Source organism: Phytoactinopolyspora alkaliphila, assembly GCF_010550695.1.
GTDB classification, from domain to species: Bacteria; Actinomycetota; Actinomycetes; order Jiangellales; family Jiangellaceae; genus Phytoactinopolyspora; species Phytoactinopolyspora alkaliphila.
The window spans coordinates 1-360706 of record NZ_JAAGOB010000006.1 but is presented as its reverse complement, the minus strand read 5'-3'; the positions used below and the strand labels follow the sequence as shown (position 1 = coordinate 360706).

The 360706-nt window shown below is 68.1% G+C and carries 312 protein-coding genes, 6 tRNA genes, 1 other RNA gene and 4 pseudogenes; 151 read left to right on the top strand and 172 right to left on the bottom strand.

The features are described from left to right. Nucleotides 1-1806, bottom strand: a 1806-nt coding sequence (locus G1H11_RS13715) for a DUF6531 domain-containing protein (protein ID WP_163819121.1), incomplete at its 3' end; no start/stop codon positions are given. Nucleotides 1807-2137: 331 nt separating this feature from the next. On the opposite strand from G1H11_RS13715, the pseudogene G1H11_RS27075 reads away from it, so the two are divergent. Together G1H11_RS27075 and G1H11_RS13705 are read left to right on the top strand one after the other, a co-directional pair. Then, nucleotides 2138-2400 (top strand): annotated as a pseudogene (locus G1H11_RS27075) (serine hydroxymethyltransferase); the annotation flags it as partial. Between the two features lie 266 nt (nucleotides 2401-2666). After that, nucleotides 2667-3182, top strand: coding sequence for a hypothetical protein (locus G1H11_RS13705; RefSeq protein ID WP_163819119.1), 516 nt, complete (start codon nucleotides 2667-2669; stop codon nucleotides 3180-3182). A gap of 289 nt (nucleotides 3183-3471) precedes the next feature. Here the strand turns inward: G1H11_RS13705 and G1H11_RS13700 are convergent, their stop codons facing one another. Together G1H11_RS13700 and G1H11_RS13695 are read right to left on the bottom strand one after the other, a co-directional pair. Further along, nucleotides 3472-4977: a GTPase gene (locus G1H11_RS13700; RefSeq protein ID WP_163819118.1), complete on the bottom strand. Its 1506-nt coding sequence runs from the start codon at nucleotides 4975-4977 to the stop codon at nucleotides 3472-3474. Further along, complete coding sequence (locus G1H11_RS13695; RefSeq protein ID WP_163819117.1) at nucleotides 4974-5930, bottom strand: GTPase; 957 nt, start codon at nucleotides 5928-5930, stop codon at nucleotides 4974-4976. Before G1H11_RS13695 ends, G1H11_RS13700 begins: the two co-directional genes overlap by 4 nt. A gap of 56 nt (nucleotides 5931-5986) precedes the next feature. Between G1H11_RS13695 and G1H11_RS13690 the strand changes: the two genes are divergently transcribed. Together G1H11_RS13690 and G1H11_RS13685 are read left to right on the top strand one after the other, a co-directional pair. Beyond that, on the top strand, nucleotides 5987-6541 hold the full coding sequence (locus G1H11_RS13690; RefSeq protein ID WP_163819116.1) for a YbhB/YbcL family Raf kinase inhibitor-like protein: 555 nt from the start codon (nucleotides 5987-5989) through the stop codon (nucleotides 6539-6541). Further along, nucleotides 6541-7092 carry a YbaK/EbsC family protein gene (locus G1H11_RS13685; RefSeq protein ID WP_163819115.1) on the top strand — a complete coding sequence of 184 codons (552 nt, stop codon included), beginning with the start codon at nucleotides 6541-6543 and terminating at the stop codon, nucleotides 7090-7092. The genes G1H11_RS13690 and G1H11_RS13685 overlap by 1 nt, the downstream gene beginning before the upstream one ends. A gap of 3 nt (nucleotides 7093-7095) precedes the next feature. Here the strand turns inward: G1H11_RS13685 and G1H11_RS13680 are convergent. Together G1H11_RS13680 and G1H11_RS13675 are read right to left on the bottom strand one after the other, a co-directional pair. Next, nucleotides 7096-7168 (bottom strand) — tRNA-Arg (locus G1H11_RS13680). A gap of 57 nt (nucleotides 7169-7225) precedes the next feature. Continuing rightward, entirely contained in the window at nucleotides 7226-8383 is a 1158-nt protein-coding gene (locus tag G1H11_RS13675; RefSeq protein ID WP_163819114.1) for a DUF4185 domain-containing protein, read from the bottom strand. A gap of 190 nt (nucleotides 8384-8573) precedes the next feature. On the opposite strand from G1H11_RS13675, the gene G1H11_RS13670 reads away from it, so the two are divergent. From G1H11_RS13670 to G1H11_RS13660, 3 genes are all read left to right on the top strand, one after another. Continuing rightward, entirely contained in the window at nucleotides 8574-8795 is a 222-nt protein-coding gene (locus tag G1H11_RS13670) for a hypothetical protein (protein ID WP_163819113.1), read from the top strand. Nucleotides 8796-8822: 27 nt separating this feature from the next. Continuing rightward, nucleotides 8823-9434: an oligoribonuclease gene (orn, locus tag G1H11_RS13665; protein ID WP_343074859.1), complete on the top strand. Its 612-nt coding sequence runs from the start codon at nucleotides 8823-8825 to the stop codon at nucleotides 9432-9434. Between the two features lie 58 nt (nucleotides 9435-9492). Further along, nucleotides 9493-9568: transfer RNA gene (locus tag G1H11_RS13660), tRNA-His, on the top strand. Between the two features lie 41 nt (nucleotides 9569-9609). On the opposite strand, the gene G1H11_RS13655 is transcribed toward G1H11_RS13660, so the two are convergent. The 5 genes from G1H11_RS13655 to G1H11_RS13635 form a co-directional block, all read right to left on the bottom strand. Beyond that, a complete protein-coding gene (locus G1H11_RS13655) occupies nucleotides 9610-10230 on the bottom strand; it encodes a response regulator (protein ID WP_163819112.1) in 621 nt (206 codons plus the stop codon). Continuing rightward, nucleotides 10227-11570 carry a sensor histidine kinase gene (locus G1H11_RS13650; RefSeq protein WP_163819111.1) on the bottom strand — a complete coding sequence of 448 codons (1344 nt, stop codon included), beginning with the start codon at nucleotides 11568-11570 and terminating at the stop codon, nucleotides 10227-10229. The genes G1H11_RS13655 and G1H11_RS13650 overlap by 4 nt, the downstream gene beginning before the upstream one ends. A gap of 6 nt (nucleotides 11571-11576) precedes the next feature. Further along, nucleotides 11577-12329, bottom strand: a complete 753-nt coding sequence (locus G1H11_RS13645; protein WP_216843742.1) for an ABC transporter permease — start codon at nucleotides 12327-12329, stop codon at nucleotides 11577-11579. 15 nt (nucleotides 12330-12344) lie between these two features. Further along, nucleotides 12345-13277, bottom strand: coding sequence for an ABC transporter ATP-binding protein (locus G1H11_RS13640; RefSeq protein WP_163819110.1), 933 nt, complete (start codon nucleotides 13275-13277; stop codon nucleotides 12345-12347). 218 nt (nucleotides 13278-13495) lie between these two features. Continuing rightward, a complete protein-coding gene (locus G1H11_RS13635) occupies nucleotides 13496-14044 on the bottom strand; it encodes a YceI family protein (RefSeq protein WP_216843741.1) in 549 nt (182 codons plus the stop codon). A gap of 115 nt (nucleotides 14045-14159) precedes the next feature. On the opposite strand from G1H11_RS13635, the gene G1H11_RS13630 reads away from it, so the two are divergent. Further along, nucleotides 14160-14621 (top strand): MarR family winged helix-turn-helix transcriptional regulator, encoded by a 462-nt coding sequence (locus tag G1H11_RS13630; RefSeq protein ID WP_216843740.1) that lies wholly within the window; start codon nucleotides 14160-14162, stop codon nucleotides 14619-14621. A gap of 29 nt (nucleotides 14622-14650) precedes the next feature. Here the strand turns inward: G1H11_RS13630 and G1H11_RS13625 are convergent, their stop codons facing one another. Then, entirely contained in the window at nucleotides 14651-15025 is a 375-nt protein-coding gene (locus G1H11_RS13625; RefSeq protein WP_163819108.1) for a DUF3467 domain-containing protein, read from the bottom strand. 108 nt (nucleotides 15026-15133) lie between these two features. Here G1H11_RS13625 and G1H11_RS13620 point away from each other — a divergent pair. Continuing rightward, nucleotides 15134-15206 (top strand) — tRNA-Lys (locus tag G1H11_RS13620). Nucleotides 15207-15224: 18 nt separating this feature from the next. Here G1H11_RS13620 and G1H11_RS13615 read toward each other — a convergent pair. Genes G1H11_RS13615 through G1H11_RS13600 form a run of 4 tightly spaced genes read right to left on the bottom strand, consistent with a single transcriptional unit; the run spans nucleotide 15225 to nucleotide 18296 of the window. Continuing rightward, complete coding sequence (locus tag G1H11_RS13615; RefSeq protein ID WP_163819107.1) at nucleotides 15225-15581, bottom strand: hypothetical protein; 357 nt, start codon at nucleotides 15579-15581, stop codon at nucleotides 15225-15227. 29 nt (nucleotides 15582-15610) lie between these two features. Beyond that, complete coding sequence (locus G1H11_RS13610) at nucleotides 15611-17164, bottom strand: PH domain-containing protein (protein ID WP_163819106.1); 1554 nt, start codon at nucleotides 17162-17164, stop codon at nucleotides 15611-15613. Next, nucleotides 17161-17673, bottom strand: coding sequence for a PH domain-containing protein (locus G1H11_RS13605; RefSeq protein WP_163819105.1), 513 nt, complete (start codon nucleotides 17671-17673; stop codon nucleotides 17161-17163). The genes G1H11_RS13610 and G1H11_RS13605 overlap by 4 nt, the downstream gene beginning before the upstream one ends. After that, on the bottom strand, nucleotides 17670-18296 hold the full coding sequence (locus tag G1H11_RS13600; RefSeq protein ID WP_163819104.1) for a TetR family transcriptional regulator: 627 nt from the start codon (nucleotides 18294-18296) through the stop codon (nucleotides 17670-17672). The genes G1H11_RS13605 and G1H11_RS13600 overlap by 4 nt, the downstream gene beginning before the upstream one ends. 357 nt (nucleotides 18297-18653) lie before the next feature. On the opposite strand from G1H11_RS13600, the gene G1H11_RS13595 reads away from it, so the two are divergent. Beyond that, nucleotides 18654-19238 (top strand): hypothetical protein, encoded by a 585-nt coding sequence (locus G1H11_RS13595; RefSeq protein ID WP_163819103.1) that lies wholly within the window; start codon nucleotides 18654-18656, stop codon nucleotides 19236-19238. Between the two features lie 3 nt (nucleotides 19239-19241). Here the strand turns inward: G1H11_RS13595 and G1H11_RS13590 are convergent, their stop codons facing one another. Beyond that, nucleotides 19242-19583 carry a co-chaperone GroES gene (locus G1H11_RS13590; protein ID WP_163819102.1) on the bottom strand — a complete coding sequence of 114 codons (342 nt, stop codon included), beginning with the start codon at nucleotides 19581-19583 and terminating at the stop codon, nucleotides 19242-19244. A gap of 42 nt (nucleotides 19584-19625) precedes the next feature. Next, nucleotides 19626-19871 (bottom strand): DUF3618 domain-containing protein, encoded by a 246-nt coding sequence (locus G1H11_RS13585; protein ID WP_163819101.1) that lies wholly within the window; start codon nucleotides 19869-19871, stop codon nucleotides 19626-19628. Nucleotides 19872-19963: 92 nt separating this feature from the next. On the opposite strand from G1H11_RS13585, the gene bcp reads away from it, so the two are divergent. From bcp to G1H11_RS13540, 9 genes are all read left to right on the top strand, one after another. Beyond that, complete coding sequence (gene bcp, locus G1H11_RS13580) at nucleotides 19964-20440, top strand: thioredoxin-dependent thiol peroxidase (protein WP_343074858.1); 477 nt, start codon at nucleotides 19964-19966, stop codon at nucleotides 20438-20440. Nucleotides 20441-20454: 14 nt separating this feature from the next. Beyond that, nucleotides 20455-22140 carry a DUF8094 domain-containing protein gene (locus G1H11_RS13575; RefSeq protein WP_163819100.1) on the top strand — a complete coding sequence of 562 codons (1686 nt, stop codon included), beginning with the start codon at nucleotides 20455-20457 and terminating at the stop codon, nucleotides 22138-22140. A gap of 54 nt (nucleotides 22141-22194) precedes the next feature. Next, a tRNA-Leu gene (locus G1H11_RS13570) sits at nucleotides 22195-22275 on the top strand. A gap of 132 nt (nucleotides 22276-22407) precedes the next feature. Then, nucleotides 22408-23160 (top strand): beta-phosphoglucomutase family hydrolase, encoded by a 753-nt coding sequence (locus G1H11_RS13565; protein WP_163819099.1) that lies wholly within the window; start codon nucleotides 22408-22410, stop codon nucleotides 23158-23160. Next, entirely contained in the window at nucleotides 23157-25562 is a 2406-nt protein-coding gene (locus tag G1H11_RS13560; protein ID WP_163819098.1) for a glycoside hydrolase family 65 protein, read from the top strand. Before G1H11_RS13565 ends, G1H11_RS13560 begins: the two co-directional genes overlap by 4 nt. A gap of 66 nt (nucleotides 25563-25628) precedes the next feature. After that, nucleotides 25629-29576 carry an ATP-dependent RNA helicase HrpA gene (hrpA, locus tag G1H11_RS13555; protein ID WP_163819097.1) on the top strand — a complete coding sequence of 1316 codons (3948 nt, stop codon included), beginning with the start codon at nucleotides 25629-25631 and terminating at the stop codon, nucleotides 29574-29576. A 49-nt stretch (nucleotides 29577-29625) separates the two neighbouring features. Next, nucleotides 29626-30231 carry a TetR/AcrR family transcriptional regulator gene (locus G1H11_RS13550; protein WP_163819096.1) on the top strand — a complete coding sequence of 202 codons (606 nt, stop codon included), beginning with the start codon at nucleotides 29626-29628 and terminating at the stop codon, nucleotides 30229-30231. Beyond that, the gene (locus G1H11_RS13545) at nucleotides 30228-30983 is read left to right on the top strand and encodes a maleylpyruvate isomerase family mycothiol-dependent enzyme (protein WP_163819095.1); all 756 of its coding nucleotides are present in this window, start codon (nucleotides 30228-30230) and stop codon (nucleotides 30981-30983) included. Before G1H11_RS13550 ends, G1H11_RS13545 begins: the two co-directional genes overlap by 4 nt. Nucleotides 30984-31014: 31 nt before the next feature. Then, nucleotides 31015-31824 carry an MBL fold metallo-hydrolase gene (locus G1H11_RS13540; protein ID WP_163819094.1) on the top strand — a complete coding sequence of 270 codons (810 nt, stop codon included), beginning with the start codon at nucleotides 31015-31017 and terminating at the stop codon, nucleotides 31822-31824. Here the strand turns inward: G1H11_RS13540 and G1H11_RS13535 are convergent. From G1H11_RS13535 to G1H11_RS13525, 3 genes are all read right to left on the bottom strand, one after another. Beyond that, on the bottom strand, nucleotides 31789-32436 hold the full coding sequence (locus G1H11_RS13535; protein WP_163819093.1) for a TetR family transcriptional regulator: 648 nt from the start codon (nucleotides 32434-32436) through the stop codon (nucleotides 31789-31791). The genes G1H11_RS13540 and G1H11_RS13535 overlap by 36 nt on opposite strands. 11 nt (nucleotides 32437-32447) lie before the next feature. Continuing rightward, nucleotides 32448-33989 (bottom strand): MFS transporter, encoded by a 1542-nt coding sequence (locus tag G1H11_RS13530; RefSeq protein WP_163819092.1) that lies wholly within the window; start codon nucleotides 33987-33989, stop codon nucleotides 32448-32450. 146 nt (nucleotides 33990-34135) lie between these two features. Then, nucleotides 34136-37009: an Rne/Rng family ribonuclease gene (locus tag G1H11_RS13525; RefSeq protein WP_163819091.1), complete on the bottom strand. Its 2874-nt coding sequence runs from the start codon at nucleotides 37007-37009 to the stop codon at nucleotides 34136-34138. Between the two features lie 507 nt (nucleotides 37010-37516). Between G1H11_RS13525 and G1H11_RS13520 the strand changes: the two genes are divergently transcribed. Continuing rightward, complete coding sequence (locus G1H11_RS13520) at nucleotides 37517-38455, top strand: phosphotransferase enzyme family protein (protein ID WP_246211340.1); 939 nt, start codon at nucleotides 37517-37519, stop codon at nucleotides 38453-38455. On the opposite strand, the gene G1H11_RS13515 is transcribed toward G1H11_RS13520, so the two are convergent. After that, nucleotides 38452-40374 (bottom strand): TIGR03960 family B12-binding radical SAM protein, encoded by a 1923-nt coding sequence (locus tag G1H11_RS13515; RefSeq protein ID WP_163819089.1) that lies wholly within the window; start codon nucleotides 40372-40374, stop codon nucleotides 38452-38454. The genes G1H11_RS13520 and G1H11_RS13515 overlap by 4 nt on opposite strands. A 141-nt stretch (nucleotides 40375-40515) precedes the next feature. Between G1H11_RS13515 and G1H11_RS13510 the strand changes: the two genes are divergently transcribed. The 4 genes from G1H11_RS13510 to G1H11_RS13495 all read left to right on the top strand — a co-directional run bounded on the left by G1H11_RS13510 (nucleotide 40516) and on the right by G1H11_RS13495 (nucleotide 44502). Further along, entirely contained in the window at nucleotides 40516-40968 is a 453-nt protein-coding gene (locus G1H11_RS13510; RefSeq protein ID WP_163819088.1) for a hypothetical protein, read from the top strand. Continuing rightward, a complete protein-coding gene (locus tag G1H11_RS13505; protein ID WP_163819087.1) occupies nucleotides 40968-42071 on the top strand; it encodes a hypothetical protein in 1104 nt (367 codons plus the stop codon). Before G1H11_RS13510 ends, G1H11_RS13505 begins: the two co-directional genes overlap by 1 nt. Before the next feature lie 96 nt (nucleotides 42072-42167). Further along, complete coding sequence (ndk, locus tag G1H11_RS13500; RefSeq protein WP_163819086.1) at nucleotides 42168-42581, top strand: nucleoside-diphosphate kinase; 414 nt, start codon at nucleotides 42168-42170, stop codon at nucleotides 42579-42581. Between the two features lie 13 nt (nucleotides 42582-42594). Beyond that, nucleotides 42595-44502, top strand: a complete 1908-nt coding sequence (locus tag G1H11_RS13495; protein ID WP_163819085.1) for a hypothetical protein — start codon at nucleotides 42595-42597, stop codon at nucleotides 44500-44502. A gap of 21 nt (nucleotides 44503-44523) precedes the next feature. On the opposite strand, the gene G1H11_RS13490 is transcribed toward G1H11_RS13495, so the two are convergent. Beyond that, entirely contained in the window at nucleotides 44524-45798 is a 1275-nt protein-coding gene (locus G1H11_RS13490; RefSeq protein WP_163819084.1) for an SMP-30/gluconolactonase/LRE family protein, read from the bottom strand. 102 nt (nucleotides 45799-45900) lie between these two features. Here G1H11_RS13490 and G1H11_RS13485 point away from each other — a divergent pair, with 102 nt between their 5' ends. Beyond that, the gene (locus G1H11_RS13485) at nucleotides 45901-46215 is read left to right on the top strand and encodes a hypothetical protein (RefSeq protein WP_163819083.1); all 315 of its coding nucleotides are present in this window, start codon (nucleotides 45901-45903) and stop codon (nucleotides 46213-46215) included. Here the strand turns inward: G1H11_RS13485 and G1H11_RS13480 are convergent. The 25 genes from G1H11_RS13480 to G1H11_RS13360 all read right to left on the bottom strand — a co-directional run bounded on the left by G1H11_RS13480 (nucleotide 46206) and on the right by G1H11_RS13360 (nucleotide 81663). After that, on the bottom strand, nucleotides 46206-50870 hold the full coding sequence (locus tag G1H11_RS13480) for an FtsK/SpoIIIE domain-containing protein (protein ID WP_163819082.1): 4665 nt from the start codon (nucleotides 50868-50870) through the stop codon (nucleotides 46206-46208). The genes G1H11_RS13485 and G1H11_RS13480 overlap by 10 nt on opposite strands. Nucleotides 50871-51023: 153 nt before the next feature. Next, the gene (locus G1H11_RS13475; protein WP_163819081.1) at nucleotides 51024-51299 is read right to left on the bottom strand and encodes a WXG100 family type VII secretion target; all 276 of its coding nucleotides are present in this window, start codon (nucleotides 51297-51299) and stop codon (nucleotides 51024-51026) included. Between the two features lie 124 nt (nucleotides 51300-51423). Then, the gene (locus tag G1H11_RS27070; RefSeq protein ID WP_163819080.1) at nucleotides 51424-54441 is read right to left on the bottom strand and encodes a BTAD domain-containing putative transcriptional regulator; all 3018 of its coding nucleotides are present in this window, start codon (nucleotides 54439-54441) and stop codon (nucleotides 51424-51426) included. 2 nt (nucleotides 54442-54443) lie between these two features. Then, complete coding sequence (locus tag G1H11_RS13465) at nucleotides 54444-54884, bottom strand: pilus assembly protein TadG-related protein (protein ID WP_163819079.1); 441 nt, start codon at nucleotides 54882-54884, stop codon at nucleotides 54444-54446. Then, nucleotides 54881-55258 (bottom strand): TadE/TadG family type IV pilus assembly protein, encoded by a 378-nt coding sequence (locus G1H11_RS13460; RefSeq protein ID WP_163819078.1) that lies wholly within the window; start codon nucleotides 55256-55258, stop codon nucleotides 54881-54883. Before G1H11_RS13460 ends, G1H11_RS13465 begins: the two co-directional genes overlap by 4 nt. A gap of 47 nt (nucleotides 55259-55305) precedes the next feature. Beyond that, on the bottom strand, nucleotides 55306-55704 hold the full coding sequence (locus tag G1H11_RS13455; RefSeq protein WP_163819077.1) for a TadE/TadG family type IV pilus assembly protein: 399 nt from the start codon (nucleotides 55702-55704) through the stop codon (nucleotides 55306-55308). An 8-nt stretch (nucleotides 55705-55712) separates the two neighbouring features. After that, nucleotides 55713-55949, bottom strand: a complete 237-nt coding sequence (locus G1H11_RS13450) for a hypothetical protein (protein WP_216843739.1) — start codon at nucleotides 55947-55949, stop codon at nucleotides 55713-55715. A gap of 94 nt (nucleotides 55950-56043) precedes the next feature. Then, on the bottom strand, nucleotides 56044-56967 hold the full coding sequence (locus tag G1H11_RS13445; protein ID WP_163819076.1) for a type II secretion system F family protein: 924 nt from the start codon (nucleotides 56965-56967) through the stop codon (nucleotides 56044-56046). Further along, entirely contained in the window at nucleotides 56964-57839 is an 876-nt protein-coding gene (locus tag G1H11_RS13440; protein WP_163819075.1) for a type II secretion system F family protein, read from the bottom strand. The genes G1H11_RS13445 and G1H11_RS13440 overlap by 4 nt, the downstream gene beginning before the upstream one ends. Further along, the gene (locus tag G1H11_RS13435) at nucleotides 57827-59134 is read right to left on the bottom strand and encodes an ATPase, T2SS/T4P/T4SS family (RefSeq protein WP_163819152.1); all 1308 of its coding nucleotides are present in this window, start codon (nucleotides 59132-59134) and stop codon (nucleotides 57827-57829) included. Before G1H11_RS13435 ends, G1H11_RS13440 begins: the two co-directional genes overlap by 13 nt. 32 nt (nucleotides 59135-59166) lie before the next feature. After that, on the bottom strand, nucleotides 59167-59946 hold the full coding sequence (locus G1H11_RS13430; protein ID WP_163819074.1) for a hypothetical protein: 780 nt from the start codon (nucleotides 59944-59946) through the stop codon (nucleotides 59167-59169). Nucleotides 59947-59952: 6 nt separating this feature from the next. Further along, entirely contained in the window at nucleotides 59953-60792 is an 840-nt protein-coding gene (locus G1H11_RS13425) for an SAF domain-containing protein (RefSeq protein WP_163819073.1), read from the bottom strand. Nucleotides 60793-60922: 130 nt separating this feature from the next. Then, on the bottom strand, nucleotides 60923-61276 hold the full coding sequence (locus tag G1H11_RS13420; protein WP_163819072.1) for a DUF4233 domain-containing protein: 354 nt from the start codon (nucleotides 61274-61276) through the stop codon (nucleotides 60923-60925). Between the two features lie 22 nt (nucleotides 61277-61298). Beyond that, the gene (locus G1H11_RS13415) at nucleotides 61299-62630 is read right to left on the bottom strand and encodes a Mur ligase family protein (protein WP_163819071.1); all 1332 of its coding nucleotides are present in this window, start codon (nucleotides 62628-62630) and stop codon (nucleotides 61299-61301) included. Further along, nucleotides 62627-65269: a valine--tRNA ligase gene (locus G1H11_RS13410; protein ID WP_163819070.1), complete on the bottom strand. Its 2643-nt coding sequence runs from the start codon at nucleotides 65267-65269 to the stop codon at nucleotides 62627-62629. The genes G1H11_RS13415 and G1H11_RS13410 overlap by 4 nt, the downstream gene beginning before the upstream one ends. A gap of 166 nt (nucleotides 65270-65435) precedes the next feature. Next, nucleotides 65436-67496, bottom strand: coding sequence for a heavy metal translocating P-type ATPase (locus G1H11_RS13405; protein ID WP_163819069.1), 2061 nt, complete (start codon nucleotides 67494-67496; stop codon nucleotides 65436-65438). Nucleotides 67497-67575: 79 nt separating this feature from the next. Beyond that, the gene (locus G1H11_RS13400) at nucleotides 67576-71016 is read right to left on the bottom strand and encodes a lamin tail domain-containing protein (protein ID WP_163819068.1); all 3441 of its coding nucleotides are present in this window, start codon (nucleotides 71014-71016) and stop codon (nucleotides 67576-67578) included. Between the two features lie 127 nt (nucleotides 71017-71143). Continuing rightward, on the bottom strand, nucleotides 71144-72196 hold the full coding sequence (locus G1H11_RS13395) for an ABC transporter ATP-binding protein (protein ID WP_163819067.1): 1053 nt from the start codon (nucleotides 72194-72196) through the stop codon (nucleotides 71144-71146). Continuing rightward, a complete protein-coding gene (locus G1H11_RS13390; protein WP_163819066.1) occupies nucleotides 72193-73218 on the bottom strand; it encodes an ABC transporter ATP-binding protein in 1026 nt (341 codons plus the stop codon). Before G1H11_RS13390 ends, G1H11_RS13395 begins: the two co-directional genes overlap by 4 nt. 11 nt (nucleotides 73219-73229) lie before the next feature. Beyond that, nucleotides 73230-74345, bottom strand: coding sequence for an ABC transporter permease (locus G1H11_RS13385; protein WP_163819065.1), 1116 nt, complete (start codon nucleotides 74343-74345; stop codon nucleotides 73230-73232). A gap of 11 nt (nucleotides 74346-74356) precedes the next feature. Further along, complete coding sequence (locus G1H11_RS13380) at nucleotides 74357-75349, bottom strand: ABC transporter permease subunit (RefSeq protein ID WP_163819064.1); 993 nt, start codon at nucleotides 75347-75349, stop codon at nucleotides 74357-74359. A gap of 27 nt (nucleotides 75350-75376) precedes the next feature. Further along, complete coding sequence (locus tag G1H11_RS13375; protein WP_163819063.1) at nucleotides 75377-77347, bottom strand: ABC transporter substrate-binding protein; 1971 nt, start codon at nucleotides 77345-77347, stop codon at nucleotides 75377-75379. 37 nt (nucleotides 77348-77384) lie between these two features. Beyond that, on the bottom strand, nucleotides 77385-79001 hold the full coding sequence (locus tag G1H11_RS13370; protein ID WP_163819062.1) for an FAD-dependent oxidoreductase: 1617 nt from the start codon (nucleotides 78999-79001) through the stop codon (nucleotides 77385-77387). Further along, nucleotides 78998-80044, bottom strand: coding sequence for a LacI family DNA-binding transcriptional regulator (locus G1H11_RS13365; RefSeq protein WP_163819061.1), 1047 nt, complete (start codon nucleotides 80042-80044; stop codon nucleotides 78998-79000). Before G1H11_RS13365 ends, G1H11_RS13370 begins: the two co-directional genes overlap by 4 nt. A 182-nt stretch (nucleotides 80045-80226) precedes the next feature. Then, complete coding sequence (locus tag G1H11_RS13360) at nucleotides 80227-81663, bottom strand: GuaB1 family IMP dehydrogenase-related protein (protein WP_163819060.1); 1437 nt, start codon at nucleotides 81661-81663, stop codon at nucleotides 80227-80229. 185 nt (nucleotides 81664-81848) lie between these two features. Here G1H11_RS13360 and G1H11_RS13355 point away from each other — a divergent pair, with 185 nt between their 5' ends. After that, nucleotides 81849-82088, top strand: coding sequence for a type IV toxin-antitoxin system AbiEi family antitoxin domain-containing protein (locus tag G1H11_RS13355; protein WP_163819059.1), 240 nt, complete (start codon nucleotides 81849-81851; stop codon nucleotides 82086-82088). A 64-nt stretch (nucleotides 82089-82152) separates the two neighbouring features. Beyond that, nucleotides 82153-82569 (top strand): DUF559 domain-containing protein, encoded by a 417-nt coding sequence (locus G1H11_RS13350; RefSeq protein ID WP_163819058.1) that lies wholly within the window; start codon nucleotides 82153-82155, stop codon nucleotides 82567-82569. A gap of 77 nt (nucleotides 82570-82646) precedes the next feature. Here the strand turns inward: G1H11_RS13350 and G1H11_RS13345 are convergent, their stop codons facing one another. Genes G1H11_RS13345 through G1H11_RS13320 form a run of 6 tightly spaced genes read right to left on the bottom strand, consistent with a single transcriptional unit; the run spans nucleotide 82647 to nucleotide 89580 of the window. Then, nucleotides 82647-84032 (bottom strand): HTTM domain-containing protein, encoded by a 1386-nt coding sequence (locus tag G1H11_RS13345; RefSeq protein ID WP_163819057.1) that lies wholly within the window; start codon nucleotides 84030-84032, stop codon nucleotides 82647-82649. A 15-nt stretch (nucleotides 84033-84047) separates the two neighbouring features. Further along, nucleotides 84048-85088: an ABC transporter ATP-binding protein gene (locus G1H11_RS13340; RefSeq protein ID WP_163819056.1), complete on the bottom strand. Its 1041-nt coding sequence runs from the start codon at nucleotides 85086-85088 to the stop codon at nucleotides 84048-84050. Next, the gene (locus tag G1H11_RS13335; protein WP_163819055.1) at nucleotides 85088-86098 is read right to left on the bottom strand and encodes an ABC transporter ATP-binding protein; all 1011 of its coding nucleotides are present in this window, start codon (nucleotides 86096-86098) and stop codon (nucleotides 85088-85090) included. The genes G1H11_RS13340 and G1H11_RS13335 overlap by 1 nt, the downstream gene beginning before the upstream one ends. Further along, nucleotides 86095-86988, bottom strand: coding sequence for an ABC transporter permease subunit (locus G1H11_RS13330; protein WP_163819054.1), 894 nt, complete (start codon nucleotides 86986-86988; stop codon nucleotides 86095-86097). The genes G1H11_RS13335 and G1H11_RS13330 overlap by 4 nt, the downstream gene beginning before the upstream one ends. After that, a complete protein-coding gene (locus G1H11_RS13325; RefSeq protein ID WP_163819053.1) occupies nucleotides 86981-88006 on the bottom strand; it encodes an ABC transporter permease in 1026 nt (341 codons plus the stop codon). Before G1H11_RS13325 ends, G1H11_RS13330 begins: the two co-directional genes overlap by 8 nt. Continuing rightward, nucleotides 87991-89580: an ABC transporter substrate-binding protein gene (locus G1H11_RS13320; protein ID WP_163819052.1), complete on the bottom strand. Its 1590-nt coding sequence runs from the start codon at nucleotides 89578-89580 to the stop codon at nucleotides 87991-87993. The genes G1H11_RS13325 and G1H11_RS13320 overlap by 16 nt, the downstream gene beginning before the upstream one ends. Nucleotides 89581-89713: 133 nt before the next feature. Here G1H11_RS13320 and G1H11_RS13315 point away from each other — a divergent pair, with 133 nt between their 5' ends. The 6 genes from G1H11_RS13315 to solA are packed head-to-tail and all read left to right on the top strand — an operon-like array spanning nucleotide 89714 to nucleotide 95294. Then, nucleotides 89714-90415, top strand: coding sequence for a GntR family transcriptional regulator (locus G1H11_RS13315; RefSeq protein WP_163819051.1), 702 nt, complete (start codon nucleotides 89714-89716; stop codon nucleotides 90413-90415). Further along, on the top strand, nucleotides 90408-91382 hold the full coding sequence (locus tag G1H11_RS13310) for an ornithine cyclodeaminase family protein (protein WP_163819050.1): 975 nt from the start codon (nucleotides 90408-90410) through the stop codon (nucleotides 91380-91382). The genes G1H11_RS13315 and G1H11_RS13310 overlap by 8 nt, the downstream gene beginning before the upstream one ends. Beyond that, entirely contained in the window at nucleotides 91379-92407 is a 1029-nt protein-coding gene (locus G1H11_RS13305) for a membrane dipeptidase (protein ID WP_163819049.1), read from the top strand. The genes G1H11_RS13310 and G1H11_RS13305 overlap by 4 nt, the downstream gene beginning before the upstream one ends. Further along, entirely contained in the window at nucleotides 92407-93333 is a 927-nt protein-coding gene (locus tag G1H11_RS13300; RefSeq protein ID WP_163819048.1) for a serine hydrolase, read from the top strand. Before G1H11_RS13305 ends, G1H11_RS13300 begins: the two co-directional genes overlap by 1 nt. Continuing rightward, nucleotides 93330-94094, top strand: coding sequence for a creatininase family protein (locus tag G1H11_RS13295; RefSeq protein ID WP_216843736.1), 765 nt, complete (start codon nucleotides 93330-93332; stop codon nucleotides 94092-94094). The genes G1H11_RS13300 and G1H11_RS13295 overlap by 4 nt, the downstream gene beginning before the upstream one ends. Before the next feature lie 24 nt (nucleotides 94095-94118). Further along, nucleotides 94119-95294, top strand: coding sequence for an N-methyl-L-tryptophan oxidase (gene solA / locus G1H11_RS13290; RefSeq protein ID WP_163819047.1), 1176 nt, complete (start codon nucleotides 94119-94121; stop codon nucleotides 95292-95294). On the opposite strand, the gene G1H11_RS13285 is transcribed toward solA, so the two are convergent. The 18 genes from G1H11_RS13285 to G1H11_RS13200 form a co-directional block, all read right to left on the bottom strand. After that, complete coding sequence (locus tag G1H11_RS13285; RefSeq protein WP_163819046.1) at nucleotides 95254-96885, bottom strand: PucR family transcriptional regulator; 1632 nt, start codon at nucleotides 96883-96885, stop codon at nucleotides 95254-95256. The genes solA and G1H11_RS13285 overlap by 41 nt on opposite strands. A gap of 10 nt (nucleotides 96886-96895) precedes the next feature. Beyond that, nucleotides 96896-98002, bottom strand: a complete 1107-nt coding sequence (gene menC, locus G1H11_RS13280; RefSeq protein ID WP_163819045.1) for an o-succinylbenzoate synthase — start codon at nucleotides 98000-98002, stop codon at nucleotides 96896-96898. After that, the gene (locus G1H11_RS13275; RefSeq protein ID WP_216843735.1) at nucleotides 97999-98928 is read right to left on the bottom strand and encodes a hypothetical protein; all 930 of its coding nucleotides are present in this window, start codon (nucleotides 98926-98928) and stop codon (nucleotides 97999-98001) included. Before G1H11_RS13275 ends, menC begins: the two co-directional genes overlap by 4 nt. A gap of 30 nt (nucleotides 98929-98958) precedes the next feature. Next, a complete protein-coding gene (locus tag G1H11_RS13270) occupies nucleotides 98959-100353 on the bottom strand; it encodes a serine hydrolase domain-containing protein (RefSeq protein ID WP_163819044.1) in 1395 nt (464 codons plus the stop codon). Between the two features lie 13 nt (nucleotides 100354-100366). Further along, nucleotides 100367-101452 carry a M20 family metallopeptidase gene (locus tag G1H11_RS13265; RefSeq protein WP_163819149.1) on the bottom strand — a complete coding sequence of 362 codons (1086 nt, stop codon included), beginning with the start codon at nucleotides 101450-101452 and terminating at the stop codon, nucleotides 100367-100369. A gap of 53 nt (nucleotides 101453-101505) precedes the next feature. Further along, complete coding sequence (locus tag G1H11_RS13260; protein ID WP_163819043.1) at nucleotides 101506-104850, bottom strand: serine hydrolase; 3345 nt, start codon at nucleotides 104848-104850, stop codon at nucleotides 101506-101508. Continuing rightward, complete coding sequence (locus G1H11_RS13255) at nucleotides 104847-105824, bottom strand: ABC transporter ATP-binding protein (RefSeq protein ID WP_163819042.1); 978 nt, start codon at nucleotides 105822-105824, stop codon at nucleotides 104847-104849. The genes G1H11_RS13260 and G1H11_RS13255 overlap by 4 nt, the downstream gene beginning before the upstream one ends. Then, a complete protein-coding gene (locus tag G1H11_RS13250) occupies nucleotides 105821-107734 on the bottom strand; it encodes a dipeptide/oligopeptide/nickel ABC transporter permease/ATP-binding protein (protein WP_163819041.1) in 1914 nt (637 codons plus the stop codon). The genes G1H11_RS13255 and G1H11_RS13250 overlap by 4 nt, the downstream gene beginning before the upstream one ends. A gap of 1 nt (nucleotide 107735) precedes the next feature. Continuing rightward, a complete protein-coding gene (locus G1H11_RS13245; RefSeq protein ID WP_163819040.1) occupies nucleotides 107736-108752 on the bottom strand; it encodes an ABC transporter permease in 1017 nt (338 codons plus the stop codon). Then, on the bottom strand, nucleotides 108749-110362 hold the full coding sequence (locus tag G1H11_RS13240) for an ABC transporter substrate-binding protein (RefSeq protein ID WP_163819039.1): 1614 nt from the start codon (nucleotides 110360-110362) through the stop codon (nucleotides 108749-108751). The genes G1H11_RS13245 and G1H11_RS13240 overlap by 4 nt, the downstream gene beginning before the upstream one ends. Before the next feature lie 99 nt (nucleotides 110363-110461). Next, a complete protein-coding gene (locus G1H11_RS13235; protein WP_163819038.1) occupies nucleotides 110462-111370 on the bottom strand; it encodes a serine hydrolase in 909 nt (302 codons plus the stop codon). Nucleotides 111371-111404: 34 nt separating this feature from the next. Beyond that, complete coding sequence (locus G1H11_RS13230; RefSeq protein ID WP_163819037.1) at nucleotides 111405-112622, bottom strand: metal-dependent hydrolase family protein; 1218 nt, start codon at nucleotides 112620-112622, stop codon at nucleotides 111405-111407. 4 nt (nucleotides 112623-112626) lie between these two features. Further along, nucleotides 112627-114186 (bottom strand): N-acyl-D-amino-acid deacylase family protein, encoded by a 1560-nt coding sequence (locus tag G1H11_RS13225; RefSeq protein ID WP_163819036.1) that lies wholly within the window; start codon nucleotides 114184-114186, stop codon nucleotides 112627-112629. A gap of 164 nt (nucleotides 114187-114350) precedes the next feature. Beyond that, complete coding sequence (gene clpX / locus G1H11_RS13220) at nucleotides 114351-115655, bottom strand: ATP-dependent Clp protease ATP-binding subunit ClpX (RefSeq protein WP_163819035.1); 1305 nt, start codon at nucleotides 115653-115655, stop codon at nucleotides 114351-114353. A 190-nt stretch (nucleotides 115656-115845) separates the two neighbouring features. Continuing rightward, entirely contained in the window at nucleotides 115846-116496 is a 651-nt protein-coding gene (locus G1H11_RS13215; RefSeq protein WP_281352387.1) for an ATP-dependent Clp protease proteolytic subunit, read from the bottom strand. After that, nucleotides 116493-117173, bottom strand: coding sequence for an ATP-dependent Clp protease proteolytic subunit (locus G1H11_RS13210; protein WP_163819033.1), 681 nt, complete (start codon nucleotides 117171-117173; stop codon nucleotides 116493-116495). Before G1H11_RS13210 ends, G1H11_RS13215 begins: the two co-directional genes overlap by 4 nt. A 334-nt stretch (nucleotides 117174-117507) precedes the next feature. Further along, nucleotides 117508-118968 carry a trigger factor gene (gene tig / locus G1H11_RS13205; protein WP_163819032.1) on the bottom strand — a complete coding sequence of 487 codons (1461 nt, stop codon included), beginning with the start codon at nucleotides 118966-118968 and terminating at the stop codon, nucleotides 117508-117510. An 86-nt stretch (nucleotides 118969-119054) separates the two neighbouring features. Next, a tRNA-Pro gene (locus tag G1H11_RS13200) sits at nucleotides 119055-119130 on the bottom strand. 63 nt (nucleotides 119131-119193) lie between these two features. Here G1H11_RS13200 and G1H11_RS13195 point away from each other — a divergent pair. Further along, a tRNA-Gly gene (locus tag G1H11_RS13195) sits at nucleotides 119194-119267 on the top strand. Between the two features lie 460 nt (nucleotides 119268-119727). On the opposite strand, the gene G1H11_RS13190 is transcribed toward G1H11_RS13195, so the two are convergent. Beyond that, nucleotides 119728-120663: a phosphotransferase gene (locus G1H11_RS13190; RefSeq protein WP_163819031.1), complete on the bottom strand. Its 936-nt coding sequence runs from the start codon at nucleotides 120661-120663 to the stop codon at nucleotides 119728-119730. 172 nt (nucleotides 120664-120835) lie between these two features. On the opposite strand from G1H11_RS13190, the gene G1H11_RS13185 reads away from it, so the two are divergent. Further along, the gene (locus G1H11_RS13185) at nucleotides 120836-121048 is read left to right on the top strand and encodes a hypothetical protein (protein ID WP_163819030.1); all 213 of its coding nucleotides are present in this window, start codon (nucleotides 120836-120838) and stop codon (nucleotides 121046-121048) included. Nucleotides 121049-121326: 278 nt separating this feature from the next. Here G1H11_RS13185 and G1H11_RS13180 read toward each other — a convergent pair whose 3' ends face one another. Then, complete coding sequence (locus G1H11_RS13180) at nucleotides 121327-121722, bottom strand: VOC family protein (RefSeq protein WP_163819029.1); 396 nt, start codon at nucleotides 121720-121722, stop codon at nucleotides 121327-121329. A gap of 171 nt (nucleotides 121723-121893) precedes the next feature. On the opposite strand from G1H11_RS13180, the pseudogene G1H11_RS13175 reads away from it, so the two are divergent. Then, a pseudogene (locus G1H11_RS13175) lies at nucleotides 121894-122154 on the top strand (BrnT family toxin). Then, nucleotides 122144-122380: a type II toxin-antitoxin system BrnA family antitoxin gene (gene brnA, locus G1H11_RS13170; RefSeq protein ID WP_163819028.1), complete on the top strand. Its 237-nt coding sequence runs from the start codon at nucleotides 122144-122146 to the stop codon at nucleotides 122378-122380. The pseudogene G1H11_RS13175 and the gene brnA overlap by 11 nt, the downstream one beginning before the upstream one ends. Before the next feature lie 325 nt (nucleotides 122381-122705). Here the strand turns inward: brnA and G1H11_RS13165 are convergent, their stop codons facing one another. From G1H11_RS13165 to G1H11_RS13155, 3 genes are all read right to left on the bottom strand, one after another. Continuing rightward, on the bottom strand, nucleotides 122706-123566 hold the full coding sequence (locus tag G1H11_RS13165) for an ATP-grasp domain-containing protein (protein ID WP_163819027.1): 861 nt from the start codon (nucleotides 123564-123566) through the stop codon (nucleotides 122706-122708). A gap of 382 nt (nucleotides 123567-123948) precedes the next feature. Then, nucleotides 123949-124893: a CPBP family glutamic-type intramembrane protease gene (locus G1H11_RS26515; protein ID WP_163819026.1), complete on the bottom strand. Its 945-nt coding sequence runs from the start codon at nucleotides 124891-124893 to the stop codon at nucleotides 123949-123951. A 157-nt stretch (nucleotides 124894-125050) separates the two neighbouring features. Beyond that, complete coding sequence (locus G1H11_RS13155) at nucleotides 125051-126085, bottom strand: alpha/beta fold hydrolase (RefSeq protein ID WP_281352375.1); 1035 nt, start codon at nucleotides 126083-126085, stop codon at nucleotides 125051-125053. On the opposite strand from G1H11_RS13155, the gene G1H11_RS13150 reads away from it, so the two are divergent. Then, entirely contained in the window at nucleotides 126027-126593 is a 567-nt protein-coding gene (locus G1H11_RS13150; protein WP_163819024.1) for a TetR family transcriptional regulator, read from the top strand. The genes G1H11_RS13155 and G1H11_RS13150 overlap by 59 nt on opposite strands. Nucleotides 126594-127053: 460 nt before the next feature. Further along, complete coding sequence (locus G1H11_RS13145) at nucleotides 127054-127884, top strand: class I SAM-dependent methyltransferase (RefSeq protein ID WP_163819023.1); 831 nt, start codon at nucleotides 127054-127056, stop codon at nucleotides 127882-127884. Between the two features lie 285 nt (nucleotides 127885-128169). Here G1H11_RS13145 and G1H11_RS27570 read toward each other — a convergent pair. The 4 genes and pseudogenes from G1H11_RS27570 to G1H11_RS13125 all read right to left on the bottom strand — a co-directional run. After that, a pseudogene (locus tag G1H11_RS27570) lies at nucleotides 128170-128463 on the bottom strand (hypothetical protein); the annotation flags it as partial. Then, nucleotides 128426-129241: a protein phosphatase 2C domain-containing protein gene (locus G1H11_RS13135; RefSeq protein WP_163819022.1), complete on the bottom strand. Its 816-nt coding sequence runs from the start codon at nucleotides 129239-129241 to the stop codon at nucleotides 128426-128428. The gene G1H11_RS13135 and the pseudogene G1H11_RS27570, both read right to left, overlap by 38 nt. A gap of 145 nt (nucleotides 129242-129386) precedes the next feature. After that, entirely contained in the window at nucleotides 129387-129962 is a 576-nt protein-coding gene (locus G1H11_RS27060) for a phosphotransferase (protein WP_343074857.1), read from the bottom strand. Nucleotides 129963-129970: 8 nt separating this feature from the next. Next, nucleotides 129971-130809, bottom strand: a pseudogene (locus G1H11_RS13125) (alpha/beta hydrolase). A gap of 218 nt (nucleotides 130810-131027) precedes the next feature. Between G1H11_RS13125 and G1H11_RS13120 the strand changes: the two are divergent. Together G1H11_RS13120 and G1H11_RS13115 are read left to right on the top strand one after the other, a co-directional pair. After that, nucleotides 131028-131663, top strand: a complete 636-nt coding sequence (locus tag G1H11_RS13120; protein WP_163819021.1) for a methyltransferase domain-containing protein — start codon at nucleotides 131028-131030, stop codon at nucleotides 131661-131663. 128 nt (nucleotides 131664-131791) lie between these two features. Next, complete coding sequence (locus tag G1H11_RS13115) at nucleotides 131792-132910, top strand: FAD-dependent oxidoreductase (protein ID WP_163819020.1); 1119 nt, start codon at nucleotides 131792-131794, stop codon at nucleotides 132908-132910. A 53-nt stretch (nucleotides 132911-132963) separates the two neighbouring features. On the opposite strand, the gene G1H11_RS13110 is transcribed toward G1H11_RS13115, so the two are convergent. Both G1H11_RS13110 and G1H11_RS13105 read right to left on the bottom strand, forming a co-directional pair. Continuing rightward, nucleotides 132964-133434: a hypothetical protein gene (locus tag G1H11_RS13110; protein ID WP_163819019.1), complete on the bottom strand. Its 471-nt coding sequence runs from the start codon at nucleotides 133432-133434 to the stop codon at nucleotides 132964-132966. 31 nt (nucleotides 133435-133465) lie between these two features. Next, a complete protein-coding gene (locus G1H11_RS13105; protein WP_163819018.1) occupies nucleotides 133466-133873 on the bottom strand; it encodes a RidA family protein in 408 nt (135 codons plus the stop codon). Between the two features lie 68 nt (nucleotides 133874-133941). On the opposite strand from G1H11_RS13105, the gene G1H11_RS13100 reads away from it, so the two are divergent. Beyond that, nucleotides 133942-134568, top strand: a complete 627-nt coding sequence (locus G1H11_RS13100) for a WHG domain-containing protein (protein WP_163819017.1) — start codon at nucleotides 133942-133944, stop codon at nucleotides 134566-134568. Between the two features lie 28 nt (nucleotides 134569-134596). Here G1H11_RS13100 and G1H11_RS13095 read toward each other — a convergent pair whose 3' ends face one another. Further along, entirely contained in the window at nucleotides 134597-136873 is a 2277-nt protein-coding gene (locus tag G1H11_RS13095; RefSeq protein ID WP_163819016.1) for an ATP-binding cassette domain-containing protein, read from the bottom strand. Nucleotides 136874-136935: 62 nt separating this feature from the next. Here G1H11_RS13095 and G1H11_RS13090 point away from each other — a divergent pair, with 62 nt between their 5' ends. Next, nucleotides 136936-137895 (top strand): helix-turn-helix transcriptional regulator, encoded by a 960-nt coding sequence (locus G1H11_RS13090; RefSeq protein ID WP_163819015.1) that lies wholly within the window; start codon nucleotides 136936-136938, stop codon nucleotides 137893-137895. 124 nt (nucleotides 137896-138019) lie between these two features. Here G1H11_RS13090 and G1H11_RS13085 read toward each other — a convergent pair whose 3' ends face one another. Next, nucleotides 138020-138619 (bottom strand): TetR/AcrR family transcriptional regulator, encoded by a 600-nt coding sequence (locus G1H11_RS13085; RefSeq protein WP_163819014.1) that lies wholly within the window; start codon nucleotides 138617-138619, stop codon nucleotides 138020-138022. Between the two features lie 93 nt (nucleotides 138620-138712). Here G1H11_RS13085 and G1H11_RS13080 point away from each other — a divergent pair, with 93 nt between their 5' ends. Further along, complete coding sequence (locus tag G1H11_RS13080; RefSeq protein ID WP_163819013.1) at nucleotides 138713-140125, top strand: MFS transporter; 1413 nt, start codon at nucleotides 138713-138715, stop codon at nucleotides 140123-140125. A 103-nt stretch (nucleotides 140126-140228) separates the two neighbouring features. On the opposite strand, the gene G1H11_RS13075 is transcribed toward G1H11_RS13080, so the two are convergent. The 4 genes from G1H11_RS13075 to G1H11_RS13060 all read right to left on the bottom strand — a co-directional run bounded on the left by G1H11_RS13075 (nucleotide 140229) and on the right by G1H11_RS13060 (nucleotide 145927). Next, on the bottom strand, nucleotides 140229-140624 hold the full coding sequence (locus G1H11_RS13075; RefSeq protein ID WP_163819012.1) for a DUF2237 family protein: 396 nt from the start codon (nucleotides 140622-140624) through the stop codon (nucleotides 140229-140231). 51 nt (nucleotides 140625-140675) lie between these two features. Then, the gene (locus G1H11_RS13070) at nucleotides 140676-141446 is read right to left on the bottom strand and encodes a glycoside hydrolase family 16 protein (RefSeq protein WP_163819011.1); all 771 of its coding nucleotides are present in this window, start codon (nucleotides 141444-141446) and stop codon (nucleotides 140676-140678) included. A 13-nt stretch (nucleotides 141447-141459) separates the two neighbouring features. After that, entirely contained in the window at nucleotides 141460-142827 is a 1368-nt protein-coding gene (locus tag G1H11_RS13065; protein ID WP_163819010.1) for an FAD-binding oxidoreductase, read from the bottom strand. Nucleotides 142828-143014: 187 nt separating this feature from the next. Next, nucleotides 143015-145927 (bottom strand): glycoside hydrolase family 3 protein, encoded by a 2913-nt coding sequence (locus tag G1H11_RS13060; protein WP_425501226.1) that lies wholly within the window; start codon nucleotides 145925-145927, stop codon nucleotides 143015-143017. 439 nt (nucleotides 145928-146366) lie between these two features. Between G1H11_RS13060 and G1H11_RS13055 the strand changes: the two genes are divergently transcribed. Further along, nucleotides 146367-147407, top strand: coding sequence for a LacI family DNA-binding transcriptional regulator (locus G1H11_RS13055; protein ID WP_163819009.1), 1041 nt, complete (start codon nucleotides 146367-146369; stop codon nucleotides 147405-147407). A gap of 237 nt (nucleotides 147408-147644) precedes the next feature. Beyond that, entirely contained in the window at nucleotides 147645-148709 is a 1065-nt protein-coding gene (locus G1H11_RS13050; RefSeq protein WP_163819008.1) for a lysylphosphatidylglycerol synthase domain-containing protein, read from the top strand. A gap of 654 nt (nucleotides 148710-149363) precedes the next feature. On the opposite strand, the gene G1H11_RS13045 is transcribed toward G1H11_RS13050, so the two are convergent. Further along, nucleotides 149364-150113 carry an IclR family transcriptional regulator domain-containing protein gene (locus tag G1H11_RS13045; RefSeq protein ID WP_163819007.1) on the bottom strand — a complete coding sequence of 250 codons (750 nt, stop codon included), beginning with the start codon at nucleotides 150111-150113 and terminating at the stop codon, nucleotides 149364-149366. Between the two features lie 123 nt (nucleotides 150114-150236). Here G1H11_RS13045 and G1H11_RS13040 point away from each other — a divergent pair, with 123 nt between their 5' ends. From G1H11_RS13040 to G1H11_RS13015, 6 genes are all read left to right on the top strand, one after another. After that, nucleotides 150237-151013, top strand: a complete 777-nt coding sequence (locus G1H11_RS13040) for an MIP/aquaporin family protein (RefSeq protein WP_163819006.1) — start codon at nucleotides 150237-150239, stop codon at nucleotides 151011-151013. A 28-nt stretch (nucleotides 151014-151041) separates the two neighbouring features. Further along, nucleotides 151042-152043, top strand: a complete 1002-nt coding sequence (gene dhaK / locus G1H11_RS13035) for a dihydroxyacetone kinase subunit DhaK (protein WP_163819005.1) — start codon at nucleotides 151042-151044, stop codon at nucleotides 152041-152043. A 2-nt stretch (nucleotides 152044-152045) separates the two neighbouring features. Next, nucleotides 152046-152681 carry a dihydroxyacetone kinase subunit DhaL gene (gene dhaL / locus G1H11_RS13030; RefSeq protein WP_163819004.1) on the top strand — a complete coding sequence of 212 codons (636 nt, stop codon included), beginning with the start codon at nucleotides 152046-152048 and terminating at the stop codon, nucleotides 152679-152681. A 3-nt stretch (nucleotides 152682-152684) separates the two neighbouring features. After that, entirely contained in the window at nucleotides 152685-155198 is a 2514-nt protein-coding gene (gene ptsP / locus G1H11_RS13025) for a phosphoenolpyruvate--protein phosphotransferase (protein ID WP_163819003.1), read from the top strand. Between the two features lie 99 nt (nucleotides 155199-155297). Then, nucleotides 155298-156005, top strand: a complete 708-nt coding sequence (locus tag G1H11_RS25795) for a ThuA domain-containing protein (protein WP_163819002.1) — start codon at nucleotides 155298-155300, stop codon at nucleotides 156003-156005. After that, nucleotides 155984-157072, top strand: coding sequence for a Gfo/Idh/MocA family protein (locus tag G1H11_RS13015; RefSeq protein ID WP_343074856.1), 1089 nt, complete (start codon nucleotides 155984-155986; stop codon nucleotides 157070-157072). The genes G1H11_RS25795 and G1H11_RS13015 overlap by 22 nt, the downstream gene beginning before the upstream one ends. A 16-nt stretch (nucleotides 157073-157088) precedes the next feature. Here G1H11_RS13015 and G1H11_RS13010 read toward each other — a convergent pair whose 3' ends face one another. From G1H11_RS13010 to G1H11_RS12990, 5 genes are all read right to left on the bottom strand, one after another. After that, the gene (locus tag G1H11_RS13010) at nucleotides 157089-157451 is read right to left on the bottom strand and encodes a hypothetical protein (RefSeq protein ID WP_163819000.1); all 363 of its coding nucleotides are present in this window, start codon (nucleotides 157449-157451) and stop codon (nucleotides 157089-157091) included. Between the two features lie 146 nt (nucleotides 157452-157597). After that, the gene (locus G1H11_RS13005; RefSeq protein WP_163818999.1) at nucleotides 157598-158422 is read right to left on the bottom strand and encodes a carbohydrate ABC transporter permease; all 825 of its coding nucleotides are present in this window, start codon (nucleotides 158420-158422) and stop codon (nucleotides 157598-157600) included. Beyond that, a complete protein-coding gene (locus G1H11_RS13000) occupies nucleotides 158419-159381 on the bottom strand; it encodes a carbohydrate ABC transporter permease (protein WP_163818998.1) in 963 nt (320 codons plus the stop codon). The genes G1H11_RS13005 and G1H11_RS13000 overlap by 4 nt, the downstream gene beginning before the upstream one ends. After that, nucleotides 159374-160735, bottom strand: a complete 1362-nt coding sequence (locus G1H11_RS12995; RefSeq protein ID WP_216843726.1) for an ABC transporter substrate-binding protein — start codon at nucleotides 160733-160735, stop codon at nucleotides 159374-159376. The genes G1H11_RS13000 and G1H11_RS12995 overlap by 8 nt, the downstream gene beginning before the upstream one ends. Before the next feature lie 17 nt (nucleotides 160736-160752). Then, entirely contained in the window at nucleotides 160753-162063 is a 1311-nt protein-coding gene (locus G1H11_RS12990) for an ROK family transcriptional regulator (RefSeq protein WP_163818997.1), read from the bottom strand. Nucleotides 162064-162159: 96 nt separating this feature from the next. Between G1H11_RS12990 and G1H11_RS12985 the strand changes: the two genes are divergently transcribed. Genes G1H11_RS12985 through G1H11_RS12975 form a run of 3 tightly spaced genes read left to right on the top strand, consistent with a single transcriptional unit; the run spans nucleotide 162160 to nucleotide 166210 of the window. Continuing rightward, entirely contained in the window at nucleotides 162160-164367 is a 2208-nt protein-coding gene (locus tag G1H11_RS12985) for an alpha-N-acetylglucosaminidase (protein ID WP_163818996.1), read from the top strand. Then, entirely contained in the window at nucleotides 164367-165269 is a 903-nt protein-coding gene (locus G1H11_RS12980) for an N-acetylmuramic acid 6-phosphate etherase (protein WP_163818995.1), read from the top strand. Before G1H11_RS12985 ends, G1H11_RS12980 begins: the two co-directional genes overlap by 1 nt. Next, a complete protein-coding gene (locus tag G1H11_RS12975) occupies nucleotides 165266-166210 on the top strand; it encodes an N-acetylglucosamine kinase (protein ID WP_216843725.1) in 945 nt (314 codons plus the stop codon). Before G1H11_RS12980 ends, G1H11_RS12975 begins: the two co-directional genes overlap by 4 nt. 31 nt (nucleotides 166211-166241) lie before the next feature. Here G1H11_RS12975 and G1H11_RS12970 read toward each other — a convergent pair whose 3' ends face one another. Then, nucleotides 166242-168470, bottom strand: coding sequence for a transketolase-like TK C-terminal-containing protein (locus tag G1H11_RS12970; protein ID WP_163819145.1), 2229 nt, complete (start codon nucleotides 168468-168470; stop codon nucleotides 166242-166244). Nucleotides 168471-168726: 256 nt separating this feature from the next. Between G1H11_RS12970 and G1H11_RS12965 the strand changes: the two genes are divergently transcribed. The 3 genes from G1H11_RS12965 to G1H11_RS12955 all read left to right on the top strand — a co-directional run bounded on the left by G1H11_RS12965 (nucleotide 168727) and on the right by G1H11_RS12955 (nucleotide 170200). Further along, the gene (locus G1H11_RS12965; protein WP_163818993.1) at nucleotides 168727-169206 is read left to right on the top strand and encodes an Lrp/AsnC ligand binding domain-containing protein; all 480 of its coding nucleotides are present in this window, start codon (nucleotides 168727-168729) and stop codon (nucleotides 169204-169206) included. After that, on the top strand, nucleotides 169203-169655 hold the full coding sequence (locus G1H11_RS12960; protein ID WP_216843723.1) for a hypothetical protein: 453 nt from the start codon (nucleotides 169203-169205) through the stop codon (nucleotides 169653-169655). Before G1H11_RS12965 ends, G1H11_RS12960 begins: the two co-directional genes overlap by 4 nt. Nucleotides 169656-169756: 101 nt before the next feature. Continuing rightward, entirely contained in the window at nucleotides 169757-170200 is a 444-nt protein-coding gene (locus G1H11_RS12955; protein WP_163818992.1) for an HIT family protein, read from the top strand. Between the two features lie 279 nt (nucleotides 170201-170479). On the opposite strand, the gene G1H11_RS12950 is transcribed toward G1H11_RS12955, so the two are convergent. The 4 genes from G1H11_RS12950 to G1H11_RS12935 all read right to left on the bottom strand — a co-directional run bounded on the left by G1H11_RS12950 (nucleotide 170480) and on the right by G1H11_RS12935 (nucleotide 173863). After that, nucleotides 170480-171463 carry a zinc-binding dehydrogenase gene (locus G1H11_RS12950; protein WP_163818991.1) on the bottom strand — a complete coding sequence of 328 codons (984 nt, stop codon included), beginning with the start codon at nucleotides 171461-171463 and terminating at the stop codon, nucleotides 170480-170482. A gap of 320 nt (nucleotides 171464-171783) precedes the next feature. Then, nucleotides 171784-172554: a maleylpyruvate isomerase family mycothiol-dependent enzyme gene (locus G1H11_RS12945; RefSeq protein WP_163818990.1), complete on the bottom strand. Its 771-nt coding sequence runs from the start codon at nucleotides 172552-172554 to the stop codon at nucleotides 171784-171786. After that, a complete protein-coding gene (locus G1H11_RS12940) occupies nucleotides 172527-173147 on the bottom strand; it encodes a pyridoxine/pyridoxamine 5'-phosphate oxidase (protein WP_216843722.1) in 621 nt (206 codons plus the stop codon). Before G1H11_RS12940 ends, G1H11_RS12945 begins: the two co-directional genes overlap by 28 nt. Before the next feature lie 113 nt (nucleotides 173148-173260). Beyond that, complete coding sequence (locus G1H11_RS12935; protein WP_163818988.1) at nucleotides 173261-173863, bottom strand: TetR/AcrR family transcriptional regulator; 603 nt, start codon at nucleotides 173861-173863, stop codon at nucleotides 173261-173263. 155 nt (nucleotides 173864-174018) lie between these two features. On the opposite strand from G1H11_RS12935, the gene G1H11_RS12930 reads away from it, so the two are divergent. Beyond that, nucleotides 174019-174999 carry a hypothetical protein gene (locus G1H11_RS12930; RefSeq protein WP_163818987.1) on the top strand — a complete coding sequence of 327 codons (981 nt, stop codon included), beginning with the start codon at nucleotides 174019-174021 and terminating at the stop codon, nucleotides 174997-174999. Nucleotides 175000-175212: 213 nt separating this feature from the next. Beyond that, entirely contained in the window at nucleotides 175213-175434 is a 222-nt protein-coding gene (locus tag G1H11_RS12925) for a hypothetical protein (protein WP_163818986.1), read from the top strand. Nucleotides 175435-175514: 80 nt separating this feature from the next. Here G1H11_RS12925 and G1H11_RS12920 read toward each other — a convergent pair whose 3' ends face one another. Then, nucleotides 175515-175988, bottom strand: a complete 474-nt coding sequence (locus tag G1H11_RS12920) for an NUDIX domain-containing protein (protein ID WP_163818985.1) — start codon at nucleotides 175986-175988, stop codon at nucleotides 175515-175517. A gap of 116 nt (nucleotides 175989-176104) precedes the next feature. Here G1H11_RS12920 and G1H11_RS12915 point away from each other — a divergent pair, with 116 nt between their 5' ends. The 6 genes from G1H11_RS12915 (at nucleotide 176105) to G1H11_RS12890 (ending at nucleotide 179351) form a co-directional block, all read left to right on the top strand. Then, nucleotides 176105-176320, top strand: coding sequence for a YqeB family protein (locus G1H11_RS12915; protein ID WP_163818984.1), 216 nt, complete (start codon nucleotides 176105-176107; stop codon nucleotides 176318-176320). Between the two features lie 83 nt (nucleotides 176321-176403). Continuing rightward, entirely contained in the window at nucleotides 176404-176853 is a 450-nt protein-coding gene (locus G1H11_RS12910) for an SRPBCC domain-containing protein (RefSeq protein ID WP_163818983.1), read from the top strand. A gap of 47 nt (nucleotides 176854-176900) precedes the next feature. Further along, a complete protein-coding gene (locus G1H11_RS12905; RefSeq protein ID WP_216843721.1) occupies nucleotides 176901-177227 on the top strand; it encodes an ArsR/SmtB family transcription factor in 327 nt (108 codons plus the stop codon). A gap of 43 nt (nucleotides 177228-177270) precedes the next feature. Beyond that, nucleotides 177271-177660 (top strand): VOC family protein, encoded by a 390-nt coding sequence (locus G1H11_RS12900; protein WP_163818982.1) that lies wholly within the window; start codon nucleotides 177271-177273, stop codon nucleotides 177658-177660. Between the two features lie 34 nt (nucleotides 177661-177694). Further along, nucleotides 177695-178525, top strand: coding sequence for an alpha/beta fold hydrolase (locus tag G1H11_RS12895; protein ID WP_163819142.1), 831 nt, complete (start codon nucleotides 177695-177697; stop codon nucleotides 178523-178525). A 76-nt stretch (nucleotides 178526-178601) separates the two neighbouring features. Beyond that, nucleotides 178602-179351 (top strand): SDR family NAD(P)-dependent oxidoreductase, encoded by a 750-nt coding sequence (locus G1H11_RS12890; protein ID WP_163818981.1) that lies wholly within the window; start codon nucleotides 178602-178604, stop codon nucleotides 179349-179351. Between the two features lie 136 nt (nucleotides 179352-179487). Here the strand turns inward: G1H11_RS12890 and G1H11_RS27055 are convergent, their stop codons facing one another. Together G1H11_RS27055 and G1H11_RS25780 are read right to left on the bottom strand one after the other, a co-directional pair. After that, complete coding sequence (locus tag G1H11_RS27055) at nucleotides 179488-180591, bottom strand: SpoIIE family protein phosphatase (protein ID WP_163818980.1); 1104 nt, start codon at nucleotides 180589-180591, stop codon at nucleotides 179488-179490. Nucleotides 180592-180673: 82 nt separating this feature from the next. Continuing rightward, entirely contained in the window at nucleotides 180674-181528 is an 855-nt protein-coding gene (locus G1H11_RS25780; RefSeq protein WP_163818979.1) for a DNA-formamidopyrimidine glycosylase family protein, read from the bottom strand. A 13-nt stretch (nucleotides 181529-181541) separates the two neighbouring features. On the opposite strand from G1H11_RS25780, the gene G1H11_RS12875 reads away from it, so the two are divergent. After that, nucleotides 181542-181919 (top strand): hypothetical protein, encoded by a 378-nt coding sequence (locus G1H11_RS12875; protein ID WP_163818978.1) that lies wholly within the window; start codon nucleotides 181542-181544, stop codon nucleotides 181917-181919. On the opposite strand, the gene G1H11_RS12870 is transcribed toward G1H11_RS12875, so the two are convergent. Continuing rightward, nucleotides 181858-182343: a ribose-5-phosphate isomerase gene (locus G1H11_RS12870; protein WP_163818977.1), complete on the bottom strand. Its 486-nt coding sequence runs from the start codon at nucleotides 182341-182343 to the stop codon at nucleotides 181858-181860. The genes G1H11_RS12875 and G1H11_RS12870 overlap by 62 nt on opposite strands. Before the next feature lie 26 nt (nucleotides 182344-182369). After that, nucleotides 182370-183008, bottom strand: coding sequence for a mycothiol-dependent nitroreductase Rv2466c family protein (locus tag G1H11_RS12865; protein WP_246211372.1), 639 nt, complete (start codon nucleotides 183006-183008; stop codon nucleotides 182370-182372). A gap of 300 nt (nucleotides 183009-183308) precedes the next feature. Between G1H11_RS12865 and pepN the strand changes: the two genes are divergently transcribed. Beyond that, complete coding sequence (gene pepN, locus G1H11_RS12860; protein WP_163818975.1) at nucleotides 183309-185867, top strand: aminopeptidase N; 2559 nt, start codon at nucleotides 183309-183311, stop codon at nucleotides 185865-185867. A gap of 2 nt (nucleotides 185868-185869) precedes the next feature. Here the strand turns inward: pepN and G1H11_RS25775 are convergent, their stop codons facing one another. The 6 genes from G1H11_RS25775 to murI all read right to left on the bottom strand — a co-directional run bounded on the left by G1H11_RS25775 (nucleotide 185870) and on the right by murI (nucleotide 191550). Beyond that, entirely contained in the window at nucleotides 185870-187453 is a 1584-nt protein-coding gene (locus tag G1H11_RS25775; RefSeq protein WP_216843719.1) for a molybdopterin-dependent oxidoreductase, read from the bottom strand. 148 nt (nucleotides 187454-187601) lie between these two features. Continuing rightward, complete coding sequence (locus G1H11_RS12850) at nucleotides 187602-188327, bottom strand: non-canonical purine NTP pyrophosphatase (RefSeq protein ID WP_163818974.1); 726 nt, start codon at nucleotides 188325-188327, stop codon at nucleotides 187602-187604. Continuing rightward, nucleotides 188324-189046 carry a ribonuclease PH gene (gene rph, locus G1H11_RS12845; protein ID WP_163818973.1) on the bottom strand — a complete coding sequence of 241 codons (723 nt, stop codon included), beginning with the start codon at nucleotides 189044-189046 and terminating at the stop codon, nucleotides 188324-188326. The genes G1H11_RS12850 and rph overlap by 4 nt, the downstream gene beginning before the upstream one ends. Nucleotides 189047-189120: 74 nt before the next feature. Further along, a complete protein-coding gene (locus G1H11_RS12840; RefSeq protein WP_163818972.1) occupies nucleotides 189121-189888 on the bottom strand; it encodes a PIG-L family deacetylase in 768 nt (255 codons plus the stop codon). Between the two features lie 40 nt (nucleotides 189889-189928). Next, entirely contained in the window at nucleotides 189929-190690 is a 762-nt protein-coding gene (locus G1H11_RS12835) for an MBL fold metallo-hydrolase (RefSeq protein ID WP_163818971.1), read from the bottom strand. Then, nucleotides 190687-191550 (bottom strand): glutamate racemase, encoded by an 864-nt coding sequence (gene murI / locus G1H11_RS12830; protein ID WP_163818970.1) that lies wholly within the window; start codon nucleotides 191548-191550, stop codon nucleotides 190687-190689. The genes G1H11_RS12835 and murI overlap by 4 nt, the downstream gene beginning before the upstream one ends. A gap of 231 nt (nucleotides 191551-191781) precedes the next feature. Here murI and G1H11_RS12825 point away from each other — a divergent pair, with 231 nt between their 5' ends. After that, a complete protein-coding gene (locus G1H11_RS12825; protein ID WP_216843718.1) occupies nucleotides 191782-192783 on the top strand; it encodes a hypothetical protein in 1002 nt (333 codons plus the stop codon). Between the two features lie 51 nt (nucleotides 192784-192834). Here G1H11_RS12825 and G1H11_RS12820 read toward each other — a convergent pair whose 3' ends face one another. The 7 genes from G1H11_RS12820 to argS form a co-directional block, all read right to left on the bottom strand. Further along, a complete protein-coding gene (locus G1H11_RS12820; RefSeq protein WP_163818969.1) occupies nucleotides 192835-193782 on the bottom strand; it encodes a PLP-dependent cysteine synthase family protein in 948 nt (315 codons plus the stop codon). Nucleotides 193783-193793: 11 nt separating this feature from the next. After that, nucleotides 193794-194069, bottom strand: a complete 276-nt coding sequence (locus tag G1H11_RS12815) for a MoaD/ThiS family protein (RefSeq protein WP_163818968.1) — start codon at nucleotides 194067-194069, stop codon at nucleotides 193794-193796. Nucleotides 194070-194184: 115 nt separating this feature from the next. Next, the gene (locus G1H11_RS12810; RefSeq protein ID WP_163819139.1) at nucleotides 194185-194601 is read right to left on the bottom strand and encodes a Mov34/MPN/PAD-1 family protein; all 417 of its coding nucleotides are present in this window, start codon (nucleotides 194599-194601) and stop codon (nucleotides 194185-194187) included. A 53-nt stretch (nucleotides 194602-194654) separates the two neighbouring features. Beyond that, entirely contained in the window at nucleotides 194655-195551 is an 897-nt protein-coding gene (gene sigJ, locus G1H11_RS12805; RefSeq protein ID WP_163818967.1) for an RNA polymerase sigma factor SigJ, read from the bottom strand. Next, nucleotides 195548-195991 (bottom strand): carboxymuconolactone decarboxylase family protein, encoded by a 444-nt coding sequence (locus G1H11_RS12800; RefSeq protein WP_216843717.1) that lies wholly within the window; start codon nucleotides 195989-195991, stop codon nucleotides 195548-195550. The genes sigJ and G1H11_RS12800 overlap by 4 nt, the downstream gene beginning before the upstream one ends. Before the next feature lie 127 nt (nucleotides 195992-196118). Further along, nucleotides 196119-196280, bottom strand: a complete 162-nt coding sequence (locus tag G1H11_RS12795) for a hypothetical protein (RefSeq protein ID WP_163818966.1) — start codon at nucleotides 196278-196280, stop codon at nucleotides 196119-196121. A gap of 91 nt (nucleotides 196281-196371) precedes the next feature. Next, nucleotides 196372-198141 carry an arginine--tRNA ligase gene (gene argS / locus G1H11_RS12790; protein WP_163818965.1) on the bottom strand — a complete coding sequence of 590 codons (1770 nt, stop codon included), beginning with the start codon at nucleotides 198139-198141 and terminating at the stop codon, nucleotides 196372-196374. 143 nt (nucleotides 198142-198284) lie between these two features. On the opposite strand from argS, the gene G1H11_RS12785 reads away from it, so the two are divergent. Then, a complete protein-coding gene (locus G1H11_RS12785; RefSeq protein ID WP_163818964.1) occupies nucleotides 198285-198641 on the top strand; it encodes a hypothetical protein in 357 nt (118 codons plus the stop codon). Nucleotides 198642-198658: 17 nt separating this feature from the next. Here the strand turns inward: G1H11_RS12785 and G1H11_RS12780 are convergent, their stop codons facing one another. From G1H11_RS12780 to clpS, 4 genes are all read right to left on the bottom strand, one after another. Then, nucleotides 198659-199735 carry an aldose epimerase family protein gene (locus G1H11_RS12780; RefSeq protein ID WP_163818963.1) on the bottom strand — a complete coding sequence of 359 codons (1077 nt, stop codon included), beginning with the start codon at nucleotides 199733-199735 and terminating at the stop codon, nucleotides 198659-198661. 131 nt (nucleotides 199736-199866) lie between these two features. Beyond that, nucleotides 199867-200646 (bottom strand): hypothetical protein, encoded by a 780-nt coding sequence (locus G1H11_RS12775; RefSeq protein WP_163818962.1) that lies wholly within the window; start codon nucleotides 200644-200646, stop codon nucleotides 199867-199869. A gap of 236 nt (nucleotides 200647-200882) precedes the next feature. Continuing rightward, nucleotides 200883-201512 (bottom strand): DUF2017 domain-containing protein, encoded by a 630-nt coding sequence (locus G1H11_RS12770; protein ID WP_216843716.1) that lies wholly within the window; start codon nucleotides 201510-201512, stop codon nucleotides 200883-200885. Continuing rightward, complete coding sequence (gene clpS / locus G1H11_RS12765) at nucleotides 201476-201772, bottom strand: ATP-dependent Clp protease adapter ClpS (protein WP_246211338.1); 297 nt, start codon at nucleotides 201770-201772, stop codon at nucleotides 201476-201478. Before clpS ends, G1H11_RS12770 begins: the two co-directional genes overlap by 37 nt. 186 nt (nucleotides 201773-201958) lie before the next feature. Between clpS and G1H11_RS12760 the strand changes: the two genes are divergently transcribed. Continuing rightward, nucleotides 201959-203254, top strand: a complete 1296-nt coding sequence (locus G1H11_RS12760) for a nicotinate phosphoribosyltransferase (RefSeq protein WP_343074854.1) — start codon at nucleotides 201959-201961, stop codon at nucleotides 203252-203254. Next, the gene (locus tag G1H11_RS12755) at nucleotides 203254-203865 is read left to right on the top strand and encodes an isochorismatase family protein (RefSeq protein ID WP_163818960.1); all 612 of its coding nucleotides are present in this window, start codon (nucleotides 203254-203256) and stop codon (nucleotides 203863-203865) included. Before G1H11_RS12760 ends, G1H11_RS12755 begins: the two co-directional genes overlap by 1 nt. Before the next feature lie 34 nt (nucleotides 203866-203899). On the opposite strand, the gene G1H11_RS12750 is transcribed toward G1H11_RS12755, so the two are convergent. From G1H11_RS12750 to G1H11_RS27045, 3 genes are read right to left on the bottom strand one after another with little or no spacing between them, the layout of a single operon-like run. Further along, on the bottom strand, nucleotides 203900-204712 hold the full coding sequence (locus tag G1H11_RS12750; protein ID WP_163818959.1) for a Cof-type HAD-IIB family hydrolase: 813 nt from the start codon (nucleotides 204710-204712) through the stop codon (nucleotides 203900-203902). Nucleotides 204713-204727: 15 nt separating this feature from the next. Further along, nucleotides 204728-205393: a response regulator gene (locus G1H11_RS27050; RefSeq protein ID WP_163818958.1), complete on the bottom strand. Its 666-nt coding sequence runs from the start codon at nucleotides 205391-205393 to the stop codon at nucleotides 204728-204730. Further along, entirely contained in the window at nucleotides 205390-206613 is a 1224-nt protein-coding gene (locus tag G1H11_RS27045; RefSeq protein ID WP_163818957.1) for a histidine kinase, read from the bottom strand. The genes G1H11_RS27050 and G1H11_RS27045 overlap by 4 nt, the downstream gene beginning before the upstream one ends. A gap of 135 nt (nucleotides 206614-206748) precedes the next feature. On the opposite strand from G1H11_RS27045, the gene G1H11_RS12735 reads away from it, so the two are divergent. The 5 genes from G1H11_RS12735 to fahA all read left to right on the top strand — a co-directional run bounded on the left by G1H11_RS12735 (nucleotide 206749) and on the right by fahA (nucleotide 212495). Then, nucleotides 206749-207675 carry an ABC transporter ATP-binding protein gene (locus G1H11_RS12735; protein ID WP_163818956.1) on the top strand — a complete coding sequence of 309 codons (927 nt, stop codon included), beginning with the start codon at nucleotides 206749-206751 and terminating at the stop codon, nucleotides 207673-207675. Then, nucleotides 207672-208562, top strand: coding sequence for a hypothetical protein (locus tag G1H11_RS12730; protein WP_216843714.1), 891 nt, complete (start codon nucleotides 207672-207674; stop codon nucleotides 208560-208562). The genes G1H11_RS12735 and G1H11_RS12730 overlap by 4 nt, the downstream gene beginning before the upstream one ends. 144 nt (nucleotides 208563-208706) lie before the next feature. Continuing rightward, nucleotides 208707-209885, top strand: a complete 1179-nt coding sequence (locus G1H11_RS12725) for a hypothetical protein (protein ID WP_163818955.1) — start codon at nucleotides 208707-208709, stop codon at nucleotides 209883-209885. Between the two features lie 999 nt (nucleotides 209886-210884). Next, the gene (locus tag G1H11_RS12720; protein WP_163818954.1) at nucleotides 210885-211166 is read left to right on the top strand and encodes a hypothetical protein; all 282 of its coding nucleotides are present in this window, start codon (nucleotides 210885-210887) and stop codon (nucleotides 211164-211166) included. Between the two features lie 96 nt (nucleotides 211167-211262). Continuing rightward, nucleotides 211263-212495: a fumarylacetoacetase gene (fahA, locus tag G1H11_RS12715; RefSeq protein ID WP_216843713.1), complete on the top strand. Its 1233-nt coding sequence runs from the start codon at nucleotides 211263-211265 to the stop codon at nucleotides 212493-212495. A 117-nt stretch (nucleotides 212496-212612) separates the two neighbouring features. Here fahA and G1H11_RS12710 read toward each other — a convergent pair whose 3' ends face one another. The 3 genes from G1H11_RS12710 to hppD all read right to left on the bottom strand — a co-directional run bounded on the left by G1H11_RS12710 (nucleotide 212613) and on the right by hppD (nucleotide 215384). Next, the gene (locus G1H11_RS12710; RefSeq protein ID WP_163818953.1) at nucleotides 212613-213545 is read right to left on the bottom strand and encodes a cation diffusion facilitator family transporter; all 933 of its coding nucleotides are present in this window, start codon (nucleotides 213543-213545) and stop codon (nucleotides 212613-212615) included. After that, on the bottom strand, nucleotides 213545-214030 hold the full coding sequence (locus tag G1H11_RS12705; RefSeq protein WP_216843712.1) for an ArsR/SmtB family transcription factor: 486 nt from the start codon (nucleotides 214028-214030) through the stop codon (nucleotides 213545-213547). Before G1H11_RS12705 ends, G1H11_RS12710 begins: the two co-directional genes overlap by 1 nt. A 142-nt stretch (nucleotides 214031-214172) precedes the next feature. Next, entirely contained in the window at nucleotides 214173-215384 is a 1212-nt protein-coding gene (gene hppD / locus G1H11_RS12700) for a 4-hydroxyphenylpyruvate dioxygenase (protein WP_163818952.1), read from the bottom strand. Nucleotides 215385-215596: 212 nt separating this feature from the next. Between hppD and G1H11_RS12695 the strand changes: the two genes are divergently transcribed. Together G1H11_RS12695 and G1H11_RS12690 are read left to right on the top strand one after the other, a co-directional pair. Next, the gene (locus G1H11_RS12695; RefSeq protein WP_163818951.1) at nucleotides 215597-216058 is read left to right on the top strand and encodes an Lrp/AsnC family transcriptional regulator; all 462 of its coding nucleotides are present in this window, start codon (nucleotides 215597-215599) and stop codon (nucleotides 216056-216058) included. 72 nt (nucleotides 216059-216130) lie between these two features. Beyond that, nucleotides 216131-216646: a hypothetical protein gene (locus G1H11_RS12690; protein ID WP_163818950.1), complete on the top strand. Its 516-nt coding sequence runs from the start codon at nucleotides 216131-216133 to the stop codon at nucleotides 216644-216646. A gap of 13 nt (nucleotides 216647-216659) precedes the next feature. On the opposite strand, the gene G1H11_RS12685 is transcribed toward G1H11_RS12690, so the two are convergent. After that, nucleotides 216660-216827: a hypothetical protein gene (locus tag G1H11_RS12685; RefSeq protein WP_163818949.1), complete on the bottom strand. Its 168-nt coding sequence runs from the start codon at nucleotides 216825-216827 to the stop codon at nucleotides 216660-216662. A gap of 392 nt (nucleotides 216828-217219) precedes the next feature. Here G1H11_RS12685 and G1H11_RS12680 point away from each other — a divergent pair, with 392 nt between their 5' ends. The 8 genes from G1H11_RS12680 to dhaM all read left to right on the top strand — a co-directional run bounded on the left by G1H11_RS12680 (nucleotide 217220) and on the right by dhaM (nucleotide 225417). Beyond that, on the top strand, nucleotides 217220-217759 hold the full coding sequence (locus G1H11_RS12680) for a (2Fe-2S)-binding protein (RefSeq protein WP_163818948.1): 540 nt from the start codon (nucleotides 217220-217222) through the stop codon (nucleotides 217757-217759). Then, the gene (locus G1H11_RS12675; RefSeq protein ID WP_163818947.1) at nucleotides 217756-220161 is read left to right on the top strand and encodes a xanthine dehydrogenase family protein molybdopterin-binding subunit; all 2406 of its coding nucleotides are present in this window, start codon (nucleotides 217756-217758) and stop codon (nucleotides 220159-220161) included. The genes G1H11_RS12680 and G1H11_RS12675 overlap by 4 nt, the downstream gene beginning before the upstream one ends. After that, complete coding sequence (locus tag G1H11_RS12670; RefSeq protein ID WP_163818946.1) at nucleotides 220158-221012, top strand: FAD binding domain-containing protein; 855 nt, start codon at nucleotides 220158-220160, stop codon at nucleotides 221010-221012. Before G1H11_RS12675 ends, G1H11_RS12670 begins: the two co-directional genes overlap by 4 nt. A gap of 119 nt (nucleotides 221013-221131) precedes the next feature. Beyond that, nucleotides 221132-221977 (top strand): SRPBCC family protein, encoded by an 846-nt coding sequence (locus G1H11_RS12665; RefSeq protein ID WP_163818945.1) that lies wholly within the window; start codon nucleotides 221132-221134, stop codon nucleotides 221975-221977. Nucleotides 221978-222218: 241 nt separating this feature from the next. Beyond that, nucleotides 222219-223181, top strand: coding sequence for a quinone oxidoreductase family protein (locus G1H11_RS12660; protein WP_163818944.1), 963 nt, complete (start codon nucleotides 222219-222221; stop codon nucleotides 223179-223181). 192 nt (nucleotides 223182-223373) lie between these two features. Then, nucleotides 223374-224363: a dihydroxyacetone kinase subunit DhaK gene (dhaK, locus tag G1H11_RS12655; RefSeq protein ID WP_163818943.1), complete on the top strand. Its 990-nt coding sequence runs from the start codon at nucleotides 223374-223376 to the stop codon at nucleotides 224361-224363. 2 nt (nucleotides 224364-224365) lie between these two features. Then, entirely contained in the window at nucleotides 224366-224992 is a 627-nt protein-coding gene (dhaL, locus tag G1H11_RS12650; protein WP_163818942.1) for a dihydroxyacetone kinase subunit DhaL, read from the top strand. After that, entirely contained in the window at nucleotides 224989-225417 is a 429-nt protein-coding gene (dhaM, locus tag G1H11_RS12645; RefSeq protein ID WP_163818941.1) for a dihydroxyacetone kinase phosphoryl donor subunit DhaM, read from the top strand. The genes dhaL (G1H11_RS12650) and dhaM overlap by 4 nt, the downstream gene beginning before the upstream one ends. A 66-nt stretch (nucleotides 225418-225483) precedes the next feature. Here dhaM and G1H11_RS12640 read toward each other — a convergent pair whose 3' ends face one another. Then, on the bottom strand, nucleotides 225484-225759 hold the full coding sequence (locus G1H11_RS12640) for a DUF3039 domain-containing protein (RefSeq protein ID WP_163818940.1): 276 nt from the start codon (nucleotides 225757-225759) through the stop codon (nucleotides 225484-225486). A gap of 111 nt (nucleotides 225760-225870) precedes the next feature. Between G1H11_RS12640 and G1H11_RS12635 the strand changes: the two genes are divergently transcribed. Next, nucleotides 225871-227316 (top strand): MFS transporter, encoded by a 1446-nt coding sequence (locus G1H11_RS12635; RefSeq protein WP_163818939.1) that lies wholly within the window; start codon nucleotides 225871-225873, stop codon nucleotides 227314-227316. A gap of 126 nt (nucleotides 227317-227442) precedes the next feature. Beyond that, on the top strand, nucleotides 227443-229221 hold the full coding sequence (locus G1H11_RS12630) for a DEAD/DEAH box helicase family protein (RefSeq protein WP_163818938.1): 1779 nt from the start codon (nucleotides 227443-227445) through the stop codon (nucleotides 229219-229221). Nucleotides 229222-229250: 29 nt separating this feature from the next. On the opposite strand, the gene G1H11_RS12625 is transcribed toward G1H11_RS12630, so the two are convergent. Beyond that, nucleotides 229251-230228 carry a LacI family DNA-binding transcriptional regulator gene (locus G1H11_RS12625; protein ID WP_216843710.1) on the bottom strand — a complete coding sequence of 326 codons (978 nt, stop codon included), beginning with the start codon at nucleotides 230226-230228 and terminating at the stop codon, nucleotides 229251-229253. A gap of 202 nt (nucleotides 230229-230430) precedes the next feature. On the opposite strand from G1H11_RS12625, the gene arfA reads away from it, so the two are divergent. From arfA to G1H11_RS12590, 7 genes are all read left to right on the top strand, one after another. Next, nucleotides 230431-231957 carry an arabinosylfuranosidase ArfA gene (gene arfA, locus G1H11_RS27040; RefSeq protein WP_216843709.1) on the top strand — a complete coding sequence of 509 codons (1527 nt, stop codon included), beginning with the start codon at nucleotides 230431-230433 and terminating at the stop codon, nucleotides 231955-231957. Nucleotides 231958-231988: 31 nt separating this feature from the next. Continuing rightward, nucleotides 231989-233347 carry an ABC transporter substrate-binding protein gene (locus G1H11_RS12615; protein WP_216843708.1) on the top strand — a complete coding sequence of 453 codons (1359 nt, stop codon included), beginning with the start codon at nucleotides 231989-231991 and terminating at the stop codon, nucleotides 233345-233347. 5 nt (nucleotides 233348-233352) lie between these two features. After that, nucleotides 233353-234333 carry a carbohydrate ABC transporter permease gene (locus G1H11_RS12610; RefSeq protein ID WP_163818937.1) on the top strand — a complete coding sequence of 327 codons (981 nt, stop codon included), beginning with the start codon at nucleotides 233353-233355 and terminating at the stop codon, nucleotides 234331-234333. Beyond that, complete coding sequence (locus tag G1H11_RS12605; RefSeq protein ID WP_163818936.1) at nucleotides 234330-235220, top strand: carbohydrate ABC transporter permease; 891 nt, start codon at nucleotides 234330-234332, stop codon at nucleotides 235218-235220. The genes G1H11_RS12610 and G1H11_RS12605 overlap by 4 nt, the downstream gene beginning before the upstream one ends. Before the next feature lie 5 nt (nucleotides 235221-235225). Further along, complete coding sequence (locus tag G1H11_RS12600; protein ID WP_163818935.1) at nucleotides 235226-237562, top strand: glycoside hydrolase family 43 protein; 2337 nt, start codon at nucleotides 235226-235228, stop codon at nucleotides 237560-237562. After that, nucleotides 237559-238611: a glycoside hydrolase family 43 protein gene (locus G1H11_RS12595; RefSeq protein WP_216843707.1), complete on the top strand. Its 1053-nt coding sequence runs from the start codon at nucleotides 237559-237561 to the stop codon at nucleotides 238609-238611. Before G1H11_RS12600 ends, G1H11_RS12595 begins: the two co-directional genes overlap by 4 nt. Nucleotides 238612-238898: 287 nt before the next feature. After that, entirely contained in the window at nucleotides 238899-239825 is a 927-nt protein-coding gene (locus G1H11_RS12590) for a hypothetical protein (RefSeq protein WP_163818934.1), read from the top strand. 221 nt (nucleotides 239826-240046) lie between these two features. Here the strand turns inward: G1H11_RS12590 and G1H11_RS12585 are convergent, their stop codons facing one another. Next, nucleotides 240047-240604, bottom strand: coding sequence for a YqgE/AlgH family protein (locus G1H11_RS12585; RefSeq protein ID WP_163818933.1), 558 nt, complete (start codon nucleotides 240602-240604; stop codon nucleotides 240047-240049). A 28-nt stretch (nucleotides 240605-240632) separates the two neighbouring features. Then, nucleotides 240633-242066 carry an NAD-dependent malic enzyme gene (locus G1H11_RS12580; protein WP_163818932.1) on the bottom strand — a complete coding sequence of 478 codons (1434 nt, stop codon included), beginning with the start codon at nucleotides 242064-242066 and terminating at the stop codon, nucleotides 240633-240635. Nucleotides 242067-242310: 244 nt separating this feature from the next. Here G1H11_RS12580 and G1H11_RS12575 point away from each other — a divergent pair, with 244 nt between their 5' ends. The 3 genes from G1H11_RS12575 to G1H11_RS12565 all read left to right on the top strand — a co-directional run bounded on the left by G1H11_RS12575 (nucleotide 242311) and on the right by G1H11_RS12565 (nucleotide 248901). After that, nucleotides 242311-244428, top strand: a complete 2118-nt coding sequence (locus tag G1H11_RS12575; protein WP_163818931.1) for a PhoX family protein — start codon at nucleotides 242311-242313, stop codon at nucleotides 244426-244428. Between the two features lie 163 nt (nucleotides 244429-244591). Next, nucleotides 244592-245539, top strand: coding sequence for a PfkB family carbohydrate kinase (locus G1H11_RS12570; RefSeq protein WP_163818930.1), 948 nt, complete (start codon nucleotides 244592-244594; stop codon nucleotides 245537-245539). A 377-nt stretch (nucleotides 245540-245916) separates the two neighbouring features. After that, nucleotides 245917-248901, top strand: a complete 2985-nt coding sequence (locus tag G1H11_RS12565) for a helix-turn-helix transcriptional regulator (RefSeq protein WP_163818929.1) — start codon at nucleotides 245917-245919, stop codon at nucleotides 248899-248901. 43 nt (nucleotides 248902-248944) lie between these two features. On the opposite strand, the gene G1H11_RS12560 is transcribed toward G1H11_RS12565, so the two are convergent. Next, nucleotides 248945-249472 (bottom strand): P-loop nucleotide/nucleoside kinase family protein, encoded by a 528-nt coding sequence (locus tag G1H11_RS12560; RefSeq protein WP_163818928.1) that lies wholly within the window; start codon nucleotides 249470-249472, stop codon nucleotides 248945-248947. A gap of 240 nt (nucleotides 249473-249712) precedes the next feature. On the opposite strand from G1H11_RS12560, the gene srmL reads away from it, so the two are divergent. Then, a complete protein-coding gene (gene srmL, locus G1H11_RS12555; protein WP_163818927.1) occupies nucleotides 249713-250888 on the top strand; it encodes a PheS-related mystery ligase SrmL in 1176 nt (391 codons plus the stop codon). Here the strand turns inward: srmL and G1H11_RS12550 are convergent. From G1H11_RS12550 to G1H11_RS12530, 5 genes are all read right to left on the bottom strand, one after another. After that, complete coding sequence (locus tag G1H11_RS12550; RefSeq protein ID WP_163818926.1) at nucleotides 250863-251726, bottom strand: SAM hydrolase/SAM-dependent halogenase family protein; 864 nt, start codon at nucleotides 251724-251726, stop codon at nucleotides 250863-250865. The genes srmL and G1H11_RS12550 overlap by 26 nt on opposite strands. Next, nucleotides 251723-252751, bottom strand: a complete 1029-nt coding sequence (locus tag G1H11_RS12545; protein WP_163818925.1) for a hemolysin family protein — start codon at nucleotides 252749-252751, stop codon at nucleotides 251723-251725. The genes G1H11_RS12550 and G1H11_RS12545 overlap by 4 nt, the downstream gene beginning before the upstream one ends. Beyond that, entirely contained in the window at nucleotides 252748-254079 is a 1332-nt protein-coding gene (locus G1H11_RS12540) for a hemolysin family protein (RefSeq protein ID WP_163818924.1), read from the bottom strand. Before G1H11_RS12540 ends, G1H11_RS12545 begins: the two co-directional genes overlap by 4 nt. Before the next feature lie 173 nt (nucleotides 254080-254252). After that, entirely contained in the window at nucleotides 254253-256784 is a 2532-nt protein-coding gene (gene valS / locus G1H11_RS12535; protein WP_216843705.1) for a valine--tRNA ligase, read from the bottom strand. 186 nt (nucleotides 256785-256970) lie between these two features. Then, nucleotides 256971-258668 carry a DUF885 domain-containing protein gene (locus tag G1H11_RS12530; RefSeq protein WP_163818923.1) on the bottom strand — a complete coding sequence of 566 codons (1698 nt, stop codon included), beginning with the start codon at nucleotides 258666-258668 and terminating at the stop codon, nucleotides 256971-256973. A 107-nt stretch (nucleotides 258669-258775) separates the two neighbouring features. Here G1H11_RS12530 and G1H11_RS12525 point away from each other — a divergent pair, with 107 nt between their 5' ends. Beyond that, complete coding sequence (locus tag G1H11_RS12525; RefSeq protein WP_163818922.1) at nucleotides 258776-260023, top strand: phosphotransferase family protein; 1248 nt, start codon at nucleotides 258776-258778, stop codon at nucleotides 260021-260023. A 115-nt stretch (nucleotides 260024-260138) separates the two neighbouring features. Then, the gene (locus G1H11_RS25245; protein WP_216843704.1) at nucleotides 260139-260522 is read left to right on the top strand and encodes a hypothetical protein; all 384 of its coding nucleotides are present in this window, start codon (nucleotides 260139-260141) and stop codon (nucleotides 260520-260522) included. 78 nt (nucleotides 260523-260600) lie between these two features. Here the strand turns inward: G1H11_RS25245 and G1H11_RS12515 are convergent, their stop codons facing one another. From G1H11_RS12515 to G1H11_RS25240, 3 genes are all read right to left on the bottom strand, one after another. Then, on the bottom strand, nucleotides 260601-261299 hold the full coding sequence (locus G1H11_RS12515; protein WP_163818920.1) for a response regulator transcription factor: 699 nt from the start codon (nucleotides 261297-261299) through the stop codon (nucleotides 260601-260603). 2 nt (nucleotides 261300-261301) lie between these two features. Continuing rightward, nucleotides 261302-262708 (bottom strand): sensor histidine kinase, encoded by a 1407-nt coding sequence (locus G1H11_RS12510; RefSeq protein WP_216843703.1) that lies wholly within the window; start codon nucleotides 262706-262708, stop codon nucleotides 261302-261304. Nucleotides 262709-262794: 86 nt separating this feature from the next. Continuing rightward, nucleotides 262795-263223 (bottom strand): hypothetical protein, encoded by a 429-nt coding sequence (locus G1H11_RS25240; protein WP_163818845.1) that lies wholly within the window; start codon nucleotides 263221-263223, stop codon nucleotides 262795-262797. Nucleotides 263224-263446: 223 nt separating this feature from the next. Between G1H11_RS25240 and G1H11_RS12500 the strand changes: the two genes are divergently transcribed. Next, nucleotides 263447-264871, top strand: a complete 1425-nt coding sequence (locus tag G1H11_RS12500) for a DUF222 domain-containing protein (protein ID WP_163818919.1) — start codon at nucleotides 263447-263449, stop codon at nucleotides 264869-264871. 57 nt (nucleotides 264872-264928) lie between these two features. On the opposite strand, the gene G1H11_RS12495 is transcribed toward G1H11_RS12500, so the two are convergent. Both G1H11_RS12495 and G1H11_RS12490 read right to left on the bottom strand, forming a co-directional pair. Beyond that, the gene (locus G1H11_RS12495) at nucleotides 264929-265450 is read right to left on the bottom strand and encodes a GNAT family N-acetyltransferase (RefSeq protein ID WP_163818918.1); all 522 of its coding nucleotides are present in this window, start codon (nucleotides 265448-265450) and stop codon (nucleotides 264929-264931) included. 81 nt (nucleotides 265451-265531) lie between these two features. Continuing rightward, nucleotides 265532-266308, bottom strand: coding sequence for a CPBP family intramembrane glutamic endopeptidase (locus G1H11_RS12490; RefSeq protein ID WP_216843702.1), 777 nt, complete (start codon nucleotides 266306-266308; stop codon nucleotides 265532-265534). 71 nt (nucleotides 266309-266379) lie between these two features. Between G1H11_RS12490 and G1H11_RS12485 the strand changes: the two genes are divergently transcribed. From G1H11_RS12485 to G1H11_RS12470, 4 genes are all read left to right on the top strand, one after another. Next, nucleotides 266380-266811, top strand: a complete 432-nt coding sequence (locus G1H11_RS12485; protein WP_163818917.1) for an NUDIX hydrolase — start codon at nucleotides 266380-266382, stop codon at nucleotides 266809-266811. 84 nt (nucleotides 266812-266895) lie between these two features. After that, on the top strand, nucleotides 266896-267177 hold the full coding sequence (locus G1H11_RS12480) for a metal-sensitive transcriptional regulator (RefSeq protein WP_163818916.1): 282 nt from the start codon (nucleotides 266896-266898) through the stop codon (nucleotides 267175-267177). Nucleotides 267178-267204: 27 nt separating this feature from the next. Next, nucleotides 267205-267420: a heavy-metal-associated domain-containing protein gene (locus G1H11_RS12475; protein ID WP_163818915.1), complete on the top strand. Its 216-nt coding sequence runs from the start codon at nucleotides 267205-267207 to the stop codon at nucleotides 267418-267420. A 2-nt stretch (nucleotides 267421-267422) separates the two neighbouring features. Then, on the top strand, nucleotides 267423-267623 hold the full coding sequence (locus G1H11_RS12470; RefSeq protein ID WP_163818914.1) for a hypothetical protein: 201 nt from the start codon (nucleotides 267423-267425) through the stop codon (nucleotides 267621-267623). A 24-nt stretch (nucleotides 267624-267647) separates the two neighbouring features. On the opposite strand, the gene G1H11_RS12465 is transcribed toward G1H11_RS12470, so the two are convergent. Further along, complete coding sequence (locus tag G1H11_RS12465; RefSeq protein ID WP_163818913.1) at nucleotides 267648-268874, bottom strand: GNAT family N-acetyltransferase; 1227 nt, start codon at nucleotides 268872-268874, stop codon at nucleotides 267648-267650. A 121-nt stretch (nucleotides 268875-268995) separates the two neighbouring features. Between G1H11_RS12465 and G1H11_RS12460 the strand changes: the two genes are divergently transcribed. After that, nucleotides 268996-269517, top strand: a complete 522-nt coding sequence (locus G1H11_RS12460; RefSeq protein ID WP_163818912.1) for a methylated-DNA--[protein]-cysteine S-methyltransferase — start codon at nucleotides 268996-268998, stop codon at nucleotides 269515-269517. Nucleotides 269518-269536: 19 nt separating this feature from the next. Here G1H11_RS12460 and G1H11_RS12455 read toward each other — a convergent pair whose 3' ends face one another. The 4 genes from G1H11_RS12455 to G1H11_RS12440 are packed head-to-tail and all read right to left on the bottom strand — an operon-like array spanning nucleotide 269537 to nucleotide 273331. Further along, nucleotides 269537-270136 carry a CbiQ family ECF transporter T component gene (locus G1H11_RS12455; protein ID WP_163818911.1) on the bottom strand — a complete coding sequence of 200 codons (600 nt, stop codon included), beginning with the start codon at nucleotides 270134-270136 and terminating at the stop codon, nucleotides 269537-269539. A gap of 1 nt (nucleotide 270137) precedes the next feature. Then, nucleotides 270138-271304 (bottom strand): thiolase family protein, encoded by a 1167-nt coding sequence (locus tag G1H11_RS12450; protein WP_163818910.1) that lies wholly within the window; start codon nucleotides 271302-271304, stop codon nucleotides 270138-270140. Continuing rightward, nucleotides 271297-272715 (bottom strand): class I adenylate-forming enzyme family protein, encoded by a 1419-nt coding sequence (locus G1H11_RS12445; RefSeq protein WP_163818909.1) that lies wholly within the window; start codon nucleotides 272713-272715, stop codon nucleotides 271297-271299. The genes G1H11_RS12450 and G1H11_RS12445 overlap by 8 nt, the downstream gene beginning before the upstream one ends. Nucleotides 272716-272725: 10 nt before the next feature. Further along, nucleotides 272726-273331 (bottom strand): biotin transporter BioY, encoded by a 606-nt coding sequence (locus G1H11_RS12440; RefSeq protein ID WP_163818908.1) that lies wholly within the window; start codon nucleotides 273329-273331, stop codon nucleotides 272726-272728. 535 nt (nucleotides 273332-273866) lie between these two features. Between G1H11_RS12440 and G1H11_RS12435 the strand changes: the two genes are divergently transcribed. Both G1H11_RS12435 and G1H11_RS12430 read left to right on the top strand, forming a co-directional pair. Continuing rightward, the gene (locus tag G1H11_RS12435; RefSeq protein ID WP_163819125.1) at nucleotides 273867-274844 is read left to right on the top strand and encodes a hydroxyacid dehydrogenase; all 978 of its coding nucleotides are present in this window, start codon (nucleotides 273867-273869) and stop codon (nucleotides 274842-274844) included. After that, nucleotides 274841-275872: a LacI family DNA-binding transcriptional regulator gene (locus G1H11_RS12430; RefSeq protein ID WP_216843700.1), complete on the top strand. Its 1032-nt coding sequence runs from the start codon at nucleotides 274841-274843 to the stop codon at nucleotides 275870-275872. Before G1H11_RS12435 ends, G1H11_RS12430 begins: the two co-directional genes overlap by 4 nt. Nucleotides 275873-275876: 4 nt before the next feature. Here the strand turns inward: G1H11_RS12430 and G1H11_RS12425 are convergent, their stop codons facing one another. Then, nucleotides 275877-279764 (bottom strand): S8 family serine peptidase, encoded by a 3888-nt coding sequence (locus G1H11_RS12425; protein ID WP_163818907.1) that lies wholly within the window; start codon nucleotides 279762-279764, stop codon nucleotides 275877-275879. A gap of 132 nt (nucleotides 279765-279896) precedes the next feature. Here G1H11_RS12425 and G1H11_RS12420 point away from each other — a divergent pair, with 132 nt between their 5' ends. From G1H11_RS12420 to G1H11_RS12385, 8 genes are all read left to right on the top strand, one after another. After that, the gene (locus tag G1H11_RS12420; RefSeq protein ID WP_163818906.1) at nucleotides 279897-280856 is read left to right on the top strand and encodes a helix-turn-helix transcriptional regulator; all 960 of its coding nucleotides are present in this window, start codon (nucleotides 279897-279899) and stop codon (nucleotides 280854-280856) included. Nucleotides 280857-281000: 144 nt separating this feature from the next. Then, the gene (locus G1H11_RS12415) at nucleotides 281001-284381 is read left to right on the top strand and encodes a pyruvate carboxylase (protein WP_163818905.1); all 3381 of its coding nucleotides are present in this window, start codon (nucleotides 281001-281003) and stop codon (nucleotides 284379-284381) included. 433 nt (nucleotides 284382-284814) lie between these two features. Beyond that, nucleotides 284815-286032, top strand: a complete 1218-nt coding sequence (gene fdhA / locus G1H11_RS12410) for a formaldehyde dehydrogenase, glutathione-independent (RefSeq protein ID WP_163818904.1) — start codon at nucleotides 284815-284817, stop codon at nucleotides 286030-286032. Nucleotides 286033-286129: 97 nt separating this feature from the next. Further along, a complete protein-coding gene (locus tag G1H11_RS12405; protein WP_163818903.1) occupies nucleotides 286130-287224 on the top strand; it encodes an iron-siderophore ABC transporter substrate-binding protein in 1095 nt (364 codons plus the stop codon). Further along, complete coding sequence (locus G1H11_RS12400) at nucleotides 287178-288224, top strand: FecCD family ABC transporter permease (RefSeq protein WP_163818902.1); 1047 nt, start codon at nucleotides 287178-287180, stop codon at nucleotides 288222-288224. The genes G1H11_RS12405 and G1H11_RS12400 overlap by 47 nt, the downstream gene beginning before the upstream one ends. 104 nt (nucleotides 288225-288328) lie before the next feature. After that, nucleotides 288329-289315: a FecCD family ABC transporter permease gene (locus G1H11_RS12395; RefSeq protein ID WP_216843699.1), complete on the top strand. Its 987-nt coding sequence runs from the start codon at nucleotides 288329-288331 to the stop codon at nucleotides 289313-289315. Then, nucleotides 289312-290115, top strand: coding sequence for an ABC transporter ATP-binding protein (locus tag G1H11_RS12390; protein ID WP_216843698.1), 804 nt, complete (start codon nucleotides 289312-289314; stop codon nucleotides 290113-290115). The genes G1H11_RS12395 and G1H11_RS12390 overlap by 4 nt, the downstream gene beginning before the upstream one ends. Nucleotides 290116-290122: 7 nt before the next feature. Continuing rightward, nucleotides 290123-290881, top strand: coding sequence for an SGNH/GDSL hydrolase family protein (locus G1H11_RS12385; protein ID WP_163818899.1), 759 nt, complete (start codon nucleotides 290123-290125; stop codon nucleotides 290879-290881). Nucleotides 290882-290893: 12 nt separating this feature from the next. Here G1H11_RS12385 and G1H11_RS12380 read toward each other — a convergent pair whose 3' ends face one another. Beyond that, entirely contained in the window at nucleotides 290894-291424 is a 531-nt protein-coding gene (locus G1H11_RS12380) for a hypothetical protein (RefSeq protein ID WP_163818898.1), read from the bottom strand. 150 nt (nucleotides 291425-291574) lie between these two features. Between G1H11_RS12380 and G1H11_RS12375 the strand changes: the two genes are divergently transcribed. The 4 genes from G1H11_RS12375 (at nucleotide 291575) to gap (ending at nucleotide 295211) form a co-directional block, all read left to right on the top strand. After that, complete coding sequence (locus G1H11_RS12375) at nucleotides 291575-292321, top strand: hypothetical protein (protein WP_163818897.1); 747 nt, start codon at nucleotides 291575-291577, stop codon at nucleotides 292319-292321. Further along, the gene (locus G1H11_RS12370; RefSeq protein WP_163818896.1) at nucleotides 292318-293427 is read left to right on the top strand and encodes an ImmA/IrrE family metallo-endopeptidase; all 1110 of its coding nucleotides are present in this window, start codon (nucleotides 292318-292320) and stop codon (nucleotides 293425-293427) included. Before G1H11_RS12375 ends, G1H11_RS12370 begins: the two co-directional genes overlap by 4 nt. Nucleotides 293428-293595: 168 nt before the next feature. Then, nucleotides 293596-294189, top strand: a complete 594-nt coding sequence (locus G1H11_RS12365; protein WP_163818895.1) for a TetR/AcrR family transcriptional regulator — start codon at nucleotides 293596-293598, stop codon at nucleotides 294187-294189. Nucleotides 294190-294194: 5 nt separating this feature from the next. Continuing rightward, entirely contained in the window at nucleotides 294195-295211 is a 1017-nt protein-coding gene (gap, locus tag G1H11_RS12360) for a type I glyceraldehyde-3-phosphate dehydrogenase (protein WP_163818894.1), read from the top strand. A 78-nt stretch (nucleotides 295212-295289) separates the two neighbouring features. Here the strand turns inward: gap and ssrA are convergent. Next, nucleotides 295290-295660: a transfer-messenger RNA gene (ssrA, locus tag G1H11_RS12355) on the bottom strand. Nucleotides 295661-295845: 185 nt separating this feature from the next. Between ssrA and G1H11_RS12350 the strand changes: the two genes are divergently transcribed. Continuing rightward, nucleotides 295846-297786 (top strand): acyl-CoA dehydrogenase family protein, encoded by a 1941-nt coding sequence (locus tag G1H11_RS12350; protein ID WP_163818893.1) that lies wholly within the window; start codon nucleotides 295846-295848, stop codon nucleotides 297784-297786. Nucleotides 297787-297808: 22 nt separating this feature from the next. Here G1H11_RS12350 and G1H11_RS12345 read toward each other — a convergent pair whose 3' ends face one another. The 10 genes from G1H11_RS12345 to G1H11_RS12300 all read right to left on the bottom strand — a co-directional run bounded on the left by G1H11_RS12345 (nucleotide 297809) and on the right by G1H11_RS12300 (nucleotide 307445). After that, nucleotides 297809-298372 (bottom strand): DJ-1/PfpI family protein, encoded by a 564-nt coding sequence (locus G1H11_RS12345; RefSeq protein ID WP_163818892.1) that lies wholly within the window; start codon nucleotides 298370-298372, stop codon nucleotides 297809-297811. Nucleotides 298373-298472: 100 nt separating this feature from the next. Then, the gene (locus G1H11_RS12340) at nucleotides 298473-299261 is read right to left on the bottom strand and encodes an IclR family transcriptional regulator domain-containing protein (protein WP_163818891.1); all 789 of its coding nucleotides are present in this window, start codon (nucleotides 299259-299261) and stop codon (nucleotides 298473-298475) included. A gap of 9 nt (nucleotides 299262-299270) precedes the next feature. Then, nucleotides 299271-299741 carry an SsrA-binding protein SmpB gene (smpB, locus tag G1H11_RS12335; protein WP_163818890.1) on the bottom strand — a complete coding sequence of 157 codons (471 nt, stop codon included), beginning with the start codon at nucleotides 299739-299741 and terminating at the stop codon, nucleotides 299271-299273. Between the two features lie 79 nt (nucleotides 299742-299820). Beyond that, the gene (locus G1H11_RS27035) at nucleotides 299821-301326 is read right to left on the bottom strand and encodes a peptidoglycan DD-metalloendopeptidase family protein (RefSeq protein ID WP_163818889.1); all 1506 of its coding nucleotides are present in this window, start codon (nucleotides 301324-301326) and stop codon (nucleotides 299821-299823) included. 224 nt (nucleotides 301327-301550) lie between these two features. Beyond that, nucleotides 301551-302453 (bottom strand): permease-like cell division protein FtsX, encoded by a 903-nt coding sequence (ftsX, locus tag G1H11_RS12325; RefSeq protein WP_163818888.1) that lies wholly within the window; start codon nucleotides 302451-302453, stop codon nucleotides 301551-301553. A 34-nt stretch (nucleotides 302454-302487) separates the two neighbouring features. Further along, the gene (gene ftsE, locus G1H11_RS12320) at nucleotides 302488-303177 is read right to left on the bottom strand and encodes a cell division ATP-binding protein FtsE (protein ID WP_163818887.1); all 690 of its coding nucleotides are present in this window, start codon (nucleotides 303175-303177) and stop codon (nucleotides 302488-302490) included. 240 nt (nucleotides 303178-303417) lie between these two features. Continuing rightward, complete coding sequence (locus tag G1H11_RS12315) at nucleotides 303418-304494, bottom strand: LPXTG cell wall anchor domain-containing protein (RefSeq protein ID WP_163818886.1); 1077 nt, start codon at nucleotides 304492-304494, stop codon at nucleotides 303418-303420. Between the two features lie 195 nt (nucleotides 304495-304689). Further along, nucleotides 304690-305808: a peptide chain release factor 2 gene (gene prfB, locus G1H11_RS12310; protein ID WP_425501221.1), complete on the bottom strand. Its 1119-nt coding sequence runs from the start codon at nucleotides 305806-305808 to the stop codon at nucleotides 304690-304692. A gap of 82 nt (nucleotides 305809-305890) precedes the next feature. Continuing rightward, entirely contained in the window at nucleotides 305891-306607 is a 717-nt protein-coding gene (locus G1H11_RS12305; protein ID WP_163818884.1) for a sulfite exporter TauE/SafE family protein, read from the bottom strand. A gap of 19 nt (nucleotides 306608-306626) precedes the next feature. Further along, nucleotides 306627-307445: an aldolase gene (locus G1H11_RS12300; RefSeq protein ID WP_163819123.1), complete on the bottom strand. Its 819-nt coding sequence runs from the start codon at nucleotides 307443-307445 to the stop codon at nucleotides 306627-306629. A 156-nt stretch (nucleotides 307446-307601) separates the two neighbouring features. Between G1H11_RS12300 and G1H11_RS12295 the strand changes: the two genes are divergently transcribed. From G1H11_RS12295 to G1H11_RS12205, 19 genes are all read left to right on the top strand, one after another. Beyond that, the gene (locus G1H11_RS12295; protein ID WP_163818883.1) at nucleotides 307602-308408 is read left to right on the top strand and encodes a DeoR family transcriptional regulator; all 807 of its coding nucleotides are present in this window, start codon (nucleotides 307602-307604) and stop codon (nucleotides 308406-308408) included. A 69-nt stretch (nucleotides 308409-308477) separates the two neighbouring features. Further along, complete coding sequence (locus G1H11_RS12290) at nucleotides 308478-309677, top strand: mandelate racemase/muconate lactonizing enzyme family protein (RefSeq protein ID WP_163818882.1); 1200 nt, start codon at nucleotides 308478-308480, stop codon at nucleotides 309675-309677. Beyond that, nucleotides 309674-311149: an aldehyde dehydrogenase family protein gene (locus tag G1H11_RS12285; protein WP_163818881.1), complete on the top strand. Its 1476-nt coding sequence runs from the start codon at nucleotides 309674-309676 to the stop codon at nucleotides 311147-311149. Before G1H11_RS12290 ends, G1H11_RS12285 begins: the two co-directional genes overlap by 4 nt. Then, the gene (locus G1H11_RS12280; RefSeq protein WP_163818880.1) at nucleotides 311149-312309 is read left to right on the top strand and encodes a 6-phosphofructokinase; all 1161 of its coding nucleotides are present in this window, start codon (nucleotides 311149-311151) and stop codon (nucleotides 312307-312309) included. Before G1H11_RS12285 ends, G1H11_RS12280 begins: the two co-directional genes overlap by 1 nt. After that, nucleotides 312306-313610, top strand: coding sequence for an ABC transporter substrate-binding protein (locus G1H11_RS12275; protein ID WP_163818879.1), 1305 nt, complete (start codon nucleotides 312306-312308; stop codon nucleotides 313608-313610). The genes G1H11_RS12280 and G1H11_RS12275 overlap by 4 nt, the downstream gene beginning before the upstream one ends. A gap of 15 nt (nucleotides 313611-313625) precedes the next feature. Continuing rightward, nucleotides 313626-314570, top strand: coding sequence for a carbohydrate ABC transporter permease (locus G1H11_RS12270; RefSeq protein ID WP_163818878.1), 945 nt, complete (start codon nucleotides 313626-313628; stop codon nucleotides 314568-314570). Next, nucleotides 314560-315399, top strand: coding sequence for a carbohydrate ABC transporter permease (locus G1H11_RS12265; RefSeq protein WP_163818877.1), 840 nt, complete (start codon nucleotides 314560-314562; stop codon nucleotides 315397-315399). Before G1H11_RS12270 ends, G1H11_RS12265 begins: the two co-directional genes overlap by 11 nt. Further along, a complete protein-coding gene (locus G1H11_RS12260) occupies nucleotides 315396-316394 on the top strand; it encodes an alcohol dehydrogenase catalytic domain-containing protein (RefSeq protein WP_163818876.1) in 999 nt (332 codons plus the stop codon). Before G1H11_RS12265 ends, G1H11_RS12260 begins: the two co-directional genes overlap by 4 nt. Further along, nucleotides 316391-317323, top strand: a complete 933-nt coding sequence (locus G1H11_RS12255; RefSeq protein ID WP_163818875.1) for a 2-deoxy-5-keto-D-gluconate 6-phosphate aldolase domain-containing protein — start codon at nucleotides 316391-316393, stop codon at nucleotides 317321-317323. Before G1H11_RS12260 ends, G1H11_RS12255 begins: the two co-directional genes overlap by 4 nt. 26 nt (nucleotides 317324-317349) lie before the next feature. Next, nucleotides 317350-318003: an FCD domain-containing protein gene (locus G1H11_RS12250; protein ID WP_163818874.1), complete on the top strand. Its 654-nt coding sequence runs from the start codon at nucleotides 317350-317352 to the stop codon at nucleotides 318001-318003. Then, on the top strand, nucleotides 317996-319084 hold the full coding sequence (locus G1H11_RS12245; protein WP_163818873.1) for an alcohol dehydrogenase catalytic domain-containing protein: 1089 nt from the start codon (nucleotides 317996-317998) through the stop codon (nucleotides 319082-319084). Before G1H11_RS12250 ends, G1H11_RS12245 begins: the two co-directional genes overlap by 8 nt. A gap of 58 nt (nucleotides 319085-319142) precedes the next feature. Next, on the top strand, nucleotides 319143-320339 hold the full coding sequence (locus G1H11_RS12240) for a peptidoglycan recognition protein family protein (RefSeq protein ID WP_163818872.1): 1197 nt from the start codon (nucleotides 319143-319145) through the stop codon (nucleotides 320337-320339). A gap of 109 nt (nucleotides 320340-320448) precedes the next feature. Continuing rightward, a complete protein-coding gene (locus G1H11_RS12235; RefSeq protein ID WP_163818871.1) occupies nucleotides 320449-321687 on the top strand; it encodes a TadA family conjugal transfer-associated ATPase in 1239 nt (412 codons plus the stop codon). Beyond that, entirely contained in the window at nucleotides 321687-322547 is an 861-nt protein-coding gene (locus G1H11_RS12230) for a type II secretion system F family protein (protein ID WP_163818870.1), read from the top strand. Before G1H11_RS12235 ends, G1H11_RS12230 begins: the two co-directional genes overlap by 1 nt. Continuing rightward, nucleotides 322544-323491: a type II secretion system F family protein gene (locus tag G1H11_RS12225; RefSeq protein ID WP_163818869.1), complete on the top strand. Its 948-nt coding sequence runs from the start codon at nucleotides 322544-322546 to the stop codon at nucleotides 323489-323491. Before G1H11_RS12230 ends, G1H11_RS12225 begins: the two co-directional genes overlap by 4 nt. Before the next feature lie 26 nt (nucleotides 323492-323517). Next, nucleotides 323518-323697, top strand: coding sequence for a hypothetical protein (locus G1H11_RS12220; RefSeq protein WP_163818868.1), 180 nt, complete (start codon nucleotides 323518-323520; stop codon nucleotides 323695-323697). Further along, on the top strand, nucleotides 323694-324113 hold the full coding sequence (locus G1H11_RS12215; protein ID WP_163818867.1) for a TadE/TadG family type IV pilus assembly protein: 420 nt from the start codon (nucleotides 323694-323696) through the stop codon (nucleotides 324111-324113). Before G1H11_RS12220 ends, G1H11_RS12215 begins: the two co-directional genes overlap by 4 nt. Next, nucleotides 324110-324532, top strand: coding sequence for a pilus assembly protein (locus G1H11_RS12210; protein WP_163818866.1), 423 nt, complete (start codon nucleotides 324110-324112; stop codon nucleotides 324530-324532). The genes G1H11_RS12215 and G1H11_RS12210 overlap by 4 nt, the downstream gene beginning before the upstream one ends. Continuing rightward, nucleotides 324529-324993, top strand: a complete 465-nt coding sequence (locus G1H11_RS12205) for a pilus assembly protein TadG-related protein (RefSeq protein ID WP_163818865.1) — start codon at nucleotides 324529-324531, stop codon at nucleotides 324991-324993. The genes G1H11_RS12210 and G1H11_RS12205 overlap by 4 nt, the downstream gene beginning before the upstream one ends. A gap of 109 nt (nucleotides 324994-325102) precedes the next feature. On the opposite strand, the gene G1H11_RS12200 is transcribed toward G1H11_RS12205, so the two are convergent. Then, nucleotides 325103-328159 carry a DUF222 domain-containing protein gene (locus G1H11_RS12200; protein WP_163818864.1) on the bottom strand — a complete coding sequence of 1019 codons (3057 nt, stop codon included), beginning with the start codon at nucleotides 328157-328159 and terminating at the stop codon, nucleotides 325103-325105. A gap of 769 nt (nucleotides 328160-328928) precedes the next feature. Here G1H11_RS12200 and G1H11_RS12195 point away from each other — a divergent pair. Beyond that, the gene (locus tag G1H11_RS12195) at nucleotides 328929-329414 is read left to right on the top strand and encodes a GNAT family N-acetyltransferase (RefSeq protein ID WP_163818863.1); all 486 of its coding nucleotides are present in this window, start codon (nucleotides 328929-328931) and stop codon (nucleotides 329412-329414) included. Nucleotides 329415-329652: 238 nt separating this feature from the next. After that, complete coding sequence (locus tag G1H11_RS12190; RefSeq protein WP_163818862.1) at nucleotides 329653-330198, top strand: NUDIX hydrolase family protein; 546 nt, start codon at nucleotides 329653-329655, stop codon at nucleotides 330196-330198. Between the two features lie 266 nt (nucleotides 330199-330464). On the opposite strand, the gene wecB is transcribed toward G1H11_RS12190, so the two are convergent. Further along, nucleotides 330465-331646 carry a non-hydrolyzing UDP-N-acetylglucosamine 2-epimerase gene (gene wecB, locus G1H11_RS12185; RefSeq protein ID WP_163818861.1) on the bottom strand — a complete coding sequence of 394 codons (1182 nt, stop codon included), beginning with the start codon at nucleotides 331644-331646 and terminating at the stop codon, nucleotides 330465-330467. 234 nt (nucleotides 331647-331880) lie between these two features. On the opposite strand from wecB, the gene G1H11_RS12180 reads away from it, so the two are divergent. Next, entirely contained in the window at nucleotides 331881-332486 is a 606-nt protein-coding gene (locus G1H11_RS12180; RefSeq protein ID WP_163818860.1) for a sigma-70 family RNA polymerase sigma factor, read from the top strand. A gap of 5 nt (nucleotides 332487-332491) precedes the next feature. Here G1H11_RS12180 and G1H11_RS12175 read toward each other — a convergent pair whose 3' ends face one another. After that, nucleotides 332492-335254: a helix-turn-helix transcriptional regulator gene (locus G1H11_RS12175; protein ID WP_163818859.1), complete on the bottom strand. Its 2763-nt coding sequence runs from the start codon at nucleotides 335252-335254 to the stop codon at nucleotides 332492-332494. Between the two features lie 214 nt (nucleotides 335255-335468). Between G1H11_RS12175 and G1H11_RS12170 the strand changes: the two genes are divergently transcribed. After that, the gene (locus G1H11_RS12170; protein ID WP_163818858.1) at nucleotides 335469-338024 is read left to right on the top strand and encodes a LuxR C-terminal-related transcriptional regulator; all 2556 of its coding nucleotides are present in this window, start codon (nucleotides 335469-335471) and stop codon (nucleotides 338022-338024) included. Nucleotides 338025-338071: 47 nt separating this feature from the next. Here G1H11_RS12170 and G1H11_RS12165 read toward each other — a convergent pair whose 3' ends face one another. The 3 genes from G1H11_RS12165 to G1H11_RS12155 all read right to left on the bottom strand — a co-directional run bounded on the left by G1H11_RS12165 (nucleotide 338072) and on the right by G1H11_RS12155 (nucleotide 339979). Then, entirely contained in the window at nucleotides 338072-338524 is a 453-nt protein-coding gene (locus G1H11_RS12165; protein WP_163818857.1) for an Hsp20 family protein, read from the bottom strand. A 163-nt stretch (nucleotides 338525-338687) separates the two neighbouring features. Then, the gene (locus G1H11_RS12160; protein ID WP_163818856.1) at nucleotides 338688-339356 is read right to left on the bottom strand and encodes a UDP-N-acetylglucosamine 2-epimerase; all 669 of its coding nucleotides are present in this window, start codon (nucleotides 339354-339356) and stop codon (nucleotides 338688-338690) included. A gap of 41 nt (nucleotides 339357-339397) precedes the next feature. Continuing rightward, a complete protein-coding gene (locus G1H11_RS12155) occupies nucleotides 339398-339979 on the bottom strand; it encodes a DUF7927 domain-containing protein (protein ID WP_163818855.1) in 582 nt (193 codons plus the stop codon). Nucleotides 339980-340839: 860 nt separating this feature from the next. On the opposite strand from G1H11_RS12155, the gene G1H11_RS12150 reads away from it, so the two are divergent. Both G1H11_RS12150 and G1H11_RS12145 read left to right on the top strand, forming a co-directional pair. Further along, nucleotides 340840-341922 (top strand): glycosyltransferase family 2 protein, encoded by a 1083-nt coding sequence (locus G1H11_RS12150; protein WP_163818854.1) that lies wholly within the window; start codon nucleotides 340840-340842, stop codon nucleotides 341920-341922. A gap of 49 nt (nucleotides 341923-341971) precedes the next feature. Beyond that, a complete protein-coding gene (locus G1H11_RS12145) occupies nucleotides 341972-342160 on the top strand; it encodes a hypothetical protein (RefSeq protein ID WP_163818853.1) in 189 nt (62 codons plus the stop codon). Nucleotides 342161-342485: 325 nt separating this feature from the next. On the opposite strand, the gene G1H11_RS12140 is transcribed toward G1H11_RS12145, so the two are convergent. Together G1H11_RS12140 and G1H11_RS12135 are read right to left on the bottom strand one after the other, a co-directional pair. Beyond that, complete coding sequence (locus G1H11_RS12140) at nucleotides 342486-343628, bottom strand: Dyp-type peroxidase (protein WP_163818852.1); 1143 nt, start codon at nucleotides 343626-343628, stop codon at nucleotides 342486-342488. 90 nt (nucleotides 343629-343718) lie between these two features. Continuing rightward, a complete protein-coding gene (locus G1H11_RS12135) occupies nucleotides 343719-349097 on the bottom strand; it encodes an SdrD B-like domain-containing protein (protein ID WP_163818851.1) in 5379 nt (1792 codons plus the stop codon). 259 nt (nucleotides 349098-349356) lie between these two features. Between G1H11_RS12135 and G1H11_RS12130 the strand changes: the two genes are divergently transcribed. From G1H11_RS12130 to G1H11_RS12120, 3 genes are all read left to right on the top strand, one after another. Continuing rightward, entirely contained in the window at nucleotides 349357-350718 is a 1362-nt protein-coding gene (locus G1H11_RS12130; RefSeq protein WP_163818850.1) for a right-handed parallel beta-helix repeat-containing protein, read from the top strand. Nucleotides 350719-350768: 50 nt separating this feature from the next. Next, entirely contained in the window at nucleotides 350769-351545 is a 777-nt protein-coding gene (locus G1H11_RS12125) for a hypothetical protein (RefSeq protein WP_163818849.1), read from the top strand. Nucleotides 351546-351687: 142 nt separating this feature from the next. After that, a complete protein-coding gene (locus tag G1H11_RS12120) occupies nucleotides 351688-352215 on the top strand; it encodes a sigma-70 family RNA polymerase sigma factor (RefSeq protein WP_163818848.1) in 528 nt (175 codons plus the stop codon). Between the two features lie 371 nt (nucleotides 352216-352586). Here G1H11_RS12120 and G1H11_RS12115 read toward each other — a convergent pair whose 3' ends face one another. From G1H11_RS12115 to G1H11_RS12105, 3 genes are all read right to left on the bottom strand, one after another. Then, nucleotides 352587-353033 carry an Hsp20/alpha crystallin family protein gene (locus tag G1H11_RS12115; protein WP_163819122.1) on the bottom strand — a complete coding sequence of 149 codons (447 nt, stop codon included), beginning with the start codon at nucleotides 353031-353033 and terminating at the stop codon, nucleotides 352587-352589. 561 nt (nucleotides 353034-353594) lie between these two features. Then, a complete protein-coding gene (locus G1H11_RS12110) occupies nucleotides 353595-359900 on the bottom strand; it encodes a DUF7927 domain-containing protein (protein WP_163818847.1) in 6306 nt (2101 codons plus the stop codon). A 462-nt stretch (nucleotides 359901-360362) separates the two neighbouring features. Further along, nucleotides 360363-360706 (bottom strand): LPXTG cell wall anchor domain-containing protein (locus tag G1H11_RS12105; protein ID WP_163818846.1); only part of this gene is annotated, 344 nt, incomplete at its 5' end.

Genomic DNA, 360706 nt, shown 5'->3' with positions numbered 1-360706 from the left:
CAAGTTCCCGTCAGCGTCGTAGCTGTAGGTGGTGGTGTTGCCTTCACCGTCGGTGGAGGTGCAGACCTGGCCAGCGTAGGCGCCGCACACCGTGCCAGTGTCGTCCTCTCTGGTGTAGGAGACCTCCTCGGCCCCGGTGCCGCCCGAAGTGACGTCCTCCTGCACAAGGATGTTGCCCGCGTCGTCGTAGGAGAACCCGAGTTTGTTCCCTGCGTCATCGATCACGCATGTGGCCAGATGAGCGTGCGTGCCATCGGCGTTGGGACAATCGGTGTCCAGTCCGTACGTGGCGCGCAGCGCCGCGCCGGTGGGCATGGTCATCGCCGTGGCATTGTTCAATTCGTCGTAATCGAACTCGATGGTGTTGCCCGGCGTGGAACCGGATCCCATCGCATCAGTTACAGACGCCACGTCGCTGTTCGGGGTCCATTCCTGCGAACGAGTTCGCCCTAAAGCGTCGGTGACCTCGATGACGCGGTCATCTGAGTCGAAGACGAACACCGAATCGTGACCGTTCGGATCGGTCACGGTCGTCTCGTCACCGTCGTAGGCGAACGAGGTCACCGCGGCGTCGCCGCTCTGAGCGTGCTGCGTCAGGTACCGCCTGATCTCGGCGACACGGTCCGAGCCGTCGTAGGAAATCTGGGTGCTGTATCCATTCGGGCTGGTCACCCATTCCAGCAGGCCGTCGCTGTTGTAGCCGTACTCAGTGATCACCGCTGGCTGCCCGGGCAACGTCGGCGCGGTCACCGTGTTCAGTCGACCAGCCGAGTCATAGCCGTAGACCGTTTCCCGGCCGCCCGCATCGGTGACATGCGTGGCCTTCTGGCTGGTGTCGTGGTGAATCACGGTGGAACGCTGTGCAGCATCCCGCAGTATCCACCCCACCGGCACACACGGACACGGAAACCCGCTCAAGAGCATCACCGAAGTGTTGCCTACGTCGTTGCGGTCGCGGTTGCTGGTCAGCGTCCCGCTCGATGTGAACCGCAACTGCTCGCCCGTGCGCTGGTATTCGATCCGATATCCACCACCACTGAGTTCGGTCAGGTCGGCATTGAGTCCAGGCGGTGCGACCCACTCGCCGTTCGAATCCTGCGTGAACGTCTGCGCGAACCCTGTCGGACCGTAGAAGGCCGCTTCATCATTGTCGACGTCGAGACGGATATCCGGCCAGGCCGATAGCGTCCATCGGTCCCGCAACGGCGACGTCGTCGAATCATTCGCCAGGCTGTTGTAGTAACGATCGATTCGGTAAGCGATACCCGGAGCGTCGATCTGCACGTCATTGGCTTCGAGCAGAAGATTCCCGTTGCCAATGTTCACCCGCAACACAGAACTATCCCATAGCTCGAAGTCCTGAAACGAAAAGAACGGCATCGCACCCGTAGACGACGTTCCGATAGACAAAAATCCCGCACCAAATCCCGAGGCGTCGAGGTCGCCACCCTCACTCCATTGCCCTTCACGGAGTAGCTGCTCGAACTCCTCGACCTCGACAGCGCCCTCGACGTCTCGCACCGCTTCATCCGGCGCTTCCCACACCGGCACGTCATTCAGTTCCAGGGTTTCAACGACCGAACCCACGCCAGCCGAATTCGCTGAAATCCCTAACAGGAAAACGCACAAGACCGCACCCAACGCCGAGAATCCCACTCGCTTACCGAATCCGCACACATTTCTGCCTGCCCACGTACCACCCACAACGAACTCCCACCCTCGATAACTTTTGGCCCAGTTAACAAGAAACTCGAACGTCTGTGAACCGGAAAGAATATTACGAATAGGTAACGAAGCGTCCGTCATGCAATGTGATCATGAGCACCAAACACTCGCTCGACCTTTCGTCAACATCCAACCAACAATATGTACTTGTCGCATGACTCACATCTCTTACTATGAGATCTCGTTACTACTCCATCGCGGTCGCGGTCGAGGAGGAGCCCGGACCACGGACGCCAAGCCGTCCTACCAGGTGGCCGGGGGCAACGAGCCATCATCGCTGACCCGGGATGGGTCAAGTCGGACCCGTTCGGCAAGGGTTGGCTCTACCAGCTCAAGGTGACTAAGCCCGCAGAGCTGCTGGACGCCGCGACCTGCCAAGCGTTCCTCGCGGAGGCATAAGCGATGAACACCCCTGGACCGGTCGCTCGCCAACTATGACCCCCGAGGTCTACGCCACAGTTCGCGCCGAGCTGCCCCGGCAGCAGACAAGCCTGGAGATGAGCGCGTCGGACAACCTCGCACCGCGCGCGATCATAGAAACGCAGGGTTCGGTACTGACCAACAAATACGCCGAAGGGTACCCAGGCCGCACTAACTACGGCGGGTGCGAGCACGTTGATGGGATCGAGCAGTTCGCGCTTGGCCGGGCCAAGGAGCTCTTCGGCGCCGAGGACATCACACGTGCAGGCATCTCAGCGCTCTACGGCGGCACGGCCGTACACCTGACCTTCGTCGACCGGCGAGAATCTGGCCTCTCCGGCCAGCAGGCCGAAGACCGGCTGCACAACATCGGCATCACCGTCACCGGAGGGCCACCGCGTTGCCGGCTTCGCGGTGGCTCCAGGTGACCGCGTGACCCGTCAGGTTCAGAGATGCCGAAACGCCAACAGGCGCGCGCTAGCGTGGATAACCTCCCACCCCCGAGTCCCGCAGGTGGTCTGATGACAAGCGAACCCCTGCATACCGTCACAGGTGAGATCTACACCCGTTACTCGTCGTTTCAGCTAATGGGGCGCTACCCGAACCCACCCACGGACATCAGGGCCCCGATGCCGCTGCTCATGGCCGTTCCGGGCTGGGTATCATTCATCAGCGCCATGTCGGGCCAGGACGTGACGGCGACGTTCGAGCTCTACGACCACACCCCACCGGACACCGGCCGAAAATGGGACAGCACCGAATACGCGGAAGTCACCATCCCCGTACCGCGCTCGCCGGTCATGAGCGTTGAAGCGGACACGGTGCCTGCGGCCCATTTCGGCACCTTCGAGGTCCGGCCGATCCTGCACGTCCAAGCATGGGTCCACGGCCGAACAGAAGTCACCAAGATGCGCGTGGCTCGACCCCGCGGTGTCGAGCACTGGCTCATCCGTCTCTCCCCCGGCGCCCACAACCAGATCCCACCCGGCGAAGAATGGTTCATACCCGCCCAGGAATACCAGCGGCCAGCCTCGTGAGCCCAACGACCACAAGTCGGCCATAGGTGCGAGTCCACGGTCCAGTCTGCGGACCCGCATAGGACGTCACCTCCTGGCCAAACGCTGCGGCGGCACTCGAACCGCCCTTCGACACTGGCCGCTTGGGCGTCACGCCTCCCGGTAGACCCGCTCGACCCCGGTGTGCGGCAAGTGTCTTCGCGCGAGGGGAGGTTCTGGAAGGTGCTACGAAGGGACCAGCACGGCTCTCCAGCGAGATTGTGGAGGCGGAACCGGTTCCTGAAGAGCCTGTGGACAATGGGAGCCGCGGCTAACGCGCGGCGTGCTCGAGCCCGCGCCGGAACACGTCGTACACGCGAAGCTCGGCCTCGAGCGGCGCGAGCACCTCGTCGCCGGCCACATCGGCCACGACGCCGCGCAGCACCTCGCGGACTTCAGCGGCATGCCGTCGCCGGGCGCGACGAGCCATCGGCACCCGGATCGCGGCCGCCACCAAGCCGACTGCGGCTCCCACCACGAACAGCACCATGGGAACCGGACTGCCCAAGACCTCCGGCTGCACCAGTCCGAGCCGCTCCAGCCAGCCGGGTTCGAACCGTTCCTCGAGCTCGAGGGCCACCGCCCACAGTCCACCGACAATGCCGGTGAGCAGTGCCAGCCATTCCACGACCCCGCCCGCCCGCCACCATCTCCCCCCGCGGCCACCGTCGAGATCAACCTCGCGCACCTTCTTCTCCAGCACGTCGGGTGACCGGCCCGCGGCCTCGTCGGCCACGGCGCGCACCGAACCGCCCCACCCTCCCGTGAGGGTGCCAGCCGCCGCCGAACCGACGTTGCGCACGGCCGCGGCGCACGCCGCCCGGTCGACCTGCGCGGGTTCCGGCAGGCTTCGTCGCCTACCGCGGCACAGATGGGCCGCACCGGCGGCTTCGGCACGTGCGTCGATGTGGGCCGCCTCGCACAAGGCCTCGGTCAAGCTGGCACGCTCGGCCGGGCCGAGCCCACCTGGCCTTCCCGGACCCGCCGCCGCGGCCATCTTCCGAGCCGCCCTCCGGGCGTCGGCCTCGATCCGGTCGACGCCAGCGCGATGCCGCGCCACCGTCTGCCGGAGCACATCGACGATCTCGGCCAGTCCCTCCCCCGTCGTGGCCGAAGCGGTCAGGATCGGTGCCTGGTGCAGGCCGTCGTCGTCGAGAAGGCGACGCAGGTCTCCGACGCACGCCGCGACGTCGTCGGGAGCTAGCTGGTCGATCTGGTTCAGCACCACCATGGTCACGTCGCTGTGCGTGGCCAGTGGGCGAAGGTAGCGCTCGTGCACCACCGCGTCGGCATATTTCTGCGGGTCCAACACCCAGACGAACAGATCGACCAGCGCCACCATGCGGTCGACCGTGTGCCGGTGGGACACCTCGGTGGAGTCGTGATCCGGCAGGTCCAGGAGGATAAGCCCGGCGAGCTCATCTTCGGTGCGCGGTTCGAGGGCGCTCTCCCGGGTCACCCGGTTCCCCGGCGTCACCTCGAGCCAGTCGAGGAGGGGCTCCGCGCCCTCGCCGCCCCACACGCACGCCAGCGGCAACGTGGTGGTGGGCCGGCGGACACCCACCCGGGCGATGTCCAACTCGCTGATCCGGTTGAACAACGACGACTTGCCACTACCGGTGGAACCAGCAAGGGCCACCACGGTATGCGCCATCGACAGTTCGAGCCTGCTTCCGGCCCGGTCCAGCACCTCGCGCGCCTCGGCCGTGGAAGGATCGAAGAACCGCCCCGCACCGGCGTCGAGCGCGCTGGCGAGCGCCGCCAGCCGAGTCGTCATCCCACCTCCTCCCGGGCCCGCCGCGCGTCGGCCACGGCAGCGGTCAACGCGGCCCGTGTGGCGTCGTCGAGCACATCCTCACCAGCCTCGGCGGCCAGCGCGTCGACCCGGCGGAGCACGTCGGAGACAGCCCCCTGAACCGTGCGATTGCTCAGTTTGTCCCTCGTCTGCTGGTCGGCCGCCAGGCCTCGCACCCATCGTCGCACCGGTTCCACGTCCTGCGCAGGCAACATCCCCGAACTGTCCAGTACTGTCTCCCGGACAGCGAACAATGGGGCGTCCCCGAGCCCACGCTCGGCCAGCAGGCTCGCCAGGTGGGAGCGCAGCTCGTTGAGCGATCCTTCCGGCACCCGGTTGAGCACAACCGCCACGGACGAGCGCCGCTGGGCGGCACCACGCAGGAGCTCCCACGGAACCGCGTCCGCGTATCTGGCCGCCGTCGTGACGAACAGCCAGAGATCGGCGGCCAGGAGGGAGTCGACGGCCGCGAGCCGGATCTCGTCGACGACCGAGCCGAGCGGCGGCGTATCCAGGAGCGCCACGCCCGCCGGCACCCGTTCGACGGCCAGCCGCTCGATGAGGACGTGCTCTCCGCCGAGCCATCCGTGCCCGGAGCCGGTGCCGAACCAGCCGGTGTCGTCCGGATGGTGAACGAGCTGCGGCATGCGGGTGGTGGGCCGCAGCACGCCGGGCGCCGTGACGATCTCACCCACCACCGCGTTGATCAGCGTGGATTTGCCGACGCCGGTGGACCCGGCGGTCGCGACCAGGAGGGGCGCGTCCATCTGGCCCAGGCGGGGCACCACGTAGCGGTCGAGCAGCGCCAGGGCGTCGTCGACGTCGCGCCGAGCGGCGGAGGCGCTCGCCGATTCGAACGGGAAGTCGAGATCGCGCAGCCTTTGCCGCACGACGCACAAGGCGTCATGCAAGGGTTGACCGGATGGTTGCGCCACACCGCCATGTTGGCATTACCTTCACTCAAGACGACGACAACACACTGGAGGAGCTCATGTCGCTTGAACGGCCCACCGCCCCGGATCCCTACCAGATGCTGCCCGCGGTCGCGGGTTTCACGGTCGGCAGCGACGACATCCGCGACGGTGAACAGCTGGCCGAGGACTTCCTCTTCGACGACTGGGGCATGCCGGGCCGGAACATGTCGCCACACCTGCGCTGGTCCGGCGCGCCCGAGGGCACCCAGAGCTACGCGATCACCTGCTTCGACCCGGACGCTCCCACACCCTCCGGGTTCTGGCACTGGACCGTGGCCGACATTCCCGCGGACATCACCGAGATACCCCGAGGCGCCGGCGCCGCGGACGGACTCGGGCTGCCCGACGGCTCCTTCTCCGTGCGCAATGACACCGGGAACGTCGGCTACAGTGGCGCGGCTCCGCCACAGGGCGACGTGCCGCACCGGTACTTCTTCGTAGTGCACGCGGTCGACGTCGCGTCCCTGGCCGACGAGGGCGTCACCGAGGAGGCGACGCCCGCGGTAGTCTCCTTCAATCTCGTGTTCCACACCCTCGGTCGCGGCATGATCGTGCCGGTGTACTCGCACTGATGCCGTCCCCCGTGATCGGCCGTCTCGCGGCCATGCCCGCCCGGGAGCGTCCCGACCTCCTCGCCGAGGCGGTCGGCGACGCACTGGCCGAGCATCCCGGCGTCGACGTGTTCGTGGCTGAGATCGATCCGGGCCTGGCCGACACCGCGGAGTTCTGCCAGGCCTACGACGTGGCGCTCGACGAGTCCGCGAACTGCGTCGTCGTGGCAGGCAAACGCGGCGGCGAGCAGCGCATCGCCGCCTGCATGGTGCTGGCCACAACCCGGGCGGACGTCAACAACGTCGTCAAACGCCGGCTCGACGTACGGAAGGCGTCGTTCCTCTCGATGGACGACGCCGTGGCGCGGACCGGAATGGAGTACGGCGGGATCACACCGCTCGGCCTGCCGCAAGACTGGCCGATCCTGGTGGACCCCGCCGTGGCCGCGCTACCCTACGCCGTCATCGGCAGCGGACTGCGCCGGTCGAAGCTGGTGATCCCTGGCGCCCAACTGGCGGCCTGGCCGGGTGCGGAGGTGGTCGACGGACTCGGCCGTCCGGTCACCGGCTGAACGCGCCTCCAGCAGGATTCGAACCTGCGACCTACTGCTTAGAAGGCAGCTGCTCTATCCACTGAGCTATGGAGGCCAGCACTACGCGGATCCTACCGAAGGCGGCAGGATCCGCGCAGGGCTGCATGGGGTTTCAGGACTCCGCGCCGGTCGCCTCCAGGGTGACCTCGACGAACCGCGGCCGGTAGATCGTGACGTCGTCGTACAGCTCGTTCGAGTCGAGGCTGTTCACGTTGTAGGTGAGCAGGAGCCGGTTGCCACGACGCTGCTCGGGGTGCTCGTGGGCGTTGTAGGTGATGATGTTCCCGCCCGTCTCGGGGGTCTGATGCAGTGTGGCCGCGGGCACGAACGGGCCCCACGGCGTGCAGCTCACGTAGCCCACGATGTTGCTGCTGAACAGCTCGTTGGTGTCCTGCGTGACGAGCAGGTAACCGTCCTTGAACCGGGTGACGCTGTATTCGTTCGCCACACCGGGCATGATCGCCGCTGAGGCCGTCTCCTCCGGCGACCAGTCCTCGCCGGTCCAGTACTCCCACGGCGCGGTGAGATCATTGCCGGTGACCCGGGCCAGGTGCATGTACTTCGACGCGCCCTGGTCGTCCACGCCGTAGATGTAGGTGTGCGGGCCGGAGCGCTCGATCCAGGATGCCCACTGCACGCCTGACTCCGACGGCATCGGCAGGATCTCGCGCACGTCATAGGTCCGCGGATCGAATCGGACAAGCTTGTTCGCGTGCCAGCCGAAGTCCCACATGCCCGGGCCGAATTTCTCGAACTCCAGGAACATCACGTCTAGTGAGCGGGCGGTGGCCGTGCCGGCCCCGAGCCAGTTCCACGTGTCGGGTTGGGCAGGCGGCACGAGCGACTCCGGCTCGTCAGGGGTACCTCCGGTGATAGTGCGCAGGGAGTCTCCGCGCTGCTCGATGAACGAGTTGTTGAGGAACGGCGTCTCCAGTGGGCGGGTGAGATCGTCGTTCACAGGCCCGAGAAACGTGTCGGAGAACAGCCACAGCGTCCGCCCGCCGGTGAGCCGGACAGAGTAGGTGCTGTCACCGCCGGTCCATCCTTCGCCGGAGTTTCCGTACGCGTCGAAGAGCGCGGTACGGCCGGCCTCGACCTTCGACGACGCCTGCCACTGTGTGCTGGTGACGGCACATTGCGCGGCATCGGCCGGACGGGGAGCGCTGGGATCGGCCGACGCGGCGAGGCTGGACAGCGACACACTGCTGAGCACCGCCACGGGGCCTAACAGACAGCTCATGGTGCGGCGTAGACGAGATGGACGACGCATGGGACCTCCACGACGATGCGTACCCGACAGTTGCCTAGTGATTAGATCACTCGATCTCTCTGCTGTCGAGAGGCCCGGTCTGTACCGAACCATGATCCACTGATATGAATCCTCCATGGTGTCCAGACGCCGCCCGGCCGGCCGAGGCCGCCGAGTGGCTCCGCCGCCCCCTCGACCAGCCATTCCATCCATGACGGAGATCGCTGTGTACGGGCTGCTGGCGGCGGCCGTCGCCGCCGGTCTGCTGATCGCCGGCGGGCAACCCGCGTGGTACGCAGCGGCCGTCGTCGTCGCGACATTGTTCTTGCTGGGTGTGCTCGCTCTCGCCGCCGGCCGCGCCGCAGGGCGCGACTCCACGCGGCCGGACGAGCCTTCCGGCACTGGGGCGCGGCGACGCAGACGCAAGCACTAGCCGCCCGACCCGCGTAAGGTGGGCGCCGTGAACAACGACCGACTGGTGTGGATCGACTGCGAGATGACCGGCCTGGACCTCACCCGCGATGCACTCATCGAGGTGGCGGTGCTGGTCACCGACGGTGAGCTCAACGTGCTTGGCGACGGCATCGACATCGTCATTCGCCCACCGGACGAGTCCATCGAGCAGATGAACGACGTCGTTCGCAAGATGCACACCGACAGCGGATTGCTCGATGAGCTGCATACGGGCGTGTCCATGGAGGAGGCCGGAAACCGCGCGCTCGAGTACATCAAGGAGCACGTGCCCGACCCCGCCAAGGCCCCACTGGCTGGCAACACGGTTCACATGGACCGGCTCTTCCTCGCCCGCGACCTGCCCGACCTCGAGCATTGGCTGCACTATCGCAACGTAGACGTCTCCTCGATCAAGGAACTGGTCCGCCGCTGGTATCCGCGGGTCTACTTCGCCAGCCCGGACAAGACCGGCAACCACCGCGCGCTGGGCGACATCCAGGACTCGATCCGCGAGTTGCAGTATTACCGGCAGACCGTGTTCGTACCCCTGCCCGGCCCCGACACGGAGAGCGCGCGGAGCGCGGCGGCCGCTGTGAACGACGGCACAATAACCGTGTGACGAGCACAGGCCGGTAGACCTTATACTGGTTCAGCGCGTCCGCACCTGCGGGCGCATGGTGGCTGTAGCTCAGTTGGTAGAGCGCCGCGTTGTGGTCGCGGATGTCGCGGGTTCAAATCCCGTCAGTCACCCCAGGTATGGCGAGGTGTAGCGCGTCAAAGGGCGGGCGCGGGTGTTACGTGAGCAGGCGACGGCGATAGCCTTCTGCCACCGCCGAGGCTCGATCACGAACACCGAGCTTGTCGTAGATGTGTTGCAGATGGGTTTTGATGCTCGCTTCGCCGATGAACAACGCGGTAGCGGCCTCTCGGTTTGAACTGCCATTCGCGACCAGCTGCAGCACCTCCTTCTCTCGATCGGTCAGTGTGCCGGCGCCGGGCCTGCGAACGTGGCCCATAAGGTGCTGCGTCACCGACGGCGCGAGCACCGACTCTCCACGCGCGGCTGCACGGACGGCTCGCATCAGTTCGTCGGGCAGAGCATCCTTCAGGAGGTAGCCGATCGCACCCGCCTCGATCGCCGGCAGTACGTCGTTCTCACTGTCGAAGGTGGTCAAGATCAGTACCCGGGAATCCGGAACTCGCTCGCGCAGGGCAGCAGTCGCGGCGACGCCGTCCATCCCGGGCATCCGAAGGTCCATGAGCACGACATCCGCTGCCAGCCCCTTCGCACGTTCGACGCCCTCGGCGCCGTCGCCGGCCTCACCGACCACAATGATGTCCTCGGCGTCGGCAAAGGTGTCGCGAAGACCGCCCCTCACGATCGGATGGTCGTCGACAATCACGAGTCGAATCATCGGCCGGTCCCCTCTTTTGCTCTCGTGCCCCCAGGGGCGATGGCCGGAACGCGCGCACTGACGGATGTCCCTTCACCCGGTGCGCTCTGCACCTCTAGGTGACCGCCGATCCCTCTGATGCGCTGGCGCATACTCGTCAGGCCGAAGCCGGTGGCGAGCCCTTTCGCGAACCCGCGCCCATCATCCCGCACGTCCAGCAGCACCTCGGTGCCGGTATACGACAGCGTGACACCGACGCGCGAGGCCTCCGCGTGCTTCGCCACGTTGGTCAGCGACTCCTGCGCGACCCGGAAGAGCGACACCTCGATCGCCGGGCTCAGGGGCTCTCGGGCACCGGTGACCTCCACCTGGACTCTCAGGCCCTGATCCTCCGACCAGCGCTCGGTCAACGTGCGCAGCGCGTCTGGGAGATGCGCACGCCCGAGTTCCTGGGGCGCGAGTGCCTGCACGGACCGCCTGGCCTCGGTCAGACTGCTGCGCGCGAGCCGAAGTGCACGCGTAACGTGCTCTTCCGTCTCGCCCTGCACGCTCGCAGAACGCTCCGCCGCCTGGAGCTGCGTGATGATGCCAGCGAGACCCTGGGCCAGGGTGTCGTGGATCTCGCTGGCCAATCGCTGCCGCTCATCCTGCACCCCGGATTCACGGGCCTGGGCGACCAGTTGTGCATGGAGCCCGGCGTTCTCGTGCAGTGCCGCCTCCAGTCGCTCGACGAGTTCCTCCCGCTTGCGTTCTTCTGGTTCGCTTCGCGCCGTGAGCAGGATTCCTGCCCCGATCGCCCCAGTCTGCACGGTGACGATCAGGATGAACTCTGCGAGCATCTCTGGGGTCGGGTGAGGCCACACCCGCATCGCCGATCCGTTGAGGGCCACGGAGGTGGCCAGGACTCCGAGCACCCCCAACGGCCACGGCTTGAGCAGGTACGCGTGAAAGAAGCCCGCGATGGTGAAGACGAGGAAGATATCGGAATACGTCATGAGGGTGACGCACAGCGCCAGCAGCCCGACGAAGTAGATGCCCGCCGACACGGGCCGAAGCGTCCTCCTCTTGATGGGCAGTGTGTGCCCGAACAGTACCCACAGCACCGAGACCGCGACGAGCCCGAGGACGGATGCGCCCTCGGGCCAGAAGCTTTCACCAGAGGCCGGAAGCACCGAAAAATAGATCACCGTCGAGATCGTCAGCAGCAGCCACGGTGTAAACAACTGCAGAAGGTCCCATGCCCGCAGCTGCTCCACTTTCCAGGCCAGCCGCGAGCGATTCGCGGCCTCCGCCTCTTCCGTGATGGCGGCTTCGCGCATCCCGGAGCTCGGGCGCTCACCGGCCCCGGCATGCCACATCATCGACACCTACTCCCAGCGGAAGAGCTTCGCGGCGATTCCGCTCGCGATCGCCGCGATAACCGTCATTATGGCAATCTGCAGCCAGAAGGGCTGCCCACCGGCGGTGCCGGTGATCTCACCAGCTTCGGCGGACCACGCCGCGGTGAGAGCCTGCAGCCCGGGCGGTATGAATTCGCCGACCTCGCGCAGCGTGTCAGGCATGAGGACACGGGGCAGGAAGGCCCCGCCGAAGAACATCAGCGCAACGAACAGGACGGTGCCGGTCTGATTCGCGGCACTGCTCGTGCGGACCACGGCCGCGGAGATCATGCCGAGCCCGAGCAGTGCCGCATAGCCGACGAGGAAGGCGACGACGAACTTCAGGTGCCGCTCGGGCGGCGCGATTTCCAGCACCGCCCACGCGAGCGAAATCATGAGTGCCGCGGAGACGACCACAGAGGCGAACGCGACCATCATCTGCGCGAGCAGGACCTTCCGCGGATCCGCAGGAGTGGTCGACAACCTGCGCAGAATGCCGCGCTCACGGTACGTCGCGACCACCGCCGGGACGTGCTGCACGGCGATCATCACCATCCCGAACACCAGCGCGGTCGGCGCCCAGATGTCGATGGGCCGGAGGCCGCCCGTTTCCGGCGACGGCTCTCTCAGTGCCGGGATGGCACCCAGCCCGAGCAGAAGTCCCGTAGGGAACAGCACACCGAAGATGACTGTGGCAGAGTCTCGAAGGAAGAGTTTCGTCTCGACCTTGATCATGTTCATCCGAGTGAGCACAACTCAGCCTTCCTCTTGTCGCGGCCCTGGGGATTCCGGAGCGCGTCCGGTAAAGGCCACGAACGCGTCGTCGAGGTTGCGCTGGTCGACGCGGAGATCCTCCGCCACGACCTGCGCCCTGGCGAGAGCCCCCGCGACGCTGCTCAGAAGCTGGCCCCTGCCGGTGACGAGCCAGCGGCCCTCGGTGATCTCGACATTGCTCACGTCGGGAAGCTCGGTCAGGACACGCCTGTCCAGCGGCTGACTCACGCGGAAGCGGACCTGCTGCACGGGACTCACCTGCGCAATCAGCCCCTCAGGCGTATCCACCGCGGCAACCCGACCACCATCGATGACCGCGATCCGGTCGCTGAGGCGCTCCGCTTCATCCATAAAGTGCGTGACAAGGAGGATCGTGACGCCCGTGTCACGAACCCGCTCGATGAGGCTCCAGGTGTCGCGCCTGGCCTGCGGGTCCAGTCCCGTCGTGAGCTCGTCGAGAATCGCGACCTTCGGATTGCCGACCAGAGCGAGCGCGATCGAAAGCCGCTGCTTCTGCCCGCCTGAGAGAGCCTTGTATCGCGTCTTGTGCTTCTCGGCGAGACCTAAAAGCTCCATGAGCTCGCGCCAATCGGCGGGGTCCCGGTAGAAGGAGCTGTAGAGCTCGAGCGCTTCGGCGACCTTGATCGCGTCTGGGAAGCTGCTCTCCTGCAGTTGCACGCCGAGTCGCTCACGCACCTCCGCCCGGTCCTTGACCGGGTCGAGTCCCAGCACAGAGATCGAGCCCGAGTCAGGGGTTCGCAGCCCTGCGATGCTTTCGACGGTGGTCGTCTTGCCGGCGCCGTTGGGCCCGATGATGCCGAAGATCTCCCCCTCCTCAACGGAGAACGAGATGTTGTCGACTGCAACGTGGTGCCCGTAGCGCTTATGCAGATTTCGTACTTCCAATGCGGCCATGCTGCTAAGCCTGCTGGCGCACCGCACCCCGCAACATCGACCGTAGCGTCTAGGCTCCGGTTGATTCGCGCCTCCACCGTTCGGTGGATCTACAGCGGCTTGCGGAGCGTCCGAGGACGTCACGAACGGTGCTCGCACGTAGCGCTCGCCGTGCCGCCCTTGCCCACACCGGCTGCTGTGAGGGCATAGACGGCACGGCCTACCGCGGCGGCGCTATGTCAGGACTTGCGGACGGCCGACACCTCGAACTCCAGGGCGATCTTGTCGCCCACCAGTACGCCACCGGCCTCGAGCGGCGCGTTCCAGGTGACGTTGTAGTCCTTGCGGTCGATCCGCAGGGAACCCTCGAACCCGATCCGGAAATTGCCGAAGGGGTCGGTCGCGGCGCCACCGAACTCGAACGGGATGGTGACCGACTTCGTCACGTCCTTCACCGTGAGGTCCCCGGTAACGTCGAAGGTGTCCTCACCGGTCTGCCGGATGCCGGTGGAGGCGAAGGTGATCTCGGGGTACTTCTCGATGTCGAGGAAATCGTTGGCGCGCAGGTGACCGTCGCGCTGCTCGTTTCGGGTGTCGATGCTGGCGGTCTTGACCTTCACCTCGGCGCGCGAGTTGCCGGGCTCCTTGCCGTCGACGACGATGGTTCCCTCGACATCGTTGAACGCGCCCCGGACCTTCGTCACCATGGCGTGCCGCGCCACGAAGCCGAGCCGCGAGTGGTCAGCGTCGAGGGTGTACTCACCGGTCAGCTCGCTGTAGTCAGTCACAGTTCTTCTCCTTTCATGATGGGCACTCGAGTCCCGTACCCATCCAGGTTTAGTTGACACGTCATACAATACACGCTTTAGGTGACGTGTCAACTAAACCTGGTAGGATGGTGCCGTGACTGAGACGAGGTGGCTGACCGACCGTGAGCAACGCGCGTGGCGCGGCTACGTTCAAATGCAGAGCAAGCTGAACGCACTCCTCAATCACCAGCTGCAGGTCGACTCTCAGATGTCACTCTCGGACTTCGTGGTACTCGTCGTCCTGACCGACACCGCCGAGGAGAAACTTCGCGTCAGCGAGCTCGCAGCCGCCCTGGAGTGGGAGAAGAGCCGGGTGTCCCACCAGGTCACCCGGATGGAACGACGCGGCCTGGTTCAGCGGGTGGAGTGCCCCACAGACGGGCGCAGCGCATTCGTCAACCTGACACCGTGCGGCCGCGCAGCCATCGAAGCCGCGGCACCCCAGCACGTGGAGACGGTCCGCAGAGTGTTCATCGACCAGCTCACCGCCGACGAGCTACAGGCCCTCGAGTCGATCACCACCAAGGTGCTGGAACGCCTCGACGCCGAGTGCTGACCGACGTCACGCGTTCACAATTCCCGCGGCTAGGAGTCGGCCGGACCGTCTCCCTGCCCTGGCCCCTGGCTCGGACCCTGACCCTGTGCGGGACCCTCCTCGGGAGGGCGTTGCTTCTTGCTGTAGGTCCGCTCCCACATCGTCAGCTGCTTCTCCAGGCCCTTCATGATCTCGAAGACCTGGCTCGGTGGGATCCGCACTCTCGAGACCACACGGGTGGGCACCTTGGTGACCCTGCTGCCGTCCTCGTTGACCACCGCCCGCGGCGGCCGTTTGACCACGGCGAAGTCGAGGACGAACGCATCGGGAGTGTGCCAGATGGACGCGAAGTCGGCATATGTGCCTGGTTCGACGTCCGCGGGAATGTCGAGATCGTACTCACGCCGGCTCGGCTGATTGGCCATACAGGTTACGATCTCACAACACCGGGCCACCCCGGCCATCGGGCCCGGAACCCGAACAGGCTGCCGATTTCTCGTACGAACCCTCCGGTGCTAGGATTTTGCGTCGTTGCGCCGTTAGCTCAATTGGCAGAGCAGCTGACTCTTAATCAGCGGGTTCGGGGTTCGAGTCCCTGACGGCGCACTCCCGTCTTACCCGAGGTCAGGGCCCTGTCCGCGGCTCGCCGTCCAGCGGAGGCTCGTCCTCTTCCACCCGCAACGCAGCGTGTTCGGCCGGTCCGCCGCGATCATCCGGCACGCCATCCGACTCCTCCGCGGCGATCGCGGCCTCGAGGTCGGTCAGCTCTTCGTCCTCCGGATCCTTCAGTGCCTCCGTCATCGCGGCCGTCGGCACATCGGTGGGAACCACCGGCACCTCCGGATCGGGAATCTCCCCCTTGCCCGGCGTGGAATCGTCACCGACCTCAGGCACGCCCTCCGCGTCGAGGTCGGCGCCGGGATCACGGTTCGCCTCGCCCACCTGGTCACTCATGATGTCATCGAACCTGGATTCGCTCATGGCCTCGAGAGTTCCCACCGGCGGCCTGGTCAAACGCGGCTCGGCATGTCCCGCTCCCTCGCCCCGGACGTCTGCGGCACGAGAAATGGCTCGAGCAGGCCTGGCGCCGCCTCCGACGCCAAGGCGACGGCGGCATCGGCCGGCACGTCTGGAGCGTGGTAGGCACCCCATCCCGCGGCCGACATCGCCGCTACGGTCTTCAGCCCGAGCCTGCGCTGGAGCAGCGACTGACGCACCGCGACAGTGCTCACGGCAGACCTTTTCAGCGCCGTGGTCTGCCGGCTCATCAATCCTGACCGGACGACGAGATACTCGCCGGAGACGGCGTGTCCGAGTGCCCGATAGGCCACGACCGCCGCCGCGACCGCGATCGGCCACAGCGCAACGCCGGCCCACATCATCGCGAATGGCACGACGTCGTTCGCCGCTAACCAGCCCAGCAGCACCACCACCGCAACGGCGGTAAGCGTCGCCCACCACATCCGCCGGCGCAGCGCCGCCCGCGGATGACGCGCAAGCGGCACCTCCAGCGGGCTCTCGTGGACACCGAGGACGGCGGCCGCGACGGGACGCGCCACGCCGATGGGGCCGCGGGGAAGGATCGTGGTCGGTTGCGACATCGACCACAGGTCGAGCCCGGTGGTCACGACATTGGTGTCGGCCATGCCCATCCAGCGCCACAGCAACGGCTCGGAGATCTGGATACCACGCAGCCTGGTGTCGTCGCGGTTGACCTCGCGGGTCTTGAACAGTCCCTGCCGCGTCCGCAGCAAGGTGCCGTTCTCGCCAGGCACTCGCGCCAGCTCGAAGTTCCAGTTCTCGGTGAAGAAATTGACGCCGAGCCCGACCGCGCCTACCGCGCCCACGACGAGAGCGCCGACTACGATGCTCCGGCCCCACCCCAGCGCCTCCCAGTCGACCAGCCCCTCGATAAATCCCCCGACGTCGAACCCGACCGCCGTACCCAGCCAATAGGCCCCCCACAGAAGGCCAAGGGCCATCAGATACGCCCAGATGTTGAACATGTTGTACACGACCCAGCCGGGACGCAGCCGGGCTAGGACCTGCTTCTCCTCCGGCTCCAGTGCCGCTGGGCCGGCGTCCACAGCGGGCGCGGGGGCGGACGGCGCCTCGCCCCAGAGCAGCTCTCGCCGCAATGCGGCAGCGTCGTCCGTGTGCACGGCGTCGAGGTCGAACGCCGACTCACCGGCGGAGGACTGCTGGCCGGCGCCGATCTTGACGACGCGCAGCCCGGACAGGCGGTGCCGCAGCTTCGCTTCGGTGTCCACGCTGCGGATCCGGTCCCGGCGGACGGAGCGGTAGCGCCGCACGAAGACACCGGTCCGGCGCTCCACGTAGTCCTCCGTCACCCGGTATCTGGTGAACACCCACCGCAGCGCGTCGGCGGTCGCGCCGAGTACACCGAAGGCGGCGATCGCGAGGACCGGCCACATGTTCCCCAGCGTCGGCTCCATGCCGACCACCCACACCGCGAAACCGGTGGGCATGAGGGACACTACCGACTGCACTGCGTCCACCCAGATCATTCGGCTGTGCAGCCTTCGCCACGGCGTCGCGTTCATGTCGCGTCACCGGGAGTCATTTGAGCGATGGTGGTGAGCCGTTCGGCGGCTTCGGCGGCGACGTCCCGGTCCAGGCCGACGATATCGATGGCACCTTTGGAAGACGCGGTGGTCACCCGGAGCGTGGACAAGCCCAGCATCTGCTCGATCGGTCCCCGCACCGCATCCACTGTCTGGACCCGCGAGATCGGCGCTACTCGCCATTCACGCACCAGCCATCCGGACGAGCCGTACACAGCCTCGTCCGTGGCCTCCCAGCGGTGTACCGCGTACCGCCACCACGGCTCGACGACGGTGGAGATCACGGCGAGCACCCCAGCGACGATCAATGCGACCGCCAGCCAGGGCCGGGCCGCTTCCCAGAGGACGTATCCGGCCGTCATGACGGCAAGGACGGGCACCCACAAGGCGAGTGACTGCAGCGTCCACCACAGGATCGCCCGCCGTTCGATCCGGTGGTGCGGTGGGCGCAAGTCGATCGCCCGTGGTGAGGTTCTCGAGGTGGTCATGGGTGCTCCGCTCTGATGGCATGGTCAACGAACTCGACGAGGGCTTCGCTCTGCGCGTCGAGGTCGGTCTGTTCATTCATCGCCCAGCGTCCGAGGAGACCCTCGACGCTCTGGGTGATGATCGTCGCGACCATCCGGCTGTCGAACGGCCGAAACTCTCCCGTCGCCTGGCCCTGGTCGAGAATTTCCGCGAGACCGTCGATCTCCTCCTCTTCGGCGCCGGCGAACGGGCGGCTGCCGTCCGGTCGCCGGTGACTACCGACGATCTCGGCCATGGCCAGGAAACCCGTCCGATGCGCGCCGAAGTACGCCACCTCAGCACGGATCCAAGTCCTGATTCGCCCGGCAGCCGTGGTCGCCGTGGCCAGCTGAGCCTCCATGTGCGCCCAGGCGTCCTCGAAGAACTGACGGACAAGCTGTTCAAGCAGCTCGTCCTTGCCCGCGAAGTGATACGAGATGACGCTCTTGCTGATCTCCGCGCGGGCGGCGATCCGAGCCAAAGTGGCATGCGCGTAGCCGAACTCCGCCACCGTCTGCGTGGCGGCCTCGATGATCTGGGACCGCCGCGCCGCTTCGATGAACGACGGCCGTTTCCGGCCAGGTGGACTATTTTCAGGCCGCACGGCCTAAATGTAGCACGCTTGGCCTGACACGACGATGCAAATATCGGCCGATCACCCTATATTCCTTCCCCGCATCGGATCAGTACGCTTGCGCGAGCACGGGGGACATGTGTGCCGTCCCGCGGCCGGCCGCAACCCGGCGTACGCCAGCAGGAAAGGACAAGTCCCATCAACCCGCCAGAGCACCGCCCGACGAACGACCACCGGGCCCGGAGTGACTCCCGGCACGGATCTCGGGCCACTGCCGGCGTTTTTGGCTCCGTTATGGGATGGTTCGCCAGCAAAGGTCGCAATCATCCATCGGCCGTAGCGTGTGCGGTCGGCGCCGCCATCGGCATCACGCTCGGCAGCCTAGTGGTGCCGAGCCACGAGGACAGGGTGGCCAGCGGCACCCACTTCGTCACCACGCAGGGCACCGAGACAACCACCCTGCGCACCGCGCCTGCCGACGATGACGACGAGGAGATCGGCGAGGTCCCCGCACCGGAGGGCACGTCACCCACGGCTTCGCCGGACGGCCCGGGAGACCGCACCGCCGCGCCGCCCACCACGGGCGGCGGTCACACCGGCTCCAACGGATCCTCCACCGAGCGTGACCGGCAACCTGAAGGGGAGGCCGACGAGCCGCCCGCCGACTCCAGCGACAACCCCCGGGATTCGACGCCGGACCAGAGCACCCCGGACGAGCGGGGCCCCACCCGAACGCGGTCTCCGGAAGAGCCGACGACCTCGGAGACGCCGAACGCGTCGACGCCGCCACCCAGCGATCCCGAAGAGCCGGACGAGCCGCACGACCCGGATGACCTGGATGAGCCGGAGGACTCCTCGCCGACGCCTAGTCCGACCCCGACTCCCACACCCACGCCGACGCCTACCCCGACGCAGACGCCCGACGACGGGGTCTGCGTGGACCTGGCGATCCTGAAGCTCTGCCTCGGATAGGGGCTACAGGTACAGGCCGGTCTGGCCGTCCGGCAGCCGCTCCGACGCGACCGCGTGCAGGTCCCGTTCCCGCAAGAGGATGTAGGTTTCGCTGCGCACCTCGACCTCGGCCTTGTCCTCCGGGTCGAACAACACGCGGTCACCCACCGTGACGGTGCGGACATTGGCGCCCAGCGCGACCACCCGTGCCCAGGAGAGCCGGCGGCCCATCGCGGCTGTCGCAGGGATCACGATGCCGGACGATGACTTCCGCTCGCCCGCCTCGGTGTCCAGAGACACCAGCACGCGATCGTGCAGCATGCGAATGGGGAGCTTGTCAGTGTCAACGGCGCGTTCTTCGGTCACGCTGCCACACGATACGCGGTGCGGCCGGAGACGCGCACGTCGCTAGCGGCGGCGGCGCACCCGCCACACGAGGAACCCCGCGACGAGCACCGCGCCGGCGAGCGCGCCCAGCAGTTCCGGGCGCATGCCTGCCTGCCGGGCAAGATTGGCCGGCTTGGCGCGGTTCGCCAGCTCGTCCAGGTTGCGGGACAGCCGTTCGCTCCGCTGCGCCATGGTGCGCTCGATCTCCTCGATCGACCGCTTGGGGCGCCGTTCGGACTCCTCCTGCGGTACGGCCGGAGCACTCACGTGCACCTCCACCTCTCTTCGGCTGATCGCACCACCGTATCCGGGTGCGGGCGTCTTCGCTGGGATTTGGCCCGCCCAGCTACGGTAGGACCGTGACCGACAGCAGACTCTCGCCCGGCACCCCGGCGCCCACCTTCACATTGCCAGACGCTGACGCCAACCCGGTCAGCCTCGAGTCCCACCGCGGCCGGCGGGTCATCGTGTACTTCTATCCGGCCGCGATGACACCCGGCTGCACCACTCAGGCCTGCGACTTCCGCGACAACCTGTCCTCACTGGAGGCCGCCGGCATCACCGTGCTCGGCATCTCTCCTGACGCCCCGCCCAAGCTCGCGGAGTTCCGCGACCGCGACGGTGTGACCTTTCCCCTGCTCTCCGACGAGAATCGCGACGTGCTCCAGGCGTACGGCGCCTACGGCGAGAAGAAGCTCTACGGCAAGACCACCATCGGGGTGATCCGGTCCACCTTCGTGATCGATCCTGAGGGAGTCATCGAGAAGGCCATGTACAACGTCAAGGCGACCGGGCACGTCGCGAAGCTCCGTCGCGACCTCGGCCTGGACGGCTAGGGGTCAAGCCGCGCATGCGCATCTTCCTCGGCGTCCTTCTGCTCGTCCTCGGGCTTCCCGTGCTGCTCGTGGGCGCCGCCGGCGCCGTCTATGTGGGCACGGACGACACCGTCGGCGTGGTGGACGAGCAGGTCACCACCGAGTATGCGGTGATCGCCACCAGCCCGTCCCTGCTCGAGCTCAGCGGCCCCACCCTGCACGTGGCGGCCGACGGCGGTGGCACAGACGTGTTCGTCGGCGCCGCCCACCCCGTCCACGTCGCGTCGTACCTCGAGGGCGTGAGTGTGCAGCAGGTCGACGACGCCGGCTGGCGCAGCGAGTTCAGCGCTGGGGAGCGTGCGGGCGAAGCCGCCGAACCTGCCGCACCTCCGGCGGGGCTGGACTGGTGGCGGGAGCAGAGCGTGGGCGCCGGAGAGCAGCGGATCAGCTTTGAACTCACCGACGAGCCGGTCCAGGTCGTGATCGCGGGAACGGAGTTCGAGGCGCCGCTCAGTGTCCGGGTGGTGGCGGAAGCCGAGTTCGACGGCCTGTTCCTGACGCTGGTGGTCGTGGCGGGCATCGGTGCCATTCTCGTGATCGCCGGATTCCTGCTGATCCGCTCCGGCCGCCGCCGGAAGAGAACGGCGTCCCGGAACGGCGAACCAGCACCGGAGAGCCCGGACGACGCCGAGGTCACCGAACCGACACCCCTGCGACCTGCCGGTGGCCCCCCGAGTCCGCCGCCCGCGCCAGGACCCTCTGGCACGCTCCCCCGGTTAGCGGCCGCGGTGGGTCTCGGCTCGTTGATCCTCACCGGGTGCGCCCAGCTGCCGGACGACGCCGATCACGCCGCGCACAGCTCGGTACCGGCGGTGACGCCCGCAGCGGCCGAGGCGTTCTTCGCCCACTACACCGAGACCAACAACGCCGCCAACGCCGGCCAGGACACCGAGCTGATCAGCACGGTCGAGACCGGGCCGCTGCTGACGTCGTCGCTGATGAGCTACGAGATCCAGGAAGCGCAGGACCGGGACCCGATCGAGGCGTTCACGGTGGCGCCGGAGCTGGTCGCCGCACCGGAGCTCGATTCCTATCCGATGTGGTTCATGGCTCGTGCTGAGCCCGAGGACGCCGAGTCCGGACCCGCCTACTACCTCCTCACCCGGGAGGACGCCGCAGCGCCGTGGCTGGCTGAGCTGTCGGTCTACACGAGTGCGGACGCCGCCCTCATCGATCCCCTCGTGACCGGCGGTGTGGCGGTCAGGCCGGACGAGCAGCTCGTCGCCGTCGGAGGCGACGTGCTCACCACGCTCGTCGAGTACGCCGAGACCGGCGAGGAGCCGGACACCGTCGATGTTTCCCAGGCCGGTGGGCTGAACTCACTGCATGAGAGCGGGCTGGAGATCGTCGAGGGCCCCGAAGACCCGGTCAACGTCGAGCGGGATTGCTCCCTTGCCGGCACCGAACCGCGCTGGCTCGCGACCACGTCGGGCGCAGTAGCCCTCGCCGCGGTCACCTGCACCCAGCAAGTCACCCTGGAGGACGGGTACAGCCTGACCCTCGACGACGCCGGGTACGGGACGATCCCCGGAGACACACACCTGACCGCCATGGACATCACGCACGGCGTCACCGTGGTGGTGAGCGTGGAAGAGGACGGCTCGGCCGTCGTCGTCGGAGAACCGATGCTCCCCTACGAGATGAGTCACACCGAGCAGTGACGTGCCTATGGGTCCCGGCGGTTCGGCGGGTGGCCTACCATGGACGCTGGACTCGCGGGAGTGGTGGAACGGTAGACACGTCGCGCTTAGGACGCGGTGCCTTCGGGCGTGCGGGTTCGACTCCCGCCTCCCGCACTTCGACACGCCGACCCCCCCGGATGAACGTCCGGGGCGCAAGTCTGCATAGAGTCTGTTCCTCGGGAACGCGGGTGCGCCTCCAGCGCGCGCCCGGTACCCGCCACATACTTCGGCAAGGCGGTCAAGGACATGTTGGGCTTACCTGATCACATACGCGCGTGCCTGTTCGACCTGGACGGGGTGCTGACCCCTACCGCCATCGTGCACAAGGCGGCGTGGGAGGAGACGTTCAACGAGTTCCTCCGCCGGCACGCCGAGCAGACCGGCCAGCCCTACGTGCCGTTCGACCCCGTCGAGGACTACAACGTCTACGTCGACGGCAAGCCGCGGCAGGACGGCGTGCGCTCGTTCCTGGCCTCGCGCGGCATCACCCTGCCGGAGGGCGGGCACGACGACCCGGTAGACACCCAGACCGTCCACGGCGTCGGCAACCGGAAGAACACGGTGTTGGTGAAACAGCTGCGCGAGCACGGCGTCGACCCGTATGAAGGATCGATGAGGTACCTGCACGCCGCCGCGGAAGCCGGGCTCCGGCGGGCGGTGGTCTCGAGCAGCGCCAACTGCCAGGAGGTCGTGGCCGCGGCCGGGATGACCGACCTGCTCGAGGTTCGCGTCGACGGCGTCACCGCCCGCGAGGAGCAGCTGCGGGGCAAGCCGCATCCGGACACCTTCCTGCTCGCCGCCGAGCGACTCGGTGTCTCCCCGGGCGAGGCCGCAGTCTTCGAGGACGCGATCTCCGGCGTCGCGGCGGGACGCGCGGGTGAATTCGGCTACGTTGTCGGCGTCGACCGAGTGGGGCAGGCTGAAGCCTTGAGCGCCAACGGCGCCGACGTCGTCGTCGACGATCTTGACAAGCTTCTGGATGGAGCACACCAAGCATGATTCGGGAAAAGGGCTACCCCTGTGAGCCATGGCGGATCCGCGAGGCTGGACTGGACCTGGACGTCCTCGCTCAGTCGGAGTCGGTGTTCGCGCTATCAAACGGCCACATCGGCCTGCGCGGCAACCTTGACGAAGGTGAGCCGCACGGGCTGCCCGGCACGTACCTGAACTCGTTCTTCGAGTTGCGGCCGCTGCCCTACGCCGAGGCGGGTTACGGGTACCCCGAAGAGGGCCAGACCATGGTCAACGTCACCAACGGCAAGCTCATCCGCCTGCTGGTGGACGACGAGCCGTTCGACGTCCGGTACGGCGAGGTGCGCTCACACGAGCGCATCCTGGACTTCCGGACCGGCACGCTGGAGCGCACCATCGAGTGGGTCTCCCCTGCCGGCCGCGCTGTGCGCGTGCGCTCCACGCGCCTGGTCTCGTTCACCCAGCGTGCCGTGGCGGCTATTCGCTACGAGGTGGAGCCGCTGGACGGCGAGCAGACCCGGCTGGTCATCCAGTCCGGGCTGGTGGCCAACGAGGAGCTTCCGATCACCAAGAACGACCCGCGGGTCGCCGCCGTGCTGCGCGAGCCGCTCCGGTCGGAGCAGCACCTGGCCAACGGCAGCGGCGCGTTACTGATCCACCGCACAAAGCAGAGCGGTCTGCGGATGGCGGCCTCCATGGCGCACATCATCGACGACTCCCAGGAGACCACGGTCACCACCGAGGCGTTCCCGGACTGGGCCCGCACCACGATGGCATGCGTGCGCAAGCCGGGTGAGCGGCTCACGGTGGTGAAGTTCCTCGCCTACGGCTTCTCGAGCCAGCGATCCATTCCTGCCCTTCGCGACCAGGTAGGCGCGGCGCTCGCCGCCGCCCGGCTGAGTGGGTGGGACGGGCTCGTCAAGGACCAGCAGGAGTACCTGGACGAGTACTGGGACGGCGCCGACGTCCGGGTGGACGGCGACCCCGAGGTCCAGCAGGCCGTTCGGTTCGGGTTGTTCAACGTGCTGCAAGCGGGCGCGCGCAACGAGATGCGTCCCATCGGCGCCAAAGGCCTCACCGGGCCCGGGTACGACGGCCACGTGTTCTGGGACACCGAACTGTTCGCGTTGCCCGTACTCACCTACACCAAGCCCCAGGCGGCCGTCCAGGTCCTGCGCTGGCGGCACGCCACGCTCGATCTCGCCCGTGAGCGAGCCGCGACGCTGGGCCTCAAGGGCGCCGCGTTCCCGTGGCGGACCATCCGAGGTCAGGAGACGTCCGGCTATTGGCCGGCCGGCACCGCCGCGTTCCACATCGGCGCCGGCATCGCCGATGCCACCATGCGCTACGTCCAGGCCACCGGCGACGACGACTTCGAACGCGAGATCGGCGTCGAACTGCTCGTGGAGACCGCCCGGCTGTGGCGCTCGCTCGGCCATCACGACCGGCACGGCGACTTCCATATCGACGGTGTGACCGGACCGGACGAGTACTCGGCCGTGGCCAACGACAACGTCTACACGAACCTGATGGCGCAACGGAATCTGCTCGGCGCCGCGGACGCGGTGGCCCGCTACCCGGAAGTCGCGCACTCATTGGGCGTCGACGAGGAAGAGGCCGCCTCGTGGCGGCACGCTGCCGCGTCGATGACCATCCCGTACGACGAGGAGCTCGGCGTCCACCAGCAGTCCGAAGGGTTCACCCGATACCAGGAATGGGACTTCGACGACACCCCGCCGGAGGAGTACCCGCTGCTGCTGACCCACCCGTATTTCGATCTCTACCGCAGGCAGGTCTGCAAGCAGGCCGACCTCGTCCTGGCCATGCACTGGCGCGGCGACGCGTTCACCGCGGAGCAGAAAGCCCGCAACTTCCACTATTACGAAGCTCGCACCGTGCGAGACTCCTCGCTGTCGTCCGGGACACAGGCGGTGCTCGCCGCCGAGACCGGCCACCTGGAGCTCGCCCACGACTATCTCGGCGAGACGGCACTGACGGACCTGCACGATAGCCACTCGAACACCGAGGACGGGCTGCATCTCGCCTCGCTGGCCGGCGCGTGGCTGGCGATCGTGGCCGGATTCGGCGGGATGCGCGACCACGACGGGGAGCTCTCCTTCGCGCCGCGGCTGCCGAGCCGGATCAGCAGGATGGATTTCTCGCTGCTCTGGCGCGGCTTGCGGCTTCGGGTCAGCGTCCGCCCGGACGAGGTGACGTACTACTTGCGTGAGGGCGACCACGAGGACGGGTCTCAGCTCGAGCTGCTGCACCACGGGGAGCGGGTGACGGTGAAGATCGGCAAACCGGTCACCCGGCCCGTCCCGAAGATGTCGCCTCCTGACGTGGAGCCCACACAGCCGGCCGGGCGCGCCCCGATCCGCCGGGGCGCCCAGGGCCCGGGATCGCCCAGGAGCACTTTCGCCCGCTGACGAAGGAACCGGCCGGGCGATAACAAGATGAATGCCGGCGCTCGGCACCGTAGGCTGTAACGCGGTATGTCTACGTCCACGTCCGCCGCTGATCTGCGCTCCCGGCTCCCCGAACTGTCCCTCTGGGATGAGCACCGGCTCCGCCGGCGGCTGGACGGCATCCGCAAGATCCGGGGCGGGAACGGCCGGGAGAAGGCCCTCACCGAGATCGCTTCCGAGATCGCTTCCGCCGAGAACCGGATCGCCCGCAGGCGGGCCCGCGTTCCGGCGATCACGTATCCGGAACAGCTGCCGGTCAGCCAGCGCAAAGACGACATCGCGGCTGCGATCCGGGACCACCAGGTCGTCGTCGTTGCCGGTGAGACCGGCTCGGGGAAGACCACGCAGCTGCCGAAGATCTGCCTGGAGCTCGGCCGTGGCATCCGTGGGGCTATCGGCCACACCCAGCCGCGCCGGCTGGCCGCGCGCACGGTCGCCGAACGCGTCGCTGAAGAGACGAAGACCGAACTGGGTGACGCCGTCGGCTACCAGGTCCGATTCACCCGCAAGACCGGCGACGAGACGCTGGTCAAGCTGATGACCGACGGCATCCTGCTGTCCGAGATGACACAGGACCGGATGTTGCGCCGCTACGACACGCTGATCATCGACGAGGCGCACGAGCGCAGTCTCAACATCGACTTCATCCTCGGTTACCTCAAGCAGCTTCTTCCCCGGCGCCCCGATCTCAAGGTGATCATCACCTCGGCCACCATCGACCCGGAGAGGTTCGCGGCTCACTTCTCCGGCGCTCCGATCGTCGAGGTCTCCGGCCGGACCTACCCAGTGGAGATCCGGTACCGGCCCCTGGTCCCGGACGACGCCGGCGCCGACGCGTCCGACGAGCCGCGGGACCAGGTCCAGGCCATCGTGGAGGCCGTCGACGAGCTGGCGCTGGAGCCGCCCGGGGACGTGCTGGTCTTCCTCAGCGGGGAACGGGAGATCCGGGACACCGCCGACGCGTTGGCCAAGCGGTACGAGAACACCCGCGATCGCCCCGCCCGCACGGAGGTGCTGCCCCTGTACGCGCGGCTCTCCTCGGCCGAGCAGCACAGGGTCTTCGACCGGCGCGGCGTTCGCCGGAACGACCGGCGAATCGTGCTGGCCACCAACGTGGCGGAGACCTCGCTCACGGTCCCCGGCATCCGCTACGTCGTCGACGCCGGGACCGCCCGCATCTCCCGCTACAGCCATCGCACCAAGGTGCAGCGACTGCCGATCGAAGCCATCTCGCAGGCCTCCGCCCGGCAGCGGGCGGGCCGGTGCGGCCGGGTGGCGGACGGCATCTGCATCCGCCTGTACTCCGAGGAGGACTACGAGTCTCGTCCTGCGTTCACCGACCCGGAGATCCTGCGCACCAACCTCGCCTCGGTCATCCTGCAGATGACGGCTTTGGGGTTGGGCGACGTCGCGGCGTTCCCGTTCATCGACCCGCCGGATAGACGCAGTGTGGCCGCCGGCGTGGACCTGTTGCACGAGCTCGGCGCGCTCGATCCCGGCGCCACGGACCCGAAGAAGCGGCTGACCGAGATCGGGCGGAAGCTCGCCGAGCTGCCCGTCGATCCGCGGATCGGGCGGATGATCCTGGAAGCGGATCGGCAGGGCAGCGCCCGCGAGGTCATCGTCATCGCGGCGGCGCTGTCCATCCAGGATCCCCGCGAGCGCCCGTCCGAACAGCGGCAGGCCGCGGACGAGAAGCACGCCCGCTTCCGTGATCCCACGTCGGACTTCGCCGCGCTGCTGAATCTCTGGCGCTACCTGGGCGACGAGAAGCGTGCCCGCTCGTCGAACCAGTTCCGCAAGATGTGCCGGACGGAGTTCCTCAACTACCTCCGTGTCCGCGAGTGGCAGGACCTGGAAGCACAGCTGCGCAGCCTGGTCAAGCCCCTCGGGGTGACCCTGAACGACACGCCGGGCAGTGCCGACGGCATCCACACGTCGCTTCTCGCCGGGCTGCTCTCCCACATCGGCGTCAAGGAGGGCCAGGCCAACGAGTACCTGGGCGCCCGCGGCACCAAGTTCGGCGTCTTTCCGGGCTCCGGGCTGTTCAAGAAGCCGCCGCGCTGGGTCATGGCGGCCGAACTGGTGGAGACCTCGCGACTGTGGGCCCGGATCAACGCCCGGATCGAGCCCGAATGGGCGGAGTCGCTCGCCGGACACCTGGTGAAGCGCAGCTACAGCGAGCCACACTGGGAGAAGAAGGCTGGCGCCGTTCGCGCCTATGAGAAGGTCACCCTGTACGGGGTGCCGATCGTCGCGTCGCGCAAGGTCCTCTACTCGAAGGTCGATCCCGTGCTGTGCCGGGAGCTGTTCATCCGGCACGCGCTCGTCGAGGGCGACTGGGAGACCCGCCACCACTTCTTCCACCACAACAGAGAACTGCTGGAGGACGTCGAGGATCTGGAGAACAGGGCGCGCCGCCGCGACATCATGGTGGACGACGAGACCCTCTTCGAGTTCTATGACCAGCGCATCCCGGCCGACGTCGTGTCGGCCCGGCACTTCGACGCCTGGTGGAAGAAGGCCCGGCACGACGATCCCGACCTGTTGACCTACTCGGCCGAGCTGCTGATCAACGACACCGCCGACGACGTCCGCCCCGGCGACTATCCCGACACGTGGCGCCAGGGTGAGCACGAGCTTCCGCTGACCTACCAGTTCGAGCCCGGTGCCCGGGCGGATGGCGTCACGGTCGAGGTGCCGCTCCCCGTTCTCAACCAGGTCGACTCCGGTGGATTCGAGTGGCAGGTGCCGGGCCTGCGCGAGGAGCTCGTCGTCGCGCTGATCAAATCCCTGCCGAAGCAACTCCGGCGATCGTTCGTCCCCGCTCCGGACACGGCGCGCGCCCTGCTGCCGCGGTTGCCGTCGTCGGGCTCCGACGCGTCGCTCACAGAGGCACTGGCACGGGAGCTGACCCGGCTGCGGGCGGTGCCCGTCTCGCCCGCGGACTTCGACGCCGATCGCGTGCCCGATCACCTCAAGGTCACCTTCCGGGTGATCGACGAGAAAGGCACGCCGGTGGCCGAGGGCAAGGACCTCGCCGTCCTCAAACAGGGCCTGCAGGCCGACATGCGCAAGACCGTCTCCGCCGCCGCGTCCAGTATCGAGAGGTCAGGACTGCGGGAGTGGAGCGTGGGCGAGCTTCCCCGTACCTTTGAGCGCAGACAGGGTGGTCATCTGGTGACCGGCTATCCTGCGCTGGTCGACGAGGGCGACAGCGCCGCCGTGCGGGTGCTGCACAGCGCGGCGGAACAGAGCGCGGCGCATCCCGCCGGAGTACGGCGGCTGTTGCTGCTCAGCGTTCCCTCGCCGGTGGCCTTCGTCCAGCGCCACCTCAACAACCAGACCAAGCTGGTGCTCAGCCAGAATCCGGACGGAACGGTGGCGGACCTGATCGGCGACTGCACGGCCTGCGCCGCCGACGCGCTGATCGCCGATGCCGGTGGCCCCGTGTGGGACCAGGCGAGCTTCGCTGCGCTGCGGGAGAAGGTGCGCGGTTCGCTCATCGAGGCGGTCTTCACCGTGGTCGCCGATGTCGAACGCATCCTGGTGGTCGCACATCGGATCAAAGCCTCCCTCACCGGCGTTCCCCGCACGGCGAATCCGGAATCCGTGGCCGACGCCCGGCACCACCTCGACGGGCTGGTCCATCCCGGCTTCGTCACCGCCACCGGCCGCAGACGGCTGACGCATCTCACCAGGTATCTGCGGGCACTCGAGCGCCGGGTGGAGAAGCTCGGTACGGCCCCGCAACGCGACCTGCTGCTCAAGGACCGGGTCGCGGACGTCGAGGACGCCTACCACGACCTCCTCGATGCCATCCCGCCGGACCAGCGCCCCACCGGTGAGCACGAGGCCGTCCGGTGGATGATCGAGGAGCTGCGGGTCAGCTTGTTCGCTCAAGAACTCGGCACCGCTCATCCCGTCTCCGAGAAGCGGATCCTGCGCGCCATCGCCGAGCTCCGCGCTCCCTGAGCACTCCAAACCCTTGCCTTAAACCGAACGGCGTGCGATTATCCTAATCATGTTAGGAGAACCAACGCGGAGTCGGGTTGCCGAACGACGTTCGAGCACGATCGCGGAGATCGTGGACGCGGCATGGGAAGTTGCGCGCACGCACGGCATCGGCGGGCTCACCCTGCGCGACGTCGCACGGAAGGTCGGCATGCGCCCCCCGTCGCTGTACTCGTACTTCGACTCCAAGGACGCCCTGTACGACGCGATGTTCGCCCAGGGCTGCCGTGAATTCCTTGAGGCACACGCGTCGGTCCGGCTGACCGGCGAGACGGTGGCTGATCTCAAGACAGTGATGCGGTTCTTCGTCGGGTTCTGCACCGAGAACACTGTGCGCTACCAGCTCCTGTTCCAGCGGGTGGTCCCCGGATTCGAACCCTCCAAAGAGTCATTCGCACTCTCCGAGGAGGGGTTGCGGAAAGTCGTGACCCTGCTGCAGAGCAGCGGCGTGACCGACGCAAGGGCGCTCGACCTGCTGACCGCTATCGGGACCGGGCTCGCCGACCAGCAGATCTCCAATGACCCCGGCGGCAGTCGCTGGATCGGGCTGACGGACGACGCCATCGAGATGTTCTACGCCTACGTCCAGCAGCACATGAAGGGGGAACCAGAATGACCAGCACGATGGCCACGCCGGTCCAGCACATACCCAAGATCAGCCACCGGGAAGCTCGTGACCTGGCCACCACCGAACACCACCGGGCCCTCGACCTTCTCCGGTCGCTCGACGACGAGGAGTGGTCGAAACCCACGGACTGCCCCGCATGGGACGTACGCGCGATGGCCGGACACATGCTCGGCATGATGGAGTTCACCTGCTCAGTGCGGGAATTCGTGCACGTCATCAGGGCCGGCGGCAAGGCCGCGGGAGACGGCCCCACCATCGACGGCATGACCGAGGTCCAGGTGGCCGACCGCGCCGGCCTAGGAGTCGACGAGTTGCTCGAACGGATCGCCGCAGCCGGCCCGCGGGCTGCCCGTAGACGCTACCGGGTCCCCCGCCCACTGCGCGCGCTGCCGATGAAGCAAGAGATGCCGAAGGGCGTCGAGACCTGGCGCCTCGGTTACCTCTTCGACATCATCCTGACTCGCGACCCATGGATGCATCGCATAGATCTCAGCCGTGCCACTGGACGCGAATTGCTTCTCACACCCGAGCACGACGGCCGTGTGGTGAGCGACGTCGTCGCAGAATGGGCCCGTCGCCACGGCCAGTCGTTCACGCTCACCCTGACCGGCCCGGCAGGTGGCACGTTCACCCATGGCAACGGCGGCGAGGACATCACCATCGACGCGGTCCAGTTCTGCCGAACCGTCTCCGGCCGGGGCTCCGGCCCGGGTCTGCTCGGTGAGCCCGTCCCCTTCTGACCTCATCTGCCTTCACACATCAGGAGGACCCGTGGATATCCACCGGATCACACGCGACATCACCGTCCTGAACGACACGGCGCCTATCCCCGGCGTCGGTTTCCTGCCGGTCAACGCCTTCGTCCTGCACGCGTCCCAGCCGGTGGTCATCGATACCGGGCTCAGCCTCCCGGACCGGGGCTTCCTCGACACACTGGGCTCGGTCGTGGACCCGGCGGACGTCCGCTGGATCTGGCTGACGCATCCGGATCGCGACCACACCGGCGGCCTGTTCGATCTGCTCGAGGCCGCGCCGCAGGCAAAGGTCATCACCACGTTTCTCGGCATGGGGATCATGTCGACCGAGCGTCCCCTGCCGATGGACCGGGTATATCTGCTCAATCCCGGCGAACGCCTCGACGTCGGAGACCGCACGCTGACCGCGTTCCGGCCTCCACTCTTCGACAGTCCGGCCACCGTCGGCTTCTACGATGACAAGACTCGCGCCTGCTTCACCTCGGACTGCTTCGGTGCGCCACTGCCCAGCCCGGAGCTGGCGGCCAGCGACGACGTCCGGGGAGTTCCCGCCCGGGATCTCAACGACGCGCAACTGCTGTGGGCCGCCGTGGACAGTCCGTGGGTGCACTCGGTGGACCGGGATGCCTTCCACGCCACCCTTCAGCCGCTTCGCGCCGCGGATCCGGACGTCATTCTCAGCTCACACCTGCCCCCGGCCATCGGGCAGAGCACCGCGTTCCTCGACATGCTTGCCGCGGCCCCCGGGGCCAACCCGTTCGTCGGACCTGATCAACGGGCGCTGGAACAGCTACTGGCCACGTTCGAGCCGGGAGCCGCGGTGTGATCCGGACGTGATCGGCAGGCTGACGTCGGCTTCGCCGGTTCCCAGGGTGCGTGCAAGCACGGCACGCACCCTGGACACGTCCGGACGTTCACCTGCCAGCAGGATGGCCGCGCACATGCCGTCGGCCGCGGCCACCATGGCGTCGACCGCCAGCGGGTCCGACGTGTGCAGGCGGGCGATCTCGGCGACCGTGTCCCGCCAGCGGCGTGCCACGGGCCGCAACGCCGGCCGGCGCGCCGCCAGCGTGGAGAGTTCTCGTTCGGCCAGCGCACGACGGCGGCCGTTGCCGGCCGCGGCGACGATGAGCTCGGCCAAGCCGCCCACCTCGTCGCCGCCACTCTCGACGATCTCGTCGAGCTGCCGTACGTACTCGTCCGACACCTCGGTCAACGCCGCCACGAGCAGGTCGTCCAGAGTCGCGAAATAGTACGTGGTCAAGCTGGCCGGCACGCCCGCCTCCCGAGCCACAGTGCGGTGTGTCACGCCGGCCGCGCCATCGCGCTCCACCACGCGCAGCGTGGCGTCGATGATCTCGGCCCGGCGACGTTCCCCCCGAGCCAGCCTCCCGTCGGTGGCTGTTGCCGGCCTCCGGCCCGATGCGCCCTGATCCACGGTGCTTCACTCTAGCTGGCAGGTTCGCTCTCGCGGACGGCGTCCGCGCCCACCGCATTCACGTGCCGCAACGCCCGAGCGGACACCACGGCGAGTATCACCATCGCCAGGGCACCCATGGCTGCCACGACGTTCAGCCCCGAGGTGAACGCACCCTTGGCCGCGTCCATCGCGTCGCTCTCCAGCAGGTGTGCCACGGACGTAGCCCCGGAGAGGCTGTCCTCCACCGATCGCGCGGCGTCACCGGACAGCCCCTCCGGAACGAGGCCGGCGATGCGATGGCGGTAGACGGCCGTGGCCACGCTGCCCAGCAGAGCCACCCCCGCTGCCAACCCGAGCTCCTGCACGGTCTCGGATATCGCGGCCGCCGAGCCTGCCTTCTCCGGCGGCGCCGCGCCGACGACGAGGTCCGTGCCCAGGGCGGCGATCGCCCCGAGTCCGAGATAGACCAACGAGAAGCCGGCTACGACGCTCGCAACTCCGGCGTCGGCGTCGAGCCGGGCCAGCAGCATGAACCCGAGCGCCGACAGCGCCAACGTGCCGCCGATGACCCCGCCCGGCCGGATTCGCCGGGCAAGCAGCGGTGCCGTGATCGCCGCTACCACCATCATCAGCGCCGGCGGCCCCATAGCGGCGCCGGCCGCCAAGGGTGAGAGGCCCTTCACCAACTGCAGATGGTTGGTGACAAGGAACATCGCGCCACCGACACCGACCAGCCCCACCAGCATCACGCCGAGCGCGGCGCTGAAGGTGCGGCTGGCGAACAAGGCGACGTCCATCAGCGGGCTGGCCAATCCGCGCTGGCGGCGAACGAAGACAACGGCCATGATCACACCCACCGCGACGGTCACGGCCGGGGTTGGGCCGAATCCGTCCTTGGCCAGTTCCTTCACGCCGTAGACCACCGGCAGCATCGCCGCGAGCGACAGCGCGACGCTTCGCAGGTCGAGCCGCCCGGGCCGCGGGTCGCGGTACTCGGGCAACAAGGCCGGAGCGGCCAGCAGCACCAGCCCCACGACAGGGACGGCAAGCAAGAACACCGAACCCCACCAGAAGTGCTCCAGGAGAGCGCCACCCACCAAAGGGCCGGCCGCCATCCCGAGGCCGAACATCGTCACCCAGACGCCAATAGCCAACGCGCGCTGGCGCGGGTCGGCGAACATGTTACTGATCAGGGCCAGCGTGGAGGGCATCAACGTGGCTCCGGCGATGCCCAGCGCCGCACGCGTCCCGATCAGCATCTCCGGATTCGTGGAGTAGGCGGCCAGGACCGACGCCACCGCGAAGGCGACCGCGCCGATCATCAGGAGCCGCCGGCGACCGATGCGGTCCCCCAGCGTTCCCATGGTGATCAGGAATCCCGCGATCATGAACCCGTAGGCGTCCATGATCCACAACGTCTGGACGCTGCTCGGCTGCAGGTCGGCGGCGAGATGCGGCATGGCCAGATAGAGCACGGTCATGTCCAGGCCGAGCAGGACCGTGGGAAGAGCCAGGACCGCGAGGCCGGTCCACTCTCGCCAGCCGGCCCGGGATGCGATCGCGACGTTCATCGAGTTCCTCTTCCTTCACGGGTCCATCATGTTATTGGACGATCGTTCTATTTGTACTATCGTTCAATAACCACGTCAAACCCGGTGCACAACGACGAGGCGGCCCTGACCGCAATGGTCAGGGCCGCCTCACGGGTGTGAAGGAATCAGGCTGTGGCGTCCGCGTGCTCGTCAGGGCTGCCGGCGGGGCGTTGTGCCCGGCGCCGGCCCCGGCGTGCCGGCTTCGGCGCGTCATCGTCCCCGGTAGGCGACTCCGGAACGTCCGCTGGCTCCGCCGGAGTTGCCACTGGCTCCGCCGGGGTTGCCACTGGCTCCGCCGGGGAGCCGTTCGTCTCCACGGCAACACCGCGCGTGTCCGCCTCGGCGCTCACGGGGGATGCCGACACTCCGTTGGCGTCAGGTGTACCTGCCGACACCGGGATCAGGTCAGCCGGCGAAGCCTCACCCGGGCTGGCCAGCGCCTCGAGCTTCGGGACTGCCGCGGGCTCGGGCTTCTCGGTCTGCTGCTGCTCGCCACGCCTGCGGCGGCCGCGCCGCTCCGAGCGTCCAGAGCTGTCGTCGCCGTTGGACTTGCTGCCTTCGACACCCACGTGGTTGTGCACCTGGACGCCTCGGCCCTTGCAATGGGCACAAGGCTCGCTGAACGCTTCCAGCAGCCCGGTGCCGATCCGCTTGCGGGTCATCTGGACCAAGCCGAGCGAGGTCACCTCCGCGACCTGGTGCTTGGTCCGGTCCCGGCCCAGGCACTCCACCAGACGGCGCAGTACGAGGTCCCGGTTGGACTCCAGCACCATGTCGATGAAGTCGATGACGATGATGCCGCCGATGTCCCGCAGCCGCAACTGCCGGACGATCTCCTCCGCGGCCTCGAGGTTGTTCTTGGTGACCGTCTCTTCGAGGTTTCCACCGGAGCCGGTGAACTTCCCGGTGTTGACGTCGATCACCGTCATCGCCTCGGTGCGGTCGATCACCAGTGAGCCACCACTCGGCAGCCACACCTTGCGGTCCAGCGCCTTGGCGATCTGCTCGTCCACCCGCAACGCGGCGAACACGTCGTTGTTTCCGGTCCACTTCTGAACCCGGTCACGCAAGCTCGAGGCGACGCCGCTCACATACTCGTCGATGGTCGACCAGGCGCGCTCGCCCGACACCACGAGCTTGGTGAAGTCCTCGTTGAACAGGTCACGGACGACCTTGATCGCCAGATCGGGCTCGCCGTGCAGCAAGGCCGGCGCATTTCCGGAGGTCTTCTTCTGGATCGCCTCCCATTCGGCCTGCAGCCGCTCGACGTCATTGGTCAGCTCCTCCTCGGACGCACCCTCGGCGGCAGTACGCACGATCACACCGGCGTCCTCGGGCACGACCTTCTTCAAGATCTTCTTCAACCGGTTGCGCTCGTTCTCCGGCAGCTTCCGGCTGATCCCGCTCATCGAGCCACGCGGGACGTAGACGACGTACCGGCCGGGAAGGCTCACCTGGCCGGTCAGCCTGGCACCCTTGTGCCCGATCGGATCCTTGGTGACCTGCACAAGGATCGACTGGCCGGACTTGAGCACGTCTTCGATACGCTTCGGCCCGTCAGTGTGGCCGAGACCGGCCCAGTCGATCTCGCCGGCGTAGACGACGGCGTTGCGGCCGCGTCCGATGTCCACGAAGGCAGCTTCCATCGCGGGCAGGACATTCTGCACCCGGCCGAGGTACACGTTGCCGATCATCGACTGCTGCGAGGCCTGGCTGACGTAATGCTCCACCAGGATGTCGTCCTCAAGCACGGCGATTTGAGTGAGGTCGCCGTCCTGCCGGACCGCCATCACCCGGTCGACCGCTTCGCGGCGAGCCAGGAACTCGGATTCGGTCAGGATGGGCGGCCGGCGACGGCCGGCCTCGCGGCCCTCACGCCGCCGCTGCTTCTTCGCCTCGAGGCGGGTGGAACCCTTGACCAGGCTGACCTCGTCGTCGGAGTCCTTCGTCTCCCGCACCTTGACCACGGTGTGCGGCGGGTCGTCGGAACGGTTGTCCTCGTCGCCCTCGCTCTTGCGCCGGCGGCGCCGGCGGCGCCGGCGGCTGCCGTCCTGACCCTCGCCGTCGCCTTCACCGTCGTCACCGGCTTCCGCCGTGGCATCTGCGTCGTCGGCCGCATCCTCACCGGAGCCGGTGTCCCTGGCCGCCGCGGACTTCTGCGCGTCGCCGGGCGGGTCGTCGCTTTCCTGGTCGGTATCGTCGGACGGACCGTCGCCCTTCTTGCGGCGGCCGCGTCCGCCCCGGCGTCGCCGGCGCCTGCGGTTGCCGCTCTCGTCATCGTCGTCGCCGGATGCAGGCTCCGCCGCCTCGCTGGCGTCGTCCTCCTCGGCCAGCTCCTCGCCCGCCACCACGGCGGCCCGGGCAGCGGCCGCTTGGGCGGGCGTGGGCGGTTCGAACAGCGGGGTGGCATCGAAGGCCGGGGGCTGGAACAGAACCGTCGAGGCCGCCGCGGACCCCTCGCGCTCATTCGGTTCGTCAGCGGCCTGAGCTGCCGCGACGACCTGTGCCGTGGTGGCTGCCTGGTCACTGCTGGCGGTGCTGGTACCGCGGGCCGCACGCTTGCGCGACCGGCTGGCACGCGGTGCGGGCTGCTCGGCCTCGGTTGCGGGCGGCTCAGTCTCCGCCGTATCCGCCGCGATCGTCTCCGCCGCGATCGTCTCCGCGGCCACCGCCTCGACGGCTTCGGCCTTCCTGGCCGCTGCTTTCTTCGCAGCCGCCTTCTTGGCCGGTGCCTTCTTGGCGGCGGCCTTCTTCGCCGGCGCCTTCTTCGCAGCCGCCTTCTTCTTCTGGGACGGCGTCTCCGGTGTGCCGGGGTCGGTCGCGTCCGGACTGCTCAGGTCCGCGGCGGCCGTGCTCGGGGCCGGTTCCGTGGCGGCGCCTTCCTCAGGCGGGCCTGCGACCCGGCTTGCCGTGCGCTTGCGCGGAGTGCGGCGTCGGGCAGGCTCTGTCTGCTCGACCGAATTCTCATTCTCGGCCAAGCCAGTGTTCTCGTCTTGCATGTTCTGTGTACTCCCGTCAGCCCGGTGACGTGCGGCGCAGCCACCGCGTTCGCGGAGCGCAGCCGCCTGGCACCAGGACGCTGTTCGACCGCCGGCGCGGGCCCTACCGTGCACCGGCGAAGAAGCCTGTCGTCAACGACGCCCACCGGCGTATGCGTCAGTGGGCGAACCGGAATGCCGCCGCGTCGGCAGAGCCGTTCTTCGCACTCCACCTCGCGGCTGAACATCGGCATCGCTGCCACCGTGCCGAGCGCCACCGTGCCTGGCGCGCGCCGGCCTCTCGGTCGGCAGCATGCTCCATGCGCGGTACGTCGGCGAGGGAGTCGCCGGATCAGACGGTAGTTCCCGCCCGACCACTGTCGAGTATCGCACATGAACGCCCAAACCCCACGACGCCGCAGCGTAGGGCCGCACCACCGCCCCAGTCCCTCGAGTATCCGATTGCCCGGCGAAGGCGGCGCGCTCTACTCTGCCCCTTGACCCCACCGACCGCACGATTGTGACGTCATGACCACGCCTGAACCGGCAGCACCCCACCACGAAGTCTTCGCGCATTTCGGCGCCACCGATATTCCTGAGCAGTCTGTCTACCCTTATTCACCTGTGTTTCCCTGCCGCGTGGGGACGGATCGTGTGGTGATCAAGCGCACCCGCGGAAAGCCGGAGCACGCAGCGGCGATCGCGCATTTGACCGCCGAGGCAGCAGACTCCGGCGTTCCCGTGGTGCGAGCCGTCGAAACACGCGCGGAGAATCCCGCCGCCATTGGCGAGCACATCTGGGTCGCCTATCCGTTCATCGAAGGCGACGTCTACAGCGGGAGCGATGAGCACATCGCTGGCGCCGGCGAGCTCCTTGGGCGGCTGCACGCCACAGCGACGCGCACACGCGCGCCCGCCTTCTCCTGGCCCGACCCGGACGAGGAGTCGGTTGCCGAAGACCAGGACGGCCTGGCCGCCACGGTGGGCCCGTGGTCGGCAGCGACGGCGCAGGCGTTGTCCGAGCTGGTGGCGAGATTCCCCGCGGCCATCCTTCCCCGGGTTCGTGACGCCGGCCTGCCCGAGTGCACCATCGTCACCGACTACAAGGCGAACAACCTGATCTACACAGCCGAGGGCCCCGTCCTGGTCGACCCCGACAACGCCGACCACGGTCCCCGCCTGTTCGATCTCGCGTTCGCCGCACTGCAGTTCCACTCCGAGCATCCGGGCGCGCCGAGCCGCACGTTCGACGTGCGCGAATGGACGATCTTCACCACCTCCTACCAGCGCCACGTCCAGCTCACACCACTCGAGCGAGAACTCTGGCCGACGGTCGTGGAGTACGTGCTCAGCGAGGAGAGCGTGTGGACGCTCGTCGAATCCGACGATTGGGACGACGAGCGCGAGCGCGCCTTCCTGCTCGACCTCGCCCAGGCCGACGCCGCACGCTTCCCGCTCCCCGACTAGACGACAGACAGGGGCAAGAGCCGCTGGCCGGTGGGACCGGTCTGGATCTCGGTTCCCATCTGCGGGCACACCCCGCAGTCGAAGCACGGCGTCCAGCGGCAGTCGTCGACCTCGATCTCGTCCAGAGCGTCCTGCCAGTCCTCCCAGAGCCACTCCCGGTCGAGCCCGGAGTCGAGGTGGTCCCACGGCAGCACCTCGTCACGCTCCCGCTCGCGTGTGGTGTACCAGGCAAGATCCACCGGCTCCCCGGCGAGAGCGCGCCGCGCGCATTCCGTCCACTGCTCGTAGGAGAAGTGTTCGCTCCATCCGTCGAATCGGCCGCCCTCCTCCCAGACGGCCCTGACGACCCGGCCGACCCTCCGGTCACCGCGGGAGAGCAGCCCTTCCACCATGCTCGGCTTGCCCTCGTGGTAGCGCAGCCCGATCGCCTTGTTGTAGGCACGGTCGGAGCGGATCGCATCCCGGAGCTTGCGCAGCCGGGCGTCGACGACCTCGTGGTCGCATTGGGCGGCCCATTGGAACGGCGTGTGCGGCTTGGGGACGAAACCGCCGATGGAGACGGTGCACCGGATGTCACGGCGGCCGGACACCTCCCGGCCCTTGGCGATCACCCGCTTGGCGAGATCGGCGATGGCGAGGACGTCGTCGTCGGTCTCGGTGGGCAGCCCGCACATGAAGTACAGCTTCACCTGCCGCCATCCGTTGCCGTAAGCCGTGGCGACCGTCTGGATGAGGTCGTCCTCGCTCACCATCTTGTTGATGACCTTGCGCATCCGCTCGGTCCCGCCCTCCGGGGCGAAGGTCAGCCCGGAGCGGCGGCCGTTGCGGGACAGCTCGTTGGCCAGCGTCACGTTGAACGCGTCGACCCGGGTGGACGGCAACGACAACGAGGTGTTGGTGCCTTCGTAGCGGTCGGCGAGGTCCTTGGCGACCTCACCGATCTCGGAGTGGTCGGCGCTGGAGAGCGATAGGAGGCCGACCTCTTCGAATCCGGAGTTCTCCACCCCGGTCTTCACCATGTCGCCGATGGTGGTGATGGACCGCTCGCGGACCGGGCGGGTGATCATGCCAGCCTGGCAGAATCGGCAGCCGCGGGTGCAGCCGCGAAAGATCTCGACGCTGTACCGCTCGTGCACCGTCTCGGCCAGAGGAACCAGCGGCTTCTTCGGATACGGCCACTGGTCGAGGTCCATGACGGTGTGCTTGTGCACGCGCGGTGGCACGCCCGGCCGGTTGGGCGTGACCCGGTCGATGGTCCCGTCCGGGCGGTACTCGACGTCGTAGAACTTCGGGACGTAGACGCCGCCGCTGCTCGCCAGGCGAAGCAGCAGCTCGTCCCGCCCGCCAGGACACCCCTCGGCCTTCCACTCGCGGACCACCTCGGTGATGGCCAGGACCACTTCCTCGCCGTCCCCCAGCACGGCGGCGTCGACGAAGTCCGCGATGGGCTCCGGGTTGAACGCAGCGTGACCGCCGGCGACGACGACCGGGTGTGTCTCGTTCCTATCCACCGCGTCGAGCGGAATCCCGGCCAGGTCCAGGGCGGTGAGCATGTTGGTGTACCCGAGCTCGGTGGCGAACGAGACGCCCAGCAGGTCGAATGCGGCCACCGGCCGGTGCGAGTCGACGGTGAACTGCCCGATCCGGTGCTCCCGCATCAGCGCTTCGAGATCAGGCCACACCGAATAGGTCCGCTCGGCAAGGACGCCTTCGCGTTCGTTGAGCACCTCGTAGAGGATCTGGACGCCTTGGTTGGGGACACCGACCTCATAGGCGTCGGGGTACATCAGCGCCCACCGGACCTGGGCCTCGTCCCAAGGCTTGACCACAGCGTTCAGCTCGCCTCCGACGTACTGGATCGGCTTGCCGACCCGGGACAGCAGCGGCTCCAGGCGCGGGAACAACGACTCGACCGACATGATGATGGGGGCTCCAGACGATCTGGGGAAACAGCGCTCGAGTCTACCGCGGGCAGGCAGGCCACCAACTTGCCCGAGACGAACGAAAATGTACGCTACGTGGTATCCGTACGGTCAGGAACCGCGAGAGAGGACAGTATGGTGTCCCAGCCGGATGTCCCGGACTCAGCCGGCGGAGGGTACGACGGCCTTCGGGTCCAGCCGGGCGTCGTGGAGTGGTCTCCACCAGAACTCGACCTGCATGTGCCGGAGCTCGAACCGCCGATCGTCCTCGATCCGCCCACTCCGCCCGAGCCGCCGCAGGACAGCCAGGTCAGCCGGGAAGAGCTCGAGCTGGCCCTGGAGCGCGCCAAACTCGTCGCGGAAGACTGTGCCACCATCCTCCAGCCGGCGGTCCAGGCCATGCTCGACGGCGCATGGGTGAGCCGGCGAGCGGACGAGTTCTCCCTCGCGCTGGAGGAGCATGCCCGGATGGCCACCTCCGCCGGAGCGCACCCAGTCCGGGTGATCGAGCACGCCCTCGATCAGCGCCTGGAGACCGGTGATCCACTTCAGCCGGGCGTCTTCATGCCGCAACCGGAGGTCGGTTCCTGATGGCTGGGAAGATCCAAGGCGACATCGATGGCGAGTCCGCGGGCAAAGTGCTGGGCGGGCTCGAGAAAACCCCCATCGACGACGTCGCCGACGTCGCCGACTCGTCGTCATACGCCTCGACGTCGGACTACTACGGTGGCGGCGGAGACGGAGGCGGCAGTGACTACACCGGCTACGGGAACTCGGGCCGCGGCGGCGGCGCCCTCGACCCCGAGGATTCCGACGACTCGGGGGATTCGGAGGATTCCGACTCGGCGGATTCCGAAGGCTCCGAGGACTTGACCGACTCCGAGGACTCCACCGATGAGCCGTCGGACAACGAGCCGTCGGAAAACGACCCGTCGGACAACCAGATGTGGACGCAGCCGGACGAGCATCGCACGGGTGACGACACGGGTGACGACACCGGCGGCGGGACGGACGGCGACGGGGGCACGGGTGACCGTCGCGTCTCCATGGACATTCAGGCGATGACCACGCTGATCGCGGCGATGGAACGGGCGCGGGACCAGATCCCGGAGTATCAGGCCGAGTTCCGCAAGATCCTGCTCGACGTCGATCTGCTGGAGACCGCCTACCCCGACGCTGACCGGCTGCCGCAGGTGGTGGCATGGATCGAGGACGAGCTTCCCGGCCTGCGGCGCAGGCTGGCACTGGCCCAGGCCCTGGAGGACGACACTTTGCGCACTCAGCCGGACCGCGGCTTGCCACATGCGCGCCCTCCGGTGACGTACTTCGAGCACCACGTCCCCGACCATCCGCCGCATGTCTCCACCGAGCACGGCCGGGAGCTGGTGAGCCTGTTGACCACGCAGCCGGACCAGGTGGAGCGACTGGTCGCCAAGCTCACCGGCAACCAGCATGACCCCTATTTCACGCACCAGTTCACCGGCGAGGCGGATCCGGCCGATGTGACCGCGGTCATCGAGGCCGCGCGTGCCCGGGACGACATCGATCCGGCCCGCGTGGATGAGCTGGAAAGCCTGGTTCGTGCCGCCGTCCGTACCGCCGCCCGCGGTACCGGAGAGCTCGCGCCGGGCGGGGACTTCGACGACCGGTGGCGGCAGTTCGCGCCTGCGAGCGGGGCGCCGGCCACGGCGTGACCCGGTGCACCAGCACACCGAACGCACCGCGCACGGACCGGCTAGGCTTTGGCTCCTGCTATCACTTACGTGACCTTCTGAACATCTGGAGCATCTATGTCCGAGCGCACGCTTGTTCTCATCAAGCCCGACGCCGTGTCCCGCGGCCTGGTCGGCGAGATCCTGGCCCGTTACGAACGCAAGGGTCTGTCCATCGTCGCCATGGACCAGCGCACCATCGACGCCTCCCTGTCCGACGCCCACTACGCCGAACACGTCGGCAAGCCCTTCTACCCCGGTCTGCGGGATTTCGTCACCTCCGGCCCGCTCGTCGCACTCGTGCTCGAAGGTGACCAAGCCATCGACGTGGTCCGCCAGATGAACGGCGCCACCGACAGCCGTGCGGCCGCTCCCGGAACCATCCGCGGCGACCTGTCGCTGTCCAAGAGCGAGAACCTGGTGCACGCCTCGGACTCCGCGGATTCCGCGAAGCGCGAGCTGGCGCTGTGGTTCCCGTCTCTGGCCGGTTAGCGAGGGCATCGACATGGGCGACCCGGACGCGAACCGCGAATACACCTCCATGGACGTCGACGCCCTGGGCGACGCCGTCGACGACCTCGACGCCACTCTGACCGGCCTCACGGATCGGATCTCCCACCTGGAATCCGACTTCACCTACTTCGGTGTGGACAAGGCCAACCTGAACAAGCTGCTCGAGGCGAAGTCCGACCTCGAGACGATCATGCCCGACATGCGACGCCGGCATAGTCTGGCCGTACAGAGGCTCGCGGAGCTGCAGAGCGGCGGCTGGTCCGGGGACGGCGTCATCAGCTTCGAAGGCACCGACATTCTCAACGACCTCTTCGACTCCGTCGAGGACGCGCAGGAAGCCGGACGGGAGCTGGCCGATCAGGTCAACGACGCGAACGGTGAGATCCCGCAGGAAGTCTGGGACGAGCTCGCCCAGTACGGCCACGATCCGGACTTCGCCGAGGCGTTCGTCAACGGCCTGGATCCCGCCGCGCGGGGATTCCTGCTCATGGAGCCCTACAAGGGCGAGTCCTCCGGGGACGGGCCGGACGAAGCCGCCACACGGGCGTTGACCACCGTATTCTCCACTGCCAGCTTCCGGATCGACTACGACGTCGAGTTCATCTCGGAGATGAACACCGCCCTTCGGGACATGGGCCTGCACCCGGAGGGCATTGTCCTGGTCGACAGCATGGCCCACCTGATGAACCAGGGCGGGCACTGGAATCACGAGTCGGTCGTGGCCTTCGCCGAGGCGGCACTGCACGGCGAGTACGAGGACATCGGCAAGGTGGGCGACTGGCCGGGAGTCATCAACGCGCTGGCGAAGAATCCGCGGGCGGCCGCCGAGTACATGCATAAGCACCCTGACGAGGTGTGGGAACAGGCTCAGGTGATCGGGCCCGTCACCAGTACCCAGGAGTGGAACGAGGCGTGGGCCGCGTTCGTCAAGGCCGGTACCATCGACGCCCACTCGATCTATGAACGTCTGCGCCTCTACGACGACGGCCAGGCCAACCTCGCCGAACAGAACGCCGCCACGTGGATCGTGAACGTCGGATCGCTCGAGGAGCCGTTCCCGTTCACCGACGAGATGCGCGCCGTCTTCGTCGATATCACCGAGCAGTACTGGGACGAGTTCATGTACGCGTTCTCCGCGCCGGCCGGGGTCCCGCAGCTGCCGGACGGCACGCCTATTCCCATCAACGGGATCGACCCCGGCATTTGGGACGAGTTCATCACCGAGGGGATGCGTTCGGAAGAGGGCGCCGCACGCACCTTCGAGCTGTTCCACAACCAGGTGCAGGACATCCGGAACGGCCGCGGTGGCGACCACGCGGCCAGCGGGTGGGATGGTCACGTCGCCGGGCAGCTCTCGAAAATGTTCCTCGCCAACTGGAACCAGGTCCTGGACGAGCGTGGGGCCAGTGCCGAGGATGCCAAGGAGTTCCGGGACGGCATCATCGATTGGCTCATCGGCGCCGGCTTCGACCCCAAGGGCGCGGCGGAAGACATCGCCGGCAAGCCCAAGGAGATGGCCCAGCAGATCCTCGGCGACCTGGTCAAGGGTTGGATGGACGACCTCACCGAGGAGCAAGCCCAGGAGCTCGAGACCAGCGTCTTCGGCTACCACCGGCGCTGGCGGGATTATGCCAACCAGCGCCTGGAACAGAACGAGTTGCCTTACAACAACCCGGACATCGAGCCGTACGACGACGGCACGGTGACGTGGGACGGCGACCCGGCCTTCTACGAAAGGCACTACGGCGGGACGTTCACCGACAGCAATGGGCGGCTGCTGCCGTTCGAGGAGATCGTGAGCGACCCCGACGCGCTCGCTGCGTACAATGCCTGGCTTCAGGATCCCGCCGTGCAGCAAGCCACCAACGGGTTCTTCCGGGACGAGAACGGGCCGGACTAACGAGAACCCGTCCGAGGGGGCTCAGCCCTCGGATTCCCTGACGGTGGCGGCGAAGGTCACCAGGATCGACTCGCCCGATTCTGGGTCCTGCGCCGCCACCACCACGGTCCCGTTGCCCAGGAGCGTGGTGGCGTTTCCGAACAGGCTGGCCGTGACCACCTGGCCGTCGGGCGCCACATACACGCCCGCGAGGTCCTCGTCCTCGCCGCCGGCCGCGGCGTCGGCGATGGCCTGCGCGCGGTCGCTGCCGTCCACGACGTCCCAGCGATGACGTTCCGCGGTCTCGTCCTCGCTGGGCAAGCCGCCGAACGTGGTCGCCAGCACCCCACCGTCGCTGGAGACGGACGGGCTCCCCAGGTGCCGCAGGTTGGACCCGTACTCGACGGCGAGCGGGCTGAGCGGATCGGTCAGCGGGCCGTCGGCGGAGATTCTGGGCACGGTGGGCGTGCCGTCCGGTGCGCCTAGGACCGGACGGAGCGTGCCGTCCTCCTCCACCGCCAGGACGCTGCGGGTCATCTGCACGACGACTTCGTCCTCTCCCGCGCCCACGAGCACAGGTCCGAGAATCGGGACGTCGGTGGCCGCGGCGCCGTCGTCGGGAAACGCCGAACCATGGACCACGCCGTCGGTGATCTGATCGGCGTCCTCGGGTGGCTTGCCCGCGACGGTCCGCAGCGCCCCGTCCTCAACCACCCGGACCAGGTTGGCGACCTCATACCCGGCCCCGGCGATCTCCTCGACGAAGAGGACTCGCCCAGTGCCGTCGACGGCGATGTCGCTGATCCGGCCAAGCGCGGCGTCGGCCGCATCGGTGCCGTCGGGTGACGCCGGCATCCGGTCGGTGCCGTCGGGCGCGTCCACCCCGAAGGCAGGTTCCACGTCTCCGGTCCCGTCCCACCGATACACGGTGGACCAACCCAACGGCTCGTTCGGCGTGCCCCGGAGCAACATGTACACCGTGCCGTCCGGCGCGGGGGCGAGGTCGACGATCTCCGTGGCGCCGTCAGGCAGTGCCGGCGACCAGGCCGACACGCCGCCGGACTCATCCACGCGCACGATGGAGGTCGCGTCCAGCACGGCGTAGACCGTCCCGTCAGTTCCCGCCGCGAGAGACGTCAGCGGCCCGGAGAACAGGGCGTCCTCCCCGGCCACGGGGCTCTCACTAGGCTCCTCCTGGCCGCCGCCGGCCAGCAGACTCACCGGGAACCGCCCGGAATCGTCCCCGTCCTCGGAGGTGCAGGCTGGCAGGGCAGCTACCGCGAGCACGAGGGCGCCCGCGGTGAGTCGACGCAACATGACCCGGAGTCTAGTGCGCGGTGCCGGACAGCTCGGCCACCGGATTTCCGGCCTGTCGCACGACGTGGTCTAGGATCGAGGCGGTCCAGCCGAGGAGTGCAGATGTGCGACGAAGAAGAACGTATGGTCCCCAACCCGTATCTGGCGGCCATGGACAGCCTGATCAGGCGTACCGAGAACGCGGTGGAGGACACGCCGAACATGGACGCGCCTACCGACTCCATCGGCGAGGGGCCTGCCTGGACGGGACGCAAGGCGCGTGAGATCCATGACGACTACCTCTCGCCCAACGCCGATCCGGTCCGCACGGCACTGAACGATCTGGTCAGTGACGTCGAGACGCGCAAGGGCGAGTTCGACGCCGAAGTCCCCGAGGGCGTCGCCAACGCGATCCGCGCCGATCTGAATTACCGCTGAGCGCCGGCCTCCGGGACCTGAACCAGCTGCCACTGCCCGCCCGCGACGTAGATGCCTCGGCCGGGCGGCATACCCCCGGTGAGCGAGCGCGGGATCTTCAGCCCGAAGTGATCGCCGTCGCTGGTACCGCCCGGCGAGAGCAGCAGGCCTGACCGGGACTTCTTCAGGGCCGCCACCGGGCCCCGGTAGGAGCTGCCGAGGTCGTCCGTCGTGCCGGCGGCCACGATGACGCTGCCCGAGTCCCGGATCTTGCCGAGGTGCTTGGTGATGGCGTCAACGACGTGACCGTCCACGCCGAGCAGTTCGACGTCGTCGATGATCACCGCGCTCGGCGGCCGGTCCCTGGCCGGTGCGAACTCCTCGAAGACCGCCAGTACCTCGTCCTTCTTGGCCTCCAGGTCGAGCACCACCTCGACTCCCTGGTGCTCGCTGAGCGTCCGCAGCGGGCTGCGCCGCGGCATCACCAGCATGACCCGCCACCCGCGATCCAGGATCGACGTGGTCATGGTCAGGAGCGTGGAGCTGCGCCCGGACCGGCGCGGCCCCAGGATCAGCATCCCCGGCCCGTGGTCGAGGGCGTCGAGCGTGCGCAGAGTCAGTGTGTCGCCACCGACCGCGATCGGGATCTCGGTGCCGGCCAGCGGCTTCTCCAGCAGTTTCGTGGCGTCGGCGAGGGAGATCTTGGAGGGAAGCGGATCGACCCGGAACGGGCGCATCCGGCGCGGCAGGTCGGCGAAGCGGGCCGCGGCCTGCCGGCCGATCTCCTGGAGCGCGGCCACCTGGGCGGTGCCGGCGTCGTCGTCGGTCAGCAGGGCGATCTGGGTTTCGCGTAGTCCGTCCGCGCGGAATGCCCGGCCCGGAGGCATGTGCTCGGGCACCTCCTTGCCGGGCATGCCGATCGAGGTGAAGTCGGCGATGTCGGTCATGCGCAGCATCAGCTTGTCGTCCATCAGGGTGCTCAACCGCCCGACCAGGCTCGTCCGGTCGCCGGTCATGATGACCTTCACCCCGACGCCGGTGCCCTCCTGCATGATCTGCATCCACAGGTCGACGAGCCGGCCGTTGTCGTAGCTCTCGTACGCCTGCTTGAAGCCCTCCCACCGGTCGAACAGGATGACGATGTACGGCAGCCGCTTCTCCGGCGCCACGTTGGCGCGCAGCTCGCTCAGATCGGCGAAGCCCTGCTCGGCGAGCAGCTGCTGGCGGCGGCCGATCTCGGCCCGTAGGCGGGCGCTGAGCCGGGACAGCCGGTCCGGCTGGTCGCGCGTGACCACGGCACCCGTGTGCGGCATGCCGACGATCGGCAGCAGGGCGTTGTTTCCGCAGTCGACGCCGTAGAGATGAACGTCCTGTGGCGAGATCTCGCGTCCGATGACGCCGGCGAACGCCCTCAGCACAGTGGAGCGGCCGCTGCGCGGAGCGCCGATGACTGACAGGTGACCGCCGCCGGACACGTCGTAGTAGGCCACGGCGCGGCGCTGTTCGCTGGGGATGTCGACCATCCCGAACGGCAGCCGCAGACGGTTCGCGGTGCCGACCGAGGCGCCCTGCTCGTCGAAGAGCTGGTCCAGCGTCATGATCTCGTCGAGCGGCGGCAGCCACGGCGGGGGCGGTGCCTTGATCCCGGTGCGGTCCGAGGCCTCGTTGATCGCCTTGACGAGGCTCTCCAGGTCGGTGGGGATGCTGACGTCTTCCTCGGCCTGGGCCTGGCCCGCGCGCTCTGGAGCACGACCGATACTGCCCCAGGACAGCTCCCGCAGGCCGATCGCGACCTCGGCGTCGGGCGCGACCGGCCGGCCACCCACCCGCGACGACTGGAACTGCACCAGCGACGAGTGCCCGAGTCGGGCATAGGCACGCCCGGGCAGCGACTTCGGGATCTCGGCCGACTCCGCCGACTCGATCACGTCCTGGCTGTCGCTGCGGTCGGTGACCCGCAACGCGATCCGCAGGTTGGTGTTCGACTTGATCTCCGAGCTCACCACACCGGCCGGGCGCTGGGTGGCGAGGATGAGGTGCACGCCGAGCGACCGGCCACGGCGGGCGATGTCGACCAGGCCCTTGACGAAGTCCGGCAGCTCAGCCACGAGTGCGGCGAACTCGTCGATGACGATCATCAGCCGGGGCATCGGCGGGTCGTCCGGCTCCCGCCCGGCCAGGTAGTCCTCGATGTCCTTGGCTCCGGCGTCGGCGAGCTGATGCTCGCGCCGGTGCAGCTCGGCCGCGAGACTGGCCAGCGCCCTGGTGGTGAGGTGCCCGTCGAGGTCGGTGACCATGCCGACGGTGTGCGGCAGGTTGTTGCAGTCCTTGAACGCGGCGCCACCCTTGTAGTCGACCAGGACGAAGGTGAACTCGTCCGGCCGGTTGGCGACCGACAGCGACGCGATGACGGTCTGCAGCAGCTCCGACTTTCCCGAACCCGTGGTGCCGGCCACCAGGCCGTGCGGGCCGTCGGCGCGCACGTCGATCGCAAAGGGACCGTCGGCGCCCTCGCCGATCACCGCCTTCGTGGTCCGGCCCACCTGGGACCACCAGCGCTCGATCGCCTCCGGCGTGGCCGGGTCCATCCCGAGTACGTCCAGCAGGCGGCTCGACGCCGGCAGGGTCGAGGAGAGGTCCTCGGTGCTGACGTCCTTGATCGGCGCCAGGGCGCGGCCCAGGCGCTCGCACCATCCCGGCGGCACGATATCCGCGCGGACGCCCTCGATCGTGGTGCTCTGCGTGACCCGGACCTTCGTGGTGTTGCCCGGGCCGACGAAGACCACCGCACGGCACTCCTCCGGCAGCTGCTGCTCCTCGGTGTCGATGCACAGGAACAGAATCCCCAGCGACGGGCCCTCTCGCAGCAGGGTTACCAGGCCGGGTATCAGCCGGATACGACGGGCGCCGTCCAGCACCACGAGCAGCGGGCTGAAGCCGACGTCGCGGCTGGCCAGCATGCCGCCGCCTTTGTCGTCCCGCACCGCCTTGCGGGCTTCCATCAGGGCCATCAGCTCGGCCACCCGGCGGTTGGTGGTCTCCTCGTCGACGCCGACTCCGGCGATGACGTCGGCGTCGTCCGCACGCCGCGCATGCGGCAGCCATCTCACCCAGTTCCATGCCTCGTCGCCGTCCGGATCGGAGAGGACCACGATGGCGAGGTCGGCGGGACTGTGCAGGGCGCCGGCCTGAGCGACCATCCACTCCGCCACGAGCGTGCGGATGCCGTCGGCGCCGGCCACCCCGGTGACGCCGGACGCCGCCAGGTCGACGCCGACCGGAACGTCGGGTGCCGTCCATCGCAGGTCTCGCTCGTGGTCGTCGCGAGCCGGATCGGTCAGCTTCACCTCGCTGGGAATGTCGGCGGTCCCGACGCGCACCCGAAGCCAGTCCGGATCGGTGCGGCGGCGCTCCCAGAGCCGCGCCCGTGGGCCGGTGGCGAACAGCAACGTGGCTGCCGGGTCCGGCATGTCCCGCCGCCGTGCGCCGCGCTCGCGGACGAGCGCCTCATACGCCTGACGGCTGATCCGCTGGAGCCGCTCGACGTAGTTCTCCATGTTGGTGGTGTAGTTGCCACGCTGCTGCTTCTTGTTGCTGCGATAGCGCGCCACCAGCATGATCGGCGCTAGCAGCATGATCATCAAGCTGTAGGGGGAGCGGATCAGGAGGAACATGGTGCCGCCCATGATCATCGGCCCCATCGCCATCACCCACGGCACCGGCGACTTCTGCGGCTTCTGCGGTTCGCTGGGCAGCCGGAAGTCGGTCTGGCGGGGCGGCGGCAACAGCCTCGGCGGCCGGTTGTAGTCCAGCGTGACGCCGCTGGGGCTCGGCGACAGGGACGCGTCCGGCGGTGCGGGGACAGCGAGCTCGAACATCACCTCGCCGACCACGAGGGCGGTGCCGGGTTGCCACACGGTGGGGCTGTCCAGCTGCACCCGATCGATGTGGGCGTACGGCCGGTCGTCGTCCGCCGAGATGGTCAGATGCGGGTTCTTGAGCCGGTCGAGCTCCTTGATCAGCTTCTTGTACCGCCGCTTGCGCCGTTGCTTGCGCTTCTTCTTGGGCTCGTCGTCGTCCTTCGGGATGATGATGGGGCCTTCGAGCCGGTACTCGCGATCCGGCGGCGGCATCACCTCGCCGGTGACCGCGGGGTCCGGGGTGACCGTCACCGTTCCGTCGAGGCGCACGTCCAGCCGGAAGGCCGTGGCGGGCAGGCCGGGGTCGTGGACGCGGATCGCCGCCGCCGGCCCGGTCCCGACGTCGTAGCTTCCCGGAGCCAGGCTGTCCACCCGTCCGGCACCGAACCCGGAGACGGTGCGCAGCTCGACGACGCCGGTGCGCTCGGCGAACACGTCGGCCAGCGGCACGCCGAGGCCCACCAGGACCCCGTTGTGCAGCGGCGAAGCACTGACCAGCGCCTTCGGATCGAGTGCGGTGCCACCGAGGTAGAGCTCCGGCGTCGCGGCCGTCTCCATCCCGCCGCCCAGGCCGTCGTCGACCACGCCCAGATGACGTCCGGCCGTGCGCACGATCTGCGGCTCCGGCGCGGCAGGCTTGAGCTGCGCGGCAAGCTGGCGGGCGACGTCGCCGACCGTGGCGTTGTCGTCGCACTCCACTGCCAGGTCGACGACATCGCCATCGGTCGCCGCCACGGCACTCAACAGCAGCCGCACGTCCCTACACTCCCGCTTTCCGGTAGGTCACTTCTTCACCGACCAGCATGGTACCGGCACAAATCAGTGTCCACGTGACGCCTGCATACGGCGGTGGCCCGCATTCTTCAGAAGAATGCGGGCCACCGTGGTGAAACCTTGAAGAGCTGAACCTCAGGGGAGACGGTCCGGCTCGCCGAACGCTTCGGCCATGTTGTTGTGGTTGACGAGCACGTCCTGGGCCGCGCCCTCGAGCGCGTCCCGCAGCGTGATCAGGTTCTGCTTGTACTCTTCCCACGCCTCCCGGAACTGCGTCGCGTAGGTGCCTTCCCAGACCGTGTTGTCCAGCGCACCGTCGACGTCGTTCTTGATGGTCTCGGCGTCCTCGCCCTTCGCATTGAATGTGCGATAGAGCTCCGCCAGGGTGGATAGTTCTGCGCCTACTGCCATGATGTAACTCCTTATATCGATAATCAGCCACGACCCATGTGGCGGGACGCGACATGGCAGAGCCTACCGGGCATGTGCGAATCGGCAACAGGACAGTCCGCGGTGGCCGCGATGGCGCACCGATTCAGGCCAGGTCGCGGCGGTGCACTCCGGAACGGTCCGCACCGGAGCCGGGAATCAGCTCGTCCAGCAGGGCCCCGGTCTCCGGTTCGAGGTCGGGCACGCCGAGGCCGGTGAGCACGCCGGACATCTCCTCGGCGACCGTCATCGCACCCGCCGCGCCGTCGGCGGCGTGCTGGGCTTGCAGGAGATCCCGCCAGAGCAACTGCTCTCCCGGGCGCACCCGCAGGCCGGCCCGCGCCGCCGCCGCGGCGGTTCCCGGATCGCCGCCGTCGCCGCTGAGCACCGAGAGACGGTGCGCGGCGTCGATCAAGACGTCAGAGGCGAGCCGCTCGAGCCGTGCCCGGGCGATCCAGGAGTAGCGGCCCTGTGGCCTGTCGGCCAGCACCGGCCCCCGCGCCACCCGCAACGCCTTGCGCAGCAGGTCGGCCTCCTCCCTCGGGTCCCGGGCGGCGCGCGAGCGCAGCAGCAGGCCGCACACCACGTCCCAGTCCAGGATGACGTCCGGGCTGAGCTTCAGCCGGCCGTCGGCCGTCATCAGCAGGTACGGCGAGCCGTCGGGATCGACGCCGAGCCAGTCACGGACCCGCGCGAAGGTCGACTCGCGAACCGCGGCCGTGACTCCGCGAGGCCAGATCGCGGCGGACAGCACCGTGGGGTGCACGCCCTCCGGGTGCAAGGAGAGATAGACGACGATCTCGGTGGCCAGCGCGCGTCTCTCGTCGTCGATATCGTGAGCGCACTGCACCTCCACCGGGCCGAGCACGAACACCCGGACCGGCGCGGTGGCCAGGTGCGCCACGTCGAGGGTGGCCGGCGGCTCCGGAATCTCCGGGCGCGCCTCGGGCAGCCACGCCTCATGGAGGATCGGGCCGTCCGGGTCGTCACCGCCGCCGTAGCGCTCCGGGTCCACCAGGCCGGCGATCGCCTCGATGCTGCGCCACGAGAGCTGGTTCGCCTGGAAACGTAGGCCGAGCGCAGGAACGTCGATGGTGCCTGACGAGTCGACCGACAATCTCCAGCGTGCGCCGGGAACCTCGCCCGCGCAGACCACGCCCACCGGAGAACGGCTCGCCGCACTGGTGAGCTCGGTCAGTGCGGCCGCGGTCTCCTCGCCCGGGCCGGTGCCGAGGACCACGTACTCCGGCATCCACGCCCCGCCACCACCCGGCGCGAGCCGGCCGGTCAGCACATCCGGGCCGAGACCGTCCACACGTCGCGACATCAGCTCGGGCATGACGGAACTGACGTCGCCCACCAGCCGCAGCCGTCCCGGCTCGAAGACCGTCAGCTCGTCCGGCAGGCCCGCGGCGGTGACCCGCAGATGATCCGACCATTGGTTGGTCGCCAGCTCCACGGCGATGGCGGTCGCGACCTCGAAGGCCGCACCCGGGTCGCCCACGATGCTGACCGGCCCACCGGCCGCCTCGAGATCGATCAGAATGTCCCAGTCGCCGTCCCGGCCGAGCGAGACGAGTCCCGGGTAGGGAGCGAGCACGCCGTCGGCGATCGGCTGGCCCACCCCGGCCACGTTCTCCCGCTCGAGCGTCCAGCGGCGGCCGTCCTCGGTGACCTCCCACGGTTCGGGGGCGTCGAGGCGAGCGGGCGCGATCATCAGGTCGACGGACTCGTTGTCCACGTAGGCGGCGTAGACGGCCGGCAGCGGAGTGCCCGCGTCCCGGCATTGCGCCGCCAGGCTGCGCAGGGCGTAGTCGAGCCAGCGGGCCCGGTCCGGGTCGGCGCCGACGCGCAGCGCCACCTCGGCCTCGAGCGCGTCGTCGCCCGGCTCCGGCGTGCGCCGGCGGCGGCGCACCATCTCGATGGCGCCCAGCACCCCGGCCGCCAGCAGGCCGCCGAAGACCAGGTCGCGGTAGGTGTTCTGCGCCTCGGCGGCCCCTTCGGTGCCGGAGCCGGTGGCATCCCGGCCGTCCCCGGTGAGTGCCTTGCCGCCGGTGTCCTCGGCGGCTTCGCCTTCGGTGCTCGCGTTTTCGCCGGTAGCGTCGCCTTCGGCGGCCGGCTCGTCGCCGGATTCTCCGGCTCCGGTGCCGGCCGGTTCCTCCTCGGCCTCTGCCTCGGGCTCCTCGTACGTGACGACGTCGGCATCCGTGGCATCGTCGGGCAGCGCGATGAGCCAGTTCGGGTAGATCAGCCGGGCCAGGGACAGCTCGTGCCCGTCCGGCTGTTCGCGTCCCTTGTTGAGCTCGTAGATCTCCTGGTAACGACGGCCGTCACCGAGGGTCCGCTCGGCGATGTCCCAGAGATTGTCGTGGTACCGGCCCTCGGGCGGCTGCACCACGTACACCTTCATCCCCAGCAGCTCTTTGCCGTCCTCGGGGTCGAGGACCATGTCGCCGAGACGGTACACGGCCTGATCGGAAGGCCCCGACCGCGACGACGACCCGGACTCGGATCTGTCGTCCCGTTCGTGGACGGTGCCCGCGACGGTGGTGTCCTCGGTGACCGCGGCCGCGCTGATGACAGACTTCCCCGCCGCGCCGGACATGTCCGCCGGGGTGGCCGGCACCGCCGCCGACGCCTGCCCCGCGGCCGTCGCCGCCAGCAGGATCGAGCCGACGAGGACCCTGGCCAGCCGCTGCGACGCGCCGGACATGGGGACGCGGGACGGCAGGCCGATGCCGCGGACAGCACTGCGCATCTCCACCAGCACACAGATCGTGAACTGCAGCCAGGCCAGCCAGACGATCCAGACCAGGACACCCACCAGTTGCTCGGCTCCGATGGTGCCGGTGAGGTCATCGCGACTCGGCAGCGACGTGGGAATCGGCGGCGGACCGGCCAGCGCCAGCAGGGCGACCGGTACCCCGACGACCAGCAGCGCCAGCGCCAGGCCCGCCACGATCGCCTGGACCAGGTTGCGTTCCGGCTCGGCTTCGGCTGAGCGCTGGAAACGCTGCGGCCCGATCTCGCGGGTGACGCCCGCAGGTTCCGCGGTGGCCCCGGACTGACCGGGCCGGACGGACGAGGGAGGCGGCGGTGGCGGTGGGTTCTCGACCGGGCTCACGGTCATCCTCCAATTCCAACTTCAGGCTGCGCGATGGCGCTGCCTGAGACGTCGAAGCTGCTCACGAACACCAGCTGCAGCAGGCCAGTGGGCACCGTGCGGCCAAGATCCACCTCGACCGAGTCTCCGGTGACCCCGACACGGACGGTGGTGTAGGTACGGTCGAGCTGGGCCAGGTACTGCCGCACGGCATACTCCGCCTCGCCTTGAACGATCACCACGGTGCCGTCCGCGCGGAATCTGTCGATATCGATCTGGTTCGCGCCCGCCCGGGCTGCCTGCTCGGCGTCGTCGAAGGCCTGCTGCCGGGCGTTGATGGCCCGGCCGCCGTCGTAGATGAGACCGGCGACCGCGAACAGCATGACGATCAGCACGATCACCATGGCGCTGATGGAGCCGCGCTCCGGGGCCTCGCGGTGCCGGCGCAGCGTGGATGCCGTCACGATGTCCGCCGCCACTGGTCGAGCGGGGCGACGCTCTGCCCGGTCATGGTGGCGCTCCCCGGGAACCCGGCGAAGGCCAGCTCGGCGAAGCTCACCTGGCAGCTCACCCGCACCGTGACCGAGCCGCCGGCGGTGAAGTTGCTGCCGCCCAGGTCCACACCCTGGCATGTCAGCCCGCCCGGCAACGCCCGGTTGGCCGCCTGCTGTGCCGCTGCCTGCGCGGAGCCGATGTCTCGTTCATACGACGCGGCACGCGCCGCCTCCCGGGCCGCGGACTGCACGTCGCCCTGCCGGTCGGCGTACCGCCCGAAGCCGATGACGAGAAGCATGACGGCGACCAGGATCGGCACGAGGAGCACGACCTCGATGGCCATGGATCCACGTTCACGTCTCGCCGTCGTCTCGGTTCTCACCACACGCCTTACAGATCCGGCCGGAACTCTTCGATGGGGCCTTCCACATGCTGGCACACCTCGGGGGTGATGTTCTTGATGATCTCCTTGGCCCGGCCGCAGACCTCGACGCGGATGTAGCCGTCCCCGATTCCCATGGCATCGACGCGGGTGACGACCAGCTGGTTTCCCCCTACCCGGCTGGCATACGTCGTGGCGCTACTCCTCGCCAGTGCCAGCGCATCCGCCGTACCGCCGCCCTGCCGTGCTACCCGCGCGCCCTCGCGCGCGGCGGCGTGCGCCACCTGGTTCCCGTGATAGTGCAGCGCGAACTGGATGATCAGGAAGATCACGAAGAACATGATGGGCGTGTACAGCACCATCTCGATAGAGCTGGCACCACGCTCGGAACGACGACGGACCGGCATGGAACGGATCAGGGGTTCCCGCCGCCGGGCGTGTCCGGGATCTGGATCTCGTTGGCCTTGCCCTCGACCATGTTATAGATGATCAGGCCGACCGCTGCCGCCAGCGCGACCAGGACCGCCGTGATGATGACGAACTCCATCGCCGACGCGCCTCGTTGCGACGTGGCCTGAGCGCGATCGAGCCGGGACCGGAGCAGGAGCAGCAACATGCCCTGCGGCGTGGACGGTGAGAAGTAGGCGTTCATCAACTCGTTCTCCTGCTCGTTCTGGACGGTGTTACGTGGCCTGCGATCTTCACCCGGAGATATTCTCCCTGTGACCAGCCGTTGAAACAAATGCTCACGATCCCTCCAGCACGCCCATCAAGGCCGGATACAGGAGGAACACGAGGAAACCGAGGCAGAGCAGCAGCTGAGCCACCAGCATGGACTGTGACCGCTCACCGGCCTTGCCCTCCACTTCGGCCAGCTCGCGCCGGCGCAGTGAACCCGCCCTGGCCGCCAGCGACTCCCGGACCTTCGCTCCGTCCTCGGCGACCAGCGCGAGCGCGGCCGCCAGGTCCCGCAACTCCTCGATTCGCAGCTCGTCGCCGAGCTCGCCCAGAGCCGCCCACGGGGTGACGCCGTGCAGGCGGGCGGTCAGCAGAGTCTCCCGAATCCGGGTCATCGCCCAGCCGTCGCTGAGGCTGGCCGCCGTCGAGAGCGCCTCCGGCACGCCCCTGCCGCCCGAGAGGTTCATCGCCACGAGGTCCAGGAACGAGCCCACGACGTGGCGGAAGTCCCGCCGCCGCTCCGAAGCGGTGGCCCGGACACTCAAGGTCGGCATGATCGCGCCCACGAGCGCGAAGACGATGCCCAGCACGAACGACATCGACAGGCCGAAGCCGACCCCTCCGAGGATCAGCAGCACATCCAGCACCACCGGTGCGAGGAAGCCTCCGAGCGCCGCCAGCACGCTCATCGCCAGGTGACCTTCCAGCGAACGGCCCATCAGCGACAGGTCACTGCGCAGCGCGCCAAGGTCGATGCCGATGTTCTCGAAGGAGGAGCGCAGGCGGCCACCCACCTTGCGCAGCGACTCCGACTCCCGGACCTGGCGGGGATCGAACGACGCGGCGGTGATCCGCGCCTGCCGGGCCCTGCCCCGGTCCAGGTCGAGGCGGGCCAGCGCGGCCGCGGGGTTGGACCGCGGCTGGAAGAGCACCAGGCCCAGCACGAGCAGGCCGAGGCCGACCAGTGCGCCGGCCAGGATAATCAGGGTCATGACCTGCCTCCCGTGCTGCCCGGCGAAGCCGTCACGAGGAACCGGTCGGGGACCTCGATGTTGGACAGCCGGCGCATCCACATGAATCCGAGTGCGAACAGGCCGATCACCACGGCCAGGACCACCTGCCCCATGGCCGTGCCGTACGGCTCGACGTACTCGCGGTTGACCACCGACAGGCCGATCATGAACGCCAGGCTGAACCCGACGACGATCTGGATCGACCTGCGGGTGCTCGCGCGCCCGGCGAACACGCGCTGACGCATGTCGAGCTCGGCCCGCGCCGAGTCGGCGAGCGAACTGAGCACCTGACGCAGACCGGGTCCACGCAACCGGGAGTTGAGAATCAGGGACGCCACCACGAGATCCGCGCTCGGGTCATCGAGGTCGTCGGCGAATCGCTGCAACGCCTCGGGCATCGGCATCCGGATGCGCAGCCGGTCGGCCAGCATGCGCAGCTGCGGCTGCACAGAGGGCGCGGCGGCGTACACCGTCGCGGGGATCGCCTGCTCCAGGCCCACGGCACCGGCGATGGTGTCGCGGAGTGACTCGGTCCACGCCGCGAGCCCCTCGAGCCGAGCGATGGCCTCGCGTTCGGCACGCGCGCCACCGAAGAGCATCGGCCACGCCGCCACCAGCGCGCCTCCACCGACGGCCGCGACCGGCCACTGGGTGATGGCGAGGACCACCACGCCGGCGCCGATGCCGATGAGGGTCTGCCGGCCGAGGCGCTCGAGAAGCGGGCGGCCGCGGTTCGGCGCCGGCGGGCGGAGCTCGACGCCGCGCAGCGCGACGTACAGCAACAGCACGCCGCCGCCGACCGCCGCTCCCATGAGGACGGTCAGCAGGAACGTGGGCGTCATGCGGTCCATGCGGCCGCCGCTCCAGGCTGGTATCCCACGGCGACCAGCTCGTCGAGACAGCTGATCGGCGCGGCCGGCACGGCGACACCCTCGGGCCCGGCGGCGAAGACCTCGCTGGACAGCACCCGTCCGTCCACGCCGTTGATCTCGCGGATGCTGGAGACGAACCGGCGAAGCCGGCCACCGCTGGCGTAGTCGTTGCGCTTCTCGACGAAGACCACGAAATCGATGGCCCCGGCGATCAGCATCATCGTGGCGTCGACCGGGAGCCGCTCCACCGACTGGATGGCGTAGGTGGAGATCCGGTTGAAGACCTCGATGGAGCTGTTGGCGTGGATGGTGGACAACGATCCGTCGTTGCCCTGGCTCATCGCGTTGAGCATGGTGACGATCTCGTCGCCCAGCACCTCGCCGACGATCACCCGGCTGGGGTTCATCCGCAGGCTCCGGCGGACCAGCTCGGCCATAGTGATGGCGCCCATACCCTCGGAGTTCGGCAACCGCTCCTCGAAAGCCACCACGTTGGGGTGCAGGTCGGCGAACTCGCCGAGCCCGAGCTCCAAGGCACGTTCCACCGTGATCAGCCGCTCGTACGGAGGGATCTCGTTCGCCAGCGCCCGCAGCAGCGTCGTCTTGCCGGCGTTGGTGGCGCCCGCGATCATGATGTTCTTGCGCGCCGCCACGGCGGCGGACAGGAACGCCGCCAGTTCTTCCGTGATCGAGCCGTACTTCAGCAGCTCGTCGAGATGAACCCGGGACAGCCGCGAGCGGCGGATGGAAATGGCCGGCCGCGCGCACACGTCCATCACCGCGGACAGCCGGCTGCCGTCGGGCAGCCGCAGGTCCAGCTGGGGATTCGCCGAGTCGAACGGGCGGCTGGCCAGTCCCGAGTACGCGCCCAGGATCTGGACGAGCTCCACCAGCTCGTCGTCGCTCTCGGCGACCGGCGCGCCGATCTCCTCCCGCCCGTCGGCGTACTGGATGAAGACGTGGTCGCAGCCGTTGATGTCGATGTTCTCGACGTCGGGATTGTCGAGGAGCGGCTGAAGCCGGCCGACGCCGAACAGCGCGGCATGAATGCCGGAGGAGATCTCCTCCTCTTCCTCCGCGCTGGGTGGCGTACGCCCGGCGGCGATCTCAGAACGCGCGTAGGAGTCGAGCACCCGGCCGATCACCGCGCGCGCGAACTGGCGCTCGTCCTCGGCCGACATCGGGGCGACACCATTGGCCGCGTCGTCGCGGCGCTGGCGCGCGAGAATGTCCGCGACCTCTTCACGCAGCCGCCGGACCAGGTTCTGGTCCATCCCGACATGCTCCATCTGGCTCACCATCGTGCTCACCTCCCCGCTGCCGCGGCTGAACGGCCGCTGGCCATCGAACGCACCGACGTCGCGACCTGCCGGGCGGACCGCACCAGGAGAGACCGGTCCAGCCGTTTGCTCGCCTGACCGGTCAAAGCCCGGACCGCCTTCGGATCCTCGGCGATCCGGCCGAGCACCGAGACCTGCAGCCCCGCGTACTGAAGGAGCCGGTCCAGGTCGCGAGCCGCCGACGAGTCGGACGGCGAGGTCACGACGACGACGCCCACCGGGATGCTGCCCCGCTGGCCGATCTGCAGAGGGTCGGACAGCCAATGCAGCCGCTCGCGCAAGTGGGCATAGGACTCGACAGACGGGCGGACGACGAACACCACCGCGTCGGCCGCCGCCATCACCGGCATGACCGGGGTGCCCGGCGTGACCCGGCCGCAGTCGGCGAGCACGTCCACCCCCGCGCCGCGCAGGCTGTGCGCCAGCGCCGGCCACACCGGGCCGATGCCGGTGACCTGCTCCGGCCGGGCCACGCCCGCGACGATGTCGAGGCCGCCGTCGATCCGCTGAACGTGATACTCCAGCTCGCTCTGCGCCACCCCACGGCGGGCAGCCGCGGCCAGCGAGAGCAAGCCGCGCTCCGGATCCAGCGGCTCGCCCTGGGGATCACGGTGCCGCAGCGCGAGATCGCCACCGGCCGGATCGAGGTCGGCCACCATCACATCGGCCGGCCAGACGTCGCCCAGGACGTTGACGGTCGTGGTGACGCCGGGCGACCCCTTCGCGGAAGCGAAAGCGATCAGCACCTCGACTCAGTCCTCCCCGTCGCCCGGCTGTTCGCCTGCGGGTCCGTCGTCGGCCGGCTCGTCGTCGGCCGGCTCGTCGTCGGCCGGCTCGTCGTCGGTATCGCCCGAATCGGGGGCGGAGCCCGGACCAACCGCGGTGCCGCGCTCGATCAGCACCACGGAAAGGGCGTTGTTCGACGCCCACGCGGCCACCTCGGCGCGGTCGGCGACGGGGACGATGAAGGTGGCGTTGATCCCACCGCCCGCCACCGGATCGGAGCCGCCACCCGCACCGGAGACCGAGCTCACCCTGACCCGGTCGGCGATGATCTCACCGGTGCCGTCCTGCCGCACCGCCACCAGGTCCACGACGTCACCCGGGTGCAGGCCGCTGGCAGGGAACCGGCCGTTCGCCAGCGCCGCGCCCACCGCCGCGTTGCCGTCGGTCAGCATGCCGCTGCCACCGATCATCGACGTGTCGAGCAGCTGGCCCGGTTCGACCTGCACCGTACTGAACTGACCCACCACCCGGTCCAGCTGCGACGCGGGGATGAGCAGCGTGCCCTCGGAGGCCACCGGGGTTGTTCCGAGATCGGATTCCCTGATCTGCTGGCCTGCCTGGATCCGGTTCTGTACCACCAGCACCGGCACCCGCTCGTCGGCCCGAAGGGCGAGAAGCGCGGCCATCGCGGCACCGCCGACGATCAGCAGGACGGCGAGCGCCGCCAGGGCAGGACGCCGCTGCCGCGGCGGAGTGGGAAGCCGGTCGGTCTGTCCGACGCTCTTATTGCTGCGGATGCCGCGCTGTTCGCGTGTGCGCTGGCGATCAGCGGAAACATCGCCGCTCTGCGTTGTCGATGTGGCCATGACCCCTTGGTTCTCTTACCGTCTGCCCGCGTATGAGATCGACGTTCAAGCTGCCCCCGCACGTCCTGGAGCAGAATAGCCGGACCGAGGCGAAGTTGCACAAACAAGCCGGCGGACCAGACAGCCTTGACTACGCGGCGGCGCCGCCTCGTCGTGCCCTCTCCCGTTCCGCCTTCTCCCGCTCCACCCGAGGTCCGATCTTCAACAGGACAACCCACAGCAGTGCGAAGATCCCGCCGAGGACGAACATGGTGGGGATGACGAACCCGGTGGCGATGGCGCCCACCTGGGCGGCCGAGCCGATCACGTAACCCACGGCGCCGCGCCGCACCGTCGCGGCACCCACCAGGCACAGAAGCGCGACGATCCCCGCCGAGACCCAGCCCGCCGTCGTCGATACGTCCGCGACGTTGACCGCCACCGGCACAGCGAGAAGCACCACGATCATCTCGACGCCGAGAATCGTGGCGGCAATCCGGTTCATCCCAAGACCCCTGTCACACTGGTCATTTCTCTACCCCGAAAACGTTACGGGCGTCGCCCGCGGTCACCACCGAGCCGGTGATCACCGCGCCGTACGCGCCGGTTGACGACTGCCGCTCCCCGATGGCGAGCGCCAGGTCGATCGCCTCCGGCAAGGGCGTGGCCTGGTGGACGCGGTCCTCACCGAAGATGTCCACCGCGACCGGCGCGACGTCCTCCGGCGCGAGCACCCGAGGCGAGGAGTTCACCGTCAGCACCACAGCCTCGACCACCGGTTCAAGTGCGGCCAGGATCCCTTCGACGTCCTTCTCCGCCAGCATCGCCACCACGGCCACCATGGGAGTGGCCGCGAACTCCTCGGACAGGGCCGCCGCCAGCGCCGCGGCGCCGGCCGGATTGTGCGCCGCGTCAGCCAGTACCACGGGGCCGCGGCGCAGCACCTCGAGCCTGCCCGGAGAGGTCACCCGCGCGAAGGCGGCCCGCACCGCCTCCGGGTCGAGCGCCTCCCTGCCTCCGCCGACGAGCGCCTCCACCGACGCCAGCGCGAGCGCGGCGTTGTCCGCCTGGTGGATCCCGTGCAGGGGAAGCAGGACGTCGTCGTACGGCCCGGCCAGCCCTTGCAGATTGACCACCTGGCCGCCCACGGCCATCTCCCGGTGACGCACCCCGAACTCGACGCCTGCCCGCGCGACCGTCGCCCCGGCCTCGGCGACCCGGCCCAGCAGGACCTCGGCCGCACCCGGGGGCTGGACGCCGAGGACGGCGAAGGAGCCGGGCTTGATGATGCCGGCCTTCTCCGCGGCGATGCCCTCGATCGACTCGCCCAGGTACTCGGCATGGTCGATGGAGACCGACGTGATCACGCCCACCTTCCCGTCGGCGACGTTGGTCGCATCCCATGAACCGCCCATGCCGACCTCCACCACGGCGACCTCCACCGGGGCGTCGGCGAATGCCGCGTAGGCCATCGCCACCAGCACCTCGAAGAAGGACAGGCGGATCTCATGCTTGTCGTCGACGATCGCCAGGAAGGGCTCCACCTCGGCATACAGCTCGGCGAACCGCTCCGGGGTCACCGGCTCGCCATCCATGACGATCCGCTCGGTCACCGATTGGAGGTGCGGGCTGGTGAACCGGCCGGTGCGCAGGTTGAGCTCACGCAGCAACTCGTCGATCATCCGGGCCGTGGACGTCTTGCCGTTGGTTCCGGCCACATGCACGGTGGAAAACACCTGCTGCGGCTGCCCGAGAACGTCCACCAGGTCACGGATCCGGTCCAGGGACGGCTCCAGCTTCGACTCCGGCCAGCGGGTCCGCAGCTCCTCCTGGACCGCGTCGAATGCGAGGGCGCTCACCGGGCGTCCAAACGGGCGAGCTGAGACTCCAGCCGGGCGATCTCCGCTTCGGCACTCACGCGGCGGGCACGGACCTTCTCGACCTCCGCGTCCGGCGCCTTGGCCAGGAACTGCTCGTTGTCGAGCTTGCGGACGGACTGTTCGAGCGCCTTGCGTTCGGCCGCGAGGTCCTTGCCGAGCCGACGACGCTCGGCCTCGACGTCCACCGCACCGGACAGGTCGAGTTCCACCGTCACTCCGGACACGGTGAGAGACGCGGTCGCGGTGAACTCCTCGGCCGGAACGTTCAGCCGGGTGAGCGAACGGATCTCGGCCTCGTAACCGGCGATGCCGTCCAGTCCGCTCAACCGGGCGGCGACGCGCTGCCCCGGTTTGAGCCCCTGATCGCTGCGGAACCGGCGTACCTCGGTGACCAGCCTCTGCAGTCCGGCGAAGCCGGCCTCCGCCTGCGGGTCGGCCCAGCCATGGTCGGCCTCCGGCCACGAGGCAACCACCACCGACTCGTCGCCGGTCAGCGTGGTCCACAGCACCTCCGTGACGAACGGCGTCACCGGGTGCAGCAATCGCAGTAGCGTGTCGAGCACGTGGCCGAGCACCAGCCGGGTCCGCTCGGCGTCGGCGCCACCCTCGTTCAACGGCGTCTTGGCCAGCTCGACGTACCAGTCACAGAACTCGTCCCACGCGAAATGGAACAGCGAGTCACAGGCCTTGGCGAACTGGAAGTCCTCGTAGAACGCGTCGACCTCGGCAATGGTGGCGTGCAGGCGGGACAGGATCCAGCGGTCCGGCACGGACAGCTCGTCCGCCGGCGGAAGATCGCCCACCTTCGCGCCGCTCATCAGCGCGAACCGGGTGGCGTTCCACAGCTTGTTGCAGAAGTTCCGCGACGCCTGAACCCAGTCCTCACCGATCGGGACGTCGACGCCCGGGTTGGCCCCGCGGGCGAGGGTGAACCGCAGGGCGTCCGAGCCGTAGGCGTCCATCCAGTCCAGCGGGTCCACGGCGTTGCCGAAGGACTTCGACATCTTCTTGCCATTTTGATCACGGACCATGCCGTGCAAGGCGATCTCGGAGAACGGAACGGCCTGCTCCGGTCCCTTGTCCGCGTTGGCGTACAGGCCGAACATCATCATCCGGGCCACCCAGAAGAACAGGATGTCGTAGCCGGTGACCAGGACCTGATTCGGGTAGAACTTGGCCAGTGCCGGCGTCTCGTCGGGCCAGCCGAGCGTGGAGAACGGCCACAACGCCGACGAGAACCAGGTGTCGAGGACGTCGTCGTCCTGGACCCACCCCTCGCCGGACGGTGGCTCGTCGTCGGGCCCGACACAGACCACCTCGCCGCCGGGTCCGTACCAGACCGGGATGCGGTGACCCCACCACAGCTGACGCGAGATGCACCAGTCGTGCATGTCGTCCACCCAGCCGAACCACCGAGATTCCATGCTCTTCGGGTGGATGGTGACCCGCTGGTCACGCACGGCGTCGCCGGCCGCCTTCGCCAGCGGTTCCACCCGCACCCACCACTGCAGCGACAGCCGCGGCTCCACCACCGTGCCGCAGCGGGAGCAGTGCCCCACCGCGTGCAGGTACGGGCGCTTCTCGGCGACGATCCTGCCCTGCTCGCGTAACGCCGCCACGATGGCCGGGCGCGCCTCGAACCGGTCCAGGCCCTCGAACGGCCCCGGCGCGGTGATATTGCCGCGCTCGTCCATGATGGTCAGGTTGGGCAGGTCATGCCGGCGGCCGATCTCGAAGTCGTTCGGGTCGTGCGCCGGGGTCACCTTGACCATGCCGGTGCCGAACTCCGGATCGACGTGCGTGTCAGCCACGACCGGGATCTTGCGGCCGGTGAGCGGCAGCTCCACCTCGGTGCCGATCAGGTGCTGGTACCGCGCGTCGTCGGGATGAACGGCGACGGCGGTGTCACCGAGCATCGTCTCCGCCCGGGTGGTGGCCACCACGACGTCGTCGCCGTAGCGGATCGAGATGAGTTCGCCCTCGTCCTCGCTGTGCTCGACCTCGATGTCGGACAGTGCCGTGTGGCAGCGCACACACCAGTTGATGATCCGTTCGGCACGGTAGATCAGCTCGTCGTCGTAGAGCCGCTTGAAGATGGTCTGCACGGCCCGGGACAGGCCGTCGTCCATGGTGAAGCGTTCCCGGCTCCACGCCACGCCGTCACCCAGCCGGCGCATCTGGCCGAGGATCTTGCCGCCGGATTCTTCCTTCCACTCCCAGACCTTCTCGACGAAGGCCTCGCGGCCCAGATCGTGCCGGGACACGCCCTCCTTCGCCAGCTCACGCTCGACGACGTTCTGGGTGGCGATGCCGGCGTGGTCCATCCCAGGCATCCACAGCGCCTCGTAACCCTGCATGCGGCGACGGCGAACGAGGGCGTCGATCAGGGTGTGCTCGAACGCGTGGCCCAGGTGCAGGCTGCCGGTCACGTTGGGCGGCGGGATCACGATGCAGTACGGAGGCTTGTCGCTCGTGTCGTCGGCCTCGAAGTACCCGCGGTCGATCCAGCGCGCGTATACCGGCGCCTCGACCGCCGCGGGGTCGAAGACGGTGGGCAGAGCATGCTCAGGGGAGCCAGAAGCCTCGTCCGAGGAGGCGGCGCGCGTGGATTCGGTCACGCCGGAAGAGTCTACGGACTCCCTCCCCCTCTCCGCACTCCCGATCCCACCCCCGGGCGCTCCCCGACCTAAATGATCATGTAAACCATGCCTTCTCGTGCTTCACCATGCCTGCAGCCCTGGTATCGCACGGAAAAACCTGGTTTACATGATCATTTGGAGGCGGTCAGGTTGTGAGAGGCTCGGGGCGGAGATCCACCCGGCGCAGAAGCTGGGCGTTGGCCGCCACCACGATGGTGGACAGGCTCATCAGCACCGCACCCACCGCCATCGGCAACATGAACCCGGCCCACGACAGCACCCCGGCCGCCAGGGGAATGGCCGCGAGGTTGTAGCCGGCCGCCCACCACAGGTTCTGCAGCATCTTGCGGTAGCTGGCCGCGGACAGCCGCTTCACCGCGACGACGCCGCGCGGGTCGTCGGAGGCGAGCACAATACCCGCGGACTCCATCGCGACGTCCGTACCAGCGCCGATCGCGATGCCGACATCCGCGCGGGCCAGGGCCGGCGCGTCGTTCACGCCGTCGCCCACCATCGCCACCGTGTAGCCGCGCTTCTGCAGATCGGTGACCGCCGAATCCTTGTCCTCCGGCAGCACCTCGGCGAAGACCTCGTCGATGCCGATGTCCGCGGCCACGGCGTCGGCCACCTGCTGAGCGTCACCGGTGATCATGGCCACCTTGACCCCGAGCCGGTGCAGTTCCTCGACCGCGGCGCGCGACTCTTCCCGCACCTGGTCTTCCAGGGCGAGCGCTCCAGCGACGACGCCGTCCAGGATGACGTGCAACACGGCAGCACCGCGGCCTTGCCACTCGTCGATCTGACCGGCGAGCTCGTCAGGCGCGGCCAGGTCCAGCTGCCGCAGCAACGCCGGCCCGCCGACGGCCACCGCCGCGCCGTCCACCTGCGCCTCGACACCCCGGCCGGTCATCGACCGGAAGCCAGTGGCACTGGGCACATTCAGCTCCTTCTCCCGGGCAGCGGCCACGATCGCCCGGGCCAGCGGGTGCTCACTGTCGGCCTCTACCGCGGCGGCGACGGTCAGGACGGCATCGTCGTCGCCGGTGACGGCTGCGACTCCGGTCACGGCGTGCTCGCCTTTGGTGAGGGTGCCCGTCTTGTCGAAGAGCACCGCGTCGACGTTCCTGGTCCGCTCCAGCGCCAAGCGGTCCTTGACCAGGATGCCATTGCGTGCGGACTTCGAAGTGGAGATCGAGGTCACCAGCGGGATCGCCAGACCGAGCGCGTGGGGGCAGGCGATGATCAGCACCGTGACAGATTGGGTGACGGCGACGTCGGACTGACCCAGCAGCGCCCACACCACGACGGTGATCGCCGCGGCCACCACGGCGACGTAGAACAGCAACGCGGCGGCTCGGTCGGCAAGCACCTGGCTGCGGGACTTCGACTCCTGCGCCTCGGCCACCAGCCGCTGGATTCCAGCGAGCGCGGTGTCCTCACCGAGCGCGTCAACCCGGACCCGGATCGATCCATCGGCCGCGACGCTCGCCGCGACCACCCGGTCGCCTTCCTCCTTGGCCACCGGGTTCGACTCACCGGTGATCATCGACTCGTCGAGCTCCGCCGCGCCCTGCACGATCTCCCCGTCGGCCGGAACGCGTGCGCCCGGGCGCACCAGAACGACGTCGCCCACTGCAAGGTCGGCGATTCTCACCGTCTCCACGTCGCCGGTCTCGGTGATCCGCTCCGCCTCGTCCGGCAGCAGCTCCGCGAGCGCAGCCAGGGCGCCCTGCGCCTGCCCGATGGCCCGCATCTCCAGCCAGTGACCCAGCAGCATGATGACGATCAGGAGGGACAGCTCCCACCACACCTCGACGTCGAAAAGATCGAGGCTGGCCGTCCAGCTGGCTACGAAGGCGACCGTGATCGCCATCCCGATCAACAGCATCATCCCGGGCTGGCGCTGCCGGATCTCCGCCACCGCACCGGCCAGGAACGGTTGGCCACCGTAGACGAAGATCACCGTGCCCAGGATCGGTGCCACCCACGCGATCCCGGTGAACTCCAGGGTGTAGCCGAACCACTCCATGATGATGTCGCTGGTGAGCACCACCGGGATCGAAAGGAGCAAAGACAGCCAGAACCGGTCGCGGAACATCGCCGTGCTGTGTCCGGCGTGCTTGTCGTGTCCGGTGTGCTTGTCGTGTCCGGCGTGCTTGTCGTGTCCGGCGTGCTTGTCGTGTGTGTGCGTGCCGTGTTCCGCCATCGTGGGCACCTCCGAGCGAAGACCATATACCCCGTACGGGTATCTAGTAACGCTCGGAGCCGCCGACTATTCCCGCAAGCTAGGGCCGTCCTGTCGCGAACGCCCACAACGGCGACGTCAACTCCGCCCCGTCGGCGTCGCGGGCGCGAACGTACCAGACGTACTCGGCATCGGCCGACAGATCCTTCCACGTCACTGAGGCCGTCTCACCCTCGGCGACCTGTAGCGTCCCGAGTTCCTCGACCGGTTCGATCAGGCCGAACGCCTCGGCCTCCACCCGCTTGTCGTAGACGTCGTTCAGGTCCACCTCAACCGTGAACTCGTCATCGGCGTCGGTGTAACGCGGCTCGGACCAGTTGTCGTACTGCCACGCATTGTGCTGTACGAGCTTCGGCGAGTATGTGTTGACAGCCACCTGCTTGGCGTCGACATCGAACTGTAACAGCCGCAAGAAGCCGACGTTATGCCGGTCATCCTTCTCAAATTGCTGGTAGTTCGCGAGCATCTCGATCACCACGCGCCCCGCCACACCGCCGACGTCACGCTTGATGTTCAGGGCCACTCCGGCCGTGTGGCCCGACAAGACGAGAAAGACGTTCTCGTTCGGCAGCACGATCTCTTCGAAGAACTCCTGACCCTGCGACGTCCAGCGGTCGTCCTCGCGATTAGTCAGTTCCCCGGTGGGATGAATGTACTCGTGAGTGGCGAAGATGACGTTGTGATCGGGATGATCGCCGATCACCTGGTTCGCCCAACCGAAGACCGCCTCGCGTTCGAACACTGACTGATACTCGACGTAGACCACTAGGAACTTCGCGCCACCGATCTCCAGAACGTCGTAGTGGTTCATATTGTCATCCGGCCGCCACGAACCTCCATACCAGGGTTTGCCTTCGAATCTGCTGGGTGGAAAATACTCGTTGTAGAGATCGTTCGCGCGGCCGTACTTGTTGTCATGGTTGCCCGGCGCCACACCGTAGCCGTGATTCGCGTCGTCAAGAATTCCCATCACGTCGGAGGCGAACTGGTATTCGTCCCGAGCACGAGGCTCCAGATGAGTCCCCCACATCCAGCTCTGAACGATGTCACCTACGTGCACGGTGTAGGGAATCTTACGGGCGTCCTGGTTGGTGACCAGCCACGTATTCATTGCCGTGAAAGTGCTGCGGAAGCCTTCCGACAGATGCTGAGTGTCCGCGACGTAGCCGAGCGCGAAGTCGTACTCGTCAGGGTCCTTGAACTCTTGGTTGGGCTCGACACCCTCGTCGGAGAACGACGGCCGGGTGCGGGGGCCGTCCTGCACGAGGACGTCGACCGACCGGCCCCGGATGGCGGATCGTCCCACTGTGCCGGTCAGGGTGATCTCACCGCCGTCCGTGGCTGCCGCCGCGTCGACAAGCCGCCAAGCGTCGTCGACGTGGTCCCAGACGTACAGCTGCAGCTCGTTGCGGCCCGTCGACCGCCCACTCCACGCGATGTCAAACTCCTCCACGCCGTTCTCCGCGACGATGACGCGGTGGCGCTGGTACGGGAAGCCCTCGCCCGCCTCGGTGACGAGTGACTCGCCGGTCAACCGCTTCTCCCCGGCGGGCCGCCGCTCAGCCGGAGGGGCCATGTCGCTGACTCCGCCGGCCACCAAGGTGGCGCTGTCGACGAGCGGGATACGGCGGCCGCCGTAGAACGACACATTTACGTCCTCGCCTGTCGTGTGCCCGGCAGTGACTCCCAGTTCGACCTCACCGCCGATTCCGTCGCTGGCATCCGCGGGTGCCTCCAGGGAAACTCCATCAGGTCGCGGCCGGGGTGCCAGCTCGACCGGTTCGAGATCATCGGCCGTCAGGTACTGCGCCGCGCGCAGATCGGTGGCCAGTTCGCCCGGCGTCCGCGGGGCTTCGACGAAGTCCTTCACGTCCACACCGCTCGCCTGATGCCGCTGATAGCTGTCACCGATCTCGGTCTCCAGGTGCTCAGCGGCCAAGTTCACCTCGTTGGTGCACGGGCTGTACCGGCCGGACCTGGCGACGAAGCTCTGGCTGACGTGCCCAGTGGGGAAAACTCCCGCTCGGTCGACCAACTCACCGTCGGCGTCGTAGACGATCAAGCCGAAGCCGAGGCGGTCCAGGTGCGCGGTGTAGGTGACATCGCGGTGGTCCAGGTCCGCGGACGACCCCTCGTGGGCCGCCAGGAAAGTCTGTCCCGGCTTAAGACTCACGTCCTCGAGCGGCGCGAACATCGGCTCCTGCGCCCGGCGACCACTTAGCTCGCACTGGTGGACGGTCCAGCCGTCGAGGGAGACGGGCTCGTCGCCGAAGTTGGCGAGTTCGAAGAAGTTGTCGTCACCGCCGTCCGGCCCGCTGTGCGTGAGCTCGCTGATCTGGACCGGGCCGAAAGAGGCTGGATCCGGTTCGTCCACTTCCTGCCCGATCGCGATCTCGCCCGGGGTACGGCTGGCCTTGACGAAGTCGGCGGCGTTGTCGCCGGAGTTCCCTGCCCGTTGGTACGACTCTCCGAATCCGAAGTCCAGGCGATTGGGCAGCGCTGTGCCCTGAGTGCAGGTGCTGTCGATGGCCGCTTCGTATTGCCCGTCCGTCTCGTGCACGCCAACGGCATCGACGATGGCCCCGGTGGCGTCTTCGACGATGGCGCCGAAGCCGCGGTCCGGCAGAGCATCGTCGACGCGGACGTGCGGCACGTCATCCGGGAATTCGGCAGACGAGTGCGCCACGACGAACACCTCTCCCGGCGCGATAACGGTCCCCTCGGGCAGCGTCGCTTGCAGCGTGTCGTCGAGACGGTAACCGAAATGAGTGCACCGGTACACGGCCCAGCCCGCGACGTCTACGGGCTCGTCCCCGAAGTTGGCCAGCTCGATGAAGTCGTCGTCGCTGCCCGCCGGGCCGCCGTTGGTCAGTTCGCTGACCAGTACGTCGCTGGCCTGCACTGGCGGGCTGGGAACCGTCGCGTTGGCCGTGTTCGGCGTGCGGGCGGCCTTGATGAAGTCATGGCCGACGTCACCGGTGGTCGCCACCCGCTGGTAGCTCTCTCCCCGGAGGTAGTCGAGGTCACTGGCGACCTGCCGGCCGCAGATGCTGTCCCGAGCCGCCGGAGAGACGGAGAGCCGGTCGAGGAGCTCCAGGTCACCGTTCTCGAGCCAGATCCCGGACGCCTCGTCCGCCAGATTGCCGGTGAAGATCGCGTCGGCCAGGTCCGTCAGCGTGGAGTCCCGGTGCGCGATCATGAATGTCTCTCCGGGGTCCAGGGTCTGCGCGGCCAGATCCGGCACGAGCGGATCGTCGACCCGGCCGCCGCTGGCGTTGCAGTGGACGATCCGGACACCTTCCAGGTCGGCGGGCGCGTCACCGAAGTTCGCGATCTCGACGAACATGTCCCGGGCGCCGCCGGGCCCGCCGTTGGCGAACTCGCTAATGCGCAGGTCCGCCCCGGTGGAGGCGAATCCGGTGTCGCCCGGGATGCCTACAGACGCGCCAACGGTCAGAACCAGGGTCGAGAACAGGGCCACGGCGCCGAGGGAGCGACGTCGCCTCGGCGCGCGCCGAGACAAGGATGAAGACAGGAAGGATTGGGAGTGGTGGGCATGATGGTGCCGGGAACGGGCATTCATGGTTCTCCTCTCGAGAGGACCGGTGTCACCGCGAGCGCGGTGCGTCGAAGGGCGACTGCAGCGTGAGCCGATCGGTCAGATGGCAGGCGGCGAGATGTTCCGGGCCGACGGCGCCGAGAGCCGGCTCACTGCCGGGAACATCGCACGTGCCGGGCTCCGCATAACGGCATCGGCTATGGAACCGGCAGCCGGGTGGTGGGTCCGCCGGGTCCGGCAGGTCGTCCGCGATCCGGATCCGGCGGTCACCATCCCGCAGGCGCGGATCCGGTACGGGCACCGCGGAGAGAAGCGCCTCGGTGTAGGGATGACGGGGGCGGGCATACAGCTCGGCTGTTTGGGCCAGCTCCGCGATCCGGCCCAGATACATGACCGCCACCCGGTCGCAGATGCTCTCCACCACCGATAGGTCGTGGGAGATGAACAAATAGGTCAGGTCGAACTCGTCCTGCAGGTCCCACAGCAAATTGAGGATCTGGGCGCGTACCGAGACGTCCAGCGCGGACACCGGCTCGTCGGCGATCACCAGCCGCGGGTGCACAATCAGCGCGCGGGCGATATTCACCCGCTGCCGCTCCCCACCGGAGAAGGCGTGCGGGTAGCGGCGCATGTACTTCGGCGAGAGACCTACTCGCGTCAGCATCTCGGCTACCCGGTCCTCGAGCTCACCGCCCGCGGCGATTCCATGTGCCCGGAGCGGATCTCCGACAATCTGCAGCAGGGTCATCCGCGGATTGAGCGAGGAGAACGGATCCTGGAACACCACCCGGATATCGCGCTGGAAGGGCCGCAACTGACGTCTCCCGAGCGTCGCCAGATCCGTCGCGGCTCCATCCCGGCCGCGGTAGACGATCTGGCCGGACGTCGGCTCCAGGATGCGGGCGACGCTGCGGCCGAGGGTCGTCTTGCCACATCCGGACTCACCCACCAGGCCGAGGGTCTCGCCCTGCTGGATGGTGAAACTGACGCCGTCCACGGCGTGGACATGACCGACGGTACGCCCGAACAACCCTTTCTTCACCGGGAAGCGCATCGCCAGGTCCTGCACATCTAAGATCGGGTCGCCGGTGATCCTGCTCATCGGACACTCCTTTCCATGGCGTGGAGGACACAGCGGGCACTTCGCGCTGGCCCGAACACCACCTCCGGCGGTTCCTCCACGTCACACAATCCCGGGACGGCGTCACCACAGCGGGGATGAAACGGGCAGCCGGACGGGCGATCGGACGGGTGCGGGACATTGCCGCGGATGGTGGTGAGCCGCTGCCTCGTGCCGGCACCCATCCGTGGGATCGATCCCAGGAGCGCCTTCGTGTACGGATGCTTGGCGTCGTGGAAGATCTCGTCGACACCGCCTCTCTCCACCACGGTGCCGAGGTACATGACCACGACTTCGTCCGCGATCTCGGCCACCACGCCCAGATCGTGCGTGATGAAAAGCATCGACATGCCGGTCTCCGCTTGAATGTCGCGCAGCAGATCGATGATGCGTGCCTGGGTGGTGACGTCCAGAGCCGTGGTCGGCTCGTCGGCGATCAACAGGGCAGGATCGCAGGCCAACGCGATAGCGATCATAATCCGTTGGCACATCCCACCGGACAGCTGGAACGAATACGCTCCGAACCGCTGCTCCGGGCGGGGAATACCCACCCGGCGCAGCAGGTCGAGAGCCATCGACCGGGCTTCGTCCTTCGTCACCTCCTTGTGTAGCCGGATGGCCTCCATCAGCTGATCGCCGACCGTGTACATCGGGGACAACGACGCCATCGGCTCCTGGAAGACCATCGCGATCTCCCGTCCGCGGATCGAGCGAAGCTCGGGCCCGGTGGGACTCAACGCCGCGAGGTCAAGCGGTTCACGGTCCGTACGGTGCCAGCGGATCTCCCCGGCGACGATCTTGCCGGGGTGATCGATCAGGCCCAGCACCGAGCGAGCCGTGACGCTCTTGCCACAGCCCGATTCACCGACGACGCACACCGTCGTGGCGCGGGGTACGGTTAAGCTGGCGCCGTCCACAGCCTTCACCGTGCCCTCGCGGGTGGAGAAGTGCGTCCGGAGACCGGAGATCTCCAGCAGCGGGTCGCGCTCGTTCGGTGGCGGCATCGGATCAGCCCTCATTTCTTGTACGGATCGGCGGCGTCTCGCAACCCGTCGCCGGCGAAGTTCAAGGACAGGACGGCGACGATGACGGCCAGGCCGGGCAGCATCAGCCACGGCGCCGTGGCCAGCACCCGGACGTTCTGGGCCTCCTGCAGCAGGACCCCCCAGCTGACCACCGGCGCCTGCAATCCGAGGCCGAGGAAGCTCAATGCCGTTTCGGCCAGGATCATCGCCGGAATGGACAAGGTGACAGAAGCGATCAGGTGGCTGGTGAACGACGGCAGCATGTGCCCGAAGATCACTCTGGGCCGGGTGCACCCGTCGAGATGCGCGGAGGTGACAAAGTCCTCTCCGCGCAGTGAGAGGAATCGTCCGCGCACCACCCGGGCCAGGTCGGTCCAGCCGATCATCGCCAGGATCACCGTGATCGCGAAATAGCGCTGGACCGGCCCCCACGTCTGCGGCAGCGCGGCCGCCAGCCCGAGCCAGAGCGGAATGCTGGGGATGGACATGAAGAATTCGACGAGTCGCTGGATGACGAGGTCAGCCCGCCCACCGATGTAGCCGGAAATGCCGCCGAGCACCACGCCGAGGAAGAACGAGAAGGTGACGCCGACCAGTCCGATGGTCATCGAGACACGCGTGCCGTGGATGATCCGGGAAAGCAGGTCGCGCCCGTTCCGGTCAGCGCCGAGCAGGTAGAACGGATCCCCAGCCGTCTTCGGCCCGATCAGGTGGCGATCCCACGGAATCAGGCCGAAGAGGTCGTACTCCTCACCCTTGACGAAGAGTCCGATCTCGATCGTCCGCGATTCGTCGACGGTGTACGACGGCTCCAGCGAGTCCGGGTCCCGGTGCTGCTCATAGCCGTAGACATGGAGACCCAGATCCCAGCCGTCGCTGGTGTCGACCAGGTGAAGCCGCTGCGGCGGCGCATACGTGTACTCAGGATCGAAGGTGCCCGTACTCACCGGCGCGAGAAACTCGGCGAACAACGCCACCAGGTAGATCAGGAGCGTCACGAGCGCGCCGGCCATGGCCAGGCGGTGCTGCCGGAACTTCCACCACACCAGGCGCCACTGGGGGGCCGACTGCTTCCCCGTCCGTTCCGATCGCGTTGCGTTCGTCATCTGCGGGCCTCCTATCGGTAGCCCAGCCGGACCCGCGGATCGAGCCAGGCGAGCAGAACGTCGGACAACAGGGTTCCGATCACGGTCAGGACGCTGACAATCAGGATGATCGAGCCGGCCAGGTACATGTCCTGGCTGCGCAACGCGTTCAGCAGCAACGGCCCGGTGGTGGGCAGCGACAGGATGGATGCCACGATCACCTCACCCGAGATCAGCGCCGGCAGCACCCAGCCCACGGTGGAGATGAACGGGTTCATGGCCACCCGCACGGGATACTTCACCACCAGCCGCCGCTCGCCCATGCCTCGGGCCCTGGCAGCCACCACATAGGGCTTCTTCAGCTCGTCGAGCAGGTTCGCCCGCAACACCCGGATCAGGCCTGCCGTTCCCGCCGTGCCCAGGATCAGGACCGGCACCCACAGGTGACCCGCGAGGTCCAGCAGCTTACCGAGGTTCCACGGCGCGTCCCGGTACTCAGGTGAGAACAGCCCTGTCACGCTCATGCCGAATGCGCTGTGCATGAAGTACATCAGCCCAAGAGCGATCATGAAGTTGGGTATCGCCAGGCCCAGAAATCCCACCGTCGTGGCCACGTAGTCGGCCACGGAATACTGTCGCACGGCGGAGTACAGGCCGATCGGAAACGCGATCAGCCAGGTAACAAGCAATGTAGTCACGGACAGGACGATGGTCAGGGGCAACGCCTCGGCAATGAGATCGGTTACGGGCCGGTTCCACTGGAACGACTGCCCGAAGTCGGCCCGGAACATGATTCCGGATATCCACTTCCAGTACTGCCCGTGGAAGGGCTCGTCCAGCCCGTACCTCGCTTCCAGCGCCTGGAGCTCGTCGCGGCTTACCTGCTCCCCCTCGGCTTGAAGCTTCGCCACCAAGGTCGACAGATAGTCGCCCGGCGGCGCTTGGATGATGGCGAACGCGACCACCGATATCGCGAACAGGGTGGGGATCATGTAAAGGACGCGGCGGCCAATAAAGGTCAGCACGGCAGTGAACCTCCGTCGCAGCGGCCGCTAGGTCGATTCCGGGTCGATGAAGTACTGCTCTGGGTTCGTGGCCCCCGGGTACGGGAAGTTCGTGGCGAAGAACGTCTCACCGACCATGTTCCGGAACCGGTTGTGCACCACCCCGTAGCCGGGCAGCGCACTGCTGATACCGATCAGATAGAACTCGTCCCGAGCGATGGCCACCACTTCGCGCATCAACTCCACCCGTTCTCCGAGATCGGTCCGGGTCTTGAGCTCGTCGTACAGCTCCATCTGCCGCCGGGTGGGCTCCGGCGGCGTCTCGCCGCTCTCTCCCCCCGACGCGTACCACGCCGTCCACTGGGTGGCCCATCCCGCTGCGGTGAAGGTCGGCACGTAGTAGTAGGGGACCATCATGACGTCGACTCCGCCGTCGCCGTCCCAGACCATACCGTCGTTCTGATTATTGTCGCGCCGCTCGGCGAACAGGGTCTGGTCCACGGGGTTGATCCGCATGTCGACGCCGACCTCGCGCCAGTAGTTCACGACGAGCTCGAGACTGTCGATGAGCTCAGGCTTGCCTGCGCCGGTGCTTGCGTCGATCTGAAAGCGGATCGGATTTCCGTCTGGGCCCAAGCGGATCCCACTACTGTCACGATCGGTGTAACCGGCTTCGTCGAGGTGTTCGTTCGCCAGGTCGACGTCATACTCGGTGTACTGGGTGGCCATCTGCTCGTCGTAAAAGTCGCTGCCTTCACTTGGCGCGACCTGTCGTGGGACGCCCTGCCCGGCGTGCACTGTGGCGATGATCTCCTCGCGGTTGATCGCGTGTGACAGGCCGATCCGGAAGTCCTTGTTGTTGAAGATCTCCCGCTTGACCTCGTCGGCACAGGTCAGGTTAAGGATGATGGTCATGGTGTTGATCTTGTCCGACACCAGGCCGAAGAACCGGAAACCGGCCTCCTCTTGTTCCCTCGAGAGGACGGGCCGATTCTCCGTCGTGTTGACATGCCGATCCATCAAATCGATATCACCCTGCATCACCTGTAGGAGCAGGGATGCTTCGTCGTTGACGATGTCGAAGGCGACGCTATCCACGTAGGGCAGCTGCCGCCCGTCGGGATCGGTCTTCCAGTAGTACGGGTTGCGTTCGAACACCAGCCGCTGGCCGTCACCGAGCCCTGAGGTCGGTACCCACGCATGCAGCCGCGGAATGTCGGGCTGCTGCCAATAAGTGCCGCTGACATTCGTGGAGGAGGTGAGAAAGTCGATCCAGCCCGGAAAGCCGGCATCCTTGGCAGCGCCGTCCGCGTCGGCATTGAAGTCCTCGTGGAATCGCTCGAAGTAATGCTTCGGGATCCGGGTCAGGACGTTGCTCGGCTGCGAGGCGATGTCCTCGAGGAACAGCGCCTGAGGCCCAGCGAAGGTGAAGGCCACCGTTTGATCGTCGAGTCGTTCGAGTTCAGCTGGCACACCGCCGGACGTGAACGTGCGTGCCACATTGGGGGTCACTCGCTCGTCGAGGACGATGTTGTTGTAGGCGAACACGATGTCGTCGGCCGTGAACGGCTCGCCGTCCGACCACTTCATGCCGGCGCGGAGGTGCAACACATACCGGGTGGCGTCGTCGCTGACCTCGAAGCTCTCGGCAACATTGGGAACAAGCTCGTCCCAGTCGAGATTCCAGCGAACGAGGTTCTCGTAGGCCAGCGTGTAGTGGAGGCGGGTGGTCGACGAACCGATCAGCGCATTACGCCACTGACCTCCATAGACACCGGCTCGCTCCACTGGATGGATCACCATCGGGGCTGCCGGCAACCGCTGCTCGAGCGGTGGCAACTCGCCCTTCTCCACACGTTCGGACAGCTGAGGCGACTCCCGCGCGTCCTCGTCCAGCGAGCTGTCGCCCGCGTCGGTGCCAGGATCGGTGGAGAAGAATCCGCAGCCCGGTATTCCAGCGGCCACGGCCACTAGCCCACCGGCCGCCAGAAAACGGCGTCGATCAATAACGGAATCCATGTCAGACCACTCCTCGAAAGGTCGATGGTTCGGGTCGTCAGTAACCGCGAATGCTGGGCCAAGCCAGCTCTATGCCCGCGCTGGTCAAGCACTTTTGGTACTGCGCCAAGTGCCGCTCGTCGGCGCGCACCTGATGAGGCGTCACACGGTGTTCGAGGCAGTACGCCGCTAGCGTTCCTGCGGACTCGCCGATGTTCCACTCCGGCGGGTGGAGGCGGTAGCAGCCGTTGGTGATGTGGGTGGTACCGATGTTCTTCGCTGCAGGAAGCAGGTTCTTCATCCGCACCGGCAACAAAGCGCCCAGCGGGATCTGGAACGGTGCGCTGGCGACATCGATGTAATTGTCGCCGCCTGTGGACGGATGCAAGTCCAGCCGGTACATCCCGATACCGACCGAGTCGTGGTAGGTTTTGGCGCCTTTCTCGCCGCGTATTGCCAGCGAGACGTCCTGCTCGACGATTGTGTACTCGGCCTTGATCCGCCGCGACTCCCGGATGTACGGCGCCTTGGCCAAACCGTCGCGCGTTCCCACCACGTCCGGGCGCAAGCGCAGACCCGGCAGCCCGGTACCTCCGTCGGCACGTGGCATCTCGGTCTGCATCCAGTAGAGGAAGCTCAGACTCATCTGCCGCGCACCTTCCAGATGCCGCGCCGCCTCGTCGGCGTCGACCTCGAACACCGGACCTTCGACGTAGTCGATCATCGGCCAGTTGACCACCGAGATATCGCTGGTGAAGAAGCCCCCGGTGAAGTGCGGGTACGCCAGGACCCGCCGGAATGTCCAGAGATCATCGCGGTCGGCGACGCTACGCCGGCCGACCGGCAAACCGGCCAGGTCGTCGTCCGGGTTGGGGGTGACGATCCGGTGCCGTGTCTCCAGCGTGATCGGATGCGGAGCCGCCATGCCCAGCATGGGTCCCGGCCAGTACGGAGGCTGGTAGTCCCGCCAGAACGCGTATTCCTCCGGCTTGTCGATGGTGTGATCCTCACCGTCCACGTGGTCCACGGCGAAACACCAAGTGATGGCTTGCATATTCATCGGCTGACGTTCAGCCGGCGCGCTCGGCTCGCCGGTGTCGGCCTGCGACTCGAACCCGGTGACGTACTCGGTGTCAGTGAGCGGCAGCAGGTCCCCGGTCTCCGTGGCGTCGAGGACGTACGGTGCGGTCACCGTCAGCTCGTCACCCGTCTCGGTGTCAAGGAGACTCACACTGGTCACGCGGTCCGCATCCACGGTCACCGAGACCGGCAGATGATGGAACCGAACGTCGATCCGGCCCGCACTACGGTGCGGTGCTATCATCGCCTCCAGAACCGCCAGCGCCACCCGCGGTTCGGAGCTGATCGGGCTGACCCGCGCCGAACCGGGATTGAGGGCGCGCTGGTCGCGCGCCGCGGACGTCAAGGGATACCAGCGGCGGTAGTAGTCGCGGATGCCGTCGCGAAGTTCTCGATAGGACGCGGTACAGCCGAATTGTTCGATCCAGCGGTGCTCGTCGGGCGGCACCGCCTGCGCGGTAAGCTGCCCTCCCAGCCAATCCGTCGGTTCGCTCAGCAGTACCCGCGTACCCCGCCTTGCCGCCGCGATGGCGGCGGCCACGCCACCCAATCCGCCGCCGACGACGACGAGGTCCACCTGAAGCTCCCGATTCATCTGGCGGCCTCCGCGATCGTCGAGTGGTCTGGTTGAGTGCACGGCAGGAGAACCTGATCATCACGGGCGATGTCCGGCTCGGTCAGCATCTCCACGAGCAACCGGACCGCCGCACGGCCCATATCGTTGCGAGGTATGCCGAGCGCGCTCCATGACCGGCCGACTTCCGGGCCCCCCACGGTGCCTACGAGAACGGCAACCGAGACGTCGGAGGGGACGGCGAGCCCCCGGGCCCGGGCGAGTTCGGCGATCCGGTCCGCCTGCGCCTCCGCGCCGGCCAAGAACGCCGTCACACCGCCCGCCAATGTGACGTCGAACCACTCCGGCGTCAGGTCTTGGACCTTCATGAACACCGGCATCGGCGGGATCCCCATCGAGGCGCAGCCGGCGAGGTAACCGTCCTCCCGATCGATCTGGGCCTCCATCCGGTGTGACGTGCCAAGGTAAGCCACTCTCCGGTGCCCGAGTCCGGCCAGCGAGGCCACCAGAGCCTCCGTGCCGGATCGGTAGTCCGCACCGACCCAGGCGATTTCAGCCCCAGGCACGTCCCGACGGCCCACATGCACGAACGGATAGCCCTCGGCAGCCAGGCGAGCCAGATCCGACGGCTTGTGCGTGACACCGAGCAGCACACTTCCATCGGCGACGTTGAGCCGGTTGATGCCGTCTCGGTACAGCTGGCGCTTTCCGTCCGGATCTTCGGTCGAGGTGAAGAGGACAAGGTCATGGCCCTCGGCGACGGCTTGCTCCTCGACCCCGATCAGAAATTCGTGGTAGAAGTCCCGCGAACTGATCGGGAAGACTGATTCAAAGGTGTGCACGCCTATCAGTCGATTTCGCTTGCTCTTCAGACTGCGGGCCGCCGGGTTGGCGACATAGCCCAGTTCGCGTACCGCCTCTCTCACTCGTCGCTCGGTGTCGGCCGGTATGCGGTGTCCTTCCGCCCGACCGTTCACCACTGCCGAGACGGTGGCCTGGGAGACCCCCGCGAGCCGTGCAACATCCGATTGTGTCGGTGCCTGACGACGATGCTTGATCGGCAACGCACGCTCCTTGCTGTTTCGTATCAGCAACGTATTAGCTGGACTTATACGTCGTTTGCTGATTGGTTTCAGCGAAACTAACGGAGGCGCGACCGATCGTCAAGGGTTGGGTTGCAAGGCGTGCACCGCTGACACAAGAACCTTCACCCCCGACACCCCAAGATCGTCATGGGGAGGCTCCACTACCAACTGGTGGGGACCGGCATGCCTTCCGTGTAGCCCGCGGCTGTTTGCGCGCCTACTACCGCCCGCTCGTGGAAGGCCTCGAGGTTCTCCGCACCCGCATAAGTGCAGGCACTGCGAACTCCTGCCACAATGCCGTCGAGCAGGTCCTCGACGCTCGGCCGCTCCGCATCGAGATACATCCGAGCCCGCGAGATCCCCTCACCGAACAGACCCTTGCGGGCCCGCTGGAACGGAGTCTCCTCGGCGGTGCGCGCCTGCACGGCCCGGGCCGAGGCCATGCCGAAGCTCTCCTTGTAGAGCCGGCCGTAGCTGTCCCGTTGTGCGTCACCAGGCGACTCGTAGGTCCCGGCGAACCACGAGCCGATCATTACGTTCGACGCACCGGCGGCCAGGGCCAGCGCCACGTCCCGCGGATGCCGCACGCCGCCGTCGGCCCACACGTGCGTGCCCAGCTCCCGGGCCCGGGCCGCGCACTCGAGCACAGTGGAGAACTGCGGGCGGCCCACGCCGGTCATCATCCTCGTGGTGCACATCGCGCCCGGCCCGACACCCACCTTCACGATGTCGGCCCCGGCCTCGACCAGATCGGCGACACCTTCGGCCGTGGTCACGTTGCCCGCGACGACCGGCACCCGAGGTTCGAGCCTGCGCACCGCTCGCAGGGCGTCCAGCATGCGCTCCTGGTGCCCGTGCGCGGTGTCGATGACCAGGATGTCGACGCCGGCTTCCAGGAGGGCCTTGGCCTTTGTGGCGACGTCACCGCTGATGCCGATCGCGGCGCCCACCCGCAACCGACCGGAGGCGTCGACCGTCGGTATGTACAGGCTGGCGCGGAGTGCGCGCTGGCGGGTGAAGACGCCGACGATCCGGCTATCGCTGTCCACCACCGGGGCCAGCCGGTGCCCGCCACCGTGCAGGCGATTGAACGCCTCCTCCGCGCCGATGCCGTTCGGGAGCACCAGCAGGTCCGTCGACATGACGCTGCGCACCTGGGTGAACCGGTCCACGCCCTCACAGTCGGCCTCGGCCACCACGCCCACCGCACGACCGTCGTCGACGACGACGACCGCGCCGTGCGCCCGTTTCGGCAGCAGATTCAGCGCCTCTCCTACCGTTCCGGTCGGCTCCATTCGCAGTGGCGTGTCATAGACGACGTGGCGTTGCTTGACCCACTCGATGACGTCGACCACCACCTCGACGGGGATGTCCTGCGGGATGATGGCGAGGCCGCCGCAACGGCCGATGGTCTCCGCCATCCGCCGCCCGGACACCGCCGTCATATTGGACGCCACGATCGGCACAGTGGTGCCGCTGCCGTCGGAGGTGCGCAGATCGACGTCGAGACGCGACACGACGTCGGAGCGACGCGGCACCATGTAGACGTCGCTGTAGGTCAGGTCGTGCTCGGGCACACGATCATGCAGAAAACGCATCGATAACCCCCGGGGTCTCTGGCAGCACACCCAGCCTACGTTTCACTGTCGCGCGTCCGTTGCGATCATTGCCGAGTTACTCCCCTGATAGGGGTAGTTTCTCGGCAGCGATCCCCCGATTCGGCCGTCGGCGCACGCGTTTGGCCACTGGCACGGGCTGCGCCCGTCCGGCATGCTGCGGGTCCATGATCGACCTAGCCCGGGTTACCTCCATCTCCCGTCTCCAAGACGGTCTCATCACTCGCCAGCAAGCGCTGGCCAGCGGCATGTCCCCCAAGGCACTTCAACACCGGCTCCGCCAGGGCGGCCCATGGCGACGTGTCCTGCGTGGCGTCTACGCGACCTTCGACGGGCCGTTGGCCGACATCCACCTCCTGCGCTGGCCGCCGTGGATGTCCACTGTGCCGCAAAGGCGCCTCGCATGACGTCCGCGCGCTGCGCAATGTACGGGCACTCATGTGCGAGTCGGTGCAGCGCAACCTATGCACCGTGGCCGATCTCGTCGCGGAGCTGGCGGCCGCCGCTCGCAACCACACCGCGCTCGCCCGGCGCGTTCTCTCCGACCTGGAGGCGGGTTGCCGATCGGCGCCGGAGTGCGAGCTACGCGATCTCATCGCCACCAGCCGGACGGTTCCGCCGGCGCGTTGGAATCAACTACTGCCCGGCGCTCGGGGTATCTATCCCGACGCCTGCTGGCCGGAAGCCCGCCTCGTCGTCGAGGTGGACTCGCGAGCGTTCCACGGCTTCGGTGACGCACCAGAGCGCACGGAGCGCCGTCGGGCCAGATACGCATCGATGGGCTGGACCGTTCTACCGGTGGCGCTGCGCCGGATACGCACCGAACCCGAGCAGGTTCTCGCCGAGATCGAGGCTGCCTACAGGGCAGTGCTATCCCGGAGGGACTGAATCATTGCCGAGTTACTCCCCCTATAGGGGTAGTTTCTCGGCGATGATCGGGCCATGTCCGTCGCTGCGCACGGCGGTCAGTCGCCGCGCAACGGCACCTCGAGCGGCAGTATCCAGTCCGCGTTTCCCCACCCGACCAACGGCACCGACGAGAGATCCACCTCCGGGTCCACCAGCGGCGCCGGCTCCCGTCCATTGAGCGAGATCCACGTCTCCACCCGGACCTCCGCGCCGTTGTGCTCGTCGGAGAGATGATGGGCGAACCGGGCGAGCCGCTCCGGGTGGCCGTACATGCGGAACTCCTGCTCCCAGCTCAGATAGTCCGACGCGGGGACTTCCCACGTCCGGTCATCGGAGGTGAGATAGAAGGCGCCCGTGCCCTGCTTGTCCCGCAGCTTCATGTGCCATGCGAACCGGTGTCCCTCCTCGGTCCAGTTCGGGGAACCGGGAATCAGGTAGTGCCGCAGCGGCAGTACAACCTGCACAATTGTCCACACGGCGAGGAACACGGTCAGCGGCTGAGAGATCCGCGCCGGCCACGCGCCGGTCTGGTCGGCCCGTGTCACCGACGACGACGCCACAGGCGACGAGCCGGGCGAGCGCATCTGATTCCGGGCGAACGACCACGCCCGCTCCGGCCAGTCGGGCGCAAAGTAGATCGTGGTGGCGGCGATCATCAGCCACGGGAAGACGTACAGGCCGAAGAGGTAGGCATTGAGCAGGTGGAAGCACGTCGCCACCACGAACGCCGCCACCCTGGTCCGCCGGTGCAGGAGGAACCAGACGACGGTCAGGTCGAGCACCAGTGCCCCGTACGTCATGAACCACACGACCGGCTCGTGCTCGAACAGCGGGCCGATGAGACGCAGGTCGGTGCGCGCGTGCAGCCACATGCGCAGCGGCTCGCCCTGCAGCCAGTCGGCGTTGAGCTTGGCCACGCCACCGTAGAAGTAGACGATGCCGAACTGGAACCTGATCAGCCACACCACCCACACGGGCACGGTCGGCGAAGCGAGTACAGAGCGTCGCCGAGCGTCCAGGGCCCAGCGCCGGTTCAGCGGCATGAAGATCATGAAGAACGAGACCAGCGAGATCAGATACTCGTGATTCTGGAAGAACGTGGAGTCGATCAGGAAGACGTACGTGTGCAGAACGAAGAACCCGGCGATGGCCCAGCGGTACCAGAGGCCAAGAGCGACGAGCACGGCGAGGACGCCCTGGACCACGTAGACGACCTGCATGGCGGCGCCTGGCAGCGGCTGGGCGAAGGTGAACCACGCGTAGGAGAAGTGGAACGACGTCGCGACGTAATACTCGTCCACCAGGTACGGCAGATACAGCAGGACATTGACCAGCATCGCCACACCGAAGGCGATCCGGAAGAAGGCCGCGCTGGCCGAGTTCACGGGGCGTGCCGCTGCCTCGCGCCATCCCACCGATAGGCGTACCCCTGTCACCGCCACGGGGATAGATCCTAGTCAGGGCCGTTGCTCAAACGTCCCCGAGGGATCACCCCGCAGCGAGTCCCCGCTCATCCGACCATGATGCGTGGCCTTGCGCGTGTCGTCGAGAAGGTGGCAGACCGCGTAGCCGTCTCCCGCCGGTATCGCAGCGGGCTCGACGTCGTCGCACACCGGTCCGATACGCCGGTGGCAACGGGTGTGGAACGGGCAGCCGCCCGGTGGCTCCTCCGGCTTCGGTGGCTCGCCGGCCAGCACGATCCGCTCGCGGCGCTCCGCGAAGCGAACCGCCGGCGCTGCCGACTCCAACGCCTGAGTATAGGGATGCTGCGGCGCGGCGAACACCGCCTCGGTCTCGCCCTCTTCGACGATCCGCCCGAGGTACATGACGGCGACCCGCTCGCTGAAGAAGCGTACGACGCCCAGATCGTGGCTGATGAAAAGGAACGCCGTGCCGAGCTCTTCCTGGAAGCCTTTGAGCAGGTTCAGGATCTGGGCCTGGACGGAGATGTCCAAGGCGGAGACCGGCTCGTCAGCGACAATGAGCCGCGGACGTACCGCGATCGCGCGGGCGATGCCTACCCGCTGACATTGCCCGCCGGAAAGCTGGTGTGGATAGTGGTCGGCGAACCTCCGGGGCAGTCCCACCATGTCCAGTATTTCAGCGATCCGGTCCGCCGACGACGAAAGCCCGTGCGTCACCAGAGGCTCGGCGATGATCCGCCGGACCGGGAGTCGCGGATTCAGCGATGCCCGCGGGTCCTGGAAGATCATCTGAACATCCCGGCCCAAGACGCGGCGCCGCCGTGCGGACAGCCCCCCCGCGTCGGCGCCCATCAGCCGGATCGATCCGCTCGTGGGCTTGATGAGCCCGGCGACAATTCTGGCCAGTGTGGACTTCCCACTCCCGCTCTCGCCAACCAGCCCCACCGATGCGCCGGCGGGCACCTGAACGTGAACTCCGTCGAGTGCCCGGACGTAGCCGCGCCCGCCACGGATTCGGAACGTCCGCGTCAGGTGAGTGACGTCCAGGACCGGGGTCGATTCTGCCGGATTCATCAGGCGTCACCTGCCGGGCGGACGCCGGCCATGCCGCTCGGCGCGGGCAGCTCTTCAGCCCGCAAACACGCGGCACGCCCACGGCCAGGAACATCGCGGATCGGCGGGTCGGACTGCTCACAGGCGGATACCGCGAACCGGCACCGAGGCTCGAATCGGCAGCCGACGGGCATCGCGTCGATGCTGGGGACGCTTCCCGGAACCGTGGCCAGCCGACGGGATCCCGCGCCCATGGTGACCAGGCACTCCACCAGCGCACGAGTGTACGGGTGCGTTGGGCGGGACAGGACCTGCTCGACCGGGCCGGACTCGACCACCCTTCCCGCGTACATCACATAGACCCGTTCACAGAACTCGGCAACGAGGCCAAGATCGTGCGAGATGAACAACATCGCCATGTCCTGCTCCCGGACGAGGTCCCTGAGCAGCTCCATGATTTGAGCCTGAACCGTGGTGTCGAGCGCGGTGGTCGGCTCGTCGGCGATCAGAAGGCGTGGCTGACATCCCACCGCCATCGCGATGAGCACGCGCTGACGCATACCACCTGACAGTTCGAAGGGGTACGCACGCGCCACCCGGGCGGGCGCGGGTATGCCAACCCGGGCGAGCAGGTCCACGACGCGGCGGGCGCGGGCACGACGGTCAAGGTCAGTGTTGGCCCGCAGAACATCGGCCATCTGGCGGCCCACGGGCATCAATGGATTGAGGCAGGTGAGCGGATCTTGGAAGATCATCGCTATTTCCCTGCCCCGCAAGTTTCGCAAGGCCGCCGTGTCGGACAGGTCGAACGATCTGCCGCCGAAGGTCAGCCGCCCGCTCGCTGTCAGACCGGGAGCAAGCAGCCCGAGGGTCGAATATGCCGTGACAGTTTTCCCGCAGCCGCTCTCGCCGACTACCGCTACCGCTTCACCCGGCATGATCTCGATGTCCACCCCCGCCACTGCCTGTGCGCCTGGGGGATTCGGCACGGTCACCGAGATATCGTCCAGACTGAGCAACGCGGGCGTCATGAGTTCCTCCTCGGGTCGGTGGCCTCCCGGATCCCGTCGCCGGCCGTCAGCAGGGCGATCAGCAGGATCACGATGGTCAGCCCCGGAGCCACGGCGAGCATGGGCGATTGCAGGGTGTAGCCGGATCCTTCGGCGAGGAGATTGCCCAGCGATGCCGTCGGAAGCTGGACTCCCAGCCCGACGAAGCTCAGGCCCGCCTCGCCGACCACCGCGAAGGCGAAGACGAGCGTCAGTTGTACCAGCGTGGCGCCCACCACGTTGGGCACCACATGCCGGATGGCTATGCGCCATGGCGGCACACCGGTCACCCGGGCGCTCTCCACGTACTCTTCCTGACGGATCTGCAAGACCACGCTACGTACGATGCGCGCGAGGTAGGCCGAGTAGCCGGCGATCAGTGCGATGATGGTGCTGCGGATCCCCGCGCCGAGTGCGGCGATCAGTCCCAGTGCCAGCACCAGGGCGGGCAGCGCCAGACCGACATCGATCATTCTCGACACGACGACGTCCACCGCGCCACGGGCATAACCAGCGACCAAACCGAAGGGAATGCCGACGGCGGCAACGCCCAGTGTCGTCATCACGCCGATGAACAACGACGAACGCAACGCGAAGAGCAGCCGGCTGAACTGGTCGCGCCCAAAGTTGTCCGTACCCAGAAGATGCCCGGAGCCGGGCGGCTGCAACGTGTTGCGCAGGTCTTGGGTGTAAGGGTCGAACGGCGCGATCAGCGGCGCGGCGACGGCCGCCAGCACAAGCACGGCGAGGATCGTCCAGACGACTATCTGTGTCGGTGTGCCCACCAGGCGCCGAAGCCGGGAGCCTCGTCCCACTCTCCGCGGAGCGGGCGGTCCTCCAGCGGCTATCACCGCGGCATCGACGTCACGCACGAGACCTCCTGATTCGGGGGTCCACCACCGCATAGAGCAGGTCGGTCAGCAGATTGACCACCACGAACACCACCACGATGACGAAGATGCAGGCTTGAACAACCGGATAGTCCCGCGAGAGCACGCCTTGGACGACGAGCCGGCCCATGCCCGGCAACGCGAACGCGTTCTCGACCAGAAGCGCTCCCCCCATCAACGTGCCGACCTGAATCGCCATGATGGTCATGGTCGGCAAGAATGCGTTTCGCATGGCGTAACGGCTGAAGATGCGCCATTCGGAGACGCCGAACGCCCGGGAGGTGCGGATGTAATCCGATCCGAGCGTGTCGATCATGCCCGCCCGGTTGGTCTCGAACACGAGAGTGGCCAGGCCCGTTCCCAGTGCCAGCGCCGGCAGGAACATATGGGCGAGATGATCGGCCAGCTCCCGCCCGGCGGGAACGTATCCGAACGTCGGGAGCACGCCTTGGAAGGCGATGATCAATAGCAACGCGAGCCAGAAGCTCGGAACCGCGATACCGGTCGTGCCGACCAGCCGGGCAATCTTGTCAGCGGCCGCGCCCTGCCACCGTGCCGCCAGCAGGCTCGCGGGCAGGCCGATCACCACCGCGACGAGAAAGGCATAGAACGACAGCTGTGCCGTGACAACCAGGCGGTCTCCCAGCAGGTCGGACACCCGGTCGTTGAGGACCAGCGAGTTGCCGAAGTCGCCGCGCAACGCGGCAGTCACCCAATCCCAGTACTGGACCAGCAGTGGCTGGTCCAGACCGAGCTCCCGTCTCGTGCGCTCCACCTGCTCGGCGGTGACCGATCCACCAGGACCCGCGAGAATCCGTGCCGGGTCCCCTGGGATCAGGCGCATCACGATGAAGACCACAAACGTGGCTCCCATCGCCACCACGAAGGCCTGCGCCAGGCTCGATCCCAGCGCGCGGACCCACCCGGGCGGCCGCCACACCGGGCGACGCGAGCCAGCTCGCGCGGTGCCAGCGTCGTCGCGGCTCAACTGCTCAGCCAACACCCCTCCACCGGGTGAGTCCCGCCGGGATAGAAACGATAACCCTGCACCCTGGGGCTGGTGGCCGCGATTTCCGACGGCCAGACCGTGAAGGCAGCGTAGGCATTGTCCGCCACATACCTGGCGATGTCGTGGTACATCTCAGCCCGGATTCCCTCGTCACTCTCCGATCGGGCGTCGTCGAGCATCGTGTCCAGGTCTGGGTCGTCGATTCCGGAGACGTTCAGGTCACCGGTGCTGTGGACAAGCGGATAGAGCGCCTCATCCGGATCAACGGTGCGCGTGGTCTGCCCGCTGTTCGTCATCCAGAACTCCTTGGCGGTGTAGATCAGATCCGCCCAGGAACCGAAGTCCTGCTTCTCCAGGCCCACCTGGACGCCGATCTCACCGAGTTGCGCTTCGATCGCGTCGGCCTCTTTCGACCAGGGATCCTGGGTGAACGCATCGAATCGAATCCGTTCCGCGAAGTCGAAACCGGCGCTATCGAGAAACTGCCGAGCCTGGTCTGGGTCGTAGACCTGTGCGGCGATGTCCGAGAGGTCCTGATGCGCAGTTCCGATGGCCGGCGAGAACGGGCCGGATGCGGGGGTGGCGTATCCCCCGTAGACGCCGGCGGCGATGCCTTCCCGGTCGATCGCGGCAGAGAAGCCCCGGCGGACGTCGACATTGTCGAACGGTGCCCTTGCCTGATTGAAGGTGAGATAGTTGAAGGTGTTGCCGGTGTACTCATGCAGCACCGCGTCGGCGCGTCGCTGCACCTGGGACACCTGGTCGGGCACCACGCCGATGACGTCGAACTCGTCATTGAGAAAAGCCTGGATCTGAGTGCTGGTGCTCGGCACGATCTTGAACGTGATGGCATCGAGGTAGTTGGTCTCGGCCCAGTACTCGTCGAAGCGTTCCAGACGGATCTCGTCGCCGCTGCGGTACTCCACGAACTGGTAGGGTCCGGTGCCCACCGATGCCCGGAACGGGTCGGTGTCTGCCCACTGCTCGACCGCCGTCGGCGACATCATCATCACCCGCCCGCGCCGGAGTGACGCCACGAAGGTAGCCGTGGGTTTGGCCAGAATGAACTCGATCTGGTGTGGGCCCAGGACATTCACTTCTTCCAGGAACGGCGGCAGGTTCACCGCGGTTGAATCCGGAGCCATGCGCCGGTCGAAGTTGGCTTTGACCGCATCCGCATCGAACGGCGTGCCGTCCTGGAAGGTCACGTCTTTGCGTAGATCGAAGACGTACCGGGTCGGCGAGGCCTGTTCCCACGACTCGGCGAGTTGCGGCACGATCTTTCCGCCGTCCTCGACCTCGATCAGTCCGTTGTACGCGAGTGTCGACAATGCTGCGGTGCCGACCGAGCCCGCCGCCTGGGTACCCATGTCGAAGGCCGGGGCTATTGGTTCTTGAGTAAGCGGAATACGCAGCTCACCACCCCGTTGCGGATCTGCCTCCGCTCGCGGTGACGCGCCGGCGGAACCAGTTGGGCCGGCCTGACGGCCACATGCTGTGAGCCCGAAGACAGCGGCTGCGCCACCAATGAGGACGTTGCGCCTGGACAGTGCGACCTCGGCCATGATCCCTCCTCCTGAGAAGCTTGATTTCGATGGGTTATGTGTAATACCTTACACCTAACATGTCAACGTGCTCGCCGGGATTTGACACGATCCTGAGGAGCCGAAAACCAGATCACCGAGTGGGTATGGACACATGGCATCTCTCACTACCGGCGGGACACGCGGTCCACAGTTCGATGTCCTTCCACGCACGAAGCTGCGCGACGAGGCGACGCAGCAGATCAAGGCACAGATCGTCGCCGGCAAACTGGAGCCCGGTGTGCTCTATTCCGTCAGCACCATCGCTGAGCAGCTGCAGGTGTCCGCCACCCCCATCAGGGAAGCCGTTCTGGACCTCGCCAAGGACGGCCTGGTCGAGATGGTTCGCAACCGCGGATTCAGAGTGCGGGTGTTGACCGACAAGGATCTCGACGATCTGGTGGAGCTCAGGCTCGTCCTCGAGGTCCCGGCCATGGGAAAGCTCGCGACGATCCGGCCACGCCCGGATCTGTCGCAGCTTCGGCCGATGGCTAAGGCCATCATCAAGCACGCCGCCGACGGCGACATGGTCGCGTTCGTCGCCCGCGACCGTGACTTCCACCTCGGGCTTACCGCGCTACTCGGCAACCAGCGATACGTGGACATGGTCGCCATGCTGCGCGACCAGACCCGGCTGGTCGGGCTTTCCCAGCTGCGCGGTGCCGCGAAGCTCATCGACTCAGCTCGCGAACATGAGGAGCTCCTCGACCTGATCGAGGCCGGCGACGTCGCCGGCACTGAGGACCTGATGACGCGGCACCTCCGGCATGCACGAGGCCTGTGGGCCGGCCGACCCGAGCCCACGCACCATGTCTGAGCACCGTCCCCCGCACTTCGGACCGGGCGAGGTCACGCACCGGGTGCCGATGAGAGATGCGGTTCGATCCGTGCGGCGAGTTCTCGGCGCGGCTCAGCGCGGAAGCTTCGAGCAACCGCCGAGGCTCGTTCTCGACAATGGTCGTCTGCTGGTCATGGTCGCCACCCACCGCCAGTCCAAGGACTCGATGGTCAAGACCGTGAGCGTCCGGATCGGCGAGGGCCAGCCCACGGCCGCTTCCATTGAAGGCACTTTGCTCTGGATCAGCGGAGACCGGCGCCGTGGGACCTTCACCGCCGACGGGGCGTCCGTGACGGCATTGCGCACCGGCGCTGTCACCGGTGCGGCCACCGACATCCTTGCGGAGCCGGCCGCCAGCCGGCTGGCGGTGCTCGGTGCTGGCCGCCAGGCCGCGGCCCAGGTGGCAGCGGTCTGCACGGTCCGGCCGATCCAGCACGTGGCCATATGGAACCGGACCATAGAACGCGCCCGGACGTTCGCAGAGAGCCTGGCGGTCACCAGGCCGGATCTTGACATCACGATTCACAGCGACGCAGATGAAGCTGTCAGAACGGCGGACGTGGTCTGCTGCGCGACAGCATCCACCGAGCCGTTGTTCAGCACCGAGTCGGTGCGGACCGGCACGCACGTGAATGCCGTCGGCTCATATCGCGCCGGGATGGCCGAGCTGCCCACCGACCTGATCATGTCCGCCTCCGCCGTTGTCGTCGATGACCTGCACGGATGCATGGATGAGTCCGGCGAGATCATCAGCGCGCTCGACGCCGGGCTCGACGCTTCCGCCCTGATCCCGCTCGGCCGGCTCGACGATAACGCACGTCCCTCCGGCCGCTCCGGGCACAGCGTCTTCAAGTCTGTCGGCTGCGCGGTTCTGGATTGGGCCATCGCCTCCTTGATCGCTCGCGACCTGACTGCCACCCCTGACGATTCGGAGGTACCCGCGTGACGTCCGTAGCCTTCACCGGCCAAAGCGACGATCTGCACCGTTCAGCGGTGATTGTCGATGGCACCTGTCCGGGCTATCACTGGATGGAGAAGCTGGCGACATGGCGCACCGGCGGCACGACATGCTGCGTGGTCACGTTCGTCGCGTTCGAAAGCTGCCGGGAAGCGGTCTCTCTGCTCGGCCGGGCCCATCGTTTCATCCGCGAGAGGCCAGACGAATTGGTTCAGGTCACATCCGTGGAGCAGATCAGGCAAGCGAAACGGGACGGACGGCTGGCTGTGGTCTCCCAGTTTCAGGGCACGCATGCGCTGGAGTATGACGTGGACCTGGTCGAGGTGTTCTGGCGCCTGGGGGTACGGGTCATGCAGCTGACATACAATCAGCGCAGCCCAGTGGGTGACGGTTGCGAGGAGCCGGGAAACGCCGGACTGAGCAGCTTCGGACGAGCGGTAGTCGCCGAGATGAACCGCCTCGGCATCGTGGTCGATGTGTCTCACACCGGCGAACGGACCAGCATGGAGGCGGTCGCTGCCTCCGCCGCCCCGGTCGTCGCGTCACATTCGAATCCGGCCGCTGTCCACCCCTCGCCACGCAACATCTCCGATCAGCTGATCCGCGAGATCGCGGCCAGCGGGGGCCTGGTGGGCATCAACGGGTTCTCAGCGTTCCTCGGCACCGATCCCAAGGCCGACCTGGACACTTTCATCGATCACGTGGTCTACGTCGCCGAGCTGGCCGGTATCGAGCACGTGGCGCTCGGCCTGGATTACACCGTGCGTGACGCGCCACGCGAACTGTATGACCAGTACGTCCGGGACGGGATCTGGTCACCAGCCACCTATCCTCCACCGCCGTGGCACTTCCCGGACGGCCTCGACGACGCATCGGAGTTCCCGCAGCTGACCGCTCGCCTCCTTGAGCGCGGATTCAGCGCATCCGATGTCCTGCAGGTGCTCGGCGAGAACTGGCTGCGCGTCTTTGCCGAGGTCTGGGGCGACGAAGACACCCATCGAAAGGATCAGTGATGAGCGCACCGACCCAATCCGGCCTGAGCACACAGATCCGAGAGGTAGCCGAGCGGGCTGGCTGCTCGCTCGCGCTGCACGTGCGCAGCCTCGATGGCGACGACGCCGAGGTCGACATCGGCGCCGACACCCCGTCACTTGCGGCCTCCACCTACAAGGTGGCGGTCCTCCTCGAGCTCGCTTGTCAGGCAGCAGAAGGCCGGCTCGATCTCACCGGCCGGCTGCGCGTGACACCCGCACAGCACAGCGCCGGCATCTCCGGGATCTCGACCATGCTGGACGAGATCGAGATATCCATCCGGGACCTGGCGCTGCTGATGATCCAGGTCAGCGACAACACCGCCACCGACGTCCTCCAGCGGCTCGTCGGAACCGAGAACATCGCTCACCGGCTCCGGAATCTGGGCATCAAGCACACCGAGATCCGAACCGACTGCGCAGGGCTGATCGGGCGTGCGGTCGACGACCTCGGGGGCGACCCACACCTCCTGTCCCCCGAGGAGCTGGCTTCTGTCGTCCCCCGCAGCATCGAGTCTGGCTTCCGCACCGGGAACACCACCACCCCGCGCGACATGACCCGGCTTCTGCAGGCCATCTGGCTGAACCAGGCCGGACCGGCGGAGGCGTGTGCGGAGGTGCGCAGGATCATGTCATTGCAATTTGCACCGCACCGGATATCGACGTCTTATCGCGACGGGCCCGCCATCGCGGGGAAGACCGGCACCTTCTACGGCGGGATCCGAAACGAGGTAGGTGTGCTCGAATTCGGGCCCGAAGACCGCTACGCCGTCGCCGTGTACCTCCGTCAGCGCCACTACGACCTTCGCGACGGCACCGCCGACGCAGCGATCGGAACGGTCACCCGGATGGCGGTCGACCACTTGCGCACCCGGCAGCCCGCGCACGCCGCCCAGGACGAGCGGTGACCGGCGCCAGCGCCGACCTGGCGCGCATGTCCTGGCCCGAGGTCGAGACCGCACTCAAACAGGGACGTCGCACCGTGGTGTTCGCCTGCGGATCGATTGAGCAGCACGGCCCGCATCTGCCCTTGGTCACCGACACGCTTTTCGGCGATGTTCTGTCAGCGCGGGTCGCCGAGCGGATGCGGGGTGTACTGACCGGCCCGACGTTGCCGCTCGGCGTTTCGCCACACCACATGTCCTTCCCCGGCACCATCACGCTGTCCGCACCGACATTCACGAAGGTGGTGGCCGAATACATCGAGAGCCTCGCCTCCCATGGCTTCGAGAACGTGCTCGTGATCCCCAGCCACGGCGGCAACTTCGGCCCGCTTGGTGACCTGCTTCACCAGACCGGCGGACGGATCGGTACCGCACGGTTCATCCCCTACACGGGCCTGCAGGCGTTCATCAAAGCGATGACCGAGGTCGGTAACCGGGACGGAGTCAGTTCCGCGGTCAGCGGTTCCCACGCGGGCGAGGCAGAGACGTCGATCATGCTGGCGATGCGGCCCGACTTGGTTGACCTCGCAGCAGCAGTACCCGGCTACCTGGGCCATTTCGACGACGAGACAGCGGACCGGCTCTTCGAGGGTGGAACGGCTGCGCTCTCCGAAATGGGGGTGCTCGGCGACCCCAGACCAGCCGACGCAGAGCGTGGAGTGCGGTACCTGCGCAGTCTGACGGATCTGCTTGTCACACATTTCGAGACCGAGATCCAGCGCTGAGAAATCCGGACACCGGGAGTTGACGTGCGAAGCAGCTATCGCCATATCGTGATCGGAGCCGGCGCGCTCGGCACGGCCACCGCTTATCACCTGGCACGCCGGGGCGTTTCCGATGTCGTCGTTCTTGAGCAGTACCCCCTGGGTCACACGTTCGGTGCCTCGGAAGACCACTCCCGCATCATTCGGCATGCCTATCACTCGCCGGTCTACACCGCGCTGACACCGGCCGCGTACAAGGCGTGGGAGCACATCGAGGACGAGACCGGTGTGGACCTGGTGCATCGGACCGGTGGGCTTGACCTGGCCATCGCCGGCACACCCGGCGAAGCCGAGCTCGCCACCTATCGGCAGGCTCTGGACGCCAGAAGCATCCGGTACGAGATGGTCGACGTGGCCGAGATCCGGGCGAGATGGCCGCAGTGGCGCATCGGGGAGGACACCGTCGGCATGTACCAGGCCGACGGCGGTATCCTCGACATCGGCCGCGCCACCGCCGCCCAGATCGCGCTTGCACGAGCACACGGCGTCACGTTTCTTCCGGAGACGCCGGTGCTCGGGATCGCCTCACATACAGATCACGTCACGATCCAGACCAGTCAGGGCCCGTTTCGCGCTGACGGCGCGACTCTGTGCGTCGCATCCTGGACGCCCGGCTTCTGCTCCAATCTGGGCTTAGATTGGCGGCTCACGCTGAGCCAAGAGCAGGTGAGCTATTTTGCCACCCCGAATCTGAGAGATTTCGCTCCGGAGCGCTTCCCTATCTGGATCTGGCACGGCGACTCGTTCTTCTACGGCTTCCCCGTCTACGGCGAGGTGGGGGTGAAAGCCGCCAGGGATATGCGTGGACACCCCGTCACCCAGGAGACCCGCTCGTTCGTTCCGGACCCACAGGAGGCGGCGATCGTGGCCGAGTTCCTCGACCACCGGCTGCCGGGGGTTGTCGGGCCGGAGCTGACCAGCAAGACCTGCATCTATGACATGCCTCCGGATCGCGACTTCATTCTTGACTTCGTACCCGGGCATCCACGGCTCACGGTGGGCGTAGGAGCCGGACACGCAGCGAAGTTCGCGGCACTCATCGGCGAGATCCTGGCCGACCTGGCCACGATCGGGACTACGCAGCATCCAATTGATGCATTTCGGGCTGACCGCCCGGCACTCACCGATCCGGCCTTCGAGCCGACGTTCCGGCTGGGGTGAGCCGCAGCTCCAGCATCGCCGCGAAGCGTGCCTCTGGGTCGTCGAGGTCGAGGCCGGAGATTTCGCTGAGCCGCCGCAGCCGGTACCGGAAGGTGTTGGGGTGCACGTGCAGCTCGGCCGCGGCCTTCACGACGTCGCCGAACGCATCCAGCCAGGCCCGCAACGTCTCCACCATCTCGCCGCGATGCCGCGCGTCGTACGCGGCCAGCCGGGCGACCGGCCCGGTGGGCTCCTGGCGTTCCGCGGCCATCAGATCCCCCAGTTCCAGCAGCAGCGACGCGGTCCACACGTCCTCGGCGCGCGCCACCTGGGACTGGGTGCGGCCCTGCCGGAGCACGCGCAGCGCGCGCTCCGCGTCCGCACGTGAGCGTGGCAGCTCCGACGCGTCGGCGGCCGGCTGGCCGATGCCGACGACGACGCCGTGGTGGTCGCCGATGCGATCCAGGAACTCCCGGGCGACGGCGACGGCCCGGTCGTCGGCCGCGGTGCCACGATCGGCCAGCGGGATGACCCCGTACACGACGCCGCCCACGAGTGCGACGGCGGAGCGTGGATGCACCGCGGACATGTGCAGCGCGAAGGCGCCGTTCACTCGCTGCAGCTCCGCCTCCACGTGGGACGCGTCGCCGCCGTCGCGCACGGCCAGCGCGAGAACGCGGCTGGGGCCGCCGGCCACTCCGAGCCGTGCGGCCGCTTCCGCCGCCATCGGGCCGCCTTCCAGGAGGGTGGCGACGAGCTCGGCGCGCAGCCGGCGCTCGACGTCGGCCCCGGCGCGCTGACGCAGCATGTGCAGCGCGACGAGCTTCGCCGAGTCGATGAACGCCTGCTCCCGCTCGGGTGACAGGGGGCCGGTGACGGCTGCCCACATCGACCCGAGGATCTCGTCGCCCGCCCGCACGCGCACCGCCACCCGTGGCAGGTCGACGCCGGACATCCCGGTGACGAACACCGGGCGGTCCGACGCGTAGAGCTCGCGGAAGATGCCCCGCCGCTCGAGCTCTCGCATGTAGCGCTCGGGCACCTGCCGCCCGAGGACGGTCTCCTTGCGGGGCCCGTCCGCCTGGTCCTGATTGGCCGAGAAGGCCTGCACCCGTGAGCTGAGATCCTCGATCGTGACCGGGGCGTCGAGCAGCTCGGAAACCGCGCTGGCCAGCGCGAACAGGTCTCCAGCGGCGGCACCGGCCAGGGTCTCGCTGTCCGCTCCGCCGAGGTCGTCCACCCCGAGCAAGGACCGCAGCAGCGCCGCGACCTGCGCCCACGACGCGCCGCGCGTCAACCCGAACAGGACCACGCCGGTGTCCGCGACCGCGCGCCGCACTTCGGCCGACGTGTCGACCGGAACACGCACGACGAGTCCCGCGGCGCCCGCGGCGCCGATCTCACGCAGGAGACCGGCGACCTCGTCGGCGCCGGCCACGCCGACACCGAGCACCAGGGTCTTCTCCGGGAGCACCGGAGGATCCAGCGGGTCGTGGAACACCACGCCGCCCACCTCCGTCGCCGGGTCGACCCGGCCGGCCAGGAGCTCGAAGAGCGTGGAGCCTAGGTCGTCCATCACCCGGCTGAGGGTGGCTCGTGGGCGCTGCACCATCTGCAGCATCTTACGAGCTCAACCACTCCGACGCGGCGGTGCGAGCCCGGAGGACGTCCGGAAGCGGCTCCACCCCGATGCCGGCACCGTCGGGTACGCGCACGTGACCGCTCTCCAGGACGAACGGTTCGGTGATGTCCTCCGCGTAATACCGGTCCGACGCCGAGGTGTCGCCCGGCAGGCTGAACCCCGGCAGCGCGGCGAGCGCCACGTTGGCCGCCCGGCCCAGCCCGGTCTCCAGCATCCCTCCGCACCACACGGGGATGCCGTTCGCCTGGCAGACGTCGTGGATGCGGCGCGCCTCCAGATACCCGCCCACCCGTCCCGGCTTGATGTTGACCACCCGGGTGGCTCGCATCGCGATGGCGTCCGCCGCATCCTTCGCCGACTCGATAGACTCGTCCAGGCAGATCGGCGTGCGCACCAGAGTCGCCAGCTCGGCGTGTTGCCGGAGGTCGTCCTCTCCCAGCGGCTGCTCGATCAGGAGCAGGTCAAAGTCGTCAAGGCGGGCTAGCGTGGGGGCGTCGGCCAGCGTGTAGGCAGCGTTCGCGTCGACCTGGAGCAGCACGTCGTCCCCGAACCGCTCCCTCACCGCACGCACCGGCGCCACATCCCAGCCCGGCTCGATCTTCAGCTTGATCCGCAGATAGCCCTGCTGTAGGTAGCCGTCCACGGCATCGAGAAGCTGCGGGATCGTGTCCATGATGCCGACGGACACGCCGGCCGGCACCCGGTCGCGCACCGCGCCCAGGAACGCGCCGAACGACTCGCCCCGCTCGCGCAGCCACGCGTCCAGCACAGCGGTCTCCAGCGCGGCTTTGGCCATCCGGTGTCCCTTGATCGGCTCGAGGACCCGGCCGACCTGGCGCGGGTCCAGATCGGCGACCGCCAGCAGGCGCGGGATCAGGGATCGGCGCATGACGTCGGCCGCCCCCTCGACATACTCCGGGGAGTACAACGGTTCGCTCATGGCGACGCACTCGCCCCAGCCCTCGGCGTCGGCGGACGCCGCCCGCACCAGCAGCACGTCGCGCTCGGTCGCCACCCCGAACGACGTGCGGAACGGCGCCACCAGGGGCATCGATACCCGCCGCAGCTCGAAACCGGTGATCTTCATTCAGCTGTCCTCTCCACCACGTAGAACCCGGACCGGCTGAATCCGGCGACCCGGCCCCCGTCGCGCAGCATCGTGCCCAGCACGTCGCGCACCGCGAGCCGCCACTGCCGGGCCGCACCGTGGTCGCTCTGGCGCAGCGTCTCGATCTCGGCCGGTACCTGCACCAGGACGACGTCGGCATCCTTCCAGTGAGAGACCGGGGGACACTCGGGCCACCCGGCCGCGGACTCGGTCAGGGCGGGGACCGCGCCGGAGGCCCGCAGCTCCTCGACGTCCATGCGCGGGCCGCCCACGTCCGCCGGCCGCCCCGGCGCGGCGCCGAGCGTCCATGCCACCAGCAGCCGGTCACTGCCCTGACCGGCGTTGATGGAGTCGTTGATGTCGCCGTAGAAGTCGACCAGGTACTCGCGCGGTCGCGCACCCAGCTTGCACAGGTTGAAGTAGGCGTTGCGGCTGAGCAGCGGATCGAACGTCCAGGTGATCTCGGTCAGGTCGCGTTCGAGCGCCCATGCGCGCTGGTGCAGCTTCAGTGCGAAGCCCACGTGTCGCCGGCGCGCGTCCGCGGCGACGCCCGCGATGTGGGAGTGCAGCCCAGTCCCGGACGGCGCCGCGAAGAAGCCCACGCACGCCCCGATCAGGCGGCCGTCGCCGTCGAAGGCGCCGGCCAGATAGTTGCCGGCGTGCGTCATGGCCCGCAACTGCTCGATGTTCACCAGCGGGCTGCCGGTGTCGGGCCGCCAGATGTCGTCGAAGAGCACCACCACACGTTGCAGGTCCGCGAGCTCGTGCAGCGTCCGCACCACCACACCGGACCGCCGGGCTGCCTCAGCGGCGACGCCGAACGCATTCATGGCCATCACATTCACCGTCATGTCATCGCGGTGCAGAGCCGTGGCCTGCCCGTCATGGTCGCGTGTGCCCGTCATCACGCCGGCATCTCGTCGCGGTGCACGATGTCACCGATCCACCCTGGGCACGGCCCGGCCCTGGTGCAGGAACCGAGCGCGTCCCGCGCCGTCGTCGCCGACGAACGCGGCCGGCATGTGGATGCCGTGCACCCGCTCGCGGGAGACGAAGGTGTCCTCCCGGAGCCGGACGATCTCGAAGCGTTGCTCGTGCTGCCCCGCCTCGGCCAGTACCCCTTGTGGCTTCATGGTCTGCCACAGCCGCCCGTCGCTGTCCGCCTCCACCTCGTACAGGATCACGTCAGCGGCGTAGCGACCCACGTATCGGCTCGGATCGGTCACGGGCTCGGGGCGCTCCGGCGGCTCCGACGCCGCGGGAACACTGACTCCGGCGAGTTCCCGCAACACATCTCCGGCGACGCTCTCGAACAGCGGCATCGGGTCACCGCCGTTGGTGAGCACAGCGACCGCCACATCCGCCCCCGGAACCACCCGCAGGAAGGCGGCCTGGCCGATGGTCCCGCCGTCATGCCCGATCACCGGCCCGCCCGGCCAGTCGAAGATCTCCCAGCCGATCCCCCAGGCGTCACCCATGATCCCCAGATGTGGCAGCTCCACCTGCCGTTCACGCATGGCCTGGACACTCGCGCCGGACAGCACCGCGGTCCCGTCCGCTGCCGTGCCGCCGGCCAGGTGCATCCATGCGAAGCGAACCAGGTCCGCCGCGCTCATGCTCAGCATCGAACCGGCCGGTGCGTTCGACGCCGCCAGCGACCAGACGGGCGCCGGCACGGGATCCGCGTCCGGCTCCGGGCTCACGTGCCCGACGGCGGCGCGGTGCAGGATCGCTTCGTAGGCGTCGGTGGCGAGGTGCTCCAGGCCCAGTGGTGCCGCCAGGTGCTCTCGCAACGCCGTCCCGTAGGGCTTGCCGCGCAGCACCTCGACGATCCGGCCGAGCACCACGTAGCCGGCGTTGTTGTAGGAGAATCGCTCCCCCGGAGGGAACAGTTGCGGTACCTCGGTGATGGTCCCGAGGTACTTCTCGACGGCGTCGTCGCCGCGGCCGGTGTCGGTGAAGATGTCTCCCTCGAAACCGCTCGTGTGACAGGTGAGCTGGCGCACGGTGATCCGCGCACTGGCATCTTCGTCGGCGACCCGGAACCCGGGCAGGTAGGTGCGCACGGGCGCGTCCAGCTCCAGCTGTCCCTCGTCGGCCAGCTGCATGACCAGCGTGGCGGTCCACAGCTTGGTGATGGAACCGATCTGGAATAGCGTGTCCGCGGTGACGTCCACGCCGGTGTTGGTGCTGATCACACCGGTGGCGGCCTCGGCGATCCCACCTTCGGCCAGCACCGCCACCGTGGCGCCCGGCACCTTGTGCTCCGCGGCCAGGTCGGCCACCCTCCGGGGCAGCCAGCCACGGACGTCGTTGAACGTGCTGCTCATCTGTGTCTCCTTCTCATGGGCCCTCAACCAGGAGCCGAGCGATCAGCCCTGCCACCAGCGCGGCACGGACGGGCATCTGATCGACGACGACGTGCTCCCCGGGCGCATGGGCGTTGCCACCCACGGCGCCCAACCCGTCGAGCGTGGGAGTCCCGGCGCCCGCCGTCAGGTTTCCGTCCGAGCCGCCGCCCACCCGGGCGCTTCCGAGCGGACCGGCGCCGGTGCCGGCGGCGATCTCCTCGGCCAGCCGGTACAGGTCCGCCGACGCCGCGGGCTCCATCGGCGGATGCGCCGGGCCTTCCACCACCTCGAGCCGGGCGCCGTCGAGCTGGGGGCGCAGCCCGTGGATGGCCGCGTGCACCCGGTTCTGCTCGTCCACGGTGGGCACGCGCACGTCGATTCGCACGGACGCCTCGGCCGGCACGGTGTTCGCCGCGGTGCCTCCGCTGATCACCGACGGGGTGACCGTGGCGGCGTCCTGCCGGCCGTCGTCGAGCGCTACGAGCGCGAGCACCTGGTGGGCCAGCTCCACCGTGGCGTTCACACCGTTCCACGGCTCGAGTCCGGCATGCGCGGCCCTCCCGTGCACACGCAGCTCGTATTGCGAGATGCCTTTGCGCGCCGTCTTCAGCGCGCCGCCGTCCGCGCTGCCCTCCAGGACCAGCGCGGCCGCGACCCGCCGTGCTTCCTCCTGGATCAGCTGCCGCGACGTCGGTGCGCCGAGCTCCTCGTCCGCGCTGACCAGGATGGTCACGCCGTCGGGCGACGGCAGCGAAGCCACCGCATGGAACAGCTGCACCAGTCCGGCCTTCATGTCGAAGCAGCCGGGCCCGTAGGCCAGGCCGTCCTCCACCCGCCACGGGTGCTTGCTGAGCGAGCCGACCGGCCACACCGTGTCGTGGTGTCCCAACAGCAGCACCCGGTCACCCGTGCCGAATCGCCACCGCAGGTGCGGGCGTCCGGACAGCTCGATCCGGTCCGGCTCCCGGCCGGTGAGCCGGATGCCGAGTTCCGCCACGACGTCGGCGCTGCGGGCCAGGGCGGCCAGGTCCGACGACGGCGACTCGCACGTGACCAGACGGCCGAGATCGTCGATCATGCCGACGGCGCCGCCGTTGTCGGCCGCCGGCCCGGCCCGTCCGGCCGCCGCCCTCACGTGACCCTCGGCGTGGCACGCACACCCAGGTGCACATACGGCGAGCCGTCGCCCAGGGTGTAGAACGTGACCGGTGTCCAGGTCTCCGCGCCGGGTTCCCGGATCACGTACAGTCCCTCCCGGACCGGCACCAGGTCATAGTCCTTGACCTCCTCGTCAAGACCCATCGCCGCCCGGTCGACGTGGACCCGCAGGCGTGGGCCGGACTCGGCCGCGCTGACCTCCATCCGGATGGAGGTCCGGCGATAGGTGCCCACATGCGGAGTGATGTCCGCGGTGACCGGTTCGGCCGGGGGCTGCAGTGGCGAGGCCATCTCCACCCCGGTCAGGTCACGGAACACCTCGCGGATCAGGGTCTCGTAGAGGTCGCGGGTGTGCCCGCCGTTGGTCAGCAGGGTCACCGCCACGTCCTGCTCGGGAAGTATCCGCAGGAACGCCGACTGCCCGATCGTGTTGCCGTCGTGCCCGATCAGCCGGGTCCCGTTCCAGTCGAGGCGGAACCAGCCGAGGCCCCAGGAGTCGGCCAGCGTGTACGGGTCCGGCAGCCGGACCTGCTCGTCGCGCATCGCGGCGGCCGACTCCGCGGTCAGCACCCGGGTGCCGTCGGCGGCGACCCCGTCGTTCAGGTGCATCCGGGCGAACGCCAGCACGTCGCTCACCGACGACGAGATCAGACCGGCCGGGCCGAGTGAGCGCGGCAGCACCCACACCGGAGCCCGGCGCGGTTCCTCGTCGCCCTCGTGCACGTGGCCGACCGCGGTGCGGTGCAGCAGCGCGTCCTCCGGCAGCGTCACGGTGCGCGATAGGCCGAGGGGGGTGTACAACAGATCCCTCATCGCGTTGTCCCAGCTCTGCCCGGTGAGCTTCTCGATCACCCGGCCGGCGATGACGAACCCGGCGTTGCAGTAGGACCAGGTGGCACCGAGCGGATGGTTCAGCGGCAACCCGGCGAGCGCGTCGACGTAGCGCTCGAGGCACTCGTCGCCGCGCCCGGTGTCGAGGAAGAAGTCGCCGTCGATGCCGCTGGTGTGCGTCAGCAGGTGACGCATGGTCACCCGCGCGGTGGCCTCCGGATCGGCGAGGACGAGCTCCGGCAGGTACGTCACCACCGGCTCGTCGAGATCCAGCTTCCCCGCGTCGACCAGCGCCATGACCACCGACGCCGTCCACACCTTCGACACCGAGCCGATCTGGAACACCGTGTCCGTCGTGACTTCCACGCCGGTGTCGACATTGGTGAGGCCGTAGGCGAGCTCGACGGTCTGGTCCCCGTGCGCGATACCCAGCGCGGCGCCGGGAACCTTGTATTTCTCGGCGAGCTCGGCCAGCCGTCGCTGCCAGTACTCCTGGTCCAGTCCGGACGTGGGCATCTTCGTCTCCTTCGCGGTGTGGCGGGTCACCCAGTCGAGCACCCGCCGGGAGTAGTCGGCCCGGTGTGACGGCCGGCCGTTGAGGATGAACAGGTGCGACGCCTCGGGATAGAGGACGAGCTCGGAGGGGACGCCGCGGGCGCGCAGGGCACCGAACCACTGCTCGGCCTGGCCCACCGGGCAGCGGTCGTCGTTGAGCCCGTGCAGGATCAGGGTGGGCGTGGTCACTTTGGCGACGTTCGCGTACGGGGATTGTGCCGCGCACTTCTCGGCGTCCTCGTAGGGCAAAGCCGTCTCCAGCTTGATCAGCAGGTGCCCCATGTCGGACGTGCCGGCCATGCTGGCGAGGTCCGAGACGACGCCTCCCGCCACCGCCGCGGCGAACCGGTCCGTTCGCCCGGTCAGCCAGCAGGTCATGTATCCGCCGTAGCTGTAGCCGGACAGTGCCAGCCGCTTCGCGTCTGCCAGGCCTTCGGCGACGAGCTGATCGAGCGGTTCGAGGAAGTCCCGCTCGTCGGCCAGTCCCCAGGCGCCCACGGCGGCCGTGAAGAACCGCTCGCCGTAACCGTCACTGCCCCGGGGGTTGAGCAGGAGGACCGCCCAGCCGCGCGCGGCCAGCATCTGGTGGTAGGCGTGCCCGGCGTCGGGTACCGGGCTCCACGCGTTGTGCGGGCCGCCGTGGACGTCGACCAGCAGCGGTGACGGGGTGGTGGCAGCTGGATCGCGGATGAGCCAGCCGTGCACCTCGGTGCCGTCGGAGACCGTGAACACCCGCTCCTCCGGCGCGATCAGGTCCAGGCCGGCCGGGGCATAGCCGGTCAGGACCGTCTCGTCGCCGGTGTCGAGGTCAACGAGCATCACCTCGCCGTACGTCTCAGGGGTGGCGACGACGACGGCCGCCCGCGCGGCCCGGGCAGCCACGGACAGACCAGAGACGACGCGGCTGGAACCCCCGACCAGCGCCTCGGGCTCGCCGCCGGTGAGGCCGAGAGTGTAGCCGTGCGTGCAGCCCCGATCCCGCGCGCAGTAGACCACGGTGCGCCGGTCTGATGCGATCTGCGGCAATCCACCGGGATAGCCGGGGCCGCCCGGCATGACGTTGCGGTCCTGGCTCACCGTGAGGTCCACCACGTCCCCGCCTTCGAAGGGGGTCCGCAGCAGCCGGTTGTTCCCGACGCTCACGTCCTGTCGGCCCACCACCAGCAGGGCGTCCCCGTCCGGTGTCCAGGACACCGGACCGGCGAGGCCCGGCTGCCCGACCATCCGCCACGGTGGTTCGCTCCCGGAATCCGGGTCGGCGCGCATCACGTACGCGGCGCTCTCACCGCTGAGATCTGAGTCCGGGGCCATGGCCGCGCTGAAGGCCAGCCACCTGCCGTCCGGCGACCAGGCAGGATCGCTCGCGTGCCAGTCGCCTCGGGTCAGCTGCTTTGACTTCCCGGTCTCCACATCTGTCACGAACACGTGCTGCCGGTGCCCCCGCAGCATGCCGGCGCCGTCGGCCTTGAAGCCCACCCGGTCGATCACGATCGGTGCGGTGGTGCGGCGCGCCCGGCCGTCGTCGTCCTCGTCCGCGAGGGCCCACGTGTCGACGGGTCCGGCGAAGGCGATCCGGCTGCCGTCCGGGCTCCAGACGGGTGTGCCCGCGCCGCCCGGTTCGGAGGTCAGCTGACGTGCCTCCCCGCCGTCGGCCGGCAGGAGCCAGACCTGCGCCGGGCCGTCGTCGGCGCGCAGGAAGGCGATGCTCCGTCCGTCCGGGGACCACGACGGGGACATGTCCCTCGGTCCCCTGGTCAGCTGCCGCGCGGCGCCACCGGAGGCCGGTACCGTCCACAGCGCGCAGCGGTTCGCGTCGGCTTCACGGTCCACAGTGGTCAGCACGTACACCACGTGTTCGCCGTCCGGAGAGATCGCCGGCTGCGCGGGGACCTTCAGCTCGAGCAGGTGGTCGAGGGTCAGCCTCTGGGTCATGGCGCGGTCGCCTCCACGGATCGATGGTCGCCGGCAAAGTGGCACTGCGCGTGGTGCGGCCGCTCGGCGGAACCGGCCCGCGGGTCGCTTTCGGTGCAGACGTCCCGGTCCGCCATGACCAGCGGCCCAATGGGGCACCTGCGGTGGAAGGCGCACCCAGACGGCGGGTCTTGCAGCGACGGCGGCTCGTCGTCCAGCAGCGGGTTGTCGGCGGGCACCGGGTCGTCGAGCGACGATCCGAGCCGTGGGGCCGCGTCGAGCAGCGTCCGCGTGTAGGGGTGATGCGGCCTGGCCAGCACGTCGGCGGCCGGCCCGGCCTCGACGATCCGGCCGAGGTACATGACGGCGATGACGTCGCTGACGTAGCGGACTACCGCCAGGTTGTGGGAGATGAACAACATGCTCAGCCCCAGTTGCCGCTGCAGGTCGCGGACCAAGTTGAGCATCGAGCCCTGCACGGAGACGTCGAGTGCGGAGGTGATCTCGTCGGCCAGGACCACATCCGGCTCGGCGGCCAGCGCCCGGGCCAGCGCCACCCGCTGTCGCTGACCGCCGGAGAGACCCGACGGCAACTGGTCGGCCCGGCCCGCATCGAGGTCCACCAGCTCCAGCAACCTGCTCACCTCGGCCCGGCGGGCCGCGCGGCGACGGCGCCCCGGCAGCGCCTCGGCGATCGACTCCCCGATGGACATCCGCGGGTCCAGCGACGAATACGGGTCCTGGAAGACCATCTGCAGCCGCCGGCGGTCCCGTTGCGTGCGCAGGGCACTGCCGCCCAGCGAGATCTCGCCGCCGGCGGTCGGCACCAGCCCGACGGCCGCCTTGGCCAGCGTGGACTTGCCGGATCCGGACTCACCGACCAGCCCGACGACAGTCCCCGCCGGAACGGTCAGGCTGACCTCGTCAACGGCGGTGACCGCCGCATGCCCGGAGCCGAACCGTACGCTCACGTCGCGGAACTCCAGCCCTGTCATGAGCGCTCCCCTACGCCTGCCTGGGCGACCGGCGGGATGGCCTCCGTGCGCGGATGCCAGCAGGCTGCTCGCTGGCGGGGTCCGGCGTCCTCGAGCTCCGGTGTCGTGCCGCAGAGCTCGTCGGCGAACCCGCATCGCGGCGCGAACGCGCAGCCCGGAGGCCGGTCGGCCGGCTCAGGTGGCCGCCCAGGGATGGTGACCAGCGGCTTCTCCCGGTCCGTCGTCATGTCCGGTACCGAGCCGAGCAACGCCCGCGTGTAGGGATGCGCGGCCTCGGCGAGCCGGTCCACGGGCAGCTCCTCCACCACCCGCCCCGCGTACATGACGATGATGCGTTCGCACATCTGCGAGACGACGGCGATGTCGTGAGAGATCAGCAGCACCGCGGCGCCGGTGTCTCGCTGCACGTCACGAAGGAGCCGGAGCACCTGGCGTTGCACCGTGACGTCCAGGGCGGTGGTCGGCTCATCCGCGATGATCAGCGCCGGCTCACTCATCAGGCCCATGCCGATCATCGCGCGCTGCCGCATACCGCCGGAGTACTCGTGCGGGTACTGCCGGGCACGTCGTTGCGGCGACGGGATGTGCACCTTGCGCAGCCGGTCCACCGCCCGGCTCAGCGCATCCCGGCGAGACCTGCCCTCATGTGTGCGGGTGACCTCGGCCAGCTGCGCCCCGACCCGCATCGAGGGGTTGAACGACGTCATCGGGTCCTGGAAGACCATCGCCACCGACGTGCCCAGCAGCTTGCGCACCTCTGCATCGCCCCGGTCGAGCAGCGACGTTCCGTTCACGTCGAGACGCGTGGCGCTGACGGCGGCGTCGTCGGGCGCGAGCCGGGCCACCGCCAGCGCGGTCAGGCTCTTGCCGGAGCCGGACTCGCCGACGATCCCCACCGTCTCGCCCGGCCACACGGTCAGGCTCACCCCGTCCACGGGGTACGTCCATCCGTCCCGGCCCGCGAAACCCACCCGCAGATCCCGGACGTCGAGCACCGCGTCGGTTGCCGGGGTGTCGCGCACTGCTGCGGCGGACGACGACGCCACCTGCGCCTCGGGCCTCACCTCCGGCATCCGGCGGCGGGCCGTCCGGATCCCCACCACCTGCGCGATCGCCTCGCCAAGCAGGGTGAATGCCAGGCCGGCCAGCACCACCGCCACGCCGGGTGCGAGGGAGGCGGCGGGGTTGATGTAGATCCGGTCCAGTCCCTCCCCGAGCAGGCGCCCCCAGTCGTAGGCAGGCGGCTGGACCCCGATGCCCAGGAAGGAGAGGCCGGCGAAGGCCAGCAGAGCGGTTCCGGCCATCACGGTCGCGTTGACCACCAACGGTTCCCCCGCGTTCGGCAGCAGGTGCCGGAGGACCAGCCGGGTCCGGCCGACACCGGCCACCCGAGCGGCGGCGACATAGTCACGCCCGGCCACCGCCGCGACGTTCGTCTGCACCAGCCGGGCGAACGACGGGGCTCCCGCGAACCCGATCGCCAGAACCGCGCCCTGGGCCCCGACACCGAAGATCACGGCGAAGAACAGCGCGAGGAGCAGCGCGGGGAACGCCACAGCCAGATTGACCGCCGCCGTGACGAACCTGCTTCCACGACGGCCGAGCACAGCCGGCAGGACGCCGAGCACCAAGCCGACCAGCACCGCGATGGACGTCGCCAGCAGCGCCAGGCCGAGGGAGTATCTGGTGGCCACCAGGACCCGCAGAGCGATGTCGCGGCCCAGGGCGTCCGTCCCGAGCAGGTGCTCCGCGCTTCTGCCCTGGGACAGGGCCGCGGGATTGGTCTCGTTGGCGGCGTCGCCCCAGATCATCGGCGCGACCACGGCCAGAACGGCGAGAACGGCCAGCAACGACGCCGATGCCGCTCCCACCGGGCTCTTCAGGGCGCTTCGCCAGTGTTCCAGGCGCATGTCATCCCTCCCTGATGGTCGAGCGCGGGTCGACCACCGCGAGCATCACGTCGACGACGAGGTTCACCAGCAGCACGGCCGAGCCGTATACGAGGACGATGCCCTGCACCAGCGGGTAGTCCTTGGCCAGAATCGACTGGACGATGGTCATGCCCATGCCGGGCCACGCGAAGACGTTCTCCACCAGGACGGTCCCCACGATCATCCCGCTGAGCAGCAGGCCGCCGATGGTCAGCGTGGAGGTCAGCGCGTTCGGGAAAGCATGGCGCAGGTACACCCGCCGCGGCGGCAGCCGCTTGGCCCGGGCCGTGCGGACGAAGTCCTGGCCGAGGACGCTCAGCGCCTCCACCCGGACGATGCGGGCCATCAGCAACGCCGGCCCCATGGACAACGCGAGTACCGGCAGGATGTACGACGACGCCCCGCCCCGGCCCGCCACCGGCAGCCAGCCCAATGTCACGCCGAACACGAAGACGAGGCCGACGCCGAGCATGAACTCCGGGATGGCGGAGACCACCGCGCTGGTGGAGGTGAACCCCAGCTCCGCGCCCCGGCGGCGGCCGCCGCGAGTCAGCACCGCCATGAACAGGCCGAGGGGGATGGAGACGCTCATCACCACCACGAACGCGCTCACGGCCAGGCCCGCCGTCGCCGGGAGCCGGGCCCCGATCGTGTCGGCCACCGGAACCCCGGATGTCATCGAGACACCGAGATCCCCGCTGAACATGCCACGCAGGTAGTTCACATACTGCACGGCTATCGGGTCGTTGAGACCGAGACTCTCTCGCCGGGCCTCCACCAGGTCCGCCGGTGCGTTGAGGCCCAGGGCGGCGCGGACCGGATCCCCGGGGATCAGGTGGATCATCAGGAACGCCAGGGTCACCAGGACGGCGAGCGAGACCAGAAGCCGGACCAGCCGGCGGCCGAGGAAGCTCAGCCAGGGGTTGCGGACCCACCGGTCCGGAGGAACGCTCCGGACCGGCGGGGCCGTGCCTGCTGGGGCGGACGTCGTCGTCATTCGGCCGACATGCGGATCGTCGGCGCGACGAGGCCGTCGCCGCCTCGCTCCGCCGTCACGCCGTCCAGGAACGTGGGAATGGTCTCGTCGGCGAAGATCAGCACGTCGTGTGCGGCGAACAGGGCTTCCTCCGCCTCTTGCCACTTCGTGCAGCTCTCCTGGCCCGGAATGTCCATCGCCTCGCCTACGGCCGCCACGTAGTCGTCGTTCTCCAGGTGGGCCAGGTTCACTCCCTCCGGCGGGACGGCGCCGGAGAGGAACGGCACCAGCTGGCTGGGGAGCCGGACGTTCACCGGTAGGAGCGCGGCGTCCCAGTCCCCGGTGCCGAAGATCACCTCGTTGTACTCCGTCGGCGGCAGTCCCCTGCTGCTGGTGGCCACGCCGACCTCGTTCCAGCGCTGGGCCATGAGCTCGGCGGCCGCCGCGGTGGCGTCGCCGCGGGTGCTGTTGTAGATCAGCGAGACGGCCAGTTCCTCACCGTCCTTCGCCCTGGTGCCGCCCGAGCCTTCGGTCCAGCCGGCGGCGTCGAGCGCGGCGCGGGCCGCGTCGGGGTCCGGCTCCGGCAGGTGTCCGCTGACGGCGTCGTACTGACACGCCGTCGGAGCGATCGCCGCGAGCATCGTCGACATCTCGCCGTGGCCGCCGGTGACCACCGACATCAGTTCGTTGAAGTCCAGCGCCTGCGCCAGCGCCGCCCGGACCTCGGGGTCTTCGCCGACGTGCCCACCCGCCTGGTTGAAGAACAGTTCGCCGACCACAGCCCGGGCCTCGAGCTGGTGGTATTCGCCCTCGAGCCGCTGCCTGTCGGGCCCTACTGCGGAGACCGCGTCCAGCTCACCCGAGAGGAAGAGGTTCACCGCGGTCGACTCGTTGGCGATGACGCGCAGCGTGATCGTCTTCGCTGTTCCGGCCTCGGAGGCAGCTATGCCGTCGGGGCCCCAGGCGTACTCATCGCGCCGCTCGAACGTGTAGTGGTCGTCGGCGGCCGCCTCAGTCAGCTCGTACATCCCCGTCCCGATCCCGGCCTGCGCCAGAGCGTCCGGGTCGTCCAGTCCGGCGCGGCAGGCGATGAACAGGTCACCGGTGCTGTGGAGCAGGAAAGGGTCGGGCCGGGGAACGGTGATGGTGACCGTGCGGGCGTCGTCGTCGGCGGACAGGTCCATCTCGGGCGGGATCAAGACGCCGCGAACGGGTGACTCGTTGGCCGGGTCGAGGATGAACTCGAAGTTGGCGGCAACGTCGCTCGCCGTCAGCTCCGAACCGTCGGAGCAGGTGATGCCGTCGCGAATCGTGTAGGTGATCGTGTCCGGGGTGACATCCCACGACTCGGCCAGCCAGGGCAGTTGGTCGCCGTCGGCGGAGAAGTGCACCAGCCGGTCGTACATGTACGCCGCCACCTCGCGGGTTGCCGACAACGCCGTGAGGTGCGGATGCAGGTTGCCTGGGTCGGCGGTGACGGAGGTGGTGAACGTGGCGTCGACGGCCGGTTCCGCCTCGGTGCCGTTGCCGTTCCCGGAGCCGTTTCCTCCACCACCATCGCCACTGGACCCGCAGGCGGCGAGGAGCACTGTCAGGGCCGCGGCGACCGCGACCTTCGGACCAACGCGCATGACCACTCCTTCGAGAACGGTGTTCACGCAAGGTTGGCCCGGAATGCCTCGCGAATCTTTGTCCAGTTGGACGAGAGGCGCGGCTGAGACTGGTGGTTCTCAACTACTCCGCAGGTGATCGACGGCGATCCTGGCCGCCTGACCGATCACTGCGTCCGCCGCCGGATTGCGGAACGCGCGATCGGAGACCCGCAGGTAGACCGCCACGGCGTAGCGACCCCCGTCCGGATACTCGACGACGCCCACCTCGTTGCGCACGTGGGAGAGCGTGCCCGTCTTGCCGCTCACCCGGATGCCGTGGTCCGGGAATCCGGAGGTGAGCCGGTGCGGCCACACCTGCAGACCCATGATCCGCCGGGTTTCCGCACAGGCGCCGGCCGGCAGATTCTCGTCCCGCCAGATCATGCCCAGCAGGCTGGTGGTCTCGCGTGCGGTGGTGCGGTTGGTCATGGCCGGCGTCAATGCCCGGCACGCCAGCAGCCGCGCGTCGTCGATGCCGTCGAACAGGTCCGGGAGACCCGCGAAGCTGGCGGTGCCCAGCAGATCCTCGGCCATGGTGCGGAACAGTTCGGCGCAGGTGTGTGGAGCGGCGGTCCGGGGCAATCCGAGGGCGCGCAGACGGCGATGGATATCGTCCACACCCGCCAAGCCCATCAAGACGTCAGTGGCGTGATTGTCGCTCACGCTCATCATCAGGTACGCGGCGTCTCGCACCGACATGTCGATCTCGTCGTACATCACCGACAGCCCCGTGGGACCTGGTGTGCGCGCCTCGGGCGCGAACCGGACCCGGTCCGTGAGAGACCGCCGTCCCTCCGCCGCCTGGCAGCACAGCTCCAGCAGGACATAGATCTTGAAGACGCTGGCGGTCACCACCAGCTCATCGGCCGCGTACCCGACGTCGGCAGCGCCGTCGATCTCCGCAGCATGCAGATACCCGCTCACCCCGGCACCGGAGAACGCCGCGTCCAGCTGTGCCACGACATCGTGTTCGGTTTCGATCGTCATACCCGCTCCTGTTCCTCTGGTGCAGCACACCAGGTCAGCGCACGGGACGCCCATCCTGATAGACGGCCCGGATGTTCGTCTTGAGCGACCCGAAATCGAAGGGATCTCCGCTGACCAGGACCAGGTCGGCTCGTTTGCCGGCCGCCACGGTACCGACCTCGTCCGCGATACCGAGCAGGCTGGCCGCCGACGAGGTGGAGGCCGCCAGCACGGCTTCCGGCTTCATCCCCGCCTCGTGCATCAGCGCCAGCTCGGTGAGATTGTCTCCGTGCCGGCCCACGCCACTGTCGGTGCCCATCGCCACCGGAACGCCCGCCGCCACGGCCCGGCCGAACGACTCCATGTGCGCCTCGGCCACCTCGCGCGCCTTGTCGACCACGACGTCCGGCAACGCTGCACCCGCGGCCGCCGCGGCGATCACGGCTCGTGGCGCTGCCAGCGTGGGCACCAGATAGGTCCCGGCGTCGAGCATCATCTCGATGCCCTCGTCGTCGAGAAAGATGCCGTGCTCGACCGAGCGGACTCCCGCCCTCACCGCGTTCTTGATGCCGTCAGCGCCCTGAGCGTGCGCCATCACCGCGATACCGGCCGTCGTCGCCTCGGCTACGCACGTCGCGAGCTCATCCGGGCCGAAGTGCGCGTGCCGTGGGTCGTCCCGGGGCGAGATCACCCCGCCCGACGTGCAGATCTTGATCACGTCAGCGCCGGCCCGGACCAGTTCACGGACCTTCCGGCGCATCTCGTCCGGGCCGTCCACGATCGGCGATGGACGACCTGGGTGCGGGACGAACAGCGAGGCGTCGACGCCGCTCGGCTGCCAGCCGTCGGTGTGCCCGCCGGTCTGGCCCAGGATGGAGATCGCGGTGCGCATCCTGGGGCCTTCGATCAGGCCGTTGGCCACGGCTTGCTTGACGCCCAGGTCGGCGCCACCCGCGTCTCGGACCGTCGTGATGCCGCAGTCGAGGGTCCGGGCGAGACTGCGGATGGCGGTGTAGAACGCGTAGGAGAACGGTTGCTGCAGGTGCGCCATCAGGTCGATGCCGTCGAACATGACGTGGACGTGGCAGTCGATCAGCCCGGGGAGGATCGTCAGGCCGCGCGCGTCGACCAGCTCGTCGCCGTCAAGACCGCTGCCGACCTCGACGATGCGACCTCCGTCGATCGCCACGTCTGCCGGTCCGGGCGGCGCGCCGGTACCGTCGAACACGTCGCCGCCGCTGATCACGACCCTCGTGCCGGTCGTCACTGTCATGGGTTCAGCTCCTCAGCACGCGGCCGGCCCGCGCTCCGGTGAAGGTCGCGTTCTCGACGACCACCTGTCCTCCGAGAACGACCGTCTCGATTCCGTCGACCGGCACGTCCGGGCGCACGTAGGTGCCCGCATGCCCGATCCGCTCCGGGTCGAAGACGGTGATGTCGGCATGCGCGCCAGGCAGCAGCACGCCCCGCCCGTCGAGCCCGAACTGCCCCGCGATCAGCGACGTCGCCTTGCGGATCGCCGCCTCCCAGGTGAGCACCTTCTCCTCCCGGACGTAGTGCCCCAGCAACCGCGGGAAGCACCCGTACGTGCGCGGATGTTGCATCCCGAGCGGTGGCCCGTTGTCCGACCCGACACCGACCAGCGGGCTGGCCATGATCCGGCGGACATCCGCCTCGGCCATCATCTCCAGGACGATCGCCGCGCCGGGATCGGCCAGGAGAAGATCACAGAGCGTGTCGAACGGATCACCTCCGCCGGCGACATCCGCGATGGTCCTGCCCACCATGGTGGTGTCCCGGTGGCCCGTGATGATGACCTTGGACGGCTCGGTGCTGGCCCACATGCCATCCCCGGGCCGGCCCCGCGCGGCCTGCGCGCTCAGCGCCACCCGCTGCGCCAGGTCGGCGAGCCGGGAGGTCATCGCCTCGGCGCCGCCGGCAGCGGCGACGTTCGGCAGCAGGGCCAGCATGACGGTGCCGCCGGCCAGGTACGGGTACTGGTCCCCGAGGACATCGACCCCGTCCAGACGCGCCGCCTCGATCCGCTCGAGCAGCGCGGCGCCGTTGCCGTGCGCCGCCCGGCCCGCGGCCTTGCAGTGCGATATCTGCAGCCGGATACCTCCCGCCCGCGCGATCGCCACGGCCTCGTCGATCGCCTCCACGACGAACTGGCCCTCGTCACGCATATGCGTGGCGTAGACGCGGCCGTAGACACCGGCGACCCGGGCCAGCTCCTCCAGCTCGTCTCGCGCGGCGAAGCAGCCGGGCGGGTAGATCAGCCCGGTGGAGAACCCGACGGCCCCTGCCTCGAAAGATTCCGCGGCCAGGCGGCGCATCTCCGCGAGCGCGCCCGGCTTCAGGTGGTCGCCCGCGCCGTTGGCCGTGAGCCGCAGGGTGTGGTGGCCGACCAGAAAGGCCATGTGGTTGGTGGGCCGGTGCCGCTCGACCGTGTCCAGGAACCCGGCGAAGCTCGCGGGCTTGACCTCGACGCCGCAGGCCAGCTCGTCGTACATGGAACGGACCAGATCAGCGGACGCGCCGGTCAGCGGCGCGAAACTGAAGCCGCAGTTCCCGGCGATCTCCGTGGTGACGCCCTGGAGCAGCTTGAACGGCTGCGCGTGATCCATCAGAGGGACCAGGTCGCTGTGCGAGTGGGCGTCCACGAAACCCGGGGCGACGAACAGCCCGTCGCAGTCGATCACCCGGGCTCCGCCCGGCACTGGAACCTGACCGATCTCGCGTATTCTGCCGTCTTCGACGAGCACGTCAGCGGTGCTGGCGGCGGAGCCGAGCCCGTCGAACACCGTGCCTGCGCGCAAGACCAGCGTGTCCGTCATCCGTGGCGCCTTCCTCGTGTTGGCCGATGCGACCAACCTACGGGGTGGCGCCGACAACGCCATGGTGCGTCACCACGAACCGGCCTCATCCGCTTGGTGCCGAAGACCCATCGTGGGCGCGGAGGTGTCTGGTGTCTTACACCCCGGGCACGCGGCCGAACGGGCTAGGCGCTCTTCTCGCGCCGTTCCCGGCGGCCACGCTGCGGCGCGTCCCGCGGCACCAGCGTGGGCAGGACGTTCTGGACGACGACGTCACGATCGATGACGACGCGGCCCACGTCGTCGCGGCTGGGCACCTCGTACATGACGTCGAGCAGCACCTCTTCGATCACCGCACGCGTACCGCGCGCGCCGGTGCCGCGGAGCAAGGCAAGGTCAGCTACTGCCTCGACGGCCTCGGGGGTGAACTCCAGCTCGACGTTGTCCGCGATCTCGAACGTGCGCTTGTACTGTTTGATCAGCGCGTTGCGTGGCTCGGTGAGGATGCGGATCAGCGCCTCGCGGTCCAGCGGGCTCACCGTGGTGAGGACCGGCAGCCGGCCGACGAACTCCGGAATCAGCCCGTACTTGAGCAGGTCTTCCGGCATCACCTGGGCAAAAACGTCCGCGGACTCGCGCTCCGCTTTGGTGCCGATCTCGGCGGCGAAACCGAGACCGCGCTTGCCGACGCGCTGCTGGATGATGTCGTCCAGGCCGGCGAAGGCGCCGCCGACGATGAACAGCACGTTGGTGGTGTCGATCTGGATGAACTCTTGGTGCGGGTGTTTGCGCCCGCCCTGCGGCGGCACGCTGGCGGCCGTGCCTTCCAGGATCTTCAGCAGCGCCTGCTGCACGCCCTCACCGGAGACGTCCCGGGTGATGGAGGGGTTCTCGCTCTTGCGGGCGATCTTGTCGATCTCGTCGATGTAGATGATGCCCGTCTCGGCCTTCTTGACGTCGTAGTCCGCAGCCTGGATGAGCTTCAGCAGGATGTTCTCGACGTCTTCGCCGACATAGCCGGCCTCGGTGAGCGCGGTGGCGTCGGCGATGGCGAAGGGCACATTGAGCATCTTGGCCAGCGTCTGCGCCAAGTAGGTCTTGCCGCAGCCGGTGGGGCCGATCAGCAGGATGTTGGACTTGGCCAGCTCGACGCTCTCGTCCTTGCCCGAGCCGCGGTCGGCGCCCGACTGGCGCGCCTGCACCCGCTTGTAATGGTTGTACACCGCGACGGAAAGGGCCTTCTTGGCCGCTTCCTGGCCGATCACATACTGCTCGAGAAACTCGTAGATCTCGCGCGGCTTGGGCAGCTCGGCCAGGCCAGTGGCTTCCGGGTTCTCGCTGAGCTCTTCCTCGATGATCTCATTGCACAGATCGATGCACTCATCACAGATATAGACGCCGGGTCCGGCGATGAGCTTCTTGACCTGCTTCTGGCTCTTCCCGCAGAACGAGCACTTGAGCAGATGGTCAGCGTCACCGATGCGTGCCACGCGGAACGTCCTTCCGTTGCGATGATGCGGCCTTGCTGTGTTCGCGGACCATGTCGCGCCGCGTCCTTCGAAGGTACATCGTTTCCCGCCCGCGTGGCACCCAACCCGGCACCGGGCGCGTCGCGACCTCGGCCGCCACGGCACGGAATCGGGGCTCGTCATGAGGACCGCCCCGATTCCGCGTCCGGCGCTATCCGACCAGGCTGGCCTTACGAGACGAGGTGAAGTTGTCCACGAGGCCGTACTCGATGGCCTCCTGGGTGGTGAGGATCTTGTCCCGCTCCACGTCGCGACGGACCTCTTCGACCGTCTTGTTGGAGTGCTTGGAGATCATCTCCTCCATCAGCACCCGCATCCGCTGGATTTCGTTGGCCTGGATCTCGATGTCGCTGGCCTGGCCGAAGATCGCCTCGCCCACGGCTGGCTGGTGGATCAGGACCCGGGCGTTGGGCACGGCCAGTCGCTTGCCCGGAGCACCCGCGGCGAGCAGGATGGCCGCCGCCGAAGCGGCCTGCCCCATGCACACCGTCGCGACGTCGGGCTTGATGAACTGCATCGTGTCGTAGATGGTGGTCATCGCCGTGAACGAGCCACCCGGCGAGTTGATGTAAATCTGGATGTCGCGGTCAGGGTCCATGGACTCCAGGCAGATGAGCTGGGCCATGACAGCGTTGGCGACGTCGTCGGACACGGGGGTGCCGAGGAAGATGATGCGCTCCTCGAACAGCTTCGCGTATGGGTCGATGCGGCGGAAGCCGTAGGAGGTTCGCTCCTCCCACTGCGGGATGTAGTAGTTCATCGCGTGTTCTCTCTCGTCTCGATAGGCGCAGAAGCTGCTCAGGAATCGTTGTTCGGGATCTCGGAGACGCTGGTGATCACCTGGTCCACGAATCCGTACTCCCGGGCCTCGTCAGCGGTGAAGTAGCGGTCCCGGTCCGAGTCGCGCTCGATCTCCTCGACAGTCCGGCCCGTGTGGCTAGCGATCAGCTCGGCCATCTCCCGCTTGGTCTGCAGCAGCGACTGGGCGTGGATCAGGATGTCGCTGGCCGTGCCGCCCACGCCGCCGGACGGCTGGTGCATGAGGATCTTCGCGTGCTGGAGGGCGTACCGCTTGCCGGGCGCACCCGCGCTGAGCAGGAACTGCCCCATCGAGGCGGCAAAGCCCATGGCGTACGTGGCGACGTCGGGCTTGACGAATTGCATGGTGTCGTAGATCGCCATACCCGCCCAGACCGAACCACCGGGCGAGTTGATGTACAGGTGGATGTCGCGGGTCTCGTCCTCCGCGGCCAGGAGGAGCATCTGCGCACAGATGGCGTTCGCGTTCTGATCCCGCACCTCGGACCCGAGGAAGATGATGCGTTCACGTAGTAGTCGGCTGTAGACGTTGTCATCCAGGCCCATACCGCCCGGCGCGGGCGAGTGGGCCTGCGGGATAGAGACGGAACCAGGCGTCTCAAGACGTGGGTTCACCGTACGCTCCTCAGACTCTCTCGAATGGTGCTTCTCGTTCGTCATTTCTCATCTGGCGCCGATCCCCGCCCGGCCGGAAGTGGCTGGGCCCGGGTCACACATCAATGCCGATGCACTGACACTAACCAACCGGACCCTCGGGACCATCCACCGAATACCCCTGTTCGCTGTGGGCGTGCGCCCCCTTGGTCACCTGATCGTTGTTTTGTCGTCTGATCGCTCACTCCGACGGAGGCCAGACGGCAGAACGGTGCTCGTGGCGCGGAGCTGGCCATCTGATCACATCTCAGCTAGTGGACACAAAAAGATCAGGTGACCAAACCAGCGGTTCTGGCCGCGGTTGGTCACCTGATCTTTATTGCACGTTCGCAGCGGCACGCTATGCCTTGGCGTCGTCCGCCTGCTCTGTCTCGTCGTCTTCGGGCGCGTCCGCCTCGGTCACGTCCGCCTCGGACTGGTCGGCTGCGGGCTCGTTGCTCTCCGCATCACCAGTGTCGGCGTCGTCGAGCTCAGCGAACTCGACCGATCCGACCCCGGCGGTGGCGGCGTCGCCCGCCTCATCCTCGTCCGCGAGGGCGCCGTCCTCTAGCAGCCGCTCCAGCTCGACCGGCCGGCCCGACGCGTCAACGACCTTGGCCTTCTCGACGACGTTGGCCAGCGCCTTGCCGCGCCGGACGTCGGCGACGGCCGTGGACAACTCGCCGCTCTCGACGAGGCGCTGCGCCAGCTGATTGGGGTCGACACCCCGCTGCATCGCCTGCTGAACGACGTAGGAGGTCAGCTCCTCCTGGGAGACCTCGATCTCCTCGGTCTTCACCAGTTCGTCGAGGACGAACTGCTGGACCAGGCTGGTGCGGAACTGCTCCTCGAACTCGGAGCGGTGGTCGTCGTCGCCGTGGCCATCACTGAAGTGCTGCTCCACCTGGGCCGCGACGATCTCGTCCGGCACGGGAACCTCGCCGGCCTTCTCGATCAGCGCCTCGAGCACCTTGTTGCGGGCTTCGGTCGCCTGGGTGATGCGGGCCTCACGGGTGGCCTGCTCGCGCAGGTCGTCCTTGAGCTCGTCGAGCGTGTCGAACTCACTGGCGAGCTGGGCGAACTCGTCGTCCAGCTCCGGAAGCTGCTGCTCCTTCACTGCCGTGACGGTGACCTCGCAGTCGACTTCCTCACCCTCGTGGGTGCCGACCAGCTTGGTCTGGAACGTGGCCGACTCCCCGGCGGACAAGCCGGTAGCGGCCTCGTCGAGGCCTTCCACCATGCCGCCCTTGCCGATTTGGTACGACACGCCCGTGGCCTGGCCGCCCTCGATCGGCTCGCCGTCCTTCGTGGCGTTGAGGTCGATCTGGACGAAGTCTCCGTCCGCGGCCGGGCGGTCCACGCCGACGAGCGTGCCGAACCGCGCTCGCAGCGCGTCCATACGCTCGGAGACGTCGTCGTCGGTCACCTCAAGATCGTCGACCTGGACCTCGATGCCCTCCCACTCGGGAAGCTCGATCTTCGGCCGGATCGCCACCTCGGCGGTGAACTTGAGCTCCTCGCCGTCGTTCAGCTCCGACACATCCAGCTCTGGCTGGCCCAGCGGCTGAAGGTCGTTCTCTCGCACCGCCTCGCCGTAGAGCTTCGGGATGGCGTCGTTGATGGCCTCTTCCAGGACGACGGGCCGGCCGACGAACTGGTCGATAGCCAGCGGCGGCACCTTCCCCTTACGGAAGCCTGGGATGGCGACCTGGCTGCTGATGCGCTTGTAAGCGGACTTGATGTTCGGCTCGAGCTCGGTGAACGGAACTTCCACCGCGAGCCGGACCCGCGTCGGGTTGAGGGTCTCGACGACGCTCTTCACGCTGACGTGTCTCCTGTAATGGGTGGTCTTTGTCACGGCTACGGCGGCGGGCTCCGTAACCGGAACCCACCACCATATCCGCTGGCTGGTCGGGGCGACAGGACTCGAACCTGCGATCTCCTGCTCCCAAAGCAGGCGCGCTAGCCACTACGCTACGCCCCGGGCGCCCGGACAAGTCTACGGCAGAACACGCTATAGTCTTTACCGCGGGGCAACGAGCCCCACGCGGGTGTAGCTCAATGGTAGAGCCCCAGCCTTCCAAGCTGGTTGTGCGAGTTCGATTCTCGTCACCCGCTCCACAGCGAAACAGCAGGTCACAAGATATCTGGGCCTAGCCTGGCGCTCGGTCCGCTTCGTGCCGTTTGGGCGTTCGTGCGATTAGCTTGTCGTATCGTGTAGGCCGTGCTCCGGCCGTGCTCCGGCCGTGCCGCCTAATCTGCAGCCGTAGATCGTTATCTTCACTGGGGCGGCGGATAGTTCGGCGCCGACCCCGGCCTGTCGCCCTTCCCCTCGCAGGGATGAAGAGCCGGCGATGGCAGGGTTTGGCAGGCGGACCGAGTGGAACGTGCCCGTCCGTCTGCTTAGGGCCGGTTGTTTGAGAACACAAAGGAGATCCGGCGCAGCCTCGTCCTCGCCTCTACAGAGGACCCTCAGCTCTTGGCCCCTAGGGCTCCAACACCAGCCGATGCAGCACGTTCGGATACTTCTTGGTATTGAGCTGAGTCGGCCCCGTGCGGGACCTCGGTAGCGCTGTGAGTCTCAGAGCCAGCGTTCGGCTTCCGGGCTCCAACCGAGCCCGAGCATGCCCCAGGCGATCAGGGGCGGGAGCCAAGCTTGCTCGGCACCAGTGAGGGGGCGGCGATCGGTGTAGCTGTCGATCAGGAGTCGCTGCGCCTCGGGCGAAATCGGCTGCCAGTTGTGATACCAAGTGCCGAGCAGACAGACGGCGTTGGCCAGGTCTACCACCGCCTGGTCGAGGCAGGCCTCCTCGAAGTCGAGCACGCCGCTGATTTCCGTGCCCTGCCAGAGCAGGTTGGCGCCGCGGAAGTCGGTGTGCACCGGCTGCCGCTCAGGCAGCTCGGGCAGCTCGGCGATCCGCCGGTCGAGGCGGTCAAGCAGCTTCCTCGGTACGGTCTCGGCCCGCCCCTCCGGCAGCGCCCACAGTTTGCCCCGCCCACGGGCCAGGGGTCCGACGTTCTCGAGCTGGGACGCGTCCGGCCAGGCCGCGAGCTCTTCGTGCAGTTCGGCCAGAGTGCGACCGGCGGCCCGGACCTGATCATGGTCCGTCGCGTCCAGCAGGCCCCCGGGCAATATCGGCTGAATCCCAACGGACTTGTCGTCTCGCAGCAGTTGTCGATCACCGCTGACGGACACCAGCGGCCCGGCCACGGGCTGGCCGCGATCGCCGAGCCAGCCGACCAGGGCAGCGCGGGATGTGAGCCAGTCGTGCGCCACAGCGAGCCGGCAAACCTTGATCATCAACCGTTCGCCGGAAGTGGTCACCCAGACCATCAAGTTCTGCGCGCTGATCACCACCCGGTCGACCGCGCGGACCTCGATCCCATACTCGCCGGCGAGCAGGTCGGCTGCCCAGCCCACCGCCGCGGTCGCACCGTCGAAGCCGAACCGGCGGCGCAGCTCCACGTCCGGATCCGAGCTCTCCCAGAGCATCTCCGGGGTCGGAACGATGAGCATCGGACGCCTCCTAGCTTTGAACGGCACGACTCTGAGCAGCGTCTTAGTGACTCATGTGACTCACGTCTTCAGTCTGCCTCACCGAACCCACCTGAAACGAACAAACGCGCGCTGTACGGCTTTGACTGGTGAAGCTGCCGATCGAACTCCCGGCCGACGTAGGTTGGTTTGTGTGAGCGCTGAACGCGAAGAGTTGGCCCGACTCGTCTGGGAGATTCCCGACGAGCAGGTTCCACATGCACTTGCGGAGATGCGCAAGCACATCCGCCCCGCACACGGCCGCCCTTGGCCACCGGCCTGGTTCGGCAGCGCACCCGGCGATGGTAACGCGATCGGTGCGCGCAGCGAGGAGTACCTCACGGACGGCTTCGGCGAGCAGCAGTGATCATGGGCTCATAGGCAAACCGCCAAGCTACGGATTGCTCTCAGAACGAGTAAACCCGGCCCACGAGGGGGCCGGGCGGTATGTGCTCTTAGCATGACGCATTTCGCCCAACGGTGACAACTTGCTTCACCGTCCGGGCGGCCGATGAAGCCCCCCGGCTGTCCGAGGTAGCTGAGAAGTCGTCAGGTCATCCGCCGTGAGCTGGTTCCACCAGTGCCGGCCAACTCCCCGACTTGGACTGTGGTGTTCGGTATCGCCCGAGTCGTCGGGCAGCGTGGTCAGGCGACGCAGAACTCGTTGCCCTCGGGGTCGAGCATCACGACGTGCCCGAGCACGGTTCCACGCTCGCCCCGGTAGTGCTCCTCCCGGACCACGCTGGCACCCCGAGCGACGAGCTCTTCGGCTTTCGCACGGATGAGGTCGGCGCGGGCGAGCCAGTCCCAGGGCGGTTCGCCGGCGACGCGGATGTCGATGTGCAGCCGGTTCTTGGCCGTCTTCGGCTCGGTCACTCGTAGGAAGCTGATCGCCGGGCTTCTGCCATCCGGATCGATGATCGAAGCGCCGTCCGGGTCGTCGTAGCCGGGTTCAGGCACGTACCCCAGTGCAAAGGCCCAGAACGTCGCGAGAGTCTGCGGGTCGGCGGCATCGCCCCCGAGCGTCCAGTGCGTCGACATGGAGCCCACCCTAGGCGCCATTTCGGACGGAATCCTGCCGGTTCGACTTCCTCTTCGATTCGCGCCAGCCGTTGGTGACCGTCGCACTCATCACGAAGAGCAATGCTCCACGATGTCCTATCCCAGCTTAGAGACCCTCCAGTATAGTTTCTATACCGGGAAGGGTCTAGTATGGATTTTGAGTACGATCCCGACAAGAGTGCAGCGAACCAGAAGAAACACGGCATCGCCTTCACCGATGCACAGCGGCTCTGGCTGGACCCGCTACGCGTCGAGGTTCCCGCACGAACACAAGACGAGCCGCGCTGGCTAGTGATCGGCCAGATCGACAACAAGCACTGGCCTGCCGTGATCACCTACAGATAGCAAAGAATCCGGCTCATCTCGGTCCGGCGCTCTCGTGAGGAAGAGGTGGCCATCCATGAAAGCTGAAGAGTTCGACGCCAGGTTCGACCGCGGCGAGGACATCACCGAGACCCTGGACGTGTCCAAGGCACACCGCCCCGGAGAAGAACAACGCCGCGTCAACGTCGACTTCCCCACCTGGATGATCGCCTCCCTAGACCGAGAAGCACGACGACTGGGCATCACCCGCCAGTCCATCATCAAGGTCTGGATCGCAGAACGCCTCGAACAACAGAGGGGCACGGCCGCGTAGCGACACACGTACCAGGAATCCCTCTGCATCGTGCGATGTGCGTGCGATAACACCCGGCCAAACGCGGGCCCGAACGGACAATCAGGGTCACCGTCCGCGCTGATCAAACGGCGCAACACGCACGTCCAGGCCGTTCTTCCAAGCTGGTGTGCGAGTTCGATTCTCGTCACCCGCTCCAAGCGAAACAGCAGGTCAAGAAACAGGTCTGCCCCTGATCTTGGCTTTGACCTTATTTGGGGCGTTTGCGAGCTTCGTGCGGTCAGCTCGTCGCTCTCTGGCCCGGGCTGCTCGCCTTGGGCTCATCGCGACTCACTGCTGCGGGCGATCACGATCGGAGAACGACGTCGGCGAGTCTTGCAGCGGCACCTGGCGCGGTCTTGAGATACAGGCAGGGTTCGACCGCTTCAAGCTCGAGTAGGGTCGGCTCGGAATTTGGCCCAGGCACAAGGTCTACCCGCGCGAAGGTCGGGACGCCGAACTGGTCAGAGACTTGGCCAATGATCCGCTCCGCGAGGGCGATTTGCGCTGGGTCAGCTTGGCCCGCGGTTACAAGGCCTGGATCGAACATCGCTTCAGCGGCGACAATTGAAGCAGCCTGCGTAAGGGGAGCAATCTCATTCGGGCGGAGCACTGGTTTCTTGTGCAGCACGTGGGACAGGTCGCCGCCAAGAAATACGAGTGCGGTCTCACCCTTAATGCCGATGCCCTGCAAGTACGGCTGGATCATCGCGGTGCGGCCCGATTCTGTGATGCGCCTCACCAAAGCGCGCGCTTGGTCGTGATGGGAGCGACTGAATCGGCCAGTATCGACAGCACCCGCTGAGATCGTTGGCTTGACGACGATCTCGCCCTCAAGTTGGGGAATGGGTTCAGTCGGACCGACAAACGTTGTTGGGACGGTAGGCGCATCGATATCGCCTAGGTAGGTCTTATCGGAATTCCACTCGACCAGAGAAGGAGTGTTGAGCAACCTCCCAGCCCCGACGGAATGCGCCCACTCCACAAATTCGGTTCGGGTTGACGTGTAGTCCCACGTACTACGAATCACGACGCGGTCAAAGTCCTGCCAGTTGACCTGGGGGTCGGTCCACGTGACGTACTCGCCGCCGAGTAGCGCGACCGCTTCGTGGTCGTCCTCGAAACCCTCGGGCAAGGCGGCACAAGTCGCGATAGCGATGCGCGTCACAGTCCGCCCCCTGACTGCTTTGTGAAGGTCGGTCGAAACCGGCGAGGTTCGCGACGCGCGCGTGCCTCGAGTTCCGGCAATCCGTGATTGAGCCACTCCGTTCCCATTGGCGCTTCATCGTCGGCTACACGGTCACGTAGCGGAACGGTCACGTGGAGCGCAGTACGCAGTGCGCTGCGCTCATACTCGACTAGGTCCATACCCGACCAGTATGGTCGGGCACCTCCCACCTGCCCAGCCGGGCCTTCCGACGACCACGAGGAAGTCGTCACCCGCTAGTCCATCGTCAAAATCTGGATCGCCGAACGCCTCGGACAACGCGGGCGGTCATACTGAACTGGGCTTTCGCACGCCGTGGGGCCACGCGACCGGGAGTCATCGCTCATCCCATGAGAATCATGCCGATGTCGAGGCCGACCTCTGGAGCGCAGTGGAGGAGGAACGCGGGCCAGATGCTGCCGGTGCGGGCCCAGATCCATCCGAGCAGCAGACCCATGACGGTGGCGAAGATCCCGCCTGCCACGTTGACGCTCCAGTTACCCGACAGGTCTATCAGGATCGTGTGTCCGAGCCCGAAGATGACGCTGGTGATGACGATGCCCCACCCGACCGGCGCGCCAAGCACGGTTCGGGAGGCACTGAACACTCGAGCGAATACCGCAAGCATCGCTCCACGCCAGATGAACTCTTCAGTCAAGTTTGGGATGGTGGCGTTGTAGGCAAACCGTTCGGCGCTCACAGCTTCGGCCGAGCCCGCGTCGGCACCGACGGATAGCACGGTGAGCCCCACGAAGAGCACGAATACCCCGGCAACAAGGATGACGGCGGGACGGGCCGAACCGGGCTCGATTCTCCAGCGCAGTCCGGCCTCCGTTCGTGCCCAGCGGTGCAGGATCCCGAACAGGATGGCCAGCCAGAGCAGGTCGAGAACCTTGCCCTGCCAGTGGTGTTCCAGTGACTCGAAGACCGGTAGCGGGCGGATGCGCCCTGAGACGGAGGTCAGCAGGATGAGGTATCCCACAACGGCGACCGCGATCCACGTCTGGGACGCCGGGGCGCGGGCGGGACCGCCGCCTGAGCCGTCACGGACAGCAGTGAAGGCCAAGATCGAGAGCACTACCGTGATCAGCCCGGCGACAAGGACCGAGCCCCAGAGCACCGCGGAGGTCACCGTGTCGAGCACGTCGGCCCAACCGCCGGGCTCCAGCACTACATGCATGATGAGCACGGCGACGAGCGGAATCAGGACCGGCAGCACCCAGCGGGCGGTGTTAGCAGGGTGGAGGACCAGATCTGTTTTCGACGACACCCGCTCGCTTGCACTCACAACGGCGCACCCTACCGGAGTTGTGATCCGGCAAAGACAACGCCTCGTGGCGTCGACTTACCTCGCGAGATGAGCATCGTCTGGGGGCGCAAGAAACGCGCCCCATTTGCCGCGTGCCGTCCGCAGACATACGGAAGGGGCGTCGTCCCCTATCGACTCAGCGAGCCAGGAAATCGAGGAGGATCTGGTTGAATGCTTCAGGCTGATCTTGGTGTGCTTGATGACCGGCCCCAGGAAGCACCTCGTAACGGGCACGGGGATCACGCCGGGCCCAACGCGGGCCGGTCAAGGCGGTGAGCTTTCCTGCGCCGCTGGCGTCATGTTCGCCACGGAGGATCAGGACCGGACATTCGACCCGATAGCCAGGGAGGCGTCGGCCCGCCTCGCGGGAGACCCTGACCAACCATCGGAAGTCACGCTTCGTTAGGTTCTCAGTGGCCCCGCGCACGTACTCCTGGACGTGCGGCTTGACTGCCGTACCTGCTGGCAGTTGCCGACGGATCGCCGCCTCCGGCATCAGCCCTGTGATGCCGCCAGATACACGCCACACGGTCGCCAGCGTCGCGGCAATACGCCGGCTCTCTGGCGTGACGCACGGGGCACCGATCGTCACAAGACTCCGAACGCGTTCAGGGGCGAGGCGCACCACATGCTGAGCGACCATGCCACCGAGAGACTGCCCCACCAGATGCACTGGACCGTTGTGGCCGAGGGAGTCAAGCAGCGCCAACTGGTCGCGCGCCATGTCCGTTACCGAGGTGTCGTACTTGGCATCCGCAAGAGATGCACCGTGGCCGCGCAGGTCCGAGGTGAGCATCTGGAAACCGGCATTGACCACTGGCTCGACCTGCTCGTCGAACATCCGATGATCCATCCATCCGCCATGGATGAAGATCACCAACTGCCCGCTTTCAGGGCCATGACGCCAAGCGTGCAGAGTCGCCCCACTGGTAGGCACGACCAACCGGTCACCCACACCGCCCGCCTCCTGCTCCCATTTCGCCAGCTCCGGGTAGCGTCCCTGTCTCAGAATTACCTTACCGGCTGAATGGTAACCTACCAGACAGTTAGTTAGTTCACGACGCCGTAGGCTCGAGCTCCGGCGATGGCACCAATGTGAAGGGGCGCAGGACGTGGCGGATGACGAGCTCCGTCGGCGCGACGGGCGCAGCACCGAGACGCGCGAACGCATCAACGACGTAGCCTTGGACCTGTTTATCCGGCACGGCTTCTCCGGCACCACGCTGCAACACATCGCCGATGAGCTTGGCCTCACCAAGGCCGCGATCTACCATCATCACCGCTCGAAGAACGCGCTAGTACGCAGCCTGGTCCAGCCAGCCATTGATGCGGTGGACGCCTTCTTCGCCCGCGCCGAGGCCGAGAACCTGTCGCCGCAGGCGTTGCTGGAGGGGTTCTTCGACCTCAATTTCGCCCATCGTCGTATCTTCGTCGCACTGACCGCCGACCCTGGAGGGCTAGCCAGCGCGGACGCACAAGGCTGGGTCACGCGCCTGGCGGTATCGGCCCAACAGCGTCTGGTGGGGTCCGATCCCTCGCCCGACCAGCGCATACGCGCCGTGATCGCGGTCAACGGGTTGAGCCGCTGCGCGACTCTGCTGACCGACATCGACCACGACGAACTGCGACGCCGTACGGTTGCCGCCGCGCTGGAACTGGTAGCGGGCGCCGACGCCTGACGACTCGGTCAGCTTCGGCGTCCGGGCGACGCTTCCGTCCGCACAGGGTCACCAGGGGACGGCGCCCGCGTCGTCGAAGGACGGAGGGTCGGTGTTGTTCACTCGATCTATGCTCGGCGAGGCACACGCGCCCGTCCAAGACCGTCAGTACGTCGTGATACTCGCCAGGTATTAGTCAGTAGCCGTTGTCTGTGGCCGACCTGGCCCACCCGATCCGGTTCTGGTCGAACTCATACAGCGGGAGGTTGCGCAGCCCTGTGTCTATGGGCATCGGATGCGTCCTCGTCCTGGATCACCGAACACCTCGAACAACCAAGGAACCCGGCGCGTAGCGAAATGTGTACCGGGAGTCGGCCTGCGCCGTGCTGGTAGACCAACGCCGCGCGCATCGTGCTCCCCACGATGCCGGACGGCCAAATCGAGTCGAGTTGCTGGTATTTGTGGCTTTACTCTGCTGGGCATGCCTGGGATCAATGCGTCCGCGCACGACGAGGGCCTGGTGCGGGTGTACGGCCCGGTGACATGGCAGGTCTATGACGAGCTTGACAGCTCTTTGAATCCTCGCAGTCCTGACTGGTTGCACGAGCTGGCCGCAGACCTGACCCCGGCCAATGGCAACGTACTCGATGCCGGGTGCCGTGATGCTGCCCACCTCGTTCAGCTGATGCGCGCCCATCCCAGTGTTCGCGGCCTCGGCATAGATCCGGTCCCGCTACACATCAAGAAGGCACAGTCGCTGGTCGTAGAGAACGGGCTGCAGGACAGAGTCGAGGTGATGCTCAGTGATATCGAGTCGGCGGCTGCGACAGGCAAGCAGTTCGACTTCGTCTGGTGTCGAGACGTACTGGAGCAGGTCGCCGACCTGCAGACAGCCACACGAGCGTTGGCCTCGCTCACCCGCCCCACGGGCTCACTGCTGGTCTTCACTACGGTAGCCACCGATCTCCTGTCGCCAAGCGAGTCGACGCTGCTCAGTCGACACTTGGCGAACGTGCCGGCGAATCTGTCGCGGTCGACCGTCGAGGACGCGTTCACCGCCGCTGGTCTGGAAGTGATTCAGCGCGACGAGATAGGGACCGAGTGGCGGGAGTGGGCTGAGGAGCGCCACGCACCGGCATCCACGGCGCTCTTGCGGTTGGCGCGATTGCGTCGCGACCGGGCGCGTCTCGATGCATTGCACGGATCTGACATTGTTGATCATGTCGAGGCGAATCTGCATTGGGAGGTCTACCAGTTCGTCGGCAAGCTGGCGCCCGTCGTCTACGTTCTCCGCCCGACAGCAGCAGGTTGACATCGCGCCACACGAACCACCGCCGCCAATGGCGGTAGTACAAGCTGTGCGTGTGCCCGGAGTACCGGGCCAGGTGGAAGACCACCGCCAGCTAAGCCGCGCCACAAACGCTGGCTGGCCTGCCAGAATGACATTCTCGACATGGCATGCTCACCGGTGACCGGGGTTGCCGCCACCGGCGTCCTCGTTGATTGTGGCCGAGCCCGTTCCGTCTGCTCGTTTAAGGACGAGGGCGACGAGCGCTCGGCTGCAGCCGAGCGCATTTGCAAGTGCGCCATAGGACCAGCGCGCGAACCCCGTGATCGGGGACGGCACGGCAGAGTCGAAGCCGACCACGTCGAGCATCCCGGGGTCCGAGGGGTCCGCGATGTTGAACTCGGTGGCGGTCATGCCGACCACGATCAGCTTCGCGTCGATCCCGAACTTCCGGCGGAACTGGGCGAGGGTCTGGTGTGGGTGTTTCCCGCCCATCTTGTGGACATGGACCGTGACAACCGCAAGTATCAATCCTGCATCCGCTGTGACCGACGGTGCGAAGGTTCTAGAGCCCGCCGAACTGACAATAGGCCGCGGTGGCATCGTCGTGGACCTTGCCTGGATACTCTCCGGCGGTATCGCGCTCGACGTCGCGGACCCGCCGGATCAGCTCCCCGGGCCCCTCGCCATCGAGCAAGTCGAGGAGATCACGCCAATCCAGCAGGCCGAACCGGTCGACCAGGCGGCTGGCGCCATCGCTGAGAAGCGCGGCGACCTTTACGTCGGCCAGGGGCACGGTGCCGGTGAGAGCATGGGCCGCGGCGTCGGGTTGGGAGCTGGCGACCCAGAATCCGCCTTCGACGTTTCGGTGACGCCGCCACGCGGCGATGTACTCCCTCAGGCCCTCTTGATATGCGGCGCTGTCCTGGGGATTCTTCCGCATCGATGCTGGCTTCTCCCGCTCGAAGGCGTCGACGCGGTGGTCACAGATGACCTCGATGCGGTCTATGAGGTCGATTACCAACGGCGAGTCAGCAAGGACGAGGTAGTCCAGCCGATCGCCGTTCTCCCGGATCGCTGTCACGGTTGACGACGGAGACCCAGGATGGCCGAGATCGCATTCGGCCCCATGAAGATCCCTGACGTGGATGATCGCCTGAGCCAAGCAGTCGCGGAGTGGGCGTCCGAGGTCAGCCAGCCGTGCGACCAAGGCATGACCGAGCGCGCGGCTATACCAGGCAACTCCGTGGACGCATCCAGTATCCGCGCCCTCGGGCGTCCCCGCACCGTCGATGACGACAGCCCCACCAGTGGTGGCAGCGACGAAATCTTCGTTAAGCACACCATCGTGCCGTGCGGCCGAGGAGAAGCATGTGTACATGACGAATTGATCATACGGACTCAACACAAGCCAGTTGTCACCGTCGATTGGATCTGCTGGTCCTTGGGTGAGGCAGATCTACGCCGATGAGTCTCCCGGTCGACCGCATCAAGAGACACTTCAGAGTGTCTCGGGGCTTCCGAGACTAAAGTCCCCTGGCAGCGAGGGTAGGTGCGCGGGCGACGATCTGCTGGGCGGTCTCTTCCGGCGTGAGGTCCGTGGTGTCGAACCACCAGCCAGCGTCCCCGAACCCGTCGTGCATGGACGACATCAAGGCCTCGTACCCGTCGAAGACGAACTGCTCGGCTGGATCGCGGGTCGTGTTGCGCAGGCGAGCCTCGTCGATACTCGGTGCGAGTACGACGACGAGGACCCGCCGAGGGCTGAGGGCGGTCAGGTAGAAGTCAAGCTGTTCACGGTCCGGGATGATCCAGTCGATCACCGGAGTGAAGCCCGAGTCGGCGAAGTTCGTCGCTAGCGCACAGACGTTCTCATTGCACAGCCGCACCTGACGAGCCGCCTCGTCCGCGGGCTTTCCTAGCGCCCACACTCGTCCACTGACGATCAACCCGTTCAGCCCGTCCCCGTTGAGCAGGGCCGAACGCGCGAGGGCCCGGGCCACCAGGACAGACACCGTCGACTTGCCCGCGCCGGGTGCTCCCGTGATGATCAGGCAACTCTTGCCATGGTCCAGGGCGTCGTCGGCCGTGCCGGTAACCACTGCGGCGCCTACCGCCACAACCAGCGCAGGGCGTCGGGCAGCAGAACACCACCGTGGTTGAGGCTATGGCCACCGTCGCCCAGGACCAGGCGGAAATCATAGCCCGCTTCCGCGAGAGCGGCCGCAACACGCAGGTTGCTCGCGAGCCAATTCCGCTCACCTCGTTCCAGCGCAGGTCCCGGTGGCCCGCCTGCAGGAAGATGCGCAATGGCTTGCGAGCAGCGCTGGGGATCAGGTCCGGGTACGGGTTGCCCTCCGGCATCTGCACGAAGCTGGACAGGCAGCCGATGACCCGGCGGAACCTGTCCGGCCGTAACCAAGCCGCGGTGAAGGCACAGTTGCCGCCGCTGCTACCACCACAGATTCCCCACTGTTCGGGGTCATCGGTGACCGCGTAGCGCTCCGTGACCTGCGGGATAATCTCACTCAGCAGGAATGTCACGTAGCGATCATCGAACGCGTCGTACTCAACGTTGCGGTTCTTCCGGCCGTCGGCGGCAATGTCGAAGACTCCAGGATCGACGAAGACGCCGATCGTCGTGGGGATGTCACCGCGGTGGATGAGATTGTCCAGGACGATCCCGCCGCGCACCTCACCCTCAGGGTCGAGGTACCACTGGCCGTCCTGAAACACCATGAGACTGGCCGGCTCCGACGGGTCGTACTTCGCAGGTACATGAATCCAGAACTTCCGTGCGGTGCCCGGATAGATCGCGCTGTCGCTCCAGTCGACCTCGACAGTCTCGCCGGCACGCACGCCCGGCTGCGCGATCGAGTCGGGACCATGGACGTAGCGAACGTCCGACTGGTCCACGGGGATCGCGCGGTAGGACACCTGCGTCGTCACGCCGACAATCTACGGATCACCAGGCAACCGGGCAATCGAATTGACAGCCGCACTAGAGCATCCTCAGCGGATGAGCACGGTCACGCAACCACACGTGTGGGAAGCGGCAACGTCAATACCGCCAGGCGGTTCCGCCGCCGACCACGCGACCAACCTTCAACCGGGGGCAATGAAGTCCCTCTCGGCACAGGGTCGCCACACCGTGGCACGATGCCGTCGTGGCTAGTCATCGATCCCCGACAGAGGACGACCTCGTCGCGTATTACGACGACGAGGCCACAGCCCGCGCTACTCGAGACCTGCCAGAGGAGCGGTTTGCGCGCCGGGCCGAGTTCTTGCAGCGCCTCGCCGAGGACGGACGCACATCTGTTCTGGAAGTCGGCAGCGGACCTGGCCGCGACGGACACGCCTTCGTGACGGCGGGCTTGTCCTATCGAGGCGTCGATCTCTCCCCTGGGCAAGTAGCCGAGGCCCGCGCCCTCGGACTCGATGTACACGTGGCATCCGCCCTCGATCTTCCCTTCGCCGACGACTCGTTCGACGCAGCCTGGACGATGAGCACGCTGATGCACCTGACGCCTCCGGACCTTCCGTCAGCGCTCGACGAGATCACCCGCGTCCTGCGGCCAGGAGGTCTCGTCGCCATCGGAGTCTGGGGCGCCGACACCGACCAGGAGAACGCCTGGAACGACGGCAGTGGCTTCGGACCGGCCCGTTACTTCAACCTGCTCAGCGATTCCACACTCAAGAACACACTCCAGGAGTACGGCACGCTCGAAGACTGGAGAACCTGGTCGGAAAACGACGAGCATCACTACCAATGGGCACTGCTCCGAACCCCACGCTCACCATGAAACGACGGGGATTCTGATCCGGGAGGAAGGCGGCGAAGCCGACAGGCGCGAAGACCCTACCTATTGACAATCGATCGAAATCACGCGAAAGTCGATGGGTGCCGGTATCGAAGACGACATCCAAGCCCATGACCGTCGACGTGCTGGTTGTTGGAGCGGGCCTCGCCGGCCTACACACCGCCACGTTGCTCGCGCAAGTCGGCCACGACGTGCTTCTCGTCGAACGACGCCCCAGTCTGTCAGGCGCCATCCGCACCACCGGGATCTTCGTTCGGCGCACGCTCGACGACTTTCCGCTGCCGCCCGAGTGTCTCGGGCCGCCGATCCGGCGAGTGGTGCTCTACCCGCCGGGCCTGCACCGCCCGGTGACCCTCGTCAGTGCGCGCGACGAGTACCGGGTCGGCGACATGGCACCGCTATACGTGACTGCGGCCCGCGCCGCCGCCGATGCTGGCGTGCGGATAGCGCTGGGCACACGCTACGCCGGGCGGCACGCCGACACGTTCCTACTGGCCGGACGGGACGGTCATGACGGCCAAGTCCGGGTGCGCGCCCGGTTCGTCGTCGGCGCCGACGGCGCTCGCTCGCGGGTCGCTCGCGACCTCGCTCTGGACCGCAACCACCACCTGCTGGTCGGAGCCGAAGAGGTCTTCGAGATACCCAGCAGCAAGCAGCCACCGGCATTCCACTGTGTGCTCGACCCCTCGCTCGCTCCCGGCTACCTGGCATGGGTGGTCAACGACGGACGGCACGCCCACGTCGGCGTGGCCGGTTACGCCGACCGCTTTCCCGACGGTCTTCGCAATGCCCTGGAGCAGTTCGGTGCAACAGCCCCAGGACTGCCCGGTATCGACCGCCCCGAAGACGTCGAACGACGAGGCGGCCCGATCCCCGTCGGTGGACTACTGCGCCGGATCAGCAGCGTCGACGGGCTACTCGTGGGTGATGCGGCAGGGGCGGTTTCCCCGCTCACCGCCGGCGGCCTTGATCCGTGCCTGCGCCTGTCGGAGCTCGCCGCCAGCGCCCTCGACGACGCCCTGCGGTCGGGCCGGCCGGACGCCCTGTCTCACTACGACGGAGCCGCCCTACGTGCCCGCTTCCGCGGAAGGTTGATGCTGCGCCGCGGGTTGGCCCAGGTGCGCACACCCGCCACGGCCGCAACGGCGTTCACGCTACTGCGCACGCCGTTCGGAAGAGCCGCCGCCCGCCGCATCCTCTTCGGCGACGGTTCCTTTCCCGACCCCTGACCCATCGCCGGACCTGGACTACCCAGGGGCGAAACACGGGCACACACCCGTTCTTATCGCCGCCACTCCGACGGGACCCGGTACGTGCTCTGTCCCTCGTATCCGGCCGAATCGAAGGTGACCTCTCCGTCAGCTGAGACCAGCAACGTCATCACCTCATGCTGTGGTGAGCGACGGCCGTCGAGACCCGGGCCTCCCGTGGGCGTGACGAAGCTGCCGCGGAACACACAGACCGTCATGAGCTCGCCCGCCGGCATCGCGCGAATTGGCGTCTCCACCCAAGTCACGTCAGGTGCGTGGCGGCTCTCCTGCCAGGCAGCGACGTCACCCGCCGTGCTCCGCTCTCCCACGACGACGCTCTGCGCACCGTACTGTTCAGCGACCGGGAGTATCCGGGCACACGTCGCAGCAGCGTCCGGATCACTGGCAATCTGAACGGGTGCACCAAAGGCCAGAACGACGTTGGCCACGGCGCCTCCCACAAGCCCGATGGTGGCTCGCCGAATCACCGGCCCTGCCCGCATGACAGCAGTCTATGCCGCCGGGGCCGCCCGATCAGTCGATCACGGCGGTGGCTTCGACTTCGATGAGAAGGTCGGGTTCCCCCAGGGCGGCGACTCCCAGCAGCGTGATCGGCTTGACCGGGTCTACCCCCATGGTCGCTGCCGCCCTCGCTACGCCCTCCCCCAGCTGCGGCAACTTCTCCGGGCTCCAGTCGACGACGTAGATCGTCAGCTTCGCCACGTCGTCGAACGAGCCGCCGATCTCGGTCAGGGCCGTGCCGATGTTGAGGTAGGCCTGCTCGACCTGGGCGGCGAGGTCTCCCTCACCGACCGGCCGCCCGTCGGGGTCCCGGGCCACCTGCCCGGCAAGGAACACCAGCTTGGACCCGGTGGCGATCGAGAGCTGGCGGTATACCTCGGGTTTTGGAAGTCCCTCGGGATTGATCAGCGTGACGGCCATGACCGCTCCTTGTCGTCGGTGAGTGAGACCAGGATGCATAACATAGCAATGTTATGTATTGTTTGACAATGGCGAGAATGAAAGACCCCCGAGCCCGTTCGCTGCTCATCGAGCAGGCCGCGCGGATGCTGCGAGACCGGCGGCCGGTCACCATCCGCTCACTGGTCGCCGGGACCGGCATGTCCACCATGGCTGTCTACACCTACTTCGGTGGCATGGACGGCCTGTGGCGAGCGGTGCGCCAGGAGGGTTTCACTCGCCTGGCGAGCAGGCTCGACGGGGTTTCGCTGTCGGCCGATCCGGTTCGGGACCTCGCCGCCTTGGGCGCCGCCTACCTGGCGAACGCCGTCGCTCACCCTGACCTGTACCGGGTCATGTTCGACGCCGGGTTCGAACTCGACGACCCATCTGCCGCCGACGAGTCCCTGTACAGCCTCGTGCGCGCCGTCGACCGGGCCAAGACCGCCGGCCGGTTCCATGGCGGCGTCGATCCGCTGGAGCTGGCCACGCAAAGCTGGGTCATCGGCCACGGGTTGGCCTCACTCGCCGTGACCGGACCCCTGCCGCGCGACGCCCTCACACACGCCGTGCCCATGCTGATCGCGCTGTTCACCAGCGCCGGCGACGACCCAGCTGAATGCCGCCGGTCCGTCGAGCGAGGCTGGCAAGCCCCATCGGCCCAGCTCCCGGATTGAGCACGGCACAGTGCATCGCGCAAGCACCTCAGCGTACATAGGCATCCGCTGCCGATTCGGCGCGGCTCAGAGCGTCACGCGTCGGCGTCGCCCGGCCCGTCGTCTGACCCGCGTAGTCGGCGACGTGACCCTCGAAGAGGACGGTTCCGCCGTGCCGCCCGGGCCCGGGGCCGAGGTCGATCAGCCAGTCCGCCTGGCCGATGACATCGAGGTTGTGCTCGATGACGACCACCGTGTGGCCGGAATCGACCAGGCTGTCGAGTACGTGCAGGAGCGTGTCGATGTCGCTCATGTGCAGGCCGGTGGTCGGCTCGTCGAGCACGTACAACGTGGGCTGATCCGCCTGCCGGAGCTCCTTGGCGATCTTGACCCGCTGGCACTCTCCTCCTGACAGGGTGTTCAGGGACTGTCCCAGCCGCAGGTAGCCCAGGCCGACCACGGAGAGCTGGCGTAGCGCGCGGGCGATGCCCTCGTCAGGTAGCCGGTCGATGGCCTCGTCGATAGTGAGGTCGTCGACGTCGGCGATCGACAACCCGTTCACGGTGTGGGCTAGCACCTCCGGGGTGAACCGGCGGCCACCGCAGGTCTCGCAGACGACCTCCTGGCCGTCCATGAAGGCGAGGTCGGTGTAGATGACGCCAAGCCCCTTGCAGTCGGGGCAGGCGCCGGCGGAGTTGGCGCTGAACAGACTCGCGGCGACCTCGTTGTGCCTGGCGAAGAGCTTGCGGATGGCCGGGGCGATGCCGGTGTAGGTGATCGGCGTGGAGCGGCGGTTGGTGCTGACCGGCTTCTGGTCGATCACGGTGGCGTCGTGCTGAGACACCAGCTCGCCGGCGAGGCTGGACTTGCCGGAGCCGGCGACGCCAGTGAGGACGGTCATCACCCCCGTGGGGAACCGCACCGTCACGTCCTGCAGGTTGTTGCGGCTGGCACCGGCGACGACGAGATGTCCCATGGCCGGACGTGGGGCCCGCTTGACCGGAACACGCCGGGTGAGGGCTCGGCCGGTGGGCGTGTCGGCGTCCCGGAGCTGGACGAAGGTGCCTTGGAACACGAGCCGTCCGCCGCCGGCGCCGGCAGCGGGTCCGATCTCGATGATCTGGTCCGCATGAGCCATGACGGCGGGATCGTGCTCGACGACGAGGACATTGTTGCCACTGTCGCGCAGCCGCTCCAGAAGCGTGATCATGGACTCCACGTCGGTGGGATGCAGCCCAACGGTCGGCTCGTCCACCACGTAGGTCATCTCGGTGAGGCTGGACCCGAGGTGCTTGACGGTCTTGATCCGCTGCGACTCTCCTCCGGAGAGGGTCGTCGTCGCCCGGGAGAGGGTGAGGTAGCCGAGCCCGATGGTGACCATCGCCTCCAGCCGTGCTGCCAGCGCCGCGACGACGGGCGCCACGCCCGGAGACGTGATCGCGCGGACAGCACCGGCGAGCTCGCTGATCTCCAGGCGGGACATGTCGCCGATGGTGTGGCTGAGCACGGTCGCCTCCCGTGCGGCCTGGTTGAGCCGGTCGCCGGCGCACTCCGGGCAGATCTCGGATCGGGTGAACCGGCGGATGGTGTCTTGCTTGCGCTCCGAGAGATTGTCGGACGTGTGCAGGTAAATCCGCTCGAACCGCTCGACCACTCCCTCGTAGTCCCGGGGAGGCTTGCGGCCCAGATTCGCCGCGGCCTGACCACCGTAGAGCAGCGCCTCCCGCTCGGCCGGGCTCCACTGCCGCAGCGGGGTGTCGGCGTCGAACGTGCCGATGTCGGCGTACTGCGAGTACCAGTACCCGCCGTTGCCGAACCCGGGCAGCCGGATCGCGCCCTCGGCGAGGGACTTGTCCAGGTCCAGGAAACGCTCGACCGCGCTGACCACCACCTCACCGAGTCCTGAGCAGGTGGGACACATACCGGCGGGATCGTTGAAGGAGAAGCGATTCGACTCGCCCACGTGCGGCCGGCTGAGCCGGGAGAACAGCAGCCGCAGGTACGTCCAGGTGTCCGTGACGGTGCCGACGGTGGAACGGGCATTGCCGCCTAGCCGGCGCTGGTCGATGACGATCACCGGCGTCAGGCCGCCGATGTGCTCGACGTCCGGCCGGCTCCACTTCGGCAGCCGGTTCCGGACGAACGGCGGGAACGTCTCGTTGAGCTGAAACCCCGCTTCGGCAGCGATCGTGTCGAACACCAGCGACGACTTACCCGAACCGGAAACACCCACGAAGACGACCAGCCGGTGACGCGGAACATCGACGTCGAGGTCGGCCAGATTGTTCGTGCGGGCCCGGCGGAGCCTGATGGTGTGCTCTGTCATGCTCCGAACACTACGAACAGATGTGGCCAGATCCTGACCGCATCTTGTGGGATTATCGAATCATGGCGGACGTCACCGAACGTATGCTTGGCCTGCTGTCCACCTTGCAAACGGGCCGGCCGTTCAGCGGGGACGAACTGACCCGGCGCCTGAACGTCAGCCCGCGCACCCTGCGCCGCGACGTCGATCGGCTGCGCGGATACGGGTACCCGGTCGAGACCCAGCCAGGACCCGGCGGCTACTACCGGCTTGCGGCCGGACGCACGATGCCGCCGCTCGTGCTGGACGACGACGAGGCGGTGGCGACCCTGCTAGCCCTCGCCTCTCTCGCCGCCACCGGAACGTCCACGGAAGGCGGGATCGACGACGCCGCCACGCGCGCCTACGGCAAGCTGGACCAGTTCCTGCCCGCCCGTCTCCGCCCTCGTGTGACCTCCATCCGCGCCAGCCTGGAGACGAGTCCGCAGCATGCTCCCGGCGTCACCGCCCATCAGCTCAGCGTCGTCGCCGAGACCATCAGCGAGCACGAGATGATCGCCTTCACCTACACGAATGCCCGCGGCGAGCGGACGGATCGGCGCGTCGAGCCTTATCGGCAGGTTCACCATCTCCTGCGCTGGTACCTGCTGGCGTGGGATGGCGAACGCGAAGACTGGCGCGTCTTTCGCATGGACCGCGTCACAGACGTCGTACGAACCGGTGAGCCATTCGAGCCACGACCCCTTCCCGCCGGATCGGCGCTGGACTACCTGCGGCAGGGACTCAACAAGGGCAAAGAACCGGTCCGCATCCGTGTCGACGCGCCGGCCGCCACCGTCATCGACGTCCTGAAGTTCCAGGATGCCGAGATCCACCCGATCGATGATCAGCACACCACCATCACCCTCGCACTGGACTCGTGGCAGTGGCTGATCCTCAATCTCGCCTTCCTCGAGGCGGATTTCCACATCAGCGAAGGCGCGGACTTCGCAGCCGCCTGCCGCACCTTCGGTGAACGGCTCATGGGCGCGACAAGGACGTGAGCACATGCGTTGACTTGACTGCTCACGGTTGACTTCTCTGCTGTAGATCGGGTTTCCGGCGTTGATCCGGACTTCTCGCGCGATCCTCAGCAGCGAAGTCAATCCTGAGCAGTGAAGCGCTGAGCTAAGAGCGCGGCTCAGCCGGCGGGACGGCCAGCAATGCCTGCACGGACGCCGTCACGACGCGGGGCACGTCGTCGGTGTCCAGACGGCCGGTGCTCTCCTCCTCCGATGCGGTGTGCAGAAGGTTATGTATGGCGCTGACCAGCCAGGTGATCGGCAGGTCCGTGCGGAACACTCCGTCCTCCTGACCCCTGCGGATCAGCTGCTCAACCCGTTCGGCGGGTGCGGCGTGCAGCTCGCGGAGTCGCCCCGCGGGCAGAACGCCTTGCGCCGCTCGGAGCAAGGCCGATGATTCGGCGACGAGGGACCAGCTGGATTCGAGCAGCCGCCTCAGCGCGTCGCGCGCGTCTCCGCTGAGGTCGACGGCCGAAAGCTTCTGCTCCCCGACGCGCAAGGCATCCGTGACGGCGGCCTCGACGAGCTCGGCGCGATTGGGGAAGTGGCCGTAGAGCGTCATCCGTCCCACACCCGCGGCCTTGGCGATGTCGTCGATGGTCGCGTCCGCATCCCGGCTGAGACAGGTCCGGGCGGCCGCGATGACGCGCGCGATGCTGCGTTCGGCGTCGGCGCGGCGACGTGGACGTGAAGCAGTAGAGGCCATACCACCCACTCTAACTCGTACGGGAATACACGAGTTAGGCTCCCCGTTCACAATTCGTACTCACCCATACGAGTTACGGCTGGGAGGCCACTCATGAGTCAGAACGAAGCAGTTGAGACCGGGGCCCCGCACCCCTTGCGATGGCACATCCTGGGGTTCCTCGGCGTCGCTCAGTTGATGCTGATCCTGGACATCACCGTCGTGGCCATCGCACTGCCCCACATGGGAACCGACCTGGACCTCACACGCGAGGCCATGACGTGGACCGTCAGCGTCTACGCGCTGACCTTCGGCGGCCTGATGCTGCTGGGCGGGCGGCTGGCAGACCTCATCGGAGCCAAGCGGGTGGTGCTCACCGGCCTTCTGATCTTCACGGCGGCGTCGTTGGTGGCCGGAATGGCCGATTCCTCCGGCATGCTCATCGGCGGGCGCATCGCCCAGGGTGTCGGCGCGGCGTTGCTGTCGCCGTCGGCACTGTCTCTGGTCGTCACACTGTTCGCGGGCGACGAGCGGAACAAGGCCCTCGGGGTGTGGTCCGCGCTCGGAGGTGGAGGCGCGGCCCTCGGCGTGCTCCTGGGCGGTGTCCTCACCGCCGGACCCGGCTGGCCGTGGGTGTTCTTCATCAATGCGCCGATCGGCGTGGTGATCGCCGTAGCGCTGGCTCGGATGCTGCCTCGACAGGTCTCGGCCGCGCCACGAGCCCGGCTGGACGTGCTCGGCGCCCTGCTGGTCACCACGGCGTCCGGCACCGTGATTTACGCGTTCATCAACGCGGGCGACCATGGCTGGCTGACCGCTACGACCGGGTGGCTCGTCGTGCTCGCGGCCGTGGGATACCTGGCATTCTTCGTCTGGCAGAAGCGGGCCCGCTCACCACTCATGGACGTCCGGTTGCTGACCCGGCGGCCGGTGGCGACCGGCACGTTTCTGATCTTCCTGGCGACGGCGCTGATGATCGCGGTCTTCTTCCTGGGCACCTTCTACTTCCAGCACGCTCGCGGATACGGAGCGATGCAGACTGGCTTGCTGTTCCTCCCGATCGCGCTCGCGACGATGGCCGGTGCCAACCTCACCGGCCGGGCCATCGCACGGCTCGGCGCGCGCCTGCTCGCGGTGATGGGGCTGATCGTCGCGGCCGTTGGGATGGCCGTGCCCGCCCTGGCGTTGCACCCAGTGTCCGTTGTCGTCGGCGTGTCCATCGCAGCCGCCGGTACCGGCGCGATCTTCGTCGTCGCCTCGGCGACCGCACTCGGCCAGGTGGCACCGCACGAGGCCGGCATCGCATCGGGAATCGTCAGCACGTTCCACGAGTTCGGTGCCGCCAGCGGAGCCGCCATCATCTCCAGCGTGGCAGCGGCCAGCCTGGTGGGCAGCACGCTTTCGGGCTTCACCGACGGTTTCGTCGCCGCTGCGGTCGCCGCGGCCATCGCGGCCCTCGTCGCAGCGAAGCTGACGCCGCCGAGGCCCGCACCGGCTGCGGTGGGCGGGGAAACCGCCTCCGCCTAAGTCACTTCGATACCGCCAGATGGTGATGGATCGGTTCGCCGCCCCACACGAGCCATCTGGCGGTATCGACGTCGCGGTGATGGTACGGAGGCGCCAGCCGGGTTCACGCGTCGAGCCCGCCTGGGTCCGCGGGGACGTCCACCGCGTGTTCGCGGAGCATCTCGATGGGGATGACCTCCAGCGCGCGGGCGTTCGTCGCGGCGAGAACGACGGGCGCCGCCGCGCCCATCCGGTAGGACTCCAGCCACCGATCGGCGCAGACGCACCAACGATCCCCCGGTGTGAGGCCGGGGAAGCCGAACTCCGGACGAGGGGTCGTCAAGTCGTTGCCAACCTGCTGTTGCTGGGCGAGGAACTCCCTCGACACCATCGCGCACACGGTGTGCTGGCCGATGTCTTCCGGGCCGGTGTTGCAGCACCCGTCCCGGTAGAACCCGGTCAGCGGATCGGTGCCGCACGGCTCCAGCGGATCCCCGAACACGTTGCGATCTCCTCTCACGCCCACCAGCTTCGCATGCCGGTCGGGTACACCGGCGCGCGATCCCTCCCGTCAGGACAGCGGCTTTCCGCGGACGTGGGAGACGACAAGTTCGGGAGCAGACGTATGCACGCCGCCGGTCGCCTTCGCTGGGAAGTCGAACAGGCCGATCATGAGCTGCATCGGATAGTCAGGCGCCTGATCACACCGGCGCACCACTTCGTCGTCGACCAAGAACGCAAGCGAGCCCGGCCGCCAATCGACGCCATACGTGTGGAACTCGGTGACGTCGAGTCCGAGCGGGTCCGCGGAGAACTCCTCGGACAAGGCCGGATCGCGGAACCGATGCAAGCCGATGCCGACATCGGCGGACGAGTCGCGGACCGCGTCACCAAATACCTCGGCGACGCAGATCTCGGCCGAGCGCTCGGGCAGGTCCTCGATACCCGACATCCAGAAGGCGAACATCGACCGCTGCGAGATGACGCCCCGCATGCGAACCTCGACCTGCCCGAAATGCGGCGTGTAGCCCCACATCGTCGGCTGCTCCTCCCGGACCTCAAGCCCTTCCCGGAACGGCTGCTGACCGATCGTGCTGCCCAGCGGTCCGGAGAAACACCCGCTCTGGATGCACGAAACGCGCAGTGGCTCGTCGTGCAAGTCGGCACACCACAGCGGCTGACTGTCAGGGATGCTCAAGTGCAGCTCACCGTCGTGCACGGAATAGGTGGCCGCCGACTGTGCGCGCGAACTCCAGTGCGGAAGGTAGTACGGAACCCAGACATCAGGATCAAGCGTCTCGCCGGTGAAACGCTCGTCGAGATCTAGGCGTGATCTGGTCATGCTCGCCAGAACCTCAGCCGGGGCGCCCGGTGGGCGGAATGTTGTGGTTGAGATGGAAGACGTTCTGCGGATCCCAGGTGTCTTTGAGCGCCGTCAACCGCGCGAGCTTCTCCGGCGGATACGCACGCCGGACCCCGGCTTGGCCCTCATCGGTCAGCACGTTGACATAGGCGCCGCTGGCGAACCGGTCGAGCGATCCGGCGTATCTCCGGGCCGCACCTATCCGCAGCTCGTCTTCCGTGGGATCCGACCAGCGCGTCGCGCTCACGAACTCGAACAGGGTGTCCCGATGGCTGAAGGCCGTGTCCTCGTCCGGCACGTCGGCGATCGCGCCGCCATAGGCTTGCAGGCTCGCTGCCGGCAGATACGGTCCATGACCGTCCGGCGTGCCCCGGAGCAGGAACGCCTCGATGGCTTCGTCCGGCAGCGACCGGACGTAGTGACCCTTCCAGTATCTGCGGAATGTATGCCCTTCGACGCTGTCGTCCATCCGCTGCAGTTCGACGTACGACGTCTCGTGTACCCGCTCCATGACCGGCTTACCGAGTGCACGCAGAGGAGGTAGGAGCCGGCGTCCTTCCTCGACGTCGCCGATCCAGACGTATCCGACGGAGGCCATCGGACGACCCTCCATGTCACCGACCCACGCGGTGAACGTCGCCGCACGCGGCGCGACCGCGTTGAGGTCGCGCCACCCGCGCAGCACAGCGGGCGCCTCGTCGAGCGCGAACCAGAGATCGACGACGAGTGCCTCGCCCACCATCGGATGCAGCTGGAACTCGAACTCGGTCACCACACCGAAGTTCCCGCCGCCTCCGCGCAGTCCCCAATACAACTCGGCATTCTCCGCGGCGCTCGCCCGGACCATGTTGCCCTCGGCGGTGACCACCTCGAACGACGCCACATTGTCGCAGGACAGCCCGAACTGCCTGGCCAGCCAGCCCATCCCACCACCGAGGGTGAGCCCGCCGACACCGGTGTGGGACACGTTCCCGGCGGTTGTCGCCAAGCCGTGCGGTTGCGTGGCCTGGTCTAAAGCGCCCAGCAGCGCACCACCTTCCACCCACGCCCGGCGACGTCGCGGATCCACCCGGACCCCGCCCATGGGCGTGAGGTCGATCATCAGGCCGTCCTCCGGCACGGCCGCGCCTAGCACGCCGTGGCCGCCGCACCGGACGCCGATCTCCAGATCGCCGTCCCGGGCGTACCGGATGGCCGTCGCCACGTCGTCCGGCGTGGCGCATCTGACAATCATCCTCGGCCGCCGGTCGACCATCGCGTTCCAGACCGCGCGCGCATCGTCGTACTCGTCGTCGTCCCAGGTGAGGACACGCCCCTCGATCTTGCCCTCGAGCAACCTCGCGCTCACACCGCTCGTCATCGCCGAAACCCCTCCCGCCACTGCTGACAGATATGACGATGGCACGAAATCAGGGCCACCGTAAGGTCCAACCGCCCAGCGAGGCGCCGCCTGAGCGTCGCACAGTGGCCTGATTGGGTGTCGACAGCGAACAACGGCACAGAAACGGGCTGGAGAGTGTGCCCGTTTCCGTGCCGTGTCCCGCCGGTCAGGAGATCGTGAAGCTGGCCAGCCGCACGTCTCCGTCGAATACGAGATAGACGTCGCGCGTGAAAGCCGCCCCGGGCAGCGACACTGAGCCGCTGACAGTCGTGTACTCGTAGACGCCGCCCGTGCTCTCGACGCTCGCCGTGCCGGCAAGTGGCCCGGTCGGCGAGTCGAGGCGAACCTCGATCGAGCCCTCACCGGAGCCGGCGCTGGCGACCCGCGCCGTGAACGTGGTGGTCCGTTGCCGGAGCCTGGCGTCGGCGAACTTCACCCAGGCGCCGTCGTCACCTTCCACCGAGGTCCCGCGTTCCTTGCTCTCGTCCACGAGCCGGACTCCGGAGTAGTCGTCGAAGTTCACCGCGCGTGTGCTCTTCGACAGATCTCGCGGTGGGATGACCTCGCCGTTCACCCGCAGCGTCGCCTGCTGCCGGATGTCCGCCGACGACGCCCCGACCAGCACGTCGTAAACCGAGCGCTCCACGACCCACCGGTCGCGAGTCACATCCCAGCGCGCCAGTTCGGACGCGCGGAGATCGAACGTGACGGTCGTGGTCTCGCCGGGCTCGAGGGATACGCGCTGGAACTCACGCAGCGTCTTCTCGGCCACGGTGTCCCGGGATTCGCGCTGGGAGGTGTACAGCTGCACGACCTCGTCGCCCGCGTGCTCGCCGGTGTTGGTCACGTCGACGCTGACCTTGATCCTCCCGTCGCCTCCTACTGCCTTGCCGTTGGTCTTCAGCTTCGAGTACTCGAAGCCGCTGTAGGAGAGGCCGTGCCCGAACGGATATAGCGGGTTCCCGTCGTAGTACATGTAGGTCATGCCGGCGCTGATGATGTCGTAGTCGAAGATGCTCGGCAGGTCGTCGGTCCCCGAGTACCACGTCTGCGTCAGCCGTCCGGCGGGGTTGACGTCGCCGAAGAGCGCCCCGGCGATCGCGTTGCCGGTCTCCGAACCCGCGTGGGTGGTCCACAGCAGTGTGTCCGGCTGCGGCTGCATGGTGGTGGGGTAGCTGGTCTCCAGCACTACCACGGTGTTGGGGTTGGCCGCCGTCACCGCTTCGACCAGCTTTTGCTGGCTGGTTCCCAGCACCAGGGTTTCGCGGTCGTGGATCTCGCGTCCGTACACGAACGGCTGGCTGCCGACGACGACGACCGCCGCGTCGGCACCGGCAGAAGCGGCCACGGCGCTGTCGATGCCGCTGTTGACCACGTCAGCCTCGAACCGTGCGGCATCGGCCTTCGAGCCGGTGCCTACCGTGCCGTCGGCCGCCACCGTGATGTAGTGCTCGGGGATCCACCACCAGCCCTCGTTGGTCTCATAGCCCACATACTGGATGACGTAGGTGCCGTCCTCCTGCTCCTCGAGCCGGAATTGCTGCTGGACGTACCAGCCGCCGGGCTCCTCGGAGGAGGTGTTGTACGCGCCGCCGTCGCCGGTCAGGTACCGGCCGTTCTCGGCGTTGCGCAGGGTGGCGTAGTCGGCCATCCACTCGTTGAAGTCCCACTGCGACGCCTCCGTGGCGTCGTCCGTAGCGACGACTCGGTCGCCGGTTCCGGTGCCCGTCGCCGTCAGGTAGTGGCCTGTCTCGACGTCCCGGAATGTCAGCCGGTCGATGCCTTCGACGCCGACGACGTCCGCGTCGCCGCCGAGCCGCTGCTCGATGCCGTCGAGAGGTGTCACCTCATACGGCATCGTCCCGCCGTACCAGTCGCTGAACAGCGTGTCGTGCAGCGGTCCGATCACAGCGACACTGCCGGTGGCGTCAGGGTCTAGCGGAAGCGTCCCGGCCGCGTTGTCGAGCAGCACCAGCGCCTCCTCGGCGGTCCGCCGGTTCAGCTCGCGATGCGCCGGCGTGTCGAGAGCCTCTTCCCCGATGTGCCCGTACGGCCCGCCGTCTGGGTCGAAGTGGCCGAGCCGGAACCGGACCGAGAGAACGTTGCGCACGGACTCGTCCACGTCGGCAATGCTCAGATATCCCTTGTCGAGCGCGGATTTCAGGAACGCCGTGGTGGGGCCTGCGTCGCTGCCGTCAACGGTGAATCCGTCCAGGCCGGCCTTGAGCACGGCCGCGTACGCCTCGTCGTGATCGTCGAAGTACTCCTGAAGCTCCACCAGGGCGCGCGGGCCCCAGGCATCGCTCACGTTGTACAGGTCCTTGTCGGTCCACGAGCGCACGACCTCGTCGATGTCCGGGTCGACGTGGGTGGGGCGGCCGTTGACCATGTTGTACGAGGCCATCACACCGGTGGCGGCGTCGGCCTCGATCGCGTGCTTGAACGCGGCCTGCGCGTACTCGTGCTTGACGCGCGGCGGCAGGTTCGAGGAGGTCAGGCTCCGGTCTGCCTCATTGTTGTAGCCGTAGAAGTGCTTCAGCACCGGCGCGACCTTCAGATGATCGGGATCGTCACCCGAGAGGCCCTTGCCGTAAGCCGTGGAGATCGCCCCCGTCAGCAGCGGGTCCTCCGAGTACCCTTCCTCGTTGCGTCCCCACCGGGGATCGCGCAGCAGGTCCACGACGGGCGCCCAGACCTGCAGGCCCCAGAGCACCGGATCGATCGAGTTGTAGGCCCGCAGCTCGTCGCCGACCGCCGAGCCGACCTCGGTGATCAGGTCCGGATTCCACGTGCTGGCCAGTCCTACCGCCTGCGGGAACACCGTCGCCCGGGTGGCGAGCACCTGATCCCAGTTGTCGTTGAGGTCGTTGGACCAGGCCACGCCGTGCAGCGCTTCGGTTCCGGCTTTGAAATAGGGGATGCCAAGCCGTGGGATCGGCTCCTGGGACTGGTGCAGGAGCGAGAGCTTCTCGTCCAGCGTCAGGCGGGACAGCAGATCGTCGACCCGCTCGTCGAGTGGCAGGTCAGGATCCTTGAACGGCAGCTCCGCGTCCTGGGCTCCGGCCATCGGAGCTTGCATCAGGCCCACCGCGAGCAACGGGACGGCGAGCACGCCCAGAATCGTGGTGGCTCTGCGGCGTTTCCCAGGGTTCGTACGGGGCGTCCGTCGAAGGGACATACGACTCATCGGCTTCGATCCTCTCGGTCGAGGTCGCCGCCATGAGCGTCGGCGGCGACGAGTGAACAGGGCGGAGATTCGAGACTTTGTCGAAGCGCTTCGAATCTGGCACAGGAAGCCTGCGAGGTCAAGGTTACGTTTCAGTAACGACATCCTTGCCGGTGCGGATGCGCGCACCGAGATGGCGGCGTCGTCGCAGGTCAACAGGGTCAGCAAGGACAGCGCTCAGCGAGTCGGCGCTCCCGCACGGGCTCATGGCTGTACTCTGCATCGTGTTACGCGAGTGCAATCCGCCCTGGTTCGCCGAGCCGTTCGGCTAACCGCTTCGACAATCTCCGGGATGGTCACCGTGCCGCCGAGAATGATCGACGTCGCCAAGCGTGCCGATGTCGCGCTCAGCACCGTCTCGTACGCGCTGAATGGAACCCGCCCGGTTTCTGCCAGTACCCGGCGGCGCATCATGCGCGCCATGGAGGAGCTCGGCTACCGGCCGAATGCCCTAGCTCGCGGCCTGGCAAGCAAGCGGACCCGTATCCTCGCCCTACTGTTCCCCACACCCGAGCGAGGCTTGGGCGTCACCGAGATGGAGTTCGTCACCGGGGCTGCCGATGCCGCCCGCGAGCACGGCTACCACCTCATGCTCGCGCCCAGCGAGCTGCGCGACATCCATGAGCTCGAGCACCTCACCGGCCAGGGCCTCATCGACGGCGCCCTGGTGATGGAGGTCCGCCTGGACGACGAGCGGGTCGATCTGCTCGGCCAGGCCGGCCTCCCGTTCAGCATGATCGGACGGACAAGTGACCCCGGCACCATCAGCTACGCCGACATCGACTTTGAGCAGACCACGCGGGACGCCATCGCGCACCTGATGGAGCTGGGGCACCGTTGTGTCGGCTTCCTCAACCACTCACCGTCGGCGCTGTCCGTCGGCTACGGCCCGACGGTCCGCGCGGCCGAGGGTTTCCGCCGGGCTGCCTCCGACGCTGGAATCGCCCACATCGAGCGGCCCTGCGGGGACAACGCGGCCGCCGGCAAGGCGGCCTTTCACGAGCTGCGGGCCTCTAGCCCCGAGCTCACCGCGCTCGTCGTGATGAACGAGCGCGCGGTGATCGGCGTGATGAACGCCCTGGACGAGATCAGCTGGCGGGTTCCCGACGACTTCTCCATCGTCTCGATCGTCTCCTCGACCAGGGTCACCGAGATGATGCGGCCACAGCTGACCACGCTCGAACCGCCGAGCACCGAACTGGGCCGGCTGGGCGTCCAGATACTTCTCGACCAGCTCGAGAGGCCGCACGACGAGCCGCTACCGCCCACCCAGAAGCTCCTGCCCTGCCGGCTTGTCGTCGGCGCCAGCTCCGGCCCGCCTCCGGCGCGTTGATACTCCTGTACTGATCGGCAGGCATGGGCACGAGATCTGCGGCGCTGTTCACAATCGGGGTTTCATTTCGGGCCTGATTTCGTCCTATCCTGACGCATCGGCATCTCTACTGAGTCACATGGCGACGCCCGTGGTGCAGAGCAGTTCCGCGCCCCACCACGGGCGGACCAGAGCACTGCCTGGCGCGCACGCGTAAGCCGGCGTCACGCCTGCCGCATCGGCGTCGCGCTGCTCTTCGTGGGCCTCGTCGCCGTGGGAGGGATCGCCGTGCTGCCGTCGGCGCTGCCCAGCCTGGTCGACGGAATGAGCCAGAACCCGTGGGCTCCGGTGTTCGTGGGCGCGAGCTGGCTCCTCGCAACGGTCTCGGCGATCGTCGGCAAGCGTTTCATCGCCGCAGGTCACCTTGGCTGGCTGGGCGCTACCACCGCACACATCGGCGGCACGGTCACCAATCGCGTGGTGCCCGGGGGCGTGGGTGCGGCCGGCGTCTTCCTGGCCGCCCTGCGCAAGGGAGGCGCCTCCACCACCGCCGCTGCGGCCGTCGTCGCGCTGTGGGCTGCCGCGGGTGCGGTGGCCCACGTCGGCGGGCTCATCTTCGGCGCAGCGTGGCTTCAGGGAGGCGCGCCGCTGGTCGGTGTCGTCATCCTGGCTAGTGGAGCGCTTGCGCTCACCGGACCCTCGATCGCCCGCCAGATCGGCCGGGCCGCCAAGGGCGTCACGCACCGGTGGCGCGTACCACCGTGGCGGCGCCCACATGCGAAACAATCGGACTCGAGCCCGAACGGCGTGGTGCCGGGGGACCCCACTCGGAGACGCACGAGGCAGACGATCGCCGAACGTGTGCGGCATGCTCTCTCCGCCGCCGGGGACGTCGTCGCCGCAGCTCGCGCGCGGCCGGTGATGGCCGCGGGCGCCCTGGCCGCGCAGGTGGTCGCCATGCTCTGCCTCGCCGTGGGGTTCGCCACCGCAGTGAACAGCTTCGGCGTGCCGGTCAGCGTCGCCGCCGGAATGGCTTCCTATGCGGCCGGAACGGCGCTCTCCGCGACCGTGCCGACGCCCGCCGGCATCGGCTCCACCGAGGCGACCCTTGTCGGCGCGCTCGTCGTGGCCGGTGCCACGGTCAGCGAAGCACTGCCGACCGTGCTGCTCTTCCGCGCCGTCATCCTGCTGGCGCCGGTGATCGTCGCCGCCCTGATCGCAGGCGTGTGGCTGGCCACCAGGCGACGCATGGACCGAACCGCGCCGAACACGCCACTGATGCTGCAACCGGCAACCCCCACAGAGCCGACTCCCCTGCACTGACCCGGAGCCCGACCCAGCCATCCGGCTCGTTTTCCCACGACGATCATCACAACCGGCCGCCGATCGGCCAAACCTCCCACGACGATCATCACGCACGGTGTGGAACCAGCCGTGCGAGTTCCGGCCGGCCCAATCGGCAGATCCGTTCACGACTCGCCTCACGACCGCAGGATCACCAGGACTCCCGGCGCTTTCTCACACGGCACACCACACGATGGAACGGTCACCCAGGACCTTCGCCCTTTCCACCCGGCACACCCCCAGAACGCAGAGCCAGCACCATCCGACGGGCCAGGCAGCCGCGCCCATGCCGCCCGTCTACCTCAACACCTCGGCTGACACCGCACGACGGCCTACTCGCGGTAAGCCCGCCCACCAGACGGTTCCGCACGTGCACTTTCACGTGGCCGCCACCCTTGACGACGGCGGTACGAGGTGGGGCCCCGGTGCCGGCGCTGACAGTGGCGGAGACCGACTCCATCGCCGCTCGACTACGCATGGCTGCTCACGAAGCGCCGTAGGGGACGTCACTGACCGGCTGTGCTGGGCTGGTTCCATGAAAGCTTGGTGTCGCCCTGACAACACCACGCTTCCTCGGAACCAGATCGGCACAACACCACGCTTCCTCGGAGCCAGACCCGCGCACGCGAGATATCACCCGGGCCAGCGCGTGGCACCGAGCTCCCTGGAGATCGTCCTCGCCGTGGTCCGGACGGCTTCGGTCACGGCGTCGCTGACCGGCCATTCCGTGGTGGGAACGACGACGGCCACCGCGCCGACGGCCAGGCCGGTCGAATCGAACACGGCACCGGCCACGCACGACTCACCGAGGACGGCCTCGTCGCACTCGAAGGCAAGACCGGTCTTGCGCACGTCGGCCAACTGTCTGCGGAACTCGTCAGGGTCGGCGACGGTTGCTCCGGTCATGCTTCGCAGCGGTGGGCCAGCCAGTAAGACGTCGGTCTCGTCGGGCAGGAACGCCAGCATCGCCTTGCCGAGTGCGCTCGCATTGGCGGGGATGACGATGCCCACCTCGGGCATCTGCCGGCTTCCGTCGGGTCGCGGCTCATGGTGGATGATGACGACGTCCTCGGCCATCAGTACACCTACGCGCACAGCAAAGCCGGTCCGGCGCCCCAGCTCTTCGGCCCAGGCCATCGACCGGGAGCGCAGCTCCAGTGTATCCAGGTACACGTTGCCGAGACGCAGTACCGCCGGCCCGAGTTGGTAGCGGCTGGAGCTGCGGTCCTGGACCACCATCCCGTGCGCCACGAGAGTGCGCACGATGCCGTGGACCGTGGGCGGAGGTAGCTCCAGCCGCTCGGCGAGTTCGGACAGGCTCATCCGCCGTGCGCCCTGCAACGCGGTGAGAACACGGATGGCGCGGTCGACCGACTGGATCACCTGAAGCCTCGCAGATTCATCGTCGCTTACCTCTTGCCACAAGTGAAACATAGCCGTAATGTTCGAGCATCATTCGACAATGCCGAATGTAATTCGGCCAGTACGGGCCAATGGAGGTCCTGGATGGAAGGTCTACGAACGCCGCAGAAGTTGGCGGCAGAGGTACTCGGCACGGCGTTCCTGGTGTTCGTGGGCGTCGGGGCCGTACCGGCCACGCTCATCGTCAACGGGGACAGCCCATTCACCATGGCTGACCTGGGGATCATCTCGTTCGCGTTCGGCACGGTGGTGGTCGCCACGGTGTACGCGTTCGGGCACGTCTCCGGCAACCACATCAACCCCGCCGTCACCATCAGCCTGGCCGTCACCGGCCAGTTCCCGTGGCGGAAGGTTCCCGAGTACATCGCCGCGCAGCTGGTGGGCGCGGTGCTCGGCTCGCTCGCGATCATCGGCGTCCTCGGCAGCCGAGCCAGTGACCTCGGCTTGGGCATCGCCGCCTACGGCGACGGCGTGGAGGCCGGCCAGGCGTTCACAGCCGAGTTCGTCGGCACGTTCATCCTGGTGCTCACCGTCTTGATGGTGATCCACCGCAACGCCGCTCCGGGTTTCGCGGGTGTGGCCATCGGCCTGGTGGTCTTCGCTGCCATCATTCCCGTGGCGCCGGCCACCGGCGCCTCCATCAATCCGGCCCGCACGCTGGGCCCGATGATCATCCAGCAACTGTGGGGCGGCGACGTGCAGTGGGGACAGGCGCCCGTCTACCTTGCGGCGGAGATCGCCGCCGGCATCGCCGCGGCGGCCGTCTACATGGCCCTCACCCGGATACGTGACATTCCCGAGATCGCCATGCCGGTCCAGGCCACAAAGCCGGCCCCCGAATCCGAGTCCGCGCCGGCCTGACCGGCCCCGCCGAGCCAGTGGAGTGACCATGAAGAAGCTGATCAACGAGCCCGCCGACGTCGTCAGCGAGGCCCTCCTCGGGATCGAGGCCGCTCATCCCGAGCTGAAGATCGACCACGCCAGCAAGGTGATCTATCGGGGCGACGCCCCGGTGAGCGGCAAGGTGGCGCTGATCTCCGGCGGCGGATCCGGGCACGAACCCCTGCACGGCGGCTTCGTCGGCCCGGGCATGCTCGACGCCGCCTGCGCGGGTGAGATGTTCACCTCCCCCGTGCCTGAGCAAATGCTCACCGCGACGAAGGCCGTGGACGGCGGTGCGGGTGTCGTGCATATCGTGAAGAACTACACCGGTGACGTCATGAACTTCGAGATGGCGGCCGAGCTCGCGGCCGCCGAGGCGGGCATCGACGTGGTCTCGGTGGTGACCGACGACGACGTCGCGGTTCAGGACAGCCTGTACACCGCCGGGCGCCGCGGCGTCGGCGTCACCGTGATCCTGGAGAAGATCGTCGGGGCGGCGGCCGAGCAGGGACGCCCGCTCGCCGAGGTCGCCGACATCGCGAAGCTGGTCAACGCCAATGGCCGGAGCATGGGCATGGCCCTGACGTCGTGCACCGTCCCCGCCGCGGGCAAGCCGACGTTCGAGCTCGCCGAGGACGAGATGGAGATCGGCATCGGCATCCACGGCGAGCCAGGGCGACGGCGGGTGCCTCTCGCGCCGGCCAAGGAGATCGCCGAGATGCTGGTCGAGCCGATCCTAAGCGACCTGCCGTTCACCAGCGGCGACCCGGTGATCGCCTTCGTCAATGGCATGGGCGGCACGCCGCTCATCGAGCTCTACCTGATGTACAACGAGGTCGCCCGCATCCTCGGCGGGCACGGCGTCGGGATCGCGCGCTCGCTGGTCGGTCCCTACATCACCTCGCTGGAGATGGCGGGGTGCTCCGTCACTCTCGTCAAGGCGACCGATGACCTGCTGGCGCTGTGGGACGCGCCGGTCAACACACCTGCACTGCGATGGGGAGTCTGAACATGTCCGAAACCGCCACCCTGTCCGGGCTGAACGCCTGGGTCCGTGAGTTCGCCGCCCTGGTCGACGAGCACAAGGAGGAGCTGACCAGGCTCGACTCCGCCATCGGCGACGGAGACCACGGGATCAACATGGAACGCGGGATGGCGGCAGTGCTCGCGGCGCTGGACGGTGCCGAGACCCCGTCCAGTGCCGCGTTACTCAAGAATGTTGGGATGACGCTGGTCAGCGCCGTCGGAGGCGCAAGCGGGCCGCTGTATGGCACGTTCTTCCTCCGGCTTGCCTCGGCCTGTGGCGAGGTCACAGAGGTCGACGCCGACACCTTCGCCAAGGCGGTACGCGCAGGGCTCGACGGCATCGTCGCCCGCGGCAAGGCCGAATCCGGAGACAAGACGATGTACGACGCTCTCGCCCCCGCCGCCGACGCCCTCGACGAGGCGCTGGCCGGCGGGTCCAGCCTCCGGGCCGCGCTGGAGGCCGCCGCGGACGCCGCTGAGGCAGGGCGCGACGCCACATCTCCGATGCCCGCCCGCAAGGGCCGTGCCTCCTATCTTGGGGAACGCAGTGTCGGGCACCAGGATCCCGGCGCCACGAGCGCCGCACTGCTGTTCCGGGCTGCCGCGTCGGTGCTGGGCTGAGTCATGGTCGGAATCGTCGTCGTCTCCCACAGCCATGCCCTGGCCCGGGCAGCCACCGAGATCGCACGCGAGATGCTGCACGGCCGGGACGTGCGCATCGCCCTCGCGGCGGGTCTTGACGAGCACACGTTCGGCACCGACGCCGTCCAGGTTCAGGAAGCGATCGAGAAGGTCGACGGGGAGGATGGCGTCCTCGTCCTGATGGACCTGGGAAGCGCCCTGCTCTCTGCGGAGCTCGCCTTGGACCTCGTCGACCCCGGCGTGGCGGCGCGGGTGCGCCTGTGCGCGGCCCCGCTGGTCGAGGGTCTCGTCGCTGCCACCGTGGCGGCCGCCGGTGGCGCCACTCTGGCGGAGGTCGAGTCGGAGGCAGTGGCCGCGCTGGCCGGGAAGCAGGCGCACCTTCATCCCGGTCCGGCCGCCGGCGCCAGTTCGGCCGTCGACGAGGATCACGGCGACGCGGACGCGCGGGCCACGTTCACCGTCGCCAACCGGCACGGCCTGCATGCCCGGCCCGCGGCCAGGCTTGCCGGCGAGGTGCGAACGCTGGATGCACGAGTACAGCTGCGCAATCTCACCACCGAGTCTCCCGCCGTGCCCGGCGCCAGCCTCAGCCGGGTCGCCACGCTCGGAGCCCTGCGCGGGCACGAGATCGAGGTGACCGCGACCGGAAGCCAGGCCAAGGAGGCTGTCGACCACGTGCTGGCCCTGGCCGCCCGGCAGTTCGACGAGGCGGACGACGACCCCGGCGACGACGGCTCCAGCGCCGCTCACCCGGGGCTGTCGAGCGGTGTGGCCGGCGGCGCCACGGCGATCGGCTCAGGCGATGGGCCGTACCCCGCGTCTCCCGGCATCGCGGCCGGTCCGGCCTGGACACCCGGAACGTCGGTCATCAAGCTCACCGCGGAGGATCTGGCGCCGGCCGCGGATCCCACCGCCGAGTGGCGGCGGATCCGCAGCGCGCTGGCCACGGTTCGCCGGGAGACAGTGCAGACGCGCGCCCGGACCGCGCGGGAACTCGGCGAGTTCGAGGCCGCCGTCTTCGACGCACACCTGATGCTGATGGACGACAGCGAGCTTCTCGACGACGTCCGCCGCCGGGTGAACGACGGAGCCTCCGCCCCGCACGCCTGGTCGACGACGGTGAAGGCCGTCGCGGAGGACCTCTCCGCACTCACCGACGAGTATCTGCGCGCCCGCGCGGAGGACGTTCGAGCCGTCCACGATCAGGTGCTACTCGCCTTGCTCGGCCGCTCCTCCGCGTTCGAACCACGTCCCGGAGTCCTCGTGGCGGCGGATCTCACCCCGGCACAGGCCGCGCTCCTCGACCGCGACGTCGTCTCCGGCATCGTCCTGGCCTACGGCAGTCCGACGTCGCACAGCGCCATCCTGGCGCGCTCGCGTGGCATCCCGGCCGTCGTCGGCGCCGGCGCTCAGGTGCTGGCCACACCGGAGGACACCATCGTGGCGCTCGACGGTGAGACGGGTCAGCTCGTCGTCGATCCCGATGCCGAGACTCTCATCGAGTTCAAGAGCCGTGCAGCAGACCGGGAGCTGCGCCTCGACGAGGCGATGGCCGCGGCCGCGCAACCCGCGCTCACGCGAGACGGCACCGAGATCCACGTCGCGGGCAACGTGGGATGCGTGGCAGACGCAGTCGCCGCTACCGACCACGGCGCGGACCTCGCCGGGCTGATCCGCACCGAGTTCCTGTTCCTGGGGCGTGACTCGGCGCCGTCGGTCGACGAGCAGGAGGAGGCCTACCGGGCGGTGGTCACCGCGCTGTCCGGGCGGCGTGCGATCATCCGCACCCTCGACGTCGGCGGCGACAAGCCGCTGCCCTACGTTGACCAGCCGATCGAGGCCAATCCGTTCCTCGGCGTGCGTGGGCTCCGGCTCGCACTGGCCCGCCCGGAACTGTTGCGGGACCAGTTGCGCGCGATCTGCCGGGTCGCCGCCGACCATCCGGTCAGCATCATGTTTCCGATGGTGAGCGCCGTCGACGAGCTCCTGGCCGCACGCCGGATCCTGGACGAGGTCCTCGCTGAAGCCGGCGGCGGAACGGAAGGTACCCGCCCCGATGACCTCGAGGTGGGCATCATGATCGAGGTCCCGTCCGCGGCGCTCAAGGCTGCGATCTTCGTTCCGCACGTCGACTTCTTCAGCATCGGGACGAACGATCTCACCCAGTACACGCTCGCCGCCGAACGCGGCAACGACGCTCTGTCGACGCTGGCCGACCCGCTCGACCCCGGTGTCCTCCGCCTCATCGATTCGGTGTGCCGGGCTGCCGCAAGCACGGACACCCGGGTTGCCGTCTGCGGCGAGGTGGCCTCGGACCCCGTCGCCGCGCCACTGCTGCTCGGCCTCGGCGTGGATGAGCTCAGCGTCGGCCCGTACGCCGTGCCCGTGGTCAAGCAAGCTGTGCGTCAACTCGACCTACGGCACTGCCAAGACCTCGCTGCCCGAGCCCTGGACTCGGTCTCAGCAGCTGACGTGCGCTCGATGATCACCGGCTGAGATGGAGCCTGGTGGCTTCCGCCAGTGCCGGACCACTAACGTGAGACGACGGCGGGCCAGCCGGGCCGATCGAGCCGAGGCAGAGAGGATTGCCTGTACATGAAAGTTCAGCGCAGCGCGCTCGTGGTGCGCGGCGGCTGGGAGGGCCACTCCCCCGTCGAAGCGACAGACCTGTTCATCCCGTTTCTCAAGGACCACGGCTTCGCCGTGCGGGTGGAGGGCAGCCCGGGCGTGTACGCCGACTCGTCGTACATGACAGATGTCGATCTCATCGTGCAGTGCAACACCATGGCCACCATCGAGGACGCTGAGTTCACCGGTCTCGAGGCCGCGATCCGGCAGGGCGCCGGGTTCGCCGGCTGGCACGGGGGCATCGCCGACTCCTACCGGAACACGTCGGACTATCTCCACCTGGTAGGTGGGCAGTTCGCCAGTCATCCCGGCAAGCACCCCGATGAGCGGGTGGGCGACGGGCCGGAGAACAACTACGTCCCGTACACCGTCAACATCACCGAGCTGGGACGCGACCACGAGATCACGCGAGGCATCGACGACTTCGATCTCGTCACCGAGCAGTACTGGGTGCTGTCCGACAACCTCAACGACGTCTTGGCTACCACTACGCAGAAGGCACGCCCGTGGGATCCGTGGCACCGCGAGGTCACGTCGCCGGCGGTATGGACCCGGCTCTGGGGGGAGGGCAGGGTGTTCGTCGCCACGCCGGGGCACAGCGTCGACGTCCTGGAGGACACCAATGTCCGCACCATCATCGAGAGAGGTCTCCTGTGGGCAAGCCGCTCGACGTAGGCATCGTCGGCCTCGGCAACATCTCGGCGCAGTACATGACGACCCTTGCGGACCTGCCCCAACTCCGCCTGGTCGCTGTCGCCGACCTGGCACACCACCGGGCCGAGGAGGTCGCGGCCGCCCGGGGCGGAGTACAGGCTCTCGATGTCGACCAGCTCATCGCGCACCCCGCCGTCGACGTCGTGCTCAACCTGACCGTTCCGGCGGCGCACGCGGAGATCGCGTTGCAGGCGATCGCCGCAGGCAAGGACGTCTACGGCGAGAAGCCGCTCGCGGCCACCACCGCCGAGGGCACAAAGGTGGTCGAGGCCGCGCTGGCAGCCGGCGTCAGAGTGGGGTGCGCACCGGACACCGTCCTGGGCACCGGTACGCAGACAGCACGACGTGCGATCGACGACGGTGTGATCGGCCGGCCCGTGGCCGCGACCGCCACCATGACCACACCGGGACACGAGGCCTGGCACCCGAATCCCGACTTCTACTACCAACCAGGAGGCGGCCCGCTTCTGGACATGGGTCCCTACTACGTCACCGCGCTGGTCACGCTCCTCGGCCCGGTGGCTGACGTCGTCGGCGCCGCCAGCCACACGCGGGCCAGCCGGGTGATCGGCCGCGGACCTCGTGCGGGAGAGTCGATCCCGGTAGCGGTCGACTCCCACGTGACCGGAATCCTGAGACACGCATCGGGTGCCCTGTCCACTCTGGTCATGAGCTTCGACGGAGCCAAGACCCGGGCCGCACCGATCGAGGTGCACGGCGAAGAGGCCAGCCTCACGGTTCCCGACCCGAATCAGTTCGACGGAGACGTGCTCATCCACCGGCCGGCACACGATTGGGAACTCCTCCCGCCGAGCGCCGGTTACCTGGACGGCGGGCGAGGCATCGGTCTCGCCGACCTCGCATTGACGCCGACTGGCCGCGAGCCCCGAGCCAATGCCACCCTGGCGTTGCACGTGCTCGATGTCATGGAGTCGATCCTGCGCTCAGCGGAACAGGGAGCATGGGCCGCAGTCGGCACGACGGCGGAGCGGCCCGCCCCGGTCCCGCTCAGCGCTCTCACCGGCTGAGGGGCGCCAGCGCCGCTCAGGCCTGATCGGCCATCCGATCCCGTCGGCCGAACTTCCCGCCACTCCACCTGGACTCGGCCGTGCTGGCACCGGTGTCCGGGTCTACCAGCGGCTCGACGGGTTCGCGCTCCGCGACCTTCTGGCGGAGGTACTCGATCTCCTTGCGGCGGGCCTGCGAGCGCCGGATGCCGATCATCAGCACGGCGAAGCCGGCCAACGCAATCAATCCGGTCAGTACGCCGGCGAGGAACACGCCGATGACTGTCGTGTCCACGCTGGCGTCGAACACCTGAAGCGCAACCGGGTCACCGCCTTCCAGCACCACCGCCACGACCAAGGCGATCGCCACGATGAACAGAAATATCGCCAGGGCAATCATGATCAAGTCCTCCATTCACCTCTTGGCCGCTTGCGCGGCGGGCGAGGACGTTGTCGAGCGCCTACACCACTACGCGGGTGTTACTCGAACACAGTTCCCACGAATGAAGTCGATCAAACCCCGGCACTGGAGCGCCCTGGCGCCGGTCAGCCCTTGATCGCGCCCTGAGTGATCCCGTTGACGAAGCTGCGCTGGAAGAGCAGATACACGAGCACGATCGGCGCGATGACGATCAGGCTCGCGGCGGCGAGCAGCGGAATGTCCGTGGAGTACTGGCCGACGAAGAGGCCCAGGCCGGCCGGTGCCGTCCGGCGATCCGGGTCCTGCATCATGACCAGTACCAGGAGGAACTGGTTCCACGACCACATGAAATACAGAACCGACAAGGTGGTGATCGCCGGCCAGGAGATCGGCACCAGGACCTTCACGAGTACCGCAAGATCACGAGCGCCGTCGATACGCGCAGCTTCGACCAGCTCCTCCGGGACGCTGGAGAAGTGCGATTGCATCCAATACACCCCGAAGGGCATGAACAGCGCGGCCTCGGCGAGGATGATCCCGAGGTAGGAGTTGGTCAATCCCACTTCGCGCAGGTTGAAGTACAAAGCGACGACGACGAGCTCTACCGGGATGGTCAGACCGAGGACGAACCCCACCGATAGCGCCCGATTGCCCCAGACCTTCAGGATGGCCAAGCCGTACGCGGCCAAGGTGGCGAGCACGACGGCGAGCGGGACCACACAGAATGCGATGATCACGCTGGACCGCATCAGGTTCGAGAAGTTGCCCTGCTCCCACGCCAGCGAGAAGTTCCGCCAGGACCACTCACTCGGGATGCTCAGGCCGCTGATCTGAGCACCCGGCAGGTGAAGAGCGGCCAGCATGATGCTGACGAACGGCAGCAATACGGTCACCGCCAGCGCGACCAGGAGCGTGTAGCGCACGGCGGTTCCTCCCGTGCGGGTTCTCATTTCCCCTCCCGGGCAAAGAATCGAATGGCGCTGACAATGGCGATCACGATGACGGTGAGCACGACGGCAAGAGCGCTCGCGCTGCCAATGTTGCCCTCGTTGAACGCCAGCCGGTACACGAGCAGCGCCGGGACGTTGGTCTGGCCAGCAGGCCCGCCGTTGGTGGTGACGAAGACGAGGTCGAAACTGGCCAATGCGGCGATAGTGGTGATCACCCCGGCAATGGTGATCTCTTTGCGAACGCCGGGAAGGGTGACGTGGCGGAACTGCTGGACCGCTCCCGCCCCGTCCAGCGTGGCGGCCTCGTACAGCGCGGTGTCGATCTTCTGGGCACCGCTGAGGAACAACATCATGCACAGCCCGCTCATGCACCACGTGCCGATGAGCCCGAGCGCGATGAGCGCGAGGTGATAGTCACCCAGCCATGCGCGGGTGATGCCGTCCAGTCCCACCAGCTCGAGAAGCTGATTGAGCACACCCCGGTCGCTGTAGAGCCAGCGCCATGTGATGCCGACCGCGACCAGCGGAAGCACCTGAGGAAGAAAGAACACGACGCGGAAGAACGTCATGCCCGTACGCACTCTGCCGATCAGCAGCGCCGTCATGAGCAAGCCGATCAGCACCGGGATGAACGAGAAGAAGACGATCAAGACCAGGCTGTTGAGGATCGCCTCGTACAGCGCCGGATCCCGAAAGATCCGGGTGTAGTTGTCCATGCCTGCCGAAGTCGCAGGGAGCACGCCGTCCCAAGTCAGGAAAGACAGCCGCAGTGTGCTCAGTGCGGGCCAGATGGCGAACACCGCGTACACGGCGACGGCCGGCAAGACGTAGAGCCAGCCGCGGGCTCGCCGCGCACGGCCACCCAGACCCGGGCGGCGCGTCCTGGAGGAGGCCGACCCTCCGTCGCGGGCGGAACCCGCCCGCGACGAAGAGGTCGACGTGGCCGGAACTTCAGCCATGATGCTCGTCCCACGACTCCTGCAGGGAGCCGAGGAACGCGTCGGTGGTGGTGCTGCCGCTGATGATCCCCTGAATACCTGGCGTCAGCTTGTCTATCATCCCCGGCGAAGCAAAGTCGGGGAACGGCACGATGCCGTTGTTCTCCACCACGCCGCCGAAGCTCGTGGCGATGTCCGCGCGCAGACCGTCGGCGCTCAAGTCCGCTTCCGTTTCAACCGGCATGAACCCGGTCTCGAACTGGATCCGGGCGGCCTCGGGCGAACTGAGATAGTCCAGGAATGCGGCAGCCACGTCCGGGTGCTCGGTCTTGGCGGAGATGGCATAGGCGACGCTGGCTCCGGAGGCGACGTTCACCGTGTCTCCCGTGGGACCCGGCATGAGGAAGAATCCGACGTCTTCCCCGAGTTCGGCCTCCAGCGCGGACGCTGCCCAGTTGCCCGTCACGAGGAAGGCCGACGAACCGTTGGCGAAGTCCGCTTGGGCGTCGCTGTCGGCGGTGGCGTTTGCTCCCGAGGGGATGAAACCCTCCTCGACCCATCTCGCCAACGTCTCAGTCGCCTCGGCCGCGGCCTCGTTCTCAATGCTCGCTCCGGGGGAGCCGTAGACCCAGTCACGATAGTCGTGCACGTCACCGAGGACGTTGAGAAGCGCGTTCCACACGTGGAAGCCGCCCACCTGCAAACCTCCGACGCTCAGCGCGTCGAATCCGGCGTCCTGTACCTGGGCGAAGGCCTCTTCGAGGTCCGCTAGCGTGGCCGGGACCTCACTGACTCCCGCCTCATCGAGGATCGAGGCGTTGTAGAAGACACCGAGAACGGACAGGGCTCCCGGTGCGGCGTACAAGTCCCCGGTCCCGAACTGTTCCGCGGCGTCGTCGGAGCTGAGCACTTCGAGGCTTGCCTGCGGGAATGAGCCTTCCCATCCGTAGGCATCCTTCCACGGCTCGAGACTCAGAATCAGCCCGGCGGGGACAAGGGTGTTCATGGCACCGGGGTTGTACTGCGCGATGTCCGGTGGGCTGTCGGACGACATCGCCAGCTTGATCGTCTTCACGTAGTCGCTGAACGGTGTCTGCTGCGTTTCGATCGTGACCTGAGGATGCACCTCAGTGAATCCGTCGACAAGCGCCTGCGTCGGCGGATCGTCGGTGTAGGCGAGAGTCAAGGTGACCGGCTCGTCGCCGATGGTGGTCGACGCTTCCCGCTCGGCCGAATCACCAACCTCGTCGCCGGTCGAACCGCCGGTGGTCTCGCCCGGCCCGGACGTGTCCGCGCAGGCCGCGAGGCTCATCGCACCAAGCGTGGCGATCGCGACGAACGCGCTCACCCGCCGGTTGAATCGTGTCTTCCCCATGACGTTTACCCTGCCTTTCAGTTTGATCGTTTCCCGTGGTCGTGATGGGCGCTCTCAGCGGGTTTCCCGTCGAGCCGGCCGAACCCGGCTCGCTCGATCTCGGCGAGAGCGTGATAAAGCGCACCGAACAGCACCGCGTCGTCGCCAAGCGCGGATATCTCCAGAGCTGGTTGGTTGAGTGGATGGCTTTCAAGGTCCCGGCGGATCACGTCGAGAAGCGGCTCACCGCATCTCGCAAGCGGGCCGCCGATCACGATCAAGCTCGGGTCGAGGATGGCCCGAATGGCCGCGACCCCCTTGGCGAAGCGGCCCGCAGCGACCTCGATCGCCGCCACGGCGGCCGGTGTGCCGTCGGTGAACGCGTCGATCACCGTATCCACGTGGTGATCGCCACCGGCGCCCAGCCGGAACCGGAGATCGTCGTCGCCGAGTCTCCGCGCAGCTGCGGACGCCAGCGCGACGATCTCGCCTGCGCCGACCCATTCCTCGAATCTGCCCAAGCCGGGCGGTCTGGGCAGGTCGGTGTCCGGCGCGGGGTCGGGCGCCGTCTCACCCGGGCCGACGAGGAGGTCAAGGAAGCCGATGTCACCGGCGTCGTTGGAGGCCCCCCGGTACAGCTCGCCCTTGAGCACGATTCCCGCACCGACGCGGTCACCCCAGTGGATCACCACCAGAGACTCCTGAGGATGCTCCACGCCGCGCCAAAGCTCGCCTTGAGTGGCGAGCTTGACGTCGTTGTCGAGGTACACCGGGCATCCCACCGCGTCACCGATGATGCGCACCAGGATGTCCCCGGAGATGCCCGGCATGCTCGGGATCAACTTGATGACACCAGCGGCCGGATCGACGATGCCCGGGGCGCCGGCCGAGGCGTACCAGACGTCCTCGCGTGGCACTCCTGCCGTTTCGAGCACCCGGGCCACAGCTGCCACTAGTGCGGCGAGCGCCTCCTCGCCCGCCACCTCGGGTGGGAACTCCACGTGCTCTGACGTGACGACGTCGCCCGCCAGGTCGCACAGGGCCACCCGCAAGTGTTGAGGATCGATGGACACGCCCAGCACGTAGCCGGCTTCCGCTCGGAACCGCACGAGTTGCGCCGGGCGGCCCATCCGGGTGGTACGGCGCTCCGGCGCCGTGAACTCGACGATTCCCTCCGCTGCCAGGGCGTGCAAGGATCGCGTCACGGCCTGGCGAGACAAGCCGACCGCCTCAGCCAGCGCGGCGACGCTCATGCTGCGCTCCGACCGCAGCCGTCGCAGGATCGCTGAGGCATTGATCTCACGCATGAACTCGGTGCCGGCCGCGACGACGGTCCCCGGTGCGGTCATGCGGGCCTCCCTTGCGAACGAATGGGTGAGCGGTACGCTAACATACTTTAATACGTGCCGTACGAAACTAAGTGAGATCGAGTTGGAGACACCGCATTGAACTGCGATGACCAGCAGCCGCCGTCGTGGGCTGGCGCCCTCCGCGGCCTAGCGGCGCGAGTGCTCGGGTCATCCGGGGACTCCGTTCAGTTCGAGTCCTCCCCTGGACCAGGACGGCATTACACGTACCGGGCTTCTGACGGGTTGCTCACCATCGCGGCGTCGGACGGCGTGAGCGCCGCCGTCGCGCTCCACCACTTTCTACGCCGGCACTGTGGACGCGCGGTCCACTGGGACACGGCGCTGCCGCTCCCCGCAGTTCGGCTGCCCGACGTCCCCGAGACGTCGGGACGGGCCCGCGTCCGGGACGGCTACTACCTGAACTTCTGCACCTTCAGCTACACCATGCCCTACTGGGACTGGGCACAGTGGGAGCGCGAGATCGACTGGATGGCCTTGCACGGCATTACCATGCCGCTGGCCGCGACCGGTCACGAAGCCGCCCTGTTCACGGCATACAGCCGTCTTGGCATGTCCGGTCCCGAGGTCCGGGAGTTTCTGGGCGGTCCCGGCTACCTCCCGTTCCACTACATGGGCTGCCTCGACTCCTTCGCCGGTCCGCTTTCGCAGTCCTGGATCGACAGCCACCAGGAGCTGGGCTCGCGAATCATCCAGCGGCAGCGCGCCCTCGGCATGACGCCGGTGCTGCCGGCCTTCACCGGCCACGTCCCGGCCCAGCTGGCGCCCGAAAGGGTGAGCACACGCAACTGGCAGGGGTTCCGGTCCCACGTTCTGCACCCGAACGACCCACTGTTCGAACAGGTGGGCGCGCAGATCACCCGTGCGCAGATCGAACTGTTCGGCACCGACCACCTGTACGCCGTGGACCCGTTCATCGAAATGCCCCCCGTGGAGGCCGAGCCCGGCTTTCCTGCCGCCATGGCTGCCGCAACCTTGAATTCCCTGGTAGCGGCCGATCCGGAGGCGATCTGGCTCATGCAAGCCTGGCCGTTCTCCTACCAGCCGGAGTTCTGGACCAGCCAGCGTGTGCGGGCATTCCTGGACGCCATCCCGGACGATCGGGTGATCCTCGCCGACCTCTGGGCGGAACATGACCCGCAATGGAGACGGCTGGACGGATTCGCGGGCAAGACCTGGCTGTGGTGCGCTCTGCTCAACTTCGGCGGCCGTACCGAACCCATCGGCGACCTGCACGGTGTCACCTCGGAAATCGCGTCGGCACTGAACAGCCCGAACCCGCCGGCGGGCATCGGGCTGTCGATGGAAGCCACCTACAACAACCCTGTCTACTTCGAGTTCGTCGCCGACCAGCTATGGAGCCCGGCCGCCGATGTCGAAGCCTGGCTGCCCGCGTTCGTGGCCGAGCGCTACGGAACAGACTCGGAGCGCCTGCTAGCCGCGTGGAGTGGACTGATCGATACTGTCTATGACGCCCGCGGGGTACGGATATTTCCTGAGTCGTTCACCGGCGTGCTTACCGCGAGGCCGTCGTACGCCGGCATCGCCACCGGACTCGACGACTGGTTGGACACCGTCCGCGCAGAGGTCGGCGGACTGCTCTGGTACCGCCCGGAGACCCTCGTCGCCGCCTGGGACCGGATGATCGACGCCGCCGAGGACAGTCCCGGGCTGGCTGCCGGTCCACTCGGGCATGACCTCGTCGACATCGGCGTCGCTGTGCTGTCTCGAGTGGCGGACCATCTCTACCTGGCTGTCCTCGAGGAGCTGCGGCGAGACTGCTCCACCCCCGAACGCCGGGTTGAGGACTTCTTGCGCGTGTTCAGCGACCTCGAGCGGTTGCTGGCCACGAGGGCAGAGTTCACGGTTCAGCACTGGGAAGCCGCCGCTGCCCGGTGGGCGAGCGACGACCGCGAACTGGCGGTGCTGACCGGCAACGCCCGCCGCATCGTCACCGTCTGGAGTCGGCCGGACACCCCCGAGCTCGATGACTATGCCGGACGTGTCTGGAGCGGCCTCGTCGGCGGCTACTACCGCAAACGCTGGGCGGCGTGGGCACACGGACTCGACGCTGCCGTCGCTGCTGGTCCCGAGTCCTCCGTTCCCGCCGTAGAACTGGATGCCCAGCTCCGCGGGCTCGCCGAGGAGTTCCTACGCAATGGTCCGACGGGCACTCCGACCGATGTCCAGAGCACGGCCGCCGAATCGCGTCTGCTGTACACCACCTACTCCGAGTTCGCCAGCGCGCTCCCCAGCGCGGCGCAGAGCCAGCCACGAGGAGCATGATGACCATCACCGACTACCCCACCGAGCGCCGCAACCCGCGCACGGCCAGCATCGACACCGTCAGCACGGCGGAGATGCTGCAGCTCATGAACGACGAGGACGCGCATGCCGTCCGCGCCGCCGGTGCGGCAGCCCAGCAGCTGGCGAAAGCGGTCGACGCGGCACACCAGCGTTTGAGCCGTGGCGGCGCGGTGCACTACTTCGGTGCCGGTGCGTCGGGCAGACTCGCACTGCTGGACGCCTCAGAGGTGACACCAACGTTCGGCGCACCGCCCGAGCTGTTCACCGCGCACTTCCCCGGCGGCGCGCGCGCCGTCGCCGACAGCTCGATCGATCACGAGGACGCGGCGGACCTGGGTACGGCAGACGCCGCGGATCTGGACACGTCGAGCGTGGCCGTCGGCGTCACCGCATCCGGCGGCACGGCCTACGTCGGCGGAGCTTTGAAAGCGGCGAACTCGGCTGGCGCGCTGACCATCCTGCTCACCTGCAATCCGGCGGCTTCGCTACGGGCTGCCGCGGACATCAGCGTCGTCGCCGACACCGGCGCCGAGGCGCTTACCGGTTCCACCCGTCTCAAGGCCGGAACAGCCACCAAGATCCTCTTGAACTCCTTCTCCACCGCACTCATGATCAAGTCCGGGCGAACGTACGGAAATCTCATGGTGGGGCTCGTCGCGACCAACGCGAAGCTGCGCGAACGAGCCGTGGCGGTACTTCGTGAGGCCACCGGTGAAGACGCGACGGCATGTCGGCAAGCCCTGTCCGACAATGGCGGCGAGGTGCCCCCGGCGCTGGTGTGTCTCCTCACCGGATGCACGCCGGAGCGTGCCCGGGCCGCGCTGGCCATGCATCCAGGAATTCGCCGGGCGATCACCGCTGTGCGGGAGGAAGGCCAGTGACCATCGCCGGCATCGACATCGGAGGCGGCGGCATCAGGGTCCGGATCGAGTCGGGCGAAAACAGCACACGTCACGACGACACGTCCCCGGTGCCACGGGCCAACGGGCAGGTCGACGTGTCTCGCCTGGCCCCACGGATCGTGGCCGCCGTGAACGCGGCCACGGCATCCGCGGCCGAGGTCTTCGATGCGGTCGCCATCGGCATGACCGGGATCCCCGGCCTGGATGACGCACCCGCGCAGCTGTCCAAGGCACTTCGCACCGAGATCCGCACGGCGGCGGTCGTCGTGGCCGGTGATGCCCTGACCACGCACATTGGATCGCTCGGGTATCGGGCCGGAGCGGTGGTGGCCGCCGGCACCGGAGCCATCGCGCTGGGAACGGACTTCGACCGGATCTGGAGACAAGCCGACGGATGGGGCTACGCTCTGGGAGACGACGGTGGTGGCGCTTGGATAGGCAGCCGCGGTTTGAGAGCCGCCTTACGTGCCCATGACGGCCGCCCAGGAGGCTCAGCCGATCTGCTCGGACGCCTCTGCGAGACGTTCGGCCATCCCGCGGAACTCGTGGCCCGCACCTACGAGGCTCCCTCACCCGCCCACCTGCTGGCCCGGTTCGCACCGATCGTCGCCGACGCCGCCCGCGCGGGAGACGGCGCTGCTGCCGCGATCTGGCGCGACGCAGGCCGGCATCTGGCCGAAGCGGCCACGGCGGCGGCCTTCGGACCCGAACCATGGGTCTCCTGGGGCGGTCGGCTCTTCGATGCGGGCTCGCTGCTGCTCGATCCGTTCACGGCGACTGTCGGCGAGCTGGCACCGAAAGCCCGGATCGTTGCCCCGCGAGGAAGCTCCGCGGATGGCGCCCTCACGCTCGCCCGCCGGGCCGCACGGCGCGAACTGGCCCACCGGCCTCCGCACCTCCATCTGATGACGGACGAGTAATCCGCGCGGCGAGACACCAGCCCCGCTGTCTTTACCCGCGGACATCCAAGGCGGCAGCGACGATCGAGTCCGCGTCAAGACCGTGGTGACGGTACACGTCCACCAGGTCGCCGGACTGCCCGAAACCGCTCACCCCGAGGTGGACCGCTGGCACCCGGTTGATACCCGACAGGAAGGCCAGCGCGTGCGGGTGGCCGTCCACCACCGTCACCATGGGTGTCGCACGATTCGGGGGAAGGAGCTGGCCGAGGATCCAGTTCGGCGCCGAAAGAGCACGGGTGCGGGACTGTACAGCGCGGAAAAGCAGATCAGGGCTGGTGATGCAGACAACGTCAGCCGGCACGCCGAGTCCGCCCAGACGGTCCGCGGCTTCGATCGCCTCGGGGACGACGGCGCCCATGACGGCGATCGTCACCGCCGGCCGGTCGGAACGGACCAGGGGGTAGCCGCCCGCCACCGCGTGTCTCCGCCGCCGTTCCCGAGCGGCCGGATCCGCCGGAACCGCCGCCAGGGACTGGTCCACTGGCCGGGTCGACAGCCGGAGATAGACCGACTCGCCCCCGGGCCGTCCGAGCTGAGCCAACGCGGCGAGCAGACACCATTCGACGTCGACGGCGAACGCTGGTTCATACGTGAGACAGCCGGGTTGCTCGATGCCGAGCGAGGGGGTGACCACCGACTGGTGCGCGCCACCCTCGGCGGCGAGAGTGACCCCGGACGGCGTGCCTACGAGGATCGACTGCCCGCCGGCGTAGATCCCGAACGACCATGGTTCGAGCGCGCGCCCCACGAAGCAGTCGTAGAGCACCCCGATCGGGTACAGCGGCTCGCCCCACCGGCTCCAGGTGGAGCCCAGCTCCCCGAGCAGACCTACCAGGTTCGTCTCAGCGATGCCGAGCTCGATGTGCTGGCCGGTGGTCCTCTCCCGCCAATGCAGGATTGTCTCGGCGTCGTCGGCGAACCAATCCCGGCGATCCGCCGAGGACCACACCCCCACCTTGTTGAGCCATCCGCCGAGATTCGTGGACGAGCTGACGTCGGGGCTCACCGTCACCACCCGGCCGGCGACCTCAGGAGCCTGCCGGGACAGGTCCAGCAGCGCTCTGCCCAGAGCCGCCTGCGTGGTAGCGGTGCCGCTTGGCGTTCGGCCCAGCTCCGCGGGCACCTCCGGCGGCGACGAGGCCGCGATCGCCGCCCGGCGCAAGCGGGCCGACGTCGCCCGGCATGCCCCAGCCTCGGCGCTGTCCGGCGCGAAGCCCGCCCAGGGACGGTGCGGGTCGGCTCCGGTCCTGCCGGCCAGCTCGTGCAGCTGCTCCTCAGTCACGAGGCTGGAATGGTTCTGCGGGTGGCCCTCCGTGGCCAGGCCGTAACCCTTGATGGTGTAGGCGAACACGATGGTGGGGCGTTCGTCGTCGATGGCTGCGAAGGCGGCGCCCAGGGACCGCAGATCGTGTCCGCCAAGGTTGCGGATCGCCCGTCCGAGTGTCTCGTCGTCGACGTCGGCGAGCAGTCTGCGGATCGGATCGGCCAGGCGGGCTGCCGGAAGCCGGTCCCGAAGATCGACGGCGTCGCATCGCAGCAGCCGCTGGAACTCCGGGTTCGGCATCTCGTCGAGGCGCTCCCGCAGCGCGTCACCCCCGGGGCGGGTGAACAGCTCCTCGAGGAGCCGGCCGTACTTGACGTCGAGCACCTGCCAGCCGGCCGCCGCGAACATGCCTCGCAGCCGGTGTGCCGCGATGTGTGGCACCACCCGGTCCAGCGACTGCCGGTTCAGGTCGACCACCCAGGTCACCTCGCCCAGGTCCACGACCGTCGGGTCGAGCACTGCCTCCCAGCACGCGCCCTCGTCGAGTTCGGCGTCGCCCAGCAGTGCGTACTGCCGGCCAGCGCCGGCCCGGCCGCCACGGCTGTCGATGTAGCGCCTGGCCAGCGCACCCCAGATGGTCGCCGTCGCTCCGATCCCCACCGACCCGGTCGAGTAGTCGACCGGGTCCGGATCCTTGATCCGGCTCGGGTAGCTCTGCAATCCTCCGAAGTCGCGCAACCTGGTGAGGTAGCTCTCGTCCAGCCGGCCGAGGAGGTAGTTGATGGCATGCAACACGGGTGAGGCATGCGGTTTCACCGACACCCGGTCCTCCGGCCGCAGGTGCTCGAACCAGAGCGAGGTCATGATGGAGACCATCGAAGCGCTCGACGCCTGGTGCCCTCCGACCTTCATCCCCGACGAATTGGGGCGCACCCGGTTGGCGTGATCGATCATCGCGGTCGCCAGCCAGAGGATCCGCTGTTCGACGGCCTCCAACACCTCGATCCGGTGCTCGCGGCCACCCGCCGTTTCCCGCGTCGCCAGCTCCACATTGCTCACGGGTAGCACTCCTCGTCTGCAGCGGCTTCATAATGGATGTAAGAATTGATTAATGAGAACAGCAGATGCTGGAAGGCTGCGCAATATGCTCCGTTAAGATTGAGCATTCTGACGCCCTTGGTCAGAGTCTGCGTCATCGGAGGTGAGCAGAGTGCCCAACCCGGAGATCGTCGACGAGGTCGATGCGAAGCTGCTGCTCGCACTCAACGACGACCCACGTGCCACCGTTGTCGCGCTCGCGCAACGGACCGGGCTGGCCCGCAACACGGTGCATGCCAGATTGGCCAAACTGGAGAACTCCGGCGGCCTTGAGGCGTTCGATCACCGCATCGACCCAGCCGCACTCGGCTATCCCCTCACCGCGTTCGTCACCGTGCACGTCACCCAGCGCATGCTCGCCGAGCTCTCCGAGGCGTTCTCCAACGTCCCGGAGATCATCGAGGTGATAGGGATCAGCGGCCCGGCTGACCTTCTCGTGCGGGTGGCCGCCGTCGACGCCGACGACCTGTACCGCATCGCCGGCCAGATCCTTGCCACACCCGGCGTTGAACGCACCTCGACGGCGCTTGCCATGCGAACGCTCGTCGACTACAGGCTCACGCCCCTCCTTCGCCGGAGGCTGCGAACGTGACAAACGTGGATGTGCAGCCACGGCACCGGGTCCGGCAGGTCGTCAACTGGGTGAACCTCTCCACCGCACTCGGGCTGCTCACCGGTCTCCTCGGCCGTGCCCGTTTCGAGCGAGGCGCCGACGGCCTGATCATCGGCCGCGGTTACCGCCTCCCCATCCCACCGGCGCCCGCGTTCACGCTCGGCAACGTGATCCTGCTCAGGCTCGACGACGAGCAACTCGCCCGCCGTCCCCGGCTCCTGACACACGAAGCTCGGCACGCGACCCAGTACGCATGGTGCCTCGGACCGGTGATGATCGTGCTCTACCTGTTCGCAGCGGCATGGTCGTGGGCGGTCACGGGTGACCCCGCGTCGCACAATCCGTTCGAGCGCCACGCCGGATTGACCGACGGCGGCTACCGGAAACGTCCCCTGCGAGGTCCGCTTCAGCGTCGCCGGGTGGTCTGATGATCTCCCGACGGCGCCCTGATGCCGCCCGGACGGCGCCCGACGCCTTCCGGAGGCGCCCAGCTGCGGGGCCACATGTTCGCGGGTATGCTCAGCCGGCCATGACGACCGAGTGCTACACCTGTGACCGCGAGGCCGAGTTCGATCAGCTGCCGCCGCGCGAGCGGATCACGTACGACAATCTGTGGCGCGTCGTCCACGCGACCGGAACCGCCTTGCTCGGATGGCTCGTTCTGGTACCGAGGCGACATGTCATGGAGCTGGCCGACCTGAGTAACGCGGAGGCCACGAGCTTGGGCACATGGCAGGTCCGGCTAGCTCGTGCCATCGCTGACGAACTTCACACTCCGAAGACGTACCTCGCCGAGTTCGGCGAGGCGCACGGCTTTCACTTGCACTTTCACATCATTCCGCGCCCCCGTGACCTCACCGACGACGTGCGCGGACCTCACATTTTTGGTCTTCTGGGCCGAGCGGACGACGAGCAGGTCATCGCCGCACGGGACGATCTGGCCATGAGGCTCGCGGCTCACTTCGTGACGTGAGAGCACGCGTGCCGAATCCGAGGGCACATGGGCGACCCTGGCCAGTTCTGTTCGGTCGTGCGGGGCGTCGTGCGGAGAATCGCCGACGATCGAGAATTCCGGCAGCCGTGCGTCGAGCCGTGCAAGAGATTGCCGACGACGGCGGCCGGAATTCCCACGGCTGCTCTCACGACCCTTGTGATGATCGCCGCGTGGGGAACAGCAAGGCAAACCTGCAGGTCACGCTGACCGTGAAGATCGTCGTGTTGAAAAATGCCGGGGCGGGGCGGCACGGCCGGACTACGGCTCGAGCACCACTTTGCCGACGGTGCCGCGCCCTTCCAGAGCGGCGTGTGCCTCGGCGGCGTTCTTGAGCGCAAAGGTCTGTACGGATGGGACCAGCCGCCCGGCCGCCGCCTCGGCCAGCGCCTGGCTCTCCAAGTCGCGCAGGGACCGTCGCTTCAGCATGGCGGGCCCCAGAGCCCAGGTGGCAGTGAGCCCGCGCTCCACCAGATCCTCGGTGGTGACCTGCGTGGCCTGTCCGAACGACGACGCCCAGCCGTACATGATCAGCCGGCCACCGGCACCCAGCAGGTCGAAAGCGCCGCGACCGAGCTCGCCGCCCACCCCCTCCAGCACGGCGGTGACGTCCCGGCCGCCGAGGGCCTCGCGTGCCGCCGCCGGCCATTCCGGGTCGCTGTAGTCGACGGCGACCGTCGCTCCGAGCACTCGCACGCGATCCACCTTCGCCAGGCCGCCGGCGGCTCCGATGACGGTGGCGCCCGCGTGCCGCGCCGCCTGGATCAGCAGGCTGCCGATACCACCTGCCGCCGCCATGACCAGGACAACGTCGTCGTCGCGCAGCTGGGCGGCGTCCAGGATGCCCATCGTCGTCCGGCCGGTGCCGATCATCGCGACCGACACGGGAAAGCTCACCGACTCGGGCAGCTGGTGGACGGATTCCACGTCGCGAACGGCCAGCTCCGCATACCCGCCGCTGGCCAGGCCCAGGTGGGTGACCACCCGAGTGCCCAGCCAGCTCTCGTCGACGCCCTCACCGACCTCGTCCACAACACCGGCGACCTCCCGGCCGGGAGTCATGGGCAGGTCCGGCCTCTGGAATGCACCCCCGGCAGTCCCCGACCTGAGCGCCGTGTCGACGAGGTGAACGCCGGCCGCCTCGACGTCGATGCGGACCTGGCCTCGGCCGGGCCGAGGATCGGCGATCTCTTCGTAGCGGAGGACCTCAGCGGGGCCGAACTCGTATTGCCGGATGGCGTACACGTGTGTCTCCATGTGGTGTCGGGCGACGTAGCTCCATCAGCATGCAACCTCAACTGAAGTAGAGGTCAACCCAGCGTGGCGATCCCGTGCGACCACCCGGCTGGACCGGCGAAGGCACTACTCCTTGCGGCCGGTCAGTGCGATACCCACGCCGAGGCCGACCATCGTCAGTCCGGCCGTCAGCCCGATGACGAACCCTTCCCACCAGGTCCACCGGTCTCACATCGACGCCGGACTCGAACGACGCACGTAAGCTGCTTCCGATGCAGGACGGCGCGCACGCCGAGATACACGAGGCTCGAACACCTCGACTCTCCTGATCACCTCTGCGGGGACGGCCAGGGGTACAGCCCGGGCAACTCGCGCACCCGGGCACCGGAGCGCGCCGTCGGCAGCCGCTGAGGATCGCGCCCAGCCAGCCACAGCGCGATGTCCCGCATGCCGCCCTCGACCACCAGCACCTCACCCGACGCGGTACCGTGCACGCGCCACGGCTCCGACATTCCGCCCACGTCCGGGTCGGTGAACCGCAACTCGACGGCCGTGCCGGACGGCAACCGTGGCGCCAGAAAGACGAACAGGTGCCGGCAGAACGGCTCGTTCCAGGTGTCGGCGCCGATGCCGGCGTCGAGATCGACCAGATGGATGCGGACCTCACGCCACCAGGTCAGGAGTACATCGGCGACGCTGCCGTCTCTATACAGCACCCGCTGCTCCCAGAGCGGTGACCCGTCAGGCGGCCACGTCCCCTCGAGCCGGTCGAGCATGCTGTGAACCTGGTGTCGGTGGTCCTCCATCGGTAGCGCCGCGCCGGCTTCGATCGCGGCATTACGCCCGGGCCGGCCACCATCGTAGAAGTCGATGAGCTCGCCGCGCGCGGCGTACTCGACCTGCCGGGCCGCGCCGTGGCCGACGTTGGTGATGTGTGCCAGGACGTGTGCCCGGCTCCATCCCGGCAGGTTCGACGACGCTCGCAGCGTCGGCTCATCGAGCCCGCCGACAACGCGCCGCAGGGCCGAGCCGGCTGCCCGGCAGTCCTCCATCACGCTGGTCAATTTCCTGGTCACGGCCACAGCCGCTCGGTCCGCCATCCACTGGTTCCTCGCTCGTAGCGCAGGCGGATGTGCGCCCGCTCGTGTGATGCCTGCCAGAACTCCACCGTGTCCGGCCGGACCATGTACACGGTCCACGTCGGGGCGACGATGCCGGGGTCGGCGGCAATGCGCTCACGTGCGGCGGCATAGGCCTCCCGGTACTCGTCCATAGAGTGCATCGGCAAACTCTGCCGGCCGACCAGACCACTGGCGCGGGACGCCTCGGGCCGGGCGAGGAAGTCCCGCGCCCCTGCCGCCTCGCCCAGGGAGGCAGCCTGCCCGCTGATTCGGATCTGGCGTCCGAGCTGCTGCCAGAAGAAAGTGAGAGCCACGTGCGCGTGCTCGGCGATCTGGTGGCCTTTCGGGCTGTCGGATCTGGAGGCGAACTGCCACCCCTGGTCGGTGACATCCTTCAGGATCAACACCCGAGCGGCGGCCCGGCCGTCGTCGACCGTCGACAAGGTCATGACGTGAGGAGCCGGCACGCCTCCTTCGACGGCCTCGTCGAGCCAATCGAGAAACAGTTCCTGCGGCTCGGCCTGGACTTCGTCCGGCTCGAAGGTGGGCAGCGTCGCCGGGAAGACGGGCAAGGCCCGCAACCTCTCAGAAACAGCCAACGTCTGGTTCGGCACAGTACAAGGTCCTTTCCTCGTCGAATTCGTGTGCTGGCAGCCGCGTGGGGGCCGTCGCGGCGCCATTCAGCTCACGGCAGGCCGGCGTCGCCATTGAGCACGTCGACGAACCCCGACACCGCCGAATCCAGCGCGGCTGGCTCATCCAGAGCCCTGCTCAGCACATAGCCACCCTGTATCAGCGCGACCGCGGCATAGGCACGCCGCCGCGAGCCCCCCTCATCCATTCCGGGCAGCTCCGCGAACACGTCCTGGACCAGCGCGATCAACCTCCGGAAGTACTGGCGGACCGGCTCGTTCAGCGCGTCGTCGTCGATGACGTACTGCTCATACGTCAGACGCCCGACCCGGCATCCGGCCAGCGCGTCGCGAGGGCGGGTCAAATACTGGATCAGCCGCTCTCTCGCCGGGCTACCGCTGGTCAGTTCCCCTTCGGCCGTGGCCAAAGCGTCGGCGACGGTCACAGCGATAGCCGCCTGCGCGAGTTCATGCTTGGCCGGGAAGTGATGATAGAGGCTGCCTTGCCCCACGCCGCTGACCTGCATCACCTGGCGCGGCGTAGTACTCGAGACGCCCTGTTCCCAGTACAGCTGCTGAGCTGCGGCGATCAGCCGATCACGACTCGAGGCAGCCGCGCTCCCCGCCGGCTCATCAACTCGTCGGTCGTTCGCCATGCGTCGAACCATACCTACTTCTAGGTATGGTCGCAAGGCTGCGAACTCCCGCGCACCATGACTCATGGAGTTTCTGGACATTGCTGGTGACGTGACACAGACTGTGACATCCTCGGTCTCTAGCCTGATCAACCGCTTGCCCGAGGAGACTCGACATGGCCTTTTCGCGGATTGCCGGACGCATGGCAATGGGCATCGCCGGTGGAGTGCTGAGTGCCGCACTCGCGCTTCATCCGGCCGGAGCCACCGGCGTCCAGGACAGCCAATCGCGAGCAGACGAGGAGAAGATGGCCAACGCGTGGGTGCCGGCGCAGCAGCAGCTGCGGTTCGGCGCGGAACCGCTCGGATACGTCCAGGACGCTGCCTCCCGTGCAGCCACGCAGGCCGCCTGCTCGATCTCACCGGAACAGGCAACCGCTCTGGGCATAGCGATGACCTGGCCGGAAGTAGCTCCATCAGGGGCGCCGCCGTCTCCCATGACCCTGTCCCGCTACGACACCCAGCCGGCTCTCGGCGATCCGCAGGACCGGGCACCCGGGCTGTGGTTCCACCCAGGCATCGGCATGTGGCAGCTGGACTCGGCCGGATTGGGAACGGACTTCACCGCGGCGGAGGCCATGGATTCCCAGTACGCCGCTGAACGCATGGCGCCGTTCATCGTCGACAAGTACTGCGCGCGGCGTAACTCCGGAGGCACCCCGGCCGCGGCACGCGCTCACGCCTGGACCGACTGGGTCGCGTGCCGCCAGGGCGCCTGCGAAGACACCTATCAGCGCGCGCTGAACGGCGTCGTCGCCGTCGATGGCGTGGACCGCTACGGCGGAACCCAGATGCGTCGCTGCTGGTATCAGGGCGGCGCGCATGACTGCGCGTTCGTCGATCCTGCCAACGCCCAGGGCTCAGCCTGGTGGGCGGCTCCCGGCGGCGGACGCTCACCGGTGGCCGCGCCCTTCTACGTCATCCGCCTCGACAGCGGTGGCAGTTCTACCGAGCTGCGGTACTGGCTCTCGATCGACTCCGGCGCCTCCACCGACGTGCGGGCCATGCGCCCCTTCGGGGTCAACGCGCGAAACGGCCTGTCGTGGTCGACAGGTCCGGGCTTGTGTGACCTCACTGCCCAGCGAGGCGACTGCTGAACTCGCCGGGCGAGACACAGGCCCACACCAAAATCCGTGTACAACGGCAGATGCGCATGTTAGCTTCATGGGCATGTGATCCCTCCTGACCGCGTCGATGTCGCGCGGCGTCGGCGCCATCCGCCGTCCCCATCCGTCCATAGAGCTCGGCTCACTCGCCGTCGCTGTGGGGTTGTGGCCCGTGCTCTCACTCAGCACATCAGGAGGTTCCCCATGAATCAGAATCGTGATCATCACACTGCCGCCGCATCGGATGCCGATGCCGCGTCGGAGTCCGCCGTTCCGGACGTCCCGATGAATCGGGCCGAGCGCCGCGCCAAGGGCAAGGGCAAGACCACGCCAGGCCAGAACGCCGGGCCGCAGAAGAACGACCGGCTTCGCGACAGTCAGGTCATGGCCCAGCCCAAGCTCAAAGGCAAGCGCGGCAACCGCTGACGCTGGGCCGGCACGAGCCTCGTGCTTCCACGTGGCGCCGGCGACGGTGCCACGTGGAGGCGACCGGCAGCGTGACGGTGCTACTCGGAGAATCCACGCGTCAGGATGCGTGGGACGTCGCCCTTGCGCACGTGCTCCAGCACCGAGAGCTCGTGCGGGACGACAGGCTCGGGTAACGCCCCGAGGGCGAACCACCGCAGATCCGCCGCCTTGTGCGGTTCGACGATGCGGGGCTCGCCGAACCAGTCCCAGCACTCGAAGAAGAAGTCCGCGCGTTCGTCGATCGCGTCGCCCGTTCCACCGGACCGGTGCATGACGCACAGCGGCGCCAGTTCGCCAGGTTGAACGGTGACGCCCAGTTCCTCGGTCACCTCCCGGCAGGCCGCCGCGATCACAGACTCAGCCGCCTCCACGTGCCCCGCCGCGGCGAGCGCCCAGTGACCGTCCATATAACCGGTGCCGTCGCGCAACTGAAGCAGGACCTCGGACACGCCGTCCCGCTCCCGCCGGAAGAGTATGTACGCCGCGGGCACGATCCGGTACTGGTCTGTCACGAGGACGACACTACCCACGCCGCACCGCGGCTCCTCCTCAGGCACGACACAGCCGGCCGGCTCCTCCGCTAGCCGGATGCCGGGTCCGGTCACCGCTCCCGACGCAGAGGCGCGCGATGATCGTGGGCGCCATCGCCGGAGTCGCCCTCGCCCTGATCTCCATGGCCGAGATGCTGAATGTGACGGTCTCTCCCGACGCCGTGACGCTGACCAGGAACGGCGAACCACACACGATCAAGCGCTGGGGTGAGCGCGGCCTTCAAGGGAGAAGCGCCAGTACTGGCAGCCGACGTCGCTCCGCTGAGCGAGTACCGACCAGACTTGCAACCTGAGGGTTGCAGGGCAACGCCGTGTGTGGCATGCTCGACTCATGCAACCAACGGGTTGCAGATAATTCGTCCGAGATCGGAGTCGCATGCGGGACAGCATTCAGCGCGAGGTCGTGGTCAAGGCACCGCAAGAGCGGGTATGGCACGTCCTCACCGAGCCGGCACAGGTCGCGCGATGGTTCGGCCAGCGTGCCGAGTTCGAGCTCCGGGAGGGCGCGCCGGCCCGGTTCCGCTGGGACGATTACGGCTGGTTCTCGGCCCGTATCGAACGAGTGGAGCCACCGACGTCGTTCTGCTTCCGGTGGGCCGAAGACCCCGATCGGCCGCTGGAGGACAGCCCGTCCACGCTCGTGGAATTCACCCTGACAGCCAATCACGACGGCACCACCACGGTACGGGTGGTCGAGTCCGGCTTCGCCCGATTTCCCACTGAACGCCAGCGGGCGGCGTACGAGGAACACGTGGACGGCTGGCAGCTTGAGCTCGACGAGCTCGTGGCGCTGATCGACGCCCTCCCCGAAGCCGCGACGCCATGATGGCGCGCACCCCTGCGCCTTCCGCGCCTTCCGCGACGGAGCACGCGGTGTTCCTCGCGCTGGCCGACGACACGCGCCGCGAACTCCTCGAACGCCTTGTCCGGCACGGCGCCATCAGCGCTAGCGCACTGGCCCGCGACTTGCCCATCACCCGCCAGGCCGTGGGCAAGCATCTCGACACCTTGCAGCGAGCCCGGCTGGTCCGGGCGCACAAGACCGGCCGAGAGGTGCGCTACGAACCCCAGCTTGCTCCGCTGCGGCACGCGTCGACCTGGATGGACGGCCTGGCTCGCCAATGGGACGACCGCCTGGGACGTCTGGCGTCACTGGCCGAGACCGGCACCGTCACACCCGGCGACGAGCCGTCCACCTGACATTCACCACGAAGCCATCAACCCTCCATCAACCAGGAGAGACATGACCGAGCCGTCCTTCGCCGGAAGCGTCAACATCGCGATGAAGATCCCACGGGCCGACTACGAGGCCACCGTCGCCTTCTACCGCGACGTTCTCGGCCTACCAGTCACCACCGAAGACGCATCGAGCACACCGACCGTCTCGGCCACGCATTCCGTCAGATTCGGGCCTACGACATTGTGGCTGGATCGCGTCGACACCTACAGCCAACCTGACCTCTGGCTGGAGATCCACACCGACGACCTCGACGGCGCCACTCACCGGCTCGCCGACAACGGTATCGGCACCTGTGACGAGATCGAGCCGATCGTGGGGACGTCGTTCCGCAGCCACTGGATCAAGAATCCGGCCGGGATCGTGCATCACCTCGCGGAGCGGCGGGCCGCGTAGTCACACTGGGTGCATGGCTGGGACCGGCACGTCGATGGTGCGTAGCACGCTGCTCCTCCTCGGTATCGTCGCCGGGATCGCCGCGCTCCTGCTGGCCCTGCTCTGGCTCACCCAGCGGCGGCTCATCTACCTCCCGGACACCTCGGCGGTGCCGCCGGCCGCCGAGGTGATCGCCGGCGCGGAGGATGCCACGCTCACAACGGCTGACGGTCTCGACCTGGGTGCGTGGTACGTCCCGGCCGCGAACGACGAGCGGGAGATCACGGTTCTCGTAGCGAACGGCAACGGGGGCAACCGCGCCGGGCGTGCTCCGCTGGCCCGGGCGCTGTCCGACCGCGGCTTCGCCGTCCTGCTCTTCGACTATCGGGGGTACGGCGGCAACCCCGGCCACCCGGACGAGGAAGGGCTCGGGCTCGACGCCAAGGCCGCCTACGAGTACCTCACGACGGAACGCGGCGTGCGTGCCGAGAGGCTGGTGTACTTCGGCGAGAGCCTGGGCTGCGGCGTGATCGCCGGACTCGCCGCGGAGCATCGACCCGCCGGCATGCTGCTGCGCTCCCCGTTCCCGAAGCTCTCCGCCGTCGCCCAGCGCCACTATCCGTTCGTGCCCGCCGGGCTCCTTCTCCGCGACCGCTTCCCGGTGGCGCAGCGGCTCGGTGACATCGATGTTCCCATCACGGTGGTCTACGGGACCGAGGACGGCATTGTCCCGCCGGAGATGAGCCTTGAGGTCGCCGACGCTGCCAGAGGTCCAATCACTGTGCATGCCATTGAAGGTGCTGGGCACAACGACGCCACGATGTTCGACGGCGCAGAACTGATCGATGCGGTCATCGAGCTGTCCGAACGCATGCACGACCGCTGAACGCCGCAGCGGTCGAGGTGACCGGTACCATAGCCGAGAAAGAAATAGACATCCGATGAATCAAGGAGCACCACCCATGAGCGACCTGACCGGTATGTCGGCGATCGTGACAGGTGGAGCGTCCGGCATCGGGCTTGCCACCGCCCGCCGGCTCGCGCAGGCCGGAGCACGAGTCGGCGTCCTGGATCTCGCCCCGGAGTCCGTCCCGGAGCCGATTCTCGGCATTCGTGCCGACATCGGGGACCGGCCGTCGGTGCAGGCAGCGGTCCAGCAAGCCGCCGAGGCTCTCGATGGCATCGACGTGCTCGTCAACAACGCCGGCATCGGCGCCATCGGCTCCGTGGAGGACAACGACGACGACGAGTGGGCGCGGGTCCTGGACATCAACGTCACGGGGATGGCACGGGTGTCAGCGGCGGCGTTGCCGTTCCTGCGCGGCTCGGCTCATCCGGCCATCGTCAACGTCTGCTCGATCGCGGCCACAGCCGGCTTGCAGCAGCGCGCGCTGTACTCCGCGTCCAAGGGCGCGGTGCTGGCCCTGACCCGCGCCATGGCCGCCGACCACATCGGAGAAGGCATCCGGGTCAACTGCGTCACCCCGGGCACCGTCGACACACCCTGGGTCGGCAGGCTACTCGACCAGGCCGCGGACCCGGAGGCCGAACGCCGGGCGCTCAACGCCCGCCAGCCGACGGGCCGGCTCGTCAGTGCGGCCGAGGTGGCCGAGGCGATCGCCTACCTCGCCTCACCGGCGGCCGGCTCCACCACCGGCTCCACCATCGCCGTCGACGGCGGCATGCAGGAGCTGCGCCTCCGCCGCGCTTAGCCGAGAAGACCGGGTGGGCAGGAGGATGTTCCGCGGGCACTTTAAGAGCCCGCTGTGGCATGCTTCTTCGCCACAGCGCGCGACGCCCGCGGAGCATTCTCCGGCCCGCCTGGTCCCTGACCGGACCCACCGCGGCTCACGTGCGCCAGAGAAGCAGGAGCGCCCGGTCGTCGTCGTCGGACGATGCCACGGCGTCGATCAACCTGCCGGCGCCGTCCCGGAACCCCCGTGTCACCAGGCGCTCCGCCTCTCCTTGCAGCTTGTCGATACCGTCGGTGAGCTCGCGGCGGGGAGCCTCCACGAGGCCGTCGGTATAGAGCATCAGCGCATCGCCGGGGCGCAGCAGCCCGGTGCTCGGTTGGTAGACGTCCTTCTCGAAGACTCCCAGCAGCCCGCCCGTGGCGTCCAGGGTGACCCATCGGCCCGATCCCGACTGATAGTGGATGGCCGGCGGATGACCTGCGGAGCGAACCTCGAACCGCCCGGACCCGAGATCCACCACCGCGTGGACGGCCGTGGCGAATCCCTCCGGCCAGCCCTGGCGCAGCAGATAGGCGTTGGCGGCAGGCAGGAACTCCGCGGGAGGAAGCGACCCCAGCAAGCCGCCGAACGCCCCGGAGAGCAGCAGCGCCCGGGTGCCGGCGCTGTGCCCTTTACCGGACACATCGACGAGCGCGACCTCCAGGATGAGACCCTCCGACGAGCGGGCGGCCACCAGGAAATCGCCGGAGAACTCGGACCGTCCAGCGGATCGGTGGACCATCTCGACCTCCCACCCCCGCGGCAGGGACGGCACCTTGCCATGGGCGGTCAGCCGATCGCGCAGGTCCACCAGCATCGATTCCCCTGTGGTGCCGGTGACGCCGAGCCGCGACCGTGACCGGGCCAGGCCAAGGGCTACGGCCGCTGTGGTCAGGACGACGAGCGACGCCCACAGCGAGGCTCCGCTCACGCCGTCGGCCACCACTGCGGCCACGAGGAACGCGACCGTCACGGTGGCCAGCCAGCGCAGCGAGTCCCAGGACAGGAAGATCCCACCTACCAGCAACGGCAGCACGAGTACGCTCGGCGAGAACGTGCCCGCCCAGGTGATCGCCGCCGCACCGAGCGCCGCGGACACCGCGAGCAGTCCGACCAGGAGAACTGTCTCGTGCGCGAGCCAATGGTTCACCCGTCGGCTGGCACGGCGGAGCGCGGACACGACGGTGAGACGCATCCGTCCGGCGGGAGTGGACTTCACACTTAGCGACCCTAGCGGCATTTATGCTGGTACAGCATCCCTTTCCGCATCACGAACGGCTACCGGCGCCGCACGGAGACCGTCACGCCTGGCACGTAGGACACCAGAACAGATTCCGGGCGGCCGCTTCCCGGGTCCGCACCTCGGTTCCGCACACGTGGCACGGCAGCCCGGCCCGGCGGTAGACGTACACCTCGCCGCCATGCGCGTCCTCGCGGGGGGCACGGCCCATGGCAGCGGGCTCGTGCTCCGGCCGCACCGTGTCGATCCGCCCGACCTCCACGCCTCGGCGCATGAGCAACACCAGATCCGCCCAGATGGCCCGGAGCACCGCGGGCTCGACCTCTCGGCCCGGCGTGGCGGGATCGAGGCCGGCCCGGAAGAGCACCTCGGCGCGATAGACATTTCCCACGCCGGCGATGACGGACTGGTCCATCAGCAGGACGGCGATGGACGTCCTGCTGGCTGAGATGCGCCGCAGCGCCGTTTCCGGGTCGTCGGCGCGCACGGGGTCCGGACCCAGCCGCCCGTGCAGTACGGCCTTCTCACCGGGATCGATGATCTCGCAGCGGGTCGGGCCGCGCAGGTCGGCATAGGCGTCGTCGTTCTCGATCCGCATCCGCACGGCGCCCCACGGGGCGGGCGCTGCCCCGGGTCCGATCCAGAACTTCCCATACAGCCCGAGGTGGATATGTACCCAGGAGCAGGTTGCCGTGCCGCCAGGCTCGGTGGCCGGCGCCCGCGAGCGCCCAGCTGCCGAGTCGAATCCAAGGAACAGATGCTTGCCATGGGCATCGGTGGAGCTCAGCACGGCGCCGTCGACCTGGTGAGCGCCGTCGGCGAACCTGCCCTGCGGGCTGCTCACTTTCACCACCCGGCCGCCGAAGGCGTCGCGAAGCTCACGGGCGAGTCGGTGGATCGTGTGACCCTCGGGCACGTACGGTCCTCATATGGCTAGTCGGGACAAGCGGGACGAACAACGACTCGATCAGGTGGACCGCCGCTCGCAGGTGAGCGTGTCGCGGGCGCTGCGTGCGCGCGACGCGTCCCGTCCCGACCCGGCCGCGATCGCCGAGGCTCTCGACAAGCTCAAGTTCAGCGGTATGCAGCGGTTCCGGCCGACAGAGACTCCCGGACGCACCGGGCCGGATGTGCGGAACTCCAGTGCACAGGACACGCCCGGCGCATCGAGCCCGGCCGGACCTGACGGCCCGGCCGCAGAGAACGCTGCCCACCCGATTCCGCGGCCGCCCACGCAGGAGGCCCCTACTCCGGCGCCGCCGACGCAGGAAGCGGAGGCAGCTCACCCGACTCCTCGTACCGAGTGAGCATGTCGATTCGGGCGGTGTGCCGCTTCTCCTCCGAGTACGGCGTGGCCAGGAACACCTCCACGAAGCTCACCACCTGATCGAGCGGGTGCAGCCGGGCGCCGATGGAGATCACCCGCGCGTCGTTGTGCTCGCGCGCCAGACGTGCGGTCTCTTCCGACCAGGCCAGCGCCGCACGCACACCACGGACCTTGTTCGCGGCGATCTGCTCGCCGTTTCCGGAACCGCCCAGGACCACGCCGAGGCTCTCCGGGTCCGCCGCGACGCCCTCGGCGGCGCGAAGGCAGTACACCGGGTAGTGGTCGGCGGCGTCGTAGACGAACGGACCGTGATCGACGACCTCGTGACCGGACGCCCGGAGGGCCTCGGCGAGATGGTTCTTGGCCTCGAAGCCGGCATGGTCGGTGGCGATATGGACGCGCATGCGGCCAAGTCTGCCATTGCCCGCGCTCAGTCGAAGATGGGATCCCGGGTCCGGGTCCGCTTGAGCTCGAAGAAGCCGTCGTAGGAGACCAGCGTCCGCACGGCGTCCCACAGCCGGCCGGCCTCCTCGCCCTTCGGCGCCGGGCTGATCACGGGGCCGAAGATGGCCTGGCCGCCCACGGCGACGACGGGGGTGCCGACGTCCATGCCCACCTGGTCGATGCCGGCGTGATGGCTCGCCTTGAGGGCGTCGTCGTACTCCTCGGAGGTGGCGTAACCGGCGAGCGAGGCAGGCAGCCCGACCTCCTGCAGGGCGGCGCCGATGACGCCGGGAATGTCATCCTTCTGCCCGCGCACATGGATGCGCTCGCCCATCGCGTCGTAGAGCGGCCGGACGTACTCGTCGCCGTGCTGCTCGCGAGCGGCGGTGATGACGCGCACCGGGCCCCACGTCTTCGCCAGCAGGGCCGCATAGTCCTCCGACACCTCCCGTCCGGCGTTCAGATACCCCAGGCACATCACGTGCCAGCTGACCTCGATCGGGCGGACCTTCTCCACCTCGAGGATCCATCGCGACGTCAGCCACGCCCACGGGCACCTCGGGTCGAACCAGAAGTCGACGGCCTCCTTCGTCAGGACGGCGGTATCTCCGGTGCTTTCGGTCAAGGTCACAACGCGCTCCATAGATCGTCGTACATCGGGCGGGGAGGACAGCGCGCGGCCGTCTCCCTCTTTCCGGGGCAACCCCAACCCGGTCGGCCGCATTCCCGGCGGTGCCCTCGCCGGACGTGTGTGCGTGTGGAGACGCCGCTACGGTCACGGAGAGTTATAAGGGTGATTTGTCATTTTTTAGCCACTATTCACCCGGTTTGGAGATGCCGGCGTGTGGGACGAACCACAACCGATCTACGCGCCGTGCCGCGCATGCGCTACCGGTGAGCTGTGCTATCTGCCAGGATCATCCGTATGCCTGGGAGGAATCTCACCCGTGACGAAGCCCGTGCCCGCGCGGAGAACATTTACAGCGCGAGCATCGAGTACACCGTCGAGCTCGATCTCACCGTGGGCGACGACGTCTACCGGTCGACCACCACCGTCCGGTTCAAGGCGGAGAAGGGCGCCGACGCCTGGCTCGACCTGATTGCGCCCGCCGTCCATGAGGTGGCGCACAACGGGACGGCGCTCACCCCCGATGCCGTCTACGCCGACTCCCGGATCAGCCTGCCACCGCTGGCCAAGGCCAACGAGGTGAGAGTGGTCGCCGATGCCGCGTACATGCGCACCGGAGAGGGCCTGCACCGGTTCGTGGACCCGGTCGACGGCGAGGTGTACCTGTACTCGCAGTTCGAGGTCGCCGACGCCCGCCGGGTCTTCGCCTGCTTCGACCAGCCCGACCTCAAGGGCACCTTCACCTTCGTCGTGGATGCTCCGGCGCACTGGGTGATCGTCTCCAATTCCCCGGCCACCGAGGTGACAGACCTGCGCGACGGCGTACGCCGGTGGACGTTCGCGACCACGCCGGTGATGTCGACGTACGTGACGGCGATAGTCGCCGGCCCCTACCACGAGGTGCGGGACCAGTACTCCGGACGAAACGGCACCGTCTCCCTCGGCCTCTTCTGCCGCAGGTCCCTGGCCGATCATCTCGACGCGGCCGAGCTTTTCGACGTGACCAAGCGCGGCTTCGCCTTCTTCGAGGACGCCTTCGGGCTTCCGTATCCCTTCGCCAAATACGACCAGCTCTTCGTGCCGGAGTTCAACGCCGGAGCCATGGAGAACGCCGGCGCGGTCACCTTCCGCGACGACTACGTCTTCCGCAGCCGCGTCACCGACGCCTCCTACGAGCGACGTGCCGAGACGATCCTGCACGAGATGGCGCACATGTGGTTCGGGGACCTCGTCACCATGAAGTGGTGGGACGACCTGTGGCTGAACGAGTCGTTCGCCACCTGGGCCAGTGTCCTCGCCCAGAGCGAGGCCACCCGCTGGAGCGAGGCGTGGACTTCGTTCGCGGTCAGCGAGAAGCTGTGGGCGTTGCGGCAGGATCAGCTCCCGTCCACCCACCCGATCTCCGCGGACATCCGCGACCTCGAAGACGTCGAGGTGAACTTCGACGGCATCACCTACGCGAAGGGTGCCAGCGTCCTCAAGCAGCTGGTCGCATGGGTCGGACGTGAACAGTTCCTCGACGGCGTACGGGCGTACTTCACCATGCACGCCTGGAAGAACACCTCGCTCGCCGACCTCTTCGCTCACCTCGAGGACAAGAGCGGCCGGGATCTGTCCGAGTGGGGCCGGCAATGGCTGCAGACAGCCGGGGTGAACACGCTGCGCCCGGTGGTCACGGTCGAGGAGAACGGCACCTACGCGTCGGTGGCCATCGAGCAGACCGCCGCCGCGGAGCACCCCACGCTGCGTTCACATCGGGTGGCGCTCGGACTCTACGACGCCGCCGAGGACGGCACCCTGACGCGTCGCACCCGGCTCGAGCTCGACGTCTCCGGCGAGCGCACCGACGTCGCCGACCTCGCCGGCGAGCCACAGCCGGATCTACTGCTCGTCAACGACGACGACCTGACGTTCGCCAAGATCAGGCTCGACGAGCGGTCCCGGCGGACCGTGCTGCGCTCGATCGCCACGCTGCCGCCGCTGCCGAGGGCGTTGTGCTGGACCGCCGCCATCGACATGCTGCGCGACGCCGAACTGCCGGCACACGAGTTCGTCGAGCTTGTCCTCGGCGGCGTGGCGCGCGAGGACGTGATCTCGGTCGTCCAGCACGTGCTCGGCACCGCCCGCACCGCGATCGTGCTCTTCGCGGATCCCGGGGAACGGATCCGGCTCTCCGCGCGGTGGGTCACCGGGCTGCGGAACATCGCCGCCCACGCCGAACCCGGCAGCGACAGCCAGCTTGCCTTCGCCCGGGCGTGGGCAACCTCCGTCGCCAGCCGGGAACACGCCTCCGAGCTACGCGCCCTGCTCGACGGCACGGACGACGTGTTCCCCGGGCTGAGCGTCGACACCGACCTGCGCTGGCACTTCCTGCAGCGCCTGGTCATCATCGGGGAAGCCGGGGAGAACGACATCGCCGCGGAACTCGAGCAGGACAACACTGCTACCGGTCAGCGCCACGCGACGTACGCACACGCGGCCATCCCCAGCGAGGACGCCAAGCTCAACGCCTGGCTCGCCGCCGTCGAGTCCGACGAGCTGCCCAACGCCCTGCTCACGGCCACCGTCCAGGGCTTCCACCAGCCCGAGCAGCGCACCTTGATCCAGCCCTATATCGGGCAGTACCTCGACTCGATCCCCAGGATCTGGGCGGAACGCACCAATGACTCCGCACAGACCATCATCCAAGGCCTGTTCCCCCGGGTCCTCGCCGACGCCCCGACCGCCGCGCGAGTCCGCGAGTGGCTGGAGACGGCCGAGATCCCCGACGCGGCCCGCCGGCTCGTCGTCGAAGGACTCGCGGACCTGGAGCGCGCCCTTCGCGCCCAAGCCTGCGACCGCGAAGCCACCCGCTGAGCTCAACGGGCGGTGACGGTGATGCTGTGCAGGCCGGTGGCGCCGTCGGGCGCGGGGGGTGCGACGTCTTCGGTCTGGATCTCGCCGTCGCCGGTGGTGGCACGCACGTCCAGGGTGTGCTCCCCGGGCGCGGCGTTCCACTCGAAAACCCACTGGCGCCAGGTGTCGTCGGTGGGGACCTCGCCGAGATCCGCGGATGCCCACGCTCCGCCGTCGACCCGGACCTCCACCGCCTCGATCCCCCGGTGCTGCGCCCAGGCGGTCCCGGCGACAGCGACGGCGCCGGCTGAAACGTCGCCCCCCGACGTGGGAACCTCGATGCGGGACGCGACCTTCACCGGGCCGCGTTCGGACCACCCGCGGGTGCTCCAGTAGGCCTGGAACCGGTCGAACCGGCTGACCTCGATGTCCACCACCCACTTGGTGGCACTCACGTACCCGTAGAGGCCGGGCACCACCATGCGGACCGGGAACCCGTGCTCGACGGGCAGAGGCTCGCTGTTCATGCCGACCGCAAGCAAGGAGTCACGCCCGTCGGTGAGTGCTTCCAGCGGAGTGCCGCAGGTCCATCCGTCGTCCGAGGTGGAGAGCACCGCATCGGCGTCGGGCGACGGGCCGGCGAGGGCCAGCACGTCGGCGATCGGCACTCCGGTCCACAGGGCGTTGCCGATCAGGCTTCCGCCCACCAGATTGGACACGCACGCCAGCGTCACCCACCGGTCGACGAGTCCCATGCCGATGAGCTCGTCGAAGGTCAGCTCGATCTCGGTGTCCACCATGCCGTGCACCCGCAGCCGCCAGTCGTCCGGGTGCACGAGAGGGGCGCTGAAGGCGGTGTCGATCCGGTAGAACACGTCGTTGGGGGTGCGCCATGGCTCCGCGCCCGCCACACCGAGGTCGGCCCCGTCCGGGACGTCGGCCGGTGCGAATTCGACGTCCACCGTCAGCTCGTCGCGCGATGCCTCGACTCCAGCGCGGCGGCCGCCGATCCAGCGTCCGAAAGCACCCGCGCCCACCGCTAGCAGGACGGCGCCCGCCGCGCCGGAGAGGAACACTCGCCGGGCGGTCCCGTCCCGCTCGGACGAGAGGGGCCGGGCGGCGTAGCCCACACCACCGGCGCCACCTTCGGTGGACATAGTCTCCGCCTCCCGCAGGTCGGCCACGCGGCCTGCGAGCCACGCCAGGGCCGGGACGGCCACTGCCCCGCCGACCAGAATCGGGATCAGGTCCGCCCCGGCCAGGTTGGGACGCGACCAGACGACGAACGCGGCGACGCCGACCAGCACGGCCGCCGCGACCAGTCCTGTCCTGCGGTCACGTACCGTGAGCAGGCCTACGGCCGCGCCGGCAGCGGCCAGAACCACGGCGATGCCGATACCGAGCACCAGCTTGTCGTTGGTGCCGAACCAGGAGATCGCCCACTCGGCCATCCAGGTAGGTACGACGTCGATGAACCCGTCACCGGCTGCCGACACCGGCGAGGCACCCGGACGGCCCATGAGGCCGGCCACCAGCTCCGCGGCCCCCAGGCCCAGCGCAAGGGCCAGCAGTCCGGACAGGGCAGCGCGCACACGGTCAGCGTTCACTCCACCATCATGCGCCTCGTGCGACGTGCGGCGCCGGTCCGGCACCCCTCCGTCAAAGACTCGTCAGAATGATCATGTAAACCATGTTTTCTCGTGCTTCACCATGCCTGCAGCCCTGGTGAAGCACGAGAAAACATGGTTTACATGATCATTTGGAAAGGGCCGCAAGGTGGGGGGCGATGGCGCGAAACGCCCGGCCGCGGTGACTGATCCTGTCCTTCTCGGCCGGTGTCATCTCCGCGGTGGTGCGATCGTGCCCGTCCGGGACGAAGACGGGGTCGTAGCCGAACCCGCCTCCACCACTCGGCTCGCGGATCAGCCGTCCGGTGACCCGGCCCTCCTCGACAATCTCCACCTGCGCGCCGGCCACCAGTGTCGGCTCGACCACTCCGGGCGCCAGACCCAGGAGTCCGCTCACCCGCCCGGGCGGAGCGCCCGCGACGAACTCGTCGGGCCGTGCGGGTTCCGTGTCGCCGGGGACGACGAGCGCCGCCACGCAGACGAACGACGCACCCCGCTGCTCATCGGGGACGTCCTTGATCTGGGCAAGGAGCAGGTCCAGGTTGGCCGCGTCGTCGCCGTGCCTGCCGCACCAGCGCCCCGAGAACACACCGGGCATGCCGTTGAGGGCGTCCACGCTGATGCCGGAATCGTCGGCGAGCGCAGGCAGTCCCGTCGCCGCCGCCACCGCGTGCGCCTTGAGCAGCGCGTTGTCGGTGAAGGTCAGCCCGGTCTCGACGACGTCCTCGACATCCGGGAACTCGGTGACGCCGACCAGGTCCACCCCACATCCCGCCTCATTGAGGATGCGCCGGATCTCGCCGACCTTGTGCTGGTTCCGGGTGGCCAGCACCACCCGAGGCGCGGCCGTCACGACGCCAGCGCCTCATCCTGCAGTACGGTGAGACGGGTGCAGCCGAGTTCGGCCAGCAAGAGCAGCTCGTCCAGCTCGTCGCGCGCGAACGGCGCCCCTTCCGCGGTGCCCTGGACCTCGATGAACTTGCCGCTGCCGGTCATCACGACGTTCATGTCCGTCTCGGCCCGCACGTCTTCCTCGTACTTCAGGTCCAGCAACGGCACACCGTCGACGACACCCACCGAGATGGCGGCCACGGAATCGGTCAGTACGGTGTCGCCCTTGAGCAGGCCCCGCTGACGCAGCCACCCGACGGCATCCTGCAGCGCCACGTAGGCACCGGTGATGGCGGCGGTCCGGGTGCCTCCATCGGCCTGGAGGACGTCGCAGTCCACCACCATCGTGTTCTCGCCGAGCGCCGACATGTCGACGATGCCGCGCAGGGATCTCCCGATCAGCCGGGAGATCTCGTGTGTGCGCCCGCCGAGCCGGCCCTTGACCGCCTCCCGGTCCGAGCGCGTGTTGGTGGAGCGCGGCAACATGGCGTACTCGGCGGTCACCCAACCTTGACCGGAGCCCTTGCGCCAGCGCGGAACCCCCTCGGTGACCGAGACGGCACACAGCACGCGGGTGTTGCCGAACTCGATCAGCACCGAGCCTTCGGCGTGGTCAAGCCAGCCGCGGGTCATCCGCACCGGACGAAGCTCATCGGCGCTACGGCCGTCGATTCGAGTCATGGTCCGACACTATCCGCCGCCCGTCGGTGCGTCCCGTCAGGCCTCGACTGGCGCGTCTCCGATCATGCACGGCCTCAGCCCTGATCCAGGTCGTCCATGCGGATGGCATACACCTCGAACGGGGAGGCGAACCGGCAGCCGAGCCGGGTGCCGGCCTGCCGGCCGAATCCCTCGAGCAGTTCCGCGGGTTCCGGGAAGTCCTCGCCGAGACCGGCCAGGTACGCGGCGTGCGCGCGCAGCGACTCCACTCCGAGGTCGAACGTCTCCGTCGTGTCGACGGCGTGACGGGCCTCCGGCGAGCTTCCGGCCCATACCGCCCGCACGCCGTCCCACGGCTCGAGTCCCTCGTCCAGCAGATCCCGGAAGACCCAGCGGTTCGCCGCGTCCCGTACCGCGTCCAGGACCGCCCGGCCGGTGGCGATGTGATCCGCCTGGTTCAGGAAGACGCCGCCGAACGTGTCGCGGAAGTTCCCGGTGATGACGATCTCCGGCCGGTGCTGGCGAACCGCCCGCGCGAAAGCGCGCCGAAGCGGCAGACCGTATTCCATGACGCCGTCCGGGAAACCGAGGAACTCGACCTCGTCGACCCCGACGATCCGCGCCGACTCCCGCTGTTCCTCTTCCCGGAGCGGCCCGGCCTCTTCCGGCGGCATCCCGTCGATCCCGGCTTCGCCGCTGGTGGCCAGCGTGTAGACGATCTTCTTACCCTGGCCTGTCCATCTGGCGATGGCCGCGGACGCGCCGAACTCGACATCGTCCGGATGCGCGACGATGGCCAGTGCCCGCTCCCAGTCCTCCGGGAGCGGCTCGTACGGTTGGGCGATCTGGGGAGGTTCCGTCACTGCGACCTCAGCTTTCGTCGGTGCCCGGTTAACGCGCCGGTCACGATCCGACATTCCACGTCCGGCCCACGCCGGCCGCGTCGACCGGGCCATCGTACGCCTCACGCGCGGCCTCGACGGCACGTTCGGGGTCGCCCCAGGGCGGCACATGCGTGACGACCAACCGGGAAACACCGGCGGCTGCCGCGTGCTCACCGGCCTCGCGTCCGGTCAGGTGAAGGTCCGCCGGGTTCTCTGCGTCGTCGTCGAAAGCGGCCTCGCACAGGAGCAGGTCGGCGCCGCGGGCGAGGTCGGCCAAGGCCGGCGTCGGTCCCGTGTCACCCGAATACACGAGCACGGATCCCGCATGCTCCAGCCGGATCGCGTAGGCGGGGACGGGATGCGCCATTCGTGCGGTGGTCACCCGGAACGGACCGATCTCGAACTCCGCGCCCGGGTATGCCCGGATGTCGAACTCCTGGCCCATGCCCGGTTCAGGGTGCTCGCCGTAGGCAGCGGCCAAGCGCTCGGCGGTGTTCTCCGGCCCCCAGACCGGCACTCGTCGCGCCGGCCGGTGCGGGCCGTATCGAAGTGCGACGTAATACCCGCACAAGTCGATGAAGTGGTCCGGATGCAAGTGACTGAGCAGGACCGCATCGATGCTCGCGAGGCCCCGGTAGCCGACATGGCGCTGAAGCTCGCCCAGTGCCCCGTTGCCCAGATCCACAACCAGGCGCGCCCCGTCAGCCTCCACGAGATACGACGATGCGGGCGACGACGGCCCCGGCAGCGAGCCCGAGCAGCCCAGAACGGTCAGCTTCATCGTTCCACCGCCTCGCGGCCGATCACGGGTATCTCCGCGGTCTGTTCGACGGCGGCGATCTCCGGGCCCAGGAACCGGCGGCCGAGCTCGCTGAACTGGATCGGGTCGCCCGTGGACCGGAACTGGTGTCGCGGCGGAGGCAGGGTGTCGGCACGCATTACGCCACGGGTGGCCAAGATGCGGTAGACGTCGTTGGCTGTCTCGTCGGCGCTGTTGACCAGGGTCACCGATTCACCCATCACGTAGGAGATCACCCCGGCGAGCAGCGGGTAATGCGTGCAGCCCAGCACCAGCGTGTCGACTCCGGCCGCTCGGACCGGCTCCAGATACTCGCTCGCCACACGCTCGAGGTCCGGGCCGTGGGTCAGGCCGGCCTCCACAAACTCCACGAACCGGGGACATGCCCGCGACGTGATCCGCAGCTCGGGCGCGGCGGCGAACGAATCCTCGTAGGCCTGCGAACTGACGGTCGCGCTGGTGCCGATCACGCCGACCCGGCCGTTGCGCGTGGCGGCCACCGCCCGGCGGACCGCCGGCTGAATCACCTCCACCACCGGCACGTCATACCGCTCGCGGGCGTCCCGGAGAACCGCGCTGCTGGCCGAATTGCAGGCGATGACCAGCATTTTCACGCCCTCGGCGACGAGCGTGTCCATGACGTCGAGCGCGAACGCCCGGACCTCGGCTATCGGCCGCGGTCCGTACGGACCACGGGCGGTGTCGCCGACGTACAGCACCGGTTCGTGCGGCAGCTGGTCCAGAACGGCGCGCGCCACCGTCAAGCCGCCTACTCCGCTGTCGAAGATGCCGATGGGCGCGTCGTCGGCGGCCGCAGCGCCCCTGGGGTGAGCGTCGTTCATCGCTCCCTGAGATTACGCGGTTCGCGCGGCCCTGAACGGCGAACGTGGCGAACACCACGCCACCCTTCTCATGATCATCGATGATCCGACGGGGCGGACCACGTCGGATCATCGATGATCATGAGAAGGGTCGAGGCTCCATTGTCCACAGCCCCTCATTCACATGCGCGGGCGTCCACAATCTCGCCGCGCCGGAGTATTCAACCGGTGCGCTCCGGGAGAGTCGGCGCCATGGTCACGACCGGCGTCCCCGAATCCGTCCAGTGCTTCGTCCCGCCGACCGTCCTGGCTCGCGACGAGCTCATCGCCCTCGTCCAGCTTCAGGAGGGCGTGGTCAGCCGCCGTCAGGCACTCGACCGAGGCATGACCCGGGACCAGATCACGTGGTGTCTGGCGTCACGGCGATGGCAACGCCTCCATCTCGGCGTCTTCGCCACTTTCACCGGACCGGTCAGCTACCGGGCGCGAGTCTGGGCGGCGGTCCTACGAGTGGGCCCCGGCGCGGCGGCCAGTCATCAGACAGCGGCTTATCTCGACGGCATGTGCGACGAACCGAGTCCGGTCATCCATATCACCGCACCCGCGCACCGGCACATCCAGACCCGAATCGACGGCGTTCAGGTCCACTATGCCCAGCGGCTGAACCGCACTCGGCATCCCACCCGGCTACCTCCGCGGACACGCATTGAGGACACAGTCCTCGACCTCGTCGACGCCGCCGCCCATCCGCGTGCGGTGGAAACCTGGGTCACCGCCGCCAATCAACGACGACGAACCACGCCGGAACGGATCGCCGAAGCCCTCGGACTGCGCAAGAAGATCCGGTGGCGCCCGCTCTTGGAGAGCATGCTCGGTGATGTCGCCGAGGGAGCCGAATCGCCGCTCGAGCTGCGGCACCTGCGGAGAGTGGAACGCGCTCACGGGCTCCCCTCGGGAGTCCGGCAACGACGCGTGGCCGGGCAACGGGTCATATGGATCGATGTCGACTACGACGAGTTCATGCTCCGCGTCGAGCTGGACGGCCGACTCGGCCACGACGGGGAGGGACGCTTCCGGGACCGGCATCGTGACAACGCGGGCACCGTCCATGGTCGAGCCACGCTTCGTTATGGGCATGCGGACGTCTTCGGGGACCCCTGCGGCGTCGCCGCTGAACAGGCGAAGGTGCTAGCGGCCCGGGGCTGGACCGAAAGGGCGCGGACTTGCGGCACCAACTGCACCGCCTTCTCATGATCATCGATGATCCGGCGGGGCGGGCCACGCCGGATCATCGATGATCATGGGCTACGCCCAGAGCTGATCCTCGATGCTGTCCTCGGCCTCGTCGATGGTGCCCTCGTACGCGCCGGTGGACAGGTACTTCCAGCCGCCATCAGCGACGATGAACGCGATATCGGCTGACTCACCAGCGGCGACGACCTTTCGTGCGATCCCCAGGGCAGCGTGTGCGACCGCGCCGGTGGAGATCCCCGCGAAGATTCCCTCGAGCTCGAGCAGCTCCCGCGTCCGCTTCACGGCGTCCCGCGGCCCGACCGAGAACCGCGAGGTGAGCACGGACTCGTCGTACAGCTCCGGGACGAAGCCTTCGTCGAGGTTCCGCAGGCCGTAGACCAGTTCGCCGTAGCGCGGCTCGGCCGCCACGATCTGAACACCCGGGACTTTCTCCCGCAAGTATCGGCCCACTCCCATGAGCGTGCCGGTGGTGCCTAAGCCCGCGACGAAATGCGTGATCTCGGGCAGGTCTTCGAGCAGCTCGGGACCGGTGGTCTCGTAGTGGGCGGCGGCGTTGCCGGGGTTTCCGTACTGGTAGAGCATCACCCAGTCCGGATTCTCCGCGGCCAGGCCCTTCGCCACCCGCACGGCTTCGTTGGATCCACCCGCGGCCGGCGAGGCGATGATCTCGGCGCCCCACATCCGCAGGAGCTGCCGGCGCTCCTCGGAGGTGTTCTCCGGCATGACGCAGATCAGCCGGTACCCCTTCAGTTTGGCCGCCATCGCGAGGGAGATCCCCGTATTGCCCGACGTGGGCTCCAGGATGGTGGCGCCAGGCGTGAGCGTCCCCGCGGCTTCGGCCGCCTCCACCATGCGCAACGCGGGGCGGTCCTTCACCGATCCTGTCGGGTTGCGGTCTTCGAGCTTTGCCCACAGCCGGACGGTAGGCGACGGCGACAGCGTCGGCAGGCCGACCAGCGGCGTCCGCCCGAGCGAGTCCAGCAGCGAGTCGTAGCGCATCGGCGTCAGGCTCAGGCGCCGCCGGCGACGGCCGGGAGTACGGTGACCGAGTCACCGTCGGACACCGACGTCTTCACTCCGTCGAGGAAGCGGACATCTTCGTCGTTCAGGTAGACATTCACGAAACGGCGCAGCTCGCCGTTCTCCATCAAGCGGTCGCGGAGTCCGGGATGACGGGACTCAAGATCGTCCACCAGCGCAGACAGCGTATCGCCGCTGCCCTCGACAGTCTTGGCGCCATCGGTGTACTGGCGCAGGATGGTGGGGATACGGACCTCGACGGCCATGGACTCTAGCTCCCAGTGGTCTCGGTGTGGATCTCACGTCAACTGATGCCTAGGGCAACGCACACTGCAGGCCAATCATTCCTCATCCGGCCCGGGCGATGCACCCATGGGCGGATCAGTCCGTGATCCGGACCTCTTCCTCGGTGACGACGCCGTCGACGATCCGGAAGGAACGGAAGTCGGCCTCATCCTCCATCCAGGCAGCCACCAGCACGTAGTGGGCGTTCGGCTCAGCCGCGATGGAGATGTCCGTGCGCGACGGATACGCCTCGGTGGCCGTGTGGGAGTGGTAGATGACGACGGGCTCCTCGTCCCGATCCTCCATCTCCCGGTAGAGCCGGAGCAGATCCATCGAGTCGAACTCGTAGAACGTGGGCGAGCGCGCAGCGTTGAGCATGGGGATGAAGCGCTCCGGACGGTCGGAGCCGACAGGACCGGCGACGACGCCGCATGCCTCGTCGGGGTGGTCCCGGCGGGCGTGGTCGATGATGGCGTCGACGATGTCGCGGCGGATGCTTAGCACGCCGGACAGCATAGTTGGAGCGTCCTGCAGACCGTGCGCCCCGGGCCGCAGTCTGCAGGACGCTAGGACGACGGGGCCACCGCTCCCCGGATCGGCGTCAGCTTGTCCGGATTGGACACCAGGAACACCGCGCTGATCCGGTCCTCGGTGACGGCCACGGTCACGACCTGCAGCCCGTCCTGGTACGCGACGACCGCACCAGGCGTGCCGTTCAGTTCGACGCCCGTAATCACCGGATTCCGGTTCCGGCCGAGGATTCCGGCGAAGAAGCGGACGACGCGCTCGGCGCCGACTATCTCGTTGCGGGCGGCCTTGACCTTGCCTCCGCCGTCGGACCAGGTGACCACATCGTCGTGCAGGACGTCTCGCAATGTGGCCAGATCGCCGTCCCGTGCCGCCCGCAGGAATCTCTCCACCAGTTGTGCATGCTCCTGCCGGCTGGGCGTGAACCTCCGCCGGTCTTCGGCGAGCCGGCGCGATGCCCGGCGATGCAACTGCCGGCAGTGCTCCTCGCTGCGTTCGACGATGTCCGCGATCTCGGCGTACGGCAACTCGAAGGCGGTACGGAGCACGAAGACGGCACGCTCCAGCGGATCCAGCCGCTCCATCAGGTACAGCGTGGCCGTGGCGATCGTGTCACGTTGTTCGACGCTGTCCAGCGGGTCGAGCTGCACGGCACCGGGGAGAACCGCCGACGAGCCTGTAGGCAGCGGCTCCGGGAGCCACGTGCCAACATAGCTCTCGCGCCGTTGGCGGTCACGCATCCGGTCGATGGCGAGCCTCGTGACGATCCGGGTCAGATACCGGCGCGGTTCACGCACCTGATCGACCGGTACTCCTCGCCACCGCAGGTATGCGTCCTGCAGGACGTCGTCGGCGTCGGTCTTGCTGCCCAGCAGCCGATAGGCGACACCGAACAGCATCGACCGGTGTGCCTGCAGCTCGGCGAGTCCGTTCACACCAGAGCCGGAGGCTGCTTCCGAGTCGGTACGGCGATGCGGTTCCACACATTGATTGTGCAGATGGCGAGCAGCAGGTCGGCAAGCTGCTTCTCATTCCAGATCGCCGCGGCCTTGTCCCACACGTCGTCGGGCACGCCGTCCTGGCCAAGTTCGGTCACGGCATCGGTAAGCGCGAGTGCGGCCCGCTCGTCGTCGGTGAAGAACGGCGACTCCCGCCACGTGGCGACGGCGAACAGCCGGCGGCCGTTCTCGCCGTCCGCGAGCGCGTCCGTTGTGTGCATGTCCACGCAGAAGGCGCATCCGTTCGTCACCGAGGCACGAAGCTTGATCAGGGTGAGCAGAGTGGGGTCGACATTGGCCCGGACATACTTGTCGAGCCCCAGCACCGCGCGGAAGCCCTCGGGCGTGGCGGCCGACAGGTCCATGCGCTGTGTCATCGATGTCTCCTCGGTCGTGGTGTCGCTGACATGAGAACGACGTGATGACGACGTCGCCGCGTGACAGCTCGCGGTGTGATCCGCCGCACACGTTCGCACGACCATGTGGAAGCCCGTGGTCACGACCTCATTCCAGTCCAAGCGTCTCCGCGGAGATCGAGCCACCATCGGCCAGGACGTCGATGCATCCAAACAGCGCCCTAGCGATCGCTCTGGTGTCCTCGAAGATAGAGAGCTCGGCCAGCCGATCGGCGCCGAACCAAGCGAACGGGTGCTCAGCCGGACCCACGGGCAAGGCCTCCTGGCCTGAAGGTGCGGCTCGCGGCCTCAGAGCCGGACTACGCGCACCCTCAGGCCAGGAAGCGCCGGACCAGGCACCGTCACATACGGTCCGGCGCGGCGATACCGAGCAGTCCGAGCCCATGCTGCATGGTCCGCGCGGCCAACCGGCACAGCGCGAGCCGATTAGTGCGGATCGGCTCGTCGGCACTGAGCACATGGCACGTCTCGTAGAAGCTGGTGAAGTCGCGGGCCAGGTCGTAGAGGTAGCCACACAGCCGGTGCGGCTCCAGCAAGGCACCCACATCCGTCACCACCGTGCCGTACGTGTCCAGGCGCAGCGCGAGCGCGCGTTCCTCCGGGCGCAGCGAGATCGCGCCGTCGACATCAGCCGCTGGCGACGACGAACCCGCCTTGCGCAGAATGGCGGCCATCCTCGTGTGTGCGTACTGGAGGTAGACGCCGGTGTTCCCGGCAAAGGACACCATCCGGTCCACGTCGAAGACGTAGTCCTTGCCGCGAGACGTGGACAGGTCCGCGTATTTGACCGCGCCGATGCCCGCCTGCTCGGCGATCTGGTCCAGTTCCGCCGGATCCAGGTCCGGGTCCTTCCCGGCGACGACATCCCGCGCGCGCTCCACCGCGGCGTCGAGCAGGTCCACCAGCCGTACCGTGTCGCCCTCCCGGGACCGGAAGGGGCGGCCGTCGAGGCCGAGCACCATCCCGTAGGCGACGTGGATGGCCTCCACATCGCCGGCAAGCCAGCCTGCCCGCCGGGCGGCGTCGAAGATCATCCGGAAGTGCAAGGCCTGCCGCGCATCCGTCACGTAGATCAGCCGCTCACCGCCCAGCTCCTTGATCCGGTAGCGAATGGTGGCGAGGTCGGTCGAGTCATAGCCGTAACCGCCGTCGCGCTTGCGGACCATCAGCGGCACCGGGTCGCCCTCCGGCCCGAGGACGTCGGCGGAGAAGACCACCAGCGCGCCGTCACTCTCCACGGCGATCCCGGCTGCTTCCAGCTCGGCGATCGTCTCCGCCAGCTTGGGCTGATAATACGACTCGCCGACGGAGTCCTCGGGCGCGAGCAGCACGCCCAATCGGTCGTAGATCGCACGGAACGCCTTCTCCGACTCGGCAACGATCTCCCGCCACCGCGCGATGGTCGCCGGATCTCCGGACTGCAGCGCCACCACCCGAGCCCGCGATCGGTCCGCGAATGCCGGGTCTGCGTCGAACAGCCGCTTCGCCTCCTTGTACAAGACGGCCAGCGCCGACACCGACGACGTGCCGGTCAGCTCGTCCTGGTGCCACGCCGCATCCGGATGCTCGTCGAGGTACTGGATGAGCATCCCGAACTGGGTTCCCCAGTCACCGAGATGGTTCTGCCGGACGACATCGGCGCCGAGGAAACCGAGAACCCGGGCCAGACAATCGCCGATGATCGTGGTGCGCAGGTGACCGACGTGCATCTCCTTGGCGATGTTCGGCGCCGAGTAGTCGATCACCGTGCGCCGGCCGCTCTCAGGTGTCCCGACGCCGTGCCGTGAATCCGCGAGCCGCGCGGACACCTGTTGCCAGACCGCGCGATCGGCGACCGCGATGTTCAGGAAGCCGGGACCGGAGACGTCCACCGATTCGATCGAGCCGGAGCGGACATCGCCGAGGGCATCCGCGAACGCGGCAGCGAGCTCTCGCGGGTTGCTTCCCACCCGTTTGGCCAGAGCCAATGCGGCGTTCGCCTGGAAGTCGGCGTGCTCGGATGGCCGCACCACAGGGTCCGCCTCCGCGAGATCAGGACGCACGCGCCGGATCGCCTCGGACACAGCGGTCGACACTTGACTGATGAGCGGAACGATCGCGGCTGTGCTCAAGGTCCCTCCGAGACTTCTGGTCGGATCTCATTGTCGCCGTGCCTGCGCCGTCGACCAAAACATGTGCGAGCCGAGCATCCGTCGGCCTGGCACAATCAAAACCCGGCTGCGCACCAGGGCCGAAATCTGAGGGGACGGTACCCGTGACACAACGCCCGAAGTACAACCGGCTCGTGAACGAGGTCCACGCCAATGGTGGGTTCGCGGGCGACGGCGACGCTGGGAACAGCGCCCCATTCGGCCGAGACGGATCGTTGCGTAATACGGTGACCGAGAATCCGTACCTCGCGGCCCTCGTCGTGTCCGGAGCGGTCGCGCTGCTGGCCGGGATCATGCTGTGGGGCCTCGGCATCGACGCCTACGTCTACATCGGCTCCGAGCGGAGATTCGAGGTGGCTCTCGCCGGTGCCTGGCTCGTCCGGCTGGGCATCCTGCTGCTCGTGGGCTGGCTGACCGCCTCAGCCGTCTGCTGGCAACTGCGGCGGCCGCCCTCGACGTAGAACAACGCCGCAGCCGCTCACTCCACGGAGAACGCCATCACCGTGGTGGACCGGTACTCTTCGCCTGGCCGCAGGACCGTGGACGGAAACTGGGGGTTGTTCGGCGAGTCGGGGAAGTGCTGCGTTTCGAGCGCCAGCCCGTCACTTTGCCGGTAAACCCTGCCGCTCGTGCCCACCAGGCTCCCGTCGAGGAAATTGCCCGAATAGAACTGGATGCCCGGTTCGGTCGTGTACACGCTCAGCACCCGGCCGCTCGCCGGCTCACGTAGCGTCGCCGCCAGTTCAAGCCCGTCACCGGAGCGGTCGAGCACGTAATTGTGGTCATAGCCCTGGGCGAGAACGAGCTGGGGATGGGACTCCCGGATCCTGGCCCCGATCACGGCCGGCTCGGTGAAGTCCAGCGGCGTTCCCGCGACCGGGGCGATCTCGCCCGTGGCGACGACGTCGGCGTTGACCGGGGTGTAGCGGCTGGCATTGAGCTGAAGGGTGTGCCCGAGGATATCGCCGCTGCCTTCCCCGGCCAGATTGACGTACGCATGGTTGGTGAGGTTCACAATGGTCGGCGCGTCGGTGCCGGCCCGGTAGTCGATCCGGACCTCGCCCGCCGGTGTCAGCGTGTACCGCACCGTCGACTCCAGCGTGCCCGGGTATCCCTGATCCCCGTCCGGGCTGGTGTAGCTGAGCTGCAGAGCCGGGCCGGTGTCGCTCTCGACCACGAACGCGTCCCACACCTGGTGGCTGAACCCGGCCGCGCCGCCGTGCAGGTGGCTGGGCGGCTTGTTCTGGGCGAGCTGGTACCAAACACCGTCCAGCGTGAACCGGCCGTTCGAGATGCGGTTGGCGTAGCGCCCGGTGATGGTGCCGAAGTACTGGTTCCGCTCGAGATAGCCGGTGAGGTCGGCGAAGCCGAGCGTGACGTTGGCCAGCCGCCCGGCTCGATCCGGCACCTCGATCGACTGCAGGATCCCGCCGTAGGTCAGGATCACCACGCGCATTCCCGAGGGGTTGACCAGGGTGTAGGCATCGATCTCACGGCCGTCAGGCATGGTTCCGAAGAGCGCCTTCGTCACGGCGGGCGTCTTCTGTTCGAGCATCGGTCCTCCTCGTCGGCGGCCGATCGGCCAGCCTGACGAAGCCTATCCGGGAGCGCCCAGCTCACCGCCTTCGGGCATGGGCGCCTCTCGTCGTGCCGTGCCCACGACGGTGTGGGCAAGACGTAGCCGAGTCACGTTGAGCTTTCCGCATCGCGGGGACTGATCTCGACCTCGACGTCGACGACGACCTCTTGGGTCACCGTGGACCCGTGCTGGTCGACCTCCATCGTCATCGTCGAGGTTCCTTCGGTGGTGGCGGAGACCGCGACCGGCAGGCTCAGACTGCCGCCACTGCGCCCATTCAGGCTTCCCGTGCCCGCCTTCAGCTCGATGGGCACTCCCCCCTCCGTGAACTCAGCGGGAATGGCGTTCTGCGTCACCTCGACATCGAGTTCGTAGGAGTCACCGTCGAACTCGGCAAGGGTGTAACTTGCGACGTTGCAGAACGTGATGCCGCCGGATTCGATCGAGCTGACCACCTCCCACTCCGCGTCAACCCCCACGGGTTCCGTGGGAAGCGGAACGGCCAGGTCGGCCAACTGCTGCTCGAGTTGGTCCATCGCTCCGGACATGGCCGGATCCAGCCCGGCAAGGTCCACGGCACCGTCGATGTAGGCGCCGCTGCGGGTAGTGGTGATGGTCCCGGACACCCCGACCAGGGTGTCAAGCATCTCCTGCACCTCCTGCATTCCCGACATCACCGGACCACCGCTGCCCGCCTCGGCCTTGTCGTAGACGAAGGACATGGCGACCGCGTCATCCGTCACCTCGTCGACAGTGATCTCCATACCCATCAGCATGGGCGGTAGAGCAGCCACGGGCACACTGTCCCCGTCGATCCGGATGGTGAATCCCATGGTCATCGACATGTCCAAGCTCGCCTTCGCACCGGGCTCAGGCGCGAGCTCCATCAGTCGACGCGGCTCTGCACCCGGATCACCGAGCGTCACAGACGGCGGCCCCGAACAGTCGTCAGGGCTAGCCGTCGTAGAAGTGCCGCACCCGGCCGAGGCGAGGACGACGACGGTCACGACTGCAGGACCGGTCAAGCGGTGCACGGATAGCTCTCTCTGCTGGTGAACAGGGCTGATCCACTATGCCTGATCCAGCTAGATTCCACTACTTCGCGAGGGTCGACGCAAGCGGGTCACCCGAGGCCGGCGGACAGGGTCCGCACAAGGGTCTCCTGAAGCCAGCCGAGCCAGTCGTAGACGTCGTGGATGTGCCGGCGCGGGTCGTCCTCCGGAAGGGCGGCCCACACGTCTTCGTCACCCTCGCTCACACCCAGCCGGGTGCCCAACGCCAGCCGCAGGTCGGTGAGGGTGCGCAACCACGCGTCGGCCTCGGCGGCGTCGAGCTCCACTCTGATCTTGTCCCGGGATTTGCGTTCCCCAGGATCGACGCCTTCGGCGGTGGCCAGCGACGCCAGCACCGTGGCCGCGGTTCCGGCCTTGGCCTCGCGCAGTCCACGCTCGGTGAACTTCCGGAAATCGGCGGCGGCCTCGCCGTCCTCCTGGTAACCGTCGGGAAACAGGCGCAGCAGCACCGGGTCGGTTGGCCGCACCGGCTCGTCGTCGGCAAGGCCCAGCGCCACGGCCCAGCCCTCGTCTTCTTGTTTGGCTTCTGACTCGTCGCGCACCAGTTCGAGAAGCTGGCCGACGAGGGAGCGCAGGAGCTCAACCTCGGCAGTATGGAACGACGCGGTGACGCCACCTCCGCGCGTCCGCCGGAACGCTGTACTCAGACCAGGTCCCCCGCCTTCTGCAATGTGGCCCACAACCCGTAGGAGTGCATGGCCTCCACGTCGCGTTCCATCTCCTCCCGGGTGCCCTCCGACACGATGGCTTTGCCCTTCTCGTGTACGTCGAGCATGAGCTTCTCCGCCTTCGGCTTCGGGTAGGCGAAGTAGGCCTGGAACACGTAGGTGACGTAGGACATCAAGTTCACCGGATCATTCCATACGACAGTCACCCATGGCGTGTCAGGCACCGTGGCCTCTTCGGCCTCCGGACGCTCCATCTCAACGGGCGCAGTCATCACAGTCCCCAATAGTCTCACTCTTCGCGCCGCCTGGGCTACAGCCTCGTTGACAGTATGACCGCACGACGATCCACCCCGCCGACGAGGCCCTGATCGGCGGCGACACGACAGGCGGTGGTGTGCCGCCCGCGGATCCTCGCCAAGTGCATGCTCATCAGGCCCTCTCTGATCTAGTCTGGCACTGTGTCGGGTACATGTGCCTTGTTTACCGACCACTACGAGTTGACGATGCTGCAGGCCGCGCTGGCCCGCGGCACCGGTCACCGCAGAGCGGTCTTCGAGGTTTTCGCCAGGCGGCTCCCCCACGGCCGCCGGTACGGAGTGGTGGCCGGAACCGGCAGGCTGCTCGACGCGATCGAGAACTTCCGGTTCGACGACGACGTCCTCGCCCACCTGGATCGCACCAGGACTGCCGACCCGGAGACCCTGGAATGGCTCTCCGGATACCGCTTCTCCGGCGACATCTGGGGCTACGGCGAAGGAGAGCCCTACTTCCCCCACTCACCCCTACTCGTCGTCGAGGGGACCTTCGCCGAAGCTGTCCTCCTCGAGACGATCGTTCTGTCCATCCTGAACTTCGACTCGGCCGTGGCCGCCGCGGCGTCCCGGATGACCTCCGCCGCGCATCGCCGCCCCTGCATCGAGATGGGATCCCGCCGCACCCACGAGCACGCCGCCGTGGCCGCCGCCCGCGCGGCCTACGTGGCGGGCTTCGACTCGACAAGCAACCTTCGGGCCGGGTACACGTACGGCATCCCGACGCGCGGGACCAGCGCCCACGCCTTCACGCTGCTCCATGACTCAGAGCGCGACGCCTTCACCGCGCAGGTCGAGTCGCTGGGGAAGGGCACCACGCTCCTCGTGGACACCTACGACGTCGCCGAAGCTGTCGCGCTCGGGGTCGAGGTCGCGGGTACCAGCCTCGGTGCGGTCCGCCTGGACTCCGGAGACCTGCTGGCGCAGGCGTACGAGGTCCGGGAGCAGCTCGATGCGCTCGGCGCCACCGAGACCAAGATCGTCGTCACCAGCGACCTCGACGAGTTCGCCATCGCCGCCCTGGCCGCGGCCCCCGTCGACTCCTACGGCGTCGGCACCTCCCTGGTGACTGGCTCGGGCGCGCCCACCGCCGGGCTCGTCTACAAGCTCGTCGCCCGCGAGTCGGCGGACGGCACGCTGGAACCGGTCGAGAAGAAGAGCAAGGACAAGCCCGGCGTCGGCGGCCGCAAGCACGCCGCTCGCCGGCACGATCGGACTGGAACAGCGCAGGCCGAGGTCATCCGGGTCAACGGGGCACCAGAGCACCGGGAATCCGAGCGAGCGCTGCTGGTGCCCCTCGTCCGCGATGGTGAGGTGGTGGGCCGTGAACCGCTCGACGCAGCCCGAGAGCGGCACGAGAGCGCTCGCGCCGAGCTGCCCAGCACAGCGGTGCAGATGTCCCGAGGCGAGCCAGCCATCCCTACGCTCTACGAGGAGCACTGATGAAGCGAGCACTGATCGTCGTCGACGTGCAGAACGATTTCTGCGAAGGAGGCGCCCTCGCTGTCAATGGCGGCGCCGAAACCGCCTACGCCATCTCCGAGGTGCTCAAGGAGTGGCAGGAGGCCGACCCGCGGGACCGCGCCTACGACTTCGTCGTCGCCACCCGCGACCACCACATCGACCCCGGCGAACACTTCTCCGACGACCCTGACTACGTGACCAGCTGGCCGCCGCACTGTATCGCGGACACCGACGGAGCGGCCTTCCATCCGAATCTCGACCCGCAGCCGTTCGACGCCATCTTCAACAAGGGCGAATACGACCACGGGTACTCGGGTTTCGACGGCAGCAGCCAGGAAGGAACCAAGCTGGCCGCATGGCTGCGGGAGCGCGAGGTCGGCGCCGTGGACCTGGTCGGTATCGCCACGGACCATTGCGTGCGGGCTACCGCGCTCGACGCTGCCCGCGTGGGCATCGCCACCCGGGTACTCCTCGATCTCACCGCCGGGGTGGCCCCGGAGACCACTGAGCGCGCGCTGGCCCAGCTCAGCGATGCCGGCGTCGAGCTGCACGGCGCACCCGTCGTTCGCTCGGCCCGCGAAACAACCTAGCGGCAAGCCCGGAGGGCGCCGATGTCCGGCGCAGTCAGCGGAACAGGTCCTCCAAGACACGGGCGACGCCGTCCTCGTGGTTCGCGGCGCAGACCCGGTCCGCTGCGGCGATGACGTCCGGGTGGGCGTTGGCCATGGCGTACGACATGCCGGCCCACTCCAGCATCAGCAGGTCGTTGGGCATATCCCCGAACGCCACCACGCCTTCCGGGCCGATGCCGCGCTCGGCGCAGAACGCGGCCAGGGTCGAGGCCTTCGACACACCGCGCGCGCTGATCTCCAGCAATGCCTGCCCGTCGGAGAAGGTGGCGGTCGCCAGATCCCCGATGACCTCGGTGCCCCGGCGCACGAACTCCAGCTGAGGGATCTCCTCGTGGCGGGCCAGCAGCTTCGCCACCGGTTCGGTCAGCAGCACCTCCAGGGCGCCTTCGATCGAGCCTTCCGGCAATGGCCAGCGGTTCGTGAACGCGGGCTCCTTGCCGTAGATCATCTGCCGTTCCATCGCGAAGGCCACGCCGGGGAAAGCCGTCCGCAGCGCCGTCGCCACCTCCATCGCGACATCGTGAGCGAGCCCATGCTGTTCGACGACGCGGCGGCCGTGCACGTCGTACACCAGGGCTCCGTTGGCGCACACCGCGACGCCGTGCTCGCCGACGGCGTCGGAGAGGGGATCCAGCCAGCGCGGCGGCCGGCCGGTGGTGAAGACGACGATGGCGCCGGCCTTTTCGGCCATGCGCAACGCGGCACGAGTGCGTGGCGAGACCTTGCCGTCCGGGCCGAGCAGTGTTCCGTCCAGATCGGTGGCGACGACACGAGGGCGGAGGGCGGAGGTCGGCACGTCCCTCATTGTCTCAAAGGGGTCTCAGCCGTCGCCAGGCGCGGTAAGCCCGGATTGCACGGCGAAGACGACCAGCTGCGCGCGGTCGCGGGCGTGCAGCTTCAGCATCGCGCGGCTCACGTGAGTCCGCACCGTGGCCGGGCTGACGACGAGTTCCGCGGCGATCTCGTCGTTCGACCGTCCGGTGGCAACCCAGGCGGCGATCTCGCGTTCGCGATCGGTGAGGAGGTGGAGCTGCGGGTGCGGAGTCCGTGCCGACACGCCGCGACTGCTGAACTGCTCGATGACCCGCCTGGTCACCGACGGGGAGAGCAATGAGCCGCCGTCGGCGACGACACGCACCGCGTGCAGCAGTTCCTCCGCCGCGGCGTCCTTGAGGACGAAGCCGCTCGCGCCGCCGCGCAGAGCCTCGAAGACGTACTCGTCGAGCTCGAACGTGGTCAGCATGATCACGCGTACCGCGGCGAGCGCCGGATCGGACGTGATCTCCCGCAGGGCGCTGAGGCCGTCGAGCCCGGGCATCCGGATGTCCATCAGCACCACGTCGGGGACGGTCGACCGGATCAGGTCGACTCCCGCCCGGCCGTCGGCCGCCTCACCGATGAGGTCGGTGTCGTCCTCGGTCTCGAAGAGGGTTCGCAGGCCCATGCGCACCAGCGCCTGGTCGTCCACCACCGCCACCCGGATCACGGGGCTGATCCTGGCATGCCGGCCGCCGGGAGACCATGTCCGGCCGGTACGGGCAGCCTGGCGTGGACCGCGAACCCGCCGTCCGGCCGAGGGCCGGCGACGAGTTCGCCGCCGAGCGCCACCGCGCGTGCTGTCATTCCCGCGATGCCGGTGCCCCGGTGCCCGTCCGGACTCAGCGGCCCGCTTCCCGCGCCGTCGTCGGCGACGTCGAGGAGGACAACGTCGTCGTCCTGGCGGACACGAACGCCGGCCCGGGTCGCGCGGGCATGCCGCAGCACGTTGGTGAGTGACTCTTGGAGGATGCGGTATGCCGCGAGATCGACGTCGGGAGGCAGGTGACGCACCTGGATGTCGGCGTCCACGGTCACGCCGCCTGCCCTGATGCGATCAAGGAGCACACCGGCGTCGTCCATTCCCAGACCCGCACGGCGGGGAGCGGGATCACCCTCAGGCGTGCGCAGGACGTTCAGCTCCGCACGCAGGCTCTCCAGCGATTCCCGGCTGGCATCGCGGATGGCTTCGAGCGTCTGGCGAGCCTTGGCGGGATTGCGGTCCAGCACGTGCAGGGCGACGCCCGCCTGCATGGCGATGACGGCGAGGCCGTGGCCGACGGAGTCGTGCAGCTCCTGAGCCATTCGCAGGCGTTCCTCCGAGGCGGCCCGCCGCGCGAGTGCGGAGCGCACACCCTCCTCGGACTCCCGGCGGATCCGGACGGCCGCCCACGCGGCGGTGGGCACGGCGACCGCGGCCAGTGACGCGGCAAGCCAGCCCAGATACGGCATGTTGTGGCGCGCGGCCGTCTCGGTGCCGAAGCGGACAGCTCCGGCCAGGTGAACCGCGAGGAACAGACCGCCGTTCCAGGTCAATGCCCGCCGCAACGGCCACGCGTCGGCCACCCCGGCCGCGGCCACGGGGACGGCGATGAGCATCGGGCCGTACGCGTAGCCGACGAGCAGATACGTGACGACGGCACCACCACAGCAGACGAGGGTCAACCCGGGGCGGCGGCGCTGTGCCAGCACGGACGCCGCGGCGAAGACCACCAGTCCGTAGGCGAGCGGTTCCGGTGGCCGGCTCCAGTCCGTTTGCTCGCTGCTGGCCCCGCGGGTGCCGAACAGGCCGGGAACGAGTACCAGCAAGGCCGGCCACAGTGCGTTCCACAGGCGTCTGAGATCAGGCTGGCGCACTCGGTCACCCCCACGTTCCCGTTCGCCAGTCACGCGTCGAAGCCTAGAGCGTGCCTCCCGCTCCGCGCATCGGTTCCATGGGGTATGCCGTGTACGACGATTCGCGTAGGAGCGATGCCGACGACGGACCGACGCGCGATGACGGCCGCGGCCGCCAGCCTGTGGGACATGACCACAACAATCGTCACCACCGACAGACTGACCAAGCGGTACGGCGATCACGTCGCCGTCGATGACGTCAGCCTCACTGTTCGCCCCGGTGAGGTCTACGGCTTCCTCGGGCCGAACGGCGCCGGCAAGACCACCACCCTGCGCATGCTCCTGGGTCTGATCCGCCCGTCCGGCGGGACGGCCACCGTTCTGGGCCACCCGCCCGGCGCGCCCGCCGCCGTCGCCGAGGTCGGCGCGCTCATCGAGGGACCCGGTTTCTACCCGTACCTCTCCGGACGGGACAACCTGCGGGTGATGGCGCGCTACCGGAGGCTCGGGGACGAGACCGTGGACACCGCTTTGACCCGCGTCGACCTTCACGACCGCGGGGACGATGCGTTCAGCACCTACTCCCTCGGCATGAAACAACGTCTCGGTGTCGCCTGTGCCCTACTGGGCGATCCGGAGCTTCTGATCCTCGACGAGCCGACGAATGGCCTGGATCCGGCCGGCATGGCCGACATGCGGGCACTGATCGTCGCACTCGCCGGTCAGGGTCAGTCCGTGATGCTCTCCAGTCACATGCTCAGCGAGGTGGAGGAGATCTGCGACCGGGTGGGAGTCATCTCCGGTGGCCGCCTGATCGCCGAGAGCACGGTGTCGGACATCCGCGGCGCCAGCACGCTCTACGTACGCGCCGAACCCGCCGACGTCGCCCTGGCAGTGGCCATGCAGGTGGGTGGCGACGACGCGGCGCGGGTCCTCGACGACAACGGCGTGCGGATCGAGCTCGACGCCGGCTCCGCGCCACAGGTGGTCCGTGCCCTCGTCCAGGCCGGCGCGGACGTCTACGAGGTTCGCACGTCCGAGCGCTCCCTCGAGGAGGTCTTCTTCGAGATCACCGCCGAATCCATTGCCGGAACGACCCAGGGAGTGTCCCGATGACCACGATGACCGATACGTCGCAGAGCGGGCTGTCGCCGCTGACCGGCAGTGCTCGAGCCGAACTGCTCAGGCTGCGCAAGTGGCCGGCCGTGTGGATCATGGTGGCCGTCTGGCTACTCCTCGATCTGCTGTTCGCCTACGTGTTCAACTACGTCGCGTACCGGACCGGTTCCGGGCCGTTCGGCGGGGATGGCGTGCCTCCGGACGCGCTTCTCGCGGACATGGCTGCCGACGCCGTGCCCCGGATCTTCACCGCCGGGATGCCGATGTTCGGTGGAGCGATCATGCTGATCCTCGGCGCCCTGGCCACCGGCAGCGGGTACGGCTGGGGTACCTGGAAGACCACCGCGCTGCAAGGACCGGGCCGGATCTCGACGTTCGGGGGAACGCTCGGCGCTCTGGCTGCCGTCGTCGCCAGTGTGGTCGTCGCCACGTTCGTGCTGAATCTCGCCGCGGCGATGGTGATCGCCGGCGTGGAGGGACAGCCGATCACCTGGCCCAATGCCGGAGAGGCTGCCCAGGCGCTCGGCGCAGGCGCGCTGATCTTCGGCATGTGGACGGCGGCCGGGGCATTCGTGGGCGTACTCACTCGCAGTCCCGCGCTCGCGGTCGGGCTCGGGCTCGTCTGGTCCATGGCGGTCGAGAACCTGCTCCGCGGCGTCTCCGGCATCCTGCCAGGACTTGAGTACGTGACCGACGTGTTGCCCGGCACGGCCGCGGGGTCCCTCGCGGGCGCGCTCGGGGCCGGCGACCAGGCCGACGGAGACGGCGCGCCGGGTGTGCTGACCATCCTCGACGCCGGCCCTGCCGCCGTGCTGCTCGCCGGCTATCTGGTGGTGTTCGTCCTCGTGGCGACCACCGTGTCGGCCCGCCGTGACCTCACGTGAGCTCAACGCGAGAGTCCCGCCGAAATACGGGAAGAACTCTCGCGACATACACAGAACACGGGAAAAGTTCGAGGTCTAGACCTTTACAGGGTCAGGTTCCTGCGGCACTCTCACGGGTACCGCACCGGCGAACGGAGATCATCCATGACACTCGCCCGCCCCCTCTCCCGTCTGCATCTGGCCATCATCGCCGCGGGGGTCGCGCTCCTGGTCGCGGCGCTGCTCGCTGCACCGGCCCAGCACGCGCACGCCAATCCGAACCCCTCCGACATCCGGCTCCAGCACACGCCGACCGATCCAGCACTCCTGCAAGGGCTGCGTGACCAGCTGGGTACAGTGACCTTCTCGCAGGTACTCGACTCCGCCAACCGCACGGCCCGTGCCTGTTCACCGGCCGTCACCTACCGCGTCGCGTCGTTCTGCTGGGACAGCGGCGACAGCTCAGTCAGCTATTGGATGCCACAGGGGATCACCACAACGGGCGATGCCACCGCCAACGGCCAGTGGGAAGGCCGGCGGGCCCTCCTGAGCGCCTGGTACGACAAAGACAGCGGCCGCAACATGGGCGTGCGGATCAGCATCGTCGACATGGCCAACCGATCGACGCCCAGCTACCGGCACATCCTGCTGGTGGAGCCCCGCTGGACCAACGGACAGCCGTCGTTCGGGGCCGTGAACGCCCACGCCGGCGGCATCGTCTGGTACGGAGACAAGCTCTACGTGAACAACACGTTCAGCGGAATACGTGTGTTCGACATGAACGACCTCATGCGCGTCTCCACCGGCGACAATACCCGCATCGGCCGGCAGCCGGACGGTAGCTACCACGCCCACAACTACCTGTACGTGCTGCCTCAGGAGGCCCGCTACACGCCCAGCACCACCGGAGGTGTGGAGCGGTTCCGGTACTCGCAGACATCCCTCGACCGCACCACGAGCCCGCACAGCCTGCTCGTCAGCGAGTACGGCAACCCCGGCACGGACACGAGGATGGCGCGGTTCAACCTGAACCAGAGCACCAACCTGATCGCGGCCGACGCCGACGGCTACGCCCGTGCGGACTGGGCATACACGGTGGGAATCCGCGGTATGCAGGGAGCGACGTCGGTCAACGGCAAGTTCCACATCCACCGCAGCAACGGCTCGTCCACCCGCGGCGACGTCTTCATCTGGCGACCAGGGAGCTTCGCCACCCAGCACACCGGAGCGGTGCCGATCGGCCCGGAGGACGTGACGTACTGGCCGCAGTACGGCGAGATCTGGTCGCAGACCGAGTACCCGAATCTGCGCTACGTCTACGCTTCCCGAGAGTCCTCCTGGTGACGGCGGCCCGCTCCGCCAGGTAACTCGCGTCCCACGTGGGCCGGCCCTCCCTCCAGCGCTTCGGGAGAGGGCCGGCCCGCGCCGGCAGCGACAGTCAAGCCGCCCTGTAGCGCGCATGTAGGGAAATCCGTCATGTTCAGTCCTTAGGGCGCTCCCGCGAGGCCCTGCCCCGGTGGCGCCGTTCGCTCGAACTGCTCTGCGACATGCAGGCCATCAGCCGTGAGGAAGCTGGTGAACTCCTGCGCCAAGCGGTGCCAGTCATGCCGGCCGCACTGCGGCGGGGACGCCAGATGCGCTGAGGCGCCTTGGGTCCATAGGCGTTGACCCGTGTTTATGGCTCCGGGACCGTTGACTCCGGGTCCGCTGACTCCGGGTCCGCTGACTCCGGGTCCGCTGACTCCGGGTCCGCTGACTCCGGGTCCGCTGACTCCGGGTCCGTGGACGTGCACCCGTGCCCGCCCGGATCAGTGCCCGTTTGGGTCTGCGCTCGTTTGGGTCTGCGCCATGGGACTGTCGTGGGGTTTGCCGTGTGAGAACGGGCCGGTCATTGACGGGGCCTGGGGATGGTGGGACGAGCCGTGTGAAGCCCAGCGGAGGAGACCGGCTCCCAGCAGCACGGCACGTCCCACACTCACCGTGAAGATCGCCGTGCGCGAAATAGCCGACGCATCGTCCCTGGTGAAGAGGTTGTGAAGGTCGTTGTGCGGAAAGTAGCCGGTGGGTATGCCGCTGTGAAGATCACCGTGTGAGGGACGGCCGGTGAGCTGGGCGGGCTGGTCGTCGATATAGCGACGTTCCAGCGGGGACGTAGCGAGATCAGGGAGGATCGCCGTCGCCTGGCAACGGGGCCAACGGCCACACCCGCGAGTCCTGTTCGGCCAGCCGACAGGGGGAGCTCGGACGAATGCCGTCCGGGCCTTCCGGCTGACCGGCGTGCACAGCACCGGGCTCCGGCATCGACTCACACACTCAACGGCACACCACAGGAGCGTGTCCACCATGAACCGCCTGACCACCACCATGTCTGTCCTCGGCGCCGCCGCGCTGACGTTGTCCCTCGCCGCGTGCGGCGGAAGCGACGACTATTGCGACCTGCTCGAGGAGTCCGGCTCGTCGTTGATGAGCTCGGCCGGCATGTCCGACCCGAGCGCCGCCGCCGACGTCGCGGGGACCATCCGGGACATCGCCGACGCTGCGCCCAGCGACATCGCCGACGACTGGGACACCATGGCCGACGCCATGGAGACGCTGGCCGACCTCAACATGTCCGAGTGCGGCTGACGGACCCACGGTCACGGGCCCATTCTCGGCGGCCGCTCGGAACCACCGACCCACCGTTCCGCGCGGCCGCACCCAGGGTTGGATAGCGTCAGCGTCATGAACGCAGCGACGCGCACCTGGATGCAGATTCCGGACGACGCCCGGTTCGGCGCCTACACGCTTCCCTACGGCGTGTTTTCGACCGGTGGCGAGGACCCCCGAGTCGGAGTCGCGGTCGGCGATCACATCATCGATATCGCACCGCTGGCGGCAGCGGAGAGCCTTGAGGGTGGCCATGTCTTCAACCAGCCGAGCCTGAATCCGTTCATGGCCCTGGGACGCCCGGCATGGGACGCGGTCCGGGCGTGGCTACGTGAGCTGGTCACCAGCGAGGCGCACCGCCCGCTCGTCGAAACGCACCTCGTGCCCGCCGGCGCGGCCACTCTTCACATGCCGTTCGAGGTAGCCGACTACGTCGACTTCTACTCCAGCCAGGCGCATGCCGAGAACGTCGGAAGGATCTTCCGCCCGGAGGCCCCGTCCCTCCCCGCCGCGTGGCGGCATCTGCCCATCGGATACCACGGGCGCTCCGCGACGGTCGTGCCGTCCGGCACCGAGATCGTCCGCCCGTCGGGCCTGCGCCGCGTCGGAGACGCCGTGGCGCACGGACCGTCGTTGCGCCTCGACATCGAGGCTGAGGTGGGCTTCGTCGTCGGCACGCCGTCCGAGTTCGGCCGGCCGGTCAATGTGAGTGACTTCGCGGAGCACGTCTTCGGGCTCGTCCTCGTGAACGACTGGTCGGCGCGCGACATCCAGGCCTTCGAGTACGTTCCGCTCGGTCCTTTTCTCGGCAAGTCCTTCGCCACGTCGGTCTCGCCGTGGGTCGTGCCGCTGGCCGCCGTGGAGGCCGCCCGCGTTCGCCCTCCCGCGCGTGATCCCGAGCCGGCTCCGCACCTGGCCGACGCCGACGACTGGGCCCTGGACCTGTGGCTCGAAGTCGAATGGAACGGCACCGTCGTCGCCCGGCCGCCATTCCGTTACATGTACTGGACCCCTGCTCAGCAGCTGGCGCATCTCACCGCTAACGGAGCCCACGTCCGCACCGGTGACCTGTACGCGTCGGGAACGGTCAGCGGGCCGGGCAAGGATCAGCGCGGCTCGTTCCTGGAACTCAGCTGGAACGGCACCGAACCCGTGACCCTCGGCGATGGGTCCGTCCGAAGCTTCCTCGAGGATGGAGACACGGTGGTCATACGCGCTTCGGCGCCGGGGCCGGACGGAGGCGTCGTCGGGCTTGGCGCAGTCTCCGGAACGATCACCGGCGCAGTCACGGGTACAGCCACCGTGTAGTCCGCGGGTAGCGTCACCGGCCAAGCTGACGGCGTGCGGCCCGGTGATCGTCCATGCCCTGATCGTCACCGGGACTCGCATCCGGACCCGGGGTCGTGAGCCCGGCTACGAGCCACGTCAGTCGTGTCGGGCATGCTCGTGGTCGACGTGGCCCCGGGGTTCGATCTGGAACGTGCTGTGCTCGATGTCGAAATGGCCTGCCAGGCATCCGTGCAATCCGTCGAGGATCGACTCGCTGCCGCACTCGTCGAGCCTGAGATCGTCCACCACGACGTGCGCCGAAATCACCGGCACACCACTGGTGATCGTCCAGGCATGCAGGTCATGGACGTCCACGATGCCCGGGACCTCCAGCATGTGGGTGCGGACGTCGTCCAGATCCACGCCTCTCGGCGTCGCCTCCATGAGGACGTTCAGCACGTCGCGCAGCAGCATCCACGCACGCGGCAGGATCAGCACGCCGATGAGGATGGAGGCTATGGCGTCGGCGCGCAGGTAGCCGCTCACCATGATCACGACGGCAGCGGAGACCACCGCGATCGAGCCGAGCATGTCACCGAACACCTCGAGGTAGGCACCCCGGACGTTGAGACTCTCCTTCTGACCGCGGCGGAGAACGAGCAGCGCGACGCAGTTTCCGACTAAGCCCGCGGCGGCGGCCGCCAACATGACCCCGCTCTCGACCTCGCCCGGCTCGACCAGCCTCCGCATGCCTCCGATCGTCACCAGCACGGCCACCACACCCACGATCAAGGCATTTGTGAGCGCCGCCAGGATCTCCACACGCTGGAGCCCGAAGGTCCGCTTGGAGCTGGCCGGGCGGGCCGCGATGATCGTGGCCAGGAGCGCCACGGCAACGCCGGTGCCGTCGGTGAGGCTGTGGGCGGCATCGGCAAGTAACGCCATCGACCCCGACCACCACGCGCCGATCACCTGGACCACCGTGATGGAGGCGATGATTCCCAGCACCACCGCCATCCGCTTGCGGTATGCGTACGCGGCAGTGCCCGTGGCCGGCGCGCCGTGCCCGTGGCCGTGTCCGAATCCCATCACGGCCTGCCCTGACCGGACAGAACGCAGCCTCGGACGGTGACGCCGCATGCCGCCGCGGGCTCAGGACGATGACGCTCGGGGCACAGGGCGCCCGCTGATCCATCGGCGTCCAGAATTCTCTCCGCCGCCGCCAGGAGCTCCCACAGCTCTGGCTTGGCGAGCGCGTAGAAGGTGGACCGGCCGTGCGGATGCGCGTCGACCAAGCCCGCGGAACGCAAACAGGCCAGATGCCCGGAGACGGTGGACTGAGCCAGGTTCAGCTCACGGGTGAGCTCGACGACGCGTCGCTCGCCGTCGGAGAGCAGCCGGATGATCCGCAACCGCACTGGATCGGACAGGCTGTGAAACAACCTGACAGCCGCACCGTCCGCCACGGAACCGTCCGCTGTCGCGCCGTCCGCCGTAGCCACGTCGGCTGCGGAGCCAACCCCGCTCCGACGGCCATCGTCCTGGGCCGGAGCTCTGTGCCGATTCATCGCCATCCACCGATGATAGCGGAATTTTCCGATCCATGGTGCGATTCCAAATGATCATGTAAACCATGCCTTCCCCAGCGATACGAGGCCTGCAGGCATGGTGGAGCACGAGAAAACATGGTTTACATGATCATTTAGGCCGGCGCGGTCAGAGGTTGCCGCGGCGCTCCTGTTCCCGCTCGATGGACTCGAACAGGGCCTTGAAGTTGCCCTTGCCGAAGCCGAGGGAACCGTGCCGCTCGATCAGCTCGAAGAAGACGGTAGGCCGGTCGCCGATCGGCTTGGTGAAGATCTGCAGGAGGTACCCGTCCTCGTCCCGGTCGACCAGCACGCCACGCTTCTTCAGCTCCTCGATCGGCGCTCGCACCTGACCGATCCGGGACCGCAGCTCTGGATCGTCGTAGTAGGCGTCGGGGGTGTCGAGGAAGTCGACACCCTCCGCTCGCATGGCGTCGACCGTACGCAGGATGTCGTTGGTGGCCAGGGCGATGTGCTGGCATCCGGGCGATCCGTAGAACTCGAGGTACTCGTCGATCTGCGACTTCTTCTTCGCTATGGCCGGCTCGTTCAGCGGGAACTTCACCCGGTGGTTACCGTTGGCCACCACCTTGGACATCAGGGCGGAGTACTCGGTGGCGATGTCGTCGCCGACGAACTCGGCCATGTTCACGAATCCCATGACCTTGCGGTACCAGTCGACCCAGTAGTCCATCTTCCCGAGTTCGACGTTGCCGACACAGTGGTCGACGGCCTGGAAGAGGCGCTTGGGCGAACCCTCACGTTTGCGGTAGCTGGACGCCCGCTCGGCGTATCCCGGCAGGTACGGGCCGGAGTACCGGGAGCGGTCGACGAGCGTGTGCCGGGTGACCCCGTAGGTGGCGATGGCGGCCATACGGACGGTCCCATACTCGTCGGAGACCTCGTACGGCTCGTCCAGGATGGTGGCGCCCTGTGCTCGCGCGTGCGAGACACAGGCGTCGACGTCGGGCACCTCCAGGGCGAGATCCACGACCCCGTCGCCGTGTTCGCGGTGGTGGTCCACGAGCGGGCTGTCCGGGGACACGCCACCCTTGAGCACGAATCGCGCGGACCCACTGCGCAACACGAACGATTTGTGATCCCGGTTGCCCGTCTCCGGGCCCGAGTAGGCGACCAGCTCCATGCCCATGGCCGACTGATAGAAATGGGCGGCCTGGGTGGCGTTGCCGACCACGAACACCACCGCGTCCATCGCCGTGACCGGGAAGGGATCCTTCGACTCGTCGTACTCGACCAGTCCGACGAGCTGCTTGAGCTGATCGACGTCGAGGTCTGCCGCTCGCTCTTCGGGAGTCAGGGTGTGGGTGGAATCGGTGGTCATGACCGGCCTCCAGAATGGTCCGTCGCGGATGGGGTCGCGCGCCGAGGGGTTGTCCTTCCTGGACTCTCGCCGTCTCCTGGGCGGCTGCGCAAGTGGCAGCCATGGCCATGAACATCGTGTACATTCTGAGTAGCTGATACGACATGCACGTATGCAGGTTGCCTACCCTCCGGTGTCCGCACGGCCGGATGGACGAAACCCGGGAAGACCTCATGACAGACCTCCTCGACACCCGCATCATCGAGCTGTTCATGCACGAGCCGCGCGTCGGCGTGCTCGAGGCCTCTCGCAGGCTGGGGGTGGCGCGCGCCACCGTCCAGTCTCGCCTCGACAAGCTCATGACGGCGGGCGTGATCTCCTCACTGGCCCCGAGCATCGACCCGGCCGCGCTCGGCTACCGCGTCACCGCCTTCGCGTTTCTCGACATCCGGCAGGGAGCGAGAGAGTCCGTGGCCGCCCACCTGGACCGGATCCCCGAGGTTCTCGAGGTCCACACCATCACCGGCCAGGGGGATCTGCTGTGCCGGATCGTGGCCAGGGACAACGACGACCTCCAGCGGGTCATCGACGACCTCGTCGGGGACGACGACATCGTCCGGACCTCGACGGTCATCGCGCTGTCCACGGTCGTCGGACCGCGTATCCTGCCCCTCGTCCGGTCAGCGGCCGGCTGAATCGCCTCCCGCGACGCCCGCAGTACGGACGACGATTGGCACAACGCGGTGGATCAGGCTTAAATGTGCAGAGTGTCCAGTCGAGCTTCGGGCGGAACGCTAGCCGCCTTCCTGATATTCGCCGCCATCATCGGCTTCGCCGGTGGCGCGTATCTAGGTACGCAATCAGGCGATGCCGAACCGAACTCCGCGCCCACGCTGTCCGGCGATGCGGACGCTGACGGCGACGCCGCCGCTGACGGGAACACGGACGAACCCGAAGGCGACGAGGAAGAACCGAACGAAGACGACGAGCCCGCCGGTGACGGCTCGTTGACGTTCTCCCTGAGCCAGTCGTCGGCAGCCGCCGGCTCGCGCATCGACTACTCCGGCCGCCTCGGCTCCGGAGAAGAAGGCGTGACCCTGCAGATCCAGCGCAGCATCGATGGCGGCGAGTGGGAGGACTTCCCGGTCAGCCGGGACACCGGAGCCAACGGCGAGTTCAGCGGCTATCTGGAGACCGGCAGGAGCGGATCCAACAGCTTCCGCGTGGTACGCGCCGACGACAGCTCCGTCGTCTCAGAGCCGGCCACCGTCGAGATCCAATAACGGGCGCGCCTCTTCAGAACAGCACGCGCAGACGGTCGGCGGGGCCGAGGAAGCGGTGATCGGACACGCAGTGGAGGTCGACGTGCTCGACCGGACCGGAGGTACCGGACAGCTCTCCCCGGCTTTTCACCGTGGCCGGAAGACCACATTCCGGGCAGTCGGACAGCATGCGATCGGACATGATGGCGGCACTCCTCGCTGACGAGAGCGGACGTCGCGCCACCCTTGCCGCGAGAACCGGGAACGCCACCGCAGACCAGCGACGCACCAGTGCGACATCGTGGCCCAATCCAGGGCATGATCGCCACCCGTCGCCGCAGTGACGCCCCTCACTCTCGCCGCCCGTGATGAGAAATGCTCACGGACCGGACAAGTTCCCCAGAACCTCTTGCGGCGGCCGCCCCGCGTCGTCTTTGCTGGTGCGTAACAAGCGCGCACCGGGATCTGGACGCCGCCACACTGGTCGAGATCGCGAGCACAAGGAGGTGGAGCGCGCGCTACGGCGCCAACCGTTGCGCAAAACCCTCGGGCCGGCGAGTCACTGGCCGGCCCCGTGCGCACGCGGGAGGGCCCATGACTCATATCTCCATGACGGTCGACGGCGTCAGGTACGACGACGACGTCGAACCGCGCACTCTGCTCGTTCACCATCTTCGAGACCGGCTCGGCAAGGTCGGCACCGTGGTGGGCTGCGACACCAGCAACTGCGGTTCCTGCACGGTGCTGATGGCCGGAAACAGCGTCAAGAGCTGTACCGTGCTGGCCGTCCAGGCCGATGGCTCGGACGTCACCACCGTCGAGGGACTGGCCGGGCGAGACGGCTCGCTTCACCCGGTGCAGCGCTCCTTCCACGAGACTCATGCGCTCCAGTGCGGGTATTGCACCCCAGGCATGATCATGGCGGCCGTGGATCTGCTGGCCGAGAATCCCGATCCCAGCGACGACGAGATCCGCGAAGGGCTCGAGGGCAACCTGTGCCGCTGCACCGGATACCAGAACATCGTCAAGGCGGTCCGGGAAGCTGGCGCCGCCATGCGGACGTCCGGCCAGCAGGTACCGCCGGCCAAGCCGGCCGAACGGCCGGAGACCGCCGCGCAGGAGGTGACGACATGACCGTCACCGAAGACCGGTCCGGCGCCGAGGTCGGCCGGGACCGCCGGCGCAAGGAGGACTCCCGGCTCATTACCGGCCGGACGATGTGGACCGAGAACATCAGCCTGCCGGGCATGCTCCACCTGGCCATCCTGCGCAGCCCGATGGCCCACGCGCGCATCACCCACATCGACGTCGGTCCCGCACGCGAGCTACCCGGCGTGGTCGAGGCGATCGCCGGGCGCGACATCGCCGACATCCAGGGCTCCCTCCCCTGCGCCTGGCCGGTGACCGAGGAGATGATCCTCCCCGACTACCCGCCGCTCGCCGTCGACGAGGTACGCCACGCCGGAGAGCCGGTGGCCGTCGTCGCAGCCCGGGATCGGGTCAGCGCGATCGACGCCCTCGAGGCCATCGAGGTCGACTACGAGCCGCTGCCCGCGGTCCTCGACATGGAAGCGGCGCTGGCCGACGGCGCCGATCTGGTCCACAGCGGCCACGGCACCAACAAGTGTTTCTCCTGGATCCTCGACTCCGCCGAGGCCGGCACCGGCGACGACGTCGGGCGCGCTGAGGCGGATGCCGAGGTCGTGATCAAACGCCGCTATCTCCAGCAGCGGCTGATCCCCGCGTTCATGGAGCCGCGCAGCGTCGTCGTCGATCCCACGGGTGAACAGATCACCATGTGGTCGGCCACCCAGATCCCGCACATCCTCCGGCTCATGCTGGCGATGGCCACCGGCGTGGCCGAGCACAAGATCCGGGTGATCGCCCCGGACGTCGGCGGCGGATTCGGCGGTAAGCTGCAGGTCACTCCCGAGGAGTTCATCGCCTTCGCCGCCGCTCGCCGCTTCGGCCGTCCCGTCAAGTACGTCGAGTCGCGTTCGGAGTCGATGCTCTCGGCACATCACGGCCGCGACCAGATCCAGGACATCACCCTGTGCGCGAAACGCGACGGCACCGTTACCGGGCTGTCGGTCAAGCTCCTGGCCAACATGGGTGCCTACCTGGGCATCGTCACTCCAGGTGTGCCTCTGCTGGGCGCGTTCATGTACAACGCGATCTACAAGTTCCCTGCCTACCGGTTCGATTGCACCGGCGTGTTCACCAACACCACCAAGACCGACGCCTACCGCGGCGCGGGCCGGCCGGAGGCGACGTTCGCCATCGAGCGGACCATGGACGAGCTCGCCGCCGAGCTGGGCATGGACCCACTGGAGGTGCGCCGCCGCAACTGGATCGGGCACGACGAGTTCCCCTTCACCACGGTGGCCGGGCTCACCTACGACTCCGGCAACTACGAGGCCGCCACCGACAAGGCGATGGAGCTGTTCGGCTACGACGCACTCCGGCGCGAGCAGGACGAACGCCGGCAGTCGAACGATCCGGTGCAGCTCGGCATCGGCGTGTCCACTTACACGGAGATGTGCGGCCTCGCACCGTCCCGGGTTCTCGGCCAGCTCCGCTACGGCGCCGGCGGCTGGGAGACCGCATCGGTGCGCATGCTTCCCACCGGAAAGGTCGAAGTGGTCACCGGCACCTCGCCGCACGGGCAGGGCCACGAGACGGCGTGGAGCCAGATCGTGGCGGACGAGCTGGGCGTACCCTTCGACGACGTCGAAGTGCTCCACGGCGACACCCGCACGTCGCACAAGGGCCTCGACACCTACGGCTCCCGGTCGCTCGCGGTCGGGGGCATCGCACTGGTCAACGCCTGCCAGAAGGTGGTCGACAAGGCCAAGCCGATCGCTGCCCATCTCCTGGAGTGCGACCCGGCCGACCTGGAGTTCGTCAACGGCCAGTACCAGGTCAAGGGCTCCCCGGGAGCGGCGAAGACGCTCGGGGACTGCGCGCTCGCGGTGTTCACCTCACACGATCTCCCGGACGGCGTCGAGCCGAATCTCGACGCCGACGCCACGTTCGACCCCGGGAACTTCTCCTACCCGCACGGCACGCACCTGTGCGCCACCGAGGTGGACACCGAGACAGGGCGGGTGTCCATCCGCTCGTACGTCGCGGTGGACGACGTCGGTCGCGTGGTCAACCCGATGATCGTGGAAGGGCAGGTGCACGGGGGTATAGCGCAGGGCATCGGCCAGGCCCTGTTCGAGGAGGCCGTGTACGACGCCGACGGCAATCTGCTCACCGGCACGTTCGTCGACTACCTGCTACCCGGCAGCCCGGACCTCCCGGACTTTGTGACCGCCCGGACCGAGACGCCGGCCACGGACCACCCGCTCGGGGCCAAGGGTGTCGGCGAGGCCGGAACCATCGCCTCGACACCCGCGGTCGTCAACGCGGTGGTCGACGCGCTGCGGCCGCTGGGCGTCTCCGACGTCCGCATGCCGTGCACCCCGGAACGGGTGTGGCAGGCGATCCGCGATGCCCGCAACGGTGCCCACGAAGGGGGTGAGCGGTCATGATCCCGGCCGCTTTCGAGTACAGCCGGCCCACTGGAATCGACGACGCCGTCCGTGCCCTGAGCGAGGGCGGTGAGGACGCCAAGGCCATGGCCGGCGGGCAGAGCCTGATCCCGATGCTGCGGCTCAGGCTGGCGGTGCCGAGCGTCGTCGTCGATCTTGCCGGAATCACCGACCTGGGTGGCATCCGCGACGACGGTGACGCCTTGGTGATCGGGGCGATGACGACGCACGACGAGGTCCTGAACGACGAGCTGATCAAGACGCACGTCCCGTTGATCGCGCAGGCCACCGCTACTGTGGCGGACCGGCAGGTGCGGCACCGGGGCACGTTCGGCGGATCTCTCGCGCATGCCGATCCGGCTGGGGATCTCCCCAGCGTGGCGGCCGCGCTGGACGCCTCGTTCGAGATCGCCGGTCCTGCCGGCCGGCGGACCGTGCCGGCGTCGGAGTTCTTCGTCGACTACCTGACATCGGCGGTGCAGCCCGACGAGATCCTCGTCTCCATCCGGGTGCCGAAGCTCGGCGGATGGGGCAGCCACTACGAGAAGTTCAGCCGGGTGGCGCAAGCCTGGGCGATGGTCGGGGTCGCGGCAGCGGTTCGCCGCGACAACGGCACGATCGCCGACGCGCGCGTCGCGCTGACCAACATGGGGGCCACACCGGTGCGAGCGAGGGCGGTGGAAGAGGCTCTGATCGGCGGGCCCGCGTCCGCCGATGCGGTGGCGGCCGCGGCGGAACGGGCGGCGGAGGGCGCGGAGCCGAGCAGTGACGTCTCGGCGTCGGCCGACTACCGCTCGCACCTCGCCACGGTCCTCACCCGCCGCGCGGTCTCCGCCGCCGGGAGACTGTGAACTCCGCAAGCTGGGTTGCCGCATGCCCCAGCTCGTGATCGATGGCCGTGAGCGGGTATGTACCGCCGAAGCAGCGGTATCCCGCTCACGGTCACCACGCGTCGAGAGAAAGAGGCACCATGCAGCTGGTTCACCAGTTCACCGTCCCGGCACCGATCGACGACGCATGGAAGACACTGCTCGACCTGCCGCGGGTAGCACCATGTATGCCCGGCGCCACCCTGGACGAGTTCGACGGTGAGAAGTTCACCGGATCGGTCAAGGTGAAGCTGGGACCGATGACGCTGCTGTACCGCGGCCAAGGCCGGCTCGCCGAGACCGACGAGTCGGCACACCGGCTCGTGATGGAGGCCTCGGGCAAAGACACCCGGGGATCCGGCACGGCCGCCGCCACCGTCACGGCGAGCCTGACCGCGGACGGCGACCGCACACAGGTCAACGTCACCACCGATCTGAAGATCACTGGCCGGCCGGCGCAGTTCGGCCGCGGTTTGATCTCGGACGTGAGCGGCAAGCTGCTCGACCAGTTCGCCGACTGCCTGGCAAAGACTCTGGGCACTACCCCGGCTGAAGCGGCCGCCACCGTGTCAGGAGCCGCCGTGTCAGGAGCCGCCGTCTCCGGGGCCGCCGTCTCCGGGGCCGCCGTCTCCGGGGCCGCCGTCTCCGCGGCCACCGGCACCCCAGGTGAGACGGCGGCCGAGCCTGGCCTGGTCGGTATCGGCGGCTCGGACGGCGAAGACCTGACTGACGTGCGGGCCGCCGCGCCGGGCGAGCCGGAGCTCGGGGACCGGGGTTCGGTCGAGGATGCCGAAGCCGACCGGGCTCAGGTGGAGGTCGAGCCGATCAACCTGCTCGAGATCACGGGCGCGCAGGAAGCGCTCCGTCGCTACGGGCCGTACGCCGGCGCCGCAGCCGCGGTGCTCGCCGCCGTGTTCTGGGTTGGCCTCCGCCGGCGACGGCGCTGAACCGGGCGGACCTCACTGCTGAAAGTTGACTTCTCTGCCGTGAATCGCGCTGAATCCCCCGATCATGCCCGCAAACGCGATTCAGACCATAGAAGTCAACCCTCAGCAGTGAAGTCGCGTCTGGGTACCGTCCACGACGACGTCGCCGGCTGACTGCCCTCGTGGCCTCTACCTTCGATCAGGCAGGATGGAAGGGACGAGGCTCTTGCGGGAAACGTGACCGTGATCGAGAGGATGACTGATGCGCGCAGTGCTGGTACGGGAGAACGGTGGACCGGACGTTCTCGAGGTGACGGACGTGGACCCGCCCCAGCCGGAGGCCGGCGAGCTCCTGGTCGACGTGGGGGCGGCCGGGGTGAACTACATCGACACCTACCAGCGCGAGGGCAGATATCCCGTCCCCACCCCGTTCACGCTCGGCATGGAGGGTGCGGGCACGGTCCGGGCCGTGGGTGCGGACGTGACCGGAGTGCGGGCCGGTGACCGCGTGGCCTGGAAGGCCGCGCAAGGCTCCTACGCCGAGCAGGCGATCGTTCCCGCCGACGAGGCCGTGCCCGTACCGGAGAGCGTCTCCACCGACGACGCGGCCGCACTGCTCCTTCAAGGGCTGACCGCACACTATCTGGCGACGTCGACCTACCCTGTCCAGCCCGGCGACTGGGTCGTCGTGCATGCGGCCGCCGGTGGGGTCGGGCTGCTGCTCACCCAGATCGTCAAGATCCGCGGGGGTCACGTCCTGGCGACCACATCGACGGAAGACAAAGCCGAGCTCGCGAAGGCGGCCGGCGCGGACGAGACCACCTCCTACGAGCAGTTCGCCGACCGGGCGCGGGAGCTGACCGACGGTGAAGGGGTGCCGTGCGTGTACGACGGGGTTGGCCGGGCGACCTTCGACGCCGGACTGGACGCGTTGCGGGTACGCGGCACCATGGCACTGTTCGGTGCGGCCAGCGGCCCGGTGCCACCACTGGACCCGCAGCAGCTCAACGCGAAAGGCTCGCTGTACCTCACCCGGCCCACTCTCGCGCACTACTGCCGGAATCGGGAGGAGCTGCTGGCCCGCACCGATGAGCTGCTCGAGTGGGTGGGCTCCGGCCGGTTGGACGTGCGGGTAGGCGGCCGGTATCCGCTCGCCGAGGCCCGGCGCGCCCACGAGGACCTCGAGGGCCGCAAAACCACCGGCAAGCTCCTGCTGATCCCCTAACTACCCGCCCTCCTCAACGCATGCCAGGGGTTAAGGTCGCTACGGAGGGCGATTTATCCGAATTTTACGACCCTGACCCATGCCAGGGGCTGAGATCGGAGGGGCTGAAATCGGGCCGGCCGGGCGTAGGGTGGCCGTAGGTAGTTGCCGGATCGTGAGGACCGGCCCGGACCAGCTGAGTTGGAGTCTTCGATGAAGAAGTTGATCAACTCCCCCGATACCGTCATCACCGACGCGCTGCGCGGCATCGCCTCGGCGCACCCGGAGCTGACGGTAGACATCGAGAACCGCGTCATCGCCCGCGCCGAGAAGGTTCCCGACAAGGTCGGCCTCGTCTCCGGCGGCGGTTCCGGGCATGAGCCCCTGCACGGCGGCTACGTGGGGCACGGCATGCTCGACGCTGCCGCACCCGGTGAGGTGTACACCTCACCGGTCCCGGACCAGATCCTCCTGGCCACGCAGGCTGCGGACTCCGGCGCGGGTGTGCTGCACATCGTGAAGAACTACACCGGCGACGTGCTCAACTTCCGGATGGCGGCGGAACTCGCCGAGGACGACGACATCCGCGTGGTCTCCGTGGTCACCAACGACGACGTCGCGGTCGAGGACTCCACGTTCACCGCGGGCCGTCGGGGCACCGGCGGGACCATCGTCGTGGAGAAGGTTGCCGGCGCGGCCGCCACGGAAGGCGCCGACCTGGACACGGTCGCGCGGATCGCCACGGAGGCGAACGAGCGCTCCCGCTCCTTCGGCATCGCACTCAAGGCCGGCACCGTCCCCGCCGCAGGGAAGCCTGGATTCGAGCTGGCCGAGGACGAGATCGAGTTCGGCGTGGGCATCCACGGCGAGCCCGGCCGCGAACGCGGCAAGCTCGCGCCGTTGCACGAGCTCGTCGGTTACGCCCTCGACGCCATCCACGCCGATCTGCCGGTCGATGGCGACGTTCTGGTGATCGTCAACGGACACGGCGGAACTCCGCTGATCGAGCTGTACGGTGCCTTCGCCGAAGCCGTCGCCTGGATCGAGGGCCACGGCGCGCGAGTGGCACGCAATCTCGTCGGCAATTACATCACCAGCCTCGACCAGGAGGGCTTCTCCATCACCGTCACGTTGCTCACCGACGAGCTCACCAGGCTCTGGGATGCGCCCGTGTCGACACCGGCGCTGCGGTGGGGGATGTGACGATGATCTTCGACACCCAGCGTGCGATCGCCTGGATCAACCGGATCGCCGAGCTCGTCCGGGCCGACGTCGAGCGGCTTACCACGCTCGACACCGCGATCGGCGACGGCGATCACGGCGCCAACCTGGACCGTGGCATGACCGCGGCCGTGGACGCGCTGGCGGAGAAGGAGCCGGAAACACCGGGCAAGGTTCTGATCACCGCCGGACGTGGACTGGTGAGCAAGACCGGTGGGGCATCGGGACCCCTCTACGGCTCAGGCTTCCGCGCGGCTGGGAAGGCCATGCGGGACGAAGGCGACGTCGTCGCCCTCTCCGACGCACTGGAAGCCATGCTCAGGGCCATCGAGGAGCTCGGCGGCGCACATCACGAGGACAAGACCATGGTGGACGCGTTCGCTCCGGCCGTCGCCGCATTCCAGCAAGCAGCCGGCGCCACGGCGGACATGCACACCGCCGCGGTCGCCGCGGCGGAGGCCGCCGAGGCCGGGCTCGCCGCCACCGTCCCGCTGCAGGCCCGCAAGGGCCGGGCAAGCTACCTGGGACCGCGCAGCGTCGGCCACGAAGACCCGGGTGCGGCTTCCACCGTGCTGATCTTCCGGGCACTGGCGGACGTGACCGCCGAATGAGTAGCTCGGCCAATGGCGGACCCACGCCACCGAGCGTGGGTATCGTCCTCATCTCGCACAGCGCGGCGCTCGCCCGCGCCGCCGCCGAGATGGCCGCCGCCCTCGCCGGTCCAGAGGTGACCATCAGACCCGCCGGCGGGACCGACGACGGCTCGATGGGCACCAGCATCGATCTGATCGGTACGGCGGTGCGGGAAGCCGACAGCGGTGGCGGCGTCCTGGTCCTCATGGACATGGGCAGCTCCGTGCTGACCGCGAAGACGCTGCTGGAAGATCTCGACGATGACGACGCGCCGGCGGTCAGACTCGCCGACGCGCCGTTCCTGGAGGGCGCGGTAGCGGCGGCGGTCCTGGCATCAACGGGGGCCGACCTGCAGACCGTAGCCGAGAGCGCCGAGCAGGCGTGGAGCATGCGCAAGCTCTAAAACGCGCTCCCGGGACTCCAGTCCCGGGAGCGTGAACACGCCGCATCAAGTCGGGCTGCTGGGGGCCTACGACTCGTCGTCGCCGCCGCCCTTGCCCGGCTTCATCTTCTCCCACTTTTTCTTGCACTCAGGGCAGACCGGGTATTTCTGCGGATCCCGACTGGGCACCCAGACCTTGCCGCATAGGGCGATCACGGGAGTGCCGTTGATCATCGCATCGGTCAGTTTGCTCTTGGAGACGTAGTGCGAGAACCGTTCGTGGTCACCGTCGCCGTCACCAGGCTTCGTTCGGGCGTCGGGCCGCTGGATGGTCTCGGCGCCCGGGCTCAGTTGGGTACTCACCCCACCCAGTGTACGGACCGTCCGCGGCGTCGTCGTGGTTCGATTCGCGTCCCCGGCCGGAGCAGCCGAAACCGACTGGACCCGGTACATGAGTGTCCCTAGGATTCATTCATGACCTCATCCTCCGCGGCCGGCACCACCCCCCGCATTCTCGGCCCGGAGCACCGCAAACTCACGCTCGGCATCGTGGCCACGGTCGTCTTCATCGCCTTCGAGGCGATGGCCGTGGCGACTGCCATGCCGAAGGCCGTCCCCGACCTCGACGGCGTGGCCCTGTACGCACTGGCTTTCTCCGGATTCTTCACCACAAGCCTCCTCGGCATGGTGATCGCCGGCGAGACGTGCGACCGCAGAGGACCCCGCCTTCCCATCATCGCTGGCGCACTGGCGTTCACCATCGGACTGCTCCTGGCCGGCGCTGCTCAGTCGATGTGGCCGTTCATCGCTGGGCGCGCGGCGCAGGGCCTGGGCGGCGGCCTGGTCGTGGTGGCTCTCTACGTCGTGGTCGGACGCTCCTATCCCGAGTCGATGCGTCCACGGATCTTCGCGGCGATGTCGGCCGCCTGGGTTGTGCCCTCGATCGTCGGGCCATTGGTCGCGGGGCTGCTCGCCGATCACGCCTCCTGGCGCTGGGTCTTTCTGGGCTTGGCGCCATTCGTCCTGTTGCCTGTCCTGGCGATCATGCCGTCCGTCCGTGCCGTGGACGGCCCACCGCCGTCCGGCCCGGTGATCCGCCGCCGGCGGATGCCGCTGGCGCTGGCCACGGCCACCGGCATGGGCATCCTGCAATATGCCGGAACGCGCCCGGATCTGGTCGCGCTCGCTCTGGTGGTCGTCGGGCTCGCCCTGGTCGTGCCCAGCGTGCCACGGCTGCTGCCACCCGGCACGCTCCGGGTCCGGCGTGGACTACCCACGGTGGTTCTCATGCGCGGCATCCTGGCCGGGTCGTTCTTCGGAGCGGAGGCGTTCCTGCCGCTCCTGCTCGTCGCCGAGCGCGGCCTGTCGTCGACTCTGGCCGGGCTGTCCCTCACTGGCGCCGCGCTGGGCTGGGCGGCAGGCTCCTGGTACCAGGGGCGGCCGCGGACCGTGGTGCCGCGTTACCTGCTGGTGCGCTTCGGCAGTGCGGGCGTCTCGATGGCGATCGCCCTGCTGGGACTGGTGCTGCTGCCGGCCATCCCGGCCCTGATCGCGGCGCTGATCTGGATGTTCGGCGCGTTCGGCATGGGAATGGCCATGTCCAGCATCTCCGTGTTGCTGTTCCAGGTCTCTCCCGTCGAGGAGCACGGCACGAACTCGGCCGCCATGCAGTTGAGCGACGCCTTGTTCTCCATCGCCTTCGTCGGCCTGGCCGGCACCATCTTCGGCTCCAGCCACGGAGCGGAAGCGACCACCGGTACGTCAGTGCCCATGTGGGTCTATGCGGTGATCCTGGCCGTCATGTCCGCGCTGGCCGGATTCGGCGCCTGGGCAGCGGGCCGCCTGAACGTACCCGCGCCGGAGCCCGTCGTGCCGGAAGCCGCGGACGACGCCGGACCGGCCCGGCACGTCGGTCCTTGACCTGTCCGAGGGTGCGGTTAAGGTCAAGAGTGAGCCCGGTTCGTGGAGCGGCCGAGGACGCGTGTTGTCACCGTTGCCGCAGCGGGTCGGGCTTTGCTGTGCCCCAGGACAACAACCAGGAGATGTGTGAGTACCTCCGCTGCTGAGCACCTGCCCCCGGCCTATCCGGCCCGCGCCCCGTGGGGAACCGCGGGCCGGCTGCGCGCCTGGCAGCAGGCCGCCCTCAGTGACTACATGCAGCGCGAACCACGCGATTATCTGGCGGTCGCCACACCCGGCGCGGGAAAGACCACCTTCGCGCTCCGGGTCGCGGCTGAACTGCTCGCCAAGCGAGCGGTCCACCAGCTCACCATCGTGGCGCCCACCGAACACCTGAAGCGCCAGTGGGCCGACGCCGCCGACAAGGTCGGCATCACCATCGACCCGGCGTTCTCCGGGCGCAAGGGCCGCACCAGCCGGGATTACACCGGCGTGGCCGTCACCTACGCCGGCGTCGCCGCGCATCCGATGCTGCACCGCGCCCGCTGTGAGAACCGCCGCACGCTGGTGATTCTGGACGAGGTCCACCACGCGGGTGACTCGCTCTCCTGGGGAGAGGCCGTACGTGAGGCGTTCGACCCGGCCGCTCGCCGGCTCGCGCTCACCGGTACACCGTTCCGGTCCGACATCAATCCCATCCCGTTCGTCACCTACGTGCCAGACGCCGACGGGCTTCAGCGCAGTGCGGCGGACTACACCTATGGCTACGCGAACGCCCTGCAGGACGGCGTCGTACGCCCCGTGCTGTTCATGGCGTACTCGGGTGAGATGCGCTGGCGCACTCGTGCCGGCGACGAGGTCGCGGCCCGCCTGGGCGAACCGCTCACCAAAGACCTGACCGCGCAGGCGTGGCGCACCGCGCTGGACCCCGAGGGCGAGTGGATCCCGTCCGTGCTGCGCGCGGCCGACACTCGCTTGACCGAAGTACGCCGGCACGTTCCCGACGCGGGCGGCCTGGTGATCGCCACCGACCAGGAGAACGCCCGGGCCTACGCCGCGCTGCTGGGACGGATCTGTGGCGAGCGCCCCACCGTGGTGCTCTCCGACGAGCCCAAGGCGTCGAAGAAGATCGCCCAGTTCTCCGACAACGACCACCGCTGGATGGTGGCGGTGCGGATGGTCTCCGAAGGAGTCGACATCCCACGCCTGGCGGTCGGCGTGTACGCCACCGCCACCCAGACGCCGCTGTTCTTCGCCCAGGCAGTCGGCCGTTTCGTGCGGGCGCGCAAACGCGGCGAGACGGCGTCCATCTTCCTTCCCACGGTTCCCTCCCTGCTCTCCTACGCCGGCGAGATGGAGGCGTCGAGGGAGCACGTCCTCGGCAAGACGTCCGCGCCCGACGACGATCCCGCGGCGGCGGAAGAAGCCCTGATGAAAGCGGCGCAGCGGCAGGAGACGGGAGCGGACGAGCTAGTGCCGTTCGAGGCCCTCGGGTCCGACGCCGCCTTCGACCGGGTGCTGTACGACGGCGGCGAGTTCGGCACGCAGGCCCAGTCGGGCTCCGCGGAGGAGGCCGACTACCTCGGCATCCCGGGGCTCCTCGAGCCGGATCAGGTCACCGCACTCCTCCGGCGCCGGCAAGCCGAACAGCAGTCCGGGCGTCAGCAATCCGGAGGACAGTCGGAGGCCGCCACGGCCGACTCCGGTTCCGCCCGCACGGTGCCCGAGCATGAGCGGATCTCCATGCTGCGGCGCGAACTCAACGGCCTGGTGGGAGCGTGGCACCACCGCACCGGCAAGCCGCACGGAGCAATCCACACCGAACTGCGCAAAGCGTGCGGCGGTCCACCCGCCGCCCTCGCCACGGCCGAGGAGATCCAGGCGCGAATCGACACGATCCGGGAGTGGGCGATCGCCCGGCACTGACGCCCGGCGTCACCGGCTGGCGGGCACCGTCACCCCGCGGTGCTCTCCCGCACCTCGACGGTGAACGGCACCTCGACATCCTCGGCGGCGGCGTCGGGCTCCGACACACGCCGGGCCACCAGCCGCACCGCCTCCTCCGCCAGAAACGGGACATCGGGCGAGACCGTGGTCAGGGTCGGCGCCGAATATCTGCCGTCCTCGATGTCGTCGAACCCGGCCACCGCGATGTCTTGCGGCACGCGCAGACCCCGCTCTCGCAGCGTCCGCAAGGCGCCGAGGGCCATCAGGTCGTTGAAGCAGAAGACGGCGTCCACGCCGGCCGGCGCGTCGAGAAGCGCCGCCATCGCCCTGGCCCCAGTGGTGCGGTCGTAGTTCACGTCGCCGACCATGAGCGCCGGGTCGACGCGATGGCCGGCGGCCTCGAGCGCCTGCCGGTATCCCTGACCTCGCAATGCGCCCGTGCCGGACTCATGTTCGGCACCGATGGCGGCGATCCGCTTCTTGCCCGTCTCGATCAGATGCTGGGTCACCTGCCGCGCGGCCCGGACATTGTCCACCGCGATGTGGTCGTAGCCGGCGGGATAGCCGCGCTCGCCGAGGAGGACCATGGGCGTCGGCTCCGTCCGGGCCGCCACGTCGGCGGCCGGCGTGGCCATCGGGCTGAAGATGATGCCGTCGATCAGGGTCGACGAGAGGCCCTCCAGGACGACGCGCTCGCCCTCGTGTTCGCCTGAGGTCTCCTCGATGAGGACCACCAAGCCCCGGCGCTTCGCAGCGGCACCGATCTCCGAGGCCAGCGAGGCGAAGTACGGCGAGGTCAGCTCCGGGACGGCGAGCGCGAGGAAGCCGGAGCGTCCGTGCCGCAGGCTGCGCGCCGTCATATTGGGGCGATAACGCAGCTCGGCGATGGCCTCCAGGACCTTCTCGCGGGTCTTCTCCGTGACGTTCGGGTGGTTGTTGATCACATTGGAGACGGTCTTGAACGACACGCCGGCTCGATCGGCCACGTCTTTGAGTCGGGCCCCCAATGTCGCCTCCATGTGCCGCGGTGGATGATCCGAGTCTAGGCCGTACGCGCCCGCCGGTTCCGCCTGACGCCCGGGCGGCGGCCGCCGCGATTCCTTCTCGATCACCCCTTTACAACGGAGGATATCCGGTGAAGGATGTCTGCACGGTTATCCGTTGTAAATCTCTGCGAAAGAGGTGTCCGTGTACGAAGTCGACGTCGCGGTGGATCCCGCATTCGTCATCGGGGATGTAGATCGCCGCCTGTTCGGGACATTCGTCGAGCACATGGGCCGATGCGTCTACGGCGGCATCTTCGAGCCCGGCCATCCCACCGCCGACGAGTACGGCTTCCGCCGCGACGTGGCCGACCTGGTCGCTGAGCTCGGCGTCACCGTTGTCCGCTACCCCGGCGGCAATTTCGTCTCCAACTACCGCTGGGAGGACGGCGTCGGCCCAGTGGAAGACCGTCCGCGCCGCCTGGACCTCGCCTGGCGCGCCATCGAGCCGAACACCGTGGGCGTCGACGAGTTCACCCGCTGGGCACGAGGCGTGGGCATCGAGCCCATCATGGCGGTCAATCTCGGCACCCGCGGCGTCCGCGCGGCGGTGGACCTGCTGGAGTACTGCAACTACCCGGCGGAGAGCACCGCGATGGCCGACTGGCGGGTCGCCAACGGGCACAAGGAACCGCACGGCGTACGCACCTGGTGCCTGGGCAATGAGCTTGACGGGCCGTGGCAGATCGGGCACAAGACGGCAGACGAGTACGGCCGGCTCGCGGCGGAGACCGCACGCGCCATGCGCCGTGCCGACCCGGACATCGAGCTGGTGGCGTGCGGTAGCTCCAACAGCGGCATGCCCACGTTCGGCGCCTGGGAACGCACCGTCCTGGAGCACACCTACGACCTGGTCGACCACATCTCACTGCACGCGTACTACGAGCCGGTGGAAGGCGACGTCGACAGCTTCCTCGCCTCGTCGGAGGACATGCGGCGGATGATCGCCACCATCGCCGCGACCGCCGACCATGTCGCGGCCGTCACCCGGAGCCGCAAGCGCCTGACGATCTCCTTCGACGAGTGGAACGTCTGGTACCAGAACCGCTTCCCCGGGGAGTCCGGCCTCCAGATCCGTGACGGTGGCCCCCTGATCGAAGACGTCTACGACGTCACCGACGCCGTCGTCGTGGGAGACCTGCTGATGGCGCTGCTCGACAGCAGCGACCGCGTGGCCATCGCCTGCCAGGCCCAGCTGGTGAACGTCATCGGGCCGATCCTGACGGCTACGGGAGGGCCAGCCTGGAGGCAGGCCATCTTCCATCCGTTCGCGCTGACCGCACGGCATGCCCGGGGCACCGCGCTGCGCACCGCCGTGCGGACACCCGAGCTGTCCACCAGCAGGCACGGTGACGTCCCGGCCACACGGGTCAGCGCCGTGCACAATCCGGCCGACGGCGAGCTGGTGCTGCTCGCCACGAACCGGGACCGCACCAGACCGGCGCAGCTCACCGCGTCGCTGCGGGCGTTCGAATCATCCGGGCACAGCGTCGAACTCGTCGAACATCTGGCGCTCGCCGACGACGACCCGGCCGCCACCAACAGTGCCGACCAGCCTGACCGGGTGCGGCCCCGCCGCGTCACCTCCAGCCAGGTGGGCGACGGCAGCCTCACCACCGTTTTGCCGCCCGCCTCCTGGCACCTCATTCGCCTGCGCACCGCCCGACAGTGATCCACTTCCCATCGTCTGTGAAGGAGCCGCTGTGAGCACGACACCTCGTCACTCGTCCACCCCCTTGACCCGCCGACGCTTCCTCTCCGCCACCGGTGCACTCGGCGCCGGAACCCTCCTGGCCGCCTGCGGTGGCGGTTCCGCATCCCCGGGCTCCGGCTCGGCATCCGGACCGGCCGCGGAACCCGCTGCCGACACCTACGACGGCCCGAATGTCGAGCTGGAGTTCTGGAACGGGTTCACCGGCGGCGACGGCCCCTACATGCAGGCCCTGGTCGACGCGTTCAACTCCGAACACGAGAACGTCAACGTCCGGATGACAGTGATGGAGTGGGCGGACTACTACTCCAAGCTGCCTGCGGCAGTCACCTCCGGCCGGGGGCCGGACGTGGGGATCATGCACATCGACTCGCTGTCCACCAACGCCGCGCGCAACGTCATCATGCCGCTGGACGATGTGGCCGCTGCGCTGGACCTGAACGCGTCGGATTTCGCCGAGGCCGTGTGGAACGCCGGTGAGTACGCGGGACAGCGCTACGGCATTCCGCTCGACGTGCATCCCCTCGGATACTTCTACAACAAGCAGGTACTGGCCGACGCCGGACTCGACCCGGAAGACCCGCCGATGGACCGCGACTCCTACGAGGCGGCACTGGAGGCGCTGAAGAGCGCCGGGGTCGCCGGCCACTGGATGTCGCCGCACACGTTCACTGGCAGCATGACGCTCCAGTCGCTGATCTGGCAGTTCGGCGGGTCGCTCTTCAACGACGACGGCACTGAGGTGACTTGGGACCAGGATCCCGCGATCGAGGCGCTGACCTGGATGGTTGACGCGATCAACAATGACTACAGCCCGTCCGACGTGGGCCAGGACGCGGACGCGATCGCCCTGCAGAACGGCCAGACAGCGTTCAATTGGAACGGCATCTGGCACATCAACACCCTCAAGGAGGTCTCCGGGCTGGAGTGGGGCGTCGCACCCTTGCCGAACATCGGCGGCACCCAGGCCGCGTGGGCCGGATCGCACAACTTCGTGATGACCTCGCAGCGCAGGCCGGACGAGAACAAGCTCGACGCCGCCCGGGTGTTCATCAACTGGGTCAGCCAGCAGTCGCTCGACTGGGCCGAGGGCGGGCAGGTGCCGGCGCGCAGCTCGGTTCGGGAGTCGGCCGAGTTCCAGGAGCTCACCGAACAGGCCGCGCTGGCCCAGCAGGTCGACTACCTGCGCTTCCCGCCCGCGGTGCCCGGCATCGGCGACGCCTTCGCCGACTTCGACCAAGCGCTCAACGAGGCGGTTCTGCTCACCAAGGAACCCGCTAAGGCGCTCAGCGACGCCGCGGCCAGGGCGACGAAGAAGCTGGAAGAGAACCGCGACCGGTACAGCGAGTAGCCGCCATGGCGACGACAGCCACGTCGCCGGGCCGGACCGGGCGGCGGGACAGTACCGGGGCCACGTCCCGGATCCGCCGCCACGCGCCGTGGACGCCGTACGCGTTCATGGCGCCGTTCCTGGCGATCTTCATCACCTTCGTGGCGGCTCCCGCCGTGTTCGGCCTGTGGATGAGCCTGCACGACTGGGACTACATGCTCGAGGTCAAGCCGTTCGTGGGGTTCGCGAACTATCTCAACCTGTTCGACTCCACGTCGGCGGCGTTCGAGATGTTCTGGAACGGCATTCGAGCCACGGGCATCTTCACCGTCGCGAGTGTGCCGCTGCTGGTGGGCATACCGCTCGGTCTGGCCGTGCTCCTCAACCGCCGATTCCCCGGCCGGACGTTCTTCCGTGCCGTGTTCTTCATGCCGTACGTGCTCGGGGTGGCCGTCGTCGGATTGCTGTTCCGGTTCGTGCTCGACCCGAACATCGGCATCCTCAACGCCGCCATCGATGCCGTCGGCCTGGACAGCCTCCTCAACGCGCTCGGTGTCGGCACGCCGATCCCGTGGATCACAGCGCAGCCGTGGGCGTGGATCAGCCTGGTGGCCATGACGGTCTGGTGGACGCTGGGCTTCAACACCATCATCTACCTGGCCGGCCTGCAGGACATCCCGGCGGAGCTCTACGACGCCGCCAAGGTGGACGGCGCGTCGTCCTGGCAGCAGTTCCGGCACGTGACGCTTCCGGGATTGCGTTCGGTGCTGGTGTTCGTCGTGGTCATCACCGTCTTGGCGTCGGCCAACATGTTCGGTCAGTCAGTATTGGTCACCGGAGGCGGCCCGGGTGACTCCACCCGGACCGCGCTGATGGTGATCCTGGGCGAGGGCCTGGAGTCGTTCCGGATGGGATCCGCCGCCGCGATGTCCTACCTGCTCGCCGTGTTCCTCGGCATCGTCTCGATCATCAATGTCCTTGCTGTGCGGGAGAGGAGGAAGTCATGACGACGACGCTCGCCGAACGCGCATCGGGCAGTGCCGCCCCGGACCGCCAGACAGGGGCACGCTCGCTCTTCAGCAGCGCAGTCTTCTGGCTGTTCCTCGCGGTCCTGACCGTGATCTTCATCGGCCCGATCCTGTGGATGTTCCTCACGTCGCTGAAGACCAACCCCGAGGCGACCACGATTCCGCCGACGATCCTGCCGGAGCAGGCCACCTTCGACGCCTACGACTCCTTGCTCCGCCTCGACGGCTCCTACCCGGTGCTGCGCTGGTTCTTCAACAGCCTGCTGGCGGCGACACTGCACATGCTCCTGGTGCTCGCGGTCGCCTCGTGCGCGGCGTACGCGCTGGCCCGGCTGAGATTCCGGTTCCGGGGATTCTTCTTCGTGGTCATCGTGTCCACCCTGTTCGTTCCCGGCTTCGTCTTCCTGATGCCCAACTACCTGATCATCGACCGGCTCGGCTGGCTGGACACGGTGTGGGCGCTCGTGGTCCCGGGAGCGGCGGGTGCATTCGGCGTGTTCTTCCTGCGCCAGTTCTTCGCCATGCTCCCCGGCGAGCTGGAGGAGGCAGCCCTGATCGACGGCGCCAACCAGTGGCAGATCTTCACCCGCGTGGTGCTGCCCAACTCCAAACCCGCTCTCGCCACACTGGCGGTGCTGTCCTTCCTCACGAACTGGAACGACTTCATCTGGCCGATCTACGTCCTGTTCAGCCCGGAGCGGCTGACGCTCCCGGCCGGCCTGCGGCTCCTGCAGGGCGCCTACACCACCGACTATCCGGTGATCATGGCCGGAGCCTTCGTCGCGAGTGTGCCGGTGCTGATCCTGTTCGTCTTCACCCAGCGCTACGTCATCGAAGGTGTCTCTCGCAGCGGCCTGAAGGGATGATCCACATGCCCCGCACCACAACCCCCGCCCGGATCGCGCTCGGCGCACTGATCACCGGTGCGCTGGTCGTCTCCAGCGTCGCGGCGTCCGCGGTCGACGCCGGGGTCGGCGCCAACGCGCCCGCTCCCGGCTCCGGCGTGACCACGCAGAACCCGATCTCGGGGTCGTTCTCCGACACCTATGCCGACCCGGCCGTGATCCGCGGCAAGGACGGCTACTGGTACATGTACGCGACCAGCGACCCCCTGCACAGTGAGCCGAGCGAGTTCGGGCTCATGCACGTGGCCCGCACACTGGACTTCGCCGACTGGGAGTACCTCGGGACGATTCTCGACGACGCCGACCGCCCCGGGTGGACCACGTCGTCGTCGTTCTACTGGGCTCCCGACATCCGATACGTGGACGGCCAGTACATGCTCTACTACACGGCCACGGACACAGTCGCCGAACCCGGTGAATGGAACTTCGCCATCGGCGTCGCCACCGCACCCACCCCGGCCGGTCCGTGGACGGATTCCGGCGGCCCAGTGGTGGCGCCGCGTCCGGACGGTGGCGGAGGGTATTTCAACACCATCGACCCGGCCCTGTTCGCCGACGATGACGGGACCCGCTACCTGTACTTCGGCGGCTACCACGGCGGCCTGTGGGTGACCGAGCTCGACGACAGCGGCACCCGCGCCGTCGGGGCGCCGGTGCAGGTGGCGCGTCCGGACCGGTACGAGGGCGCGTTCGTGGTCAAGCGGGACGGCTACTACTACCTGACCGCGTCGTCGGCGAACTGCTGCGCGGGGCCAGTCACGGGGTACAGCGTCTACGCGGGTCGCTCGGAGAGCCCGCTCGGACCGTTCGTGGACCACGAGGGCGTGTCCATGCTGGACTCCAGGGTGGGCGGCACGCAAGTGCTCGCGCAGAACGGCAACCGATGGATCGGCGTCGGCCATCACGCGATCATCACCGACGTGTCCGGGCAGGACCACATCGTCTACCACGCCATCGATCGGGACGACGCCTGGCTGAACCAACCGGGAGGCGTCAACCGCCGCCCCGCGCTGATCGACCGGCTCGACTGGATCGACGGATGGCCGGTCACCCGGGCCGGCGCCGGGCCCAGCGACACGCCGCAGCCCGCACCCGTCACCGCGAGCGCACTGGGCATCGACAGTGCCGATCCGGCGAGCGGCGACGCCGTCGTCGCCCGAAAGGGACGATGGATCACCGGCACCGACACCACCGGCGATGCCGGAGCCATCGGACGTCTCGTCCCGGATGACGACGAGGCCACCGTCACCACTCGGCGCGCGGCACCCCGGTCGGCGCGAGTGGAGATGGATCTGCGCTTCGCCGGGGACGACGCGTCGTTCTCGGTCGGCCTGGCCGAGGCCGGGCGCACGGGCATCACCGTCACCGTCGACCCGTCGTCGCGCGAGCTCAGCGTCGAGGTGCGCACGGGCCGTGGAACCAGCAGCCACTCCGCATCGTTGCCGTCCCGGTTCGACCCGTCCGTGTGGTCGTCGCTGGCGATCGAGATGCGGGAGGACCGGCTCACGGCGGAAGTCAGTGAGAGCCGGCTCGGCGATCTCGACGCGAAGGTCGCCGTGGACCTCCCCGCCGGTGCACAGAAGCCCCGGCCGGTGCGGCTCACCGCGACGTCAGGAGAGGCGCAGGTCACCAACCTCACGGTGGTGCCGGCGCACGAGCCGGTGACCGAAGCGGTGCCGGAGCCCGTCGCCGGGGAGGTTCTCGTCGGCGAGGAGTTCAGCGGTGAGGTAGGCCCCGGCTGGACCTGGGTGCGGCCCGACGAGTCGATCACCGTGGACGACGACACCCTGCGCTGGCCACTGGACTCCGTCGACGTCGTCGGCGCGGCGAACACCGGACCGCTGCTCCTGCGGACTCCTCCGGAGGGCGACTGGATCGTGGAGACCAAGCTCCACCTCGACCTCGGCACCGACACCATCCGCAACTATCAGCAGGCCGGCCTGATCGTGCACGCCGACGACGATCTCTTCGCCCGCCTGGGCAGCGTGGCGATCTGGAGCTCGCGACAAGTGGAGTTCGGCAAGGAGCTGGCCGACGGCGACCGCCTGGAGTGGGGCGCTCATCTGGGCGGACCGGTAGCGGAGACGATGTGGCTGCGGATCGCGCACACCGTGGATCCGGACAGCGGCGACCTGCTGTACCGGTCAGCCAGCTCGCGCGACGGCGAGACCTGGCGATGGGGCGCCACCTGGACCCTGCCCGCGGGCTCGGACCCGCGTGTCGGCCTCTACGCCGGTGGCGGTGCCGTGCCGGCCACCACGGCTGTGTTCGAGTACATCCGCTTCCATGAGCAGGCCGGATGAGCCTGATCCGAACGGTGTCGCTGGCGGCGACGGGGATGCTCGTCGTCGCCTGCGGCAGCGGCCCCGAGCCGCCTGACCCCGACAGCGGGGCAGAGCACAATCACCCCACCGATCCCGCAGAGAACCCGACGGAGAGCACCACTATGGGATTCAGCAATCCGGTGTACGACCGCGACTTCCCCGACCCGGCGGTGATCCGGGCCGAAGACTCCTGGTTCGCCTACGCCACCAACTCCTCACTCGGGAACATCCCGGTGCTGCGCTCCGCCGATCTGGTGGAGTGGGAGCGCGCCGGCGACGCGATGCCGGCCCTGGCGCCGTGGGTGGTGGGCGGCAGGACCTGGGCCCCGGAGGTCGCGGTGCACGGTCCGGACAGGTTCGTGGTCTATTACACGGCCCTGGACAAGGAGACCCAGCGGCAGTGCGTGGGCCGGGCCGTGTCGTCGTCGCCCGCCGGTCCGTTCGTCGACGAGTCGGACCGGCCGCTCATCTGCCAGGAGGACGAGGGCGGCTCGATCGACGCCAGCCCGTTCGAGGACGCCGACGGCACGCGGTATCTGCTCTGGAAGAACGACGGCAACGCCATCGGTGTGGACACCTGGATCTACGCGCAGCCGCTCAGCGACGACGGACTCGAGCTCACCGGCGAGCCGGTCCAGCTGATCAAACAGGATCAGCCGTGGGAAGGGCACCTGGTGGAGGCGCCGTTCCTGTGGCTGCGCGACGGACGGTACTACCTGTTCTACTCCGCCAACGACTACGGCTCCGCCGCGTATGCCGTCGGCTACGCCGAGTGCGAGGGCCCACTCGGCCCGTGCACGAAGCCGCAGTCCGAGCCGATCCTGGCGACGACCGACGATGCCGCCGGGCCGGGCCATTGCGTCCTGATCGAGCACGGCGGACGGACCTGGATGGTCCACCATGCCTGGCCCCCGGACGCGATCGGCTCCGCCTTGCCCGGGCGGACCATGTGGCTCACCGAACTCACCTGGGACGGCGACCGCCCCGTACTCGACGGCCCCCGCACCCACGTCGACCGCTCCCCCTAACCCCCTTTTGGTCACCTGATCATCGATTTGTCATCTGATCCTTCTCCGCGTGGAAACGAGATGCGCACGCTGCCTATGAGCAGCCGAGTTTTGCCATCTGATCACATCTCAGGATGCGGACGTCGGTGGATCAGGTGGCCAACCTCCGAGCTAAACGCGCATTGCGCCATCTGATCAACAAGCGGCACGAGTGATGCCCTTCCACAGGCATAAGTAAATCAACAAAGTTATCCACAATTAAACGCACGCTATTCCATCGATGGGTGGTTCCGGGAAGTCTGACCGGTGTGACTGCCGAACATCTTCCCGCCGACGACGAGCAGTGGTGGCTTCAGCTCATAGAGCAGCAGTGTGGCGTCGTCCATCGACGTGACATTCCACCGGAGTACGTGCGCCATGCCGTGCGCGAAGTACGCGCCCGGAGGTGGAGACGAATCCGCCGTGACGTGTTCGTGCTGCATAACGGCCCGCTCACTGAGGACCAGCGGCGCTGGGCAGCGCTGAAGGCGGCACCGCCCGGTTCGGCGTTGTCCGGTCTGACGGCCGCCAGCATCGACGGACTGAAGGGGTTCATCGACGAGACCGTCCACATCACCATGCCATGTGGGTCACGACGGTTGAACATCGACGGCGTAACGGAACACTTCTCACGCTTCCTGTCATCCTCTGACGTGCATCCGCTGAGATCGCCAACGCGCACACGCCTGCCACGAAGCCTGCTTGACGCCGCGAGCTGGGCGGACACCGAGCGTTTCGCACGAGCAGTGATTCTGGCCGGCGTCCAGCAGGCGATCGTCAGCCCGTCGCAACTCCGGGACGCTCTGCCCAGCCGCGGCCCATGCCTCCGCCATGAACTGATCACCGAGACGATCGACGATGCTGAAGGCGGTATCGCATCTGTGCCGGAGCAGGAATTCGCCGGGATCGTCCGTAGGATCGGTGCACCCGAACCCACGCGTCAGCACGTCCTCCGGCATCGGGACGGTCGGTATTACCTCGACGCCGACTGGGAAGCGTACGAGCTCAGCGTCGAGGTCGACGGACGCGGGCATATGGTGCACACGCAGTGGGAACAAGATCTCGAGCGCGCGAACGAGATCATCATCAACAACCGGCGGCTACTCCGGTTCACGTCGTACTCAGTCCGGCATCGGCCGGAGATCGTGGGAGCGACGCTCCTCCGCGCGCTGATGAGCCGCGGCTGGAGCGGCTGAGCCGCATCGCACATTCGACGACGAGCGCTCCTTGCGCGATGATCAGATGACCAATTCACGTCGAGGACGGCGCTCCGGTCATCTGATCAAACTCCGTCCACACAATGAGACACGATCAGAGGGCAAACCCTGGGCGCAACGTGGAGCTGCGTCACCTGATCTCGCCCGGGTAAACGATCAGACGACAGTTCGACGATCAGGTGACACATAGGCGAGACAGATTAGTTCATGGTCGGGTCGTCGGGGAACGACGCCATCAGCGCAAGGTCGCCGTGCTGACGCCTCAGGACGGTCCGCCACAGGTCGGGGGCGTCGGTGCGGAACGTGTCCCGCGGCTCGGCGTCGACCAGGTACCAGGATCCCTCGCCGACCTCGTCGTCGAGCTGGTCCGGAGCCCACCCGGCATAACCGGCGAACACCCGTAGACCTATCACCGCAGGCTCGACCACCTCGGTCGGGGTGTCCAGGTCGAGGATGCCGACCTCGCCGCCCACCCTCCGCACACCCAGCGGCTCGCCTGGACCGTCGATGTGCACCAATGCCAGCGCGCTGTCGGTGCCGACCGGACCACCTTGGAAGACCACGGCGGGTTCCGAGGCGAGCGTGTCCCATTTGGGAAGCAGACGGGTGACCGCGACGTCACTGGGCCGGTTGAGGATGACGCCGAGCGCGCCGTCGTCGGCATGAGACAGCATCAGGATCACGGCGCTGTCGAACGTCGAGCCCTTCAGCTGCGGGGTGGCCACCAGCAGCCGCCCGGCCAGCTCCATCTCCGTCATGGCAGGCGCCGCCGTTCCCGGTCTCGGCTCATACTGGGATGGACGGGAACTCTCCCGTCTCCTCTGCCGTGCGGCGGATGCTCTCCACACTGCCCCGGACCGCCGCCGCCACCGTGTCCGCGACGCCCGGGTGGAACACGCTGGGCACGATGTATGCGGGGTTCAGCTCGTCGTCGGTGACCGTCGCCGCCAGCGCACGGGCCGCCGCGGTCAGCATCTCCGTGGTGACCGTCCGGCTCTGCGCGTCGAGCAGACCGCGGAACACCCCTGGAAAGGCGAGCACGTTGTTGATCTGGTTCGGATGGTCGCTGCGTCCGGTGGCCACGACGGCGGCGTAGCGGGCCGCCTCCTGGGGCTGGATCTCCGGCTCCGGGTTGGCCAGCGCGAACACGACGGCGTCCGGGGCCATGGTCTGGACGTCGGCCGCGGTGAGGACGTTCGGCGCCGAGACCCCGATGAACACGTCGGCGCCGGCGACGGCGTCGCACAGATCACCGGTGACACCGCGCGGGTTGCTGCACTCCAGGTACCAGGTGGGGACCCCGGCAAGGTCGTCCCGGCCCGGGTGGATCACACCGTGCACGTCGGAGGCGACGATGTCCCTGACTCCTGCGGCATACAACAGCTGGGCGATCGCGTGTCCAGCGGCGCCCGCGCCGGCCATCGCCACCCGGATGGACTCGAGGTCCTTGCCCACCACTTTCAAGGCATTGATCAGTGCGGCCAGGACCACGATGGCGGTCCCGTGCTGGTCGTCGTGGAAGACCGGCACGTCGAGCAGCTTGCGCAGCCGCGCCTCGATCTCGAAGCAGCGCGGCGCGGAGATGTCCTCAAGGTTGATGCCCGCGAAAACCGGCGCGATGTGCTGGACGGTCTGGATGATCTCCTCCACGTCCTGCGTGTCCAGACAGATGGGGAACGCGTCGATCCCGGCGAACCGCTTGAACAGCGCCGCCTTGCCCTCCATCACTGGCAGCGCCGCCATCGCGCCGATGTTGCCGAGGCCCAGCACGGCCGAACCGTCCGTCACGACGGCCACCGTGTTCCGCTTGATGGTGAGCCGGCGGGCGTCTTCCGGGTTCTTCGCGATCGCCTGCGAGACCCGCGCCACTCCCGGGGTGTACACCAGCGAGAGATCGTCCCGGTTACGGATCGGGACCTTGGACGTGATCTCGATTTTCCCGCCGAGGTGCACAAGGAACGTCCGGTCGCTCACCTTGCCGATGGTCACGCCCGGCACCAGCCGCAGCGCGTCGACCACCTCTTCGGCATGGGCCGACGACGACGCCGCGCACGTGACGTCCACCTGAATCCGGGCGTGGCCGGAACCGGTCACGTCGAGTGCTGTGACCAGTCCGCCCGCCTTCTCCACCGCCGCGGTGAGGGAGCTCACGGCAGTGGCGCCGGCCGGCACCTCGAGCCGGACCGTAATCGAATACGACACGCTGGGCACACTGGTCATGACCTGAACTCCTCGCGCCTTCGTCTCCAGGAGCAACCGCTCCGCACGCACCCACCGTAGAGGATCGCCGGGCACCGGAGTTCGGCGTGGTAGGGGTTTCGGCGCACGCCGCCCGGCCACGAGGACAAGGCTGCCCTAACTCACGTGTCCTTTACTTTCCGTTCGCCCGTTAGGAGTGGTCAGCCCAGTCGGGCTGTCCCTAGGTTCATGGGCATACCCGCAGGACAGCGACGAAGGGACACCCATGTCCGAGACCCACAGCGCCGGCCGCAGGAGACTCCTGCCGGTACTGAACGGCAGCCACGGCGGCCGTAGCGCCATGACGTGCACGTACCGGTGTGCCGACGCGTGCTCCCACCCCGCGCCGAACACCAGCGACAACGAGTACTTCGGCGACATGGCCGAGAAGGCGATGTCGCGCCGTGGACTGTTGCGCACCGGCGCGCTGGCCGCATTCGTCGTCGGCACCGGCTCCGCCACCGCGCTGGCCACCGCGCCTGCCGCCGCCGCCCGGCCGGTGGCGGCTGTCCGTCCTCCGGGTGACAACGACCTGCGCATCGATCCCCCGGAGCTCGGCCGCCCGATCGGGTTTCTCCCCGTCGGCGACAACACCGTCGACGCCGTCGTGGTGCCCAACGGGTACGACTGGTCGGTGGTCATGGCCTGGGGCGACCCCGTGGAAGAAGGCGCGCCGGACTTCGATTTCGACAACCAGACGGTCGAGGCCCAGCTGAAGCAGTTCGGCTACAACGCGGACTTCGTCGCGGTGCTCCCGCTGGACCGGAACCTCGACCGGGCCCTTCTCTGCGTCAACCACGAGTACACCAACGAGAACCTCATGTTCCACGGCTGGTCGTCGCCGGCGGAGGCGAGCGTCGAGCAGCTGCGCATCGCCATGGCCGCGCACGGCTTCGCCGTCGTGGAGATCGAGCGCGTCGGCGACACCGGCGAGTGGAAGCCGGCCAAGCGGCGCAAGAACAACCGCCGCATTCACACCGGCACCGATTTCGTCGTCGTCGGCCCCGCAGCCGGTAGCGACCTGCTCAAGACGAGCGCCGACCCGAGCGGGACCAAGGTCCTCGGAACCCTGAACAACTGCGCCGGCGGCGTCACGCCGTGGGGCACCGTGCTGTCCGGCGAGGAGAACTTCCACCAGTACTTCGGCGCCACGGCAGCGGTCACCGACCCGCTGACTCGCGAGCGCTACGCCCGCTACGGCATCCGCACCACAATCGGCACCAGCCGCGGCTGGGAACGCGCCGAGCAGCGCTTCGACGTCGCCGCTGAGCCCAACGAGCCGAACCGGCACGGGTGGATCGTGGAGATCGACCCCTACGACCCGACGTCGACGCCACGCAAGCTCACCGCTCTCGGCCGGTTCAAGCACGAGGGCGCGACGATCGCCATCGCCGACGACGGGCGGGCGGTCGCCTACATGGGCGACGACGAGCGCTACGACTACGTGTACAAGTTCGTCTCGTCGAATACGTACCGGCAGGGCACGGACAAGCGCTCGCGCCAGCACAACTTGACCCTCCTGGACGAGGGCGACCTCTACGTCGCCCGGTTCACCGGCAACAGCCCCGAGTTCCCGGACAGCCCGCCGGACGACGGCCTGTTCGACGGCACCGGCGAGTGGCTTCCCCTGATCGTGAACGGGGAGAGCAAGGTCGACGGCATGAGCGTCGAGGAGGTGCTGGTCTTCACCCGGCTGGCCGCGGACAAGGTCGGCCCCACCAAGATGGACCGCCCGGAGGACGTCGAGCCGAACCCGGTGACCGGGACCGTGTACATCGCGCTGACCAACAACACACGGCGCACACCGGGTGAGGTGGACGAGGCGAACCCGCGGCCGGAGAACAAGTTCGGTCACGTCATCGCCTTGGATGAAGACGGTAGCGACGCTGCCGCCACCACGTTCACCTGGTCGATTGTGATCGTCTGCGGCAACCCGGACGACCCGGAGACCTACTACGACGGTTTCGACAAGTCCCAGGTCAGCCAGATCTCCTGCCCGGACAACGTGGCCTTCGATCCGTCCGGACGGCTCTGGATCTCCACCGACGGCATGCCGGGACCGTCCGGCGTCAACGACGGCATGTATGTGATGCCGGTGGAGGGTGAGGACAAGGGTCACCTGCGCCGGTTCCTCTCGGTGCCGACCGGCGCCGAGTGCTGCGGCCCGGCTATCACACCGGATGGCCGGACCGCCCTGATGGCTGTGCAACATCCCGGCGAGGTCGACGGCGCCACCACCGAGAACCGCTTCTCCACGTTCCCGTACGGTGATCAGCCCCGGCCCGCCGTGGTGACGGTGTGGCGCAAGACGCCCGACGGCGTCCGGCCCTATATCGGTGACTGACCATCCCGAATGATCATGTAAACCATGTCTTCCCGTGCTTCACCATGCTTCCAGGCCTGGTGAAGCACGGGCAAGCCTGGTGAAGCACGGCATGCTGGCCGAGCCGGTGCAGCCCGGAACCAGGGCCCTCGTCTCGGATCCACGCATACCTTAGAGTGTCGCCGTGACCCAAGAGCAGATCGTCGTCGCCGGTGAAGCTCTCATCGACCTCGTCAGCGAGCCGGGCGGGGTGTACCGTCCGGTGCCCGGCGGCTCACCTGCCAACGTCGCCGTCGGACTCGCCCGCTTGGGTGCGCCAACGCAGCTCCTGGCCCGGCTGGGGACGGGGCCGTTCGGCGCCCTGGTGCGCCAGCACCTGACCACGAACGGCGTGGGGCTGGACTACGCCATCGACGCCGACGAGCCGACCACCGTAGCGGTCGTGTCGCTCGACGACGCCGGACGCGCCACGTACGACTTCTACGCGGAGGGCACGGCGGACTGGCAGTGGCGCGCGGACGAGATCCCGGATCCGCTGCCGCCCGGCACCCTGGCACTGTGCACAGGCTCCATCGCCGCCGCTCGGCAGCCCGGCTCTCCGGCCATTCTCCAGCTGCTCCGGCGCGAGCGGCAGCGGCGCGAGGTCAGCATCATCCTCGACCCCAACCTCCGCCCGCCGCTGCTCGCCGAGGTCGACGAGGTCCGTGAACAGTGGACGGAGCTGATCGAGCTTGCCGACGTGGTCAAGGTCAGTGAGGAAGATCTGGCCTGGCTGGTGCCCGGCGCTGACATCACGGCCGTCACCAAGGGGTGGGCGTCCCGCGGCGCCTCCCTGGTCGTGACCACCCGTGGCGGCGATGGCGTCCTCGCCGCCACCAGCGAAGGCGCCACCATCGAGGTTCCCGCCGCACCGGTCGACGTGGTCGACACCGTCGGCGCCGGTGACGCCTACACGGCCGGCCTGGTCGACTCGCTACGACTCAACGGACTGCTCGGTGCCGGCACCCGGCGCAAGCTGGCCGGGATCGGCGCTGACGAACTGCGGCCCATGCTGGAGCGTGCCGCCCGCGTGGCAGCCATCACCTGCGGCCGCCGGGGCGCCGATCCGCCCACCGCGGACGAACTGGGCTGAGCCCCCTTACCTCCTCACTACCTCGCCGTTCAGGCGTACGGTAAGGGGCCTTACCCCCATTGAGGTGCACCTGAGCCACCATGGTAAGGGGCAGCGCCTGAGAAGAAGCGTGATCACATGATGCCGGCCCCCGGCCCTCACGGCGACTCTTGGTATCAGCACACCACGTAGTCACGAGAGATCGGGGACACCGATGAACTGGAACATGGATTCCATCCAAGCCGAAGTCAGCTACCGGCAAGAAGCGGCCAAGCGAGACGCGCGACGCCGCCGAGGCTGGATGAGATACCGCACCGCGACCAGCAAGCGGGCGTGAACGGCGCGCGGCGCGATCCGCCGTGAGAACAAGCGCGACGTTGTCGCCCCGGCGTGGGAACATGGACCTCGTGCCTAGGCTTGGTTCTCGTTTCCCCCTCGTCGCGCGGGACGCGGAGGTCGAGCTGCTGCGCGCCGCCCTTCGCCGGGCTGAATCCGGCACGGCAGGGGCAGTGCTGATCTCCGGCGAGGCTGGCGTCGGCAAGAGCCGGCTGCTCGCCGAGATCGCTGAGGTCGCCAGATCCAGTGGTGCGCGAGTCTTCACCGGCCGCTGCGTCGACATCGGCGAGGCCGGATTCCCCTATCTTCCGTTCATCGAAGTCGTGGAGCAGGTGCGGGCCGGAAACCCGGAGATCCTGGCCACATGGCCGGCTCTCGGCGCGCTGACAGCCGCGGTCCCGATGGAACCCGCCCGGCTCGGTGCCGAGTCCGGCGCCGCCGGTGAAGACCGGAGCCTCGGGCAGATCCGCCACTTCGACCAGCTCCAGCTCTTCGACGCCGTGCTGGGCGCCCTGACCGAGCTGACCAAAGACGCCTGCCTCGTCGTCCAGCTCGAAGACCTGCACTGGAGTGATCCCTCGACCCGGGATCTGCTCGCTTTCCTCTTGTCCAGGCTCAGCACGCAGCGGGTCCTGATCGTCGCCAGCTACCGCTCGGACGACCTGCACCGCCGGCATCCGCTGCGGGCGCTGCTGGCCGAGCTGGTCCGTCTTCCCGCGGTAGAGCGGCTCGATCTCCAGCCGTTCGCCCAGCGCGACGCCGAACACTTCGTCCGGACACTGGCCGAGGGAGAGATCAGCGACCATCTCGCGGCCGACGTCGCCGCACGGTCCCAAGGCAACGCCTTCTACGCCGAGGAGCTCGTCGCGTCCGGCTCCACGTCCGGCGATGGCATACCCACCGTACTGGCCGACGTCCTGCTCGCCCGGGTCGAGAAGCTCAGTCCCACCACTCAGCGGGTGCTGCGGGCGGCCTCGGTCACCGGCCGCTACCACGTGCGCCACCCCACGCTCGACGCCGTGGTCGATCTCGGCCGTGACGAGCTCGAGGCGGCGCTGCACGAAGCCATGCAGCACAACATCCTGGTGCCTGGTGTCGAGGACGCGTACACCTTCCGCCACGCCCTGCTGCGCGAGGCGATCTATGCCGATCTCCTGCCGGGTGAGCGCGTCCGCCTGCACGCGGCCTACGCGGCCCGGCTGGCCAGCCATGGCGGTCCCGCCGCGGGCCTGGCCTACCACAGCCTCAACGCCAACGACCTTCCCACCGCGCTGGCCGCCTCCGTGCGGGCGGCGAAGGAAGCACGGCACAAAGGAGCGCTCGGGGCGGAACTGCAGCAGATCGAGCGCGCTCTCGAGCTGTGGGACGCCGTGGACGATCCCGAGTCGGTGGCCAGCGCCACCGAGTTCGCGCTGACCTGCCAGGCGGCCTACGCTGCCGGTTCGGCCGGCCAGCCGGAGCGCGCACTCGCCTACATGCGCACCGCGGTGCCGCTGGCCGATGAGCAGGACGATCCCGTCCTCTCCGCAGACACGCGCCGCCAGCTCACCCAGGCACTCCTGGTCAACGGTCAGTGGACCGCCGCCGAGCAAGCCATCAGCGAAGCCTGGGATCTGATCAAGGACAGCCCGCCGAGCGTCGAACGGGCCTGGGTGCTCGCGATGCGCTCCCGTGTGGCAGACGCCGACGCACAGCGCCGCTCCTTCGCCGAGGCGGCAGCCGAGGACGCGCGGGCCTCGGGTTCGGCCAGCGCCGAGGCCGACGCCTTGATCTCGCTGGCCTTCTGCGAGAACCGGGAGGACCACGCCGATCAGTCGGCTGCCCTTCTCGAGCGGGCGCAGCAACGCGCCATGGAGGCGGGTGCGCTCGACGTCGAGCTCAGGGCTCGGTTCAATCTCATCATCGCGCGTTACGAGCAGGGCCAGCTGGACACAGCGGCCCGCATCGCCGACGAGGGCGTACAGCGGGCCGCCGACGTCGGCTTGACCTGGAGTCCCTACGGACGCCAGATCCGCTGGATGCGCGCCCTGGCTCATCATGCGCGCGGCGACTGGGACGCGGCCGCCGACGCCGCGGCGCCTCCGGGCGAGAAGGTCTCCGACGTGATCGCCGCGACGCTGACCGCTACCGGAGCGATCATCAAGGTGAGCCGCGGGCAGTTCGAAGCCGCCGAGCACGACCTCGCCGAGATCCGGCAGGAGTGGTACCGCACCGAAGACGAACAGATCGCCCTCCTGGCCGGTATCGCCGGCGCCGAGCTCGCGTGCTGGCAAGGCCGTCCCGAGTCCGCGATCACGGTGGTCGACGACGCCCTGGAGGCGGTGCGCACGTGCTCGGGCGAACGCTGGCCAATGGGCGGGATCCGGCTGGCGGTTCTAGGCGTCGCCGCCGATGCCGATCTCATCGGCCACGGCCCGCGGGCGGCCGACGCCGCGGTCCTCGAACGTGCCGTCGCCGACGGCGACGCGCGGCTCCGGCTCGCCCAGGAGACCGCGGAGCGAGGTACGCCCCGGGGAGCCACACTCGGCCCCGAGGGCCAGGCCTGGGTACTGCGGGCAGAAGCGGAACACAGCCGCCTGATCGGGGCACAGAAACCCGAGCCGTGGCAGGCCGTCATCGACGCCTTCGGCTACGGTGACGTGTACCAGCAGGCCATCGCCCGGTGGCGGCTGGCCGAGGTGTTCGCCAGCACCGGCCGGCGCGACGACGCAGCCGTCCAGCTGGCCGAGGCTCTCTCCGTGGCTGAGCGGCTCGGCGCCAAGCCGCTGGCCGAGGCGGTGCGCTCCCTCGGCCGGCGCGCGCGGATCGCACTGCCCGGCGCAGCCACCTCGTCGGTCCAGGTGTTGACGCCACGGGAGAAGTCGGTGCTCGCGCTGGTGGCGCGCGGCCTGACCAACCGGCAGGCCGGTGAGGAACTGTTCATCAGCGAGAAGACGGTGAGCGTGCACCTGTCCCGGGTGATGGCCAAGCTGGGTGCCGCGAGCCGCACCGAAGCCGTCGCCGTCGCCTATCAGCGCGGGCTCATCGGCGAGACCACCCAGGCCTGACGGGACGTCTCCGCGGACTCACTCTCGTCACACCGCGGCCTCGTCACACCGCCGCCTCGTCGATACGTGCGAGTATCTCGTCGACGGTCTCCTCGGGCGTCTGATCCGACGTGTCCAGCCACAGGCCGAGGCGCGGAGTCTCCTCACGCAGACTCGTATCCAGATCCCTGACCGTCCAGTCGCCGTATCCGGTCTTGGCGCGGTCCGACTCACGCCGCGCCACCACGTCGGCACGAGGTGCGAGCACCACCACGTACAGCGGCCTGGCCTGGATCCAGGTGGTGTAGTCGGCGAGCACTGGACCGAGCACCACGTCCTGCACCACAGCGGTGAACCCGGCCTCGGCGTACTTATCGGCCACTCCGGCCGTGATCCGGTACCGCAGCCACAGCTGCTCGAGGCCCTCATCGTCCCCGGGTGCCGGTGGCACGCCGCCGGTGACGATCAAGCGGCGGAAGACGTCGCCACGGACGTGCGCCGCCCGCGGAAGGCGGCGTGCCAGCAGGTCGGCGACGGTCGACTTGCCGGAGGCCATGATGCCGGAGATGAGGACAACACCGCGGTTGAGCATAGCCGTCAGCTTGCCACGGCGGCGGTCCTGGCATGTCACTGCCCGGCCGACGTGGACGTGGCTGCCGGCAGCAGCTACTATCCATGACATGCCCGCTCAGCGCCTGTTTATGTGCCCCCGGTCGGCGAAGGTCCGCCGTCCGGAGGGCTCGCGCGTCTGAGGCGATCACCCTTCGCGGACCCCGCCGCCCGGGGGAGGCTCCATCCCTCCGCCGTCTCGTTCCGTGAAATGGGTCTGATCATGACTGGTTCCACCGCACATACCCCTATCCGCCGTTCCGCCGCCGGCCAGTCCGGCATCCATCCGCGCCTGCTGCCCCTCCCGAGTTTGATCGAGGCGCTGTCGGTCCGGGATCTGACCGATCCCGCTGACGGACCGCACGCGCTCCAGATGCTCGTCGACGACGCGTCCTGCGCACTCGCCGCACTGTGGAACGCCGAGATCTGCGTCGAACGCTCCCGCCCTGTCGTCAGCCTCGAGGACAACTATGACCGGCTCGGATACGCGCCCGGTGCCATCGCCCGCGACGCGCGGTACACCCGGTACGTCAGCGACACCACCATGCTGCGTAGCCACACGTCCGCCGGCATTCCGCCCGCGCTTCGCCGGCTGGCCGCGTCCCCGGTGGATCAGGCTTTGCTGGTGCTCCCCGGCATCTGCCACCGGCGCGACTCCATCGACCGGCTGCACACGGGCACGCCGCACCAGCTCGACCTGTGGCTGCTGCGCCGCGGTGGGCGGCGCCTGAACCACGACGATCTGCACGACATGGTCAGCGCCCTGGCCGCGGCGCTGCTGCCCGGCGCGCATTGGCGGTGGACGAGCGCTGACCACCCCTATACCGTGGGCGGCCGCCAGGTGGACGCCATCGACCGTGGGGAGCCGGTCGAGATCGCCGAATGCGGCCTGGCAGCCCCGAACGTGCTGAAGGACGCGGGCCTGGATCCCTCCGCCTGGAGTGGGCTGGCCCTCGGCATGGGCCTGGACCGGATGCTCATGCTCCGCAAGGACATCCCGGACATCCGGCTGCTCCGTTCTGCCGATCCGCGCATCGCCGATCAGATGCTCGATCTGGAGCCGTATCACCCGGTGTCCGGCCTGCCGCCGGCGCTGCGGGACATCTCGATCGCCACCGATCCCGGCGCGGACGCCGAGGTGCTCGGCGACCGGATCCGCGACTCCCTGGGCGCGGACGCCGACCTGGTCGAGGAGCTCAGCATCGTCTCGTCGACCCCGTACGACGACCTTCCTTCCCCCGCGCGGGATCGTCTGGGCATCGTTCCTGGTCAGGTGAACGTACTCATCCGGCTCGTGTTGCGCCCCGTGGACCGGACGCTCACCGGCCGGGAGGCGAATGCTCTGCGCGACCGGATCTACGCGGCCCTGCACGTCAGGACGACGACGACGCCCTCCTGACCGTGACGGGATCACCGGGATGCAGCCGCAGCTCACCGGCAGCACTATCCTGGTTGACCGCGATCGCCAGGTAGCCATGCGAGTCGACGTACAGGACGAGCTCGCCGACCCCTACGTCGGCGAAGATGCGGCCGACCACCATGTCCACGCGCCGGACCCTGACGTCGTCCGCTGCCTCGTCGCCCGTGTCGCTGCCGGACGCGCCGGCGGACACCTGCACCCTGTCCCCAGCGGAGATCCCGGCTGTCATGAGCACATCACCGCGGGCCGCCAGGGTGACGTTGCCGAAGTGGTCGATCAGGTGCGCCTCCGTCTCCACCACGCCGTCCCGTACCCGGCTCAGCGGGTCCGGGAGCCGGATCACCGTGTCGACCGGCACGGCGGGTCCCAGCTCGCTCACCGGCACCCCCGCAGCGATGTGGGCGGCCGCGGGCGCGAATACGTCACGTCCGTGGAACGTGGCGGCGCGGCTACTCAGCCGGTACTCGGGGGAGGCGAGCTCGACCACGGACGCCGCACCACCGACGGCGTCCGCGGCCCAGCCGAGCAGCCCATTGTCCGGGCCGACGAACGTGTACTCGCCGGCTGTCAGCGCGATGCCCCGGCGCGCCGAGCCCACCCCCGGGTCCACCACCCCCACGACCACGCCGGGCGGCAGGTACGGAACGGTTTGGGCGAGCACCACGGCGCCGTGCCGGACATCCTGCGCCGGCACCGCGTGGGTCACGTCGATCACCCTGACATCAGGAGCGATCCGAGCGATCACGCCATGGCATGCGGCGACGAAGCCGTCCCGGTAGCCGTAGTCGGTGAGGAAGCCGACCCAACGGTGAGTCATGCCATCGCCGATCCGCTGACGAGGATGTTCGTCACCAGATCGTCCATGGTCACCAGGCCCACCACGCGGGAGTCGGCGTCCGCGACGACCCCAAGCTGCGCCCGGTTTCGCCGGAGGATGTCCGCTGCCGTCGCCAGGTCGGCGTCGACGCTGACCGAGGCGATCGGCCGTGCCATCTCACCAGCGGTCCACGATCCCTCCAGGCCGCGCCCAGCCAGCGCCTCCCGAGCGTGCACCGCACCGATGATCGCGCCGTCGTCGTCACGGACGACCAGCCGGGTGCGCCGATGAGCGGACGCCACGTCCAGAACCTCCTGCGGTCCGGCGTCCGCGTCGACCCCGACGACACGCTCCAGCGGCACCATCACCTTGCCCACGGCCGCGCCAGGGGCCCCGAGCGCTCTGGTCAGCAGGCCGTGGTCGTCGGCGCGGATCAAGCCGAGCCGCCGCGACTCGGACACCAGCTGGTGGATCTGCTCCCGGTTGCGCACGGTGACGATCTCGTCCCTGGGCTGCACGCGGACCAGCCGGACCAACACATTTGTGATCCAGTTGAGCGCGATCAGCAGCCACCGCACCACCCAGGTGTACGCCCGGAACGGCGGCGCCAGCAGCATGGCCGAGCGTTCCGGGTGGGCGATCGCCCACGACTTCGGCGCCATCTCTCCGACGACGACGTGCAGGAACGTCACGATGGCCAGCGCGATGATCAGGGCGACAACGTCGGCCACCGCCATCGGCAGGCCGAGTGCGGACAGCGGAGGCTCGAGCACGTGGTGCAGGGCCGGCTCGCTCACCATGCCCAACCCGATCATCACCATGGTGATGCCGAGCTGGGCACCGGCCAGCATGAGCGAAAGCTCCTTTACTCCGCGCAGAGCAGACTGCGCACCGCGCTTGCGGTCCGCCACGGCTTGCTCGAGCCGATGCCGGGCCGCGCCTACCAGAGCGAACTCGGCGGCCACGAAGAACGCGCTGGCCACGAACAGCAGGCCGGTGAGGAGCATGGCCGTCGTCGGGCTCATTGCTGCACCTCCACGGCCAGGCGGACCCGGACTCGCTCGGGCACCCGCCGCTCGACGGTGACGACCTCGATGTGGAGCCTCGCCTCGTCATCGCCGGACTCTGGCAGCTCGATCGTCAGTGTGTCCCCCGGCTCGGCCAGCCGGCCGAGCTCGGCCACGATGAGACCCGCCACCGTGTCGTAGTCCTCGGACTCGGGCAGCTCCACGCCGGTGTAGGCGGCGGCCTCGTCGACACGGAGACCGGCGTCGAACTCCCACCATCCGTCGACGAGAGCCACAGGTTCTCCCTCCTGGTCCGTCTCGTCCTCGATCTCGCCGACCAGTTCCTCCGCAATGTCTTCCAGGGTGATGATTCCGGCCAGGCCGCCGTACTCGTCCACGACACAAGCGAACTCGTCGTCGCGTTCCTGCATCCGGCTGACCAGTGGGAGCAGGGCCAAACTGTCCGGGACCAAGAGCGGCAGCCGGGCGATGTCCCCGGCCGTGGAGTTCGCGACCATGTGCGCGGGAAGGCGCATCAGCTCACGGACCCCCACCACGCCGACGACGTCATCCGTGGTGGCCCCGATCACCGGGTAGTGGGAGTGCCCCCGCTCCCGGATCAACGCGATCACCGCGTCCACCGGCTCCGACGCCTGGACACTGACCACGTCGGGACGCGGGACCATGGCCTCTCCGGCAGTGTGCTCGGTGAATCCGAGCGCCCGGCCGAGGACGTCGGACAGCTGCGGTGACAGCGAGCCCTGTTCCTGGGCCTCACCGATGATGTGGCCGAGTTCCTCGAGGGTGGCGCCGTGGTGAAGCTCCTCCACCGGCTCGATGCCCACCCACCGGAGAAGCCGGTTGGCGGAATTGTCGAACAGCCGGACGATCGGCCCTCCGACAGCCAGGTAGATGTGCGTCGACGGTGCCAGCGCCTTGGCCAGGACCTCGGCCTTGGCCAACGCGAGGTTCTTCGGGAACAGCTCTCCCAGGACCATCTGGATGACCGTGGCCAGGATGAACGCGACACCGATGACCACACCGGACATCGCGGCCTCCGGCACGCCGAGCCACTCCAGCAGCGGCCGGAGCACCGTGGCGAAGGCCGGTTCGGCGATGAATCCGACGATCAGCGCCGTCACGGTGATGCCGACCTGAGCGGCGGACAGCATGAACGACAGCCGCTCCATGACCCGCACCGCCGAAGCAGCGCGTTTATCGCCGGAGGCAGCCTGCCGGGAAAGCTCGATCCGGTCCGCCGAGACGTAGGCGAACTCCTGAGCGACGAAGTAGGCGGTGCCGAAGGTCAGCACGAACACCGCGAGAATACCCAGGGCCGCGTTCATTCGCGGCCCCCGTGCTGTGAAGGTTCAGCAGACCAGGATGAGCTGGGCTTGCGACTTGAAGCGTCCGACACTTCGGACACAACTCCTTCCACCGAACTGCCCCCAAGTGTGGGGCGTAGACGACTAGATTAGCGCCCGCCTGGCACGCGTGCCGGTCAGGGCACAGCACTTCCTCAGCCGGACACGGTGACCTCGCTCGTACCCGGTTCGCCGAAGATCGCCAGCTCGCCCACCCGGCCCGCGGCGACCAGATCGGCGTGGGTCCTGAGCAGCAGCTCCCGGTCCGCCGGAGACGTGACGACGACGGCCCGGTCCAGAGGTGCGCCCAGGGACAGGAGCCGATCGTGCTTGAGGCTCCGGATGCCGGACAGTGCGGATCGGGTCAGAGCGAACAGTCGGGCATCGCCGGGTTGCGAAACGATGTCCTCCGCGCGGGGCCAGTCCGCCCGATGCACCGATCCCTCCCGCCACCACGACCAGACCTCCTCGGTGACGAAGGGAAGGATCGGCGCGAACAACCTCACCTGGACATCGAGCGCCCGGCGCAAGGCCAGCCGCGCGGAAGCCGTCGCCCGCGCCGAAGCCCCGGACCCGTCGTCGCGGCCGTAGGCACGATCCTTCACGAGCTCCACAAAATCATCGCAGAACGCCCAGAAGAAGCGTTCGGTGACCTCGAGCGAGGCGGTGTAGTCGTAGTTGTCCATGGCATCGGTCGCCTTGCGCACCACGCCGGCCAGAGACGCGAGCATCGAGGCGTCCAGGTCTTCGGTGACGTCGCTACCCTCGTCGGCCGCGCCGAGACGGAGCACGAACCGGCTCACGTTAAGGATCTTGGTCGCCAGGCGCCGGCCGACCTTCATCTGCGCCTCGTCGAACGGTGTGTCCCGCCCGGGCCGCGCGCCGGCGGCCCGCCACCGGACGGCGTCGGCGCCGAAGCGTTCCAGCACGCCGACGGGCGTGGTGGCGTTACCCGTGGACTTACCCATCTTCTTCCGGTCGGGATCGACGACGAACCCCGAGATGGCGACCCGTCTCCACGGCAGTGACCCGTGTTCCAGGTGGGTCCGGAGCACCGACGAGAACAGCCAGGTGCGGATGATCTCGTGCGCCTGGGCATGCAGATCCATCGGGAAGGTCCGGGCGAACAGGTCGGCATCCCGTTCCCAGCCGCACACGATCTGCGCCGACAGCGACGACGTCGCCCACGTGTCCATCACGTCGGGGTCACCGGTGAACCCGCCGGGGCGATCCCGCTGCGCCTCCTCGTAACCGGAGGGAACGTCCGACGCCGGGTCCACGGGCAGGTCTTTCTCGTCCGGCAGCAGGGCGGCGTCGTACCTCGGGAGGCCGGCGTCGTCGAGCGGGTACCACACCGGGACCGGCACCCCGAAGAAGCGTTGCCGGCTGATCAGCCAGTCGCCGTTCAGCCCGTCCACCCAGTGCTCGTACCGATGCCGCATGTGGTCAGGCACCCACGCCAGTTCCCGTCCCCGGTCCAGCAACTCCGCCCGCAAGCCCGTGTCCCGGCCGCCGTTGCGGATGTACCACTGCCGGCTGGTGACAATCTCCAGCGGCCGGTCCCCCTTCTCGTAGAATTTCACCGCGTGCAGGACGGGCCGGGGCTCCCCGACCAGGCGCCCGGCCTCGCCCAGCAGCTCGACGACACGACGACGTGCCTGGCTGACACTCAGCCCGGCGAGCTCGGCGAAGGGCTGTGCGGGCACACCATCGGGAGCGTCCGTCAGGAACCGCCCGTCGCGGCCGATCACGGCCCGGACCGGAAGGTCGAGCTCCCGCCACCAGGTGACATCGTTGACATCACCGAAGGTGCAGACCATGGCGATGCCGGTTCCCTTGCCGGGATCGGCGAGCCGGTGCCCGAGCACGGGTACCCGGACTCCGAACAGGGGCGTCCCGGCCGTGCTGCCGATTAGTCCGGCATGACGGGAGTCGTCGGGATGGACGACGAGCGCCACGCACGCGGGCAGCAGTTCGGGGCGGGTCGTGTCGATCCGGATCGCTCCATCAGCGCCGTCGAAGACGAGCTGGTGGAACGCTCCGGGTCTTTCGTGGTCCACCAGCTCGGCCTGTGCCACCGCGGTCTGGAATGTGACGTCCCACAGCGTCGGCGCCTCCGCCTGGTACGCCTCGCCACGCGCCAGGTTCCGCAGGAAGGCCCGCTGGGATGCGATCCGCGCGGTCCAGCCGATGGTGGAGTACGTCAGCGACCAGTCGACCGACAGCCCGAGCCTCCGCCACAGGTCCTCGTAGGCCCGCTCGTCGCGAGCGGTCAGCTGCTCGCACAGCTCGATGAAGTTCTTCCGCGAGATCGGCAGCTGCTGCTTCGGCGGCTTCGCGGGTGGCGCGAAACCTGGATCGTACGGCACGGACGGGTCGCACCGGACGCCGTAGAAGTTCTGCACCCTGCGCTCGGTGGGCAGGCCGTTGTCGTCCCAGCCCATCGGATAGAACACGGCGTGGCCGCGCATCCGCTGGTAGCGGGCGACGATGTCGGTGTGCGTGTAGGAGAACACGTGCCCGACGTGCAGGTCTCCGGACACGGTCGGCGGGGGCGTGTCGATCGAGTAGACGCGCTCGCGCGGCGCGGATTGGTCGAACCGGTGGGTCCCCTGCTCCTCCCACTGGCGCGACCAGGTGCGCTCGAGTCCGTCAAGGGTCGGTTTGTCCGGCATCTGTTGTGGCATGGGTGGCTCCACTTGTACACAGTGGTCGGCGCGCACGTGGCGCGCGGAGACGAGGTCGAAAGAATCGGAGGCGGCGCTCAGCGGCGCACGGATACTCGCGCCCGGGCGGAGCCGGTGCGGGCGCGGATCAACATCCGATCGGACATGGCATCACTGTAGCAAGGGCCGGCAGCCGCTGACCCGCCGTCAGTCGTGCGCGGCGATCCAGGTGGACACCCGGCGACGCAGAACCGGCAGGCTGACGCTCGCCGCCCCGAGCACGACGTCGTGAAAGCCCTTGATGTCGAACCGGGATCCCAGTGCGGCCATCGCCTGAGCTCGCTGGTCGAGGATCTCGCGCTGGCCGACCTTGTAGGCGAGCGCCTGACCCGGCATCCCGATGTAGCGGTCGACCTCCACCTTGATGGTGTCCAGATCCAGGGGCGCGTGCTCGATCATGAAGTCGATCGCCTGCTGCCGAGTCCATCCGCGGGCGTGCAGGCCGGTGTCCACCACCAGGCGGCATGCCCGCCACACATCCGAGGCCAGCATCCCCAGCAGGTCCAGGTCGTCGTCGTACAGCCCCATCTCGACGGCGAGACGCTCGGCGTACAGGCCCCATCCCTCGATGTAGGCGGTCTGGCCCATGCTCATCCGGCGGAACGCCGGAAGGTCGGCGCGCTCCGAAGCGATCGCGAGCTGAAGGTGATGACCCGGAATGGCCTCGTGGTAGGCGATGGACGCGGTCTGGTGGCGGCCCCGTTCGGTGGGCTGGTGGAGGTTCACGTGGTACTCGCCCGGCCGGCTGCCGTCCGGAGCCGGCGGCGTGTAATACGCGGGCGGCACGTCCGCGGCCAGGTAGTCCGGCACCGGTGTCAGCCGGCACGGCGCTTGCGGCAGGATGCCGAACCAGTCACCCATCGCCGCAGTGGCGTTGTCGAGGCACGCCCGTGCGTGCTCGACGATCTCCGCACCGGACCGGTAGCGGATCTCGGGGTCGTTCAGCAGCCGGTCGAAGATCTCCGGCACGTCGGAGGTACCGAACGCGCGTGCGCCGATCTCGGCGAACTCCGCCCGGATGGACTTGGTCGCCTGCTCCAATCCCAGCTCGTGCAGCTCGTCCGCGGTCAGCGTCAACCCGGTGTTCAGCTTGATCAGCGCCTGATAGATCTCGTCGCCATCAGCGAGGTGGGCGAGCCCGGCTTGGTCGTCCAAACGAGCGGCCGGTTCGAGGTCGTTGGCCAGGACGTCGCGGTACCGGGCGAAGGCCGGGCGCAGGACGTCACGCACGGCGTCGGCCAGTTCCGCTCGCCAGGCACTCTCGCCGTCCCAGTCCGTGGGCCCTGCCAGGTTGACGAACGGATCGTTCTCCATAGGTGCCGCCAGATAGCTCTCCACCTGGTTACGCGACCGGGTGACGTTGATCCGGGCCGGTGGCCTGCCTGCGGCCAGTCCTTCGCGGTAACGCTCGGCTGCCTGGTCGAGGGTCCGGGCCAGCTCGCTCACCCGGCGCACCGCCATGCCGGCATGCTCTGGATCCGGTGCCCGGAGCTGCCCGAACAACATGAGGAACTGGGCGTGCATGCCCTGCATCTGGTCCGAGGTCAGCTCCGCGAGCCGCGTGTCGACCCGCGTGATCGCGTCGTCGAGATCGCCGATCAGGAGATCCCGGTTGACCATGGCGTCCTCGTCGAGTTCCTCAACCGGAACGGCCGCGGCCCGCTCTCGCAGCTCAGCCCAGAGCTGCCGATGCCGCTGCTCGGCTTGGGCGGACACGTCGTCTGACTGATCGTCGAACCGATGGTCCCCGAAGAACGACGCGATCAGCGGGGAGCTGCGCATCATGGTCTCCCAGTACTCGTCGGCGATCGAACGGATCACGTCGGCAGCGCTGTTCTCAGACATGCGCCTATCCTGCCTCCTCCACCCGGCGGCCGGCGCGGCGGCTCGATGAGAAAACCCTCACCTCCCGCTCATCGGGTGTGTCATCGGGCGCGGGCAGAATGGCTCGCATGTCTGCCGGACGGTCTTCCGACCCTGATCTGGACCTGCTCACGGGCCCGGGCGTGCAAGACCTCCTGGCCGCCGCCTTCGCCCCGGCCGGAGCCACCGTCCTGGACTGGGCGCTGCGCGACGTGGACCACCGCCCGGGCCGGCGGACGACGACGTCCTACGTCGCCCGGGTCGCATGGCCCGACGCCGAACGCGTGGAGACGGTGGCCGCGTCGGTGTCCGCCGCGTCCGCGGCTACAGACTCACCGCCCGCGGCCGGCGCAGAACCGGGCAGGCTCGTCGTCACCGACGGCGACCGGCAGGTCGAGGTGTGGCGCTTCCCCTTCGACCCGGAGCTGCCGGCTCTTCCCGCCGCCTGCTTCGCGGAGAGCGCCGCCGAGCTTCTCCGCCGGATGGGTATCGACGCGGCCGCGCCCGCACTACGAGTGGTCTCGTATCGACCTCGCAAGCGAGCCGTCGTGCAGATCGACACCGGCGAGGAGGTCGTCTACGCCAAGGTGCTGCGGCCGAAGCAGGCCGCAGACCTGCACCAGCGGCACTCGATGCTGGCGGAGGCAGACTTGCCGATACCGACGTGCCTGGGCTGGAGCAGCGACGGCGTGCTGGTTCTCAGTGAGCTTCGCGGCACGCCCCTGCGGGCTGCCCTCGACAGTCGCGGGGTGCAGGCGTGCCCCCCGGAAGAACTCGTGCGGCTGCTCGACCGCCTGCCCGCCGACGTGCGCACGCTGCCGCGGCGCCAGCCTTGGGCTGCACACGCCTCGCACTATGCCGGCGTCGTCGCGTCCGCGTTGCCGGCGGACGCGGACCGGGTCCGGACGCTGGCCACCCAGATCGATCACACGCTGAGCCTCTATGAGGACGCCGACGATCCCACTCATGGCGACTTCTACGAAGCGCAGCTGACGGTCGCTGATGGGCGCGTGGCCGGGATGCTCGACATCGACACGGTAGGTCCGGGCAGCCGCGCCGATGACCTCGCCTGCATGCTGGCCCACCTCTCCGTTCTGGCGGTGATGGATCCAGCGAGGAGCGACGGCGTGCGGCAGGCCGGCGCGAGCTGGATCGAGGCCTTCGACCGGAGCGCGGACCGGTTCGAGCTGCGCGTCCGCGCCGCCGCTGTGGTGCTCTCGCTCGCGCCCGGGCCGTTCCGCGCCCAGGAACCCGGCTGGGAGCAAGCCACCCGCCACCGGATCGACCTGGCCGAGCGGTGGCTGACCTGCGCCGACACCGGCGCCTCGCCTTTCTGAGAAGCCTCTCATCCGGCTCTACTCGTCACCTCATCCACGGCGGCGAAGATTCAACAGTAAGCACGAACAACCCGCGCGCCTCGTACAAGGCGTCGGCCGACGAAGGAGAAGGAACATGCAGGCTCGGAAGAAGTGGATCGCCGTGGGAGCTCTGGCCGCACTCGGCGTCGGAACCGGCTCGGCCGTGGCCATCCCCGCGGTCAGCGGCGATTCCGCGGCCGCACAGGACACCGTGAAGGTCTCCAGCATCCTCCAAGGCGTTCAGGACGACCAGCCGGCGACCCAGACAAAGAACGCGACAGCCGACAGCCCGAACACCCCCAACACGCCGGACAGCCCGCAAAGCCCCGCATCCCCGGCCAGCCCGGCATCGCCCAACACGCCCGACAGCCCGCAAAGCCCCGCATCCCCGGCCAGCCCGGCATCGCCCAACACGCCCGACAGCCCGCAAAGCCCCGCATCCCCGGCGTCGGCCGACAGCGCCGACTCCGCCGACTGACAGCTTCCGCCGGAACCTCTCAGCCATCAGGTGGGGGCGCTTCACGACAACCGTGAAGCGCCTCCACTGCTGTGTCGATCACGGGCGAACGCCGGGTTCGTCCGCGGCATCTTCGCCGTCCTCGGCCAGCCGATACCCCACACCCCGCACGGTGACGAACCGCGCGTTGCCAAGCTTGCGCCGCAGGTACCGCACGTAGACGTCGACCACGTTAGAGCCGGGATCGAAGTCGTACCCCCAGACTCGGCTGAGCAGCTGCTCCCGGCTGAGGACCTGACCGGGGTTGCGCAGGAAGGTCTCGGCGAGCGCGAACTCCCGAGCGGAGAGTTCCACGATGCGGTCGCCGACTTTGGCGCGGCGCGAACGCAGGTCCAGGGACAGGCCGCCGTGGTGCAGGATGGTGGCCTCCGGGGCCCGCTCGTCGCGCAACCTCAGCCGGATCCTGGCGAGAAGCTCCTCGAACCGGAACGGCTTCGCCATGTAGTCGTCCGCGCCGCCGGAAAGCCCGGCGACGGTGTCGGTGATCGAGTCCCGGGCAGTCAGGATGATCACCGGCAGCTCGTTGCGGGCTTCCCGCAGCTGCCGGAGAACGGAGAAGCCGTCCTGCACCGGCAGCCCGATGTCGAGCACCAGGAGGTCGAAACCGCCGGTCATGGCGTAGTCGAAGGCCGTGCGCCCATCGGACACCACGGTCGGGGTCATCCCCTCGGCCCGCAGCCCCTTCTCGATGAACGACGCGATGCGGCTCTCGTCCTCGGCGATGAGGATCCTGTTCATGGTCAGCTCTCCACCGTCGTGTCGTCGGGTTCCACAGCGATGATCCGGTCCGCGGGTAGCACGATGGTGAACACACTGCCGAGCCCGACGGTACTGGCGAGCGTCACCTCACCGTTGTGGGCATGGGCGATCGCGCGCACGATGGCGAGGCCCAGCCCAGAGCCTTCGCCTCGCCCGGAACCGTCGGCCCGGGCGAACCGCTCGAAGACGGCGTCGGCATGCTCCGGCGCTATGCCTGGTCCGGAGTCCCGGATCCAGATCCGGGCCGAATGCCCGAGCTGGACCTCGGCGCCGATCGCGACCGTGTCGTCGGGGCCGGTGAACGAGACCGCGTTGGAGATCAACTGGAGCAACGCCTGGGTCAGCCGCTGCTCATCGGCCTCGATGACCGCCTCGGGCCGGCTGTCCACACGCCACCGCCGCTCTCCCATCCCCCGGGCCTTGTCGATGACGTCGTCGACCAGCCGCCCGAGTTCGACATGCTGCGGACGGATGAAGTCCGGACGTTGTGCCTTGGCCAGCGTGATGAGCTCCTCCACCAGGCGATGCATCCGGTCGAGCTCGTCCAGGGCCAGGCTGCGCGCCTCACTGACATCCGCCGGGTCGCCTGCGTCCATCAGCTCCAGGTGACCGCGGATGATCGTGATCGGAGTGCGCAGCTCGTGACCGGCGTCGTCGAGTGCCTCCCGGTGAGCGCCGAAGGCGTCCTCGAGCCGGTCCAGCATCGCGTTGACCGCATACGCGATCTGGGAGACGTCGTCCCGGCCATCGATCGGGATGCGGCCGGACAGGTCGGTGTCGCTGATCCGCTGGGCGGTCTCGCGCAGCAGGCGAAGCGGGCGGAGCAACCGGCCGACCACAGCCCAGGCGACGCCGCCGATGAGCGCCAGGGACGCCAGCGCCACCAGGGCGTAGGTGCGATACGAGTCGACGAGCTCGGCGTGTTCCAGATCTCTGGAGTACGCGATGACGTACACGCCATTGGCCGGGTCCCCGCCGACCGTCACCGGTACAGCCACGTAGCGCAACGAGCCCAGGCTCCCGTCAGCTGTCCGCGCCCGGACGCTGGCCTGGGCCGGCAGCGCGTTCACGTCCGCGAGGAACTCGGCGTCCTGGTGAAGTCGCAGATCGACGGCGGACGACGGCAGCCACGCCACCTCGCCGTCGATGATGCCCAGCATGCCCTCGTTGGCTCCAGGCACGTTGCGCTGAAGCGCCACGATGAGTAGCCGGTCCACCGACGTGAACGGCGTTCCGGTCTCCGGGTCGACGCCACCCGCGACCAGCTCACGGAACTCGCCGACCTCCTGCGCGAGATTGTCGTCGATGCGCTGATCGACGCGCTCGCGCTGGACCAGGTAGGAGGTACTGCCGGCGACGAGCAGCCCGAGCGCCGCCGCCCCGAGCACGGCCAGGAGAACCCGGGAGCGGACCGTCAGTCCGCGTCGCGGCTGTCCCGGACGTGGTTGCCCCCCGGGGGGCTCAGCGTGGGCGTTCAGTCGTCGTCCTCATCGTCGTCATCGTCGTCGTCATCGTCGTCATCGTCGTCGTCATCGTCGTCGTCGTCATCGTCGTCGTCATCGTCGTCGTCATCGTCGTCGTCATCATCATCGTCGTCCGGCCGGACCGGCGGCCGCTGTGTCACCGTTTCCGGACCACCCCGAGGCGGTTCCGTCGAGGCGGTCGGCTCAGGCGTACTCGTCGGCTCAGGCGTACTCGTCGGCTCAGGAGTAGCCGACGATCCGGTGTCCGACGGCGCCGGTGAGCCGCTGACACGGGGGGCGGTGCTCGATGAGGGCTCGATGTGTACCGGCTCGCCGAGATCGGGTCCAGTGTCCGGTGTCGCGAGCAGCGCGACGACGCCGACTAGCGCGGCCACACAGATCAAGACCACGCCAGAGACGATGGCAATAACAGACTTCACAGACACGATGGTGGGCTCTCCGCAGGACACGGCGATGAAATGCGCATGAGAAGGCTCTCATCTGCTATGGCGTCTCGCACCTTTGAAGTATGACGCGCCCCGAGCGCAGTGCCGAATCAGGGCGGACAGTCAACCCCGCACTAGACGCCGATAGACCCTGTTTGACATAAATTGATGCCGTTCGCGTGTTGCATGCGAACATCTGTTCGGATATGATCTTTGGATGAGCGCTGATGGTGGTCTTCCGGTGGACGTGGCGGCGATGCTGCCCGGTCCAGAGCTGCTTGAGGTGCTCACCGGGGTCGAGGTGGCCGGCCTGTCTGCGCGTGACACGGTAGTGGTGGCCGCGGCGTGGGAACGCCAGGCCGGTTATGCGGCCGCGCAGCAGGCCAAGGCATTGGCCGCGCTGGCGGCGAAACCCGAGTACCGCGCCTGTGACGTGCCGCCGGACGTACTCAGCTCACATCAGCATGATCCGCTCGCGCCGGTGTCGGACGAGGTGTCGCTGGCGTTGCGCCTTACCGGTTTTCAGGCCCGCGCCCGGGTCAAGACCGCTTGCGAGCTCATCGAGGTGTTCCCGGCCACCCTGGACGCGTTGGAAGCAGGACTGATCGATGCGTACAAAGCCACACTGATCTGCGAGCGCACCCGCGTGCTCGACAATGCCGCTGCGCGCCGCGGGGTGCAGACACGCGTACTACCGATTGCGGCCACCCGCACCGCCCGCCAGCTCGACGATGCGCTTCGCCGCGCCGTGATCGCCGCCGACCCCGACGCCGCTGAGCAGCGCCGCACCCGGGCGGCGAAACACCGCCGCGTGGACCCACCCCAGCCGGCCACCGATGCCGGAGCCGACGGTATCGCCCGGCTCGCGCTGGAAGGACCAGCCGAAGACATCGTCGCGTTGTGGACCGCCATCGACGCCGCCGCCCGCCACGCCCGAACCCAAGACGACGAGCGCACACTGGCGCAGCTGCGCTTCGACATCCTCTGCGGTCTCGGCTGGACCGGCCTGGACCTCGGCCACCTCGGCTGCTGCAACCCCGCCTGCGCCACGGCGCACCCCTTCGGGCACACCCACGGCCGCGCCGCCACCGTGCACGTCACCGTCCCCGCCACGGCCCTGCTGGGAAACCACTCCAGCAGCAACGATGGCAGCGGTCCAGGTACTGGCGAGGACGGCGTCGCCTATCTCCACGGATACGGGCCGGTCACCGCCCACGCCGCCCGCCGCGTCGCCACCGAGGCCACCCTGCGACGGCTGCTCACCGACCACACCCACGGGCAAGTCCTGGAATACGGACGCAGCACCTACACCCCACCGCAGGAACTCGCCGACTACGTCATCGCCCGGGACGTGACCTGCCGCTTCCCCACCTGCCACCAACCCGCCCGGCACGGCGACATCGACCACAAACACCCCCTGGGAAACCGGCGGCACCACCGGCGCCTCCAACACCTGGTGCCTACACAAAGGCCACCACCTCGGCAAAACCCACCATCGCTTCACCATCCACACCGACCATCACGGCACCACCTGGTGGACCACCCCCGCCGGTCACCACTACCCGGTCACCCCCGGCACCGCCACCCTCATCCCACAGCCACCACCCCACAAACCAGCAGATCCAGATCCCCGCATGACTGACCCGCCACCCTTCTAAGCAGGCCGGATACCACGCGCTCGCACGCCGTACAGCGACTTTTATCCGAGGTCGTTGAAGGGTGCCGCGTACTGGAACTCGCCCCGCATGGTCGGCTCGTACGCCGATAACGTGCGTACCTGAAAATGTGCCCCCCACTCCGGTACGGGCGGGACGATGCCGTACTCGCTGGCCGGGCGGAACCCGAACCGCGGGTAGTAGCCGGTGTGGCCGAGCAGCATCACCACAGGTTCGTCGAGTGCGTCCGCCGCGCCGAGGACGGCATGCATGAGGGCCGAGCCGACCCGCTGGCTCTGGTGCGCCGGAAGAACACCCAGCGGCCCGAGCCCCAGCGCGGGTGCGTCGCCGATGCGTCCACGAGTGCACACCACATGACCGATCACGTCGTCGTCGGCCTCGGCGACCAGGGAGAGAGCGGGAATCCAGCCGGAGTCGGCGCGGAGGTCGTCCACCAGCCCGGCTTCGACGGGCACATCACCCGGGTGATCAGGTTTCGCGAACGCCTCGAGGTGCACGGCTCGGACGGCATCGACATCGGCGGGGGCCTCGCGGCGAATCAGCATTGGAACAGCATGAACCGGCGCCTCGGCCGGATCAATCGGATTTCGGACCGCCCGCCCATGGGGACCGCGCAGGGCACGAGGTCACGGCAGGCCGAGAGCGTCCTTGAACAGGGCATAGCCGACGAACGAGACCACGTCCAGGATGGTGTGCGCGATGACGAGCGGCATCACCCGTCCGGTCTTCTGGTAGAGCCAGGCGAACACGACGCCCATCGCGACGTTGCCCACGGCCATGCCCGCACCCTGGTAGAGGTGATAAGAACCGCGCAGCAGCGAGCTCGCGACGATCGCTCCTGGCACCCCCCAGTTCAGCTCACGTAGCCGCGTCATCAGATACCCGACGGCCACCACCTCTTCCAGCAGGGCATTCTGCAATGCGGCGAGGAAGAGTATCGGCACCGTCCACCAGTGCTCTCCCAGCCCGCTGGGGGCGATCGTGACGTTGAGGTCCAGAGCCCGGCCGAGCGCATAGACGCCCAATCCCGGTATGCCGATCACGGCGGCCAGCCCGGCACCGATGGCGAGATCCCGCCACGGACGGCTGAAGTCCAGCCCGATCCGGCGCACGGCCGACCGGCCCGGGGACGAGAGCAGGTAGAGCGCCAGGGCCACCGGCACCAGGGCGAAGCCGATACCGAGGATCTGGAAGACCAGGTCGAAGTTCTCCCGGGGACTTCGCGAGGCGTTCATGGTGGCGACCTGCTGGGACAGCGATTCTTCCCGGGTCCACCGGTCGAGGAACCGGACCATCGCGTACACGCCCGACTGCCCCAGCGACAGGCCCAGAACGATCCAGACCTCGACGCCCAGCCGCCTCCGGGTCTGCTGGGACGTAGGGTCGGCCGCGTCGGTCACCACCTATCGAGAGTAACCGCGCCGTTGGCGTGCCGGTTGTCCGGCCGCCTCCGGGGAGCGGCAGGATAGGCGACATGGCCGATAAGACGATCCGCGCAGCCGGCGGCGTGGTGTGGCGCGACGACGGCGACGCGGTGCGGGTCGTCGTCGTTCACCGGCCGAAGTACGACGACTGGTCGCTGCCGAAGGGAAAGCTCGACCCCGGCGAATCATGGAAGGACGCCGCGATCCGAGAAGTGTTGGAGGAGACCGGCTTGCATGTCGAGCTCGGTGACCCGCTCGGCGACGTCGAGTACGTCTACCGCGGCTCAGACAAGAACGGCGAGCGTACGCCGCGCCGCAAGGTGGTGCGGTACTGGTCGATGCGGGCGGTGAGCGGATCGTTCACCCCCCACCGCGAGATCGACGCCGTTCAGTGGCTCGAGCCGGGCGAGGCCTTCGGCGTCCTCACCCACGGGCTCGATCACGAGACTCTGCGCCGGTTCCTCGCTCTCGGCTCCCGGTAACGTGAGGCGGCCTCAACCAAGGAGTACCCTAGGGGGGTACCGTGTTACACTCTTCCGTTGGAGGCTCTGAACCGAGAGGACGCCATGACCAGCCAGACTAACTCCAAGGACAAGAACTTGATGCGGTTGCGCCGGATCGAGGGTCAGATCCGTGGTCTGCAGCGGATGGTTGAGAACGACCAATACTGCATCGACATCCTGACTCAAGTCACGGCAGCCACCCGCGCGCTGCAGTCGTTCTCTCTCGAGCTACTCGACAACCACATCGCCACGTGCGTCGTGGACGCCGCCCGGGCCGGCGGTCCCGAAGCCGACGAGAAGGTACGCGAAGCCCAGGACGCCATCGCCCGGCTGGTCCGCTCCTGATCTTGCCGAACTGGAGGACGAACGAGCATGAGCACCACCACGTACAAAGTCACCGGCATGACCTGCGGACACTGCGTCAGCGCCGTCACCGAAGAGGTGTCGAAGATCGACGGCGTCTCCGCCGTGAAGGTGGACCTGTCCTCGGGTGACGTCGAGGTCACCAGCGCGGCACCACTGAACGCCGACGACGTGCGGGACGCCGTCGACGAGGCCGGATACGAGCTCGTCGACGCCGGAGGCTGACCATGAGCGACAACCACAGACTCGATCTCGAGTTCGCCTACACCAGTTTCCGCGACTCCTGCCGCGACCTGTTCTCGCCGGAGTATCGCTGCCGGCGGCCGCACGGCCACGTCGGCGCCCACGCCGCAGGATTCGGCGACAGCCGAGTGCGCTGGACCCACCTGCAGGACCAGGACCTGGACACACCCCTGCCGGCCCACTGACAGGCCGGCAGAGGTGTCAATCGGTCAGAACACCTCGATCGAGAGCGGCTGCTTGTGCCAGCCGAACGCGACCGACGCAGCGGCCAGCGCGGCCGGGCTGTGCGCCGTCACCAGGCCGGCGTCCGCAAGCGTCGTCAGAGACGTACCGCCCAGGTACACCGCGCCCAGCTCGCGGATGTCGAGGGATAGGTCCGGGGCGTCAGTGGTCGGCTCGCAGGTGGCCGAGTCCGCACCGCCAGTCAGGCGCCAGCGTCCCGCATTGGCCGGGACTCGCTGATCGGCTACGTCGAGGACGACATCGATCGGCGCGGCATAGCGGCGCGCGCTCAAGGCTGCGGCGATGTCGACGACGCGGATCCACAGTCCCGGCTCCACCCAGGTGGCCATCCCCTGCGGGTTGGTCACCAGGTGCGTCAGCGGCTCGTCGGGCGCGGCGAAGCTGTACTTCACCGTGCGGACGAGGTCGATCGAGAGCAGGAAGCGCCACAGCGCGGCGTAGGCCTCGACGGTCTCAGCCATGACCTCGCCGACGGCTACCTCGCCCTTCGGCCCTGTGTCATCCCACCCACCCTTGACCCGCCAGGTGGCGTACCCCTCGGCTTCACCGTCCACCTCATACAGGACGGCCCGTAGTTCCGACATTCCTCGTCGCCAGACTTTCAGGTCCGCGGTGTGGTATTCCCACCAGTGGCCCGGCCGGCCGGAGATGCCCGGCCGCAGGACGCGAGCTCGTTCGTAGACCGAAGCGAGCTGGTCCCTGACGTCGGCCGGCTTCGCCTGGCGGAGCCGGCCGGACGGCGTGACACCCGGCAGGGTCGTCTCCCGGACGGCGATCTTGTAGCCGACCTGCCACGACGCACGGCCGTACCCGTAGCGTCCGTAGATGGCTCCTTCGCTGGCCCACAGGGCGGCGATCGGCTCGTTGCCACGCTCGATAATGTCGTCGAAGATCGCAGTCATGATTTGGTTGAGCAGACCGCGGCGCCGGTGAGTCGGCGCCACCGCCACGCCGGTGACGTGCGCGGCCGGGATCACGGCCCCAGGAACGGTCAGGTCGCGGGTGAGGATGGAGCCGTTGGCGACGATCCGGCCGTCGCCGGTGATCACGCGCGCCCGTTCCGGCTCGTCGACCAGCTCGAAGACCTTGAGGAATTCGTCGTCGAGATCGTCCAGGAACGCCCGGGAGATGAGCTCGCCAAGATCGCGGAGATCGTCGCTGGTGGCGGCACGAAGTTCGAGGTTGTTGTCCACCCACCATGTCTAGCCGATGCCCGCCGAATCGGCCAGAGATTTATCCCGGTTCCGGCGGTGCCGCACTCGGCCCGCGCCAGTCCTCTCAACCATGTCGGCGCGGGCGGGCAGAATGGGAGCCATGAACGACGACGAGGTCGCGGTCGCCGGGATCAGCAGCCCGGTGGGGCGGGTGAGCGTCGCCGTCACCACGGTCGGCGTCGCGCAGGTCCGCTGGGCGGAGCCCGAGGAGCTGGCCAGCCGGTTCAACCGCCGCATGGTCGCCGACAAGGCCAGGACAGAACCGGTGCTGAGCCAGCTCAGGGAGTATTTCGACGGCTCTCGCACCGAACTCACGGTGCCCCTGGACTGGAGCGGCACGTCGGGACATCAGCGCGCGGTGCTGCAGGCCCTGCACGCCAGTGTGCGGTTCGGTAGCTCGGTCACGTACGGGGACCTGGCCGCCCGCAGCGGCACCGGAGTCCCGGCGCGCGGCATCGGCGCCATCATGGGCTCCAACCCGCTGCCCATCGTGGTGCCGTGTCACCGGGTGCTCGCGCACGACGGCCTCGGCGGGTACAGCGGCGGAGCGGCCGGCACCGGCCTGGAGGTCAAGCGGTGGCTGCTCGCCCTGGAGGGCGTCCTCCCGGCCACCCTGATCTGAGGCGGCGTCATGGGTGAGGTCAGTCGTCCATGCCGCGCGCCTGCAGGGCCTCGCCCAGCGTGTCGGCGTATCTCAGCACACCCACCACCAGCGGCACGGCGAACGCCTTGACGTTGCGCTCCTGGCCACGGGCGCGTTGCGCGTCGCGTACCTGCTGGGCGATCCCCGCCACTACCGGCACGCTCCGGATCGCAAGCGACATCACCAATGACACCCGCGCCGGGTCCACGCCCAGCCGGCGCAACGGAGACAGGCCCCGCTCCATGGCGGCCATCAGATCGGCGGTCCGGGTCGTCAGAGTGACCAGCCCGGCCAAGGCCACCGCCACCACCAGCCGCGACGTCAACGACACGGCCGTCGTCCAATCCGTCACCAGGACCTGGACCACCAGGATCACCAGCACGAACCAGCGCAGCGGACGGATCTGCGCCCACGCTTCCACCCAGCGGATGCCGCCCAGTGCGTACAGCACGACGGTCCCCGCACTGGCCACGCCCACACTCCACGGCTCCCGCACCGCGAGAAGCGCCACGCAGGCCACCGCCAGGGTGAGCAGTTTCACACCCGCCGGCAGCCGATGCAGCACCGAGGAGCGCGCAACGTAGGCGCCAGTCAGCACCTCAACGCACCACCTCGAACAGGGCAGCCACGCCCATCCCGCCACCGACCGCGGCGGTGGCGAGACCGAGCGTGCCCGCCGGCGCCCCGCCGCGCACCAGCCTGCTGAACAGGCGGACGACAGAGACGGCGCCCGTGGCACCCCACGGATGCCCGAGCGCAAGCGCGCCGCCGTCGGGGCACACTCGCGCGGCGTCCCGGTGGAGGGCGTCCAGGCCGATCGCGTCGGCGACAGCGAGTACCTGCCCGGCGAACGCCTCCACGATCTCGACGGCGGCCACCTGCCGGATTCCGACGCCCGCACGGCTGAGAACGCGCTCGACGGCCGGCACCGGGCCCCAGCCCGGCAGTCGTGGATCACAGCCCACGACCGCACCGGCGACCAGCCGCAGCCCCGGCCTTCCGGGGTGTGTCCGGGCCGACACCATCGTGACGGCGGCGGCGCCGTCGCTGACCGGGCACGAGTTCCCCGCCGTCACGCTGCCACCTGGAACGAACGCCGCTGGCATCCTGGCCAGCACCGACTCCCGGAGCGGCCGTGGTCGCTCGTCGTGGCGGAGCCCGGCCACTGGCACGAGCTCCGCGTCGAATCGACCCGCTTCCCGGGCGGCGAGCGCCTTGGCGTGGCTCGCGGCAGCGTAGGCGTCCTGGCGCTCCCGGGTGACGCCAGTAGCGGCGGCGAGGGCGTCGGCTGCTTCGCCCATATCCGGGTCGCCGTACTCCGGAGGCGTGAAGGCGGCGCGTGTGTAAGGCGAGTCGGGCTCGCCCGGCTGGACGGCTCGATACGCCCGCCTCGGAGCCGTCGACGCGCTCTCGGCTCCGCCCGCCAGAATCAGCGACGCATCACCGGCACGGATCGCTTGCGCGGCCAGCAGCACGGCCGCCAGTCCGCTGCCGCACTGCCGGTCCACGGTCACGCCCGGGACATCCTCTCCCAGGCCCGCGGCCAGGGCCCCGACCCGAGCAATGTTCCCGCCAGGCCCCACGCAGTTGCCGATCACCACGTCGTCCACGCGAACGGCATCGGTCGCGGAATCGATCGCGGCGTCGGCTGCGACCGCGGTGAGCACCGGGGTGAGGAGACGGTCGACGCTCACGCCGGCGAGGCCATGGCCGGCGGTGCCGATGGGTGTCCGGCGCGCGGCGACCACCATCGCCTGGTCATTCATAGGTGTCCTCGTGGGCACCCGGGCCGAGCGGCCGGGTGCGGAGCGTGCCCGTGCGCAGGCCTTCGCTGATCGCCGCGCGCGCCGGCTTTCCCACGGCGGTGCGCGGTAGGTTCTCGACCACCAGCCAGCGCCGAGGCCGCTGGGCCGCGCTCAGGTGGGATCTCGCCGCCTCCTCCAAGAGTCGCCGGGAGACCGGTGGGTCACCCGTTTCGATCACGGCGGTGACCACCGCGCCCAACCGGCCGTGCGGGGTCCCGGTGACGACGACGCCCCGCACCCCCGGAACGGCCACGAGCACGCTCTCGACGTCCTCGGGGACCACGGTGGAGCCGCCGGTGATGACCGCACCGTCACCGCGCCCGCGAAGCCGCAGCGTGTCCGCCCCCACCGCGGCCAGGTCACCGACGCTCGCCCAGCCCGCGTCGTCGCGACGGAACGGGCCGGAGGCGCCCCCCAGGTAGCGGCTGGCTATCCACGGCGAGCGCACCCACACCTCCCCCACTGTGTCGTCGCCGTCGGCCCGGCGAAGGTCGATCTCCACGCCGTCGAAGGGCCGCAGGCCGGTTCCGTCGGTGTCGGCTGCGACAAAGGACAGCTCCACCGCGCCGTAGTACGCGACCAGCGCTATCCCGAGCGCGGCTGCCCGCTCACGCAACCCCGGGAGCAACGCCGCCCCGCTGACTAGTGCAGTCCGGATCCGATGCGGCGCAGGACGTGACCCGTCGCCGGAGCTTTCCAGGGCGGTGAGCATCTGGTCCAGCATGTGCGGCACGGCGTGGACGATGTCCACTCCGGCCAGGAACTCCCGGACAACGCCTGGCCGCCAGCGGCCGGTGACGATCACTTCGGCTCCCAGGGCCAGACCGTGCAGCGCCGCGAAGCAGAACAGCGACGACACGAGGGGCCCCGGCACCAGGATCCTGTCGTCCGGCGTCATTCCCGCTAGCTTCTGCGCGGCCGGATACGAACCGGTCCACGATCCCCGGGTGCGGACGACGGCGCGGGGCCGCCCGGTGCTCCCCGAGCTGAATCCCGCCCAGGCGAGGTCGTCGGGCCGAGCTGGCCACGGCTGGTAGGCGGATGTCTCACCAGAGGCCACGTGCACGTGGTGGTCCGGCCGGATCGTCTCCAGAACGTCGTCGCGATGTCCTGCCGACCAGGCCGGGTCGCAGACCAACGGGACAGCACCGATCAGGTCCGCAGCCAGGATCGCTGCGAGCATGTCCGCAGGCTCGGCGAAATCCACGGCAACCACCTGGCCAGGGCGGACGCCTGTGGCCCACATCCGGCCGGCGGCGTCGTCGATGTCGGCTGCCAGCTCGGCGTAGGTGCGGGCGTGACCGATCGCGCGCACGGCGACCCGGTCGGGCCGTTGCGCGGCATGCGCCAGCACGTCCCTGGCTACCGGCATGTGGCATATCTCATCGGATTGCCAGCCGAGCCCGCCGGGCGGCGGGCGCCGCGTCCGGATACGCCCGCTGTACTCCGGTGACCACCACCGCAGCGGCGACCGACTTGATCGCGTCGCCCGGCAGGAAGACCAGCGACAGCTTGATCGTGGTCCCCAGTGGAACACCCGTGACCAGGGATTGCACCGGAATCCCGATCAGCAGGATCACCGCTGAGCCGAGGAGGCCCGCAGTCAGCACCCAATGCGCTCCGGGTCGCACACCCCCGCGCTCCACGATCCAGCCGACGACGAACGCCGCAAGGACGAAACCCACGAGGTATCCCACCGACGGCCCGGCGAAGACGCCGAGCCCGCCCCGTCCTCCGGCCAGTAACGGCAGCCCGGCAGCGACCAGGGCCAGGAACAACAAAACGGTGAGCGCAGCGCGCCACGCTCCCAGGATGGCTCCGGTGAGCAGAACGCCGAGGGTCTGCAGAGTGATCGGTACCGAGTTGCCGAACAGGCTGAAGGAACCCGGCAGTCCGAGCACGGCGATCAGGGCCGCGAATACCGCGACCCTGGCCAGGTCGGCAGCCGGCAATCGACGCGGCCTCGCGGCGGCGGAGTCGTTCGTCATGAGATTCCTCCAGATGAGCGGCGATCGAGTGGGCCGCCGCCGTGGGACCCGTCCTGCCTCCGCTGTCAGGTGTCTATCACTACACGCTCAACCCTCGCTGAACCACACGCAGGTGCGCAGCGACGATCCGCACCAGCGCCGGAGATCAGTCTTGGAGGTCTCCCACAACACCGGCCGCGTGTGATTCCACAGTCATGTTGTAAGCGTGTGACGGCACGACAGCCTCACACTCATCGACCGACCCTCCGTTGTCGGTAATCAAGGCTCGCGGTTCATACAAAGGCGCCGGATCCGCCCGAGTGCCAGGAACACGCAGTCCTCCACCGCTGAGAACACACCTTCCATTGATCGACCAGTACCGGTAGTCGCGCGCCACACCCACAGAGAACGTTGTCTATTCAGGCGCCAGGCCGGCAGCTAAAAGAGCAGCGCAGAGTATAGAGTTCGTTTTCTACGGCTCTCGCTCGAAGGGTTACCTGCGGTGACACCTCCCACCGATTCATCCGGCCCCGGCAAGCCCGTGGCGTTGTTCGTCATGAGTCCCGAATACGTGCCTTCGCTCTTCCCTCCGGAGACGCTCGCCCGGCTGCGCCAGGTGGTGGACATCGATCCGGCGCGAATACTGCAGCGGTTCGACGAGCCGGACGTGCAAAACACGCTGGCCGAAGCACAGGTGCTCATCACCGGATGGGGCTGCCCGCGCCTGGACGCTGACGCGCTGGAGCGCCTGCCCAAGCTACGCGCGGCGGTGCACGCGGCCGGATCGGTCAAGGGACACGCCACGCCGGTGTGCTGGGAGCGCGGGATCGCGATCTCGTCGGCCGCGGATGCCAACGCGGCGCCGGTCGCCGAGTACACGCTGGCGGCGATCCTGTTCGCGGGGAAGGGTGTCTTCGAGCACCGGGAGCGATATCGCCGTGATCGGGTGTTCACGCTCGGGGATCTCTACGGGAACGTGGGGAACTACGGACGACGGGTCGGCATCATCGGCGCCTCGCGCATCGGGCGTAGGGTCATCGAGCTGCTGCGGCCGTTCGACTTCGACGTCTCGGTTCACGACCCCTACCTCACTACAGCCGACGCCGCTGCTCTCGGCGTTCGCGCGGTCAGCCTGGACGAGCTGGTCGCCACCAGCGACATTGTCAGCGTCCACGCTCCGGCCACGCCGTCGACCCGGCACATGCTCGACCGCAAACGGCTGGCCAAGATGCCGGACGGAGCGATTCTCGTCAATACCGCGCGAGGCTCGCTGGTGGACACCGCCGCGCTCACCGGCGAACTCGTCGCCGGGCGGCTCAGCGCCGTGCTCGACGTCACCGACCCGGAGCCACTGCCCGCGGGCTCGCCCCTGTTCACGTTGCCCAACGTCTTCCTCACCCCACATATCGCGGGCTCCCAGGGCAACGAGCTGGCCCGGATCGGCCGCGCCGCGGCGGACGAGGTGGAGAGGTTCTGTCTCGGCCGGCCGCTCCGGCACGCCGTCGCCCTCGCCGACCTCGAGACGGCCGCGTGAGGCCCGGCATCAAGGACGTCGCGGCACGCGCGGGCGTCTCGCCAGCCACCGTCTCCCGGGTCCTCGGCGGAACCTATCCGGTAGCCCAGGCCACCCGGGCCAAGGTGCAGCGGGCCATGCGCGAGCTCGACTATGTCGTCAACGCTCAGGCTCGAGCCCTCAAGGGTGCCACGTCGAAGACGGTGGCATTCATCGTCAGCGACGTCACGGGCCCGTTCTTCGCCCACGTGGCCGACGGAGTGGAACAGCAGGCTACGGCGGAGGGCCGGCTGTGCCTGGTCTGCACCACGCACGACGAGCCCGAGCGCGAGCTGGCGGTCATCGACCTGATGCGCGAGCAGCGAGCCGACGCCGTCATCCTCGTCGGAGGTGGCCAGGAGGATCACGCCTACCGCGAGCGGATGGTGCGCCTCGCGCGGGCGCTCGACGACGCCGGATCCCGGCTGGTGCTCTGCGGCCGCCCACCGCTGGGCGATGACGTGCCCGCGACCGTGGTCGACTACGACAACGAAGGCGGCGCATTCGCCATGACCAGCCACCTGCTCGCTCTGGGGCATCGGCGGATCGCGTTCATGGGTGCCCAGGAGAACCTGACCACTCCCACAGCGCGGGTCCGGGGTTTCCGGCGAGCGCACCACGAGCGAGGGCTCGAGCCGGATCCGGAACTCGTCATCGAGGGCGAGTTCACCCGGTCGTTCGGGTATGCCGGTGCCAGGGATCTCCTGCGGAGGCGACCGGACGTCACGGCCATCTTCTCCGCCACCGATGTGGTCGCGACCGGAGTGTTGCAGGCCGTGCGGGACGCCGGTCTGCGTTGCCCGGACGACGTCTCGGTCACCGGCTACGACGACATTCCTTTCGCCGCGGATTTCGCGCCCGCCCTGACGACGGTCAGCATCCCGCACTCCGAGCTCGGGCGAGCGGCCGTGCGCCTGGCGCTGCACCGCGACAGCTACTCCACCGGACAGTACGTCAAGCTCGGCACCCACCTCGCGGTGCGCGACTCCGCCGGTCCCCTGCCCCACTGACCGCTCAGGACAGCGCGTAGGCGCGCTCGATCATCTGCACCGTCCGGTTCCCGGCGTCGTCCCACGCCTCGACCCGGAGGCTGACGTACCCGTTGGTGGCGGACAGCTTCGGGTGCTTGGCGCGCACCCGGAATCCGCCCTCGCGCGGCCGCGGGATCGTGTGCGCCTTCTCCCAGGTGGAACCGTCGTCGTACGAGAGCGAGACCTCCATCCCGGCCACCGAGGCCGGACCCCTGTACCCCTTGGCCCGATCGGTGCGCACCACGAAGTTGAACGTCCGGCCGGCCGGCGCGTGGTTGTCCAGCCCCAGCGGCAGGTCGTAGCCGAGGAGGATGACCGGCAGTGCCGCGCAGGCGTTGGCTCCGGGCAGCAGGCCGCGGCAACCCTCGATCTCCAGTGCTGACGGTGCCTCCGAGCGGAACGTCCACGCGGTCTCGGACCGGTTCGCCAGCAGATGCTCCTCGTCGGGGACAGCCTCCGCAACCCGTTCGATCCGGTACGTCGCCGGCTCCGGGACCAGCAGCAGCTCGGGCCGCTCGATCCGCTCACCGTCCCGGTACACGGTGGTGGCCGTGCTCATCCGGCCGAATCCCGTGTGGGTCGGATCCGCGTCGCCGAGGATGCTGGGCGCGAATCGGAGGATCGCCTCGGAGCGGCAGAAGTTGCAGGGCAGACTCGTGTAGCCGGCGGGATGGCTGGGCGCCTTGAACCAGCTCACGCTGACTTTCTCCCGCGGCTGGTACGCGGTCTCGCCACCGTTGAGCCGGGCCGCGTCGAATCCCTGCGTGGAGGTCGCCTGCTGCGCCTGCCGGATATCCGGTCCTGCCACGACATAGTCCGTGCGCACTGTGGGCTGCATCACCGGCTCGAAGTAGCGCGTCGCCCCTCCTTGCCACGCCTCGTAGGCCGTCACCAGGGCGCTGCCCATGCGCTCCGACTCGCTGTGGAACGAGTTCTCGATCGCGGCGAGATCGGATCGCTTGACCGTATAGCCCAGATCGCTCGGAATCGCCCCGTCCTCAGCCGCTCGCAGCGTATAGGTGAAGGTGCTCTCCCGCAGGCCGGTCAGCGTGAGGTGCACCGCACCGCTGCCGAGCCGCTCCCGCAGCCTCGTCGTCTCCTCATATGTGGTGCCGAGCACGGGAAGCGTGTTGCTAGAGCTCAGCATCACCGAGACGGCGCCGGGGCTCTCAGGGACGACGAGCATCGCCGCGGCACCGTGCGCTTGCGCCGTGGCCGCCTGGTCGGCCACGTAGTACGAGTCGGACTCGACCATGGCCAGCTTGCCCCGGACATCGACGCCCTCGTAGTCCTCCGCGCGGCCGGAGCCGACGTCGACCAGTTCCAGGCGTCGCGTGCCGTCGAAGCGGCCGGTCCATTCCGGTGTGACCGTCCACAGCGCGGAGTCCTGGCCTTCGATCTTCGCGGTGATGAGCGGCTCCCGCCACGTCGTCAACGCCGTCATGGACAGGGACCCGGCTGGCGGCTCGTCCGCCGGGATCGCTCCGAAGCGGGCGTCGCTCCCCCACAGGTCACTCAGCACCGTGACGCCGCCGCGACGTCCGTTGGCGGAGGTGCGGAAGAGCGACTGGGTCACCTGCGTCGCTTCCGTGCGGCGGCGTTCCCCGACGACGTCGAACTCGATGTCGACGGCGCTGCGGCCATCGATGGTCACCGACATGTCGCGGTCGACTCCGATGACCGTTGTGGCGAACATGTCCGTGCTGTAAACGACGTCCGGACGGCCCGGATCGCGCGTGGAGAAATGACCGTCGACGGTGTAGTCGCCCGCCGGTACGCGGAACACGGCTCGGCCGGAGTCGTCGAGGCCCGCGTAGCTGTGGAACATGTCGGGGTCGGTCAGGTCCTGGACCACCAGGCTGCCGCTGCGCGGGGTCTCCGCGAACCGGTCCGTCACGTCCACGGTGAGTTCGTAGACCGGCCCCTCGACCGCGTAGGCGACCACCGTGTTCACCTCTGCCCCTCCGGGCTCGGTGGCGCGGACGAACCCGGAGTAGGTGCCGGGCAAGGCGAGGACCGGATCGAGTGTGAGGTCCACCTCGGCCTGCCCACCCGCGGGAACGACGACGGTCTGCGCCGACAGGCCAAGCACGTCCTGACCGACCGGAGCGCCGTGGCCGCGCACGTCGACCGTCAGCTCGAGCGCGAGGTCGGTTTCACCGGTGTTCCTGTAGGTGAGGGTCTGGGCCTGCGCGGAGTCACCCGGGGCCGGTTGCCGGACGAACCCGAAGTCCACCTTGCCCGTGGCGTACAGATCCTGCCCCGTGGCCCGTGCGGCGTCGACCCGGCCGGCGCCCTGGTGATAGACGTCGTTCCCGGCGTCGAACGCGGTGCTCATGAGCGCGTCCTTGAGCTGCCCGGCGTCCCATTCCGGATGCTTCTGCAGGAGCATCGCCGCGACGCCGGCGACGTGCGGGCTCGCCATCGAGGTGCCGGACTGCGCAAGATAGTGCTCGCCCACGGGCGTGCCCGGCCCGGGGCTGCTGCCGGCGGCCCAGGCGGCGACCACGGGACTGCCCGGAGCGGCGATCTCAGGTTTGAGGGCATGGTCTCCGCGCCGGGGCCCGCGGCTGGAGAAGCCCGCGATCTGATCCTCGCCGTCCACGGCGGCCACCGCGAGGGCCGAGTCTGCCGCGGCCGGCGTGCTCACCGTCGAGCTGTCCGGCCCGGCGTTTCCGGCCGCGATGACGAACAGCGTGCCCGTCTCCGCGCTGATGGCGTCGACGGCGAGGCTCATCGGGTCGGTGCCGTCGCTCGGGAACGCGCCGAGACTCATGTTCACCACGTCGGCGGTCTCGGCGGCCCACTCCATGCCGGCGATGATCCAGGAGTTCTGTCCCCATCCGGAGTTGTTGAGCACCTTGCCGATGGCCAGATCCACCCCTGGAGCGACACCCGCATAGCGGCCGTCCGAGGCAGCGCCGGTGCCGGCGACCGTGGACGCGACGTGGGTGCCGTGTCCGGCGTGGTCGTGCACGTCCTCGTCGGGGACGAAGCTCATCGCCTCGCTCACCTGACCGGCGAAGTCCGGGTGGCCGGCGTCGTAGCCGGAGTCGAGCACGGCGACGGTCACGCCGGAGCCGTCGAAGCCGCGCTCCCACGCCTCGGGAGCGCCGATCTGCGGGCGGGAGTCGTCCATACTGGCGGTGGCCTTCCGGTCCAGCCAGACCTTGCCGATTCCGGCGGCCAGCTCGTCGTCGGCCGAGAAGGCCGTCGGGGCGTCAGCGGGCACACCCCGGATCTGGTTCCAGAAGTCCTCCGCGGACTTCTTGTCCACCTGCACGCCGGCGCCGTTGATGCTATGCAGGTGGACCGGCTCGGCCACGGTCGCCGCCAGCTCGGCGGCCTGCTCGGACAGGGCGGCGGCCGCATCGCCACGGGCCGTGCGGGCCGGCTCCTGATAGGTCACGATGACCGGCAGAGTGTCCACCTCGTCGTCGGTGTAGCCGTTCTCCGCCAGATAGCGCACGTCGAACAAGCCGCGATCGAGCACGCCGGCGTCGATCAAGGGCCGGGCCTGGTCCGGGATCGCGAAGACGCCGTCCGGCCCGTTGACGATCTCGACCTCACGGGTTCCACTGCCGGGGTCCAGCTCGACATGGATCTCCGGGAAGGCACCGCCGCGGTCGGCATAGTGCACCGCGTCACCGGTGATGAGGGTGATCCTGACCGCGTCGGCCGATTCCGCGAGATGGGGCGCGGTCGTCGTCGCGGGCAGGGCCGCGGTCGTCATCGCGGGGAGGGCCGCCGTCGTCGTCGCGGGGAGGGCCGCCGTCTCCGGCGCCGCCTGGCTGCCCTGCGCGAGCACTCCGACGGCCATCGCGGCCGAGGCCACGGCAGCGGCGATCGGGCGAAGCGATACGTATTCCACGGAGTCCTCCAAGATCAGTGCGGTATGCGGCAGTTCAGCACCGGAGGAGGTGTCTGTCCATACTTGCCCTGTGGCCAAAACAGGCAGTTGCCACTTCTGGCCAACCACGATCCGTACCCACGGGAGGGTGTCATGCTGCAAGCGGCCGGGGTCGAAGAGTTCGACGAGCAGGTCTATCGCACCCTGGTGCGCAAGCCGTCCGGCACGCTCTCCGAGCTCGCTGCCGCCCATCGCAGTTCCACGTCACGAGTCCGCGCCTCCCTCGCCCGGCTCGAAGAGCTGGGCCTCGTCCGTCGGACGGCGGCCCGCGCGTTCGTGCCGGTGTCCCCGGATGCGGCGCTCGCCGCCCTGATTCAACGGCGCGAGGCGGAGCTGGCCGCGGTGCGCGCGGAGATCATCGAACTCGCGGAGGACTTCCGCACCGGCCGCATCGAGGCCCATCCAGGTGGGCTGATCGAGGTGATCAGCGGAACCGAGACCATCGCTCGCCGCGCGCGCGAGTTCAACGACGGCACCCAGCGCGAGATCCTTGCCTTCGACAAGCCCCCGTACGTCTTTCAGCCGGGCGCGCACGAACTGGCCGCGGAGCGCCCTCTGCTACAGCGCGGCGTCGTGGCGAAGGCGATCTACAGCCAGGAGGCCGTCGACGCGCCGCAGCGGCCGGCCGTCCTCTCGCAACTGGCCGCACTGGGAGAAGAGGCCAGGGTGCTTCCCGAGCTGCCGTTCAAGCTGCGGGTCTACGATCGCCGGGTCGCGATCGTCCCGCTCACCACTGATCAGCACTCCACCGAGAGCGTCGCGATCGTCCACCAGTCAAGCCTGCTCACCGCGCTCATCGCCCTCTTCGACGCGTACTGGGAGCGGGCCTTCCCGATCTCCGGTCTGGAGACCGGGCGGCCAGCGGAGCTGACCGACGACGACGTGGCGCTGCTGCGGATGATGAGCGCCGGGCTCAAGGATGAGGCGATCGCCCGGCAGCTCGGGGTGAGTACGCGCACCCTACGTCGGCGTGTTCTGCATCTGATGGACCTCTTGCACGCCTCCACGAGGTTCCAGGCGGGGGCGCAGGCCAGCCGGCGCGGCTGGATCTGACGGCGAACGTGCCCGTACGGCAAGACACCGATCCGGGCACGCCGAGTCCTCGGTATCCTCAGCGACGGTCTCGACGTTCGTTCCGTCGGCAGGACTCAGCGTTCCAGGCATGGCCGGCCAGGTGGCGGCCAGGAAGGATCGATCATGTTCCGCAAGGTACTCGTCGCCAACCGCGGTGAGATCGCCATCCGCGCACTACGTGCAGGCTACGAGCTCGGAGCCGCCACTGTCGCGGTGTTCCCGCACGAGGACCGCAACTCCCTGCACCGGCTGAAGGCCGACGAGGCGTATGAGATCGGTGAGCGCGGTCACCCGGTGAGGGCGTACCTGTCTGTCGACGAGATCGTCGCCGTGGCCCGCCGCTCCGGCGCGGACGCGGTCTATCCGGGCTACGGGTTCCTGTCCGAGAACCCTGAACTGGCGCGGGCCTGTGCCGAAGCCGGAATCTCCTTCGTCGGCCCGTCCGCCGACATCCTCGAGCTCGCCGGGAACAAGGCGCGCGCCGTCGCGGCGGCGGCCGAGGCCGGGGTGCCGGTGCTGGCCTCCTCGGCGCCGTCGGCGGATGTGGACCAGCTGGTCGCCGCGGCCGAAGAGATCGGCTTCCCGGTGTTCGTCAAGGCCGTCGCGGGTGGCGGGGGCCGCGGCATGCGGCGGGTCAACGTGCCCGGCCAGCTGCGGGAGGCCATCGAGGCCGCTGCCCGGGAGGCCGAGTCGGCGTTCGGCGACCCCACCGTGTTCCTGGAGAAGGCGGTGGTGAACCCACGCCACATCGAGGTACAGATCCTGGCTGACGGTCATGGCGAGGTCATTCACCTGTATGAACGGGACTGCTCCGTGCAGCGCAGGCACCAGAAGGTCATCGAGCTGGCGCCCGCGCCGAACCTGGACCCCGAGCTGCGGGCGCGGATCTGCGCGGACGCGGTGCGGTTCGCCCGGCAGATCGGCTATCGCAACGCGGGCACCGTGGAGTTCCTGCTCGACGAGGGTGGCCAGCACGTCTTCATCGAGATGAATCCCCGGATCCAGGTGGAACACACGGTCACCGAGGAGGTCACCGATGTGGACCTGGTGCAGTCGCAGATGCGGATCGCCGCAGGCGAGAGCCTGCGCGACCTCGGCCTGACCCAGGACTCGATCACGCTCCGGGGCGCCGCCATGCAGTGCCGGATCACCACCGAGGATCCGGCCAACGGATTCCGCCCGGACATCGGCGTGATCAGCGCCTATCGCTCGCCGGGCGGTTCGGGCATCCGGCTGGACGGCGGCACAGCGTTCGCCGGCGCGGAGATCAGCGCCCACTTCGATTCGATGCTGGTCAAGCTGACCTGCCGGGGGCGGGACTTCCCCGCCGCGGTTGGCCGGGCCCGGCGCGCGCTCGCCGAGTTCCGGGTCCGCGGAGTCTCCACCAACATCCCGTTCCTGCAATCCGTGCTCGACGATCCGGACTTCCGAGCGGGGCGCGTGACGACGTCGTTCATCGAGGAACGGCCGCACTTGCTGACCGCCCGGCATTCCGCCGACCGCGGCACCCGGCTGCTGACCTATCTCGCCGACGTGACCGTGAACAAGCCACACGGCGAACGGCCCAGACTGGCGGACCCTCTTCTCAAGCTGCCGGAGGTACCGGACGGCGATCCTCCGCGCGGCTCCAAGCAGCTGCTCGACGAGCTCGGCCCCGAAGGATTCGCCCGGCATCTGCGTTCCTCGTCGACGCTCGGCGTGACCGACACCACGTTCCGGGACGCCCACCAGTCCCTGCTGGCCACGCGAGTCCGGACCAAGGACCTGCTGGCCGTGGCGCCCGTCGTCGCCCGCACGCTGCCGCAGCTGCTCTCCATGGAGTGCTGGGGCGGCGCCACCTACGACGTCGCGCTCCGATTCCTCGCGGAGGATCCGTGGGAGCGACTGGCGGCGCTGCGCGCGAGCCTGCCCAACATCTGCCTGCAGATGCTGCTCCGCGGCCGGAACACCGTCGGCTACACGCCCTATCCACAAGACGTGACCACCGCCTTCGTCGACGAGGCCGCAGCCACCGGCATCGACATCTTCCGGATCTTCGACGCTCTCAACGACGTGTCACAGATGCGCCCGGCCATCGACGCCGTCCGGGCCACAGGCACGGCCGTGGCCGAGGTCGCGCTGTGCTACACCGCTGACCTCTCCGATCCGTCGGAGCGGCTCTACACCCTGGACTATTACCTGAAGCTGGCCGAGCAGATCGTCGCTGCCGGCGCACACGTCCTGGCGATCAAGGACATGGCCGGGCTGCTGCGCGCTCCGGCGGCCACCCGCCTGGTCTCCGCGTTGCGCCGGGAGTTCGATCTGCCCGTGCACGTCCACACCCATGACACCGCGGGCGGTCAGCTGGCCACGTACCTGGCCGCCGTCCAGGCCGGAGCCGACGCGGTGGACGGCGCCGTGGCGTCGATGGCCGGCACCACGTCGCAGCCCTCCTTGTCCGCCATCGTCGCCGCCACCGACCACTCCGAGCGGCCCACCGGGCTCGACCTGCGAGCCGTCGGCGACCTGGAGCCGTACTGGGAGACCGTACGCAAGATCTACGCACCGTTCGAAGCGGGTCTCGCCTCACCGACTGGCCGGGTCTACCACCACGAGATCCCGGGCGGGCAGCTCTCGAACCTGCGCACTCAGGCGCAGGCGCTCGGGCTCGGTGACCGGTTCGAGGAGATCGAGGCGATGTACGCCGCCGCGGACCGGATCCTGGGCCGCCTGGTCAAGGTCACTCCGTCGTCCAAGGTGGTCGGTGACCTCGCTTTGCACCTGGTCGGTGCTGGCGTCGAACCCGGCGCCTTCGAGACCGACCCGGCCGCGTACGACATCCCGGACTCGGTGATCGGGTTCCTCCGTGGCGAGCTCGGCGAACCTGCCGGGGGCTGGCCGGAGCCGTTCCGCACCAAGGCACTGCAGGGACGGGCCGACCCCAAGCCGGTGCGCGAACTGTCCGCCGAGGATCGCGACGGGCTGGAGAAGGAGCGCCGAGTCACACTGAACCGGCTGCTGTTCCCCGGCCCCGCCCAGGAGTTCCTCGACCACCGCGACGTGTACGGAGACACGAGCGTCCTGCCGAGCAAGGACTTCTTCTACGGGTTACGGCCCGGGCAGGAGCACGCCGTCGACCTGGAGCCGGGTGTGCGCCTGCTGATCGAGCTCGAGGCGATCGGTGAGGCCGACGAACGTGGCATGCGGACCGTGATGGCCACTCTCAACGGCCAGCTCCGGCCCATCTCGGTGCGTGATCGTGCCATCGCCTCCGACGTGCCCGCCGCCGAGAAGGCCGACAAGTCCGACCCAGGTCACGTCGCGGCCCCGTTCGCGGGGGTGGTGACGCTCGTCGCCAGGGAGGGCGACCCGGTCGAGGCCGGAGCCACGGTGGCCACGATCGAGGCGATGAAGATGGAGGCCTCGATCACAGCGCCCCGGGCGGGCGTGGTGCGGCGTCTCGCGATCGCCGCCGTGCAGCAGGTGGAGGGCGGCGATCTGCTGATGGTGATCCAGAGTCCCTGATCGGTCGCGGCTATCGCCTGGCACGTTGCACGATCGACGCTGCGCCGCCGCGCACGGGCTCACCCTCGTCACCCGCAACGTGAAGGATGTCGAGCGGGCAGGCGTACCGGTCATCAACCCATTCGTGCTCTCTGGCTAGACCTGAGAAGGTCCGGCATTCCACGGGCTCGCCGGCCCGCCGCCGTACGCCGGCTTCAGAGGGCCGTCCACGCCTTTGACGTCCTTCCGCCGCGGTTCTAGGCTCGATAGATCCGCGTGGGGCAACGACCCCACACCGCACCATCGCACCGCGGAGCCCCGCGATGATCACATCGCTTCCGGGCAGGGCTCGCGCTCGACGAGTTGCTGCCGCGCCGCTGGCAAGACGTACCTCGCCATGTCTTCAGTTCCCACCACTCCAGCACTTCCGCCATCAACGCAGAGGAGCGACGCCGTGCCCGAGAACAGAGCTGTCATCTACAAAGGCCCAGGTCACGTGGAGGTGGAGGAGGTCGACTACCCCACCTTCGAGCTGAAGGACGGACCCGGAGTAAATCCCGACAACGTCGGGCGCCAACTGCCGCACGCGGCCATCCTCAAGGTGGTCGCCACCAACATCTGCGGCAGCGACCAGCACATGGTCCGCGGCCGCACCACCGCGCCCGCGGGCCTGGCCCTGGGCCACGAGATCACCGGCGAAGTCGTCGAGACCGGCCGGGACGTCGAGTACATCCAGACCGGCGATCTCGTGTCCGTGCCGTTCAACATCGCCTGCGGACGGTGCCGGAACTGCAAGGAGGGCAAGACCGGCATCTGCATGTACGTCAACCCCGACCGCCCCGGCTCCGCATACGGCTACGTGGACATGGGCGGCTGGGTCGGTGGGCAGGCCGAATACGCACTGGTGCCGTACGCCGACTGGAATCTGCTGAAGTTCCCCGACCGGGACCTCGCCATGGCCAAGATCCGCGACCTGGCGATGCTCTCGGACATCTTCCCCACGGGCTTCCACGGCGCCGTGACCGCTGGCGTCGGCCCCGGATCGACGGTGTACATCGCCGGTGCCGGCCCGGTTGGCCTGGCGGCCGCTACCTCGGCGTTCCTGCTCGGTGCCGCGGTCGTCATCGTCGCTGACCTGCAAGCTGACAGATTGGCGCAGGCCCGCAGCTTCGGCTGCGAGACGATCGACGTGTCCCAGGGCAGCCCGACGGAGCAGATCGAGCAGATCCTCGGCGAGCCGGAGGTCGACTGCGCCATCGACGCCGTCGGCTTCGAGGCCCGCGGGCACGGTTCGGACTCGCAGACCGAGCACCCGGCCACGGTGCTCAACGCGACCATGGACGTGACGCGTGCCGGCGGCGCGGTAGGCATTCCCGGCCTCTACGTCACCGGCGACCCGGGCGCCGCCGATGAGGCCGCCAAGGAGGGCTCGCTGTCCGTCCGGCTGGGATTGGGCTGGGCGAAGTCGTTGTCCTTCACCACCGGCCAGTGCCCGGTCATGCGCTACAACCGCCAGCTGATGATGGCGATCCTCCACGACCGGGTTCAGATCGCCAAGAACGTGAACGCCACGGTGGTTCCGCTGGATCAGGCGGCGGACGGATACGCCGAGTTCGACCGCGGCGCGGCCCGCAAGTACATCCTCGATCCCCACGGGATGATCTCGTCGTAGCGCCCGAGGTTCAGACGATCCCTCCGGAATGAGTCATTAGGTAAGGCATGCCATACTGAGGGCGCACTTACGTGAATGACTCACCGGAGGCACCGACATGTCCGCAGTCTGGACCCGCATGCCCGCTCGCCGACGAGCCCGACCCGCTGGGCATCCTCCAGGCCTGGTCGCACTCGCGGCCGTCACCTCGTTCACGCTGTTCGCGGCCGCCTGCGGATCCGGCGACGGTGACGAGCTGTCCGCCGCGGACCAGACCGGGAGCGCCGACACCGCCGAGAACGCCGACGCCTTTCCGGTGAGCATCGACTCGGCCTTGGGAACCGCCGTGATCGAGTCGGAACCCGAGCGGATCGTCACCATCGGCTGGGGCGTGCAGGACACGGTCCTCGCGTTGGGCAAGAATCCGGTCGGCGTGGAGTACGACGAGTGGTCAGGCGACGCGGACGGCTACCGGCCCTGGTTCCGCGAGGCCGTGGAGAGCGCCGGCGGCGACCTCCCTGCCACGTTCGCGCTCTACCCGGAGATCGACATGGACGCGATCGTCGCTCTGGAACCCGACCTGATTCTCGCGCCGAACTCCGGGATCACCCAGGACGACTTCGACATCCTCAACGAGCTCGCCCCCACGGTCGCGTATCCCGGGCGTGCGTGGGCGACACCCTGGGACACCGAGATCGAGCTGATCGGCGAGGCGCTCGGCAAGAGTGACGAGGCGTCCGCATTCATCGACGACATCGCCGGCCAGTTCGCCGAGGCCGCCGACGAGCACCCCGAGTTCGAAGGAGTCTCGTTCGCGTACATCTATGCTGTGCAGCCCGGCCAGCTGCACCTGTACCAGCGCCACGACCCTCGCGTCGAGTTCCTCGCCCGGCTGGGTTTCGAGGAGGTTCCCGAGCTTGCCGAGATGGAGTTGAGCGAGGGCCAGTTCACCACCGATCTCGGTCTGGAACAGGCCGATCTGCTCGACGACGCCGACCTCATCGTCACCTGGTTCAACGACGAGACCAATCAGGCCGAAGCCGAGGCACAGCCCCTCTACGCGCAAATACCGGCCGTGCAGCGCGGCACCTACCTCCCGGTCATCGACCGGCACCTCGCGGCCGCATCCAGCATGCTGACCCCGCTGACAGTCCCCTGGGTCATCGATGACTACGTCGATCTCCTCAGCGACGCCGTCGCCGGCCTCGACTGAGGCCCACGGCGACCGGGGGAGGGCCGCCCGGCTCGCCCTCGGACTCCTACTCGCCGCGGCCGCCCTGGCCGTGGCGTGCCTGGCCAGTCTCGCCATCGGCAACAAGGCACTGAGCCTGTCCGAGGTATGGCTGGCCTTGACTCAGCCTGGCGAGAGCTATGCACACGTCGTCGTCGACAGCCGCATCCCGCGCACAGTCTTGGGGGCTGTCGCCGGGACGAGCCTGGCCGTGGCGGGTGTCATCATCCAGGGGATCACCCGGAACCCGCTCGGCGACCCCGGCCTGCTCGGCGTCAACGCCGGGGCGTCGGCGGCGATCGTGACCGGTATCGCGTTCCTCGGCGTCGGATCGGCGTCGGTGTGGGCGGCCATCCCTGGGGCGTTCCTGGCGGTGGTGGTCGTCTACGTGCTCGGCTCCGGACGACGCGGCGTGACTCCGCTGCGGCTCGTGCTCGCCGGTGCGGTGATCACCGCCGTGCTCACCGCGTATGTCCAGGCCGTCGCACTCACTCATCCGGATGCGTTCGACAACTACCGCTTCTGGGTGGTCGGCGCGCTGGCCGGGCGGGGCTTCGACGTCGTCGGCGAGGTGATCCCCTTCGTCGTCGCCGGCCTGGGCCTTGCGATCCTGCTCGTGCCGGGCATGAACGTGCTGGCGCTCGGCGACGACACGGCTCGGGCGCTGGGCGCGTCGACCGCCCTGATCCGGGTCGGCGGGGCGGCGTCGGCCACTCTGCTGTCCGCGGCGGCCACCGCCGCCTGCGGACCGATCGCGTTCGTCGGTCTCGCCGTGCCGCACATGGTGCGGCCCTTCACCGGCCCGGACCACCGGTGGCTGCTGCCGTACTGTGCGATGCTCGGCCCGGTCCTGTTGCTCGCGGCCGACATCATCGGCCGGATCGTGGTGCGCCCTGGCGAGCTAATGGTCGGGATCGTCACGGCATTTCTGGGCGCTCCGATCCTCATGCTCAGCGTCCGCCGGATGAAGGGCCGTGCCTGATGCCGGCGAGTACCGCTGTTCAACCTCGGACGCCGCCCGCCACCGGGGCGCCCCCGAGACCTGCGGCCAGGGTGCTGCGCATCGGTACGTGGGTCAGCGTGCCGGTGAAGCCGCGTAGCGTCGTCGTCGGCGTCCTGATCGGCGCCGGACTCTTCGTGACCGCGCTGCTCACGCTCACCCTCGGTGATCTCGGAGTTCCGATCACCCGGCTGCTCATCCCGTTCGGCGCCGAACTCGGCGCTCAGGAAGAGTTCGTCCTCAGCCGGTTGCGCGGCCCCCGCCTCGCCGTGACGCTGACCGCGGGAGCCGGTCTCGGCATCGCCGGCGCCCTGTTCCAGACGGTGACCAGAAACCCGCTCGGGAGCCCGGACGTGATCGGGCTGGCCGCGGGGGCCAGTGCGGGTGCTGCCGCGTTCGGCCTGATGTGGACCGGGATAATTCCCTTGCCCGCCGGAGCTCTCGTGGGCGCGGTCGTGGCGATGGTCCTGGTCTATGCCGGCACCGGACAGGGCTTCAGCTCGCCCGCCCGGATGATCATCGTCGGCATCGGCGTCAACGCGATGGCGCTCGCCTTCGTCCAGTGGATCATCACCAGGACGACCCGGGAGCAGGCCACCGTCATCGCCGCGTACCTCAACGGCAGCACGGCGTCACGTTCATGGGACGACGCCCGCCTGATGGGTCTTGCGATGCTCGTCCTGCTGCCGTGTACCCTGGCGCTCAGCCGCCGGCTGCAGATCGCCGACATGGGCGACGAGCTGGCCGACGCCCTCGGAGCAGGTGCCGTGCGCACCAAGGTCGCGGCGGTCGTCGTGGCGATCTGCTCCGCGACGGCGGCAGTCACGGTGGTGGGACCCGTGGCGTTCGTCGCGCTGATGGCGCCGCAGATCGGGCGGCGCCTCACCCGCGCCCCCGGACCGAACATCGCCGTAGCTGCGCTCACCGGGGCGCTCATCCTGGCGGTAGCGGACCTGGCGGTCCAGCAGGGACCGTTCGGCGTCCAGCTGCCGGTGGGCATCCTCACCGCGGGCGTCGGCGGCGTGTACCTCGGCTATCTGCTCATGAAGGAATGGAAGAGGATCTCCGTATGACAACGGCCGCAGGCCTCAGCGCGCGGGACGTCACACTCGCCTACGACGCCCGAACCGTCATCGAGGAGCTGAGCTTCGACGTGCCCGACGCCGAGTTCACGGTGATCGTCGGACCCAACGCCTGCGGCAAGTCGACCCTGCTCAAGGCACTGGCCAGGACCCTGAAGCCCGTCTCGGGCGAGGTGCTGCTCGACGGGCGGGCCATCGGCGAGTACCGCAGCAAGGCTGTCGCACGGCGGCTGGCGATGCTGCCGCAGAGCCCCATCGCCCCGGAAGCCATCAGCGTGCGTGACCTCGTCGGGCGCGGACGGTACCCGCATCAGACCCTCCTCCGGCAATGGACCAGCGCGGACGGCGACGCCGTGGAGCATGCCCTCGAGGCGACGGGCGTGGCCGAACTGACGGACCGGCACGTCGCGGAGTTGTCCGGCGGACAGCGCCAGCGCGCCTGGATCGCCATGGTGCTCGCGCAGCAGACCGAGTACCTGCTGCTTGACGAGCCGACCACGTTCCTCGACATCGCGCACCAGTACGAGGTGCTCGACCTGTGCTCGCGGCTGCACGCGGCCGGGCGGACCGTCGTCGCCGTCCTGCACGATCTCAACCAGGCCGCCCGCTACGCCACCCACCTGGTCTGTATGAAAGACGGCGCCATCCTGGCCCAGGGCCGCCCGGATGAGATCATGACCAGCGAGCTGATTCACGCCGCGTTCGGCATGGACTGCCGGATCATCACCGATCCGGAGAGCGGCTCGCCGATGGTCATCCCGCGGCACACCCGGGAATTGGCTCGTCGATAATGGGCCCATGCGGATCGTGTCTATCGGCGACAGCTTCACCGAGGGAATCGGCGACGAGCGCCCGGACGGCACGGTCCGGGGCTGGGCCGACCTCGTGGCCACCGGCCTCGCGCTCGACATCGGAGAGCCGGTCGAATACGCGAACCTGGCCATACGCGGCAAGCTGATGGCGCAGATCGTCCGCGAACAGCTCGAACCAGCCCTCGCGCTGGAGCCGACCGTCCTCACGTTGAACGGCGGCGGCAACGACATGCTGCGGCCCCGGGCGGACGTCGCACGAATCTGTTCGCTGACCGAGCACGTGATCACCCGGTGCCACGCCGTGGGCGTGCGGCCGCTGATCCTCAGCGGCGGCAACCCAGCGCGGAACCTGCCGATGGGCAGGCGGATGCAACGCCTCGGCGACCTGCTGACCACGGCCGTCGAGGAGCTCACCATCAAGCACGACGTCATGTTCACGAACATGTGGGCCGACGCCGAACTGACCCATGCCGCCTACTGGTGCGACGACCGGCTGCACCTCAACGCCGCAGGCCACCACCGTGTCGCCGCGCACGTCTTGCAGACGCTCGGCGCAGCCTACCCGGAAGAGTGGATGCTGCCGGCGGCCTCAGGCCCGGCCCTAGCGCCCGGTCTGGCGGCGAACGCCGCGTACTACCGGCAGCACGTCCTTCCGTGGATCCGCAGACGGCTCACCCGCCGGTCCTCGGGCGACGGGCGGCAGCCCAAGTACATCGACTGGCGTGCCATCGAACCGGACGCGTGAGGTTTCCTGCGCTCATCCCAACGGCCACCGAGGCGGGACGGGGAAGGGATCGTTTGGGCCTAGGCCCGCCCACAGGATTCCCAGCTCGTCACGACGCAGGGTGCGGGCGAGAGTGCCAAGTGGCTCTGCGATGGTTTGTGCCCAGTCGTTTCCGGTTGAGGCGGGATCATCGTCGGCGGCGTGCGGTGGGAACGTGATACGCCTGCCGATCACTCCGATATCGCCAATTCGGTATCGGTAAAGAACGCACGTACTGTTGAGCGTCTCAATCCAGGCGTCAAGAAGGTTTACCTCTTCGCCGAAATCCTCACGGAGGTCTCGCGTGACGACCGCTAGAACTACACGCGCATCGGCGTCGTCACGGAACTCGCTCGGGGTAGGGCTTGGCACGGTGACATCATTCCAGGCACCCAGGTACGTCGACTGGCGCGCGGTCGAACCGGTGCCCTGAAGACCGCGGTAATAGCTCTCCGGTAGGGGGTCGACGTTGGCTCTCGCGCCGGATGAGCACCGGAAGCGGTCACGCTGGGCGGTTCCGGTCACAGTGTTCGTCCTCGGCATGGCGACCCTGTTCGTCGTCAGCTGGCTCCAGCAGGTTTGAGAGCGACAGGCTCACCGGCGAGCGAGGTAGACGGTGTTGGCCGCGTATCCGGCCGCCGGTGCGATGTCAGTGCGAGTTGTTTTACTGGCCGCATGGCGACTTGGGATCCGCACGGGCAGCAGCATCTGGAGTCCATCCGCGCCTCGTTGGTCGAGGTGGGAGTGGTCGATCTGGTTCGGCGCGAGGCCATCGAGGTCTGGCGCGCGAATCGCGAGCGCTACGAACCCGATGAGCTGCACGACGACGCCTTCACCCTGGGTGTGCTCTCCAGCCGCAACCTCTCCAATCGAATCCTCGATCAAGTGGGGCGCAGCGAGTCGTGGCGTGCCGCTGGCGTGTCGGCCGCGCGGGAGTTCACCGGCACCGTCGTACGCACGCCGAGCGCCGACGTGCGGCTGGTCAAGGCTCCCCATTCCACCGGACGGGAGCCGGTGTTCAGAGCAGATTTCGAGTGGAACAGCAGTGAGTCCCGGCTCGCCGCCGCGGCACGCAATCGCGCCGTCTACCCGGTGCCGCCCAGGCAGCCGGGGGCCGAGCCGCTGTTCGAGCTGAACGTTCCCGGCGCGGCACAAGCGGTCAAAGGATGCCGTGACGCCTTCCTGGTGTGGGGTGCCGAGATCGAGAACGGCCTGACGGCGGGCTGGCTGGGGCTACCGACCACAAGCTCAGATCGCTGGATCGCCGTGATACCGGCGTGGTGGGACGAGGCCTCCGCGCCCGGCGTCGCCTATGAAGAGGACGGTTCGGCGCCGAATAGTGAGGCAGGCTTCGGGGCCAGGCCCGCTCCCGTCCCCACCATCACCCTCAAACGGGTCGACGCGGAAGGATTCGGACGATGACCGCCGAGTCCGACGGCGTGCAGCGTGCCCGTCGGCGGCGAGGCAATGGCACGGTGGACGGATTCGATGGCAGGCGGCTCTCGTTGGCCCGGCGGCTACGCGGAATGCCACGCACCATGCTGGCCGCGAGAACCAGCGTCACGGCGGCCTCGATCACCCAGTTCGAACGGGGCACCCGGCCTTCCGACGCCGTGCTGGCCGAACTCGCGCTGGCGCTGGGGATGCCGGCGGAGTTCTTCCGCCCGGGCAGGCCGATCGAGCAGGTTCCGGCCAGCGCGGCGCATTTTCGATCACTACGCGCCACGCCGGCAGCCTCCCGAGATCAGGCGCTCGCTTTCGCCGAGATCGCCCTAGCCGTGGTTGACGTCCTCGAACAGTACGTCGACCTGCCGGCCGTGACCGACATCGTCGACCCCGTACACGAAGAACCCACACCTGACGAGATCGTCGCGACCGCCGCGAGAACTCGTGCACGGCTCGGCGTCGATCCCGGACCCCTGCCGCACTCCGTCCGGCTCCTCGAGGCGCATGGCGTCGTCGTCCTCCGCCTGCCTCCCGAGATCGACACCAAGGTGGACGCGTTCTCCACGGAAGCCGGCCACAGGCCTCTGGTACTGCTCTCGCCCGCCAAGGATGACCGCGCCCGCAGCCGGTTCGACGCGGCGCACGAGCTCGGACACCTCGTCATGCACCACGACGTGGAACCAGGATCGAAGATCACCGAACGTCAGGCCGACCAGTTCGCCTCGGAGTTCCTGGCCCCCACTGCCGAGCTCGAACCCGATCTGCCGCGCGCGGTGGAGTGGGACGCACTCCTGCATGCCAAGACTAAATGGGGAGTCAGCCTCGCCGCTCTGGTGTATCGGGCACACAGCATCGGCATCTGGAGTGAGCACGCCTACCGTCGCGCTAATCAGTACTTGCGAGATCAGGGCTATCCCGAACCGGGCGCGCTCGGTCCCCCAGAGTCGCCGTACATGCTCGGAGCCGCCATCAACCTGCTCACCGAAGCAGGCAGGAGCACCAGCGAGCTCGCCAGGGTCAGCGGTCTCACCGCCGAGCAGTTCCACGACGTCATTTCCGCGGGCACGGAGACGAATTCATGACCGCGCCTCGTCTTCGGCCGGATGGCCACCGGCGTTCGCGGCCGGGACTTCCTTCGGTGATCATGCGGCTCGACGAACCCCGGAGCGCCGGTGACCTTGCGATGAAAGTTGCGCGGGTCGAGGCGGGCTCCCCAGGGCTGTACCTACTAGTAGGTGTAGAGTGCAGGCATGGACTCTCGGGAGCTGTTGGTCGAGACGATGAGCGACCTGCTGTGGGAGCGCGGCTACGCCGATACAAGCCCGCGTGACATTCGCGAGCGCTCGGGCGTGGGGCAGGGCAGCATGTACCACCACTTCCCATCCAAACGGGATTTGGCTCTCGCGGCCCTGGAGCGCAACGTCGCCGCTCTGCTGCCGGCGGTGTCCGATCTCGATGGTCGCGGGGACCCGTTGGCTCGGATCGAGGCGTATCTGACCCGTCCGCGCGACGCCCTCAAGGGCTGCAAAGTCGGCCGAATGACCCAGGACCCGCAAGTCCGCGAGGACCCGGTCCTGCTCGCCCCGGTGGCACGCGCCTTCGCCCAGGCGCACGTCAGCTGGGTGAGGGTACTACGCGAGGCGATCGCCGCGGGTAAGTTGCGCGATGACCTCGCCCCGGAACGCCTCGCTCACACCCTGATGGCCGTCCTGCAAGGCGGTTATGTGCTCGCTATCGCACAACAGGACTCGGCCCCGTTCGAGGATGCGTGCGCCGGCGCTGTCGACCTGCTCCGCGCAGCAGCGACATCCACCTCGAACCTCAAGAACGACAGGAGAAAGTGAAAGACATGGCGGTACGCATCGGCATCAACGGATTCGGGCGGATCGGGCGCAGCTATCTGCGCGCTGCCCTGGCGAACGACGCGGACATCGAGGTGGTGGCGGTCAACGACCTCACCGACGCCCGCACGTTGGCTGCCCTGCTCGAGTGGGATTCCATCTCCGGCCACCTCGACGGGGTCGGGGTCGAGGACGACGCCATCATCGTCGGGGGCAAGCGCATCACCGTTTTCGCCCAGCCCGATCCGGCGGCCATCCCCTGGGGAGAGGTGGGAGCCGACGTCGTCATCGAGTCCACCGGCCGCTATACGGACGGCGCCGCGGCGGCAGCCCACCTCAACGGCGGCGCGCGGAAGGTCATCATCTCGGCGCCGGCCAAGGGGGACGTTCCCACGTTCGTCCTCGGGGTGAACGACGACAAGCTCGACGCCGACAGCCACGACATCTTCTCCAACGGCTCCTGCACGACGAACTCGCTGGCACCGCTGGCGAAGGTGCTCAACGACTCGTTCGGAATCGAATCCGGTCTCATGACGACGATCCACGCCTACACCGGCGACCAGAGATTGCACGACGCTCCGCACTCGGATCTGCGCCGGGCACGCGCGGCCGCGCTCTCGATCATTCCCACGTCGTCGGGCGCGGCGAACACCATCGGCAAGATCATCCCCGAGCTCGACGGCCTCCTGACCGGAGCCTCGCTGCGCGTCCCCGTCCCGGCAGGCTCGATCACCGACTTCACCGTGATCCTGCGCAGTGCCGCCAGCGTCGACGAGGTGAACGCCGCGTTCCGCGAAGCCGCTGGCTCGCAGCCGCTAGAGCACTATTTGAAGTACTCCGAGGCACCACTGGTCTCAGCCGACATCGTCGGCGATCCCCACTCGTCGATCTTCGACGCGCCGCTGACAGAGGCCGTTGGCAAGCAGGCCAAGGTGCTCAGCTGGTACGACAACGAGTGGGGATTCGCCAATCGCCTCGTCGAGTTCTCCGCGCGGATCGGCGCCGCCGTCCATTCACGCGCGTAGGCGTCAGCCGGATCGGAAAGCGCCGAGACACAAAAACGTGCCCCGTCATCAGACGGGGCACGTTTCGTTTGGTCAACTTGGTGGAGGTGCCGGGAATCGAACCCGGGTCCTTCGACGTATCCCCAAAGCTTCTCCGGGCGCAGCTTGCTATGCCTCTACTTGGCTCCGGTGATCACGCAAGCAAGTCACCGTGACGAGCCCAGTCGCGTACATGTCCCTACCGGCCCCGCGACCGTGCCGATAGGTGAGCCTCCTCAATGATGCCGAACACCGGGTCGGAAGCAACCCCGGGTCGACAGACTTCAGTACCCTGCCTCAGGCGGCAAGGGCGAAGTCAGTGCGCTTTTCGTTGGCACTTGTAACGTTTGCCGCGGGCGTTAACGAGATAACGCGGCATCCTCGGCCCGCTTCCTTTGCTTCAACGTGCGAAGTCGAAACCGCTCACCCCCTGTTGAGTTATCAAGCACTGGACCAGTTGCTGCCAGCTGACCCAGCGTACAAGGTACAACGCCCTCGAGGCGAGCGAGATTCCCACGGGAAGGCGAAGATCCGGCGAGGGGTTTCGCCATCAGTTACCAGCGAGTAACAATGGGTACCTGGACCATGCGAGACGCCGACGGACGAGAGGCGCACCATGACCACGACACAGCGGCAGTCCCACGTCAGTGAGACCGAGGCGCGCAAGGTGGCCGAGGCTGCCCGCGAAACCGAGTGGCAGAAGCCGTCGTTTGCGAAAGAGCTGTACCTCGGCCGGTTCCGGCTCGACCTGATCCATCCTCACCCCGAGCCGAGCGACGAGGAGACCGCACGCGACGACGCGTTCCTGGAACGTTTGCGCGCGGTCTGCATCTCGGAGCTGGACGGTGCGGTGATCGAACGGGAAGCGCGCATCCCCGACGAGTACATCAAAGCGATGGCCCGGATCGGCGTGTTCGGCATGAAGATTCCCGAGGCGTACGGGGGCGCGGGCCTGAGTCAGTCGGGCTACAACCGGGCGCTCATGCTCCTCGGCTACGTACACCCGTCCATCGGTGCGCTGGTTTCCGCGCACCAGTCCATCGGCGTCCCTGAACCGGTGAAGCTCTTCGGCAGCCAGCAGCAGAAGCAGGAGTACCTGCCGCGCTGCGCCAAGGGCGCCATCAGCGCTTTCCTCCTGACCGAGCCCGACGTCGGTTCGGACCCGGCGCGGCTGCACACCACCGCCACGCCCGTCGACGGGGGCGAGGCGTACGAGCTCGACGGCGTCAAGCTGTGGACCACCAACGGCGTCGTCGCCGAGCTGCTGATCGTCATGGCGAGGGTTCCCGACCACGACGGGATCCGCGGCGGTGTGACGGCTTTTGTGGTCGAGGCCGATTCGCCGGGAATCACCGTCGAGCACCGCAACGCCTTCATGGGGCTGCGCGGAATCGAGAACGGCGTAACCCGTTTCGATCGGGTCAGAGTGCCCGCCGCGAACCGTGTGGGACGTGTCGGACAAGGCCTCAAGATCGCACTGACCACGCTCAACGCCGGCCGGCTCTCCATCCCGGCGCTGTGCACCGGTGGAACGAAATGGTGCTTGAAGATCGCCCGCGAGTGGTCCGCGCACCGAGTCCAATGGGGCAAGCCGATCGGCCGCCATGCCGCGGTGGCGTACAAGCTCTCCTTCATCGCCGCCACGGCTTTTGCGGAGGAAGCCGTCATCGAGCTCGCCGGGCAGCTCGCGGACCAGGGTGACCGCGACATCCGCATCGAGGCGGCGCTAGCGAAGCTGTGGTGCAGTGAGATGGCCTGGCTCGCCGCCGACGAGCTGGTCCAGATCAGGGGCGGACGCGGCTACGAGACCGCCGAATCGCTGCGAGCCCGGGGCGAACGAGCCGTGCCGGCCGAGCAGATCCTGCGCGACTTGCGCATCAACCGGATCTTCGAAGGCTCCACCGAGATCATGCATTTGCTGATCGCCCGTGAAGCCGTCGACGCCCACCTCCAGGCGGCCGGTGACGTCATCGACCCGGACGTGGCGCTGCCCGGAAAGGCGAAGGCGGCCGCCCGGGCCACCGGGTTCTACGCGAAATGGCTCCCCCAGCTCGTCGCCGGCGCCGGCCAGCGCCCCGGAGCTTACGGCGAGTTCGGGGAGCTGGCCTCGCACCTGCGCTACGTCGAGCGTGCGTCCCGCAAGCTCGCCCGGCAGACCTTCTACGGCATGGCGCGCTGGCAAGGCAAGCTGGAGAAGAAGCAGGGCTTCCTCGGCCGCGTCGTCGACATCGGCGCGGAGCTCTTCGCGATCACGGCCGCGTGTGTCCGGGCGCAGAGGCTCCGCTCTTCCTCCCCCGACGAGGCGCAGTCCGCCGCGGAACTCGCGGACGTCTTCGCCCAGCAAGCCCGCCTCCGGGTGGAGAATCACTTCGACGCTCTGTGGCACAACTCCGATTCCGCCGACGAGTCGCTGGCCCGCGCTGTGCTCGACGGCAGCTACGGCTGGCTCGAGGCGGACGTCATCGACGCCAGCGAAGGCACCGGGCCGTGGATCGCCGAGCCGGACGGCGCACCGAAGGAGAACCTGGCCCGCCGCATGCTGCCGTCCACCCGCTAGGGCCGCAGCGGCCGCACGCGGATCACCCGACCGGCGCGACCTTGCGCAGCTGTTCGATGAACGGTCGGAACCACTGCGGGTGATCCGGCCATGCCCTGCCGGTGACCAGGTTGCCGTCGACGACGTCCGGAGCATCGACGAACGTCCCACCAGCTGCCGTCACGTCCACGGCCAGTGCCGGGTACGCCGACGAGGTTCTCCCCTGTAGAACCCCGGCGCCGCCCAGGATCAGGGGGCCGTGGCACAGCGCCGCCACCGGCGCTCCGGTGTCGAAGAAGTGCCGCACGATGCGCTGCACCTCCGGGTCATTGCGCAGATACTCGGGCGCCCTGCCACCAGGGATCACCAGTGCTGCGTAGGCCGGCGGATCCACGTCGGCGAAAGCGACGTCGGCCGGCCAGGAGTGGCCCGGCTTCTCGGTGTAGGTGTCGAAGCCGTCGACGAAGTCGTGTACCACGAACTGGAGCTTCTTGACGGTCGGTGCGGCGATGTCCACCTCATAGCCCTCTTCGAGCAGTCGCTGGTAGGGGTAGAACACCTCCAGATCCTCGGCCGCGTCACCAGTGATGATCAGTACCTTGGGCATGCCGGACCTCCGCGTACGACGACGTGTGTGGCACTACGGTGCTGTGACGCCCGGGTTTCCGGCAACTGTCGTTGTCGCTATTTGAACGCTCGCGCCTCGATCAGGCGAACGTGGAGCCGAGTTGTCCGGCACCGAGCCTGACGGCCGCCTCGATGGCCCGGCGCCTGGGCCCGAATTCGGTGGTGGAAACCGAGACGGAGACCGCACCACGCACCCGGCCGGCAGCGTCCGAGACCGGTGCCGCCATGCAGGAGAGCTTCGGGATGAACTCGTCGATCTCCACGGCCAGCCGCGTCTGGCGCACCTGCTCCAGCTGGGCGTCAAGCGTGTCGAGGCGGGTGGCGGACCGGCTCGTGAGGGCCGGAAGGCCCCGCTGCTCGATCAGCTCCCTGCGCGCGCCCGGGTCCATGGATGCCAGCATGACCTTGCCGAAGGCGGTGACATGCGGCGCCTCGGACAGACCGACGTCGAGCTGGCGGACCCGCGGGCGGCGAGCCGAATCGGCCACGTCCGCGATGACTACCTCGCGATCCCGGAAAAGTGCCAGGTACACGGGCGCGTCCACGAGGCGGTGCACGTCAGCCAGCACCCGCCGGGTCGCCGCCGTCACCTTGAGCTGGCGGCGAAGGCCGGCGTCGAGCGCGTGGATCTTGTAGCCGAGGACGTAGCGCCGCTGTTCCGGGAGATGAACGACGTAACCGGCGTGGGTCAGCGTCGACAACAGGTGATACGTGGTGGCGAGCGCCAGATCCAGACGCTGGGCGACGTCGCGGGCGGAGACTCCGTCAGGCGCGGACCCCACGGCCTCCAGGACGCGCAGGGCGCGGTCCGCCGACTGGATCAGTCCCGTCGGCCGCCCAGCGGGCCGCGAACCACTGCCTTGCCGCACAGCGTGATCCTACCTGCGCCGGGCCCTCGCCATGGCACGCTCGGCCTCGCGCTTGGCTTCCTTCTCGGCCAGGGCCTGCCGTTTGTCGTAGGCCTTCTTACCGCGGGCCAGGGCGATCTCCACCTTGGCGTAACCGTCTTTGAAGTACAGCGACAGCGGCACCAGCGTGTGGCCCGTCTCCTTGGTCTTCCCGATCAGCCTGGCGATCTCGTCCTTACGCAGCAACAGTTTGCGTGAGCGGCGGGGCGCGTGGTTGTTCCAGGTGCCGAGGTCGTATTCGGGGATGTGGACGTTGCGCAGCCAGACCTCGCCGTCGCGGACATCGGCGTAGCCGTCCACCAGCGACGCCTTACCAGCGCGCAAAGCCTTGACCTCGGTTCCGGTCAGGACGATGCCTGCCTCGTACGTGGCGTCGATGTGATAATCGTGCCGAGCCTTCCGGTTCTGCGCGACCACCGTGCGCCCTCGTTCACGTGCCATGAGTACAGGATCTCATCCTGGACGCCCGGAACACGAGTCGATTAGATGCCGCAGGTGGCGCGGACGGCCCCGTCGTCGCTCATCGCAGGTAGTTCATCGGGTTCTGCAAAGAGCCGTTGACGTAGAGCATGTAGTGCAGGTGGCACGCCGTCGACAGGCCCGTGGTCCCCGAATACCCGATGACCTGACCTTGTGACACCCGCGAACCGGCGCCTACCGCGAACCTGGACAGGTGGCTGTAGGTGGTGACCTTGCCGCCGTGGTCGATCGCGACCTGGTTGCCGTACGCGCCGCGGTACGTCGCCCACTCCACCCGGCCGGACGCCGACGCGCGGATCGGCGTGCCGCAGTAGGCGCGGAAGTCGGTGCCGTCGTGCAGCTTGCGCACGCCGGTGATGGGGTGCGTCCGCATGCCGTAAGGCGAGGTCACATAGGGATTGGCCACGGGGAAGCGCAGCCCGCTCGACGAGTTGCCGTCATTGCCGTCATCGTCGCGGTCGTTGTCGTCGCGGTTGTTGTCGCGGTCGTTGTTGTCGTTGTCCGGCGGTGGGTCGTCGTTCCTGTCGCGTTCCCGCTCTCGCTCGCGCTCGCGTTCCCGCTCGCGTTCCCGTTCCCGCTCGCGTTCCCGTTCGCGCTCCCGTTCCCGGTGCTCACGCTGGAGGCGGTCGATATCGCCCTGGATGCTGTCTCGTTCGTTCTCCAGCTTGCGTGTCTGACGCTCGTTCTCCGCCTTCGCGTTCTCGGCCGCGGCCTTCGCCGCCTCCCGATCGCTGACCAGGGCTTCGACCTCTGCTTTGGCGTCGGCGGCGTCGCTGGAGGCCTGCTCGGCCTCGGCCTGAACCTGGCGCGCACGCTCCTCCAGGCGTTCGGTCTCCTTCAGCTGCTCGGCAGCCTGGTCGCGAAGGGCCTGCGCCTCCGCCTGAAGGTCCTCCAGGACTACCCGCTCGTTCGCCAGGTCGGCTCGATCGTCGCGAAGGTCGGTCAGCATGATTGTCTCGGCGTTCACCACAGCTTTCGTGGCTTCGATGTTGGTGACCAGCTCATGCAGGTCCGCCGCTTTGAGCGCGGCCGCGACAGCGGCGAGCTCGCCGCCGGAACCACGCTGGTACGCCTGCGTCGCCACCTGGCTGATCGAGGCGCGCTTGCCGTCGATACGCTCGTTGACCTCGTCGATCTTGCCCAGCTGATCCGCGACGCGTCGTTCCGCCTGTGCCAGCTTGTCCGCGGCCTTCGCGTCGGCCGCCCGAGCCGCGGCCAGTTCTCCTCGCGCCACGTCCAGCGCCTGGTTCGCATCGTCGAGTTCGGCCTCGGCCGAGGCGAGACGCTCCTCCGCCCCGGCGAGCTGGGCCACCGCGTTCTCGTAGGCCTTCGTCGCGTCGCCGAGTTCCTTGGTGGAGTGCGCGAGGTCCTCCTGGATGTCCTCGAGATCTTTCTCGGTCTCCTGGAGCTGTTCCTCGTTCTCCCGAATTTGATCTTCGAGATTTCCCGCCCATGCAGGAACGAGCATTGTCGCGGCGATACCACATGCCGCCAGCAATGCGATACCTCTGCGGTACCACGAGGCCCCGTTAGTCACATCACTCACACTTGACTCCTCCGTACCAGACGTTCACGACCGTAACATCATTCACAGCAGTACGGAAGAAGGTGAGGCAAAACCGCCGGGGGGCGACAGCTGTCCGATGTGATGATAGAGGAGACAAAGCGGCACAAGAGCACGCGGCTATGCCACATGAATCCGGGGCTGGCGCCGAGGGTGAGATCGCCGCAGCTCAGGCGAGCGATGCGGACAGAATGGGATGAATGCGACTAGACGCGCAGATAGCGGCGGAGAGTGATGAATGAGGCGAAAGCGGAAATGATCACGCCGGTGAGAAGCAACCACGGCACCATCATCCACACGTCACCTCGATCAACCCATGCGGTAAAGGTGAAATTGGGCGCGAGAAGCCGGCTCACCGCGACCTCGTGGAGCGCGAATACCGCGACACAGCCCAGGATCGAACCGATCAACCCGGCAATCGCCGCTTCCAGAATGAAGGGAAGCTGGATATAGAAGTTCGATGCGCCCACGAGTCGCATGATTCCGGTTTCGCGTCTGCGGTTGAATGCCGCGAGGCGGATGGTGTTGGCGATGAGCAGCGCAGCCGCAATCACTTGGATGACCGCCACCACGATGGCGCCAACCTGAAACCCACTGAGCAACCTGAACAGCGGTCCGAGCACTTCGCGCTGGTCATGGACATTCTGCACCCCGGGAAGCCCCGCCACCGCCGAGACCACACCGTCGTACTCGTCCGGATCCACCAGGGCGACCCGGAAGGCCTCCTGGAGCTGATCCGGCGTGATCACCTCGGCCACCGGGTCGTCCAGCGGCTCGGTGAACCGCTCGTATGCCTCTTCCTGGGTCTCGTGGAAGACCTCGGAGACCTCCGGATGCGCCTCCAGAGTCTCTCGGACAGTATCCCGCTCGACGTCGGTCACCTCGCCGCCGGCACAGTTGGCGCCCACGGAGTAGGCGTTGCACATGAATACCGAGATCTCGACCTTGTCGTACCAGTAGCCCTTGGTCGCCTCGGACTGGGCACGGATCAGCAGGCCCGTACCGAACAACGCGATCGAGATGGAGACGGTGATGACGACCGCGACGGTCATCGTGAGATTACGACGGAGACCGTTCGCGATCTCGGAGAAGACATACTGGAAGCGCATCGGACTCTTTCAGGAAGGGTCAGCGGGACAGCGGTCAGCGAGTGTAGCCATAGACGCCACGCGACTGGTCACGCACCAGGCGGCCGTCCTCAAGCTGGATGACCCGCTTACGCATCTGGTCCACGATCGATTGGTCGTGTGTGGCCATCACGACCGTGGTGCCGGTCCGGTTGATCCGGTCGAGCAGCTTCATAATGCCGACGCTCGTGGCCGGGTCAAGGTTCCCCGTCGGCTCATCGGCCAGCAGGATCAAGGGCCTGTTCACGAACGCCCGCGCCACCGCGACTCGCTGCTGCTCACCACCGGACAACTGATCCGGCATGCGATCCTGCTTTCCGTCCAGCCCGACCAGGTCGAGCACCGCCGGGACGTCCCGGGCGATCTGGCGGCGCGGCTTGCCGATCACCTGCAGCGCGAACGCCACGTTCTCGAAAACCGTCTTGTTCGGCAGCAGCCGGAAGTCCTGGAACACCGTGCCGATTCGGCGGCGCAGGTGCGGCACCTTCCAGTTGGACAACCGGTGCAAGTCCTTGCCCGCGACCCGGATCCGGCCGGAGGTGGGCCGCTCCTCCTTGAGCACCAGACGGAGGAAGGTCGACTTACCCGACCCGGAGGGACCGACGAGGAAAAGGAACTCCCCTCGCTCAACCTCCATGGTCAAGCTCTCCAAAGCCGGCCCGGACTGTGTGGGGTAGACCTTGGTCACGTTGTCGAATCGGATCACAATGCCTCGCCGACGAAGTTAGGTTCCTTGCCCCGGAAACCGGCCGTTCACAGGGCGCCGCAGTCGAGTGTACGTGGTCCGCCAGGTATCGGCACCGTGACACGAGGACCACGCCGCTGTCGTGCGTACCAGCTCACAGCAAAGGTCCGGCATCCGGGTCGTTGATGACGACCTGGATGCCGGACCCTTGACGTTGCCGAGCCGCAGACCCGACTCTCGTCCTGCCTGTGGAACTACTGGCTAGACGGTAGCCCGGAAGGTACGCCGGCCGAACACCAGCAGCGCCCCACCGAGTGCCAGCAGCGCTGCCCCACCGACGAGCCAGAGAGCCGTGGCCGAACCGGTGTCCGGCAGCTCCTCGCCGCCTTCGTCGCCCTCTTCGGTACCGTCGTCGTCACCGTTCACGTCGCCGTTGTCGCCACCGATCTCGGTGCCGTCCACGTCGCCGTTGTCGCCGCCCATCTCGGTGCCGTCCACGTTGCCCTCGTCAGCACCATTCTCGTCAGCGCCGTCCACATCGCCGTTCTCGTCAGCGCCGTCCACATCACCGTTCTCGTCAGCGCCGTCCACATCACCGTTCTCATCGGCACCGTCCACATCGCCGTTCTCGTCAGCGCCGTCCACATCGCCGTTCTCATCGGCGCCGTCCACATCGCCGTTCTCGTCAGCGCCGTCCACATCACCGTTCTCGTCAGCGCCGTCCACGTCACCGTTCTCATCGGCACCGTCCACGTCACCGTTCTCATCGGCACCGTCCACATCGCCGTTCTCATCGGCACCGTCCACGTCACCGTTCTCGTCAGCGCCGTTCTCATCGCCGCCGCCCGGCTCTTCACCGCAGACGAACCAGTTGCTGATCGCCGGCTTCTTCTTCTTTTTCTTGCCAGTCGGGTCGACAAACTCGATCAGTTCGCCGCTGTTGTGAAGGTACGGCGCGTGCATGTTCTCGTACGGGCCACCGTAGTAGATCCGGTAGGCGGGACCACCCTTGATCATCGTGCCTGTGATGATCAGGTCGCCTTCCACCACCAGGTTGAGGTACTGGTTGTCGTCTCCGGAGATGATCCCCGTGACTCCGTTCTCCGACTTGCCCTCGCCGTTCTCGGACTCCACCTTGACGAGCAGGTCGCCGTTGAGGCCGGCCTCCGTACAGGTCTTCGGGTGCTTACCCTCATAGAAGTCCGCGAAATGGTCGTCGGCCGAGGCGGTCGACACCAGGCCGGCGGCGATCAAGGCTCCCCCAGCCAGCGTGCTGGCAAGCCCCGCCGAGACAACAGTTCGAACATGAATGCGCGTAGCGCGCGCGAAAATAGGCATGCTAAAGCAACCTGGCCTCTCACATACTGCAAGAACTCTTACAGGCCCCCCGAAGGCCTGAGCTGCGCTCTTTGGCAGCCGGACCGGAGACTACCGAAGATCTCGCTCGTACGCCAGATCCGACACATCACGAAATATGCCGACAGCACCAATCGTGACGAATGTCGCTTCTATCCGAGTTCTGATCCGGAACGCCTACGAGGCGGACACGCTCTCCTGCTGCTTGCGCCACCGGATGCCGGCCTCGATGAAGCGGTCGAGCTCGCCATCGAGCACGGCTTGCGGATTGCCGACCTCTTCCTCGGTGCGCAGGTCTTTGACCATCTGATACGGGTGCAGCACATAGGAGCGCATCTGGTCACCCCAGGACGCTTTGACGTCGCCCGCCAGCTCCTTCTTCTGCGCCTCTTCCTCCTGCCTGCGAAGCACCAGCAACCGCGACTGAAGCACACGCATAGCGGCGGCGCGGTTCTGGATCTGGGACTTCTCGTTCTGCATCGACACCACCAGCCCGGTGGGAAGGTGCGTGATGCGCACCGCGGAGTCGGTGGTGTTGACGCTTTGCCCACCGGGACCCGATGAGCGGAAGACGTCGATGCGGATGTCGTTCTCCGGAACGTCGACGTGGTCGGTCTGCTCGATGAGCGGCACCACCTCGACAGCGGCGAACGACGTCTGGCGACGACCTTGATTGTCGAACGGCGAGATGCGGACCAACCGGTGCGTGCCGGCTTCCACCGACAGCTTCCCATAGGCGAATGGAGCCTTGACCTCGAACGTCGCCGACTTCAGCCCGGCCTCCTCGGCATAGGAGGTGTCCAGGACCTCGGCCTTGAAGCCGTGCCGCTCGGCCCAGCGCAGATACATGCGCAGCAGCATCTCAGCGAAGTCGGCCGCGTCGACCCCTCCGGCACCGGAGCGGATGGTGACGACCGCTTCCCTCTCGTCGAACTCTCCGGAAAGCAGCGTGCGGATCTCCAGGTCCGCGATGAGAGTCCGCAGCTCGTCCAGCTCACGGACCACCTCCGCCATCGCGTCGGCGTCGCTCTCGTCCCGGCCCAGCTCGAGCATCACCGGCAGATCGTCGACTCGCTGGCGCAGCTCAGTGACCTTGCGCAGCTCCGCCTGCGCGTAGGACAGCCGGCTGGTCACCTTCTGAGCGTGGTCGACGTCGTCCCACAGGTCCGGCGAGACCGCCTGGTCCTCCAGCTCGGCGACCTGCTCACGCAGCTTGTCCGGCTCGAGCACCCGCTCGATGCCGGTGAGCATCTGGGAGAGGTCGGCGATCTCAGCGTCGATATCACGTTCTGCCACGTCTCCCAAGAGTACGCGCTCTGCCGTCGCCCCTGTGTCAGTGCCGCGCATCGCCGCCATCCGTCCAGGGCACCGTGCGCGCTCACCATGACACCAGCCCCTTGACGATGGACATCAGGCCGCCGATAGCCGCCAGGGAGAGAACGATCGCCCGGCCGGTCCGCTCACCCATGACTCCGGAGAGGTACCGGCCGGCGATGGTTCCGATGATCACCGCGGCGCTGCACCCCAGCACGAGCTGGACCGGAAGGTGGGCGTCACGCTTCGCGATCAGGGACAGCACATTGGCGACGATCCCCACGAGCTGGACCGTCGGCACGAAACTGACACGCGACCAGCGGGTGCTCGCTCCGTAGACAGCCAGGGCGGGCCCTCCGACACCGGCGGTGACGTTACTGAAACCGGAGACGAATCCGGCCGTCAGCGACCCCGAGCGGTGCGCGAGCAAGGCCAGCGGCCTGCCCATGGCCACCACGGCCACCGCTACGGTTGCCAATGCCCCCACCAGAACCATCAGGGCCGGAGAGGGCAGCGACCGCGCCACGAGTGCGCCGACGGGCACAGCGACCATGACGCCGAGAGAGAGTCTGGCGGCCAGCCCGAAATCGAGATCCCGGTAGGTGGACGCGAGCACGATCACGCAGGTGATCAGTGACAGCACGTTGGCCAGGGCGACGCCGTCGTAGGGCGAGAGGACGAGAACGAGGAACGGCCCGGAGACGAGAGCGAACCCCAGCCCGGTGCTGCGCTGGAGCGTCGCTCCGGTCACCACGGCGATCACCACGAGAGCCGGCTGCATGACAAGGATGGTCTCGCGGTCAGCGAGACACGGCCTCGTCCACCACACGAGTCAGCCGCCGCAACGCCGGAACGGCGACACGGTGAAGGTCGGCGTCGAGGTCGTCGCTTCCGACCACCGAGGCCCAGACGGCCCGCCCGGCGAGGAATCCGGATGCGCCGGCACGGCAGGCGAGCTCCACGGCGTGCGGGAACCGCTCCGCCCGCACGCCGGAGGAGAGGACGACCCAGTGGCCGTCCACCGCGTCGTCGAGCTCCCGGGACCGGGTGAGGATCTCGTCGTCGGGTCCGGAGCCGTGTGTCGGCACTTCCGTCTTGTAGATGTCCGCGCCCAGGGCGCCGAGTTCACGCGCCGCCGCGATGATGCCGGCGTCGACGTCATACGGTCCACCGGCTCGGGGCGCGCGGGACACCGGCTCGATGATGCTGGCCAGGCCGTGGTCACGGCATCGGGCGACAAACGACTCGACCATGGCCTTCCTGGCGGCGGGGTCACCGTCCGGCCGCCAGATGACCAGCAGTTTCATCGCCACGGCACCTTGTTCCCGCACCACTGCCGGGTCGACGTCCTCGTCGATGACCGCGTCGGCGACGAACTCCCCCGGCCCCGGGATGAACCGGTCAGCAGCCGTGATGAGTGCACATCCAGGGTCGATGGCCTTCTCGTCAAGGACGGCGTCCCAGCCGAACTGGTGGTCGACGAGGACCGCGGATGCGTGCGGCGTCAACGCGCGAGCCGCGGCCACCTTGAAATGGGTGACCTCACCGTCGGAGACATCCCGCCCACGCAGGTCGCCGATCATGGCGCGCAACGCCTCGCGCTGATCGATGGCCAGCATCGCGAAACCACCGGATGGTCGGCGCAGTCGGTCAATCGGATCGTTCACGTCGCGATTCCTCTCATTGACAGCGGCGCGGAACAACGGCACCGCGCAGAAGATGTTCGAAAACTACCATTATTGGATGGACATTCACATCCCCGGTACGCTGTGCATGTGTTGGACAGCCCCGGAGAGACCGACGGCGACGCCGGCCTCCGCTACGACGCCGCGCCGCAGCGACGAGCCGCGATCGTCAATCAACTGCGCCGCTCAGGCCACGTAGCGGTCTCCGACATCAGCCGCCAGCTGCACGTGTCGGAGATGACGGTCCGTCGCGACCTGCGGCGCCTGGCAGCCAGCGGGGAGGCCGTACTGGTGCACGGGGGCGCCAGCCTTCCCCCCGAGGCGCGCGCGAACCCCGCGTTCCTCACCCGCGCTTCCATCAACGGCGAAGCCAAGCACCGGATCGGACGCGCCGCAGCGCAGATGATCTCGCCCGGCGACACCGTGGGCATCGACGCGGGCACCACCGCGCTGGAGGTCGCCAGCGCCCTGCCGGATCAGTTCGCCGGCTGCATTGTCACGCATTCCGTTCCCGTGCTGGCCACGATGCTTTCCCGTCCCGACGTGCGGGTGATCGCCATCGGCGGCGAGCTGTCCCAGGAGAACCAGGCCCTCATTGGCCAGAGCGCCGCACAGTTCGTCGGCAATCTGCGGCTGAACGTCATGATGCTTGGCGTGGCGTCGATCGACGGCCGCGGCGTGTACGTCCGCTCGGAGCTCGAGCTGGGCGTCAAGCAGGCGCTGCTCGATGTCGCGGACCATGTCGTGCTCGTCTGCGACGCGTCGAAGGAAAGCGCCCCCGGCACCGTCCGGGTCTGCGACATCGAGCAGATCGACACGGTGGTCACCGACGCTCAGTTCAGCGATCGGCTTACCTCGCGCCTGCGGGAACACGGCGCTCGCATCGTCGTCGCCTGAGCGCGGCGCCGGCACGACTTTCCGGGTCCCTCTTGACATCTGCGGCTGTCGTCACGAACACTGCATGCAATGTTTATAAACGAACAGTCGCGCTCCGTGGCCTCCGAGCTGTCCGCGGACGACCGGCTCACGGCACCGCCGCCGCCACTGCCGGCCAGCTCGGTCGCTGCCGTCACCTGCCGGGTCTTCCGGACGCCGGTGACGGATGGGGTGGCGATGTCTTTCGGACCCCTCGGCCACCGGGTGATGGCCGTCGTGGTCATCGAACTCGCCGACGGCAGCCGCGGCATGGGCGAGTCGTGGGTCAATTACCCCGCCTGGGCCTGGCGGGAGCGGGTGGCGACCATCGATGAGGGAGTGGCTCCTCTGGTAGTCGGGCGCGAGTTCACGGACCCCGTGGCCGCCCATGAACACCTGGTCTCGATCCTGTCTCCGATCGGCCGGCAATGGGGCGCGCTCGGGCCGATTCACCAGGCCATCAGCGCTGTCGACACCGCCTTGTGGGACATCGCGGCCCGGCACGCCGGCGTCTCGCTCGCCGACGCACTCGGTGGATCCCTCGCCTCTGAACTCCCCGTCTACGGGTCGAGTCTGGGCCCGGCCGGCGTGGAGACCTCGGCGCAACGCTGCCTCGAGCTCGGGCTGACGGCGGTCAAGGTCAAGCTCGGTTTCGGCGCGGAACGCGACGAGTCGAACCTGCGGCTCGCCCGGGCGATCCTAGGTCAGGGCGTCGAGATCTTCGGTGACGCCAACCAGGCCTGGTCGTTGACCGAGGCCTTGGAGATGGCGCCCTTGCTGCGCGACGTAGGCGTCGCCTGGATCGAGGAGCCCATCAGCGGGGACGATCCGCACGATCTCGCGAGGCTGCGCGAGGCGGGCGGAGTACCGGTCGCCACGGGCGAGAACCTCTACGGCGCGGCGGCGTTCGCGCCGTACATCGAGCGACGGGCCGCCGACATCGTCCAGCCGGACCTCTCCAAGGTCGGCGGCCCCACCGAATACCTGCGGGTGCACGAGCTCGCCCACCGGGCCGGCGTGATCGTCAACCCCCACCTCTACAACGGCGCGGTGGCGACCGCGGCCACCATCCAAGTGGCGGCCGCCGTTCCAGGCACCGGCCTGGTGGAGTGGGACATCCGGGCCAACCCGATGCGAGCCGGCACCGACACGTTGCTGACCGGCCACGGGACCGTTCGGGTGCCGGACGGTCCTGGATTGGGCCTCGACATCGATCTCGACGCTCTGGCCGAAACCGAGGAGGCTGTGTGAACCCCCGAACCAGTGTCATCGACCAGCTCGTCGCCGACGTGCTCGCCGCGTCGACGTCGGTGCGGATCGCCGGCGAGGCCCGGGCGGACGGGCTCCGGCGGATGAGCTTGCGCAGCCCGATCGACGGTGAGGTGTGGTCCGACACTGCCGTGGGCGGCGAAGCCGAGGCGGCGGCCGCAATGACAGCGGCGGCACATGCCGGCCGGACGTGGGCGGCCACCCCTCCCTCCGCACGCGCCGACGGTCTCCGGCGGATCGCCGACGACCTCGACGCCGCCACTACGACGACATCGTGGCCGGAGCTGATCAGCCGCGAGACCGGCAAGAGAGTCGCCGAATCAGCGGCGGAGCTCGGGCTGTCCGCCGTCTACTTCAGGGTCTTCGCCGATCTCGTCGAGAAGCAGGACTCCGAGCGGTTCGACGCGGTGGCCGGGCATGCGCACATCGTCGAGGCCGAACCGGCCGGTGTCGTCGCCGTCCTGACACCGTGGAATTTCCCCGTGTCCATCCCCGCACGCAAGCTCGCCGCGGCGCTGGCCGCAGGATGCACCGCCGTCGTCAAGCCGTCCGAGCTGGCTCCCGTGTCGTCTCTGGTCCTCAGCGCGCTCATCGACCGTCACCTACCGGCCGGCGTCGTCAACACCGTCCTCGGCGATCCGTCCGATGTGGTGGAGCCGTGGCTGGCCGACTCCCGGCTGGGCGCGGTGTCCTTCACCGGGTCCACCCGCGTCGGCAGAATCGTCGCGGCCGCAGCGGCACCCCGATTCCTCCGCACGGTCATGGAACTGGGCGGGTGCGCGCCGTTCATCGTTCTCGCCGACGCGGATCCGGAACAGGCGGCGCAGACGCTGATGGTGGCCAAGTACCGGAACAACGGGCAGTCATGTATCGCCGCGAATCAGATCTTCGTCGCTCAGGAGGTCGCCGCCGATTTCGTCGACGCGTTCGTGGCCGCCACGGCCACCGTCTCCGTCGGGAACCCGCTCGACGACGGCACGGGTCTCGGGCCGATGGCGCCGGCGGGTGACCCCGCCCGGCTGAGCGGCCTGGTGGACGAGGCCGTCGCCGGCGGCGCGCGGATCGTCTCGGACGCCGTGCCGCTGCCGGTACGCGGTCACTACGTGGCGCCTACCGTTCTCGTGGACGTCCCGGCATCCGCCGCTGTCGTCACCGAGGAGATCTTCGGGCCGATCGCGGCGATCAGGACCTTCGCCGACGTGGATTCGGCCGTCGCCGAGCACCGCGACACCGGCTACGGCTTGGCCGGCTACGTGTGCGGGACGGACCTCGACGCCGCGGGCGCGGTGGCGCGCCGGCTAAGGGCGGGCATCGTCGGGATCAACACCGGCACCCCCAACTATCCCGGCGCGCCGTTCGGCGGTACCGGGATGTCCGGTATCGGATACGAGGGCGGCCGCTGGGGTCTCGACGAGTTCCGGCACTACCGCACCACGGCCGTCGGGGGTGCGTGATGCGCCTTCTGCTCGGCCAGACCGGGGCGCCGACGGCCGTCGTGAACCGCAGCGTGGCGGGGTTCCTTCGCGGCGCGGGCCGGCATGAGGTGCTGGTGGCGCGTGGAGGACCGGATGCCCTGGTGGCCGGCGACTTCCATCGGCTGGCCGACGTCGAGGTGCCTGCCGGTGCCGAGAACGCCGGCGGATCGTGGCTCGGCGGAGGACGCCGGGCCACCAGCCAGGCTGACGTCGACGCCATCGTCAACGCTGTCGTCGAGCACTCCGTCGACGGCATCTCGCTGATCGGCGGGAACGGCACCATGGCGCTCCTCGCGGCGGTGGCGGACCGGGCGCGAGACCGGGAGGTGCCGCTGCGGGCGGCGGGCATTCCTAAGACCATCGACAACGATCTGTTCGGCGTCGATCACGCGCCGGGGTTCGCCTCGGCAGCCCGCTACCTCACCACGGTCCTGCCTGACATCGCCCGCGACCACCGCGCCATGACCTCGGTGGAGCCGGTGCGGATCGTCGAGACGATGGGCCGTGCGACCGGCTGGCTCGCGCTCGCCGCCACGCTGCCGGTCGACGTGCAGCACCCGGTCCATCGCGTGTATCCGCCCGAGCTGCCGTTCCACCGTGACGCGTTCCTGGCCGATGTGCGGCGACTGGTCGGCCAGCACGGCCGAGCACTGGTGGTCGTCAGCGAGGGCTTCGCGCCCGAGCTCACTGCCGCGCCGGTGCACGCCACGAACCACACCACCCTCATCACGGGTGGCGTGGCGAGGAACCTGGCCGAGCTGGTCACCACCGAGCTCGGCCTGCCCGCCCGCGGCGAAGTGCTGGGGGTCGCTCAACGCTGTGTTTCCGCGCTGACCAGCGAGGTCGACGCCGTCGAGGCCAGGCGTGCCGGCGTCGAGGCGGCGCGGGTGCTCACGGGCCCATCGTCCGGCACGGCGGTGATGGTGGGCATCGACCGATGCCCCGGCGACGACTACGCGGTGACCTATCCGCTGATCCCACTGCACGACGCGGCCGGGCGCACCCGGACACTCCCTGACCGCTGGCGAACGTCCGATCCACGTGATCTTCGCTCGTTCCACTCCTGGCTCGCACCGCTCGTCGTGCGGCCCAGCGCATCAACGGCTTCCACACTCACCACTCCAACGGAGGAATCATGAGTACTCGGAAAACAGTCATCTCCTGCGCCGTCGTGGCCGGAGCACTCGTCCTGCCGGCCTGCGGCAGTCCGTCCGACGCCATGTCCGAGGGGGAGGGCGGAGAGGGCTCGGTCACGCTGGTGATGTCGAACCACCCCTTCCAGCGAGGCATCGAGCCGCTGATCCCCGAGTTCGAAGAGGAGACGGGCATTCAGGTGGACGTCCAGACCTTCGCCGAGCAACAGGCGCGGGACAAGATCCAGCTCAACCTCCAGTCGAAGAGTTCGGCCATGGACGTCTTCATGACGCTCCCGTCCCGCGAGGGGCCGCTCTTCGCGACGTCGGGATACTACGAGCCGCTGGACGACTACATCAGCGGCGCCCCGTCGGAATATGACGCCGACGACTTCAGCCGCGGCGCCATCGACGGCATGAAAGTCGACGGGACCACGTACGCCGTGCCGGTGAACGTCGAAGGTCCGGTGCTCTACTACCGGACAGACCTGTTCGACGAGTGGGGCCTGACCCCGCCGGAGACGCTCACCGAGCTTCTGGACACGGCGGCGGAGATCGCCGATCGCGATCCTGGCATCACCCCCATCACATTGCGCGGCGCGGCAGCGGCCCTCCCGTTCACGTTCGGCACGTTCGTCCACGGCAACGGCGTTGAGTTCACCGATGATCAGGGCGCTCCCAACTTCGACGAGCCGGGCGCCGTCGAGGCCATCGACCAGTACGCGACCCTCGCCCGGGAGTCCGGGCCACCCGGGGTGATCAACTACTCGTTCACCGAGTCTTCGACCCTGTTCGCCCAGGGCAAGGCCGCGATGATGCTCGAGTCCAGCAACGAGCTGAACAGCGTCGCCGACCCCGGAAGCTCGACCGTGACCGAGCACATCGGCATCGTCCCGGTGCCGGCCGGCTCCGCCGGCCCCGCGCCCACCGTGCTCTCCTGGGGCCTGGCCATGTCGCCGCACTCGGAGAACAAGGAGGCCGCCTGGCAGTTCCTGGAGTGGGCGACGAGCCCCGAGACTCAGCTGGCCCTCACCGAGGCGGACATCGCCCCGCCGCGCGCGTCCGTCGCCGAGGACCCGGCCTACACCGACACCCTGGACACGCCGACGCAGCAGGCCTGGCGGGAAGCCGTCGCCGACCTTCAGGAGAACGGCAACGTCGAGGTGGGTCCGGTCGGTTCCAATGCACCGGCTATGCGCCAGGTCATCGGCGACGCCGTCGGCAAGGTGATCCTCGGTGAGGCGACTCCGGAGGATGCGGCAGCCGAGATCCAGTCCGGCCTCGAACCGCTGCTTGCAGACGGATAACGAATGACGGCCACCATGACAACGTCGACGAAGACCGCTCGCCGAGGCGAGCACGGCAAGGACCACCGGCCCACACGCCGGCGAGCCGGTCCGGCTCCGGTGGCCCGGGGGGTCTGGCCGCTGATGCTGCCGGCCGTGATCGTCACGGGTTTCCTGGTCATCCTGCCGGTGCTGTACACCGTCTGGCTGTCGGTCTCCGACCGGCGGCCGGACGGCTCGAACAGCGGTTTCGTCGGCTGGGCGAACTTCTCCCGGATGCTCGACGATCCGCTGTTCTGGAACTCGGTGCGGGTCACCCTGTTCCTGTTCGTGGTGTGCCTCGTGGTCGAGACGCTTCTCGGGCTGGCCCTCGGCTACCTGCTCAGCATCGACGTTCCGGGCCGGCGGATCTTCCAGGGCCTGATGCTGATCCCCGCGATCACCGCGTCTGTGGCGGTCGCCCTGGTGTGGCTGCTGATCTACGATCCCTCGCTCGGCGCCGCCAATCAGATTCTGGACGCGGTCGGTATCGACCCCGTGGTGTGGCTCGGCGACCCCAACATCGCGCCCTGGTCGATCGCCATTGTCGACATCTGGCAATGGACGCCGTTCATGGCCCTGATCATCGCGGCCGGAATCCGCTCATTGCCGAGCGATCCGTTCGAGGCCGCCTCGATCGACGGAGCATCGAACTGGCGCAAGGCCCGGCACGTCGGGCTTCCGTTGCTGATGCCGGTGATCTCGGTCGCCGTGCTGCTGCGCACCGTGGACCTGGTCCGGTTCTTCGACACGGTTTACGTGATGACTCAGGGCGGTCCCGTCAACTCGACCAACACGCTCAACGTGTACGGATACCGGACCGCGTTCATCGACCAGCAGGCCAGCTACGCCGCCGCTCTGCAGCTCAGCCTGCTGGTGCTGGTGGTCGCGATCGCGGGCCTGTTCACCTGGTGGCGAAGGAGGCAGACCATTGAGTACTGACACCGCCCAGGCCCGTGGCCGCCGGATCGTTCCGGTCTACGCCGGCTACCTTGTCGCGGCGCTGGTCTTCTTCGGGCCCGTGGTGTTCATGCTGTGGTCGGCGTTCCGCCGCAACGTCGACATCACCGGTTCCATCTTCGACATCACCACGCCGCTGACCCTGGGCAATTTCACCAACCTGTTCGAGCGCTTCGCGTTCGTGTATTACATCCGCAACAGCTTCGTCATCGCGGGCGGTTCGACCCTGCTCGGTCTCATCCTGGGAGTGCCGGCCGCCTACGTGATCGTCCGGCGCCGGCTTGCCAGCGTCGGTTTCCTCACGTTGCTCGCGCGGATGGCGCCGGGAGTCATGTTCGTCCTGCCGCTGTTCGTGCTGTCGGTGAACATCGGCGCACCGTCGAACACCGGGCTGAACTTCTTGCTGCTGATCGCCGCGCACCTGATCATCACCCTGCCGCTGTGCATCTGGCTGCTCATCCCCTTCTTCGAGGACATCCCGATCAGTCTCGAGGAGGCGGCGATGCTGGACGGCTGCAGCGTCATTCAGCGGTTCAGGAACGTCGTGCTGCCGCTCGCGCTTCCTGGGCTGTCGGTCGCGGTGACCTTGAGTTTCATCTTCTCGTGGAACTTCTTCCTGTTCGCACTGGCGCTGGCGAACAACGACACGCTGCCGCTACCGGTCATCGCGTTCAACTTCATCGGCCAGGGCGCCAGCGACTACGGCGGCCTCATGGCAGCGAGCGCCCTGATCTCGCTGCCGGCCTTCCTGCTGACGATCTTCGCGCAGCGCTGGCTGGTCCGCGGACTCACCGGAGGTGCGGTGAAATGACGACGAACACCACGGCCAGGTTCTCCGGGGACGGAGTGATCACGTTCCAGGACGTGGCGATGGGACCGGTACGAGCCGGTGAGGTGCGTCTCCGGGTGGAGGTATGCGCGCTGTGCGGCTCGGACAAGCGGCTGCTGGCCAGCGGCTCACCGGTGGTTCCGGGCCATGAGATCGCCGGTGTCGTCGTCGACGCGGCCGACAGCACCGGCACAGCCGCCGGGACGCGTGCCATCGTCTACATCCCGGTGTACTGCGGGCAGTGCGGCCAATGCCGCCGCGGGCAGACAAACCGCTGCCTTGACCTCGGTGAGCTCATCGGATGGCAGCGGGACGGCGGCTTCGCCACCTACGTTGACGTCCCGGCACAGTGCGTCATCCCCGTGCCTGACGACGTCCCACTGGACGTCGCGGTTCTGGGCCTCGACACCGTAGGCACGGCGGCACACGGGCTCCGGCTCGCGTTGCGCACGCAGTCCGAGCCGCCGCAATCGGCGATCGTGGTCGGTTGCGGCCCGCTGGGCCTCGGCGTGATTGCCGTCGCCCAGGCCCTCGGGATACCCGAGATCCACGCCTACGACCCGAACGCCGGCAGGCTGGCACTCGCGCTGGAACTCGGCGCCAAGGAGGCGTCCGATCTGGAGAGTCACAACCAGTACGACATCGCCGTGGAGGTCAGCGGCGCCGGGCAGGCGCGGGCGCTCGCCCAGCGGGTCATCGTTCCCGGAGGCGCTGTCCTCGCGCTGGGTGAGTCGAACGACCCGTACACGATGCCGGCGACGCCCCGGTGGCGGCGCACCGACTGCTTCACCGTGCGGTCGTTCTACTTTCCCCTCGACGAGGTGGACGGCAACTGGGAGGTGCTCCGCAGGTGCGGCGCGTTCCTGCGGGACAAGCTCGCGCACCCACTGACCCTGGCCGAACTACCGGAAGCCTTCGACACGTTCGTCGCGGGTGTCCACCTCAAACCATTCATCGTCACCGGAGCAGCCTCGTGAACCACCCCCACCTTCTCGTTCTCGCCGTCGACCAGCGGCCCTGGCTGACCCAGGCGCTGTACTCCCACACCAGTCCGGCCACGGCGGACCAGCGCGCCGCGATCTGCCGCGGCAAGCACATGGTGCTCGACGGCCTTCTGGCGGCTGTCGAGTCAGGCACGGTTGACCGTGCGTCGGCCGCCATACTCGTCGACGCCACGCTCGGACCCGGTGTGGCCGAGCGGGCTCGCGCGCTCGGCGTCACCGTCAGCATGCCGCTCGAGCGCGCCGGGCGGGAGATCTACGAGGACGAACCGGACGACGTCGGTTCGCATCTCGCGTATCACCAACCCGACCTGGCCAAAGTCCTGGTGCGATACAACCCGGAGGGTGACCGGGAGGCGAACGAGCTCCAGCTGCGTCGCCTCAAGCAGACGGCCCGGCTCGCTCACGACGCCGGATCGCGGTTCCTGTTCGAGTTGCTGGTACCGCCGACACCCGCGCAGGAGGCCGCCGCGGGCGATCACGCCGTGTTCGACGAGAAGATCCGGCCCGGCCTGATCCTGCGCGGCATGGAAGAGATCTCCGCGAAGGTACCCGTCGACGTCTGGAAGCTGGAACACCTGGGCGCGGAATCCGGAGCTGAAGCGTCCTACGCCGCCGCGGTGCAGCTCGCGGCCGCCGGCGGAGGCGAGTGCATCCTCCTCGGCGCCGGCGCCCCCGGCCCGGTCGTGGACGGCTGGCTCGCAGACGCCGCGCGCTCCGGATTCACCGGATTCGCCATCGGGCGCAGCATCTGGTGGGAAGCGATGCGTGACCTCCTGGCCGGGACCGTGGATCATGGGACTGCCGTGAACCGGGTCGCCGAACAGTACGCCCGGTTCGTCTCGACCTTCCAGCGCCAGGCGGCACCGGTCGAAGACGTGGCGGTCGCCGGATCCGGGTCCTGAAGGCTGGAGGCAGACAAGTGACAGACGTGGCGAGTGGGCCTCTCCTTCGGCCAGGTGTCCGGGTCGGCGAGCGGGTCTATCGAACCCTGCGGCATCGCATCCTCACCGGCGGACTCGAACCGGGCGAGCGTCTGTCCGTGCCGGCCATCGCCCGCGAGCTCGGCGTGAGCCGCAGCCCGGTACGCGACGCGGTGCTCCAGCTGGTCCGTGAAGGACTGGCCCAGGAGACCCTCAACCGCGGAGCGGTGATCTCCAGCATCGGCCGCGCCGAGCTGGTCAGCCTGTACGAGGCGCGGGAAGCGCTCGAGGGCATGGCGGCACGGCTGGCGGCTCCACACTTCACGCATGACCTCCGGCGCCGCCTCCTGGACAATCTGGCCGAGCACGACGAGGTGGTGGCGAGCGGCGACTTCGACCGGCACATCGACGTGGACGCCGCTTTCCACCGCGAGATCCGGCAGTCCGCCAACAGTCCGGTTATCGCCCGGATGCTCGACCAGATCCAAGGCCAGATCATGATCGCAATGCGCTCCACCAGTGTCAGTGGTGGAATGGACCGCGCCCTGCATGACCATCGCGAGATCTTCGAGGCCGTCGCGGCGGGAGATCCCGACGCCAGCGAGGCGGCAGCGCGGCGGCACATCGCCCGGCTCACCGAGATCCTGCGCTCCGATGGCTGACCCGTCCGTCGCCCACGTGACGTCACTGCGGTTCCGTGCGCCGGGCGGATACGAGACCGTCTCTGAGCCCCCGCCCGCCCTGGCCCCGGCCAGCGTCCGCATCGCTCCGCTCGCCGTGGGTGTCTGCGGAACTGATGCGCACATCGTCGCGGGCCAGTTCACCGCCGAGGACGGCGTCGTACTCGGGCACGAGATATGCGGCCGGGTGGTGGAGCTCGGATCCGACGCCACTGGAGTCCAGGTCGGGGACCTGGTCACCGTCGAGCCGCACCGGTACTGCACGGCCTGTTCTTACTGCCGCGCCGGTCGGGAGCACCTCTGCGGGGCCAAGCGCGGCTATGGCGTGCGGCTGGACGGCGGCATGACCGAGAGCATGGTGGCGCCCGCGCGGATCGCCTACCGCCTGCCCGCTGAGACACCACCATGGATCGGCGCACTGTGCGAACCAGTCGCGTGTTGCATACATGGCCTGGATCGGCTCGGCGTCACCTCCGGCGAGCCGCTGCTGATCCATGGCTGCGGACCCGCCGGGGCGATCCTCGTCGCGCTCGGCCGGCTGCTCGGAGCCTCGCCCATTGTGGTGATGGACCCTCAGCTCAGCCGGCGTGAGCTGGCCCAGCGGATGGGGGCGGATCTCGCTCTCGATCCGCACCAGGACGGATGCGCCGACGCCGCGCTGGCGTCGACGGGCGGGTTGGGGTTTCCCGCTGTGATCGACGCCGTCGGCTCGGCCGCCGTTCTCGAGACCTCCGTGGCGATGGCGGCCCGGGGCGGACGGGTGCTCGTCTTCGGCGTCGCGGCGCCAGGTGACACCGCCGTGATCAGCCCGCACGAGCTGTTCAGCCGCGAGCTCACGCTGCTCGGATCGGTCATCAACCCGTACACCCACCAGCGCGCCGTCGCCCTCCTCCCTCGCCTGGGACTCGACCGGCTCACCACGGCCTTCTTCGGCCTCGACGAGTTCTCCGCGGCGCTGGATGAGCAGAAGATCGGTGCTGTGGACAAGATCTTCATCGCCCCGCGCGGCCGGGACGCCGCAGCCGGAAATCTCCTCGAATCGCTCGACGAGTCACAAACATGACCACTAACCTCAAAACCAACCGTGACAGAGAGTCACGGAAGTTGCGGGGGAGATAACTATGACCACCGAGCGCGCCTCTACCGGCCCGTTACACCACGACCCCACCCGGAGGTCTGTCCTGCAGTTCGCACTCGGCGCACCGCTCGCGGCTGGGCTGGCCGCCGCCGTGCCCGTGCTTTCCGCGTTGCCTGCCAACGCGCAGGCTCGTCCGGCCGTGCCGCGAATCGAGCGAGTCTCCATCGGTCGCGGCACGTTGCGCACGGTGGGCCGAGCAGCCCACCTGCGGGAGGTCGCGGGCGCGGACAGCGCAGCGCGCCGTTCCACCGCCGTGGGCATCCTCGCGACCAAGCAGATCCGCACCGACTCGTTCTCCGGCGCCGCGCTGACGTGGTCGGGGGACGCGCCGTCGGAGGCCACGCTCCTGTTGCGCACGCGTAGCCGAGGCGGCGGATGGTCTGCGTGGAGGGCTCTGCACGACGACGAGCACGGTCCGGACCCGGACTTCCCTGAGGCGCTTCGGGCCCGCCGTGGCACCGACTTCGTCATCACCGGCGATTCCGATGCCGTCGAGCTCCGGATCGAGACGCCGGACGGCGAGATACCTCACGACCTGGGCATCGAGTTGGTCGATGCCGGGCACTCACCGGGCGACGCCGCGGTGGCAGCGCCGTACAACGGCGACATGTCGGCCGCCGCGTCTCGCCCCACGATCCGATCGAGAGCGAACTGGGGCGCCGACGAATCGATCCGCGGTAGCGCTACCTACGGCCAGGTCCGCGGTGCGTTCGTCCATCACACGGCCGGTAGCAACGGCTACAGCCAGTCCGATGTGCCGGGAATCATCCGCTCGATCTACGCCTATCACGTCAACGGGCGCGGCTGGAAAGACATCGGGTACAACTTCCTCGTCGATCGGTTCGGCCGGATCTGGGAGGGCCGGCACGGCGGCGTCACCCGCGCGGTGATCGGCGCGCACACCTCCGGCTACAACAGCTATGCCTTCGGGACGAGCCTGCTCGGCAGCTACGGCAGCACCAATCCGTCCGATGCCGCTCTCACGGCCATCGCCCGGGTGATCGCGTGGAAGTTCACGGTCCACGGCGTCGATCCGACACGCGTCTCCTATCCCTCAAGCCTCACCCCGCAGCCCGCCATCGCGGGTCACCGCGACGCCGGCGCCACCGCATGCCCGGGCGACCGCCTGTACAGCAGGTTGAGCATCATTCGTGGCCGAGTGGCGAACGCCATGGGCTGACAACGCCAGCCTGTGGATAACCGAATTGGCCCCTTGCGCACCGTGACCGGCACCGGCATGATCATCCACCTAATCCGCCGGCGCAAGGTTTGTGAGGGGTGGGCAAGTCATGGCGGCAGTCGACATCATCGACGCCGAAGTCAGGGGCATCATTCGCCGCGAAGGCATCGACCCGGTGGCGCAGCGCGACGTCGTCCAGAAGATCGTCGCCGATGTGATCACCTCCTACGGGGAGCAGGCGCTGGTCCGCTCGCTGCCGGCGCTGGGAGATCAGGCCGAGATTACCCGGACGCTGGTCGACAACATCGCCGGCTACGGGCCCCTCCAGCGGTATTTCGACGATCCCGAGGTGGAGGAGATCTGGATCAACGAGCCGAGCCGGGTCTTCGTCGCCCGGCGTGGCATCAGTGAGCTCACCACCACCATCCTCACCCAGGAGGAGGTCGAGGCGCTCGTCGAACGGATGCTCAAGAGCTCCGGTCGCCGGGTAGACCTCTCCAACCCCTTCGTCGACGCCTTACTGCCGGACGGCAGCCGTCTGCACGTCGTCATTCCCGACATCACCGCCCGATACTGGGCGGTGAACATCCGCAAGTTCGTCGTCCGCGCCGCCAGCCTCGACGATCTGGTCTCCCTCGGTACGCTGAACCGGCAGGCGGCGACCTTCCTCGATGCTTGCGTGGTGGCAGGGCTCAACATCCTCGTCAGCGGCGGCACTCAGGCCGGCAAGACCACACTTTTGAACTGCCTGCTGGCCGCCGTTCCCGCACAGCAACGGGTGCTGACCTGTGAAGAGGTCTTCGAGCTCAAGCCTCCTCTGCCCGATGTCCTGGCCATGCAGACCAGGCAACCCAGCCTGGAGGGCACCGGCGAGATCACCCTGCGGCGGCTGGTCAAAGAGACACTGCGTAAGCGGCCGGACCGCGTTGTCGTCGGTGAGGTGCGTCAGGAGGAGGCCTTCGACCTGCTCCTGGTCTTGAGTTCCGGGAAGCCGGGCATGTGCACGCTGCACGCCAGCAGCGCGCGAGAGGCAATCCGCAAGCTGTGCCTGCTTCCGCTGCTGGCCAGCGGGAACATCAGCAGCGGGTTCGTGGTGCCTACGGTGGCGAGCTGCGTCGACGTGGTTGTGCACGCCGACATCGGGAACGACGGACGGCGGCGGGTCACGGAGATCGTCGCCGTTCCCGGACGGTACGAAGGCGACGTCATCGAGCTGGAGCCGATCTTCACCCGCCACGACGACGAGCTGGCGCGGGCGGACGGATACCCACCACACCCGGCGAAATTCGAACGCGCCGGTATCCACCTCCCTTCCGTACTGGATGGCGAACTCCACGGTGTGAGCTGATGGGCGCGATCCTCGGTCTGACGTTCGGAGTCGGCGTCCTCATGGCATGGCACGGCTGGCGGCGACCGCACCGGCCGGCGCACCAGCCTGGACCCGGCCTGATCCACCGGCTCAACGACCTGATCGCCGAAGCGGGCCTGGAAGCGGTGTCGGCACGGCAAGTCCTCATGTCCAGTCTCGGCCTCGGCACCGTCACTGGCATCGTCTTCCTGGCCGTCTCACGCACGTGGCCCATCGCCCTGGTCTTCGCCTTCTTCGGGGCACAGGTGCCCGTGTCCCTAGTGCGGATCCGGGCTCGCGCCCGTCGCCGGGAGCTGCGCGACCTGTGGCCGGACGCTGTCGACAACCTGGCCTCCGCCGTGCGGGCGGGCCTGGCTCTTCCCGACGCCCTGTCACAGCTGGGCAGCCGGGGCCCGGAGCCGCTGCGCCGCCCTTTCCAGCGATTCGGGGAGGACTACCGCGCCAGCGGGGCGTTCGGCAGCTCCCTGGATGCGCTGAAGCAGCGGCTCGCCGACCCCACCGGTGACCGCATCGTCGAGTCGCTTCGCATCGCACGGGACGTGGGTGGCACCGACCTCGGGCGGCTGCTACGGACCCTCTCGACCTTCTTGCGCGAGGACGCCCGCACCAGATCCGAACTGGAGACCCGGCAGTCCTGGGTGGTGAACGCCGCCCGGCTCGCCGTCATGGCGCCCTGGGTCCTGCTTGCGCTCCTGTCCCTGCGCTCGAGCTCGGTGCAGGCGTACAACGCGCCGTCGGGTTGGCTGGTCCTCGCGGCCGGTGCGGGGGTGTGCGTGCTGGCATACCGCCTGATGATGCGCATCGGCCGGCTTCCTCGTGAAGAGCGGGTACTGCGATGAGCCCAGGGCTGGCCACGGGCGCGCTGATCGGCGGAGGCGTCGGCTGCGGGCTCTGGCTCGTGTGGTCTCGTCTGCCGTTCCGCAACCGACCCACACTCGACGACCGGCTCGCACCCTACCTGGGCACGCATTCCGATGCCCGGATCGAGCGCGCGCTGGCCGAGCGCGACATCACGCCGTTCCCCACCCTGGAGCGGCTGGCCGGGCCGTACCTGGCACGGGGAGCCCGCTATCTCGAGCGCGTCGTCGGCGGCGGAGGCTCCGTTCGCAAGCGGCTCGATCAGGCGGGCCGCGCTGAGGAGCTGCACGAGTTCCGGACCAGGCAGCTGTTGTGGGCCGCTACAGGTGGAATCGGCGGGATCGCCGTCAGCCTGCTCATGCTCGCGCGTGGTTACGGTGGCTCACCGCTGCTGCTGGTCTTCTTCTCGGCCGCCGCCGCTGTGGGCGGCATCGTCGCCTGCGACCAGCGCCTCACCGCAGCAGTCCGCGAACGCGAGCGACGGATGCTGGCCGAGTTCCCCACCATCGCGGACCTTCTGGCGTTGTCGGTGGCCGCCGGAGAGGGCGCTGTTGGCGCACTGGAACGCGTCGCGCGCTCCAGCTCCGGTGAGCTCTCCCGCGAGCTGCAACGCGCGCTGGCCGACGCGCGCGCCGGGGCCGGCCTTGTCCAGGCATTGGACCGCGCCGCGGATCGGACGAGCCTGACACCCCTGGCGCGTTTCGTCGACGGCATCGCGGTCGCGGTCGAGCGTGGTACGCCGCTGGCCGACGTACTTCGCGCGCAAGCTGCGGATGTACGCGACCTGCGCAAACGAACGTTGATGGAAATCGGTGGCCGCAAGGAAATCGCCATGCTGGTGCCGGTCGTCTTCGGTCCCCTGCCCGTCACCGTCCTGTTCGCCCTCTATCCAGGCCTGATCCAGATCGGCGCGGTAGTTCCGTAGCCGGCCTTCACGAAGGGATATTCTCCATGGTCAAGACAGACATTCGTCGCCGAGCCTCCGCCTGGCTGCGCCGCGAGCGCGGCGACGTACCCGGCTGGGTCATGGTGACGATCATGACTGCCGGTTTGGTGGCGATTCTGTGGCCCCTGGCCCAAGACCTGCTCCAGCAGATGCTTCAGGGCGCGTTGAACCTGGTCAGTCCGTGACCCTCCGCCGTGTCCGCACGGCCGAGTGCGTCCGGCCACGCTCGCCCGAACGCGGCGTGGCCGTCGTCGAGTTCACCTTGGTCTCGGTGCTCCTGGTCACACTGTTCCTGGCGGTGCTACAGATCGGCTTCGTCATCCACGTGCGCAACACTCTGGTCGCCAGCGCAGCCGAGGGTGCCCGGCATGCCGCCAATGCCAACCGCAGCCTGGACGACGGCAGGGCGCGCACCAGGTCCCTGATCGCAGAGGCGCTCTCCCTGCGGTTCGCCGGTGACGTCAGCACGCGGATGGTGAATATCGGCGGTGCGGCCACGGTCGAGGTCACGGTGACCACCACCCTGCCGGTCGTCGGCCTCCTGGGTCCGGCGCGGGGGTTGACCGTATCTGGGCACGCGGTCGCGGAACCTGGACTGTGAGCCGGCGCCACGAGCGCGGCAGCGCCATCGTTGAGTTCCATTTCCTCGGCCTCCTGCTGCTTGTGCCGATGGTGTACGTGCTCCTGACGGTGCTCGACGTCCAGCGTTCCGCCTACGGCGTCACGCAGGCGGCCCGGGAGGCCGGCCGTATGTACGTCGCCACCGGCGACGAGTCGGCGGCACGCGCGGCCGCGGGCGTTGCACTGATGGATCAAGGGGTCGACCCCGGCTCGGTCGCTATCACCTTGTCGTGTTCCGCCTATCCCTGCTACCAAGCCGGGGCCGAGATCACCATCACGGTGAGTGGGAACGTCGATCTGCCGCTCGTTCCGGACGTTCTGGTCGGCACCGCCAACGCCCGGATCCCCGTACACGCCACGCACGTCGCCGTCGTCGACCACTACCGGGAGCTGGGATGAGCGCTGTTCAACGTCGACGCCGGCCGGATCGGGAGTCGGGACAGATCACGCTGCTGGTCATCGGATTCGCCGTGATCGTGGCGCTTGCCGTCGCCGTGGTGGCCAACGCCTCGAACGTCTTCATGCAGCGGCGCTCCCTCGTCTCCTGGACAGACGGTGCCGTGACCGTCGCGGCGCAGCAGGTCTCGCACGCAGATCTGTACGGCGGGTCCCGAGTTTCGACCCTGCCCCTGTCCGAGGCGGCAGCACGGCAAGCCGTCTCCGAGTATGTCGGCCGGAACGGGCTGGCTGGCCAGTTCGACGGGTTCCAGGTGGTCAGAGTCTCGGTTGAGCCCGGAAGCGGTCGCGTGACGGTCGAGTTCTCCGCGTCTGTGCCACTACTGGCGGCCGGAGACGTCACGGCTGGCTTGGGGTCGTTCACTGTCACCGCACGTTCCACCGCGGTCGTCCCTCTCGATTGAGGGGTCTGGCGTGTGCACCGGCCCGGCGAATCGGCAACCGAGCTTGATCCTAACCACTCGGGCTCGACGAGGAACGCCGGTGGATCCGAAACGTCCCGTTTGGACACCATTAGTAGGGCACGGGTTCCGTGTTTGGGTCGTAGTCCGAGGTGGTGGGGTGGGCGTAGCGTTCTGCTTTGCTTCTGCTGGTGGTGGTTTGGGTGCCGGCACGTTGCGCAGGTCTGTGGGCGGGGGCCGGGGGCAGGATGGGGTGGCATCGGCAGTGGGTGTGGCAGCCGCAGGCCAGCACTCTTGCGGACTGTTTGACACGCGAGACGGGCAGGGGTGTCGTGTGCGGGTGCCATTTCTCGCCTTCGCGGGCGTAGGCCTCGGCTGTGTCGAGCTCGGGTCCCCGCTTTCCTGGCCCTGGGCCTGACTGTTCCTGCTCTGTCTGCCGCTGCGCCGTGTCCGCGCGGCCGGCCTGCCCGGGTCCTGCCTGCCCGGGTGGGGTGTGTCCGTGTCCGGCCTGCCCGGGTGGGGTGTGTCCGTGTCCGGCCTGCCCGGGTGGGGTGTGTCCGTGGCCGGCCTGCCCGGGTGGGGTGTGTCCGTGGCCGGCCTGCCCGGGTGGGGTGTGTCCGTGGCCGGCCTGGCCGGGGTGTGTGTGGCTCGTGATCACGGTGGTGTCGAGGACATCGGCTAGGGGTTGTGGTTGCGGTAGTGGCGGAATGACCGGGGTGGTGGTGTTGACGTAGGTGTGCCCGAGCGGGCTGGTCCACACAGTGATCTCGGGGTGGGGTTTGTCGACCAGCCAGCCGCCGTCGTGTTTCAGGCGGTGATCGTGGCGGCAGCAGCAGCTCAGGTTCGCCGCCGTGGTGAGCCCGCCATCAGCGTGATCGATCGCGTGGTCCTGATCGGTGTGGATCGCCCGCGCCCGGCAGGCCGGATGGGTGCAGCGCCGGTCCCGGATCTGGATCGCCCGCCGCAACCTCGCCCCGGCGCTACGCCGCTCGGCATCCTCACCCACCCCACCCATCCCGGACACCCCGGTCCCGGACCCACTGGTGCCGGGCACGCTGGTGCCGGGCGTGGAGGCAGGGGTGCCAGGCACGCCGGTGCCGGACCCACTCGTGCCGGGCGCGGACACATTGGTGCCGGGGACGGTGAGGCCGTGCTGGTGGGCGATGTCGGCGATCACCGCGTCCCAGCGGCCGTGACTGCCGAGACGGTGGACAAGCCGATCCAGGTCGGCGATCTTCACCTGCAGCTCCACGATGCCCGCCCGCCGCCGCTCCCGCCGCCAGTCCCGGTGCCGATCGCGGCGCTGACCCTGTGGCCCGCCGCCCTGCTGCCGCTCCCTGCCCCGTTCCTGCTCCCGGCCGCGGCGCTGGCCCGAGCCTGGCTCCCGGTCCACGTGCGAGACATCACTCCACGAAGCCATGGACGTGGACGTGAGGGTGGGTGTGGGGCGCCGGTCGGTGATCCCGCAGTCCAGCATCCGCCCGTCAGCGCCGCACACCACCCACCGCCATTCCCCCGCCACCATCGCGGGCACAAGCCGGCGAGCCAGCGACGCCGGCACGAAATCCCACCCCGCGATCTCAGCCGGATGCTCGTTCAACCCCAGCAACGTCAACAACTCCACCCGCAACTCCCGCACCGACCAACCCACGGCACAACCATCAGCGCCATCGTGGCCACGCTCGCGTGCACCATCGTTTCCCTGACTGTGGACACCCGCTGACTCGCGGCCACCGTCGCCGGGGCCGCCACCGCTACCTGGGCCATCGCCGTCACCGAGACGATCATGCTCGCTTGGGCTGTTGTTGCCGGAGCCGTCATCACTACCGCTGCCGCCGGGACCGTCGTGCTCGCCTGAGCTGTCGCCGTCGCTCGGGCCGTCGTGCTCTCCGTGCTCGCCTGGGTCATCGTCGTCGTTCGGGCCGTGGCTGCCCGCAGGAGCGCCACCCGGGCGGTCACTGCCGCTGTCACCGGGGGCGCTGCCGTCACCTTCAGGGCTACCGGGGCGGTTACCGTCGCCCGGGCCGCCGGGGCCGCCATCGCTTGGGTCGTCGCTGGAGCCGCCGCCGTCGCCAAGACCGCCGTGGTCACTTGGCCCTCCGCCGGGACCGTCGTGCTGGCCGGGGCCGCCATGGCCACCTGGGTTGTCGTCGCCGGGGTGATCGTTGTGGCTACTGGTAGTGGGTGCTTCGGTGGGGTCGGTGAAGGGGTGAGCGAGCACGTGCGCGATGATCTGCTCGTCGCTCATGCCCTCGAAAGTGGCGTCGAGCATCCCCAGGTACACGTCCACCCGGACGTGATCGATACGGCGCCGGTCCCCGGCCCGTTTACACGCCCGGGCCAGCGCGTCCACCCGGTCACACGCCGCCGCGACCCGATCCACCGGCAAATCCAGCCCCGCGAGATTCGCTGTGCCGTCGTCGTTACGTGAACCCTGCACCCGGCGACCCTTCACCGCGGTGCGGTAGCGCCGCTCCGCCCAGTCCGGATCGATCGCGATCGCCATCCGCTTGATCCGATCGATCAGCTCACCCACCAGCAACCCCGCCGCCTGCGGCAACAACACCGCAATGATCTGCCCCGCCTGAGCGTCGGTGAGCCCACTGGTCCACTGCGTGAACGCCCGCGCCCGGTCCTCATCAAGATCACCGGCATACATCGCCTCACCCAGCATCGGCAACCGCCGATGCACATCCCAGGCCAACCCGAACGAGGTATCCGCCCGCCGCCGCGACCACACCAACGCCGCCCGCGCCTCCTCGGCAGCGAACTCCCCCGGACACTGCACCCGCGACACCGCATCCTTAGAACCCACCCGCCGCAGCCCGGACTCCAACACCGCCGCCAGAAACACCGCCCGCTCATACCCGGCCTGGCGATACGCCGCCCGCATCACCGCGACCACATCACCACCACGCACCCGAGCCACCGGCAACTCCGCCAGCACCGCAGCCAACTCCGGCCCCGGCCGCATCACCGCCAACCCCTCCGGCACCCGCACAAACCCCCCACCGGCACCGGCACCGGTATCGGCACCAGTCTCGGCTGGCAGCGGGCCAGCGCCCACGGCGTCCGGGCCTCGGGCGTGCGCCGGGTCCGCGGCGTCTGGACCACCCCCGGGGGACACCTCTGGCAGGTGTTCACCGCTACCAGGTTCGGGATCGAACACGGCCGGCACCTCCTCGGGTGGTGGGGTGTGAACAACTACCAGTTAACTACTGATGATCATAATAGGTACCTGTGTTCGATTCAACCCTTACACCCAGCATGTTCGTGCTTTTTTCCGGCAACCCCAACCTAGACACAAGCGCCCCACCCGAAAGAGATCCGCCAAGACCACGCGCCATCAGGAACAGCCCACAAGCACCCTCGACGCAACGCCATCACCCAGTGAAGCGACGAACACGGGCGTGCCTGTAGACGCCAATACCGGGAGCAGCGATCAGGGGCAAATCCCGCAATGCAACGCCATGACTCCGCCAGCGACGCGCGCTCCCCCGCCGATTTGCTGGTCACCAAGCCCTCGTCGACCCGGCGGTGCGGGTCAGGTCGTCAAATAGCTCTGACCTACGTCGTGCGGGTCGGATGGTCCCCGCTGTTTTAACCTGCCTCACAGCGCATCTCGGCAAGCGCACTGCCGAGTCGGTGTACAGGACCTGAAGGTCGATCACCGTCGCACAACGCACCCGGCACTCAAGCGCTTCGGCGCGTGCATAGCGATCGGTTCAGCGGCTGACCGCGCGAGAGGCCGCCCGCCGACAGGGCAGCGCCGAGGGCGCCGCTTGCCGAGGACACCGCTTGCCGATAGATGCGGCGTGGAACTGCGCCTGCTCACGCTTCGCGTCATGAAACCAACTGTCCACGACGTCTCAGGCGTCAGCGATGTCTCGAGACAGGTCATACCTGCTCGCTGGGTCGTTCGCATACGGTGGGGCGCCATGGGTGTGCAGATGCGTATAGCCGAACCGGGCGACGTGGATGCGATCGTCGCTTTCGGCACAGCCGTAGTCCCACCGCACTATGCGCCGATTCTGGGCGCCGACGCCGCACGGGAACAGGTGACCTGGTGGACGCCCGAACGTATGTCATCCGCTGTCATGGCGGGAAGGGTTCATGTGGCGGAGACCGACGACACCATCGTGGGTGTGTGTGAAACGAGCGAATTCGCCGGCGAGCAGGTGATTTGGAAGCTCTATCTCGCGCCGGACTTCCGGGGCCGTTCGCTCGGCGTCGAGTTGCTCCGTCGCGCCATAGCCGCGCTCCCCGCCGAGACCGACCACGTCCTTGTCGAGCACTTCGCCGGTAACACGCAGGCGGCAACGTTCTACGAGCGCGAAGGGTTCACAGTGGTCACCACCGAGCCAGCCAGCTCTGGCGATCCGAATGCAGCGGTCGTCTGGCGCCGGCTGAACCTCCGCGAATAGGCAGTGGATAGTCCACGGATGAGCCACGGCAGCCGCCGTCAGTGCGATCCCTGATTCACCGACCGAGCACCTTCCGCAGACCCGAAATCGACCTCCCGGACAACACCAGCCTCGCTACCTCCCCGATACCGCTCGATGAGGCCTGGGACACCCTGAGCGAGCCGTCCGGCACGGTGACACGGCACACATCGGGTGGTGCGGCACGCGCAGGCGCGGGAGAGTCGGGTAGAACGGGGGAATGAACCAGACCGCGGTGGACACTCACGAGAACTGGCTGGATCCCGACGACCTCGCGCTCGCCCGCAGGCGGCTGCCGATCCTGTACATCAACGCGGTTCCGGTCCGGGTGGACGACGCGGGTGTCGTGACGTCCGTCGGGTTGCTGCTCCGTTCCACGCCGGCCGGGACGATCCACCGCGAGCTCGTCGCCGGGCGTGTGCTTCACCACGAACGCATCCGGGACGCGCTGATCCGGCATTTCGAGAAGGACCTCGGGCCGATGTGCCTGCCTAGGATTCCCGCGTCTCCGACTCCGTTCACGGTTGCCGAGTATTTTCCTACACCGGGCGTCACCGCCTACCACGATCCGCGCCAGCACGCGGTCGCGTTGGCGTTCATCGTGCCGGTGGCAGGAGACTGCGCTCCCCAGCACGACGCCCTGGATCTCGCCTGGCTCTCGCCGGCCGACGCCGCGGACGAAGCGCTCCAGGACGAGACCCGCGGCGGCCACGGTCTCGTTCTTCGCCAGGCGCTCGCGCATCTCGGCTTTCCGCCAGCCGTATGACCCGTGAGTGGGCGACGAGCTGGGACGGGGTGGCGGACCAGAGCGGGCGACGAACGAGAACGGCTGGAGCCGCCGGCTCACCCCTCAGACCGCACCTGAGCTCAGGCGACGGGAAGCACACCGTGAGCATCTGGCACGGCCAGCCAGCGGCCCCAGCGCGTACCACTGTCCTGGAAACCGCGGGTGAGTTCATGCTCACATCGGGGCATCGCGCGGATCGTGTGGATGTCACGGACACATCATGTGGAAAACCCGCATTTCGGGCATTACGAGGCCTTGGCTGAGTCGACGCGGCGCGCAGGCGCACCGAACTCGGGCAGTCTGCGGCCCACCCCGAGGAGTTCCTCGATGGCGGCGCGCACTCGACGAGACGCGCGGCCATCGCCGAACGGATTGCCGGTCTCCGCGGCGACCCGGGAGCCCGACGAGTCGAGGACCCGGAGGACGGCATTGACGATCGCTCCGAGCTGCGTGCCGACCAGCCGAGCCGTGCCCGCTTCCAGGGCCTCCGGCCGTTCTGTCGCCTCGCGAGTGACGAAGACCGGCACGCCGAATGTCGGCGCTTCCTCCTGGATGCCGCCGGAGTCGGTCAGCACCGCCACCGACCGGCTGAGCAGCCGCGAAAACGGCCCATAGGGCAGTGGCTCGAGCACCCGGATGCTCCCGTGCGCGCCTCGGTGGGCTTCCAGCATCTCACCGGCGACGGTCTCCTCCTCAGCCACGACGACGACCAGGAGATCCGGCCTCAGCCGGGCGATCGCACTCACGGCCCGCCCGATAGCGGCGACGTCGGTGGTCCGCCACCCCCGTCGTTCAGCCGTGACCAGCAATATGGGCCGTCCCGAGGTGATCGCCTCGTCCACCTCAGGATCGCCGGTGGGCTTACGCATACCGGTCGCCTGCAGAAGTGAGTCGATCACCGTGTTCCCGGTGACGCACACGTCACCGGGATAGATGCCTTCTTCCAGGAGGTTCTCCCTGCTCATCGCAGTCGGCGCCAGGTGCAGCGACGCCACCTGGGCGATCAGGCGCCGGTGGACCTCCTCCGGGAACGGCGAGTAGAAATAGCCGGTGCGCAGGCCCGCTTCGACGTGAACTACCGGCACCCTCGCGTAGAAGCCGGCCAACGCTGCCGCAAAGGCGGTGGGTGTGTCCCCCTGCACCACCACGGCGTCGAAGTCAGCCGAGGCGAGAAACGTCGAATACGCCTCAAGGGCTTGGCTGCCCACCCGAGCGGGCGAACCTCCCAACTCGAGATCCAGATCCGCATCCGGGACTATTCCGAACAACTGATGCACCGGGCGCAGAGCGTCCCGGCTCTGCCCCGAGACCGCGACCACCGGATGCAGCCACGCGCTCCGGTGGATCTCGGCCACCACCGGCGCCAGCTTGATCGCCTCCGGACGTGAACCATAGGCGACGAGCACCGTGCGCTTTCCCTGGAACACCACTTCCCCCTCCGCTGACCCGATCGCCGACCGCGACGCTTCGTGCCCCCACCCGTAGAGGTAGAGGCTGCCGACACCCCTACTAGCACGGGCATCGGCGAATGAACTGACCTTGGATTGCTCGCCACTTTCCCGTAGACCAGCTACCTACGGATCACGTACGTACCTCACGACCACCGGAAATGTGGATATCCGCGACGCGCTCCAGGCACCCGCACCGGCATCCTCGGAACGGTGATCAATGGGGTGGAGATCGACGATTCTTCGGAATTGCTCGAACGGGTGAGAAATGGCGACGAGTCGGCGTTCGCCGTGCTCTATTACCGCGCGGCTCCGGTGGCCCGGCGTGCGGCGCAGCGGATCGTGCGTGACATCCATGTCGCGGAGGATCTCGTGCAGGAGAGCTTCTACTTGACGCTGCGCGCGCTGCGGTCCGGGCATGGCCCAACCGACTCGTTCGGCGGATACGTCGTCTCGACGGTCAGGCGACTGGCGTATCGGTACACGGAGCTGCAGGCCCGCACGGTGAGCGTCGACGACTTCGCGACGTGGGAGAGTTCTGCGACCACGACCAACGCCCACCACGACGACGACCTGGTGACCGCCGCGTGGGCGAGCCTGCCCGCACGCTGGAGGCGTGTCCTGTGGCTCATCGAGGTGGACCAGTACTCTCCGGCGGAACTGGCACCGTCCATGTCGATGACGCCGAACGCTGTCTCCAGCCTGGCCACCCGGGCCCGGCGAGCGCTGCGCACCGCCTACGTCGCTCAGCAGCAAGCCGTCACCGGTGTTGCCCAGCAAGAGGCCACCATCGGAGCCGTCCAGCGGCAAGCTGCCTGAGCCGTTCACCCGGCATCCGTGGGCGGCTCGTCGCTCGTGGCGAACACGCTGGCCAGCTCCGTGCGGGAGCGCACACCGACCTTGCGGAAGATCCGGCTCAGGTGGGTCTCGACGGTCCGCACTGACACGAACAACTCAGCGGCGATCTCCCGGTTGCGCTTTCCCGCCGCGACGAGTGCGGCGATCCGCTGCTCGGCATCGGTCAGCACGCCGACGCTCGCGTCCAGAACCGTGCGGCGCCCGGACGCGCGGAGCTCCTCCTCGGCACGCGCGACGAGGACCGCCGCGCCGCACTCCCCGGCCAGCAGCGCAGCACGGTTGAGCCATACCGACGCATCGATCCGCCGCCCCAGCCTGCGCAGCCGCTCACCGAAGCAGAGCATTGTCCTCGCCAGCTCCACCGGTGACACCCGGTCGTTCTCTTGCCGGAGTGCCTCGTCGAAGAGGGCGACGGAGTCGTCGCCGTCGCTGACCATCGCGCGGCACCGAAGCACCGTGTGCCGCGCCCAGGCCGACGGCACCTTGAGCGTGCGCTGTTCGAACTCCGCGACCGCGGCCTCGGCGTGAGCCTGCTGCCCGACCCGCACGCACGCCTCGACGTAGTGCGGCTCGACCCCGAGCAGGGCGGGGTCCGCGTGCTCCAGCGCGTAGCGCCGGGCATGTTCCAGAACCGAGAGGGCGGCGTCGAACTGGCCCTGGAGCAACAGCAGTGCACCGGTCTCCGACTGCGCCAAGGCAGTGGCCCACCAGTCGCTGTGCCGCCGGGAACGCTCCGCCGACCGGTCGCGGCAATCGGCAGCGGACTGCTGCTCACCGAGCAAGCCGTACACCCGGATCATGTGTGCCGGGATGATGGCTCGCCAGAACCCGCCGATTCCGGTCTCCTCCCACGCGAGCGCAGCAGCCTTGGCCGCGGTCAGCCGCCCGGTCCGCGATTCGAGCACAGCCGTGATCGCCCACGCCACGCTACGCACCATGGGGGACTCACCGAGCCGGCCGTCCAGCATGGCGGTCCGGACCAGGCGGCGCGCCTCGTCGTAGCGTTCGCCATGGACGAGCGCCATCGCATGACAGACGTGCCCGTCGATCTCCAGCAGGACGTCGTCACACTCCGGCCAGCTGTCCAGCGGGACGGCGGTACTCGTATGGTCCCCTTGGATCGACGCCAGCCAGGCCGCCATGCGTGTGCGGGCGGCCAGGGTGGCGTCGTCGGTGAGCTCGGCGCCCCGGTCGGAGAGTGCCAGGAAGCGCGCTGCCTCAGCCGTCTCCATGCGTGCAATGAACCCCATCGCGGCGACCAGATTGAGCCTGGCCGCGCGGTTCGGGTAGGCGTTCACGACCTCTTCGACGTGCCGGCTGATCAGCCCGGCTGCCACGTCACCGTCGAGGACGTTGCGCGCCCTGGCTTCGAGCATGGCCAGGTCAGCACGCTGCTCGGCGCTCGTGTCGAGCCGGAACCGCTCGCGCGACAGCTGTACCGCGTCATCGACGTGACCACTCAGTAGCGCCAGCTGGCCAGCTGCCACCAACCGGTCGACACGCTCCCTCAGGTCTGCGGTCAACCGGGCCGACTCCTTGGCGTAGCGTCTCGCACGCTCGAGCTCCCCCGCGGACAACGCCTGCCGGGAGACGCGGTACAGCTCACGCGCGAGTTCGCCGTCCTCCTCGTAGGAGGCCCGAGCAAGATGCCACAACTGCCGGTCGGCATCCTTGCCGGCGTAGGCATCCGCGAACGCTGCATGCGCGGCGCGGCGCTCGGCATGGGACGCACTGTGCCACACGACGGAGGCCACAGCCGACGTACGCAGCGCGAACAAGCCGTCGGACTGGACGATTCGCTCGTCGAGCAGCCAGGTCACGGTCTCCTCGCCGTACCGGCGGAGCGCATGCAGAAGGGGCGCCATCCGCCCGTCGTCGCTCACGGATGCGGTAAGGAGAGCCAGTCGCCGCTGATCGCCGAGAGCCTCCAGCTCCGGCAGCACGAGCGTCTGCATCACGGGCGATCGGGGGAGGTAGCGGCCCAGCTCAGAGCGGCCCGCCAGCTGCGCTGCGGACAACCGGCTCATTGCGTCGAGCAGCACACCGGGGTTCCCGCCGGCGCGTGCGACGATCTCCCGAGCGATGCGCAGCGGTGCGGAGCCTTGGCTCGCGTCTTGGACGAGCTGTGCCGCTGCCGTCGCCGGCAGTTCATCGAGCCGCACCGTGGCGAGTGCCAGGAACGGGGCGGGACAGCCCGCATCGTCGCTGGCCAAGACGACCGCGACCGGCACCGAGGTCAGACGGCGGGAGACGAAGCCCAGGACCTCCTGCGAGAACGGATCGAGCAGATGGGCGTCGTCCACCAGCATCAGGACGGGAACACTTACGCTCTCGATCAGCGGCTGCAACCGGGTGGCCACCTCGTAGGGTGACACCTCCTCCCGCACGCCACCGAGAAAGCGCTGCACACGGGCGGCCACGTCGATCTCACAGAACCGCCCGAGTGTGCCGGCGAGCGCCGAGAGCACCAGGTGAAGTCCGGAGTACGGCCAGTCCCGCTCGGATTCCGACCCGACTACGTGCGCCACCGCGAGGTCGCCGAGGTCCGTCCCATCCCCGGACCCGGCTCTCGCGGCCACGGCACGAAGCAGTGCGCTCTTGCCGATACCCGGAGGACCGGATACGACTACCGCCCTGCCTGTACCGGCTGACAACCTCGCCACCGTGCCCCACACGTCGGCCAGCTCGCTGTGTCGCCCGGGCAGCTCACCCCACGCCACCTCCCGCATTGCACTCCCCTCGCCATGTGGTCACACCCGGACACGTCGAACCGCGGGGCTGCCGCGGTTCGACCGTCACCCACCAGGACACGGACCGGAGACATCTCTTACGCCGAGGCAGGGGTGAGGCATGGGGTGATACGGCGGGTGAGCGACGTGCCAGAATGGATCCGCCGAGCGTGATGGAGGGGAGACCACCGCGCGGAGGTGAGAGGTGGGCAACATGTCGAATCACGCAACGCGGCGTACGCCTTCGAACGGGCGGGGGCCGAACCCGACACTGAGCAGGAACAAGCTCGTGCACTCCGTCATCGGCGATCGGACAGCCGCATTGATCGTGTGCCAAGGCCCGGCCGGACTCGGCAAGTCGAGTCTTCTCGACGAGATTGCCCGGCAGGCCGGTCCCACCGGGCACACCAGGATCGGCTCCGACGACGAGCTGGCCACGCACCTCCGGAACATCGCCGCGGGATCACCTCCAGCGCGGATGATCGTGCTCGACGACGCCAGCGCCCACAACCCCGCACTGATGGCCTTGATCGAACACAACCGAATTCACGGCACGCGCGCGGTGGTGGCCAGCAGCGCGCCGCTCGCGGCGGTGACTCCGGGAATGCTCCTGGACGGCACTGTATCCGTGATCGGCATCGAGGACCTGCTCTTTACAGAGGACGACGTCGCGGCGCTCGCGGCGCGGTACAAGGCAACCCTCACCCCGGACGAGGTCGCTGCCCTCCATCAGGCCACCGACGGCTGGCCGGCCATGGTGGCAGCGGCCCTGCGGATGCATCAGCCGGACACGCCGGTCATCGCCCGGCCCGTGCGGGAGCTGATCGCCCGGTTCGTCGCCGACGAGCTGGTCGCCTCCGTGCCGGCGGACGAGCTCGCGGCGTTCACCGACGCCGCCGCAGTGCCCCAGATCGACGCCGCGATGCTAGCCACCCTGCTGACCTCGCAACTTCCCGGCCAACCCGGATCCGATCTGAACCCGCGCCGGCTGATCGACCGCTGGGCGGCGTCGGGCCTACTCGTACATGCCCCGACGGCCGGTCAGTGGCGCATCCCGGAACCAATCCGACAGCACCTTCTCGCCGACCTGGAGGTCAGGAGTCCCGGGCGGCGGGCCCGGTTGGTCACCACAGCGGTCCAGACGCTCGTCGCCGCGGGGCGCACCACGGATGCATTGCCGTATCTGGTCGAGGCGTCGCTCGACAAAGTCGTCGCGGGCGTGCTGCGGGACACGTGGGCTGACCAGATATCGCCGCAGGGCGATTTCCTGAGCGCCGGTCCGGCTATCCGATCGCTGAGCGACAAAGCGCTGGCGAACGACCCCAGCCTCCTGCTGATCTCAGCGATCTCCGCACTGCGCGCCCCGCCCGACCTGGACACGTTCGCACTGCGGCTGGCGCAAGCGGACGCCGTCATCGAACGGACGGCACTGAACGGGCCGTTGCTGTCCTTCCACTCGCTGAGCATGATGCTCGCTCGTGCCCGGGGAGACGTCGATGAGGCGAATGCCGTCGAACGCGCGGGGCAGGCGTATCTCGAGTCGGCCACCGACGGACAGCGTCACGAACACGTCAACCGGATCGTGTACTTCACCTACCAGACCGGGGTCTCACGGCTGGCTGAAGGGAACGTAGAGCAGGCCGAGACCGCCTTCCGGTCGGCCAAGACGCTGGCGCGGAACAATCGCGCGGACTGGTACATGGCGATCAGCGAGCGGTCGCTCGCCTACACATCGCTCCTGCGGGGAGATCTGGCCTCCGCCCGGCGTGCGATCGAGTCCGCCTCTGGTTATGCACGGCAGCACGCCGACGAGTTGCTCATCGAGCACGCGAACCTGGTCCTCGGCCTGCTCGAGCTGGAGCATGGGCGCATCTGGAACGCTCCGGATCTGCTGGACGCGGCTCGTGGGATGCTCGATCGCGACGCGGAGCCGCCCACAGCCTGGCACGCCTATGCATGGTCCACCCTCGGGCTGCTCTCCGGGGACCCGGCAGCCGCCGAACAGGCGCTGCTGCTGTCCGGGCCGGAGCACGCCACGCACAGACTTCCGCTACACCGCCTGCTGGTCTCCATCGCCCGTGCGCGAGCGCACGTGGTTCACGGGGACCCGAAGGCAGCTCTGGACGAGCTGGGAGGTTTCGATGCGGCGGACGCACCGGCGCAGCTCACTTCACTCGCGATGATCGCGAAGGCACAGGGCCTTATGGCATCCGGCGATCCGGTTGCCGCGGCGCGGGAACTCGCCTCGTCCGGCCTGGACGCCGCGTCCCTGACCTTGGCGGCACGCACCGAGTGGCTGGCCGTGCAAACTGAATGCGCATTGCTTCTCGGTCACGACCCGCAGCCGTCGTTCCGGCGGCTGCTGGCACTGCTGGAGCGAACGGGAGCGCGGCGCCCGATCCTCGCCCTCCCGCACCTGCGCGCGGCCGTCTTGACCGGCAAGCTCGCGGCAACGAGCCACCGTGGAATGTCGTCATTGGGCCTGGAACTCCGTGCGCTCGACCGTGCCGGCCGGGACGGCCCGCCCACACTGACGGACCGGGAGCACGAGGTCATGGTGGCGCTGGCCGGTGAGACCACGCTCGCTGCCGCCGCCAAGAGCATGTACGTCTCCACCAACACGATGAAGACGGTGACTCGTGCCGCCTATCGCAAGCTGCACGCCGCCGACAGGCACGAGGCCGTCACCATCGCGCGGGCACTGGGGCTGCTCGACGAGCCCACGGCGGCAGCAGGTAGCCGGCGACACGTCAGGGCATCTTCCGCATGATCCGATGACGACGGGCGGGCCGTGTCTCACCCGCCCGTCGGCTGCGTTCAGGCCTGGAGCTCCTGGCGGTCGGCCTTGTTGGTCTCGACCGCGTGGCCGGACTCCGCTCGGGCGACCTGGATACGCCGCGGCTTAGCCTGTTCTGCCACCGGAACGGTGAGTGTCAGTACCCCGTCGGCGTAGCTGGCCTCGATGTTGTCCAGCGATACGCCGTCGCCGATAGTCAGCTGCCGGGCGTAGGTGCCCACCGGCCGCTCCCGAGCGAGCCATTGCGCGTTCTCTTCGTCACGACCCGAGCGGCGGGCCTGGATGGTCAGCGTCCGGCCTTCGACGCTGACGTCGATGGAACCCGGATCCACGCCTGGAAGATCGAAGTGCATGACATAGTGATCCGCTGTGCGATAGAGGTCCAGCGGCATCGTGGCCGCGTTGCGAGCGGTACCGAACACCTGCTCGGCGAGACGGTCCATGTCGCGGAACGGATCGAAACGTGTCACCACACCAACCACCTCCTGACATCACATGCTCCGCCCAGTGCGGAGGCATCGTTCACATCTGCCGCCGTCTGTCCCGGGCATCCCAGGTGACCCAGGATGACAGGCGCTTACAGGAGATAAATTAGCACTCTCGACTATAGAGTGCCAACTTCTGCGGCCTGGATTCTCACGCGGCTTGAGTGGGGCTGAAGTCGGGCAGTCTCCGCCCGATGCCGAGCAGCTCCTCCAGCGCCGCGCGTGAGCGGGCGACGGCGCGAACGTAGCGGGCCTCCGACGCCGGCTCCCCCACCTCGTCGTCGATGTCGAGCGGGCCTGTCACCACCACATCGGCGGGATCGATACCCTCATCGACGAGATTCGCCCGCTCCGCGCACGTCGGCACCAGGTGAAGCGACGCGGTCTGCGCGATCGACCGGCCGAGCTGGTTCTCGGCGAACGACGCATCCCCGAGTTCCGCGCGCCGGCCTCCGCCCACGTGCACGATCGGCAACCTGGCATAGAAGCCGGCCAAGGCGACGGCGAAGGCAGTGGTTGTCTCGCCACCCACCACGACGACGTCGACGTTGAGGCCGTGCAGGTACATCGAGCTGCGTTCGAACGACGCCGACCTCCCGCCCAGGGCAAGCAGAGTCGTCTCCGCCAGCGGCTTCCCGCAGCCCATCGCGTCGAGGTCGATGTCTGGCTCGATGCGCAGCATCGCGTGCAGCTCGTCCAGCACCGGGCTGTGCAGGCCCGGTACGGCCACCATCGGGCGCAGCCCCTTCGTGCGCCGCAGCTCCATCACCAGAGGCGCCAGCCGCACCGCCTCCAAGCAGGTGCCGTATGCGATCAGCACCCGATTCTCCGTACGTACCACCCGAACCTCCTGACCCGCCGCTACCCGTGAACCGCATGGTGATTGAGGCGCCAGCCACCTGAAACAGCACGCGAGCCGGCAACGTTGTCTGCGCGACGCGCTGCCCGATAGAGCCACCACGCCACGCCGAGCAGAGCCAGCGCGGCGAGCAACGCCCGGACGGCACGAGGTGGGTCTGCATCCGGCACCAGTGGCTGCTCGTCGAGCACGGTCACGCCCGACTCTCCGCCGACAATCAGCGCGTACCTCACCGTGATCTGCTCACCCGCACCCACGTCACCGCCCCACACCAGCACCCCGTCATTGATCGCCGCGACGCCATCGGAAACCTCAAGGTCGCCGCTCCATGTCACCTCGCGCACCGTGGACAGATCGTCGATGAACAGGGCGTCGGACACACCGTCACCTCCCCGGTGAGTGACGGTGACCACGGAGGTAATGACGTCACCCGGCAGCACGGTCGAGCCTGCCTCCGGGATGGTGGCCTTCACCACTGAGTACGCCGGGCCGACGAGGTGGCCCAGCCCCATCACGGCCACGAACGCAGCCATCCCGATTGCCAAGCCTGCCAGCACGACAGACAGGCGACGCCGCACGCCCATGCTCTCCAACTCCCCCTACCTCGGCAGCTCGCGAACGAGATGCCCCCCACTCTGATAGAGCACGCGGAGCACGCCAGACGCACGCGGTAGCGCGAACTACCGTTCCCGGCCGCGCCGTGGGCCGCGGCGGAAACGTATTCGCGGCCATAGCTACGACAAACGATCAACGTCGGCGAATTTCGACACGCCAGTTATCCCCTTGTCCAATCATTTCCACTCGGCGGAGAAGACGCCGCGTTGAACTACTGCGCCCCGATCTCGCACCCGAGGACGGTGCGATCAGGCGGCCGCGGAGCGGCTGAGCGGGAATCACTGGCGAAGAATACGGAAACATGCAAAGGCGCGCCTGGAACCGCGAGAAACGCACACTCGACTCTCGAATTCGGCGCATAAAGATCGTGTACTTCGCCTTCCGGTGACCTTCCGTGACCGATTATCACGGTGGGTCGCGAAGAGCAAGGTTTTCTATTTCTGCTGTTCCACATTGCCTGTACGTGGTTTCCACCTTCCTGGCCAAAAGGGTCCGTTTTGGGCCGGATTGGGAAGCCTCGTACCGCATAGTTGGTGCTCGGCGACGGTCCGGGCCACGCACGATCACCCGACACGATCACCGCGCAACAACGGCAGAGATCAACAGTAGGCAGAAAGAAGAATGTGACGCTCAGTAGTGGAATATCACCTTGAGTAAAGGCGGCCTTCCATGTGACCCACATCACATTATTGACCCGTCATCACTTATCCCGCTTTGCGTCTTGGTTAGTGATTGAGGGACTTTTTCTTCATTATCACTTTTGGGTGAGGATGCCTCACACAACGTGAGGGCAAGGGAATGCACGAAGAAAGCAGGGGGTGAATTAGCCATGAGCACCACACGGCAAACCGCAGAGGGGCGGGACGCCACGCGCATCACAGTTCTGATACCAGCGCACAATGAGGAAGATCGAGTGGGCGCGGCGCTGCAGTCCTTGGAGCGTCAGAGCCGGCCGGCCGATCGCGTGGTCGTCATCGCGGACAACTGCACCGATAACACGGTGAGCATCGCCCGGCAGCGGGGCGCCGACGTGGTGGAGACCATCGGGAACACAGACAAGAAGGCCGGAGCGCTCAACCAGACTCTGGAGTGGCTCCTGCCGTCGATGGGTCGGCACGATCTGGTCCTGGTGATGGACGCGGACTCCACGATCGTCCCCAGCTTCCTCGCGGTGGCGACCGAGACGCTCGGCGGCGATCCGCAGATCGGTGCCGTCGGCGGGATCTTTCTCGGGGAGCCAGGCGGGGGCCTGCTCGGTGAACTGCAGCGCAACGAGTACGCGCGCTACCAGCGGCAGATCGCCCGCCGCGGCGACGACGCGCTGGTGCTGACCGGCACCGCCACGCTGCACCGGGTCGACGTACTGAATCGGCTACTCGAGCGCCGAGGTCAGGTCTACGACACGTCGGCGCTGACAGAGGACAACGAGATCACGCTGGCGATCAAGAGCATGGGGCTGCGGTGCGTGTCGCCTCGCGAGTGCATCGTGGTCACCGAGGTGATGCCGACCTGGAGCGATCTCTGGAAGCAGCGGCTGCGCTGGCAGCGAGGCGCGCTGGAGAATCTGCGCACCTACGGCTTAACCCGTGTGACCAGGCCTTACGCCGTGCAGCAAGCCGGAATGGCGTTCGGCGTGTTCGCCATGTGGCTCTACCTCGTCTACACCTGTTACATCATCGCCACCGGGCAGTTCGGGGTTCACCCGATCTGGACGACGCTGGGTCTCGTCTTCGTCGGCGAGCGCGTCGTGACCGTATGGCACCGCGGTCGTAAAGCTCGGCTGCTGGCCGCCGTGCTGATCGTGGAATGGGTCTATGACCTGTTCCTGCAAGGAGTCCTCATGCGATCGGCCCTGGATGTCGCCCTGCGGCGCCCCGCCACCTGGCACCACGTCGGGGCGGCCACGGCCTGACCACTCAGTTCCACCATCCGCTCCACCACTACACAAGAGAAAGAACACCATGTATCAAGGCAACCCGCTGAACGCGTCCGCAGCAGTCCTCGGCATCGGGAGTGTCGCGGCACTCCCCGACACCGGCGTCCCGGCATTCTGGTCTCTCGTGGCCATTGCCGTCGGCCTCAACACCATCGGCTACCTGCTCCTGGCCTCGCGGAACTTCCTGCCCGCGCGCCGGCGCCGGACGGTCTGACCGGCGCCCACAGACGTGGCCGTGCTCTCACCATCGGGGGGTGGTGGTGAGGGCACGGTCATTCTCCTTCTCACCGCGAGCAACGGATGCGCACCAACGGAATAACCCGCATCAATATTTGAAACCTTCCCAACCCCTGGCATGGGTTAAGGTCGCTGGAGCGCCCGAAATGTCCGACTTTTACGACCACAACCCATGCCAGGGGATGGGAAGGAGCGAGAGATGAGGGTGGCGTCACGCTTAGCGGAACGGATGTGCCGAACCAAGCAGCACCGGGCAGGTCGGCGACATGGATCCCGCGCTGCCGCAGGAAAATAGCGGTCGTTCAGGCGGTGAGCAGGGTGGCGCCGAGGGGACGGCCCTGGTCGAAGCCGGGTAGCACCAGAAAGCTGGCGCTCGCTGTGGTGGTCACGTAGCGCATCATCTCGTCCTGCTCGTCGATGCGCTGCTGGGTGGCGACGAAGGTCCGCAGGTCACGCTGGAAGCACGTGAACACCAGCCCCATGTCAGCACCCTCGGCGTATGAGTACCCTCGCCGCAGCATCAGCGCACTGCCGGTGGGTCCCGGATGTGCCGCTCGGGCATGCGAACCGACCGGCGTGACGTACTGGCCGTCCGCGGTCTTGGCGCTCAGACTGACCTCATCCCGTTGGCCACCGCCGGACAGCGGGGCCCCATCTGACTTCCGGCGTCCGACGGCGGCCTCCTGCTCCACGACGCTGAGCCGGCCGAATGCGCGGACATCCGTGCGCAGCCGTCTGATCACCGCGATGGTGCCGCCTGCAGTACGAAGATCGCCGCGCAACCAGATGTTCTCCGCCAGCTCCTCCTCGCCGCGCGGCACGATGATCCCGTCGTGGAAACCTAACGGGTTGCGCACGATCCCGTCCGCACCCGGGCCCCGGAAACCGAACTGGCGCCAGCGCTCCTCGCCGCCAGGTACCGTCTCCAGCAAAGCGTCCACCACGCTAGGCAGCACCGTCGGATCGCTCGCGCTGGCGATCATCAGAAGATCGCCTCCGACGCGCTCCCCCGGCAGTTCGGTATCACCGTCGAAGGCGGGCAGCGGTTCGGCACCGGGTAGCGCGGCGTCGACAGCAGCGACCACGCGGGGCCCGACGCCCACGGTGACCGTCAGGTCCCCGCTGTCGTGTGCGTCATCGCCGAGAAAGGCGAGTAGTCGCTCCCCCACAGACGGCAAGAACGAGACGTCCGCGACGTTCGGGAGATCGGCTACGAGTGTGAGCGAGAAGGGCTGGGGGTTGGCCGGGACGGCAATCCCCGCCTGATGCTCCCCCACTGCAGGAATTGGCGCGGCGACGTCGGCCGGCGCCGCATCAGAGGAGTCCACCTCACGTGGCTCCGGTTCGCTCGCAGCGGCCCGGCCAAGGACTGTTCCGGCGCCGATACCGCCGGCACCGATTGCCAGCGCGCCGAGCAAGCTGCGCCGGCTGGGACGCGATTCCACGTCAGATGACTCCCCATAGAAAGGGGTGTGTCCGGCTCATCCGAACCGGACACACCCCCGAATGACAACCCTCAGCTCAGCTGCCTGAGTTTACCCTTCCGCGCCGGATTTCGCGGTACGACGACGCGTCACGCTCGCCACTCCCGCGCCACCGAGCACGAGCAGCACTCCGGCAAGCAGCAACCAGAGCTGAACCCCCGTTCCCGTGTCCGGCATCTCCGGGTCCTCACCCGGCGGCTCCTCCCCTGGCGGCTCCTCACCCGGAGGCTCGTCGCCGTCCGGCGGATCGACCGGCTCGCACGCATCGGACTCGAGCTGGTGACCGTTGTGATCGAGCAGGCCCACGTTGAGCAGGCCCGACCGTGTCGTGTCACCGGGCTCGTCGACACAGCGAGCGGACTCGGCCGTCACCGTGTCACCGTCGAGAGTGAAGAGAACCTTCACCTCGTAGGTGTGCGAAGCACCGGCGGTGATGGTCACGTCCCCGGTAAGGGCGTTCTCCGCCGCCTCCGGTTCCGTTCCCTGGCCGGTGAAGGACTCCAGCACCTCGATGTCGCCCGGCTCCAGATTGGCCGTGCGGATGTCGAGAATCTCGATGCCCTCGCCGAAGCGGAACTGGTCCCGCAACACGTACGTGCCCTCGGCTGCGCCGTTGTTGACGACCTCCAGCTCGTAAGCGACGACGTAGCGGCCGTTGCTTGTGGCATCCGGTCCGCTGGCCACCGTCTTATCCAGCTCGATCGACGGCAGGTCCGCGCAGTCGGTGTCGGTGAGCTCGTCACCACCGTCGGTGTGCAGCGTGGCGACGTTGTTGAGCCCGCCGCGCTCGTAGTTCTCGCCCGGCTCATCCTGGCATCGAGCCTGCGAGTTGCCGTCGTCGTCCACCTGGAACGTGGGCGGAACGTCGGCCACCACCCGCACGGTGTAGACGTGCGGTGCGTAACCGTCGTCGTTCATCCCCGGCAGCGTGACGCTTTCGGCGACGACCAGCTGGCTCACGCCGTCCCAGTCGTCCCGGGTGGTGACACCGTCCGGCGCCGCCACCACGTCGGCCGACTCGACGTTGACGCCTTCGCCGTAGAGCAGCTCGTCCTCGAGGTCGTAGACCGTCTCGCCGGGCAGGAGGTTACGCACGGTGATGTCGTAGTGCACCTCCCACTGACCGTTCCCGATCGGCTCCGCCGAGACCAGGGTCTTGTCCAGATCCGGCTCGCCGAGCGACGCACAGACCTCGGCATCGTCGGTCAGGTCGTTGTGCTCCAGGTCGGCGCCGTTGGCCAGGCCGCCGTTCCCGCCTGAGCCCGGCTCCGGGCAGCTCATCGACTCTTCCGTGAGCAGCTCGTCGTCGAGTGAGAACACCACCTGAATCTGGTAGAGGTGCTCTCCGCCCGCGTCGAGGAGGACGCCGGTGGCGATCACGTTGGCTTCGTCACCCGGCTCGCCAAGTCCGGTCCACGTGTCGAGCGCGTCGACACCGTCCGGCGTGGTGATCACCTCGGAGGACTCAACGACGATGCCGTCGCCGTAGCGCAGCCGGTCGGTCACCGTGTACTCGTGCTCGACCGAGCCCTCGTTCCTGGCCACGACATCGTAGGTGATGGTCCACGTGCCGTCGCCGTTGCCGACCGGACCCGAGCTGATGGTCTTGTCGATCTCGAACGCCGGCAGTTCGGCGCAGGCGTCGTCTTCCTCGGTCAGCCCCGACTCGTCGGTCAGTGTGGAGCCGTTGTTGAACGCGGTGTTCGCCGTCGGGTCCGTCCCTGGGGCCGGGCAGGCCGTCGGGTCGGAACCGTCGTCGCCCAGCTCGAACGAGAGCGGAGCGTCGGCGATCACGGTGAGCACGTACTCGTGCGGTGCGTACCCGTCGTCGTCCGTGCCCAGGATCGTGACCTCCTCGGCGATCCGCAACTGCTCCTGTCCGTCCCACGCGGGGTCGTACAGGGTCACGCCGTCCGGCGCCGACGTCACCTCGGCGGACACGATGTCCACCTGGTCGGTGAAGCGCAGCTCATCGTCGAGGTCGTAGAACGTCGCCTGGACGCCCTTGTTGATGACCTCGATGCCGTACACGACCTCCCACTGGCCATCACCGATCGGCTCAGCTGAGATCAGTGTCTTCTCGTGCGACGGCTGCCCGACCTCGCGGCACTCGTCGTCGTAGTCCGGGTAGCCGTTGAACGACGTGTTCGCGTCGTTGTACAGCCCCGTTCCGTCCTCCTCGCCCTCAATGAGCGAGCAGTCCGACGGGTCCGGGTCCGACGGCGGATCCGGCAGGTCGATCGTGAACCTGACCGTCACCGTGTAGTGGTGTGATTCGGAGCCGTCGATCGGCTCGTCCTCGACGATCAGGGTGTCGGTCAGGCCGTCGAACTCCGGCCGGATGGCGATGCCGCCGGGATCGGTGTTCTCAGCGACGACGGACCCCTCGACGATGTCGATCCCGCTGCCGAAGCGCAGCCGGTCCTCCAGGTCGTAGTCGGTCGCCACCTCCGTCTCGTTCGTGACCGTCAGGCCGTAGACGATCTCCCAGACGCCCGGCAGGTTCTGCCTGTCCACGACATAGGGCTCGACCTCCACCGTCTTGTCCAGCGTGACCAGCGGAAGCTCACCGCACTCCTGGTCGACGAGGTCCTCGTGGTTGTCCGGCGACATGGTCGCGACGTTAAACAGCCCCGTTGTGTCCTCGTCACCGGCGACGGCGTCCGGAACGCATTCCAGCTGTTCGGGATCGACGTCCGCCTCACCCGTCTCCGGGTCGGTGTTGAGCCGGACCGCCACGCGGATCGTGTAGACGTGCTCGGTGCCATTGTCGATTGTGGACTGCGCGTCGATCGGCACGTAGTCGGTGACCACGCGCTGGTCGTCCACGCCGTCCCAGTCCGGGTTCAGCAGCCCGTCGGCCTCGGGCGGTCCGGAGACCACCTCGGTGCCGACCACCTCGATGCCCTGGCCGTAGCCGGTGAGGTCATCGGTGAGCAGATACGAGCCGTCGATCATTCCGGTGTTCTCGGCCACCAGCTCGTAGGTAATGGTCCACGTGCCGTCGTCATCCGGGTTCTCCGTCGGCCCGTCGATCAGCCGCTTGTCGAACTCGTAGTCGATGTTCGAGTACCCGAAGTCGATCGTGTGGTCGTTCTCTCCCGGGCCGCCCGTGGTGATCTCCGCGTACGGGAAGGATCCCTCGTCGGTCTGCTCCACGATGCCGTCGGAATCATTGCGATCCGCGTCCACCGAAGCGTCGTCGCCCGTGTTCGGCACGGTCGGATACCAGTGATGCAGAGGCCCGCCCTCGGCGTAGTCGTCTGGGTTGTCGACGCCCACCACGTAGTCCGTGCGTGTCTGGAGCTGGTAGGCATCGTCGTTGGACGAGAAGTAGTACTCGCCCTTCGCATCGGTGAGCGTGGTGTTCACCAGAGTGCGGTTGCCGTCGCCGTCCACCTCGTAGAGGTTGACGGTCGCGCCCTCGACCACCGGCTCGTCCGGATCCTGGACACCGTCGTTGTCGATGTCGTACCAGACGTAGTTGCCGATCTCGATCGGCGCCGCCGACGCCATCGCGGTCAGCTCACCGAGACCGTTTCCCTTGAGCGTAGCCCCGACTTCGTTCGTCCCCGTAATGACGAGGGCGCCTCGTGGCTGGAAGGTAGCTCCCGATTCCTGGTAGAAGCGGCGGGTGCCGACCTGGAACGCTCCACCGCCCACGTGGATTCCAGTCTCCATGATGCCGTCTTCGCGACTCGGCACGACGAGCGTGGCCCCAAGGTGCTCGGCGCCGTTCAGCCAGTTGTCCGTGAAGAACTTGTCCGGACCGAACGGGCCGTTCAGAACCGATCCCGCACCGGCCCCACCAGTGCCTTTCTCACCGTTGACGACGCCGTTCTGCTCGATCGTCCACGTTCCGTCGCCGTCGGATCCCGCCTTCAGCAGCTCACCACCGAGCGATCTGATCCGGACAAGACCGCTGTGATCCGGTGCCAAATGCGTGTAGGAACCGAACAGGTCACCACCGAGGTCCCGGACGCCGACCACGAGATCACCATGGAGATAGCGTGCCTCCGACACGAATGGCACCGCCGTGTATATGACGTCGCCGTTGTACTTGGCCGTGTAGTCGGCGCTGTCGGTGCTCCACGGTTGGTTTTCGTAGATGTTGTTGGAAGCATGACGGCTGTACCCCAACGGGAAGTCCAAGACCTCACGCAGGTTCGTCGGGTCGGCCGGGTCAAATGCGTACACGTACCCGTGCAAGTCGGCGCTGTTCTGAGTCGACTCAGCGGTATCCGTCACGGTCAAATACATCTCATTGGTCAGCGGGTTCGACGAAACTCCGAAGGGCCGCAGGTCACCGTCCACTGGAAAGTAGCTGCTGAGATCGTGTTCGACGACGTCCAGTACCGAGGTGCCGTCCCGGCTGATGCGGACCTGGACTAGGGATCGGTTGTGGAGGTTGACGACGAAGAGCGACTCCTGGTCGTTCGAGATCTCCATGCCACCCAAGCCAACCCGGCCCACCTTGTCCCACGCCTGCGCGTCGATCAGCCATTCGTACTGCGGGTTATCCGCGATGATCCTCGGGCGGAGGCCACGGGGGTCGCCGGGTGCGGCCCCGGTGTCGGACTCGTCGCCCACGTCGATGCCGTGCGCCGTCAGGTCGACCATGAGCTGCGCACCGGCCGTCGGCGACGTGAGATCGACACCATCGGGCACGATGCGGTAGATGGCGCCGAGGCCAGCCGGCCCCAGGCCGGAGTGCCGGCGCATGTAGGCCGAAGCGAAGACGGCCCCAGTCCCGCCCGGCTCCTCGGCGCGTTGCCACGCCGTGCCGTAGGTGGCGCCCACCTCCCGGAACGGTACCTGCATAGTGATTGGCACGACACTCTGGCTGTCCGCACTTACCGCGTCGTACAAGTGCGCCGCGCCCGCGAACTCACCACCCTGGGGACCATCACTCGTCCCGTATCTGTATGCCGGAAGGAAAACGCGAGGGTTGTTCTCGACGAACGCGCCCGGTACCTGGAAGGAGAAGTTCACATCGGAGGCGGGCACCGAATCGACGAACTGCACCGTGGTGCCGTTGCTCGCGCCAGCAGCACGTCCTACGACAGAATCCCGCCACTCTGCCCAGTCGGGCGTGTCCGGCACGTTCGCCTCGACTCGCCACGGGCCGGCGTCGCTGGTCACCGGCAGGGTGTACGTGCCGTCGGCGCCGGTGAGAGCTGGGCCGGCAACGTTGCCTTCCGCGTCGTAGCCGTAGACCTCGATGCCTTCCAGAAGCCCCGAGTCCTCGTAGGCGTCGAGCATGCCGTTCGAGTCATAGTCCTGCCAGATGGTGCCGGTGATCTCGTCACCGACGGCGGCCTGCGCAGCGGGCGGTGCCAGCACACCGGTCAGCATCGAGCCCAGCATGGCCACGGCACCGAGCGCCGCCACGCCTTTCCGCGCGAGGCGCCGGGTCTCCTGCCTCGTCATACTCCCATGGCGCCGGTCGACGCGTCGTTCTCGAATTGGCCTCACTGAGCCACCCTTCCCCTAGCTGAATACTCCGCCGTCGCTCTCGTGATGACCCGGTACGATCCGATTCGTCACCGCGACACACCTGGGCGTCCTGGGTATGAGAGTCCGCACGGACAAAGATCAGCACGCGATGTGACCTAGATCATGTTTCGGCGACAGGAGCAGCCGTCAGGCGTCGTACTCGACGCGGATGTTGTGCCTACACTCAACCACCATGGGTATGTGCGGGGCGGCCGGCCGACGCCGGCTGGGTATAGCGGTGATCGTGTTCATCGGGCTTCTCGCCTCTGCGTGCGGGCAGGGGGGCGACGACGAGCCGGGCGGCTCGGATTCGAACGACGCCGCAGGCGACGGCGCCGTGATCCGGGTACCGGAGGACGCTGCCACGATCGCCGAAGGCCTCGAACAGGTCACCAGCGGAGGAATGGTGCTCGTGGGTCCGGGCATCTATCCGGAAGAGGTGACGATCGACAAGCCCGACGTCACCCTGCGCGGCACCGACCGCAACGCCGTGGTCATCGACGGCGAAGGCACACGGTCGTTCGGCGTCTTCGCCTCCGCGCACGGCGTGCGTATAGAGAACCTGACCGTGCACTCGACTCTGTTCTACGGCGTCCTCGTCACCGGGATGCACGATGAGAATGGTCCCCTCGCCCACGGCGGACCCGGCTACACCGAACTCGATCCGGCGGAGTTTCCACCGGTGGAACGGTTCTCCATCGACCACGTCACGGCCTACAACAACGGGCTGTACGGCATCTACGCGTTCAACGCCCGGCATGGCTCGATCACTGACTCCTACACATCCGGGTCAGCAGATTCCGGTTTCTACGTGGGCCAGTGCGAGCAGTGCGACATCCTGGTCACCTCGAACGTCGCCGAACGCAACGCGATCGGCTTCGAGAACGCCAACGCCTCGGACTCGCTGATGATCGCCGGCAACCGATTCTCCGGCAATCGCATCGGCATGACGCTGATCTCCAGCTATCAGGAAGCGTTCACGCCACAGCGGGAGAACGTCGTCGTCGGGAATCTGATCAGCGAGAACACCAGCGACGATTCGCCCGCTCACGCCCTCGGGGGGTTCGGCGTGGGCCTGGCGGTCAACGGCGGACAACGCAACCTGGTGTCGGCGAACCGGATCGAGGGCAATCCCCACTCAGGTATCAGCCTGAGCAACGCGGAGGACATCCCAGCCGTTGAGAACCGTTTCATCGGGAACGTCCTTGGCGGCAACGGAGTCGACGTGGTCGATCAGTCCGCTGCCCGCGCGCCCAGTGCCGCCAACTGCTTCGAGGAGAACACAGCGACGACGGCCTCGCCGTCCGTCCTGCTCGATATGTCGTGTCCCGCGGACGACAGCGCCGACGAGCCGGCCTCCGCCGACGACTCCCCGCGTGTCGAGGCGCCGCCGGGAATCAGCTTTCTCAAGGTTCCGGTTCCACCGGATCAGCCGAGCCGCATCGACGTCGAGACGGTCCCAGCGCCGCTGCCGGACTCGGTCGACATGCCCTCCGAAGCCGAGTTCGGCGTTCCAGACACGACCCTGCTCGCTGAGCGCGTGGGCACAGCGTGAAGACGCCATCGCCCCGCAGTACACGTCTGTCGGCACTGTTAGCCGGCACAGTGGCTTTCGCGCTGGCCGTCACCGGATGCGGCAGCTCCGCGGATGACGACAACGCGGCGGCCGATGGCAGCGCTACCGCGGCTTCTCAGGGTGATCTTCGCCCCCTGACCGCCGACGAGGCTCAGCGCCTGGCGATCATGCGCTTCACCAATTTCAACACCGGCGTGCGGGCTGTTCGGTTCGAAGTGACGGACTCGGGCGCGCGCTACGCCGTGGACGGATGGGTGGATTTCGAATCCGGTCTCGGTTACGCGGGTGTCCACGACAACCGTGCGGACGGCGGTCAAGGCCCTCTCCTCGTCGCGTGGTCGGAGGACACCATCAGCTCGCACGATCCCGTCGGCGACGACGAAGCCGTTCCGTTGCCGCCGCCGGACACCGCCACCGGCACGGACGCTTGGACCTCGTCGTCGCTCAGCCCGGCCGAGTCGCGCCTGCACGCGGCACTTGCGGTGGTGTTGGCCGCGGGTAGCGACCGCCCGGACAACCCGCTCCTGTTGCGGCAGACGGATGCCCGGTGGCTACGGTCGGACGAGGTGGACGGCGTGCCTGCCGACGTGATTCTCGGTCCCACGCATGACGAGGCGCATGATCCCGCCACCTCCACGGCAGCTCCCGACGGCAGCGACGCCACGTTGCGGTATTGGATCGACGACGACGGCCTGCTCATGCGAATGGAGGTCCGCCTCGGCGGCGGTGCCGAATGGACCGTGGTGGACTTTGACGACGCCTCCGACGTCAGCTTCGCCGATGCCTTTCTCGACAAGGCGGAATGACCTCTTCAGTGATTCACCCCGATTCATCAGCATTCAGCGGTACGTACAGGGCGCTGGATGTGGTTTCCCGCGACGCACGCCGAGGTGGCGGCAGGGCAGCATCGCGATCGTGGGGACTGGGGTGGGCCATAACGAGACAACCGTGCTGCTCGAACGAGCCGGTTCCGACGACGACGCCTTCGCATCGCTGTACCAGGAGCATGCGCCCATGGCTCGCCGCATAGCCAACGGAATCGTCCAGGACGCCCACGCGGCCGAAGACCTTGTCCAAGAGGCGTTCTACCTCGTCCTCCGTAACATTCGGCGAGGTAAAGGCCCGACAGATTCGTTCAGCGGCTACGTCGCCTCAACCGTGCGCAGGCTTGCATACCGGTACAGCGCACGGCAAGGCCGCATCGTCACCATAGAGGACGCCACAACGTGGGAACGGCCCTCAGGCAGCGTCATGACCCTCATGCCAGGCGGTGAGCGCATCACCACAGCATGGGCGAGCCTGCCGCATCGATGGCGGACCATCCTGTGGCTCATCGAGGTGGATCTCTTCACGCCCGCGGAACTGGCGGCTGGCATGTCGATGACACCGAGCGCCGTATCGAGCCTGGCCACCCGGGCGCGGCGGGCACTGCGCACGGCTTATGCCTCGGTGCCCCAGACGGAGAAGCTGAGCTAGCGCCCCACCCGTCGGTTGACGGCATGCGCCAACCGAGCCCTCGGATGGACGATGCGCGCACGCGCGCGATCGACCGCGGAACAGAACCGGTGGAACTCATGCCGGCCATAGGATACGAGCCGGCGCGTCAGGCGACGACGACGCCGGAGCCGCGATTGCTTGAGTAACCGAACCATCCGACTGCACCTCCGCTTCTCGGCCTCGGCGTTTCCGAGTCGCCCAGAGCCGCCGGCATCCCGCCTTCTAAACAAAAGAGGGACTGGGCCTCTAACTACCCCGCCACGGTCGCCTCAACCAAAGGATCTTCACAGGTCAGCAGCGCCAGGGCGGGTCAACGCCACTGTTCCGCCCTGGCGCCACAGGGCGTCGGTTCAGGCTTGGATCTCCTGCTGAGAGGCAGGGGCGTCGACAGCCTGACCGATGTCCATACGTGTCACCTCGATGCGACGTGGCTTGGCCTCTTCGGCGATCGCGATGGTGAGAGTCAGGACGCCGTCGGCGTAGGTGGCGTCGATCTGATCACGCGACAAGCCGTCGCCGAGAGTGAGCTGGCGGACGTAGGTGCCAACGGCACGCTCCCTGGCCAGCCACTGGACGTTCTCCTCGGATCGTCCAGTCCGCTCGGCTCGAATGGTCAACGTGTTGTTCTGGACGCTGACGTCGATAGAGCCGGGGTCCACGCCGGGCAGATCCACGTGCATGACGTAGTGGTCGTCGGCCCGGTAGAGGTCCATCGGCATGGTCGCCGCGTTGCGGGCGGTTCCGAGCAGGTGCTCGGCGAGACGATCCATCTCACGGAAGGGGTCGAAACGAGTCAGCACACCAATCACCTCCTGACATCTGCTCCGCCCAGTGCGGAAGCATCTACGGATCGGATGCGCCGTCTACCCTGGGCATCCCAGAGACCCAGGATGACAGGCGATTACAGTGCGCATATTAGCACTCCGCGATTGCGAGTGCTAATTCAGAAGGTGGGTTTCGGCGCCTCGTCCGGGACTCTCTTCATCCACCGCTCAGACCGGCGGTGGACGCTCCGCTCCCCTGTAGCTGGGGGGCGAGGAGCGAAGCGTCGTACCCCCGTGACGCGGGTGAGGCTCACGTCGACAATCTGCCACCACCCTTGCCCTATAAGAGTCACCATGCCCGCGAATCAGCACGCACGCCCCAGCCCTTTTTTTACGCCACGAAACCCAACAGGCCGTCCCCCACCCTTGGCATGGGTTAAGGTCGTTGGAATCGGACATTTCGGGCGCCTCAACGACCTTAACCCATGCCAAGGGCTGGGAAACGAAACGTGTCGCCCTGGCTTCCGGAACGAAACGGGCGGAAGCCAGGGCGACACGGGATCGAACACCGGAGGGCACGTCCTCCGCTAGGGGCTAGAGCAGATCGTCCAGATTCACCGACCGCTCGCCGGCCGTCTCCTTCCTGCGACCAGTCGCCGAGGAGAGCATGAACCCGCCGGCCAGCAGCGCCAGACCGATCAGCAGCGCCCATGCCGGGATACCAGAACCGGTGTCCGGCAGCTCCGGCTTGCGCGGAGGCTCGTCATTCGGAGGCTTTTCGTCCGGCGGCTCCTCACCAGGCGGCTCCTCTCCAGGCGGCTCCTCACCAGGTGGCTCCTCGATGGGGTTCTCCGTGCACAGTGGATTGGTGTCGACGCACGACGCCGGTGGTTCTTCACCGGTCGGAGCCAGGAAGTTCTCCAGCACCCCGTCGCCTTGCTTGTCGTATCCCTTGACTCGCACGGTGTACGTCACCGTCGCGGTCTCACCGGCGCCAAGAACGCCGGTGATGTGGAATCGCTGGTCACCGTCCGGCCCTGAGACGCTCAGCGCGTCGTCGGACGCTGCCGGCCCCTCGACCAGAACCGCGTCGTCGGTGATCCCGGCCGCATGGTCGACGTAGTCGACCTCGTCCGCTCCCTCACCGGTGTTGGTGAACGTCAGCGTGTAGGTCAGCTCGTCACCAGGACCCACCTCGGTGCCGGACTCCGGATCCACCGATTTCTCGGCGGCGATATTCCCGATCGGGTTCCTGGTGCAGTCGGGCCGCTCGTCGTCGGCCGGCTCGCAGTCCTCTGGAGCCGGGGTGGGCTCCTCCGGGTCGAGCAGGAAGTTCGCCAGGACGTCGTCCCCGCGCTCATCGCCGCTCATCACCTTCACGGTGTAGGTCACCGTCACCGTGTCACCGGCAGCCAGGGTTCCCGTGATCCTGATCCGGTTCTCCCCGTCCGGTCCGGTCGCCGTCAGCGCGTCGTCGGACACTGTCGGTCCGTCGATGAGTTCAGCATCGTCCACGACGTGGGTCAGGTCATCGACCCGATCCACCTCTCCGGGTGCCTCACCGACGTTGGTGAAGGTCAGCGTGTAGGTGAGCTCCGTGCCCCCGGTGACCGGTGTCCCCGAGGCCGGGTCCACCGACTTCCAGTCCACCAGCTCCGGCACCGGGTTCGCGGTGCACAGCGGATTGGTCTCCAGGCATTCCTCCGGTGGCTCGACGCCCTCCTCGACAACGAAGTTGCCCAGGATGTTGTCGGCTCGCTCACCATCGGGGCGGACCTTGACGGTGTAGGTGACCGTCACCGTGTCGCCCGCCCCCACCGTGCCGGTGATGGTGATCCGGCCGTCGCCGTCCGGACCTGTCGTCGTTACGGCCGCGTCCGACGACGTCGGCCCGGCGACGAGCTCGGCGTCGTCGAGCACACCGGCCATATGGTCGATGTAATCGATACGCGCCGCACCCTTGCCCGTGTTCTCGAACGTGAGGGTGTAGGTCAGCTCCTCACCGGCCACCACCGTGGTGCCCGATGCCGGATCCACCGACTTGCTCGGCCGAATGTCACCGATCGGGTTGACCGTGCAGTCGGCCAGCTCACCCTCAGCCGGCTCGCACAGCTCGGCCGGATCACAGTCCGGGTCAGCCGGCTCGCAGATCTCCTGGTCGGGGTTGATGAGGAAGTTCGCGAGGAGGTCGTCCCCGCGCTCATCGGTCTCTCTGACTTCGACGGTGTAGGTGACCGTCACGGTCTGACCCGGAGCCAATGTCCCCGTGATGCTGATCCGGTTGCCTCCGTCGGGACCCGACGCGGTCAGCGCCGGGTCAGACGTCACAGGCCCACTGATCAGGTCGGCGTCGTCGAGGATGTGGTTCAGCTCGTCGACCCTGTCCACCGCGACATCGGCCTCACCCACATTGGTGAACGTCAGCGTGTAGGTGAGCTGCTGACCGGCGGTGACCGGCGTGTTCGATGCCGGGTCGACCTGCTTCCAGTCCTCCAGCTCGCCGATCGGCGTGTTGGTGCACCTCTCGTCGCCGTCCGCACACTCCGGCGGCTCGCAGTCCTCCTCGGCAGGGTCACACAAGGGGTCGGTGTCCGGGTCGAGCAGGAAGTTGAGCGCCCGGTTGTCGCCTCGCTCGCCGTCCGCGCGCAACGTCACCTCGTAGGTGACGGTGACGACGTCGCCCGGATTCAGCGTGCCGGTGACGTGGAACCGGTTGTCCGCGTCCGGACCGGCGACGCTCAGTGCGGCATCCGACACCGTGGGCCCAGCGGTCACGTCGCCGTCGTCGAGCACGTGGGTCAGGTCGTCGACATCATCGACCGGTGCCGGTGCCTCACCGATGTTCTCGAAGGTGAGGGTGTAGGTCAGCACCGTCCCGGCCTTCGCTGGATCATCGGAGGACTCGACCGCCTTCGACGAGTCGATCTCACCGATCGGCGTCCAGGTGCAGTCCGGCAGCTCGCCCTCAGCAGGCTCACACACCGGTGGGTCACAGTCCTCGTCCGCCGGGTCACACAACGGGTCCGTGTCCGGGTCCAACAAGAAGTTGGCCGCGATGTTGTCACCGCGTTCCCCGTCCGCACGCAGCGTCACCTCATAGGTGACGGTGACGACGTCGCCCGGGTTCAGCAGACCCGTGACACTGATCCGGTTGGCCGCATCGGGGCCTGTCGCCGTCAACGCCGCGTCCGACACCGTCGGGCCAGACGTGACATCACCGTCGTCCAGCACGTGCGTCAGGTCGTCGACCTTGTCCACCGGTGCCGGCGCCTCACCCGTGTTCTCGAAGGTGAGGGTGTAGGTCAGCACTGTTCCGGCGAGCACCGGGTCGGCCGAGGCCTCGACCGACTTCTGATCCTGGATCTCGCCGATGGGAGTGACCGTGCAGTCCGGCAGCTCGCCCTCAACGGGCTCACACGGCGGCGGATCACAGTCCTCGTCCGCCGGGTCGCACAACGGATCCGCGCCCGGCTCCAGCAGGAAGTTCGCCGCGACGTTGTCACCGCGCTCGCCATCCGGCTTGACCGTCACCTCGTACGTGACCGTCACCACCTGACCCGGCTGCAGCGTCCCCGTGATGCTGATCCGGTTACCCGCGTTCGGCCCGGTAGCCGTCAATGCCGCATCCGACACCGTCGGGCCAGACGTGACGTCACCGTCGTCCAGCACGTGCGTCAGGTCGTCGACCCGATCCACCGTGCCCGCAGCCTCGCCCGTGTTCTCGAACGTCAGCGTGTAGGTCAGAACCGTCCCGGCGACCACCGGATCATCCGATGCCTCGACCGACTTCGCGTCCTCGATGAACGCGGCCGGAATCCGCACCGAGTCACAGGGCTCCGCACTCGGGGCCACCTGCTCCTCCGGCACGCATGCATTGTTGAGGAGCACGAAGTCACCTTCACCGGTGTAGGTCACGGTGTAGGTGATCGTCACGGACTCACCAGAGGCCAGGACACCTTCCCAGGTGATGACCGGTTCGGAGTATTCCAGCGTTCCCGCCGGGTTCGACGACAACGACGACTCGTCCAGCGTTGCGTCGTCCAGCACGTCCGTCAGGTCATCGGTGACCACGGCAGGCGCGTTCGCGGTGTAGTCACCTGGGCCGACGTTCTCCGCGACGACCGTATAGGTCACTGTCTCGCCGACTGCAGGAAGCTCGGTCTTGTCCGCGACCTTCTCGATCACCAGCCGGGGAAGCTCGAACTCGGTCTCCGCACACGGAATTCCCGTCTGCGGGTCGCGGCCGTTCTCATCCGGCGGGTCGCACTGGGGTGTCGTCTCCTCGCAGTCAGGGTCGAGCGGGTCACATTGCGGCGCGAACGCCACATTGCGCACCAGGCCGTCCCCGTCACCGGTCAACGTCACCTCATAGGTGATCGTCACCGATTCCCCGGAGCCCAGCGGACCCTCCCAGCGAATCATCGGATCGGTGAAGCCGAGCGTTCCCGTCGACGGGTTCGCCGACAACGACGACTCGTCGAGCGTCGCGTCGTCAAGCACTCCCGAGAGGTCGTCGGCGACTGTGACGCTGGGTAGATCGACACTGGTCGGGTTGGTCGCCGTCACCGTGTAGGTGACCGTGTCACCCGGCCTGGAATCCTCGGTGGCGTCCGAGGTCTTCTCGATCACCGGCGCCGCGCAGAGGAACATGTGGAAGTCGTCGAAGTTGATCCACGTCTGTCCGGCGACGGTGCCGTCGTTGGCCGGGTTGGCGTTGCGCACCTCGACGCGCAAGAAGTCCCACGCCTCGGTCGGAACGAGTGTGAACGTGTGCTGCTCCCACGGTGGCGTCACTCCAGCCCCCGGGTAGTTCACCACAGGCGTCTGGTACAGGCTCTCCGTGTTGGCCACGGTCGGCGGATTCACGGCCGCATGGGGTATATGCCCCATCTCGCGGTCGCTGGTCCCGAAGAACTCCATGTAACCGTTACCTTGACGGCTGTAGCCGCCGGCTGCCATCGAGAAGTAGCCGACGTAGATCGCGCCCGGAACCAGCGGCTCGGCCAGCGTGTTCGTGGCGCCCTCTCCGACCCCACCGGTCGAGTGGCCACCCATGAAGCCGTAGCCGTGAGCGCCAGACCGCACCGGCATCGTCGCCGCCGGCGGACCGGAGTCGAACGTCGGCGAGAAGACGTGGTATTGGCCGCCCGTGGGATGGCTGTCGTACCAGTGCTCCGCATAGCCGATCGTGCTCGCGGAACTGCTGTTCTGGAAGTCGCCCGAGCGATCCTCGTAGCTCGGGTTCTGGATGATGCTCACCGGAACCAGCGTCGAGCCCGCGGGGCACTGGACCGGCGGCTCCGGCACCTCGGCGAGAACGACGATCTCCATCGAGATGTCGACGGGCACGTAGGTCCAGTCGTCGATGATACGGGCGTCGCCCCAGCCTCCCACGATGTTGGGACAACCGTTGACGTTCCACCAATGGACACCGCCGCTACTGCCGATCCCGCCCCTACCGTCGAGGGTGGAGGTCCACGTGCCACACGGGTGGGTCGTCGACAGGTCGGTGTCGTTCCAGTACAGCGTCGCGTCACCCGCGCCCGGCCCGTTCAGGCGGATCACTTCCAGCCCACCCGACCGAACCTCGACGTCGGTATTCGCGAAGTGGATCTCACCGACTTGAGTGATGGACACGCGTACGGGCATGTCCTGGGAAATCGAGATGGCGTTGCCGTTTCCGGCAAGCCCGTCGAAGTAGACGTTTCCCGATCCGTCGACTGCGGAACCGGGTATGGCCAGATCGAAAGTGCCATCATTGTCGGTGTCGATCTCCACGACCAGCTGGCCGGTGAAATTCTCCACCTCGTAGCTGATGACTCCAGCGCGAGTGGCGGGATTGTCCGGCGTGAACGTCAGCTCCGTGATGGTCGGGGCAACGATCGGCGGGACGACCCAGTCAGTGGTGCCGTCCCAGCGTATCGACGAAGCCGGCAGATCGGCTGCTGGATGCTCGAAGAAGATCTTGTACGGATCGCCGCATTCTCCGAGGCCGGTGACGGATCGATCGGGGTCTGGCACCTCACCCTGCTGATTGGCGTACACGATGCTGGCGTACGCCGACGTGCACGTGTCGTTGTATCGCACGCCGGTGCCGTCGGCCCTGAAGATCGAGTTGATACCGTTGTAGCCCGCGTATGTCGCCTCGTAGAGGTAGCCGTGCTCGGTCTGGTACCAGAAGCTGAATTCCGCCAGTGGGTCGCCAGAAGCCTGGCGCATGTTGTAGTTCTCGGTCCAGACCCTGCCGTCGAGGGTCGACGCGCCGTCCCGCACGTCGATCCGCCAGTCGAACTGGGTGTTAGCGGTGCCCGCCGCCAGCTGGATCCGCCAGACTCCTGGATCGCCTGTCAAGTTCTGCCGCGTACACGGCGGTGGCACTCCAGTGCCCGGGATCGTACAGACGAACGGTCCCGCACCGGGCCCGTCCACAGTCACCGTCCCCACCGACGCGGGGCCGCCGACACGCGCGAAGAGAACATCGAGGCTCTCGCCCGGACCGACATACGCATAGAAGGTCATGCTGCCGATCCTGGTGTTCGCCGGGGCGACAGACATCGGCGCGAGGCCGCTGGCCGCCGACGGTTCGTCGGCTTCGTCGACTGGCTCGTTGACGTCGGTGTCTTCGTCCTTGGCCAGCTCGCCGTTCGACTCCTCCTTGAGAGGGGTCTCATCCGGAGCGCTTTCCTCGGATGTCTCTTCTTCGGAGACCTCTTCCTCGGACGTGTCCTCCTTAGAGACATCCTCCTCGGAGGCGTCCTCTTCAGAGCTTCCCACCTGCGGCTCGGGTGTCTCAGATTCTGCGGCTTCCGGGCGCTCGTCGCTCGTCGCGAGAACGCTGCCCTCGGTGTCGACGGCCTGCGCTCCCAGCGCGGGCGTCCCGGCCAACAGCGAACCGGACATGATGAGCGCCAGCGTGACTGCCCCTGATCGCCGCAAGCGCCGAGCGCCCGCCGGCCGCTGGACGGCCGCGTGTCTCCAGACGTGGCGAAGCTTCTCACGTGGCGCTTTGAACTTGCCCCTTGCCGACGTTGTCACGTTCCAGATCTCCCTAGCCTTGGCAACACCCTGGACCGAAGAGGTCCAGCACCCGCCCCCCGGAGTCCGTCCGCGATTCCGCCAGAGCGCATGTCAGATAGCCGTGGTCGCAAACACCCTCAGTTCCTATGAGGGCGCTGAGGGGTCGGGTCGCACGCGGCGTCCGTGCGAAATTGCTACCCGCACGTAAACGTGCCTCCCTGGCTTGCCGGAACGGACGGCCAGCAGCCAGGGAGACACAGAGTTTCACGTGCTATGGAATTGTGGTTCGTGCTGGATGTGCGTGGTGGCCCCGCCTAGGGGGTCGGGGCCACCACGCCCGAGGGGTTAGAGCAGGTCGTCGAGGTTCACGGACCGCTCGCCCGCTGTCTCCTTTCTGCGACCGGTCGCCGAGGAGAGCATGAACCCGCCGACCAGCAGCGCCGCGCCCACCAGCAGGATCCAGGTGTGCACGCCCTGACCGGTGTCCGGCAGCTCCGGCTTGTCCGGCGGCGGAGGCGGCGCCGACGGCGTGTTGTGCGTCGTGGTGCAGTCGCCGTTGCCGTCGGCAGCATCCACACACACCGCCCGCTCGTCATCACTGGTGACGACGTTGCGCAGCACCGCATTCGGAGTGTCGCCGACGGTGACCGAGTACGTGATGGTCACCACCTCGTCGACATCCAGATCAC

Excerpts from the sequence above, each read along its gene's own strand:
- G1H11_RS13065 (WP_163819010.1), bottom strand. The coding sequence starts at position 142,827 with ATGACGAGCGGTGTGAGCGCGAGGTTGCTCGAGGGCAAGATCGAGGGG.
- G1H11_RS12595 (WP_216843707.1), top strand. The coding sequence starts at position 237,559 with ATGAGCCTGATCCGAACGGTGTCGCTGGCGGCGACGGGGATGCTCGTC.
- G1H11_RS12820 (WP_163818969.1), bottom strand. The coding sequence starts at position 193,782 with ATGCGCTACGACTCGCTGCTGGACTCGCTCGGGCGGACGCCGCTGGTC.
- G1H11_RS12910 (WP_163818983.1), top strand. The coding sequence starts at position 176,404 with ATGCGGGACAGCATTCAGCGCGAGGTCGTGGTCAAGGCACCGCAAGAG.
- G1H11_RS12600 (WP_163818935.1), top strand. The coding sequence starts at position 235,226 with ATGCCCCGCACCACAACCCCCGCCCGGATCGCGCTCGGCGCACTGATC.
- G1H11_RS13070 (WP_163819011.1), bottom strand. The coding sequence starts at position 141,446 with ATGACCAGATCACGCCTAGATCTCGACGAGCGTTTCACCGGCGAGACG.
- G1H11_RS12280 (WP_163818880.1), top strand. The coding sequence starts at position 311,149 with ATGCGCCTTCTGCTCGGCCAGACCGGGGCGCCGACGGCCGTCGTGAAC.
- G1H11_RS13550 (WP_163819096.1), top strand. The coding sequence starts at position 29,626 with ATGTTAGGAGAACCAACGCGGAGTCGGGTTGCCGAACGACGTTCGAGC.
- G1H11_RS12495 (WP_163818918.1), bottom strand. The coding sequence starts at position 265,450 with ATGCTGATTCGCCGCGAGGCCCCCGCCGATGTCGATGCCGTCCGAGCC.
- G1H11_RS12915 (WP_163818984.1), top strand. The coding sequence starts at position 176,105 with ATGATCGTGGGCGCCATCGCCGGAGTCGCCCTCGCCCTGATCTCCATG.
- clpS (WP_246211338.1), bottom strand. The coding sequence starts at position 201,772 with ATGACTGCGCCCGTTGAGATGGAGCGTCCGGAGGCCGAAGAGGCCACG.
- G1H11_RS13135 (WP_163819022.1), bottom strand. The coding sequence starts at position 129,241 with ATGTACACATGCTTCTCCTCGGCCGCACGGCACGATGGTGTGCTTAAC.
- G1H11_RS13420 (WP_163819072.1), bottom strand. The coding sequence starts at position 61,276 with ATGAACCGGATTGCCGCCACGATTCTCGGCGTCGAGATGATCGTGGTG.
- G1H11_RS13385 (WP_163819065.1), bottom strand. The coding sequence starts at position 74,345 with ATGACGAACGCAACGCGATCGGAACGGACGGGGAAGCAGTCGGCCCCC.
- G1H11_RS13155 (WP_281352375.1), bottom strand. The coding sequence starts at position 126,085 with ATGCGTTCGCGCGTCTCGGTGCTGCGCCCGTCGCGCCGACGGAGCTCG.
- G1H11_RS12635 (WP_163818939.1), top strand. The coding sequence starts at position 225,871 with ATGACCTCATCCTCCGCGGCCGGCACCACCCCCCGCATTCTCGGCCCG.
- G1H11_RS12945 (WP_163818990.1), bottom strand. The coding sequence starts at position 172,554 with ATGGCGGACCGAGCGGCTGTGGCCGTGACCAGGAAATTGACCAGCGTG.
- brnA (WP_163819028.1), top strand. The coding sequence starts at position 122,144 with ATGAAAGCTGAAGAGTTCGACGCCAGGTTCGACCGCGGCGAGGACATC.
- G1H11_RS13310 (WP_163819050.1), top strand. The coding sequence starts at position 90,408 with ATGTCTGAGCACCGTCCCCCGCACTTCGGACCGGGCGAGGTCACGCAC.
- G1H11_RS12440 (WP_163818908.1), bottom strand. The coding sequence starts at position 273,331 with ATGACGAACGACTCCGCCGCCGCGAGGCCGCGTCGATTGCCGGCTGCC.
- G1H11_RS13285 (WP_163819046.1), bottom strand. The coding sequence starts at position 96,885 with ATGGTGCAGCGCCCACGAGCCACCCTCAGCCGGGTGATGGACGACCTA.
- G1H11_RS12290 (WP_163818882.1), top strand. The coding sequence starts at position 308,478 with ATGTTTATAAACGAACAGTCGCGCTCCGTGGCCTCCGAGCTGTCCGCG.
- G1H11_RS12205 (WP_163818865.1), top strand. The coding sequence starts at position 324,529 with ATGAGCGCTGTTCAACGTCGACGCCGGCCGGATCGGGAGTCGGGACAG.
- G1H11_RS12955 (WP_163818992.1), top strand. The coding sequence starts at position 169,757 with ATGACGACCGAGTGCTACACCTGTGACCGCGAGGCCGAGTTCGATCAG.
- G1H11_RS12730 (WP_216843714.1), top strand. The coding sequence starts at position 207,672 with ATGACCACGATGACCGATACGTCGCAGAGCGGGCTGTCGCCGCTGACC.
- G1H11_RS13190 (WP_163819031.1), bottom strand. The coding sequence starts at position 120,663 with ATGCTCATCGTTCCGACCCCGGAGATGCTCTGGGAGAGCTCGGATCCG.
- G1H11_RS12435 (WP_163819125.1), top strand. The coding sequence starts at position 273,867 with ATGAGTCCCGAATACGTGCCTTCGCTCTTCCCTCCGGAGACGCTCGCC.
- G1H11_RS12695 (WP_163818951.1), top strand. The coding sequence starts at position 215,597 with ATGACAGACCTCCTCGACACCCGCATCATCGAGCTGTTCATGCACGAG.
- pepN (WP_163818975.1), top strand. The coding sequence starts at position 183,309 with ATGCCTGGGAGGAATCTCACCCGTGACGAAGCCCGTGCCCGCGCGGAG.
- G1H11_RS12515 (WP_163818920.1), bottom strand. The coding sequence starts at position 261,299 with ATGAACAGGATCCTCATCGCCGAGGACGAGAGCCGCATCGCGTCGTTC.
- G1H11_RS13240 (WP_163819039.1), bottom strand. The coding sequence starts at position 110,362 with ATGCGCGTTGGTCCGAAGGTCGCGGTCGCCGCGGCCCTGACAGTGCTC.
- G1H11_RS12485 (WP_163818917.1), top strand. The coding sequence starts at position 266,380 with ATGGCCGATAAGACGATCCGCGCAGCCGGCGGCGTGGTGTGGCGCGAC.
- G1H11_RS12870 (WP_163818977.1), bottom strand. The coding sequence starts at position 182,343 with ATGCGCGTCCATATCGCCACCGACCATGCCGGCTTCGAGGCCAAGAAC.
- G1H11_RS12400 (WP_163818902.1), top strand. The coding sequence starts at position 287,178 with ATGACTACGTCGATCTCCTCAGCGACGCCGTCGCCGGCCTCGACTGAG.
- hppD (WP_163818952.1), bottom strand. The coding sequence starts at position 215,384 with ATGACCACCGATTCCACCCACACCCTGACTCCCGAAGAGCGAGCGGCA.
- G1H11_RS12405 (WP_163818903.1), top strand. The coding sequence starts at position 286,130 with ATGTCCGCAGTCTGGACCCGCATGCCCGCTCGCCGACGAGCCCGACCC.
- G1H11_RS12450 (WP_163818910.1), bottom strand. The coding sequence starts at position 271,304 with ATGAATGACCAGGCGATGGTGGTCGCCGCGCGCCGGACACCCATCGGC.
- G1H11_RS12475 (WP_163818915.1), top strand. The coding sequence starts at position 267,205 with ATGAGCACCACCACGTACAAAGTCACCGGCATGACCTGCGGACACTGC.
- G1H11_RS12155 (WP_163818855.1), bottom strand. The coding sequence starts at position 339,979 with ATGGGCGTGCGGCGTCGCCTGTCTGTCGTGCTGGCAGGCTTGGCAATC.
- G1H11_RS13525 (WP_163819091.1), bottom strand. The coding sequence starts at position 37,009 with ATGCAAGACGAGAACACTGGCTTGGCCGAGAATGAGAATTCGGTCGAG.
- G1H11_RS12315 (WP_163818886.1), bottom strand. The coding sequence starts at position 304,494 with ATGCCTATTTTCGCGCGCGCTACGCGCATTCATGTTCGAACTGTTGTC.
- G1H11_RS13010 (WP_163819000.1), bottom strand. The coding sequence starts at position 157,451 with ATGATTGCCCTGGCGATATTTCTGTTCATCGTGGCGATCGCCTTGGTC.
- G1H11_RS12755 (WP_163818960.1), top strand. The coding sequence starts at position 203,254 with ATGAAGCGAGCACTGATCGTCGTCGACGTGCAGAACGATTTCTGCGAA.
- G1H11_RS13100 (WP_163819017.1), top strand. The coding sequence starts at position 133,942 with ATGGCGAGAATGAAAGACCCCCGAGCCCGTTCGCTGCTCATCGAGCAG.
- G1H11_RS13370 (WP_163819062.1), bottom strand. The coding sequence starts at position 79,001 with ATGAATCGGGAGCTTCAGGTGGACCTCGTCGTCGTCGGCGGCGGATTG.
- G1H11_RS13395 (WP_163819067.1), bottom strand. The coding sequence starts at position 72,196 with ATGAGCAGGATCACCGGCGACCCGATCTTAGATGTGCAGGACCTGGCG.
- G1H11_RS13360 (WP_163819060.1), bottom strand. The coding sequence starts at position 81,663 with ATGCGTTTTCTGCATGATCGTGTGCCCGAGCACGACCTGACCTACAGC.
- G1H11_RS12680 (WP_163818948.1), top strand. The coding sequence starts at position 217,220 with ATGACTCATATCTCCATGACGGTCGACGGCGTCAGGTACGACGACGAC.
- G1H11_RS12235 (WP_163818871.1), top strand. The coding sequence starts at position 320,449 with ATGGCGGCAGTCGACATCATCGACGCCGAAGTCAGGGGCATCATTCGC.
- G1H11_RS13490 (WP_163819084.1), bottom strand. The coding sequence starts at position 45,798 with ATGTTGCGTCGACTCACCGCGGGCGCCCTCGTGCTCGCGGTAGCTGCC.
- G1H11_RS12245 (WP_163818873.1), top strand. The coding sequence starts at position 317,996 with ATGGCTGACCCGTCCGTCGCCCACGTGACGTCACTGCGGTTCCGTGCG.
- G1H11_RS13690 (WP_163819116.1), top strand. The coding sequence starts at position 5,987 with ATGTCGCTTGAACGGCCCACCGCCCCGGATCCCTACCAGATGCTGCCC.
- G1H11_RS13145 (WP_163819023.1), top strand. The coding sequence starts at position 127,054 with ATGCCTGGGATCAATGCGTCCGCGCACGACGAGGGCCTGGTGCGGGTG.
- G1H11_RS13180 (WP_163819029.1), bottom strand. The coding sequence starts at position 121,722 with ATGTCGACGCACTGGACGCTCGGGGGCGATGCCGCCGACCCGCAGACT.
- G1H11_RS13625 (WP_163819108.1), bottom strand. The coding sequence starts at position 15,025 with ATGGCCAATCAGCCGAGCCGGCGTGAGTACGATCTCGACATTCCCGCG.
- G1H11_RS12670 (WP_163818946.1), top strand. The coding sequence starts at position 220,158 with ATGATCCCGGCCGCTTTCGAGTACAGCCGGCCCACTGGAATCGACGAC.
- G1H11_RS13005 (WP_163818999.1), bottom strand. The coding sequence starts at position 158,422 with ATGAGAACCCGCACGGGAGGAACCGCCGTGCGCTACACGCTCCTGGTC.
- G1H11_RS12420 (WP_163818906.1), top strand. The coding sequence starts at position 279,897 with ATGCTGCAAGCGGCCGGGGTCGAAGAGTTCGACGAGCAGGTCTATCGC.
- G1H11_RS13675 (WP_163819114.1), bottom strand. The coding sequence starts at position 8,383 with ATGCGTCGTCCATCTCGTCTACGCCGCACCATGAGCTGTCTGTTAGGC.
- G1H11_RS13115 (WP_163819020.1), top strand. The coding sequence starts at position 131,792 with ATGACCGTCGACGTGCTGGTTGTTGGAGCGGGCCTCGCCGGCCTACAC.
- G1H11_RS12130 (WP_163818850.1), top strand. The coding sequence starts at position 349,357 with ATGGGTATGTGCGGGGCGGCCGGCCGACGCCGGCTGGGTATAGCGGTG.
- G1H11_RS12800 (WP_216843717.1), bottom strand. The coding sequence starts at position 195,991 with ATGACACAGCGCATGGACCTGTCGGCCGCCACGCCCGAGGGCTTCCGC.
- G1H11_RS12385 (WP_163818899.1), top strand. The coding sequence starts at position 290,123 with ATGCGGATCGTGTCTATCGGCGACAGCTTCACCGAGGGAATCGGCGAC.
- G1H11_RS13275 (WP_216843735.1), bottom strand. The coding sequence starts at position 98,928 with ATGACGGGCACACGCGACCATGACGGGCAGGCCACGGCTCTGCACCGC.
- G1H11_RS12375 (WP_163818897.1), top strand. The coding sequence starts at position 291,575 with ATGGCGACTTGGGATCCGCACGGGCAGCAGCATCTGGAGTCCATCCGC.
- G1H11_RS13040 (WP_163819006.1), top strand. The coding sequence starts at position 150,237 with ATGGAAGGTCTACGAACGCCGCAGAAGTTGGCGGCAGAGGTACTCGGC.
- G1H11_RS12780 (WP_163818963.1), bottom strand. The coding sequence starts at position 199,735 with ATGCTCGAACAGAAGACGCCCGCCGTGACGAAGGCGCTCTTCGGAACC.
- G1H11_RS13405 (WP_163819069.1), bottom strand. The coding sequence starts at position 67,496 with ATGGCGGAACACGGCACGCACACACACGACAAGCACGCCGGACACGAC.
- G1H11_RS12415 (WP_163818905.1), top strand. The coding sequence starts at position 281,001 with ATGTTCCGCAAGGTACTCGTCGCCAACCGCGGTGAGATCGCCATCCGC.
- G1H11_RS13645 (WP_216843742.1), bottom strand. The coding sequence starts at position 12,329 with ATGAACATGATCAAGGTCGAGACGAAACTCTTCCTTCGAGACTCTGCC.
- G1H11_RS12930 (WP_163818987.1), top strand. The coding sequence starts at position 174,019 with ATGGCCTTTTCGCGGATTGCCGGACGCATGGCAATGGGCATCGCCGGT.
- G1H11_RS12365 (WP_163818895.1), top strand. The coding sequence starts at position 293,596 with ATGGACTCTCGGGAGCTGTTGGTCGAGACGATGAGCGACCTGCTGTGG.
- G1H11_RS13085 (WP_163819014.1), bottom strand. The coding sequence starts at position 138,619 with ATGGCCTCTACTGCTTCACGTCCACGTCGCCGCGCCGACGCCGAACGC.
- G1H11_RS12345 (WP_163818892.1), bottom strand. The coding sequence starts at position 298,372 with ATGCCCAAGGTACTGATCATCACTGGTGACGCGGCCGAGGATCTGGAG.
- G1H11_RS12480 (WP_163818916.1), top strand. The coding sequence starts at position 266,896 with ATGACCAGCCAGACTAACTCCAAGGACAAGAACTTGATGCGGTTGCGC.
- G1H11_RS12470 (WP_163818914.1), top strand. The coding sequence starts at position 267,423 with ATGAGCGACAACCACAGACTCGATCTCGAGTTCGCCTACACCAGTTTC.
- G1H11_RS12175 (WP_163818859.1), bottom strand. The coding sequence starts at position 335,254 with ATGCGGGAGGTGGCGTGGGGTGAGCTGCCCGGGCGACACAGCGAGCTG.
- ptsP (WP_163819003.1), top strand. The coding sequence starts at position 152,685 with ATGGTCGGAATCGTCGTCGTCTCCCACAGCCATGCCCTGGCCCGGGCA.
- G1H11_RS12350 (WP_163818893.1), top strand. The coding sequence starts at position 295,846 with ATGACCACGACACAGCGGCAGTCCCACGTCAGTGAGACCGAGGCGCGC.
- G1H11_RS13685 (WP_163819115.1), top strand. The coding sequence starts at position 6,541 with ATGCCGTCCCCCGTGATCGGCCGTCTCGCGGCCATGCCCGCCCGGGAG.
- G1H11_RS12190 (WP_163818862.1), top strand. The coding sequence starts at position 329,653 with ATGAACCAGACCGCGGTGGACACTCACGAGAACTGGCTGGATCCCGAC.
- G1H11_RS12890 (WP_163818981.1), top strand. The coding sequence starts at position 178,602 with ATGAGCGACCTGACCGGTATGTCGGCGATCGTGACAGGTGGAGCGTCC.
- G1H11_RS13425 (WP_163819073.1), bottom strand. The coding sequence starts at position 60,792 with ATGGCCACATCGACAACGCAGAGCGGCGATGTTTCCGCTGATCGCCAG.
- G1H11_RS25795 (WP_163819002.1), top strand. The coding sequence starts at position 155,298 with ATGAAAGTTCAGCGCAGCGCGCTCGTGGTGCGCGGCGGCTGGGAGGGC.
- G1H11_RS12970 (WP_163819145.1), bottom strand. The coding sequence starts at position 168,470 with ATGATCGATCACGCCAACCGGGTGCGCCCCAATTCGTCGGGGATGAAG.
- G1H11_RS12150 (WP_163818854.1), top strand. The coding sequence starts at position 340,840 with ATGAGCACCACACGGCAAACCGCAGAGGGGCGGGACGCCACGCGCATC.
- G1H11_RS13560 (WP_163819098.1), top strand. The coding sequence starts at position 23,157 with ATGATTCGGGAAAAGGGCTACCCCTGTGAGCCATGGCGGATCCGCGAG.
- G1H11_RS13335 (WP_163819055.1), bottom strand. The coding sequence starts at position 86,098 with ATGACGCCCGCGTTGCTCAGTCTGGACGATATCTCGGTGACCGTGCCG.
- G1H11_RS12685 (WP_163818949.1), bottom strand. The coding sequence starts at position 216,827 with ATGTCCGATCGCATGCTGTCCGACTGCCCGGAATGTGGTCTTCCGGCC.
- G1H11_RS13670 (WP_163819113.1), top strand. The coding sequence starts at position 8,574 with ATGACGGAGATCGCTGTGTACGGGCTGCTGGCGGCGGCCGTCGCCGCC.
- G1H11_RS12445 (WP_163818909.1), bottom strand. The coding sequence starts at position 272,715 with ATGCCGGTAGCCAGGGACGTGCTGGCGCATGCCGCGCAACGGCCCGAC.
- G1H11_RS13475 (WP_163819081.1), bottom strand. The coding sequence starts at position 51,299 with ATGGCAGTAGGCGCAGAACTATCCACCCTGGCGGAGCTCTATCGCACA.
- G1H11_RS12110 (WP_163818847.1), bottom strand. The coding sequence starts at position 359,900 with ATGTCCGGTTCGCTGTTGGCCGGGACGCCCGCGCTGGGAGCGCAGGCC.
- G1H11_RS13455 (WP_163819077.1), bottom strand. The coding sequence starts at position 55,704 with ATGCCGGTCCGTCGTCGTTCCGAGCGTGGTGCCAGCTCTATCGAGATG.
- G1H11_RS12170 (WP_163818858.1), top strand. The coding sequence starts at position 335,469 with ATGTCGAATCACGCAACGCGGCGTACGCCTTCGAACGGGCGGGGGCCG.
- G1H11_RS12500 (WP_163818919.1), top strand. The coding sequence starts at position 263,447 with ATGAGCGCTGATGGTGGTCTTCCGGTGGACGTGGCGGCGATGCTGCCC.
- G1H11_RS12705 (WP_216843712.1), bottom strand. The coding sequence starts at position 214,030 with ATGGCGATGAATCGGCACAGAGCTCCGGCCCAGGACGATGGCCGTCGG.
- G1H11_RS13450 (WP_216843739.1), bottom strand. The coding sequence starts at position 55,949 with ATGAACGCCTACTTCTCACCGTCCACGCCGCAGGGCATGTTGCTGCTC.
- G1H11_RS12525 (WP_163818922.1), top strand. The coding sequence starts at position 258,776 with ATGTCTGCCGGACGGTCTTCCGACCCTGATCTGGACCTGCTCACGGGC.
- rph (WP_163818973.1), bottom strand. The coding sequence starts at position 189,046 with ATGACTCGAATCGACGGCCGTAGCGCCGATGAGCTTCGTCCGGTGCGG.
- fahA (WP_216843713.1), top strand. The coding sequence starts at position 211,263 with ATGAACGCAGCGACGCGCACCTGGATGCAGATTCCGGACGACGCCCGG.
- G1H11_RS12230 (WP_163818870.1), top strand. The coding sequence starts at position 321,687 with ATGGGCGCGATCCTCGGTCTGACGTTCGGAGTCGGCGTCCTCATGGCA.
- G1H11_RS13255 (WP_163819042.1), bottom strand. The coding sequence starts at position 105,824 with ATGACAGGGCTGGAGTTCCGCGACGTGAGCGTACGGTTCGGCTCCGGG.
- G1H11_RS12270 (WP_163818878.1), top strand. The coding sequence starts at position 313,626 with ATGACAACGTCGACGAAGACCGCTCGCCGAGGCGAGCACGGCAAGGAC.
- G1H11_RS12815 (WP_163818968.1), bottom strand. The coding sequence starts at position 194,069 with ATGGCCGTCGAGGTCCGTATCCCCACCATCCTGCGCCAGTACACCGAT.
- G1H11_RS13565 (WP_163819099.1), top strand. The coding sequence starts at position 22,408 with ATGTTGGGCTTACCTGATCACATACGCGCGTGCCTGTTCGACCTGGAC.
- G1H11_RS12990 (WP_163818997.1), bottom strand. The coding sequence starts at position 162,063 with ATGACCGCACCGGGGACCGTCGTCGCGGCCGGCACCGAGTTCATGCGT.
- G1H11_RS13000 (WP_163818998.1), bottom strand. The coding sequence starts at position 159,381 with ATGGCTGAAGTTCCGGCCACGTCGACCTCTTCGTCGCGGGCGGGTTCC.
- G1H11_RS13105 (WP_163819018.1), bottom strand. The coding sequence starts at position 133,873 with ATGGCCGTCACGCTGATCAATCCCGAGGGACTTCCAAAACCCGAGGTA.
- G1H11_RS12675 (WP_163818947.1), top strand. The coding sequence starts at position 217,756 with ATGACCGTCACCGAAGACCGGTCCGGCGCCGAGGTCGGCCGGGACCGC.
- G1H11_RS13210 (WP_163819033.1), bottom strand. The coding sequence starts at position 117,173 with ATGACGAACGAGAAGCACCATTCGAGAGAGTCTGAGGAGCGTACGGTG.
- hrpA (WP_163819097.1), top strand. The coding sequence starts at position 25,629 with ATGTCTACGTCCACGTCCGCCGCTGATCTGCGCTCCCGGCTCCCCGAA.
- G1H11_RS12370 (WP_163818896.1), top strand. The coding sequence starts at position 292,318 with ATGACCGCCGAGTCCGACGGCGTGCAGCGTGCCCGTCGGCGGCGAGGC.
- G1H11_RS13460 (WP_163819078.1), bottom strand. The coding sequence starts at position 55,258 with ATGGCCATCGAGGTCGTGCTCCTCGTGCCGATCCTGGTCGCCGTCATG.
- G1H11_RS12560 (WP_163818928.1), bottom strand. The coding sequence starts at position 249,472 with ATGCTCAACCGCGGTGTTGTCCTCATCTCCGGCATCATGGCCTCCGGC.
- G1H11_RS12460 (WP_163818912.1), top strand. The coding sequence starts at position 268,996 with ATGAACGACGACGAGGTCGCGGTCGCCGGGATCAGCAGCCCGGTGGGG.
- G1H11_RS13315 (WP_163819051.1), top strand. The coding sequence starts at position 89,714 with ATGGCATCTCTCACTACCGGCGGGACACGCGGTCCACAGTTCGATGTC.
- G1H11_RS12835 (WP_163818971.1), bottom strand. The coding sequence starts at position 190,690 with ATGAAGCTGACCGTTCTGGGCTGCTCGGGCTCGCTGCCGGGGCCGTCG.
- G1H11_RS13505 (WP_163819087.1), top strand. The coding sequence starts at position 40,968 with ATGGCTGGGAAGATCCAAGGCGACATCGATGGCGAGTCCGCGGGCAAA.
- G1H11_RS25245 (WP_216843704.1), top strand. The coding sequence starts at position 260,139 with ATGCAGGCTCGGAAGAAGTGGATCGCCGTGGGAGCTCTGGCCGCACTC.
- G1H11_RS12545 (WP_163818925.1), bottom strand. The coding sequence starts at position 252,751 with ATGAGCCCGACGACGGCCATGCTCCTCACCGGCCTGCTGTTCGTGGCC.
- G1H11_RS12580 (WP_163818932.1), bottom strand. The coding sequence starts at position 242,066 with ATGACCAGTGTGCCCAGCGTGTCGTATTCGATTACGGTCCGGCTCGAG.
- G1H11_RS13300 (WP_163819048.1), top strand. The coding sequence starts at position 92,407 with ATGAGCGCACCGACCCAATCCGGCCTGAGCACACAGATCCGAGAGGTA.
- G1H11_RS13110 (WP_163819019.1), bottom strand. The coding sequence starts at position 133,434 with ATGCGGGCAGGGCCGGTGATTCGGCGAGCCACCATCGGGCTTGTGGGA.
- G1H11_RS12995 (WP_216843726.1), bottom strand. The coding sequence starts at position 160,735 with ATGGGGAAGACACGATTCAACCGGCGGGTGAGCGCGTTCGTCGCGATC.
- smpB (WP_163818890.1), bottom strand. The coding sequence starts at position 299,741 with ATGGCACGTGAACGAGGGCGCACGGTGGTCGCGCAGAACCGGAAGGCT.
- dhaK (WP_163819005.1), top strand. The coding sequence starts at position 151,042 with ATGAAGAAGCTGATCAACGAGCCCGCCGACGTCGTCAGCGAGGCCCTC.
- G1H11_RS12875 (WP_163818978.1), top strand. The coding sequence starts at position 181,542 with ATGGCTAGTCGGGACAAGCGGGACGAACAACGACTCGATCAGGTGGAC.
- G1H11_RS12260 (WP_163818876.1), top strand. The coding sequence starts at position 315,396 with ATGACGACGAACACCACGGCCAGGTTCTCCGGGGACGGAGTGATCACG.
- G1H11_RS13530 (WP_163819092.1), bottom strand. The coding sequence starts at position 33,989 with ATGAACGTCGCGATCGCATCCCGGGCCGGCTGGCGAGAGTGGACCGGC.
- G1H11_RS12145 (WP_163818853.1), top strand. The coding sequence starts at position 341,972 with ATGTATCAAGGCAACCCGCTGAACGCGTCCGCAGCAGTCCTCGGCATC.
- G1H11_RS12575 (WP_163818931.1), top strand. The coding sequence starts at position 242,311 with ATGTCCGAGACCCACAGCGCCGGCCGCAGGAGACTCCTGCCGGTACTG.
- G1H11_RS12710 (WP_163818953.1), bottom strand. The coding sequence starts at position 213,545 with ATGGGATTCGGACACGGCCACGGGCACGGCGCGCCGGCCACGGGCACT.
- G1H11_RS12550 (WP_163818926.1), bottom strand. The coding sequence starts at position 251,726 with ATGACTCACCGTTGGGTCGGCTTCCTCACCGACTACGGCTACCGGGAC.
- G1H11_RS13705 (WP_163819119.1), top strand. The coding sequence starts at position 2,667 with ATGACAAGCGAACCCCTGCATACCGTCACAGGTGAGATCTACACCCGT.
- G1H11_RS13520 (WP_246211340.1), top strand. The coding sequence starts at position 37,517 with ATGACCACGCCTGAACCGGCAGCACCCCACCACGAAGTCTTCGCGCAT.
- G1H11_RS12900 (WP_163818982.1), top strand. The coding sequence starts at position 177,271 with ATGACCGAGCCGTCCTTCGCCGGAAGCGTCAACATCGCGATGAAGATC.
- G1H11_RS12750 (WP_163818959.1), bottom strand. The coding sequence starts at position 204,712 with ATGAGGGACGTGCCGACCTCCGCCCTCCGCCCTCGTGTCGTCGCCACC.
- dhaL (WP_163818942.1), top strand. The coding sequence starts at position 224,366 with ATGATCTTCGACACCCAGCGTGCGATCGCCTGGATCAACCGGATCGCC.
- G1H11_RS12305 (WP_163818884.1), bottom strand. The coding sequence starts at position 306,607 with ATGCAGCCGGCTCTCGTGGTGATCGCCGTGGTGACCGGAGCGACGCTC.
- G1H11_RS12925 (WP_163818986.1), top strand. The coding sequence starts at position 175,213 with ATGAATCAGAATCGTGATCATCACACTGCCGCCGCATCGGATGCCGAT.
- G1H11_RS13265 (WP_163819149.1), bottom strand. The coding sequence starts at position 101,452 with ATGATCGACGATCTCGGCCGTCTGGTCACGTGCGAGTCGCCGTCGTCG.
- srmL (WP_163818927.1), top strand. The coding sequence starts at position 249,713 with ATGACTGGTTCCACCGCACATACCCCTATCCGCCGTTCCGCCGCCGGC.
- G1H11_RS12610 (WP_163818937.1), top strand. The coding sequence starts at position 233,353 with ATGGCGACGACAGCCACGTCGCCGGGCCGGACCGGGCGGCGGGACAGT.
- menC (WP_163819045.1), bottom strand. The coding sequence starts at position 98,002 with ATGAAGATCACCGGTTTCGAGCTGCGGCGGGTATCGATGCCCCTGGTG.
- G1H11_RS12720 (WP_163818954.1), top strand. The coding sequence starts at position 210,885 with ATGAACCGCCTGACCACCACCATGTCTGTCCTCGGCGCCGCCGCGCTG.
- G1H11_RS12530 (WP_163818923.1), bottom strand. The coding sequence starts at position 258,668 with ATGTCTGAGAACAGCGCTGCCGACGTGATCCGTTCGATCGCCGACGAG.
- ndk (WP_163819086.1), top strand. The coding sequence starts at position 42,168 with ATGTCCGAGCGCACGCTTGTTCTCATCAAGCCCGACGCCGTGTCCCGC.
- G1H11_RS13230 (WP_163819037.1), bottom strand. The coding sequence starts at position 112,622 with ATGACAGTGACGACCGGCACGAGGGTCGTGATCAGCGGCGGCGACGTG.
- G1H11_RS12605 (WP_163818936.1), top strand. The coding sequence starts at position 234,330 with ATGACGACGACGCTCGCCGAACGCGCATCGGGCAGTGCCGCCCCGGAC.
- G1H11_RS12660 (WP_163818944.1), top strand. The coding sequence starts at position 222,219 with ATGCGCGCAGTGCTGGTACGGGAGAACGGTGGACCGGACGTTCTCGAG.
- G1H11_RS13515 (WP_163819089.1), bottom strand. The coding sequence starts at position 40,374 with ATGTCGGTCGAGTCGTTGTTCCCGCGCCTGGAGCCGCTGCTGTCCCGG.
- G1H11_RS13080 (WP_163819013.1), top strand. The coding sequence starts at position 138,713 with ATGAGTCAGAACGAAGCAGTTGAGACCGGGGCCCCGCACCCCTTGCGA.
- G1H11_RS13270 (WP_163819044.1), bottom strand. The coding sequence starts at position 100,353 with ATGAGCAGCACGTTCAACGACGTCCGTGGCTGGCTGCCCCGGAGGGTG.
- G1H11_RS13700 (WP_163819118.1), bottom strand. The coding sequence starts at position 4,977 with ATGACGACTCGGCTGGCGGCGCTCGCCAGCGCGCTCGACGCCGGTGCG.
- ftsX (WP_163818888.1), bottom strand. The coding sequence starts at position 302,453 with ATGCGCTTCCAGTATGTCTTCTCCGAGATCGCGAACGGTCTCCGTCGT.
- G1H11_RS12735 (WP_163818956.1), top strand. The coding sequence starts at position 206,749 with ATGACCACAACAATCGTCACCACCGACAGACTGACCAAGCGGTACGGC.
- gap (WP_163818894.1), top strand. The coding sequence starts at position 294,195 with ATGGCGGTACGCATCGGCATCAACGGATTCGGGCGGATCGGGCGCAGC.
- G1H11_RS13545 (WP_163819095.1), top strand. The coding sequence starts at position 30,228 with ATGACCAGCACGATGGCCACGCCGGTCCAGCACATACCCAAGATCAGC.
- G1H11_RS13235 (WP_163819038.1), bottom strand. The coding sequence starts at position 111,370 with ATGACGATCGAAACCGAACACGATGTCGTGGCACAGCTGGACGCGGCG.
- G1H11_RS13605 (WP_163819105.1), bottom strand. The coding sequence starts at position 17,673 with ATGACCACCTCGAGAACCTCACCACGGGCGATCGACTTGCGCCCACCG.
- G1H11_RS12565 (WP_163818929.1), top strand. The coding sequence starts at position 245,917 with ATGGACCTCGTGCCTAGGCTTGGTTCTCGTTTCCCCCTCGTCGCGCGG.
- G1H11_RS12240 (WP_163818872.1), top strand. The coding sequence starts at position 319,143 with ATGACCACCGAGCGCGCCTCTACCGGCCCGTTACACCACGACCCCACC.
- G1H11_RS13495 (WP_163819085.1), top strand. The coding sequence starts at position 42,595 with ATGGGCGACCCGGACGCGAACCGCGAATACACCTCCATGGACGTCGAC.
- G1H11_RS13390 (WP_163819066.1), bottom strand. The coding sequence starts at position 73,218 with ATGCCGCCACCGAACGAGCGCGACCCGCTGCTGGAGATCTCCGGTCTC.
- G1H11_RS13655 (WP_163819112.1), bottom strand. The coding sequence starts at position 10,230 with ATGATTCGACTCGTGATTGTCGACGACCATCCGATCGTGAGGGGCGGT.
- G1H11_RS12725 (WP_163818955.1), top strand. The coding sequence starts at position 208,707 with ATGACACTCGCCCGCCCCCTCTCCCGTCTGCATCTGGCCATCATCGCC.
- G1H11_RS13245 (WP_163819040.1), bottom strand. The coding sequence starts at position 108,752 with ATGACGACGACGTCCGCCCCAGCAGGCACGGCCCCGCCGGTCCGGAGC.
- G1H11_RS13485 (WP_163819083.1), top strand. The coding sequence starts at position 45,901 with ATGTGCGACGAAGAAGAACGTATGGTCCCCAACCCGTATCTGGCGGCC.
- G1H11_RS12825 (WP_216843718.1), top strand. The coding sequence starts at position 191,782 with ATGGTCACGACCGGCGTCCCCGAATCCGTCCAGTGCTTCGTCCCGCCG.
- dhaL (WP_163819004.1), top strand. The coding sequence starts at position 152,046 with ATGTCCGAAACCGCCACCCTGTCCGGGCTGAACGCCTGGGTCCGTGAG.
- G1H11_RS12195 (WP_163818863.1), top strand. The coding sequence starts at position 328,929 with ATGGGTGTGCAGATGCGTATAGCCGAACCGGGCGACGTGGATGCGATC.
- G1H11_RS13095 (WP_163819016.1), bottom strand. The coding sequence starts at position 136,873 with ATGACAGAGCACACCATCAGGCTCCGCCGGGCCCGCACGAACAATCTG.
- G1H11_RS13260 (WP_163819043.1), bottom strand. The coding sequence starts at position 104,850 with ATGACCCAGAGGCTGACCCTCGACCACCTGCTCGAGCTGAAGGTCCCC.
- G1H11_RS13375 (WP_163819063.1), bottom strand. The coding sequence starts at position 77,347 with ATGGATTCCGTTATTGATCGACGCCGTTTTCTGGCGGCCGGTGGGCTA.
- G1H11_RS13440 (WP_163819075.1), bottom strand. The coding sequence starts at position 57,839 with ATGGACCGCATGACGCCCACGTTCCTGCTGACCGTCCTCATGGGAGCG.
- dhaM (WP_163818941.1), top strand. The coding sequence starts at position 224,989 with ATGAGTAGCTCGGCCAATGGCGGACCCACGCCACCGAGCGTGGGTATC.
- G1H11_RS12585 (WP_163818933.1), bottom strand. The coding sequence starts at position 240,604 with ATGACGGAGATGGAGCTGGCCGGGCGGCTGCTGGTGGCCACCCCGCAG.
- G1H11_RS12135 (WP_163818851.1), bottom strand. The coding sequence starts at position 349,097 with ATGACGAGGCAGGAGACCCGGCGCCTCGCGCGGAAAGGCGTGGCGGCG.
- G1H11_RS13250 (WP_163819041.1), bottom strand. The coding sequence starts at position 107,734 with ATGCGCCTGGAACACTGGCGAAGCGCCCTGAAGAGCCCGGTGGGAGCG.
- G1H11_RS13355 (WP_163819059.1), top strand. The coding sequence starts at position 81,849 with ATGATCGACCTAGCCCGGGTTACCTCCATCTCCCGTCTCCAAGACGGT.
- G1H11_RS13225 (WP_163819036.1), bottom strand. The coding sequence starts at position 114,186 with ATGACGGACACGCTGGTCTTGCGCGCAGGCACGGTGTTCGACGGGCTC.
- G1H11_RS13610 (WP_163819106.1), bottom strand. The coding sequence starts at position 17,164 with ATGAACGCGACGCCGTGGCGAAGGCTGCACAGCCGAATGATCTGGGTG.
- G1H11_RS12895 (WP_163819142.1), top strand. The coding sequence starts at position 177,695 with ATGGTGCGTAGCACGCTGCTCCTCCTCGGTATCGTCGCCGGGATCGCC.
- G1H11_RS13435 (WP_163819152.1), bottom strand. The coding sequence starts at position 59,134 with ATGGACCAGAACCTGGTCCGGCGGCTGCGTGAAGAGGTCGCGGACATT.
- G1H11_RS12390 (WP_216843698.1), top strand. The coding sequence starts at position 289,312 with ATGACAACGGCCGCAGGCCTCAGCGCGCGGGACGTCACACTCGCCTAC.
- G1H11_RS13615 (WP_163819107.1), bottom strand. The coding sequence starts at position 15,581 with ATGAGCGAATCCAGGTTCGATGACATCATGAGTGACCAGGTGGGCGAG.
- G1H11_RS12540 (WP_163818924.1), bottom strand. The coding sequence starts at position 254,079 with ATGAACGCGGCCCTGGGTATTCTCGCGGTGTTCGTGCTGACCTTCGGC.
- G1H11_RS13650 (WP_163819111.1), bottom strand. The coding sequence starts at position 11,570 with ATGATGTGGCATGCCGGGGCCGGTGAGCGCCCGAGCTCCGGGATGCGC.
- G1H11_RS13340 (WP_163819056.1), bottom strand. The coding sequence starts at position 85,088 with ATGAATCCGGCAGAATCGACCCCGGTCCTGGACGTCACTCACCTGACG.
- G1H11_RS12665 (WP_163818945.1), top strand. The coding sequence starts at position 221,132 with ATGCAGCTGGTTCACCAGTTCACCGTCCCGGCACCGATCGACGACGCA.
- G1H11_RS13575 (WP_163819100.1), top strand. The coding sequence starts at position 20,455 with ATGCGCATCTTCCTCGGCGTCCTTCTGCTCGTCCTCGGGCTTCCCGTG.
- murI (WP_163818970.1), bottom strand. The coding sequence starts at position 191,550 with ATGAACGACGCTCACCCCAGGGGCGCTGCGGCCGCCGACGACGCGCCC.
- G1H11_RS12935 (WP_163818988.1), bottom strand. The coding sequence starts at position 173,863 with ATGGCGAACGACCGACGAGTTGATGAGCCGGCGGGGAGCGCGGCTGCC.
- G1H11_RS13090 (WP_163819015.1), top strand. The coding sequence starts at position 136,936 with ATGGCGGACGTCACCGAACGTATGCTTGGCCTGCTGTCCACCTTGCAA.
- valS (WP_216843705.1), bottom strand. The coding sequence starts at position 256,784 with ATGCCACAACAGATGCCGGACAAACCGACCCTTGACGGACTCGAGCGC.
- G1H11_RS12980 (WP_163818995.1), top strand. The coding sequence starts at position 164,367 with ATGACCATCACCGACTACCCCACCGAGCGCCGCAACCCGCGCACGGCC.
- G1H11_RS13320 (WP_163819052.1), bottom strand. The coding sequence starts at position 89,580 with ATGGCCGAGGTCGCACTGTCCAGGCGCAACGTCCTCATTGGTGGCGCA.
- G1H11_RS12775 (WP_163818962.1), bottom strand. The coding sequence starts at position 200,646 with ATGGAGCTCGCGCCTGAGCCCGGTGCGAAGGCGAGCTTGGACATGTCG.
- G1H11_RS13640 (WP_163819110.1), bottom strand. The coding sequence starts at position 13,277 with ATGGCCGCATTGGAAGTACGAAATCTGCATAAGCGCTACGGGCACCAC.
- G1H11_RS12275 (WP_163818879.1), top strand. The coding sequence starts at position 312,306 with ATGAGTACTCGGAAAACAGTCATCTCCTGCGCCGTCGTGGCCGGAGCA.
- G1H11_RS12220 (WP_163818868.1), top strand. The coding sequence starts at position 323,518 with ATGGTCAAGACAGACATTCGTCGCCGAGCCTCCGCCTGGCTGCGCCGC.
- G1H11_RS13060 (WP_425501226.1), bottom strand. The coding sequence starts at position 145,927 with ATGCAAGCTCCGATGGCCGGAGCCCAGGACGCGGAGCTGCCGTTCAAG.
- dhaK (WP_163818943.1), top strand. The coding sequence starts at position 223,374 with ATGAAGAAGTTGATCAACTCCCCCGATACCGTCATCACCGACGCGCTG.
- G1H11_RS12225 (WP_163818869.1), top strand. The coding sequence starts at position 322,544 with ATGAGCCCAGGGCTGGCCACGGGCGCGCTGATCGGCGGAGGCGTCGGC.
- G1H11_RS13055 (WP_163819009.1), top strand. The coding sequence starts at position 146,367 with ATGGTCACCGTGCCGCCGAGAATGATCGACGTCGCCAAGCGTGCCGAT.
- G1H11_RS12300 (WP_163819123.1), bottom strand. The coding sequence starts at position 307,445 with ATGCTGGCCATCGATCAGCGCGAGGCGTTGCGCGCCATGATCGGCGAC.
- G1H11_RS13445 (WP_163819076.1), bottom strand. The coding sequence starts at position 56,967 with ATGACCCTGATTATCCTGGCCGGCGCACTGGTCGGCCTCGGCCTGCTC.